Origin of the sequence: Trichococcus shcherbakoviae, from assembly GCF_963666195.1 — a bacterium.
Taxonomy (GTDB): Bacteria; Bacillota; Bacilli; order Lactobacillales; family Aerococcaceae; genus Trichococcus; species Trichococcus shcherbakoviae.
The window spans coordinates 1323710-1697500 of record NZ_OY762653.1 but is presented as its reverse complement, the minus strand read 5'-3'; the positions used below and the strand labels follow the sequence as shown (position 1 = coordinate 1697500).

339 protein-coding genes, 39 tRNA genes, 6 rRNA genes, 1 other RNA gene, 6 pseudogenes, 3 riboswitches and 5 other annotated features (2 of these 399 only partly in view) are annotated in these 373791 nt (G+C 46.3%); of the genes and pseudogenes, 247 read left to right on the top strand and 144 right to left on the bottom strand.

Features of this window, described 5'->3' with window-relative positions; all coding sequences use genetic code 11:
- The 34 genes from serS to purE form a co-directional block, all read right to left on the bottom strand.
- Positions 1–570, bottom strand: the start of a protein-coding gene (serS, locus tag ACKPBX_RS08110) for a serine--tRNA ligase (RefSeq protein ID WP_319995081.1). Its footprint begins 732 nt before the window's first position; only the first 570 of its 1302 coding nucleotides appear in the window; its start codon is at positions 568–570; its stop codon lies beyond the left edge, outside the window.
- Positions 571–622: 52 nt separating this feature from the next.
- Positions 623–855, bottom strand: a binding site (T-box leader).
- Positions 856–953: 98 nt separating this feature from the next.
- Complete coding sequence (locus ACKPBX_RS08105) at positions 954–2297, bottom strand: serine hydrolase (protein WP_319995080.1); 1344 nt, start codon at positions 2295–2297, stop codon at positions 954–956.
- A 116-nt stretch (positions 2298–2413) separates the two neighbouring features.
- The gene (locus ACKPBX_RS08100; RefSeq protein ID WP_319995079.1) at positions 2414–3553 is read right to left on the bottom strand and encodes a sensor histidine kinase; all 1140 of its coding nucleotides are present in this window, start codon (positions 3551–3553) and stop codon (positions 2414–2416) included.
- A gap of 56 nt (positions 3554–3609) precedes the next feature.
- Positions 3610–4302, bottom strand: coding sequence for a response regulator transcription factor (locus tag ACKPBX_RS08095; RefSeq protein WP_086628679.1), 693 nt, complete (start codon positions 4300–4302; stop codon positions 3610–3612).
- A 181-nt stretch (positions 4303–4483) separates the two neighbouring features.
- Positions 4484–5968 (bottom strand): IMP dehydrogenase, encoded by a 1485-nt coding sequence (gene guaB / locus ACKPBX_RS08090; protein WP_319995078.1) that lies wholly within the window; start codon positions 5966–5968, stop codon positions 4484–4486.
- A gap of 272 nt (positions 5969–6240) precedes the next feature.
- The gene (locus tag ACKPBX_RS08085; protein WP_086628682.1) at positions 6241–6927 is read right to left on the bottom strand and encodes a DUF1129 domain-containing protein; all 687 of its coding nucleotides are present in this window, start codon (positions 6925–6927) and stop codon (positions 6241–6243) included.
- Between the two features lie 363 nt (positions 6928–7290).
- Complete coding sequence (gene ychF, locus ACKPBX_RS08080) at positions 7291–8391, bottom strand: redox-regulated ATPase YchF (RefSeq protein WP_086628683.1); 1101 nt, start codon at positions 8389–8391, stop codon at positions 7291–7293.
- Positions 8392–8442: 51 nt separating this feature from the next.
- Entirely contained in the window at positions 8443–8610 is a 168-nt protein-coding gene (locus tag ACKPBX_RS08075; protein WP_233436743.1) for a DUF951 domain-containing protein, read from the bottom strand.
- A gap of 76 nt (positions 8611–8686) precedes the next feature.
- Positions 8687–9580 (bottom strand): ParB/RepB/Spo0J family partition protein, encoded by an 894-nt coding sequence (locus tag ACKPBX_RS08070; protein ID WP_086628684.1) that lies wholly within the window; start codon positions 9578–9580, stop codon positions 8687–8689.
- Positions 9570–10334 carry a ParA family protein gene (locus tag ACKPBX_RS08065; RefSeq protein ID WP_119092490.1) on the bottom strand — a complete coding sequence of 255 codons (765 nt, stop codon included), beginning with the start codon at positions 10332–10334 and terminating at the stop codon, positions 9570–9572. Before ACKPBX_RS08065 ends, ACKPBX_RS08070 begins: the two co-directional genes overlap by 11 nt.
- Positions 10335–10649: 315 nt before the next feature.
- Positions 10650–11366, bottom strand: coding sequence for a 16S rRNA (guanine(527)-N(7))-methyltransferase RsmG (gene rsmG, locus ACKPBX_RS08060; protein ID WP_319995077.1), 717 nt, complete (start codon positions 11364–11366; stop codon positions 10650–10652).
- Positions 11367–11512: 146 nt separating this feature from the next.
- Positions 11513–12175 carry an HAD family hydrolase gene (locus tag ACKPBX_RS08055; protein WP_119092488.1) on the bottom strand — a complete coding sequence of 221 codons (663 nt, stop codon included), beginning with the start codon at positions 12173–12175 and terminating at the stop codon, positions 11513–11515.
- Positions 12176–12732: 557 nt separating this feature from the next.
- Positions 12733–13536: a bifunctional hydroxymethylpyrimidine kinase/phosphomethylpyrimidine kinase gene (gene thiD / locus ACKPBX_RS08050; RefSeq protein ID WP_319995076.1), complete on the bottom strand. Its 804-nt coding sequence runs from the start codon at positions 13534–13536 to the stop codon at positions 12733–12735.
- 8 nt (positions 13537–13544) lie between these two features.
- Complete coding sequence (locus ACKPBX_RS08045) at positions 13545–14186, bottom strand: HAD family hydrolase (RefSeq protein WP_319995075.1); 642 nt, start codon at positions 14184–14186, stop codon at positions 13545–13547.
- The gene (gene thiE, locus ACKPBX_RS08040) at positions 14183–14824 is read right to left on the bottom strand and encodes a thiamine phosphate synthase (RefSeq protein WP_319995074.1); all 642 of its coding nucleotides are present in this window, start codon (positions 14822–14824) and stop codon (positions 14183–14185) included. Before thiE ends, ACKPBX_RS08045 begins: the two co-directional genes overlap by 4 nt.
- Positions 14811–15635, bottom strand: coding sequence for a hydroxyethylthiazole kinase (gene thiM / locus ACKPBX_RS08035; protein WP_319995073.1), 825 nt, complete (start codon positions 15633–15635; stop codon positions 14811–14813). Before thiM ends, thiE begins: the two co-directional genes overlap by 14 nt.
- A 79-nt stretch (positions 15636–15714) precedes the next feature.
- Positions 15715–15821, bottom strand: a riboswitch (TPP riboswitch).
- A 53-nt stretch (positions 15822–15874) separates the two neighbouring features.
- Positions 15875–17422 carry a prolyl oligopeptidase family serine peptidase gene (locus tag ACKPBX_RS08030; RefSeq protein ID WP_319995072.1) on the bottom strand — a complete coding sequence of 516 codons (1548 nt, stop codon included), beginning with the start codon at positions 17420–17422 and terminating at the stop codon, positions 15875–15877.
- A 167-nt stretch (positions 17423–17589) separates the two neighbouring features.
- Positions 17590–18438 (bottom strand): helix-turn-helix domain-containing protein, encoded by an 849-nt coding sequence (locus ACKPBX_RS08025; protein ID WP_319995071.1) that lies wholly within the window; start codon positions 18436–18438, stop codon positions 17590–17592.
- A gap of 315 nt (positions 18439–18753) precedes the next feature.
- Positions 18754–20649 carry a tRNA uridine-5-carboxymethylaminomethyl(34) synthesis enzyme MnmG gene (gene mnmG, locus ACKPBX_RS08020; protein ID WP_319995070.1) on the bottom strand — a complete coding sequence of 632 codons (1896 nt, stop codon included), beginning with the start codon at positions 20647–20649 and terminating at the stop codon, positions 18754–18756.
- A gap of 189 nt (positions 20650–20838) precedes the next feature.
- Entirely contained in the window at positions 20839–22230 is a 1392-nt protein-coding gene (gene mnmE / locus ACKPBX_RS08015; protein WP_319995069.1) for a tRNA uridine-5-carboxymethylaminomethyl(34) synthesis GTPase MnmE, read from the bottom strand.
- A 189-nt stretch (positions 22231–22419) separates the two neighbouring features.
- Positions 22420–22629 (bottom strand): hypothetical protein, encoded by a 210-nt coding sequence (locus ACKPBX_RS08010; protein ID WP_319995068.1) that lies wholly within the window; start codon positions 22627–22629, stop codon positions 22420–22422.
- A 106-nt stretch (positions 22630–22735) separates the two neighbouring features.
- Complete coding sequence (locus tag ACKPBX_RS08005; RefSeq protein ID WP_319995067.1) at positions 22736–23728, bottom strand: zinc-binding dehydrogenase; 993 nt, start codon at positions 23726–23728, stop codon at positions 22736–22738.
- A 96-nt stretch (positions 23729–23824) separates the two neighbouring features.
- Positions 23825–25099 (bottom strand): phosphoribosylamine--glycine ligase, encoded by a 1275-nt coding sequence (gene purD / locus ACKPBX_RS08000; protein WP_319995066.1) that lies wholly within the window; start codon positions 25097–25099, stop codon positions 23825–23827.
- A 184-nt stretch (positions 25100–25283) separates the two neighbouring features.
- Complete coding sequence (purH, locus tag ACKPBX_RS07995) at positions 25284–26825, bottom strand: bifunctional phosphoribosylaminoimidazolecarboxamide formyltransferase/IMP cyclohydrolase (RefSeq protein ID WP_086628697.1); 1542 nt, start codon at positions 26823–26825, stop codon at positions 25284–25286.
- Between the two features lie 88 nt (positions 26826–26913).
- On the bottom strand, positions 26914–27486 hold the full coding sequence (gene purN, locus ACKPBX_RS07990) for a phosphoribosylglycinamide formyltransferase (protein ID WP_119092477.1): 573 nt from the start codon (positions 27484–27486) through the stop codon (positions 26914–26916).
- The gene (gene purM, locus ACKPBX_RS07985; RefSeq protein ID WP_319995065.1) at positions 27483–28532 is read right to left on the bottom strand and encodes a phosphoribosylformylglycinamidine cyclo-ligase; all 1050 of its coding nucleotides are present in this window, start codon (positions 28530–28532) and stop codon (positions 27483–27485) included. Before purM ends, purN begins: the two co-directional genes overlap by 4 nt.
- Positions 28532–29992, bottom strand: a complete 1461-nt coding sequence (gene purF / locus ACKPBX_RS07980) for an amidophosphoribosyltransferase (protein ID WP_319995064.1) — start codon at positions 29990–29992, stop codon at positions 28532–28534. The genes purM and purF overlap by 1 nt, the downstream gene beginning before the upstream one ends.
- On the bottom strand, positions 29968–32196 hold the full coding sequence (purL, locus tag ACKPBX_RS07975; protein ID WP_319995063.1) for a phosphoribosylformylglycinamidine synthase subunit PurL: 2229 nt from the start codon (positions 32194–32196) through the stop codon (positions 29968–29970). Before purL ends, purF begins: the two co-directional genes overlap by 25 nt.
- Entirely contained in the window at positions 32196–32876 is a 681-nt protein-coding gene (purQ, locus tag ACKPBX_RS07970) for a phosphoribosylformylglycinamidine synthase subunit PurQ (RefSeq protein ID WP_086628702.1), read from the bottom strand. Before purQ ends, purL begins: the two co-directional genes overlap by 1 nt.
- Entirely contained in the window at positions 32876–33127 is a 252-nt protein-coding gene (gene purS, locus ACKPBX_RS07965) for a phosphoribosylformylglycinamidine synthase subunit PurS (RefSeq protein WP_068562113.1), read from the bottom strand. Before purS ends, purQ begins: the two co-directional genes overlap by 1 nt.
- Positions 33128–33197: 70 nt before the next feature.
- A complete protein-coding gene (gene purC, locus ACKPBX_RS07960; RefSeq protein WP_086628703.1) occupies positions 33198–33908 on the bottom strand; it encodes a phosphoribosylaminoimidazolesuccinocarboxamide synthase in 711 nt (236 codons plus the stop codon).
- A gap of 192 nt (positions 33909–34100) precedes the next feature.
- Positions 34101–35399: an adenylosuccinate lyase gene (gene purB / locus ACKPBX_RS07955; protein WP_086628704.1), complete on the bottom strand. Its 1299-nt coding sequence runs from the start codon at positions 35397–35399 to the stop codon at positions 34101–34103.
- A 1-nt stretch (position 35400) separates the two neighbouring features.
- Complete coding sequence (gene purK, locus ACKPBX_RS07950) at positions 35401–36543, bottom strand: 5-(carboxyamino)imidazole ribonucleotide synthase (RefSeq protein WP_119092473.1); 1143 nt, start codon at positions 36541–36543, stop codon at positions 35401–35403.
- The gene (purE, locus tag ACKPBX_RS07945; protein ID WP_119092472.1) at positions 36527–37015 is read right to left on the bottom strand and encodes a 5-(carboxyamino)imidazole ribonucleotide mutase; all 489 of its coding nucleotides are present in this window, start codon (positions 37013–37015) and stop codon (positions 36527–36529) included. Before purE ends, purK begins: the two co-directional genes overlap by 17 nt.
- A gap of 379 nt (positions 37016–37394) precedes the next feature.
- Here purE and treR point away from each other — a divergent pair, with 379 nt between their 5' ends.
- A complete protein-coding gene (gene treR, locus ACKPBX_RS07940; protein ID WP_086628706.1) occupies positions 37395–38111 on the top strand; it encodes a trehalose operon repressor in 717 nt (238 codons plus the stop codon).
- A gap of 360 nt (positions 38112–38471) precedes the next feature.
- On the opposite strand, the gene ACKPBX_RS07935 is transcribed toward treR, so the two are convergent.
- On the bottom strand, positions 38472–39602 hold the full coding sequence (locus ACKPBX_RS07935; RefSeq protein WP_140186996.1) for a GerMN domain-containing protein: 1131 nt from the start codon (positions 39600–39602) through the stop codon (positions 38472–38474).
- Positions 39603–39783: 181 nt separating this feature from the next.
- Here ACKPBX_RS07935 and ACKPBX_RS07930 point away from each other — a divergent pair, with 181 nt between their 5' ends.
- Positions 39784–41292 carry a DUF438 domain-containing protein gene (locus ACKPBX_RS07930; RefSeq protein ID WP_319995062.1) on the top strand — a complete coding sequence of 503 codons (1509 nt, stop codon included), beginning with the start codon at positions 39784–39786 and terminating at the stop codon, positions 41290–41292.
- Positions 41293–41388: 96 nt separating this feature from the next.
- On the opposite strand, the gene treC is transcribed toward ACKPBX_RS07930, so the two are convergent.
- The 7 genes from treC to rpmH form a co-directional block, all read right to left on the bottom strand.
- Positions 41389–43044 carry an alpha,alpha-phosphotrehalase gene (gene treC, locus ACKPBX_RS07925; RefSeq protein WP_140187000.1) on the bottom strand — a complete coding sequence of 552 codons (1656 nt, stop codon included), beginning with the start codon at positions 43042–43044 and terminating at the stop codon, positions 41389–41391.
- Positions 43045–43123: 79 nt separating this feature from the next.
- A complete protein-coding gene (treP, locus tag ACKPBX_RS07920; protein ID WP_140187002.1) occupies positions 43124–44569 on the bottom strand; it encodes a PTS system trehalose-specific EIIBC component in 1446 nt (481 codons plus the stop codon).
- 233 nt (positions 44570–44802) lie between these two features.
- The gene (locus ACKPBX_RS07915) at positions 44803–45810 is read right to left on the bottom strand and encodes an oxidoreductase (protein ID WP_319995061.1); all 1008 of its coding nucleotides are present in this window, start codon (positions 45808–45810) and stop codon (positions 44803–44805) included.
- A 156-nt stretch (positions 45811–45966) separates the two neighbouring features.
- Positions 45967–46791, bottom strand: coding sequence for an RNA-binding cell elongation regulator Jag/EloR (gene jag, locus ACKPBX_RS07910; RefSeq protein WP_086628712.1), 825 nt, complete (start codon positions 46789–46791; stop codon positions 45967–45969).
- A gap of 35 nt (positions 46792–46826) precedes the next feature.
- On the bottom strand, positions 46827–47657 hold the full coding sequence (gene yidC, locus ACKPBX_RS07905) for a membrane protein insertase YidC (RefSeq protein WP_086628713.1): 831 nt from the start codon (positions 47655–47657) through the stop codon (positions 46827–46829).
- A 31-nt stretch (positions 47658–47688) separates the two neighbouring features.
- Entirely contained in the window at positions 47689–48033 is a 345-nt protein-coding gene (rnpA, locus tag ACKPBX_RS07900; protein WP_086628714.1) for a ribonuclease P protein component, read from the bottom strand.
- A gap of 225 nt (positions 48034–48258) precedes the next feature.
- A complete protein-coding gene (gene rpmH, locus ACKPBX_RS07895) occupies positions 48259–48393 on the bottom strand; it encodes a 50S ribosomal protein L34 (protein ID WP_072763781.1) in 135 nt (44 codons plus the stop codon).
- Between the two features lie 570 nt (positions 48394–48963).
- On the opposite strand from rpmH, the gene dnaA reads away from it, so the two are divergent.
- From dnaA to ACKPBX_RS07790, 21 genes and pseudogenes are all read left to right on the top strand, one after another.
- Positions 48964–50295: a chromosomal replication initiator protein DnaA gene (gene dnaA / locus ACKPBX_RS07890; protein ID WP_068562126.1), complete on the top strand. Its 1332-nt coding sequence runs from the start codon at positions 48964–48966 to the stop codon at positions 50293–50295.
- A 177-nt stretch (positions 50296–50472) separates the two neighbouring features.
- Positions 50473–51624: a DNA polymerase III subunit beta gene (gene dnaN, locus ACKPBX_RS07885; RefSeq protein ID WP_086628715.1), complete on the top strand. Its 1152-nt coding sequence runs from the start codon at positions 50473–50475 to the stop codon at positions 51622–51624.
- A 363-nt stretch (positions 51625–51987) separates the two neighbouring features.
- Positions 51988–52254 carry a S4 domain-containing protein YaaA gene (gene yaaA / locus ACKPBX_RS07880; protein WP_068562139.1) on the top strand — a complete coding sequence of 89 codons (267 nt, stop codon included), beginning with the start codon at positions 51988–51990 and terminating at the stop codon, positions 52252–52254.
- Positions 52251–53372 (top strand): DNA replication/repair protein RecF, encoded by a 1122-nt coding sequence (recF, locus tag ACKPBX_RS07875; protein ID WP_086628716.1) that lies wholly within the window; start codon positions 52251–52253, stop codon positions 53370–53372. Before yaaA ends, recF begins: the two co-directional genes overlap by 4 nt.
- A 4-nt stretch (positions 53373–53376) precedes the next feature.
- Positions 53377–55314, top strand: coding sequence for a DNA topoisomerase (ATP-hydrolyzing) subunit B (gene gyrB / locus ACKPBX_RS07870; RefSeq protein ID WP_086628717.1), 1938 nt, complete (start codon positions 53377–53379; stop codon positions 55312–55314).
- Positions 55315–55368: 54 nt separating this feature from the next.
- The gene (gene gyrA / locus ACKPBX_RS07865; RefSeq protein ID WP_319996419.1) at positions 55369–57960 is read left to right on the top strand and encodes a DNA gyrase subunit A; all 2592 of its coding nucleotides are present in this window, start codon (positions 55369–55371) and stop codon (positions 57958–57960) included.
- 214 nt (positions 57961–58174) lie between these two features.
- Complete coding sequence (gene rpsF, locus ACKPBX_RS07860; RefSeq protein WP_086628719.1) at positions 58175–58468, top strand: 30S ribosomal protein S6; 294 nt, start codon at positions 58175–58177, stop codon at positions 58466–58468.
- 38 nt (positions 58469–58506) lie between these two features.
- Complete coding sequence (gene ssb / locus ACKPBX_RS07855; RefSeq protein ID WP_086628720.1) at positions 58507–59058, top strand: single-stranded DNA-binding protein; 552 nt, start codon at positions 58507–58509, stop codon at positions 59056–59058.
- 43 nt (positions 59059–59101) lie between these two features.
- Positions 59102–59344, top strand: a complete 243-nt coding sequence (gene rpsR / locus ACKPBX_RS07850; RefSeq protein ID WP_068562133.1) for a 30S ribosomal protein S18 — start codon at positions 59102–59104, stop codon at positions 59342–59344.
- Between the two features lie 2988 nt (positions 59345–62332).
- The gene (locus ACKPBX_RS07845; protein ID WP_086628722.1) at positions 62333–64351 is read left to right on the top strand and encodes a DHH family phosphoesterase; all 2019 of its coding nucleotides are present in this window, start codon (positions 62333–62335) and stop codon (positions 64349–64351) included.
- A 3-nt stretch (positions 64352–64354) separates the two neighbouring features.
- Positions 64355–64804: a 50S ribosomal protein L9 gene (rplI, locus tag ACKPBX_RS07840; protein ID WP_086628723.1), complete on the top strand. Its 450-nt coding sequence runs from the start codon at positions 64355–64357 to the stop codon at positions 64802–64804.
- A 280-nt stretch (positions 64805–65084) separates the two neighbouring features.
- Positions 65085–66452, top strand: coding sequence for a replicative DNA helicase (gene dnaB, locus ACKPBX_RS07835; RefSeq protein ID WP_086628724.1), 1368 nt, complete (start codon positions 65085–65087; stop codon positions 66450–66452).
- Between the two features lie 119 nt (positions 66453–66571).
- Complete coding sequence (locus ACKPBX_RS07830) at positions 66572–67867, top strand: adenylosuccinate synthase (RefSeq protein ID WP_086628725.1); 1296 nt, start codon at positions 66572–66574, stop codon at positions 67865–67867.
- Between the two features lie 134 nt (positions 67868–68001).
- Positions 68002–68074 (top strand) — tRNA-Lys (locus tag ACKPBX_RS07825).
- A 362-nt stretch (positions 68075–68436) separates the two neighbouring features.
- A complete protein-coding gene (locus tag ACKPBX_RS07820; protein ID WP_319995060.1) occupies positions 68437–71202 on the top strand; it encodes a sigma-54-dependent transcriptional regulator in 2766 nt (921 codons plus the stop codon).
- 141 nt (positions 71203–71343) lie between these two features.
- Positions 71344–71691: a PTS lactose/cellobiose transporter subunit IIA gene (locus tag ACKPBX_RS07815; RefSeq protein WP_233442779.1), complete on the top strand. Its 348-nt coding sequence runs from the start codon at positions 71344–71346 to the stop codon at positions 71689–71691.
- Positions 71688–71999, top strand: a complete 312-nt coding sequence (locus tag ACKPBX_RS07810; protein WP_319995059.1) for a PTS sugar transporter subunit IIB — start codon at positions 71688–71690, stop codon at positions 71997–71999. Before ACKPBX_RS07815 ends, ACKPBX_RS07810 begins: the two co-directional genes overlap by 4 nt.
- Before the next feature lie 13 nt (positions 72000–72012).
- Positions 72013–73317 carry a PTS sugar transporter subunit IIC gene (locus ACKPBX_RS07805; RefSeq protein WP_319995058.1) on the top strand — a complete coding sequence of 435 codons (1305 nt, stop codon included), beginning with the start codon at positions 72013–72015 and terminating at the stop codon, positions 73315–73317.
- Positions 73318–73319: 2 nt separating this feature from the next.
- A pseudogene (locus ACKPBX_RS07800) lies at positions 73320–73457 on the top strand (family 1 glycosylhydrolase); the annotation flags it as partial.
- 72 nt (positions 73458–73529) lie between these two features.
- Positions 73530–74855 (top strand): prolyl oligopeptidase family serine peptidase, encoded by a 1326-nt coding sequence (locus ACKPBX_RS07795; RefSeq protein ID WP_319995057.1) that lies wholly within the window; start codon positions 73530–73532, stop codon positions 74853–74855.
- Positions 74856–75149: 294 nt separating this feature from the next.
- Entirely contained in the window at positions 75150–75329 is a 180-nt protein-coding gene (locus ACKPBX_RS07790; RefSeq protein WP_319995056.1) for a hypothetical protein, read from the top strand.
- Positions 75330–75335: 6 nt separating this feature from the next.
- On the opposite strand, the gene ACKPBX_RS07785 is transcribed toward ACKPBX_RS07790, so the two are convergent.
- Entirely contained in the window at positions 75336–75644 is a 309-nt protein-coding gene (locus ACKPBX_RS07785; RefSeq protein WP_086628732.1) for a hypothetical protein, read from the bottom strand.
- A 158-nt stretch (positions 75645–75802) separates the two neighbouring features.
- Between ACKPBX_RS07785 and ACKPBX_RS07780 the strand changes: the two genes are divergently transcribed.
- Positions 75803–76480, top strand: coding sequence for a type 1 glutamine amidotransferase (locus tag ACKPBX_RS07780; protein WP_319995055.1), 678 nt, complete (start codon positions 75803–75805; stop codon positions 76478–76480).
- A 91-nt stretch (positions 76481–76571) separates the two neighbouring features.
- Here the strand turns inward: ACKPBX_RS07780 and ACKPBX_RS07775 are convergent, their stop codons facing one another.
- The 5 genes from ACKPBX_RS07775 to ribD are packed head-to-tail and all read right to left on the bottom strand — an operon-like array spanning position 76572 to position 80733.
- Positions 76572–77237, bottom strand: coding sequence for an HAD family hydrolase (locus tag ACKPBX_RS07775; protein WP_319995054.1), 666 nt, complete (start codon positions 77235–77237; stop codon positions 76572–76574).
- A 6-nt stretch (positions 77238–77243) separates the two neighbouring features.
- Positions 77244–77705, bottom strand: coding sequence for a 6,7-dimethyl-8-ribityllumazine synthase (gene ribH, locus ACKPBX_RS07770; RefSeq protein ID WP_086942839.1), 462 nt, complete (start codon positions 77703–77705; stop codon positions 77244–77246).
- A 27-nt stretch (positions 77706–77732) separates the two neighbouring features.
- Complete coding sequence (locus ACKPBX_RS07765) at positions 77733–78929, bottom strand: bifunctional 3,4-dihydroxy-2-butanone-4-phosphate synthase/GTP cyclohydrolase II (RefSeq protein ID WP_086628736.1); 1197 nt, start codon at positions 78927–78929, stop codon at positions 77733–77735.
- A 23-nt stretch (positions 78930–78952) separates the two neighbouring features.
- The gene (locus ACKPBX_RS07760; RefSeq protein ID WP_319995053.1) at positions 78953–79606 is read right to left on the bottom strand and encodes a riboflavin synthase; all 654 of its coding nucleotides are present in this window, start codon (positions 79604–79606) and stop codon (positions 78953–78955) included.
- A 23-nt stretch (positions 79607–79629) separates the two neighbouring features.
- Entirely contained in the window at positions 79630–80733 is a 1104-nt protein-coding gene (gene ribD, locus ACKPBX_RS07755) for a bifunctional diaminohydroxyphosphoribosylaminopyrimidine deaminase/5-amino-6-(5-phosphoribosylamino)uracil reductase RibD (protein WP_319995052.1), read from the bottom strand.
- Between the two features lie 201 nt (positions 80734–80934).
- Positions 80935–81050, bottom strand: a riboswitch (FMN riboswitch).
- A gap of 272 nt (positions 81051–81322) precedes the next feature.
- On the opposite strand from ribD, the gene argF reads away from it, so the two are divergent.
- The 6 genes from argF (at position 81323) to carB (ending at position 90356) form a co-directional block, all read left to right on the top strand.
- Complete coding sequence (gene argF / locus ACKPBX_RS07750) at positions 81323–82336, top strand: ornithine carbamoyltransferase (protein WP_086628739.1); 1014 nt, start codon at positions 81323–81325, stop codon at positions 82334–82336.
- Positions 82337–82396: 60 nt separating this feature from the next.
- Positions 82397–82623: a binding site (T-box leader), on the top strand.
- A gap of 112 nt (positions 82624–82735) precedes the next feature.
- A complete protein-coding gene (gene argC / locus ACKPBX_RS07745) occupies positions 82736–83776 on the top strand; it encodes an N-acetyl-gamma-glutamyl-phosphate reductase (RefSeq protein ID WP_119092455.1) in 1041 nt (346 codons plus the stop codon).
- Between the two features lie 31 nt (positions 83777–83807).
- Positions 83808–85034, top strand: a complete 1227-nt coding sequence (gene argJ, locus ACKPBX_RS07740; protein ID WP_319995051.1) for a bifunctional glutamate N-acetyltransferase/amino-acid acetyltransferase ArgJ — start codon at positions 83808–83810, stop codon at positions 85032–85034.
- A 5-nt stretch (positions 85035–85039) separates the two neighbouring features.
- On the top strand, positions 85040–85942 hold the full coding sequence (gene argB / locus ACKPBX_RS07735) for an acetylglutamate kinase (RefSeq protein WP_219582369.1): 903 nt from the start codon (positions 85040–85042) through the stop codon (positions 85940–85942).
- Positions 85942–87135 (top strand): acetylornithine transaminase, encoded by a 1194-nt coding sequence (locus tag ACKPBX_RS07730; protein ID WP_086628742.1) that lies wholly within the window; start codon positions 85942–85944, stop codon positions 87133–87135. Before argB ends, ACKPBX_RS07730 begins: the two co-directional genes overlap by 1 nt.
- 17 nt (positions 87136–87152) lie before the next feature.
- Complete coding sequence (gene carB, locus ACKPBX_RS07725; protein WP_319995050.1) at positions 87153–90356, top strand: carbamoyl-phosphate synthase large subunit; 3204 nt, start codon at positions 87153–87155, stop codon at positions 90354–90356.
- A gap of 75 nt (positions 90357–90431) precedes the next feature.
- Here the strand turns inward: carB and ACKPBX_RS07720 are convergent, their stop codons facing one another.
- Positions 90432–91310, bottom strand: coding sequence for a fumarylacetoacetate hydrolase family protein (locus ACKPBX_RS07720; protein ID WP_319995049.1), 879 nt, complete (start codon positions 91308–91310; stop codon positions 90432–90434).
- Positions 91311–91600: 290 nt separating this feature from the next.
- Between ACKPBX_RS07720 and ACKPBX_RS07715 the strand changes: the two genes are divergently transcribed.
- Positions 91601–91870: an ACT domain-containing protein gene (locus ACKPBX_RS07715; RefSeq protein WP_086628745.1), complete on the top strand. Its 270-nt coding sequence runs from the start codon at positions 91601–91603 to the stop codon at positions 91868–91870.
- Positions 91871–91882: 12 nt separating this feature from the next.
- Entirely contained in the window at positions 91883–93241 is a 1359-nt protein-coding gene (locus ACKPBX_RS07710) for a PFL family protein (protein ID WP_319995048.1), read from the top strand.
- A gap of 242 nt (positions 93242–93483) precedes the next feature.
- Here ACKPBX_RS07710 and ACKPBX_RS07705 read toward each other — a convergent pair whose 3' ends face one another.
- Positions 93484–94824, bottom strand: a complete 1341-nt coding sequence (locus ACKPBX_RS07705) for an APC family permease (RefSeq protein WP_140187053.1) — start codon at positions 94822–94824, stop codon at positions 93484–93486.
- A 141-nt stretch (positions 94825–94965) separates the two neighbouring features.
- Complete coding sequence (locus tag ACKPBX_RS07700) at positions 94966–95838, bottom strand: cation diffusion facilitator family transporter (RefSeq protein WP_086628748.1); 873 nt, start codon at positions 95836–95838, stop codon at positions 94966–94968.
- Positions 95839–96099: 261 nt separating this feature from the next.
- Between ACKPBX_RS07700 and ACKPBX_RS07695 the strand changes: the two genes are divergently transcribed.
- From ACKPBX_RS07695 to ACKPBX_RS07670, 6 genes are all read left to right on the top strand, one after another.
- Entirely contained in the window at positions 96100–97554 is a 1455-nt protein-coding gene (locus ACKPBX_RS07695) for an amidase (RefSeq protein ID WP_086628749.1), read from the top strand.
- 167 nt (positions 97555–97721) lie between these two features.
- Positions 97722–99680: a KUP/HAK/KT family potassium transporter gene (locus ACKPBX_RS07690; RefSeq protein ID WP_086628841.1), complete on the top strand. Its 1959-nt coding sequence runs from the start codon at positions 97722–97724 to the stop codon at positions 99678–99680.
- Between the two features lie 427 nt (positions 99681–100107).
- Complete coding sequence (locus ACKPBX_RS07685) at positions 100108–100497, top strand: MerR family transcriptional regulator (protein WP_119092443.1); 390 nt, start codon at positions 100108–100110, stop codon at positions 100495–100497.
- 40 nt (positions 100498–100537) lie between these two features.
- Positions 100538–101878, top strand: a complete 1341-nt coding sequence (gene glnA / locus ACKPBX_RS07680) for a type I glutamate--ammonia ligase (protein WP_370738841.1) — start codon at positions 100538–100540, stop codon at positions 101876–101878.
- 328 nt (positions 101879–102206) lie between these two features.
- A complete protein-coding gene (locus tag ACKPBX_RS07675) occupies positions 102207–103097 on the top strand; it encodes an ABC transporter ATP-binding protein (protein ID WP_086628752.1) in 891 nt (296 codons plus the stop codon).
- Entirely contained in the window at positions 103090–103911 is an 822-nt protein-coding gene (locus ACKPBX_RS07670) for a DUF2705 family protein (RefSeq protein WP_319995047.1), read from the top strand. Before ACKPBX_RS07675 ends, ACKPBX_RS07670 begins: the two co-directional genes overlap by 8 nt.
- A 221-nt stretch (positions 103912–104132) precedes the next feature.
- Here ACKPBX_RS07670 and ACKPBX_RS07665 read toward each other — a convergent pair whose 3' ends face one another.
- The 4 genes from ACKPBX_RS07665 to ACKPBX_RS07650 form a co-directional block, all read right to left on the bottom strand.
- The gene (locus ACKPBX_RS07665) at positions 104133–104306 is read right to left on the bottom strand and encodes a hypothetical protein (RefSeq protein ID WP_168173203.1); all 174 of its coding nucleotides are present in this window, start codon (positions 104304–104306) and stop codon (positions 104133–104135) included.
- Positions 104299–104778 carry a GNAT family N-acetyltransferase gene (locus ACKPBX_RS07660; protein WP_319995046.1) on the bottom strand — a complete coding sequence of 160 codons (480 nt, stop codon included), beginning with the start codon at positions 104776–104778 and terminating at the stop codon, positions 104299–104301. Before ACKPBX_RS07660 ends, ACKPBX_RS07665 begins: the two co-directional genes overlap by 8 nt.
- Positions 104779–104948: 170 nt before the next feature.
- The gene (locus tag ACKPBX_RS07655) at positions 104949–106628 is read right to left on the bottom strand and encodes an ammonium transporter (RefSeq protein WP_319995045.1); all 1680 of its coding nucleotides are present in this window, start codon (positions 106626–106628) and stop codon (positions 104949–104951) included.
- Positions 106629–107015: 387 nt separating this feature from the next.
- A complete protein-coding gene (locus ACKPBX_RS07650) occupies positions 107016–107375 on the bottom strand; it encodes a DUF3997 domain-containing protein (RefSeq protein WP_140187065.1) in 360 nt (119 codons plus the stop codon).
- Between the two features lie 577 nt (positions 107376–107952).
- On the opposite strand from ACKPBX_RS07650, the gene nrdD reads away from it, so the two are divergent.
- From nrdD to ACKPBX_RS07630, 4 genes are all read left to right on the top strand, one after another.
- A complete protein-coding gene (gene nrdD, locus ACKPBX_RS07645) occupies positions 107953–110175 on the top strand; it encodes an anaerobic ribonucleoside-triphosphate reductase (RefSeq protein ID WP_086628761.1) in 2223 nt (740 codons plus the stop codon).
- 23 nt (positions 110176–110198) lie between these two features.
- Positions 110199–110759, top strand: coding sequence for an anaerobic ribonucleoside-triphosphate reductase activating protein (gene nrdG, locus ACKPBX_RS07640; RefSeq protein ID WP_086628762.1), 561 nt, complete (start codon positions 110199–110201; stop codon positions 110757–110759).
- Between the two features lie 376 nt (positions 110760–111135).
- A complete protein-coding gene (locus ACKPBX_RS07635) occupies positions 111136–112068 on the top strand; it encodes a nuclease-related domain-containing protein (protein WP_319995044.1) in 933 nt (310 codons plus the stop codon).
- Positions 112069–112459: 391 nt separating this feature from the next.
- Positions 112460–113323, top strand: a complete 864-nt coding sequence (locus ACKPBX_RS07630; RefSeq protein ID WP_319996418.1) for an aldo/keto reductase — start codon at positions 112460–112462, stop codon at positions 113321–113323.
- 67 nt (positions 113324–113390) lie between these two features.
- Here the strand turns inward: ACKPBX_RS07630 and ACKPBX_RS07625 are convergent, their stop codons facing one another.
- The 5 genes from ACKPBX_RS07625 to ACKPBX_RS07605 all read right to left on the bottom strand — a co-directional run bounded on the left by ACKPBX_RS07625 (position 113391) and on the right by ACKPBX_RS07605 (position 117372).
- Positions 113391–114563 (bottom strand): hypothetical protein, encoded by a 1173-nt coding sequence (locus ACKPBX_RS07625; protein ID WP_319995043.1) that lies wholly within the window; start codon positions 114561–114563, stop codon positions 113391–113393.
- Between the two features lie 12 nt (positions 114564–114575).
- Positions 114576–115403 carry a hypothetical protein gene (locus ACKPBX_RS07620; RefSeq protein ID WP_086628767.1) on the bottom strand — a complete coding sequence of 276 codons (828 nt, stop codon included), beginning with the start codon at positions 115401–115403 and terminating at the stop codon, positions 114576–114578.
- The gene (locus ACKPBX_RS07615) at positions 115400–116089 is read right to left on the bottom strand and encodes an ABC transporter ATP-binding protein (protein ID WP_086628768.1); all 690 of its coding nucleotides are present in this window, start codon (positions 116087–116089) and stop codon (positions 115400–115402) included. Before ACKPBX_RS07615 ends, ACKPBX_RS07620 begins: the two co-directional genes overlap by 4 nt.
- Entirely contained in the window at positions 116082–116453 is a 372-nt protein-coding gene (locus ACKPBX_RS07610; RefSeq protein WP_233436728.1) for a GntR family transcriptional regulator, read from the bottom strand. Before ACKPBX_RS07610 ends, ACKPBX_RS07615 begins: the two co-directional genes overlap by 8 nt.
- A gap of 154 nt (positions 116454–116607) precedes the next feature.
- Entirely contained in the window at positions 116608–117372 is a 765-nt protein-coding gene (locus ACKPBX_RS07605) for a DUF6612 family protein (protein WP_086628769.1), read from the bottom strand.
- 486 nt (positions 117373–117858) lie between these two features.
- Here ACKPBX_RS07605 and ACKPBX_RS07600 point away from each other — a divergent pair, with 486 nt between their 5' ends.
- From ACKPBX_RS07600 to ACKPBX_RS07570, 7 genes are all read left to right on the top strand, one after another.
- Entirely contained in the window at positions 117859–119259 is a 1401-nt protein-coding gene (locus tag ACKPBX_RS07600) for an ISLre2 family transposase (RefSeq protein ID WP_319995042.1), read from the top strand.
- A 265-nt stretch (positions 119260–119524) separates the two neighbouring features.
- Positions 119525–120361 carry an AraC family transcriptional regulator gene (locus ACKPBX_RS07595; protein ID WP_160116930.1) on the top strand — a complete coding sequence of 279 codons (837 nt, stop codon included), beginning with the start codon at positions 119525–119527 and terminating at the stop codon, positions 120359–120361.
- Between the two features lie 457 nt (positions 120362–120818).
- Entirely contained in the window at positions 120819–122093 is a 1275-nt protein-coding gene (locus ACKPBX_RS07590; RefSeq protein WP_319995041.1) for an ABC transporter substrate-binding protein, read from the top strand.
- A 139-nt stretch (positions 122094–122232) separates the two neighbouring features.
- Positions 122233–123099, top strand: coding sequence for a carbohydrate ABC transporter permease (locus tag ACKPBX_RS07585; protein ID WP_319996417.1), 867 nt, complete (start codon positions 122233–122235; stop codon positions 123097–123099).
- 12 nt (positions 123100–123111) lie between these two features.
- On the top strand, positions 123112–123936 hold the full coding sequence (locus ACKPBX_RS07580; protein WP_319995040.1) for a carbohydrate ABC transporter permease: 825 nt from the start codon (positions 123112–123114) through the stop codon (positions 123934–123936).
- 50 nt (positions 123937–123986) lie between these two features.
- Positions 123987–125426: a sucrose phosphorylase gene (gtfA, locus tag ACKPBX_RS07575; RefSeq protein ID WP_319995039.1), complete on the top strand. Its 1440-nt coding sequence runs from the start codon at positions 123987–123989 to the stop codon at positions 125424–125426.
- A gap of 30 nt (positions 125427–125456) precedes the next feature.
- Positions 125457–127649 carry an alpha-galactosidase gene (locus tag ACKPBX_RS07570; protein WP_407702531.1) on the top strand — a complete coding sequence of 731 codons (2193 nt, stop codon included), beginning with the start codon at positions 125457–125459 and terminating at the stop codon, positions 127647–127649.
- 66 nt (positions 127650–127715) lie between these two features.
- Here ACKPBX_RS07570 and ACKPBX_RS07565 read toward each other — a convergent pair whose 3' ends face one another.
- A complete protein-coding gene (locus tag ACKPBX_RS07565) occupies positions 127716–128705 on the bottom strand; it encodes a VOC family protein (protein WP_319995037.1) in 990 nt (329 codons plus the stop codon).
- A gap of 268 nt (positions 128706–128973) precedes the next feature.
- On the opposite strand from ACKPBX_RS07565, the gene ACKPBX_RS07560 reads away from it, so the two are divergent.
- On the top strand, positions 128974–130473 hold the full coding sequence (locus tag ACKPBX_RS07560) for an alpha-amylase (RefSeq protein WP_319995036.1): 1500 nt from the start codon (positions 128974–128976) through the stop codon (positions 130471–130473).
- Positions 130474–130794: 321 nt separating this feature from the next.
- On the opposite strand, the gene ACKPBX_RS07555 is transcribed toward ACKPBX_RS07560, so the two are convergent.
- Positions 130795–131904, bottom strand: coding sequence for an ABC transporter ATP-binding protein (locus tag ACKPBX_RS07555; protein WP_319995035.1), 1110 nt, complete (start codon positions 131902–131904; stop codon positions 130795–130797).
- Between the two features lie 349 nt (positions 131905–132253).
- On the opposite strand from ACKPBX_RS07555, the gene ACKPBX_RS07550 reads away from it, so the two are divergent.
- The 11 genes from ACKPBX_RS07550 to ACKPBX_RS07500 all read left to right on the top strand — a co-directional run bounded on the left by ACKPBX_RS07550 (position 132254) and on the right by ACKPBX_RS07500 (position 141595).
- The gene (locus ACKPBX_RS07550; RefSeq protein ID WP_319995034.1) at positions 132254–132799 is read left to right on the top strand and encodes a dCTP deaminase/dUTPase family protein; all 546 of its coding nucleotides are present in this window, start codon (positions 132254–132256) and stop codon (positions 132797–132799) included.
- Between the two features lie 103 nt (positions 132800–132902).
- A complete protein-coding gene (gene radA, locus ACKPBX_RS07545) occupies positions 132903–134285 on the top strand; it encodes a DNA repair protein RadA (protein WP_086628780.1) in 1383 nt (460 codons plus the stop codon).
- 26 nt (positions 134286–134311) lie between these two features.
- Positions 134312–135406 carry a PIN/TRAM domain-containing protein gene (locus tag ACKPBX_RS07540; RefSeq protein ID WP_086628844.1) on the top strand — a complete coding sequence of 365 codons (1095 nt, stop codon included), beginning with the start codon at positions 134312–134314 and terminating at the stop codon, positions 135404–135406.
- Positions 135407–135454: 48 nt separating this feature from the next.
- A complete protein-coding gene (gene gltX, locus ACKPBX_RS07535) occupies positions 135455–136924 on the top strand; it encodes a glutamate--tRNA ligase (RefSeq protein WP_086628781.1) in 1470 nt (489 codons plus the stop codon).
- A 77-nt stretch (positions 136925–137001) separates the two neighbouring features.
- Complete coding sequence (gene epsC / locus ACKPBX_RS07530; RefSeq protein ID WP_086628782.1) at positions 137002–137520, top strand: serine O-acetyltransferase EpsC; 519 nt, start codon at positions 137002–137004, stop codon at positions 137518–137520.
- Positions 137521–137607: 87 nt separating this feature from the next.
- On the top strand, positions 137608–139020 hold the full coding sequence (gene cysS / locus ACKPBX_RS07525) for a cysteine--tRNA ligase (RefSeq protein WP_319995033.1): 1413 nt from the start codon (positions 137608–137610) through the stop codon (positions 139018–139020).
- Positions 139005–139430 carry a Mini-ribonuclease 3 gene (locus tag ACKPBX_RS07520; RefSeq protein WP_319995032.1) on the top strand — a complete coding sequence of 142 codons (426 nt, stop codon included), beginning with the start codon at positions 139005–139007 and terminating at the stop codon, positions 139428–139430. The genes cysS and ACKPBX_RS07520 overlap by 16 nt, the downstream gene beginning before the upstream one ends.
- A 115-nt stretch (positions 139431–139545) precedes the next feature.
- Positions 139546–140262, top strand: a complete 717-nt coding sequence (rlmB, locus tag ACKPBX_RS07515; protein WP_233436741.1) for a 23S rRNA (guanosine(2251)-2'-O)-methyltransferase RlmB — start codon at positions 139546–139548, stop codon at positions 140260–140262.
- A gap of 48 nt (positions 140263–140310) precedes the next feature.
- Positions 140311–140826, top strand: a complete 516-nt coding sequence (locus ACKPBX_RS07510; protein WP_319995031.1) for an NYN domain-containing protein — start codon at positions 140311–140313, stop codon at positions 140824–140826.
- Positions 140827–141069: 243 nt separating this feature from the next.
- Entirely contained in the window at positions 141070–141303 is a 234-nt protein-coding gene (locus ACKPBX_RS07505; protein WP_168173206.1) for a hypothetical protein, read from the top strand.
- Positions 141284–141595, top strand: coding sequence for a YbjQ family protein (locus tag ACKPBX_RS07500; RefSeq protein WP_119092419.1), 312 nt, complete (start codon positions 141284–141286; stop codon positions 141593–141595). The genes ACKPBX_RS07505 and ACKPBX_RS07500 overlap by 20 nt, the downstream gene beginning before the upstream one ends.
- 395 nt (positions 141596–141990) lie before the next feature.
- Here the strand turns inward: ACKPBX_RS07500 and ACKPBX_RS07495 are convergent, their stop codons facing one another.
- Positions 141991–143142 carry an MFS transporter gene (locus tag ACKPBX_RS07495; RefSeq protein ID WP_319995030.1) on the bottom strand — a complete coding sequence of 384 codons (1152 nt, stop codon included), beginning with the start codon at positions 143140–143142 and terminating at the stop codon, positions 141991–141993.
- Positions 143143–143487: 345 nt separating this feature from the next.
- Between ACKPBX_RS07495 and ACKPBX_RS07490 the strand changes: the two genes are divergently transcribed.
- On the top strand, positions 143488–144762 hold the full coding sequence (locus tag ACKPBX_RS07490; RefSeq protein WP_319995029.1) for an ATP-binding protein: 1275 nt from the start codon (positions 143488–143490) through the stop codon (positions 144760–144762).
- Between the two features lie 302 nt (positions 144763–145064).
- Here ACKPBX_RS07490 and ACKPBX_RS07485 read toward each other — a convergent pair whose 3' ends face one another.
- The 4 genes from ACKPBX_RS07485 to ACKPBX_RS07470 all read right to left on the bottom strand — a co-directional run bounded on the left by ACKPBX_RS07485 (position 145065) and on the right by ACKPBX_RS07470 (position 148322).
- Entirely contained in the window at positions 145065–145919 is an 855-nt protein-coding gene (locus ACKPBX_RS07485) for an aldo/keto reductase (RefSeq protein ID WP_319995028.1), read from the bottom strand.
- 93 nt (positions 145920–146012) lie between these two features.
- Positions 146013–146867: an aldo/keto reductase gene (locus ACKPBX_RS07480; RefSeq protein ID WP_319995027.1), complete on the bottom strand. Its 855-nt coding sequence runs from the start codon at positions 146865–146867 to the stop codon at positions 146013–146015.
- Between the two features lie 29 nt (positions 146868–146896).
- Entirely contained in the window at positions 146897–147886 is a 990-nt protein-coding gene (locus ACKPBX_RS07475; protein WP_319995026.1) for an alpha/beta hydrolase, read from the bottom strand.
- Between the two features lie 49 nt (positions 147887–147935).
- Positions 147936–148322, bottom strand: a complete 387-nt coding sequence (locus ACKPBX_RS07470) for a nuclear transport factor 2 family protein (protein WP_319995025.1) — start codon at positions 148320–148322, stop codon at positions 147936–147938.
- Positions 148323–148539: 217 nt separating this feature from the next.
- On the opposite strand from ACKPBX_RS07470, the gene ACKPBX_RS07465 reads away from it, so the two are divergent.
- From ACKPBX_RS07465 to rpoC, 25 genes are all read left to right on the top strand, one after another.
- Positions 148540–149247 carry a flavodoxin gene (locus tag ACKPBX_RS07465; protein WP_319995024.1) on the top strand — a complete coding sequence of 236 codons (708 nt, stop codon included), beginning with the start codon at positions 148540–148542 and terminating at the stop codon, positions 149245–149247.
- The gene (locus ACKPBX_RS07460; protein WP_319995023.1) at positions 149248–149703 is read left to right on the top strand and encodes a MerR family transcriptional regulator; all 456 of its coding nucleotides are present in this window, start codon (positions 149248–149250) and stop codon (positions 149701–149703) included.
- A 14-nt stretch (positions 149704–149717) separates the two neighbouring features.
- On the top strand, positions 149718–150356 hold the full coding sequence (locus tag ACKPBX_RS07455) for an NAD(P)H-binding protein (protein WP_319995022.1): 639 nt from the start codon (positions 149718–149720) through the stop codon (positions 150354–150356).
- 158 nt (positions 150357–150514) lie between these two features.
- Positions 150515–150835: a helix-turn-helix domain-containing protein gene (locus tag ACKPBX_RS07450; protein ID WP_160116928.1), complete on the top strand. Its 321-nt coding sequence runs from the start codon at positions 150515–150517 to the stop codon at positions 150833–150835.
- 213 nt (positions 150836–151048) lie between these two features.
- Positions 151049–151663, top strand: coding sequence for an HAD family hydrolase (locus ACKPBX_RS07445; protein WP_319995021.1), 615 nt, complete (start codon positions 151049–151051; stop codon positions 151661–151663).
- Positions 151664–151896: 233 nt separating this feature from the next.
- Complete coding sequence (locus tag ACKPBX_RS07440; RefSeq protein ID WP_319995020.1) at positions 151897–152502, top strand: sigma-70 family RNA polymerase sigma factor; 606 nt, start codon at positions 151897–151899, stop codon at positions 152500–152502.
- A 137-nt stretch (positions 152503–152639) separates the two neighbouring features.
- Positions 152640–153227, top strand: coding sequence for a Gx transporter family protein (locus ACKPBX_RS07435; protein ID WP_319995019.1), 588 nt, complete (start codon positions 152640–152642; stop codon positions 153225–153227).
- A 228-nt stretch (positions 153228–153455) separates the two neighbouring features.
- Complete coding sequence (locus ACKPBX_RS07430; protein WP_319995018.1) at positions 153456–155333, top strand: FAD-dependent oxidoreductase; 1878 nt, start codon at positions 153456–153458, stop codon at positions 155331–155333.
- Positions 155334–155404: 71 nt separating this feature from the next.
- Positions 155405–155827 carry a NusG domain II-containing protein gene (locus tag ACKPBX_RS07425; protein WP_319995017.1) on the top strand — a complete coding sequence of 141 codons (423 nt, stop codon included), beginning with the start codon at positions 155405–155407 and terminating at the stop codon, positions 155825–155827.
- A 35-nt stretch (positions 155828–155862) separates the two neighbouring features.
- Positions 155863–156843, top strand: coding sequence for a polyprenyl synthetase family protein (locus ACKPBX_RS07420; protein ID WP_319995016.1), 981 nt, complete (start codon positions 155863–155865; stop codon positions 156841–156843).
- A gap of 211 nt (positions 156844–157054) precedes the next feature.
- A complete protein-coding gene (locus tag ACKPBX_RS07415) occupies positions 157055–157603 on the top strand; it encodes an FMN-binding protein (protein ID WP_319995015.1) in 549 nt (182 codons plus the stop codon).
- Positions 157604–157729: 126 nt separating this feature from the next.
- Complete coding sequence (locus tag ACKPBX_RS07410; protein ID WP_407702593.1) at positions 157730–158785, top strand: FAD:protein FMN transferase; 1056 nt, start codon at positions 157730–157732, stop codon at positions 158783–158785.
- Between the two features lie 11 nt (positions 158786–158796).
- Positions 158797–159738, top strand: coding sequence for a 1,4-dihydroxy-2-naphthoate polyprenyltransferase (gene menA / locus ACKPBX_RS07405; protein WP_119092408.1), 942 nt, complete (start codon positions 158797–158799; stop codon positions 159736–159738).
- On the top strand, positions 159735–160217 hold the full coding sequence (locus tag ACKPBX_RS07400) for a GNAT family N-acetyltransferase (protein WP_319995013.1): 483 nt from the start codon (positions 159735–159737) through the stop codon (positions 160215–160217). The genes menA and ACKPBX_RS07400 overlap by 4 nt, the downstream gene beginning before the upstream one ends.
- Before the next feature lie 281 nt (positions 160218–160498).
- Complete coding sequence (locus ACKPBX_RS07395) at positions 160499–162673, top strand: PTS sugar transporter subunit IIABC (protein WP_319995012.1); 2175 nt, start codon at positions 160499–160501, stop codon at positions 162671–162673.
- Positions 162674–162865: 192 nt separating this feature from the next.
- Positions 162866–163018, top strand: a complete 153-nt coding sequence (gene rpmG / locus ACKPBX_RS07390; RefSeq protein ID WP_072763840.1) for a 50S ribosomal protein L33 — start codon at positions 162866–162868, stop codon at positions 163016–163018.
- A 35-nt stretch (positions 163019–163053) separates the two neighbouring features.
- Positions 163054–163224, top strand: a complete 171-nt coding sequence (gene secE / locus ACKPBX_RS07385; protein WP_319995011.1) for a preprotein translocase subunit SecE — start codon at positions 163054–163056, stop codon at positions 163222–163224.
- 140 nt (positions 163225–163364) lie between these two features.
- Entirely contained in the window at positions 163365–163913 is a 549-nt protein-coding gene (gene nusG / locus ACKPBX_RS07380; RefSeq protein ID WP_086628827.1) for a transcription termination/antitermination protein NusG, read from the top strand.
- 127 nt (positions 163914–164040) lie between these two features.
- Entirely contained in the window at positions 164041–164466 is a 426-nt protein-coding gene (rplK, locus tag ACKPBX_RS07375; RefSeq protein ID WP_068562458.1) for a 50S ribosomal protein L11, read from the top strand.
- A 104-nt stretch (positions 164467–164570) separates the two neighbouring features.
- Positions 164571–165260 carry a 50S ribosomal protein L1 gene (gene rplA, locus ACKPBX_RS07370; protein ID WP_086628828.1) on the top strand — a complete coding sequence of 230 codons (690 nt, stop codon included), beginning with the start codon at positions 164571–164573 and terminating at the stop codon, positions 165258–165260.
- A 39-nt stretch (positions 165261–165299) separates the two neighbouring features.
- Positions 165300–165426 (top strand) — a sequence feature (ribosomal protein L10 leader region).
- Between the two features lie 37 nt (positions 165427–165463).
- Entirely contained in the window at positions 165464–165964 is a 501-nt protein-coding gene (rplJ, locus tag ACKPBX_RS07365) for a 50S ribosomal protein L10 (RefSeq protein ID WP_086628829.1), read from the top strand.
- A gap of 82 nt (positions 165965–166046) precedes the next feature.
- Entirely contained in the window at positions 166047–166412 is a 366-nt protein-coding gene (rplL, locus tag ACKPBX_RS07360) for a 50S ribosomal protein L7/L12 (RefSeq protein ID WP_086628830.1), read from the top strand.
- A gap of 135 nt (positions 166413–166547) precedes the next feature.
- Positions 166548–167156 (top strand): class I SAM-dependent methyltransferase, encoded by a 609-nt coding sequence (locus ACKPBX_RS07355; RefSeq protein ID WP_319995010.1) that lies wholly within the window; start codon positions 166548–166550, stop codon positions 167154–167156.
- A 314-nt stretch (positions 167157–167470) separates the two neighbouring features.
- Positions 167471–170998 carry a DNA-directed RNA polymerase subunit beta gene (gene rpoB / locus ACKPBX_RS07350; RefSeq protein WP_168173211.1) on the top strand — a complete coding sequence of 1176 codons (3528 nt, stop codon included), beginning with the start codon at positions 167471–167473 and terminating at the stop codon, positions 170996–170998.
- Between the two features lie 119 nt (positions 170999–171117).
- On the top strand, positions 171118–174762 hold the full coding sequence (rpoC, locus tag ACKPBX_RS07345; protein WP_086628833.1) for a DNA-directed RNA polymerase subunit beta': 3645 nt from the start codon (positions 171118–171120) through the stop codon (positions 174760–174762).
- Positions 174763–175043: 281 nt separating this feature from the next.
- Here rpoC and ACKPBX_RS07340 read toward each other — a convergent pair whose 3' ends face one another.
- Positions 175044–175781: a prepilin peptidase gene (locus ACKPBX_RS07340; RefSeq protein WP_319995009.1), complete on the bottom strand. Its 738-nt coding sequence runs from the start codon at positions 175779–175781 to the stop codon at positions 175044–175046.
- 512 nt (positions 175782–176293) lie between these two features.
- Here ACKPBX_RS07340 and ACKPBX_RS07335 point away from each other — a divergent pair.
- The 13 genes from ACKPBX_RS07335 (at position 176294) to ACKPBX_RS07275 (ending at position 185678) form a co-directional block, all read left to right on the top strand.
- A 16S ribosomal RNA gene (locus ACKPBX_RS07335) occupies positions 176294–177852 on the top strand.
- 210 nt (positions 177853–178062) lie between these two features.
- Positions 178063–180976: ribosomal RNA gene (locus ACKPBX_RS07330) — 23S ribosomal RNA — on the top strand.
- A gap of 92 nt (positions 180977–181068) precedes the next feature.
- Positions 181069–181184 (top strand): 5S ribosomal RNA (rrf, locus tag ACKPBX_RS07325).
- Together the 16S, 23S and 5S rRNA genes with 7 tRNA genes alongside form the textbook arrangement of a ribosomal RNA operon.
- A gap of 11 nt (positions 181185–181195) precedes the next feature.
- Positions 181196–181268: transfer RNA gene (locus tag ACKPBX_RS07320), tRNA-Val, on the top strand.
- 5 nt (positions 181269–181273) lie between these two features.
- Positions 181274–181346 (top strand) — tRNA-Lys (locus ACKPBX_RS07315).
- Between the two features lie 46 nt (positions 181347–181392).
- Positions 181393–181465: transfer RNA gene (locus tag ACKPBX_RS07310), tRNA-Thr, on the top strand.
- Between the two features lie 9 nt (positions 181466–181474).
- Positions 181475–181546 (top strand) — tRNA-Gly (locus ACKPBX_RS07305).
- Positions 181547–181573: 27 nt separating this feature from the next.
- A tRNA-Leu gene (locus tag ACKPBX_RS07300) sits at positions 181574–181659 on the top strand.
- A gap of 5 nt (positions 181660–181664) precedes the next feature.
- Positions 181665–181738: transfer RNA gene (locus ACKPBX_RS07295), tRNA-Arg, on the top strand.
- 19 nt (positions 181739–181757) lie between these two features.
- A tRNA-Pro gene (locus ACKPBX_RS07290) sits at positions 181758–181831 on the top strand.
- A gap of 436 nt (positions 181832–182267) precedes the next feature.
- On the top strand, positions 182268–182729 hold the full coding sequence (locus ACKPBX_RS07285; protein WP_086630032.1) for a CtsR family transcriptional regulator: 462 nt from the start codon (positions 182268–182270) through the stop codon (positions 182727–182729).
- Positions 182730–182755: 26 nt separating this feature from the next.
- Complete coding sequence (locus ACKPBX_RS07280) at positions 182756–185242, top strand: ATP-dependent Clp protease ATP-binding subunit (RefSeq protein WP_319995008.1); 2487 nt, start codon at positions 182756–182758, stop codon at positions 185240–185242.
- A 100-nt stretch (positions 185243–185342) separates the two neighbouring features.
- A complete protein-coding gene (locus ACKPBX_RS07275; RefSeq protein WP_086630030.1) occupies positions 185343–185678 on the top strand; it encodes a hypothetical protein in 336 nt (111 codons plus the stop codon).
- 51 nt (positions 185679–185729) lie between these two features.
- Here ACKPBX_RS07275 and ACKPBX_RS07270 read toward each other — a convergent pair whose 3' ends face one another.
- Positions 185730–186629, bottom strand: a complete 900-nt coding sequence (locus ACKPBX_RS07270) for a helix-turn-helix domain-containing protein (protein WP_319995007.1) — start codon at positions 186627–186629, stop codon at positions 185730–185732.
- A gap of 205 nt (positions 186630–186834) precedes the next feature.
- Here ACKPBX_RS07270 and ACKPBX_RS07265 point away from each other — a divergent pair, with 205 nt between their 5' ends.
- The 4 genes from ACKPBX_RS07265 to ACKPBX_RS07250 all read left to right on the top strand — a co-directional run bounded on the left by ACKPBX_RS07265 (position 186835) and on the right by ACKPBX_RS07250 (position 189124).
- Entirely contained in the window at positions 186835–188043 is a 1209-nt protein-coding gene (locus ACKPBX_RS07265; RefSeq protein ID WP_086630028.1) for an MFS transporter, read from the top strand.
- 21 nt (positions 188044–188064) lie between these two features.
- Positions 188065–188580, top strand: coding sequence for a tRNA adenosine(34) deaminase TadA (gene tadA, locus ACKPBX_RS07260; RefSeq protein ID WP_086943007.1), 516 nt, complete (start codon positions 188065–188067; stop codon positions 188578–188580).
- Between the two features lie 41 nt (positions 188581–188621).
- Positions 188622–188708: signal recognition particle sRNA small type (gene ffs / locus ACKPBX_RS07255), an RNA gene on the top strand.
- Positions 188709–188827: 119 nt separating this feature from the next.
- On the top strand, positions 188828–189124 hold the full coding sequence (locus ACKPBX_RS07250) for a DUF1905 domain-containing protein (protein WP_319995006.1): 297 nt from the start codon (positions 188828–188830) through the stop codon (positions 189122–189124).
- A gap of 7 nt (positions 189125–189131) precedes the next feature.
- Here the strand turns inward: ACKPBX_RS07250 and ACKPBX_RS07245 are convergent, their stop codons facing one another.
- The 9 genes from ACKPBX_RS07245 to ACKPBX_RS07205 form a co-directional block, all read right to left on the bottom strand.
- Positions 189132–189293, bottom strand: coding sequence for a hypothetical protein (locus ACKPBX_RS07245; protein ID WP_319995005.1), 162 nt, complete (start codon positions 189291–189293; stop codon positions 189132–189134).
- Positions 189294–189424: 131 nt separating this feature from the next.
- Positions 189425–189796, bottom strand: coding sequence for a general stress protein (locus tag ACKPBX_RS07240; protein WP_086630025.1), 372 nt, complete (start codon positions 189794–189796; stop codon positions 189425–189427).
- Between the two features lie 64 nt (positions 189797–189860).
- Positions 189861–190205, bottom strand: a complete 345-nt coding sequence (locus tag ACKPBX_RS07235; protein WP_319995004.1) for a general stress protein — start codon at positions 190203–190205, stop codon at positions 189861–189863.
- Between the two features lie 122 nt (positions 190206–190327).
- Positions 190328–190750, bottom strand: a complete 423-nt coding sequence (locus ACKPBX_RS07230; protein ID WP_119093330.1) for a hypothetical protein — start codon at positions 190748–190750, stop codon at positions 190328–190330.
- On the bottom strand, positions 190719–192104 hold the full coding sequence (locus ACKPBX_RS07225; RefSeq protein WP_319995003.1) for a Y-family DNA polymerase: 1386 nt from the start codon (positions 192102–192104) through the stop codon (positions 190719–190721). Before ACKPBX_RS07225 ends, ACKPBX_RS07230 begins: the two co-directional genes overlap by 32 nt.
- 1440 nt (positions 192105–193544) lie before the next feature.
- Positions 193545–193757: a hypothetical protein gene (locus ACKPBX_RS07220; protein ID WP_086943017.1), complete on the bottom strand. Its 213-nt coding sequence runs from the start codon at positions 193755–193757 to the stop codon at positions 193545–193547.
- Between the two features lie 63 nt (positions 193758–193820).
- On the bottom strand, positions 193821–194069 hold the full coding sequence (locus ACKPBX_RS07215; protein WP_319995002.1) for a hypothetical protein: 249 nt from the start codon (positions 194067–194069) through the stop codon (positions 193821–193823).
- Between the two features lie 27 nt (positions 194070–194096).
- Positions 194097–194366: a helix-turn-helix domain-containing protein gene (locus tag ACKPBX_RS07210; RefSeq protein ID WP_319995001.1), complete on the bottom strand. Its 270-nt coding sequence runs from the start codon at positions 194364–194366 to the stop codon at positions 194097–194099.
- A 382-nt stretch (positions 194367–194748) separates the two neighbouring features.
- Positions 194749–195000 (bottom strand): hypothetical protein, encoded by a 252-nt coding sequence (locus tag ACKPBX_RS07205; protein WP_086943020.1) that lies wholly within the window; start codon positions 194998–195000, stop codon positions 194749–194751.
- Positions 195001–195230: 230 nt separating this feature from the next.
- On the opposite strand from ACKPBX_RS07205, the gene tnpA reads away from it, so the two are divergent.
- The 6 genes and pseudogenes from tnpA to ACKPBX_RS07175 all read left to right on the top strand — a co-directional run.
- Positions 195231–195641, top strand: coding sequence for an IS200/IS605 family transposase (gene tnpA, locus ACKPBX_RS07200; protein WP_319995000.1), 411 nt, complete (start codon positions 195231–195233; stop codon positions 195639–195641).
- 34 nt (positions 195642–195675) lie between these two features.
- Positions 195676–197190 (top strand): transposase, encoded by a 1515-nt coding sequence (locus ACKPBX_RS07195; RefSeq protein ID WP_319994999.1) that lies wholly within the window; start codon positions 195676–195678, stop codon positions 197188–197190.
- A gap of 338 nt (positions 197191–197528) precedes the next feature.
- Positions 197529–198044 carry a helix-turn-helix domain-containing protein gene (locus tag ACKPBX_RS07190; protein WP_086943021.1) on the top strand — a complete coding sequence of 172 codons (516 nt, stop codon included), beginning with the start codon at positions 197529–197531 and terminating at the stop codon, positions 198042–198044.
- Positions 198045–198506: 462 nt separating this feature from the next.
- On the top strand, positions 198507–199826 hold the full coding sequence (locus ACKPBX_RS07185; protein WP_319994998.1) for an IS1380 family transposase: 1320 nt from the start codon (positions 198507–198509) through the stop codon (positions 199824–199826).
- Between the two features lie 575 nt (positions 199827–200401).
- A pseudogene (locus ACKPBX_RS07180) lies at positions 200402–200758 on the top strand (IS1634 family transposase); the annotation flags it as partial.
- Positions 200759–200937: 179 nt separating this feature from the next.
- Positions 200938–202179 (top strand): annotated as a pseudogene (locus ACKPBX_RS07175) (IS1634 family transposase); the annotation flags it as partial.
- 1032 nt (positions 202180–203211) lie between these two features.
- Here ACKPBX_RS07175 and ACKPBX_RS07170 read toward each other — a convergent pair.
- Complete coding sequence (locus ACKPBX_RS07170; protein WP_319994995.1) at positions 203212–203715, bottom strand: hypothetical protein; 504 nt, start codon at positions 203713–203715, stop codon at positions 203212–203214.
- Positions 203716–203830: 115 nt separating this feature from the next.
- Positions 203831–204352, bottom strand: a complete 522-nt coding sequence (locus ACKPBX_RS07165; protein ID WP_319994994.1) for a helix-turn-helix domain-containing protein — start codon at positions 204350–204352, stop codon at positions 203831–203833.
- Positions 204353–204646: 294 nt separating this feature from the next.
- On the opposite strand from ACKPBX_RS07165, the gene ACKPBX_RS07160 reads away from it, so the two are divergent.
- The gene (locus tag ACKPBX_RS07160; RefSeq protein WP_319994993.1) at positions 204647–205114 is read left to right on the top strand and encodes a hypothetical protein; all 468 of its coding nucleotides are present in this window, start codon (positions 204647–204649) and stop codon (positions 205112–205114) included.
- Between the two features lie 99 nt (positions 205115–205213).
- Here the strand turns inward: ACKPBX_RS07160 and ACKPBX_RS07155 are convergent, their stop codons facing one another.
- Positions 205214–205495 (bottom strand): hypothetical protein, encoded by a 282-nt coding sequence (locus ACKPBX_RS07155; RefSeq protein WP_086943027.1) that lies wholly within the window; start codon positions 205493–205495, stop codon positions 205214–205216.
- Between the two features lie 338 nt (positions 205496–205833).
- Here ACKPBX_RS07155 and ACKPBX_RS07150 point away from each other — a divergent pair, with 338 nt between their 5' ends.
- The 3 genes from ACKPBX_RS07150 (at position 205834) to ACKPBX_RS07140 (ending at position 207757) form a co-directional block, all read left to right on the top strand.
- A complete protein-coding gene (locus tag ACKPBX_RS07150) occupies positions 205834–206163 on the top strand; it encodes an arsenic metallochaperone ArsD family protein (RefSeq protein ID WP_319994992.1) in 330 nt (109 codons plus the stop codon).
- A gap of 935 nt (positions 206164–207098) precedes the next feature.
- Positions 207099–207332 carry a hypothetical protein gene (locus ACKPBX_RS07145; protein ID WP_068562213.1) on the top strand — a complete coding sequence of 78 codons (234 nt, stop codon included), beginning with the start codon at positions 207099–207101 and terminating at the stop codon, positions 207330–207332.
- A 41-nt stretch (positions 207333–207373) separates the two neighbouring features.
- Positions 207374–207757, top strand: coding sequence for a DUF3139 domain-containing protein (locus ACKPBX_RS07140; protein ID WP_086943032.1), 384 nt, complete (start codon positions 207374–207376; stop codon positions 207755–207757).
- A gap of 787 nt (positions 207758–208544) precedes the next feature.
- On the opposite strand, the gene ACKPBX_RS07135 is transcribed toward ACKPBX_RS07140, so the two are convergent.
- The gene (locus ACKPBX_RS07135; RefSeq protein WP_319994991.1) at positions 208545–208985 is read right to left on the bottom strand and encodes a helix-turn-helix domain-containing protein; all 441 of its coding nucleotides are present in this window, start codon (positions 208983–208985) and stop codon (positions 208545–208547) included.
- Between the two features lie 202 nt (positions 208986–209187).
- Between ACKPBX_RS07135 and ACKPBX_RS07130 the strand changes: the two genes are divergently transcribed.
- From ACKPBX_RS07130 to ACKPBX_RS07105, 6 genes are all read left to right on the top strand, one after another.
- The gene (locus ACKPBX_RS07130; protein ID WP_319994990.1) at positions 209188–209529 is read left to right on the top strand and encodes a hypothetical protein; all 342 of its coding nucleotides are present in this window, start codon (positions 209188–209190) and stop codon (positions 209527–209529) included.
- 21 nt (positions 209530–209550) lie between these two features.
- Positions 209551–209754 carry a hypothetical protein gene (locus tag ACKPBX_RS07125; RefSeq protein ID WP_068562218.1) on the top strand — a complete coding sequence of 68 codons (204 nt, stop codon included), beginning with the start codon at positions 209551–209553 and terminating at the stop codon, positions 209752–209754.
- 30 nt (positions 209755–209784) lie between these two features.
- Positions 209785–210177 carry a DUF3021 family protein gene (locus ACKPBX_RS07120; RefSeq protein ID WP_319994989.1) on the top strand — a complete coding sequence of 131 codons (393 nt, stop codon included), beginning with the start codon at positions 209785–209787 and terminating at the stop codon, positions 210175–210177.
- A gap of 38 nt (positions 210178–210215) precedes the next feature.
- Positions 210216–210599, top strand: a complete 384-nt coding sequence (locus ACKPBX_RS07115) for a hypothetical protein (RefSeq protein WP_319994988.1) — start codon at positions 210216–210218, stop codon at positions 210597–210599.
- 95 nt (positions 210600–210694) lie between these two features.
- Positions 210695–211438 carry a type I methionyl aminopeptidase gene (gene map, locus ACKPBX_RS07110; protein ID WP_288924602.1) on the top strand — a complete coding sequence of 248 codons (744 nt, stop codon included), beginning with the start codon at positions 210695–210697 and terminating at the stop codon, positions 211436–211438.
- Positions 211439–211521: 83 nt separating this feature from the next.
- Positions 211522–212907 carry a M24 family metallopeptidase gene (locus ACKPBX_RS07105; RefSeq protein WP_407702592.1) on the top strand — a complete coding sequence of 462 codons (1386 nt, stop codon included), beginning with the start codon at positions 211522–211524 and terminating at the stop codon, positions 212905–212907.
- A gap of 224 nt (positions 212908–213131) precedes the next feature.
- On the opposite strand, the gene ACKPBX_RS07100 is transcribed toward ACKPBX_RS07105, so the two are convergent.
- Positions 213132–213998 carry a DMT family transporter gene (locus ACKPBX_RS07100; RefSeq protein WP_319994986.1) on the bottom strand — a complete coding sequence of 289 codons (867 nt, stop codon included), beginning with the start codon at positions 213996–213998 and terminating at the stop codon, positions 213132–213134.
- A gap of 257 nt (positions 213999–214255) precedes the next feature.
- On the opposite strand from ACKPBX_RS07100, the gene msrA reads away from it, so the two are divergent.
- On the top strand, positions 214256–214804 hold the full coding sequence (gene msrA, locus ACKPBX_RS07095; protein ID WP_086630001.1) for a peptide-methionine (S)-S-oxide reductase MsrA: 549 nt from the start codon (positions 214256–214258) through the stop codon (positions 214802–214804).
- Positions 214788–215609, top strand: coding sequence for a MetQ/NlpA family ABC transporter substrate-binding protein (locus ACKPBX_RS07090; protein WP_086630000.1), 822 nt, complete (start codon positions 214788–214790; stop codon positions 215607–215609). The genes msrA and ACKPBX_RS07090 overlap by 17 nt, the downstream gene beginning before the upstream one ends.
- A gap of 186 nt (positions 215610–215795) precedes the next feature.
- On the opposite strand, the gene ACKPBX_RS07085 is transcribed toward ACKPBX_RS07090, so the two are convergent.
- Positions 215796–216086: a type II toxin-antitoxin system RelB/DinJ family antitoxin gene (locus ACKPBX_RS07085; RefSeq protein WP_086629999.1), complete on the bottom strand. Its 291-nt coding sequence runs from the start codon at positions 216084–216086 to the stop codon at positions 215796–215798.
- A 330-nt stretch (positions 216087–216416) separates the two neighbouring features.
- Between ACKPBX_RS07085 and ACKPBX_RS07080 the strand changes: the two genes are divergently transcribed.
- The 5 genes from ACKPBX_RS07080 to ACKPBX_RS07060 all read left to right on the top strand — a co-directional run bounded on the left by ACKPBX_RS07080 (position 216417) and on the right by ACKPBX_RS07060 (position 223205).
- Positions 216417–217262 (top strand): FTR1 family iron permease, encoded by an 846-nt coding sequence (locus ACKPBX_RS07080; RefSeq protein ID WP_319994985.1) that lies wholly within the window; start codon positions 216417–216419, stop codon positions 217260–217262.
- Between the two features lie 198 nt (positions 217263–217460).
- Positions 217461–217916: a CopY/TcrY family copper transport repressor gene (locus tag ACKPBX_RS07075; protein WP_086943879.1), complete on the top strand. Its 456-nt coding sequence runs from the start codon at positions 217461–217463 to the stop codon at positions 217914–217916.
- Positions 217917–217931: 15 nt separating this feature from the next.
- The gene (locus ACKPBX_RS07070; protein WP_068624655.1) at positions 217932–220391 is read left to right on the top strand and encodes a heavy metal translocating P-type ATPase; all 2460 of its coding nucleotides are present in this window, start codon (positions 217932–217934) and stop codon (positions 220389–220391) included.
- A gap of 352 nt (positions 220392–220743) precedes the next feature.
- Positions 220744–220947: a heavy-metal-associated domain-containing protein gene (locus tag ACKPBX_RS07065; protein WP_068561777.1), complete on the top strand. Its 204-nt coding sequence runs from the start codon at positions 220744–220746 to the stop codon at positions 220945–220947.
- Between the two features lie 191 nt (positions 220948–221138).
- The gene (locus ACKPBX_RS07060) at positions 221139–223205 is read left to right on the top strand and encodes a heavy metal translocating P-type ATPase (protein WP_319996416.1); all 2067 of its coding nucleotides are present in this window, start codon (positions 221139–221141) and stop codon (positions 223203–223205) included.
- 174 nt (positions 223206–223379) lie between these two features.
- On the opposite strand, the gene ACKPBX_RS07055 is transcribed toward ACKPBX_RS07060, so the two are convergent.
- Positions 223380–224018, bottom strand: a complete 639-nt coding sequence (locus ACKPBX_RS07055; RefSeq protein WP_319994984.1) for a TIGR01906 family membrane protein — start codon at positions 224016–224018, stop codon at positions 223380–223382.
- A 13-nt stretch (positions 224019–224031) separates the two neighbouring features.
- Positions 224032–224241 (bottom strand): adhesion protein, encoded by a 210-nt coding sequence (locus ACKPBX_RS07050; RefSeq protein ID WP_068561776.1) that lies wholly within the window; start codon positions 224239–224241, stop codon positions 224032–224034.
- 260 nt (positions 224242–224501) lie between these two features.
- Between ACKPBX_RS07050 and ACKPBX_RS07045 the strand changes: the two genes are divergently transcribed.
- The 3 genes from ACKPBX_RS07045 to ACKPBX_RS07035 all read left to right on the top strand — a co-directional run bounded on the left by ACKPBX_RS07045 (position 224502) and on the right by ACKPBX_RS07035 (position 227413).
- The gene (locus ACKPBX_RS07045; protein ID WP_319994983.1) at positions 224502–225818 is read left to right on the top strand and encodes a M23 family metallopeptidase; all 1317 of its coding nucleotides are present in this window, start codon (positions 224502–224504) and stop codon (positions 225816–225818) included.
- A gap of 43 nt (positions 225819–225861) precedes the next feature.
- Positions 225862–226704: a prolipoprotein diacylglyceryl transferase gene (gene lgt, locus ACKPBX_RS07040; RefSeq protein WP_319994982.1), complete on the top strand. Its 843-nt coding sequence runs from the start codon at positions 225862–225864 to the stop codon at positions 226702–226704.
- 292 nt (positions 226705–226996) lie between these two features.
- On the top strand, positions 226997–227413 hold the full coding sequence (locus tag ACKPBX_RS07035; protein ID WP_370684631.1) for a NusG domain II-containing protein: 417 nt from the start codon (positions 226997–226999) through the stop codon (positions 227411–227413).
- A 71-nt stretch (positions 227414–227484) separates the two neighbouring features.
- On the opposite strand, the gene ACKPBX_RS07030 is transcribed toward ACKPBX_RS07035, so the two are convergent.
- Both ACKPBX_RS07030 and ACKPBX_RS07025 read right to left on the bottom strand, forming a co-directional pair.
- Positions 227485–228882, bottom strand: a complete 1398-nt coding sequence (locus ACKPBX_RS07030; protein ID WP_319994981.1) for a sensor histidine kinase — start codon at positions 228880–228882, stop codon at positions 227485–227487.
- A complete protein-coding gene (locus tag ACKPBX_RS07025) occupies positions 228879–229565 on the bottom strand; it encodes a response regulator transcription factor (RefSeq protein WP_319994980.1) in 687 nt (228 codons plus the stop codon). The genes ACKPBX_RS07030 and ACKPBX_RS07025 overlap by 4 nt, the downstream gene beginning before the upstream one ends.
- A gap of 333 nt (positions 229566–229898) precedes the next feature.
- Between ACKPBX_RS07025 and ACKPBX_RS07020 the strand changes: the two genes are divergently transcribed.
- A complete protein-coding gene (locus ACKPBX_RS07020; RefSeq protein ID WP_319994979.1) occupies positions 229899–230465 on the top strand; it encodes an adenylate kinase family protein in 567 nt (188 codons plus the stop codon).
- 161 nt (positions 230466–230626) lie between these two features.
- On the opposite strand, the gene ACKPBX_RS07015 is transcribed toward ACKPBX_RS07020, so the two are convergent.
- Positions 230627–230803, bottom strand: coding sequence for a hypothetical protein (locus tag ACKPBX_RS07015; protein WP_177187486.1), 177 nt, complete (start codon positions 230801–230803; stop codon positions 230627–230629).
- 176 nt (positions 230804–230979) lie between these two features.
- On the opposite strand from ACKPBX_RS07015, the gene ACKPBX_RS07010 reads away from it, so the two are divergent.
- From ACKPBX_RS07010 to ACKPBX_RS06990, 5 genes and pseudogenes are all read left to right on the top strand, one after another.
- Complete coding sequence (locus ACKPBX_RS07010; protein ID WP_407702528.1) at positions 230980–231207, top strand: topoisomerase C-terminal repeat-containing protein; 228 nt, start codon at positions 230980–230982, stop codon at positions 231205–231207.
- Positions 231208–231749: 542 nt separating this feature from the next.
- Complete coding sequence (locus tag ACKPBX_RS07005) at positions 231750–232124, top strand: ArsR/SmtB family transcription factor (protein WP_281246329.1); 375 nt, start codon at positions 231750–231752, stop codon at positions 232122–232124.
- Between the two features lie 14 nt (positions 232125–232138).
- Entirely contained in the window at positions 232139–232750 is a 612-nt protein-coding gene (locus ACKPBX_RS07000; protein WP_071873859.1) for a CadD family cadmium resistance transporter, read from the top strand.
- 40 nt (positions 232751–232790) lie between these two features.
- Positions 232791–232931: pseudogene (locus ACKPBX_RS06995) on the top strand (cation transporter); the annotation flags it as partial.
- A 114-nt stretch (positions 232932–233045) separates the two neighbouring features.
- Positions 233046–235250, top strand: a complete 2205-nt coding sequence (locus ACKPBX_RS06990; RefSeq protein ID WP_407702591.1) for a heavy metal translocating P-type ATPase — start codon at positions 233046–233048, stop codon at positions 235248–235250.
- A gap of 128 nt (positions 235251–235378) precedes the next feature.
- Here the strand turns inward: ACKPBX_RS06990 and ACKPBX_RS06985 are convergent, their stop codons facing one another.
- Together ACKPBX_RS06985 and ACKPBX_RS06980 are read right to left on the bottom strand one after the other, a co-directional pair.
- Positions 235379–235735, bottom strand: coding sequence for a hypothetical protein (locus ACKPBX_RS06985; protein ID WP_319996389.1), 357 nt, complete (start codon positions 235733–235735; stop codon positions 235379–235381).
- A gap of 701 nt (positions 235736–236436) precedes the next feature.
- Entirely contained in the window at positions 236437–237687 is a 1251-nt protein-coding gene (locus ACKPBX_RS06980; protein WP_200831711.1) for an IS110 family RNA-guided transposase, read from the bottom strand.
- 300 nt (positions 237688–237987) lie between these two features.
- Here ACKPBX_RS06980 and ACKPBX_RS06975 point away from each other — a divergent pair, with 300 nt between their 5' ends.
- Both ACKPBX_RS06975 and ACKPBX_RS06970 read left to right on the top strand, forming a co-directional pair.
- Positions 237988–238227 (top strand): SHOCT domain-containing protein, encoded by a 240-nt coding sequence (locus ACKPBX_RS06975; protein WP_068561768.1) that lies wholly within the window; start codon positions 237988–237990, stop codon positions 238225–238227.
- A 352-nt stretch (positions 238228–238579) separates the two neighbouring features.
- Entirely contained in the window at positions 238580–239788 is a 1209-nt protein-coding gene (locus ACKPBX_RS06970; protein WP_002333354.1) for a YncE family protein, read from the top strand.
- Between the two features lie 169 nt (positions 239789–239957).
- Here the strand turns inward: ACKPBX_RS06970 and ACKPBX_RS06965 are convergent, their stop codons facing one another.
- Together ACKPBX_RS06965 and ACKPBX_RS06960 are read right to left on the bottom strand one after the other, a co-directional pair.
- Complete coding sequence (locus tag ACKPBX_RS06965; RefSeq protein ID WP_319996388.1) at positions 239958–240389, bottom strand: sensor histidine kinase; 432 nt, start codon at positions 240387–240389, stop codon at positions 239958–239960.
- Between the two features lie 17 nt (positions 240390–240406).
- Positions 240407–240880 (bottom strand): hypothetical protein, encoded by a 474-nt coding sequence (locus tag ACKPBX_RS06960; protein ID WP_319996387.1) that lies wholly within the window; start codon positions 240878–240880, stop codon positions 240407–240409.
- A gap of 780 nt (positions 240881–241660) precedes the next feature.
- Between ACKPBX_RS06960 and ACKPBX_RS06955 the strand changes: the two genes are divergently transcribed.
- Positions 241661–242281: a recombinase family protein gene (locus ACKPBX_RS06955; protein ID WP_319996386.1), complete on the top strand. Its 621-nt coding sequence runs from the start codon at positions 241661–241663 to the stop codon at positions 242279–242281.
- 482 nt (positions 242282–242763) lie between these two features.
- On the opposite strand, the gene ACKPBX_RS06950 is transcribed toward ACKPBX_RS06955, so the two are convergent.
- The 6 genes from ACKPBX_RS06950 to ACKPBX_RS06925 form a co-directional block, all read right to left on the bottom strand.
- Positions 242764–242958, bottom strand: coding sequence for a type II toxin-antitoxin system RelB family anti-toxin (locus ACKPBX_RS06950; RefSeq protein ID WP_319996385.1), 195 nt, complete (start codon positions 242956–242958; stop codon positions 242764–242766).
- Positions 242958–243254: a hypothetical protein gene (locus ACKPBX_RS06945; protein ID WP_068562252.1), complete on the bottom strand. Its 297-nt coding sequence runs from the start codon at positions 243252–243254 to the stop codon at positions 242958–242960. Before ACKPBX_RS06945 ends, ACKPBX_RS06950 begins: the two co-directional genes overlap by 1 nt.
- Positions 243255–243450: 196 nt before the next feature.
- Positions 243451–243801 carry a DUF2178 domain-containing protein gene (locus ACKPBX_RS06940; RefSeq protein ID WP_319996384.1) on the bottom strand — a complete coding sequence of 117 codons (351 nt, stop codon included), beginning with the start codon at positions 243799–243801 and terminating at the stop codon, positions 243451–243453.
- Entirely contained in the window at positions 243791–244030 is a 240-nt protein-coding gene (locus ACKPBX_RS06935; protein WP_319996383.1) for a helix-turn-helix transcriptional regulator, read from the bottom strand. The genes ACKPBX_RS06940 and ACKPBX_RS06935 overlap by 11 nt, the downstream gene beginning before the upstream one ends.
- Positions 244031–244283: 253 nt before the next feature.
- Positions 244284–244700, bottom strand: a complete 417-nt coding sequence (locus ACKPBX_RS06930; protein ID WP_319996382.1) for a hypothetical protein — start codon at positions 244698–244700, stop codon at positions 244284–244286.
- A gap of 2 nt (positions 244701–244702) precedes the next feature.
- Positions 244703–244900, bottom strand: coding sequence for a helix-turn-helix transcriptional regulator (locus ACKPBX_RS06925; RefSeq protein WP_086630140.1), 198 nt, complete (start codon positions 244898–244900; stop codon positions 244703–244705).
- Positions 244901–245107: 207 nt separating this feature from the next.
- On the opposite strand from ACKPBX_RS06925, the gene ACKPBX_RS06920 reads away from it, so the two are divergent.
- Complete coding sequence (locus ACKPBX_RS06920) at positions 245108–245596, top strand: hypothetical protein (RefSeq protein WP_319996381.1); 489 nt, start codon at positions 245108–245110, stop codon at positions 245594–245596.
- Between the two features lie 51 nt (positions 245597–245647).
- Here the strand turns inward: ACKPBX_RS06920 and ACKPBX_RS06915 are convergent, their stop codons facing one another.
- Complete coding sequence (locus ACKPBX_RS06915; protein WP_319471867.1) at positions 245648–246319, bottom strand: IS630 family transposase; 672 nt, start codon at positions 246317–246319, stop codon at positions 245648–245650.
- Positions 246289–246798, bottom strand: a complete 510-nt coding sequence (locus tag ACKPBX_RS06910) for a helix-turn-helix domain-containing protein (protein ID WP_086988998.1) — start codon at positions 246796–246798, stop codon at positions 246289–246291. Before ACKPBX_RS06910 ends, ACKPBX_RS06915 begins: the two co-directional genes overlap by 31 nt.
- A gap of 349 nt (positions 246799–247147) precedes the next feature.
- Between ACKPBX_RS06910 and ACKPBX_RS06905 the strand changes: the two genes are divergently transcribed.
- The 3 genes from ACKPBX_RS06905 to ACKPBX_RS06895 all read left to right on the top strand — a co-directional run bounded on the left by ACKPBX_RS06905 (position 247148) and on the right by ACKPBX_RS06895 (position 249348).
- On the top strand, positions 247148–247726 hold the full coding sequence (locus tag ACKPBX_RS06905) for a recombinase family protein (RefSeq protein WP_319996380.1): 579 nt from the start codon (positions 247148–247150) through the stop codon (positions 247724–247726).
- A 466-nt stretch (positions 247727–248192) separates the two neighbouring features.
- Positions 248193–248903: a hypothetical protein gene (locus ACKPBX_RS06900; protein ID WP_319996379.1), complete on the top strand. Its 711-nt coding sequence runs from the start codon at positions 248193–248195 to the stop codon at positions 248901–248903.
- Positions 248904–248943: 40 nt separating this feature from the next.
- Positions 248944–249348, top strand: a complete 405-nt coding sequence (locus tag ACKPBX_RS06895) for a hypothetical protein (RefSeq protein ID WP_319996378.1) — start codon at positions 248944–248946, stop codon at positions 249346–249348.
- A gap of 728 nt (positions 249349–250076) precedes the next feature.
- Here ACKPBX_RS06895 and ACKPBX_RS06890 read toward each other — a convergent pair.
- A pseudogene (locus ACKPBX_RS06890) lies at positions 250077–250397 on the bottom strand (IS3 family transposase); the annotation flags it as partial.
- A 144-nt stretch (positions 250398–250541) separates the two neighbouring features.
- Between ACKPBX_RS06890 and ACKPBX_RS06885 the strand changes: the two are divergent.
- On the top strand, positions 250542–252140 hold the full coding sequence (locus tag ACKPBX_RS06885) for an IS1634 family transposase (protein ID WP_319995163.1): 1599 nt from the start codon (positions 250542–250544) through the stop codon (positions 252138–252140).
- Between the two features lie 24 nt (positions 252141–252164).
- Here ACKPBX_RS06885 and ACKPBX_RS06880 read toward each other — a convergent pair.
- A pseudogene (locus tag ACKPBX_RS06880) lies at positions 252165–252952 on the bottom strand (IS3 family transposase); the annotation flags it as partial.
- 148 nt (positions 252953–253100) lie between these two features.
- On the opposite strand from ACKPBX_RS06880, the gene ACKPBX_RS06875 reads away from it, so the two are divergent.
- Positions 253101–253346 (top strand): hypothetical protein, encoded by a 246-nt coding sequence (locus ACKPBX_RS06875; protein ID WP_319996377.1) that lies wholly within the window; start codon positions 253101–253103, stop codon positions 253344–253346.
- A 1108-nt stretch (positions 253347–254454) separates the two neighbouring features.
- Here the strand turns inward: ACKPBX_RS06875 and ACKPBX_RS06870 are convergent.
- The 6 genes from ACKPBX_RS06870 to istA form a co-directional block, all read right to left on the bottom strand.
- Positions 254455–254958: a hypothetical protein gene (locus tag ACKPBX_RS06870; protein WP_319996376.1), complete on the bottom strand. Its 504-nt coding sequence runs from the start codon at positions 254956–254958 to the stop codon at positions 254455–254457.
- 115 nt (positions 254959–255073) lie between these two features.
- Positions 255074–255595 (bottom strand): helix-turn-helix domain-containing protein, encoded by a 522-nt coding sequence (locus ACKPBX_RS06865; RefSeq protein WP_319996375.1) that lies wholly within the window; start codon positions 255593–255595, stop codon positions 255074–255076.
- 134 nt (positions 255596–255729) lie between these two features.
- Positions 255730–255921, bottom strand: a complete 192-nt coding sequence (locus ACKPBX_RS06860; RefSeq protein WP_319996374.1) for a hypothetical protein — start codon at positions 255919–255921, stop codon at positions 255730–255732.
- On the bottom strand, positions 255918–256673 hold the full coding sequence (gene istB / locus ACKPBX_RS06855) for an IS21-like element helper ATPase IstB (RefSeq protein ID WP_319996373.1): 756 nt from the start codon (positions 256671–256673) through the stop codon (positions 255918–255920). Before istB ends, ACKPBX_RS06860 begins: the two co-directional genes overlap by 4 nt.
- A gap of 78 nt (positions 256674–256751) precedes the next feature.
- Positions 256752–258176: an IS5 family transposase gene (locus tag ACKPBX_RS06850; protein ID WP_319995155.1), complete on the bottom strand. Its 1425-nt coding sequence runs from the start codon at positions 258174–258176 to the stop codon at positions 256752–256754.
- 137 nt (positions 258177–258313) lie between these two features.
- Entirely contained in the window at positions 258314–259816 is a 1503-nt protein-coding gene (gene istA, locus ACKPBX_RS06845) for an IS21 family transposase (RefSeq protein ID WP_319996372.1), read from the bottom strand.
- 449 nt (positions 259817–260265) lie between these two features.
- Between istA and ACKPBX_RS06840 the strand changes: the two genes are divergently transcribed.
- Both ACKPBX_RS06840 and ACKPBX_RS06835 read left to right on the top strand, forming a co-directional pair.
- Positions 260266–260808, top strand: a complete 543-nt coding sequence (locus ACKPBX_RS06840; RefSeq protein WP_319996371.1) for a hypothetical protein — start codon at positions 260266–260268, stop codon at positions 260806–260808.
- Between the two features lie 191 nt (positions 260809–260999).
- Entirely contained in the window at positions 261000–261560 is a 561-nt protein-coding gene (locus tag ACKPBX_RS06835; protein WP_319996370.1) for a hypothetical protein, read from the top strand.
- A gap of 310 nt (positions 261561–261870) precedes the next feature.
- Here ACKPBX_RS06835 and ACKPBX_RS06830 read toward each other — a convergent pair whose 3' ends face one another.
- Complete coding sequence (locus ACKPBX_RS06830; protein ID WP_319996369.1) at positions 261871–262152, bottom strand: hypothetical protein; 282 nt, start codon at positions 262150–262152, stop codon at positions 261871–261873.
- A gap of 332 nt (positions 262153–262484) precedes the next feature.
- Between ACKPBX_RS06830 and ACKPBX_RS06825 the strand changes: the two genes are divergently transcribed.
- The 3 genes from ACKPBX_RS06825 (at position 262485) to ACKPBX_RS06815 (ending at position 264006) form a co-directional block, all read left to right on the top strand.
- On the top strand, positions 262485–262994 hold the full coding sequence (locus ACKPBX_RS06825; protein WP_319996368.1) for a ClbS/DfsB family four-helix bundle protein: 510 nt from the start codon (positions 262485–262487) through the stop codon (positions 262992–262994).
- Between the two features lie 353 nt (positions 262995–263347).
- Positions 263348–263563 carry a helix-turn-helix domain-containing protein gene (locus tag ACKPBX_RS06820; protein ID WP_319996367.1) on the top strand — a complete coding sequence of 72 codons (216 nt, stop codon included), beginning with the start codon at positions 263348–263350 and terminating at the stop codon, positions 263561–263563.
- A gap of 245 nt (positions 263564–263808) precedes the next feature.
- The gene (locus tag ACKPBX_RS06815) at positions 263809–264006 is read left to right on the top strand and encodes a hypothetical protein (protein ID WP_319996366.1); all 198 of its coding nucleotides are present in this window, start codon (positions 263809–263811) and stop codon (positions 264004–264006) included.
- 319 nt (positions 264007–264325) lie between these two features.
- Here ACKPBX_RS06815 and ACKPBX_RS06810 read toward each other — a convergent pair whose 3' ends face one another.
- The 3 genes from ACKPBX_RS06810 to ACKPBX_RS06800 all read right to left on the bottom strand — a co-directional run bounded on the left by ACKPBX_RS06810 (position 264326) and on the right by ACKPBX_RS06800 (position 268615).
- Entirely contained in the window at positions 264326–265771 is a 1446-nt protein-coding gene (locus ACKPBX_RS06810) for a glycoside hydrolase family 1 protein (protein WP_319996365.1), read from the bottom strand.
- A gap of 120 nt (positions 265772–265891) precedes the next feature.
- Entirely contained in the window at positions 265892–266620 is a 729-nt protein-coding gene (locus ACKPBX_RS06805; protein ID WP_319996364.1) for a MurR/RpiR family transcriptional regulator, read from the bottom strand.
- Between the two features lie 504 nt (positions 266621–267124).
- The gene (locus tag ACKPBX_RS06800) at positions 267125–268615 is read right to left on the bottom strand and encodes a DDE-type integrase/transposase/recombinase (RefSeq protein ID WP_319996363.1); all 1491 of its coding nucleotides are present in this window, start codon (positions 268613–268615) and stop codon (positions 267125–267127) included.
- A gap of 134 nt (positions 268616–268749) precedes the next feature.
- Here ACKPBX_RS06800 and ACKPBX_RS06795 point away from each other — a divergent pair, with 134 nt between their 5' ends.
- Together ACKPBX_RS06795 and ACKPBX_RS06790 are read left to right on the top strand one after the other, a co-directional pair.
- Positions 268750–269664 (top strand): YobF C-terminal domain-containing protein, encoded by a 915-nt coding sequence (locus ACKPBX_RS06795; RefSeq protein ID WP_319996362.1) that lies wholly within the window; start codon positions 268750–268752, stop codon positions 269662–269664.
- A gap of 17 nt (positions 269665–269681) precedes the next feature.
- A complete protein-coding gene (locus tag ACKPBX_RS06790) occupies positions 269682–270122 on the top strand; it encodes a hypothetical protein (protein WP_034537918.1) in 441 nt (146 codons plus the stop codon).
- Positions 270123–270370: 248 nt separating this feature from the next.
- Here ACKPBX_RS06790 and ACKPBX_RS06785 read toward each other — a convergent pair whose 3' ends face one another.
- The 4 genes from ACKPBX_RS06785 to ACKPBX_RS06770 form a co-directional block, all read right to left on the bottom strand.
- Positions 270371–271141, bottom strand: coding sequence for a MurR/RpiR family transcriptional regulator (locus ACKPBX_RS06785; protein ID WP_319996361.1), 771 nt, complete (start codon positions 271139–271141; stop codon positions 270371–270373).
- Positions 271142–271220: 79 nt separating this feature from the next.
- A complete protein-coding gene (locus tag ACKPBX_RS06780) occupies positions 271221–272558 on the bottom strand; it encodes a 6-phospho-alpha-glucosidase (RefSeq protein ID WP_086990866.1) in 1338 nt (445 codons plus the stop codon).
- Positions 272559–272582: 24 nt separating this feature from the next.
- Positions 272583–274148: a PTS transporter subunit EIIC gene (locus ACKPBX_RS06775; protein WP_319996360.1), complete on the bottom strand. Its 1566-nt coding sequence runs from the start codon at positions 274146–274148 to the stop codon at positions 272583–272585.
- Positions 274149–274440: 292 nt separating this feature from the next.
- Positions 274441–275441 (bottom strand): IS630 family transposase gene (locus tag ACKPBX_RS06770; protein WP_319996414.1). Its coding sequence is split into 2 segments (ribosomal slippage): positions 274441–274980 and positions 274983–275441, totalling 999 coding nucleotides; the frame shifts between segments, so codons are not numbered across the junction.
- Positions 275442–276061: 620 nt separating this feature from the next.
- On the opposite strand from ACKPBX_RS06770, the gene ACKPBX_RS06765 reads away from it, so the two are divergent.
- Positions 276062–276916 (top strand): DUF368 domain-containing protein, encoded by an 855-nt coding sequence (locus ACKPBX_RS06765; protein ID WP_068562345.1) that lies wholly within the window; start codon positions 276062–276064, stop codon positions 276914–276916.
- A gap of 165 nt (positions 276917–277081) precedes the next feature.
- Here ACKPBX_RS06765 and ACKPBX_RS06760 read toward each other — a convergent pair whose 3' ends face one another.
- Positions 277082–277927: a VOC family protein gene (locus tag ACKPBX_RS06760; protein ID WP_319996359.1), complete on the bottom strand. Its 846-nt coding sequence runs from the start codon at positions 277925–277927 to the stop codon at positions 277082–277084.
- Positions 277928–278222: 295 nt separating this feature from the next.
- Between ACKPBX_RS06760 and dnaX the strand changes: the two genes are divergently transcribed.
- From dnaX to ACKPBX_RS06685, 15 genes are all read left to right on the top strand, one after another.
- The gene (gene dnaX / locus ACKPBX_RS06755; protein ID WP_319996358.1) at positions 278223–280166 is read left to right on the top strand and encodes a DNA polymerase III subunit gamma/tau; all 1944 of its coding nucleotides are present in this window, start codon (positions 278223–278225) and stop codon (positions 280164–280166) included.
- An 81-nt stretch (positions 280167–280247) separates the two neighbouring features.
- Positions 280248–280562, top strand: a complete 315-nt coding sequence (locus tag ACKPBX_RS06750) for a YbaB/EbfC family nucleoid-associated protein (protein ID WP_086630106.1) — start codon at positions 280248–280250, stop codon at positions 280560–280562.
- 118 nt (positions 280563–280680) lie between these two features.
- Positions 280681–281277, top strand: coding sequence for a recombination mediator RecR (gene recR / locus ACKPBX_RS06745; protein WP_086630105.1), 597 nt, complete (start codon positions 280681–280683; stop codon positions 281275–281277).
- A 35-nt stretch (positions 281278–281312) separates the two neighbouring features.
- Positions 281313–281624: a YaaL family protein gene (locus ACKPBX_RS06740; protein ID WP_319996357.1), complete on the top strand. Its 312-nt coding sequence runs from the start codon at positions 281313–281315 to the stop codon at positions 281622–281624.
- Between the two features lie 307 nt (positions 281625–281931).
- The gene (locus ACKPBX_RS06735; protein ID WP_119093566.1) at positions 281932–282372 is read left to right on the top strand and encodes a MarR family winged helix-turn-helix transcriptional regulator; all 441 of its coding nucleotides are present in this window, start codon (positions 281932–281934) and stop codon (positions 282370–282372) included.
- On the top strand, positions 282369–284189 hold the full coding sequence (locus ACKPBX_RS06730; RefSeq protein ID WP_319996356.1) for an ABC transporter ATP-binding protein: 1821 nt from the start codon (positions 282369–282371) through the stop codon (positions 284187–284189). The genes ACKPBX_RS06735 and ACKPBX_RS06730 overlap by 4 nt, the downstream gene beginning before the upstream one ends.
- A 393-nt stretch (positions 284190–284582) precedes the next feature.
- Positions 284583–285224, top strand: a complete 642-nt coding sequence (gene tmk / locus ACKPBX_RS06725; RefSeq protein ID WP_319996355.1) for a dTMP kinase — start codon at positions 284583–284585, stop codon at positions 285222–285224.
- Positions 285225–285288: 64 nt separating this feature from the next.
- Positions 285289–285618 carry a cyclic di-AMP receptor DarA gene (locus tag ACKPBX_RS06720; protein ID WP_319996354.1) on the top strand — a complete coding sequence of 110 codons (330 nt, stop codon included), beginning with the start codon at positions 285289–285291 and terminating at the stop codon, positions 285616–285618.
- 14 nt (positions 285619–285632) lie between these two features.
- Positions 285633–286622 carry a DNA polymerase III subunit delta' gene (gene holB / locus ACKPBX_RS06715; protein ID WP_200831771.1) on the top strand — a complete coding sequence of 330 codons (990 nt, stop codon included), beginning with the start codon at positions 285633–285635 and terminating at the stop codon, positions 286620–286622.
- A gap of 25 nt (positions 286623–286647) precedes the next feature.
- Entirely contained in the window at positions 286648–287439 is a 792-nt protein-coding gene (locus tag ACKPBX_RS06710; protein ID WP_319996353.1) for a PSP1 domain-containing protein, read from the top strand.
- A gap of 59 nt (positions 287440–287498) precedes the next feature.
- The gene (locus ACKPBX_RS06705; protein ID WP_068562380.1) at positions 287499–287849 is read left to right on the top strand and encodes a DNA replication initiation control protein YabA; all 351 of its coding nucleotides are present in this window, start codon (positions 287499–287501) and stop codon (positions 287847–287849) included.
- A gap of 168 nt (positions 287850–288017) precedes the next feature.
- A complete protein-coding gene (locus tag ACKPBX_RS06700; RefSeq protein ID WP_119093573.1) occupies positions 288018–288770 on the top strand; it encodes a tRNA1(Val) (adenine(37)-N6)-methyltransferase in 753 nt (250 codons plus the stop codon).
- Positions 288757–289047 (top strand): GIY-YIG nuclease family protein, encoded by a 291-nt coding sequence (locus tag ACKPBX_RS06695; protein ID WP_119093574.1) that lies wholly within the window; start codon positions 288757–288759, stop codon positions 289045–289047. The genes ACKPBX_RS06700 and ACKPBX_RS06695 overlap by 14 nt, the downstream gene beginning before the upstream one ends.
- A 48-nt stretch (positions 289048–289095) precedes the next feature.
- Positions 289096–289968, top strand: a complete 873-nt coding sequence (rsmI, locus tag ACKPBX_RS06690) for a 16S rRNA (cytidine(1402)-2'-O)-methyltransferase (protein ID WP_119093575.1) — start codon at positions 289096–289098, stop codon at positions 289966–289968.
- 16 nt (positions 289969–289984) lie between these two features.
- Positions 289985–291007: a YdcF family protein gene (locus ACKPBX_RS06685; protein ID WP_319996352.1), complete on the top strand. Its 1023-nt coding sequence runs from the start codon at positions 289985–289987 to the stop codon at positions 291005–291007.
- Between the two features lie 83 nt (positions 291008–291090).
- On the opposite strand, the gene ACKPBX_RS06680 is transcribed toward ACKPBX_RS06685, so the two are convergent.
- The 6 genes from ACKPBX_RS06680 to ACKPBX_RS06655 form a co-directional block, all read right to left on the bottom strand.
- Complete coding sequence (locus tag ACKPBX_RS06680; protein ID WP_319996351.1) at positions 291091–291981, bottom strand: HAD family hydrolase; 891 nt, start codon at positions 291979–291981, stop codon at positions 291091–291093.
- Between the two features lie 168 nt (positions 291982–292149).
- On the bottom strand, positions 292150–292545 hold the full coding sequence (gene mscL, locus ACKPBX_RS06675) for a large conductance mechanosensitive channel protein MscL (protein WP_319996350.1): 396 nt from the start codon (positions 292543–292545) through the stop codon (positions 292150–292152).
- 90 nt (positions 292546–292635) lie between these two features.
- Entirely contained in the window at positions 292636–293763 is a 1128-nt protein-coding gene (locus tag ACKPBX_RS06670) for an NAD(P)/FAD-dependent oxidoreductase (protein WP_319996349.1), read from the bottom strand.
- A gap of 100 nt (positions 293764–293863) precedes the next feature.
- Entirely contained in the window at positions 293864–295114 is a 1251-nt protein-coding gene (locus ACKPBX_RS06665) for a glutamate-5-semialdehyde dehydrogenase (RefSeq protein ID WP_319996348.1), read from the bottom strand.
- Between the two features lie 13 nt (positions 295115–295127).
- A complete protein-coding gene (gene proB, locus ACKPBX_RS06660) occupies positions 295128–295934 on the bottom strand; it encodes a glutamate 5-kinase (protein ID WP_407702590.1) in 807 nt (268 codons plus the stop codon).
- Positions 295935–296254: 320 nt separating this feature from the next.
- A complete protein-coding gene (locus ACKPBX_RS06655; protein WP_319996346.1) occupies positions 296255–297100 on the bottom strand; it encodes a Cof-type HAD-IIB family hydrolase in 846 nt (281 codons plus the stop codon).
- 547 nt (positions 297101–297647) lie between these two features.
- On the opposite strand from ACKPBX_RS06655, the gene ACKPBX_RS06650 reads away from it, so the two are divergent.
- From ACKPBX_RS06650 to ACKPBX_RS06485, 34 genes are all read left to right on the top strand, one after another.
- A 16S ribosomal RNA gene (locus ACKPBX_RS06650) occupies positions 297648–299206 on the top strand.
- 210 nt (positions 299207–299416) lie between these two features.
- Positions 299417–302330: ribosomal RNA gene (locus ACKPBX_RS06645) — 23S ribosomal RNA — on the top strand.
- 92 nt (positions 302331–302422) lie between these two features.
- Positions 302423–302538: ribosomal RNA gene (gene rrf / locus ACKPBX_RS06640) — 5S ribosomal RNA — on the top strand.
- A 22-nt stretch (positions 302539–302560) separates the two neighbouring features.
- Positions 302561–302634: transfer RNA gene (locus tag ACKPBX_RS06635), tRNA-Asn, on the top strand.
- A gap of 14 nt (positions 302635–302648) precedes the next feature.
- Positions 302649–302721, top strand: a tRNA-Lys gene (locus ACKPBX_RS06630).
- A 3-nt stretch (positions 302722–302724) separates the two neighbouring features.
- Positions 302725–302806 (top strand) — tRNA-Leu (locus ACKPBX_RS06625).
- An 11-nt stretch (positions 302807–302817) separates the two neighbouring features.
- Positions 302818–302893 (top strand) — tRNA-Thr (locus ACKPBX_RS06620).
- Positions 302894–302896: 3 nt separating this feature from the next.
- A tRNA-Gly gene (locus tag ACKPBX_RS06615) sits at positions 302897–302968 on the top strand.
- A 47-nt stretch (positions 302969–303015) separates the two neighbouring features.
- Positions 303016–303101: transfer RNA gene (locus ACKPBX_RS06610), tRNA-Leu, on the top strand.
- 5 nt (positions 303102–303106) lie between these two features.
- Positions 303107–303180 (top strand) — tRNA-Arg (locus ACKPBX_RS06605).
- A 19-nt stretch (positions 303181–303199) separates the two neighbouring features.
- A tRNA-Pro gene (locus ACKPBX_RS06600) sits at positions 303200–303273 on the top strand.
- Between the two features lie 15 nt (positions 303274–303288).
- Positions 303289–303361: transfer RNA gene (locus ACKPBX_RS06595), tRNA-Ala, on the top strand.
- A gap of 11 nt (positions 303362–303372) precedes the next feature.
- Positions 303373–303446: transfer RNA gene (locus tag ACKPBX_RS06590), tRNA-Met, on the top strand.
- Positions 303447–303460: 14 nt separating this feature from the next.
- A tRNA-Ile gene (locus tag ACKPBX_RS06585) sits at positions 303461–303534 on the top strand.
- A gap of 20 nt (positions 303535–303554) precedes the next feature.
- Positions 303555–303644, top strand: a tRNA-Ser gene (locus tag ACKPBX_RS06580).
- Positions 303645–303744: 100 nt separating this feature from the next.
- A tRNA-Met gene (locus ACKPBX_RS06575) sits at positions 303745–303817 on the top strand.
- A gap of 20 nt (positions 303818–303837) precedes the next feature.
- Positions 303838–303913: transfer RNA gene (locus ACKPBX_RS06570), tRNA-Asp, on the top strand.
- A 1-nt stretch (position 303914) separates the two neighbouring features.
- Positions 303915–303985 (top strand) — tRNA-Gly (locus ACKPBX_RS06565).
- A gap of 11 nt (positions 303986–303996) precedes the next feature.
- Positions 303997–304070 (top strand) — tRNA-Ile (locus ACKPBX_RS06560).
- Positions 304071–304106: 36 nt separating this feature from the next.
- Positions 304107–304194 (top strand) — tRNA-Ser (locus tag ACKPBX_RS06555).
- A gap of 27 nt (positions 304195–304221) precedes the next feature.
- Positions 304222–304293: transfer RNA gene (locus tag ACKPBX_RS06550), tRNA-Glu, on the top strand.
- 16 nt (positions 304294–304309) lie between these two features.
- A tRNA-Val gene (locus ACKPBX_RS06545) sits at positions 304310–304382 on the top strand.
- A 25-nt stretch (positions 304383–304407) separates the two neighbouring features.
- Positions 304408–304479: transfer RNA gene (locus ACKPBX_RS06540), tRNA-Glu, on the top strand.
- Between the two features lie 101 nt (positions 304480–304580).
- A tRNA-Glu gene (locus ACKPBX_RS06535) sits at positions 304581–304652 on the top strand.
- A 101-nt stretch (positions 304653–304753) separates the two neighbouring features.
- A tRNA-Glu gene (locus tag ACKPBX_RS06530) sits at positions 304754–304825 on the top strand.
- Between the two features lie 16 nt (positions 304826–304841).
- Positions 304842–304914: transfer RNA gene (locus ACKPBX_RS06525), tRNA-Val, on the top strand.
- A gap of 2 nt (positions 304915–304916) precedes the next feature.
- Positions 304917–304989 (top strand) — tRNA-Asp (locus ACKPBX_RS06520).
- Positions 304990–305159: 170 nt separating this feature from the next.
- Positions 305160–305232: transfer RNA gene (locus tag ACKPBX_RS06515), tRNA-Phe, on the top strand.
- Between the two features lie 13 nt (positions 305233–305245).
- A tRNA-Tyr gene (locus ACKPBX_RS06510) sits at positions 305246–305326 on the top strand.
- 23 nt (positions 305327–305349) lie between these two features.
- Positions 305350–305420, top strand: a tRNA-Trp gene (locus tag ACKPBX_RS06505).
- 18 nt (positions 305421–305438) lie between these two features.
- Positions 305439–305511, top strand: a tRNA-His gene (locus tag ACKPBX_RS06500).
- Positions 305512–305518: 7 nt separating this feature from the next.
- Positions 305519–305590 (top strand) — tRNA-Gln (locus ACKPBX_RS06495).
- A 22-nt stretch (positions 305591–305612) separates the two neighbouring features.
- Positions 305613–305683, top strand: a tRNA-Cys gene (locus ACKPBX_RS06490).
- A 39-nt stretch (positions 305684–305722) separates the two neighbouring features.
- A tRNA-Leu gene (locus ACKPBX_RS06485) sits at positions 305723–305806 on the top strand.
- A 51-nt stretch (positions 305807–305857) separates the two neighbouring features.
- Here ACKPBX_RS06485 and ACKPBX_RS06480 read toward each other — a convergent pair.
- Positions 305858–306991 (bottom strand): helix-turn-helix domain-containing protein, encoded by a 1134-nt coding sequence (locus ACKPBX_RS06480; RefSeq protein WP_319996345.1) that lies wholly within the window; start codon positions 306989–306991, stop codon positions 305858–305860.
- Between the two features lie 184 nt (positions 306992–307175).
- Between ACKPBX_RS06480 and ACKPBX_RS06475 the strand changes: the two genes are divergently transcribed.
- Positions 307176–308042: a glycoside hydrolase family 43 protein gene (locus ACKPBX_RS06475; protein ID WP_319996344.1), complete on the top strand. Its 867-nt coding sequence runs from the start codon at positions 307176–307178 to the stop codon at positions 308040–308042.
- A gap of 100 nt (positions 308043–308142) precedes the next feature.
- Here the strand turns inward: ACKPBX_RS06475 and ACKPBX_RS06470 are convergent, their stop codons facing one another.
- Positions 308143–309120: an aldo/keto reductase gene (locus ACKPBX_RS06470; RefSeq protein WP_319996343.1), complete on the bottom strand. Its 978-nt coding sequence runs from the start codon at positions 309118–309120 to the stop codon at positions 308143–308145.
- Positions 309121–309304: 184 nt separating this feature from the next.
- Here ACKPBX_RS06470 and ACKPBX_RS06465 point away from each other — a divergent pair, with 184 nt between their 5' ends.
- From ACKPBX_RS06465 to ACKPBX_RS06450, 4 genes are all read left to right on the top strand, one after another.
- Positions 309305–310063 (top strand): carboxymuconolactone decarboxylase family protein, encoded by a 759-nt coding sequence (locus ACKPBX_RS06465; RefSeq protein ID WP_319996342.1) that lies wholly within the window; start codon positions 309305–309307, stop codon positions 310061–310063.
- Positions 310064–310080: 17 nt separating this feature from the next.
- Positions 310081–310437, top strand: a complete 357-nt coding sequence (locus ACKPBX_RS06460) for a MerR family transcriptional regulator (RefSeq protein WP_319996341.1) — start codon at positions 310081–310083, stop codon at positions 310435–310437.
- Between the two features lie 311 nt (positions 310438–310748).
- The gene (locus ACKPBX_RS06455; protein ID WP_319996340.1) at positions 310749–311201 is read left to right on the top strand and encodes a MarR family winged helix-turn-helix transcriptional regulator; all 453 of its coding nucleotides are present in this window, start codon (positions 310749–310751) and stop codon (positions 311199–311201) included.
- A 25-nt stretch (positions 311202–311226) separates the two neighbouring features.
- Complete coding sequence (locus tag ACKPBX_RS06450) at positions 311227–311745, top strand: spermidine/spermine N(1)-acetyltransferase (protein WP_319996339.1); 519 nt, start codon at positions 311227–311229, stop codon at positions 311743–311745.
- 67 nt (positions 311746–311812) lie between these two features.
- On the opposite strand, the gene ACKPBX_RS06445 is transcribed toward ACKPBX_RS06450, so the two are convergent.
- The gene (locus tag ACKPBX_RS06445) at positions 311813–312706 is read right to left on the bottom strand and encodes a MurR/RpiR family transcriptional regulator (protein ID WP_319996338.1); all 894 of its coding nucleotides are present in this window, start codon (positions 312704–312706) and stop codon (positions 311813–311815) included.
- A 228-nt stretch (positions 312707–312934) separates the two neighbouring features.
- On the opposite strand from ACKPBX_RS06445, the gene ACKPBX_RS06440 reads away from it, so the two are divergent.
- The 3 genes from ACKPBX_RS06440 (at position 312935) to mgsA (ending at position 315673) form a co-directional block, all read left to right on the top strand.
- The gene (locus ACKPBX_RS06440; protein WP_086629002.1) at positions 312935–313174 is read left to right on the top strand and encodes an SWEET family sugar transporter; all 240 of its coding nucleotides are present in this window, start codon (positions 312935–312937) and stop codon (positions 313172–313174) included.
- Between the two features lie 14 nt (positions 313175–313188).
- Complete coding sequence (locus tag ACKPBX_RS06435; protein ID WP_319996337.1) at positions 313189–314625, top strand: 6-phospho-beta-glucosidase; 1437 nt, start codon at positions 313189–313191, stop codon at positions 314623–314625.
- A gap of 628 nt (positions 314626–315253) precedes the next feature.
- Positions 315254–315673: a methylglyoxal synthase gene (mgsA, locus tag ACKPBX_RS06430; RefSeq protein WP_086628999.1), complete on the top strand. Its 420-nt coding sequence runs from the start codon at positions 315254–315256 to the stop codon at positions 315671–315673.
- A gap of 75 nt (positions 315674–315748) precedes the next feature.
- Here the strand turns inward: mgsA and ACKPBX_RS06425 are convergent, their stop codons facing one another.
- The 6 genes from ACKPBX_RS06425 to ACKPBX_RS06400 all read right to left on the bottom strand — a co-directional run bounded on the left by ACKPBX_RS06425 (position 315749) and on the right by ACKPBX_RS06400 (position 321581).
- On the bottom strand, positions 315749–316936 hold the full coding sequence (locus ACKPBX_RS06425) for an amidohydrolase (RefSeq protein WP_319996336.1): 1188 nt from the start codon (positions 316934–316936) through the stop codon (positions 315749–315751).
- Between the two features lie 77 nt (positions 316937–317013).
- Positions 317014–317871, bottom strand: a complete 858-nt coding sequence (locus ACKPBX_RS06420; protein ID WP_319996335.1) for a MetQ/NlpA family ABC transporter substrate-binding protein — start codon at positions 317869–317871, stop codon at positions 317014–317016.
- Positions 317872–317996: 125 nt separating this feature from the next.
- Positions 317997–318860: a MetQ/NlpA family ABC transporter substrate-binding protein gene (locus tag ACKPBX_RS06415; protein WP_086628993.1), complete on the bottom strand. Its 864-nt coding sequence runs from the start codon at positions 318858–318860 to the stop codon at positions 317997–317999.
- A 78-nt stretch (positions 318861–318938) separates the two neighbouring features.
- Positions 318939–319793 carry a MetQ/NlpA family ABC transporter substrate-binding protein gene (locus ACKPBX_RS06410; RefSeq protein ID WP_086628991.1) on the bottom strand — a complete coding sequence of 285 codons (855 nt, stop codon included), beginning with the start codon at positions 319791–319793 and terminating at the stop codon, positions 318939–318941.
- Between the two features lie 34 nt (positions 319794–319827).
- Positions 319828–320508, bottom strand: coding sequence for a methionine ABC transporter permease (locus tag ACKPBX_RS06405; protein WP_086628990.1), 681 nt, complete (start codon positions 320506–320508; stop codon positions 319828–319830).
- A complete protein-coding gene (locus ACKPBX_RS06400; RefSeq protein WP_119093251.1) occupies positions 320505–321581 on the bottom strand; it encodes a methionine ABC transporter ATP-binding protein in 1077 nt (358 codons plus the stop codon). Before ACKPBX_RS06400 ends, ACKPBX_RS06405 begins: the two co-directional genes overlap by 4 nt.
- 55 nt (positions 321582–321636) lie before the next feature.
- Positions 321637–321887, bottom strand: a binding site (T-box leader).
- A 56-nt stretch (positions 321888–321943) separates the two neighbouring features.
- Positions 321944–322211 (bottom strand) — a binding site (T-box leader).
- A 263-nt stretch (positions 322212–322474) separates the two neighbouring features.
- Here ACKPBX_RS06400 and ACKPBX_RS06395 point away from each other — a divergent pair.
- Together ACKPBX_RS06395 and ACKPBX_RS06390 are read left to right on the top strand one after the other, a co-directional pair.
- Positions 322475–323632, top strand: a complete 1158-nt coding sequence (locus ACKPBX_RS06395; RefSeq protein ID WP_319996334.1) for an aminotransferase class I/II-fold pyridoxal phosphate-dependent enzyme — start codon at positions 322475–322477, stop codon at positions 323630–323632.
- A gap of 72 nt (positions 323633–323704) precedes the next feature.
- Complete coding sequence (locus ACKPBX_RS06390; RefSeq protein ID WP_068621684.1) at positions 323705–323893, top strand: 2-hydroxymuconate tautomerase; 189 nt, start codon at positions 323705–323707, stop codon at positions 323891–323893.
- Positions 323894–324072: 179 nt separating this feature from the next.
- Here ACKPBX_RS06390 and ACKPBX_RS06385 read toward each other — a convergent pair whose 3' ends face one another.
- The 5 genes from ACKPBX_RS06385 to ACKPBX_RS06365 all read right to left on the bottom strand — a co-directional run bounded on the left by ACKPBX_RS06385 (position 324073) and on the right by ACKPBX_RS06365 (position 328562).
- Entirely contained in the window at positions 324073–324387 is a 315-nt protein-coding gene (locus ACKPBX_RS06385) for a hypothetical protein (RefSeq protein WP_119093253.1), read from the bottom strand.
- Between the two features lie 152 nt (positions 324388–324539).
- A complete protein-coding gene (locus ACKPBX_RS06380) occupies positions 324540–325418 on the bottom strand; it encodes a helix-turn-helix domain-containing protein (RefSeq protein ID WP_319996333.1) in 879 nt (292 codons plus the stop codon).
- A 78-nt stretch (positions 325419–325496) separates the two neighbouring features.
- Entirely contained in the window at positions 325497–326309 is an 813-nt protein-coding gene (yidA, locus tag ACKPBX_RS06375) for a sugar-phosphatase (protein WP_086628985.1), read from the bottom strand.
- Positions 326306–327691 carry an HD domain-containing protein gene (locus ACKPBX_RS06370; RefSeq protein ID WP_233436809.1) on the bottom strand — a complete coding sequence of 462 codons (1386 nt, stop codon included), beginning with the start codon at positions 327689–327691 and terminating at the stop codon, positions 326306–326308. Before ACKPBX_RS06370 ends, yidA begins: the two co-directional genes overlap by 4 nt.
- A 28-nt stretch (positions 327692–327719) precedes the next feature.
- Positions 327720–328562 (bottom strand): lipoate--protein ligase family protein, encoded by an 843-nt coding sequence (locus tag ACKPBX_RS06365; protein WP_319996332.1) that lies wholly within the window; start codon positions 328560–328562, stop codon positions 327720–327722.
- A gap of 215 nt (positions 328563–328777) precedes the next feature.
- Between ACKPBX_RS06365 and ACKPBX_RS06360 the strand changes: the two genes are divergently transcribed.
- From ACKPBX_RS06360 to ACKPBX_RS06320, 9 genes are all read left to right on the top strand, one after another.
- Positions 328778–329203: a YwiB family protein gene (locus ACKPBX_RS06360; RefSeq protein WP_160117035.1), complete on the top strand. Its 426-nt coding sequence runs from the start codon at positions 328778–328780 to the stop codon at positions 329201–329203.
- 44 nt (positions 329204–329247) lie between these two features.
- Complete coding sequence (gene rpoE / locus ACKPBX_RS06355; protein WP_086628981.1) at positions 329248–329856, top strand: DNA-directed RNA polymerase subunit delta; 609 nt, start codon at positions 329248–329250, stop codon at positions 329854–329856.
- Between the two features lie 214 nt (positions 329857–330070).
- Positions 330071–331681: a CTP synthase gene (locus ACKPBX_RS06350; protein ID WP_086628980.1), complete on the top strand. Its 1611-nt coding sequence runs from the start codon at positions 330071–330073 to the stop codon at positions 331679–331681.
- Positions 331682–331824: 143 nt separating this feature from the next.
- On the top strand, positions 331825–332682 hold the full coding sequence (gene fba / locus ACKPBX_RS06345) for a class II fructose-1,6-bisphosphate aldolase (RefSeq protein WP_086628979.1): 858 nt from the start codon (positions 331825–331827) through the stop codon (positions 332680–332682).
- A 411-nt stretch (positions 332683–333093) separates the two neighbouring features.
- Entirely contained in the window at positions 333094–334365 is a 1272-nt protein-coding gene (locus ACKPBX_RS06340) for a UDP-N-acetylglucosamine 1-carboxyvinyltransferase (RefSeq protein ID WP_086628978.1), read from the top strand.
- Between the two features lie 135 nt (positions 334366–334500).
- Complete coding sequence (gene rho, locus ACKPBX_RS06335) at positions 334501–335760, top strand: transcription termination factor Rho (RefSeq protein WP_086628977.1); 1260 nt, start codon at positions 334501–334503, stop codon at positions 335758–335760.
- 94 nt (positions 335761–335854) lie between these two features.
- A complete protein-coding gene (gene traF / locus ACKPBX_RS06330; protein WP_086628976.1) occupies positions 335855–336220 on the top strand; it encodes a DUF6568 family protein in 366 nt (121 codons plus the stop codon).
- A gap of 189 nt (positions 336221–336409) precedes the next feature.
- On the top strand, positions 336410–336673 hold the full coding sequence (locus tag ACKPBX_RS06325) for a type B 50S ribosomal protein L31 (protein WP_086628975.1): 264 nt from the start codon (positions 336410–336412) through the stop codon (positions 336671–336673).
- A 317-nt stretch (positions 336674–336990) separates the two neighbouring features.
- Positions 336991–338121 (top strand): DUF1801 domain-containing protein, encoded by a 1131-nt coding sequence (locus ACKPBX_RS06320; protein WP_319996331.1) that lies wholly within the window; start codon positions 336991–336993, stop codon positions 338119–338121.
- Between the two features lie 312 nt (positions 338122–338433).
- Here the strand turns inward: ACKPBX_RS06320 and ACKPBX_RS06315 are convergent, their stop codons facing one another.
- Positions 338434–339213, bottom strand: a complete 780-nt coding sequence (locus tag ACKPBX_RS06315) for an SMI1/KNR4 family protein (RefSeq protein WP_319996330.1) — start codon at positions 339211–339213, stop codon at positions 338434–338436.
- Between the two features lie 182 nt (positions 339214–339395).
- Here ACKPBX_RS06315 and ACKPBX_RS06310 point away from each other — a divergent pair, with 182 nt between their 5' ends.
- The 10 genes from ACKPBX_RS06310 to ACKPBX_RS06265 all read left to right on the top strand — a co-directional run bounded on the left by ACKPBX_RS06310 (position 339396) and on the right by ACKPBX_RS06265 (position 349905).
- Entirely contained in the window at positions 339396–339953 is a 558-nt protein-coding gene (locus ACKPBX_RS06310; RefSeq protein WP_086628973.1) for a LemA family protein, read from the top strand.
- A 36-nt stretch (positions 339954–339989) separates the two neighbouring features.
- Positions 339990–340895 carry a zinc metalloprotease HtpX gene (gene htpX / locus ACKPBX_RS06305; RefSeq protein WP_086628972.1) on the top strand — a complete coding sequence of 302 codons (906 nt, stop codon included), beginning with the start codon at positions 339990–339992 and terminating at the stop codon, positions 340893–340895.
- A 227-nt stretch (positions 340896–341122) separates the two neighbouring features.
- Complete coding sequence (locus ACKPBX_RS06300; protein WP_086628971.1) at positions 341123–341872, top strand: hypothetical protein; 750 nt, start codon at positions 341123–341125, stop codon at positions 341870–341872.
- 175 nt (positions 341873–342047) lie between these two features.
- A complete protein-coding gene (locus ACKPBX_RS06295; RefSeq protein WP_319996329.1) occupies positions 342048–343133 on the top strand; it encodes a D-alanine--D-alanine ligase in 1086 nt (361 codons plus the stop codon).
- 130 nt (positions 343134–343263) lie between these two features.
- A complete protein-coding gene (locus ACKPBX_RS06290; RefSeq protein ID WP_319996328.1) occupies positions 343264–344640 on the top strand; it encodes a UDP-N-acetylmuramoyl-tripeptide--D-alanyl-D-alanine ligase in 1377 nt (458 codons plus the stop codon).
- Positions 344641–345044: 404 nt separating this feature from the next.
- Entirely contained in the window at positions 345045–346613 is a 1569-nt protein-coding gene (locus tag ACKPBX_RS06285; protein ID WP_086628968.1) for a degradosome RNA helicase CshA, read from the top strand.
- Between the two features lie 122 nt (positions 346614–346735).
- A complete protein-coding gene (gene acpS, locus ACKPBX_RS06280; protein ID WP_319996327.1) occupies positions 346736–347086 on the top strand; it encodes a holo-ACP synthase in 351 nt (116 codons plus the stop codon).
- 15 nt (positions 347087–347101) lie between these two features.
- Entirely contained in the window at positions 347102–348223 is a 1122-nt protein-coding gene (gene alr, locus ACKPBX_RS06275; RefSeq protein WP_319996326.1) for an alanine racemase, read from the top strand.
- Positions 348224–348574: 351 nt separating this feature from the next.
- Positions 348575–348620, top strand: a riboswitch (PreQ1 riboswitch).
- Positions 348621–348626: 6 nt separating this feature from the next.
- Entirely contained in the window at positions 348627–349115 is a 489-nt protein-coding gene (locus ACKPBX_RS06270) for a QueT transporter family protein (protein WP_233436779.1), read from the top strand.
- 142 nt (positions 349116–349257) lie between these two features.
- Positions 349258–349905: an MBL fold metallo-hydrolase gene (locus ACKPBX_RS06265; protein ID WP_086628965.1), complete on the top strand. Its 648-nt coding sequence runs from the start codon at positions 349258–349260 to the stop codon at positions 349903–349905.
- A gap of 213 nt (positions 349906–350118) precedes the next feature.
- Here the strand turns inward: ACKPBX_RS06265 and cbpA are convergent, their stop codons facing one another.
- A complete protein-coding gene (cbpA, locus tag ACKPBX_RS06260) occupies positions 350119–350760 on the bottom strand; it encodes a cyclic di-AMP binding protein CbpA (protein WP_086628963.1) in 642 nt (213 codons plus the stop codon).
- A gap of 385 nt (positions 350761–351145) precedes the next feature.
- On the opposite strand from cbpA, the gene ACKPBX_RS06255 reads away from it, so the two are divergent.
- From ACKPBX_RS06255 to ACKPBX_RS06205, 11 genes are all read left to right on the top strand, one after another.
- Positions 351146–352480 (top strand): hemolysin family protein, encoded by a 1335-nt coding sequence (locus ACKPBX_RS06255; RefSeq protein ID WP_319996325.1) that lies wholly within the window; start codon positions 351146–351148, stop codon positions 352478–352480.
- Positions 352481–352551: 71 nt separating this feature from the next.
- Positions 352552–353280 carry an O-methyltransferase gene (locus ACKPBX_RS06250; protein WP_319996324.1) on the top strand — a complete coding sequence of 243 codons (729 nt, stop codon included), beginning with the start codon at positions 352552–352554 and terminating at the stop codon, positions 353278–353280.
- Between the two features lie 478 nt (positions 353281–353758).
- The gene (locus tag ACKPBX_RS06245) at positions 353759–355135 is read left to right on the top strand and encodes a L,D-transpeptidase family protein (protein ID WP_319996323.1); all 1377 of its coding nucleotides are present in this window, start codon (positions 353759–353761) and stop codon (positions 355133–355135) included.
- Positions 355136–355346: 211 nt separating this feature from the next.
- Complete coding sequence (gene yycF, locus ACKPBX_RS06240) at positions 355347–356054, top strand: cell wall metabolism response regulator VicR (protein WP_272161075.1); 708 nt, start codon at positions 355347–355349, stop codon at positions 356052–356054.
- Positions 356055–356060: 6 nt separating this feature from the next.
- A complete protein-coding gene (gene walK, locus ACKPBX_RS06235; protein WP_319996322.1) occupies positions 356061–357908 on the top strand; it encodes a cell wall metabolism sensor histidine kinase WalK in 1848 nt (615 codons plus the stop codon).
- The gene (locus ACKPBX_RS06230; RefSeq protein WP_319996321.1) at positions 357905–359221 is read left to right on the top strand and encodes a YycH family regulatory protein; all 1317 of its coding nucleotides are present in this window, start codon (positions 357905–357907) and stop codon (positions 359219–359221) included. The genes walK and ACKPBX_RS06230 overlap by 4 nt, the downstream gene beginning before the upstream one ends.
- Positions 359211–360122, top strand: coding sequence for a two-component system regulatory protein YycI (locus ACKPBX_RS06225; protein WP_319996320.1), 912 nt, complete (start codon positions 359211–359213; stop codon positions 360120–360122). Before ACKPBX_RS06230 ends, ACKPBX_RS06225 begins: the two co-directional genes overlap by 11 nt.
- A gap of 144 nt (positions 360123–360266) precedes the next feature.
- Positions 360267–362132: a DUF2207 domain-containing protein gene (locus tag ACKPBX_RS06220; RefSeq protein ID WP_140185569.1), complete on the top strand. Its 1866-nt coding sequence runs from the start codon at positions 360267–360269 to the stop codon at positions 362130–362132.
- Between the two features lie 123 nt (positions 362133–362255).
- A complete protein-coding gene (locus ACKPBX_RS06215) occupies positions 362256–363785 on the top strand; it encodes a pyruvate kinase (RefSeq protein WP_319996319.1) in 1530 nt (509 codons plus the stop codon).
- A gap of 148 nt (positions 363786–363933) precedes the next feature.
- Positions 363934–364722, top strand: a complete 789-nt coding sequence (locus tag ACKPBX_RS06210; protein WP_306416430.1) for an MBL fold metallo-hydrolase — start codon at positions 363934–363936, stop codon at positions 364720–364722.
- A gap of 406 nt (positions 364723–365128) precedes the next feature.
- Entirely contained in the window at positions 365129–366406 is a 1278-nt protein-coding gene (locus ACKPBX_RS06205; RefSeq protein WP_407702589.1) for a S1C family serine protease, read from the top strand.
- A 598-nt stretch (positions 366407–367004) separates the two neighbouring features.
- Here the strand turns inward: ACKPBX_RS06205 and ACKPBX_RS06200 are convergent.
- On the bottom strand, positions 367005–367673 hold the full coding sequence (locus ACKPBX_RS06200) for a potassium channel family protein (RefSeq protein WP_086628951.1): 669 nt from the start codon (positions 367671–367673) through the stop codon (positions 367005–367007).
- A gap of 24 nt (positions 367674–367697) precedes the next feature.
- On the bottom strand, positions 367698–369077 hold the full coding sequence (locus ACKPBX_RS06195) for a TrkH family potassium uptake protein (protein ID WP_319996317.1): 1380 nt from the start codon (positions 369075–369077) through the stop codon (positions 367698–367700).
- Positions 369078–369400: 323 nt separating this feature from the next.
- Here ACKPBX_RS06195 and rlmH point away from each other — a divergent pair, with 323 nt between their 5' ends.
- Complete coding sequence (gene rlmH / locus ACKPBX_RS06190; protein WP_319468006.1) at positions 369401–369880, top strand: 23S rRNA (pseudouridine(1915)-N(3))-methyltransferase RlmH; 480 nt, start codon at positions 369401–369403, stop codon at positions 369878–369880.
- 215 nt (positions 369881–370095) lie between these two features.
- Here rlmH and ACKPBX_RS06185 read toward each other — a convergent pair whose 3' ends face one another.
- Both ACKPBX_RS06185 and ACKPBX_RS06180 read right to left on the bottom strand, forming a co-directional pair.
- Positions 370096–370719 carry an EcsC family protein gene (locus ACKPBX_RS06185; protein ID WP_319996316.1) on the bottom strand — a complete coding sequence of 208 codons (624 nt, stop codon included), beginning with the start codon at positions 370717–370719 and terminating at the stop codon, positions 370096–370098.
- Positions 370720–371218: 499 nt separating this feature from the next.
- The gene (locus ACKPBX_RS06180) at positions 371219–372643 is read right to left on the bottom strand and encodes an IS5 family transposase (protein ID WP_319996315.1); all 1425 of its coding nucleotides are present in this window, start codon (positions 372641–372643) and stop codon (positions 371219–371221) included.
- 164 nt (positions 372644–372807) lie between these two features.
- Between ACKPBX_RS06180 and ACKPBX_RS06175 the strand changes: the two genes are divergently transcribed.
- The 4 genes from ACKPBX_RS06175 to ACKPBX_RS06160 form a co-directional block, all read left to right on the top strand.
- Positions 372808–373056 (top strand): Mor transcription activator family protein, encoded by a 249-nt coding sequence (locus tag ACKPBX_RS06175; RefSeq protein ID WP_319996314.1) that lies wholly within the window; start codon positions 372808–372810, stop codon positions 373054–373056.
- 23 nt (positions 373057–373079) lie between these two features.
- Positions 373080–373433, top strand: coding sequence for a hypothetical protein (locus tag ACKPBX_RS06170; protein ID WP_319996313.1), 354 nt, complete (start codon positions 373080–373082; stop codon positions 373431–373433).
- A 16-nt stretch (positions 373434–373449) separates the two neighbouring features.
- Positions 373450–373617, top strand: coding sequence for a hypothetical protein (locus ACKPBX_RS06165; RefSeq protein ID WP_319996312.1), 168 nt, complete (start codon positions 373450–373452; stop codon positions 373615–373617).
- A gap of 89 nt (positions 373618–373706) precedes the next feature.
- A protein-coding gene (locus ACKPBX_RS06160) for a DUF960 domain-containing protein (RefSeq protein ID WP_319996311.1) crosses the window boundary here: on the top strand, positions 373707–373791 show its 5' end (the start). The gene runs 221 nt beyond the window's last position; 85 of the gene's 306 nt are visible here — the first part of the coding sequence; it begins with the start codon at positions 373707–373709; its stop codon lies beyond the right edge, outside the window.

Here is a 373791-nt window from a genome sequence, read left to right as displayed (position 1 = left end):
GCCTTGTTCTTCGGTATGCAGATCCAGCATATAGTTGTAGCAAGCGCGTTCCAGGCGTGCTCCCAAGCCTTTATAGAAGACAAAACGGCTTCCGGTCACTTTAGCGCCACGTTCAAAGTCCAGGATATCCAATGCCTCGGCGATGTCATAATGGGCTTTGGGTTCGAAATCGAACGCACGCGGTGTCCCCCATCTTCTTACTTCCACGTTGTCATCTTCATCCGCACCGACAGGAACGGATACATGCGGCAAGTTAGGCAATCTTGTTGCAATGAAAGTCGTCTTCTCTTCGATTTCATTCAGTTCTTCATCCAGCGCTTTGATTTTATCGCCGACTTCTTTCATTTCGGCAATCTTATCATCGGCATTCTCTTTGTTGCGTTTCAATTGCGCAATCTCTTGGGAAACGCCATTGCGGTATTGTTTCAGATTTTCCGTCTCAACGATTTTCTCCCGTCGTTGCGCATCCAATTCCTTGAATGTCGCCAAGTCCTCTGTTTTGACCCCACGTGCAGCCAATTTCTCTGCAGTATCTTCAAATCCATCCCTCAAAAATTTTACATCCAACATATCGTTTCCTCCTCATTATCTGTACAAAAATAGCCACTCCATCCCTAGAACAATCTGGGACGAAATGGCTTTAACGTTCGCGGTACCACCCAACTTCAGCCAATCCCAAATAGGTCTGGCTGCGCTTCATTGCGTTAACGGACGGATCCGGAACAATTTAGTCAATTCCTTGTTTTCATTGTTCGCTTCATGTGGGGATTCAACAGGTGAAGGGTCAGTTCTCACCGAACCACTGACTCTCTGGGGCGCTTCACATCATCTACTGGTCACATGCATGGCTTTCTCTATTCAATTAGGCTAAGCTTCGATACCCTCATTTTACTGAACAAACCCTATGCTGTCAACAAAGCTGCAGGTCCAGATTAGCCTGCAGCTATTCCGGATCAGTCAAAGAATCCTCCGACAAAATCGGATACCGTTTCCCAAGCTTTACCGAACAAGTCTGCGACAACGCGACCGCCGCGTACAAAAATATTGGCTTTCTCCACGCTGCTTGCCACTGCGACTTTGACATCCTCGGAAGTCGTTCCATCCAGATAGCCCAACTCGTCGCCTTCGACAGTCACAGCGACGGACCCGACTTCTGTTCCTTTTTCGATAGGCGCTTCAATCTCGCCGTCTTCATTCAGGCTTTTTTCAGCCGGTGTGAAAACAGTTGTGAGCGCCAGCTCTTCAGCGCCTTTTTCGGTAACAGTCACAAGGTCTTCATTGTAGACTAGCCCGACCTCAGTTTGCTTCCCTTTGGCTACGGCAATCGGCTCTTGCGTGGAAACGGCATCGCCTTTCGCCGCTACTGTCGTCTTCTCGAAGGTCGAGAAGGCATAGTCCATCAAACGATCGGTTTCCGTGAAACGTTTGGTGCTCTCGTCAGCGCCGATTACCACGGTGATGATCCGCATTTCATCTTGCATTGCGGTACCAGTAAAGGATGCGCCGGATTCCAGCGTTGTTCCGGTCTTCAGACCGTCGACACCTTCACGGTAATAAAACATACCAGGCAACATCACGTTATAGCTGTGCATCATGATTTCGTCGGACGTTCCCGCTTGGAAAGCCAACTCCGGAATGGAAGTCGTTTCCAAAACTTCAGGGTAATCATCGATCAGATGATCCGCAACCATCGCGACGCCACGCGCTGTCATTTTGTTGTATCCGTCGGCTGGTGCACCCGGATATAGATTTTCTTCCGCGACATCGCTGTTCGACAAGCCAGTTGCATTATAGAGTTCATAGCTTTCTACGCCCCACTCATCCAACTGGGCCTTCATCAGATCGACGAATTTCGCTTCCGAACCGGCCAAAGCTTCCGCCAAAGCGATCGTCGATCCGTTTGCGGAATAGATCAATGCGGATTGGTACAGCTCTTCCACAGAATAAGTGATGTCCTGACGCAAAGGTACATTCGAAAAATTGTAGTTCTGGCTGACTTCATAGACGTAATCACTGACGGTGATTTGCTTGTCCCAAGTCAATTTCCCTGCTTCGATGGCTTCCAGTATCAAGTAGATGCTCAGCATCTTTGTCATTGAGGCTATGCCCAGCGCTTCTTCCCCATTTTGGTTGACAAGCACTTTGTCAGTCTCGTCTTCTATCACGAAAGCGGCTTTCGCATCGACAGAAGGTTGTTCAGCAGCCAAAGCAACCGGTGCAGCAAACAAGCTGTTCGCCAATACAGAAGCAGCCGATAGTGTTCCCATAATCATTTTTCTGTTTTTTATAGTTATCATTGTTTGTAGTTATCTCCAATCAGTCATATCGTTCGGTTCACATACCCTTCTATGTTAGCGGAAATACTGTAAAAAGACAACCAAAAAAAGGGACGTACACAGAAAGCGTACGTCCCTTATTCCTTGAAAGCCGGAGTCTGTTTCAAAGGGAGATGCAGCACGAATTTGGTTTCCGCCTCATCCGATTCCGCATAGATATATCCGCCGTGCAGTGTAACGATGCTTTGAGCAATCGCCAACCCCAGCCCGGTCCCGCCTGTCTCCTTCGAACGGGAATTTTCCACCCGATAGAAGCGCCCGAACAATTCCTGCAGCGATTCTTCAGGGATGCGCTCTCCGTTATTTTTCACGGCAACAATCACCTCAGAGCCGATTTTTTCCGCTTCGATATGTACCCAAGTGCCGCCATGCGCATATTTCAGGGCATTGGAAATCAGATTGTTGAAGACACGGGCCATTTTATCGACATCCATTTCAATCATCAACGGATCCGTCTTCATGATAACCTCAGTCTCCATATGGCGTTTGCGTGACTCCAGTTCATAATCCGCGACGATCTGCTCCAAAAAGTTCCCGATGTTGATCGTCTTCAACAGCAGCGGAGTCGTCGGTTGACGCACTTTCGTGTATTCGAAAAGATCATCGACAAGCACCTTCATCTGCAGCGCCTTTGTATAAGCGATATGGATATAACGCAAAGCATCTTCTTCGCTCGTGAATTGCTTATCCTCTATCAATCCCAGGTAACCGATGATGGAAGTCAAGGGGGTCCGGATATCGTGACTGACGTTCGTGATTAATTCATCTTTCGATTGTTCGATTTTCCGTTCCTCTGCCATCGCTTGGACCGTACTTTCCACCAGCGTATTGATGCTGTCCACAACATCAACATAGCTACCGGCATTGTTCGCATCGATCCGATGATCGAAGTGCCCCGCTGCGATATAATGCAATTCGTCCAGAATATGCGTCAGCTGCATCTGCTTGTATCTCCTGGCCAAACGCCAGCCGGTGAAGATGGCCGCAAAAATCGCCGCGATCCATTGGAAAGCATCATCGTAAATGGTTAAAAATGCGTCAACCACCATCACGAATCGCCTTAAGGAAGGGATTTCACTCAAAATCGAGGGAGGGGTCGCTACCAGTCGGTTGAACATCAGCTCCATCCCGATGTAGAGCAGATAGACGATGCCCAGCGTCAAGGCCCCTTCAAAAATGAGTTCACTCAGTTCTTTTTTCTTCAACTTATTAAGCAAAGCTGCCCCCTCCCGACTCAGCTGTTTTTTTCAGGCTAGCCCTTATGCAGGCATGCCTATTCCCCAATCTTATAGCCTACACCCCATACTGTCTGGATGACTTTCTCGCCGCCTGTAGCCTCTTCAATTTTATCGCGAAGATGGCTCACATGCACCATAACAGTTTTGGCGGATACGATGCTTTCCTGTTGCCAAACGCGTTCAAAAATCTCATCGGCACTGAAGACGCGATTCGGATGACTTGCCAATAAATGCAGGATGCCGAATTCCAGCGCGGTCAACTGGATGCTCTTTCCGTTCAGCGTCTTTACTTCATGGGAATCTTTCTTGATGATCAGCGGACCTATTTCGATCGAGTCCACCTCTGCAGCATCTACCTGCATATTGGTCCGGCGCAAAAGCGATTTGATGCGGGCCATCACTTCCAGTGGGTTGAACGGCTTAGAAACATAGTCGTCCGCACCTGTCGTCAATCCTTGGATCTTATCCATATCCGTGGATTTTGCGCTCAGCATCAGAATCGGGATCGGATTGCTCTGTTCCCGCAGCTCCCTTACTACCGATATGCCGTCCTTCTTAGGCATCATCACATCCAAAATAATCAATTGGATATCCGCATTTTCCTCAAGCTTGCGGAAGGCATCCACGCCGTCATAGGCCTTTATCGGATCGTACCCTTCATTTTTGCAGTAGATGCTTAATAAATCCACGATTTCCCTGTCGTCATCGACAATCAAAACTTTATTCATATAGGACAACCCTTTCCCCAAAATATATATTTTCCCTCATCGTACCAAATTGTTCTAAATTTTTGCTTAAGGAAGCATAAAGAAATTCCGTTTTAATTATATCAGAAAGCTCCAGCAAACCGTGAACATAAGGAAAAAATGCCCGGGAACAGTGTCCCGGACATTTTGGTTTCTCGCATTTTTATCTTTGGATGGAGTAGTTTGGTGCTTCTTTTGTGATTTGGATGTCATGCGGATGGGATTCGATCAATCCGGCACCGGACATCTTGATGAATTGCGCATTATCACGAAGCTCTTGCAAATTAGCTGCACCGACATAACCCATACCGGAACGGACACCGCCAAGCAGTTGGAAGATGATGTCGCTGGCTGCCCCTTTATAGGCTACACGACCTTCGATACCTTCCGGCACCATTTTCTTCGCTTCGTTCACGCCGCCTTGGAAGTAACGGTCGCTTGAGCCTTTTTCCATTGCTGCCAGACTGCCCATACCACGGTAAGTCTTGAAACGACGGCCCTGGAAGATTTCGAATTCGCCCGGAGACTCATCCGTACCCGCCAACATGCTGCCCAACATGACTGCATGTCCACCGGCAGCCATCGCTTTGACGATGTCTCCTGAATACTTGATCCCGCCGTCTGCGATGATTGCTCTGCCGTATTCTCTCGCCACGCTTGCAGCATCATAGATGGCTGTTATCTGAGGAACACCGACACCGGCTACGACACGAGTCGTACAGATGGATCCCGGTCCGATTCCGACTTTGACTACGTCGACCCCGACATCAAACAGTGCGCGGGTTCCTTCTGCAGTCGCTACGTTTCCGGCAATCAGGGTTGCTTCAGGGAACTGGTCGCGGATTTCTTTAATTTTGCGGATAACGCCGGCGCTGTGGCCATGCGCTGTATCGATGACGATTGCATCTGCACCTGCATCCAATAAGGCTTGGGCGCGTTCGAATGTATCACTTGTCACACCCACTGCAGCCGCAACGATCAAACGGCCGTGTGCATCTTTTGCGGAGTTGGGAAACTCGATTACTTTTTCGATATCCTTGATCGTGATCAAGCCAGCCAGACGGCCGCTTTCATCGACTAAAGGCAGTTTTTCGATTTTGTATTTTTGCAGAATGGATTCAGCGTCCTTCAAAGAAGTCCCTACAGGAGCGGTAACCAAATGTTCTTTGGTCATGACATCGCCGATCGGAACTTGGTAATCTGCAATGAAGCGCAGATCGCGGTTCGTCAAAATCCCTACCAATTTGCGCTCTTCCATATCATTAACGATAGGCACGCCGCTGATGCGGTATTTGCTCATCAGATTCTCTGCTTCCGAAACCAAGTGATCAGGAGTCAGGAAGAATGGGTCGATGATAACGCCACTTTCGGAACGTTTTACTTTGTGCACTTCTTCAGCCTGCGCTTCGATGGTCATGTTCTTGTGGATGACGCCCAAGCCGCCTTGGCGAGCCATTGCGATTGCCATTGCTGCATCGGTTACAGTGTCCATACTTGCGCTCATTATAGGAATATTCAAGTGTAAATTTTTAGCTAAATCAATCGATAAATCCACATCGTTAGGTAATACATGGCTTTCAGCCGGGACTAATAATACATCATCAAAAGTAAAACCTTCTTTAGCGAATTTTGTTTCCCAATTTGACATTTTCGATGAACACTCCTTTTTATTTGTGCTGATTTTTTATCATCTAAAATACCACCACCAACAACCTACGTCAAGCGCAAAGCTCCCTTTATCATACAATTCTCATATACAAGCGTTTTTATCGAATGCTTTCGAAATGTAATCCCCGAAATATTCGGAATTAGCACTTGCGTTTGCATCCAGGGATTCATATACAGTTTTTTTCTGTCAATATACGAAAATAGCCGAGATACAAGTTTTATTTGCATCTCGGCCTCCAACCAATTGACGGCCTACAAAATGCCGCCCACGATATGATATTTTTTCTTCATGTATACTTTCGCAGCAAAACCTACACCCGCGATTCCAAGGTACACCCATGCAGGCAAAGCGATATTGATGCTGGCTGGAATAAGCATCATGGAAACAGTCATGATGAGCATCCAAAGCAGCATAGCGGCCGTCGTCGCAAAGATGTATTTCCCGAAGCCTTTTTCACCTTTTGGTGCATCCGGATTTGGTGTGTATTTGGAGATGATGAGCATGGCGATGCCGCCTACGATAAAGTTCAGGATCAAACTGATCAGACCCATTCCGATTACGTCTTCTCCACTGTTGGTCAGCAAGGATACGCCTGAAATCATCGCGAAAAGAGACCCCAGCAATAAGCCGCCATCCAAAGCGATCAACCAATCAGTCGAACGCACTTTCACTTCATTGTCTGTCGGATTGACCAGGATGTTTGATGCGCACTCAGACACTGTGCCGTATAATTGGCGGGCAGTTTTACCGGTTTTTTGGGCGTCCAACAATTCCCGCATCATTTTGTTGTAGATTTCCTCCCTGCGTCCATCTTCCAGGTTTGCAGCTCTCAAGGTTCTGTCCAGCCCCAGCATGTACTGTTCATTTCTTTTTGTCAAACTCTGCCATAAGGCTTTGTTTTCGACCTTCATTTGTGCAACGCTCTTCGTTTCTTCCAATGGTAAATCCTCCCTTGATTACATGCGGTATCCTTGTCAAACGTGTTGTGAATCCTTATAGTTGAACTCTGAAATGCATATAGATTGTGCTTCACTAGTTTTAGGTACCAGTAAAGCTAAAGACCTCAAACGTCGCACTGTGACGTTTGAGTGCCTAAGCTGACATTACGTCACGGCCAAACTGCGGCCGTTCTCGTAATGTCCTCTTAGTGCTCATCCCCTCCCGCATTTCATCGTATCCTTTAGTTGAGTTCTGATTCGCAGATACCGCTCCCGTTTCACACCCAGCGAAGTGAACAAAAGAGGTTCACTTCGCTGGGTGCTCCAACGTCCGGGTATCTAAACGCGAATCATCACATCCTGTTATACGTTGAATCTGAATTCCATTACGTCGCCGTCTTGGACTACGTAGTCTTTTCCTTCAAGTCTGACTTTGCCTGCTTCTTTGGCTGCTTGCATGCTGCCGTAAGCCAACAGGTCAGCGTAGGAAACTGTTTCGGCACGGATGAAGCCGCGTTCGAAGTCGGAATGGATGATACCGGCTGTCTGCGGTGCTTTCATCCCTAATCTGAATGTCCAGGCACGGACTTCTTTTTCGCCTGCTGTGAAGTAAGTTCCCAGCCCAAGCAGCGTGTAAGCTTTTTGGATCAGCTGATCAAGCCCGGATTGTTCGATGCCCAACTCCGATAGGAATTCAGCTTTTTCTTCATCATCCAATTCAGCCACTTCTTCTTCGATACGGGCACAGACGGTAACAACCTCTGCGCCTTCTGTCGCTGCAAAATCACGGACAATTTGCACCATTTCATTGTCTCCGCCGGCTATTACGTCCTCTTCAGAGATGTTTGCGACATAAAGAACTGGTTTTGTCGTCAATAGGAACAGGCTTTTCACAAGCGGTTCTTCTTCAGGTGTGAATTCGATTGTGCGCGCGGATTTACCTTCTTCCAAAGTCGTCTTGATTTTCTCCAGGATTTCCAGTTCGCGGACAGCATCCTTATCTTTCGTGCGGGCAATTTTGCTGATGCGTGTATAGCGTTTCTCGATGGATTCCAAATCCGCGAAGATCAGTTCCAAGTTGATGGTTTCGACATCATCCAATGGATCCACTTTTCCGCTGACGTGTGTGATGTTGTCGTCTTCGAAACAACGGACAACATGACAGATGGCATCCACTTGACGGATGTTGGCCAAGAATTTGTTCCCCAGACCTTCCCCTTTGCTGGCGCCTTTTACGATTCCGGCGATATCGGTGAATTCAAAAGTTGTTGGGACGGTTTTTTTTGGTTTCACTAATTCTGTTAGTTTATTCAAACGTTCATCGGGAACTTCGACCACTCCGACATTTGGGTCGATCGTCGCGAATGGATAGTTTGCCGCTTCCACTCCCGCTTTAGTGATGGCGTTGAACAAAGTGGATTTACCGACGTTCGGTAATCCTACGATTCCTGCTGTTAATGACATTTCTTCACACTCTTTCCACTTAATATTGCTAATATTTATTCCTTCAAAGACCTATTCGACAGTTTCTTCTGCCTTAGTCAGTACTTTTTTCATTTTTTTCTCGAATTCGCGGCGCGGCATCATGACCATCTGCCCGCATTTCAGGCATTTGATCCGGATGTCCATACCCATTCGGATGATTTCCCATGAGTTGTTTTTGCAGGGATGCGGTTTTTTCATTTCGACCACATCATGCAATCCATAATCTTGTTGTACCAAGGCCAAATGCACCTCTTTCTGATGTCTTCGTCTATTCTTAATCGTCCAGGGAAATTTGCAGGATATCCAAAATCCGGGTCAGGTCGGCTGGAGAAAGGTATTCGATCTCGATCTTGCCTTTTTCGCCCTTGCTGGATATCTGTACGGATGTCCCGAATTTGTCCATCAAACGTTCTTCACTCTCTTTGATGTATACCGGTTTCGTTTCTTTTTTCTTCTTGTTTTTCTTTTTGGCGACATCACCTGGATTGTTCAGTTGTTGGACCAGCAATTCCAGATGACGGACAGTGATGCCCTCTTCGGCAGCACGTTTCGCCAATTCGCTGATCAACGATTCATCGTTCAAGCCCAAAAGTGTACGGGCTTGCCCCATGGAGACCAATCCCTCTTGCAGCATCCGTTTGACGTCCTGCGGCAGGTTCAACAGGCGCAGATGATTGGCGATGTATGGACGGCTCTTGCCTAATCTTTGGGCTACATCCACTTGCGTGAGATTCAGCTTGTTCATCAAGGTTTGATAGCCTTCCGCCTCTTCCAGCGGGGTCAGGTCTTCACGCTGCAGATTTTCCAAAATGGCGACTTCTATCATTGCCGTTTCGTCAAATTCGCGGACGATTGCCGGGATTGTTGCTTTGCCGGCCAAACGGGAAGCGCGGACGCGGCGTTCGCCTGCAATGATTTCATAGCCTTTCACGCTGGATTGGCGCAGGATGACCGGTTGGATGACGCCGTTCAGCATAATCGAGTCAGCCAGTTCCCGCAAAGTCGAGTCATCAAAGGTTTTTCGTGGCTGATAAGGATTGGGACGTATTTCGTCTAAAGGGATCTCCTGTACCTTCTCTGTCTTTTCATCGATCTTCTCGATATCTTCAAAGTTGCTGAAGAGCGCGTCGATGCCGCGTCCTAGCCCTTTGCTGTTTTTATTCGCCATCTGCTAACACTTCCTTTGCCAACTCAAGATAAACTTCCGCTCCTTTTGAACGGATATCATAGTCAACGATCGATTGTCCATAGCTTGGCGCTTCGGATAAGCGGACATTTCGTGGAATGATTGTCTTGTATACTTTCTCTTTGAAATATTTTTTGACCTCATCAACGACTTCGAAGCCGAGGTTCGTACGGGCATCCAGCATCGTCAATAAGACCCCTTCCAATTTCAGGTCCTTATTGAAATGCTTCTGAACCAAGCGGAAGGTGTTCAACAGTTGGCTCAGCCCTTCCAAGGCATAGTACTCGCACTGGACCGGAATCAATACCGAATCGCTGGCGGTGAAGGCATTGATCGTCAAATGCCCCAGTGATGGCGGGCAATCGATGAAAATGAAGTCGTATTCCTCGCGCAACGACTGCACTGCGTCGTAAAGGCGCGCTTCACGATGCGGTTGATTCGTCAACTCGATTTCAGCCCCTGCCAATTGGATGGTTGCAGGCACGACCCATAGATTTTCCCGCGAGGATTCTCTGATGACATTCTCGATGGGCTCTTGGTTCACTAATACATCATATATATCTTTTTCAACATCTGCTTTTGAAATGCCGAGTCCGCTGGTGGCGTTCCCTTGGGCATCACTATCTATCAATAACACTTTTTTGCCTAAGTAGGCCAAAGAAGCTGCTAAATTGACGGTGGTCGTCGTTTTTCCGACGCCGCCTTTCTGATTTGCGACTGCAATAATCCGTGCCATCTGTTCTCCTCCACTTTCTGTCGTTCATTTGAAGCTGCTGTGCCGCCGTTCTACTTTTTTGCCTAAAAAAAGAGAAAAAACGATACCTGCGCCTTTTCTCCTACGCATTTCTTCAAAATGAATCATCATTTATCGCTCAGTATGTCTATTTATAAAAAAGGCTATAACTTTACCAGACTATTGTAACAAAAAAATTTGGAAAAATATAGGATAGATAAAACCGATGCCATAAAATCACTTTATGCTCGCATCTTAAACCCAAAAAGCCCGGCCTGCCTGCAAAGAAGCAGGCGGTCGGGCCGTTCCTTTTCCGATTTACAATGGATTTTTGTTCGGTGTCCCGGCTTTTCTCGGGTAGGTCTTCGGTGTTTCTTTCGTTTTCTTGATCTTCACGATGTGGCGTTCGCCTGCATCGTTCGGCAGTTCAAAAAAGATATCCTCCTCGAGTTTGCCGCCCAGAGTTGCGATGGCGCGCTCTGCATCGCGGAGCTCTTCTTCCGTACTGGCTGCTTTCATCGCGACAAAAGTACCGCCTTTTTTGGCCAAAGGCAGACACAGTTCGCTCAGGACGCTCAAGCGCGCGACCGCACGCGCCGTCACCACATCGAATTGGGCGCGGAATTTCTTGTTCTGTCCAAAAGTCTCCGCACGGTCATGGAAGCAGGAAACACCCGTCAAACCCAGTTCGGCAACCAGAGTCTCCAGGAAAGTGATCCGTTTGTTCAATGAGTCCACGATCGTCACCTGCAATTTAGGGAAAGCTATCTTGAGGGGGACGCTCGGGAAACCGGCACCAGCACCCACATCGCAAAGCGTGACTTCTTCTTCAGTGAAATCCATATGGAATCCCAATGAAATGGAGTCATAGAAATGCTTCAGATAGACTTCATCCGGCTCGGTGATGGCCGTCAGGTTGATTTTTTCGTTCCATTCGCGCAATAGGCGCAAATAGGTTGCGTATTGTTCGAGTTGCGTTTCATTCAAAAGGATCCCTTTTTCGGCAAGGGCCTCGGCAAATTGTTCTGGATTCATAGGTGTTTCCTTTCATCATTGGCTTCGTCTGTTTTTCTACCTCTCTACTTTATCCTGAAAGAGCGGTCTGTACAAGGGCTAAATCAACTTTAAAGCCGCCGTCCCGAATAAAGGACAGCGGCTTTTTCCAATCTATTAAACTCTATTTAAGCATCCAGCAGGTTTGTAAGAATGATTTCCAGCTCGACGAAGGAGTTGGCGATGCAATCGGGATTTTCTGCGCGCAAGGTTTGGGCGGAACTCCCTCCCCAAGTGATGCCGATGGTCTTAGTGCCAGCCATTTTACCCATCTGCATATCATAAATGGTATCACCGATCATCACGGTTTCTTCTTTCGCCATCGGTATTTTCTCCCAAGCGGTGAAGATGCCTTCAGGATTCGGTTTGTGCTGGTTCATGTTGTCCAATCCGATAACCACTTCCATCAGATCCAAAAGGTCCACTGCAGCAAGACTCCTCAGCAAAGCCTTGGTTGCTTTGTTGGAAATCACGCCGAGATGGTGTCCGTTCCCTTTCAGTTCCATTAAGGACTCCCGCGATAAATCGTATGGTTCCAACAGCATATTTTCATATTTTTCGTATTTGTCCCAAAAGACTTCCATCAGCTTATCCAGCTCGACCGGAGAGAGTGCATGTTTCTTCAGATAGCCGATAAACTTCACAAAATGGGGCTTTCCTCTATCCTCACGCAGTTGCTCAGGGGTTGGAACGGGATAGCCGAAATGTTCAAATGTATCCATTGTAGCCATTTCGCTAATTTTGCATGTTTCCGCCAAGGTACCGTCAAAATCGAATAATAGTAATCCCATCTTCCATCTTCCCTTCGATCGCAAATATGAACCGGATGCGGACAATAGAGGCGTACTCTACTTTTAGCGCAGGAGTTCAAAAATTCCGAATGTTCACTATAATCAAAATTATAGCAAACAAAAACGACAGAATAATGAGGTTTTATTTAGAATTTGGAAAGAATTCCCTAGTTTTCGTTTTGTTTCCCCTTCTATTTCCGAACGTTAGGATATAAAACCTTTGTTAATGTACTTGATTTTACCATCCAGTTCTTGCCCGTTGCGGTCTCCATCTTGGGACAGGGGCAATTGACGGAATATCAAAATTTAGATGTGCTTTTGGTGCAGAGCTAGAAGGGAAGTCGGAAGAATCGGACAACTTTCGCTGTAAGCGGGTTGCGTTTGTCCGATTCTTCGTTGTTATCGGACAACTTTCGTTGCAAACGGGCTGCGCTTGTCCGATTCTTCGCTGTTATCGGACAACTTTCGTTGCAAACGGGTTGCGTTTGTCCGATTCTTCGTTGTTATCGGACAACTTTCGACATGAGTGTGGCGGCAGCACCCAGAAAAGGCCGTCTTCATAGAAGACAGCCACCTTTCCAGTTGATGCGATAAGCGTGATTGAGTGGGCCGCTGCCCTTGCCCAGATCCAGTCCGTCACGGAGCGCGCCGGTGATGTAGGCTTTGGCTTGGCGGATGCTCTCTTCCATTCCGTGGCCTAAAGCCAGATTCGCTGCGATGGCTGAGGAAAGCGTGCAGCCGGTGCCATGCGTATTCGGGTTTTCGATCCGTTCCGACTCGAACCAACTGACTTTTCCGTCCATAAATAGCAGATCGTCGGCGCTGTCCTTGAGATGGCCGCCTTTCAGGAGCACACTGGTTCCTGCTGCTGAAGCGATACGGTCCGCTGCAGCCAGCATATCCGCCTTCGTCTCGATCTTGACACCGCTCAGCACCTCTCCTTCCGGCACATTGGGGGTGATCACATCAGCCAACGGCAACAACAGCGTCCGCAAAGCTTGGCTGGCATCGTCCTGCATCAGGCTGCTGCCGCTAGTGGCCACCATGACCGGATCCACGACGATATTCTCCGCTTTGTATTCGACCAGCTTCTCCGCGATGACTTTGATGATTGCGGCGTTCGACACCATGCCGATCTTCACCGCATCCGGCCGGATATCCTTGAAGACGCAATCCAGCTGCTGCGCCACAAATTCAGGCGTCACCTCCATGATTCCGGCAACCCCCGTCGTGTTCTGTGCCGTCAGCGCTGTGATCACGCTCATCCCATAGACTTTATGCGCCATCATCGTCTTCAGGTCCGCTTGGATCCCCGCTCCGCCGCTGCTGTCCGAACCGGCGATCGTCAATACTGTTTTCATATTTTTGCTCATCCTTTCCAATCCGAAAATGAATAGATGTACTGCTCCGTCAATGCTTCGATGCGCTCCCTATATTGTGCGGCACTCTCATCATAGACGCCGACCACCCGGAATCCGGCTGCTGTTGCCGTTTCGATGGCATGCAGGGCGTCCTCAAAGATGACGGTCTTCGTGAGGGGAGCCCCAAGCTGTTCGAACGCCCGCTGAAAAATGAGCGGATTGTCTTTGCCCGTCTTTACTTCACTGCTGGTCAGAATGGTACTGAAGTATTCCCTGATGCCCAAACGTTCCAAGGCGCTCTCGGCCAAATTTCTTTCGGTCGCGGTGGCGATGCACATTTTCACATTCTTATCCTGCAACGTCTGCAGATATTCCGCTACGCCGGCTTTAAGCGGGACTTCATAACGGTAAAGATCGGCAATCAGCGTTTCAATTTCCCCAATGATTGTCTCTTCATCTTCGTGCAATCCGTAGGCCGCTCGAAAATGTTGTGCGGTTTGCTGCAGGCTCATCGTCTTCAACGCATCCTGCAGACCCGAAGCCGGCTGCACCTTTTTCTGAAGCAAATAATTTTCTCCCAATCCTTGCCAAATCGGCATGGAATCCAGCAACGTCCCGTCCAGATCGAAGATGGCTGCTTCCAGTTTCATGGTTGCACCATCGCTTCGGCTAACGGGCGAAGCCTCTTCACTGCCGCGGTAATGTCAGGCTGCGCAAAGATGGCGGATACGACGGCAACCCCGTCGATGCCGCTGCCCTTCAGCTTGAGGATGTTCCCTTCAGCAATGCCTCCGATCCCCACAACGGGTATGCTCACCGCCTGGCAGATCTGCTGCAGCGTTTCGATCGACAGCGTGTCGACATCCAGCTTCGTCGCTGTCCCGTAGATGGCACCGACACCCAGATAATCGGCCCCGTTCCGTTCCGCCGTCAGCGCCTCTTCGACGGAATGGGCAGAAACGCCCAGTATTTTCCCCTCGCCGATCCGGCTGCGGACGTCTCCCGCCTGCATATCGCTCTGCCCCACATGAACGCCGTCCGCATCCAGCGTCAAGGCTACATCGACCGCATCATTGATGATGAAAGGAACGCGGTGGCGTTTGGCCACGGCCTGCAGTTCCTTGCCAAGGGATACAAAGGCATCGAAATCCAATTCCTTCTCGCGTAATTGCACGACGGTAACGCCCGCCTGGATGGCTTCTTCAAGTTGTTCCGCCAAGGACGCGTTCCCCAGCCATTGGCGATCGGTCACCGCATAAAGCAGCAAATCGTTCTTATCTAGTCTCAATTTTAGCGCCCCCTTCCAGTTTTTCTGCCGACATCTTGCTGATTTCATCGATGATGTAGCTGCGGTAGGATGACGTCCCTGCAGCATTGCGGATCATCCTTTCGTAAGCCAGCTCGCCGCTGACTCCCATCAGGCATACCGCTGCCGCCGTGGCATACAGCAACTGCTCCGGGTTGGCTCCGCAATAGGCAGCAATCACTGCCGACAGCATGCAGCCGGTTCCGGACACCTTCGCCATCTGCGGATGCCCGTTGCGGATGATGTAGGCTTTGTCCCGGTCCGCAACGATGTCGATCGCTCCGGTGATCGCGACGACCGCATCATTCCGGTCGGCCAATCGTTTGGCGAACGCGACCGTTGCCTCGAGCGTCTCCTCGGTCACGGCATCGCTGATGTCGGCATCGACGCCTTTCGTTGTGCCGCTGCCGGCATGGATCGTCTTCATTTCCGAAATGTTCCCTTTGATCACGGTGAAGGCAATGTCCTCCAGCAGTCTGAGTGTCGTTTCGGTCCTGAAAGAGGATGCCCCCGCGCCGACCGGATCCAAAACGACAGGATGGGAGAGCGCGTTAGCTTGGCGCCCTGCCAGCAGCATGGACTCCACGGCTCTGCTGTTCAGTGTTCCGATGTTCAGATTCAGGGCGGTGCAAATGCTTGTGATGTCCGCGACTTCCTCGGGGGCATCCGCCATGATCGGGGACCCTCCGGCAGCCAAGAGGACATTCGCGACATCATTGACGGTGACATAATTGGTGATGCAATGGACCAGCGGCGTCTGTCGCTGTACATTTTCGAATAGCGTTTTGAACATGGGGTACCTCCAAATAGTTTGTTTGATGCGACGACAAAAAAAGCGGGAAATGTCCGAATAGGCATTTCCCGCTGAATAGAATCATTCAATGTTATTTCCCTACGTTGGCATTATCCAAATCAGGTAATAGGTCGAAGTTGATTACTTCCTCTCAGCCTGCTGACACAAGCTCCCTTTTTTCGTATGCAGTTATGTCATCATCTTAGCATATGCGCCATCCTTATTCAAGGATGATTTTTTTATTTCGATTGATCGTTCAACCACTCAAAAATATTTGTATAAGTAGTTTCGCCGACTGTCGCTGCCGCCGCGCCGCCTCCGGTAGCGTTGCTTGCTTCGAAGCCGAACGTTTCAGCGTCAGTCGAAGCAATGATAGCAGCTTTATCCTGGACACCAGTTACCTGGTTATTGAACAAGTAGATCCAGGAGAAATGACCTAGGTAAGTAGTGCCTAGGCTGTCCGTTCCTTCAACCGTTTCAAAGTAGGAAACCCAAGTGTTTTCCGCTCCCGCCTGGATAAGTGCCTGGTAAGTCGGCAACAGATAGTTCATAGGCACGACAACCGGATCATCCGCAGATTGGACCAACCAAATCGGCAAGTCTTTGATCGCCTGGATTTTTTCTTCTGTAAACCAAACTTGATCTGTCTTCACAAAACTCGATGTTCCGGTAGCTTCATCATTCGTTTTCACGTAGGTGCCGTCGCTGTTCCGCTCATATTCATAATAAGCATACGCCTCGCAGACGGGATAAGCCGCTGCAAAATAGGCAGGGTATTGGATGACCATGTTCATGGTCATGTAGCCGCCGTTCGAGCAACCTCCCAGATAGATGCGGTCGGTATCGACATCCGGATGCGCAGCGACATAATCATTGATCGTATCCATCAAGATTTCCGTGTATCGGGAGATGCCGCTGCCGTTCCCGTTCGTTCCATCCCCTTCATCCATCCAATAGGTAGGCGCTTGGACAGCCAGAACATACGCACCGGCCACGTCATCGGTTTGGAAATAGGACTGGATCTCCTCTTTTGCCAATGCGGACACTTCATTTCCAAGGATGGCGATGTCGGGATCTGTTCCGCCTTCCCCTTGGCCGTGCAGCCAGATGACCAACGGATTCGCTTCCCCTTCGGCAAGTCCTTCCGGTTCATAGGCAGCTGTCGAAAGCGTCAATTCCTCTTCTTGATCCGTCATCGGATTCACGTAGGTGCCACTGAAAGTCCCTCTCGCCGTGAACAAATCGGTATCCGGGGAGATGCGGTTGTTTGCGGCATCCTCCGTGATGCTCAAAGAGTAGTCCTCATCCTCGATCGTGATCGAAGGCGCAGCGATTGCGACCTCATAAGCTGGGGACCATTCATTCATCGATGTCGTCGTATTGTAGGTGAACGGAGATCCGATCACGCTGAACGTCGCATCATTGAAGCCGGTCTCCATATCGATCGCGATGAAGTTTGAATTTTCCTGCGGATTCCCGTTCTCATCGGATGTGTAGACGTCCGTAACCGTGCGTTTCGCCCCGGCTGTCATGACCTGCCAGCCACTAGGATCGACACTGTCGACCGCATCCTCCAACTCGATGATGAGTTTCGGTACACCCGGTCCTCCTTCATAGCCTTTTACATAGATGCTGGTCTTCACGACGCCATCGTAAGCAGCGGCCGATTGCACACTTTCTTGTTGGGCTGAATCCTGTTGATCCGCCGATTCTCCGGAACCGCAACTGGCAAGCAAGCCTGCCGTTATCCCTAATGTAAAAATAGTGCTGAATGTCTTACGTCTCATTCCCTAATCCCTCCATATCCTTTTTTCGTCCAAACAGGCAATATCCCACCCTTCCGTAAAACGGTTTCATTATAATCACAGCTAAAACGGGTAGCGCCTTCCCTACTTGTTATTTTAGGGAATTTCCGGCAGAAAAAGGGGCGATTTGTGCCATCATTATGGGCAGTTCATACCTTTTTCTCCTCCCGGTAACGTTTCGGCGTCATGCCATGTTTATTTTTGAAGGCCGACGAAAAGGATTTTTGATTGGGAAATCCGCAGGCGTCCACGATATAGCGGATATTTTTGTCGGTGAACATCAGCAGTTTCACAGCTTTGTTAAGGCGTTGTTCGACAATATAGCTGTGGATTGTGCTGCCGGTTTCCTTTTTGAACAATCTGCACAGATGCGTATAGGAGAGATGGAAAGCCGCTGCCAGTTTATCGACCGCCAGATTTTTGTCCAGATTCTCGTCGATGTGTTCCGTTATGGCGGAAATCAGCGGCAACGAGGAGATGCCTCTGTTCTTATCCGTTTTTGGGACAGAAAAGTACGCATCCAGAAGGAAAAGGATCTGGTACAGCATCCCTTTCAGCAAAAGTCTGGCTTTGACGGCGCCGGCGCTTTCCATAACGACAAAGTACCGGTCCAGCAAGCTGCGCAACTCAGCTAGCTTCTCTCTTTGCAGCTCCGTATAGCCAGTCCGATTCGTCAAACGGAAGCTTTTGTTGTCGTAATTCGGTATCTCGGATTTGATGAAGGCATACGGGAAAATGAGCGACAAAGCCTTCGTCTTGTTGTGATCGTCCCAGATGGAATGGACTTCATTCGAATTGATGACAAGGATGTCGCCGGCATTCGTTTCGTGGACGGTCCCATCGATCGTGAATTCGCTGATCTTTCCCGACATCGTATAGCTGATTTCCAATGATTTGTGCCAATGGGCAAGTACGCCGGAATCCGTTCTTTCGTTGTGAAAAATATAGAACACGGGGAGTTCCGGATCAGATTCGATGATTTCATGATGGTAACGCATCTGCCGCCTCCTATCCTTCCTTGTTCCATTTACATTCCATTATACTATAATTCAATCTTCAAAAACGACGGAATGCGTGCGCAGCTCCGGTGAAGAATCCGTCCACCGGAGAACAGCGACCCAGAAATCAGGCTTAACTCCGATAGGCCCGCGCTCATCGGAGAACACAGGTGAAAATGCAGACCGAACTCCGGCGAAGCCTCCGATCGCCGGAGGAGAAAAGTGGGTCTCTCGACCATGGAGAGCGGTCGTGAAGAAAGTTAACGGATAACGACAAAAAACGAGGCTATCTCGAGAGGAGACAGCCCCGGCTTCCTATTCTGCTATTTTTGCAATCTTCCCTTGGGTCACGTAGACCATCAATACGGAGATGTCGGCTGGGTTGACGCCGCTGATCCGGCTTGCTTGGGCAATCGTTTCCGGTTGAATCTTCTTCAGGTTCTGTTTGGCTTCATTGGCGATTCCGTTGATTGCATCGTAATCGATGTTCGCAGGGATGCGTTTTTCTTCCATCTTCTTCAGCTTGTCCACTTTTTCGACTGCTTTCTTGATGTAGCCGGCATATTTGATCTGCACTTCTACTTGCTTGATGACCTCTTTCGGCAAAGCTTCTTCAAGCGGCGCAAAAGCGATCAGACCTTCATATTTCAGTTCCGGACGCTTCAAAATATCGGCAAACAGAATGCCGTCCTTCAGCGGAGCGGAATTTTGTTCCGCAAGGAAAGCCTGCAGCTCTTCAGTCGGTTTCAGGCGCGTACTTTCGAGGCGGGCGATTTCCTTTTCGACAGCCTGTTTTTTCTCAAGGAATGAGGCATAGCGTTCTTCCGTCACCAAACCGATTTCACGGCTCATTTCGGTCAAGCGGAAGTCGGCGTTATCATGGCGAAGCAACAGACGGTACTCAGCGCGCGAAGTCAGCAAGCGATAAGGCTCCATTGTTCCTTTTGTGACCAGATCATCGATCATGACGCCGATGTAGCCATCGCTGCGTTTCAGGATCATTGGTTCTTTCCCTTGTACAGCCAAAGCGGCATTGATGCCGGCAACGATGCCTTGTCCGGCAGCTTCTTCATAACCGGATGTGCCGTTCGTTTGGCCGGCAGTAAACAGATTCTTCACCAGTTTTGTCTCCAAGGAAAGACGCAACTGATGCGGTTTTACGACATCGTATTCGATGGCATAGCCTGTCCGCATCATTTGGGCATTTTCCATCCCAGGTACGGAACGGATCAGATCAAGCTGAACATCTTCCGGCAATGAAGTGGACAAGCCCTGCACATAGACTTCTTCGTTTTCGCGGCCTTCAGGCTCAAGGAAGAGCTGATGGCGCGGTTTGTCGCTGAAACGGACGATTTTATCTTCGATTGATGGGCAATAACGTGCCCCTACGCCTTCCACGATACCCGTGAACATAGGCGCGCGGTGGAGATTGTCGCGGATTATCTCGTGGCTTTCCGGACTCGTATAAGTCAGCCAGCAGGATAATTGATCTTTCAGATAGTCTTCATCTTTGGAAAGGAAGCTGAAATGATTCGGCTCGACGTCACCGGGCTGTTCCTCAGTTTTGGAATAATCGATGGTCGAAGCCATCACCCGCGGCGGCGTTCCGGTCTTGAAGCGCGCCAATTCAAATCCCAGATCAAGCAGATTTTCGGATAATTTGATGGACGGCTGCGAGTTGTTCGGTCCGGAAGAGTAAACCAAGTCCCCGATGATGATTTTTCCTCGGGAAGAAGTTCCGGCTGTGATGACGACGGCCCCAGCGCGGTAAACAGCGCCTGTATGCGTCACTACGCCCTTGACTTCACCGTCTTCTACGATCAATTCTTCAACGATGGCTTGCTTCAGCAGCAAGTTCTCTTGTTTTTCGATGGTGTGCTTCATATGATGGGCATAGTCATCCTTATCCGCTTGTGCGCGCAAAGCTTGAACGGCAGGTCCTTTCCCTGTGTTCAGCATGCGCATTTGGATATACGTTTTGTCGATGTTGCGTCCCATCTCGCCGCCCAATGCATCGATTTCTCTCACGACGACACCTTTCGCAGGTCCGCCGATGGATGGATTGCAGGGCATAAAGGCAACCATGTTCAAATCGATGGTAACCAGCATCGTGCTGCATCCCATACGCGCGGCAGCAAGCGCCGCTTCGGATCCGGCATGTCCGGCTCCTACAACAATCACATCAAAACTTCCAGCTTCAAATCTGTTCATTTTTCCATTCCTTCCATTTATGCTATCTATTTGTTCCTAACCTTCATTGGGCAATGTGTCGTATCATAGTAGTTGAACTCTGAAATGCAGAGGGTTCCGCCTAAGTTGACATTACGTCACGGCCAAAAAACGGCCGTTCTCGTAATGTCCCCTTAGTGCTCACCCTCTAAACGCAATTCATCGTATCCTTTATTTTCCTAAGCAGAACTGTGTGAAGAGTTGGGTGAGGAGTTCGTCTTGGACGCTGTCACCGGTGATTTCTCCGAGCAGGTCCCAGCAACGAGTAAAGTCGATCTGGACGAGGTCGATCGGCATGCCCGATTCGATGCCGCTCAGCACTTCATCCAGCGAATCCATCGCATCGTTCAAGAGCGCGATGTGGCGGACATTGGATACATAGGTCGCATCCTTCTCGCCGGTTTCCCCTGAGAAGAACATCTTCGTGATCTGTTTTTCCAGTTGATCCAATCCACTTTCACTCAGCATCGATGTTTCGATGACTCTTTCAGGATCGCTCCAAGGCTCCAGATCAGCTGTCGTCATGTTCGCTTCCAGATCCATTTTGTTCATCAGGATAATGCGGTTCATGTCCTTCGTATCTTCCAGAAGCTGCTTGTCCTCTTCCGTGAGCCCTTCGTTCTGGTTGATCAGCAACAGAATCAGATCGGCTTCAGCCAAAGCTTTCCGGCTGCGTTCGACGCCGATTTTTTCCACGACGTCATCCGTTTCACGGATGCCAGCTGTATCGATCAGCTTCAAGGGAACGCCTCTGACGTTTACGTATTCCTCGATCGTATCGCGGGTTGTGCCGGCGATGTCGGTCACGATGGCTTTCTCTTCGCGCAGCAGGCGGTTCAGCAAACTGGATTTCCCTACGTTCGGGCGTCCGATGATGGCTGTCTGTAACCCTTCGCGCAGGATCTTTCCTTGCTTGGCGGTATCCAACAAGTGCTGGATGTGTCCGCGCACTTCAATGGTACGTTCCTTCAACAGCTTCGTCGTCACTTCCTCGACGTCATCGTATTCCGGGTAGTCGATGTTCACTTCTACCTCAGCCAATGTGTTCAGGATGATCTGACGGATATCGCGGATCATACCGGACAATTTGCCGTCCAACTGATGCAGGGCCACATTCATGGCACGATCGGTTTTGGCACGGATCAAGTCCATAACCGCTTCGGCCTGAGACAAATCGATCCGGCCGTTCAGGAAGGCGCGCTTCGTAAATTCCCCGGGCTCCGCCATGCGGGCGCCGTTCTGGAGAATTGTCTGCAGAATCCGGTTGACGCTCACGACACCACCGTGGCAGTTGATTTCCACTACATCTTCGCGGGTGAACGTCTTCGGTCCATGCATGACGGACACCATGACCTCGTCGATCATGTCGCCTGTGCGCGGATCATAAAGGTGACCGTAATTGATGGTGTGTGTGGCGACATCGGCCAAGTGCTTCGTACCGAATCGGTATAAGGCATCGGCTATCTGGATTGCTTGATCTCCGCTCAAACGTACGATTCCGATGGCCCCTTCTCCAGGCGGCGTCGAAATGGCGGCGATGGTATCAAATTCATTTGTAATCATTCATTGTCGTCCTTTCTTGGTTGTTTCAGCGTACAAAAAAAGCGCCCACTCCTCCCCTTCGTTCAAGCGGGAGGAAAAGCACTTTGACTGCAGTTCACTTTGGATATTCTTTTCAGCTTACTTTAAATAGATTTCTAGCCGATTATACAAGCAATGCGGGCGCAATGCAAGCATTTAATCAACTGCTGTTTATTTCATCATGAGGTAGGCCGTACTCAACAAACCTCCGACCACCAACAGGATGATGATGTTACGGATGTATTTTTTCCTGTCTACCTGGACACGCAATTGGATATGCATCAAATCCATCAGACCCAATACAATGACCATCACCACACCCACAAATCCTACGATTAAAGTGATCATCGATGCGATGAACAACAACTCACTGATATTCACGGAAATCCTCCTCAAATAGTACGCTCGACTTCTAAAATAGTATAGCATAGCGTTTTGAGGAAGTTCTGCTTACCCGCCGGATTTATTTTGTCCATTTTATTACGGATCAGCCGATCTGCAAGGCGATTTTCCCCGTCTGTTCGGCATTTTCCAGCCGTTGGAATGCCTCCATGAACTCCTCTGCCGGATAAACGGCATCCACTACCGGATGGAGATCATGGTCCTCGACAAAACGGATCATCGCTTCATACTCTTCGAAGCTGCCCATCGTCGAACCTTTAAGCGTGTACTGTCCGTAAAAGAATTTCCGCAGATCGAAGGTGACCAGATCGCCAGTCGATGAGCCGAAAGTCACGATTGTGCCTCCTCTGCGGACCGCATCCAGCGACTTATCGAAAGTGGCTGCTCCGACTGACTCGATCACGACGTCCACTTTTCCGCCGCCCATCGCTTCCACCCAATCCTCATCATGCAGCAAGCCTTTTTCGGCTCCGTGCTGCAGCGCCATTCCCAATTTTTCTTGGGAACGGGAAGTGACGTACACTATCGCTCCAGCTGCCTTGGCGAATTGCAGCAGATAGTTGGCTACTCCGCCGCCGATGCCTGGGATCAGGACTTTCATGCCTTCCGATACTCCGCCTTTTGTGAATAGGGCGCGGTAAGCTGTCAAAGCGGACAGGGACAAAACGCCTGCTTCTTCCCAAGACAGATTGGCCGGTTTATGGACAGCATTCTCTTCGGAAACAACGATTTCCTCCGCCATCGCCCCCTGCTCCGAACTCCCGAGGATCGTGAAGGTTTCAGGAGCCGTATCGCTGTTCTTGCGCCAACCACTGCCGGGATAAAGCATCACTTCATCACCGATTTTGAAACGCGTCACCTCTGCTCCGACAGCCACAACGATACCGGCAGCATCCGATCCGATGACAACCGGATGCTTCTCATGGACTTGGCTCAAGGCAAAAAGATCGCGATGGTTCAGTCCCGCCGCTTTGACCTTTATTTTGATCTCGAAAGGTCCAGCCGGCTGTTCCGCACGGTCTTCCCATTTCAAACCTTCCAAACCAACTTTTCCGCTGTGAATCAATGTTTTCACCATATCACTCACTCCTCAAATGGATAGTTCTGTCAGATTCAGTATAACTTTTCGGGACGGAAATACAAAGAGGGAGACCGAAGCCTCCCCCTCACCTTGCTATTTTTCGGTAAAACGGATCGCTTTTGCTCCGATATCGGAACGATAGAACGTATGCGCGATCGGATTTGCACTCAGGTAACGGTAAGCTTTGTCTTGCGCAGCTTGGAGCGTTTCGCCTTGGCCAGCAACCAACAGGATGCGACCGCCGTTTGACAATAGCCCTTGTTCGCCAGCCTTCACGCCTGCTGCATAGACGATGCAGTCCGCATTTTCCGTATCCAGATCAGGCAACGGGATGTCTTTCATAGGCGCTTCCGGATAGCCCTCAGCGGCAACAACAACACCCAAAGTGTAACGATCGGTATACATTTCGATGACCGGATCTTTTCCGTTCAGGATGTCATCGATGACTTGCGCCAAATCGGATGCCATCTGGTTCATGATGACCTGCGTTTCTGGATCGCCGAAACGGGCATTGAATTCGATGACGCGCAACCCTTTGGCGGTGATCATCAAGCCGGCATAGACAACTCCCTTGAACGGGATGCCTTCAGCAACCATCGCCTCTACAGTCGGTTTTACGACCGTATCCAGCACTTCTTGAATCATAGCTTCGGATACTTGCGGTACTGGCGAGTAAGCGCCCATGCCGCCCGTATTAGGGCCTTTGTCGCCATCATAGGCGCGTTTGTGGTCTTGTGCGACGCCTGAATAGTAATACTTCGCACCATTCGCCAGCGCGAACAACGAGAATTCTTCCCCTTCAAGGTACTCTTCGATGACGACTTTCGGTTTGCCGGCTGCATATTTGCCTTGCAGGAGCATGTCGTTCAGCGCATCCAGAGCTTCCGTCATCGTCATCGCGACAACGACGCCTTTTCCGGCTGCCAGACCGTCCGCCTTGATGACGATCGGAACACCATTGGCTTCCACGTAAGCAACAGCTGCTTCATAGTCTTCGAATGTCTCATAGGCTGCAGTTGGGATGCCGTATTTTTTCATCAGATCTTTTGCGAATTGTTTCGAACATTCCAGGTCGGCCGCTTTTTTGCTAGGTCCGAAGACTTTCAGGCCAGCCGCTTCAAATACATCAGTTACCCCTTCAAATAAAGGTATTTCCGGTCCGACGAAAGTCCAAGCGATGTTGTTGTCTTTGACGAATTGAACCAATCCTTGATGGTCGTTTTCCGCAATGTCGACTAACGTGATGCCGTCCTGGGCCATCCCTGGGTTGCCTTTGGCGCAGTAAACAGTCTCCACCAACGGGCTTTGAGTTAATTTTTTAGCGATGGCATGCTCGCGTCCGCCACTGCCGATTACAAGAAGTTTCATCTGTTAGATCCTCCAACCTTTTATATGAAGCTTGATATTAGTGCCAGTACTCAAAATGCTAAAGACCTCAAACGTCGCACTGTGACGTTTGAGTGCCTAAGCTGTCAACTGCACACGGGCAAAAAGCGCCCGCTTTGCAGTTGACTTCTTAGTGCTCGATTTCTACCATGGGATTCATCTCATCTTAGTGTCTGAAGTGTCTTACGCTTGTTTTCAGCATCGTGATGCCGTATTTGTTTGCCATTTCAATCGAATCTTGGTCCTTGATGCTGCCGCCTGGTTGAACGATTGCTTTGATGCCGTGTTTGGCAGCATATTCCACGCTGTCGTTCATCGGGAAGAAAGCGTCACTCGCCAATACAGCGCCTTCGATGGCGTTGGCCGCTTCAGCTTGCTCGATTGCGATTTTGACGGATCCGACACGGTTCATCTGGCCTGCGCCGATGCCGACTGTCTGTTTGCTGTTTGCCAATACGATGGCATTGCTCTTCACGTGTTTAACGACTTTCCAGGCGAAATCCATTGCTTTCATTTCGTCTTCAGTCGGTTGACGTTCGGTCATGACTTCCCAATTAGCAGGTACGTCTTCTGTGTTGATGTCTTGCGTCTGTTCCAGCATGCCGCCCAACACGGAGACAAATTCTTTTCCGCCTGCTTTTGCGGCAGAGAAGTCCAAAGTCATGATGCGGACATTCTTTTTCTTCGTCAGGATAGCTAGAGCCTCTTCCGTATAGCTTGGCGCCAGAACGATTTCCAGGAACATGCTGTTCAGTTTTTCGGCAGTCGCCACATCCAAAGGACGGTTCGCAACCACAATGCCACCGAAGATGGAGACAGGATCAGCTGCATAACAACGATCGAAGGCTGCATCGATGTCGTCTGCGATGCCGACGCCGCATGGATTCATGTGCTTGACGGCAACTACAGCGGGCTCGTCGAATTCGCGGGCGATACGGATGGCCGCATCAGCGTCTTTGATGTTGTTGTAGGACAATTCTTTTCCGTGCAATTGGATTGCGCTTGCGATCGAGAACGGCACAGCCAATGGTTCTTGGTAGAAAGTCGCGGTTTGGTGGCCGTTTTCTCCGTAACGCAGGCTCTGTTTCAGATCATAAGTCACTGTCAATTTTTCAGGTTCGGTTTCGCCGACCACATTAGTCAAATATTGCGCGATCAAAGCATCATAGCTGGCTGTATGACGGAACACTTTTGCAGCCAAAGCTTGGCGCGTCTCGAAAGTCGTTTCGCCTGCAGCTTCCAATTCGGCAAGGACGTTTGCATAGTCGATCGGATCGGTCAAAACAGTCACGCTTGCGTAGTTCTTAGCCGCGCTGCGGAGCATGCTTGGGCCGCCGATGTCGATGTTTTCGATGGCATCAGCCAAAGTCACATCGTTTTTGCTGATCGTTTCTTTGAATGGGTAAAGGTTGACGACAACGAAATCGATCGGTGCAATATTGTGCTCTTTCATGGCTTGCATATGGTCCGCAAGATCACGTCTGCCCAAAAGTCCGCCATGGATCAGTGGATGCAACGTTTTTACGCGGCCGTCCATCATTTCAGGAAAGCCGGTTACATCCTCTACGGAAATAGTCGGTACGCCTGCCTCTTCCAAAGCCTTCTTCGTTCCGCCAGTTGAGATGATTTCGATTCCTTTTGCTGCTAATGCCTGCGCAAATGCTACAACGCCTGTTTTATCTGAAACACTGATCAATGCTCTTGTCACTGTGTGTCACTCCTTAAATTTATGATGGATTAATGCGGTTTTAACAAAAGGAAGGACTTCCGCAAGCGCGGAGTCCTCATCCATTTTGTTAGCCTTTATTCTTTTGAGCCAATTGCTGGATCACTTGCGGGAAAATCCGGTGCTCCACTTGATGGATACGGGTCTCCAAACTCTCCAGCGTGTCCTCCGGAAGGATCGCCACTTTTTCTTGCGCGATGATCGGGCCGGTATCGACCCCTTCATCGACGAAATGGACGGTGACGCCGGTTTCCGGAACACCAGCTTCGAAGGCGTCCTGGATGCCATGTCGACCCGGGAAATCCGGCAGCAAGGACGGGTGGATGTTGACGATGCGGTCGGCGTAGGCCGATAGCAAAGTCGGTCCAACGATCCGCATATAGCCGGCCAAGACAACCAAGTCGACCTTCTCCTCAGCCAAATGCTTCAAAATTTCATTTTCGTAGGCGACCCGATCCTCGAAGCCTTTCGGCGTAAAGGAGATCACCGGGATATTGTATTGTTTGGCGCGCTCGATCGCATAGGCTTTCGGCTTGTCGCAGAACAGGAAAGCGATCGTCGCATCCACTTCGCCTGACGCGATGGCTTCGGCGATGGCTTGAAAATTCGAGCCGTTTCCTGAAGCAAAGACAGCTATCCTCATGCTTGAGCCTCTTTCAGGATAACCTCTTTTTCTGATGTTTTTGCAGCCACAGATCCGATCACGTAGGCTTTTTCATCATTCTCGGTCAGAACGCCGAGCGCTTCCGTCAAGTTTTCGGGAGCGATTGCCAGCACCATGCCGATGCCCATGTTGAAGATTTCGTACATTTCAAGAGCCGGAATCTTGCCGATTTTTTCCATCACTTGGAAGATTGGCAAGACAGGCCAGCTGCCTAATTTGATTTCCGCTTGGACGTTCTCAGGAAGCATGCGCGGCACGTTTTCGACGAAGCCGCCGCCTGTGATGTGGGCAACGCCATGCAGCAGCTGTTTTTTGATCAACGGCAATAGAGCATTCACGTAGATTCTTGTAGGCGTCAATAAAACGTCGCCCAATTCTTGGTCTTCGATGCCTGCAACCTTGTCGGCCAATTTGTAGTCATTGTCCTTGAAGAAGATTTTGCGCACCAAGGAATAGCCGTTCGAATGGATGCCTGACGAAGGCAACCCGACCAACACATCCCCTTCTTTGATCAAGGCAGGTGTCAACAAAGCATCTTTTTCCGCAATCCCTACCGTAAATCCAGCCAAATCGAAATCTTCCGGATCGTACATATCGGGCATTTCAGCTGTTTCTCCACCGATTAGGGCAGCTCCGGCTTGGACGCAGCCTTCAGCTACGCCAGCAACGATCTGCTCCAATTTTTCCGGACGGTTTTTACCGACAGCTACATAATCCAAGAAATAAAGAGGTTCTGCACCTTGCGCTACGACATCGTTGACGCACATTGCGACACAATCGATCCCGATCGTATCGAATTTTCCGGCTTCGATGGCCAGCATCAGCTTCGTGCCGACACCGTCCGTACCCGATACAAGCACAGGTTTTTTGTAGTTCAATTCAGAAAGGTCAAAGTTTCCGCCGAATCCGCCGACTTCGCCAAAAACGCCTGGACGTTTCGTGCGGTCGATGTGTTTCTTGATGCGGCTTACTGTTTCATAACCGGCTGTGACATCCACACCCGCTTTTGCATATGCGTTTTCCATCAAACTTGTCCTCCCTTTAGATTCTCTTTTTGGATAGCTGTCATATTGTTCACGTAATCCGCTTCATAGTCATAGAGCCCAGTCGGGTAGTCCCCGTTGAAGCTGTCCATGCACAAGCCTGAATACGGCATATCAAATTTCAAACCGATTGAATCGATCAGACCCTCTTGGCTAAGGAAAGACAAGCTGTCTGCCCCGATGTATTCGCAGATTTCATCAACGGTCATTTTAGCAGCGATCAGTTCAGCTGACTTGCTGATGTCGATGCCGTAAAAACTTGGGTAGATCAAAGGCGGGGAAGAGATGCGGACATGCACTTCTTTGGCTCCCGCTTCTTTCAATAAAGTCACGATGCGTTTACTGGTCGTCCCGCGCACGATGGAATCATCCACCATGACGACGCTCTTGCCTTGGACGACCCCTTTTACGGCGGACAACTTCATTTTTACGCCCAATTCGCGCAGCTCCTGCGTCGGTTGGATGAACGTACGTCCGACATATTGGTTCTTGATCAGACCCATTTCGTAAGGCGTTCCGCTTTCTTCCGCGAATCCGCTCGCTGCGGACAAGGAAGAGTTTGGCACACCGATGACGATGTCGGCAGTCACTGCAGGTGCTTCGATGGCCAAACGCGTTCCCATCCGTTTGCGCGCAGTATGCACGTTCACGCCGGCAATATTGGAATCCGGACGCGCGAAGTAGATATACTCCATCGCAGCGATGGAAATGGTTGTATCGTCGGTATATTTTTCGATCGTCAATCCGTTGTCGTCAATGATCGCCAGTTCGCCGGCGTTGACGTTGCGGACAAAATCAGCGCCGATTGTATCGATGGCACACGTTTCGCTGGCCATCACATACGCGCCATTCGGCAATTGGCCGATGACAAGCGGACGGAACGAATTCGGATCGACGGCACCGAACATTTTTTCTTCAGTCAAAAGGATATAAGTGAACCCGCCTTTGACCTGATTCAAGCTCTCTTTGATCTTTTCGATCAAACTTTCTTTCTGGCTGCGTCTGATCAGATGCATCAGAACTTCCGTATCCGAAGTCGAATGGAAGATGGCGCCATTTTCCTCAAGATTGCGGCGCAATGATTTGGCATTCACCAAGTTGCCGTTGTGGCAAATGGCGATGTCCATATCATAGAAATGGTACAAAAACGGCTGCACATTTTCGATGCTGTTCTGTCCGGAAGTGGAGTAACGCACATGACCGATGGCACGGTTTCCGGTCAACCTCTGCAGATCATTTCCGTCTTTGAAGACTTCGCTGATCAGTCCCAGATTGCGGTGAACCAACAGTTTTCCTTCATCACATGAAACTATCCCTGCACCCTCTTGTCCGCGGTGCTGCAAGCTGTGCAAACCGAAGTAAGTCAACTGGCTGGCATTGTCGTCTCCCCAAATGCCGAATACGCCACATTCTTCGTTTAAGCTTTTTGTTTCAGCAAGCATGGAATAGCCTCCTCCCATTTCGTTTGTACTTCTTTCACGTCTAAAGTGATTGTTTCGTTCTCGGCAGCGATTTTTGCGACAGCGTCAGCAGTCACTGTTCCGATTTGTGCAGCAGCTGATCCGAAGATCGCTTCCACAGCGGCAACATTTTCAGGTTTCACGGTCAGGATGAAGCGTGATTGCGTTTCGCTGAACAACAACGTTTTATCCATGTCAACCGTTACGTCAAAACCTAGGCCAGTGTCAAAGACGCTCTCCATCAAGCCGACAGCCAAGCCGCCTTCTGATAGGTCATGCGCGCTTGCGATCAGACCAGCTTTGATTGCTTTCAGGACGTTCGCTTGGTTTTCTTTTTCGACAGCCAAGTCAAAGTCCATCAATTTCCCTTCGATTTTGCCCAATTCCATTTTTTGCAGTTCGGACCCGTTGAAGTCCGCTTTTGTAGCGCCGATCAGGACAATACGGTCGCCGGCAGTCTTGAAAGCTTGCGTTGTGATGTGCGCAAGATCCTCGATCAAGCCGACCATACCGATCATCGGTGTCGGATAAACGGCAACGCCGTCGGTTTCATTGTAAAGGGAAACGTTTCCTGAGATGACAGGCGTATCCAATTGGCGGCAAGCTTCAGAGATACCGTCTGCGGAAGTGCTTAATTCCCAGAAAATTTCTGGCTTATCAGGATTTCCGTAGTTCAAGCAGTCTGTGATCGCCAATGGTTTTCCGCCGCTGGCAACGATGTTGCGGGCAGCTTCAGCGACAGCGATCTGTCCGCCGATTTCTGGATTCAAATACAGGTAACGGCCGTTGCAGTCCGTTGTCATTGCGATCGCTTTTTTGGTGCCGCGGACGCGGACGACTGCAGCATCGCTTCCTGGGCCTACGACCGTGCTGGTGCGGACCATGGAATCATATGTATCATAGACGCTCTTCTTGGAAGCCAGCGTCGCTTGTTGCAATAAAGCCACTAATGTATCCTGCGCTGATGTGAAGACAGGTTTGTAGTCTTCCATAGCTGCGAATTCAGCGATGCGGGCAGGCACTGCAGTCGGTTTGTAGTAGACCGGTGCATCTTCAGCCAAAGCATCAACCGGAAGTTCAGCCACCACTTTGCCTGCATGGGATAGACGATACATGCCATCATCGGTAACTTCACCGATCACGACTGCATCCAATTCATATTTTTTGAACAGGTCGACGATGCGTTGCTCTTCGCCCTTCTTGATGCACAACAGCATACGCTCCTGCGACTCGGAAAGCATCATTTCGTAAGGTGTCATTTCTGTTTCGCGCTGCGGAACGTCATCAAGGTTCAACAGCAAGCCGCTGCCTGCTTTTGAAGCCATTTCCGAGCTGGAAGAGACCAAACCGGCAGCACCCATATCCTGGATACCGATCAAAGCGTCGGAGTAGTCATAAATGCATTCCAAACAAGCTTCCATCAATAATTTTTCCATGAATGGGTCGCCTACTTGGACAGCCGAACGTTGCGCTTCTTCCTCTTCCTTGAATTCTTCGGAAGCGAAAGTGGCGCCATGGATACCATCGCGGCCTGTTTTTGCACCCACGTACATGATCGAGTTGCCGACTCCGGCAGCTTGACCTTTTTGCATATCTTTTTGATCGATCAAGCCGACGCACATTGCGTTGACTAACGGATTGCCTCTGTAGCAAGGGTCGAAGACCGTTTCACCGCCGACAGTCGGGATGCCGATACAGTTGCCGTAACCGCTGATGCCGGCAACGACTTCTTCGAAGATGTGTTTCGTACGCTCATTGTCCAATTCGCCGAAACGCAAAGAGTCCAGGATCGCAATTGGGCGTGCGCCCATGCTGAAGATGTCACGGATGATTCCGCCGACACCGGTAGCTGCGCCTTCATAAGGCTCGATAGCTGATGGGTGGTTGTGGCTTTCCGCTTTGAAAACGACAGCTTGGCCGTCGCCGATATCCACGATACCAGCGCCTTCACCAGGTCCTTGCAATACTTGCGGGCCGGTAGTAGGGAATTTTCTCAGGACTGGTTTTGAATTTTTATAAGAACAGTGTTCGCTCCACATAACGGCAAACAGGCCAGCTTCAGTATAATTCGGCAAACGATGCAAAATTTTATCGCAGATTGTGCCGTACTCTTCGTCTGTCAGACCCCATTCACGATAAATTTTGGATTCTTTTACTTGTTCTGGCGTTGGTTCTAAAAATGCCATTATTTGTTCAGCTCCTTCTTATAATTTTCAACCATGGATTGGAACAGGCGCAGGCCGTCCGCTGATCCCAGTAAAGCTTCGACAGCACGCTCCGGGTGAGGCATCATGCCTAGGACGTTGCCTTTTTTGTTGATGATGCCGGCGATGTCTTCGATGCTGCCGTTCGGGTTGCCGTTGGCATAAGTGAATACGATTTGGTTGTTGGCTTTCAGGTCCGCCAAAGTCTCTGCATCGCAGAAGTAGTTTCCTTCACCATGTGCGATCGGAACAGAGATGATTTCTCCTTCTTTATAGAGGGAAGTGAATTGCGTATCGGCATTCACGACTTTCAGATCCTGCGGTTTGCAGACGAACTTCAAAGTATCATTGCGGCGCAAAGCACCAGGCAATAAGCCGGCTTCAGCCAAAATCTGGAATCCGTTGCAAGTGCCGAATACTGGCTTGCCTTCTTCAGCGAAACGGACAACTTCGCTCATGATGTTTGCAAAGCGGGCAATCGCACCTGTACGCAAGTAGTCGCCATAAGTGAATCCGCCGGGCAATAGGACAGCATCGAAACCTTCAAGGCTTGTTTCATAATGTTGCACATACTCTGCATCTTCTCCAAGAATATCTTTAATGGCTGCATACATATCTAAATCACAGTTAGATCCAGGAAAAACGATGACAGCGAATTTCATTAAGCTTCAACCTCCTGGATTTCATAACGGTAAGTTTCCATAACCACGTTTGCAAGCAACTTGTCGCAGATCTCTTCGATGACTTGTTCAACGTTCTCTTCATCTTTGGAGACTTGGATTTCAAAATATTTTCCGATGCGGATATCTTCGATTGTTGGGTAGCCCATACGGTGGACGGCACCCTTCACGGCTTCCCCTTGCGGATCCAATACTGAGTCTTTATACGTTACATACACGGTTACTTTATACATGTCCAAATTCCTCGCTTTTGTTTTTTTATTTTTTTGTTTTTTGTTTATTCGTTAGTTGCATTCGGATGGCTTACATTTTGTTCAGGCGGTCCAGCACTTCCACGTAGACAGGGATCAGATCTCCCAAGTCACGGCGGTAGATGTCTTTATCCAAGTGTTCGTTCGTTTCGATATCCCAAAGGCGGCATGTATCAGGTGAGATTTCATCAGCCAGGATGATTTCTCCCTCAGCAGTCTTGCCGAATTCGATTTTGAAATCGATCAGGCGGATGCCGATTGCTTTGAACATCTCGATCAAGGCTGCATTGATCTTCAACGCTTGCTTCTTGATTTCCGCAACTTCTTCTTCAGTTGCCGCTCCCAGAACTTGTACATGGGCATCATTGATGAAAGGATCGTTGAGCGCGTCGTCTTTGTAGTAGAACTCCAAAACAGGGAACGGCAAGTCGATGCCTTCCTCCATGCCGAAGCGTTTCGCGAAGCTTCCTGCGGATACATTACGGACAACCACTTCCAATGGGAACATATTGACTCTTTTTACTGATTGTTCGGTTTCTGATAGTTCTTGGATGTAATGGCTCGCGATACCCTTTTCAGCCAGATACTCGAAGATGCGGCCGGTGATCTGGTTGTTGAGTCTGCCTTTGCCCTCGATAGTGTCCTTCTTTACGCCGTTTAATGCGGTAGCCTGATTTAGGTATTCTGCCCAAAGGACATTCTCCTGATCTGTAGCGTACATCTTTTTAGCTTTCCCAGTATAAAGCAATTCTTTTCTTTCCATCGTTCCCGTCCCTTTCTAAATCCGAACATTAATTTGTATAACTACCTGATTCATTCGTTTATATTGTATCATCTGCCACCCGCTTGTCAATGGAATTTTCATGAAAATTGAAATAAATTCCGGTTTTTCTTCACTGTTTTCAAGGCATCCGGTGTACAGAAAAAGGCCGGAACCGTAGTCCCAGCCTTTCCATCAGTCGCCTAATCCGAGTCTTTCGAATACTTCGTCGACGTGACTCAAGTGATAGTTATAGTTGAAGGCATCAGCGATGTCTTCTTTCGTTAATTTTGCCATAATGGCTTCATCCGCTTCCACCAGTGGACGGAAATCGGTCTGATTATCCCATGAAAGGGCAGTCTTCGGCTGTACCAAGTCATAAGCTTCTTCACGGCTCATGCCTTTGTCGATCAATTTCAACAGAACGCGTTGGCTATAGATCAAGCCGAAAGTTGCATTCATGTTGCGGAGCATATTCTCAGGGAACACGGTCAAGTTCTTGATGATGTTCGCAAAACGGTTCAATTGGTAGTTCAACAATGTCGTTGCGTCCGGAAGGATGATCCGTTCCGCTGAAGAGTGGGAAATATCGCGTTCATGCCATAAGCCCACATTCTCGTAAGCAGTGACCATGTATCCGCGGATGACGCGGGCAAGGCCTACCATATTTTCGGAACCGATCGGATTGCGTTTGTGCGGCATAGCCGAAGAACCTTTTTGGCCCTTCGCGAAGAATTCTTCCACTTCACGGGTTTCCGATTTCTGCAATCCACGGATTTCTGTAGCGAAGCGCTCGATGCTTGTCGCAATCAAAGCGATCGTTGCCATATATTCGGCATGCAGATCACGCGGCAGAACCTGTGTCGAAATTTCTTGCGGTCTTGTGCCTAATTTTTCGCAGACGTACTCCTCGACGAATGGCGGGATGTTTGCGAAAGTACCAACAGCCCCGCTGATTTTTCCGGCTTCAACGCCTTTAGCCGCATGTTCAAAACGCTCGATGTTGCGTTTCATTTCCGAATACATAGTAGCCAGTTTCAGTCCGAATGTCGTAGGTTCCGCATGTACACCATGCGTACGGCCCATGCAGACAGTCTTTTTGTGTTCTTTCGCTTTTTCGCCGATGATTTCCAGCATGTTCTGCAGATCCTTGCGCAGGATATCATTGGCTTGTTTCAATTGGTAACCGTAGGCAGTATCGACCACATCGGTACTCGTAAGGCCATAGTGGACCCATTTTCTTTCTTCTCCCAAAGATTCGGAAACGGCGCGTGTGAACGCCACTACGTCATGTCTGGTCTCTTTTTCGATTTCAAGGATACGATCGATGTCAAATGTCGCATTCGCGCGGATTTTAGCAACGTCTTCCGCAGGAATTTCGCCTAGGGCAGCCCAAGCTTCATCAGCCAGGATTTCTACCTCCAACCAGCATTTGTAACGATTGTATTCGGACCAAACTTCAGCCATCTCAGGGCGTGTATAACGTGTAATCATTTTAAATTGTTCCTCCGTTCCAGATTTGGGTATTGTCTATTTCTGTTAAGGTTGCTTCTTGATCATCCGTCAAAATGGTGATATGTCCCATTTTTCTGTCTGTGCGTGATTCCGCTTTACCGTAGTAATGGAAAAACCAATCCGCTTTTTCTTCCCGCAGCGCGATTGTCCCTTCCATATGCTGTCCCAGGATATTGACCATGATGGCAGGCGACAATTGCCGCGCTGTCGGCATCGGCAATCCGGCGACTGCTTGGATATGGGCATCAAATTGGGAAACGTTCATTGCTTCGATTGTGTAATGGCCCGAATTATGCGGACGCGGCGCCAACTCATTGATGAAGATCGTGTCATCCGCTGCCAGGAACATTTCGATGCCAAGCGTACCCACCAATTGAAGCGCATCGGCAATCTGGTGGGCCGCTTTGTTTGCTTTTTCGGCTACCGCAGCTGTGACGCGGGCCGGCACGATCGATTCGTGCAGAATATTATTGATGTGGATATTTTCGGAAACCGGGAATACTGTAGCTTCGCCTTTTTGGTTGCGTACGATCATGACCGAAAGCTCTTTGGTGAAAGGAACCCAAGCCTCCAAAACGCAGATGCTGTCCGCCGCCAGCTTCATGGCTTCTTCTTTATCCGCTTCCGATTTCAGGACAACCTGCCCCTTACCATCATACCCGAAACGGGTCGTTTTTAAAACACTCGGATAGCCGATTTTGGCGATGGCCGCATCCAGTTGTTCCGCATTTTCAACTACTGCGAATTGCGCAATCGATACCCCGGCGGATTGAAGGAATTCCTTCTCCTTTATGCGGTCTTGCGTAATCGTCAAAATTCCGCTGCCTTGCGGAATGCTGGACAGTGTTTCCACTTCCTGCAGCGCTGCCGCATCGATGTTCTCAAATTCGAATGTCACGACATCGGATTTTTCGGCCAATTCACGCAAAGCCAACGCGTCAGCGTATGCCGCCTGGATGTGCCAATCCGCTACTTGGGCTGCCGGGCAATTTTCGCCCGGATCCAAAATCCCGACGGTGAATCCCATCCGCTTTGCGGACTGTGCCAGCATGCGCCCCAATTGTCCCCCGCCGATGATGCCGATTACGTCATTTGGTTTCAGTACTTTATACAAGGTCTTCACTGCTTTCCAATACTTTTTGTTTTAAATCTTCGCGTCTCTTTTCCAATTGATCGGCCAAATCTTGATTTTCGATCGAAAGGATTTGCACCGCAAGCAGACCGGCATTGATTGCCCCTGCTTTGCCGATGGCTACCGTCGCAACCGGAACACCGCCGGGCATCTGGACGATGGACAACAAAGAATCCATGCCGCTCAATGCGCGCGATTGGACTGGAACACCGATGACCGGAAGCGTCGTTTTCGCAGCGATCATACCCGGAAGGTGCGCTGCGCCGCCTGCGCCGGCAATGATGACTTTCGTTCCCGCAGCCCGTGCTTGTTCAGCAAAGGTGAACATCAGATCCGGTGTCCGGTGAGCCGAAACGACCTTCTTTTCATAAGCGATTCCGAATTCATCCAGTATCAAGCAAGCTTCTTTCATAGTTTCCCAGTCAGAAGTACTACCCATTACGACAGAAACAATCGTATTCATCCATTTTTCCCCCATTATCAATTTTTCATTTTTAATATAGCACATCATCTCTCATTATTCCAAACGTTTTTGGTAACAATTGGTGTTTTCGTTCGGAAATAATCTGTTTTGATTCAAATCCGGAGAACCGACGCCTGCATTTCGCATCAAAAAAACGCCTGCTTTTTTATTCAAAAATCAACTCTTTTTCACCATAAATGGCAATAATATGATAAAATTACGATGTGCAAACCCTTCCAAAATAAAAATATACTGATTTTCTTTTTATTTCTGTTCTTATCCTATAGAATAAAATGGAATAATATTATTAAACATGATTTTTTCAACTTACTTATTTAATTTCCAACAAACCCATCTGCTCACAGGAGGAACGATGATTATGAATAAATTCTTCGATATCTATATGGATTTGAGAAAAAAAATTGAGCATGCGGAATTCGAAACCGGATCTTTGTTGCCGAGCGAAAAGACGCTATCGGACCATTACAAGGTTTCACGGGAAACGATCAGAAAGGCTTTGGCGCTTTTGCTGGAAGGTGGCTACATTCAGAAGAAGCAGGGCAAAGGTTCCATCGTGCTGGACATCAGACGGTTCAATTTCCCTGTTTCCGGACTGACCAGCTTCAAAGAGCTGCAGGATTCCCAACAAATCCCGAATGAAACGATCGTCATCAAGAATAAGCTCGAGACCATTCCGGAATTCCTTGCCGAAGATCTGAAAGTCGATCCCGACCGAGAAGTGATTTCCCTTATCCGGCTGCGCAAGATTGCCGGGGAAGTCGTCATCATGGATAAAGACTACCTCTTCCATGACATCATCGAGCAAATCCCTTCCGAAGCTGCCGAAAATTCCATCTACGCGTACTTGGAGAATGAATTGGGCCTGAATATCGCTTATGCCAAAAAGGAATTCGTCGTAGAGGCAGCTACACGGGAAGATCACAAGCTGATGGATCTGAAGGATGACACACACGTCGTCGTCGTCAAGAGTGAAGTCTATCTGGAAGACACCCGTCTGTTCCAATATACCGAGTCGCGCCATCGTCTGGATCGTTTCCGTTTCGTCGAATTCGCCCGCAGAAAACACAGCCTATAAAAGAAATTTAGGAAATCTGGCCTCGCAACGTTCCCTACGGTCACCTTATACTGGGACTCTAAGGGGATGACCCCCTAAGAGTCCCATGCAAATGAGCATCGCAGAGCGCAATTGCTGAGAGACTTCCTGCGTCAGCAGGTTAGACGAACAGTATGTCTTGGCTCGTAGAGACAAGAGGTTCCTTTATCTAATTTCCGAGAGGCAGGCTTGGACCGCTAGCCATCATTTTAGATGCATGAAACATTTTGCAAACCTGTACAACACCTATGGTGATGCACTTTTCAATTAATAACATGCTACAAATAGTAAAAAAGATGAAGCCAAGCCGGCTTCATCTTTTTTTGCTTATGTAAGGGCTGGTCACTCGTTGACATTCGTATAATCAACGGTGAAATAGGCACCCTCGGCCATCAATATATGTCCTGATTCATATGGGTTTCCCGCCACAGTAAGGTAGACTTCCTGCACGCCGTAATATTCCCCGATTGTATTGACGACACCTTGCAAAATCAGTGATTCCGCCGATGTCCCGGCATTCATCTCAGAAACGAATTCCTGCGAGAAGTCCACATAGACACGCCCATCGTCACTCAAGGACAAGCTGTTGATGGAGACATTCGGTCCGATCAGACTTCCCCCTGGCGCATCCGGCACGTTCTTCAGCGCCTCCGCCAAAATGGTGCGGGTAACGTCATTGGTTGCATAGGATAAGGCAATACTTGTTGCATCCAATCCCATCAGTTCGCTGTCCGGATAAAAGACGCGCAACTGTTGCGTTTCCGGAACGTTCTCGTTGCGTGCTTCCAGACTGGAAGAGACAACCATGTCATCCCCAAGATCCGTCACCCGTTTCACCAAGCCCATGTCCTTTACGTAGTAATCCTTGGTAGTGGAAGCTTCATAAGTCGTCGTCACTTCAAGCGCTTCAAAATTGCCCATCGGTGTTTCGATCTGTGCAGTCAGATTCGTGATTTCGGAAGGGACTCCGCTCGCATTCATCCAACTGTTGCCGACTTCCAAAGGCTCCTTCAACAGAATATCCAACTGGTTTGCCGCATCACCGCTTGCTGTTTTTTCAAGCATGTTTTCCCTGAAGTAGGTTTCCGGACGCGTGAATACTTCTCTGAGTTCCCCGTCAGCCAGTTCCAATACCGTCACGATCTGAGTGCCGCCGTTGTTGGAAGTAATCTGCATCCGGTTGCCTTCGATGTATTGCGGATAGACCGTGAAGGAAGCGTACTCGTTCCCTTCACCCAAATATTTTGTGAATACGGATGCGCTGAATGGATAATAAGCCTCGATTGTCGTTGCATCTGCAGGTTCCGAAGAGGATGAGGAAGCCGATCCGCTGTCTGAAGAACTGGATACGGAAGAGGACACACTGCTGACAGCCGAAGAATCGGATGAGGCATCGGATCCTCCAAAGAGGCTGCAAGAAGCTAATAGGGGTACCAACAACGCTATCATCAGATTCGAAACTTTCTTTCTCATGTTTTTTCCCACCTTCTGCCTTAGTTGTCTTCATTATATCACAACCGCTTTCTAAGGCATTGCCCTAACTATCGCTGCAACGCACGAATGCTGTGGCACTAAGCAACTCCTTTCAAGTATAATTAAGCCAGCACGAAACTAAAAGAAACATTTCACAATTTAAAATAGAGGTGGAAAACTTATGAAAGAAATCAGTTTGAACGATACAGTCTACAACCTGGTGAAGCAATACCCTGAAATCAGGGAAATCATCATCAGTCTGGGCTTCGAACCATTGCGCAGCGACAAGATGCTGAATACCGCCGGCCGAATCATGACCATCGGGAAGGCTCTCAAACGCAACGACGTGCCGGAGGAGGCATTCGTCGAAACGCTCGCAAAAAACGGCTTCAGCGTGAAGGAATTGGCGCCGTCACCGGCAGCAGTTACTCCAAGCGAACCGGCAGAGCCCGCCGCTCCAACCGGCGGAATTGCCCGTATGGGTTCAGCGGAATTCCAGGAGCGCCAGGACATCCTGCAGAGCCTCATCCTGCGCTTGCATAAAGGAGAGGATTGGGATGCGGTGCAAGCCGACTTCAAGAAGCATTTCACGGGCGTCAGCGCCTATGAGATTTCCGTCATGGAGCAAGGCTTGATGGGCAAAGGGATAGATGCCGAAGACATCCAACGCCTCTGCAACGTGCATGCATCGCTCTTCGGCGGATCCATCGAAGCGGTCTACACCACTTCAGCGGAACAGCAGCATGCCGGGCATCCGATCCAAGTTATGAAACTCGAAAATTTGGCCATCGAAAACACGCTGGAAAAGGTCAGCAAATTACTGGCCGTCTACCTTGAAACGCAGGAACCGACCCTGAAGGCAGGCATCCAGAAACAATTGGCGCTGCTCGGCGAATTCGACAAGCATTATGCCCGCAAAGAATACGCCATTTTCCCGATTATGGAGAACAAAGGCATCACAGCCCCGCCAAAAGTCATGTGGGGTGTCGATGACGATATCCGCGCCATGTATAAGGACTTCAAAACCCTTCTGCAAAACGAGGACTTTGCCGCGATTCCCAAAGCATTCTCCGACCTGAAATACGAAATGACGGAGATGATTACGAAGGAAGAAGACATCCTCCTGCCGATGATCATCGACATCTTCAATGAGGACCACTGGCTGCAGATAGCCAAGGAGTCCGAAGAGATCGGCTACTGCATCGTCAAACCGGAAGCAAAATGGGTGCCGGATCGTTCCATTCCCGAGGATGTTTCACATGAAACACTGACGACTGAAGCGAATCCTTACATTAATTTCCAAACCGGGCACCTGACGCCGCATCAATTGGAAAAGATGCTGAACAACATCCCTTTGGAATTGACTTTTGTGGATGCCGACAACATCGTGCGCTACTACAATGACAACGGCGAAGAAAAATTCTTCAAGCGCACCAGCAGCGCAATCGGCCGCGACGTCATGAACTGTCATCCGCCGAAGAGCCTGCCGATCGTCACGAAACTGCTCGCCGACCTGAAATCGGGCGCGAAAGAAAGCGAATCGATGTGGTTCCGCGCGATGGGCAAATTCATCATGGTCACCTACCGCGCCGTCAGGGATGACGACGGCAGCTATATGGGAACCCTTGAATATGTCCAGGACATCCAACCGATCATCGATCTTGACGGCGAAAAGCGGACACTGTCCTAAACCGCCGTTCCGGAAATGTCTACCAAAAATAAACAAATGCACGCTGTCCCTTTTTGGGGCAACGTGCATTTGTTTCGTCATCACGTAACTTGCTGTTTATTTTATTATCCTGAAAGCGATGGTTTCGTACGGCTTCAGCGTGAAGGACGACGCAAGCTGTCTCTCCCCGTAGTTGCCGGCCAGGAAACTGCTGGCCTTATTTGCCCATTCTTCCGGTACGCTGATCGTGTACTCGCCGGCATAAAAATGGTTCAGGACAAGCACTTTTTCCTCCCCGTTCTCCCGGATATAGGCGAACACTTCGGGGTCATCCAACAGGATACCCTCGTAGGAACCGTCCACAATGACCGGATGCTCTTTACGGATACGGATCAACTCCTGGTAGTAACGGAAAATTTTGCCCTCAGCGAGTTCTTTTTCGACATTCACTTCCGGATAATTGGCCGCCACCTGCAGCCAAGGTTCTCCTGTCGTAAAGCCGGCGTGCGGGCTGCTGTCCCATTGCATCGGCGTCCGGCTGTTGTCGCGGGATTTTTGTTTGATGATGCGCATGGCCTCCGGATGCGTCAACCCGGCAAGTTTCAGATCGCGGTAGGCATTGTGCGACTCGATATCCCGATAAACGCTGATGTCGTCATAATCCGGATTCGTCATGCCGATTTCCTCGCCCTGGTAGATGTAAGGCGTGCCCCTCAGCAGATGGATCGTTTGCGCCAGCATAGAAGCTGTTTCGAAAGGATAACGGATCGGATCGCCGAATCGGCTGTTGGCGCGCGGCTGATCATGATTGTTCCAGAACAATGCGTTCCAGCCGTTCCCATCCGACATCCCTGCCTGCCACTCATTCAGAATCCGCTTCAGTTCAAGAAAATCGAACGGGTGATCCGTCCATTTTTCACCATCCTTGTAGTCGACCTTCAGATGGTGGAAGCTGAAGATCATCGACAATTCGTTCCTGTCCGGATTCGAATAAAGGATTCCGTTTTCGACAGTGGTCGAAGACATCTCACCGACCGTGATTATGTCCTCCAGCGTACCGAACGATGCCTGATTCAGCTCGTGGATATAGTCATGGACGATCGGACGATCCGTATAGAGGCTCTTCTCATTGCTTCCTTGGCTGTCCACCAACGCGACATCCTTGCCGATGAGGTTCAATACATCGAATCGGAAGCCTTTGATTCCCTTTTCCAGCCAGAAATTGACGACTTCCTGCAGTTCCTCGCGCACTTTCGGGTTGCGCCAGTTCAGATCCGCTTGCGTGACATCAAAGAGATGCAGATAGTACTTGCCGGTGTCTCCGAAAGGTGCCCACGCCTCCCCGCCGAATTTCGAACCCCAATTGGTCGGCAGGCTGCCGTCTTCTTTCGGATCGCGGATGATGTAATAATCCTGGTACGCTTCGTCACCGGCCAATGCTTTCTGGAACCACTCGTGCGTGGTCGAGGTATGGTTGAACACCATGTCGAACATGATTTCGATGCCATGCTGCTTCAGCTTCCGGATCAGTTCTTCAAAGTCTGCCATCGTGCCGAAAACAGGATCGATGGCATAATAATCAGTGATATCGTATCCATTGTCCATTTGCGGGGATACGAAAATCGGATTCATCCAGATCATATCGATGCCCAGTTCCGCCAAATATGGCACTTTGCTGATGATCCCTTGGAGATCACCGATGCCGTTTCCATCGGAATCCTTGAATGATTTTGGATAAAGCTGATAGATCACTTTTTTTTGAAAGTCTTTCATTGTAAAACCTCCTGTCTTCTCACTATGACTGAAGGCAAAAAGCTTCACTAACAGCTTTTTGCCTCCAGTAATTCACTTTTTATTTTTGCGTTTGGATAACCGGTGCGTCCTCGACTTCGCCTTTGGGAACGAAAAGTTGTTTCTTTTCGAACACAATCGTCAACAGGAACGGCACGACGATCGCGATGGCCATACATACGATGAACATCGCCATCGAATCGGTCTGGATGCTCAAGAAACCTGGAATCCCACCTACTCCGATACTGTTCGCCATGACGTTGAAGGTCGTAGCCACCAATCCGGCGATTCCGGATCCGATCATTGCTGCAACGAACGGATAGATGTATTTGATGTTGATCCCGAACATGGCTGGTTCGGTTACGCCCAAGTAGCAGGAGATGGCGGCCGGTATGGAAACCTGTTCCTCTTTTTCATTTCCCCTGTGCAGGAAGATGATTGCCAGTACGGCCGAGCCTTGTGCGATATTCGAAAGAGCGATCATCGGCCACAGGTTCGTGCCGCCGAAATCAGCGATCAGCTGCAGGTCGATGGCATTGGACATATGATGAAGCCCCGTGATGACAAGCGGCGAATAGAGCGTACCGAAGAACAGACCGAACAGCCATCTGAAGTCCCCTGTCAATCCGGCATAGACGACTTCGGAAACCCATTGTCCGATCGTCCAACCGATAGGCCCCAACACTGTATGCGCGATGATGACAGTAGGAACCAAGGCCAATAACGGAACCACAATCATCGAAATGTACTGCGGAACCCATTTACGCAGCCAGATCTCCAAGTAGGCCAACACAAACCCAGCCAACATGGCCGGAATGACTTGCGCTTGATAACCGATCTTGTTGATCGTGAAAGCACCGAAATCCCAGAATGGAATTTCTTGCGCGCCAGCGACACCATAGGCATTCAATAATTGCGGTGATACCAATGTGATCCCTAGAACAATACCCAGAATTTGCGTAGTGCCCATCTTTTTCGTGATGCTCCAAGTGATGCCGACTGGCAAGAAGTGGAAAATGGCTTCACCGATCAACCAAAGGAAATCATTGACGCCTGTCCAGAACTGAGAATTGGAAACGATTGTGCCATTGGCGAAATTGATCCCTTCAAGCACGTTGCGGAACCCGAGGATAAGACCCCCCACTACGATTGCCGGAATCAGCGGTGTAAAGATTTCCGCCAGAACAGCCATGGCACGCTGCACGACATTCTGATTCTGCTTGGCTGCTGCTTTTGCCTCATCTTTTGAGACACCCTCTTTGCCGGATACCTTCGCAAACTCGTTATAAAATTGTGGCACTTCATTACCGATGATGACCTGAAATTGTCCTGCTTGGGTGAAGGTTCCTTTTACTGCGGGTATGTCTTCGATCTTCTTGATGTTGGCGGCAGCCGGATCATTCAGAACGAAACGCATCCGAGTGGCACAGTGACTGACTGCAGAAATATTATCGGGTCCACCGATATATTCCAGCAAATCCTTTGCATCTTTGTTGAAATCTACCATTTTTTCTCCTCCTAAACTTGTATATACATGTTCCTGACATTTCTATTCTACCTCGAAATATTTTATAATGCAAACGTTTTCCACCCGCTGCGCTTTTACTTGTATAGACAAGTTGTCAATTTCCCGCATTTTATAAAGCGTTAATAAGCTGGACAACACAATCAAAAAAAAAAAACGGCTACAGGATCGGATGGCCCATTCCCTTGCCGTTTCTCTTGATTATGCCAAGCCGATCATATCCCTTGCTTCACTTTCACCAACGTACGCCCGTGCATCTTTCCGTCCATGATCTTCCTGAAAGCTGCCGGCAAATCTTCCAATGCGATTTCCTGTTCGGCCAGCAACTCCAGATTTTCCGGCTTCAGATTGCTTGCCATCCGCTCCCAAAGCTTGATTCGTTCAGCGTACGGATGGTTCACTGAATCGATTCCAACAAGTTTGACGCCCCTCAGGATGAACGGCAGTACGGTCGCCTCGAATGCGATTCCGCCGGCATTTCCGCTCAAAGCCAGACAGCCGCCGTAGTGCAGCTGCGCCAGCAAATCAGGCAGCATCGGACCGCCGACCGGATCGACGATCGCCGCCCAACGCTGCTGCGCCAATGGCCGCTTCTTCTCCAGCGCCACTTCTTCAGGATGAAGAACCGCTTCAGCACCCAGTCCCTTCAGGTAATCCATACAGTCCGCTTTTTTGCGGGACATAGCTTCGACCGTATACCCTAGACGCTTCAACATAGCGATCGCCATCCCGCCGACACCGCCGGAAGCCCCAGTCACCAAAACAGTACCCGTTTGAGGCTGGATGCCTTGTTTATCCAAAGCATCCACTGATTCCGCCGCTGTGTAACCGGCCGTTCCGATGATCATTGCTTCCCTTAAACTCAATCCTTCCGGCAACGGAACGACCCAGGCTGCTGGGACCCGGGCATATTGACTGAATCCGCCGAAATGATTCACCCCTAAACCGTAGCCAGTCAAGATTACCTCATCCCCTGCCCCGAAAGCTGGATCGAGCGATTCCACGACCACGCCGCTCAGATCGATCCCCAAAATCATGGGATAATTGCGGATGACCCCGCTTTTCGGATTGGTTCCGGCCAGTCCGTCCTTGTAGTTGACGCTCGAATAATGCACTTCGATCAGCACCTCCCCTTCAGGCAAGTCCTCTTTATTGAATGTTCTGACCGTCGTTTCCACTTTCGCATCTATATTTTCCGCCCATAAAGCCTTGAACTCTTCCATACTACCCCTCGTTTCCGTTTGTATTATCTTCAGTTTAGTCCATCTTCCCATAATTTGCGACCTCTGCTGAATGCTAGGCAGCAAGAAAAGCGGCAAGACAAAAAAAACTTCACCGGGAATCGAGCTGATCCCTGGTGAAGTTTTTTGGATGTACACTTATTCCGCTATCTCAACAACCAAATAACGATGCGGCTCTTTGCCCTCGGAATGGGTTTTGATGCGTTTATTCTGGCTCAAACGCGCATGGATCTGTTTTCTTTCAAAAGCAGGCAGCGGCTCAAGGAAAACGGGCTGTTTCGTTTTGATGACGCGTTCCGCAGTACGATCGGCGATGCTTTCCAATACGGCAGCTCTGCGCTCACGGTAGTCACCGACATTAACGATTACGGACAAGCGGCGACGCACATAGCGTTGCACCAGCGCTTGCGCCAATATCTGGAGAGCATTGACGATTTTTCCGAATTTGCCGATCAATAAGCCTGGCTTTTCGCTTTCCATTTGGAAAATCAGCATATTGTTCTTCTCTTCGACCGTTACGATCGCAGGCGCCCCATATGCTTCAGATACCGAAGTAAGATACTCGGTCACTGCGGCAATCGCTTCATCGCGACCGGATTCTTCATCATAATCTTCATATTCTTCGGCTTCTTCATCCTCATCGGAAGAAATCACTGTATCGATTTCAGGTTGATCAGCCAATATCTTTTCCGCAGTTTCCGGATAATCCTCTTCAAGATCTTCTACGATATCTTCGACTGTCTCTTCGATTTCAGCTAACTGGATATCGCCTGCTTCATCAAAGTCCCTGATTTCTTTGAGCGTGATTTCCACGACTGCCTCTTTTTGTCCGAATCCAAAAATCCCTTTTTTACCTTCAGAGATTACGACGATATCGGCTTCATGGCTGTCTACGCCCAACAAATCCAGACCTTTGCGAATCGCTTTATCAACGGTCGTATCTTTCGCAATTACTTTATCCATAATAGAATGTCATCCTTTCCTACTTCAAAGTATAACTAGTTTTTCTTTTTCTTTTTAGGATTTTGAGCTTTCTTCAATGCTTTTTCGCGCGCTTTTGTTTCTGCTTCCGCTTGTTCGCGCTCGCGGATGGCCTTGTATGGGTTGTTCAGCATCAGCGTCTGCCCGACTGAGAAGGCATTACTTGCTACCCAATACAATGACAAGGCGCTCGGGAAGTTGATACCCATCATCAAAATCATGATCGGCATCGTGTACGTCATCGATTTGGTCGCGGGATTCGCATCCGTCTGTGACATCATCGTCAACTTGCTTGTAGCATAAGTCAGGATGGCGGCCACTACCGGCAAAATGAAGAATGGATCGCGTTCTCCTAAGTTCATCCATAGGAAGCTGCCGCTCTTCAAAATTTCAGTCCGGCTGATTGCTTGGTACAACGCCATCAGGACAGGCATCTGAACCAAAACAGGCAGGCAGCCCATATAAGGATTCACATCGTTATCGGCATACAGTTTGGAAACTTCTTTCTGCAGATGTTCCTGCGTTTCCCGATCTTTAGAGGCATATTTCGCCTGCAGCGCTTTTATCTGCGGTTGAACAGCCGACATTTTTTTCGTGCTCTTCGTCTGGAAATGATTGAGCGGCAACAGGATAACCCGGATGATGATCGTAAAGGCAATGATTCCCAGACCATAATTACTGAAAAATAGATTGGACAACCACACGATCATGTTGGAAAAATTAAAGACAACATAACGGTCCCAAAAACCGGTGCTATCCGAGGTGATAGGCTCTGTCCCACATGCTGATAGAACCATCATAACAGCAAATAAGCTGAGTGTAAAAAGTAATCGCTTACGCTTTGACAAGAGAACTCCTCCTTAATAGGAATAATATAGTTTATTTTTTTTTCAAAAGGTTGGAAAGCTTAAGGACATGGGTCAGACTCTTTTTGACCTCCGCAGCCGACATTTCAGCAACCGGTTTACGCGCGATCACGATGAAGTCAATGTCCTGAACCAAATCTGCCTTCAATTCCGTGAGTGCCTGGCGGATTTTTCTTTTGACGGCATTCCGCACGACGGCATTGCCGATTTTTTTGCCCACGGACAAACCGACCCGAAAATGCGGTTGCCCCTTTTTATCAAGCACATAGATCACGAATTGGCGGTTCGCTTTGGACACACCATTATGAAATACTTTCTGAAATTCTTTTTCTTTCTTAACACGAAAAGATTTCCTCATGTTCTTCCCTCAAATCTGCAATCATAACATGCAAAAAAAATCTCCCCCAAATGGAGAAAAACAGAAAAATTTCTCTCTCCGTTATCATCACAAATATGAACCCACTCCCTAGGCATCTCTGCTGTCGGTTCTGTTGGACACATTTGTCATACTCTCCATTTAAGAAAGACATTTTTGCACTTTTCGAAATACTTAAAAAAAAAGACCACTGAAACGGTCAGTGATCTATGCAGAGATAACTTTTCTGCCTTTAGCGCGTCTTCTTGCTAATACTCTACGGCCGTTTTTTGTGCTCATACGTTTACGGAAACCATGAACGGATTGACGGTGACGTTTTTTAGGTTGGTATGTTCTTTTCATTGATCTTTACACCTCCTGATAAACTATCTTTCAAATAGGTTATATTTCACTGTTTAGACAGTCCATTAACATTATAAAGAGACAGAATGTGACCTGTCAAGTAAAATTGGTTCATTTTATTGAACTCACTGAGATATAATAGCACAAAACATTGAAAGATAAAATACCTTTCTTGAAAAAAAATTATTTCTCATCAAAATAAAATTATCCACAACCTTTTTTTTAATGCACAATGCCACGGGATAACTTCTGCAATCGCCCTGATTGCTCACACCTTCGACCCGGTTTATCCACATTCCTACAGCGTGTGTATTTCTACCGAAACCCCACCCGAAAAACCTGTGGAAAAGTGTATCAAACGTTGTAACAATGCATGTTTTAAAAACATTCCATTCCACAACCGACCGTGGACAACTGCTTCATCAACAAATCTTGTCCACACCCTTCCTGGACCTGTGGACAACTATTTATACACCGGTTAATTGTTTTATTCACAGCTGAAAAGAGTTGTGGAAAACTTTTTGATATAATGCTAAAATAAAAAGGACTCACTAAAAGGAGGTGTCCCATTTGGATGACATCTATTCATTATGGCGTTATCTGCAAGAAAAATTTCAAGAATCACTGTCCAAAGTCAGCTACGATACTTGGATAGACAGCGCAGTCCCGGTCCGACTGACTGATACGAATATCATCATCGAAGTTCCCTCTTCTTTACATAAAGATTATTGGCAAAATAATTTGATGAGCAGAATTGTTGAAGGCATCTACGAATTCAGCGGCAAAGAACTGACTCCCATTTTTATGATCAAGAACGAGGAAATGCCCGATATTGCAAAACCGACCATAAAACGCACCAACAACAATCGTCTCTTCAAGGATGCCCAACTGAACAGCAAGTATACCTTTGACACCTTTGTTATCGGAAAAGGAAACCAGATGGCTCACGCTGCCGCCCTCGTCGTGGCGGAGGAACCCGGCACAATCTACAACCCGCTCTTCTTCTATGGAGGCGTCGGCTTAGGCAAGACCCATTTGATGCACGCCATCGGCCATCAAATGCTGCAACTGCGGCCAACCGCACGGGTAAAATACGTCAGCAGCGAAACGTTCGCCAATGATTTCATCAATTCCATCCAGAATCGGACGCAGGAGCAATTCCGCAATGAATACCGCAGCGTCGACTTATTGATGGTCGATGATATCCAATTTTTTGCCGACAAAGAAGGAACGCAGGAAGAGTTCTTCCATACTTTCAATGCGCTTTACGATGAACGCAAACAAATCGTGCTGACGAGCGATCGCTTGCCGAACGAGATCCCGAAACTGCAGGAACGGCTCGTCTCGCGTTTTGCTTGGGGCTTATCGGTTGATATCACACCGCCCGATCTGGAGACACGCATCGCCATTCTGCGCAAAAAAGCCAACAGCGAACGCTTGGAGATCCCGGATGATACCCTCAGCTACATCGCTGGGCAGATAGATTCCAACATCAGGGAACTGGAAGGCGCGCTCGTACGGGTTCAAGCCTATTCAGCGATACAAGGGACCGACATCACCACCAGTCTGGCAGCGGACGCACTGAAGAGCATCATGCCTTCCGAAAAACCAAAAGCTTTATCCATCTATGCCATCCAGCAAGCGGTAGGAAAATATTATCATGTGACCGTAGAGGAATTGAAAGGCAAGAAGCGCACCAAGGGAATCGTGGTGCCAAGACAAATCGCCATGTACCTTTCCCGAGTGATGACGGACAATTCCTTGCCGAAAATCGGTTCCGAATTCGGCGGCAAGGATCACACGACTGTCATCCACGCGCACGACAAGATTGCCCTTTCCGTAAAAAAAGACCCTGTTCTGCAACGCGAAATCGAGACGATCCAAAACAGTCTGAAAAAATGATCCTCTCGCGCATTGTGGATAAGCCAATAAATAAGACGCCATTTACGAACACGTTATCCACAGGTGGAAAACGATTGGTTTTATCAGCTTATTTCACTTATCCACAGTATAAACAGGCCCTACTACTATTACTAATATTATTTAATTTATATGAATAACCATCGGAGGTCCCTTATTATGAAATTTTCCATTAATCGTCAGGTTTTGATCAAACACTTATCTGACGTACAAAGAGCTATTTCCAGCAGAACGACAATCCCTATTTTGACAGGTGTAAAAATCAGCGCTGATGAAAATGGAATCGTATTGAGCGGAAGCGACTCGGATATTTCCATCGAGACGCTTATCCCTGTGTCGGAAGAGAATAATCAGATCGAAATCCACACACAAGGCGGCATTGTCCTGCCTGCTCGTTTCTTCAGTGAAATCGTCAAAAAATTAGCTGATGAAAAAATCACGATTGAAGTCAAAGATCATTTCCAGACAAACATCACTTCCGCAAAAGCATCTTTCACCATCAACGGAATAGATGTAAACAACTATCCGAATTTCCCGGTCATCGATTCTAATGAAGTCATCACCTTGCCGACTGCTTTATTCAAACAAGTGATCCAGCACACGGTAATCGCAACGTCGACACAGGAAAGCCGTCCGATCTTGACTGGGGTGAACATGACCATCCAAGATGGGAAATTGACAGCTGTCGCTACGGACAGCCATCGTTTAAGTCAGCGCGTCATCTCGATCGCGGCTCCGGACTCACAGCTGGAAAAAACATACAATGTCATCATTCCCGGAAAAAGCTTGGTGGAACTCTCACGGATCGTTGAGAATCAAGCGACCATCGAAATGATGATCACGGAGAACCAAGTCCTTTTCAAAGCCGAAAATGTTTATTTCTACTCGCGCTTGCTGGAAGGCTACTACCCGGATACAAACCGCTTGATTCCAGCCAGCTCCAGCACGCAGATTGTCCTGAATGCCTATGATTTGCTGCAGGCTACCGACCGTGCCTCCCTGCTTTCGCATGAAGGAAAAAACAACGTCGTCAAACTGTCCATCGACGCAAACAAAGTCGAGTTATCAGGAAACTCTCCTGAGGTCGGCAATGTGGAAGAATCCTTGGCTTATGAGTCCGCCAGTGGCGATCCGCTAATCATTTCCTTCAATCCTGATTACATGAAGGATGCGCTGCGCACATTCGGCCAACAGGATGTCCAAGTCAATTTCACTTCTGCTGTACGCCCATTCACAGTCGTGCCGGCAGATCGTGAAGACGATAACGATAATTCGTTCATCCAATTGATCACGCCTGTAAGGACTTATTGATCCGATTGGTAAAATCCAAAAAGCAAGGAGACGATCCGATCGTTTTCTTGCTTTTTGCTTATCCAAAAATGAAAATGCTCGGACCAGCCGTTTTTCCCATAGGAAGAAAGTCTGCATGTGCTGCATTTGTTCGGCTAAAGATAAAATGACTGAAAAACGCGAATTTTAAATTTATAAGCCTATAGGCGCTTTCGTTTACATATAGCTAATTTGTATTGTTTTCGGAAAAAATTGAAATAAGGGCCTTTTTTTTCGCGAAAATTTGAAATTGATCAAAAAAAATAGTATAATAAACATATTAATGAGCGTTGTTGCGTGGATTTTATTTTCCACGCTTATTTTATTGGAAAATAGGTGAATTTCTTGAAAAATATTGTGAATATTGATGCTGAGTTCATTACTCTTGGTCAACTACTGAAACATGTTAATCTGATTTCCAGCGGCGGAATGGCCAAATGGTTCCTTTCAGAATATGTGGTTTACGTAGATAACGAAAAAGAAGACCGCAGAGGCCGCAAATTGTTTCCCGGTACGATGATCGACATCCCGGGTGAAGGCACTTTCTTCATCCAGTCAACAAAATCGGATAAAGAAGAGGCTGAGCAAGACAACAGTGAGTCCGAAGCATGATCCTGAAAGAAGTGACGCTGCAGAATTTTCGGAATTATCCGTCTCTTTCCGTGTCCTTTTCAGATGGCATCAATGTGTTTTTGGGTGAGAATGCGCAAGGCAAAACCAATCTCATGGAAGCAATCTATGCATTGGCTTTGGCAAGGAGTCCGCGCACGTCAAACGAAAAAGAGATGATTCGTTGGCAAGAAGATTCCGCCAAGATAACCGGCAAGATCCAAAAAAGGGTTTCTACCTTCCCTTTGGAAATCATCTTTTCAAAAAAAGGCAAGATTGCCAAAGTCAATCACCTGGAACAAAAAAAACTAAGCCAATACATCGGCCAACTGAACGTCGTGCTGTTCGCCCCGGAAGACCTGAATTTAGTGAAGGGCGCACCCGCCAACCGGAGAAAATTCTTGGATATGGAGCTGGGCCAGATGAACCCGGTCTATCTGCATGATCTTGTGCAATATCAGCGGATACTGAAGCAACGGAATCTTTATCTGAAGCAGTTGGTGACCGGCAAAGCCAAGGATGAAGTCTATTTGGATGTGCTGACTGAGCAATTGGCCATTTTGGGTGCCGATCTGTTGGTCTACCGTCTGCAGTTCATCAAAAAATTGGAAGCTTGGGCCCAACCGCTGCACAAAGAGATTTCTTTGGAGCGGGAAGAATTGACGATCGCCTACAAATCCAATATCGAGTTGTCTGACGAGATGGATAAAGACGCTCTTTTTTTGAAACTGATGGAAGCATTCCGTCAAGGGAAAAGCCGGGAAAGAGATCAGGCGGTCACCCTTTTCGGTCCGCACCGTGATGATCTGATTTTTCAGGTGAACGGGCGCAATGTCCAAAATTATGGCTCTCAAGGGCAGCAAAGAACGACTGTCCTCAGTCTCAAATTGGCGGAGATCGAATGCATGAATGAGGTCCTGGGGGAGTATCCGATCCTGTTGTTGGATGATGTCCTGTCAGAATTGGATGATGAACGCCAGACCCATCTGCTGAAAGCGATCGAGAAGAAGGTCCAGACCTTTTTGACGACAACCAGTTTGGATGGCATAAAAAAGAATAAGATAGACGAACCGACTATCTACCATATAAAAAACGGTGAAGTAGAAATGGAAGGTGTGTAACAGAATGGCAGAAAACGAAATGAACAAAGCGGAACGAGCAAAAGAATATGATGCCAGTCAGATCCAGGTCCTGGAAGGACTGGAAGCAGTCCGCAAACGTCCTGGGATGTACATCGGATCCACCAGTGGCGCAGGTCTGCACCATTTGGTCTGGGAAATCGTGGATAATTCCATCGATGAAGCGCTGGCCGGCTTTGCGACGAAAATTGAAATAATAATCGAAAAAGACAATAGCATAACCGTAACCGATAATGGCCGTGGTATTCCAGTCGATATCCAAGCGACGACTGGCCGCCCCGCTGTAGAAACGGTCTTCACCGTTCTTCATGCAGGCGGAAAATTCGGCGGTGGAGGCTACAAAGTTTCAGGCGGTCTCCATGGTGTTGGTGCGTCCGTCGTGAATGCCTTGTCTTCTGAATTGACCGTAAACGTCTATAAAGACAATAAAATTTATACCCAAACGTTCGTACGCGGGGACATCACATCCGATTTGACCATCACGGGAGATACCGATAAGCATGGTACGGAGGTCCGTTTCCTGCCCGATCCGGAAATTTTCAAGGAAACGACCGTCTTTGAGTTTGAAAAACTGGCTGTCCGTGTCAGGGAATTGGCTTTCTTGAACAAAGGATTGAACATTTCCATCACGGACAGACGTCCAGAAGAACCTGTGGAACAAGACTATTATTACGAAGGCGGAATCAAGAGTTACGTCGAGTTTCTGAACCGCAACAAAAAAGTACTTTTCGAAGAGCCGATTTACATCGAAGGCGAACAGGACGATATCCAAGTTGAAGTTGGCATACAATATACGGATGGCTATCATACAAACTTTCTGAGTTTCGCCAATAATATCCATACCTATGAAGGCGGAACCCACGAATCCGGTGCAAAGACCGCTTTGACCCGTGTCATCAATGACTATGCGAAACGCAATAAGATCATCAAGGAAAATGAAGAGAACCTGAGCGGGGAAGATGTACGTGAAGGCCTTACCCTAGTCCTCTCCATCAAACATCCTGATCCGCAGTTCGAAGGACAAACCAAGACAAAACTGGGTAATTCCGAAGCGCGTACCATCACCGACCGACTCTTTTCAACGTACTTCGATAAATTCCTGATGGAAAACCCGCAAGTCGCCCGTCAGATTGTCGAAAAAGGCATGTTGGCTGCCCGTGCGCGTTTAGCAGCCAAAAGAGCCCGCGAAGTGACCCGCAAAAAGAGCGGATTGGAAATCAGCAACCTGCCGGGTAAACTGGCCGATTGTTCAAGCAAAAATCCAGTGGAATCAGAACTGTTCATCGTCGAAGGGGATTCAGCCGGAGGTTCGGCAAAACAAGGCCGCTCCCGTTTCTTCCAGGCAATCCTGCCGATCCGCGGGAAGATTCTGAACGTAGAAAAAGCATCCATCGACAAAATCCTTGCCAACGAAGAGATCCGTTCGCTGTTTACGGCGATGGGTACCGGCTTCGGCGGAGACTTCGATGTTGCCAAAGCCCGTTATCATAAATTGGTCATCATGACCGATGCCGATGTCGATGGCGCGCATATCCGTACGTTGCTGCTGACCCTTTTCTATCGCTACATGCGTCCTTTAGTCGAAGCCGGATATGTGTATATCGCACAACCGCCTTTGTATCAAGTTAAGCAAGGCAAAAAAGAGAAGTATCTCGATTCCGATCAAGAGCTGGAAGAGTACTTGGCATCTATTCCTGAATCACCGAAACCAAGCATCCAACGCTATAAAGGACTTGGAGAAATGGATGCAGAACAATTATGGGATACGACCATGAACCCTGAGAACCGTCACTTCCTGCAAGTGACTGTCGATGATGCCGTCAAAGCCGACGAAACATTGAACATGCTTATGGGGGATCATGTAGAACCAAGAAGGAACTTCATCGAAGAAAATGCGGTCTACGTGAAGAACTTGGATATCTAAAAGGGGGTTGGAAATTAAATGTCTGATGAAATTGAAAAAATAAATGATCAAGCCATGGAACAAAGGGAATTAAGCCATGAAATGGAAACTTCATTCCTGGAATATGCCATGAGCGTTATCGTAGCCAGGGCTTTGCCTGACGTCCGTGACGGACTCAAGCCGGTCCATCGCCGGATTCTGTACGGCATGAGCGAATTGGGCGTTACGCCTGATAAAGCACACAAAAAATCCGCACGTATCGTCGGGGACGTAATGGGTAAGTACCATCCCCACGGTGACAGTGCCATCTATGAATCCATGGTGCGTATGTCCCAGGATTTCAGTTACCGTTATCCGTTGGTCGATGGACACGGAAACTTCGGCTCAATCGATGGAGACAGCGCCGCAGCGATGCGTTACACCGAAGCGCGGATGTCAAAAATCGCCTTGGAGATGTTGCGTGACCTCAACAAGGATACAGTCGATTATCACGATAACTATGACGGTTCCGAAAGTGAACCCGATGTATTGCCGGCCCGCTTCCCTAACCTGCTGGTGAATGGAGCTTCCGGTATCGCTGTTGGGATGGCGACAAATATCCCACCGCACAACCTGACGGAAGTCATTTCCGCCCTACATATCCTGATGAATGATCCGGATGCGACGACTGCCGAATTGATGGAGGCCGTTCCTGGCCCAGATTTCCCTACAGGCGGTATCGTCATGGGCAAATCAGGCATCAGAAAAGCCTATGAAACGGGCAAAGGCTCAATCATTGTCCGCGGACGTGTAGAGGTCGAAATCCTGAAAAACGGCAAAGAACGCATCATCATTTCGGAATTGCCTTACATGGTCAACAAAGCGAAATTGGTCGAACGGATTGCTGAACTGGCCCGCGATAAACGGATCGAAGGCATAACCGACTTGGCGGATGAATCCGACCGCGACGGCATGCGTGTTGTCATCGATGTCCGCAAGGATTTCAGTGCCGGCGTCATTCTGAATAATCTCTATAAATTGACGCCGCTCCAATCATCTTTCGGCTTCAATATGTTGGCGATCGTAAAAGGCATCCCTAAAGTGCTGGGACTCAAGCAGATTCTGGTCCATTACCTGGAACACCAAGAAGAAGTCATCCGCAGAAGAGCCGCATTCGATAAACGAAAAGCGGAAGCCCGTGCGCATATCTTGGCCGGTTTGCGGATCGCTTTGGATCACATCGATGAAATCGTAGCGATTCTGCGCGGTTCAACCAATGGCGATGCGGCCAAACAAATTTTCATCGACAAATACGGTCTTTCCGACAAACAAGCACAAGCCATTTTGGATATGCGTTTGGTGCGTCTGACCGGTTTGGAAAGAGAAAAAGTTGAAGCAGAGTATGATGCGCTGATGGCTTTGATTGCTGATCTGGCTGATATTTTAGCGAATGAGCAGCGTGTCTTCGACATCATCTATACGGAACTGCTTGAAATCCAAGAAAAATTCGGCGACAAACGCCGCACGGAACTTTTGGTCGGAGAAGTATTGTCGCTTGAGGATGAAGACTTGATCGAAGAGGAAGACATCGTCCTGACTTTGACCCACAACGGTTACATCAAACGTTTGCCGAACAGCGAATTCAGAGCCCAAAAACGCGGCGGACGCGGTGTCCAAGGCATGGGCATCCATGATGATGATTTCATCGAAACGCTGATTTCGGCATCGACGCACGATGTGTTGCTGTACTTCTCGAACCAAGGGAAAGTATACAAAACAAAAGGCTATGAAGTGCCTGAATACGGCCGCCAGGCAAAAGGTTTGCCGATCATCAACTTGCTGAACTTGGATGCCAACGAGAAAATCCAAGCCATCATCAATGTCAAAGGTGGCCCGCAAGACGGGGATTACTTGTTCTTCACGACACGGATGGGTACCGTCAAACGGACATCCGCCACTGAATTCCAAAATATCCGTCAAAGCGGTCTGCGCGCAATCAACCTGAAGGATGAGGATGAGCTGATCAAAGTATCCTTGACTGACGGCAACCAGAACATCATCATCGGAACGCACTTCGGCTATTCCGTAAGCTTTGATGAAAAGGACGTCCGCGATATGGGGAGGACCGCCACCGGTGTCCGAGGCGTGAAACTGAGAGAAAACGATTATGTTGTCGGCATGGATGTGCTGAAACACGAGTCGGAAGTTCTGATCATCACGGAAAATGGTTACGGCAAACGTACGGCAGCCGATGAGTATGCCATCAAAGGACGCGGCGGCAAAGGGGTCAAAACAGCCAACATCACTGAGAAAAACGGTAAATTGGTAGGGTTGACGACTGTCTCTGGCGATGAAGACATCATGATCATCACGGACAAAGGCGTCATGATCCGTTTCCACGCGGATGCCATTTCCCAAACTGGCCGTGCCACTCTGGGCGTGCGCTTGATCAAGCTTGATGGCGAAGCCATTGTATCGACAATGGCAAAAGTTGAGCGCGAAGAGGATGAAGAAGTTGTGGCACCTCTGAATGAGGAAGTGGGCTCAGAAGGCGAAAACAGCGCCTTAGAAGCAGCTGATGCTACCGAACAGGCAAATACACCAGATGCAGCGGAAACATCCGAAATGGCCGATAAATTGAGCGATTTCGCGGATGAACTGTTGGATGAAGAAGATTCGGAAGAATAAAACTTCGATACAAAAGCTAATACCGCTAAAACGGAGGAAACCGTCCCAGGACAGTTTCCTCCGTTTTTTTCGCCCTCTTTGAATGAGGCTGAAAAAAAGGCTTGCCATAAAAAATGAAATATGGTACAATCTTTAGATGTGAGTAATCCTGAAAAGGTACTCTCCTTGCTCTTACAAAAGTAAGGGCCAAAGTCCACAAGGAGGTGACAGTCAAATGAGCAATTACGAAATCAACTACATTATCCGTCCTAACATCGAAGAAGAAGCTAAAGCAGAATTGATCGCACGTTTCGATTCTATTTTAACTGATAATGGCGCTGAAGTTATTGAATCAAAAGACTGGGCGAAACGCCGTTTAGCTTATGAAATCAAAGATTTTCGTGAAGGTATCTACCATATCGTGAAAATTTCTGCTTCAGATGCTAAAGCAATCGACGAATTCGACCGTCTAGCAAAGATCAATAGCGATATCATTCGCCACATCGTTGTTAAAGTAGAAACTAAGTAAAGTGTTCCACGTGAAACATTTTGAAAGGAGTAAGATGAATGATTAATAATGTTGTCTTAGTCGGCAGACTTACAAAAGATGTTGATTTACGCTATACATCCAGCGGCACAGCAGTCGGAACCTTCGCTCTTGCAGTAAACAGACAGTTTACTAACCAAGCAGGAGAAAGAGAAGCTGACTTCATCAATTGTGTCATTTGGAGAAAATCTGCAGAGAATTTCGCGAATTTCACTCGTAAAGGCTCTTTAGTCGGTATCACTGGCCGAATCCAAACAAGGAATTATGATAATCAACAAGGACAGCGCGTATACGTGACTGAAGTCGTTGCAGATAATTTCACATTGTTGGAATCGAAAACAACTACCGAACAAAGACCGAGAGAGACTGGCGCAGCTTCTTCAAATCAAGCAGCTCCGAGTGCAAACTTCGGATCAAGCAAATCTTTTGAATCTAACCAAAACCAAGGACAGTATAATAATCAATACTCTTCTCCGAAACAAAACGGTTTTTCTGATTTTAACTCAACTGCTGATCCGTTTTCATCAAACGGAGAATCAATTGACATTTCAGATGATGATTTACCGTTCTAGTCTTTAGGACAGAACGGTTAGTTTAGGAAAAGGAGGAATTGACATGGCATTTCAACGTAACAGCAGAGGCGGACGCAAACGTAAGAAAGTTTGTTATTTCTGTGCTAACCACATTGATCATGTAGATTACAAAGAGACTGATTTATTGAAACGTTATATATCTGAAAAAGGTAAAATTTTACCTCGTCGTGTAACAGGTACATGCGCTAAACATCAAAGAACTTTGACTGTATCTATCAAACGTTCTCGTATCATGGCTCTTATGCCATTTACATTAGCAGAATAATATTAAGGGAGTCGCTTCCAGGAGCGCTCCTTTTTTTGTACCCAAAAACAGTTGCTGGATATGGACACGCATTGCATCTTAGCACCTACCCCCTCTTCCGGATACAAATTTTTTTTGAAGTGCCCTATCCGCTTCTATCGAACGAGCGTATGGTCAGATAAAGCAAACTGCTTGATGCATCGTTCTGAGAGGCTCCGCCCAAGCACTAAATCAGCCAAGTAGACACTATATTTATCTATCAGGGTGAGCCGGATCATTCCGATAACACTATCCCTCAATACATGGGACACTCCATTTAAACGCCCCACCCTCCGCTTCTTACTGACAGAAATACTCCAAAGTATTTTTCATAAGCGCTGGTTCCCTCTACCTGGGTATTCTCCATCGATAGATATAAGGATAGGCACTAGAATGCTCTGATCGGGCCATTATATCCCTGTGAGAACGAACCATCCTAAGTCATGGGTAAATACTTCTAATAAGAATGCAGATGCTGTCAGAGGCTCAAATTTCGCTGATTTCAATAAAAGAAAAACAAACGGCGATACAATGTTCCACGTGGAACATTGTATCGCCGTTTGTGATGCTGAATAACTTCTGGATTGCTCCAATATATTTTCCTTAGTGGGTATTGCTCTCAAAAATTGAAAGTGGGAATCCCCAAAAAGTATCACCTGCGGATCTAGGCCATCTCCTGATGCGTATGCTTCATTCATAAATAATATATTTCTGAAACAGGCAGAACTGGATTGTTTGGGATTGGCTACAGTTTTCAATCCAGCAAACAATAAGACATCCCCTTCTATCCCCCGTACTGTAGTAGTTACCCGATACGTAACAACACATATCAGCGACATACCTCCCCTGTTTTCTTAAGGGCTATAAAACAGATAGTGATGCCCCACGAAATCAGACTCATTCAATTGAATATATTGCAGATGAACTAAGGACTTGGCATCATGAGATACCCATCCGTCTGTGCGTGAAAAGTTGCCGATATTACATTTATAGCTATCGAAATTATTAATAGATGCATAGGATCAGGTCCCGGATTGAAAAAAATATACATGGCATCAAAAAATGAAAACAAATTGGCACTATTCAAATAGGGTCATCCTTACTGTTGAAGGTTTTCGTTTAAGCTGTATATTCCTAAGGTGCAGCTGAATTGAAATGATGGATATTCTGAAGTTATTCATCAATGACACATGGCCAAAGTCGCTGGCTTGTGCCGCCACCCATTGATTTACGGCGGATGACTTCACCCTTGCTGCAACGGACCTGCCGAAGCGATGATCGCTCGAATTAAGCGCCATTTTTTTTGCGGTTTCCATCAAGTGTCTGGGTGAGTTATGCTCACATAACGATTTTTTCCTGGAAATTTAGACTTAGGGCTTTACGGTTTTTTGGTGTTTGGTCGGTTGAATTGTCTCGCTTCACCAGCTACATCCCCGTAATGTTTGGGCTAATTGCGATGAATCAAAATTAAAGTTAGGTGCTGGAAGAGCAATAGGCTTTTTTTTGCATACTATATTGATGGGATGGATTTCATCGAGGTAGTTGACCTCACTGGCGTGTGATGTAGGTTGTACACAGGCTGATTATATTTGTATTTTCTATTATCCACAAAAGGATATGAAGATTATTTCAGGACTGACTGTACATTAAAAAACAAGATGTGGAAAACTATTCCCTGCTCTTTTATCCACAGAAGGATCTCATCAAGATCAACGGACTTCTGTTATGAATTTGCAAACGGGCAGGAATGACTAATTGCTGAATATATAGGGTGACTTTTTCAAAATCCGGTAATTTTCATTAAAATGATAGAAAATTCATCCAAAATAAAGGACATTATTTCATAAATACACTAATCAAACAAATGTTCAGACGAATATATAAGAATCAGCGTAATCACACCGACTTATGCACAGGATGTCCACAGGTATTCGACAGCGCCAAAGCTGTCATAAATAATAGCAAGTTAATAAGTTATCAACAAAGTTATTTTATAGCAGAAATCCTATTATAGCAAGGTTAGAACATACTATTCGATTTAGTTATACACAGGCAAACGTCGAATAATGTGCATAACTGCAAAGGGTGGGGATAGTTCGAGTTATCCACAAAAAAATGTGCTGCTAAAAAATGCGAAAACTGAAAAAAATAGACAGGATGAAAATCAATTTTCAAGCAAGAAAATTGATTCTGCAGATTTTATGAAAAAATAGAAGAACATCGTATAGCTAGATTATTCAAATAATTAGTGAAATAGTAATAGAAGTCATTAGAAAAATCATTTTTCGTAAAAAGGGTTGTTGGAATAATAGATTGAAAGAAAGCGAGGTTAAGCTGAAAAAATAGTAAGAGAAGGGATCAAATCGAAAAGACAGCATAATCGAACAAAAAAGTTCCACGTGGAACATAGATTAAGAAAAATGGAATATACACAGGAGTTTTAAAAATAGAAGGGGTAATCAATAAATGTTCCACGTGGAACTATTAAAGATGGTAGAGGCAATTGCAACTAAGTGAAAACTATAATAATAATTACATTTAGATCAGGAATGGTTACTATTTTGAGAGATTAATTTTCACGGTACCTAAATCCGTTTGCGGATAAGTACACATCTAAATGCAGGTATGCTTTGAAAAAATATCCAGAAAAAATGCAGCACTTTAGTTCAATTTGCCAGATGGTGTATGAAGACTGGATAGGCGGGAACGTTTGCACCACCCATTCTAGAGCACATATTTATTTTGAGGAAATTATACGTTTAAACGCCGAAAACATTACGATGACCGGGGTATGCTCAGAAAGTCCGCTATCCGGAATACGAACTTTATTCAGGGGAAATGTTTCACGTGAAACATTCAATTTGACGTTGAGATGTCAACTAATCCCGTCAGAAAGGGCATTATAGCTATTATTATCTGAATATGTTAAAATGTACGAGTGCAAAATGTAGGTTCAGTAAAGGAGCTATCATGAAAATAAAGGAAAAGTTAAAGAATCTTCCTCACTTCATAAAGGCTGACAAGATTAAGGTTCCTTTCCTGATTATCGTGTTCTTATTGCTGGTGATTGTTGTTTTGACTTTCATTGCAGACTGGAAAATCGGTATTGGAATTACGCTCTTATGCGTTGGAATTGTTGGGTTCATCAGTTATTCTTCGGAGTATTTGATTGATGAGACAAATCAATACATATCTGACTTATCTTATCGAATCAAAAAAGGTGAACAAGAGGCTTTAATTAAAATGCCTATTGGGATACTTCTATATAATAAGCAAGAAGAAATCCAATGGATGAACCCATATTTAATAAAGTATTTTGGCAAGAAAGATACACTGGGCAGAAAGCTGAAAGTGGTTGATGAAGAATTATATCAGCTTTTTAAAGAATCGCAGGATTATGTGATACGCCGTGTGAAATGGGGAGATCATTATTTTGATATGATCATTCAAGAGGATATTGGCGTCATTTATTTGATGGATATAACAGAATATGCCAAAATTGAAGAGAAGTACAAAGACGAAAAATTTGTTTTTGGGAATATCATTGTCGACAATTATGATGAGGCTGTTCAATCCATGAACGATCGTAAGCGATCGAATGTAAACAACTATCTGACGAATCAACTCACAAATTGGGCAAACATGAATAATGTCTTTCTGAAACGAGTAGATGATGACCGCTTTATAGCATTGACCAATATGCGTGCATTAAAGAAAATCGAAGAAAACAATTTTGATATCATAAATCAAATAAGGGAAAGAACCTACAAGCAAAATTTTCCGTTGACATTGAGCATGGGTTTCTCATATGAGAAAACTTTTGAGCAAACCAATTTTAAAGAAGTCGCTAAAATGGCGCAGTCGAATATTGATTTAGCCTTGGCAAGAGGTGGCGATCAGGTTGTTGTGCGGGCCGAAAATGAAGATGCCCGTTTCTATGGTGGTAAAACTAACCCAATGGAAAAACGGACCCGTATCCGTGCGAGAATGATCAGCCAAGCTTTGGAAGAGCTTATTATCCATGCCGATAAAGTTATCATCATGGGTCATAGTTATCCGGATATGGACGTTATCGGTTCCTGTTTAGGAATCCGCCGCATTTCTCAGATGAACAATCGGGAAGCCTGGATAGTATTGGATCCGCAACAATTTTCCAATGATGTGAACCGGATCATGCAGGAGATAGACAAAGATCCTTTGATTGCGAAGCGGATCATTTCGCCTGAACAAGCAATGGCATTGGTGACGCCACAGACGCTGATCGTGATGGTTGATGTCCATCGCCCATCCATGACACCGGCACCTGGGCTGTTGAATCTGTCCAAAAAAATAGTTGTTTTGGATCATCACAGACGCGGACAAGAATTTCCGAAAGATTCTGTTTTGGTTTATATGGAACCTTATGCGTCCTCCACATCGGAATTGATCGCTGAATTGTTCGAATATCAATCCAATGAGATGGATGCTATCAATAAGATAGAAGCAACTGCTATGTTGGCGGGGATTATCGTCGATACCCGCAACTTCAGTTTGAGAACCGGATCAAGGACTTTTGATGCTGCCAGTTATCTGCAATCTAATGGAGCCGATACCGTACTGATCCAGAAATCACTGAAAGAGGACTTGGATACTTATCTGTTGCGAAGCCATTTGTTGCAGACAATGGAATTTGTGAATGGTAACCTGGCGATCGTCCATGGGGAAGATGAAAAAATCTATGACACAGTCGTAGCTGCTCAAACAGCCGACACGATGTTGTCGATGGAAGCGGTAGATGCTTCATTTGTCGTCACAAAACGCCAAGACGGCAGAGTCGGAATCAGCGCCAGAAGTCTGGGTCAATACAATGTGCAGACAGTCATGGAAAAATTAGGTGGCGGCGGACATTTATCCAATGCAGCCACTCAGATTGAGAATACGACAGTCCATGAAGTCGTTGAGAAACTGAAAGCAGTCATAAATCCAGAAAAAATCAAGGAAGGGGAATAATAAATGAAAGTTGTTTTTTTAGAGGACGTTAAAGGTAAAGGTAAAAAAGGGGAAGTCAAAGATGTTGCGGATGGCTACGCTAATTTCCTGATCAAAAACCGCAAGGCTGAAGAAGCGAATGCCGCCACTATTTCCGCATTGAAAGGCCAAAAGAAGGCTGAAGAGAAGAAGCAGGCAGAGGAGTTAGCAGCAGCCCAAGAATTAAAAGCACTGCTGGAGAATGATGAATCAATCATCAAATTGTCCGCAAAAATTGGCGAAGATGGTCGATTGTTCGGTTCCATAACAACGAAACAGGTTGCTGAAGCGTTGCAAAAGCAACATAATGTTAAATTGGATAAACGAAAAATTGAATTAGAAAATCCTATCCGCGCATTGGGTTTCACAAAAATGCCCGTAAAAATTCATCCGGAAGTGACAGCGATGTTGACTGTACAAGTGACGGAAGGGTAATAATTTTCCAAACACAAACGAAAGACAGGGATACCAATCTCTGTCTTTTCGTTTGCTTATGAGGATCACTGAGGCAACTCCTATAATATAGAAGAAAATTAATCTGACGGCCTTTTTAAGGCGGACTGACCCAACAGAATTTTTTACAAATGGGAACAAGAGTTCGTTTTTCTGAATTGTAAATATGGCTGATTTAGGATACAATAAGGAAGCAAAAGACGAGGTAGCCAGGAATGATTGCCTCGTCCGAATGAAAAAACCTAAAGGGTGAAAATATAAAATGGAAGATACACTTCAAGATCGCATACCCCCTCATAGTATAGAAGCAGAGCAATCCGTTCTGGGTTCCATTTTTTTGGATCCCGAAACGGTTGTGAATGTTTTAGAATACCTTGAATCATCTGATTTTTACAGAAAAAATCATCAGATTATTTTTGATGCGATTTTGCAATTGAACAATCGGAATGAAGCGATAGACGTCGTCACTATCTCGAATGAGTTGGATACGAAGAATCAGCTTGAAAATGCTGGCGGCATGGAGTACTTAGCCGAATTGGCGGTCGCGGTACCCACTTCAGCCAACGTGGAATATTACGCCAAGATAGTGGAAGAGAAATCGATCTTGCGCAATCTGATCCGATCAGCTACAGAAATCGTCCGCAAAGGCTATGAAGAGGGTGATGAGCTTGCTGTCATGCTGGACAGCGCCGAACAGAACATCCTTCAGGTATCCGAACGGAGAAACCGATCCGGGTTCATCCGCATATCGGATGTCGTTTCGGCATCGCTGCAGAATATCGAATCATTGGCTCAACGAAGCGATGACGTCACTGGGGTGCCGACAGGCTATATCGCTTTGGACAAAATGACGGCGGGCCTCCAAAAAGAAGAGCTGATCATCCTGGCGGCGCGTCCGGCCGTAGGTAAGACCGCTTTTGCGCTGAACATCGCGCAGAATGTCGCAACCAAGGCGGATCAGGTAGTCGCTATCTTCAGCTTGGAGATGGGGGCGGAGTCATTGGTCAACCGGATGCTGTGTGCGGAAGGGAACATCGATGCCGGCCACCTGAGGACAGGACAGCTTTCTGAGGATGAGTGGTCCAACCTGATCATGGCGATGGGGACGCTGGGCCAGTCAAAAATCTTCATAGATGATACGCCGGGGATCCGGATTGCGGAAATCAGGGCAAAAAGCCGTCGTTTGCTGCAGGAACAGGGAAAACTGGGCCTCATCGTGATCGATTATCTGCAGCTGATCGAAGGGAATAACCGCGAAAGTCGCCAACAGGAAGTTTCCGACATTTCGCGTCAATTGAAAAAGTTGGCGAAGGAACTGAAAGTACCGGTAATCGCCCTTTCCCAATTGTCCCGTGGCGTGGAGCAAAGGCAAGACAAGCGTCCGGTATTGAGCGATATCCGTGAATCGGGATCGATCGAGCAGGATGCCGATATCGTTGCTTTCCTGTACCGCGATGATTATTACGAACGTGAAGGCGGCGAAGAATCGGAACGGGATGAGCAGGAGAACAATGTCGTAGAAGTCATCATCGAAAAAAACCGGAGTGGGGCGCGGGGAACCGTAAAGCTCCTGTTCAAAAAGGAATTCAATAAATTTTCTTCGATGAGCTATATGCCGGAAATTAGTTAATGATATTGGACAAATTGTTCAGAAATGAGCGCTTTTATTTGATTCTTTATTGAAAGACATAGGTAATATTGGTAAACTAGCATAGTGTTATGAATAAATAAGATGAGGTGGAGTAAATAATGACTTCAGTAGTAGTTGTTGGGACTCAATGGGGAGACGAAGGTAAAGGGAAGATTACAGATTTCCTTAGTGAGAATGCAGAAGTAATCGCTAGATATCAAGGCGGAGACAATGCTGGCCACACAATCCAGTTTGATGGCGTTACATACAAATTGCACTTAATTCCATCCGGCATTTTTTATCCAGAAAAAATCAGTGTGATCGGAAACGGCGTAGTAGTGAATCCGAAATCATTGATCAAAGAATTGGCATATTTGAAAGATCACGGCATCAACACGGATAACCTGCGTATTTCCGACCGTGCCCATGTCATTTTGCCTTATCATATTCAATTGGATCAGCTTCAGGAAGATTCAAAAGGCGAAAACAAAATCGGTACGACGATCAAAGGTATCGGGCCAGCTTACATGGATAAAGCAGCGCGTGTCGGTATCCGTGTAGCTGATTTGTTGGACAAAGAGATCTTTGAAGAGCGCCTGAAAATCAACTTGGAAGAAAAGAATCGTCAGTTCACAAAAATGTTCGATTCTGTAGAAATCAAATTCGAAGATATTTTTGAAGAGTATTACCAATATGGTCAAGAACTCAAAAAATATGTAACCGACACATCCGTTATCTTGAACGATGTATTGGATGCAGGTAAACGCGTCCTATTCGAAGGCGCTCAAGGGGTTATGTTGGATATCGACCAAGGTACTTATCCATTCGTTACTTCTTCCAACCCGGTTGCTGGTGGGGTAACCATCGGTAGCGGTGTGGGCCCTACCAAGATCGATAAAGTTGTCGGTGTCTGCAAGGCTTACACTTCCCGTGTCGGCGATGGCCCGTTCCCTACTGAGTTATTCGATGAAGTAGGAAGCCAAATCCGCGAAGTCGGCCGTGAATACGGAACAACGACAGGCAGACCGCGCCGTATCGGCTGGTTTGATGCAGTTGTTATGCGTCATTCAAAACGCGTTTCAGGCATCACTAACCTATGCTTGAACTCCATCGATGTTTTGAGTGGTTTGGAAACAGTCAAAATCTGTACAGCTTATAAAAATGGTGAAGGTGAATTGATCTACCATTATCCAGCAAGCTTGAAGGAATTGGCTCAATGTACGCCTGTCTATGAAGAGTTGCCAGGCTGGAGCGAAGACATCACTGGCTGCCGCACATTGGAAGAACTTCCTGAAAATGCACGCAACTATGTCCGTCGCGTTCAAGAAACGGTTGGCGTTCGCATCTCCACTTTCTCAGTGGGACCTGACCGCAACCAAACGAACGTTTTGGAAAATGTTTGGGCAAGCATCTAAGGCAGTAATGAATACAAAAAAGAGTCCGCATCCGGAGATACTATCCGGATGTGGACTCTTTTTTTCGTGAAGTTATTGCATTTTATTGGAAAAGAGAGTAAAATAACATTTGTTACGTGATCAGCACGTGATAGGGGTAATTAGCTCAGTTGGTAGAGCAGCTGACTCTTAATCAGCGGGTCGGGGGTTCAAACCCCTCATTACCCATAATTCTTTAAGCAGAAATTCTGGGAACAGTGAAGTAATTTTCTTCACTGTTTCCCAGGATTTTTTTGTTTTATAAATAATACAGGATGACAAAGATGGGCATGGTTACAATACATACCAGCGTGGTCATGATATTGATCGCGCCAGCATACTCAGCATAAAGCCTATTATATATCATCTTCTCGCTGCCTACTAGTTTACTTGGAATTCATGCAAAGCAATAACCGTATTCTTTGTTTTTAAATTTTTTAGCAGGCACTGCAAATAATAACTACAATCTAATATTTTTATATTCTTACATGATTAAAGTATATGGTACGATTGTTATTGGAATGTAAACGCTTACCAAGGGGTGATGATTTTTGCAGAGGATTGAAAAAGTGCTAGAGGCATTGGGCATGCTTTACGAGGAAAAGAAGCATGGCATAACGGCCGAGGAAATCGCCTATAGATTGAAAAGCGACAGAAGCAATATTTCGCGTGATCTGAATCAGCTGTATAAGGAAAAACGCTGCTACAAAGAAAAAACCAGACCGGTACGTTTTTTCCCGTGCGCACGCAAGGTGCCCCAACAGGCTGCGGCACCAAAGGAAACGCCTAAAATCGTGGACATGGATAAATTCCTGAAGAAGAATCCCAGCCTTTTCCATCAGATCGAGCAAGGGAAGGCTGCCATCCTGTATCCAGGGGACGGCATGCATATGCTGTTGCTGGGCGAAACTGGGGTGGGCAAGTCGTTGTTTGCCGATTTGCTGCACAAATACGGTATCCAATCGGGGAAACTGGCCGAATCTTCCCCCTTCATCCAGTTCAATTGCGCCGATTATGCCCATAATCCGCAACTATTGATGAGCCAGTTGTTTGGCCATACAAAAGGGGCTTATACGGGTGCGGAGACAAATAAGACAGGGCTGCTCGAGAAGGCGAACGGTGGCATCCTATTTTTGGATGAAATCCACCGGTTGCCGATCGAAGGGCAGGAGATGCTGTTCACCTACATCGACCGCGGTGTTTTCCGGCCGCTCGGCGAATCCGAAAAGGATCACCATGCCAATGTCCTGATCATCGGCGCTACGACGGAGAAGAAGGACACACTTCTGAAAACATTCATCCGCAGACTGCCGATCATCATCGATCTGCCGAGTTTGAGGGAAAGGTCGATCGAGGAACGCCATCAGCTGTTCGATGCCTTCGTCCAGCAGGAAGTCGACCAGTTGGGAGTGCCGATGTATTTCAGCAAGAATGCGCTGAAAGCTTTTCTGCATTACAAATGCGAATTGAACATCGGGCAATTCAAAGCGGATATCCGGATCGCTTTCGCGAAAAGCTATGCCCGTTTCTTGGCAGTCAAAGAAAATTATCTGAAAGTCAGCAGCAATGATCTGCCGGATTACATCCGGGCGGGTCTGCTCAGCAATGCGGACCACCGTCAGATGTGGTCGAAATACGAAGGGACGAACCGACAGGCGATCCAATATCTTCCTTCCGACAATACCGTTCCGGAAGTCAGCAGCGCGCCGAGCGAAAGCACCATTTATCGGGAAATGAATACACGCTACAGGGAATTGGAGCAGAAAAAAATCAGTGCGGATGAGATCCAAAAAGCGATGGAGCACGATCTGAAGACGTATTTCAAGTTGACTGGAGAAAAGGAACAACGCTTCTGCAACAAGGAAAATTTGATTGCGCTTGTGCCTGACAACATCATCAAGGAACTGGAAAAAATCCTCCGCCATGTCACGATCAAGACAGGCAAAGTGATGAGCGATAAGGTGTTCCAGATGATGGCGATCCATATCTACAACCTTGTGAAGCGAAGCCAACAGGATCATGTGCTGAAAAACGATATGCATGAAGCGATCATCGACAAATATCCGGAGATGTATGGTGTCGCGAAAGAATGTATGGCCATTTTGGAAGCGGACCTGGGTGTGCGCATTCCGGAAGAGGAAGCGAGTTACTTCATCATGTTCCTGACGCACGATGAGATGGATGCGATCGAAAGATTGGCGAAAGTGCAGGTAATCGTGATTGCGCACGGATCAGGGATTGCGTCGGCACTTTGCGACACGGCGAACCAACTGCTGAACCATGAGGGTGCCATCGGGATCAATGCGCGCTTGGATGAGGAGCCCCGACAGGTATTCGAAAGGCTGGTCCGCTACATCAAAAACCATCAGATTATGGACGATATCCTGCTGCTGGTGGATATGGGCAGCCTGACGACTTTTGCGGGGGAACTGGAAAAGCTGTTCCCCTTGAAGGCCGAGTCCATCCCATTGGTGAGCACCATGCATGTCCTCGAGGCCAGCAGAAAAGCGATGATCGGTTGCAGTCTGCGTGAAGTCTACGTCGAGACCCTGAAGGTGAACGACTATATGGCCATCTATCAGGACAGGAAGGCATTGGAACAGGTGCAGAAGCCCAAAGTGCGGCCGCAAGCCACGGATTCGTTCCATTTCAGACCGTTGGCGATCATTTCGATCTGCCTGACCGGCGAGGGAACCGCCGTAACGATCCGTGACATCATCCGCAAGGAGATTTCCTTCGACGAGAAGGAAATCACGATCGTACCGATCAACCTGGTCGGCAAGGAGAGCATTTATGTGCGCCTTCAGGAATTGACGAAGGAATACGAGATCATCTGTGTCATCAGCACCTTTGCGATCAAAACGGAGTATCCGACCTTTGAGCTGTATACGGTCATGAACCGGGCGGGACTGCAAAGGATTCAGGACTGCATCGATGAAATCTATACGTATCGTTCGATTAAGGAAACGATCCTGAAGTATTACGACATGCCCGAAATAGAGGAGCTGCTGTCCAGCATTTATCGCTTCAACGATGAAGTGAACGAAATGATGAGCCCTTCCCTGTTTGTGAGCGATAAGATCGGCCTTTCCTTCCATATCATCGGTATGCTGCGCAAAATCAAGCGCAAGGAACAGATTCCGCATTTTGAAAAAGGCATGGTTTCCTTTCCGCAGGACAAATATATCGTTCCGAAAATCAAGAATCTTTTCCTGGATTATTTCCGGGAGCATCTGGAGATGATCAACGAGGACATGCTGAACCATGTCGCCTATGCTTACTTGGCCCGAAGTGTGTCCTACACGGCGAACGGCTGACACACAATTGCATAATTTTAAAAAATCTGTGTCGTTTTGGCGACACAGATTTTTTTGTTGCGCGATACGGTGCGGTTCATGTGTGTTGGCACGCTATTTGCATATAGATAAATGAAAGGATAAAGGACAGGAGGGATTCATTTGGAAGACGAGGAGAACATCATCATGCAACTGATCATCCATGGGGGAGATGCCCGCGCGTACAGCATGAAAGCCATCCAAGCTGCCGAAAAGGGCGAGTTTATGGAAGCCGACAAACTGATGGGGGAGGCAAGGACTTCCTTGAACAAGGCGCATGATCTGCAAACTACGATCATCCAAGAAGAAATCAGAGGAAAACCGACCAACACTACGCTGCTGATGGTCCATGCACAGGATCATGTGATGAATGCCATGACCGTGAGGGATCTGGCGCAGCACCTGATCCAACTGAGGGAAGAAGTCCATTTGTTCCATACACAAAAAGTGAATCAGGAGGGGATTGCATGACACTATCGATTATGTTGGCCTGTGCGGGAGGTTTCTCGACCAGTATGCTGGTCGAACGGATGAAGGACGCAGCAAAAGAGAGAGGGATGGAGGTCAATATCGATGCCACGGCGGAAGGGAAAGTGGATAAGCTGATCCAGAATATCGACATCCTCCTGCTGGGTCCGCAAGTCGGTTACATGGAGGAGAGCTTTAAAAAGAAGTACAGTGGCCATCCGGTCGCGATCGCAACGATTCCTTCGATGGATTACGGCATGATGAACGGCAAAAAAGTATTGGCGGAGGCTTTAAATTTATTAAACAAATAGGGGGCTGAAAAGAATGGCTGATTTTTCGAATGTGCAAATGAGTTTACAACGTGGTGCGGGTGCGATCCAAAATAACAAATATATCAGTGCCATCACGAATGGTCTGATGTCAGCGATGCCGATCACGATCGTGGGTGCCTTGGGGAGTCTCGTGAACAGTTTCCCGGTTCAAGGGTATCAGGATTTTTTGGTCAACGCTGGATTGAAAGCGATTACGGTTATTCCTTCTGAAATCACGACCAACCTTTTGGCCATCTATGTTGTTTATTTGATCGCTGCGAAGTTTGCCGAGTCCTATGACATCGACGCGACGCCGGCAGGGATTCTTGCCTTGATGAGCTTTTTGATTGTGACACCTTTCAATTATTCCGAAGCGAACACATTGGCCTCGCTGCCCGCTACCTGGATGGGCGCACCGGGACTGTTTACTGCATTTCTTGTCGCGTTATTGTCCGCGAAAGTTTATACCATTTTTAAAATTAAAGGTTGGGTCATCAAGATGCCTGACGGCGTACCGCCTACTGTTTCCAAATCATTCTCCGGTCTGGTGCCGGGCTTGGTGTTGGCTGTCCTTGCAATGGTCATCCGCTACGTGATGACGTTGACTGCTTTTGGTGATATCCACTCGTTCATCTTTTCAGTAGTGGCTGCACCGTTGACCAAACTGGGCGGAAGCTTTACGGCTCTGTTGGTTGCGATGTTTGCGGCACAGATTTTGTGGTTGGTCGGTGTACACGGCGCAATGGTCGTCTACAGTGTATTCATGCCGATCTGGACACCGCTGGGGACTGAAAACTTGGCAGCCTATAACGCCGGTCTGGAAATCCCGAACATCGTTTCCGGAAGCATGTTCGGGATGGTTGTGTTCATGGGTTCAGGCGCTACCTTAGGCTTGGCTATGGCGATGCTGCGGGCAAAATCGGAGCAATACCGTGTGCTTGGCAAATTGAGCTTGATACCGAACATCTGCGGCATCAACGAACCGATCATCTTCGGGATGCCGATCATCATGAACTTCACTTTGGCTATCCCATTCATCCTGGTGCCTTTGATCATCGCAGTTACTTCCTATCTTGGCATGCTGACAGGCATCCTGCCTTACCTGCCGGGTATCGCGGTACCGTTGGGTGTTCCGGTCATCATCAACGGATTGATGGCGGGCGGCTGGAGATGGGCTGTCTATCAAGCACTTATGATCGGCGTGAGCTATTTCGTCTATCTGCCGTTCTTCAAAGTTATGGACAAAGCTGCTTATAAACAAGAGGTGGAAGCGCAGCAGCAAGCGGAAGCATCAGAATTGGACAGCGCATTAGTTTAATGTATGGCAAAATGTCCAAACGCTACGGCTTCATCTATGTCGATCATGATGAAGGAAAAGGCAACTTGAAACGCAGCAAAAAAGAGTCGTTCCACTGGTACAAGAAGTTCATCGCTTCAAACGAGGCCGATCTGGACTGAATGTCCGGAGCGGACGCAACATTTTCTGTAAGGATCCAACACAAAAACACAGATAGATCGGGAGGAAAAAATATGATGGGTAGAGTGAAAAAAATGGCTAAAGTAACGGCATTGAGCGCGGTGGTTTTAGGAGGGTTGTTCGCAACGGCGGATCAGGTTTCGGCAAAAGAATTGAAGACGCAGCCATCATCCTATGAAACGGTCATCGAAGTGAAGGATTGGGGCGCAACGGTGACGAAGATCATCGTGGACTTGGGCAGGCCGGTTCCGCAAGGCTCCGTGACGACTGATACATTCAGCGTCAATGTCTCAAGAAGCGACAGCCGCTTAGAACCTTCCTTGCTGGGTGCGGGCATCGTGAATGTCACCAATGCCTATATGGCCGACAAAGACGGCAATCCGGCCGTTCAGACTGGCCAGTATGTGGTGCTGGAAATGGAATACGGTCCGACTTTGGCCTTGAGCTCTGCTTTGAACTATCAGGTCGCTACCGGTCGCAATGATTGGACGACGAACGCCTACACCATCACGCAACAGACGGCTATCGAAACGCCGGCGGGCTCCGTATCCGGTCTGGTCGTCACGGAATTTGCCGGAACAACCAAGGAAATCATCGAAGATTTCGAAACCGGCGCATCGACCTTCGAAGACGTCACATTGACTTATGCTGACTACAGCCCGGCGCAGGACAACCAAGAAAATCCATTGATCATCTGGCTGCACGGAGGCGGGGAAGGCGGAACGGATGCGACAATCCCGTTGGCTGCAAACAAAGCGACTGCTTTGGCTACGGATGAGATCCAGTCCTACTTCGATGGAGCCTATGTCTTGGCTCCGCAGACACCGACCTATTGGATGGACGGCATCGGCGGAAGAGCGGATGGTTCTTCCAAATACGAAGATGCTTTGATGGCGCTGATTGAAGAGTACGTCGCCAACAATCCGGATGTCGACACCGACCGAATCTATATCGGCGGACCTTCCAACGGCGGCTACATGACGATGCTGATGGTGCGGGATTACCCTGGCTACTTCGCTGCCGCTTTCCCTGTCTGCGAAGGTTTGAATGATGTTTTGATCTCGGATGCGGACATCCAGAATCTGGCGCAGACGCCTATCTGGTTCACTGCCGCCGCAAACGACATGGTGCTGCCTCCAGCAATCAATACGATTCCTACCTACAACCGCTTGTTGGCTGCCGGTGCGGATGTGTACATGACCTTGTTTGATAATGTCGAGGACACTTCCGGTCTGTATACAAATGCGGACGGCACGCCTTATCAATACAATGGCCACTTCTCTTGGGTGTATGTCCACAACAATGAAGTGTCGACAGTGATCGACGGAACAGAGATCACATTGATGCAATGGCTGGCCGAACAGTCCTTGAACGACTGATCTATTTGATGCACCTTTTATAAAACAAACAGCCTCCGGAAGTCCGTAACATACGGATTTCTGGAGGCTGTTTTATGTCGTTTTGACGCTTTAAGAGAGTGGGTATCAGTGGGCGGACAGCGGTTTGTCGGACAATGACCAGCTTTCTACGACGCGTGCTCCTATCATTCGGGCAGCCGAATTCCCGGCGAACGGCTTCACACCGGGAACCCGACCCATTTCCGTTAGCCGAATTCCCGGTGAGCTCCCGCAATCTTTGTGCTATGATGGTAAAAAAGCAGGGGAGGAATCGTGATGGTTGAACTGGATCGGGTGGTCAAATTGCTCGTGGAGAAGATGCTGCGGTCGTCCAAAGAACCGGAGCCAAGCGGGAGTGGGACCGATGAGGAGAAAGCGGCCGGGCATAAACCCCCAGAGAGCATCTTGGAGGAGCCAACCAAAGACGCAACGGACAAAAAAATGCCTGAAGGGTGATTCCCTTCAGACATATTGGAGCAGTTCGTCGTAATAAAGTTTTGTGATCAATTCCCGGTCGGCCGTAGTTGGTTTGTCGATGTAGATGACGTATTCGGCATCCCAGGTATAGGCGGATGTGCCTTCCAAAAACGGATTTTCTACGGGCGTTTCGGTCTCCAATTCGGCGATGAGGACGGCGATGTAGTCTTCGCTTTCGGTTTCGTCATGGAAGTCGAAGTCGTCGCTTGTCTCGATGTAGAGTTTGTAGGCTTTGTTCGGGTGCTCGGCTTTGAATTTTTGGATGATCGCAATTTCTTTGTCCAGGTTTCTCATGGTGCTTGCTCCCTTCGGAAATGGCTTTGGATCAAGTGTTTTCTATAGGTCTATCATAACATTCTCGACCTGCATCTGCACTCAATAACGCAGAGTTGGGTGACGGTTGCGGGATGATGGATTATGATGGAAATAAACAATTTTAAGGAGGGATCAGCATGGGTATCGCAATTTTGCAGCACGTGGATTTTGAAGGGCCAGGTGAAATCGAGAATTGGTGCCGACAGACCGGAAATGAATATAAGGTATACCGCCTATTTCTGGGTGAAGCTTTGCCGAAATCGGAGGAAACGGATTTCCTGGTGATATTGGGCGGTCCCATGAGCGTCCTGGATGAACTGCCTTGGCTGGAGGAGGAGCGCCAGCTTATCCGCGCACTCATCAGCCAGGGCAAGCCAGTGTTTGGCGTTTGTCTCGGCGGACAGCAGATCGCCAAAGCTTTGGGGGCTGACATTTTTCAGGGGGCCTACCGGGAAGCAGGCTGGCTGCCGATCCGAACGATAAGCTCGACAACTATCGGCGATTTGCCTGAGGAAATGGTCGTGTTCCATTGGCACGGGGAACAATTCGGCTTGCCGGAAGGAGCGGAGCGCCTGTTCGCAAGCGATGTCTGTCCGAACCAGGGCTTTGTCTATAAAAGTAACGTGATCGGCCTGCAATTCCATTTCGAGTCCACAAAGGAGAGCATCGAGAGCATTCTCCAGAACGATGTGGCCTTCTTGGATGGCACCGCCTATACGCAGACGGCAGTAGAAATCCGGAATTATCCGATTCCAGCGAGCAACCGGGAGCTGCTTTATCGGTTGTTGGACCGGTTGAATCGGAATTTCCGGTGAAAGAGTGATTCGTCGGTTGTTCCACGTTTATGTATCTAATATCCGGAAGCGCAGAAAGAGGCTGGGACAAAATCCCAGCCTCTTTCTATTGTTACAGCAAGTCGTTCAATTCGCGGATATCGTCTATCTGTGCATCCGCCGAGTCCAGTTCTCCGGGAAAACCGAAGCCGTAGCGGCAGCCCACTGTGCTGACGGGATGATGTTCGGCGACCTCGATGTCCTGGAAACGGTCGCCCACGATCAGGTAGCCGCCAGGGAAAACCGATTGGATCGATTCGAAGATTTCATATTTGGGGATGAAGCTGAAATCTTCGGTGCAGTACATGCCGTCGAAGTATCGGTCCAACCCGAAGCTTTCCCGGTGCGCTTCCATGTAGGCCCGGCTGCAGTTGCTCAAGAAGACCAAGCGGTAGCCTTTCTTCTTCAATGCCTGCAAAGTTTCCAGAGCGCCCTCGTAAAGAACAGCCTGCCCGGTTTGGGCTTTTTCCAGCAGGATCTGCCCGATCATTTTTGAGGCCTTCGATCGGATTTCTTCTTCTAGGTCAGGCATGAAATTTTCCCACATGGCTTTGCTGCTGTAGCCCAGCCACTTCGTGATTTCAGCATCCGCCCAATCTCTTGATGCGGCGTGGCCGGCTTCAACGAGGTAAGCATAGGCTTGTTTGAAAGCGTGGATGTAATTCTTGGTGCTGTCATGGAGGGTGCCGTCGTAGTCAAGGATGATGGTGCGGACTCCTTTGAACATTAGTTTTTCCATAAACTTTTATAAATTCTTAAGCAGGTTGGCCATTTCGATGGCGGATACGGCACAATCGTAGCCTTTGTTGCCCGCTTTCGTGCCGGCGCGCTCAATGGCTTGTTCGATCGTGTCGGTCGTCAGGACGCCGAAGATGACTGGAACGCCCGTACTCATGGAGGCGGTTGCTACGCCTTTGGATACCTCGGAACAGACGTAATCGAAATGCGCTGTCGCACCTTTGATGACGGCGCCCAAAGTGATGACAGCATCGTATTTTCCGGAAGCCGCCATTTTTTGTGCTACCAATGGGATCTCGTATGCGCCCGGCACCCATGCCAAGTCGATGGCATCTTCAGCCACGCCATGGCGCTTCAAGCCGTCCAAGGCACCGCCCACCAATTTCGAGCCGATGAATTCGTTGAATCTTGCCACCACGATAGCGATTTTTAAATCCTGTGCAATTAATTGTCCTTCGATGATGTTCATTTTTTTTCCTCCTGTTTGGTTGTTTTTTTATAAATCCAAATAATGCCCCATCTTTTGTTTCTTTGTTTCCATGTAGCGCTGCGTTTCATCGAAGATCTCCAGCTGGATCGGAAGCCTTTCGGTGATCTTCACACCGTGCTTTTTCAATCCTTCTATCTTAAGCGGATTGTTCGTCAAAAGCCGGATTTCCTTGACGCCCAAGTCTTGCAGCATCTCGTCAGCCATGTAGTATTCGCGCAGATCGCTTGGGAATCCCAGAATCAGATTGGCTTCAACTGTGTCGTAGCCTTGGTCCTGCAGCGAATAAGCGTGGATTTTGTTGACGAGCCCGATGCCGCGTCCTTCCTGGCGCAAGTAGACCAAGACCCCTCGGCCTGCCTCGGCGATCTGCTTCATGGCCGCGTCCAATTGCTGGCCGCAGTCGCAGCGTTTCGATCCGAAGACATCGCCGGTCAAGCACTCGGAATGGACGCGCACCAGCACGGGTTCTTCCGTCGTGACATCGCCCATGACCAAAGCGACGTGGTGTTCGTCTGCGTCGATCTTGCTCACGTAAGTGTAGATGTCGAACTCACCGTATTTGGTGGGTAGTTTGGCTTTGCCTTCGCGCTTGTAGAGCTGTTCGTTCTCCTTGCGGTAGGCGATCAGGTCGGCGATCGTGCCGATCTTCAGGTCATGTTGTTTGGCGAAAGTGATCAGTTCGTCTGTGCGCATCATCGTGCCGTCATCGGCCATGATTTCGCAGCAGAGCCCTGCCGGCTTCAGCCCGGCCAAACGCGCCAAGTCGACGGTGGCTTCGGTGTGGCCGTTGCGAGCGAGCACGCCGTTGTCCACTGCTTTCAGCGGGAAAATGTGGCCGGGTCGGCGGAAATCTTCGGGCTGGGCATTATCCTCTACTGCCTTCATGACGGTCAAAGAGCGTTCGAAGGCCGAGATGCCGGTGGTCGTCTCAACGTGGTCGATGGCGACGGTGAAGGCTGTCCCATGATTATCGGTGTTGCGGTCCACCATCGGAGTCAGCACCAGTTTCTCGGTGAGTGTCCGATCCATCGGCATACAGATTAAGCCTTTCGCGTAGATGGCCATGAAATTGATGTTTTCCGGAGTCGCGAATTCGGCTGCGCAAATCAGATCGCCTTCATTTTCGCGATCCTCATCATCGACAAGCACGATGATTTTGCCTGCTTTGATGTCCGCGATTATTTCTTCAGATGTGTTGAACATGTATGTTTCCCTCCTTATTTCTTTCAGAAAAAGCCGTTCTCTTGCAAGAAAGCTTCAGATAGGTTGCTTTGTTTTGTTTGTGTTTTAGGGCTCAGGCCCAGCAGTTTTTCCACGTATTTTCCGATGATGTCGCACTCCAGATTGACCGTGTCGCCCAACTTCTTCTCGAGCAGGATCGTCTCCGCTCCGGTATGGGGAATGATGGATACCTGGAACGAGCCGCTGTCGACCGTCGCCACAGTCAGGCTGACGCCGTCGATGGTGATCGAGCCTTTTTCGATGATGTAGCGGAGCAGTTCGGGGCCGGCTGATATGGTGATCCAGACGGCATTATCGTCCTTGCGGTATTCCTTGATCGATCCGGTGCCGTCGATGTGGCCGCTGACGATGTGCCCGCCTAGGCGGGTATCAAGCTGCAATGCCCGTTCCAGATTGACGCGGCCGCCCATCTGCAGGGCGCCTAGATTGGAGCGCTGCAGTGTTTCCGGCATGACGTCCGCATCGAAGGCATCCTTATGCAGCTTCGTTACCGTCAGGCAGACGCCGTTGGTGGAAATGCTGTCGCCGATTTTTGTCCCGATCAGCACTTTTTTGCCGCCGACAGTGACGACGGAAGATTTTTGCCCATGGCGGATGCCTTTTAAGGTGCCGACTTCTTCGATGATTCCAGTAAACATGAATTTCCTCCCACTTTCCTCTATTATTCGTTCTTGGAAATGTAGCCTTCCAAGAGGATGTCTTCCCCGACGGTGCTGGCCTTCAACTCGATCACGCTAAAAGCTTGGCTCAGCTTCTCGATGCCATCTCCGCCGACAGGTGTTTTTGCCGTTTCCCCGCCGATCAATTTCGGAGCGACGTAGACTTGCACTTTGTCGACGATGCCCGCCTGCAGGGCAGAAAAGTTCAAAGTCGCGCCGCCTTCCAGGAGGATGCTGTCGATGCCGCGCTCCCCGAGGGCGCTCATCAGCGCCTTCAGGTCGGTCTGGCCGTCTTTGTCGGGTACGGTCAAAAGCTCGATGCCGGATTCTTCGATCCGGGCTGCCTTGCTGCGGTCTGCCCGTTCTGTCGTTGCGATAAGAGTCTTGGCCACATCCTGGTTTTGGAGCACTTTTGCTTCCAGCGGGATGCGCAAGGTGCTGTCGACGATGATCCGCACCGGATTTTTTCCTCCCGGAATGCGGGAGGTCAGCTGCGGATCGTCCATGATGACGGTCTGGACGCCGACCATGATGCCGGTGAGGGCGTTGCGCAGTTGATGCACGCGTTCCCTAGCGGCAGGTCCGGTGATCCATTGCGATTCTCCGGTCCGGGTCGCGATCTTTCCGTCCAGGGACATCGCTGCTTTCATGATGACGAAAGGCTCTTTTTTGACGATGTATTTCATGAATATTTCATTCAAACGGATGCTTTCTTCGGCCAGGACGCCTGTCACCACTTCAATGCCGGCAGCCTGCAGTTTCTTGACGCCGCGCCCGGAAACCAACGGATTGGGATCCAAAGCCGCGATGACGACCCGCCCGATTTTCTTTTCGATGATCTTGTCGGAGCAGGGCGGTGTTTTGCCGTAATGGGAGCAGGGTTCCAAGGTCACGTAGATGGTCGCGCCGGCCACATCTTCTGTTGCCGAGCGGAACGCGTTCACTTCAGCATGGCCTTCCCCGAATTTTTCGTGGTAGCCGGATCCGATGATGCGTCCGTCCTTGACGATGATGGCGCCGACCATCGGATTTGGCGCGACGGCCCCGCGGCCTTTCTCCGCCAGTTCCAGAGCCATTTGCATAAAGTGTGTATCCTTATCTTGCATCTTTGTGTGCCTCCCTTTTCCAAAATAAAGAGCCCTGAACAGTTTCTGCTTCAGGGCTCGACAAAGGAAGGCCAGCTAAATAAAGCCAAAAATCCCTGGGCATAGACTACACCCAGGGATTGACGTTCCGATTCATGAACGGATGGCGCGAAAACGTTTTTTGTATGACAAATAAACGTAGCGTGCCATTCGATAAATGGTTCTTGTCTTCTTTCATCCAGACTCTGACTGTCGGCTTCGGAATTTAACCGAATCTGCTTTAAAGGCTCGTGGGCTTTACCACCGGTAGGGATTTTCACCCGTCCCTGAAGACTATTCAATTAAGTTGTCTCTAGGATAATCCCAATCAGTACTATTGTCAAATTAAAATTTCGCAAACAAATGTTCACCAACAGACTGGTTCGGGCAGCGCCAAGGGCCAGTCTTTCGCTCGATGAATCGGGCCTTATTCTATACATATAATTAAAATAAAGTTTGTAATTGATTAGAATTGGGTATAAAATGAGTCCAATAATAGTCGCATCATGACTCGGAAATGATTGTTCATAAGAACGAGAGTGAGAATATAATTAAAAGGGGATGGCAGAATTTGGAACAAGTATTTCAAGGAAGAAGCTTATTGGCGGAAAAAGATTTCACTCGGGAAGAATTGGAGTATCTGATTGATTTTTCGGCACATCTGAAGGATCTGAAGAAACGAAATATCCCGCACCGTTATCTTGAAGGCAAGAACATCTGCCTATTATTCGAAAAAGCATCCACTCGCACCAGAGCCGCTTTTACAGTGGCTGCCATCGATCTTGGGGCGCATCCTGAATATCTCGGGAAAAATGATATCCAATTGGGCAAAAAGGAATCCGTTGAAGATACCGCTAAAGTGCTCGGCAGCATGTTCGACGGCATCGAATTCCGCGGCTTCAGCCAAAAAACCGTCGAAGATTTGGCGAAATATGCCGGTGTACCGGTGTGGAACGGCTTGACCGATGACTGGCATCCGACCCAAATGATCGCCGATTTCCTGACGGTCAAAGAGCATTTCGGCAAGTTGGCCGGACTTAAGTTGGTTTATGTCGGGGATGGACGCAATAATGTCGCCAACAGCTTGTTGGTTACCGGCGCTATCCTGGGTGTCAACGTCACGATCTGCGCGCCGGAATCGTTGTTCCCGACCGATGAATTGGTTGAGATGGCGCAGAAATTCGCTGAAAAGAGCGGCAGCAAAATCGAAATCACGGCCGATGTAGCCCAAGGCGTGAAAGCGGCAGATGTGCTTTACACCGATGTATGGGTATCGATGGGTGAAGAAGATAAATTTGCGGAGCGTATTGAATTGTTGACACCTTATCAGATCAATATGGAGATGATTGAGAAGACTGGCAATGATGATGTGATCATGTTGCACTGCCTGCCGGCTTTCCACGATACAAAAACGCAATATGGCCAGGAAATCGCGGAAACATTCGGCATGCGCGAGATGGAAGTGACCGACGCGGCCTTCCGCAGCAAGCATGGTCTTCAGTTTGAACAAGCCGAAAATCGCATGCATTCCATCAAGGCAATCATGGCTGCGACCTTAGGAAATTTATTTATTCCAAAAGTTTGATTGACAAAGTGAAAAACAGATGATAAATTTAATGCAAATGTCAAACAACATCTAAAACAAATAAAAACTTTGACAAGAAGAGTAGTCCATTTGCACAGTGAAGCGAACCTTGGAGGGTGAAAGCAAGGTCAACCGCGATGGATGAACAGGAACTTTGAGTTGATAAGCTGAATGTGAACCATAAAGTTTAATCCGGTTGCCCCGTTATCGCAAAAGTAGCAATACTTGAGTCCGGCGTGCGCGCATGCTGGAGAATAAGGGTGGCACCACGAACTTTCGTCCCTATACTGAATCTATTTGATTTGGTATAGGCACGGAAGTTTTTTTGTATATCTGCAAGACTTTGCAAAACGGGCTTGGCCTGCTTTTGCAACAAATTTAAAAAGGGGGATGGGAAGTATGATTCATGTCAGTATCATTGGAGCAACAGGTTACACGGGGGTAGAATTAGTCCGATTATTGGGATTGCGCGAGGATGTGGTTCTGGATCATCTGACCTCCCGCACGTACGCGGGTCAAAAGATCCAGCATCTTTTTCCGCACCTGTTGGGCAATGTCGATCACACGTGTGAAGAATTGGATCTGGAACAAGTGACGACGGACAGCGATATTATTTTTGTGGCTTTGCCGCATGGACACGCGTTGCCGATAGCCAAGAAAGCTAAAGAAAAAGGTAAAAAAGTCATCGATCTGGGAGCCGATTTCCGATTGAAGGATGCGGTGGTCTATGAAGAATGGTACAAAGTTGCGCACACCGAGCCGGAACTTTTGGAAGAAGCCGTCTACGGTCTGCCCGAATGGGACCGCGAGGCGATCAAGGATGCAACAGTCATCGCGAACCCGGGTTGCTTCGTGACAAGCATTCTATTGGGCTTGATGCCATTAATGAAAAAAGGTTGGGTCGTGCCGAACAGCATCGTCTGCGATTCCAAATCCGGCACATCCGGAGCGGGCCGCGCCGGCAACGTAGCGAACCTCTTCACTGAGGTGGAAAGCAGCTTTAAAGCCTACGGGGTAGCGCATCACCGCCACACACCGGAAATCGAGCAGCTGTTGACGCAGATGGCCGGCACGGACACGATGATCCAATTCACGCCGCATCTGGTGCCGATGAGCCGAGGCATACTCAGCACCATCTATGCGACGGTCACCGGGGGACATACGGCAGAAGAAATCCACGCTCTTTTTGAGGAAGCTTACGCCGACGAACCGTTTGTGCAGGTTCTGCCTGCGGGCATGTGGCCGATGACGAAATCGGTAAAAGGCACAAATAACTGCCAATTGGGTGTCACCTACGACGAACGCACAGGCCGGGTCATCATCGTATCTGTCATCGACAACTTGATGAAGGGTGCTGCCGGCCAAGCCGTGCAAAACATGAACCTGATGTTCGGACTTGCCGAAACGACAGGATTACAGATGATAGGGCTTTTCCCGTAATAACGGAAGACTGAAGGAGGAAATGGACGAAATGATAAAGAAATTACATAAAAGCGGTGTGACTGCCGCTGCAGGTGTGCAAGCCGCAGGGATTCACGCTGGGTTCAAGAAACGCAAAAAGGACATGGCGCTGCTGTATTTCCCGGATGGGGCAACAGTTGCGGGCGTCTTCACCAAAAATAAAGTCAAAGCGGCTCCGGTCCAGTACGATCAACAAGCCCTGCAGCAACATGACCGTTTCAAGGCGATCCTGATCAACAGCGGCAACGCGAATGCCTGTACAGGCAAACAAGGCAAAGCCGATGTGGAAGAGACCGTGAAGCTCCTTTCTGCAGAATTGAACATCCAACCGGAAGAAGTGTTGGTGTCTTCGACAGGCGTCATCGGGATGTTCATGAACATGGAGACAATGAAAAAAGGGATCAAGGAAATCGCACCGGAAGTTTCCGAATTCGGCGGTGCTGCAGCCAGCAAAGCAATCATGACGACTGATACGGTTCCGAAAGAAGTCAGCTTCACCTTTGAAGTCGCCGGCAAGACGGCTACCATCGGCGGAATGGTCAAGGGATCCGGGATGATCCATCCGAACCTTGGCACGATGCTGGGCTACATCACAACTGATGTCGCAATCGGTCAAACAGCCTTACACGCGATGTTACTGAAAGCCGCTGACGCGACCTTCAACCACGCTACCATCGATGGGGACACGAGCACGAACGATTCCGTCTTTGTCGCTGCAACCGGCAAACTGGATAATCCGCTGATTGTTTCGGCTGATGATGCAGGCTATGCCGAAGTTGAAGCGGGTGTCCTATCCATCTGCTCCCAATTGGCGCAGCTGTTGGTCAAGGACGGTGAAGGAGCGACAAAATTTGTCGAGGTGCTGGTTTCCGGCGCGAAGACAATGGCTGATGCCGTTTCGATCGGCAAATCGGTTGCTACATCAAGTTTAGTGAAGACGGCGATGTTCGGCGAGGATGCCAACTGGGGTCGTGTCATCACGGCTGCCGGTTATGCGGACACGGAATACTTCGATGCCGATGTGATTGATATCGCGTTCTCAAGCAAGAACGGCGAAATCAAGCTTTGCGAAGCAGGGATGGGCGTAGTCTTCGATGAAGAACTTGCGAAAAAAATATTGGAAGCAGATGAAATCAATATTTTGATCGACCTGCATCTGGGAACAGAAGCCGCCAGCACGTGGACATGCGACTTCTCTTACGACTACGTGAAAATAAATGCGGATTACAGGAGTTGAGCGGGATGAAGATGAATAAGAGCAATTGTGAAAAAGCCGAAATGCTTGTCGAAGTACTGCCTTACGTCAACCGTTTCCGCGATAAGATCATCGTCATCAAATACGGCGGCAATGCCATGATCAATGAAGAGCTGAAAAAAGCCGTCATGCAGGATTTATTATTGATGAAATCGGTGGGGATGCACCCTATCCTTGTCCATGGCGGCGGACCGGCCATCAACGATATGCTGAAAAAACTGAAGGTCGAGAGCCACTTCGAGCAGGGGCTGCGCGTGACGGACAAAGAGACGATGGAAATCGTCGAAATGGTGTTGGCGGGCAAAGTCAACAAGGATATCGTCGGCACCCTGAACCAGCTCGGCGGCAAAGGCATCGGCTTGTCAGGTAAAGACGGCAATCTGATCCAAGCGCGCAAAAAATATCTGGAAAAGAACGGCGAAAAAATCGACATCGGCTATGTGGGCGAAGTGGAAGCAGTCAACAAGGAAATGCTGGATTCGCTCATCTACAGCGGCTATATCCCGATCATTTCTTCCATCGGTATGGGCAAGGACGGGATGAGCTACAACATCAACGCCGATTATGTAGCCGGCGCTATAGCGAAGGCCGTTCAGGCAAATAAATTCATCCTGCTGACTGACGTGGAAGGGATTTTCCGCGATTACCATGATAAGGATTCCCTGATCTCTCGGATCACGCTTGATGAGATCGAAGCATTGGAAGCGGATGGCGTCATCTCAGGCGGAATGGTGCCGAAGGTTGACTGCTGCATCGACGCATTGCGAGGCGGTGTGGACGGAGCGCACATCATCGATGGCCGTTTGCGCCACTCGATTTTGTTGGAAGTGTTTTTCGACGAAGGGATCGGCACGATGATCGATCGTGAGAAGGAAGGGGTACTGGAATAATGAATGAAGAGATAAAAACAAAAGGGCAAGCCTACTTGATGAATACTTTCAACCGCGGAGCCATCTGTATGGTCGAAGGACAAGGCAGCTACCTGAAGGATGCGGACGGCAAGCAATATTTGGATTTCCTGGCAGGCATCGCCGTGAACGCGTTAGGACATAATCATCCGAAAGTGACGGCTGCGATAGCGGAACAGGCGGCCAAACTGGTCCACTGCTCGAACTTTTATTGGATTGAGCCGCAAGTGCAGTTGGCGGAAAAACTGATCACGAATTCCGTTTTGGATAAGGTCTTTTTCGGCAACAGCGGCGCGGAAGCCAATGAAGGGGCCATCAAATTGGCGCGCAAATACGGACGCGAAGTCCACGGTGAAGGCTGCTACGAAATCATCACAGCGGATAATTCCTTCCACGGCCGTACGATGGCGACGTTGACGGCGACCGGCCAAAAGCAATTCCATAAAGATTACGATCCGTTCCTGGAAGGTTTCCACTATGTTCCTTTCAATGACTTTGAGGCTTTGGCCGCCAAAGTTACGGAAAAGACATGCGCAATCCTTTTGGAGCCGATCCAGGGCGAAGGCGGCGTCTACGTGGGCGATCAAGCCTACCTGGAGCAAGTGCGTGCGCTCTGTGACGAAAAGGATATCCTGTTGATCTTTGATGAAGTCCAAACCGGGATGGGCCGCACCGGCAAGTGGTTCGCCTACGAAGGCTACGGTGTGGAACCGGATGTGATGACGTTGGCGAAGGCTTTGGGTAATGGCGTTCCGATCGGCGCGCTGTTGGCTAAGGATGCTGTCGCTTCCCATTTCAAACCGGGCGATCATGGTTCAACTTTCGGCGGCAATCCGCTTGTCTGTGCGGCAGCTTTCGCAACCATGCAAGCGATCGAAGACGAGAATATCCTGGCGAACGTCAATGAGATGGGCCGCTATTTCGAAGAGAAATTAGTGGCATTCAAGGAAAAATATGATTTTATCCTCGATGTGCGCGGCAAAGGCTTGCTGCTCGGGATGGAACTGGCGATGAAGGGAGCCGACATCGTCGCGAAGTGCATGGAAAAGGGCGTCATCATCAACTGCACGCATGATACGGTATTGCGTTTCCTTCCGCCGCTGAATGTGACCAGCGCGGAAATCGACAAGGCTGTTGCAGTGATGGATGAAGTTTTTCAAACAATTGAAGCTTAAAGAAAGGACGGTAAAGCATGCCTAAACGAACAGATATCAAGACGATCCTCGTGATCGGCTCGGGACCTATCATCATCGGCCAAGCCGCGGAATTTGACTATGCCGGTACGCAGGCATGCGTAGCTTTAAGAGAAGAAGGATACAAAGTCATCCTGGTCAACTCTAATCCCGCCACGATCATGACGGACGTTGAGATCGCTGATAAAGTCTACATGGAACCACTGACGTTGGAGTTCATCGCGAACATCATCCGCAAAGAGCGTCCGGATGCCTTGTTGCCGACGTTGGGCGGCCAGACCGGTTTGAATATGGCGGTGGAGTTGGACGAAGCCGGCATTCTGGACGAGTACAAGGTCGAGTTGCTTGGCACGAAACTGACTTCCATCCAACAAGCCGAAGACCGTGATCTGTTCCGTCAATTGATGGCGGAATTGAATCAGCCGGTTCCGGAGAGCGACATCATCCACACCGTCGACGAGGCACTTCGCTTCGCGGCGGAAGTCGGGTATCCGTTGATCGTCCGTCCTGCCTTCACAATGGGCGGCACCGGCGGCGGCATCTGCCATAATGAAGCTGACCTACATGAAATCGTGGCCAACGGTTTGCGCTACTCACCGGTGACACAATGTCTGTTGGAAAAATCGATCGCCGGCTTCAAGGAAATTGAATATGAAGTGATGCGCGACAGCAACGACAACGCCATCGTAGTCTGCAACATGGAAAACATCGATCCGGTCGGCGTCCACACAGGCGATTCAATCGTCGTGGCGCCTTCCCAAACCTTATCCGACAAAGAGTACCAAATGTTGCGCGATGTCTCCCTGCAGATCATCCGCGCCCTGAAAATCGAAGGCGGCTGCAATGTGCAGTTGGCATTGGATCCGTACTCGTTCGACTACTACATCATCGAAGTGAACCCGCGCGTCAGCCGTTCTTCGGCTTTGGCGAGTAAAGCGACCGGTTACCCGATCGCGAAAATGGCGGCGAAGATCGCTGTCGGCCTGACTTTGGATGAAATGAAGAACCCGGTCACGGGCACGTCTTACGCGGCTTTCGAGCCGGCTTTGGACTACATCGTATCCAAAATCCCGCGTTTCCCGTTCGATAAATTCGAAAAGGGCGACCGCACCCTCGGCACACAGATGAAAGCGACAGGCGAAGTTATGGCCATGGGCCGTACGTTCGAGGAATCGATGCTGAAAGCCGTCCGTTCTTTGGAATACGGCGTCAACCATCTGGCGTTGCCGAAAGACCAAGGCCAGACCGTGACGATGGAAGAAATCGAACAGAACATCCGAGTCGCTTGCGACGAACGTCTTTTCTGCCTGGGAGAAGCGTTGCGCCGCGGCGTGACACCGGAAACGATCCATGAATGGAGCGAAATCGACTACTTCTTCCTGTACAAATTCAAGCACATCATCGACTTGGAGAAGGAAGTGGCGGCAGCTGAACCGAAAGACTTGGAAATCCTGCGCGAAGCGAAGAAATACGGCTTCAGCGATGAAATCATCGCTGAATTGTGGGGCATGGCTTCGGAAGACATCTACGCGTTGCGTAAAGCCAACGGCATCGTCCCTGTCTTCAAGATGGTGGATACGTGTGCGGGCGAATTCGAATCCTTCACACCGTACTTCTACAGCACGTATGAGATGGAACAGGAATCTTTCCCGAGCGACCGCGAAAAAGTCATCGTCTTGGGCTCCGGTCCGATCCGTATCGGGCAAGGGGTCGAGTTCGACTACGCAACTGTGCATGCAGTCTGGGCAATCCAGGAAGCCGGCTATGAAGCGATCGTCGTCAACAACAACCCGGAAACCGTTTCGACGGACTTCTCGATCTCCGACAAGCTGTATTTCGAACCATTGACCGAAGAAGACGTGATGGCCATCATCGACCTGGAACAACCGTTGGGCGTCGTTGTGCAGTTCGGTGGCCAAACGGCCATCAACCTGGCCGACAAATTGGTGAAAAACGGCGTCAAGATCCTGGGCACGAGCCTGGAAGATCTGGACCGCGCTGAAGACCGCAAGCTGTTCGAACAGTTGTTGCGCGACTTGGATATCCCGCAAGCACCCGGCAAAACAGCCGTGACCGTTGAAGAAGCGGTCGCAGTTGCCGACGAAATCGGCTATCCGGTCTTGGTGCGTCCGTCCTACGTATTGGGCGGCCGGGCGATGCAGATCGTCTACAACCAAGCCGACCTTGAGAAATACATGCGTGAAGCGGTCGTGGCCAGTCCGGAACGTCCAGTCCTGGTCGATCATTACCTGATCGGACAAGAGCTGGAAGTCGATGCGATCTGCGACGGCGAAACCGTCCTGATCCCGGGCATCATGGAACACATCGAACGCGCCGGCGTCCACTCGGGCGACTCGATCGCTGTTTACCCGCCGCAAAACTTGTCACCTGAACTGATCCAAACGATCGAAGACTACACGATTCGCGTGGCGCAAGGCCTGAACACCATCGGTTTGGTGAACATCCAGTTCGTCATCAGCGAAGGCGTCGTCTACATCATCGAAGTGAATCCGCGCGCGAGCCGGACGATCCCGTTCCTGAGCAAGGTGACCGGCATCCCGATGGCGAACTTGGCGATGCAAGGCATCCTGGGCATCAAACTGAAAGATCAAGGCTACCGGACCGGGTTGGTTCCGTCCAAATCCGGGGTATACGTGAAGATGCCGGTCTTCAGTTTCAACAAACTGAAGAAAGTCGACACCGTTCTGGGGCCGGAAATGAAGTCCACAGGGGAGATCATCGGAAAAGATGTCATCCTTTCCAAAGCACTGTACAAAGCTTTCCGGGCCGCCAATATTGAGATCCCCGAGTACGGTACGGCGCTGCTGACGATTGCGGACAAGGACAAGCACGAAATCCTGCCTCTGGCGAAACGCTTGGTTGCGGTCGGCTACCGTTTGCTTGCAACAAAGGGTACTGGGGAAGCCTTGCTGGAGGCGCAAGTACCGGTTACGATCCTCCAAAACGGCGAGGCGAAAAGGGAAAATATCCTGAAACGCATGCATGACGGAGAGATCCAGTTCATCATCAATACGATGACCGAAGGCAAGACCGAGGAAACCGACGGCTATTTCATCCGCCGCGAAGCCGCGGACAACAATCTGCCGTGCCTGACCTCTCTGGATACAGCCGAGGCGCTACTGCAGGCGATGGAAATGATGCATTTCCAACTGCAGGCGGTCGGGACCGAACCGACGTTTTAAACAGATCCATTTCAGGAAAGAAAAGGCCGCCGCATGATCCTGTTCAGGATGATGCGGCGGCCTTTTGGCTGTTTTCTATCGGAAAGTATTCACCAATGTCCCGATGCCTTCGATGGTGGATTCGATGACATCGCCGGGTTTCAGCCAGACTTGTTCGTCTTCCGGGTAACCAAGGATGACCCCGTCCGGTGTTCCGGTGAAGATGATGTCGCCGGGTTCCAGCGCAAAGTGCTGGGAGATGTAGGAAACGATTGTCGCGATGTCGAAAATGAGATGCTTCGTGTTGCTGTTCTGGCGAACCTCGTTGTTCAGTTTAAGCGAAATGTCCAGATTTCTCGGATCGATCTCATCGGCGGTCACGTAGACCGGTCCGAGCGGCGCGAATTTATCCGGGGACTTTCCTAATAACCATTGCGGAGAGCCTTTTTGCCAGTCGCGTGCGGTCACGTCGTTGCCGATTGTATAGCCCGCTACGTGCTCAAGAGCTTCTTCCGGGGAGACGCAATAAGCTTTTTTGCCGATGACTGCCACCAGTTCGACTTCGTAATCTACCTTGCTGGTGTTCACCGGAATCGGAATGCCTTCTTTATGGGCAGCCAAAGCGCTCGTGAATTTGCTGAAGACAAGCGGTTTTTTCGGGGCTTCACTTTTCGTTTCCGCGACATGGGCGGCATAGTTCTTGCCGATGCAGAGGATTTTGCCTGGACGGGAGAGGACGGGCAGGAATGTGACCTCATCCATGGAAACATAGTAGGCTGGATCCGTCAGCGTTTCAGCTTGGGCCAGAATGGCGGCCAATTGGGCAGCCTGTTCCGGATCCTTCAGCACATCGTCTATATAGGAAGGGAAAGGCAGCGATAAAGCTACAGCCACTTTGGCGACGTTCAGGAAACCCTGCTCCGTCTTGATGCCGATGCGGCTTTGGCCGTCTTCTGAAAAATGAATCAATTGCATAGGAAAACCTCCTTGATATTTGATTGGAACTTGCTTATATCCAGTGTAGCAATTATTCCCAAAAAACGATAGATTTAATGCAGCATCTGCAACAATTTTCGTGTTTCGGGAAAGAACACAGAAAAATCCAATTAGAGAGCGGTTACTGTTTTGTGTTTCCCAAAAAAACAGTAGTCATTCCCTTTAGATGTGATAGAATAGGAAACATAAAAATTTTAATTGGATTTTCATATTGGCTTAAAATGGTATAATGGACTCGACAAAAAACTAAAGAAGCAGGGGCGAAAAAAATGAGAGCAATCATGACCGTAACAGGTAAAGACCATACCGGAATCGTAGCGAGCGTAGCGGTGGAATTGGCGCGTCTGGGCGTAAATATTTTGGATATCTCACAGACCATCATGGATGAATACTTCACCATGATTTTGATGGTCGAATTGAATGAATCAAAAAATTCAGTCAGAGAAGTAAAAGAAGCGATGAAAAAAGTTGAAGAAGAACAAGGCTTGGTCATCCGTTTACAGGCAGAAGACACATTCCATGCAATGCATCGGATCTAGGGGGACATTTGAATGTTAAGAACTGACAATATCTTGGACACCATCCGAATGTTCGAAGAGGACAATTTGGATATCCGTACCATCACCATGGGGATTTCTTTATTGGACTGCATCGACAGCGATGGCGAAAAAGCTCGTGAAAGAATATACAAAAAAATCACCACCAAAGCGAAGAACCTGGTCAGCATAGCGCAGGAAATCGAAGATACGTACGGCGTTCCGATCACGAACAAACGGATTTCGGTCACACCGATCGCCTTGATTGCTGGCGCAAGCGATGACACGGACTACGTGGCATACGCAAAAACATTGGATGCTGCGGCGAAGGAAGTCGGCGTCGACTTCATCGGCGGATTCTCTGCATTGGTCGAAAAAGGCTACAACAAAGGCGACAAAATCCTGATTGATTCGATTCCGGAAGCTCTAGCAGTGACGGATAAGGTCTGCAGCAGCGTGAACATCGGCTCCACTAAAGCGGGCATCAATATGGATGCTGTGAAATTGATGGGTGAAATCGTACTTGCCACAGCGGAAAAAACAGCCGACAGAAACGGATTCGGTTGTGCGAAATTAGTAGTATTCGCAAACTCAGTAGGTGACAATCCCTTTATGGCAGGCGCTTATCATGGGGTGGAAGAAGCAGATTGTGAAATCCACGTCGGCATTTCCGGCCCTGGTGTCGTCAAACGTGCTTTGGAAAAAGTAAAAGGCGAACCGATGGACATCGTTGCCGATACAATCAAGAAAGCAGCCTTCCAGATCACCCGCATGGGTCAATTGGTCGGGAACATCGCTTCCCAAAAATTGGGCGTGCCCTTCGGCATCGTCGACTTGGCTTTGGCTCCGACACCTGCAGTCGGCGACTCTGTCGGTGAAATCCTTGAAGAATTCGGTTTGGGTGTAGTCGGTACCCACGGAACAGTCGCTGCTCTAGCTGTATTGAATGATGCAGTCAAAAAGGGTGGCGTAATGGCATGCAGCCATGTCGGCGGACTTTCGGGTTCGTTCATTCCCGTATCGGAAGACCACCGCATGATTGATGCTGCGGCAGCAAACCAAATCAGTTTGGATATGTTGCTGGCGATGACTGCCATCTGCTCGGTTGGTTTGGATATGATCGCCATCCCTGGTGACACGCCTGCAACGACAATCGCGGCCATGATCGCTGATGAAGCCGCAATCGGTGTTCAAAACAACAAAACGACCGCTGTCCGCGTGATTCCGGCAATCGGCTGTGGTGTGGGTGATTTCGTTGAATTCGGCGGCCTGCTTGGACGCGCTCCGGTAATGCCGGTCCACAAAGAAAGCTCTGCTGACTTCATCAATCGTGGTGGACGCAGTCCGGCACCGATCCACTCATTCAAAAACTAAATGCACTCAAAAAGTGGAGCTGTCCCATCGCGGGGCAGCTCCACTTTCTTATTTTCCGGGCAGTTTGAGCGTTAGCTCCGGCGAGCAAGGCCTCGCAGGAGTATACCATGATGGTTATCTCCCTTCTCCGGGGAGCGACATCCTGACCGGAGCTGGGCGCTCGATTCCACCTTACGCTACCCTCCAAATGCTGAGGCAACGAAGAAGGGCTGCCCCCCGCAATTGGAGACAGCCCTTCACTATTATGCCGTAATTTTTTTCTCGTAATATTTATAGCCGATGAAGCAAACCGCGAAGCAGAACAGGATGAAAATCGGCACATAAGTCGGATTGGACACGATGCCGCCGATCAGAATGATGGCAGAGCCCATGATCGCGAATACCGGCGTGATCGAACCGAAGAAAGAACTGGTGATGACACCTTCTTTTTTCATGCTGATGACTTTCAGATAAAGGATGACATAAGTCATATAACTGAAGACAATCGCGATTTCGCTGACATCTCCGCCACCCAGAATCCCGGATTTTTGGCTCAAATAGTGTAACACCATCCACACAAGGGATACCGCAAAGGCAATTTGTGCGGCTGCCGGGGACAGTAGGCTCTTTGGATCGATCCGTTTTACCTTAGAGCTGTTTGGCAGCATGTTTTTTTCTGCCAGTGCTTGAGGCAAACGCAGCATACCCATTATTACGCCGTTCGTTACGCCCAAGATAGCGATCAATACAAAGGAAAGAATGATGCTGCCGCCGCGTTCGCCCAGCAAGGAAATACCGATGGTTGTGGTGGCTTCATCGCCCACCGCCAAGATGTATTCGGAGCCGGCGATGGAGACCAAGCCGCTGAAATAGGTCAAATAGATGGCCAACACAACCAAAGGTCCGATGGTCAAAGCCAATGGCATCGTCCGTTTGGGATTCTTTACTTCATGCGTGATGTTTGTTGCGATGGTCCAGCCATCGTAGGAGAAGGCCATCGGCGCCAATGCAGCCAACCAACCCCAGCCCACGTTCGTGATCGGAACAGCCAATTCGGGAGGAACGATCGGAGCCGGTTCTTTCCAAAAAACCCCAACAATAGCGATGGCAATCAGCGGGATCAGTTTCATTATGGTGGCGAGGTTCTGGAAATAGCCGCCCAATCTGAGCGAAAAATAATTCAACAAGAAGAAGAACGCCATGTAACCCGTCCCGATCAGTGTCTGTGTTTCCAATGTGTTCGGCAGACCCAAAAGCATGCAGGTGTAGATGCCGGATACCCAACTCACGACGACGGTGATCGTCGGAAGGTAGACGAACAATTGGAACCAGCCGAACGCGCTCGCTGCTTTATCAGAGATGAACTCCTCGAAATAAGCGACGACGCCGCCGGTTTTTTCCGTCCGGTTAGCCAATTGCGTCAGTGTGATGCTCCCGAAAATGATGCTGAACGCGCCGATACAGAAAACCAAAATCCCTAATGCTACGTTTCCTCCGGTCGCTCCCAAAATATCATCGGCTTTGAAAAAGATCCCTGATCCGACGCAGATGCCGACAATCATGGATACAGCGGTGAATAAGCCGTAATGTTTCTCTTCTTTCATAAGTCACTCCCAATAAATGTATTTTTTCCAAAAAAAAAGACGGACAGATCTTGATGACAGCTGCGTCCGCCAAAATAATCTGTATAAATCCGTCTGTTATTATACCATCAAAATGATGCCCGGCCTATAAAACTTGTAACATCAGTGTGTTAGAGGTTCTACATGGACATCTGTTTCGAAAACATTGAATGCCTTGCGCAAGCGCTCCTCGACTTCTTCCGTGATTTCATGGCTGCGCAGCACTGTCAGCTCCGCATCCAGCAGAATGGTCACATCAACATAGACATTTGCTCCATAGCTGCGCGCAGCTATGGTCGTCACTTGTTGGACGTCAGGAATGTCGAGGATGGCTTGTCGGTATTCGGTTAAATAATTCGTTTCGAAACCATCGGACAAGGAGAAAGCACTCTCGCGGAAGATATCGATTGCCGTTTTGATGATGACGACCCCTACGATGACAGCCATGACGCCGTCCAACCAATACAGACCGAAGATGGAGCCGAAAATGGCGATTGCCGCCGCAAAACTGGTCAGGGCATCGCTCAGGTTGTCTTTTGCGGAAGCGGCCAAACCGATGCTGTTGATGCGGTTTGCGAGTCGATTGTTGAATATGTAGACACCTATCATGATAAACCCTGCAATCAGGGCGGTAACACCGGATACGATATCAGGTGTGGTGAACTCTCCTCCGGTCAGTTTCGAAAAACTTGAGAAGAGCACCTGCAGGCCGACCAAAAGCATAATGAAGGAAGTGGAGAGGCTAGCTATCGTCTCGGCTTTCCAATGGCCATAAGGATGATCCTCATCAGCCGGTCGGCGGGCGATCCGTAAGCCAATCATGACAGCGACCGTGGAGATGACGTCCGTGAAATTGTTCAGCCCATCGGCACTCAGAGAGGCCGATCCGAAGGCATTCCCGATGAAAAGTTTTGCGAAAGAGAGAGTGACATAGGCAACCATGCTGAGTCGTGCGCCCTGTTCCGCCAATTGTAAGTCCTTATATCTTTCGTTCATCGTGTCCTGCTCCATTTCCTATGAATTCATCTGACCTGCCTGTTTTTGCGTACTTCCTAAAATTGGTACAATAGAAGGATTCTACTATATTTCAGTTTGGTTGTCATTAAAAACGATTTAATAATACTGTCATCAGCCTACGGAATGGTGACGGAATCATGAACGATGCGGCACTTGCCCGGGCAAACTGTTGCCTTTTTTTGGCGAGCAACCTACAATTGAAGGAAATATGAAATTGTGAGAACGAGAAGGAGGCTTATTATGGATCGCCAGAAAGATGCCCTGTATTATACTGGGCTTTTAAAAATGAAAAAAGCATCCCCTGAAGAATTGGTTGCGGATGCCTTCAAAAAGATAGATGAAGAGAATCCCGGCTGCAATGCCGTCGTGCATACGCGTAGAGAAAAAGCGCTGCATGAAGCCAGAACAAGGGACTTCAGAAACACGTTATTCGGCGGTGTGCCGATCCTGATCAAGGATTTGGGCCAGGACCTCGCCGGGGAGCCGGCGACATCAGGCTCGCGGTTGCTGAAGGATTACGTCGCTCCCCGCACCAGTCATTTTGTCGAAGCGGTTGAGAGGGCCGGTTTCATCGTCATCGGCCAGACGAGCACACCCGAATTCGGGTTCAAGAACATCACGGATGCCGTCATACATGGTCCTGCCAGAAACCCTTTCAATCGGAACCATTCTCCTGGAGGGTCCAGCGGCGGTGCGGCAGCGGCTGTCGCATCGGGGATGGTAGCCATCGCCACCGCCAGCGACGGCGGCGGCTCGATCCGGATTCCGGCATCCTTCACGGGCTTGGTGGGGTTGAAACCGACAAGGGGGCGGACACCAGTGGGTCCGGGATCTTATCGCGGCTGGCAAGGCGCATCAATCAGCTTCGCCTTGACGAAGACGGTAAGGGATACAGCGATGATGCTGGATGCTTTGCAGACTGTCCAAGCGGCAGCGCCGTTCCAGACACCACTATTTCCGGGGAGCCATTTCCAGGAACTTCAATCCGGAAAGCGGCGCAATTTCCGGATCGCCTATTCATTGGAATCGCCGGTGAAGTCCGTCGTCAGCGAGGAGGCGAAACGGGCTGTACTTCAAACTGTGGCAGCGCTGGAAGAGTTGGGATACGAGGTGGAAGAAAAAACGCCCGACATCGACGGCATCCTTTTGATGGAGGCCTACTATGCAATGAACGGAGCCGAAACGGACGCCATGCTGAGAGGTTTTGCCGCGAAACTCGGACGCCCGTTGACCGCCGACGACATGGAGTTGGTTTCATGGTCCCTCTACCAGTACGGCCGGACAATCTCCGGAGGCGACTACTCGTTGGCATTGAGCCTCTGGGACCAAGCGGCAGCCACGATGGATCGGTTCCATGAAAATTATGATCTGCTGCTGCAGCCGACTACAGCAGCGAGTGCTCCTCTGATCGATCACTCTTTCCAAAGCGAAGAACTGAAGGAGCGGATGCGCAGATCGGATCTGCTGTCGGCTGCGGACAGGAAAGAAATTGTCTGGACCATGTTTGAAGAGAGCTTGGGCGTGACCCCGTTTACGCAGCAAGCGAATTTGACGGGGCAGCCTGCCATCAGCCTGCCGGTGCACCGCACGGCTGCCGGGTTGCCTTTGGGGGTTCAGTTCACGGCCCCGAAAGGGAAAGAGGAGTGGCTATTGGACATCGCGTCGGTATTGGAGATGGCCGGGCTTTTCACCTGATTGGGGACACCGATAAGAACTGCAGACTGATCTTTCGGAAAGCGCTTGACGGCCCTTGAAAAAAAGCTATAATTAGGTAGTTTTTAAAATAAAAAAGATATCTAGGACATTGGAGGAAAAATAGATTGGAAACGCAGAAAGAAAGGCATCCGCAGATTCCCCTGAGCATGGCTGCGGTTGTTGTGGCGCTGGGTGTCGTTTATGGGGATATCGGTACCTCACCGCTCTATGTCATGAAAGCTATTGTAGAAGGGAACGGCGGGCTCGAATCATTGTCGGATTCATTTATCACAGGTGCGCTATCCTTGGTGATCTGGACGGTCACGCTGATTACGTCAATCAAATATGTGCTTATCGCGATGCAGGCTGATAACCATGGAGAAGGCGGTATTTTCTCGCTTTATACACTCGTCCATAAACGCGCAAAATGGCTGATTATTCCGGCTATGGTGGGCGGGGCGGCCTTGCTGGCTGATGGTATTTTGACCCCTGCAGTAACGGTCACGACGGCTGTCGAAGGCTTGCGCAGCATCCCGTTCTTCGAAGGCTTTCTAGGCGAGGGACAAGGAAAAATATTGGCGATAACGATGACGATCATCTCGGCTTTATTCATGATCCAACGCCTCGGAACGAAAACGATAGGGAAAGCATTTGGACCCATCATGGCTTTTTGGTTTGCCTTTATCGGCGGATTTGGGCTATGGCAAGTGCTCAGCAATCCGACTGTACTGCTTGCCTTCAATCCGATGCGCGGTATCGAACTGCTCCTGAGCGAGCAGAATCACGCCGGCTTTATGATTTTGGGCAGCATTTTCTTGGCTACGACCGGAGCGGAAGCCTTGTACTCGGATATGGGGCATGTCGGCAAGAAGAATATCTACGGTAGTTGGCCCTTTGTAAAGGCTTCCTTGCTGTTGAATTATCTCGGCCAAGGGGCTTGGTTGATGCAAGCCAAATCAAACGTTGCGCTCTACCATATTGAAGATTTCAATCCATTTTTTGAAATGCTGCCGGGCGGATTGCGTTTCTTTGCGGTTCTGTTGAGTACCCTCGCCGCAATCATCGCTTCGCAGGCACTCATTACCGGGTCCTACACGCTTGTTTCGGAGGCGATCAGCCTGAATCTGTTGCCGCATCTGAAAATCCAATACCCTTCCCAAACTAAGGGACAAATGTACATCCCTTTGGTGAACAACATTCTTTGGTTGTCATGTATGGGGGTTGTCTTTTACTTCAAGACATCGATCCGGATGGAAGCTGCCTACGGTCTGGCGATTACCATCACGATGCTGATGACGACGATGCTGCTGTTCGAATTTCTGCGCTTGAAGAATTTCAATATCATCGTTTCTCTGATCATGTTCGTGTTCTTCGGCACATTGGAGGCGACCTTCTTCATCTCCAGCGCAACCAAATTCTTCCATGGCGGCTATGTCGCGATCCTTATGGGCGCCATTCTTTTCGCCATCATGTTCGTCTGGCATAAAGGAAGTAAGATTGAATCATTGCAGCGATTGGAATACCCGATGACGGACTTCATCGGCCAATTCAAAAAACTGAAGGAAGATGATTCCTTGCCTGTATATGCGAATAACCTGGTCTTCCTGACGAGCAATCAAAATGCAGAATCTGTTGATCGGGACATTCTCTACTCCATATTGGATAAGCGGCCGAAGCGCGCCGACGTGTATTGGTTCATCAACGTAGCCGTCACCGACGAACCGTACACACAGGAATATAAGGTGGAGGACTATGGTACAGACTTCTGCTTCAAAGTGCAGTTGCGTTTGGGTTTCAAAATTGAGCAACGGATCAATGTATACTTGCGCCAAATCATCCAGGAGATGATGGAAGAGGGAAGGATCAAACCCCAAAAGCAGACATACACAATCTATCACGACAAAGAAATCGGCGACTTCTGCTTTGTGTTGGTCCGCAAGGCCATTTCGCCAGAAAGCGATCTTTCTGTTTTCAGCCGCTTCATCTTGAGTTTGAAATATAACATCAAGGCGTGGACAGGATCTCCCGCAAGATGGTTTGGGTTGGAAAATACAAACCTGGTCATTGAACAGGTTCCCCTGTTCCTGAAGGCAAGGGAGGCCAGCCGGCTTACCCGAGTGGAATAGGCATCATGGGGCACTGCTTTTTGATGGGAATAATAGATGTGGAGGCCGGGACTTATGTTCCGGCCTTTTTTAGTCATCGCTTCAGCCGGCCATTCACATTTTTTTTTAATATTTTTTTCATTAAGGGCTCTTTTTTTTGTTTCCATGCGAGGAAATTGGCCTATCAAGGGGAGATGAAATGCCTTTCAAATGTTATTCTGACAAGGGTTTATATACATGTAAGAAAATGTTACATGCGATGTTAAGGTAGCGTTGACTTGCATGAGAATTTGGAGTATTCTTGTTGTATTAAATCACTCAATTAGTTGTTAGGAAATACGATTAATTGCTGAAAAGAATTACCTTTTTCTCAACAGGCGTTAACTCCTGAAGAAAAAGGATACATCTGTGGTTCACTCAACTCAGAAGCTTCGATGGAGGGGTTGGTATGAAAGAAAAAGAGCTACGACGTTCGATGGCTGTTTTTACCATCGGAACAGTCATGCAGCTTACGGATCTGACAGCAAGACAGATTCGCTATTACGAAGAGCAAGACCTCGTTCATCCTAAGCGGACAGACACCAATCGCCGGATGTTTTCATTGAACGACGTCGATCGGTTGCTGGAAGTCAAAGACTATTTGGCTGAAGGGTTGAACATCACTGCAATCAAGCGGATGTACAGTACCGAAAGGCTGAAGAAGCAGCAAGAAGAGGAGCTTGAAAACAAGCACAAAAACTTGACAGACGAAGATGTCCGTCGCATCCTCTACAAAGAAATTCTTAACGCAAGTGGATTTAACCCTGGGGATTCAAATAAACCTTGGGGAAGATTATAAAAAAACAAAAAAATACACAAAGCATAGTCAAGGAGAGGGAATACAAATGCCAAAATTTACTAGAGAAGAAATCATCGCATCAGCAAAGAATGATAACGTCCGTTACCTACGCTTAATGTTCACTGACATCTTAGGAACAATCAAAAACGTGGAAGTTCCTATCAGCCAGTTAGAAAAAGTATTAGACAACAAAATGATGTTCGACGGTTCTTCCATCGAAGGTTTCGTGCGTATCGAAGAAAGCGATATGTACTTGTACCCAGATTTTAATACATGGTTAGTATTCCCATGGGGCACTGAACAAGGCAAAGTAGCTCGATTGATTTGTGATATCTACATGCCTGATGGCACACCATTTGCAGGAGATCCACGTAACAACTTGAAGCGTTCTCTTAAAGAAATGAAAGAATTAGGTTTCACTGAATTCAACTTAGGACCTGAACCTGAATTCTTCCTGTTCAAATTAGATGAAAAAGGTCAACCTACATTGAAATTGAACGATCAAGGTGGATACTTCGACTTGGCTCCTACTGACTTGGGCGAAAACTGCCGTCGTGATATCGTATTGGAATTGGAAGCTTTGGGCTTTGAAATTGAAGCAAGCCACCACGAAGTTGCTCCAGGACAACACGAAATCGATTGGAAATACGCAAATGCTGTTGAAGCTTGCGACAACATCCAAACTTTCAAATTGATCGTCAAAACAGTTGCCCGCAAACACGGTTTGCATGCAACATTCATGCCTAAACCAGTATTCGGCATCAATGGTTCCGGTATGCATTTCAATATGTCATTGTTCAACGAAAACGGCAATGCTTTCTACGATAAAGAAGATGAACGTCAATTAAGCGAAACAGCTTACCAATTCATCGCTGGTCTGATCAAACATGCGCGCGGATACACAGCTGTCTGCAACCCGATCGTTAACTCATACAAACGTTTGGTACCTGGCTACGAAGCGCCAGTATACATCGCATGGAGCGGAAAAAACCGTTCACCGCTGATCCGTATCCCAGAATCACGCGGCATGTCCACTCGTGTTGAATTGCGTAGCGTTGACCCAGCTGCTAACCCATACTTGGCTTTAGCTACTTTATTGGCTGCAGGTCTTGATGGCGTGAAGAACAAATTGGAAGCTCCAGCTCCAATCAACCGCAACATCTACCAAATGTCAGCTGAAGACCGTTACGAAAATGGAATTTTGGATTTGCCTACATCGTTGCATGAAGCTCTTGGAGAGTTCTCTAAAGACCAATTGTTGGTTGAAGCATTAGGCGACCATATCAGCAACAACTTCATCGAATCAAAAGAAATCGAAGTAATGTCTTACATCCAACAAGTAACAGAGTGGGAAAGAGAACAATACTTAAACATGTACTAAGAGAGTGCGATGAATCCCGTTTAGGAATCGAGTACTAAGAGGATAGCCACAACGCGACCCGGTTTTGGTCGCGATGTGGCTATCAGCTTAGACGGAGATTTCTGGGATTCAGAACACGTTTAGAGAGGGTGCGATGATTTGCGGAATCCCCTGCAAATCAGAACACGTTAAAAGAGCGTGATGATTCACGCACTTCCCCAAAAGGCCGAGACAAATTTGTCTCGGTCTTTTGTGTCGTTCAGGGAAGAAAAATCCTGCTGTTGCTGTAAACTTCAGCCGAGAAAACGTATAATGGGTATATGTAAAGTTCTTCAGAGGAGGGATCACCGTGGAAGCAATCGAAATGAAGGGTTTGACAAAAATTTACCGCAAGCGTGCAGCTTTGGACAATGTCCAACTCACAGTGGAGCAAGGTGAAAGGTTCGGATTCATCGGGCCGAACGGAGCTGGAAAGTCGACAACCATAAAGCTGTTGCTTGATTTCATCAAGCCGAGCAAGGGAAGTGCCAGAATTTTCGGATTGGATGCCCAGAAAGATTCCGAGAGCCTGAAACGCATCATCGGGTACGTCCCGAGCGATGTGCATTATTACAGCAATCTGACTGTGGAAGAGATTCTGATGATGACGGGGAAATTCCACCATATCCAGAACATAAAGGAAATGATGGCTTATTACGTAGAACGATTCGCGTTGGAGCCGAAAAAGAAAATGAAGGACCTGTCGTTGGGGAATCGGAAAAAAGTCGCAATCGTGAACAGCTTGATCTTCAACCCGGAACTTTTGATACTTGATGAACCTACTAATGGGCTGGATCCTTTGATGCAGCATCGTTTGTTTGAAGAGCTGAACTACCACAACAAGGAAGGCGCGACCATCTTCATTTCTACGCATAACCTGCCGGAAGTGGAAGCATTCTGCACGCGTACGGCCTTCATCCGTGAAGGGAAAATCATTTCCGTGGAAGATATGGCATCCGGATATCAACCAGGGAAAGTGGTGACGCTTACCGGTTCAGCCATCGTAACGGAGGATTTCGAATCCAAAGGGTACCGTGTCCTTTCCAGGACCGACCGGGTGGTTTCGTTGTTGTATAAGGACAACGTGAATCAGATTTTGGCGGATATGTCATCCTTGGATTTGGAGGATATAGAAATCCGCAATCAGAATTTGGAGGAAAAATTCATGACCCTATATGGTGGAGGTGAATCCCATGAATAGCATCCGATTGGAGTGGAAACAGGAACGCGGCGGGTTATTCGTATGGCTTTTCTTTATGGTCCTGATCATGGGGCTGATGATGGCCATGTTTCCCGTCATGGCAAATCAAGGGATGGAGGATATCTTGACGACCAAGCTCGATGCGATGCCTCCTGAGATGCTGGAGGCATTTTCGCTCACGAATGGCGCGAGCTTATTGCAGGCTGCCGGATTTTTTGCTTATATTTTTCAGTATCTCTTTTTGGCAGCCTGCATTTTTGCAACGATGAAAGGGGCCCAGGCGCTGATCAAGGAAGAGACAAACGGCACAATCGAGTATCTGTACGCACAGCCGATCAGCAGAAAAGCTATTGTCACGAGCAAATACATCGCTAACTTAGTGTTGCTTATGATTTTTTGGATCGTCCTGTACGGTGCGGCTTTGCTGTTCATCTATCTGTTCAAGGAGGATGGAGCCGATTTTGTGGAAATCATAAAAGATATCACGCTGATTTTCGGCGCGGAGTCGTTGGTATTGTTGTTCTTTTATTCAATCGGCTTCCTTTTCTCAACGTTCATCGCGAGCAGCCGTTCAACAAGCGGAGTCGCGTTGTTGCTGGTGTTCGGCACGTACATGATCGGCCTTGTCTCGAAGATGGTTGAGGACTATGAATTCCTGCGTGTTTTGTCGCCGATTGAATACGCACATCCAGCGGCCTTGCTGGAAGAGGGGATTTCCTGGGAGTACATGGTCATCTGTATCATCGGAAGCATGTTGGTATTGGGTCTAAGCTATCTGATCTACGGCAGAAAAGATCTGCGGATCCAGGTTTAGTGTTATAGGTTGGTTGGATGGTAATTAATGAATCAAATAAAAAAAGCCCGTAGTGGGCTTTTTTATTTTGGAATGCGGTAAATGCGGGATTCATCACACTCTAAACGTGTTCTGATTCGCAGGGGATTCCGCCTAATCTGTCTAGCCTCCATGGGCAAAAATCGACCCATTGCGGCTAGACCGCTTAGTGCTCAGCCCCTAACCGCGAATCATCACACTCTCTAACCAAATGTCATGAACATTACGGCGGCGACGATCAGGGCGTAGGATAATTTCTCCAGATTTTTCTTTGTAATCGGGTTCAGGCCTTTTTCGTAGCGTGTCTGATACATGATCCAGACATTGATTGCGATGCTGATGATACCCAGTATACTGGCGGTAAGATACTTATTCACGTTTTTCCTCCTGTCGGTTTATGCTTTCTGTTTGGCTATTCTGCGAATCGATGATCATATCGATGTGGGGGATATCATCCTCCAGGTAGATATCCGATACTGATTGGAATCCGAAAGAGGCGTAAAAATTCTGCAGATAGGCTTGTGCTTGCGCGTGGATCGGGAGTCCAGGGAAATGCATCTGTGCATACTCAAGTACGACTTGCATCAATTCTTGTCCGTAGCCATGGGTGCGTTCGCCTTGAGGGACAAGAACGCGTCCGATGCGCACATTATCCGCTTCCGGGATCAGCCGGGCATATGCCAACAGCCTATCTTCCGCCTGCTTCCAGAAGTGGATGCTGACGAGGTCGGTATCATCCACCTCTTGATAAGGGCAATTCTGCTCCACAACGAAAACAGCTACTCGCTCTTGATAGATCAGGTGCAATTCCCTCGCCGTCAGTGCTTCAAAAGGTTTGATGACCCACATGTATGTTTTCCTCCTCCTCGATTGGTGGAGAGCCACCATCATAGTCCTTATTATAGCAAAGCGCAGGCAAACAAAAAACCGGGAAACAGTTTGCTGCAAAGAAATAAAGCCAAGGAGCGCGTCTCGCAGTGAGACGGCTCCTTGGCTTCATTTAGTGTTCGTTATTCGGTTTAATAATATTTCAGGGCAGCTGGGCCTGAATCGCTGTTGCTGATGCGGAAGGCATCGGCAACAGGGGAAACGAAGACTTTACCGTCACCGACATGACCCGTGTATAAAGCGCGGCGGGCAGCACGGATGACTTCTTCGACAGGCACCTCGCTGATGATCGTTTCGATGCGGACTTTCGGTAAAAGATTGCCCTCAGCCTTCGCACCACGATAGAAGGTTTGTTGGCCTTTTTGGAGCCCGTAACCATGCACGGATGTGACCGTCATGCCGGTTACGCCGATAGCGTTCAATTCAGCTTTCAGACGCTCCAGTTTATCCGGATTAGCGATGATTTCAACTTTATTCATCGTATAGCCTGAATCAGCCAATTTGAAGGCTCCGACTTTAGTCAGGTCCACTTCTTGGACAGCAGGGATTCCAGCAGGTTTGTTGCTGTCTGTTACATAATCTTCGAATGCAGTCGTTGCAACAAAGTCATGGTAGCTTGAAGTCAAGCCATGCTCAGCGACGTCCATACCGACGATTTCTTCTTCAGCAGTAACGCGGAGACCCATTGTCTTTTGGATAACCTTGAAGACTATGTACATGGAACCGGCTGTGTAGGCTGCCACAGAAGCGACACCCAAAGCTTGGATCCCCAGCATGTTGAACCCGCCGCCGTACAATAATCCGCCATCCGTTGCGAAGACACCGACTAAGATTGTTCCCAATGCACCATTCACGCCGTGTACACTGAAAGCACCGACAGGATCATCGAACTTCAATTTTTGATCGACGAATTCAACAGCAAGGACAATGGCAAATCCGGCGATGAATCCGATGGCGATAGCGCCGAAGGGAGATACGACCGCACAGCCTGCAGTAATGGCTACAAGACCTGCCAATGAACCGTTCAGCGTCATTGAAACATCGGGCTTACCATATTTCTTCCAAGTGAATAAGAGAGTGACCAGAGTAGCTGTAACTGCGGATAAATTTGTATTCAAGAAGATAGTACCGATCAAGGCAAGGGTTTCGTCTCCTGTTGCCGCAACGGTTGAAGCCCCGTTGAATCCGAACCATGCGAACCATAGGATGAATACGCCTAGTGCACCGATTGTCAGGTTGTGTCCAGGAATGACTTGTGCTTTGCCATCTTTATATTTTCCGATACGCGGACCGACGATAGCAGCACCGACAAGTGCAGCGATGCCTCCGACCATATGCACGGCTGTGGATCCAGCGAAGTCGATGAAGCCCATTTGAGCTAACCAACCGCCGCCCCAGATCCAGTGACCTGAGATAGGATAGATCAACAAGGAGATGATGAAGGAGTACACGAGATAAGAGCTGAATTTTGTCCGTTCCGCAACAGCTCCGGATACGATAGTGGCTGCAGTTGCCGCGAATACGTTTTGAAACATGAAATGTACGGTTCCAGGAATGGTGGAATCAAGTCCCTCCATAAATAAGGCAGGTGTTCCGATGATGCCGGCGATATCGTCCCCGAACATGATGCTGTATCCGATGAGGAAGAATCCCAACGATCCGAGCACAAAGTCCATGAGGTTTTTCATGATGATGTTCGCCGCGTTCTTGGCACGAGTGAATCCCGTCTCGACCATTGCGAAACCGGCTTGCATAAAGAATACCAATACCGTTCCCAGCAAGGTCCATAATGTATCTACTGATGAAAACATAATAATTCCTCCTTTTGTTTTAGCATAGCCTTAGTTTATAGAAATAATTTTATTGAGGCTATATCCTGCTTACCAACCATGTTATATAATCTTACATATCTTTCAAACCAACGTTTGCAAGCGTTTAAATGTTAAAACGATGAGAGGTTTAATCTTAAATCTCATCTAATTGCAGTAATGTTGGATGGATTTGTGTTTTTTTGGTCAATATGATTAAAATAAACCTGACATGGGAGAGTAGGGAATATGGCGGATGTCAGAATCACTGACAAGAAAGAGGTCGCATTGGCAGGGAAATCCGACGAAAAGTGAAATTTCACAACAAAAAACCGTAAAGGGAACATGATCACATGCGCCCCTTACGGCTTTTTTATTTTTTGGTATCTTCTAAAAGTTGATGATCCAGTCCATTTCCGATAATTCGATCAATGGCAGCTCAATCGCTTCCTCTTTTAGTGCCTTCCCGAACCCTTCTTTGGAAAAAGGGCCTTTTACAGATTCAATTCTTCTATCGATAATAAAATATTCGAATGCTTCATTATGTTCTTTTTCAAGAATGATAAATTCATCGGTCCAATTCAATCGTGTAATGTAGCCCTGTATGTTTCCAGTCGGGTAGCGATAAGATGAAGGCAGATGGAAAAGGTTTTGCCAAGAAGCGCACTGTCTCAAAAATAGGTCTTCTCCGACCGGTATTCTAAATTTAGCAATTTTGGATATTTCAGGCAACATTCTATTTTTCCACACTAGCATTTCCCCCCTTTTTATCTCCTCATTCTTTTGACATCCTTACGGCACAAAAAACCGGATAATGGATCCGAAAAAAAGAATGAATCGCTTACATTTGTGACAAGTCATAGTATAACCGCTTTTATTTCCAAAGTACAGCAGATTCTATTGATTTTATGTACTTTATATGTTTTTTAACATTTTTTTTAATATTAGGGGCATTGTTCGGAAATCAAAACGGATCAGCTGGGTTTGTTTGGCTATTGTTTCTGTTCTGACTATGTAAGCGGGAGTCTGCTAAGGAAATAGCAAGCATTCCATTTTCAGGGCATTTTCTTATTGACCAACAGAACAAAATGTGTCTGATTGCTCTAGGTGTACTTTGCTATAAAACACTATATATTGTGGTGGAAATTTATGTGTGGATGATATATAGTATATACAGTGAATCGAAACAGAGACTACTTTAAGTGGAGGTATATGACTTGAGAAGCGCGTCCCGCAAGGAAAGCTTGCTCATTTTGTAACGACCTCTTACTTTTTATTAGCTTTTTTTGCATGTTCGGTTAATTTTTAACTAGGGAGTGGGAAAAATATGGCTTCATTACCAACGGATTTCTTAAATGAAAGCACGAATCTTCAAGTCGCTGACGCAGAAGTGAATATCCAAGTGTTGAAGGCGGATGGACGGGTAGTTCCTTTTCATGCCAAGAAAATATATAAAGCGATCAAGAAGGCGGAGCGTTTCTTGTCTGAACAGAACGAAGCGGCTGCAGATTACGATGTGGATGCTGTCGTGGCTTTGGTCGTAGACAAACTGATTGCATCAGAAACGGAAAGTGTTTCGACGGATGATATCCATGATCAAGTTGAAGCGACACTTGCTGAAATGGGGAATCTGCCGTTAGCGGAAGCCTACAATACCTATAAATTGACGAAAAAAGTCAAAAAGCTGCAACAACAGGACATCGAATTGCGCATCCAAAGTCTGATGAATGCCGATCAGAGCATCGTCAATGAGAATGCCAACAAGGATAGCCGCGTCTTCAATACGATCCGTGACTTGACGGCAGGAGTGGCTGCAAAAGCAATCGGACTGAGAATGCTGCCGAAACACGTTTCCAACGCCCATATGAAAGGCGATATCCATTATCATGACCTGGATTACCAACCGTATTCACCGATGACGAACTGTGTTCTGATCGATTTCCAGAATATGCTTCGTGAAGGTTTCAAAATCGGCAATGCAGAAGTAGACAGCCCGCGTTCAGTCAACACAGCGACTGCCCAAATGGCGCAGATTTTTGCGAACGTCGCTTCCAGCCAATACGGCGGCTGCAGTGCAGACCGTGTTGATGAAGTGTTGGCACCATACGCACGCCTGAACTATGAGAAACATCTGGAAACGGCTAAGGATTGGGTGGAAGGCGAAGCGAAACAAATCGCTTATGCCGAAGAAAAAACCCGCAAAGACATCTACGATGCTATGCAAAGCCTGGAGTACGAAATCAATACACTCTACACTTCAAACGGACAAACACCATTCACCACACTCGGATTCGGGTTGGGGACGGATTGGTTTGCACGCGAAATCCAAAAAGCAGTTCTGCAAGTGCGCATCAAAGGATTGGGCAAGGAAAGACGCACAGCGATCTTCCCGAAATTGATCTTCGCCTTGAAAAAAGGCACGAACTTGGAGACACAAGATCCAAACTATGACATCAAACAATTGGCCATCACTTGCGCCACGAAACGGATGTATCCGGATGTGCTGATGTACGATAAAATCGTTGAATTGACAGGCAGTTTCAAGACACCGATGGGTTGCCGTTCCTTCCTGCAGGGATGGAAAGACGAAAACGGAAACGAAGTCAATTCCGGTCGGATGAATCTTGGGGTCGTGACGTTGAACATCCCGAGAATCGCCTTGGAGTCGGAAGGGAATCCGGAAGCATTCTGGAACATCTTCGAGGAACGTTTGGCGATCTGTAAGGATGCTCTTGTCTACCGTGTCGAGCGCACCAAAGAAGCGACGCCTACGAACGCACCAATCCTGTATCAGCACGGAGCCTTCGGGAAACGTCTGGGCGAAACGGACAATGTCGACGAACTGTTCAAGGACAAACGCGCTACAGTCTCCCTAGGTTACATCGGGCTGTATGAAGCGGCTACCGTCTTTTACGGTGGAGATTGGGAAACGAATCCGGAAGCGAAAGCCTTCACTTTGGACATCGTCAAGAAGATGAAGGAAAAAACGGATGCTTGGGGCAACCAATACGGTTACCATTTCAGCGTCTACTCGACTCCGAGCGAAAGCTTGACCGATCGCTTCTGCAGCATGGACACAGAGAAATTCGGCATCATTTCCGACATCACGGATAAGGAATACTATACAAACAGCTTCCATTACGATGTCCGCAAGAATCCGAATCCTTTCGAGAAAATCGCCTTTGAAATGGAATATCCGCAATATTGCTCAGGCGGATTTATCCATTATTGCGAATACCCGAACCTGCAACAAAATCCGAAAGCGTTGGAAACAGTCTGGGATTTCGCCTACGACAAAGTCGGCTACCTGGGAACGAACACACCGATCGATCACTGCCTGGAGTGCGGTTTCGAAGGGGACTTCAATCCTACCGAGCGCGGGTTCCAATGCCCGGAATGCGGCAATACCGATCCGCAGACATGCGACGTCGTAAAACGCACATGCGGTTATCTCGGTAACCCACAGATCCGTCCGATGGTGAAAGGTCGCCACAAAGAGATTTCCGCCCGCGTCAAACATCTGCATGCGGATTGCAAGTCAGAACAGTAATCAGAACAGTTAGGTGATGTGAAGTGAAAAACCCGCAACCGCAAGAATGGTTGGCAGAGAAATACAGCAAGGACAAAGTGGCGGACTACAAGCCTTTCAACTTTGTCGATGGCGAAGGCGTGCGCTGCAGCATCTATCTGAGCGGCTGCCTGTTCGCCTGCGAAGGCTGCTACAACAAGATTGTCCAAAACTTCGACTATGGGATTGCCTACACCGACGAGCTTGAGGAACAGATCATGGCCGATCTGCGTCAGCCTTATGTGCAAGGCCTGACGCTTTTGGGCGGCGAACCTTTCCTCAACACGAAGGTCGCGCTGCGGCTTGCGCAGCGGATCCGGGCAGAGTTCGGCCGGACCAAGGACATCTGGGGCTGGACCGGTTACTACTGGGACGAACTGGCTGGAGAATCCGAGGATAAGCAGGAATTGCTACGCTTGATGGATGTGCTCGTCGACGGCCGCTTCGAACTGTCCAAACGGGATCTGACTCTGAAATTCCGCGGCAGCTCCAACCAAACAATCATTGATGTACAAAAATCGCTCGAAGTCGGAGAAAAGGTTCTCTGGGCCAATGGTTACGAATAAAACAGCGTGAAATAATCAAGAATTGGCTAGGACTTATTGCCAGCATTCAAAGACAGTTTTATTACTGAACTTTGGGGCTGGGCAAGTTCTAGCTTTTTTTGTTGTGACGGCAGAATGGCGCCTGGCTGGGGGTGGCCAAAACCCGGTGAGGCGACCCTCTCCGGGAATCAGCGCCTCGCGGCTGACCGAAAACCCGGTGAGGCGACCCTCGCCGGGAACCAGCGCCTCGCGGCCGATCGAAATCCCGGCGAGACAGCCCTCGCCGGGATTTTTTCTCCCAAAGAATTTTTAAGTCCAGGTATTTTGGCCTATTAATGAACAAAGATTGAAATAAATCTTCTCCTATAGCGCAATTGGCAACATATTACGTATGTTTATGGTAGTAAATAAATATAATGGAGTGAGCGCTATCGCATACAAGGAACGCATGAAACCCAAGCTTCTCCGCATCTATGAGGTTCTGTCCAATCGCATGATCCTGAGCAGTGATGACCACTATTACCACCTTCATCTAGATAAAGGTTTCGATGGGGAATACGGGTTAGATGGACTTACGGAACCATTATCTTCGCACTGCTTGGTACTGAATGATTTGCAGTTGGAATTCAGAAAATCTTCTTTTCAAGTCGATACGCTGTTGATTTGTACTGACAAAATACGACTGTACGAAGTTAAGAATTACGAGGGAGTTCATACATGGGCTGATGATAAATTACTTAAATCAACCGGTGTATATCTGGAAAATCCATGGGTGCAATTGCAGCGGACTAAAGTGAAATTGGAATTGCTGCTTCAGTCCCTGTCGTGTCAAATGAAGGTGGAGGCTTATGTTGTCTACATCAATCCCGAATTCACTTTGTTGGAGGCGAAAGGTGATGGGAATTATCTTTTGCCTAGTCAGGTTCCCCTTCATTTTCGAAGTTTGCAAATGAAAGAGACACTATCTTTTGAACAGCGACGGTTAGCTGAGCGATTGCTGCAGTTGCATAATCCGGATTATCCACCGCACATGAAACCAGTATATTGTTATGAAGACCTGCGTAAAGGGATCGGTTGTCCGGCATGCGGGACTGTTGCGGAAGCTTTCCATGGACACTTCATAAAGTGTCAGACATGTGGTGAAAGAATGAATGTCAAAAAAGCAATTAAAAGAAACATTGAGGATTTTCGTCTCTTGTTCCCTGATGAAAAATTGACTACCAATCGCATGCTGGACTGGTGCGGTTCAGGCGATAAGGACCGCATATATCGGATTCTCAGAGAAAGCTATCAGCCTAAAGGAAATGCGCATGGCCGCTATTATATCTGAAATTCTGGAGTCCTGATCCCAGCTGGTGCTGGCCGGGAACCAAGCACACCGCGGACGACTGAAAACCCGGTGAGGTGGCCTTCACCGGGAAATAGCGCCCTATGGCCGACCGAATACCCTGTGAAGCGGCCCTCGCCGGGAACCAGCACCCCGGAGCAGGTCGGAAACCCGGTGAGGCAGCTCTCGCCGGGAAATTAAGCTCACTGGGGTTATCCGGGATATCCGGTAGCCTTTTTTGGTGCGCTTCATTTCACGAATGGCCAGCAAAAATGCTATACTGTTTTTATTGAAACGTTTTCAAAAAAATCCGAAATGAAAGCTGGTATGACCATTGAAAAAAATAAACATTGGTAATTCAGGACTTTTTGCATCAGAAATCTCGCTTGGCATCATGCGCATGAACGCTTTGACGCATGAAGAAGCGACTGCGGTCATCCGCACGGCAGTGGACAACGGCATCGATTACTTCGATCATGCGGATATTTACGGCAGAGGGACTTCGGAGGAAATCTTCGGAAAAGCCTTCAAGGAACTTGGCATCGCGAGGGACAGCGTGATGCTACAGACGAAATGCGGCATCGTACCGGGTGTCATGTTCGATTTCTCGAAAGAACACATCATCGCATCGGTGGAAGGCAGCCTGAAACGTCTGCAGACCGATTACGTGGATGCCTTGTTGTTGCACCGGCCGGATACATTGATGGAGCCTGAGGAAGTTGCGGAAGCTTTTGAAGAACTGCAAAAATCAGGGAAAGTGCGCCATTTCGGCGTCAGCAACCAAAATCCGATGCAGGTCGAATTACTGAAGAAAGTCGTCACACAACCATTATTGATCAATCAATTGCAACTCAGCCTGACGCATGCGCCGATGATCGATGCAGGCTTCAACGTGAATATGATGAACAATCCATCGCTCGTGCATGATGGTTCCGTCCTGGAGTACAGCCGCATCACGGATATGACGATCCAACCATGGTCGCCATTCCAAGCCGGAAACGGAAAAAAAGGGCTGTTCTTCGATCATCCCGATTATGTGGAGCTGAATGAAAAAATCGAAGCGATTGCGGAAGACAAGGGCGTATCCCGTGAAGCAATCGCAATCGCTTGGTTGCTGCGTCATCCGGCCAAAATGCAGCCGATCGTCGGCAGCATGAATCCTGAGCGCATCGCGGCCATCTGCAAAGCTTCCGATGTGGCGCTGAGCCGCACCGAGTGGTATGACCTCTACAAAGCCGCAGGCAAAAAATTGCCTTAAACAAAGCCAATCTCTGTTAAAGCGAAAAAAGAACAAGACTCCAATTGGAATCTTGTTCTTTTTTTGTTTAGGGCTCGTAGACAATCCTTTCAAAGTAGAGGCTGTCTGTTTCCTTGTCGGTTCCGAACGTGCTTGCTATTTCTCCGCTGTAAAGCATTTCACCGGTCGCGATATCGAATGCGGCCAACTGCGCATTCCGGTCAGGCTCCAGATAAGTCTGTGTCAGTATCGCTTGGTTATCAGCAACAAGAATCTGCAAATCGGAATCGGGACTGCGTTCCCATTCAGAGGTGCCCTGAAGCGGGATGCTGTCCAACACTTCATCCTTCATAAGATCAAGGGATTGGAGCGTCCAATCGCCGTCCGCTTGATGCAGCTGATAGAAGATGCCATCCTCGATCGCATACGGCAGGGCATCATTGGAGAAATCAGCGACGTTGCGAAGGTCCGTCCATTGCTTCGTATCCCAGTCGTAGCGCTTGAACGCTGTTGAGAAAACCGGCGGCGCATATTCGGTCGCTTCCAAATCGGTTTCTTCGGTCCGGATCATCACGAAGATGCCTTCTTTATCGTCCTGCGTCAAAGTAGCCGTCGAAATGCTCTGGTAGCCGGAGATACCTTCAGGCATTTCGAAGACAAAGTGCTCTTCCAATGAGCCGCTAGTCGGGTCATAGATCACGATATCGCTGCCGAGATAATCAGAATAGTTCCCATATCGACTGTATTCGATGATTACTTTGCCGTCCAAAAAATAAGTACGGCTCACGGAATAATAAGTCTTTTGCGTTTTTTCCGGATAGTTAAGCAGCATTTCCGAAACGCTTCCGCTCGCTTTATCCAATATCTCCAACGAAAACCCGTCATTTTCTTCCACTGCATAATACAAATGGTCTTCCGTCTCTGCATAATTTCCTGAGAAGGAACTTTTGCCGCGCATAAAGGAACGGTAGTCGGCACGCCATGCCAGTACGGCGCTGTCTGCATTATCCTGGAAGAACACATCATTCCGCTTTGTTTCGGAATGACGTAAGCCTGAACGATCCAAACTGAATGTCGTCGACTCCCACTGATTGCTGATTGTTCCATAGTAGGTCAAGCCTTCCAATGCTGCTTCATCACCGGAAGTTGTCTCGAACACGACGCGTAATGGCTCTTCTTTTGCCAATAGCGGCTGGGTGTAAAACCCTCCGAGAACGATAAGCAGGAGGAGACTCAGCAATAAAATCGTTTGTTTTCTCATTTTGTCCTCCTTCTATACGCTGATGCGTTTTTCAAGCAACCGATAATTGGCCCATGTCCCGGACAGGAAAAGTATAAGGCTCCCGGAAATCGTCATCCAATACTTCTCTTCCGCATACAAGCGTGTCGTGATGCCGGTACGCAGGAAGAGAAGCATAGCGGCAATAAGGCCGATCGCGAGAGCAGTTGCCAAGAATACCCCTTTCCAACGTCCACTCAAGTGCATCAGAATGAACGTGTACGCCAAAGTGAGCGCTGTATAGCCGATAGTGTAAAAAAGCAGATAATTGGAAAAGAGACTTGGTAAAGCCAAGGCTAATGGAGAAGAGCTGGTTGATGCCATCTGCAAAGGAATGTCCCGATAGATGTCCGTAGGAATGAGTCCGGAAAAGACCAACTCTTCAAGATACAAAAGCCCGATCTGCCAAACTTGCAGTCCCGTGATCAGTAGCCAAATGGTCCCGAATTTCGATGCATACACGGCAAAGCGGCTGCCGGGCAGGCTGAGTAAGCGAAAAGAGAAGCGATTTTTTCCAGTCCAATCCTGATACCAGATGAAGACGGCATAGAAGAGCAGACCGAAGACGGCCGTCATGACCGAAAAGACAAAGAATGAATTGCTTGTAACAGCTGCGACCGTGAGGTTCCCATATTCCTGCAGATATTGTTCGGGCATTGCAGCGTAGCCCTGTTGCCGATAATTTTCATATCCATCTTTCCAGAAATTGTATTCGTGGAAGACTGCATAAGCCTGTAAAGCCGTCACAAAAGCCAACAGGAAGCCGTAGAACCGTTTTGCGCGATTCCATTCAAATGTCCATAGTTCCATAAATTTTTTCATGGTTGATACACCTCCCGCATCACGTCAATGATTGCCTTGCCTTCGTTTTGGCGGATGTCTTCTGCATAAAAATCTTTGACGACGCGGCCGCTGCGCAGCATAACGATCCGGTCCAACAACATTTCTACTTCATCCATATGATGAGTGGCGATGAGGACGCCCTTGTCCGTCACGAATTTGCTAGTGAAGACCTCCAGAATATCCTCCCGGGCAAAGACATCGATGCCGGAAAAAGGTTCATCCATCAAATAGTAATCCGCGTCCAGGGAAAGCCCCAGCAAGAAATTCACCTTTGCGCTGTTCCCTTTGGATAGATTTTTCAGCTGCAGATCCGATTCCAGACGGAAAAATGAAAGTAATTCATCCGCTTTGGCGGCATTCCAATTCGGGTAGTAGGTACTCATAAACTTCATCGACTCCGCAATCGTCATCCATCGGGGCATCGTCAGTGAGTCAGGGATATATGAGACTTTTTCGTATAGCTGTTTATGAATGTCTTGCCCGTCGATCGTAATCGAGCCGTTGTTGCGTGGAACTAAGCCCATAATGCAGTTCATGAGGGTCGTTTTGCCTGTACCGTTCATTCCGGTCAGACAAGTCACTTCATTTTTTTTGATGGTAAAGCTGACATCTTCCAAAATGGTTCGTTTGCCGTATTTTTTTTCCAGATTCCTGATTTCAATCATTCACATGCACCTCCTTCAAGCGCTTTTTGATCAAGTTCAGGACCGCCTCATCTTCCAGCCCGATTGACCGAACCGTTTCGATGAACGCTTGCAGGGCATCTTCCAGTGTCTCTTGCCTTAATGTCTGGATCTTCGATTGACTGTCCGTTATTTTGCTGAGAGAATTTCCATCTGTATAAATCAAACCAAGCCCCTCCATTTCCTTATAGGCACGTTGTACGGTATTCGGATTCACTTTTAATTGTGTAGCCAATTCCCGGCGCGACGGTATTTCTTGTCCGGGTTGGAAATCGCCGCTGACGATTTTCTGCTTGTGCATTTCGATGATCTGTTCATAGACCGGACTTCTTTTGTCAAAAATCACTTTTCCCACCTGCCTTTCCCGATCGAGTGTATTAAATGGTTAATACACAGGGGGTAAAAAATATATGTATAGGTGTATTATATGGATAATACACTAGTAAGTCAACCAACACCCTGAAGACAGGGTGTTGGTTGACTTACTGAGGTAATGGTCATCAAAAAGAAGAATCCGCCGTTTCAGCAGTCGTATCTGCGGCATCAAAATCAGGCACAGTCTTCAACTTTTGGGCTTTATCGTACAGGTCGAACTCGCCTGTCAATTCCGTCGTGACGGTTGTCTTCTGATCCGGATGAATGGCTGTGGAACGGTAATGGAACTCGGTCAGATAGAAGCTTTCGGCATCCAAATGGATAGCGATCTCGTAGTTTGTTTGTTCCGTTGGCAGGGTTTGGAACAGGTAGTTGAGCTCTTTGTTCAGAGCATCATCGCTGCCGGAAAAGCTCAGCAAATACTCGTCCCCTTTGAGTTCAAGGGTGCCGTATTCTTCGATGATTTGGCTCAGTTCGATAAACGTCTCCAGCGGGTAGACTTGCAGACTTGCAAGCGGGACATCGGGGGTGGCATAAGCGGTCCAGTCGGTATCATCGGTCCGGATATAACCCACTTCCGGGGTCACATAGAACTCGGATTTTGTTGCGGGATAGTCGCTGCTTTTGTCAATCCGCTTTCCGTAACCGGTCTTCTCTTCCGGGAACAGCGTCGCGTCGGCGGTTGTGTACTGCTCGTTTACAGTTGTTACGCCATTCAGATCCTCTTTGGTGGTAGTTGTCGTAAATGAAACGAACTGGTGGTAGCTTTCAAGGCCGGCGGACCGGTTGATCAGGTTCTGTATGACTTCTTCCCCCGGTAGTGCGGTTCCGCAGGCGGAAAGCAGAAAGAGCGGAAGGAGCAGCAGCGCAGAGAATATTGTTTTTTTCAAGGGTGGTGCCTCCAAATCTATAGCAAAGGTATGGGATATTATCTAGGTTGTTAGGAATCTGCCTGGTACGGGCAATCTTTTCTCATATTAATGCAAATTATAAAATAGTTTGAATTCAAAAGTGCATCACCGTTGGTGTTTCAAAGTTTTTGTAAAGTGTTCCCTGCATCCAATAATGATGGCTAGCAGTCCAAGCCTGCCTCTCGGAAATTAGATAAATCTGACCCATTGCGCTCTGCGATGCTCATTCAGGGCCAGATTTCCTAAATTTCTTTCGAGGCAGAGCGGGCTTGGACTGCTTTTCTCATTGTACAAGAGAATGTGTGATTGCGAAAGGGTTGAATTTAATGCAGGGAGGGAGTTACAGCTAAAAGCTAAGTGTATAATTTTTCTATGCAAAACTATTCTTTTGTTGAAATAGTCAAAAAGAAGACCTTACAATACAACTAAAGGTTGGTAGCCAATTTAGTGTAGAGGAAGGTCTTCATGGAAAAAATTATAGCAGAAATTCACCACATAATAAAGGATTCAAATCATGTGCTTGATGCAGAAACTACGCTTCAGGCTTATTTCTCAGATCTTGTAAGTCAACTCATGAAGGAGGCCTTAGAGGCCTTGGATAGCGAGTTGTACGTTCCGTTTAAAGCGGAAGGATGGCGTATCGCCAACAGGGATTCACGCACGATTACTTTCACATTCGGTACAGTCGAGTTTATGCGTAGACGTTTAAAGAAGAAAGGTGAAAAGAGCTTTTTCCCACTGGATAACATCTGTGGCTTCAATAAAAGCGAGCGCTACTCTACCCTTTTACAAAAGCAAGTGGCCGAACTTGTGACTGGCAGCGTCTACCGCGGTGTGGCCGAAGCCGTCACTAAACTGACTTCGTTCAGCATGAGCCATGGAACAGTGGGCAATATTGTGAAATCGGTAGGAGAAAAGCAAGCGCAGTGGGAGAAACAAAACTTAGAAGAATACGAAGTGGCCTTACCCGAAGAACAGAAAGAAGTACCTTTTCTCTTGGTAGAAGGCGATGGGATCGTCATTAAAGGCAAGGGGAAAAGAAAAGAAGAGATCCACCGAGTCCAAATAGCAGAAGGCGTCACAACAAGCGGGAAAAGAAAGAAACTGAAAAATCCGATATTTGTGTCATCGTTGAAATCAGCGAAAGATGCATGGGAGAAAGCAGCGATTTATTTAGGGAGTCATTACGATCTCAAAAATACGGTAGTCATTTCGAACACCGATGGTGGCTCAGGTTATCGGGCAGAGGACTGTGCCATGGCAATTGGTGTGTGTAAGGAACATATCCATCAGGTGGATCGCTATCACGTTCACAAAAAGATTAAGAGCCGTCTTTCTTGGTGTCCAGAGATGGAACTGCCGCTGAAAAAGGCCCTATGGTCCTATGATTGGGATTCGATTGCGATTGTGTTGGATACGATTGAAAGTAAAATCTCGCTAGAACAGGAGAAAGATCAAAAAGAGGAGTTACGACTTTTGGCAGCCTACCTAGAAAGAAACTGGGCGTATCTTCGTCCGTTAAGAGAAATCGAATCCTGCAAAGGAATCCGGGGAATTGGAAGCTGTGAAAGTAATCATCGACCTTACAGCTACCGAATGAAAGGTAATGGGAAATACTGGAGCCATGATGGCGCTCGGGCGATGGTCTCCATCATTGAAGGTAAGAAGATGGGAACCCTAGAAAAAGCGTTAACGGAGCCAGTACGTACCGTTCCGGAAAGTTTAGCGGTAAAACTGAAATTCGCAGTCAGAAATGCGTTAAAGAAACATTCTGGCAGAGAGAGGACACCCGCTAGACAGGCTGGTATACCAGCGATGAACGCGACCTGCAGCATGGGAATGATGAAGAAAATATTTGCGAGTTAATCAGAATTTTCTTCAAATCCTCCGGGAATACAGTGAATTACGCTTTTTGATTCACTGTATTCCCGGAGGGAAGGGCAAGCGACGCGCGCCAAAGCTTCAGGGACAATATTAAAACAATTTCAAATTGGCACTACAAGTAAGGTTTCTGAACTTTGCATAGAAAAGATTGACACATACGCTAAAAGAGCGGGTTTGCTATAGCAGGGAGACCATTCTATAATGGGAACAGTAGATACAAAAGGAAACAAGGACCGAGGTGATGAAAATGGATGAGGATTTTTTCAAGGAAGAAATCTATTATAAGGACCTTTATTACACAACCAAAGGAAAAGAGGAGTGCGCTCCCAACCACAGTTTCGGGCCGACCGTCCGGGAATATTTTTTGATCCATATCATTATGAAGGGAAAGGGCTACTTCGAGATCGGCAACAGCCGGTTCAATCTGAAGGAAGGCCAATTCTTCATCATCTATCCGAACGTAATGACCTATTATCAAGCGGATGAAGAGAATCCTTGGGAATATTACTGGATCGGCATGAAGGGCGAGCATCTGGAAGCATTACTGACGGCCATCGGTTTCCAGGTTTCGCATCCGGTAGGGAACGTGAAGAACTTCGGGCAAGTGAAGGCAATGCTGCAGGAAATCATGGCGGCTAATCCGTTCGATACGTTGTCCCGGCTGCGTCTGCAAGGGCAGCTGTACCTCTTTTTGAGCATGCTGGCACATGACCTGGATGGCACTGAAATCAAACAAATCGAGAAAATCAATAAAGGTGTCGAATACACGAAAAGGGCCATCGAAATCATCAAAGACAGGTATCAGGACAGCGAATTTCGGATCGGCGACATCAGCCAGGAATTGTCTCTGAATGACTCTTATTTGACCGCCGTTTTCCATAAAACGACAAACCGGACACCGCATGAGTATCTGATTGATTTCCGCATCCAGAAAAGCCGGGAGTACCTGGAAACGACGGACCTCAGCATCGCTGAAATCGCCGAAAAGGTCGGCTATCAGAATCCTTTGAGTTTCACGCGCATCTTCAAAAGCAAGATGCAACTGTCACCAAGGGCTTACGTCAAAAAAGTCAAAACCAAATAAGGCAATCAGGCAAGTAGGATAAAAAAAGTCCGGGCCGCTTGGAACGATGTTGCGTCGATTCCGGCAGGTCCGGTCTTATTTGTGCGTTCGGCATCCAACATTTTGACTGATATGTAAAACATTGCACTATATGGTATACGCTTTCAAGTGCCTATAATTTAAAACAAGTCAGCTACCAGAAACGAAAGGAGTGGGAAAGCCGGGAAGGATTGCTGTATAGCTCGGTGCCTGTATAGTATTTATCGATAGTTTTTAGTAATCAACAAAAATGTATGTTTTTGTACGGCTGAATATCTATCAGCCCTCTCCTGTATTTGGTATTATTATGACATCAAAACAAGTAAACGTTTGCAAAACGATTGATTTTGAATGGTTCAGGTGCAATTTCTCTATGGCTCAATAGTTTCTTGGTTTTCGAGTATACAATTTTATAGATAAAAGAAAAGGTGGAGAAGAGATGTTAAAGAATTGGAAGAAAGTATCATTGGCTACAGTATTGTTATCAGGACTTGTTTTAGGTGCATGCGGAAACGGTTCCGATGGAGAAGCCGGTTCCGGTGATGTGACCATCACTTACAGCATCTGGGACAAAATCCAACAACCGGGAATGGAAGCGATCGCAGAAGCATTCGAAGCGGATAACCCAGGCATAGACGTAAAGGTTGAAGTGACACCTTGGGATCAATACTGGACCAAATTGGAAGCGGGCGCAAAAGGAGACAGCATGCCGGATGTATTCTGGATGCATTCCAACGAAATCGCGAAATATGCTACAGGCGGCGTCCTGATGGATTTGTCGGAAACCTACGCAAACAGCGAAGTGACTTCATTAGATCATTTCCCGGAAGAATTGGTCGAATTGTATTCTGCTGACGAGGCAGTCTACGGCATCCCGAAAGATTACGATACGATTGGGTTATGGTACAACAAAACGTTGTTTGATGCGGCAGGCGTTGCCTATCCGGATGAAACCTGGACTTGGGACACAATGCTGGAAGCCGCTCAGAAGCTGAACGATCCTGACAACGGCGTATACGGTATCCTGGCTCCTTTGAACAGACAAGAAGGCTACCACAACTTCATCTTCCAAAATGGTGGCTACGTATTGTCCGATGACAAGACTGAATCCGGCTTCCGCTTGGATGAAACGATCGAAGCCGTGCAATGGTATGCGGATCTGAGCGTAAAACATGGCGTTTCGCCGACACAAAGCCAATTTGCTGAAAACACAAACTTATCCTTCTTCCAATCAGGACGCGGTGCAATGGGCTTCTTCGGCTCTTGGATGACAGGAGAGATGGCCAACAATGACTATACGGCTGCCAATGCCGATGTAGCGCCATTACCGCAAGGCAAACAAGCAGCAACAATATTCAATGGCTTGGCGAACTCCGTTGCAGCTTCAACTGAAAATGAAGAAGCAGCCCTGAAATTCGTTGAATTCCTGGGAACAGAAGAAGCGATGCGTCTGCAAGGCGAGAACGGCGCAGCTATCCCGGCTTATGAAGGAACTGAAGAGACATTCCTAAAAGCATACAGCCAATTCAATATGCAAGTCTATGTGGACCAAATGGAAAATGCTTACATCAAGCCTTACTCAGCAGAAACAGCTCGTTGGGAAGATGTCGAAAACAATGCTTTGATGCCGGTATTTGACGGTAAAGCTACTGTTAAAGAAGTCGCTGCAGACATCGTCACAGGTGTTGAAGAAGTCTTGGCGAACGAAAAATAACAAAAATAGAAGGCCGCTTACGGGAATGCTCCCATAAGTGGCTTTCAATATATAGAGGTGAACTATGATGAAATCGGATGTAGCAATCCCTAAAGAAAAAACGGTAGGTACGGTGACACCTGCGCAACGTAAAAGAAAAATGGCGTTATGGGGCTGGTTTTTCATCGCTCCGACCTTGATCGGGCTTTTGATCCTGAATGTCATCCCGTTGTTCCAATCGCTGTACATGAGTTTCCAGAGCGTGAGCACGTTCGGCACGTCGACCTTCGTCGGGCTGGACAATTATCTGAAAATGCTGCAAGATCCTGAATTTTGGCAATCGTTGAAGAATACTTTTTTCTACGCCGGGATCCAAGTACCTATCACCATCATCCTGTCGCTGTTCTTTGCGGTATTGATGAATACAAAGATAAAAGCGGTCGGATTGTACCGGACGATCTTCTTCTTGCCGATGATTGCAGCTCCTGCTGCCGTAGCCATGGTTTGGCGCTGGCTGTTCAACTCGGAATACGGCTTGCTGAATGCAGTGCTTGATAAACTCGGTTATTCCGGAAATATCTTATGGATCACCGATCCGGAAGTGGCGATCTGGTCGATCATCATCGTCGGCATCTGGACGAATGTCGGCTACAACATAATCTTGTTGTTGGCAGGGCTGAAGGAAATACCTAAAGAATATTATGAGGCGGCTGTCGTTGACGGTGCCGGACCGTTGAAACAATTTTTCTCGATCACGCTGCCATTGCTGTCGCCGCAACTGTTTTTCGTTTCGGTGACGAGTGTCATCGGTGCGCTGCAGGTGTTCGATATCATCTTCATGATGTTCGACCGCACGAACTTGGCGCTGAAGAGCACGCAATCATTAGTATACATGTTCTTCAATGAATCGTTCGTGCTCAACGATAAAGGTTACGGTTCGGCTATCGCCATCTCGTTGGTGCTGATCATCATGGCGATCACCGGCATCCAGCTGCTGGCACAGAAAAAATGGGTCACCTACGACTAGGAGTGAATAAACATGCAGACAAAAATGAATAAAACGACAGCACTGATCCACATCGTGCTGATCATCGGATCTTTGCTGATGGTCGTGCCGTTCTTATGGATGGTCTTGACCTCAGGTAAAACAATCAGCGAATCTACGCAGATACCACCGCAAATTTTCCCGGAAGTATTCCAGATCGAGAACTACAAAGCGGTATGGAATTCCTTGCCGTTCGTCAGTTTTTACATCAACACCGGTTTGATGATTGTCTTCAGGGTGTTGACTTCGACGCTCTTCAGCGCCATGGCGGCCTTTGCGGTTGCGAAACTGGATTTTCCCGGAAAAAATCTGTTTTTCGGTATCGTCCTGACACAGATGATGATCCCTGCGCAGATCTATCTGACGCCGCAATATTTATTGGTCCAGAATCTGGGTCTTTTGAACTCAATCCCAGCTTTGGTCATCCCAGGCATCGTCTCCGCTTTCGGAACGTTCCTGCTGCGTCAGTTCTTCATAAAATTACCTGATGAACTGATGGAAGCCGCCACGATCGATGGCGCGACTACTTGGCAAGTGTTCTACCGTATCTATATGCCATTGGCCCGTTCCGGATTGATTGCTCTGGGCATCTTCACATCGCTGTTCGCTTTCAAGGATCTGATGTGGCCTTTGGTCGTCAACATGTCTCAGGATAAAATGACGCTATCAGCCGGGTTGGCCAGCCTGCAAGGGCAATTCTCGACTAATTATCCGCAATTGATGGCCGGATCAGTCATCGCGATCATTCCGATGGTCATCCTGTACATCATATTCCAAAAACAATTCATCGAAGGCATCGCCACAACCGGCGGGAAGTAAACAGAAAAGCGGAACGCAATTTAACGATATTTGAGAATGAGGTAACTGTAATGAAGATAAAAAACGAAGCAATGCTGATCACCTATCCGGACAGTCTGGGAAATAACCTGAAGGACCTGGAACATGTACTGGATACCCATCTGAAAGGGGTCGTCGGCGGCGTGCATATCCTGCCGTTCTTCCCATCATCGGGAGACCGCGGCTTTTCGCCGATGGACTACACCAAAGTCGACGAACGGTTCGGCGGCTGGGGGGACATCAAGCGCATCAGCGAAAAATACTACATGATGTATGAATTCATGCTGAACCATATTTCCGCGCAATCGCCTTATTATTTGGATTTCCTTGAGAAAAAGGACGCGTCCCCTTACAAGGACTACTTTATCCGCTACAACGACTATTGGCCGGAGAACCGACCGACTGAAGCGGACATCGATCTGATCTACAAACGTAAACCCAAAGCGCCTTTCGTGGATGCTCACTTCAAAGACGGCACATCGGAAAAAGTCTGGTGCACGTTCTCGGAAGAGCAGATCGATCTGAACGTGAAGACCGAAGCGACGCGCCAGTTCATCAAGGATACGCTTAGTTTCTTGGCGGATAAAGGAGCTTCGATCATCCGCCTGGATGCATTCGCCTATGCCATCAAGGAATTGGATACGAACTGCTTCTTCGTAGAACCCGAAATTTGGGAGATGCTGGAATACGCAGTGGAAATCTTGAAGCCCTATGGTGTGACGGTCCTTCCCGAAATCCATGAGCATTATACGATCCAACAAAAAATTGCAGAAAAAGGCTACCCGGTCTATGATTTCGCTTTGCCGATGCTGGTGCTGCATGCCCTTTACAGCGGAAAAGCAGAGAAGCTGTTGCACTGGCTGGAGATCTGCCCGCGCAACCAGTTCACGACCTTGGATACGCATGACGGCATCGGTGTCGTCGACGTGAAGGATCTGCTTACCCAGGAAGAAGTGGATTTCGCTGTTGAAGCCCTTTATGAAAAGGGCGCCAACCTGAAGCGGATCTACAGCTCGGAAGCCTACAACAACCTGGACATCTATCAGATCAACTGCACCTACTATTCGGCTTTGGGCAACAATGATGCCGCCTATCTGTTGGCGCGGGCGATCCAGTGCTTCACGCCGGGCATTCCGCAGATCTATTACGTGGGCTTGCTGGCCGGCGAAAACGATCTGGAACTGCTGGAGAACAGCAAAGAAGGCCGCAACATCAACCGTCACTACTATAGCCTGGATGAAATCAATCAAGAAATCGAGCGTCCGGTCGTAAAAGATCTGTTCCGCTTGCTGGCTTTCCGCAACACGGCCAAAGCGTTCGATGGCGACTTGGAGATAACGATGCTCGACGAAGGTGCCTTCACTTTGACGTGGGTCACTGCCGAAGAATCGGCCAGTCTGACGGTCGACCTGCCTACGAACAAATTCTCGATCCTACACCGCACTGCGGCAGGAGATGAACAAATATTTTAGAAAAATGAAGAGAGCCAAGGAGTGATGACTGTGACGATAACATTTGATGAAACAAAAAAATATTTTCATTTACAGAACGAATCAGTGAGCTATGTGATCGCACTGGAAGAAGAAAAATATGTGTCCCATCAGTATTGGGGAAAGCGGCTCAACAGTTTTTCGCAAGTGGCTGACTATCCGCGCCAAGACAATGCCTTTGCGCCCAATCCGTTCGAGGTGCCCGGCCGTGTGTTTTCGCTTGCGACCTTGCCACAGGAATTTCCGGGGAATGGCAGTGGCGATTTCCGCGAATCAGCATTCGAGTGCCTGTATCCGGATCAAACGACTGTCAGCCTGCTGACTTATAAGAGCCATGAAATCGTAACCGGCAAACAGCCATTGCAAGGCTTGCCGCATACTTACGAAACAAAAGAAGAGCCGGCGGAAACCTTGCTGCTGACGATGGAAGATACCGTCACAAAAGTCGAAGTCGTTCTGAGCTACACCTTGTTCCGCGACTATCCGGTACTGACACGTTCAGCAAGTTTCCGCAACAATGGAGCTGAAGACATCCATCTGAACAAAGCGTTGAGCATGTCCATCGATTTTCCGGATGCTGATTTTGACATGATCCAGTTGCCGGGTGCTTGGGGAAGGGAACGCCAAATTGTGCGTACCCCACTTGTCCGCGGCATCCACACGCTTGACAGTAAGCGTGGCACTACCAGTCACGCCTATCAACCCTTTGTGGCGTTGGCCGAGAAAATGGCGACGGAAGACCAGGGAGCGGTCTACGGTTTCCATTTCGTCTACAGCGGCGAATTCCGAGCTAATGTCGAAGTCGATACTTACGCGCAGACACGCGTCCAGATGGGCATCAATCCAACCCACTTCCAATGGCATTTACCTGTTGGAGAGGCGTTCCAGACACCGGAAGTCGTATTGGTATACAGCGAAAACGGGTTGAATGGCCTATCGCAGACGCTGCATCCGTTCTACCAGAAACATCTGATTCGCGGGCAACATCAATTTGCGGAGCGACCGGTCCTGATCAACAACTGGGAAGGCACCTACTTCGATTTCACAGCTGACAAAATCGAAGCGATGGCCGATGAAGCATCCACTTTGGGGATCGAACTGTTCGTGCTGGACGATGGTTGGTTCGGCAAACGTGACGATGACTACTCTTCGTTGGGTGATTGGCATGTCCATACCGCGAAATTGCCGTCCGGCTTGAAGCAGCTCGCGGAGAACATCAAGGCGAAAGGGATGCTGTTCGGGCTTTGGTTCGAACCGGAAATGATTTCCGAGGACAGCGAACTTTTCCGCGCCTATCCGGATTGGTGCATCCATACGCCAGGCCGGGAAAAATCGCTCAGCCGCAGCCAATACGTGATCGACTTCAGCCGCAAGGAAGTCCGCGACAACATCCTGGCGCAGATGATGGCGATACTGGATGACGTCCCGGTCGACTACATCAAATGGGACTATAACCGCAACATGACCGAAATCGGTACGGCGGCTCCAGGCGCATTGCCGGGGGAAGTGCTGCACAAGTACATGCTGGGTCTTTATGAAGTGATGGAGGCACTGGTGACGAAATATCCGCAGATTCTCTTCGAAAGCTGCTCAGGCGGTGGCGGACGCTTCGACCCAGGTATCCTTTACTATATGCCGCAGACTTGGACCAGTGACAATACCGATGCGGTGGCGAGACTGGAAATCCAATACGGCACCAGCCTTGTCATGCCGATTTCGAGCATGGGTTCGCACGTCTCAGCTATCCCGAATCATCAGACGCACCGTAAGGCTTCGATGAAGATGCGCGGGGATGTGGCGATGGCCGGCAATCTTGGCTACGAACTCGACGTCACGACGCTTTCCGAAGCCGAGAAGCAGGAGATGAAGGAGCAGATCAGCTTCTACAAGGAACACCGCAAGCTCGTCCAATACGGTGTCTTCCATCGCATCCTCAGTCCTTTCGAAACGCAGAACGAAGCGGCTTGGATCTTCGTCAGTCCGGAACAGGATGAGGCGCTTTATTTCTACTACCGCGTCCTCGATCGGGCCAACCTGAAGAAGAAAAAAGTGCTTTTCAAAGGCTTGGACCCTGTTAAATTCTACACCGTCAGCGGGTATGAAGGGGCAATCGGCGGGGATGAGCTGATGAACCGAGGGCTCTACCTGAAGGATGCCCTGCAGGGGGATTATCAGAGTGTTTGTCTGGTGCTGAAGGAAGCATAATCTGTTTAAGACGCAAAAAAAGCAGGAGTTGTCTCGTTGATTCGAGGCGGCTCCTGCTTTTTGTTCTCAGTCCAAATATTCTTTTTCGAAAGTCTTCGTGCTGCGGACGGTGTCGAATTGGCGGACCAAGCCTTCGATTTCTTCGCGATTGTTGCGGAATTTCGGCGGCAAGGCCAAGCGTTCGCCCAATGTCTCGTAGGGCTCTTCATCATCGATGAATCCGGGGCCGTCCGTCGCAAATTCTAACAGGATGCCTTGGGCGATGTTGGCGTAGAGCGATTCGAAGTAGAAGCGGTCGACATAGCCGGAGATCGGGAAGCGGTAGGATCCCATATGCGCGATCCAGTCTTCCAGTTCTTTGCGGTCCTTCACGCGGAAGGCCATGTGGTGGACGCTGCCGAAACCTTGCTGGGCTTGGCCCATCGAAGCGTTGTGCTCCACGATCATGCGGCCGCCGTTTCCGCCTTCGCCCACTTCGAAGAGATGGGTTTCGCCTTCGGAAGCAACGTGGCGGAAGCCTAGGACAGTCTCCAACACTTGCCTGTAGAAATTGAAGTCAGCGATGCGGACGAAAATCGGTCCCAAGCCGCGGATGCCGTATTCATTGGGAACAGGGCCTTTTTGCCAAGGGATGCCGGGAGCCACGCCGGTATCAGCCTCATCGGAAACCAACTGATAGAGCTGCTCATCAAAGTCCTGGAAGTCGATCACCCGACGGCCGAACTGCTCGTAAATGCCGGAATGTTTGACATTGTATTTGTCGAAACGTTTTACCCAATAGTTTAGGGCTTCATCCGAAGGGACGCGCAGGCCGGTCTTGAAGATTTCGTTGGTCCCCCTGACGGCTTTCGGGATGCCCGGGAAATCGAAGAAAGTTATGTCGGTGCCGGCACTGCCGCGGTCATCGGCGAAGAAAAGGTGATAGGTCTGGATGTCGTCCTGGTTGACGGTTTTTTTGACCAAGCGCATGCCCAGGATGTTCGTGAAGAAGGCATAATTTTTTTCAGCACTGCTTGTGATGGCGGTGACGTGGTGGATTCCTCTTAATGTGTTCATGGATCAGTTCCTCATTTCATTGTGCATTCTGTTTCGTATATTCCTAATTCGAGATATATAATCAAAAAAAGAAATCAGCAATCAGCTAACTTAATGTCAGTATACCGGCGCCGGATTCAAGATGCAAGCATTTCGTCTCGGCAACAAGAAATGCGGTGCTCCTGAGCCTTCCCAAAAGGCAAATGGAAACGAAGCATGTATAATGAGGATAGCAAAAAGCATTTTGTAGACTACAACAAATCTAGAATAATCGGAAGGCAGTGATCGCATGGCAGGAAATGGATTGATGATGCAATATTTTGAATGGTATTTGGATGATGATGGTCAATTATGGAATCGCCTGAAGGAGGATGCCAAGCATCTGAAGGGATTGGGCATCACGGCTGTCTGGACTCCGCCGGCCTACAAAGCGACAGGGACGAATGACACAGGCTACGGCGTCTACGATCTCTATGATTTGGGTGAATTCGACCAAAAAGGGGCCGTACGCACAAAATACGGAACCAAGGAAGAGTACTTGGCTGCGATCGAAGCCTTGCATGCGGAAGGGATCGCCGTCTATGCCGACGTCGTCCTGAACCATAAGGCCGGCGCGGACGAGACGGAACGCTTCCTTGCTTATGAAGTGAATCCCGACAAGCGTCAGGAAAAGGAGTCCAAGTCATACGAAATCGAAGGTTGGACGAAATTCACTTTTCCGGGCCGTGGCGACAAATATTCTGATTTCAAATGGTCTTGGGAACATTTCACTGGGACGGACTTCAACAACGAGAATGGCAAAGAAGCTATCTACATGATCAAAGGCTTCGAAAAAGGCTGGGCGGAAAATGAAAGTGTAGACAGCGAGTACGGTAATTACGATTACTTGATGTATGCGGACATCGACTACGGCCACCCTGCAGTCGTTGAGGAAGTCAAAAAATGGGCCGATTGGTACATCAAAGAAACCGGCGTCGACGGCTTCCGCTTGGATGCCGTCAAACACATCAATGATCAGTTCGTGAAGGATTTCGTGGAGACGATCCGCGCGCAGCATGGCGATGATTTTTACGTGGTCGGTGAATATTGGAAGTACAAATACGGCGCGATCAAGGAATATTTGGAAGCGACCGACTTCACATTCGATCTTTTCGATGTGGCCCTGCATCAGAACTTCCATGTCGCATCCCAGCAGGGCAAGGATTACGATCTGCGCGAGATGTTCAAGCAGACGCTGGTCGCCAAAAATCCGACCCATGCGGTTACGTTTGTCGACAACCATGACTCACAACCCGACCAAGCTTTGCAGTCCTTTGTCGAGCCGTGGTTCAAACCCTTGGCTTACGGCGTGACACTCTTGCGCGAACAAGGCTTCCCTTGCTTGTTCTATGGAGATTACTACGGCATCAAAGGCCCGCATCCGGTCGATGGCCAGCAAACGTTCCTGGATAAACTGCTCTATCTGCGCGCCAACCATGCTTACGGCGAACAGCGCGACTACTTCGACCACGGCAACTGCGTAGGCTGGACCCGTCTCGGAAACGAAGAGCATCCGTACGGCTTGGCAACTGTCCTTTCCAACAGTGAAGAAGGCTTCAAGGACATGTACGTGGGCGAACAGTATGCTGGCGAGACTTTCGCTGACTACACGGGCAACCGTGAAGATAAAGTCGTAATCGGCGAGGACGGCAATGGGCATTTCCCTGTCAATGCCGGTTCGATTTCGGTCTGGGTGAAGGACGGCATCTCTCCAGCTGAAGCCTTCGATGAGACCGCGGTGGAAGGGTAGATTCTTTCAGAAATGGCCGCCAGTCGAACTGTGCCGTGGATGTGGGGATTTTCTCCGGTGAACGGAGGCTTTGCCGGAGTTCAGCCCACATTTTGAGCTGTTCTCCGGCAAGGACGGCTTCGCCGGAATTGCGCCCGATTGTTGCCGGCCTTCTCCGGTGAGGGGGTCTTCATCGAAGTTGAGGCCACATTCTGCCACGCTCCTCCGGCCAACCAAACCCCATAAGAAAAAGGCGAGCCGATGAAGGCTCGCCTTTTTCTATGGGGGGAGGGTAGGTTAGAACTGGTAAGTGTGTTTCAGGTGATGCTGACCGTCCTCTGGTTAAGGGATGGCGATCACGTCTTGGGATTGCTTGTCGAAGAAGTGGGACTTGCTCATGTTGAAGGCCAAATCAATGACTTCGCCTGGCGAATGGAAATCGCGAGCGTCCACACGGGAAATGAATTCTGTTCCGCCGACTTTACTGTAAAGCATGGTTTCAGCACCCAATAATTCGGATACGACCACTTCCGCTTTGACGGCCCAAGTCGGGTTGGTATCAAGAACGATCTGCTCACTTTGGATATCTTCCGGACGGATGCCGAAGATCAACTCTTTGCCGTTGTATCCGCGTTCTTCCAAGACTCTGCGTTTTCCGGCCGGTAAAGTCAATTTAAGACCTTCGCCGTTCGTGATGACCCCATCCTGCAAGGTTACGTTGAAGAAGTTCATGGCAGGCGATCCGATGAATCCGGCTACGAATACATTCACTGGCGTATCATAGACTTCTTTCGGGCTGCCGATCTGTTGCACAAAGCCGTCCTTCATGATGACGATGCGGTCCGCCATGGTCATCGCTTCAGTTTGGTCATGGGTTACGTAGATAGTTGTCGTGTTCAGGCGGCGGTGCAATTTTGCGATTTCAGCACGCATGGCCACACGCAATTTTGCGTCCAAGTTGGATAAAGGCTCATCCATCAGGAAGACTTTCGCATCACGCACGATTGCGCGGCCCAAAGCGACACGCTGTCTTTGACCACCGGATAAAGCTGCCGGTTTGCGGTCCAAATATTCCGTCAAGCCCAGGATGTCGGCTGCGTTATCAACGCGTTTTTTGATTTCATCTTTGCTGTACTTTCTCAATTTCAGACCGAAAGCCATGTTGTCGAATACAGTCATATGCGGATATAGTGCATAGTTCTGGAACACCATTGCGATATCGCGGTCTTTCGGCGCAACGTCGTTCATGACTGTATCGCCGATGACCAATTCGCCTTCCGAAATGTCTTCCAGCCCGGCGATCATACGAAGTGTCGTTGATTTTCCGCAACCGGAAGGACCGACAAAGACGATGAATTCGCGATCTTGGATATGCAAATTGAAGTCTGTGACTGAATAATTTTGGGAATTGTCATATTTTTTATGGATGCTGTTCAACTGGATCTCTACCATTTTATTTGTACCTGCCTTTTGATTTTTTTTTGGTTTTCTTTTATGTCCTTATCTTATTTGAAAGCGGATTCCATAACCACGGGAAACTGCCCAAAAAAGACGCCGGGTTTTTGTGCACTTTGCCGAAGGCGCTTTCTTGATGCGGAAAGCTTTTAGAAAAACCTCAGGAATTGGTCATGAAAAAGTCTCAATTCCTTGCTATAGTTTGCATAGCGCTCGCTCCGGCAGAGTCAGCAAAGAGCAAGTGCACAACTAAACCGTGAAAAACAGCCTTTGTTTTGGTAAAATGGTTCTTTGATGCAGGACAGATCGATAAAGCGATACTAGAGAGAAAAAGGGGTTTTGATCCATGAACAAAAGAGGGTTTGAAGTCATCAGCAGTTATGCCGATAAAAACATCCAATTACCCAAGCGTGCAACGAAACACGCAGCGGGATACGATTTTGAAGCAGCCGAAGAAATCGTCTTGCCGGCGATCTGGAAGACGGTCGTGCAAAGCGCGGGATCACATCTTACAGAAATCTTCAGCAGCGACAAAGATGAGGCGCTCGAAAAGAAAGAGCAACTTTTGCGTCCGCTATTGGTGCCTACCGGGATCAAAGCCTACATGCAGGAAGATGAGTACTTGCAATTGACGAACCGTTCCAGCAATCCGCTGAAAAATTTCATCGTGCTGCCGAACGGCGTGGGCATAGTCGATGCGGATTATTACAATAATGAAGGCAATGAAGGACATATCTACTTCCAGTTCCTTAATTTCGGCTTGCGCGACAAAGTCATCCGCAAGGGCGATCGCATCGGTCAGGGCATATTCCTGCAGTTCCTGAAAGCCGACCAGGATGAAGCAGAAGGATCGGAACGCACAGGCGGTTTCGGATCGTCAGGACAAGCGTAAAAAGAAAAGCCAAATCCTCGGGTATTTGCGTATTGTTATACGTAGAATAGGCTTTTTGTGATAAAATAAGATAAGTTGGTTTACACTTGAAGGAGAGATTCATTTGGCAAAAAAAAATGCAGTGAAATACGTTTGTCAGGCTTGCGGGTACGAGTCGCCGAAATGGCTGGGACGTTGCCCGAACTGCAACACTTGGAACCAAATGGAGGAAGAGCGGGAAGCGACGAAAGCAGTGAAGCAACAGCAGCGTTCCAATTTCAGCGGGAATGTACCTGAAGCAATCGCCATCCAGGACATCAAGACCGAAAATCTGCCGCGCGTCAAAACGCAGATGGAAGAAGTCAACCATGTACTGGGCGGAGGCATCGTGCCCGGTTCGCTGATTTTGATCGGGGGCGACCCCGGCATCGGCAAGTCCACTTTGCTGTTGCAGGTTTCGGCGCAGATCAACCAAGGCGGTCACCGCGTTCTTTACATCTCCGGAGAGGAAAGCGCGAGTCAGATCAAATTAAGGGCGGAGCGGCTAGGGGTCAAGGGTACCGACTTCTACATCTACCCGGAAACGGATGTCGACGCGATCCGCAGCACAATCGAGCGGATCAAGCCGGAATTCGTCATCGTGGACTCGATCCAGACGATGATCCATCCGGACATCACGAGCACGGCCGGCAGCGTAACGCAAGTGCGTGAATGCACCGCCGAATTCATGCGGATTGCGAAGAGCAACGACATCGCGATATTCATCGTCGGACACGTGACGAAGGAAGGCGCCATCGCCGGACCGCGGATGCTGGAGCATATGGTGGATACGGTGCTGTATTTTGAAGGCGATCGGCATCATGCTTTCCGGATCCTGCGCGCCGTCAAAAACCGTTTCGGATCGACCGATGAAATCGGTGTTTTCGAAATGATCGAGGGCGGCTTGCGCGAGGTGCGGAATCCTTCCGAACTGTTCCTGGAAGAGCGGCTCGCCGGAGCATCCGGATCGGCAGTCGTTGCCTCGCTTGAGGGCACGCGCCCGATTTTGGCCGAGATCCAATGTCTGATCACGCCGACTGTCTTCGGGAATGCCCGCCGGACTGCGAGCGGCTTGGACTATAATCGGGTTTCCCTGATCATGGCCGTGCTGGAAAAACGGGCGGGCTTGCTGCTTCAGAACCAGGATGCCTACTTCAAATCGACAGGCGGCGTGAAGCTGGATGAGCCGGCCATCGACTTGGCAGTGGCGGTCAGCATCGCCTCAAGCTATTGGGACACCGAGACTTCCGCGACAGAGTGTTTTATCGGCGAAATCGGCCTGACCGGAGAAATCCGCAGAGTCAGCCGGATCGAGCAACGCGTCAACGAAGCTGAAAAATTGGGCTTCACGAAGGTGTATCTGCCGAAGAACAATATGGCTGGCTGGAAGCACCCGAAAGGGATCCAGATCATTCCTGTCGCAACGCTTCAAGAGACGCTGCGCAAAGTATTTCCGAATAAAAATTGATGACAGAAGGAAAGAGAGGGAAGCCTTTGAAACGGAAAATCATTACGGCCGTCTTCCTGATGGTGGGCGGCAGCGCTGGTATCACAGCACTGCCTTACCTGTGGGAATTAGCGGGCATACGAAACAATCTTTTCAACAATGTTTTTGTTAATTTTGGGGTTGGAGCACTTATATTTTATTTATTGTCATTCTTATTGATGAAATTGATTTTGGACATCATACAAAAGATAGAAAATTATTTCAGCACCTTATCGGTCAGCTACATGCTGTTCGGTTCGATCGGAACGATCATCGGGCTTGTGTTGGCTTGGCTGATCGGCATCCCATTGACATCACTGAGGATTCCGGTCATCAACGATGTGCTGCCGGCTATTTTGTCCTTGATCTTGGCTTACTTCGGATTCCGTGTGGGGACTACCCGGATCGAAGAATTCCGTAAACTGTTCGCGCCGAAACCGAAAAAGCAGGAAGAAACACAGATGCTCGACCGCAAAGCGGATGATACTTTCCGCAAATACAAGATTTTGGATACGAGCGTCATCATCGACGGCCGCATCTACGACATCGCCAAAACCGGCTTCCTGGAAGGCGTCATCGTCATCCCGAACTTCGTTTTGCGAGAACTGCAGTATATCGCGGATTCCTCCGACAGCCTGAAGCGCGTCAGGGGCAGACGGGGATTGGACATCCTGAACAAACTCCAAAAAGAAGAGGACATCGTCGTGGAAAGCTACGACGGCGAATTCGAAGAGATTCCTGAAGTCGACAGCAAGCTGATCCGTTTGGCAAAACTGATCGACGGCATCGTCATCACGAACGACTATAACCTGAACAAAGTCTGCGAGTTCCAAAATGTTCCGGTATTGAACATCAATGCCTTGGCAAATGCCGTGAAGCCGGTCGTCATACCCGGTGAATACATGGTCGTCACCGTCATCAAAGTCGGAACGGAACGCAATCAAGGGGTGGCTTATCTGGATGACGGCACGATGATCGTCGTCGAAGAGGGACAGCATTACATGAACGAGACGATCGAAGTCGTCGTCACGAGCGCCTTGCAGACAGCTGCCGGCCGCATGATCTTTGCGAAGCCTGCGCATTCACAAAAAGGCATCAAATAGAAAATCCAGCACGACATAACCAGCTCCACAGAAAAGGGGATACTTCATATGACAAAGAAAATCCGCGTACGTTATGCACCAAGCCCAACCGGTAACCTGCATATCGGAAACGCCCGTACAGCATTGTTCAACTACCTGTTTGCCCGCCATAACGACGGCGAGTTCATCATCCGCACCGAAGACACGGACCAAAAACGCAACCTTGAACACGGCGAAGAAAGCCAACTGCAAAACTTGGCATGGTTAGGGATGGACTGGGATGAAGGTCCGGACAAACCAGGTAAATACGGCCCGTATCGTCAATCCGAAAGACAGCATATCTACGATCCGTTGGTCGATCAACTGCTTCTTTCCAACCGCGCCTACAAGTGCTACTGCAACGAGGAAGAGTTGGAAACGGAACGCGAACAGCAAAGAGCACGCGGCGAAATGCCTCATTACGGCGGCAAATGCGCAAACTTGACGCCTTCCCAACAAGCTGAAAAAGAAGCACAAGGCATCACGCCGGTCATCCGTTTCCGTGTGCCAATCGAAAACACCTACACATTCGATGATATCGTCAAAGGACCAATCACATTCGAAGCCAGTAGCGTCGGCGGGGACTACATCATCCGCAAACGCGACGGTTTCCCGACCTATAATTTTGCAGTTGCGGTAGATGATCATATGATGGCCATCACCCATGTCCTGCGCGGGGATGATCACATCGCCAATACACCAAAACAAATGATGATCTATGAAGCTTTCGATTGGAAGATACCTACTTTCGGGCATATGACGTTGATCATCAACAGCGAAACAGGCAAAAAACTGAGCAAACGCGATGAAACGATCCTTCAGTTCATCGAACAATACAAAGACTTGGGCTACCTGCCGGAAGCGATGTTCAACTTCATCACGTTGTTGGGCTGGTCACCGGTCGGAGAAGATGAGATCTTCTCGAAAGAAGATCTGATCAAGATGTTCGATCCGGAACGCCTGAGCAAATCTCCAGCCGCCTTCGACCAGAAGAAACTGGAATGGATCAACAACCAATACATGAAGAGCGCCGACCTGGATGCAATCGTAACTTTGGCCGCACCGCACTTGGTGGCTGCCGGCAAATTGCCGGAAAACCCGAGCGAAGCCGACAGCGAATATGCGAAGAAACTGATCGGTCTGTACCACGAGCAAATGAGCTATGCTGCTGAGATCGTTGACCTATCGGAAATGTTCTTCGCTGATGAAATCAACCTGGACGCAGAAGCGCAGGAAATCATGGCTGCCGAAACAGCGCCGACCGTGCTTGCCGCATTCAAGGAACAATTGGTTGCCATCGAGCCGTTCGAAGAAGCCGAAATTCTGGGAGCCATCAAGGCAGTCCAAAAAGAAACCAAGATCAAAGGCAAGAACCTTTATATGGCTATCCGTGTCGCCGTCAGCGGCCAAATGCACGGGCCTGAAATTGGTAAGACCATCGAAGTGCTGGGCAGAGAGAAGAGCTTGGCCCACCTGAACAGCGTATTGGAAAAGATGTAGGACCCACAAAAAAGTATAGTAAAAGTGAGCTTATTCTATATAATAGATGGATAATCCAAAAAGGAGCATGAAATGACTTGAATAGATTACGCGAAACAATTCAAACCATAAAAGATCATGATCCGGCTGCGAGGAGTACGTTGGAAGTCGTTCTGACGTACCCGGGGTTACATGCCATCCTTATATATGATATCGCTCATTTTTTTTATAAGCGAAAATGGTATACCTTCAGCCGGGTGATTTCGCATCTCGGGCGTTTCTTAACCGGAATCGAAATCCATCCCGGAGCGACGATCGGACATCGCTTGTTCATCGACCACGGCATGGGGATCGTCATCGGGGAAACAGCCGAAGTCGGCGATGATGTCATGATTTACCATGGCGTGACGCTGGGGGGCACCGGGAAAGACACCGGCAAACGCCATCCCACCATCGGGAACAACGTGCTGTTGTCCGCCCATGTGCAGGTGTTGGGGCCGATCAAAATCGGCGACAATGCCAAAATCGGGGCATCGGCTGTCGTCGTCAGCGAAATACCGCCTGATGTCACAGCGGTCGGCATACCCGCAAAAATCGTCCGTTACCATAAGCTGTAAGAAAACAAAAAATCCAGAAATCAACAGAATGAGTAGCAAACGAAAAAGGGCGTCAGCCCTTTTTTCGAAGCTGGAAAGGAGTGCGCAATGTTAAAAATCTACAATACCCTGACGCGCGAAAAAGAAGAGTTCCAACCGATCCAAAAGAATAAGGTGGGCATGTACGTCTGCGGTCCGACCGTCTACAACTACATCCATATCGGCAACGCGCGCAGCACAGTGGCTTTCGATACCGTCCGCCGCTATCTGGAATACCGCGGCTATGACGTGAATTTCGTTTCGAACTTCACCGACGTGGACGACAAGATCATCCGCGCGGCAAAAGAGCTGGGCATTTCCGCGAAGGAAGTCGCTGAAAAGTTCATCGCAGCCTTCTATGAAGACACAGCGGCGCTGCACGTCGAAAAAGCGACGCTGAATCCGCGCGTGATGGAAAACATCCCGGACATCATCGCCTTCATCGGCGAATTGATCGAAAAAGGCTATGCCTATGCGGCTGATGGCGACGTCTATTACCGCACCGGCAAGTTCAAGGACTACGGCAAATTGAGCGATCAATCGATCAAAGATCTGATCGTCGGCGCCAGCGAACGCTTGGATGCTGAAGAGAACATCAAGAAAGAGGATCAGCTCGATTTCGCGCTTTGGAAAGAAGCGAAGCCGGATGAAGTTTCCTGGGAATCGCCTTGGGGTCCGGGACGTCCGGGCTGGCATATCGAATGCTCCGTGATGGCGACCAAATACTTGGGCGACACCATCGATATCCACGGCGGCGGCCATGACCTGACTTTCCCGCACCACGAAAACGAAATCGCCCAGAGCGAAGCTAAAACCGGCAAAACTTTCGCGAACTACTGGATGCACAACGGCTTCGTCACGATCGGCGAAGACGCTGAAAAGATGAGCAAGTCGCTCGGGAACTTCGTGACGGTGCATGATATCCTGAAGGAAGTCGATCCGCAGGTGCTGCGTTTCTTCCTCGGAACAGCGCACTACCGCCGTCCTGTCAAGTACAGCGACAAAGCCATCGAAGAAGCCAAGATCAACCTGGATAAGGTCAAAATCGCCTATCAGAACGCCCATTACCGCCTGCAGGATGCCGTTGCGGCACTGCCGGACGATGCGGAAAAACTGGCTTTGTTCCAGAATCTGCAGGAACAGTTCGTTACCGAAATGGACGACGATTTCCAGGCGGACAACGCCATGACGATCGTTTACCAGTTCGCCAAGGAATTGAACATCTACGCAGAAGGCGAAGCCGTTTCTGAAGCGGTCATCACCAAAGCGTTGGCTTTGTACAAAGCGATGGCCGGCGTATTCGGCGTCGTGCTGGAGGAAGAGGCTTTGTTGGATGATGACATCCAAACACTGATCGATGAACGGACGCAAGCCCGAACAGACAAAAATTTCGCCCGCAGTGATGAAATCCGCGATTACCTGAAAGATCAGGGCATCATCCTGGATGACACTTCGCAGGGCACTAGATGGAGAAGAGCATAGTGACAGAACAAAATTGGAGCTTATTGAACGGTCTTGCCTTGGCGTATGTCGGCGATGCCGCTTATGAGACCTATATCAGAACGCATTTACTAGAAAAAGGACACACCAAACCCAACCAGCTCCACCGTCGGGCGACTTTCTTCGTTTCGGCCAAGGCCCAAGCGAAGCTGATGCACGCGTTGCTTGCCAAAGAGGGCTTCCTGAGCGAAGCAGAAGTGGACATGTACCGTCGCGGCCGCAACAGCAAGAGCCATACGATCGCCAAAAATGCGGACGTAACGACCTACCGCATCGCGACCGGATTCGAGTCGTTGATGGGCTATCTGCATCTTTCCGGACAAGAAGCACGGCTTGAAGAGTTGATCCGTTGGTGTATCCAAGAAGTCGAGGAAAACAATTATGAAAAATAAACCGAACCGCGCGTTCAAAGACACCCGCACTGCCCCGAAAAAGGGCAGACCGGAACCAAAACCAAAACGACGCGATGACGAAGAAAAAGAAACACCCGAAAACGAAGACTTCGTGATGGGACGCCACCCGGTACTGGAATTGCTGCGCTCCGATCGCGACGTCAACAAACTGTTCATCCAAGATGGATTGGGCGGAGAAAAATTGGGCGACATCATCAAGCTGGCGAAGGACCGCAAGATCCAGATCCAAGCGGTGCCGAAGTCCAAGCTGGACACGTTGTCCGACAATGCCGTCCATCAAGGCGTCATCGCCGCCACGGCCGCTTTCCAGTATGCCGTGCTCGATGATTTGTTCGAAGCGGCTGCCGCCAAGAACGAAGATCCTTTCTTCATAATCCTGGATGGTGTCGAAGATCCGCATAACCTGGGTTCCGTGCTGCGTACTGCGGATGCCTGCGGTGCCCACGGAGTCATCATTCCGAAACGCCGCGCTGTCGGCTTGACGGCGACAGTCGCCAAAGCATCGACAGGCGCCATCGAACATGTGCCGGTCGTGCGCGTCACGAATCTGCACCGCACAGTCGAAGAATTGAAGGAGCGCGGTGTCTGGATCTACGCCACCGACATGTCCGGGCAGGATTACCGCCAATGGGATACAACCTTGCCGTTGGCCATGATCATCGGCAACGAAGGCAAAGGCATCTCGCGCCTGTTGAAGGAATCCGCAGACGGCTTGTTGACCATCCCGATGGTCGGCCATGTCCAAAGCCTGAACGCCGGCGTTGCAGCCGGACTGATGATGTACGAAGTTTTCCGCAAACGCCACGTTTGATCCGATTCGTAGCGTCTGCGTACCAGAAAAAGCGAGGTGAAGATCCTGTTGAAGAAAGAAATCCTGATAGTGGACGGCTACAATATGATCGGCGCCTGGCCGGAACTGGTGAAGCTGAAGAACCAGGACCTCATCGAAGAGGCCAGGGATCAACTGCTGCAGGCGCTGTCCGATTATCAAAATTATGAAGGCAACGAAGTCTGGTGCGTTTTTGATGCCCAGTTCGTTCCCGGTATCACGAAAGAGTATTCTAAATACCGGGTGAAGGTCATCTTTACCGCACAAGGGGAGACCGCCGACACCTACATCGAAGGCGTCGTCAAAAAACTGCGCAACGTGCTGACCGAAGTCTATGTCGCCACCAGCGACTTGGCCGAACAGCAGCTCGTCTTTTCGAAAGGCGCCCAGCGCATCTCCGCCATGGAACTCTACAAGGACATCAAACGCTCCAAAAAAGCCTTGGAGACCGAAAGCCGCCGCTTCCGCGACCAACGCCAGCGCGGCACCTGGTCGGATGACCAACTGGAGATCCTGCGGGAAATCTACAAGGATATGGTGGAGTGAAGACACGCTCATAATGAACACAAATAAGAGGTCGTCTCGTTTAATTGCGAGGCGGCCTCTTATTTGTGGAATTGAGTTTACAATAGCGGCCCCGAAATCCGTCCTAAAATCCGGCCACAACGTGGGAAATTCTATTTGGCATAATTGTATGTCTGGGAAAATTGGATATGTTCGCTTTGGGTAAGGTATACTGTATAGAGGATTTAAATAATTTCTCTAAGATGCAGAAAGTGGGTAATGCTATTGAAAAAACAAACGAAAAAAATGATTGCCCCAATAGTGATTACAGTTTTGGTTATTTCCTATTTTATATTCTACATGTGGCTGGGACTGGCTAGTTCTGGTGACATCCCTTTGCTGATGAAAATACTGTTGATCGTTGTCCCCAGCGGATTGATTGTGCTGATGGTGTACTTGTTAATAGAAAGAGTGAATGAAATCAAGGAGGATGATGACGATGATCTTAGTAAATACTGATTATATAAGCGGAAAAGAATTTGAAATGTTGGGACTGGTTAAGGGGAGTACGATTCAGTCCAAAAACTTAGGGCGCGATATTTCACAAGGGCTTAAAACGCTGATTGGCGGAGAGCTTAAAGCCTATAATGAAATGATGAATGAGGCCAGGGCCATAGCAACAAAGCGGATGGTTGACGAAGCGACCACACTAGGAGCGGATGCAGTGGTAAACATTCGGTATGCTTCCTCTGCAATCATGCAGGGCGCAGCTGAAGTGATTGCATATGGAACCGCGGTTAAATTTAAATAAAATTACATAGGAACGTATATTTTTGGTAATCATGCCGAAGGAGTTATTAGCTTTCTCTACAGGTTACTTTCAGGAACGCAAATGACAGCTTTCATTTGCGTTCTTTTTGATGCGTTCGACAATAACCTGTCGAACGCCATCAAATTTACCGACCCCGGCTGCGGCCCCGTACAAGAGTAAATTTCTCGAATAGGTGGCCTGCATTCGGCAATTTTGGCTGACCACTCTCCAGATGCACACTCTAAAGTAATAATAGTGAGCACCACATCAGCTTCTGCTGCTCAAAGGAGCTGTAAGAATAGGCAAAAAGACAGGAACTTACCAGTTGAGGTTAGTTCCTGTCTTTTTTCGGAGGTCTTTTAATCCCGGAATCTTCAACGTACATCAAACCGATCTCAAGGATATTTTTTCATCGAAACCATTTGGATCAGCACGAGCGCCAGACTGGTCAGGAGGGCAATAAAGGCAATGCTTTGGATACCGCTGAGGTTGATGACGACGGCAGCCAAGCTGGCGCCGAACGCACCGCCCAATTGGATCAAGGAACCGTTGATGCTGAGCATAAAACTGGATTTGTTATCGGTCACTTGGGCGATGCCGGTGTTGAGCTGCAGGCCGGTGAACCAGGCACTCATCAGCCATATGATAATGAAGAGCACGCTTAACCATTTCGACGGTTGGAAAACAAGGATCAATAGCATCGCTGCCGTTTGGAGCACAGCCCCGAGCATCATTGACTTGGCGTATCCGATGGCATCCGATACATGGCCGCCGAGCAGGTTGCCCGTGAAACTGGCAAGGCCAAGCGCAACCAGTATCAGGCTCATCAGCGGCTCGATGGAAGGGAAAAGCAACAGCAAGTACGGTGTCGCATAGGTGTAGAAGGCGTTGTATCCCATGAACATCATCAACGTATAGGCAAGCAGCAGCAACGTTTTCCCGTCCTTAAAGAACTGTAGCTCGTTTTTCAGATCCAGTTTTGTGGCCTCGTGATCCGCTTTCGGCAAATATTTCATGAAATAAGCGAGGGACAACAGCATCATGGCATTCAATATCCAAAAAATGCTGCGCCAATCCAGGATGGAGGATAAGGCGCGCGTCAATGGGATGCCGATAACGAGCGCCAAGGAACTACCCATGATGTAGAAAGCCAAGGAACGCCCTTGTCTATCCTTGGGAGAGAGCGCTAAGACCGTCGAAATGGCCAATACACCATAGCTGTTGGCGGAAATCCCCATCAGCAACCGGACGATGAGCAGCTGCACAAAATTTTGGGCATAGATGAGCGCGAATGTCGTCAAGATCGTCGCAAACAGCATGAGTTTCAGCATCCGGCTGCGTTCGACCTTCCTGAACAGGATCAAAGTAATCGGCACCCCGAACGCGGCCCCATAGGAGTACATCGTGTTCAGCAACCCGGACTCGGCCACCGAGATGCCCAGCGAAACGGCCACCTTGTCCAAGATTCCGCTGAAGATAAAAGCCGTCATGGCAAGGACAAAGCTCATCAAACTGAAGACCAGCAACGTTAGATTTGGTTTTTTCATATCATTCTCCTTCGAAAAGTGGTTTTTGATTGCGGTTACATCTTTTAGCAAGCAAGTTCTTACTCAACCTACCGTCTTCGGAAAAATCCGAACATAAGCGCATTATACAGGTTAACCTTAACTCTAAGTCAAGCTTTTCCGTAGAAATCTCTGTCATTGTCATAGGCGGATAGAGAATGCTGGTACAAAAACGTAAAGTAGAGATCGACAAATTTGTAAAATTGAATCAGCAAAAACGTAAAATTGAAACGGAAAATTTGTAAAATTGGATTTGCAAAAACGTAAAATTAGTGATAACATTTTTGTAAAGTTAAGACCTACAAAAACGTAAAGTGAGTGATTCGTATGTATGAAAAACGCATCATTGACGAGTCCTTAAAAAGCTACTTCGAGGATTTGCCGGCCATCTTGATAGAAGGCGCAAAAGCTGTAGGAAAAACAGAAACTTGTTCGCATCTGGCGAAGACCGTCTTCAGCCTGGATAACGAGGCCACTCGGATGCTCCTGAAGGGTGATCCTGAAATCATTTTGAGAGAAGAGCATCCGATTGTATTGGATGAATGGCAACTGCTCCCCGAGATATGGACGTTCGTCAGACACCAAGTTGATAAGGGATTGCCTGCAGGCAGCGTACTCTTCACAGGCAGTAGCATCAAAGTCAATTCCCGGATCCATAGTGGGGCAGGGAGGATTGTCAGGATGAAAATGCGGCCCTACTCAATTGAGGAAAGAAAAATGTCCGACGAATATATCCGGATTTCTCATTTGTTTAACGGATCGAATACGGATAAGATCAACGGGAAGACGGATAAGAACATCACGCATTACTTGGATGAAATTTTTAAATCGGGATTTCCGGGTATCCGAAATAAAGCGGAACGCACGCGAAAATTACTGTTGGGCAGTTACACAACGAACATCGTGGAGCATGAGTTCAGCGAGAATGGTTTTACGGTCAAGAAACCGGAGAGTCTGCTCGCCTGGATGAAAGCCTATGCCGCGTCCATCGGTACGACAACCAATTTCCAAACCATCATCGATGCAGCTATGGCCAATAATAGCGAGGCGCCAAGCAGGCCTACAGCCAACAATTATCGTGAGGCCCTAAAAATTCTGTACATCATTGATGAAGTACAGCCGTTTTTAGCAATCGGAAAACTCTATCCCAATTTAGCGAAAGCGCCAAAGCATTTCATGCTTGACCCCGCAATTGCATTGAGTCTGCTTGGGGTGAGTCGCGAACAGCTCGAAACCTACAAAGTGCCCAAGCACGTCGGGAAATTCAATCAAACGTTGATAGGGCAACTATTGGAGTCCCTCGTGTATCAGAGCCTGATTGTTTATGCCGATGCGAATGATGCACAGTTGTATCACTTTCGGGACGCAAAAGGAACGCGAGAAATCGACTTCATTCTGCAAAAAGGGAATGCGCTGATCTTGTTCGAAGTAAAAGCCGATCCCGATGCGAAAGACCAGTATGTAGAGCACTTAAACTGGTTTGAGGATACAGTGAAGGATGAGTTCCAAGTAACCAAGGTGTTGCTGAATACAGGGCCTTATGCATACACGAGAGAATCGGATGGGGTACATGTGATTCCGATTGCGATGCTAGGCGTTTAATTGATGTGGGAAAAACACGCATTGCTTATAGTGAAACAGGAATCAAAAAAGCACGAGTCCGTGTCTATTTTGATTCCTATTTTTATAACTGTAACGTTCATATATCTTCGTGCTTATGCACCTAGTTCATCAGGCAGAAAAACCGTAAACGTACTCCCGCCATCCTTCTAGCTTTCGACCGCAATCTGACTTTTCGACAAGTTTTACCAAGGCGATTCCTCCTGCTCATCCGAAGGGTAGGCAATAAAAAAAGAGGCGAGATTTCTCGCCCCTTTTCACTAAGTTAATGACTTTAATTCAAATTAATATGATTTTCCGATATAACCAGCTAAGTTTTCAATTGTTTGCGCATCGTGGTGGTCAGCGTATACGGTGGTATCTGTGTTGATTGCAGCAATTTTTGCCATATCATCTGCGCTTAGTTCGAAATCAAAGATGTCGAAGTTTTGGCGCACACGTTCTGGATTTGCTGATTTGGAAAGTGAAACGACGCCACGTTGTAATTGCCATCTAAGCATGACTTGCGCAGTTGATTTGCCGTATTTGTCAGCGAGTTCTTTCAAAACTGGGTTGGTGAAGACGTCAAATTTGCCTTCAGCAAAAGCACCCCAACTTTCAATTTGAATACCTTTAGATGCCATGTAGTCTTGGTCAGCCTGCTTTTGGTGGAAGACATGCAACTCAACTTGGTTCACAGCTGGCGTTACCTTGTTGAAAATTGACAAGTTAGCTAATTGGTCATTCTTGAAATTAGACACACCGATAGCTTTGATTTTGCCTTCGCTATAAAGTTCTTCCAGCGCACGCCATGCGCCAAAAGTATCCCCGACAGGTTGATGAAGAAGGTAAAGGTCAACATAGTCCAAATCAAGTTTTGCAAGGGAATCAGCAAAAGCTTTTTTAGCGCCTTCATAACTCATGTCTGCAATCCAAAGTTTTGTTGTGATGAAGAGGTCCTCGCGGGGCACGCCTGATGCCTTGATGGCTTTGCCTACTGCTTCTTCGTTACCATAGGCTTGCGCTGTATCAATGAGGCGGTAACCTGTTTTGATAGCTTCTTCGACGACTTCCTGACAAATTGCTGGGTCTGGAATTTGGAAAACGCCAAAACCAACCATAGGCATCTTGATTCCATTATTAAGTGTTGTATATTCCATGTGAATACCTCTTTCTTTGTTTGATAATGATTAGTATAAAGTGTGGAGTTCAATCCATAGCAAGAGAAAAGTTTCATTTTTTTTAAAAACTTTCTATGCTTGCTTATCGTAGTTCATACGTGTCAGCAAAAAGATGCGTTGCATCCATTTGGGCAGATTGAAGAAGCGTTTACCGTTATCGAGTTGGGCGATTTGCGCCAATTCGGCTGCTGTCAGTTCAAAATCAAAAATATCCAGATTGCTGTCTATGTGAGCCGGATTTTTAGAACCTGGAATGACAATATTTCCTTTTTGGACATGCCAATGCAAGATGATTTGAACAACGGATTTATTGTATTTACTTGCCAATTCAGTAAAGATGGGTTCGGCAAGCAAGTCTTTGTCAGCTGACCCAAGTGGGTACCAAGCTTCAAGCGCAATATTGTCCTTAGCGAGTTTTGCTTTTAAATCTTTTTGTTGGAAATAAGGGTGGCATTCCACCTGCACAACAGCTGGTTTGATAGTCCCTTTGTTTATAACCTCGTCCAATTCATGTCCTGTAAAGTTAGAAAGACCAATAACCTTAATTTTCCCAGTGCTTACAGCCTCTTCCAGAGCTTTCCAAGCGCCTAGATAATCGCCTACCGGTTGATGCAACAGCATGAGGTCAAGGTAATCGACGCCTAAACGGTTCAGGGTTTCCTCAATTGCTTGCTTGGCTTTTGCATATTTATATTCTGTCGGCCAGATTTTGGAGGTCAAGAAAATCTCGCTTCGATTGATGCCTGATTTTTTGATTGCACGTCCAACAGCTTTTTCATTCATGTAGATATTTGCCGTATCAATCAATTGATACCCGTTTTTCAAAGCATGTTCCACGGAACGTTCTGCATCTGTTGGACTGATCCGATAAGTTCCTGTCCCGAGGTTAGGAATAATCTTATTATTATTTAAAGTTGTATATCGCATTGTTTCCTCCTTATTTAATAAGAGCGCTGCTATTTTTCAAAGAAAAGCGGGAGCATGTTGTAAATGTATTCTTGAACGGCTACCAGATCATGAACGCCACCGTCGTTGATGGCCATGGTCACGTTCTCAGAAGTAAAAATTGGGCGTGTGCGCATCTCCTTAACCTGCGTCGTAATCAGATCATTCGCAAAGTCTTCGGTACCGGTTGCTGCATAAATGTAATAATCATCGGATTCGAATGTGCTTTCCCTAACAGCATTTTCCAACACATCTACCGTTTGGGCGGAATTATCGCGGCCGCCATATACTTCCACTTCCCAGCTGTCGCCACTCATCGGACCAAAGTATTTGATGTAATCCAGGTTGTGGATGAACTGGGACCACGTTGTCACGGAACCGCCGGAAAAACCTGCGAAAGCACGGTGCGCACGTGAATTTCGGAAAGCTTCTTCTGATGTTCCCTGTGCGTAGGTATGATAGTTGCTTTCGATATAGGGAACGAGATTGTTTCTGAAATCTTGGTGAAAATGACGGATCTCATCTTCTGAGCGGCTAAAATCTTGTGATTGATTTTCAGCATCAAATGTTGGCGTAACAATAATCGTTGGCTCTATATCGCCATTTGCATTCATATTATCCAAAATAGTGATCAAGTTAGAGTAGTTGAAAAAATCACCCGCAGTCATGTGCCAACCATGCATGAGGTAGAGAATGTTATACCGTTTTTCAGGATCAGCCTCATCATAGCCTGCCGGCAGATAAACATAAGCAGTCTTAGTGATTTCGGAAGGGGTATCTTGTGTGTAATCCAGGCTATCATACTGAACCTCAACAACGCGACCGGTTTCATTGGGACTTTCGAAGTAAGCGCTCGGAACGTCGGTGGTCTGTATCCTATTGACTTGGCTACCGATGCTTTCGGTATTCTTTTGACTCTGGTTCCTCATCCAGAAATAAAGAGTGCCCAGCAGCAAAATTGCTACCAGGAAACCAACATGCATTTTCGTCAGTCCCTTCATTGATCATCGCCTCCGCTTAGAAATAGTATCCTTAGTCGATCCGATCTCTTTACATTTTGTAAGCTTCAAAATCACTTGCTATCCGGGTATAAGTTTCGGCAGCTAATTTCCAGCCATCTTTAGTCTTTGTGAAGACTTCAGAGAGGACAAAAGGATTCTGTACTTCATTTCCCCCGATTGCTGCTGTTAAGATCATTTTTTTGAAAATAATGGCGGTGCTGCCATAGTCCACAACGTATTCCTCTGCAATATCAACCGCTTTGAAGATAAAGATTTTGTCATTAAATACTTCAAGTTCCCCAGCCTTATCAAAGGTGATTCCCATATGAACAAAGCGCGCGTTGTCAGCAATAAATCCTGCAACTGCGGTCATATCATTTGCTAGCTTTGCATCCCAAATTTGTTTGGAAATGCGTTGAACATCGTGTGTTGTCATAATCATTCTCTCCTATCATTATTAAGTATAATCAGGATTCAAGAGTTGCATTCATTCTTGATTGTATTGATAAACTTATTGTAAACCGTGGAGTTAAGACCATAGCAAGCATTTTACTTATTTTTATATATTTCTTGCTATGGAGTGCACACCATACTGTACAGTGAAATGAATCCTGGATGTATGGATAGGACTGAAATAATGAAGAGGTGAGATGATGAAAAAATCCGCAAGATTATTAATCGGCATAGCATCAATCTTTGCTTTAGCGGCCTGCAGTACTGACAATGGATCAAATCAAGCAGAGAATGAAGCTGATTCCACAAGCGAATTCGGAACTGCCAGTGATTCAACAGAATCAATAAATGGCGGTTCGGAACGTACATTGGTTGCTTATTTTTCTTATCCAGTAGGGACAGATCTGGACGTGGTAAGTGGCGCCAGCGTTTTGCAAAATGATGGCGAATACCTTGGGCTAGTGGAGCAGGCGTCAATCTGGATTAGTGAAGAACTCGAAGCAGATTCCTTTTTGATCGAGCCGGCAGAAGCTTATCCCGATGATGTAAGACAAATTATCGATGAAGTCAGCTCTAATGATGCACCCGATCGCGAACTGACCCGTTTAGTAGAAAACTTTGACAATTATGACACGATATATTTAGGCTATCCCATTTGGATGGGAACACTTCCACCACTGGTCCAGAAGTTTTTGGAAAGTCATGATTTTACTGGCAAAACAGTTATTCCTTATACCGTTCATGGGGGGAGCGACCTGGCAAATACGGTAAGAACAATCCAAGAAGAAATTCCAGAGGCAACTGTTGTGAATGATGCTTTATCGGTTTCCCGAAATGACATTGAAAACAGCCAACAAGAAATTTTGGATTGGCTGGCAGAAATAACAGCAAAAGGTGGTGGGGTTTAAATGAACAGCAAACAAGTAGCGGAAATCTTTCATTTATCGATCGATACCCTCAGATATTACGAGCGAGTCGGGGCAATTCCACCGATAGAGAGGGATGAAAACGGTTATCGGAACTATCAGACTGGAGATATGAACTGGATATTTCTTGCCAGAAATTTACGGGCAGCCGGGCTTTCAATGGAAGCCCTCATTGAATTTTCCAAATTAGCCCAACTGGGTGCAGTACAGGATGTTTCGGCTGCGCAAAAAGCAATTCTCAATGACCAATTAGAAAAAATTAACGAAAAAATGGAGGAATTAAGCAAAGTCCGTCGTATTCTGGAATACAAAATCGATACGTACGATGACCATCTTGCGAAGGCTCTAAGCGGAGAACTAACTGGAGAGAATGCAGAAAAAATGTGGGAAATTGATTACTATCATTTAAAAAACGAACAGCAACCTGTAATTATATAAGGAGGAACAAAATAATGCGTATCATGATTTTAGGTGCTGCCGGCGAAATCGGCAGAATGGTGACGGCAAATTTATTGGAGCAAACTGATTTTGATTTAACTTTGTATGGGCGCAATGTGACATCCCGGCTAGCTTCCATCACCAATTCACGTGTGAAATTAGTAGACGGGGCTTTTGAAGACACAGCGACGATCAAAGCTAATTTAACCGATGTGGATGCAGTTTATCTCAACTTTGTTGCTGAGGATCATATTATTAAGCCGTTGCTTAAAATATTGGATGAAGTCGGAGTCAAGCGGTTCATTATCGCCAGCGTTCCTGACCTGTATGAAGAAGTTACTGGTAGATTTCAGAAATGGTATCGTGCCGGTATGGGTAAAATTTGGCAGTCGAAATTGCGTACAGCCGCTGACCTCGTTGAAGCCAGCGACCTGGACTATGTGATTTTGCGTATCACATGGCTGTACAACCAAGCGGGGAATACTTCTGTTCATGTTACGCGCAAAGGGGAACCATTTACCGAAGCACAAGTAACGCGACAAGCAGTAGCTCAATTTGTGACGGATTTGCTTACGGGCAAAGCTGATTATCATCGCGAGAGTTTGGGCTTGGGCGAACCGGGTACGGACTACGCAAAACCAAGCTTCTATTAATCTAAAATCAGAAGATGATTCTTTTGACAGATATAAATTTTTTTGGGGTTACACATTCAATCTCCTCTCCGTCTTTATTAGTAGAGACCAAGATAGCGATTCACCTTCATGGTGTCAGTGGTACGGTCGAAACAAACAAAAGGAAAGCAGGGAAAATGATGGACAAGACAACACAGGTGATTGATGTACTTTCGATGGGGTATGGAACTGTTCCGAGAAGTGTGATGAGTGACCGGAAGCTGACGGTCGAGGCGAAGGCGATCTATGCGTACTTTGCCGCATGCATCGGGGCCGGGGACACAAGCTTCCCCACGGTCGGCGAAATCAGCAAGGATCTGAATATGAGCGAGGAACGATTCCGGAAGCATCAGAAAAACTTGATTGAAAGAGGATATCTGACAATCCGAAAAGATACGGCGGCAAACGGCAGATACAGCACGAACGTGTATGTGATCCAGGAACGGGTTGCCAAAGGATAAAATAGAAAATCAAACATAAAAGGACTGCCCTAAACCAAAAATGGTTGAAGGCAGTCCTTTTTGTAAAACCAAAGAAACAACTATGGAGTCATCTGATAACTTTTCCAGTTCGACAACTTCTAATAAAGGGATCAAGATGAGTGGGGAATAGCCATCAATATAGAACCCTTCAAACGGGCTTTCCAAAAGCACTTTAGCCGATTCAAGGATGAAGTGAAGATAGAAGAACTGTATAAGCTGAGCAGGAAATACAGTGATGAGGCTTTTGAATCGACGGGTTATGAAATCACAAACCTGAGAAAGATGCACATTTACCGAATTTCAAAGGCATTCGAGGAGCTGGGCATCTGGATAACGGAAGAGGAGGCGCTGCGTTTCCAACTGGACTACGAAACCTTTCAGAACGAAATCAAACTGATCGAAGAATTTCCACAAATTTTTGAACTGCTGCTCCAAAGAGGCGCCAAGGTTGGCATCATCACAAACGGTGCCAACGACAACCAACTCAGGAAAATCAATCAATTGGGTCTTGAAAAATGGATCGCTCCTGAAAATATGCTGGTTTCGGAAGGAGCCGGTGTCTCCAAACCCAGTAAAGAAATCTTTGAAGCAATGGAAAGAAGAATGGGATTATCAAAAAACGACGTATATTACATTGGGGACAATTTCGATAATGATGTAATTGGGGCAACTGCGGCGGGTTGGAAAACGATTTGGGTGAATTTCCGGAACCACAAAACGATTGGCCAGGAAGTTTCGGCAACGTATGTGGTGGAATCGCCGCAGGAATTGTTGCGGTTGGTGGATGTACTTACGATAGCTCTGTAGGATATAAGGTGATTGGTATCACTACCACGTACTTGCTCAATCGAAGAGGGAGCATGCGGAAATTAATATGGATTTCAAAGGTTTAAAATATGGGAACGAAATTTAGTGAGTAAAAAAATCAAACAAATGTTTGACAGCGCTTTCTTTATCGGTATAATAGGTGTTAGGCAATATATTATGGATTTCCGGAGATACATAATACATTGCCAAAATGTAATTGGGGGGATTAAATAATGAATGAAGAAATGGAACTATCGGAACACAGCCCGGAACAATTGGTGGCACTGATCCAACAAGGGCACCCTATGTACTTTGAAGAACTTTTTTGTAGGTTTTTGCCTCTGGTGAAAAAGTTCAACAAAGCTTATTACTTACGTTCTTTGGAACAGGAGGATTTTTGGCAGGAGGCCCGTATGGTACTGCATAAGGCGGTTCAGTCTTATGTTCCCGAAAAAGGCCTGCAGTTTGCGAGTTTCTACAAATTGACACTGAAGCACCACATTTTCAGCTTAATCAGGAAAGAAAGTGCCGTGAAGCGGAAAATCGACAAAGGCGCTGTGTCATTGGATGCGATCTTGGAGAATCAGTACAGCAATCATACGGAATACTCCTTTGAAGGCGTAGTTTCGATGAACTTCTCTCCTGAAGAAATCGTTATGGTAAAGGAAAGTGCGTCGGGTTACTTTGATATTTTGTCTGATTTCGAGCAAGCTGTGTTCATTCGTTTCATAAACGGCTCCACTTTTCAAACAATTGCTGAAGAATTGAATTGCGAGGTGACTTCTATTAAGAATGCCTATGATAGATGTCATCGAAAAATGAAACGTTTGTTAGATTGATATCCGAATAATACCCCGCCGGAAATGATTTCCGGCGGGGTATTTTTTCTTTTGCCGAAAAACAGGTCCGTAGTTCATTTCTTTGGCTCAATTGTGCTACACTTTGAATACGAATACAAAAAAGCAAGGACATGGCTATGAATAAAAATAAACGTTTGATCTATATTTCATTATTGGCTGCGCAGGGTGTGGTCATCACGTTGCTGGAGCGGGCGATTCCGTTTCCGTTCGCGTTTGCGCCGGGTGCGAAGCTGGGGTTGGCGAACATCATTACATTATTGGCGATCTTTACGCTGCCATATAAGGATAGTCTGAAGGTCGTGTGGATGCGGTTGTTGATTTCGACATTGTTGGGTGGGACGTTATCTACCTTCCTGTACAGTTTTGCGGGGGCTTTTTTGAGTTATGGCGGGATGCTTTTGGTCCGGCTCTTGGGGCCGAAGCGGGTCAGCATGATCGGCATCAGTGCGGCGGGGGGAATTCTGCATAATGTCGGCCAGTTGGCGATGGCGAGCCTGATTGCACAATCGTTCAGTGTCATGCTCTACTTGCCGATCCTTTCCATCACGGGCATCTTCTCCGGGATCGCGGTCGGGGTGGCGGCGAATTACTTGTTGGAGCATGTTTCGACGATCCGTCAATTCCAACTGGAGGAGGCATCCCAAAGTAAATTGACGAAAGCGTGGTATGAGGCTTCACTGGTCTACCGGGAAGAGAAACACTAGCGTTTTATTGCGGGAACCTCTCCAATGCGAAAGGTTTTAAGTCGACGCGTGAGGAAGAAAACAAAGTGAAAAAGATGAAAAAATGCTCATGTAGGAACTTTTTCATACTACTTTCAGGTTTTGCATGGACAATTATTCACAAATACACTATACTTATAAAAGTGGTTATTTTAAATAAGTGATTAGGCGCAGGGATGCGCTGAACATAGATAAAAAGGAGACTGCCAAATGAGTAAAAAGAATATTGTGGTTGTGGGAGCAGGTTTCGCCGGTGTGGCCGCCGCGAAGAAATTATCCCGACATTTCAAGAAAAATCCGGATGTCTTGATCACCTTGATCGACAAACATTCCTACCAAACGTACATGACCGAGCTGCATGAGGTGGCAGCGGGACGTGTGCAGCCCGATGCGATCCAATACGATCTGCAACGTCTGTTCAGCCGTAGCAGAAACGTGGATATCATTACGGATGAAGTGACCCATGTGGACCGTGAGAAGAAAGTCGTGACGACCAGCAGCCATAGCTTCAACTATGACTACCTGATTCTGGCGATGGGTGGCGAGCCGAATACGTTCAACGTCCCAGGTGTCGATGAGCATGCCTTCACGATGTGGTCTTGGGAAGATGCGAACAAAATTCGCCGTCATATCCAGGATACAGTCGAAGCAGCCTCTAATGAACATGATGATGCGAAACGCAAAGCAATGCTGACGGCAGTAGTCAGTGGGGCTGGTTTTACCGGCGTGGAATTGGTCGGCGACTTGATGGAATGGAAAGACCATCTGGCAAAAGCCAACAAGTTGGATCCAGCTGAATTCAGCCTCTACTTGGTTGAAGCTGCACCGCAGATTTTAGGTGTCGTTACCGAAAAGGAACAACAAAAAGCCGAAAAGTACATGCTGAAAAAAGGCATTCAGATCATCAAAGGCAATGGGGTCGCGAACGTCAAGAAGGATAGCGTCGAGTTGTCTGACGGAACGGTGATTCCGACACACACGCTGATCTGGACGGCAGGCGTAAAAGCCAACACGGACGCAGCTGCTTATGGCATCGAGCAAGCAAGAGCGGGCCGTTTGGTAGCCAATAAATACATGGAAGCGAAAGATTCCGATGGCGTTTACTTGGCAGGGGACTTGGTTTACTACGAAGAGCCTGACAAAAACAACGCACCGGTACCGCAAATCGTGCAATCCGCCGAACAAACGGGACACACAGCGGCGGCCAACATCATCGCCTCTATCGAAGGCACAGAGAAGCACGAACACAAAGGCACCTATCAAGGGTTCATGATTTCGATCGGATCCCGTTACGGCGTTGCCTACTTGATGGACAAAATCCATTTGAGCGGCTTCATAGCGATGCTCGTGAAGCACATGGTGAACTTGTTCTACTTCATGACGATTGGTTCAGGGTATTATTTCGTGCAATACATTTATCATGAATTCTTCCATATCAAAGAAAAACGCAACATCTTCCGTGGTCACTTGTCCCGCTTGGGCAATGTGCTTTGGGCACTGCCGCTGCGCGTCTTCTACGGCAGCATGTGGACATGGGAAGCGGTCAAGAAGATTTACGGTTCGTACGGCACAGCTTCTTGGTTCGGCGATGAGATCGTCCTGCCTTTCGCTTGGCTGAAGGAAGCGACGACCGGTGCATCCGAAGCGGTAACCGATACGGCTGCGGCTGTCAGCTCCCCGGTATTCGGTTTGAGCTATGCCTACGGGGAAGAGCCGATGATGATCTTCAAAGAAGCGCCTGAGTGGTTCAACAGCATCATGCAGGTCATGATCCCGAATCCGGAAATGGCCTTGTTCTTCCAGAAATTCATGACAATCGTCGAGTTGCTGATCGGTTTGGCAATCATCGCGGGCTTGTTCACTTTCTTGGCGAATGCCGCAACGATCGCATTGGTGATCGCGTTCTCCTTATCCGGTATGTTCTACTGGGTGAACATGTGGTTCATTCCGGTGGCCATCGCTTTGATGAACGGATCGGGCAGAGCCTTCGGGTTGGACTACTATGTGATTCCGTGGATCCAGAAGAAACTTGACAACTGGTGGTATGGTAAGACAAAATCAATCTATAGACCGGGAATCGGTCAATAATAACGATCTAACAGGGTTAAGGTAGGGAGACTTGCCTTAGCCCTTTTCTTTTCAGAAGAGAGGGACGGGAAATGAGAAAATACCTGAAAATGATCCGCAGAGGCGATCTGCTCATCATCCTTTTTTTGATGGCGGCTTCCTTCCTGCCGTTGGGGGTCTTCTCCTATCATCAAGCCAACGCTGAGAGCGCGGATAACATCGCCGTCATCAGTGTGGACGGCAAGACAGTGAAGGAATTTGTCCTGAAGGATGACGGCAAGACGGAGACGTATGTCTATCAGGACGACCATGGTCATGAGAACGTGATCGTGCGGGAAGGATCCAAAATCCGGATTACTTCCGCCGATTGCGACGACCAATTGTGTGTGCGCATGGGTGCCAAGGACGGTATCGGGGAGACGATCATGTGTCTGCCGAACCGCGTGCTAGTGGAAATACGCGGTGCCCAAGGGACTACCGCTGACGATGAAGAGGCCCTCGACATCATCTCCTGAAAAATACTTAAGGGCAGAACAAAAGGAGTTTCAGTATGAAAATTCATTCGATGTGGGACCAGTATCCGCTGTTGCAGGCGGAATTGGTCGCCACCAATGAGCTGTTGGAAAAAAACATAACGCTCAAAAACCGGGCGGTCAGGGAAGCGATCCTTGCCAGGCTGCTTTCGGGCGGGAAGATGCTGCGGCCGGCCTATTGCCTGTTGTTTTCCTACTATTCCCCGCAACGGGATGCGGAGCGGGCGCAGGCGATTGCGGCTGCGGTGGAGTTATTGCATACGGCGACGTTGATGCACGATGACGTCATCGATGAAGCCGGCACCCGCCGCGGCAAGGAGACGATGAACCGGGCATTCGGCAATCAGATCGCCGTCTATTCGGGGGATTACCTCTTCACGGTCTGTTTCCGCTTGTTGTCCGATTATGCCGGCGACGCGGCTGTGCTGAAGATCGACACGAACGGGATGGAAAGCATCCTGATCGGCGAGCTGAATCAGATGGATATGCGCTACAATCCGGACATGCGTATGCGCGATTATTTGCGCCAGATCCAAGGCAAGACGGCCCAGCTCTTCGCGTTGAGCTGTTATGCCGGGGCCTATGGATCGGTTGAGGACGAGAAGTTGGCGCAACTGGCCTATCGGATCGGCCACGATATCGGCATGGCCTTCCAGGTCATGGATGATGTCTTGGATTACACCCAGGACGAAAAGACCTTGGGCAAACCGGCTCTAAGTGACTTCCGCAACGGCATCTACACAGCACCTGTGCTGTATGCGATGCAGGCCGACCGCAAAGCCTTCGCTGCCTACATCGTCAAAGGAGCGGATGTGACCGCTGCGGAGCTCGCGGAGATCCATGTTTTGGTGGAACGCTATGGCGGCAATCGCGCTGCACAGGCGTTGGCCAAGAAATACACGACGAAAGCGTTGAAGCTGATCAAAAAGTTGCCGGATCATCCCGTAAAGGAAACGCTAACGAAATTAACTGAGCAATTGCTTTATCGCAATATGTAGCAAAACTGTTGCGACACGTTATGTGGATTGATAGCATTACATTTTGAAATAAAACATTAGAAAATAATGGTTTTTTAGTGAAATATAAGGATTTTATTTGGCTAAAGATGTAACAAATGGTATGATAAGTAAGTGGAAAGATATAGGGGTCTTGTGATTGGAATCACATATCTAACCGCTATCATAATAATAGAACAGGGTGGGATAGATTATGGAATTAAAGAAAACGTTATCTACGGCAACTCTTTTGCTGGCATCAACTTTCGTATTAGCAGCTTGCGGCGGAGCCGACACAGAAACTGAAACGGAATCATCAGCAGCAGCTTCATCCGAAGTTGTAGTTGAATCTTCATCAGAAACTACTTCAGAAGCGGCAGCTGAATTGAAGGACGGCACTTACACATTGGTTGAAAAGAACTTCGACACTCGTGGCTGGAAAACTGAATTCTCGATCACTGTCGTGGACGGCAAAATCACGGAATCTACATACGAGAACGTGAACGAAGCCGGCGCGAAGAAATCCGAAGATGCAGACTACCAAGCTAGAATGGTAGAAAAAGCTGGCGTGGGTCCTGCTGATTACTTCCCTGCATTGAACAACCAGTTAGTTGAAAAACAAGATCCGGAAGCAGTAGAAGTCGTTACTGGTGCAACAGGTTCTAGTGATACTTTCAAAAAGTACGCTCCAATGTTGGTTGAAGCAGCTGAAGCTGGCGACACAACTACAATCGAAATCGACAACGTAGTCGAAGAAGAATAAGCTGGATTTCCGCCTTTTCAGGTGGAATCGGCAAGAAAAAAGATTATCATAGACAGGTAGGGACAGCGTTCTTGTTCCTGCCTGTCTTTTTAAATGTAGATACGGGGTGAGCGGATGAAAAAATATATGAATAAGGCCAGCCTGGCGGGCGCATTGTCACTGGTGCTCCTTTTTGGGGGGTGTGGCAATGGGGGTGTGCAGGAAGCAACGGAGCTACGGAAAGAACCATATGAGAAAACGGAATTTTTGATGGGGACTTATGTGACGGTGCGCGTCTATGACGAAGGCAAAGAGGCTGTTCTGGAAGAGGCGTTCGACCGCGTCGCCGAACTGGCCGACAAAATCACTGTGAATGAGCCTGGGTCGGAAGTTGATGCGGTGAATGCCGCGGCAGGGACGGAAGCTGTGCAGCTGTCTGATGATGTCTATCCGTTGGTGCGGAGCGCGTGGGGTTACAGCGAGGCATCCGACGGTGACTTTGACCTGTCGATCGGGCCGATCACCGAACTCTGGCATATCGGTTTCGATGATGCCAGAAAGCCGGAGCAGAGCGAAATCGATGCGGCGCTGACTTTGGTCGACTATGAGCGCGTCGTACTGGATGATGCAGCGCAGACCGTTCAGTTGGCGGATGCGGGGATGCGCTTGGACCTGGGCGCCATCGCCAAGGGCTACATCACCGACGAAGTGAAGGAACTCCTGGTGGAGGAAGGTGTGACGACCGCCATCATCGACCTCGGTGGCAACGTCTATGTGCTCGGGGGTTCGCCGTTGCGCGAAGGGGAGTCCTGGAACGTAGGCATCCAGGACCCATTGGCGGCGCGCGGGGAGACCATCGGCAAGACGAAACAAAAAGACCGTTCGATCGTGACTTCCGGCATCTATGAACGCTACATCGAAGTGGATGGCGTCAGCTATCACCATCTGATGGATCCGGAAACGGGCTATCCATTCGATAACGACATCGCCGGCGTTTCGATCCTGTCCGATAAGTCGATCGATGGGGATGCCTTATCGACGCTCGTCTTCGGTCTCGGGATGGAAGCGGGTTTGGCCTACGTCAACGAGCGGGACGATATCGAAGCCGTTTTTGTGACAAAGGACAAGAAAGTCTATGTTTCGGACGGTTTGACGGATAATTTTGAACTGACCAACGACGATTACGTTTGGGAAAATGAATAGGGGTGAATGATATGAATGTACCTGTATTTTTGGAATTTGTGGAAATCAAGACCAAGTTGGCAAGCCTGTTTCCGTTTGTGTTGGGGACCTTGTTTACGCTCTACCATTTCGGCAGCATCAATGCGCTTAACACGATTTTGTTCTTCATCGCCATGGTCGTTTTTGACATGGCGACGACGGCCATCAACAACACGATGGACTTTGTGAAGGCGAAGAATCTGGTTTACCGCGACGAGGAAAACATCCTCGGGAAAGCGGGGATTTCCGTCAAACAGGCCGCTAAGATCATCGTTTCGATGATCGCGTTCGCAGCGCTGCTCGGTTTGATCCTGACGGCGCGCACCAATCTGTTGCTGTTGGTGATCGGGGCGCTCTGCTTTGCGATCGGAATCCTCTATACGTTCGGACCGTTCCCGATTTCGCGGATGCCTTTGGGAGAGGTGGCTTCGGGACTGACGATGGGCTTCGGCATCTTTTTCATCGCCGTGTTCGTGAACGTCCCGGCCGGAACGTTGGCCGAGTTGCTGTTGCAATGGCCGAACTTTACGCTAGCGGGGAACATAGCGACGCTGCTGATCATCCTGCTTCAGTCAGCGCCGCTTGTGTTCAGCATCGCCAACATCATGCTGGCGAACAATATCTGCGACTATGAAACCGACATTTCCAATCACCGCTACACGTTGACTTTCTACATCGGTAAGCCGGTTGCTGTGCGCCTGTATGCCTGGTTGTACTACGGGGCATTCGCCGCCACAACAATTTCGGTGCTGTTCGGCATCTATCCGGTCTGGATGCTGTTCATCTGGGCGATCTTCCCGGTCATCCAGCGCAACATCAACCGCTTCAGAGCCAAACAGGACAAAGCGACGACCTTCAACTTGGCGATCAAAAATCTGATCCTATATCACGGTTTGGAGATCATCCTGCTGGTTGTGTCGCTTATCCTGAAATGATCACGATCAGACACGGAGCCCCTGCGGATGAGTTATTTCTGAAGGAAATGACTTATCAGGCGATCTATTCGCCCAAAGGCGGGGGCTTTTTGCCGCGGAAGGTGTTGGAAGAAGCGGCAATCCGGCGCTACTATGCGGACTTCGGCAGAGAAGGCGATGAGGCATTCGTGGCATTGTCCGATGGCGAAGCGGTCGGGGCGGTATGGATCCGTTTTGCGACGACTGCCCAAAAAGGCTACGGCTTCGTCCGCTCAGACGTGCCGGAACTCACAATCGCGGTGCTGCCGACTTTCCGGGGGCGCGGCATCGGGAAGTCGCTGCTGGAGCGGATGTTGACGCAGCTGCGGGCAACGGATTTGAAGGCTGTCTCCTTGAGTGTGTCCCGCTCCAATCCGGCGCGCAAGCTCTATGAGTGTCACGGGTTCCACGTATTGAAAAAACAGAAAAACTCTTGCACGATGTTGCTCGAATTAACATGACTATACAATGAAACGTTTTCATGATGATGTTCTCGAAAAGCTTTTAAAATTGTGTCTGAAATGTTACTTCTTACTTTTAATGAAAAGACAGTTGCGTTATAATGGCTAAGGATTCGGAGTGTCTTATCTTTCGGAATCTTCATTTATTGAGCAAGAAAGCGCTATATTCATCCCCTGCATTTTCCTTCCGCTTAAATAAAGAGGACGAGGTCAGTTGCAATTGGAACGGGTCCGCCTGTTCCGCAAAGGAACTTTCCTTGTCCGTATTTGGAGGATTAAAAATGAAGGACAAACTTTTTGGTGTTTTGCAGCGTGTTGGACGTTCGTTCATGTTGCCGATCGCCATTTTACCAGTAGCCGGACTCTTTTTGGGTATCGGTGGGTCATTTACTAATGCTACGACACTAGAAACATATGGTTTAACAGAACTGATGGGTCAAGGGACATTCATTTATGATGTATTGAATGTAATGAACCAGGCCGGATCGGTTGTCTTTGGGAACTTGCCGTTGATCTTCGCTGTAGGCTGTGCCATCGGTATGGCGAAAGCTGAAAAAGCGACTGCATCTTTGGCTGCTGTCATCGCTTTCCTGATCATGCATTCATCCATCGGCGCTATGATCGTAGCCCGTGGCGGCGCAGATCAGTTCATCGAAGGATCAATCTCAAACGTATTGGGTATCGAGTCATTGCAAATGGGTGTTTTTGGAGGTATGATCGTCGGTTTGGGTGTTGCTGCACTTCATAATCGCTTTTATAAAATTCAATTACCAGCTGCTCTTTCATTCTTTGAAGGCACTCGTTTTGTTCCGATCATCTCATCGATCGTCTACTTGTTCGTAGGTATCCTGATGGTTTACATCTGGCCGCCAGTGCAAGAAGGCATCAATGCGATCGGTGCTTTGGTACAAGGTTCCGGTTACGCTGGAACATGGCTCTATGGTTTCATGGAGCGTGCGTTGATTCCTTTCGGCCTGCACCACGTGTTCTACTTGCCTTTCTGGCAAACAGCAGTGGGCGGAACGATGGAAGTCGGCGGAAAAATGGTCGAAGGTGCACAAAACATCTTCTTCGCGCAATTAGCTGATCCTGACACAACTATCTTCAGTGTTGCCGCTACACGTTTCATGTCAGGTAAATTCCCGTTGATGATCTTCGGCTTACCTGGTGCTGCTTTAGCGATGTACCGCACAGCTAAACCAGAAAAAAGAAAAGAAGCCGGCGGACTATTGTTGTCTGCTGCCTTGACTTCCATGCTTACAGGTATCACTGAGCCGTTGGAATTCACATTCTTGTTTGTTGCTACACCGTTATATATCATTCACTCTGTTTTGGCCGGTGCTGCTTACATGCTGATGCATATGTTCAGCGTAGGTGTCGGCATGACTTTCTCAGGCGGATTCATCGATATGTTCTTGTACGGTATCCTGCAAGGGAATGCCAAAACGAACTGGATCTGGATCGTCATCATCGGTCTTGTTTACTTCGTAGTCTACTACTTCCTGTTCTCATTCTTGATCAAGAAGTTCAACTACAAGACTCCAGGTCGTGAAGATGATTCGACTGAAGTGAAATTGTATACACGTGCTGACATGAATGCGAAAGCGCAAGAAGGCGCTACAGACATTGCCTCAATCGTGAAAAACGAAACGGATGAAATGTCTGCTTCCATCATTTATGGCCTGGGTGGCGCAGCGAACATCGTGGACGTCGACAGCTGTGCGACACGTCTGCGTACAACTGTAGCAAACGGAGATTTGGTTGATGCAGAATTATTGAAGGGCACGGGAGCATCCGGCGTCATCCATAAAGGAAACGGCGTTCAAGTTGTTTACGGACCGAAAGTTTCTAACATCAAATCAAACCTGGAAGAATTCATCGACAGCGGCAGTGCCGCAAAACTTCCTTCCAAAGAAGAGTACTATGGTCTGAAGGCTGTTGAAAAAACAGAAGAAAAAGCAACCGTAACACCAGCAGCACCTGCTGCTGAAGCAAAAGCGACAGTTGCCACTACTTTGCGTTCGCCTATCGCTGGTATCGCTATTCCATTGACGCAAGTGGATGACGCTGCCTTCGCTAGTGAAGCGTTGGGTAAAGGGATCGCAATCGAACCTGCAGTCGGTGAAGTTGTTTCGCCGATCAACGGTAAAGTCGTCATGGTTTTCGACACGAAGCATGCTATCGGTCTTGAATCTGACGAAGGTGTTGAAATTTTGATCCATATCGGATTGGATACAGTCAATCTGAAAGGTGAAGGTTTCACTACTTATGTTAAGGCTGGGGATTTTGTTGAAATCGGAGACAAATTGGTTGATTTCGATATCGACTTCATCAAAGCTTCCGGTTACAAGACAACTACTCCTATCGTAATCACAAACACTTTCAATTACAAAAACATTGAAGTTGTTGCAGAAGGTACTGTAGATCTTGGCGATGCAATCGTTACAGTTCAATAAGAAGTAAGATTCAACGCGGATAAGGTAATGCAGAAATGAATAGCGCAACAAAAAGGTTTCCGGTCTCAGATCCGGAGGCCTTTTTGTATTTCTGGGCGCATCCGCAAAAATAAAAAGGTTGACTATTTAGGGCAGGCGCTCTAATATTAGCTTGTATTGTGTACACAAATAGAGAGAAAATAGGTGAGCGACATGGCTATCAGAAAAGCCGCATTAGCCTGTACCGTATGTGGATCAAGGAACTACACCATCACACCTACTGAAAAAGGTCGTACAGAACGTTTGGAAGTCAAGAAATTTTGCCGGTACTGCGGAAAGCATACCTTGCACAAAGAAACGAAATAAAGACGAAACTGGCAACATATAGTAGGAGGATAAGCATGAAATTTCTGAAGAGCGTAACGGATGAAATGAAGCAAGTGACTTGGCCGACTGGTAAGGAATTAGCAAAATATACAAATACGGTAGTCGTTACAACCATTCTATTCGGAATATTTTTTGCCGCAGTAGATTTTGGGATCACAGAGGCAATGGATTTAATCTTAAATTAAAAGAAGATTTGTAGCCATACGGTCTTCGTGATGCTATAATGTTAACGCCGTACAGAAGGAACCTTTCAAAGACAGGAAGGTTTTTTTGTTTACAAAGAAACGAAGTCAAATAAAAATCCACCAAGAAAGAAGATGCAGAAATGGAAACGATCGAAAACGAAAAACAATGGTATGTGTTGCACACTTATTCAGGTTATGAGAACAAAGTGAAGCTGAACATCGAATCGCGTGCGCAAAGCATGAACATGGAAGACCATATCTTCCGCGTTGTCATCCCGGAAGAAGAGCAAGTAGAAGTGAAGGACGGCAAAGAGAAGGCTACTACGCAAAAAACCTTCCCTGGTTATGTATTGGTTGAAATGATCATGTCTGATGAAGCATGGTTCGTTGTCCGTAATACACCGGGCGTTACCGGTTTCGTCGGATCACATGGAGCAGGAAGCAAGCCATCCGCTTTATTGAATGAAGAAATCGAAGTCATTCTGAAGCGCATGGGCATGAGCACACGCATGCATGACGTGAAATTCGAAAAAGGCGAGCCTGTCACCATCACCGATGGCGCATTCAATGGCTTGTCAGGGTTCGTTGAAGAAGTGGACAGCGAAAAAGGCAAGTTGAAAGTCATGATCGAAATGTTCGGCCGCGAAACGATTGCCGAGCTCGATTACGACCAAGTAGATAAAGGTTAAAAAAACTATTGCATTTATTTGGGTGTACTGATATAATATATCGGTACGTTCAGGCGTATGGATTGAGTGGGAGGGGAAATCTTAACCCCATTAAACCACATCACGAACAATCAAGGAGGTATGTCTCGTGGCTAAAAAAGTTGTTAAATTAGTTAAGTTACAAATTCCTGCAGGTAAAGCATCTCCTGCTCCACCAGTAGGTCCAGCTTTGGGTCAAGCACAAGTAAACATCATGGGATTCTGTAAAGAATTCAATGCACGTACAGCTGACCAAGCAGGTATGATCATTCCCGTTGTTATTTCTGTATATGAAGATCGTTCATTCACCTTCATTACTAAAACTCCTCCAGCTCCAGTATTACTGAAAAAAGCTGCAGGTATCGAATCAGGTTCAGGCGAACCGAACAAGAAAAAAGTTGGTACCGTAACACGTGACCAAGTTAAAGAAATCGCTGAAACAAAAATGGTAGACTTGAATGCAGCAGACGTAGAAGCTGCTATGCGTATGGTCGAAGGTACTGCCCGTTCAATGGGTATTACAGTTCAAGACTAATTCAAAATGCAGCTTCTCATGTGGCCTTCCGAACGCTCGCAAGGCGTTCTTGGCCACACGTGGGAGGTTAATCCGTTAAAACCACAATCTAGGAGGAAAATTCAATGGCTAAAAAAAGTAAAAAATTCCAAGATGCTGCCAAAAAAGTCGATTCTACTAAATCATATTCAGTAGAAGAAGCAGTAGCATTAGCGAAAGAAGTCGATTTTGCAAAATTCGACGCAACTGTTGAGGTCGCTTACCGTTTAGGGATCGACACTCGTAAAAATGACCAACAAATCCGTGGAGCAGTTGTGCTTCCAAACGGAACTGGTAAAACACAACGCGTTTTAGTGTTCGCTAAAGGCGAAAAAGCTAAAGAAGCTGAAGCTGCTGGTGCAGACTACGTAGGCGACGCTGACATGGTTCAAAAAATCCAAGGCGGATGGTTTGACTTTGACGTTGTTGTTGCAACTCCTGACATGATGGGTGAAGTTGGACGTTTGGGTCGTGTATTGGGACCTAAAGGCTTGATGCCAAACCCTAAAACAGGTACTGTAACAATGGACGTAACGAAAGCTATTGACGAAATCAAAGCTGGTAAAGTTACATACCGTGCTGACAAAGCTGGTAACATCCACGTTCCTATCGGTAAAGTATCATTCGACGATGCTAAATTGTTGGAAAACTTCCGTACGATCCACGATGTAATCGTGAAAGCTAAACCAGCAACTGCTAAAGGCCAATACGTTAAAAACGTAAGTGTAACAACTACATTTGGACCTGGCGTTAAAGTGGACGCAAGCTCTTTATAAAAAAACCTTGACCTGAACGACTATCTTTGGTATAGTCGTTGAGGTTAATATATGCTACCGAAGACAGCAGGGGGTGCGAGCCTTAATATACCTGCCGAGGAAGAATCCAATGAGATATTTATGGATCCTCTATGTCTAGGTGACATAGAGTTTTTTGTTTTTACAAGAAATTCTATCATAAAATCCAGGGGGTGAAATATAAGATGAGTGAAGCTGCTATTGCAAAAAAACAATTGTTGGTTGAAGAACTAACAACAAAAATCCAAGAATCCGCATCTGTAGTCGTTGTTGATTATTTAGGTCTTACTGTTGAACAGGTGACTGAATTAAGAAAACAATTGCGTGAAGCTGGCGTAGAAATGAAAGTTATCAAAAACTCTCTAATGGTACGTGCTGCTGTCGCTGCAGGTTTGGAAGGAATGGAAAGCATTTTCAAAGGACCTACTGCTGTTGCATTCAGTTCTGAAGATGTTGTTGCTCCAGCCAAAATCATGGCTGAATTCGCAAAAACTGCTGATAAACTAGAAATCAAAGGTGGTATCGTTGAAGGTAACGTTTCTTCTAAAGAAGAAATCGAAGCTTTGGCAAAACTACCAAACCGCGAAGGTATGCTTTCTATGTTACTTTCAGTACTACAAGCTCCAGTCCGCAACTTTGCGTTGGCTATTAAAGCTGTATCCGAGAAAGACGGCGAAGCTGCATAATCTGCAGTTCTGTTGAAGAATCAAACACAAGCTTCCATTCGGAGGCACAAAAAAACTTAAACCAAAAACGGAGGAACACAAAATGTCATTAAACATCGAAGCAATCATTGCTGACATCAAAGTAGCAACAGTTTTAGAATTAAACGACTTAGTAAAAGCTATCGAAGAAGAATTCGGCGTAACAGCTGCAGCTCCAGTAGCAGCAGCAGGTGCAGTAGCAGCAGCAGAAGAAGAGCAAACTGAATTCAACGTTGAATTAACTTCAGCTGGAGATTCAAAAATCAAAGTAATCAAAGTTGTACGTGAAGCTACAGGCCTAGGCTTGAAAGAAGCTAAAGCTTTAGTTGACGCTGCTCCTGGACTTATCAAGGAAGCTGTATCTAAAGAAGATGCTGAAGCATTGAAAGCTCAATTAGAAGAAGTTGGCGCTTCTGTAACAGTTAAATAATCTTTTTTCAAAAGATTGTTTCTACAGAAACACAATTCTTGATTGTGTAAATAGACTAGCCAGGATAAGCAATTATCCTGGCTTTTCTTATATTTTCCGTGCAGTATCGGACTTCCGTCAGAAGGAGTTGGAAATATGTCAAATCATTACTACACAAAGAACCCTGAAACCGAAAGCAAGGAAACTTCCTGGACGTTTCCATTGAGGGGTCGTGAATTCCGTTTCATCTCGGACAGCGGTGTCTTCTCCAAAAGAACGGTCGACTTTGGTTCGCGCTTATTGATCGAAAGCTTCCGCTTGAATGAGGAAGTGGCCGGGGATATCCTGGATGTCGGCTGCGGTTACGGTCCGATGGGGCTTGCGCTCGCGCATGCTTATCCTACCAGACTGGTGGAGATGGTGGACGTAAACGAGCGGGCTATGTCTTTGGCACGCAGAAATGCGGAAGCCAACAACATCCGCAATGTGAAAGTCTACGAATCGAATACCTACGATCAAGTACCCGAAGGAAGGCAATTCGCTGCAATCGTCAGCAATCCGCCAATCCGCGCCGGGAAACAGGTCGTCCATCGCATCCTGTCGGAAGCACACACGCATCTCTTGCCGGGTGGCACGCTGACTGTGGTCATCCAGAAGAAGCAAGGCGCGCCGAGTGCCGAGCAGAAAATGCTGGATGTCTTCGGTAACGTCGAAATCATCGCACGCGACAAAGGCTATTGGATCATCCAATCGGTCAAGGCTTGACACGCGTCCCGGATCGCTCCGGATGCGGGCGGAAGGCTGTTGACAAATGGAAGCCATGTGTGTAGAATAGTAAGGTAATATAGACGCATAAGATAATTCAGAAAACGCGACTGAAATATTGTCCAGACGCGCTTTTCGAGGCAGAAAACAAAAGAAAGAGTAATTTTCTCAGAAATTGCAACCTTCTTTTGGTTTTTTTTTGCCAAAAAAACGTTGCGGAATGTATATGTAACAAAAACGTAACACTTGTTGCGAAACTGCAACATAAGAGTGTGTTGTCGCTAAATGTCTAAATTTAAGTAGGGGTGAAGAAGTTGTTAGGGCATAATGAAAAATTCGGGAAACAACGTACCCGCAGAAGTTATTCGCGTATCAGTGAAGTGTTAGAGCTTCCTAACCTGATTGAGATTCAAACGGATTCTTATGAATGGTTCCTGGAAACCGGAATCAAAGAGATGTTCAAGGACATCACGCCGATTGAAGATCACACAGGGAACTTAGCATTGGAATTTGTCGACTATGAATTCCATGATCCAAAATACACTGTTTCAGAAGCACGTGCACATGATGCCAACTACTCGGCACCGATTTATGTAAAACTGCGTTTGATCAACAAAGAAACAGGCGAAATCAAAGACCAGGAAGTTTTCTTTGGTGACTTCCCATTAATGACAGACATGGGTACCTTCATCATCAACGGAGCGGAACGTGTTATCGTCTCCCAATTGGTTCGTTCTCCAGGCGTTTATTTCCATAAAAAGATGGATAAAAACGGAAAAGAAAGCTTCGGAAACACATTGATTCCTAACCGTGGCGCATGGTTGGAATATGAGACGGATGCGAAAGACATCTCTTACGTCCGTATCGACCGCACCAGAAAAATCCCGTTGACCGTTTTGGTCCGCGCATTGGGCTTCGGTTCGGATGATCAGATCCTTGAGATCTTCGGCGACCACGAAAGCTTACGTTTGACTATGGAAAAAGACGTGCATAAAAACGCATCGGACTCCAGAACAGAAGAAGCGTTGAAAGACGTCTACGAGAGACTTCGTCCGGGCGAACCGAAAACTGCAGACAGCTCGCGTAACTTGCTGAATGCCCGTTTCTTCGACCCAAGAAGATATGACATGGCTCCAGTTGGACGCTACAAAGTAAACAAAAAATTGAATGTCAAAACACGCTTGTACAACCAGATATTGGCTGAAACATTGGTCGATCCTGAAACAGGTGAAATCATCGCAGAAAAAGGGACCGAATTGGACCGCGGCATGATGGAACGCTTAACGCCTTATTTGGACAACGGCTTGAATCAAGTGACGTTGTATCCTTCTGATGATGGCGTTGTGACTGATCCGGTCGTTATGCAAGTAGTGAAAGTCTACTCTAAGAAAGACCCTGAAAAAGTCATCAACATCATCGGGAATTCTGAAATTGCTGACGATATTAAACATCTGACGACTGCCGACATCTTTGCTTCCATGAACTATTTCTTCAACCTTACTGAAGGATTGGGAACAACGGATGACATCGACCACTTGGGTAACAGACGTATCCGTTCAGTCGGAGAGTTGTTGCAGAACCAATTCCGTATCGGTTTGTCACGGATGGAGCGTGTCGTGCGCGAAAGAATGTCCATTCAGGATGTTTCTACCGTAACGCCGCAACAATTGATCAACATCCGCCCGGTAGTGGCTGCAATCAAAGAATTCTTTGGTTCATCCCAATTGTCACAGTTCATGGACCAAACGAATCCGTTGGGCGAATTGACGCACAAACGCCGTCTTTCTGCCTTAGGACCCGGCGGTTTGACGAGAGACCGTGCCGGATATGAAGTCCGAGACGTTCACTATTCCCACTATGGCCGTATGTGTCCGATCGAAACGCCTGAGGGCCCGAATATCGGACTGATCAACAGCTTGTCCAGTTATGCAAAAATCAACAAATATGGCTTCATCGAAACGCCTTACCGTCGTGTCGACTGGAACACGCATAAAGTTACCAATATCATCGACTACTTGACCGCTGACGAAGAAGATAACTTCACCGTTGCGCAAGCCAACTCGGTCCTATTGGAAGACGGAAGCTTCGCCAACAATATCGTCATGGCCCGTTATATCCATGACAACTTGGAAGTTCCGATCGAACGCGTCGATTACATGGACGTTTCTCCAAAACAAGTAGTTGCTGTCGCGACAGCCTGCATTCCGTTCTTGGAAAACGATGACTCCAACCGTGCTTTGATGGGTGCCAACATGCAACGTCAAGCTGTTCCATTGATCAACCCGCAAGCACCGTTTGTCGGTACCGGGATGGAGTACAAAGCCGCTCATGACTCAGGTGCAGCTCTGTTGTGCCAGAATGATGGTGTGGTTGAATACGTGGATGCCAAAGAAATCCGTGTCCGTCGCGACAATGGCGCTTTGGATAAATACGAAATCATCAAGTTCCAACGTTCCAACTCAGGAACTTGCTATAACCAACGTCCGATCGTAGCTTTGGGAGACCGTGTCGATGTCGGCGAGACATTAGCGGATGGCCCATCTATGGAAAAAGGCGAAATGGCCCTTGGACAGAACGTTTTGGTTGCCTTCATGACTTGGGAAGGTTACAACTATGAAGATGCTGTTATAATGAACGAACGTCTTGTCCGTGATGATGTGTACACTTCTATCCATATCGAAGAATACGAATCAGAAGCACGTGATACGAAACTTGGACCTGAAGAAATCACCCGCGAATTGCCTAACGTCGGCGAAGATGCTTTGAAAGATCTTGACGAGCGCGGCATCATCCGCGTCGGTGCGGAAGTTAAAGACGGGGATATCCTGGTCGGTAAAGTCACTCCTAAAGGGATGACGGAACTGTCTGCGGAAGAGCGTCTATTGCATGCCATCTTCGGTGAAAAAGCCCGCGAAGTGCGCGATACATCGCTACGTGTTCCTCACGGCGGCGGCGGTATCGTCCACGATGTTAAGATCTTTACACGTGAAGCAGGGGATGAACTGTCACCTGGCGTGAATCTGTTGGTGCGTGTCTACATCGTTCAAAAACGTAAGATCAACGAAGGGGATAAAATGGCCGGACGTCATGGTAACAAAGGGGTTGTATCCCGTATCATGCCTGAAGAAGATATGCCATACATGCCAGACGGCACTCCTGTTGACATCATGTTGAACCCTCTAGGGGTACCATCGCGTATGAACATCGGACAAGTATTGGAACTTCACTTAGGTATGGCTGCCCGTTCATTAGGCATCTATGTCGCATCTCCGGTATTCGATGGTGCGGATGAAGATGACGTTTGGGGTACTGTGGCTGAAGCCGGTATGGCGAACGATGCCAAAACAATCCTATATGATGGCCGTACAGGTCAACCATTCGATAACCGTGTATCAGTCGGCGTCATGTACTATCTGAAACTTTCCCACATGGTTGATGATAAATTGCATGCTCGTTCAACTGGACCATACTCTCTAGTTACACAACAGCCGTTGGGTGGTAAAGCTCAGTTCGGTGGACAACGTTTCGGAGAGATGGAAGTTTGGGCACTGGAAGCTTATGGTGCTGCCTATACATTGCAAGAAATCTTGACATACAAATCAGATGATGTTGTCGGTCGTGTGAAAACATACGAAGCGATCGTCAAAGGCGAAACAATTCCTCGTCCAGGTGTACCTGAATCATTCCGCGTATTGGTGAAAGAATTGCAAGCACTCGGATTGGATATGAAAGTGCTTGATGAAGCAGAAGAAGAAATCGAATTGCGCGACATGGATGAAGAAGACGATGTTGTGAATATGGAAAGATTAAATAAACAATCTGAAGCAATGAAGAGAGACTAATTCGTGTTCCCGGGCGCTGCTGAGGCGTTCGGGTGCATGTTTGATCAAAGCGCATTGCCTCGCGAGAAACGCAGATAGAGCATTTTGGGCAGCTCAAAGAATAAAGGGAGGTTGGCCCCTTGATAGACGTTAATAAATTTGAAAGTATGCAAATCTCTTTGGCTTCTCCTGATAAGATCCGTAGCTGGTCTTACGGGGAAGTTAAAAAACCAGAAACAATCAACTACAGAACACTGAAACCTGAAAAAGAAGGTTTGTTCTGCGAGAGAATTTTTGGACCGCAAAAGGACTGGAAATGTTCATGTGGTAAATACAATGGTATCCGTTACAAAGGGATCGTTTGCGATCGCTGTGGCGTTGAAGTAACCCGCGCTAAGGTCCGTCGTGAAAGAATGGGCCATATCGAATTGGCTGCTCCTGTAACCCATGTATGGTACTTCAAAGGGATTCCTAGCCGTATGGGACTTGTATTGGATATGAGCCCGCGCGCGTTGGAAGAAATCATTTACTTCGCTTCATACGTTGTCATCGAACCAGGTGACACTGTGTTGGAATCGAAACAGTTGCTGACGGAAAGAGAATACCGTGACAAACGGGCGCAATTCGGAAACAGTTTCCATGCGGCCATGGGTGCGGAAGCCATCAAGCAATTGCTTGATCGCGTCGATGTCGATACTGAATGTGAACAATTAAAAGAAGACTTGAAATCCGCGACTGGACAAAAACGTACGCGTGCAATCCGTCGTTTGGACATCTTGGATGCTTTCCGTTCTTCAGGAAACAAACCTAGCTGGATGATCATGGATGTAATCCCGGTTATCCCTCCAGATTTGCGTCCGATGGTTCAATTGGAAGGCGGCCGTTTCGCAACAAGTGACTTGAACGACCTTTACCGTCGTGTCATCAACCGTAACAACCGTCTGAAACGCTTGTTGGACTTGAACGCACCGAACATCATCGTTCAGAATGAAAAACGTATGCTGCAGGAAGCTGTCGATGCTTTGATCGATAACGGTCGTCGTGGCCGTCCTGTAACAGGACCAGGTAACCGTCCGTTGAAATCACTTTCGCACATGTTGAAAGGGAAACAAGGACGTTTCCGTCAAAACTTGCTGGGTAAACGTGTTGACTACTCCGGACGTTCCGTAATCGTAGTTGGACCTTTCCTGAAAATGTATCAATGCGGATTACCGAAAGAAATGGCGATCGAGTTGTTCAAACCGTTCTTGATGAAAGAATTGGTTGCCCGTGATATCGCAAGCAACATCAAAAATGCAAAACGCAAAATCGACCGCATGGACGATGATGTATGGGATGTATTGGAAGATGTCATCAGAGAACATCCAGTATTGCTGAACCGCGCACCGACGCTTCACCGTTTGGGTATCCAAGCGTTTGAACCGGTACTTGTCGAAGGTAAAGCAATCCGTCTTCACCCGTTGGTATGTGAAGCCTACAATGCCGATTTCGATGGTGACCAAATGGCCGTCCACGTACCGCTGGGCGAAGAAGCGCAAGCAGAAGCGCGTCTATTGATGCTGGCTGCACAGAACATCTTGAATCCAAAAGATGGTAAACCAGTCGTAACACCATCCCAGGATATGGTCTTGGGTAACTATTACCTGACTCTGGAAGAAATAAATAAAGTCGGCGAAGGAATGATCTTCTCCAATGCTGAAGAAGCTGGTCTGGCTTATGAAGGTGGCTTTGTCCATCTGCATACAAGAGTAGCAATCAGCACGAATTCGTTGCCTAAGAAACCATGGACAGAATGGCAAAGAGGCCGTCTGTTGGTCACGACAGTCGGTAAGATCTTCTTCAACGAAATCATGCCTGATGAATTCCCGTACCTGAATGAACCTACCCAATTCAACTTGGATGTTGCGACTCCGGATAAATATTTTGCCGAACCAGGTGAAGATATTCCTGCGTTCATCAAAAAACAAGAAATTGTTGGACCGTTCAAGAAGAAATACCTTGGAAACATCATTGCTGCCGTATTCAAGAAGTTCCAAGTAACGGAAACTTCGAAGATGCTGGACAAAATGAAGGACTTGGGTTATAAAATCTCGACTCGTGCAGGTATCACTGTAGGGATCGCCGATATTTTGGTATTGGAATCCAAAGCAGAGATCCTGGATAGAGCCCACAAAAAAGTCGATAACATCACGAAGCAATTCCGTCGTGGTCTGATCACTGATGATGAAAGATACACCAGCATCATCACAACCTGGAATATGGCGAAGGATGAAATCCAAGTCGAACTGATGAAGACATTGGGACAAGAAAACCCGATCTTCATGATGAGTGATTCCGGAGCCCGTGGTAACATCTCCAACTTTACGCAACTTGCCGGTATGCGTGGTCTGATGGCTGCTCCAAACGGTAAGATCATGGAATTGCCGATCACTTCGAACTTCCGTGAAGGACTAAGCGTTTTGGAAATGTTTATCTCTACCCATGGAGCTCGTAAAGGGATGACCGATACAGCCTTGAAGACAGCCGATTCAGGTTACCTGACTCGTCGTCTGGTTGACGTGGCGCAAGATGTCATCATCCGTGAAGACGATTGCGGAACCGATCGTGGTCTGATAGTCCGTTCCATCCGAGAAGGCAATGAAGTCATTGAGGACTTGGAAGAACGTCTGATTGGCCGTTATGCTCAAAAAACAGTTATCCATCCAGAGAACGGCAACGTTCTTGCTGTGCATAACCAATTGATCACAGAAGATATGGCGAAAGAAATCATTGATGCCGGTATCGAAGAAGTGACGATCCGTTCCGTGTTCACGTGCCACACGAGACACGGCGTCTGCAAACGTTGCTACGGCCGCAACTTGGCTACTGGTTCAAATGTTGAGGTTGGTGAAGCAGTCGGTACGATTGCTGCCCAATCCATCGGTGAGCCTGGTACTCAATTGACCATGCGTACATTCCATACGGGTGGGGTTGCCGGAGACGATATCACACAAGGTTTGCCGCGTATCCAAGAAATTTTTGAAGCGCGTAATCCGAAAGGACAAGCGATCATCACAGAAGTTACAGGGGAAGTTGTCTCCATCGATGAAAGTGCATCCGATCGTTCCAAAGAAGTAACAGTCAAAGGTATCACGGATACAAGAACGTATACCATCCCTTACACTGCACGTACGAAAGTGGCTGAAGGCGACATCGTTCACCGTGGTGATCCATTGACTGAAGGATCCATCGAGCCTAAGAGCTTGCTGCGCGTCCGCGACGTACTGTCTGTTGAGACTTACTTGCTGCGCGAAGTTCAGAAAGTATACCGTATGCAAGGGGTAGAAATCGGCGACAAGCATATCGAGGTTATGGTCCGTCAAATGTTGCGTAAAGTCCGCGTTATGGATCCGGGTTCAACAGATATCCTGCCAGGTACACTGATGGATATCTCAGATTTCGAAGACCGTAACCGTGCTGTCATCAACGCTGGGGAAGTTCCAGCAACAGCCCGTCCAGTTCTGTTGGGGATCACAAAAGCGTCCTTGGAAACAAACAGCTTCTTGTCTGCTGCTTCCTTCCAAGAAACGACTCGTGTCTTGACGGATGCTGCGATCCGCGGCAAGAAAGATTCCTTGTTGGGTCTTAAAGAGAATGTTATCATCGGTAAGATCATCCCTGCTGGTACAGGTATGGCCCGCTACCGTAAGATGGAGCCGAAAGCCGTCGAAGCCGAAAGTGAGAGCGTCTATAGCATCACTGACACAGCCGAAACTGGTTCAAACCTATCTGACTACAAAGCCTAAAAAGATGGACGCCCCGGAAAAGCAAATTGCTTTTCTAGGGCGTTTTTTTGTTTGGTGATGTACGTGTCGGGACTCGAGTTCGATTTTAGGGGCGGAATTCCCCGCCGAAATGGGTTTGGCGGAGAGTATCATGTTGTCCGCGGATGTTTTTCCCCGCCAAAATGGTTTCGGCGGGTTTTCTGACTGTGATTTGAACTGATTTTCCCTGCCAAAATGGTTTTGACGGGTTATTTCTGAGCGTAAATGCATTCCCCCTATAGAATCAAAGGGCTATCCGGGTGTTAACGAACCAATAGCAGTTGCGCAAAGTGCACCACGACAGCAGAAGCGGCGAGGAATGGCCCGAAAGGTAATCTGCGCTGCAGGGAGCTGCCTTTCGCCATGTGGGTGTGCAGAAAATAGGAGCCTGCGGAGAAACTGGCCAACAGGATGATGAACAGGGTGGGCTCCAACCCGAAAGCGAGGCTCAAGATCGAAAGCAGTTTGACATCGCCGCCCCCGATTCCGTCCGGAAGAGCGAGGCTTGTGAAAAACAACAAGGAAAAAATCACAAAGAGACTGATGAAGGCTGCCGGCCAATCCACAACCGGAAGCACGGCTTGGCGAAACAAGACACCGAACAGCAATAAGAGCTGGAAGCGATCGGGAATCAACAGATAGAGATAGTCGGCAATCGCTATGACCAGCAACAGTGAGAACACAAAGGCGAGAGCGACCAACTGCAGCACGTCTGTTGCGTAGAAATAATAGAGCAGACAGGCCACGAAACCGGAAATGATTTCCGAAGCGAAGTACAGCGCATCTATTTTTACAGCGCAGTACGCACACTTCCCGCGGTGGGACACGTAAGAAAAAATCGGAAAAAGATCTTTGGTCTGCAGCGTATGCTGACAATGGACGCAGTGGGAACGTGTGGTTGTGAAGTTTTCTTTGATGGGGATACGCGTTCCCAGGACGGTGAAGAAAGATCCGAAAATGGCTCCGAAATAAAAGATGGATATGTAAGCAACGATGGTCAAAACAATTCCTCCTTGACGAATAAACTGACTATAATATCCGCAACTAGTTTGTTGAATCTTTTTGTGTGCGGGTTTGGAAAACATTTGGAAGACCTTTTTGATAAATGTGCTATTTATTGTTGACAGGGCGTCCGTCGGATGGTAGACTGTTTAAGTTGTCAAATTAATCTTTTGTCCCGATGAAAAATAGTTGTTGACAGATGGTTATGGATTTGATAATATATAAGAGTTGCTACTGCAGTTCGAAAACGTTTAAAAATATCTTCAAAAAATATTTAAAAAGACGTTGACAACGAGCTGGTCAAGTGGTATTATAAATAAGCAATCACGTAACACGTGATACGCGATTGACCTTTGAAAACTGAATAAAGAATGAACGAACCAAATGTGCAAGGAGCTTAGACTTCGGTCGAAGCAAACGAAGACGATACGTAGTATCGCAAACATAAAGTCAGCAAGAAATTAAGAGCTATCAGCTTTTACATGTAGGATTTCTGTACAAGAGTCCACATTTACATGAGAGTTTGATCCTGGCTCAGGACGAACGCTGGCGGCGTGCCTAATACATGCAAGTCGAACGGTCTTTTCTATGGAAGCTTGCTTCCACTGAGAAGATAGTGGCGGACGGGTGAGTAACACGTGGGTAACCTGCCCATAAGAGGGGGATAACATCCGGAAACGGGTGCTAATACCGCATAGTTTTCTTGATCGCATGATTGAGAAAGGAAAGACGGCCTTTGTGCTGTCGCTTATGGATGGACCCGCGGCGTATTAGTTAGTTGGTGAGGTAATGGCTCACCAAGACGATGATACGTAGCCGACCTGAGAGGGTGATCGGCCACATTGGGACTGAGACACGGCCCAAACTCCTACGGGAGGCAGCAGTAGGGAATCTTCCGCAATGGACGAAAGTCTGACGGAGCAACGCCGCGTGAGTGAAGAAGGTTTTCGGATCGTAAAACTCTGTTGTCAGAGAAGAACAAGTTGGAGAGTAACTGCTCCAGCCTTGACGGTATCTGACCAGAAAGCCACGGCTAACTACGTGCCAGCAGCCGCGGTAATACGTAGGTGGCAAGCGTTGTCCGGATTTATTGGGCGTAAAGCGAGCGCAGGCGGTTCCTTAAGTCTGATGTGAAAGCCCACGGCTCAACCGTGGAAGGTCATTGGAAACTGGGGAACTTGAGTGCAGAAGAGGAGAGTGGAATTCCATGTGTAGCGGTGAAATGCGTAGATATATGGAGGAACACCAGTGGCGAAGGCGACTCTCTGGTCTGTAACTGACGCTGAGGCTCGAAAGCGTGGGGAGCAAACAGGATTAGATACCCTGGTAGTCCACGCCGTAAACGATGAGTGCTAAGTGTTGGAGGGTTTCCACCCTTCAGTGCTGCAGCTAACGCATTAAGCACTCCGCCTGGGGAGTACGGCCGCAAGGCTGAAACTCAAAGGAATTGACGGGGACCCGCACAAGCGGTGGAGCATGTGGTTTAATTCGAAGCAACGCGAAGAACCTTACCAGGTCTTGACATCCTTTGACAATCCTAGAGATAGGACTTTCCCTTCGGGGACAAAGTGACAGGTGGTGCATGGTTGTCGTCAGCTCGTGTCGTGAGATGTTGGGTTAAGTCCCGCAACGAGCGCAACCCCTATTGTTAGTTGCCAGCATTCAGTTGGGCACTCTAATGAGACTGCCGGTGACAAACCGGAGGAAGGTGGGGATGACGTCAAATCATCATGCCCCTTATGACCTGGGCTACACACGTGCTACAATGGATGGTACAACGAGCAGCAAGACCGCGAGGTCAAGCGAATCTCTTAAAGCCATTCTCAGTTCGGATTGCAGGCTGCAACTCGCCTGCATGAAGCCGGAATCGCTAGTAATCGCGGATCAGCACGCCGCGGTGAATACGTTCCCGGGTCTTGTACACACCGCCCGTCACACCACGAGAGTTTGTAACACCCGAAGTCGGTGAGGTAACCTTTTTGGAGCCAGCCGCCTAAGGTGGGACAGATGATTGGGGTGAAGTCGTAACAAGGTAGCCGTATCGGAAGGTGCGGCTGGATCACCTCCTTTCTAAGGAATATAATGGAATCCTTGCTTGGTTCAATCATTCTTTGTTCAGTTTTGAGAGATCAATCTCTCAAGCAAGAAAATTTGTTCTTTGAAAACTGAATACTACAAAAATAAAGTAAGAAACCTAAACATTTTACCGCGTTTTAAGTTAACTTAAATGAGTTTTTAACGAAATAAGTTAGCAAGCCAGCAATGGCGAGCTTAACCATAGGTTAAGTGAATAAGGGCGCACGGTGGATGCCTAGGCACTAGGAGCCGATGAAGGACGGGACTAACACCGATATGCTCCGGGGAGCTGTAAGTAAGCTTTGATCCGGAGATTTCCGAATGGGGCAACCCAATATCTTTGATAGGATATTACGTTACACTGAATACATAGGTGTATCGAGGAACACGCAGGGAACTGAAACATCTCATTACCTGCAGGAAGAGAAAGAAAATTCGATTCCCTTAGTAGCGGCGAGCGAAACGGGAAAAGCCCAAACCAAAGAGCTTGCTCTTTGGGGTTGTAGGACTGGGACATGAGACTGCAATGGATAGCAGAAGCCAACTGGAAAGTTGCGCAACATAGGGTAATAGCCCCGTATGCGAAATCCAAATCAGCTCTACCAGTATCCTGAGTACGGCGGAACACGAGAAATTCCGTCGGAATCCGGGAGGACCATCTCCCAAGGCTAAATACTCCCTAGTGACCGATAGTGAACCAGTACCGTGAGGGAAAGGTGAAAAGCACCCCGGAAGGGGAGTGAAACAGTACCTGAAACCGTGTGCCTACAAGTAGTCAAAGCCCGTTAATGGGTGATGGCGTACCTTTTGTAGAATGGACCGGCGAGTTACGATTTCATGCGAGGTTAAGTTGAAAAGACGGAGCCGCAGCGAAAGCGAGTCTGAATAGGGCGAATAAGTATGAGGTCGTAGACCCGAAACCAAGTGACCTACCCATGTCCAGGTTGAAGGTGCGGTAATACGCACTGGAGGACCGAACCCACGCACGTTGAAAAGTGCGGGGATGAGGTGTGGGTAGCGGAGAAATTCCAATCGAACTTGGAGATAGCTGGTTCTCTCCGAAATAGCTTTAGGGCTAGCCTCGGATATGCGAATCATGGAGGTAGAGCACTGTTTGGACTAGGGGCCCTTCTCGGGTTACCGAATTCAGATAAACTCCGAATGCCATTGATTTAGATCCGGGAGTCAGACTGCGAGTGATAAGATCCGTAGTCAAAAGGGAAACAGCCCAGACCACCAGCTAAGGTCCCAAAGTATCTGTTAAGTGGAAAAGGATGTGGGGTTGCACAGACAACTAGGATGTTGGCTCAGAAGCAGCCATCATTTAAAGAGTGCGTAATAGCTCACTAGTCGAGTGACCCTGCGCCGAAAATTTACCGGGGCTAAACAGATCACCGAAGCTGTGGATGGAACCTTCGGGTTCCGTGGTAGGAGAGCGTTCTAAGGGCATCGAAGCCAGATCGTGAGGACTGGTGGAGCGCTTAGAAGTGAGAATGCCGGTATGAGTAGCGCAAGACGGGTGAGAATCCCGTCCACCGAATAACTAAGGTTTCCTGGGGAAGGCTCGTCCTCCCAGGGTTAGTCGGGACCTAAGCTGAGGCCGATAGGCGTAGGCGATGGACAACAGGTTGATATTCCTGTACCAGTTGCTTTTGTTTGAGCGATGGAGGGACGCAGGAGGCTAAGGAATGCACACGATCGGAAATGTGTGTCCAAGCAACAAGTCTGAGAACGAGTGAAATGCTTTTTCTCTCAAGGACAAGTTGTGATGGGGAGCGAAATTTAGTAGCGAAGTTCCTGATGTCACACTGCCAAGAAAAGCTTCTAGTGAGAAAGTAACTGCCCGTACCGCAAACCGACACAGGTAGTTGAGGAGAGAATCCTAAGGTGTGCGAGAGAACTCTCGTTAAGGAACTCGGCAAAATGACCCCGTAACTTCGGGAGAAGGGGTGCTGACCGCAAGGTCAGCCGCAGTGAATAGGCCCAAGCGACTGTTTATCAAAAACACAGGTCTCTGCAAAATCGAAAGATGACGTATAGGGGCTGACGCCTGCCCGGTGCTGGAAGGTTAAGAGGAGAGGTTAGCGCAAGCGAAGCTTTGAATTGAAGCCCCAGTAAACGGCGGCCGTAACTATAACGGTCCTAAGGTAGCGAAATTCCTTGTCGGGTAAGTTCCGACCCGCACGAAAGGCGTAACGATTTGGGCACTGTCTCAACGAGAGACTCGGTGAAATTATAGTACCAGTGAAGATGCTGGTTACCCGCGACAGGACGGAAAGACCCCATGGAGCTTTACTGCAGTTTGATATTGCGTGTTTGTATCACATGTACAGGATAGGTAGGAGCCAATGATACCGGGACGCCAGTCTCGGAGGAGGCAACGGTGGGATACTACCCTTGTGATATGACCACTCTAACCCGCTGCTCTTAGCGAGCAGGGAGACAGTGTCAGACGGGCAGTTTGACTGGGGCGGTCGCCTCCAAAAATGTAACGGAGGCGCCCAAAGGTTCCCTCAGAATGGTTGGAAATCATTCGTAGAGTGTAAAGGCAGAAGGGAGCTTGACTGCGAGACCTACAAGTCGAGCAGGGACGAAAGTCGGGCTTAGTGATCCGGTGGTTCCGCATGGAAGGGCCATCGCTCAACGGATAAAAGCTACCCTGGGGATAACAGGCTTATCTCCCCCAAGAGTTCACATCGACGGGGAGGTTTGGCACCTCGATGTCGGCTCATCGCATCCTGGGGCTGTAGTCGGTCCCAAGGGTTGGGCTGTTCGCCCATTAAAGCGGTACGCGAGCTGGGTTCAGAACGTCGTGAGACAGTTCGGTCCCTATCCGTCGCGGGCGTTGGAAATTTGAGAGGAGCTGTCCTTAGTACGAGAGGACCGGGATGGACACACCGCTGGTGTACCAGTTGTTCTGCCAAGAGCATCGCTGGGTAGCTATGTGTGGACGGGATAAACGCTGAAAGCATCTAAGCGTGAAGCCCCCCTCAAGATGAGATTTCCCATCACTTTAAGTGAGTAAGACCCCTGAGAGATGATCAGGTAGATAGGTTGGGAGTGGAAGTACAGCGATGTATGGAGCGGACCAATACTAATCGGTCGAGGACTTAACCAATTTTTAAAAAGAAGAAAACTCAAGCGGTGTTTTCGGGTTCCCTTTAATTTTGTAGATTCAGTTTTGAGAGAACAACGTTCTCTTGAAAAATGTGCGGTGACGATGGCAAGAAGGTCACACCTGTTCCCATCTCGAACACAGAAGTTAAGCTTCTTAGCGCCGATTGTAGTGAAGGGTTTCCCTTTGTGAGAGTAGGACGTTGCCGCGCATTTATATTATGGAGGTTTAGCTCAGCTGGGAGAGCGTCTGCCTTACAAGCAGAATGTCGGCGGTTCGATCCCGTCAACCTCCATTCATGAGTTATTAGCTCAGTTGGTAGAGCATCTGACTTTTAATCAGAGGGTCGCAGGTTCGAGCCCTGCATAACTCATTCATCATTCTTGCGATAATGATGGAACAATTGAATATACCGAGACGCCGGCTTAGCTCAGTTGGTAGAGCATCTGATTTGTAATCAGAGGGTCGAGGGTTCAAATCCTTTAGCCGGCATCCAAAAATGCGGAAGTAGTTCAGTGGTAGAACATCACCTTGCCAAGGTGGGGGTCGCGGGTTCGAACCCCGTCTTCCGCTTTTTTTTATTTTAATGGCTATCTTTTAGCCGGGGTGGCGGAACTGGCAGACGCACAGGACTTAAAATCCTGCGGTGAGTGATCACCGTATCGGTTCGATTCCGATTCTCGGCACTTACGCACCCATAGCTCAATTGGATAGAGTACTTGACTACGAATCAAGCGGTTACAGGTTCGACTCCTGTTGGGTGCATTTTTCACATAATTATGACCGGGAAGTAGCTCAGCTTGGTAGAGCACTTGGTTTGGGACCAAGGGGTCGCAGGTTCGAATCCTGTCTTCCCGATAAATAAAAATAGACGCAGAAATCATTCCGATGGTTTCTGCGTCTATTTTTTTGTGTTAACGTTGGCCAGCTTCACGGGTTAGCCCTTCGGAAATTAGATAAATCGTACCTATTGCGCTCTACGATGCTCAGTCGGCACGATTTCCTAAATTTCTTTCAGGGCGGAACCAACCCGTTCAGCTTTTCTCATTGATATATTGCCGTTTTTTCCCTTTAAGTATATAATGAGGAACATTCCAAATAATTCTGTTGGAAATGTTTGGGGAATACGCTGTTGTAGAGGGAGTAGCAGGCAGTCTGGATGGGTTTCAGCTTTCTTGACTAGTTTGCCACAAACGTCCTCGGATAGCCCTTTCTGTTTGACAGTTATGTAGGAATAGCATAATATAAACATATAATAGTCAAAATTAGTCAGGGGAAGGGAGGCGTCCATTCCATGCATGGTCAGAACATGTCAGATATCATCGAAGCGTATATCAAAAAGATTCTGAATGCAGAAGAGCAGATTGAAATCAGACGGAACGAAATGGCAGATCGTTTTCATTGTGTACCTTCACAGATCAACTATGTCATCAATACCCGTTTTACGGAACAGCAAGGCTACTCGGTCGAAAGTAAACGCGGCGGAGGCGGCTATATACGCATCATGAAGGTGAAAATCCTGGATCAAGCGGAATTGTTGGATAAGCTGATCGCTATAGTAGGCGAAAGCATCAACCAGAAAGATGCGTTTGCGGTAACCCAAAATCTATACAGTCGCGGTATCATCACGAAACGCGAAGGAAACCTGATGTTGTCGGTATTGGATAAGTCACTTGCCCCATACACAGGCGAACACGAAGAAAGATTACGAGCCTTGCTGTTGAGGAATTTTTTGAACAGCTTGCGCTTTGAATAGATGAGCCCGTAGAGGAGGCGTTAAAAATGAATGAATTATTTACAGATAAAGCCAGCCAAGTATTGTTGTTGGCAACAGAAGAAGCGCACAAATTTAAGCATCAATCCATCGGAACGGAGCATATGCTTCTCGGACTAGTCCGGGAGCAAGAAGGCATTGCCGGAAAAGTGTTGCGTGGCTACGACATTGATGAGGAAGGAGTCCGCGAAGAGATTGTTCATCTGACCGGTTTCGGTCAAATGAATACGGAGGACTTCAACGCGCCGTTGCCATTTTCTCCTCGGGCTAAAAAAGTCATTATGTATGCGACAAATGAAGCGCACAAATTGGGGGTTCCTTTGGTAGGAACTGAACACCTTTTATTGGGCTTGTTGAAAGAAGAAATTCTGGCAGTCAAAATCATCAAAAACCTGCAGATCGATCCGAATTTGCTGCGTAAGTCTCTCTATGAGAAACTGGGCATCAAACAACCGACCAAACCGGATATGCGTTCAGCCAAAAAGACGGATAAAGTGGAAGAAGGAACGCCGACTTTGGATTCCTTGGCCCGCAATCTGACAGAATTGGCACGGGAAAACCGGATGGATCCGATTGTAGGACGCGACAAGGAAGTCCGCCGCATCATGCAGATCGTTTCCCGCAGAACGAAGAACAATCCAGTATTGGTAGGGGAACCGGGTGTCGGCAAGACCGCCATCGTGGAAGGTTTGGCACAGAAAATCGTGGCCGGAGATGTTCCGGATACATTGGCGAACAAACGTATCATGATGTTGGATATGGGTTCACTGGTTGCAGGTACGAAATACCGCGGTGAATTCGAGGAAAGAATGAAGAAGATCATCGACGAAATCTACAATGACGGCAATGTCATTCTGTTCATCGATGAGTTGCACACCTTGATTGGTGCAGGCGGAGCGGAAGGGGCAATCGATGCCTCCAATATCCTGAAACCGGCATTGGCAAGGGGCGAACTGCAGACAATCGGTGCCACCACCCTTGATGAGTACCAAAAATATATCGAAAAAGATGCGGCGTTGGAAAGACGTTTCGCACCTATCCATATCGATGAGCCCACACCTGAAGAATCGGTTGAGATCATGCGTGGCTTGCGTTCCCGTTACGAGGAGCACCATGGCGTGGAAATCACTGATGAGGCGCTGAAAGCAGCTGTCCAGTTATCCGTGCGCTACATCACTTCCAGAAGATTGCCGGATAAAGCGATCGATCTGATTGATGAATCCGCTGCGAAAGTCCGTTTGGATGTCACACACGGGGATACGCCAATCGGGAAAATCGAGTTGGAAATCGCGAAGTTGTCGAAAGACAAAGAGGAAGCTATCCTGAATCAAGACTTCGACAAAGCTGCCCGCATCCGCAAACGCGAAATGACGAAGAAGCAGAAATTCCAAAAAATGGTGGAACAACAAGCCCAAACAATCACGCACTACGATCTGAAAGTGACCGAAAACGACGTAGCCGAAGTGGTGGCTTTGTGGACCGGGATTCCGGTCAACCAGATGGAGCAGAAGGAAAGCGACCGTTTGATGAGGCTGGAAAAAGTGCTGCACGAACGCGTCATCGGCCAATCTGAGGCGGTAAGTGCAGTGGCCCGCGCAATCAGACGTGCACGTTCCGGATTGAAAGACCCAAATCGCCCAATCGGCTCGTTCCTATTCTTGGGTCCTACCGGTGTCGGCAAGACTGAGCTGGTGAAAACACTGGCTGAAGCGATGTTCGGGACAGAGGATGCCTTGGTTCGTTTGGACATGTCCGAATACATGGAAAAATACAGCACAAGTCGTCTGATCGGCTCCCCTCCCGGCTATGTCGGTTATGATGAAGGCGGCCAGTTGACGGAAAAAATCAGACAGAAACCCTACTCGGTCATTCTTCTCGACGAGATTGAAAAAGCCCATCCGGATGTCTTTAATATCCTCCTGCAAGTGCTCGATGACGGTCATTTGACAGATTCCAAAGGACGGAAGGTTGATTTCCGCAACACGATCTTGATCATGACTTCCAACTTGGGTGCAACGGCTTTGCGTGATGAAAAATCGGTCGGATTCGCGGCGAAAGATCTCAAGCATGATTATAAAGCGATGGAGAAACGCATCCGCGAAGAGCTGAAGAACAGCTTCCGTCCGGAGTTCCTGAACCGTATCGACGAAACAATCGTCTTCCACTCCTTGGAGAAAGACGAGTTGCATGAAATCGTCAAATTGATGGCGAACGGCATCGTGAAACGCTTGAAAGATCTCGATATCCATGTGCGCATCACGCCTGCAGCCATCGATGTCATCGCAAAAGCCGGTTTCGATCCGGAATACGGCGCACGTCCGATCAGACGCGCGATTCAAAAAGAGATCGAAGACAAGTTGAGTGAAGAAATGCTGAGCGGCTTGATCAAATTCGGCGATACCGTTACGATTGGTGCCCAAAAAGGCAGCATCCGGATCTCAGTGAAGCCCGCCAAGGCAGAAAATAAAGACAAAAAAGTGCCGGTAAATTCTTAAGAGCAGCAGGTCTTCAGTTGGGAGACAGTGTTATTGTTCGGTTATCGCTTCCGTTTGTGCTAAAATATAGTTACGGAAGTTAGAGGAGGGAACTAATAAAATGAAGAATTCTAAAAAGGCATTGTTGATCGGTTTGGGTGCTACAGCAGCGATTGCGGCAATTGCGGCGGCCTTGGCATACGAGGAAGAAGCAGTGGACAAGATCGGCTCCTATTTGAACCGTCAACGCATGAAGAACTTCGTGAAGGACCATCTGAAAGGCAGCCAAAAATTTTTGCGGGCAATCGAGGATTTGACGGATGATGAGATCGACGGCTTCTTGCGTGTGGTGGACAGAGCAGGCGATTGGAAAGAATCAGCAATGGACCTATTCTCTGATTTAAAGGACAAAGCTGGCGATGTAAAAGACAACGTAGGCGACAAGTTTCATAGATAAGAATTGAATAAGACTGCAGGAATAGGGTATAGCCCCATTTCTGCAGTCTTTTTAGTTGGTATGAGGAGCTGTTACTGCAGCGATGGCGAGGTAAGCCAAGGCCAGGTCGTCCATGCTCTTCAAGGCCAAGCCGGTCGCATTAAAAAAGCGATCGATCCGGTACTGAAGGGTGTTGCGGTGCAGATAAAGGTCGGCTGCCGCTTTCGACAGGTTTCCTTGGTTCTGCCACATGGCTGTGATCAGTTCGTGTGTGCCGTCGATGGAACCGATCGTGGCCTGCAAGGCTTGCAGCACCGGATTTTGGGTTCCTGCTTCCGAAATGAAATAAGGAAGCGCGATGGCGGCAAGCGTTATGATCTTGCTGCCTTTGGCGAGCGTTCGGCTGGCCGCGAATATTTTCCTTTCCTCCTCGAAAAGGAGCGGCAGGCGGGCGTCGACAGGCCAGCGTTGGCCCAGATACAACTCGGTCCGCAAGCTGAAGTCGTCATCCAGAATATCAAGCACCGCCGCCAATTCCTCATCGATGCAGTAGGGTTCCGGGCTGTCGAGAATGAAGACACCGCTTTTGCCGTTCAAAAAGAAGCATTCGCGGACAAGCGGCAATGTCTGGCTGAAGGCATCGATCCACAGTGTCTGATCGAAAGACCCGGCGTCCTCTTCCCGGTACGAGAGTCTGAATTGGAGCAGTTGGGTCTGCGCCAGTCCGATCGGAATTTCGGTCGTCTGGCCTAACAGAAACTGGGCCCAAGGATTCTTCGGGATGTCGGATGTCGTCGGGGCCTCATTGAGCAGCAACTGCTTCAAAAGAGCTTTTTCGCGTCCGCTCAGCGTGTGTTCAGGTATATGCAGCCATTTGTTCTGGAAAGGCAGCGTGAAGTAAGCGGGCCCGAGACTGGCCGCGGTCGTTATCTTGGCTTCAGGGAATAATTGTTGGAGTTCGTTCTGATTCAAACTGTCACCTCATTTATGGGCTGGTTGTTTTGGCTTTGAAAGGCTTTTCATTCATTTTATCATTATTATCATTAATTTGCTAAAAAAATATGAAAATATGCTATGATTAAGCAAGGATTGATTTTCAACATAGACATAATGCCTGATTATCTTTTTTACGCTAAAATAGTAATGGCTTCATATAGACAGGGAGGAAATATAAAGGATGTTCAGTTTGCTTTTGGCAATCATTTATTTTGCGTTTATCAGTTTGGGTCTGCCGGATGCGTTGTTGGGTTCTGCTTGGCCGACGATGTACCGTGAATTCAGCGTGCCGGTTTCTTATGCAGGAGGCATTGCGATGATTATCGCGGCAGGAACCATAGTTTCAAGTTTACAAAGTGATCGCCTTACCCGCAGGTTCGGGACAGGGAAAGTGACCGCAATCAGTGTGGCCTTGACGGCAACTGCTTTATTCGGTTTTTCAATGAGTCATTCCTTTTGGATGCTTTGTTTGTGGGCCATCCCGTACGGACTCGGTGCAGGTGGAGTGGACGCGTCATTGAACAATTACGTCGCTTTGCATTATTCCAGCAGGCATATGAGCTGGCTGCACTGCATGTGGGGAGTCGGAGCCTCGCTGGGGCCGTACGTGTTGACATACGCTTTGAACGGTGGAAATCGTTGGAATATGGGCTACAATTATATCGCGTTTATTCAAGTCGCTTTGACAGCCATGCTCTTATTCAGCTTGCCGCACTGGGAAAAGAAGCGTGCTCCTCTTTCGCAAGGAGAAAACAGGGAGCAGGGATTGAATGGGAAGGCTCTTTCTTTGCAGCAGATCATCAGAATTCCTGGAGCGAAGGAGATCATGATCACATTCTTCTGCTACTGTGCGTTAGAGCAGACGGCAGCACTTTGGGCAAGTAGCTACCTTGTCCTGCACAGAGGCTTGTCCGCAGAAACGGCTGCTGGTTTTGCGAGTCTGTTCTTTATCGGGATTACTGTCGGGCGGGCCATCAGTGGTTTTCTGACCATGCGGTTCAATGATGCCTCCATGATCCGTTTGGGGCAAGTTTTGATAGTGGCAGGTGTATTGGCCTTGATGCTGCCATTCGGTGAAATGACTGCGCTTCTGGGGCTTATGTTGGTTGGTCTGGGTTGTGCGCCTATTTATCCGTGCATCATCCATTCCACACCTGATTTATTCGGTGCGGATCGATCTCAAGCGATCATTGGTGTGCAGATGGCAGCGGCTTATGTGGGGATTTTGGTGATGCCGCCCGTATTCGGTTTGATTGCTGACCATATCACTGTTTCGCTATTCCCCATTTATCTCGGCGTTATCTTATTTGTTATGATCATGATGCACGAGGCCTTACTTAAGAAAAAACAAGCAAGCGAAGTTTTGCTTAACGTGATTGAAGAACCATAATAAGGGACGAGGTTGTGGAAGATGGATGAGTTGAAGGAAGAGTATATGCGGGAAGCCATCAAGGAGGCGGAAAAAGCTGCGGCCATAGGGGAAGTGCCGATCGGAGCGGTGATCGTCTGGAAGGGTGAAATCATCGGGCGCGGGCACAATGAACGCGAAGTGACGAATGATGCGACGACGCATGCGGAAATGACTGCGATCCGGCAGGCCAATGCGTTCAAACAAAATTGGCGGCTTGAGGAAGCGGAGCTCTATGTGACGCTGGAGCCATGCCCGATGTGCTGTGGTGCCATCCTGTTGTCACGAATCAAGAAAGTCTATTACGGCGCATCCGACCTGAAAGGCGGGACGGCGGGCACTTTGATGAACCTGCTTCAGGATGAACGCTTCAACCATCAGAGCGAGGTGGAACGCGGTGTACTGGAGGAAGAATGCCGGACGCTGCTGCAGGATTTTTTCCGGGCGCTGCGCAAAGAACGCAAGGAAAACAGCCGCAAGCATCTCCGCGAACATATGCAGGAAGAAAATAAAGGCTAGCTTTTTCTTTTTGGCTATGGTATGATAAGAAATGCCGAAAGGCCTTATGGCAATGGCGATCTTATGAATTGAGTCAGATCCGGAAGGAAGCAGCTATAAGTAGGTATCGCCATGTGCTGTAAGTTATTATAACTTATACAAAGAAGCAGGAAAAACCGTCCAACGGTTCTCCTGCTTCTTTTTTGAATCGAATCATTTCGAAATTTCATTCAATATTCACCGCTGATAATGGAAGGGGAAAAAGACTTTGGAAGAGAAAATAGTGGATAACAAAGAAGTTGAACTCAAATATGTATCCGGCAAAGGTGCTTGGACCTATCATATTGAAGTTCCGGACACAAAACAAATCAATGGACCGTGGGGAAGCATCAAAGTCAAGGGAACCATCGACGGCTATGACTTTGGGGTGATGAACCTGATGCCGCTGCGGGATAAAAATGCAATCATGTCCGTCAATGCCAAAATCCGTAATTCAATCGGCAAGGGTGGCGGGGATGCGGTAGTGGTGACAATGTGGCTGTTGGATGCTGAGGAGCATATGTAGTAGGCTATCAGTTCCTGTTGCGGTAATTTTTGATCAGGCTTCGTATTGCTGGAAAGGCTATTGCGGCAATGACTATGGAAATCACGATATCGTGCGTCAACAAGGTAATGCCCAGCATGATTAAAGAAGCTGCGAAAAGGGTATAGACATTCACTTTTTCTGCATCCATTTGTTTCCTCCTGCATCCAGATTTTGAATAGGAAATAGATTTTATTGTTTAGTTCAATTTTATCATAGCATGCAAAAAGGTCCAGGATACTTAAAACACGTATCCTGGGCCTTTTCGTTATCCCGTAGTTTTTAATTCTCGCTTACGATGATCAAAATATTCCCTTCCTCCAATTCGGAGAAGTAGCCCTGCATTTTGCGCTCCTGCTCTTCTTCCTGTTCCGGTGACAACTGCGGATAAGGATGCTGAGGGGAGGGCTCGTAAAGGGCCTCCTCATCGAAGGACGGGTAGAGCGGGGCGAGATCCTTCCAGCCGGAATTCTCATCGTGTCCTGTTTCGCTGATGACTTCAATACCTGTTTTTTTAGCCAACCGCTCTTTTTTATCCGGTGAGTTGGTCACCAACAGGAGATCGGTTTCATTGTGTCCTTTCTCGAGCAAGCCTTTGACGGCTGTTTCCACAGCTTCGACGGTTGCGTACGAACCTGCCACAAATTTTGACATATCACATCAGTCCTTTCATTTTTCATGGTTTACAGAGCTGCTTGATGAGTCGAGCAGAAAACTGTTATTCGTCTGCTTCCTTCGTAATGATGACGATGCTGCCGCTTTCAATGGCAGCGATGCGGTCCGCAATAAAATCCATGCCTTTGGGGAAAGTCCCGGTCTTTTTTTGGAAATATTCGTATTGCTTTAGGTTGAACAGATTGTTGACCTTTTCCAGCAACGAATGGCTGGAGAAAATCGCACTGTCCGCACCGCGAAGGTCCCAATTCTCCAAGATGGCTTCTTGGCTTGCATTGTTCGTCACCAAGGTGATCTGCTCTTTCGTATAGCCTTTTTTATGCAGTTCCTCTACAGCCCTTTTACACTCTTCAATGGAATGGACGCTGGTCTGGATGGTATAAGTCATGATAATGTCCTCCTTCTCAAGAGAAAAGAAAGCGTTCTCTTTTGATTTGAGTATAAGCCTTTGCATCAAAAAAGACAACAATCGCACTGTCAATGCTGTTCGCGTGCCGCTTCCCTTTTGGATCAGTATTGATTTTGTTTGAACACCGCCACTTTTGACCATTTATCCTGGTATAGAATATGCACATTGCGGATGCGGTCGAGCGGAACCCATGCTTCGCCGATCAGGATTTCATCCTCTCCGCAATAGCCTTTAAAAAAGCCTTCAATGGACTCTGTTTGGCGCCCGAAGCGATCCTTTTGGTTCAGTTGGATCGATACCCGGCGATTTTTTTTCAAGGCTACCGCCAAGGTTTCATCGATTTCGGTAGGGCTCAGTTGAGGGAGGATCGGGATGTCCTTCATGGCCTCCGCTTTTCCTGCAGAGATGGACTTTACAAGTTCATCCATCGCGTAGGCCGTTACCCACTTGATCATGCCGCGGTCATGGTAGTCGTTGTAGTCCTCAAAAACCTTATCCGTCCTTTTTCTTGGTTCTTTCAGCATTTTCCTCACCTTCCTCCAATCCGGACATGCCGCCCGCGTGTCCGCCCACCAACGAGCTGCGCGCGATCGCACGGCCGCCTTCCAATAGGCTGACTGCCCGCACCAGTGAGCGGAATCCGTATTTTTTGCGGATCGAATCGACGATCAGATCCTTCTTTTGCTCGTTTACTTGTTCATCAGGCTCCTGAAACAGGTCCAGCTGCAGAAAATCCGTGTAGATCAGATTTCCGGCACCTACGCCGACGTTCCGGATCGACTGGTCTTTGTAATGCTGGTCAAAAATCATCAGGATATGGGCCACTAGTTCACTCGAGGCGTTGGTGGGCGGGATTTTCAGCTGCTGATGGAATCCGGTCCTGCCCAGCTGATCGATGTAGTTGATGCTGTAGCCGATGCTCAGACTCACAAGCTGGGTCTTGGCTCCGGATTTTCGCAGGCGCGTCGCCACCTGGTCGGCCATTTCAATCAGGACGATCTCGATTTCGGAGCGCACCACATAATCCTTGTTGAGCACCTGTGAATTGCCGATGGATTTTGAGCTGACTTTGACTTTTTCCCCCAGAAAGCTGCGGTCGATCCCCCAACTGTGAGCATACAGCTGCGCGCCGATGACGCCGAGCTTGCTCTTCAAATAATAGTAATTGGTGTGCGCCAAGTCATGGATCGAGGAGATGCCCAACTGGTTGAGCCGCAGCTGGGTCCGTTTGCCGATGCCCCAAAAATCGGTCATGTCCGGGATCTTCCAGACGGTATCGGGGATATCCGGATAACGCCATTCAGCGATCATATCCGGCTGATGCTTGGCCGCGTTATCGAGCGCCAACTTAGCCAGCAGCGGGTTATCGCCGATGCCGATTGTTGTGTAGATGCCGGTCGTCTGCAATACGTCAGCCTGGATGAGTTTGGCCATTTCGTAAGCCGAGTTTTTCCCGAAAAGTTTCTGGGCACCGGTGATATCGACAAAACTCTCGTCGATCGAATAGACGTGATGGTTGGCTTCGTCCGCGTACTTCTTGTAGATAGTGTTGATTTCGGTATTTTTCTGCATGTACAACCGCATCTGCGGCGCCGCAATCACCAGTCCCGGCGGATAGGGGAAGGGCAAGTCCCTGGCCCGGCTGATGTTCGAGATCCCGTAAGCCTTCTTGGCGGCCGGGGAGGAAGCCAAGATCAATCCGCTGCCGCGCTCTTTCGGGTCGGCTGAGGGATAGCTCATGACAACCAACTTTGTTTCGAGCGGATGCAGCCCGCGCCGCACGCATTCCACGCTCGCATAGAAGGATTTGCAGTCGATGCAAAGGATATCGCGACTGGGTTCCTTCGCATAATCAAAAATCAATTCCGTTTCATACATAAAAATCGTCTCCAATCTCTATGTCCCTATTATACGAACGTGTGTTTGGTTTTGTAAAGCGAACAGTGAAAAATATTTTTGGGAAATGATAAAAGAAATATGAAAAAACAGGGAAGCTCCCCAAAAAGGAAGTTTCCCTGTTATATATGTTAAAAATGCTGAACCATGATCTGCACAATCCAACTCATGCATATAAGTGCAAAAACGCTTATACCACAAAACATACTGATCCGGTTATTTTGTTTGATTGCCCCCCATGTCATAGCCGCGCTACTTAATATCAGAAGTAGATGGACTTTATTTGAGAAAGGCAATGGTTGGCGAGGTATTACCACGAAATATAGAAGGAAGAGAAGGAATGCTGCCGTATACATAAACAAGTAGATTTTTTTCATGGCCTCTCCTTTATCTACTGAATCAGAGCGTTTGAGCATAAAGCATAAACAAATTCAACACATACGAAACATAAGCAAGACTGAACAGTGACATAAAAATACTATCAATTATCTTTGCTGAAAGTGTCTTACTGGAGTCTACCCTGTGATCGTCAAGATTACTATTTAAAACGAGAGCGGGGATGAGGAGGTACAGGATACTATCAAAGTTAAATTCTTTGGGCAGGAAGGAAAAATCATCCGAAAAAAAACTGAGGATGATAGAACTAAGAAAAAGAATGATAAAGAAAACCTTTAATGAGAAATTTGTATTTTTCATTTGTACCCTCCGTCAGTCTTGTAAGTGTTATGGGGAAATCATCTAAAATATTCCGATGATTAAATAAAGAGCAAGAAGCAAAATTACCGCATAATCGAGTATTTTTTGTAAATAATTTCCTGAGTTGTTTTTGAATGTCCGTATCAAAAAGAATAAAATTATTGTAGCAACCCAAATGTATCCACCTCTGGATGTATAAGAAGGATATGATTGGGATGAAAGAAAATATTGCACGAAGCCTAACGTCATGAAGAGAATAAACATCAGCTTTGAGAAATTTACGAATTTAATTTGCATGAATGGATCACCTTTCTATCTAAAATCAGACTTCGTATTTTTGCAAACCATCGTCTCTGAGCGCTAGAAATATTCTTTATTTTGATATTGAGAATGCCTGTCATAGTTATCCTCACTTTACTTTTCTTTTTTAGACGAGGTTGCTATAGAAACGACTTTAAGGAAAACAATCAGCAGGAAACCACCCAGGAAAAAGGCTGTATAAAACTTAGTTTCGCCATACTCAAAAATGAGTTGGGAAGAAAATAATGCAGCTACAATGCAGTAAATGAATATGACAAGAAGGTACTTATTCTTTTTGAGATAGTCTATGGCACCATGACTCCGTTGTTTTCGGGGGAATTGCATAATCTGATTTCCTCTCAAAAAAAATTTAAATAAGGCGTTACATTTCAAAAATACCAAGTGGCAATTGAGTTGATTACTGATTTATTCATCGCTATCGAATGAATGCAGCAATGTCACAAGGCCTTCGCTTATTCCCCAAACTGCGATTAAAGAAAAAATGCACTTCATGATGTAAATGGACAGATAGAAACCCTCAGAATAGTTCTCTTCGCCCATTGTATGAATCATTAGGATCGGCAACAAACCAATCACAATACTTTTTACTGTGGTAATGATAAAAATTGCAATTCTCACGGGATGTCCTCCTATTACCAAATAAGGAACAAGCGAAATTTTTTATTGTTTCCGCTTTCCTTACTAATCTATTTTATGTTTTTCATCTTCTGCAACGTAGTCAGATTTTTCTTTTGGTTTAAGATTATTTCGTTCACGTCTAACTCTTAACAACGCAAGCAACGTTAAAAATGATGCAGTATAGAATCCAGAACCAATGAAATCCCCATTAATAATATATTCTGCAGCAATTCCTATCAGACTTGCTATAGACAAACTTATTAGGACATTGAGATACGGATGGTTCTGACAAAATTGCTTATAAGAATTCATGATGTTTAAACCTCTATCTCTCTATTTTTAAGAAGTTATTAGCACAACGTCTATAAAATTAATCTTCACTAGAAATTTCTTCCTCTTTATCACTTCCTTCTCTCCTTTCAACAAAGTATCGAGGGACATATCATAAAATTTGCTGAGTAAAATGATGGTGCTGAGGTCAGGGATATTTTTCCCGTTTTCCCAATTGGAAACAGCTTGTCTGCTGACGAATAAATGATCGGCTATTTGTTGTTGGGTGAATTTACCATCAATCCGCAGCTGCTTCAATTTTTCATTCAAATTATTCATATCACAATGTGCTCCTCGTATTCAGTGTAGTAGAAAAAAAGAAATAGTATAGCAAGCGGTCCTTGCATCCATGGAAAAACAAGATATTTGTTACAATAGTATCACAAAAAATATATAAATAATAATATGTTTATATGATGAGCTTGCTTCTGGTCCATGAGTCCATTTTTCCGGACTAAACCGTCAGCTATGCAAAAAAGAGCAAAAGTCTGTCATTTTATCATAGACTTTTCGCTCTTTTTCGCCGTTTGAGTCATAGGGCTCTCAACAGAATTTTTCCTTTAATAATAGCTAATCAGAATACTGATAAGTCTTAGTCTATCTATTCCTTCAAATGCCTGTACAGTATTTTCATCCAGAAAATCAGAAGGGAGCTCAAAAGTCAGGAAGTAAAAAATAGAATAGTAGAGTGAATCAGTGCCAGTCCTAGTATGATGGCTGCGGCAAAAGAAAGGAGAGTCCATCCCCGATTTTTACCTTTCTTACTTTCTTCAATACCGATTGTGATTACTAGCAAACCCGCACAGAACATACTGAGATTCTGGTAGGCAAAATTCTTAGTGAGTAAACTATAAGCGCCTAAAAGGAAAACTGTAATGGAGAGGATAGCTTTTATAATCTTTATATTCTTCATAGGACCTCTTACTTTCTTTTTCTAGTTATTATACGAAAAATGTACTTTCCGTATAATAACGTGATTTATAGATATTTTTTATCTATGTCTTTACTTTAGGCTAAATGGGAGGAATTTAAAAGCACCCAGCGGCTTACCGAAAGATCGTCGTAAAGCCCCTTGCTTTAGCTATGGGGATATAAGACGTGCACTCAGTTGTGTTATGTGGGAATTCGCTGTATAATCAATGTATGGGAAATAAAAAATATAAATCAAATCATAACATCACTTATTCTTGTACCTACCATGTTGTCTGGTGTCCAAAATATCGGCGAAAGGTCCTTGTCGGACCAGTAGCGGCACGCTTAAAGGAGCTCATTGTAGAAACGTGCACCGGTCTATCCGTCGAAATTCAGGAAATGGAGATCATGCCAGACCACGTTCACCTCCTATTGGATATAGATCCACAATTCGGGGTTCACAAAGCAGTCAAACGCATCAAGGGAGTTTCTTCCCGCGTGCTGAGACAGGAGTTTAAGGAACTGACGACGAAGCTACCCACTCTTTGGTCGAATAGCTATTTCGTTTCCACAGTGGGTGGGGCACCGCTTGAAATGATCAAGCAATACATCCAAAGCCAAAAGACCTCACAACGCCAGTAAATGCAAAGCAATCATCAAGAAAGGAGGAACACGTATGGCTAAAAGCAAAACAGCTTCATTCGTCGTAGAGCTGGGACTTGTTACACATCAAAATGAACAAGTAGTGCTGGATAAGCGTTTCAAAATTGCTGAAAAATTGTATAACAAGGTCTTGTACCATGCGCAGACGCAGCTAACAGAGTTGTATAAGAACCATCGATACCAAGATGTGCTGGCAGAACGCCGCTTGTCCATCAAAGCAAACGACAAGAATCGTGTGACGGCATGCAACAAGGAATTGCAAACGATCCAAAAGACCTTCGGTATGACGGAATACGCTTTGCATGCTTACATCGGGCGGATGCGCGAGGCGTACAAGAAGCATATCGACAGCTTCACCGCACAAAAAATCGCTTCTGCGGTCTGGACAAGTGTGTCCTCCCTTCTGTATGGCAAAGGCAAAAAGGTACGTTTCAAAAAGTTCGGCCAGCTGGAATCATTGGAGGGCAAGTCGAACGCTACAGGCATGCGCTTCAAAGGCGACCGTTTGGAGTGGAACGGGCTGATTCTGCCCGTCACTATGCGTGCCAACGATTTATTCGTTCAGGAATCCCTTTCCTTGCACCGGGTGAAATACTGCCGCATCGTACGCAAGGCGTTCAAGGGCGGCGATCAATACTTCCTGCAACTAGTGTTGGAAGGCATTCCACCAGTGAAACGCAACAATAATACGGGGATGCCCCGCCGACAACCCGCTCCGAATGCGGAAGTGGGCATCGACATCGGCACCTCTACGGTGGCGGTGGCAGGTGATGACGGCGTCATCTTGAAGGAATTATTTCCAGAAGGAGCGTCCTATGACCACGCGATTCATCTGTTGCAACGAAAACTGGACCGGAGTCGCCGCGCAACCAACCCCGCCAACTTTACTGTCGACGGTACCGTCAAGCAGGGTGTCAAGTTGACTTGGGTACGGAGCAAGAACTACATGAAAATAAGGTTTCGCTTGAAGGACCTCTACCGTCGTCGGGCGGTGGCATTAAAAGAAGCTCACAACAAAACCGCCAATGCCATCCTGGCACTGGGTAATCAGGTTTATGTGGAAGCTATGGATTTCCGTGCATTGATGAAGCGGGCTAAAGAAACGACCGTCAACAAGAACGGGCGGTTCAACCGCAAGAAACGCTATGGCAAGTCCATCGGCTATCATGCGCCGGCCATGTTGATCGCCATCGTGAAGCAAAAAGCACCCCAAGAAGGGGGTGCGCTTTACGAGGTGGATACCTTTAAATTTCGTGCCAGCCAGTATAACCACGTAAACGATACGTATATCAAAAAGACACGTGATGAACGTACGACCTTTGTTGCCGGGCAGCTTGTCCAACGGGATCTGTACAGTGCGTTCCTCCTGAAAAACAGCCAACCGACACGCAACGAGACTGACCGCACAAAATGTAGCGCGACGTTTGATACCTTCATGGCGCACCACGACACCTGCATCCAGACGCTCTGCCAATCAACCGGACGCCAGTCCTGCAATTTCGGACTGCGAGATTTTCAATTAGCTTAACAAATGGATAGAGCAACCAAAAGGTTCAGCTGTGAGCCTTCAACGCGAATGGTGCCATCGGGCGCCTTGTTGAGAAAGTCTAAGGGCTTTTGGGAATAGAACGGAAATAGAAAAACGACATCTCCACTTTTTTGGAAATATCGCCAGTACAGTCCGTGACGTCCCAACAGCCCTTGGAACCCCCTGGATTTATCCATGGGGAGCAGTCAGATCTTCGCACTTTTTAGGTGCATGCGCCAATAGTAACTGCTGGCTGCTAATTTGTGCCTAATCGATTTCTGGTAAAAAGGGGCAATATACCTTATCATGAAGGAAATGGGTTTAAAGGAGCGTATGGAATGTTACTAGGAGAAAAATTGAAGGAAACGCGGCAGAACAAGGGGCTTTCCCAAAGTACAGTAGCTGAACATCTGAATATTAGCCGCCAGTCCATATCCAAATGGGAAAATAATAGCAGCTACCCTGATTTGGATAATCTGGTCCGCTTAAGTGAGTATTATGAAATCTCGATAGATGACCTCTTGAAGGAAAATCAAGGATTAAAAACAAAGATAGCCGAGAATAATTTTAAAATTAAGGATTCCCAACAGAAGCTCGACCATATCCGGTCTGGTTACGAACGGGACGAAGGATTGGCTTTATTAATTATTTCTCTCATTGGCTGTTTAGTCACACCTTTAGGAATCCTGATTGCGCCGATTGTGCTAAAAAGAAACAAAGCAACAAACACTTTCCATAGAGGAGTGATCATGGCTTCTGTAGTTTGCTTTTTAGTTAGTCTTTGGGGAGGTTATGCTCTGCTCAGCACCATTTTTCATTGGGGAGCACCTCCCACAGTAGAATATATGGGTTAGCTAATATGTAACGCTTAAGAAACCACTCCTGATTGTGGCTCGCAAATAATGATTGTAATTCAATATGCCCATTTTCCAACCTAAGTAATAAGTAGCTTGCTTCCCATAAGCCAGTTTTATTTCCCGAAATTCTATAACTTCCGTTGATCATACAGCAGCAATAACCCGAGTACAAGAAATGTAATTTTTTTCATATCCTGACACTCCTGTTCTTAATAGGCACCATCGATTTTTTTTTTGCAAATACAGTTATTGCAAAGAATAAAGTAGAGTAGTTATTGAAGTAAATCGGAAAACTAGACAATTTCACCTGAATTATTCATAGATTTTCACAAAACGTCTGGAAACGTTAGTCTTCCAACATATTTTGTCTTTCCAGTTCACACCCAAAAGGTGTGAAAAAAGAACCCCTATCTGTTATGGTTAATGTACCACCAACAACCATAGAAAGGGGTTCTCTCAATGGCAACTTTACATGAAAACACTCTAAAATTCAATGCAAAAATGACGGTTACAAATACTGGAGGTAATCTGACCACGGATGCTGGTCTCGTTTTGGTTAAAGAATTCCTTCATTCAATCGGATTCGAACAGTTGATGGAGAATGAGCTCCAATTTCAAGACTCCCGTCTTTCACCTACACATTCGAATGAATCCATCCTTGAACAACTGATTTTCCAATTAATTGCAGGCTATGATACCGATGCATCTGCCAACATCTTACGCCATGATCCTTTCTTCCAACAGATGCTTGAAAAAAGTACATTGGCTGCACAACCTTCGCTTTCGCGTTTTTGGGATCGCATTAGTGAGAGTCCCGATGCACTTTTGCAGCTACAAGCGCTCAATCAAGCAATGCTGGATAAGGTACGCATACAACGTAATGCAACAGAAATGGTATTGGATTTGGATTCCACCTATTGTGACACCTACGGCGATCAAGAAGAAGCGGCTTTCAATGCACATTATCAAACGATTGGTTATCATCCGCTTGTCGCATTCGATGGTCTGACCAAGGACTTTCTGAAGGCGGAACTGCGTTCCGGAAACACATACTGCTCAAACGGAGCAGCCGATTTTTTGAATCCGCTTCTTGAGCATTATAATCAGACTGTTCCGGTCAGCACCATTCTTGTTCGCGCAGATAGTGGCTTTGCCGCACCGGAACTGTATGACCTCTGTGAAGAAAAAGAGCATCAGTACGTCATTCGGCTCAAACGAAATCTCTGCTTATTCAAGATAGCGGAAGAGTTTGTTCAAGTTGGGGATGAGACCGAATGGAGTCAGCGGGAAGAACATTTCTACTCGACTCGCTATCAAGCCGGCACTTGGAAGCATGACCGTAGGGTTTGTATTCGTTCCGTCAGGGCAGCTAATGAACTGATTTTTCACCATGAATTCATTATCACCAATCTATCCAATGCCGTCTCGGCTGAACAAATCTATCAAACGTATTGGAAGAGAGGTACGATGGAGAATTTCATCAAGGAAGCCAAGAATGGCTTCTTCTTCGACAAGACAGACAGTTCTCATTTCTTGGAGAATGCCGTCCGCATGATGGTCAGCGTCCTTTCCTATAACATCAACAATTTCATACGCACACTAACTTTCCCGGAAAAGGCCAGAGGCCTACAGATACAAAGTATTCGTCTTCGGTTTTTCAAGATCGCTGGGAAACTGATCCACAGCGGAAGACGCATGATGCTAAAACTCAGCACCCATCATGTCTACCAAGATGAATTTTTTCATATCCTACGGCAAATTCAATCCTTGTCTTGGTGAGGAGACCCCGTAAATTTAAAAAAATCGTTCGAACAAAGGGATTAGTATGCCCAAAAACACAATAACAATCGCATTCTGTGCTTCTTTTCGTCTCTAAGAGACGTTTTGAAAGGGAAAAAATAACAGCTCTGCCAAAAATCCAATATTGCAGATGAAATAGAGTTGTTCATATCAAGATTTGGGGTGGTATGAATAATTCAGGTTTCACTTTATTTTTTTAACAATCTTAACAAGTAAATAGATCAAGTATAGTAGTGCTGCTAAGTTCAAAAAGCTCCAAAATGCCACCATGAAATCATCTCCTCTCATGCTGTTCTGGGTAAAGGGTTAAATCAAGCCGCAGCCAATCGTCGCTGTGATGAAACCAATGAATGCTTATCAAAAGTGATGCTATCTTCATTCCCTATTGATTTCCTATGTACTCCACGCTGGAGGGTCCGCCCCAGTGGAATAGATTGCCTAAGTGCGCATACAAACCGAATAAGTTGACCAAGAGACTGATCACTCCCGCAACAAACACCAGTTTATAGAACCTTCATTCCCGTGTGAATTATAGCGAGGAAAAGCGTGATTTTATGAGTTTAGTATATGTAACTAACAAGAAGAACGGCACTACCTATGTTTACGAATCAACAAACTATTGGGATAAAGAAAAGAAACAGTCGCGCAGCAAGCGTGTCTGCATCGGAAAACTGGACGAAGCTGGGAGCCTGGTTCCCTCTAATCGGTTGGCTATGCAACCGGCATTAGCACCTGCAAAGCAAGGGCCGATACCATCAACCGTCATGAAACGAAGCTTCTACGGTGCGACCTATCTGTTTGACAAAATCGGTGAACTGCTTGCTATTACAGCCGATCTAAAAGTTTGCTTTCCTGAAAGCTATAAGCAGATACTCTCGATTGCCTACTTCTTCATTTTGGAAGATCGCAATACAACCTGTATTCCCGGATAGTCGTAACTAGGTCGGATAAAACCTTGATATAAAAGCATTTCTCCCTAGTTATGCGTTTAACACATAACTAGGTGAATCGAACCTCAAAATACTGTCCAAACCTTGATTTGACGGGTTTTGCATTTGTTCCTAGTTAGGTGTCTCCGGGAATCCAGGATACAATGCTTCGTTTTCCAAAGTGTGATCGCACCCATTCCCATCCTTACGGCAGCTGTATTCCGTCGCAAAGAAGCAGCGATCTGTTTGCATCGGTTACGGAAGAAACTAAAAATTGTTTTTTCAGCCTGCAGGCTAAGCGACGGACGGAGAATGAATATTGGTCTTATGATACTACTAGTGTTTCCTCCTATTCAGAAGCCCTTAAGCAAGTCAAATATGGTATCAATAAGGACCACGATCCGCTTGCACAAATCAATCTTGCTTTGTTGTTTGGTGAAGAATCTGGATTGCCGTTTTACTACCGCAAGTTAGCAGGCAACATAAGCGACGTCAAAACAGTGAAGCACTTGCTTGCCGATCTAAGCAATCTTGGTTTTAGCAAGGTCAAACTCGTAATGGACCGAGGGTTTTACAGCAAGGAAAATATCGATGCCTTGTACCAAAATCATTTGAAATTTTTGATGGCCACAAAAGTATCCCTTAAATACGTGCAGGAAGAACTGAACAAGGTTCGAGATAACATCCGCACACGCGCTAATTACAATGCCAGCTACCAACTTTACAGCCATACTGCGACCATAGACTGGGAGTATTCACAGAAACGGCCGTACAAAGGCGATATGATTGAAGGGAAACGGCGGATGTACCTGCATCTTTATTTTAGCGATGAAAAAGCACTGGAGCACGAGAACCGTTTCAATGCGCTTCTTGATCGGCTCGAAGGAGAACTAGTTTCCGGGAACCGCAAAGCGGAACACGAAAAGCAGTACGCTAAATACTTCGAAATCACTTCAACACCAAAATGCGGGACAAAGGTAACCCCCAAACAAAAAGCCATTACCCAAGCGGAAAAAGACTACGGATTTTTTGCCCTCATAAGCAATGAAATCAAGGATTCCATCGCCGTTTTAGATTTGTACCGTAACAAAGATATCGTTGAGAAAGCATTTGGAAATCTTAAAGAGCGGTTGAATTTACGGCGCACAGCCGTTTCATCAGAAAGTTCGCTTGAAGGAAAATTATTCGTGCAGTTTATTGCATTGATCTATTTATCGTACATCAAAAAGCAGATGTCCGAAAAAGGGCTGTATAAAAATTATACGATGCAGGAATTACTGGACGAATTGGATGTCATTGAGGCATTTGAAAATCCAGTCAGTGCAGTGCGAGTGGGTGAGATTACGAAGAAGCAGTCGCAATTATATAACACCTTAGGTGTTGTGCCCCCGACCACGTTATAATTTTTTGGGAATCTAGGTAAAATCTTTTTCAAAAAAGAAACCTCCCATATTAAATTATTTACCTGAAAAATTGGCTTGTAAAATGACAAGACAAAATTTGTACTCCGTCAACTATACAAAAAGGTGAAAGGTCTGTGATAAAAAAGACTTTTCACTCTTTTTTCGCTTTTCAATACTCCACCGATCCTTCCTACAGCAGAATGTCCTTTAGGATGTATCACAACTCCAGCTGCGACATATCCTACAAAATCTCCCGCTACGAACACAGATTTACTAGTACCAACGGATCTATTTTTCATTATATCTGGTTCTTCTTTATTCGTATTGGTAGCGTAAATCACATTTTTTTTGCGTTGCTTTTGCTAAGCAACCGCTGTTTGCATCACCATACTTTAGCATTGCACATTTATAATTTAGCTTTTTCTTCAAAAAACAAGCATAGTGTTCAAAATAATAATTTTGTAGATTCATTTATTTAAGTTTTCAATTTTTTCTTCCAAGTCATTTATTTTTTTTCTAATTTTTTGATATCATTCCTTACAACTGATAATGCACCTAGATAAATAGCCGCGAATGGTAGAAAGGCTAAAAGAAAATTTTTTACCGCGTCCATTGTTATCACCTTCTAACTTTTTATTATTTCTTCCACAATTTATATAGGCTGGGATAAGTAAAAATACTAAGTTCTAGATTTTACAAATTCTATAAAGGAGTACAAGAAGTGTATTAAAAAATGCGTAGCTTACAATTTTTGTTATAGAAAAGCGAAACCCATGAGTATCCCAAAAAGAACACCTAAGACAAGTATGAATAATTTTACTTGCTTTTCAATTTTAATTGATCGTGCAATCAATATGAATGTTAAAGTGAAAAATGTATAGGATACGTAAACACCAGTTGGTGTATTAAGAAAAATTCGATCTATTTCAAGCATAAACCGGCTTAGGAAAAAGTAAAACGTTGTAAAAACCAGTAGAGCTAAGTTCTTTCCTTTTATATATTTTAAAAAGTTGGTCATCAGTCTGCCTCCTCTTATTGCATGTACGTACCTGAGATTCCATAGTTTCTAATGGAAACGACATATCCGTTTTGAGTGTTTGAGCTGACTAAATCAGCAACGAGTGCTACTGCAGCATAAGCAAGTCCCCATCCAATGCCAGGAGCCATTACCCCGATAAGGGTTGCTGCAGCACCAATTGCCCAATAGTAATTTCTTATGAAAGAAGCACTTAAATAAATATCCCAAGAACCACTCCCTCTAGAGACAATTTTGGTCACGCCCTCTCTAAATAAAGAGATTCCGCCTTGTGACCCATCTTCAGGAATTTCAACACCTTGAAATTCTAGTAGTTTTAAAAGTTGGCTGTCAGTAATTATAACTTCATCATCAGTGAAATAAACGCCTAACTCTATTGCGTACTCTAGCAAAGCATCGTTATTAATTTCTGCAGCGTTCATCTCGATCGGACTAGATTCAGCAGCAGAAGCAACAAAAGCTGGAGAAACACTACTAAATAATAATACGCCACACAACACAGGAACGATATTTTTTTAAAATTTCATAACGATACCTCTTTTCTAATTTTTTATATCTCAGTTAACTGTTCGTGAACCCCTATTTTATAATAGGAAGTAACGCAATCTCCATTCCCTATTGATTTCCTATGTACTCCACGCTGGAGGGTCCGCCCCAGTGGAATAGATTGCCTAAGTGCGCATACAAACCGAATAAGTTGACCAAGAGACTGATCACTCCCGCAACAAACACCAGTTTATAGAAGGTGTTTGTTGCTTTGTTTCTTTTCAGGATAATTGGAGTGATAAACAAACCTAAGGGAGCAATCAAACAACTGAGAAGATTAAGCATCAGCAGGACTAATCCTTCATCCCGCTCACCATTCGCATGGATATAGGCCAACTTCTTTTGGGAGTCTTTAATCTTCTCGTTGTTTTCTTCTATTTTTTTTTTTAATCCCTGATTCTCTTTCAAAAGGTCATCAACAGTGACTTCGTAATATTCACTCAATCGCACGAGATTGTCCAGGTCCGGATAACTGCTGTTGTTTTCCCATTTGGAAATGGACTGACGGCTGATATTCAGATGTTCAGCAACTGTACTTTGTGATACGCCTTTCTTTTGGCGGGTTTCTCTCAATCGTTCTCCTAATAACATTATTTTGCACCCCTTTAGAATACTTTCCTCCATGATAGCGTAGACAGCGTTCTTTTTCTAGAAACGAATGCGTGCATATCCGCACTTATTGGTTGCGGATGGCGCAGAACCTGATAAAGTGCGGCCATGTAAACCACTGGTTGCTAGTCTATTCATTAGTTTTGGCGTAAGTTGAATGTATTCGCATCAAAACTTGAAAGGAGGCGAGGAGGCGAAATGATTTCTTATATTCTGTGTGCTGTTTTTGTTTTTACGTTTTTCCTGCCAGTTTTATTTTTTAAAAGAAAATCCAAAATGGCCCGAACAGATAGACGGCTCAAAGTAGCAACGCTCGGAAAAACGAACAACATTCAAAGTGCGTTCTTCTACTATGAATCCATCAGATCACAAGAGTTGATAAACGATTCGCTGTTTCAGAGCACCTTAAAAGATACCGCTGCGTTATTCATCTATCCCTCTCAGTTCCGCATTGTGGCTCAAAAGGAGTACCGGGAACCTTTGAAAAAAATCGCCCGAAAAATACCGGTAGTCGTGATTGGAGCGGAGCGGCTTCATTCCGACCCATTCGGTCAAGAAATCCTGCCGGGCTCGGAACTGCATGAGACCATCCAAGCTTTTTTCTGCTTTTCTAATGGCGACGATTGTTTCTTTAGAACAACTGAGTCCACTTATCAGGACCAAAAAGAACTCTATCAAGCGATTCGCCTTATGCATACGATGGATTGCTATGCTGATTGGGAAAAAAGTTTCTATGAATACTGAATGTTTCGGTCGGCTATGTAGTCGAGCAGGAAAAGAAGCAGTAAATTACTTTAGCGTATTTTTTTCTGCTCATAGATTGCTGATATATTATTCAGTTATTTACGCTTTACTAAAAGTATACGTTCGGCCTTCAAAAGAGATGTAATTTAAATTTTCCTTTGCAATAGAACGGTCACCTATCTTAAATGGTTCATTTGACGCATCTTCTAATCGTTGTTCGATTGAATACATAGCTTCTATTATGTCCGATTTTGGAAGGTGAAATTCAATTGTTGATTGGTCATAATACTTTACTTCAACTGGCCACAGATAATCTTCGGTAAGGTCGTTATACTCGGGGAAGTCGTAGAACGGTTGCATTAATTGTTTTTTATAATCCATATTGTTATGTCAGCTCCTATTTTTTATTTGGTATGTGAATAGCTTAGCATAATACCTAATATCTAGCTTAAAAAGCACTCTGTATTTCCAGGACGCCTAACTACGATTTAATAAAAATCAACAAATTACTTATATTTTGAAGGCTGATATATTATGAAATTCTCGCGAAAAAAATGGATTAGCGGTATCATAGATATGTTGAAGAGAATCGGTAGTGCTTCTATAGTCATTTATTGCATTATAATTGATTTATTTTCTTCTCGACGCTTGGATAACATCATCTGAAAATAAACAACGGATACTATTCGTGTTGGCAGAGTTGCATTGGGGGATTCATTATGGATATTGAATATTATGTGTTTGACAAAATGAACGCACAGTCTGAAAAAGTGGAAGTAGCTATTGAAATAATGCGTTCGCTAAGCATGTACAAAGACTTATTTAAAGATTCCAATAATTATTTCCTGTATTCTTTAAAACATTCGCAAAAAGAATTTAAAGAAAATCAAGATGTTTGGAATTTAATAGAGACGCATGGAATGGATATCTTGCCTATTGTTTGTATAGACAAGAAAATATACAAAACAAAAGATGTTTTAAGTGTGGAGGAAATGGGAGCGCTGACGAATAGTGCCATTTCTTATCAAATAGAGGATACAAGTTCTTGAACATCTTAATTCCGTACAAGAACATTTATGAATAAACGTCGTCTTTAGTTCTTGTAAAGGAATACTTTCTACTGAATTACTCACAAGTGAAAAGTGTTGTTGCAACAATGCTGGTCTTAATTGTTTGGGATTGTAAAACACTCAACTTGATAATAAGGTCTTTAAAATTTATTGTAAGGGAGAGTGCTTCTTTGAAAGAAGCTTTGAGATCATTTATAAAAATTAGTTTGACTTTCATATTTTGGTTTGTAATCAATGAAGTAGTTTCGTTTTTGTTTGGTAACAGGCTACCACCTATCCCTAATGTAGAGAATCCTAGCGTTATTTTTCTGTATCCTTTGATTTTTATAGTTGAATTTATTTTGTCTTGTCTGCTTACCTATTCTGTGTTTAAAGTTGCTAAAAAACAAAGTTGATAATGAACCGACTTAGAGAATATCCAAGAGTAAAAATGGTAAGAGTCTTGTGGATACAGGGCAAATTTATTTTAACAGGGAGGTTCTATGAAAAAGTTGGATCGGTTTGTATTGATTAATGATTTCATCAGCTATATCGGGCTGATTCTTATAAGTTTGGTATGCAACACTTTTTTGAACTTTGATAACGGGAAAGAGAACGCTATTCTGTTTTTGATTTTGATTGTATCAGGAGTAATAATTTCCTACTTAGTGGCGTATGCAGTCAAACGTAAAATTCCGGAGTATAAATCAAAAAATAATAAATCAGTACTCTTCTATATGATTCTCATGTTGATAGTCAGATGGATTCCTGGAATTTGGCCGACTTCCTTAGTTGAAGTAATCCTTTTTTTGACCTTTCTATTTCTTTTGGTTGTTGTCCGGAACGTTTATATCGAGAAGAAGGCAGAGCAGCAATAAAATATTTTATGGAGTCCTGTGCGCTGGAAGGGTACAGGACTCACAGAGGAGAACTGTATGCAAAACACAAAAATTTTGAAGATCACTTTTGGCGCAGTGGTGCTTATCCTGAGTGTGTATAGCCTGTGGACAAAAGATTTTACTTACCAGAACATCGCTTTATTCTTTTTGGGACTGCTCATGAGCGTACTCGGCGTTGAGGAATCGAAAAGGGACAAGGACCGGCGCTGGAATCTCTATGTTTTTACAGCGGTCGTCCTATTCGCAACGCTATTGCTCCAATATGTATGATGTTTTTTGGTTGATGCGAATGGATGCTGAATGAATACTGAATGCATCAGAGCAGCAACACCTATGCAAAGGAGCGGATTGACATCAAAAAGCTAAAAACTGGATGGATTGCACTCGGATTCCTGATTTTATTGATAACGGGATTCTATGTTTATGAATTTCCTTTGAAAAGCTATATCGCGCAACAAAATCTCTATGAGTTGCTGGAGGGAAAAGAAGGGATTGCGGAAGAAGATATTCAGATACAGAAAATTCGGAAAGATTACAAGAGTGCCCGAAGCGGCTATGTAATTTCCTTTACTGTTAAGGAGAGCCCCTTAGATTATTGTTATGACTATTCTTTTAAAGTTGATGATTGGATAATGGGATACGTTTCTGAAGGGACGATTTATTCGACTGATAAAATTATTTTCAGAGAGGAGTAAGGGCCATGATTGAAGTTTTCGATGCTGTGTGGACGTTAGTGAGCGCACTAGCTATTACCGCAATTCTAGGTTGGATCATCCGTTATTTCTTAAAAAAGAAATAGAGTATCATAAGCGGGTTCTTTCATCCAATAGGAACATACTGTTTGTCCCGAAAGAAGGTCAGAGCATGACTGCTCTGGCAGGAGAGATTCATGTAAAGGGATCTATGTAAAGTTATTGAGAGGTAATGTAAAGCATAAATTGCTTACCAAAACAGTATAATACAGCAAGTGCAACGTGGGAAATTCACTTGGGCTGTTAAAATCATTCGGGCGGGCTATGACAAGCTACCACTGTCAGTGAAGAAGTTCATTGCTGCATACATGGGGTTAGAAACGTTATTAAGTTTTATAGAGAACGCTACTGGAACCATTCAAGATGCAGTATATCAAGCATGCAGAGATGTGGGGATGAGCCACAGTGTGGCTAATATTGTAACTGCAGCTATTATGACTTTGGTATTCTAATTATCCGGTAAAAAGATTTACCATAAAAACTTCTACAAATTCAGATACGCCTCCGAATTTGTAGAAGTTTTTATTTTCCGTGTCGATTTTTTTTGTGGGAGGTAAGTAAAGGTTTAAGAATTAAAATGAATCCATATACCGTAAACCCAATCCATTCTACAAAAAATAAAATCAGGAAAATGGCGTTTCCGGTCTTAGCAAAAAGATAATAGAATAGTAAAATATTCAGAGCAATAACCGCGTAGACCCATCCGCTATCAATTCTATTTTTCATCGAGTTATTCATTCCCTCCTTTTTTGCTATTTCTCTTAACTATAAAGTAGCTTATCGGGATTACCGGACCCAAAGGTAGCAGCAAAATTCCCAAGCAGATGAGAGTTAAACAAAAAAGGAATTCGTCTTTCTTTTCATAGTCAAAAGCCCCCTTCTGGATATCTGAAATTGAGGTATCTATTTCCATAAGATGCTCATCATATTGCTGAACTCGATTTTGATTTCTCTCGATTTTTTGTCGCAGTTCCTCATTATCCTTGAGCAAGTCATCAATCGAAATACGATAAAGTTCAGATAAAGCAATTAAATTGTCTAAAGAGGGATAAGCCCGATCATTTTCCCAGCTTGATATGGATTGTCGGCTAACATGCAATTGCTCGGCAAGTTGCAATTGCGAAATACCGCGTTCTTGCCGCTGGATTTTTAAAATACTCCCTGTACTCATTGTAATCCCCTCTCGTTTCTTTTTATTGGTTCTTTGCCTATGTCCATAGTAATAAAGAAACCACTTAAATTGCTAGCAACTTCTGCTTTACATTGGAGAAATATTTTCCTTCTATATAAAAAATAAAATATTTGTTACAATAGTATCATAAAAAATGTTAATAAAAAAACGTATTTATACATAGCGAGAAAGAAGGTATATCATGATTACTAATAAATCCAATCTTTTCGCTTACGTATTCGCGTGCACTTCGCTAATTGGAGCAGTCCAATACCCAAACGTCCCTTTGTTCTGGTGGTTCGTGATCGGGCTTGGCAGTGCTTTATTGTTTGTCTACAGCAGAAAAGCGACTGAGAAAAAATTGGTTTCTCTGATTATAGATGTTTTCAACTTGGTCGTGCTGGCCATACTCGTTAATATCCTGCCTTCTCATATAGGCTTGCTCCTGAATGCAATAGTTCTGCTGGTCCTGTTTTTGCTGCTTTTTGCCAAAAGTAAGATTGAGAGCAGCATAGAAACACGGAATACTCAAAATCAAGGATGATACAAGAGGAGATGAACTATTATGTCAGCCACTAATCAACCCGCAGGCTTTTTGATTTATGGTATTTTTTTGCTGGTCATAGTCGGTCTGCTCTTTTTTCTTTATAAAAAAGTCAAAGCAACACAAAATGTGCAGCAAGCACGGCTGGTTTTGGTAGCTTTGATCGGAGCCATCATCATAACGACACTATTCTGGATCCCGATATTTTTCATAGTAGTGAATTGATTCAAGGGGTACTTGCGAAAGGGGATAAAAATGAAGCTTTTCTTAAAAGGATTGATCAGAGGAACTCTTCCCTTTGCTGTTATGCTGTCAATGTATGCATGGAATAATTTTCAGGGAAGAGCAGCCGATGCAAAGGTTTTTCTTTTTTATGGATTCATGGCCTTGTTCTTGGGACTGGCAAGCATCATATATGAGTTAAAACAGTGGAGCTTCCGCAAGCAGATTATGGTTCATTATTTGACGATGCTGGTTACGGTTTTTCCATTGCTGTTGCTGAGTGGGTATCATAAGACCAACTCTTTTGGAGCTATTTTTCATGTATTTCTACTGTTCAACAAGGTTGGTGTTATTCTTTTTGTAACCACTGCCCTTATTGCCAGAGTACGCAATAGCCTTATGAATTTGAAGCAAACGGATCTCTAAAACGGAAGCTTTGTATTTAAAAGAAAGCGGGTGCAGGAATGAGTACGCGAGACAATCAGAAAAAGTACGACGACAAAAGTAATGTGGACAGTTCCATCTATTCCAGAGTCAATATCGGTCAGGGTGCAAACAACAAGTTTGATGGCCCGAATCTCACGCACTCGGGAGGGAGCATGAACAATCCCGATGAGCACGTGCATCATAGGAGCAGCTCCTTGACTACGGGCCTCTACTACGTGGTCGGCAGTGTTATTTCCGCCGGGATAATATTCGCAGGTATGCAGATTTTTCACGATTATTTCTATGGCGAGGGACTCAATAAGTTAGTCCCTTCGCTACTGCTATTACTCGGCTCGTTGGCGATAGGATTTTTCTGCGCAAAATGGATTGTTAAAAAATTTGTGCCATTCAAAAAGAGATAGCTTTATTTGGTGTCGCTGAAGAAATATTTCTTCCGTTTGTGATAGAATCTAACTGGAAAGATAATCAAAAATGCTTTAAGAAGTGAGGATACAAAATGATTGCACAGACGGAAGAGGATTTTAACGGATTAAAAGAAATTGGCGGCATTTGCGGAGCGATCCGCGATGAAATGGTCCAAGCCACGAAACCTGGAATCACCACTAAAGAGCTTGATGATATCGCGAAGGAGCTTTTTGAAAAAGCAGGAGCGCAATCGGCACCAAAAGGGGAATACGATTTCCCTGGATATACGTGCATCAGCGTGAATGAAGAAGTGGCGCACGGGATTCCGAGCGATCGGATCATTGAAGAAGGGGACCTTGTGAATATCGATGTTTCAGGTTCCAAAAACGGCTATTTTGCGGATACCGGCATTTCCTTTGTAGTCGGTGAGGGGCATGTCATGCTGCAGAAAATCTGCGAAGTCGCCAAGGAAGCATTCGACGCGGGACTTGCGAAGGTAAAACCGGGCGCAAAAACAAGCAACTTAGGAAAAGCGGTGCATAACGTGGCGAAACGCCATGGCTTGACGGTCATCAAAAATCTGACCGGACACGGTGTCGGACGCGCAATCCACGAAGCACCGGATCATATCTTCAATTACTACTCGCGCTGGGATGACGAAATTCTGAAAGAGGGCATGGTCATCGCCTTCGAGCCTTTCATTTCCACATTCGAAGAGGAAGTTTTCCAAGTTGAAGATGACGACTGGACCTTCTTTACAGAAGAAAGCATGGTCGCCCAATACGAACATACGATCATTGTGACGAAGGAAGGCCCGATCGTTATCACGTTGTAAGGCAATCAAAACATAAGAGTGCGGAAGTTGATTTTAAAGTGACGTAAAAGCTATTATCAAAGACGAAAGAGGAGAATAGTATGCTGAACAAAAAAATTACATTAGAGAGTATACCCGAGCCGCAAGTGTTCGAGCATGTTGCCCCTACTTTTTTAAATGCTGAAACGATTGCTGAACGGAAACAAAAACTGTTGCAGAGAATGAGTGAGGAGAACTTTGAGGCTTTGGTCATTTACGCGGATAAAGAGCATGCAAGCAATTTTGAGTATTTAACCGGCTTTATTCCCCGTTTTGAAGAAGGTCTGCTAGTTGTCGAAAGGCCAGAGAAATTTACCTTGATTCTTGGCAACGAGAATTTAAAGCTATGTGCGCATGCACGTGTTTCGGCCGATTTGATCCATTACCCACAGTTCTCATTGCCTAACCAGCCGATGGAGAATGAAAAAACACTTGAATCCATATTCCTTGATTTGGGTATCGCCAAAAAGAAACGGGTCGGTGTTATCGGCTGGAAAATGTTTACGACGAAGCAAAGCGATCCGTCCACACTGTTTGATGTACCGTATTTTATTGTAGATGCCCTCAAAAATACAATCCCAACAGAGTGTGAGTTAGTTAATGGTGCGTATGTGATGATTGGGGATAACGGAGTCCGGACCACGAATAACGCCAACGAAATCGCGCATTACGAATATGGCGCTAACCTGTCTTCGCGCTGTATGTTACGTGCCATGAATGCTATTGAACCGGGCTGCAAAGAAACAGAAATCGGAAATTTGTTGAACGCCGATGGGCAGTACAATTCAGTCGTCACGATTGCGGCAGCAGGGCAGCGCTTTGAACTTGCCAATATATATCCCACTCACAAAGAAATTCAGTTGGGCGATCCTATGTCCCTGACCACCGGATTCAAAGGTGGTTTATCCAGTCGAACCGGGTTTGTGGTTGAGCAAGCAGAGCAACTTCCGGATACGCAAAGAGATTATTTGGAAGCCGTAGCAAAACCGTATTTTGCAGCTGTAGTCAGTTGGCTGGAAAACATAAAAGTTGGAATGGCCGGAAATGAATTGTACCAGCTTATTGAGGATGTATCCCCTAAAAGCAAATATCATTGGCATTTGAATCCAGGGCATCTGACAGCGGATGAAGAATGGATGTCCTCCCCAATCTATGCAGATTCTTCTGAGAAACTGAAAAGCGGCATGATTCTGCAGATCGATATCATCCCATCGGTACCTGGGTATACCGGAGTGAGTGCCGAAGAGTGCGTAGCTATAGCTGATGAAAACCTCCAGCATGAAATACAAAAATCTTATCCGGAATTATGGGAACGTATTTCTGTCAGAAGGGACTATTTAACAAATGTATTGAATATCAACCTAAGTGTGGATGTGTTGCCATTATCCAACACAGTCGCGTATTTACGCCCATTCTATTTAGCGAAGGAAAAAGCTTTTAAGATAGAATAACTAACTTCAAACACTAGCATTCTTTTTCCAAGGGATGTCAGCAGAAGCTAAGTTTGGATTCAAAAGTGAAGATAGCAAAAGCGCCTCTCGATACGAAAGTCCGTATCGGAAGGCGCTTTTCATATGCTTTAACAAAAATCCATTCAACGAATCAGTCGCCGAAATGATAGCGAATCTTTGCGAACATATCCTCTAAGATAACGTTGTTGTTGACGATGTGCCTATCACGTATTGGCTTTTTTGAACAGCAACAAGCCGGCAAAGATCATCAGGCCGCCCAACCATGTCGACAATGCAGGGATCTCTCCCATTATGAGGAAGCCCATCAAAGCGGCCAGCAATGGCGTAACAAACATGTAATTCGTTACCTCGCTTGTTTTTTGTGCGAGCATCAGCGCTTTTGCCCACAACATATACGCAAGTGCACTGGGGAATACACCCAGAAAAATCATCACTAGCAACTGCTGAAGTGGGGCATTGCCGAATTGGACCGCCGCATCCGGTAAGTACCACAGCAGAAACAGGGTTCCAGCCAAAACGCTGTAAGCTGTTGATTGTAAGGCAGAGTATTTTTTCAACAAGGAACGTTGCAGCAGATTATAGCCACTGATGCAGACGGCTGCGCCAAACATCCAGAAAATACCTGCGTTCACCGAAAGGATACCATTCCATAATGTCAAAATCAGTATTCCGATGAATTCAATGATGATTGCGACCCATCCCAGCGAGCAGATTCGTTCCTTGAATATCATCCAAGCAAACAGGGCCGTCAAGATAGGCGCGGAGGCGATGACAACACTGCCTGTTGCGGCCGTCAGCGATTTTGAAGCCTGGTTGAAGGTGATCATATAGAGCGAAAACCCTAAAGCACCGGCCAGCAGGAATTTAGGGATATCTTTTTTCTCCGGCAATCCAATTTTTTGGAAAACCCCGATTACAATGAATAATAGCGAAGCGATCACATAACGGAGAACGCCTATCGCTTCTGCCGTGTAGTAAGTCAGCGCGATTTTTGTGAAAACAAATGCCGATGCCCATAGCAGCACTGTAACAAAGGCATAGATTTGTGTCTGATTTTTTGTCTTTTGCATGTTTCCCTCGCTATCCTGAATCATCAATACGCTTCCGATGAAAGCGCATCGATTTTCATAACACTCATTTCTGGTATGTTTATAGGATAATTTAATTACAGGAAAAGTCAATGATTTTCAAAAATGGGTAATCCAGGGTGTTCGGATAAAGCGATCATTATTGATCGTTTTTGTTTCACTATCTAAAAGTAACTTCCTGTTATATAATGAAAAAACGTCATGAGTTGGCGAAGCGTCATTTGGGGGAGAATAAGAATATGTCTAAAGAAATTGCAACACTTGCCGGAGGTTGTTTCTGGTGTATGCTTGAACCGTTTGATGAACAATCTGGAATCGAGTCCGTCGTTTCCGGCTATACTGGCGGTTTCAAAGAAAATCCGACGTATGAGGAAGTGAAGGCAGGAGGAACCGGGCACACAGAGGCGATCCAGATCACTTTTGATAATAGTATGATTTCCTATGGGGAGTTGCTGGATATTTATTGGCAACAAACGGATCCGACAGATGCCATGGGACAGTTCATGGACCGCGGCTCGTCGTACCGTCCGGAAATCTTTTATCACTCGGAAACACAGAAAGAAATTGCGGAACGCTCAAAAGAGGAGCTGAAAGATAAGCTGGCAATCGCTACAACGATCGTCACGCAAATTTCACCTGCAAGCATCTTTTATCCTGCGGAAGAGTACCATCAGGATTTTTATAAAAAAGAGGGAAACCATGAGCGGATGATCCCTTTGGAAGAAGACAGGCAAAATCGCTTAAACGAAGTATGGGGAGAGGCGGACAAACATGAAAAAAATATTTAAAAGTTTAGTAACGGTTGGGGCAGCGGCATTGTTTCTCGCTGCGTGCGGCCAGGAAGCGGCTCAAGAAGATATCCGGACTGTGAAAATTGGCGTTGTCGGTGAACGGAATGAGGTGTGGGAACATGTTCAAGAACAACTTGAAGAAAACAACGAACCCGTAAGAATCGAGCTGGTAAAATTCACGGAATATGTGAAACCGATCCAAGCTTTGGAAGAGGGCGAAATTGATCTGCACGCGGCTTTGACTGAAATTTACATGGAACAAGTGAATGAAGATGCGGGATACAGCAACACGACAATCGCCTATACAACACTGAATCCGATGGGTCTTTTTTCCGAAAAACACACATCTGTAGATGAAATACCGGATGGTGGGGAAATCGCGATACCGGATGATGTTTCGAACGAATCCAGAGCGTTGCTGTTGTTGCAGGCTGCCGGACTGATTGAATTGGATGCAGAGAAGGGCTTATTACCTACTGTAAATGACATCACTTCAAATCCGAAAAACCTAAAATTTACTGTCCTGGCTGCCAATCAAACTGCTCGCGCTATGACCGACGTTGACGCCTCCGTAGTCAATAATGACATGGCTGCCGATGCAGGCTTAGTGCCTACTGAGGATGCTATTTTCCTTGAACCTGTGGCTGAATCATCCAAGCCATATTATAATGTGATTGCTTCCCGAGAAGATGAAACTGAAGATCCTGATTTCCAAATCATCGTCGATTATTATCAAACTCCTGAAGTCGAAAAAATCATAGATGAAGTTACCAACAAATCGTCCATACCCGTTTGGGAATAAACACAACATATCTCCAGAGCTAGCTGATCACGGCAAAAGCAAGGGTGTAAACCAGGGCTGACATTTTACCTTGATTCAACAGAGAATTAGAAAATTACACTACAAAGGCATGCAAGATGCAACATAAAGAAGATGATCTCGATAAGCAATCGGGGTCATCTTCTTTAATTTTTTCTGATGTAAAAGTTAAGCATGCATTTCCTCATCTGCTTCTCGTTTCATTCTTGAGAAGTAGCTGTTCAAATCTTCCTTATTCTCCAGATCTGATCTCTTTATCATTTCAGCAGTTTCTTCGAATGCTTCTTTTGTTTCTTCACTTGGTTGATAATCGAAGGCTTCAATTTCAAAGGGAAATTTACCTGTTTTGACAAATCTCGTAAGAAATATTTTTACAGCAACTGAAGTATTCATCCCAACTTCATCAAACATTTTGTCAGCGTCTTTTTTGAGTTCATCGTCAATTCTGATTGTAGCCATGGAAATTCGCCTCCTTTATTATGCAACCATTATAATACATATGTAAACAAATATATACATATGTTTACAATAGAGCCGTCGATACCAGAACATCCTCGCTTGAGTGAGGATTAGTGGATCTCGTGCTGAAACGTGTTCCGAGTAAAGTGGAGTCTTCCACCTAACCCCTGGATTCCTGACAACGCCTCGGATAGAACGATATCTTTTAAAATTAGAATTTTCTCATTGACAAGTTAAACCGATGCCCCCATAATGATGTGAATGAGAATCGTTCTCAATTACATCATGAAATAATACGGTCTGGACTAATACATTTAAAGGAGAATCACTATGGATACATTTCTGCCCGCGTTTATCATGGGTTGCAGGGAAGGCTTGGAAGCATTCCTTATCGTCAGCATCATTCTTCAGTATTTGAGGAAAAGCAAAAATGAGTCTTTGCGGAAATATGTTTACTATGGGACAATTGGTGGCATTGTTGCATCGCTTGGAATCGGGGGCATTCTTTACATCCTGTCCAAAGCGATCGACAAAATGGATCAAGTGGCAAAATTATGGGAGAGCGGAGCAAGTTTCGTTGCGTTGGCATTGGTGACTACGTTCATCTACTGGATGATTAAGCACGGCCGAAACATGGTCTCAACTGTGGAAAGCAGTGTCAGCCAAAATCTATCTGCCTTCGGGATTGCCAGCGTTGCTTTCATAATGGTCGCGCGTGAGGGCGTAGAGGTTGCGATCTTCACTTTTGCCGGACAGTACGCCATCGCTGCGCTGTTTACAGGTATCGCATCGGCTTTGGTTTTGGCAGTCCTGATCAATCATTCGCTGGTGAAAGTCAATTTAAGGATTCTGTTCAACATCACCTTGGCCTATCTCATCCTGCAAGCCGGCTTTTTGCTTGGTTACGGTATCCATGAAGGCTTATCCGCTCTTGGCTCCATGAACCTATTATCTAGCGAGAGCCCGCTATTTATTAAAGCCTTTGACCTATCGGAGACTATTTTTTACCATAAAGAAGGACTGCTTGGCTTGCCTCTGTATGTCCTGTTCGGATGGTATTCCAAACCGGAAATCCTTCAATTTATTATGCAATACCTCTACACGGGTTCGCTTTTCTACATTTGGCATAGGGAAATAAAAAAAGAAACGAGTAAATTAAATTCGCTCACGCAATAACATAAATCTCAGCGCAACTATCTATAGATAGGCAGCAAATTTAAAATAGGACAAGACTGAAATCGCACAATAATTTCAGTCTTGTCCTATTTTTTATGATTTTAAGAAAAAAATTTGACAAATAATGTTTACAAGTGTAAATTATAAGTATAGAAACGTTTACACTTGTAAACGAATAACAGGGAAGAAGGGGTAAAAATGAAGACAGGAACGTTAACTCCCCATATAACTGATGCCGAATGGGAAGTCATGCGTGTTGTTTGGGCAAACCATCATGTCACGAGTAAGGAAGTTATTTCGATCCTGGAAGATAAGATGAATTGGAAGGCAACCACCATAAAAACTCTGTTGGGTCGTTTGGTTGAAAAGGGCGCGTTATCCACTGAGCAAGAGGGGAAAAAGTTTATCTACACGGCACGTGTTGCAGAGGAAGATACTGTCCGAAACTATACAGGCGACATTTTCAACCGTATTTGCAACAAAGATATAGGACATGTGATTGGGGAAATAATAAAGGACAACATATTGAGCTTTAATGATATCCGCTACTTGGAAGAGATTTTGGAAAAGAAAAAAACTTCCGCTGTGGAAGAGGTTAGCTGCCGATGTCTACCTAGGCAATGTCAGTGCAACCTACACCAACATGGAAAATAGGGAGGAAAAGCAAAGATGGAGAATAAAGTATTCAGTATAGACGGCATGACCTGTGCATCCTGTGCACAAACTGTAGAGAAAGCTGCTCAGAAATTACCAGGAGTAAAGACTGCGAACGTTAATCTCGCAACCGAAAAAATGAATATCCAGTTTGACAGTTCAGCATTGACGGAAGCGGACATTCAAAAAGCAGTGGCAGATGCAGGATACACAGCCATTTCAAATACGGTTAAGAAAACATTCAATATTGAGGGTATGACATGTGCTTCATGCGCCCAGACTATTGAAAAGGCAACTCAGAAACTACGAGGAGTAAATCTTTCCTCCGTAAATCTGGCCACGGAGAAACTGGTAGTGGAGTATGATCCGGGTATGGTGAACCTTACCGATATCATAAAGGCGGTTATGGATTCAGGTTATGAGGCCCATGAAGAAGTAGCAACTGCTGATACGGTAGACCAGGATAAAGAAAAGAAACAGAAAGAAATCAAGAGTCTCTGGAACAGGTTTCTAATATCCGCGCTATTTACAGCCCCGTTACTCTATATCGCAATGGGGCATTTGGTAAATGCGCCCCTTCCTGATTTCATTAACCCGATGATGAACCCGGAAGCTTTTGCTATCGTTCAACTCGTTTTGACACTCCCTGTGGTTGCGGTAAACAGTAAAATATATCGCAATGGGTTCAAGGCATTGTCTAAAGGGCACCCTAATATGGATTCGCTGATTTCTCTAGGAACTAGTGCAGCTTTCCTTTACGGGGTATTTGCAACAGTGATGATTTTCCGTGGAGAAGTAGCCTATGCCAATGAACTGTACTATGAAACGGCAGCTGTTATTTTAGCTTTAATTGTCCTAGGGAAATATCTCGAGACCTTAACAAAAGGAAAAACTTCTGAAGCCATTAAAAAACTTATGGGATTGGCACCTAAAACCGCACTGGTGGTACGAAACGGAAAAGAGTCAGAGATTTCCATTGATGAAGTGGTGGTTGGCGACATTATCGTTGTGAGGCCAGGTGGGAAAATGCCGGTAGATGGCGTGGTTATCGAAGGATTGACGTCGGTAGATGAATCCATGCTCACAGGTGAAAGTATCCCCGTGGAAAAATCTGTGGGAGATGCTATTATTGGTGCGAGTATCAACAAAAATGGGACGATTCGGTACAAGGCGACAAAAGTGGGAAAAGACACTGCGCTGTCCCAAATTATCAAGCTAGTGGAAGATGCCCAAGGATCCAAAGCCCCTATTGCTAAGATGGCTGATATCATTTCCGGGTATTTTGTTCCGATTGTCATTGCGATTGCAATTCTTTCCGCGATAGCGTGGTACTTTGCTGGTCAAACAGGTGTATTCGCCTTGACTATAGCCATTTCGGTACTGGTGATTGCGTGCCCATGCGCGCTTGGTCTGGCTACTCCCACAGCGATTATGATCGGGACAGGAAAAGGTGCAGAGCATGGCGTGCTATTCAAGAGCGGAACAGCGTTGGAGACGACCCATAAGCTGAACACCATTGTGTTCGACAAAACGGGTACGATAACAGAAGGGAAGCCAAAAGTAACGGATATTATCACCGCTGAAGGGATTTCCGAAACGGAATTACTGACTCTTTCTGCTTCCGCCGAAAAAGGCTCGGAGCACCCACTTGGTGAGGCAATCGTGAATAGCGCAGAAGAGAAGGGCCTAGCATTCTTGAAAACAGAAACGTTTAATGCTATTCCAGGACATGGGATTGAAGTGACAATCAATGGCCAACACCTCTTGCTCGGAAACAAGAAGCTGATGGACGAAAGGCATATTGGTCTGGGAAATTTGGCATCTGCCTCCGATGCATTAGCAAGCCAAGGTAAGACGCCTATGTACATTGCAAAGGATGGTAAAATCGCTGGAATCATTGCGGTAGCGGATACTGTAAAAGAGAGCAGCTTACGTGCCATCAAGAAGCTGCATAAGATGGGAATCGAAGTAGCCATGATCACCGGAGACAACAAACGGACCGCTGAGGCCATCGCCAAGCAAGTGGGCATCGATCGGGTGTTGAGCGAAGTCTTACCAGAAGATAAAGCTAATGAAGTGAAGAAGTTGCAGGATGAAGGCAAAAAGGTAGGGATGGTTGGCGACGGAATCAATGACGCTCCAGCTCTTGCCCAGGCAGATGTAGGGATTGCAATCGGTTCGGGTACGGATGTAGCCATAGAATCAGCAGATGTCGTCTTAATGCGGAGTGATCTCATGGACGTACCTACTGCTGTTGAATTGAGTAAATCCACCATCCGAAATATTAAAGAAAACCTGTTTTGGGCATTCGCGTACAACATACTTGGTATCCCCTTTGCGATGGGTGTTGTTTATGCATTTGGCGGTCCTCTGCTCAGCCCGGTCATTGCAGCAGCAGCAATGAGTTTCAGTTCCATTTCTGTTTTGTTGAATGCATTACGTTTAAAAGGATTTCAACCTTCTGTTATGAAATAAAAACTGGGGATGGTAGAATGAGGATGGAGTTAACTATAAGTTTATCTTGTTTCAAATGCTTAAACATAATAGCGGAAAAGACAAAAAAATTCCCTGCAGTGGAGAGCGTGTCTATTGATGAAAGCAAGAAAATTGCACTCGTTCAAGGTAATAAAACGAAGCAAGATGAGTTTCTGGGAGCATTATCCGATATTCCCTATCTTTTAAGGGAGATCAATGAAGCGGAGAATTGCGACTGTTGCACACAACCCCATTTTAGTTTTCATTAATAGTTGACTGACGGTTGAAACATTTCTTTCAAAAAAGGATAAAGAGAAATTTAATAATAAAAAAAAGAAATGAGGAAAAATTTATGAAACAAGAAGTATTCGTAGAAGGCATGAAATGTGAAGGTTGCGCCAAGGGAGTAAAAGAAAAATTCGAATCCATAAAGGGAGTAGAATCAGTGTCTGTTGATTTGAAAGGCAAAAAAGCTACTATAAATACACGATCTGTTATTGATAAAGCAACATTTGTCGCAGTTTTAGAGGACACAAAGTATTCAGTAGTGGAGTAAGGTAGTTTAAAAATTTTGTAAGTTAGGTAATTTTTTGTATTCAGATTCTATTCGGGGAGCCTCAGTTTTTATCCTTCATGAAGAAACAGGGAGAACAGCTGAGGCTCATTCTTTAATCGAGGTAAGAGGAGGATAAGTTTATGAACAACAAGCAACAGAACGGTTCGAATAAACCAACGGACCACAGCAAGATGGATCACAGCAAGATGGACCATAGTCAGATGGATCACAGCAAGATGGATCACAGCAAGATGGATCACAGCAAGATGGATCATAGTGCGATGGATCACAGTGAAATGGATCATGGCGCAATGGGAGGGCATGCCCACCACCATCACGGTAGCTTTAAGGAGATTTTCTTGAAGTCACTCCCATTAGGAATTGCAATCTTACTCATTACTCCTTTGATGGATATTCAGTTGCCTTTCCAAATTATCTTTCCTTATGCAGACGTTGTAGCAGCTGTATTGGCAACAATTCTATACATTTATGGCGGAAAACCATTCTACATGGGTGCGAAAGATGAGTTTAATTCAAAAGCTCCAGGCATGATGTCCTTGATTACTTTGGGAATAACGGTTTCTTATGCCTATAGTGTTTACGCAGTGGCCGCTCGATATGTGACCGGAGAACATGTTATGGACTTCTTCTTTGAGTTTGCAACGTTACTTTTAATCATGTTATTAGGACACTGGATTGAAATGAAGGCATTGGGTGAAGCAGGGGATGCGCAAAAAGCTCTAGCAGAATTATTGCCAAAAGCCGCTCATGTTGTTTTAGAAGATGATTCGATTGAAACTCGTCCTGTGTCTGAACTTCAGGTTGGAGATGTTATCCGTGTTCAAGCAGGAGAAAATGTTCCAGCTGATGGTATCATTATTCGCGGAGAATCCCGTGTAAACGAGGCCCTCTTAACAGGTGAATCTAAGCCAATCGAAAAGAATGTTAAAGATCAAGTCATTGGTGGATCAACAAACGGTAGTGGTGTCCTATATGTAGAAGTAACAGAAACAGGGGATAAGTCCTTTATCTCACAAGTACAATCATTAATTAGCCAAGCACAAAGCCAACCTTCTCGAGCAGAGAATGTGGCTCACAAAGTAGCTGGCTTGTTGTTCTACATTGCGGTTGTAGTAGCTTTAATCGCCCTACTAATCTGGACGATCATTGCGGATCTGCCTACAGCCGTTATCTTTACTGTGACTACGTTAGTTATTGCCTGCCCACATGCTTTGGGTCTTGCTATTCCCTTGGTAGTATCACGTAGTACTAGTTTGGGTGCAAGCCGAGGATTACTGGTTAAAAATAGAGAAGCTTTGGAATTAACTACTAAAGCGGATGTTATGGTATTGGATAAAACAGGTACTTTAACAACTGGTGAATTTAAAGTGTTGGACGTCACTGTTTTGAGTGATAAATATTCTGAAGAAGAAATTACAGGCTTGTTGGCGGGTATAGAGGCGGGCTCCAGTCACCCGATTGCCCAATCGATTGTGAACCACGCTGAAGCGAAAGGCATTAAGTCAGTTTCCTTTGACTCCATTGAAATCGTTTCGGGAGCAGGAATAGAAGGGGAGGCGAACGGCCACCACTATCAATTAATCAGCCAAAAGGCATACGGAAAAGCATTGCGTATGGATATTCCGAAAGGCGCTACTTTAAGTATCCTTGTAGAAAATAATGAAGCAATCGGCGCTGTCGCATTGGGAGATGAACTGAAAGAAACCAGCAGAAACTTGATCGAGGTGCTGAAAAAATACGGAATTGAACCACTCATGGCTACTGGTGATAACGAGGAAGCTGCACAAGGAGTTGCAGAAGTTCTAGGTATTCAATACCAAGCCAATCAATCTCCGGAAGATAAGTACAAGCTGGTCGAGTCCATGAAAAACCAAAACAAGACGGTTATCATGGTGGGAGACGGGGTCAATGACGCACCTTCCCTTGCCTTGGCAGACGTAGGTATTGCAATCGGAGCTGGAACGCAAGTAGCTTTGGATTCTGCGGATATTATCCTTACTCAGTCTGATCCAGGGGATATTGAATCCTTTATCGAGTTAGCAAACAAGACGACACGTAAAATGAAACAAAACTTGGTATGGGGAGCAGGCTACAATTTTATCGCGATTCCAATTGCTGCTGGCCTCCTTGCTCCTATCGGCATTACCTTGGGTCCGGCCTTCGGCGCCGTCCTCATGTCCTTATCGACCGTTATTGTTGCGATCAATGCCATGCTTTTGAAATTAGACCCTAAATAAAACGAAGCAGGAACGAAAAAAGCACTGGCTGGTTTGACCCCCTTCCAGAATCGGGTCAGACCAGCCAGTATGCTGTATAAGGAAAATCATAGATCGATAAATTTTCGATAAAAACAGGGCTCCCATGCTTTCGATGGAGAGCCCTGCTTTTCTTATGAACCATAACCTTTTTAATCAACGGCTTGGGGCAGAGATTCGATATTTAGTAGTGAAGTACCCAATTACAAGCAGGACTTCGATTAATCCGAAGGCCAGGAGGAAGCTATGCATAAAGAACTCCGCCGGCAGTGCTAAGATGATGGGATCAGTTGCGGGATTAAATAGCCAAGCATCATTGTTAAAGAATACCTGATGGAATAGCACAAACAGCACATCAAAGTTGATCAATAGAGCCAAAACAACGCCCAGCGGAAGCAAGATTCCCCACTGGAAGTATCGAAGAAGCCGCCAGTATTGAGCCTCTCTGTTTAGATACTGCATAAACCAGAAGGAGCCTATCCCTGAAGTAATCAGAATCAGGTAGTCCAGCATAAACAACTTCTTCACTTCAGTGAAGTGGAATAACCCGCTAACTGAGCTAGGGAAATCCGGCATATCCAGTTTCGCTATCCATGGGGTATTCAGGTAATCTAGCAGAATACGATAGTTCATTAAGATTTGCTCTTTCGGCATGTCTACATATTCCGATATATTCAAGTAACCAATGTCAAACGAGTAGAGGAAGGTAAAGTTGATGGTTGCTGCCACCGAAAGGGATAAGATGAAAAAGGTAATGAAAATAAACCCTGAAATTTGAATGATTTTCTGCTTCAATGTGGAATTGCCCTCACAATTCATTTTGATTTATTTTTGATTTTACTACGTTCAATTCCTCTTTTAACCGTTTGTTTTCAATTTCCAACTTTTTCTTGTCTTCCGATTCGGGATCCGCGTGACCATGTCCTTTATGATTATGTCCGCCATGCATACCTGGCATAACAAACATCATGAGTATGTGCCCTGCCACCATCAAAACAATAAATAAGATTGATTCCATGTTCAACTCTCCTTTTATTTTTTCGCCAATGCTACAACTAACACGTTAGTAAAGAAATGGACGATAGATTAAAAAATTACGAAGAACCCAATTCCATCAGTGAAGCGAATAAGATTCAGAATAACTTTCTAAGACAAGAATAGAGTAAAACTATGTGGGTTTTATGGAGATTAACAACTCCATAAAACCTACATAATTCCTTGGTACAGTAAAATAAGCAAAAGAAAGGGGCAAATTTTGCCGACATTTAAGGAGGATACATGAATAGAAAGCAGATGTTCAGGATTTTAGGAATTCCCACGCTTTTAAGTTTACTGGTGGTACCTTTGGATGTGAAAGCTGATACGCTGGAAGAGCTCAATCAACAAAAAACGGAATTGGAAAGCAGAATCCAAGAATTGGATGAGAATTCTTCAGGGCAACAAGAGCTATTGGACACATTGGAGGCAAAGAAAGAGCAACTTGGGGTTGGAACAATCACCCTGCAAAAGGAAATCGACAAGCTCACCCTACAATTAGTTGAACAGCAGGGGAAATTGCAAAGTTCTGAGGAAAAAATAAAGGAATTAAGTAAAGCAGCCGAAATGCTGGAAGAACGGATTGAATTAAGAGGGGAAAAGCTTAAAGTGCAAGCCAGAGCCGTCCAAACAGATACAAATCCACGTACTCTCCTGGAAGCAGTTATCAACTCGGAGAACCTTGCAGAAATGATAGGGAACATAGGCTTAGTAACTTACATTATGAACATCAACAAGGAAATACTCGTCCAGCAGAAAAATGACAAAATGGATCTGGTGGAGAAAAAGCAGGCAGCTGAGGACGAGCAGGAAAACCTCGAAATACTGAGTGCGGAAATCCAAGTAGCCAAAACCAATTTGGTGACACAGAAAGCAGGGCTGGAGAATCAAATCGAGCAGCTAGCCCAAGAGTATGATCTTACGGTGGAACAAAAAGAAGCGATTGCTCAGGAGCAACAGAATCTTGCCGGAACGGTGAGCACCCTCTCCGATCAACTGAAGGAGGAGCAACGCCGGATCGCTGATGAAGAAGTAGTACGACAACAGGCTGCACAAGAGGTCGCGGTTGCAATGGCGGGTGAGATTGTTCCTGAAAGCTTCTTCGAAGAAAGCAAGGTAGTGGAGTATGCCTCTGCGGGGGAAACCCTGCCTGAAGCGAAGAGCGTTACCGCGTCTGGTTTCATTCGCCCGAGTAATGGGATTGTAACAGATCCTTTTGGATACAGAATCCATCCTCTTACAGGGGAGTGGAAATTGCATGCGGGCATGGATTTTGCCGGATCGGGACCGATTGTGGCAGCCCAGGGGGGAACCGTTCTAGTGGCCGGATACCATAATTCATGGGGCTACTACGTGAAAATCGACCATGGAAACGGACTCCAAACTTTATACGCTCACATGGAAGCGGGCAGCCTTCGGGTTGCTCCCGGACAAAAAGTATCCCAAGGACAACAATTGGGGATAATGGGAACAACGGGGGATTCAACAGGTGTCCACCTGCATTTCGAGGTTTATGAGAATGGGGTTCAGGTTGACCCAGAACCTTACTTGGGATTGTAAAAGCACTATAAAATAAACGTTTTTTTCTTATAAGGAGGAAAGTATGGAAACAATAGTAGGAACAATTGATCGCGTAGCTTTCTCATTTGGCCCATTCACCGTCTACTGGTATGGGATTATCATTGGGGCTGCTATGCTATTGGCAATCTCCTTGGCGTCCAAGGAGGGCACGAAAAGAGGCTTAGGAGAAGATACCGTTACAGATATGACAATGTGGGCGATTCCCATTGGGCTGATTGGAGCCAGAATCTACTACATTCTCTTCGAATGGCAGTACTATCTGCAAAATCCGGGCGAAATCGTCCAAATCTGGAATGGTGGAATTGCCATTTATGGGGGGTTGATTGCAGGGGGATTCACTGTCTATTGGTACACCAAGAAAAAGAGGATTCCCGTTGCCTTGATGTTGGATGTGCTGGCTCCCTATGTCCTTTTGGCCCAATCCATCGGTCGATGGGGCAACTTCACTAACCAGGAAGCACATGGTGGAGAAGTGACTCGAACATTTCTGGAGAACTTGTACCTTCCGAAGTTTGTCATTGATCAGATGCAAATTAACGGTGTGTACTACCAGCCCACCTTCCTCTACGAGTCATTATGGAGTCTCCTCGGATTTGGCGTAATCATTGCCTTGCGAAACCGCAAGGGTTTGTTGCGGCAAGGCGAAGTGGCCCTCAGCTATATCATCTGGTATTCAGCGGGCAGATTCTTCATAGAGGGCCTGCGCACGGATAGTTTGTGGATTGGTGATTTCTTGCGGGTGTCACAGGGATTGTCCTTGCTCTTGTTTGTGGGTGCGATTGGTATTTGGATTTACCGGAGAAGGGATTATCCGCCCAAAACCTACTATCTAGAAGGATGGAACCTCAAAGGAGAAAGAGATTGAAGTAAAGACGGATAACAGGAAAGAGTGTGAGTGGCATGTCGAGTTATTGGAATCTACTGAATCATGACGGATTGGGACCTTTGAGATTGATTGGGTTGCTTTGGATTGTAGTGCTGTTTATGGTGGCGTACCTCCTTATCAAGATTCTTTCCGATCGAACAGATAGTCGAATTGCGAATGAGACCTCTTTGGAACAGATTCAAAAAGAATTTGCCAGAGATAATATTACGGAAGCAGAGTACTTGAAGAGAAAAAAACAGTTAGAGTAAACGAGAGAAAAAGGGGGAGAATCATGATTAAAAAGTATCGTAGAATGGTGAAACCTTTTGATATCATTATTGTCTCTTTTCTGTTTGTTCTATCTTTTTTACCGACAATGATCTTCGCCGTTGAAACTGCGCACATAGAAAAGAGCAAGCTGTATGCAGTTATCTCGTTCAACGGCGAGGAAGTGGACCGCTTCCTCCTGACCGGAAATGAGAAACAGCGGCTTATCACCTACTATCCTGCTCCCGGGAAGTATAATATTATCGAAATTGATGGGGAGCGGATTCGTGACAAATCGGATAACAGCCCCCAGCAAATCGCCGTGAGGACAGGGTGGATCCAATCACTTGGACAAACTAGTCTAAACTTACCCCACCGCATGCTAATTGAGATTGTATCCGATAATCCGACAGAGGCGGAGATTGATGTCCTTGCACGATAAGAGAATAGACCACTGAAAAAAGTACTCCAACCCTATTTAATTAGTTGGAGTACTTTTTTATAAACCCTATTTTATTTTGCCTTGGGAAGATTGATTGTAAATGTTGTGCCTTTCCCATAAATACTATCTACGGAAATAGTCCCTTGATGCGCATTCACAATGCCCTTTACAATGGAAAGGCCTATTCCTTGCCCCCCTAGTTTACTGTTTCGGGAGGGCTCCGCCATATAGAACCGTTCAAATATTTGGCCCACCTCTTCCGGAGGGATACCTTGTCCGTTGTCGATTATCCGAAAGGAAGTGGTGCCTTTACTTTGCGAAACGTAAAGGTCGATTCTTCCTCCCGAAGGGGTAAACTTAATGGCATTTGCCAACAGATTAGTTAAGACCTGATGGATTTTGTCCCGATCCGCAGAAATAAATACGCGATCACCACTAACGGAGCAGTTGAGTTTATTTTCAACCAGCATGGGTTGGAAATTATCCACGATTTGTTGGGCTAATTCCGTAAGATCAAAGGTGGTTTTCTGTAGCTGAGACTCCTGACTTTCGAGTTCGTTGATCCGATCGATTTCTCCAATCAGACGCGTAATTCGGCTTACCTCTTCGTAACAACGATAGAGCCGCTCTTCAGATATTTCCCAAACACCATCTATCATGGCTTCAATATTCCCTTTCAAGGTCGTCAAAGGCGTTCTGATTTCATGAGCAATATCGGAGGACAAACGGTTTCGGATCTTCTGTTGGTGTTGAAGTTGCAAGGAAAGATCATTCACTGATACCAGCAGGTCATCAATCTCCCGGATTCCTGTTTCTTCCAGAGAAAGACTGCTGTAACGCCCTTTGGCAATTTCCTTGGTGAAATCATTGATTGTGACGATAGGAGAACTAAGCTTTTTGGCCACCAGTAGCGCAAAGAAGAGGGGAATGAGGAGCGAGATAAGAGCTACCAGAACCACGGTACTCTTCATACCGGAAATGAAGAGAGCATCATGTTGTGTATAAGCGTGGGGGCTCACTGATTGGACTTCCAGCGTTCCAATTTCTTCGGCACCATCATAGAGGGTAACGCGGGTTTGTAGGTAGTCGCTCTCTATATCCCATACCGTTTTCTCCATATGCAGGAGATGGTCTTGCATCTGGGTATTCGCCTCTTCTTCCTCAGAAGGGGACGGCTGCCATAAAAGTTGCCCATCCTCGTCGTATATCTTCACAATCACTGCCTGTTGGAGAGCATTTCGCCCAACACGCTCAATTGCTTGCGAATTTTCTTCCCAGGTACCGTTTTGTTGATAGAGATTCTCTAAATCAGTGCTGTATTCTTCCAACTCTGACTCCTGTCTCTCCCTGACATAGTCAGAAAAGTGGCTCTCTAGTAAGTTCAGGGTTATCCAGCTGAAGGCTCCTACCAGAATAAAAGAAAGCGAAACGAAGGAAAGGAGAAGTTGCCACTTTATTGTTCGCTTCATTTTTGACCACCAAATCGGTATCCCTCTCCATAGATTGTCAGGATATAGTAGGGGGTTCGCGTATCATCATCTTCTATCTTTTGTCGCAGGTTCTTAATATGGACATCAATGACTCGATCTGTTCCGTCAAAATCTAATCCTTTTACGACCTGCAAGAGCTGTTGCCTAGGGAAAATCTGCTGAGGATGTGACGCCAGAAGAGTCAGCAACTTGTACTCAGTTGGCGTTAGTCCCACTTCTACGCCCTTTTTGAATACTTGCTTGTTATCGGGATAGATTTCCAATAAACCACCTTCGAAGGACCATTTCACCTCTTGGGGTTCCGGATGTGAGCGTCGCAGTACAGTCTGTACTCGGGCCACCAGTTCTTTGGGGCTGAAGGGTTTCGTCATATAATGGTCCGCGCCGATTTGCAGTCCGCTCAGGATATCCTGTTCCGTTGTTCTCGCCGTCAGCATAATCACGGGCACGCTGGAGGATTTTCTTATTCTTCGGCAGACCTCAAGACCGGAGATATCCGGCAGCATGAGGTCCAGGACGATGAGATCCGGCCGGATGGTTTCGGCTTTCCGCAAGGCTTCTTCTCCGTCCATGGCTCTGAATACTTGGTAGTTTTTAGCAACCAAGTACGCCTCTACAATCTCCAAAATGTTTTCCTCGTCATCTACAATCAAAATTTTCATATGTTTTCCCTCCATCATTCACACGATTGATTCTGTACTACTAAAAATTGTCCCACCGCACCATCTTTCCTGAGCAATGCACGATGGTAGTTTTCCAATATTGCTGAATTGAGTTTACCTTTTCATTGTGTGGGTTTTATGGAGTAGAAGATGTCCTATTGTTTTTAAAGAAGCAGTAGGAAAAGTTCTGTCGGCCTATTAATGCCTTTAGAACTACTGCAAATATTTGTTTTTTTGTTTCTCCATACGCCCTACACAATCATGCGCTATCTTAGTAGTGAATGGTTGTGTACGATCCGATAGAGGCATAATGCAGATAAGGAGTGTTAGAAAATGAATATCATTATAATGGGAATGCCCGGCGCTGGAATGGGAACCCAAGCGAGGGAAATCGCAGTTACCTATCAGATTCCGTATATCTCTACAGGTGAAATCTTCCGATCTTTCGCTGAGATGGGTAGTCCGATCGGTCTAGAAGTCAAAACGTTCATGGATATGGGAAAACTAGTCCCCGATAGATTGGTCAATAAACTCCTCTGGGATCGCATGGGAGAGGATGACATGAAAGAGGGTTTCATTTTGGATGGATATCCGCGAACGCGTCAGCAAGCGGAAGCGTTAGAAGCATATCTGGAAAGCAAAAGACTGTCGCTGGATGTTGTCCTCTATCTGGCTGTTGGGAAAGAGGTCTTACGGAAAAGGTTAGAAAAGAGGGTCAATTTGCCTTGGTCAGAGGATAAATCAGAAGTCATAGAAAGACGGCTACAACTGAGTGAGCTCGAAATGGAAGCACTGACGGGTTTCTATCAGGAAGCGGGAATCGTTTCTATGGTCAATGGCGAACAAAAGCCCGACATTGTATTCGAAAAGATACAAGAAGTTCTTCAGTTTCATTCTTAATGAGGATTCGTTCTAATCCAGAAGATAATCTTTCTATTAGGCTCTCCAAGATTACGAGCTATTGGGCGAATGCCTTGATGAAAAGGTAGAAATCAAGAAAAAAAAGCATGGAGACTTTTTGTCTGCATGCTTTTCCTTAAGGTTTATTTTTTTTACCACTGTTAAACATATTCGATGATGCCGCGTTTAAGAAGCTCTTTCCTCAAAGCCTCATTTTCTACCCGTAATCTTTTTACATCTGCGCTTAAAACAGAATTATGTTTACGAACTGCACTTAGGATTACCATCGTCAAAACAGGAACCAGTAGTACTAAAATGATAAATAGAGTTGTTTGCATAGTCTATGTCCTTCTTTCTGGATTGTTTTTTTTAGATTTCATAGTCATAGCATACTAGGTGATTATGTAGACTGTATGAAGAAGCAAAACTCCATTAAATCTACACATTGCTCCGGTATATTAGGGTTAACAAATCCTCAAAGTATGGATAAGTAGTAAGAATTGGTGTTTAGTAAGTGAGGGTACTATTCTATGGTTGCACGGGTTACCGTGAGGGGTGTACCTTTACACTGCCTAAAAAATGGAGTGGGAAGACCCTCACGAAGAAGAATATAAAGGATTTGTTGCTCAAACAAGAAACCAGCCTCATAAAAGGATTTAAGAGCAAAAAAGGCACCCCTTTCAACGCCAAATTGAAGTTGGTTAATAATAAACTAGCCTTTGATTTTCCCAATCCGAAATAAACCCTCCTGGTATTCGCTTCAATGGAACGCTATTCAAGCTATAAAACCAGTTTTTAAGTGTAAAATTGGATGTTTCGTATCTCATCATAGTGAACTTTTTGATTCTTTATATAAATACCGAGCAAATCGGAATTCTTAATGAAGCCGATGATATCTTCCTGATAGGAGCCGTTGCAATCAATGGCTTCTATTTGTATGGCAACTTCTCTATGTGTTTGAATGGCTTCATGCAGAATATAGTAGATTTCAGTTGTCCGCATGCGGTTTTTTTGATGAAGTCCACGGTGTGGCAATTGACTGAATTGTTTTTCTTTCTGTGGTTGTAAGGAATACTAGGCGATAAATATCAAAAACTTTTTCCAGAAAATTAATAACTACTATGATTTCAAACTTTGAACTTTAGAGGATTTACAATAGAAGGGGCGTAATTTTTAGCAGAAAATCTGAATTAATGCGTAAATGCGACTCCAATAATATAGAAAAACAAGAGAGAATGTGCTACACTTCATTCAAACGAACATTTGAATGAAAGGGGTGTAAAGATGAAAAATATAGATTTGGACGTTTGTAAAACGACGATTATTCATGCAGAAAAAGTTGACCAGGTTCAAACGGAACTGAAAGATAAAGATTTTGCGGATTTATTAGTACTGAGCAAGTGTCTAGGGGATTCTTCAAGGATAAAGATTTTATATGCACTCGCTACTTATAAAGAGATGTGCGTATGCGATTTAGCCGCAATCATTAATGCCAGTATGGCGTCAACTTCTCACCACTTGCGCTTCTTGAAGAAAAACGGTGTCACAGTATCGTATCAAGAAGGGAAGATGGTTTACTATTCGCTGGCCAACGAAGAAATAGTGACTTTTATTTGCTCGGTCTTAAGAGTGGGAGAAGACTTGCAACTTATATCTTAGATGGGAGCGCACCTATGTTACAAACAATTATATCTGCCCTTGCGGTTTATGTTTCTACCAGTATTGATTATCTCCTGATCCTCATGATTATCTTCTCTCAAAGCAGCACGAAGGGGAAGATGAAGGGAATCGTTGGGGGACAATACCTGGGAACGGGAATGCTCGTTGCGTTCAGTTTATTTGCAGCCTATGTTTTAAACCTCATTCCTGAAGACTGGATTATTGGTTTGTTGGGATTGATTCCACTGTACTTAGGAATTCGGATTGCTTTCAAGGGAGAGCAGGATGAAGATGAAGAGGAAGTGCTTGAAAAAATGGAAGCAGGAGGGGGAAACCGATTATTTTGGACGGTAGCCCTGATTACCGTGGCTTCCGGTGGTGACAATCTAGGTATTTATATCCCTTACTTTACATCACTAGCTGGAATTGAAATTGGTGTAGCGTTAATTGTTTTCGCCATCTCTGTGGCGATCCTTTGCTATATCAGTTACAGATTATCAAAAATTACCTTGATATCAGAAACAATCGAGAAGTATCAGCGGGTGATAGTCTCGCTGGTTTTTATTGGATTAGGAATTTATATTATGATAGAAAATGGCACCATTCAAACCCTGTTGGGATTATAGAGAAAGCCATTCAAACTAATATTCAATAAGGAGAGACGCAATGGACGAGAACAAGAAACAACACGAATGGATCCTCGATGGGATCGATTGCGCTAATTGTGCTAATAAAGTAGAAAGAGGCGTTGCGAAGGTGGCAGGTGTGGCCAACAGCAACGTGAACTACATGACCCAAACCTTGAGCTTCGAGGTGACTGGGGAAAGGGAAGACCAAATCCTCTCCCAAGTGAAACAGAAAGTGAATAAGCTGGAGCCCGACGTGATCCTGAAAAACAAGGCCGACGGCCGCCTACTCAAGCTGGATACTGAAGCCAGCAAGGATACCCAGCCAAAAGAGGACGAAAAACACTACGAATGGATCCTCGACGGGATCGACTGCGCCAACTGTGCGAGCAAGGTCGAAAGAGGCGTGGCTCAGGTAGCAGGTGTGGCCAACAGCAATGTGAACTTCATGACGCAGACCTTGAGCTTTGAGGTGACGAATGAGAAGAAAGACCAAATCCTCTCCCAAGTGAAACAGAAAGTGAACACGTTGGAGCCAGATGTGGTCCTGAAGAACAAGGCCGACGGTACATTGATTGCAATGAGCACGAAGACAGCCGAGTCGGAATCAGCAGCTGCTGAAGCGGTAGAGCAGGATAATAGGGAAGACGGGGGGAAAAATGAACTGAGGACAGCCATCATCCGCTTGGTGCTTGGTTTTTCCTTCATGCTGGCCGGGATCTTCCTGCCACTGGAAGGATGGATGTCTTTTGCCATGTTCGTAATTGCCTACCTGATCGCCGGCTATGATGTCGTCTGGCGTGCGGTACGGAACATGGTCCGCGGACAAGTCTTTGACGAGAACTTCCTGATGACAATTGCGACGCTGGCTGCCTTCTATGTACAGGAATATCCGGAGGCCGTCGCGGTCATGCTCTTCTACCAGGTGGGAGAACTATTCCAGGATGTCGCCCTTTCCAAGTCCCGCCGCTCGATTGCGGACCTGATGGATATCCGTCCCGATTACGCGAACCTGGATACGGGAAACGGGATTGTGAAGGTCGCACCAGAAACCATCAGGGCGGGTGATTTCATTCTGGTCCGACCGGGTGAGAAAGTGCCGTTGGACGGGAAAATCGTGGAGGGAACCTCCGCTATGGATACGTCCGCTTTGACCGGGGAATCGGTTCCGCGGAGCGTGGCCCCAGGCGACTCCGTCCTGAGTGGCTTTATCAATCGCAACGGTGTGCTGAAAGTAGTGGTGGAGAAGCCCTTTGCGGAATCCACCGTTAAGAAGATTTTGGACTTGGTCGAGAACGCCAGCGGCCGGAAGGCGCCGACCGAGCAGTTTATCACCAAATTTGCGCGCTATTATACGCCCGTCGTCGTGGTCGCCGCACTCCTGTTGGCGGTTGTGCCACCCTTGGTACTCCCGGGAGCGACGTTCGATGAATGGATCTACCGGGCAGCGATCTTCTTGGTTATTTCCTGCCCCTGTGCCCTGGTCGTCTCCATTCCCGTCGGTTTTTTCGGCGGAATTGGCGCTTCTTCAAGAAAAGGGATCCTCGTGAAGGGCAGCAACTACCTGGAAGGCCTGAATGACCTGAAGTACGTGGTGATGGATAAGACCGGTACCTTGACCAAGGGGAAGTTCGAAATCACCGCGATTGAACCCCAACAGGGAATCCGTTCGGAAGAGCTGCTCGAAATAGCTGCCCATGCCGAGGCTTATTCCAGCCACCCGATTGCCGATTCCATCAAGGAAAGATATGGCCAAACAATCCAGGAAGACCGGATCACCGCCTATAACGAAATCTCCGGACACGGAATCCAAGCCACCATTGACGGCAAGGAAGTGTTGGCCGGGAATGCCCGCCTGATGGAGAAGTTCGCGGTGAACTTCGAGGAAGTGAACGAAATCGGAACCATCGTGTATCTGGCTGTGGAAGGTGAGTACGCCGGCTCCCTCCTGATTGCAGACGCCATCAAGGAAGACGCCGCAGCCGCTATCGCCACCATGAAGGAGCAGGGAGTCGAGCATATCATCATGCTCACTGGTGACGCCCAGTCTGTAGGTGATGCAGTGGCCAAGAAACTGGGAATCTCAGAGGTCTACAGCGAACTGTTGCCGCAAGACAAGGTGGAAAAATTCGAAGAAATCCTCGCGCGAAAAGGGAAGAAGGAGAAAGTCGCCTTCGTCGGGGATGGAATCAACGATACCCCGGTCCTGGCCCGCTCTGATATCGGCTTCGCCATGGGTGGCCTGGGGTCCGACGCAGCCATTGAGGCCGCTGACGTGGTGATCATGGACGACAAACCCTCCAAGATTGGGACTGCCATGCAGGTGGCCAAGGATACCCGTCGCATTGTTTGGCAAAACATCTTCTTCGCCCTTGGGGTGAAAGGCTTGTTCCTCATTCTGGGTGCCTTTGGGGTGGCTTCGATGTGGGAAGCGGTCTTTGCGGATGTAGGTGTTACCGTGATAGCTGTGTTGAATGCCATGAGAATACTAAATAAATAAAAATATGAAAAAGGAATTTCTTTTTAATTAAAAGAAATTCCTTTTTGCTTAAGAAAAATGTTTCAGAAGCACAAATCGGGAAATTTAAAGTGTATCTAAAGAATAAAATAACCATTCATGAATTTTTATCATTGATTCCATTTAACATGATCCACCAGTTCGACATTTCTAATCTCATCATAGTGCACTTTTTCATTCCCTACATAAACTCCCAGTGAGTCGGATCCTTTTAAGTGCCCGATGATATCATCATAATAGTTCCCATCGCTATCAATCGCTTCAATCTGGATTGCAACAGGTTTGTTTTTCACAATTGCCAACTGAAGAACTTCGCTGATTTCTTGCTCGGACATTTGGAACTTCTGGGGATTAATATGAGCCAATCCTTTTTGAATTTTTTCCTGTTCGGCTGTGTGTTCAGATAAGAAAAAGCCCGCCCATTTTTTCATGCCACGATCATGGTACTGGTTATTTAAGTATGTCATGATAATCTCACCTTTCTTCTGAACTTCACTCATCTGTCTTTCTTGTATCCTTATTTTAGAACGTAAGTTCCCCTTTGTAAAGCTGGTATGCCTTAAAGATGCCAGGATTATAGTGATAAAAGAACTTTTTATAAATCTAGGTCTCAAGGAAAAGATGAAAAAACAGGTCCAGGTAATAAAGATTGAAATTATAAGGCATGGAAGGCTCTTGATAAGAGCCCCCTATATTAAAGTCATTTTTTCGTTTTGTGTCGCCAAGCGCCCTGGACGATCCGAAAGGGCCGGATCAGGGCTTTATCATTTCGGGCTGTTCTGGCGGCAATTTCCATGCGGGAGCCCTTCCCTCCGGTCCCACATGGATCTATCCGAGAACAGAAAAGAAAATCAAGAACCGCAAAAACTTTTTTTCTCCCTGCGTTTCATCTTATTCCACTCCAGTCCAAATAAACTTTTTGACTAAAGAGCCCCTACCTGCTGAAGCAGCAAGGGGCTCTTTTTTCTTGATTCCCTTTTGCTCCTCATGATCACTGGCTAGCCAACAAAACGGAAAAAATTCAGCTTTTAGCTCACGCCTATGCGACTCAAAACAAAAAAGGAGTGTAAAAGTTTGAAAATAATAATTAACAAGATAGAGCTTATATCGTATAAAAAGGTATTCCAAATAAACCTATAAACACTTACGAAAAATAAGCGATAGGTTTTCATATAACGGATGTAATTTTATAGCCCTGTCTCTTAATTAATTTAAGAGCTTGTTCTGTGGTTATTTCTCGTGAAGTAGGGATATCGATCATATCGGAAAACAGTTGAGCCTGATAAACTTCCTGGTTTTTCAACATATGATAGATAGCCGTTAAGAGTTTACGGGCTATAGCGATGATTGCTTTTTTATGGCCCCTTCTTTTTTTGATATTGAGATATTTATTTCTAATTTCAGGATATTTTGTACTTTTGACAACGGCATTGGCTATTTGAACCAGTAATGGTTTGAGATAGCAGCCCGCTTTGGAAATCCTTACGGATTTTTTCTTCCCTGCACTTTCATTATTTGTGGGTGCTAATCCTGCCCAAGAACAGAGATGTTTAGAGGAATGAAATTCAGACATATCAACACCAATTTCCGAAATTAATGCGACTGCGGATAGTTCATTTTTAAATCCAGGAGAAGTTTGAATGAGTTGGATTTCATTTTGGTAAGGCTGGGCGAGTTCGAGGATAGTTTCTTCTAAGTGTTTTTTGCATAGTGTTAATGCATCAAAGTGTTCTTTAATGATCTTCAGCTTTATCTTTTGTTCCGGTGTAATAAAACCGTCCACTGCTAATTCAAGTTCGGGTAATTTCTTTATTAGGCGACCGTGAATCAAGCTCTCTAATTCTTCTGCCGTAAGCATGGACTGCTCAGGATCTTCTAGGATGCGTTCGATAATTTTCAACGCACTTTTTCCGAATGTGTCGGAAACAACACTAGCGATCTGAATATTGGATACGGTTAGAGAATTTTGAAATCTGTTCTTTTCACTGGACGCAAAATTGGTTAATTTGAACCGGTAGCGCATTAAATCACGCAATTCACGAATCGCTAGTGGTGGCATGAAACTACCTGCAACCAAATCGTGTTTGAATAACTCAGCTATCCATTGGGCATCCTTTGTATCTGTCTTTTTTCCGCGAATTGCTTTCACATATTTCGGATGAGCAAGGGTAATATTAACCGAAGGTTCCAGAATATTGTATACAGGGATCCAGTATTTCCCCGTAGATTCCATACAGACATCAAAACAAGAGAATAACTCTAGCCACTGTAACAGCTCTCTCAATCCTTGTGTGAATGTCGAGAAGCGATGGCGTTTGTAAGTTGTGATTCCCTTGTTGTCTGTGATGGCAATACAGGCTACCACGAACGTTTTGTGGACATCTATTCCACAACAAATAGGATAAACAATTTTCAACATCAGTTTTTCCTCCTTTCTTTAAGGATAGTAGAGTGTTGCAGTGACTATTATTCCTAAATATATGGATCGCTTTTGCAAAGATAAGTTTACGTGCTCACTGTCACACTTATTTGTACTTGAAGGAATAATGACACATATAAAAATGCAGTCCTACAGAATGTCAAATAGGGCTACTCACTCCTCCGTGATTTGTAGTGTACAACTACTCTACAGGGGAAGAATACAATAATATACGCCGAAGGCGCAACGATTTTCATTTCGTTTTGTGCCTTGAGCGAAGCGAAAGGAATGCTTATAAAAATGATGAATTATTATGGTTATGACATGATGGGCGGTTGGGGAATTTTCATGATGATTATCCTGGTAATCTTAATCGTTATTATCGTATACGCGGTGATGAAGCTAGTCCAAGGAGGCAATAATGCTGGCACAACTTCAAATGGCCGGGATGAGGCACTTGAAATCCTTGATCAGCGTTATGCAAAAGGAGAATTATCAGACGAAGAATACCAACAAAAGAAGAAAATATTGAAAAGTTAGTTGGGTAAGTCTGAAGTTTCATGCTCGAACTGAGTTTTCTCAAAAATATATTCCGGAAATGAACTATTCATATCAAAAAGCCAAGATCATATACAAATCTTGGCTTTTTGATATGGTTTTTTTCTACATAAAATCAACACATTCATATATTATTATAAAACAGAAACATAAAATAAATCAAAGAAAGGGGATAAATTATGCACCACCATGAAAGTAAAGAAGAGAAATCAGGAACGCAGTACCACAATCTTTTCAGAAACCTACGGAAAAATTATGAATAATTCAGGCAATTATAGAGCAATAAAAATAGTACGAAAAGTAAAAAGTACGTAGTAAAAAAGGGGATATTAAAATGAAAAAAAGAATCACTTTAGCACTATTGTCGTCAGTGGGTCTCTTGCTTGCAGCTTGTGGTCAAGAAGAGTCAACAAGTAGTCAAAATTCTTCTCAACAAGCAATTGTATCAACGTCACAAGAAACTAGTGAGTCTCAATCTAGTTCTAAAGAAGAAAATAAGGAACAAACAGAAGCCTATTACACTTCCGATACTGGAAGTGTTACAAAAGTAGATGCTCAAACGCACGAAGTTGTGGATACGATTGCCATCGATGGATCCGCACATAATGTACAAATTTCACCTGATGAAAAAGTCATTGGTGTAACAATTGTTCCCAGCGAGGGGCATGCTGAAGACAGTTCAGGTAGTAATGAAAGTATGGAGATGGAACACGACGAAGATAGTGATACCAGTATGAGCAATGAAAGTATGGAGATGGGACAGGACGAAGATAGTGATACTAGTATGAGTAATGAAAGTGACGATGAAAAAGGTATTGCAGCTTTTTATGATGCTGAAACAGGTGAAAAACTTGCAGAAGTTGAAGTAGGGAGTCACCCTGCTCATATCGTTTTCACTAACGATGGCAACTATGCAGCAGTTTCCAATAATGGAGAGAACACTGTTTCAGTCATTGATGTATCTACTTATGAAGTGGTTGAAACAATCCCAACAGGCGAAGGTCCACACGGTTTTAGAATCGCTGAAGACGGAAAAACGGCTTACGTTGCCAATATGGGTGAAGACACTGTAAGCGTCCTTGATTTAGAAAGTATGGAAGAAGTTAATAGAATAACTGTTGGCAGTACTCCAGCTACAACTGGTATTACCTCAGATGGACAAACGCTCTTAGTAACATTAAATGGAGAAAATGCGTTAGCAATCGTTGATCTGACAACCAATAAAGTTGAGAAAGTAGCAGTTGGAAATGGTCCTATCCAGTTGTTTGTTCAACATGATGATCAATATGTATTTGTGGCAAATGAAGGTACCGAAGAGAATCCTTCCAATACCGTTTCAAAGGTTGATTTAAATAGTAATGAAGTGGTCGAAACAATCGAAGTGGGTAGCGGTGCACATGGAGTTGTCATTAGTGAAGACGATAAATACACCTTTGTCACGAATGCATTCGATGATACGGTCAGTGTTATTGAGAATGAGACTAGTGAAGTTATTGTCACGGTTGAGGTTGGTGAAACACCAAATGGGATTACTCTGAAATGATTATTAGTGTTAAGTTAAACTAAAAAATCAACTTAATGATTTCTGAAAAGGGATAAATATTCTAACGTTTAAAAATCTTAATTAGTCCTAAATTAAATGGAAAACTTTATCATGAAGCTGAAAAAGCGGTTCACTTTACATAAAAGTGAACCGCTTTTTTTGATGATTACTATCTTTTGACAGGAAGAATAACGGTAAATGTAGAACCTTTTCCATAATCACTTTTGACCGTTATGGTTCCGTTATGAGCCTTTATGATACTTTTTACGATAGATAAGCCAATTCCTTGCCCGCCTAGAAAACTATTTCTTGAAAGATCAGACATATAAAACCTCTCAAAAATACGATTAATTTCTTTTGGGTGAATTCCTTCTCCCGTATCTGCGATAGTCAATAAAGCTTGATTTTTTTCGTTGCGAATTTTTAGAGTTATTGTTCCTTCTGGGGGTGTAAATTTAACAGCATTGGATAAAAGATTTGTAATAACTTGACTTATTTTGTCCCTATCAGCGGTAATGAATAGAGAATCCCCATTTAATGCATAATAAATATTTTTCTTAGCAAAAAGAGCTTCAAAATTATAAGCTATCCAGCGACGCATAATATAAATGATACGTCTTAAGACTTTTTATCAATAGTTTTGGCTATACTTGATTTTTGTAATCCTTTATCTAATAATATTTTTATATTAAATCCTGATGCTCCATAACTTAATTGATACCAATAATAGTTTATATACTCAATTATTCCAAATAAAACTAATCCAATAGCAATTAATAAGTCTTTATAATTACTTTTAATAATAGGTATTGTTAAGATTATCGCTAATGCTATAACCATATTTAACTTCCTTAAATTACTGAGAAGTTTTACAGCTTTAGGATTAGGTTGTTCTTTTTTAACTATTAATCTGTATTTATAAAACCAATATATACTTCCCTGTATTAAAATAAATACGAGATATAAAAATGCTATTAAATTAGCAATTCCTATTGTTATTAAACTTGATGATATATAAATATATATAAATACACATGTTGCTGCAAATTCTCCTATAGATAAATTTAATAGTCTTTTCTTTAACTTATTCACTTTATCACCTTCAGTCTATGAATTTCAATTACACACTTTAATACTAATGTTCATCAATTTATAGTTTTGAGTTTTACTCAATTCTTAATGTGACAAACTCAGTTTCTGCTTTATAAATACATGAAATTGCTTAAAAACGTGCATCAAGAAGCTTAGTAAAACAGTGGTATACCAGGTGGTATTCCGGCTTCAGGTAAAAGGTATATAAAAACTGTAAAAAGAATTAATAAAAGCGAGAATAACAGTAAAACGTAAGCAACTACTTGTTTTCCCTTTCCAATAATGGACAAAATTGATAAAATAAATCCTCCAACGGATAGAAAAACAGATAATGAAAATGCAAACCATATGTTATATGTCCCTATTTTATCTAAGCCAGTTGATAAGAATAAGATAATATAAATTGATATAAACATGATACTTAGTGTTGAAAATAACTTTGTCTGTTTTTTAAGCAACTATAATCTCTCCATTTCACTTTTCTTGTTTAGTTATAATATTTATTATTACTAAGAATAACGCAATACATGAAATTCTATAAAATCATGTATCGAAAGCCCTATACCCATGGGGTTCTTTTTTTATACCCGTCAAAAATACATGATTATATACCATAATAGAATAAAATCATGTATCGAAAAGAGGAGCCTACGTTTTTTATTTAATTATGTCGGATTTGGGTGTACTCAAATCCGACAAGTGCAAAACATTGATTTTACTGGGCCTTTGATGTAGATTATAAGTGTCTAATAAATCAGTTCAGAAAGAGGGGTAGAATAGATGAAAATTGGATATGCGCGTGTGTCTACCACAGACCAGAATCTGGACCGACAGATCGAGGCCCTCAAAAAAGCAGGGGCAGAGAAAATCTTTGAAGAAAAAATGTCCGGAAATAGTATGACAGATCGAGAGGAACTACAGAAAGCCTTGAGTTTCCTGCGAGAAAAAGATGTCTTGATGGTGGAGTCATTGGATCGACTGGGTCGAAACTATGATGATATCGTTCAGATGGTGCAGCAACTTGACCGGAAGGAAATTGGTTTAATCGTATTAAATTTACCCATTCTGAACCATGATTTAGGAGATTCCAATCTACAGAAGCTGATTCGGAACATGATCGTGCAGTTACTTTCCTGGACCACTCAAAATGAACGGGAAGAAATTAAGCGTAAGCAACGCCAAGGGATAGAGATCGCTAAGAAGAAGGGCCACTACAAGGGCCGTCCGGTGAAGTATGCGGCTGATGCCAAAAACCCCCGTGACCGTATGACATACAACGTGATTGTGAATAAGCTGAAAAAGGGAGAGCCCATAAAGAAGATTGCGGAAGAAACCGACGTAACCAGGGATACCGTTTATCGGATTAAAAGAGAGTTAGCGTTTTTGCAAGACTTATTCTAGAATAAACTTGAACACTATGTAAAAAAATAAAGGAGATTATTATGAACTACTATCTAGCTATACACGAGAGTGCCTTTCCTGTTTCAGTTTTTAACAAATGCCGATGCATTTAAAGAGGTTGAGGATAAAGATCCCGGATAAATAGAAGACTTGAAAGTATTTTCTAGCTTCTTGTCTGCAAAACGATTTATAGAAGGGAAAATGATAAAAATGAAATATTTGAAAGTTATTTTTTTATTTATTATTATTTCTTATATTATAGTTAATATATTCTGGAAAGATGCATATAAAGTTGAAACCTTTTTTAGAATTGCAGCTGCTATAAATTTAATTTTTATAATAAAAGAGAGGCTGGGACAAAACTCAATTGAATAGTTAAAATAGACGCAAACTTACCTAAGTTGGTAAGTTTGCGTCTGTTTTTAATTTAGATAATGATAAATTATTCTTATGATGTATAAATTTCTTCTGTTTTCAATTTTTTACTCATCCGAAATAAACAATTTATCTACCGTGGTGTTTAAGTTTTTAGCTAAATCAAAAGCTAATTGCAGAGAGGGATCATATTTCTCATTCTCAATCGCATTGATGGTTTGACGTGTAACATTGCAGCGGTCAGCCAGGTCTTGTTGCGATATTTTCATGGCTTTACGGAGTTCTTTGATATTATTTTTCATCAGGCTAAAGACGCTGTTCCCAGTAGAATAGCCAACAGAATGATTACAAAAACCAGAGTCAGTATCAGTGTTTTTTTGAATGAGTCATCTCCATTCGCTTTAGATAAATAATACCGTTCAAGTAAAATAACAAGGGAAACCGAAAACTGAGCAATCACCAGAAGGATATTCGTTTTCATATCATTCCTAAAAGCCTCAATTCCCCCTATAATAAATAAGGCCGTGACAGTAACAAACAATGTAATCTTAGCAGATTTATTTGCCATCCGCTGCTCCATTTCATCTTTTTTCCGCATACGATAAGCTCCCTTGTATCAAATGTTTTTTACATTTTAAGTGTACATAAAACAAGTGGTGATGTAAAAAACTTTTTACATTTTGAACGGTATGGCGTTTGAGATGCTGTATTCATAAAAAAGAACGCCAATACGACGTTCCCCATTCCTTTTTACATGAGAGATTACTATTCTTAAACGTCAGTTTAAAATGAAATCAACTGAAATCTTTATTATGTTGAATGTAAAAATAGATGTCTCCAGCCAGAACGGCTAATGCATATTTATAAACAAAGAATTGCATGACTAAATACTCTTTAGGGAAAATAATGTCGCATACCAAAATCGTTATCAAAACGACATAGGCCCAATGTTTATGATATTGATTGGTTCGCTCGTCTGGTTCACCGATTGTTTTTATAAGTCTTATATATGCAATCGCTGCAACTAACAGTAACACCATTGGAATTCCCACAAAAATATTCCAATTAGTTGAACTAGCTTCCGCCCATTCTTTCAAAGGATAAAAGAATGCACCAGGGATATCAGAGATTGATTTAATTTCCATTGTTATCAGTTCCTTTCTCGTAAGTAAAAATGTCTGATACAGATACGTCAAAAAAATCTGCAATTCGAAATGCTAATAATAGCGTCGGGACATAATTGCCTTTTTCCATGACAAAAACGGTTTGTTTAGAGACCCCCACTTTATCAGCTAATTCCTGCTGAGACATTCTGGCAAGTACCCGATATTCATAAACTGTGTTGCCGATCGAATCCCCAAAATCTTTTTTCAATGCTATCACCTCTGATAGAATCATAATGTATAGATTGATAAAAGTAAAGTAAACTTTGATAAATGATATAAGTAATTATATTAAACTTGTACATAAGCTTAATTTACACAGTGATGTGTCCTTAAAAATGAGATAGTTAAATAATAGGGAAGGGCACAATGCCGTATGCAGGAACTGAAAAAGGAATGCAGGACGTCACACTACGACGCTCTCCATTCCTTATAATAAATCGATTACGTTACAAAACAGTAGGTTAAATTTTTTTCTGCTGCTTTGATAAATTCCATAAAAACACACTCAATGATATAAAACCAAAACTGAATAATATTAATACGAACAAGGGTTCATCTAACACAACAAAAACCAGCATAAACACTATGAGTAGATAGCTGCTCGTTTCGAAAGTCTTTGCTTTTGAAACCTGCAAGATCAATTGGTTCCTTTCATCTTTACTCTCAATCTGTTCAAGATCATATTGTTTTGGATCCTTCTTGAAAAATAGTATTCTCTTCGTTTGCCATATTGAATGAATAAATGCGGATAATCCCGCAGAGAGAAATGCAAAAGATAAATGTTCCGGTATTGCGAAGTAATAATGAAAGCCTCCTAGTATCAATAACACGGCGCTGATAATATATGAAACAAATGCCAACCTTTTTTCTTTAACCATAATTATTCCTCCTCATAAATAAAAATATCTTCAATGGGTGCATTAAAAAATTTTGACAATCTGAAAGCTAAATCGAGTGAAGGATTATAACGACCTTTTTCAAGGGATATAATCGTCTGTCTTGATACAAGCACCTTTTCCGCCAATTGCTCTTGGGACAGTCCTTTATTTTTTCTGAGTTCCTCCAATTTATTTTTCATTTAACTCTCCCTTTTTGTAAAGCTTACTTTACGTTTAGTATACTAAAAAACAACGAAAAGTAAAGTTTGCTTTACACGGATTTGTCAATTCAATCCCACCGTATTATTTTTAATATGGAGACGGTAGCGATATACTAAGATAGTCTTAGAAAACGTTTAAATTTGTTGGTGTCATTCACTATGTCACTATTAGGAGGGTGTTTATTTATGCTTAATAAAGAGAGTCTTGAAAAAAGTGCCAATTTAAGAAGAGGAGAAAACGGTGAGTTTTGGGAAGAATTTGACAAAACACTGCAAAAGCAACGTGTTGAAGTCACATTCAAAATGGGTGGACATTTTTATCCAGAGACAATGAATTCGGTAGGTTCTCCGTATTTATGTGAATTTTCAAACAAAGAAATCAACTTTTTCGAATTTAAACCGCAATCACTAAACTGGAAGAACAGCTTACGTTTCAAATTAACTCATCTAGTTGAGGAAATCGAGCTGATAGAAGTGAATACTCAAAAGAAACTTGATCTAGTAATGGGAATTTTACCGTCTGATAGTGTGACATTAGAAGTAAAAATCAATTTTAAAAACGGGCAAATATACCATCTATATTCGAAAAGTATTTCTGTAGCCGAAAAAATATTTGAGTGGTGCAATAATAATGACCTAAAGGTAAAGGATGAAGAGGGGATCGAGCTAGTGTAGTGTAGCGTTGATATTTAAAGAAAAGATCGACATCGACATACTCAACTAGTATCAAATATTTGATTTTTCAATTTTTGGATACAACGAAGCCATCTTTTCTCGCGCTTGATTATTTGTAAAATGCCAACGGATTTTTGATGATCGGGTATTCCGTTCCCGCTCCCATGCAGCCAACTCCGAACGGAGTTTTTCAAAATCATCAATTCTGCGATGTAAACATTGCCTGGTCATAACGTTTAATTCTATTTCGGCAATATTCAACCAACTACCATGTAATGGCGTGAAATGAATCTCTAAGCGGCGGGCTATCCTTCGTGCCTCTTCGGGCGGGAATGCTCTGTAGAGTGAAGCGAGTGTATGTGTATTGAGATTATCCAGAACTAAAGTGATTTTTTCAACATTGGGATAACCAATATCTACAAGGTATTGAATCTCCTCGGCCCAATCTACTGACGTTCGTTGCTTACGTACGTTCACGTGTCGGACTCCACCCAGTGGTTCAGTGAAGATAAAAATGCTACAAGTGCCTTCTCGCACATATTCAGAATCAATTTTTTGGTCACTGCCTTTTCGCATAGGAAGAGGTTCTCTTGATTCACCCAAAAGTTGATAGGGTTTTTCGTCCATACAAACGACTGGGTGTTGAGGATCGTAAGGTAACTCATACACGTCGAGGACATCTTCCATGCACGCTACGAATGCTGCGTTTTCTTTTGACGGGATGCACCAATATTGTTTTTTGTGAGGTCGTAATTCGTTTTTTTTAAGGTTCTTCCGATGGCATCTTTGCCAACGGGAATTTCAAGTTCAACTTTTGCTTTCTCTTCCAGAAGGCGAAGGGTCCATCTGGAACGACCTTCTGGAGCTGGGCCGCAGGCCATTTCAATGAGTTTTGCTTCCGCGCGTCCATCGATTTTCCTACGGGCATTATCAGAATTGACACTTCTACCGACTGTTAGAACATTTTCAACACCGCCGTCAATATAGTACTTGATTACATTGTGCACAGTCGCGATACAAACACCGATAGATTTGGCACATTGTTGATGGGTAAGTGTTTTCCCATGTGCTTCATCGAGGTCTAATAAAATCTGGCATCTGCATTTTAGGGTTCGAGTAGTCGTTTTCTTACGCAAAACACTTTTTAATCTGCGTACTTCATCATCTGTCAATGAGATAACGTACTTCTTGTTTCTTCCCATTTTAATCCACCGCCGTTTATTTTTATTATACTCCACAACGATGGCGACTCTAACAGATTCAAACTCAATATCTTACTTATTTATCAACGCTACACTACACTAGTATTTAGAGAGTCCAATAATCCCATAGATGAAATTAAAAATAACCGTATCAATAGAAGATATTAAATTCAATGCAAATAATAAAACTGATTACGCGACTCATAATCAGTTTTTTTATTTTGTCTAGGTACATAAGTTAGATAGCCATAGTCAAAACTCAAGAGTATTGACTATGCTTCCTTGCTCTAGTAAAATCAAGGGATACAAAGGTGTCATAACTTATGTTCAAAAGTGAGGGCGAAAAAAGATGAAATATGGCTATGCACGGGTGAGTACCCGCCAACAAGATCTGGAAGGACAGCTGCGTCAACTCGAGGAGGAACGTTGCGACCGGGTTTACTTCGAAAAAATTACCGGAACAAAAAGTGATCGTCCAGAATTTCAAAAACTACTTCAGGAAATTGAAACAGGGGATACGTTGGTTGTGACGAAGCTGGACCGCTTCGCTCGCAGCACGCAAGATGCATTGAACACGATCAAGCTCTTATTCGAGAAGGGCGTGCGGATCAATGTGCTGAATCTAGGAATTATCGAAAATACGTCCACTGGAAGATTGATCTTCACGATTTTCAGCGCTTTTGCAGATTTTGAGAGGGATCTGATTGTGGAGCGTACGCAAGAGGGAAAAGAACTGGCCAAACAGAAACCCGATTTCCGGGAAGGGCGACCAAAAAAATTCAATCAGCAACAAATCAATTTGGCTATGAACCTATTGGAGGACCATTCCTACAAAGAAGTAGAAAAAATGACTGGAATCAGTAAGAGCACTTTGATGCGTAATAAGAGAAAAATTATAAATACATCAGGTAATAAGCTGAGTGATTAGATAATTTGCTATACTAAAAATTACCCAATTCAAAGAGGAGTGATTTAAATGGAATGGTACGATAATCGAATTTTATCTGCAATAAATGGGACTAATCCAATAAGGAACTACAAAATGATTTTACACAGGATGTAGGACGTGATCAAATGAATTGTGGACCCAAGAGACGCGTACGACCGAATTTGGTTGAATAGCGGCTTTTTATCTAACCACTTCGAATTTTGTAATCTGTTGGGATCTGAATTGGAATAAAAAAATATTTATTTCGGTAAAATTTAAAGCAATGGATTATTTTTGTATGGTATGAATTATTAAGTTATTCAATTTCATGATATTATTATAAGCATATTTTTGATCAAGTAGTGATGTTTTATGTAATAATATAAGGGTATTCGAATACAAAACGTCGTTTTCTGTTTCTTTATATTTTCCAACAAAAAATAAATATAAGAAGAGGATAATCACCATGAAAAAGACACTTACAATTATAGCAACCCTATTTTTGATGAGCATAACCTTTGTTGTTTTCGAATCTAACACAGCATCAGCATCAGAAAAAAATACAGTCCAAACCTTTGAATCAGAAGACTTAATCCAGTTAAAATCTGATAAGGATGAAGAAGTAACTGTTCCTGCAAATGTAACTATTTTATCTGAAGAAACTGATCAAGGAGTTACAGAGTATACGCAGATAATTGATTTTAACACTCAAGATGCTCAACCAAAAAATGAGAAGGACATTAATAAATTGGCCTTCCTTGATAACTATCTATTTAAGAGCGTTCAAGCTTCAACTGGAGGATCTAAGTATGTATACGGATGGGATTCTACCGGAGGTGTGAAGGGAAATATAACAGTAGTATATTCTGTTGATAGCTATGGCAAGTACAAGATTACCTCAGTTTCCGGGGGCTACGCAGTCTATGACTCTATTACACAAGTACTTTCACAGAGCGTCATCCTAGCTTGTACTGGCGGCGGAATAACTCAAAGAACGACCGCTTATCCAACAAATTCTAACTGGACAATTTATCCTGGATTTACAAATTATGTAAATCCTAACTTATATTCCATGGGCGGTGCTAATAATACTTTGTCACTAAAAAGAAACTCCTCTCAATGGACGATGACAGTTCAAAATATCCTTTTCCAAAGTGGCGGGATGGTTCTTAAGTAATTTCTTTGCAAATAAATTAGAGGTAAGGGGCTGATAGAAAATGAATTTTATTAAAAATAATTTAGTTTCCGTAATTTATTTATTTTTATTAACGACTCTGTTTATGCCTTGGATTTTAGTTCCAGATCCGGCAACATTAGCCGTTCAGCCTGTAACGGGTCTGCGTTTCTTATCCGATAATATTCTAATGCTAATCTTTCTGTCCTTAATTATTTTTACCTATGCTTTTTCACTAAAGGTTAAAAGTATAAGAATCCTAATTTTATTAGAGCTGGAACTAATTTTTCTGATAGCGCTTTTGTTATCACCTACCGTTAGTCAAGGTTTAGTATTTTTTTCAGGAGTGAAATATGGCTATTTTTTAATCCTAATCCTTCTGATTGGTCTTGCTTTTTATTATTATCTACTCATTACAAAGTATATTCAGAATAAAGAAAATAGTTAGGAAGTCCTTTTAGACTAAATTAAAAAACTTATACATACAGACGTTGGGTGCAGAATAGCAAACTGATATGCCTATGTGTTACAGCCTTAGATTATCGTAGAGTAGAGAACTGATTTCAAACAACGACTCCTTTGAGGGTCGTTGTTTTTACTTTCAGCACTCCTCATAAAACCGTACGGGAACTTTTCCCCTCATACGGATTTATGACATTCTTTGTTATATGCATTGTGTTTATTCAAGTAAGCCCAATTCAAAAGAAGCATGTAAATGATTTCTAATTTTTTTTGAGTGTACCATAACTTTATCCAGGGTGATTAATTGGACATAGAATTTGTTGCGGGTTTATGGACACGCATTTCAGCTCTTTTAAAGAAAAAAAATACAACAAATACAGTGTCCAGAAATGAACCATTTTCTGGACACTGTACAAGCAGGGATCAGTGTTAGATAGTATCGTTGAGAATTAAAGCACACTTTTCTTGAAGGCCGATTAATAAACTCATTCTAGTTGCATTAGGTACATTGGACTGTCAACACTTTTTCGGACAAAAATAATAAGGTGTCAAAAATGATTTGAAGGTATACACGGCTGCCATTGACACGGAGCCTCTGGCGGTAGGATAAACTGGCCTGTCTCCAAATTTTCAAGAATCGAAATATGGGCCAGCCCCAAAGCCTATCCTGCCGCCCCTCCATGTCAATGGTACGCAAGCCAGCCTCGTCTTGTTTTATTCGCAGTTTACTTCCGCCAATTGGCGGCGGTACTCCACAGGAGCCATGTAGTCCAATGTGCTGTGCAGACGGATATGATTGTACCAATGCACATAGTCAAACCACTTAATCTGAAGTTCTGCTATTGTTTCGAATGTTTCTTGGTATACGAATTCTGTCTTGATTGATTTGAAGGTCGCTTCGGCAACAGCGTTGTCGTAAGGGCAACCTTTGGCGCTGAGGGAGCGGACGATGTTGAAAGTATCTAATAGTTTGGAAATCAGTTGATTATCGAACTCGCTGCCCCTGTCCGTATGAAAGAGCTGAATGGACGACAAAGGCGCCTTGACTGTATCCTTCATTCCCGTGTAAATTATAACGAGGAATGCAAAAAACATTGATATAAAAGGAATTTTCTGGCTATTCCTATTGAATTTCCGCACTTTCCACGTTATAATTATAACGTGGAAAGGCGTGATTTTATGAGTTTAGTATATGTAACCAACAAAAAGAACGGCACTACCTATGTTTACGAATCAACCAACTATTGGGATAAAGAAAAGAAACAGTCGCGCAGCAAGCGTGTCTGCATAGGAAAACTGGACGAAGCTGGGAACCTGGTTCCCTCTAAGCGATTGGCTATGCCGCCGGCATTAGCACCTGCAAAGCAAGGGCCGGTACCATCCACCGTCATGAAACGAAGCTTCTACGGAGCGACCTATCTGTTTGACAAAATCGGAGAACTGCTTGGTGTTACAGCCGATCTAAAAGCTTGCTTTCCTGAAAGCTATAAGCAGATACTCTCGATTGCCTACTTCTTGATTTTGGAAGATCGCAATACGATGCTTCGTTTTCCAAAGTGGGATCGCACTCATTCCCATCCTTACGGCAGCTGTATTCCCTCGCAAAGAAGCAGCGATCTGTTTGCCTCGGTTACGGAAGAAGCTAAAAATCGTTTTTTCAGCCTGCAGGCTAAGCGACGGACGGAGAATGAATATTGGGCTTATGATACTACCAGTGTTTCCTCCTATTCAGAGTCTCTTAAGCAAGTCAAATACGGTATCAACAAGGACCACGATCCGCTTGCGCAGATCAATCTTGCTTTGTTGTTTGGTGAAGAATCTGGCTTACCGTTTTACTACCGCAAGTTAGCAGGCAATATAAGCGATGTCAAAACAGTGAAGCACTTGCTTGCCGATCTAGGCAATCTTGGTTTTAGCAAGGTCAAACTCGTAATGGACCGAGGGTTTTACAGCAAGGAAAATATCGATGCCTTGTACCAAAATCATTTGAAATTTTTGATGGCCACAAAAGTATCCCTGAAATACGTGCAGGAAGAACTGAACAAGGTTCGAGATAACATCCGCACACGCGCTAATTACAATGCCAGCTACCAACTTTACAGCCATACTGCAACGATAGACTGGGAGTATTCACAGAAACGCCCGTACAAAGGCGATGTGATTGAAGGGAAACGGCGGATGTACCTGCATCTTTATTTTAGCGGTGAAAAAGCACTGGAGCACGAGAACCGTTTCAATGCGCTTCTTGATCGGCTCGAAGCAGAACTAGTTTCCGGGAACCGCAAAGCAGAACACGAAAAGCAGTACGCTAAATACTTCGAAATCACTTCAACACCAAAACGCGGGACAAAGGTAACCCCAAAACAAAAAGCCATTACCCAAGCAGAAAAAGACTACGGATTCTTTGCCCTCATCAGCAATGAAATCAAGGATCCCATCGCCGCTTTAGATTTGTACCGTAACAAAGACATCGTTGAGAAAGCCTTTGGAAATCTTAAAGAGCGGTTGAATTTACGGCGCACAGCCGTTTCATCAGAAAGTTCGCTTGAAGGAAAATTATTCGTGCAGTTTATTGCATTGATCTATTTATCGTACATCAAAAAGCAGATGTCCGAAAAAGGGCTGTATAAAAATTATACGATGCAGGAATTACTGGACGAATTGGATGTCATTGAGGCATTTGAAAATCCAGGCAGTGCAGTGCGAGTGGGTGAGATTACGAAGAAGCAGTCGCAATTATATAACACCTTAGGTGTTGTGCCCCCGACCACGTTATAATTTTTTGGGAATCTAGGCTGTATGGAAAGCTTGCAGGACTAATTCTGCCGTTTTGTGCTCACCACACGAATAACCGATGATTTCTCGGTTGTACAGATCAAGCAGGACGCACAAATAGTTCCACTTCTTCCCAACTCTAACGTAAGTCAGGTCACTAACGATTGCGCCATGTTGATTGGCTGTTTTGAATTCACGGTTCAGCGTATTCCCCAGGTCCGATTCATTGCTCTTCGGTTGATGGACCCTATAGTGGGCTACCGTGTAACAGGATTGTAGGCCCAACTTCTTCATAATGCGGCTGATTTTCCTGCGAGAAACGACTTTACCTTTTTTGGACAGCTCTTTCTTGATCCGCCGCGTGCCATAGGTACGCCGATTGGCTCGGAAGATTTCCTGGATTTCTTCTGTTAGCGATTCATCATCGGATGGGCTACTCTTGGATTCGTAGTAATAAGTACTTCTGGCGATATCTAGGCTTTCGCACATCGCTGATACTGGGTATCTATCGGCATTTGCCTGAATGACTTTTATTTTTGTCCGAGTATCAGCGCCGCTTGCTTTAAAATATCATTTTCCATCTTTAGGCGCTCATTTTCTTTGCGTAGGCGAATCATTTCTTCCTGTTCGGGAGTACGGTTGTCTTTTTCCTTAAATGAGCCAGACGATTGGGATTGGCGTACCCATTTGTCGAAAGCTGATGCGGTCAACTCATACTCGGCCAATATGTCTTTTCGCGGCTTGCCGTTTTGGTAGAGGAGTACCATCTGGTTTTTGAAGTCATCGGTATAGGTTCTTCTTGGACGTGGTGTCATGGGGATTATATTCTCCTTTTGATTATATTAAGTTCTATTGTATAGACCTCAATGAATTTGTCCAGTTAAGTGTAACCTATCCACATATTGTATAAGAAATATTGTAGAATAAGATGTATTGATTTTAATAAAAGGATATGAGCGGTTTATGTCGAAAAAAGAGCTTATTAAGAAACAATTATCCGGCAGTACAGAAAGTGGCGAAAATATTACTGTTACGATCGAAGGAAATTCATCAATGCCTTTTTGGAATCATGATCTAAAATTTGTGGCGGCGATAGCTCTATTAGGTACTGTTAATGAAAAAGATTTTGTGGAAGATGATAAATGGGAAGATTATGATGAGTATGTCGCAAGAGTAATGGAAGCCTTACATATCCCTGATTTTAGATAAAGTTGTTGTCTGTTTGCAAACACTTTGACAAATCTATGTTTCTCACCAATAGAAGTCTTGGATCTTTAAAAACTGGACACCCCTACTGAATAGACACTAAAAAGTGCCCATTCAGTAGGGGCAATGTCATTAACTTAAGGGTATTGACAAAAGAGACAGTGGAAACGTGAGAATTTCTCTCCCATTTCCACTGTCTCTTTTTTTTCTAACAATCGAAAGCACGACGAAGCGAGGCAACTCCATGAAAAAAGTTGCCCTAACACCTTCATTCCCGAATTACTATAACGTGGTTCAACAGGTAAACATCTATTTATCAAGCTTTAAATGATCCCCGTTACAATTTTACAGGGAATCCAAGTTAATATGTGTAACGATAAGATCGTCTGGATTTGTTCACGGGGCTCTTCCTTTTGATCGCCCTGTTTGGTCGGACGGAGACAAGGCGTTTGGTCAGCAGTGTACTCCTTTGTTCGAAACTTTCTCTCCGTTGTCTGCGTGATTCACTCATAGACGATCGAATCAAGTAGGTTTTCACGATTCCGATAGCAATGCTGATCTTTGGCTTCATTTCATATTTATACCGCTCTTGGGGAATTTCTCTGATTTCGCTCACTTCGATCAGATGAAGTATCGTCAGGCTATATAACCAGACATTACAATAAATGCCCTTAAGGATCAGCAGTTCTCGGATGCCAGAGCGTTTCTTTCAATACGTGAGGGTGTTGTGCCCCCAGACCACGTTATAATTTTTTGGGAATCTAGGTTATATATCTTTGAATTATAAAGGAGTACAAGAAGTGTATTAAAAAATGCGTAGCTTACAATTTTTGTTATAGAAAAGCGAAACCCATGAGTATCCCAAAAAGAACACCTAAGACAAGTATGAATAATTTTATTTGCTTTTCAATTTTAATTGATCGTGCAATCAATATGAATGTTAAAGTGAAAAATGTATAGGATACGTAAACACTAGTTGGTGTATTAAGAAAAATTCGATCTATTTCAAGCATAAACCGGCTTAGGAAAAAGTAAAACGTTGTAAAAACCAATAAAGCTAAGTTCTTTCCTTTTATATATTTTAAAAAGTTGGTCATCAGTCTGCCTCCTCTTATTGCATGTACGCACCTGAGATTCCATAGTTTCTAATGGAAACGACATATCCGTTTTGAGTTTTTGAGCTGACTAAATCAGCAACGAGTGCTACTGAAGCATAAGCAAGTCCCCATCCAATGCCAGGAGCCATTACCCCGATAAGGGTTGCTGCAGCACCAATTGCCCAATAGTAATTTCTTATGAAAGAAGCACTTAAATAAATATCCCAAGAACCACTCCCTCTAGAGACAATTTTGGTCACGCCCTCTCTAAATAAAGAGATTCCGCCTTGTGACCCATCTTCAGGAATTTCAACACCTTGAAATTCTAGTAGTTTTAAAAGTTGGCTGTCAGTAATTATAACTTCATCATCAGTGAAATAAACGCCTAACTCTATTGCGTACTCTAGCAAAGCATCTTTATTAATTTCTGCAGCGTTCATCTCGATCGGACTAGATTCAGCAGCAGAAGCAACAAAAGCTGGAGAAACACTACTAAATAATAATACGCCACACAACACAGGAACGATATTTTTTTAAAATTTCATAACGATACCTCTTTTCTAATTTTTTATATCTCAGTTAACTGTTCGTGAACCCCTATTTTATAATAGGAAGTAACGCAATCTCCATTCCCTATTGATTTCCTATGTACTCCACGCTGGAGGGTCCGCCCCAGTGGAATAGATTGCCTAAGTGCGCATACAAACCGAATACGTTGACCAAGAGACTGATCACTCCCGCAACAAACACCAGTTTATAAAAGGTGTTTGTTGCTTTATTTCTTTTCAGGATAATTGGAGTGATAAACAAACCTAATGGCGCAATCAAACAACTGAGAAGATTAAGCATCAGCAGGACCAATCCTTCATCCCTCTCACCATTCGCCTGGATATAGGCCAATTTCTTTTGAGAGTCTTTAATTTTTTCGTTGTTTTCTTCTATTTTTTTTTTTAATCCTTTATTCTCTTTCAAAAGATCATCAATAGATATCTCGTAATATTCACTCAATCGTACGAGATTATCCAGGTCAGGGTAACTACTGTTGTTTTCCCACTTAGAAATAGATTGGCGGCTGATATTTAGATGTTCAGCAACTGTACTTTGAGATACCCCTTTACTTTGTCGTGTTTCTTTCAATCTTTCGCCTAGTAACATCCCATCTCTCCCTTTCTGAGTATTGCGAACAGATTGAGCCACCTGTGCGGATGATAGAGCCAGCGAGTGCGATAAATAGAGCCACCCAATGCAATAGAGAAAGCCACTGATATTATTTTACCAGTGGCTGCTTTCTACTTTTCTAACTGACTATCTATAATGTCAATCGCTAGTTTAACCATTTCATCTGCGGAGGGCTCATCTTCATCATCATCTATTAGATAGAAAGGAAGTAATGTCCCCACAATTTCTAACCTGACATCTTCCGGCAAGTACTGATGGAAAAAGTAGCGGGCAATCCTATCTTCTACTTCAGAAGAAATCATCTGTCTGCCCCCAATCCATGTCTTTCGCGCATAGACACGACGCCATCAATTAATATTTTATAAGAATCATGGACAATACGATCGAGAATAGCGTCCGCGACGAGCGCTTCACCGAGCTTTTCATACCATCCTTCAGGTGCCGTTTGTGAGCAGAATATCGTTGAAGTGGTTTTTAAACGGGACTCAATAATCTCGAACAGGGTTAGTGTATGTTCTTCAGGGAGGGCCGCCAATAGCCACTCATCAATGATGAGTAATTCCACTTTCTTGTACTTCTTAATCAGCTTGCGAAAGCTACCGTCTGCTTCGTTTTTAGCGGCAATAAATTCATCTAAGAGCTCTGGAAGACGGACGTATTTTACGTTGTAATGTTGACGGCATGCTTGAATGCCAAAGGCATTGGACAGCCATGTTTTTCCATTGCCAGAAGCACCCATTAAAATGATGTTCAAGTGTTTCTGTATATAGTTGCCCATGGCTAATTCAAGAATGAGATTTTTATCCAGATGACGGTCTGGGTGGTATTCTATATCTTCAATAGCCGCTGATGGTTCGTTGAATTGCGCTTGATTAATCAGTCGTTGTAGTTTGTTTGACTGGCGACGAGAGTATTCATGGTCTACAAGTAAGTTAAAGCGATCCTCGAATGACATATCCTGATAGTCTTGATTATTCATTTGTTCTCGGTATGAGTCAGCCATTGCACTCATTTTCATTTCTGTTAGTTTGCGTACAGTTTCTTCATTTGTCATTTATTTTTCCCTCCAAAATATCCTGCGCCTCGCACAAATCCATAATTAATGCCTGCTGAATAAATAGCTATTTTTAGCTTACGGGTTCACAAGGGGTTCAATTCTGAGTAAGCTCATCCATTGGATGATAGTCAAAAAAATGCGCAATGAAACCTTGGACAGGTTCATTGTAAGAATGGATAAAGCAATCACACACAGACTGGTCTCTTCAAGGCGTGTTCGAATAAGCCTGAGCCCGAACTTTCTTTTCGCCAGGCTGAAGCCTCTTTCGACCTCTACTCGATCGCAGTTGTCGGTGTATTCTTGTTTTTTGTCAACCTTTTGATCCTTCTTGGGCCTGCCGAGCGACGGGCCGGATAATCGGATTCCGAGTTCTTTGCAGTAGCTCAAGTTTGTGCGATTTCGGTATATTTTATCCGCCAAAACTCGTTCAGGATACACTCCCATCCGTTCTTTGTAGCGTTCCACTGCAACTATGAGGCATTCGCTCTCGTTGTAGGCATCGAAGGAAATTTTTTCGAGTCGGGCGTACCCATTGGTTATGCTCATGTCCAGTTTGGCTCCAAACTCCACCGGGTTCTTGGCTTTTCCGCGGACAATCGGGCGGATAAACGGCTGGCTGATACTGACGATGCGATCCTGCACTTTGTGCGTCCTGCTTGTGTGCATGTAGAGCTGCTGTTCATACAATTTCCGCAAAGTCCCCAACAGGTTGACTTGCTTCGTTCCTAGCGTATAACCTTGCTCCAGAAATGCGTCGATGTACCCTAAATCTCGCCGGATGTAGTTCAGTTGCTTGCCGATGGCTTTGCGAATTTGTTTGCTGCTTTTCTTTTTCTTGCGCGCGATGTTGAGATAATCCCTTCGGGCCATTTTCCGATAGGTGCGGGGTTTGGGAAGGTGGTTTGCTTCGCAGATTACGTCGATGATGCCTTCCAACTTTTCCCGACATTCGTTCAACAGTTCCGTGTCTTGCGGGAACTTGATTTCTGAAGGCGCGCAAGTGGCATCTAGAATGAGCGTCCCTTCATTCTCAGATCCTGATGCATCATTGTCATCATTATTGTCATTATCGTCAGTTTGGGAATCATCTGCTCCATCCTCTATAGGTTTGAGGATCAATTCATTGATTTCAATCAGAATTTCGGACGAGAGACGTTTGCGGAAGTGCACCATCGAAGAAGCATCGAATGGCTTTTCATCCTTATAGGAAGGTAGTCCGACAAAGTACTGCAGATAGGGATTTTCGCGAATCTGATTGACGACTTCGGTATCTGCATACTGAAATTCGCTTTGAATAATCAAGGCACCTAGTGCCATCCTTACCGGTTTGGCGATGTTTCCTCTGTCACTGTTGAACAGAGCAGCATACTTATCTTCAATGACTGACCAGGGAATCGAATCCGCTTTTTTGACCCAACGGTTTTCTGGGTTCATCGTAAGGCCCAATGGCTGATCGAAGTCATAAATGGTTAATTGCCGATTCGTCTGCTTTTTGTACATTTTCATCGCCTCTTCGTATCATTTTTGAAAAAAGTGCACGGGTTTTTGGTGTTTTGCCCTGGATTCCATGCATCTATTATACCAAAAAACATCTAAAAACGCTGTTATGATAAGGTTTGTTAATTATTCAGTAGACATTAATTATTATCTGTTTGATGTTCAGTCAACGTTCCATTGTCTTTTTCTTTTTCTCTTTTTTTATTTCTCTGAAGAATGGTTTTAAACACACTAACCGTAGGGTTAGAAGAAGCAAGGAGTAGGTTTTGGGCAGCGAGATCCAGCTCTTCCTTAGAATATTTCTTCCCTATGCTGCGCAAACTCATCAATTGATTTAAGGCCCTTTTTTCGGAACTATTTTTAAGTAGAGCCTCCGCAAATACTCCCATGTTTGTTCCGATCGATTTCGCCCACTCTAGATTCTTTTCAGGTGTGTGTTCCAAGTACAGACGATGATTATCCGGCATATGTTCTGAAAAAGTTGAGAATTGACCGGTTTCCCCTGATAGTCGTTTATGGGATGCAATCCGCACTTCTTTGAAGTATACTTCAATTAAATCCTTAGAGAGACGGACATCAACATCGCTTTGGATATATTCGTAAGGAACGGAATAGTACATGCGTTCAACTTGAATGTGATAATTTGGTTGAACCTTTGCAATTCTCCATTCGGATAACTTGAATCGTGTTTGGCGGAGTGGGTGAAGGTAGGAGCTCTCCTCTTCGTCAAACACTTTTCTTCTTGAACCTGGCCTTTTCTGAAAAGGTTCCTCGTTGATCTCATTTAGTTTTTTCCAAATTTGTTGATTCAAGTCTTGTAAGTCAAAACATTGAAAGTGACGCAGAGCAGCTATAATTTGCCGAGAAATAAAACCAACGGTTCCTTCTACACTAGCTTTGTCCTTGGGACTTCGAACTCTTCCAGGCACGATAACCGTTTGATAATAGTCAGCCAGCTCTCGATATGCTTCATTGAGAATAGGTTCTCCTCGTAAAGCTTTCGTGACTCCCGTTTTCAAATTATCAGGAACTAATGATTCCGAAACCCCGCCAAAGTATTCGAATGCGTGAATGTGTCCAGTTAGCCAACTGGCAGACTTCATGTCTAAAAACCCTTCTACATAACTGTATTGACTGTAAGGGAGCGTTGCTACGAAAATATATACAGTTAACTTCCCTCCACTTTCACGGTCATTAATGAACAACGTCGATCCGGCCCAATCTACCTCTAACACTTCTCCAGGCTTTCTTCGAATAGGCATAGTCGCTTTATGTTTCTTCGCATACTTTCCATAGTTCTCTGCAAAAGTTCGATAAGCATAGGGGATCTTTTTACCATCACGGGTTTGTTGAGAATACTCCGTATGGAGTAGCTTCAATGTGATGTTTTTCTTCTGTAATTCTTTATGAACCTTTTCCCAATCTGGTGGGGAATATCCTTTCTCAATTGCTTGCTTCTCTGGGAAGAGAAGCTCTTCAAGCCATTGGTTAGTCATGGTGTCCGTCAATCGCTCTAATCCAAGATTTTTAGCACGTTTGACGACATCTGAAACTGTATTTCGGGAGCTTCCCACGCTTGTACTGATTGTGCGTTGGGAGATAGCGTTGAAATGCAGTTCCAGAATCTTACGATATTGAATCATAAAAAAACCTCCTGTTATAATGCGTCATGCCCGTAGGCATGCAACTTCATTATACAGAAGGTTTGTTCTATAGATAAAAATAGTTGGACGGCTCTCTTGTTCGCAATAGCTGGCTCTGTTCCTCGCATTCAATGGCTCATTTCTCCGCACAGGTGGCTCTATACATTTGCAATATTCACTTTCTCTAACTTTTCTTCATAATAGCGTAAATAATCCTCTTTTTCTAGAAACGATTGATTGCATGTCCGCAATTATCAGTTGCTAATGGTAGGAGATCCTATTAAGTGCGGCCATGTAAACCACTGGTTGCTTTTATATTTACCGGATTTACTTTAAGTTAGATGTATAGATAGAAATATATACCGATCAAATTTATTCAAGAAGGAGATGCTATTAAATTCTCAGTGTATTCGTTTTTGAAATTTGAAAGGATGTAAGGAGGAGGAATTATGTCACGTGTTCTGTTTATCATTTTTGTTCTTACTTTCTTCTTGCCGGATTTATTTTTTCGAAGAAAATCCAAAATGACTAGAACAAGTGGCCGACTCAAAGTAGCAACACTCGAAAGGAGGGGGAACATTCAAAGCGATTTCTTTCATTATAAGTCCATAAGATTACACGATTTAACAAATGATTCCTTGCGTCAAATAGTCTTAAAAAATGCCTCTGCGTCATTCATCTATCCTGCTCAGTTCTCCAAAGTGACTCAAAAAGAGTACCGAGAGTCTATACAAAAGATTGCCCGAGAAATACCAATAGTAGTGATTGGAGCGAAGATAATTAATTCCGATCCCTTCTGTGAAGAAATCCTGCAGGGATCGGAACTGCAGGAAACCATTCAAGCTTTTTTCTACTTTCCTAATGGCGACGATTGTTTCTTCAGGACAGACCAGTCCACCTATCAAGATCAAAAAGAATTATATCAAGCAATCCGCCTCATGCATAAGACAGCTTGCTATGCTGATTGGGAAAAAAAGTTCTATGAATACTGAATGTACTTGTCGACTGTGTCGTGGAGGAGTCACGGAACTATGAAGTTGCTTTAGCATATTTATTTTTCTGCTTAGTAAATTTTACATATATTTATTTTGAAAGACTAAATAATAATCGAATTAAGGAGGATAATCTCATCTGTATTAAGTACAACTAAATTGAAGATTAAAATTGTGAGGGGTTAATATTTATGAAGAAAAAAATATTGATAGTTATTGGTGTGTTGAGTTTATTTTTATTTTTATTTCCAGAAAGCAAAGTTAGTGCTTCAGTAAATAATAAAACTCAAAATTTAGGGGAAAAAACTATTGAATTTTCAGAACTTTCAGAAGAGCAACAAACATACTTTTTATACGAGGGTTTTGACGAAAATAATCAATATTTTCAACAAACTATTATCCAACAACCTGCGACGGAAGGAACTTTACAACAAAGAGTACAAGCAAATGTTCTTTTTATAACTGGAAGTACAAAAAAAATAACTTCTACAAGTGCTTACACATCATACGTTATAAATTCTTCCAATGCACCAATACTTAGAACAGATACACGAGTTACTTTAAGCGGTTATAAGTCGTTCAGCTCAAGTGTAATTCCGTATAATTCTCCATATGTTTCTTCTGGTGGAATTTATTCTTCTTACACAGGGGCAGAAAAATATTTTTCTGTAAGTTTAGCTTCTCAGATTACAACAACTATGGGCCCTGGAGCAGCAGATTGTAGAGCAGGAGGAGTAACTTTAGGTAATTAACTGTCAACACCGCTTCAAGAATATTGGATTTCACCGGCTTTAGCCGAAAAACAACTGGGTACTGTCTTTTTTCACCGGTCGATAAATGAGGGTCGTCCGGTGTTTTTTCTTGGAACGCTGCTCGCGTTCCAGTTTGTAGTCTTTCAGGCGATAGATGAAATAAGTATATTCAAAAAAAGTATAATTTCCTACATTTTATTTCCGGCATTAAAAATTAACTTTATAAAATCAATAAAAAAGCTTCTTCTTTAATACCGTAAAAATTAAAGAAGAAGCTTTTTTATTGATATCTGAAATATTATTTAGTTATTTACTCTTTACTAAAAGTATAAGATCGACCTTCAAAAGAGATATAATTTAAATTCTCTTTTTCAATAAAACGGTCACCTACCTTAAAGGGTTCAGTTGACTCATCTTCTAGTCGTTGTTCTATTGAATACATAGCTTCTATTATGTCCGATTTTGGAAGGTGAAATTCAATTATTGATTGGTCATAATACTTTACTTCAACTGGCCATAGATAATCTTTGGTAAGGTCATTATACTCTGGAAAATCGTGGAACGGTTTCATTAATTTTTTTTTGTAATCCATATTATTATGTCAGCTCCTATTTTATTATTTGGTACATAAGTATCTTAGCATAACACCTAATATGTAGCTTCAAAAATTCACCTTTGGTTCAAAATCATTTTAAACCATTTACAGCCTGCAATCCAGGAAGTCCGTAACCAGGCCGGTGGAAACCTTGATTTGATCCCAGTTAGGTGTTTCCGGGAATCCCGGTTACTGGGATTGGCTAGCTGCCTATTTTTGTCTGTCATTATAGATGTAAGGTACGACTAAATCTACAATGACAGCAATAGCTCAATGCCATATAGCAAGCCCAGAGAAAAGTCTGAAATCCTACAGAAGGAGAATTTAAAATGAAACCATACAAGAATAAGCAGGAGTTGCTTGAAGCAATTCAAGATAAGTACCAAAAGTATATCGCTGAATTTGACGGTATTCCAGAAGAACTAAAAAATAAACGCAGTGATGAAGTAGATAGGACACCTTCTGAAAACGTGTCTTATCAACTAGGTTGGATCAATTTATTACTGCAGTGGGATACGGACGAGAAAGGTGGAAAAGATGTACAAACGCCTGAGAATGGCTATAGATGGAATAATCTGGGAAGATTATATCAATCTTTCTACGAAGACTACACTCAGTACCCATTAGAAAAACAAATAGATCTTTTAAATGCTGCAGTTACCGACTTAACCGGCTGGGTTCAGTCCTTAACAGATGATGAACTTTTTGAACCGAGACAGAGAAATTGGGCAACCACACAAGCAGAATGGCCTCTTTGGAAATGGATTCACATCAACACTGTCGCACCATTTACGACCTTCAGAACAAAAATTCGCAAATGGGAAAAAATCAATTTATAAAATAAGAAATAGAAAAAATCCAACGGAAGACACCGGGAAAAGTCATCTAAGTCTATCCACTGGGGGACTATAATAAACTGGCCAATCTGATTGTCAGTAAAGAAGAATTAGACGATTTCATGAAAGAAATGGATTTGGAAGGTGCAAGTCTTTCCGATGTTTTCGCAAACTTTTATCTTTACTATCTAACGTCGGGTAAAGTAAGAAATGCTTCCATCGATTCAAGCACAAAGCTGTTTTTTGGACTCTCTATGCTTCTATTCAGAAAAAATGCTTCCGAAATAACACATTTTAAGGCGATTTCAGATTTGTCTTTCCGGTAAGCCATCAATAAGAAATGAAAGGGTGATTTCATGATTGATTATCATTACCAAACTTTCCTGGTTTTAGCGGATTGCTTGGATTATGCAAATACTGCTCAAGAACTCTGTTTGTCCAAACCAGCCATCACGCAACATATCCAATATCTCGAAACTGATCTTGAAGTTAAATTATTCCAAAATCAGGGCGGGAATTTAGCGCTGAAAAAAAGGTCAACTACTGAAAAATCGTTTGATTGTCATCAATGATCACATTGATGATTTATTACGCTGATACTGTTATTTTTGATCGGAAATCGTATATTGGTTATTACTGTTATTAACTACTACAAGAAAAATATAGATATATCTAGTGATTGAGAGTTCAACATATCAACACAATAAATAATTTCTACTGAAACCTTATTACAAACTTAACAATAATTATATAAAATCATATACAATTAAAGGGTATACTTCTTTCAACAATAAAATAAAAGGAAGTAGGAGATATAATGGGTTTTTGGTATTTTCTAATACTCTTTGCAGGTATCACTCTTGTTGTAGTAGGTATATTAAATAAAGATGTTTCATGTTCAGTTAAAATTGTAAGTTTGTCGCTTGTTATCGGGGTTTTATTTATTGTAGTTTCGTTAATTATGCTACTGCCAGGTAGCTCTGAAATAGTTTCTCAGCTATTGCAACCAAATTAATGGACAACGGAAATTATACAGAGCTACTTACGTCCGTATCTGGAATCCTATGAAGATAGGATTCTTTTTAATTTCAACTTAAACTTAAAAAGGGGTGAAACGTTTGATAAAAGGAAAAAAGTGAACATAGAGAATGTAACGGGTTTATGGATACTGCTTTTTCTTTTACGACACTCGCAAAACAAATCAATCTGGCCATGAACCTATTGAAGGACCATTCCTCAGGGCACTACTCACTTAAATTTGAATAACATAGGTGCTATCATATCTATAAGCAAAGAGGGTGCCTCATTTTGAGACACCCCCTTGTAAGTTCTATCTATAGTTCTTCTCCATTTGTAGTAATTACCTGCTTATACCAATCAAATGATTTTTTCTTGCTTCTCGCTAAAGTACCATTGCCATAATCGTCTTGATCAACGTAGATGAAACCATAACGTTTAGACATTTCAGAGGTACTTGCACTAATTAAATCGATACAACCCCAGCTTGTGTACCCAATAAGATCTACTCCCTCTTTGATTGCTTCTTTCATTTGCTCGATATGTGCACGCATATAATCAATACGATAATCGTCGTTGATTGAGCCGTCTTCCTCTACTTTATCATAGGCTCCCAGTCCATTTTCTACGATAAACAACGGTACTTGGTAGCGATCGTACATTTTCTTTAGGGTAATACGCAATCCTTTAGGATCGATTTGCCATCCCCAATCAGACGACTCTAAATAAGGGTTTTTCACACCACTAAAGAAGTTCCCTTTTTCCTTCTTCTTATCAGGTGCTCCGCTAGCCACCATTGACATATAGTAACTAAAGGATAAGTAATCCACTGTATGCTGCATTAATATTTCTTCATCGCCAGGAAGCATGTTAATCTTAATATCATTTTCTTCAAAATAACTTAACATGAAGCTTGGATAATACCCACGAACCTGAACGTCAGTGAAGAATAGATTCATTTGATCCTCTTTCAGTGCTTCTAATACATCATCCGGACTGCAAGTTTCAGGATATACTTCCATACGAGCTAGCATACAACCAATCATGGCATCAGGGATCATTTCATGACAGGCCTTGACCGCTCTGGCACTTGCTACAAACTGATGATGTAATGCTTGATAAACCGTTTGTTCCTTGTGTTCTACTTCATCTATAAGAACACCACTACCAATATATGGAGACATCGTTGAAATATTAATTTCATTGAACGTTAACCAGTATTTCACTTTTCCTTTATAACGATTAAATACCGTTTCTGCATAATGAACAAAGAATTCAACCACGCGTCGATCTGCCCAGCCATTATATTTTTGAACTAAAGTAAGTGGAATTTCATAGTGTGATAACGTCACAAGGGGCTCAATTCCATACTTTAATAATTCATCGAATACTTTGTCATAGAAAGCTAGCCCTTCTTCATTTGGCTCTGTCTCATCACCATTTGGAAAAATACGAGGCCAAGAGATGGACATACGGAATGTTTTGAAGCCCATTTCTGCAAATAGTGCAATATCTTCTTTATAATGGTGGTAGAAGTCGATACCGCGACGTTTCGGGAAGTTATCTCCACCATTTCCGGCTAAAAGATCCTCAAGTTCCTTTTTGCTTCTAATATCCATTTCTATTTCATTTGTACGCTCTTCTTTTGGTACAAATTGAACCATATCAAAAATGGAAAGGCCTTTGCCCCCCTCGTTGTAAGCTCCTTCTAATTGGTTTGCAGCCGTAGCTCCACCCCATAAAAAACCTTTTGGGAATGCCATATTATATTCCTTCTTTCGACTTTTTTCTGTTTCTGATTTTATTATAATTTAGTGATACAAAAAAAACTGGTCAAAAAGAGACCAGTTTAAGGCTAAGTAAGAAGAATGTTGTTATTGGAATCAATGAAACAATACATCAAACAATCTTAATAACGTTTGACTACTGACAGCACTATTTTCAATTTTTCCGCACTGTAAAAATTCATCAAACAATTCCAGATGCTGATGTGGCTCCGAGAAGGTAATGAGTAATTTCTTTCCCTTTGTCTTTTTAAGTTTTTCAAATAAGAGGAATTCCTCTGAGAGTAAGTATCCCTGGATAGAAATAGTGATGATCATATCTTCCTCTGTCAATATATCCAGAGTATCCATTTGTTTAAAAATATTTGTATTGCATTCACAAAATTTCCCTGCCAGAAGTATTTTTTTTTGCAACTCCAAAGCTTGGATTTGATTCTTTTCAAAACCTAGTATGACAACTCTGCGGGATTTGCTGATCTGTTTTACGATCCGCTCGATCTGTTCTTTTGGGATATTTTCAATTATCTCCACGTTTTCTTTTAATTGCGCTATAAAGCTATCGCCACTTAGGGCAGTATCGTTTTTTTCAAGAGATGCCCCATACTTCATTACAGAATTTCTTAAGCTTGAAAAATTTCTGAAACCAATTCTTTTGCAGAAACGATTAATTGTAGAAGGCGCTACATTACATACCTCTGCGACTGTTTCTAATGAAAACCCCTCGATTTTATGAGAATTTTCGAGCAATGTTTTCGCTATATGGTAGTTAATATCTTTATCAAGAGAATTGTTTATGTAAGCTAAAAGATTATAGATCAATGTTTCCACATTTCCCACCTCTTCAATTGATTTCAATCACTTCATTATTTTAACATTTATACAGACTTAGTACAGAGGGGAGGGATGATAAGAGATACAGCTGCAGAAAGAAAGGCAAATAAAAGGTGAAGAAATGAAGAAAACGCTTGCCTTGAAGTGGACTTTAACAAGTAAACTAATAATGAACAACAGGACAATGGTATTCAGCTTCATTCTTTTGTTCCATAAAAATAGGGTAGTGCCAAAAATTCTATGGAAACTGCCATGAACAATGAGGTGATGTGCAAAACTTAGCCCTGCTATTCAAAGTTGGGTGAAACAAACGCTCTTGACAACCGAGCCAATGGTTTCTTCCTGTGCCGTCAAGGGCGACGGTACACAAAAGGAGCAGCACAAAGTAGCCCTTGGCTTAAAAAATTTTAAACCATTGGCTTTTCGGATTGTAAAGAGTACGCTCCGCCGTTTGTTTAGTTTATTGGTTCTCTCTTTTTTAGAGGGCTCCGGTGCCAAAAGTTAAGGGGTTTGGTCCATCAGCCAATCTTGGGATAAAGAGATTAATTTTGTCCATTTACCTGGCATGTTGGGCATCTTATCCAGCTCGGGAATCAGCACTGGTACCTTCTTTTCCAAGGCAGCGTGCGGCCTTAAAAAGTTGAAGTAGACACAGAATAAGGTCACGAAAGAGACTGATCCCTGTTGGGATCCGAAGCCGGTGGTCGCTCTGTAATTGCCTTTGAACGTCCGATTCAACCGTTCGATGATTTGCTTTAAAGGGCGATATTCCTTTGACACTGGATCATTATTTGTAAGTCCGATTACTTGCTTCACATCAAAGGGGATGCCGTGCTGGGCATAATAGTGTTGAGCCAGAAGATAGATCGGATTGCCGTCGACGATAAAAGTCAAGTCTTCCGGTATCTGGGGCATCTTTTTGAATACTTCGCGCAAGGCGTAAATAGCAGATTCTGTATCGCGGTTTGGCGAAACATAATTCGACAGAATAATTTTATTGACCGCATCAAAGAAGAAAAATAAATAGTTCCAACGACCACTCACCCGGATGTAGGTTTCATCTCCGCAGAATTGATCGGATAATTCGTAAGGGTAGTTCTCCAAAAAGGGCTTCAGAATAACAGATGTGCTGGACGCGTAATTGAGTATGGTTTGGCCTGTAATTTTAACATTATGTACGTCGTACATAAGTACCGCTGTTTTTCTGGCGGAAAGGCCATAATTCACATGATAAGTGAGTATCAATCCCAACGTGTAAGGGGAACAATGAATATTGGCCAGATTAACTTTCGGCTGAATGATCGAGTCCTTCGAAATGGGTTCAAAAACAATATTGAATTGGCGGAATAGATAATGCATCTTAAATTGGTGCGGTTGCTTTTCGAATAAGTCTTTTTCTTCGGCTGTTAGTCCCTGTAGTCTTCTCAAGTAATAAGGACAATCCGCTCTTTTACATTTATATACATCAAATCCGTTGCGGGCCTTCACTTTTTCTAACGGATGCGTACAATGCGGGCACTTTAAAATGGCTGCTTTGGAGAAATGATTTTTAGGACTGAATAAAGCATCGCAAACTTTACAGTTGCATTGGCCTTTGGCGCCATTGTTGGCATAGAGGTAGTCTGAGGGAGCGCTGCAACATGGGCAGGTCGTGTTGAGGTCTAGGTTGATTTTAACGCCATTGCGGCGTTGAATGGGCTGGAGAACCTTCCCAGTTTTTTCGAAATGAGTTTGGAGAAGCAGATGATAGTCCAACTTTTCAACTTTTTCGATCAAAGGCAGTTCATCGACTTTGAGCTTCTGGTAATTTAAATTATCCGGAGCAGTTAACTGAGGCATACGGGAATTTTGCGTCAACAGGATTACTAGCTTCATTAACGCAAGAATAATCATTCGTTGACGCTTGATAATATCAACTAAATAGGTTAATAATAGAGGTAGCAACTTGTCATCTTCCTTTCTTTTGGGGAAATAGTGCGGTGTAGTTACCATCACTATTAACCAAAAATTGGGGGGTGGCAAGTTGTTTTTGTCGTTAACCCCGTTAAATCAACGAAAAAATACAAAATTGAACGTCTGGCAGAGCTAAACTTTGACAGTACGGAATCTAATCAGGAGGTGTTAAAATGAATTCATTTATTGGAGATGTACCTTTATGCTACACTAACTCAGTCGCTATGGTGCTAAAGTCTTATGGGTATCATTTTCAACCTGAGTATATAGAAGCCCTAATGGTAATGTGTAATGGGGCAAGCTTTGTTGATAAGAATACAAAACACCCATTAGTTTTTTTTGACAACGGACTACCCGATTTATCTATTAGTAACTCTTTAACTATGCTTGGATTCAATTATGAAGAATTTTACTTAACTGATATTGACGAAAATTCCATCGAACTTAGTAAGAAAAAATTAGAACAGTTTTTGAGAAGGGGGTCAGTTATTGTTGGTCCCTTAGATATGGGACACTTAAACTACAATCCAAATTCTATCAATCAAAGCGGAGTTGATCATTTTGTTTCAGTAACAAATCTAGAAAATGATTATATCTATTTACATGACCCTGCTGGTTATCCTTATATGAAAATGAGATTTGAAGAGTTTGTAAAAGCTTGGAGAGCCGAAGATGTTGATTATAAAAGAGGATCATTTTCAATGTGGGGAAATTTATACCGAACTAAAACACCCACTGCTAAAGAAATTTTTCATTGCGTATCAATTGTTATGAAAACTCGTTATGAACAGGGAGATACAAAAGTAATAGAGTATTACGCGAATGCGATTAAAACAAATGGTTTAAATCAACAGCAACAAAAAATTCATCACTATTTTAGTTTTCGATTAGCTTCTGCTAGAAATTTATATATGAGTGAGTTCCTTAAAGAATTTGACTTACCTAGAGCCGAAATTAAGGAGAAATTGGCTATTTCGTTTGGACAAGCACACTTGGACAGCATGAAAAAAGAATACACCAACTTGGCAAATACACTTATGGACATTGCTAAACTAGATGAACTATTTAGAACATTATGTATTCAATAAAAAGGAGACTGATAATTATGGATAAAACCATTAATACAGAATTGGGGATTATACAAGAGGTTACTGTCGAAAAAATGAACTTTCTTTATATAGAAATACCGAATGATATAGACAATCAAAAAAAAGCTTGGCCCACATTTGAAGCCCGCTTTCCTTCTTTAACAGGCAGGAAAATGTATGGACTAGATTATGGAGAGAGCAAATTATACAGGGTATGTACACTCGTTCTGGAAAGTGATCATGGAGAATTATTTGGATTTGATCAATTCGAATTTGAGGGAGGAACTTATATACGATTACGCCTCAAATTTGATCCACCAGAACTATATGAAAAAATCGGTCCAGCTTATCAGTTATTAATTGGTCATTACGAAGAGGATATCAATTGGTCATTTCCATTTATAGAACACTATAAAGCAAAAAACATACTAGATATCATGATTCCAATTACAAAATGATAATATCGATTTTATTATACTTACTACACAATCAAAGATAGTGAATCGCCATATGACAGAATTAAGTAATAGTAAATTTCAAGTTTAAGTGTCAATGAGTAGTCAATCCAATTTCTTAATACTATATTTTATATTTGAAATAAGTCAAATTTAGAACAACTACGCAATCAAAATTTAGGTGAAGCCGTTATTTCAACCCGAATAAAAAAACGACGAATACATCGTCGTTTCATAAGATAAATAATTGTTTAAGAGGATTCTTTGCGTTTATAATCCATATATCCAAAAGCAAAAGCTTCAATTAAAACAAAAAACGAAGAGGCTGTCTGTAGCCACCAATCTTTAGGTAAGGGACTGCGACTAGTTGTAGCATACAAGTTAAAATCTGATTTTCCAGATAACCAATTATTCTGTAAACTGGTAATTGAGATAATTTTGCTTTTAACAAGTTCTAATTGATGAATGATAGATTCTAACCGATTATTTTCTCCAGATAATGATAAAACAAAAACGATATCTTTTTCAGTTAGTCTCTCAAGGATTCTTCTGAACTCGTTGGAGCTACCATTTCCAGGAATGATTTGCAGAGGTTTACCAATCAAAAGAAATAATCGTTGTAATTCTGCTGCCTGATTTTTTTGTGTAATCCCTGTTGTAATGACGTAGATATTATCTACAGAATCAATAATTTGATAAATTGGGAGCCAGTTGCGGTCTTTCAAGATGTTTAATAAACGTTCTATGTCTTTAATTACTTGATTAGTAAAAGTTATTTGCTCATCAAAACGTTCTTCATGATCTTGCCATTTAATGAAATTTCTAAGTTCGGTGAATCCAGTAAACCCTAATTTCTGTGAAAAGCGTATAACTGAAGACTTTGAGGATAAACTATTTTTAGCAAATTCAAGTGTACTCATAGTGGGAATTATATCGATATTTTCCATGATATAATTACACATTAATAACTCTGTTTCGTTTAAATCAGCATAATGTTCGTTTACTAAATCTGTAAAGCGCATAATAGTACTCATCCTATCTCAAATAAAATTCTTATAGTATCTTATCCATTTTTATAACATACTTTCAGATAGAAGACTATTAACTTAATGTTGGCCACCACTCTTGATTTGCTTCAATTAGCTCATCTAAAATTTGTTTTGCGACTTTAGCTGAAGGAACTGTTTTTGATAGAGTCAATGCTTGCCATAATTTTTGATAAGATTTTTGTTCATAAGCATCTACTACTAATTTTTCAACTGCTACTTGTTGTTCAATCATTCCTTTTTGGAAATGAGGAATTTTACCCATACATAGTGGTTCATAACCACGTTTACTTACAATACAAGGCACTTCAACCATCGCATCATCATCTAAATTAGCAATTGCTCCGTCATTTTTTACAATTAATAGCATACGTTCGTAGGTATTGTAAGCTAATGCTGCTGCTAAATGTACAATAAACTCTGCATGTTCGCCAGCTTCAATAGTAGTATCTTTTGCTGATTGATTGTCTGCGACCCTCTTGCATTCAGCAAATACATTTTTTTCACGATTATCCATTACTTCATTTGCCCGAGTATAATCAGGATTGGCATGAGAAACTACATAATCGGAGTATAAGTAGTATTTTAAGTACGTATTAGGTACAGTTTCAGGATCAATTGCATAAACATCTTTTGCTTTTTGGAAAGTGTCCATCCAGCTGGCTTCTTCAAGTAAAGGATTACCTTCCTCAGCAGCAGAAGCATACCCATATTTTTGTACATGCTCTTTTAATCTTGGCATTAAATCATTGCCCTCTTTGTCATACATTTCAGTCCACCAGCCGAAATGATTTAATCCATAATATCGGTCAACAATTTCAAGTTCACTATCGAGCCCAAGAATATCAGCGATTGATTTCTTAATAGCTACAGGCATATCACAAATATTAATGATTTTTGCATTTGGTCGCATACGACGTGTTGCTTCAGCAACGATTGAAGCTGGATTTGAATAGTTTAACATCCAAGCATTTGGGGAATATTTTTCCATATAGTCAATCAGCTCAATGACTCCCGGAATAGAACGCATTCCATAGGCCATTCCACCAGGTCCACAAGTTTCTTGTCCTACAACACCATATTTTAAAGGAATTTTTTCATCTTTTTCTCGCATACTTAATCCACCTACTCGGATATGAGCCATGACAAAATCAATATCTGTAAATGCTTCTTCGGGATCGGTTGTTGCAATAAATTCAATTTCTGGGGCTCTTTCTTTTACAATCACTTCGCAAGCTTTGGCAACAATCTCCTGACGTTTCTGATCATTATCGTAAAACTTCAATGTGCGTAAAGGGAATTTATCTTGATTTTCAATTAACATCATAACAATTCCCGCAGTATAAGTACTTCCGCCTCCTGCGATAACGACTGATTGTTTTTTTCTTTCCATATTTAATCCACTCCTTGATTCATATTATTCTGTAATTCCTAAGACATCGCATACTTCTTCTTTGAAAGTTTGTACACCCATACCAATAATAACTTGAATATTTTTTCCATTTTCAACGATCCCTTTTTGTTGAGAAACTTTTTCTAATATCCCTTTTTCAACTTTGTTTTCGTCTTTTACAGTAACTCTTAATCTTGTAAAACAATTTGTTACATGTTCAATGTTATTTGGACCACCTAATCCATCAATGACTAAAGCAACGTCATTAGAATTTAACAATTCTGATTGACTATTTTCTTCTACTTCTGAGGTAGTTATAACATTACCTTCAGCGGCTAATTCTAAATTCTCTCTGCCAGGAGTTTTAATATCTAATTTTCTAATCAAGAAAACAAAGATTACGAACCAAATGACACTCATAATAATTCCTACGATAATCACAATATAAAACTTGGTTACACTTGGACTAAATGCTGAATTTGATACAATGGTGTCTATCAATCCAAAGAGCATATATGTCCTTGCGCCTAATGCCCATAAAAGTGTTTCTGAGATAGCAGTTAATACGCTATGAACGAACCATAGTAGAGGCGAAATAAATAGGAAGGAGAAATCTAAAGGTTCGGTGATACCTGCTACAGATGCAACAAACATTGAAGGTAAAACCATCCCTTTTACTTCATCTTTTCTTTCTTTTTTCGCACTGTAGATGATTGCTAAAGCAACTGCAATCGAACCAAATATTTTTACAAAACCGAATGTTGCAAATCTTAAAGAGGGATCTAAGGTAGTAATTGTGCTAGCATTAGCCATTTGCGCATAAAAAATGTTTGCTGCACCACTATATACTTGCCCATTGATTTCTGCTGTACCGCCAAGTGCGGTAAAACAAAACGGCATCCATAATAGGTGATGAAGACCAGTAGGGATTAAGAAGCGATTTCCGAATGAGTACACGAATACGCCAATTAACCCTGTTGTTAAAATAAAGCCAGATAGTGATGAAATCAATCCATTGACAATTGGCCAAATATAAGACATTGTTACTGCTAAAATTAAAATGACAGGAATAAGTAACATGAACGTAAAGCGAGATTCACCATAAATACTTAAGAAATCAGCAAATTTTTTATCTGAAAATTTATTGTGGAAGTAACCAACTATAGAACCAATAATCATTCCTAAAAATACATTCATATCAACAACTTGAAAACCTAAAACCATTCCTTGCCCTGTCCCAAACAATCCCATTTCTCCTGGATTAGCGATTTGATTCGTTAGAATTAACCATGCATTATTCGCTGCTAGAAAAAAAAGAAATGAAATCAAAGCGATGAGGGAGGCTTCAGCCTTTTTCTTGTTAGCTAAAGAAGAAGCGATACCTATACAAAAAATTAATGCTAAATTATTCAACATGCTATCCATCATGGTTTTTATCAATGTGCCAAATGTTTGTAGAAAACTAGGCATAAATTGAAGCTGTAAAATAACTGAAAAAGCTAAGAATAAACCCATAACAGCCATGAATTTTACAGGAACGATAACAGATCGAGAAAATTTTTGCATTGCTTGACTAACATTCTCTTTCATCAAAACAACCTCCTAATTTACATTTTTTAGATACGTATCTAAAAAGTAATTTATCACATTAGTAAATCGCTTACAACGTATCGGATAGAGTATGGACTTAAGTCCATACTCTGAAACCAAATTGATGTAACGAACTTGAATTACTAGCAAGAGTTTGGTTTCAAATGGTGGACTTAAGATTGTCTTTGTGAGCTGTCGTATGGCGAAATAGATCCATTTAAGATAGGATATCTGGTGGGGAAATTCAATTTGTAAAACCATTTTTTTTTATATATAGGTTGAATTAAATACTTTACATCCGCACGCACAGTCGGTCAATCACCTCAAGGGGACGCTCGTTTACATCGGCTAAGAAACCGCGGACCGACTGTTTGATTTTCTGGACGTGGTCAAAAAAAACATTGTTGATGACCGATTCCTTGAGCCACTTCCAAACGCCTTCCATTAGGTTCAACTGAGGGCTGTAGGGAGGGAGGAAGATGAGTGCCAGGCGCCTAGCGTTTTCTTCAAGAAAAGACTGGATCAGCTTGGCGTGGTGGATACGGGCATTATCCAATACCATCACGATTTTTCCGGTGGGGTATTCCCGCAACGTCCGCTCCAGAAAACGGAGGAAGGCCGCTGCGTCGTATGCCCCTTCTTCTGTACAAATGATCCGACCGGTTTCATAATCCAAGGTGCCTATCAATTTTACCCCTTTGTGTTGTCCATAAGTGGGGATTTTTCGCTGGTGGCCGCGGAGAAACCAGGTGCAGCCAATGGCTTGGTAATCCCGGATCATGGTTTCGTCCTCGAATAGGAGGTGGTCAATATCGCTATTCAGCAATTTTTTTTTAGGCTCGGGAAGGTTTCTTCCAAAAATACCTGTTGTTTCTTGGAATCCGCTTTTTTGAGGGTATACGTCGGACGGGTCCAGCTTAGTCCTAGCCGGTGAAGGAGGTCCGCCACGCCTTTTTGCGTATATCCATAACCCCATTCCCGGAGAATCAGGTCACACACAATCGCCAATGTCCAATTGGCACGGGATTTGAAACCTACTTCCTCCGGAGTGTGGTAGGCGACGATTTGGACCAGTTCCGCTTCCTGTTCATCTGTCAGCCGTGAAGGTCGTCCGCTTTGTTTTTTGGAGACTAAACCTTGGATTCCATTATGGCAGTAATTTTTCACATAGTGGCTGACAGTATGCTCGTCGCGGCCGATGGTGTGCCCGGCTTCTTTCCGGGTGTGGCCTTCAAGAACCAACTTGACTGCCAGTAAACGCTCGTACAACCGGCGGTTGTCTGTCGTATTCATCGCTTTTTCCAATTCACGGATTTGGCGTTCTGTTTCCCTGTTCCCCACTCCTCAAGTGTTTTCTTTAGTATACGCCTATAGGAGGAAAAACGAATACAATTTAACTCAATTTATATATCTATGCAAAGTTCATAAACCTTACTTGTAAGCTTAATTGCAATATTGTGTAGGAATGTCTTGCAAAACACAACACCTACGAAAGTAGCAATTTATCCATTCGCTCCCTATTGGTATTCCATCGTCCGGCAAAAACCATTCGCAAGGAAGGGAACGGGCTGGTTCTGCCATTGGTTTTCCTTTAATACCCAACCATCTTTACCTTATCCCATCCACAATAAAAGTAACCCTCCAGATGGTGCTTTTGTTGTGGATGAAAAGCTTGTATAATGAAATAGCTATCCAGATTCCAGCAAAAGTTCCCAAATCTTTAAGAAAAGTCTATTATTTTTAAAATAATTGGACTTATGTTGATTCTCCATGTACGCTTATAGGATGAAAAGATCAGCAGAAGTGGGAACGAGAGATGGTGCAGCGTGCCTCTGGAATTTTTAAAGAGATGCACGTGTTTGATGAAATAGGATAATTATAGAAACTTTTAAAAACAAAGGGGAATTTGGTTCATGAAAACGCATAAAGAACAAAGTAGGATTCAAGTGATTGACTGGTTGCTTAGGATGATGAAAGGGATGATGATCGGGTCGGGGGCTATCCTTCCGGGAGTCAGCGGTGGCGCACTTGCGGCTGTTTTTGGCTTATACGAACCATTGATTGTCTTTCTCTCGGATATCACGAATGATTTTGTCAAACGGGTTATGTACTTCTTGCCGGTTGGGGTAGGGGGAATCTTAGGCGTCTTCGTACTGGCCTATCCCTTGGACTACGGGCTGCAGTATTATCCCGTCCATGTATTGTGGGCTTTCATAGGAGCCATTATCGGAACGCTTCCTTCGCTTTACCGGGAAGCGGGCAAGCATGGACGCACGCGTGGGCATATCATACTAGCGTTAACGGTTGCCATTGTCATGTTTTTCATTCTGTTCTGGTCCAATGAGAATCTCAATCTGCATGTGGGTCAAAATTTCTTCACCTGGTTACTAGCGGGTGCCATTTTTGCTTCTGGTTTCATTGTCCCTGGCTTGAGCCCCTCAAACTTTTTAATTTATCTGAATTTGTACCAGCCTCTGACAGAAGGCATTCGCCTGCTTGATTTTTCGATCTTGATTCCCGTGGCCATCGGAGCTGTTCTCTGCATTTTTCTTTTTGCCAAAGCGGTACGGTACTTACTGAACATTGCGTATGCGACAGTCTTCCATTTTGTGTTCGGCGTGGTGATTGCCTCCACCACCATCATTGCTCCCTCATTGGAACTATACAGCGGCTTCACCTTCCTTAATTATGCTGTCGTTCTCTTGCTCTTCTTTGCCGGCTTAGCACTTGGCTTGTGGATGGGGAAATTGGAAGACACTTATAAGTAATCCTTTGAGAGATTACCGGCTCTTCATATGAAAGCTATCTTGCTGAATAAATCCGAACGGAGCTGGGACAAAAGTCTTCGTATCTGAAATCGAAAAAAATTAAGACGCAAATCCTGTAGGGCAGGGTTTGCGTCTTAGTTTTTTTAGATGATAAATAAATGACTATTATTGATGAATGACCGCATGGATCTCGATGCCGCTGTTGTCTTTGAAGATAAGGGTATTGTCTTTTTCTTCAAACGAAACCTCAGCCTGGACCAATCTGCCTTTCAACGCTTCATAGGCAACGTTGTCGGCGACTACCCAAGTGAAATACGCCAAGCCTGGTTGATTTTCTTCAGCAGCAGGGAGATGTTTTCCAGCCCACATGTTCGAACCGATGTGGTGATGGTAGTTCCCGGCGGCGAAGAATTTTGCTTGCCCGAAGAAGTCGGACTTCAATGAAATACCGAGTACGTTTTCGTAAAATTGTTGTGTTTCGACCAGATCGTGAACGGTCAAATGGACGTGTCCCATTATGGAGCCGGAAGGGATGCCATCATAAATTTTGACCATCGCGCCGATTACGCCATCAGCATCCATCGCTTCGGTAACGCCCTCGATTTTGCCGTCCGGACGGATATCCCAATCCGACATCTCTTTGTCGCGGTAGATTTCGATGCCATTGCCTTCCGGATCGTTGAAGTAAATGGCTTCGCTGTAGCCGTGGTCACTCGCTCCATCAATGCCGTATTTCTTCGTCAGCAAATGATACAGGATGGATCCCAAGTCCGCGCGGGTCGGCAAAAGGATCGCCAAGTGGAAAAGTCCAGTCGTTCTTTTGCGGTTGGATGGCGCGTCAAGTTGGATCAATTCCACCAAAGGCGTGTTGTCCGCGGCAACCCCCAACACAACCGAATTTTCCTTTTCTTCCATTAAATCCAAGCCAAGCGCTTCCTGGTAGAATTGCGTCATTTTCTTCAGATCATTGACTTTCAAGGCAACCTTGCCCAAATCCCAAAATGCTGTCATATTCTTTTTCCCCTTTGTTGTCTATTGTCGTTTTTTTATTTGAAGCCCGTTCTTGCCGGAATAGTATCACAAATTTAATTAATACGAATTCGAACTATTTGGTAAATTCACTATAATGCCTAACTTACTTTTTGTCAATTGTTTTTATCTACTTGTTTTAAAGGGGCTGAATTCCCCCAGAATCAAGCGTAATACAAGCTTATATTAAGCAGGAAAGCCACAGAGCGATGCCTTTCTATTTTACTGTTTTTCCCTTATAATAGATGGACGAAGCAAAAGTGAAAGAGGGAAAAGGATGAGCTATCAAGCACTATATCGGGTTTGGCGCCCGCAGCGGTTCGGAGACATCGCAGGTCAGGAAGCGGTCACGCAGACGCTGAAGAATGCCTTAATACAGGGGAAAACGAGCCATGCTTACCTTTTTACCGGGCCGCGCGGAACGGGTAAGACGAGTGCAGCCAAGATTTTTGCGAAAGCCATCAACTGTCATCATCGCGTCGATGGGGAGCCGTGTAACGAATGTGAAACATGCAAGGCCATCACCGAAGGACGCTTGAACGACGTCATCGAAATCGATGCCGCCAGCAACAACGGCGTGGAGGAGATCCGGGACATCCGCGACAAAGCGCGTTATGCGCCGACCCAAGCCGACTACAAAGTCTACATCATCGATGAGGTCCATATGCTCTCGACCGGGGCCTTCAATGCGCTCCTGAAAACGCTGGAGGAGCCGCCGGAAAATGTCATCTTCATTTTGGCGACGACGGAACCGCATAAGATTCCGTTGACGATCATTTCCAGGACGCAGCGCTTCGACTTCAAGCGGATTTCCTATCAGGACATCATCAACCGGATGGCCTATATCCTGCAGGAGGAGAAGATCGGCTATGATGATCAGGCGCTGCATGTCATCGCGCGCTCCGCGAACGGCGGGATGCGGGATGCGCTCAGTTTGCTCGATCAGATCATTTCCTATGGTTCGGATGCGGTCACTTTCGAAAATGCGGTGAAAGTTTCAGGCAGTCTGACGGAGGAAATGATGATTTCCTTTTCCAGCGCGTTGCTACATGAAGAGACGGAATCGGCGCTGCAATTGCTGCAGGAAATTCTGAGTGCCGGCAAAGAGGCTGGTCGTTTCCTTGAGGAGATGATCCTGTTTGCGCGGGATGTGCTGGTTTATCAACAGACAAAAGGCAAGGCCTTTGCGGACAATACGCAACAATACAGCGAAGCTTTTCAGACTTTCTCGCAGGAGGCGCCGGCAACGTTCCTCTACGAGATGATCGAAGCCTTCAACGAGACCCAAGGGGAAATGCGCTTCTCAACGCAACCGGATATCTATCTGGAAGTGTTGGCGGTGAAGCTGTCCCAATCCAAGGCGCATGCACAGGCGGCAGCTCCGAGCGCACAAGTGGCACCGAACGGAGAAATCCAGAAGCTGGCGCACGAATTGGAGCTCGTCAAAAAGGAACTTGCGAAGCTGCAGGAACTGATCGCTTCCGGGAATCTTACCGTTTCCCAGGAGGGGGCCAAAGCGGCACCAGTCAAAAAAGAAACGGCTCGTTCGTCGAACACGTCAGTCGGATTCAAACCCAACATGGGGCGGACTTACCAGATTTTGGGTGAGGCTACGAAACAGGATCTTGCCCGCGTCCGGGATTTCTGGACGGACATCCTGGATGTGCTCTCGGTCACCCAACGTGCCGTGCTCAAGCAGGCCAATCCGGTGGCGGCGAGTCCGACCAGTTTCATCCTGTCGTTCCAGTATGATATCCTTTGCCAAAAGGCGACGGAGGATGCTGAACTGCAGGCGGCTGTGGATGCGGCAACGCAGCGGATGCTGCAGCGCCCTGGTGAATTAGTGTGCTTGACGGAAGAGCAGTGGACATCGGTGCGACGCAACTACATTCAGAACCGGAACGACAGCCCGTCTGCTGAATCCGTGGGTGAACCAAAACAAGCCGCGCCAAAACAGGCGGGGGCACCATCGGCTGCTTCTAAACAGCAGGCTTCGGCAACAGTCGGTAAGGATAAGCCTGTCGATCTGGATCTGCCGCCTGAACCTCCGATGCCGGAAATGGAAGACGGTTACCGCGGTGACTATCATCCCGGGAATTTCGCCGATGATTTTTCGGTCGAGACCGATCCAATCGTGATAGAGGAACAAAAGGAACAGGAAGTCGTCGATCAGGCGCTGAGCCTTTTCGGGGATGAAGTCGTAACTGTCGTCGAGGACTGACAGCGTTCGAAATAAACACAAGCTATGAACACAAACTAAAATACACAAACTAAAATACACAAACAGAGAGGGAGTCATACAATGCGAGGCGGAATGGGAAATATGCAAGGCATGATGAAACAAATGCAAAAAATGCAGAAAGAAATGGAGCAGACACAAGCAGAACTCAATATAACGGAGTTTGTCGGTGCGGCTTCAAATGATTTGGTCAAAATCACGATGACCGGCAACAAGAAGGTGACCGACGTTGTCATCGCACCTGAAGCGGTCGATCCGGAAGATGTGGAAATGCTGCAGGATCTGATCCTGATGGCGACTAATGACGCATTAAGCAAGATCGATGAAGCAACGAAAGCGAAATTGGGCAAGTTTGCCAGCGCGATTCCGGGCTTCTAATCCAGACTACAGGCAATAAGCGAAATGAATGAGGGGAGCGAGGGTGAGACAAGTCGGGCAGTGTTGACTTTAGTCCCAGCCTCCTTTCTTTTGAGAGAAGAAAAGGGGATTTATCGAAATGCAATACCCAGAACCGATAGCTAAATTAATCGAAAGTTTCATGAAATTGCCGGGCATCGGGCAAAAAACGGCAGCCCGGTTGGCCTTTTTCTGTCTGGATATGGATGAGGAGGCTGTGTTGGCGTTTGCGGACGCGCTGATCCGTTCAAAAAGGGATTTACACCAGTGCGCCATCTGCGGTAATATTACCGAATCAGATCCATGCAACATCTGTGCGGACAATACCCGGGACAAGTCCATTATCCTGGTGGTCGAAAATCCCCGCGACATCATGTCGATGGAGAAAATCCGGGAATACCACGGTTTGTACCATGTGTTGAATGGCGTCCTTTCACCGATGGAAGGGACCGGCCCGGAAGATCTGAACATTGCCAGTCTGATCAAACGCCTGCAGGATGAGACAGTCAAGGAAATCATCATCGCAACGAATGCGACAGCCGAAGGGGAAGCGACAGCAATGTATCTTTCGCGTCTGATCAAGCCGGCAGGTATCAAAGTGACGCGTCTGGCTTACGGGCTGGCGGTTGGCAGCGATATCGAATACGCGGATGAGATGACCCTCTTCCGTGCCATCGATGGGCGCCGGGAACTGTAACAAGGGTAGGAACAACGGGGGGAACGGAAAACAAAATGGCATTCCATTTGAACAGCGCAAGCAAGAAGCAGGGACACTTAAAGCAGAAATACGACGAAAAACTGGTAGACTTGATCAGCGATGTCCATCAACATTACACTACTTTGGCTCAACTGCAGCAGAATGCCTATGATTTGCCGGAAGATTTGCGTATCTTTGAGAAGATAGCGGAAGCGAAATATCTGTTCCTGCTGCGGGAAGCCAAAGAAAGACAGATCCAAGCGGATATTTCCGCACCGAAAAAAGCCAAGCAATTCCGTTGGCGCAAGCGCACGAACCGCGCGGAAGATATTTTCTATTCGGAATGACAAAGAACCAGACCGGCGGCGGTCTGGTTTTTTTGCGCTCTTTAAACATTAGTGAGTCAGGAGAAAACATGAATAAACCGAAAGAATTCATGTTTATGGGCCGAAATGTGATCGAAAACATGAATAATTCGACAGAATTCATGTTTAGAGACCAAAATGTTGTCGAGAACATGGATAATCGACAGATATCCATGTTTTCCGCTTGTCGGAACACCTAGCGCAAGCATTTTTGTTGCAAAATAATTAGGTACCTAATATAATAAAGGGGAATAGATAGGTACCTAACTATCTGGAGGAGGAAATTATTATGGAAGAACAAAATAAAGATGTCATCGGCAGCGCGATGAAGCTGATGCGTACGTTGCGGCGCAAGGAGAATCCCGCCAAGCACGAATCGCGCGGAGCGGGAAGGCTTTTGCGGGTATTGCAGGAAAACGACGGGATGAGTTCGCGGGAATTGGCTGACCGGATGGGAATCCGGCCGGCTTCCTTAACGGAGATGCTGAACCGGCTCGAGGCTGATGGGATCTTGACGCGTCAGTCAGACCCGGCTGATCAGCGCAGAAACAGGATTTTTATCCAGGAAAAGGGGTCTGTTTTATTGAAAAAAATGAAGGCAGTGCGCCAAACGGAAAGGGAGCACATCAATAAAAGCTTGACGTTGGATGAGCAGGAACAATTTGTCGCGCTCTGCGAAAAACTGACAAAATCCTTGGAGGACTTCAGAAACCAAGCGGGTGAGCAATGATGGGCGGCAACGGGTTCAAAGGGGGCCGCGGCGGTTTCCTGACGGAGGAGGAAAAACAGAACAGCCCAAAAATCACGGCGCAGTTGCTGAAGCGGATGTTCAGTTATCTCATACCTTATTGGAAGCAGCTCATCGTTTCCGTGCTGGCGATCATCACCTCATCGGTATTCGGTGTGTTTCCGACAATACTGACTGGACGTATCATCGATGAAGGCCTGTTGCAGCAGGACCTGACTGTGCTGATCCGTCTGATCGGCCTCTCGTTCGGGGTGTTGATCATCGCCAATCTGATCAGCGTCGTGGAGAGCTATGTCAATGTCTGGATGGCGGAAAACATCACCTATGATATGCGCAATAAGATGTACAGCCATCTGCAGCGGATGTCGCACCGGTTCTTCACGACCAGCAAGCAGGGCGACATCATCACCCGCATGACCAGCGATATCGGCGGCGTGCAGAGTGTTCTGACGGGTACTTGGACGAGTATCCTGCAGAATTTTGCGACGTTGACGGTTGCGCTCGTCACGATGTACACGAAAAGCCCTTTGCTGGCGACGATCGGTATCGTGGTAGTGCCGTTGTTCATCCTGCCGACGAAGCGCGTGGGCAAAAGGCGTTGGGAAATAACGCTTGAGTCACGGAAGCACAATGACGACATCAACCAGATCCTGAACGAGACGCTCAGTGTCAGCGGGCAATTGCTTTCGAAATTGTTCGTCACGGAAAACTACGAGTTCGACCGCTATCAGGAAGCCAACAAACAGATGATTCGCTTGAACATCAAGGAAAGTATGGCGGGCAAATGGTTCCGGGTCGTGATCAACGTCTTCACGAACATCGGTCCGATGTTGATCTATCTGGTCGGCGGAATTCTCATTATTGAATACGGCAACACGGATCTGACAATCGGGGATATTACCGTCATGGTGGCGCTCCTGGGCAGGATGTACGGACCAGTCAATTCCTTGCTGAATATCCAGGTTGATATGATCCGCTCGATGGCACTTTTTGATCGCATATTCGAGTATTTCGATCTGCCTGTGGAAATCGACAATGATCCGCAGGCGCTCCGGCCTGAGTCGTTTGCTGGCGAGTTGGCTTTTGAAGAGGTTTCCTTCCACTATGATCCGGACCAGCCGATATTGAACAACGTCAGTTTCGAGCTGAAGCCGGGATCATCCGTCGCCATCGTCGGGCCTTCGGGAGCGGGCAAGTCCACCATCATCAACCTGATTCCGCGCCTCTATGATGTGACAGGCGGAAGAATCCGATTGGACGGCGTCGATATTCGCAAACTCGATCTGGCCTTTCTACGCCAGCACATCGGCGTGGTGACGCAGGACACGTATTTGTTCAACGGTACGATAAGAGAAAATCTGCTCTACGCCAAGTCCGATGCTACGCAGGCCGAAATCGAGCAAGCGTGCAGTGAAGCCAATATTCACGCGTTCATCAGTGGGCTGCCGAAAGGTTACGACACCGTAGTGGGTAACCGCGGCATGAAGCTTTCCGGCGGTGAAAAGCAGCGGCTTTCGATCGCTCGGATCATCCTTCGGAAACCGGGGCTAATCATTTTCGATGAAGCGACTTCTTCCTTGGACTCCATCTCGGAGCATGCCATCCAGGAAGCGATAGCGCCGATCCTGGCCAAAAGCACGAGCCTGATCATTGCGCATCGTCTTTCGACGATCCTGTCGGCTGATGAAATCTTGGTGCTGGAGAAAGGCAAAATCGTTGAACGAGGAGACCACGAGACGCTCGTCAAAAAGGGCGGCATCTACACGACGCTGTACAATACGCAAATGAAGCAAACATAGGATTATCAAGAGGGGCGCCCATGTGGAATGGGGTTGTCCCTTTTTTTGTGGGGATTGGCGGATGTTCGCCGAAAACATGAATAAATCGAAAGAATTCATCTTTTGAGGTCGAAATGTGGTCGAAAACATGAATAAATCTCGGGTATTCATGTTTAGAGGCCGGAATGTAGTCGGAAACATGAATAAGCAACGGGTATTCATCTTTTCAGCTTGTCGGCACACGTAATCCAGGCGCACCCGGAGCCGGAAACAGTTTCATGGCTCTATTTTCAGAAAAAGGCAATCAAGACAATTAATTGTTGCAAAATTGACAAAGCTATATCGGATTCATCTGTATAAAAAAACTTTCATTTAGCGTATAATAGAAGTATTAGAATCGTAGGAGTGTGCAAAGTGAGAGGGATTTTCATCACAATCGAAGGGCCAGATGGCTCAGGCAAGACAACCGCGTTGCAGCAAGTAGTGCCGCGTCTGCAACAAGAGATGAACCGTAAAGTGGTAGCGACGAGAGAACCGGGTGGAAGCCCAATCGCGGAAAAGATCCGCTCGTTGATACTGGATCCTTTGCATACGGACATGGATTCTAGGACAGAGGCTTTATTGTATGCGGCAAGCCGCCGCCAACATCTGATCGAAAAGGTGTTGCCCGTTTTGGAAAGTGGAGACGTCATTTTTTGTGATCGTTTTGTAGATAGTTCAATCGCTTATCAAGGCTACGCAAGAGGCATCGGTGAAGAGGGTATCCGTGAAATCAACCAATTCGCAACAGGAGGTCTCGAGCCGGATGTGACGTTGTATATCGATGTCCCGGCGGAAGTGGGCATTCAAAGGATCCATGCGAATCTGGACGAACGGGAATACAACCGTTTGGATCAGGAAAAGCTCGATTTCCATGAAAAAGTCCGAGCCGGCTATCAGCAATTGGCGAAGGCTAATCCGGAACGGATAGTGGTCGTCGATGGCACGATGAGCCGTGAAGCTGTAGCGGAAGCGTGCTATCACATCATCAAAAACAGATTTCCAAGCTATTTTTAGAGCAAGATCATTTGCCAAGCATCACTGATCGGCCTTTTTAACATATAGAAAGAGGGGATTCGTTATGAAATTAATTATGGCTATAATTCAAGATAAAGACAGTGCTATCCTATCCGATGAGTTGGTGGAAGCGAACGTCCGCGCTACGAAATTGCCCTCTACAGGCGGTTTTCTGCGCGCCGGCAATACCACCTTCATGATCGGTGTGGAAGACGAACGGGTCGATGAAGTATTGAGTATCATCAAAACCAATTGTGAAGCGCGCGAGCAGTTCGTAGCGACTCCAGTAAGCATGGATGTGCCGTTGGACAACGCAATCGCCTATCCGATGGAAGTGCATGTAGGCGGAGCGACCGTGTTTGTCTTGCCGGTAGATAGTTTTCACAGATTCTGATGACGAAGGAAAGGATGGATGGTGTGACACAGCTTTTGATGAGGCAACAGCCGGAACTGCTCGAAAGGTTCCAACGGACGATTCGTGAAAAACGACTGGTCCACGCTTATTTGTTTGAAGGAGCGCAGGGAACCGGTAAGGAAGAATTGGCGCGTTGGATAACTCAGATGCTCTTTTGCGAGGAGCTGCAGGATGATCAGCCTTGTGGGCACTGCAATCATTGCCTGCGGATTGCGGCGGGCGAATTTCCCGATATGGCGGAAATCAGGCCGGATGGCAACACCATCAAAGTCAACCAAGTACGCGAACTGAAGGCCGAGCTTTCCAAAAGCGGGATGGAGGGCAGCCGCAAGGTCTATCTGATTTATGACGCCGAAAAAATGACGGTCAGCGCTTCGAACAGTCTGCTGACGTTTTTGGAGGAGCCGCAGAAAGATACTTACCTGATTCTGATGACCACGGCCAAGGAAAATATCCTGCCGACCATCCGCTCACGTTGCCAAATCGTCCATTTCCAGGTCATCAACAAGCAGATTTTAGGGGAAACCTTGGAGGCACAGGGGATAAAGCATGAAAATGCGGCTTTGTTGGCGGCCATCACCAATAACCAAGAAGCAGCTTTGTTGCTGAACCAAGAGGAAAGCTTCCACGAATCCAAGAAGCGGACGTGGGCTTGGTTCCAACTGATGACCGATAAAAATCCCCAAGCATTTGTGTTTGTGCAGACCGACTTGATGGACGGGCTGAAGGACAAAAATGATGGGCACTTCTTTTTGGACTTGCTATTATTCTATTACCGTGATTTACTGTATACCAAGTACAGCAATAAGCAAGCTATCGTCAACAAAAATCACGGAAAAGAGTACGAGCGTATTGCAGAAAAACTGCATCCTCAGGAAATCACCCGGCATATGGAAAATATCCTCAATGGAAAGAAACATCTGGAAGCAAATGTTCAACTCCAAGGGGTACTGGAAGAAATCGCGCTCGGGAATAGCCTATAGATAAAGCTTCTGGAGGAGAAAGAAAATGAAAAACGTAATTGGTGTTCGTTTTATGCCTGTCGGGCCCATCTCTTATTATGAAGCAGGCCAGACAAAGTACAGAATGGACGAAAAATTGATCATAAATAATGGGAATGCTGTCGATATTGGCCAAGTCGTCATTGTCGATAAAAAAAGCAATGAAGAAGGCGGCATCCTTTCGCATAAAAACATCATCCGCATCGCGACCGAAAAGGATCTCGAGCAGGATGAAAAAAATCGCGCGGAGGCGAAAGAAGCCTTTGCCGTATGCAAGACGAAAATGAAGCAACTGAAATTGGAGATGAAGCTGATCAAAGCGGAATACACTTTCGATCGCAGCCGTTTGACTTTCCATTTCAGTTCGGAAGGCCGGATCGACTTCCGGGAATTGGTCCGTGAGTTGGCAGCTGTTTTCCGCACGAGGATCGAATTGCATCAGATCGGCGTCCGCGATGAGGCCAAGATTCTTGGAGGAATCGGCCCTTGCGGAAGGACGCTCTGCTGCTCGACTTTCTTGGGTGACTTTGTGCCGGTTTCGATCAAGATGGCGAAGGATCAAGGTTTGTCCTTGAATCCTACCAAAATATCCGGTTTGTGCGGGCGTTTGATGTGCTGCCTGAATTATGAGAACGATACGTATGTCTCCCTCAGAAAGGCGATGCCTGATTATGGGCAGGAAGTGATGACGCCCGAGGGCAAGGGGAAAGTTGTGGAATTGAATGTGCTCAGTCAAGTCGTCAAAGTGCGTCTGTTCGAGCACAACAAGACGGTTGAATTTGCCAGTTCAGAATTATAGGATTTAAGGATCTGCACGATAAGATTGAAAAATAAGTATGGAAAATGCGAGTGGATAAAATGGATAAACGTGCCTTGTATGACCAATTCCATCGGGTGGAAAGCCGTATTTCATCGATGGGAGCAGATGTTAAAGAGATTCAAGAGAAGATGGATGACCTGATAGAAGAGAACGCAAATCTTCAAATCGAGAACCAGCATCTGCGTGATCGGATCGATTTCCTTACGAAGGAAAAAGAAGATGCGCAGAAGCAAGAGCCAGAAATGTCGAAGTCCCGTCTGAATTTACAGAAGCTGTACGAGGATGGTTTTCATGTCTGCAATGTTTATTATGGTTCCCGCCGTCTTAATGATGAGCCCTGTGTTTTCTGTATCGATGTCATCTACGGCGAAAGAGATCGGAAAAACTGAAAGTATGCCGCAACTGCGGATACTGTCAACAATTGATGGATGTATGACTGGCAGAGGCGGGGACAGAAGTCCTGGCCTCTGTTTTGAGGATAAATGTAATGGCTATGCGGGCTGAAGCTTATTTCAGTTGCTGCATGTTTGATGATATATAAACAAAGGGGAATAGGAATGGAAAATGTATTGAAGGAAGGCGAACGGTTGGATGTGCTGAAGAGGGAAAACATCCAGATCATCCAAAGTTCAGCCGTGTTCTCTTTTTCGCTGGATGCGGTGCTGTTGGCGGATTTCGCTGAATTGCCGCGCGTGAAGCCGGCAAAGATAGTCGATCTTTGTGCCGGGAACGGGGCAGTCTCGTTCCTGTTGACAGGAAAGACCAAGAATCCGATCGTCGGGGTGGAACTGCAGGACCAGTTGGTGGATATGGCCCGCAGGACAGTCCAGCTGAATCAGTTGGAGGAGAAGGTTTCCTTTCTGCACGCGGATGTGAATGAGGTGACCCGCTTCATCAAACCGGATTCCGTCGATGTCATCACCTGCAACCCGCCCTACTTCAAGCTGACCGAATCCAGTTTCACGAATGAATTGGATGCTTTTGCGATTGCGCGGCATGAAATTCATTTGACGCTGGACCAATTGATGAAACAGACGAGCCATCTGCTGAAGATGAAAGGCAAGGCCTATTTCGTCCATCGGCCGGATCGTTTGATGGAGATCCTGGAAACGATGCGGAATAACCGGATCGCGCCCAAAAAGCTGCAGTTCATCTACCCGAAACAGAATAAGGAAGCGAACATGATCCTGATCGAAGGCATCAAGGATGGCAAAGAGGACGGTTTCCGTGTGCTGCCGCCGCTCGTTGTGTACAATGAAGAAGGGGAATACAGCCAGAAGGTAAAGGATGTCCTCTATGGCGAGCAGTGAGCACTACTTTTATGTGCTGCATTGCGGAGATGACTCGTTCTATGCCGGCTACACGACGGACACGCTTCGGCGCGAACAGGAGCACAATAAAGGCATCGGCAGCAAATATACCAAGGCGCGCCGCCCTGTCCGAATGATTTACAATGAAGTATTCGGCTCCAGAGCGGAAGCTACCAAAGCAGAGGCGGCATTCAAGAAGCTGAGCCGCAAGCAGAAAGAAAAATTTTTGAAAGTGCGCGGGATCAGCGTATTCAGCTCTGAACCGGACGGGATTTAGCAGGTCGTCAGAGCCACCAAAATGAATCGAAATCAGAGGAGAACAAAGATGCAACTGCAAAAAAGTTATGAACAGCACGAGAGCGGAACGCTATATTTAGTGCCGACACCGATCGGCAATCTGGAGGATATGACCTTCCGTGCCATAAAGATACTGCGCGAAGTGGATCTGATTGCGGCTGAGGACACGCGCAATACGCGGAAACTGTTGACGCATTTCGAAGTGGATACGCCCCAGATCAGCTTCCACGAGCACAATACCCAGGAGCGGATTCCGCAATTGGTGGATAAACTCCTCGCGGGCCAATCCATCGCCCAAGTAAGTGATGCGGGGATGCCTTCGATCAGCGATCCGGGCCATGATTTGGTGCGCGCTTGCATCAACGCAAACGTGCCGGTTGTGCCGTTGCCTGGAGCCAATGCCGGTGTGACCGCATTGATCGCTTCCGGATTGGCACCGCAGCCGTTTTACTTTTTCGGCTTCTTGGAGCGCAAGAAGAAGGATCAAGTGGCGCAGTTGGAGTCGTTAAAGAACAGGGAAGAAACGATGATTTTCTATGAGTCGCCTTACCGGCTGAAGGAGTTGCTGAAAAATATCGCAACAGTGATGGGTGAAGGGCGCCAAGTCGTCATCTGCCGCGAATTGACGAAACGCTTTGAGGAGTTCATCAGGGGTTCGGCGGAAGAATTGGCTGCTTGGGCCGAAGAAACGGAGATCAGAGGGGAAATCTGCCTGATGATAGCCGGCAATGATAACCCGGAAATGCCTGTTGAACAGACATTCGATGATCTCAGCGTCGCCGAATTGGTGGAAAAGCTGATGACGGAACAGGGGCTTTCTTCCAAAGATGCGATCAAAGAGACCGCAAAAATCAGGGATCTGAAGAAACAGGAAGTGTATCAAGCTTTCCACGGCTTCTAGATAGGAGGGATGACCGTTGCTGTTCTATTTATTGAGTATATTCTCGTTAGGCGGGGTCATGACACTCCGGAGGATGGGGAAAACCCGACAATTTCAAAGCTACTTGCTGGTTGCAGCGCTGCTTTTCCTATTCGTGGGGATGCTGCAGGGCAACGACTCGCCCCAAGTGGCGTGGATCCGTTATGCGGTGATGCTTTTCCGTGTTTTGTTTGGCTTGATTTCACCGTTCGCTTTCCTGTTTTTTGGACTGGCGCTTGTCTTCAATGGGGTGCTGTTGCTTAAAAAAGAGGGCTGGGCCAAACGGTTCGGCCTGCTGGTCGCGGTGGGCGCCTTCATTTTATTGATGGACCTGTTGTTCCTGCTGAATTATTTTGTGTTCCATCATTACCTTATCTGGCGCTTCATGCGCTTGATGGGCTACTTCATCATCTATTTCGGTGTTGTGCTGATTTTGTTTTTCATCGCGACAGCCTTTTACGGCCTCATTCCGGTCGCCCCCGATAAAGATTTCGTCATTGTCCTGGGAGCGGGTTTGCTGCCGAATGGCGGCATCAGTCCGCTGCTGCAGAGGCGGTTGGACAGAGCAATCCGATTTTTCAGGCATCAGACCGAGCGCACGCAAAAGCGGCCCTGCCGTCTGATTGTGAGTGGAGGGCAAGGCATAGACGAACCTTTTTCCGAAGCCTATGCCATGAAACGGTATCTGATCGAGAAAGGCGTGCCGGAAGAACTGATCCTTGAGGAAGACAAGTCCGTCAACACGTACCAGAATTTTCTTTACTCCAAGGGCATCATGGACGCGTACAAAGAAAACTACAAATGCCTCTTCATCACGAACAACTTCCATGCGGTCCGCAGCAGTCTCTACGCCCACCGTGTGGGATTGGAAACGGACGGCTTGGGTGCCTGGACACCGCTTTATTTTTTGCCTTATGCTTTTCTGCGCGAATTCATCGCACTCATCTTTCTGCAGATCAAAGGGCATACTGTACTGTTGGCGCTTGTGCTGCTGTGTGGATTGTGGAAGATCTATTTTTAAGATTATAAACACTGAGTCTGGTGCAAAAAAAGCCGTATACTTGCGAAATATCGCATGGTATACGGCTTTTTATGTTCTCTCGTTTAAAGCAAACCTTCTGATATCAATTGATTCAAGCCATGATAGACACCTTCGTCATCATTGGAAGGCGTTGCATAGTTTGCCACGCTCTTGGCTTTGGGCAACGCGTTAGCCATTGCGAAGGAGTAGGGTCTTTCGGAAAGCATGGAGATATCATTTTCACTGTCTCCAAAAACAGCCACTTCCTCGTTGGAAATGCCAAGTTTTTCCAATAAGGTATCCAAGGCTTTGCCTTTGTTGATGCCTTTTTTTGTGATTTCAAGTTTTCTTTCATCAGAAAAGACCAGTTCGTACTCATCATGCAGACCTAAATGAGGCAAAGACTGCGTCACGGCCTCCATGAAATGCGTATCTTGGCTGATGGAAATTTTGTTGCAAGAAGCTGGCGCTTCGTTCAGATCAAGGATCAGTTTTTGTTCAGGATAGCCGTCGCGCATATCGCACAGCCAACTGTACATGCCGCTGGCCCATGGATAATCGTCGGGCAGTCTCATTTCGCCGCGGATTTTCTTCTTTAAGGCATACAGTGAACCCGGCAAATAGGTGTACAGGCCGGCATCCTGGGAGAACTGGATCTCAACGTTGAATGCACGGAATACGGATGTGACTTTTTGAATGTCTTCTGAATCCATTATGCCCAATCTTTCCCTGGTTTGAGAGTTGAAATCATAAATGGAGCTGCCGTTTACATCAATCAAATAACCTTGATAGGAATCCATCTTCAGTTTCAGGGCATCCGGCATCAAACGCAAGTAACTTCTTCCGCTGGCCAATACCAGCGTGATGCCTTTTTGCTGCAGTGATAGGAGGAGTTCCTGGGTTTTGGGGCTGATGGCGTGGTCAGCCGTCAACAAGGTACCGTCCATGTCACAAACGATCGCTTTGATGGGCATTATCTATCCACTTCCTTTTATGGATAGGATAGCATAATGCTCCTCATAAAAATATAGTGATTGTGAACTTTGGGAGAAATCAGACTATTTACTTTGAACATATCTTTGCATGTCTGTTTTGGGACAAAAAAACGTTGGATGCTCGATCATCCAACGCTCACTCCGCTCTTATTCGGCTTTTTTGTTCTGATCAACCATCAAATCACGGATTTCTTTCAGATAAAGTTCAACAACCGGTACTTCTGCTTCAACTTCCACTGGTTCTTCCTCAGGCATTTTGCGTTTGAGTTTGTTGATTACCTTGATCATCAGGAAGAGGACAAGTGCAATCAGCAAGAAGTTCATTAAGGCTTGCAGGAAATTACCGTACGTGAAGTCTGCTTGTCCGATTTTGAAGGAGAGTCCCGTCAAATCTGCGTTGCCTGTTAGGGCTACGATGATCGGTGTGATGATATCTTTTACTAATGAATTGACGATTGCTGTAAATGCACCCCCGATGACAACCCCGACTGCAAGATCAAGCACGTTCCCACGCATGATGAATGTTTTAAATTCTTTCCACATATTTTCCACCTCCGTTTAAGATAATTATATTCCGAGTGCATTGAGATAGCAAAAAATACAAGCTTCAGAGGATAATATTTCTATTTTTTTCTAGCGACCGACCAGTTTGACGTAGGCGGCGATCGGATAATCCTGGGTTGGTAAGCTGCTTTCTTTGCCTTGCGCCAATTCGGCCAACAAATAGCCAATCAGCGGGCCGGAAGTCAGTCCGGATGAGCCGAGCCCGCTTGCCGCGAAGCAGTTGTCCAGACCCGGTACGCTGCCGAAGAAGGGGCTGAAGTCTGAAGTATACGCCCTCGTGCCGACACGGATTTCTGTGGTTGCCGCATCTTTCAGATGAGGGAGCCAAGTGTAGGCTTGTTCCAGCATCGGATCCGTGACGGAAGCATCAGGCTGCAGGTCATAGCCTTTGTCGTTCTCATGGCTTGCGCCGATGACTGTTTTCCCATGGCCGAACGGAAGCAGGTCGATTTCGCCTTGGGGCATGATGACCGGGTAGTTTTGGGGATCGTTGTCTTCGGTTTGGAGGACGACCAGTTGCCCCTTCTGGCCCCGGACATCGACCGTATACCCAAGCGGCTGGAGGATTTGGGGCAACCAGGCGCCGGCTGCCAGGATGATCGCATCGAAACTGTGCGGTCCGTCCGGTGTCAGGATGGACAAGGTGCCGTCGTTATCCTTGGTGAGGGAGGCGGATTCTTTGTGAATAGTGCCTCCGTATTGGGTTGTTGCCTGCAGCAAGGTCTTCGTCAATTCCCGACCGTCCACGCGGGCACCACCGCCTACGTAAAGGGCTTGTTCGACGTTGGTGAGGACTGGGAAGGACTTTTGGAGTTCGGCTCCCTTCAGGATGGCAATGCTGCCGATCAGAGGCGCCTGCTCGCACCGTTCCCGTGCACGGTCGTGGACCTCCTGGATGTATTTGTCGGATTGTCCCAGGATCAGGGCGCCGCAGCGTGCGTAGGCATCCGTCTTCAAGCCGTCGGAAGCCAAGTCGGCCAGCAGCTTGTCATAAAAAGCCGCGCCTTCTGAGACGAGGCGGTACCATTTTTTGTTGCGGCGTCTGGACAGCCAAGGGCAAATGATCCCTGCCGCCGCGGCTGTTGCTTGGCCTGTGCCGCTGTCGAACACGCTGACGCTGTGGCCGGCTTTTGCCAAGTAGTAACTGGCGGTGGCGCCTACGATGCCTCCACCGATTACTGCAATCTTCTTTTGCATGGTTGGAACCCTTCTTTCTCCGGTAGCCGGTTTTTGCATTCTGGACAGAAAAAGCCGGGAACGGTGTCCCGGCTCTAAATATTTTTGATGAGGATCCCTTTTAGGCTCTGATTTGGCCTTCGCCGTAGATGATGTATTTGTAGGAAGTCAATTCCTTCAATCCCATCGGTCCACGGGCATGGAGTTTTTGCGTACTGATGCCGATTTCTCCACCGAAGCCGAAACAACCGCCGTCCGTGAAACGAGAAGAGGCGTTGATGTAGACTGCCGCTGCATCGATATCGTTCAGGAAGTTCTGTGCCGTTTGGTAATGATCGGTGACGATCACTTCGGAATGGCCTGTGCTGTATTTTTGGATATGCGCGATGGCATCGTCATAGGAGGAAACCACTTTGACTGCCAAAATGAAATCTGAGAATTCGGCAGCGAAATCTTCTTCTGTTGCTGGAACAGCTTCAGACAGGATGCTGCAAGTCTTCGCATCGCCGCGCAATTCCACTTTATAAGGCGCCAAAGCTTCCGCGAAAACAGGCAGGAAAGCATTCGCGATTGCTTCGTGGACAACAAGCGTCTCGATGGAATTGCAGACGGAAGGGCGGGAACATTTCGCATTCACCAGAATGCGCGTAGCCATTTCTAATTCGGCATCTTTATCGATGTACAAGTGGCAATTTCCGACGCCTGTTTCGATGACTGGCACTGTCGCGTTTTTCAGTACGTTCTGGATCAGGCCGGCTCCACCACGAGGGATCAGGCAATCCAGATAGCCATTCATTTTCATGAATTCGCTGGCCAATTCGCGGGACGGATCAGGGATCAGTTGCAGCGTTTCCTTGGCGAAGCCGGCGTCCGCGAGGCCGGACTGCAATGCGGTCATGATGGCTTTGTTGGATTCCAAGGCCTCTTTTCCACCGCGCAGGATGACAGCATTCCCGGATTTAAAGCAAAGGGCACTCGCATCCGCCGTGACGTTTGGGCGCGATTCGTAAATGATTCCGATAACGCCAAGCGGAACACGTTGCTTGCCTATCGTCAAACCATCGGCTGATTTCGTCATTTCTTCGACATAGCCGACCGGATCAGGCAGTTGTGCGATTTCCTTAAAACTGTCCGCCATCCCTTTGATCCGTTGCGGGTTCAAAGTCAAACGTTCGATCATCGGCGTCGGCAAACCATTGGCCGCGGCAGCTGCGATGTCCTTCGCGTTTGCAGTCAGGATAGCATCTTGATGCGTGTAAAGGGCGGCTTCCATGGCCAAAAGTCCCTCGTTCTTTTGTTTGGTTGAGGCTTTCCTCAGGCTGTTGGCTGCGGCTTTTGCGGCAATGCCCATTTCTTGCAATAAACTGTTCATCGAATATCCTCCTCTACTTGTCTTCTCTCACAAAATAGGTTCCTATTTCTTTTCCAGCCAGTATATCGAATAGTACGGTCGGGTCGGTGGCTTGCGTCAATACCATCTGCTGCTTATTCTTCAGTATTTGTTCGGCAGCCTTCAATTTGGTTGCCATGCCGCCGGTCCCGAATTTCGAACCGTTCCCGCCAGCCAAAGCCATTTCCTTGGCCGTGACGGCATGAATGGTGTGGAAGAGGACGGCATCCGGATGCGCCATCGGATTTTTATCATAAAAACCTGGGACATCGGAAAGCATGATCAGCAGGTCAGCGGAGATGATCTCCGCAACGGTTGCAGAAAGGCGATCGTTATCCCCGAATTTGGTCAAGTGATCCAGTTCTTCAACGGAGACAGCGTCATTCTCATTCACGATCGGGATGATGCCCATTTTCAACAACTGTTCGAAGGCGTTTACGGCATTCCTGCGGCTTTCCGGGAACTGCACGATATCCAAGGTCATGAGTATTTGCCCCACGATTTGGTTATAGTGCGAGAAAAAGCGGGTGTAGAGGTTCATCAGCTCGGATTGCCCCACAGAAGCGACGGCTTGTTGTTCCGGGATGGTTTTCGGACGATGCGGCAGGTTCAGGCGGTTGAGCCCGACTCCGATTGCGCCGGATGACACCAAGACAATTTCTTTGCCTTGATTGCGCAAAACAGTCAAGACATAAGCAAGCCTGTCGAAAGTTTGGTAGTTGACGGATCCATCGGCCAGCATCAAAGAACTTGTGCCGATTTTGATGACGATCCTTTTGCGGTCCAATATTTTGTTGCGAATAGGTTCCATGTGCACATCCCCGTTTACGATTTGATTTTTTTCATCTATAGAAAGAATAGTTTTTTTATGTGTTGCAGAGCTCGTATCCAGCGAGGTATTACTTCATATAGTATCATGGAATGGCGAAAAAATTAAGATATAGCAAAAAAAAGCTGCCTGAAGTTATCAGGCAGCCCTAAAGGAGTTGCTCTTTACTTTGGAGGAGTAAAGAAATTGAAAAAAAGATTGTTTGTGATTGGCCTACACTTATATTAAAACTCAAGTATGAAGAAACTATGAAGATAGTTTAATAAAATATATAAGATTATTTGGTTCGGTTATCAGATGAGCCCGAAAGTACGGAATGCCTGATGAAGGCCATCTTCATCCACCGAACTCGTGACATGATCCGCGACAGCCTTCAATTCTTCCTTGGCATTCCCCATAGCGATGCCCACCGCACAATAGTCGAACATCTCCAAATCATTCAAGCCGTCTCCAATCGCGATCGTCCGCTCTTTGGGTAAGTTCAGGTGTGTCAATAACGCGTCGATTGCAGTCGCTTTGTGTACGCCTGGTACCATCAGTTCGCCGCTGTCATCCCCAAATTGAGGCACGGTGCACTGTATCGTATCAAAAGCATTTTCGAATTCCGCCTTGATCTGTGCGAATGAAAGTTTGTCGCTCTGAAGGAAACAAGCCTTATTGACATCGGATTTATACAAATCCTCTTCCCCGTAGATCAATCCCTCAATGAAGGGGTGAGGCTGTTCTTCTTTGCGTCTGCGGGCATCTGGATCGTTAGCGATATCGCCGTAAATGCAGCGTTCCACATGCGGCAGAAAATTCTTGCTGGCGAACAGCCCGCCGTTTGATTCCAAGTAAAAGTCAACGCTATGCTGATTGAAGAAATCCACCATCCGCCTGACTTCGCTGGCTGGGACCGTTTTGTGGTACAACATTCCATCATTCAGCTCAACAAAGCCGCCGCCAGCGCCGATGATGCCGTCAAAGCCGATTTCCATAATGAAATCATAGATTTCCGGTTTTGACCGGCCGGTGCATAAATAAATCTCGTGTCCATTCAAGCGGGCTTGTCTGCATGCATCCGCAGCGGATGCGGGAACCCAGCCATCATCGGTCACCAAAGTACCATCAATATCCAAAAAAATAATTTTTTTATCCAATCACTACACTCACTTTCTGCCCTTAAATGTGGCTATCCAATATTAAAGTCTACTATATAATGGAATGAGAATTAATGCCAGCAGAAGAGACTGCTCAGAGCCTTAATTTTTGAATAATTAGTAATCAGTCAGAAATAAGCTGAAAAAATCGTTGACAGCATTCGGCTGCGATGATAGTATATAGAAGTTGTCCGCCAGAATCGGCTTTGAAATGATTTGAAAAAATTGTTGACATGCGATTTAAAGCGTGATATTATATAAAAGTTGCTGATCCACGCATCTGCAAGCTGATATTGCTTCTGAAAAACTTTCAGAAAAGGCTTGACGGAGAGTCGGAGCCGTGATATTATGAATAAGCAATCACGTAACACGTGATACAAGATTGACCTTTGAAAACTGAATAAAGAATGAACGAACCAAATGTGCAAGGAGCTTAGACTTCGGTCGAAGCAAACGAAGACGATACGTAGTATCGCAAACATAAAGTCAGCAAGAAATTAAGAGCTATCAGCTTTTACATGTAGGATTTCTGTACAAGAGTCCACATTTACATGAGAGTTTGATCCTGGCTCAGGACGAACGCTGGCGGCGTGCCTAATACATGCAAGTCGAACGGTCTTTTCTATGGAAGCTTGCTTCCGCTGAGAAGATAGTGGCGGACGGGTGAGTAACACGTGGGTAACCTGCCCATAAGAGGGGGATAACATCCGGAAACGGGTGCTAATACCGCATAGTTTTCTTGATCGCATGATCGGGAAAGGAAAGACGGCCTTTGTGCTGTCGCTTATGGATGGACCCGCGGCGTATTAGTTAGTTGGTGAGGTAATGGCTCACCAAGACGATGATACGTAGCCGACCTGAGAGGGTGATCGGCCACATTGGGACTGAGACACGGCCCAAACTCCTACGGGAGGCAGCAGTAGGGAATCTTCCGCAATGGACGAAAGTCTGACGGAGCAACGCCGCGTGAGTGAAGAAGGTTTTCGGATCGTAAAACTCTGTTGTCAGAGAAGAACAAGTCGGAGAGTAACTGCTCCGGCCTTGACGGTATCTGACCAGAAAGCCACGGCTAACTACGTGCCAGCAGCCGCGGTAATACGTAGGTGGCAAGCGTTGTCCGGATTTATTGGGCGTAAAGCGAGCGCAGGCGGTTCCTTAAGTCTGATGTGAAAGCCCACGGCTCAACCGTGGAAGGTCATTGGAAACTGGGGAACTTGAGTGCAGAAGAGGAGAGTGGAATTCCATGTGTAGCGGTGAAATGCGTAGATATATGGAGGAACACCAGTGGCGAAGGCGACTCTCTGGTCTGTAACTGACGCTGAGGCTCGAAAGCGTGGGGAGCAAACAGGATTAGATACCCTGGTAGTCCACGCCGTAAACGATGAGTGCTAAGTGTTGGAGGGTTTCCACCCTTCAGTGCTGCAGCTAACGCATTAAGCACTCCGCCTGGGGAGTACGGCCGCAAGGCTGAAACTCAAAGGAATTGACGGGGACCCGCACAAGCGGTGGAGCATGTGGTTTAATTCGAAGCAACGCGAAGAACCTTACCAGGTCTTGACATCCTTTGACAATCCTAGAGATAGGACTTTCCCTTCGGGGACAAAGTGACAGGTGGTGCATGGTTGTCGTCAGCTCGTGTCGTGAGATGTTGGGTTAAGTCCCGCAACGAGCGCAACCCCTATTGTTAGTTGCCAGCATTCAGTTGGGCACTCTAATGAGACTGCCGGTGACAAACCGGAGGAAGGTGGGGATGACGTCAAATCATCATGCCCCTTATGACCTGGGCTACACACGTGCTACAATGGATGGTACAACGAGCAGCAAGACCGCGAGGTCAAGCGAATCTCTTAAAGCCATTCTCAGTTCGGATTGCAGGCTGCAACTCGCCTGCATGAAGCCGGAATCGCTAGTAATCGCGGATCAGCACGCCGCGGTGAATACGTTCCCGGGTCTTGTACACACCGCCCGTCACACCACGAGAGTTTGTAACACCCGAAGTCGGTGAGGTAACCTTTTTGGAGCCAGCCGCCTAAGGTGGGACAGATGATTGGGGTGAAGTCGTAACAAGGTAGCCGTATCGGAAGGTGCGGCTGGATCACCTCCTTTCTAAGGAATATAATGGAATCCTTGCTTGGTTCAATCATTCTTTGTTCAGTTTTGAGAGATCAATCTCTCAAGCAAGAAAATTTGTTCTTTGAAAACTGAATACTACAAAAATAAAGTAAGAAACCTAAACATTTTACCGCGTTTTAAGTTAACTTAAATGAGTTTTTAACGAAATAAGTTAGCAAGCCAGCAATGGCGAGCTTAACCATAGGTTAAGTGAATAAGGGCGCACGGTGGATGCCTAGGCACTAGGAGCCGATGAAGGACGGGACTAACACCGATATGCTCCGGGGAGCTGTAAGTAAGCTTTGATCCGGAGATTTCCGAATGGGGCAACCCAATATCTTTGATAGGATATTACGTTACACTGAATACATAGGTGTATCGAGGAACACGCAGGGAACTGAAACATCTCATTACCTGCAGGAAGAGAAAGAAAATTCGATTCCCTTAGTAGCGGCGAGCGAAACGGGAAAAGCCCAAACCAAAGAGCTTGCTCTTTGGGGTTGTAGGACTGGGACATGAGACTGCAATGGATAGCAGAAGCCAACTGGAAAGTTGCGCAACATAGGGTAATAGCCCCGTATGCGAAATCCAAATCAGCTCTACCAGTATCCTGAGTACGGCGGAACACGAGAAATTCCGTCGGAATCCGGGAGGACCATCTCCCAAGGCTAAATACTCCCTAGTGACCGATAGTGAACCAGTACCGTGAGGGAAAGGTGAAAAGCACCCCGGAAGGGGAGTGAAACAGTACCTGAAACCGTGTGCCTACAAGTAGTCAAAGCCCGTTAATGGGTGATGGCGTACCTTTTGTAGAATGGACCGGCGAGTTACGATTTCATGCAAGGTTAAGTTGAAAAAACGGAGCCGCAGCGAAAGCGAGTCTGAATAGGGCGAATAAGTATGAGGTCGTAGACCCGAAACCAAGTGACCTACCCATGTCCAGGTTGAAGGTGCGGTAATACGCACTGGAGGACCGAACCCACGCACGTTGAAAAGTGCGGGGATGAGGTGTGGGTAGCGGAGAAATTCCAATCGAACTTGGAGATAGCTGGTTCTCTCCGAAATAGCTTTAGGGCTAGCCTCGGATATGCGAATCATGGAGGTAGAGCACTGTTTGGACTAGGGGCCCTTCTCGGGTTACCGAATTCAGATAAACTCCGAATGCCATTGATTTAGATCCGGGAGTCAGACTGCGAGTGATAAGATCCGTAGTCAAAAGGGAAACAGCCCAGACCACCAGCTAAGGTCCCAAAGTATCTGTTAAGTGGAAAAGGATGTGGGGTTGCACAGACAACTAGGATGTTGGCTCAGAAGCAGCCATCATTTAAAGAGTGCGTAATAGCTCACTAGTCGAGTGACCCTGCGCCGAAAATTTACCGGGGCTAAACAGATCACCGAAGCTGTGGATGGAACCTTCGGGTTCCGTGGTAGGAGAGCGTTCTAAGGGCATCGAAGCCAGATCGTGAGGACTGGTGGAGCGCTTAGAAGTGAGAATGCCGGTATGAGTAGCGCAAGACGGGTGAGAATCCCGTCCACCGAATAACTAAGGTTTCCTGGGGAAGGCTCGTCCTCCCAGGGTTAGTCGGGACCTAAGCTGAGGCCGATAGGCGTAGGCGATGGACAACAGGTTGATATTCCTGTACCAGTTGCTTTTGTTTGAGCGATGGAGGGACGCAGGAGGCTAAGGAATGCACACGATCGGAAATGTGTGTCCAAGCAACAAGTCTGAGAACGAGTGAAATGCTTTTTCTCTCAAGGACAAGTTGTGATGGGGAGCGAAATTTAGTAGCGAAGTTCCTGATGTCACACTGCCAAGAAAAGCTTCTAGTGAGAAAGTAACTGCCCGTACCGCAAACCGACACAGGTAGTTGAGGAGAGAATCCTAAGGTGTGCGAGAGAACTCTCGTTAAGGAACTCGGCAAAATGACCCCGTAACTTCGGGAGAAGGGGTGCTGACCGCAAGGTCAGCCGCAGTGAATAGGCCCAAGCGACTGTTTATCAAAAACACAGGTCTCTGCAAAATCGAAAGATGACGTATAGGGGCTGACGCCTGCCCGGTGCTGGAAGGTTAAGAGGAGAGGTTAGCGCAAGCGAAGCTTTGAATTGAAGCCCCAGTAAACGGCGGCCGTAACTATAACGGTCCTAAGGTAGCGAAATTCCTTGTCGGGTAAGTTCCGACCCGCACGAAAGGCGTAACGATTTGGGCACTGTCTCAACGAGAGACTCGGTGAAATTATAGTACCAGTGAAGATGCTGGTTACCCGCGACAGGACGGAAAGACCCCATGGAGCTTTACTGCAGTTTGATATTGCGTGTTTGTATCACATGTACAGGATAGGTAGGAGCCAATGATACCGGGACGCCAGTCTCGGAGGAGGCAACGGTGGGATACTACCCTTGTGATATGACCACTCTAACCCGCTGCTCTTAGCGAGCAGGGAGACAGTGTCAGACGGGCAGTTTGACTGGGGCGGTCGCCTCCAAAAATGTAACGGAGGCGCCCAAAGGTTCCCTCAGAATGGTTGGAAATCATTCGTAGAGTGTAAAGGCAGAAGGGAGCTTGACTGCGAGACCTACAAGTCGAGCAGGGACGAAAGTCGGGCTTAGTGATCCGGTGGTTCCGCATGGAAGGGCCATCGCTCAACGGATAAAAGCTACCCTGGGGATAACAGGCTTATCTCCCCCAAGAGTTCACATCGACGGGGAGGTTTGGCACCTCGATGTCGGCTCATCGCATCCTGGGGCTGTAGTCGGTCCCAAGGGTTGGGCTGTTCGCCCATTAAAGCGGTACGCGAGCTGGGTTCAGAACGTCGTGAGACAGTTCGGTCCCTATCCGTCGCGGGCGTTGGAAATTTGAGAGGAGCTGTCCTTAGTACGAGAGGACCGGGATGGACACACCGCTGGTGTACCAGTTGTTCTGCCAAGAGCATCGCTGGGTAGCTATGTGTGGACGGGATAAACGCTGAAAGCATCTAAGCGTGAAGCCCCCCTCAAGATGAGATTTCCCATCACTTTAAGTGAGTAAGACCCCTGAGAGATGATCAGGTAGATAGGTTGGGAGTGGAAGTACAGCGATGTATGGAGCGGACCAATACTAATCGGTCGAGGACTTAACCAATTTTTAAAAAGAAGAAAACTCAAGCGGTGTTTTCGGGTTCCCTTTAATTTTGTAGATTCAGTTTTGAGAGAACAACGTTCTCTTGAAAAATGTGCGGTGACGATGGCAAGAAGGTCACACCTGTTCCCATCTCGAACACAGAAGTTAAGCTTCTTAGCGCCGATTGTAGTGAAGGGTTTCCCTTTGTGAGAGTAGGACGTTGCCGCGCTTTTTTTTGTATACAGAATTATTCCGCAATAGCTCAGTTGGTAGTAGCGCATGACTGTTAATCATGATGTCGTAGGTTCGAGTCCTACTTGCGGAGTTTTTTCTTAAGATGAGTTATTAGCTCAGTTGGTAGAGCATCTGACTTTTAATCAGAGGGTCGCAGGTTCGAGCCCTGCATAACTCATTTGCGGGTGTGGCGGAATTGGCAGACGCACTAGATTTAGGATCTAGCGCCGCAAGGCGTGGGGGTTCAAGTCCCTTCACCCGCATAATTTAATACGCCGGCTTAGCTCAGTTGGTAGAGCATCTGATTTGTAATCAGAGGGTCGAGGGTTCGAATCCTTTAGCCGGCACCATTCGCGGAAGTAGTTCAGTGGTAGAACATCACCTTGCCAAGGTGGGGGTCGCGGGTTCGAACCCCGTCTTCCGCTTTCATAAGGACTATGCCAGACCTTATGATTGCAACAAACAGTAACATGCCGGGGTGGCGGAACTGGCAGACGCACAGGACTTAAAATCCTGCGGTGAGTGATCACCGTATCGGTTCGATTCCGATTCTCGGCATTTAGGCACCCATAGCTCAATTGGATAGAGTACTTGACTACGAATCAAGCGGTTACAGGTTCGACTCCTGTTGGGTGCATTTTTTAATATTTTTCAAACGGGAAGTAGCTCAGCTTGGTAGAGCACTTGGTTTGGGACCAAGGGGTCGCAGGTTCGAATCCTGTCTTCCCGATTTAAAAATCTTCACGGGGCCTTAGCTCAGCTGGGAGAGCGCCTGCCTTGCACGCAGGAGGTCAGCGGTTCGATCCCGCTAGGCTCCATTTTTCATTTTGGCGGTGTAGCTCAGATGGCTAGAGCATCCGGTTCATACCCGGAAGGTCATGGGTTCGACCCCCTTCGCCGCTATTATACCTTGCTTCGGACCTTTAGCTCAGTTGGTTAGAGCAGACGGCTCATAACCGTCCGGTCGCAGGTTCGAGTCCTGCAAGGTCCATGAAAAACTTATCAGCTTATGGAGGATTACCCAAGTCCGGCTGAAGGGAACGGTCTTGAAAACCGTCAGGCGTGTAAAAGCGCGCAAGGGTTCGAATCCCTTATCCTCCTTTAGTGGCCTCAGGCCATTGTATTGTCATGGCTGTTGGCGCTTTAGCGACATTACAGACATGAAACACTTGAGCGTAAGCTCACAGTGTTTCCTTATTATCGCGGGGTGGAGCAGTTGGCAGCTCGCCGGGCTCATAACCCGGAGGTCACAGGTTCAAGTCCTGTCCCCGCAATTGTTTTCTTTTTAACGCATGGTTCCGTGGTGTAGGGGTCAACATGCCTGCCTGTCACGCAGGAGATCGCGGGTTCAAATCCCGTCGGAGCCGCCATGCGGGTGTAGTTTAGTGGTAAAACCCCAGCCTTCCAAGCTGATGTCGGGAGTTCGATTCTCCTCACCCGCTTTTTTTAAGAAGGGCCTATAGCTCAGCTGGTTAGAGCGCACGCCTGATAAGCGTGAGGTCGATGGTTCGAGTCCATTTAGGCCCATTGATAAAGCATACAGATAGTGGAGTTCTCTTTTAAGGGGAAGTACTCAAGTGGCTGAAGAGGCGCCCCTGCTAAGGGTGTAGGTCGTTAACGCGGCGCGAGGGTTCAAATCCCTCCTTCTCCGTAGCTTTATCGCAAAGAATAAAAGCATGGTCCGTTGGTCAAGCGGTTAAGACACCGCCCTTTCACGGCGGTAACACGGGTTCGATTCCCGTACGGATCATTATTTCCAGTATTATGGAGGTTTAGCTCAGCTGGGAGAGCGTCTGCCTTACAAGCAGAATGTCGGCGGTTCGATCCCGTCAACCTCCATTGCATTATTTATTTTCAATCTTATGGTCCGTTGGTCAAGCGGTTAAGACACCGCCCTTTCACGGCGGTAACACGGGTTCGATTCCCGTACGGATCATCATCCTAACTGTTGCGGCGCTAGCTGTTTAACTGACAGGATACCAATGGACGTCAGTTCCAATCAATCAATCTCCATCTTAACAATATTTTCAACCTTACGGTCCGTTGGTCAAGCGGTTAAGACACCGCCCTTTCACGGCGGTAACACGGGTTCGATTCCCGTACGGATCATCATCCTAACTGTTGCGGCGCTAGCTGCTTAGCGGACAGGATATGAATGGAGCTCAGCTCCATCCAATCAATCTTCATCTTAATAATATTTTCAACCTTATGGTCCGTTGGTCAAGCGGTTAAGACACCGCCCTTTCACGGCGGTAACACGGGTTCGATTCCCGTACGGATCATTGTTTCCAGCATTATGGAGGTTTAGCTCAGCTGGGAGAGCGTCTGCCTTACAAGCAGAATGTCGGCGGTTCGATCCCGTCAACCTCCATTGGTTCCGTGGTGTAGGGGTCAACATGCCTGCCTGTCACGCAGGAGATCGCGGGTTCAAATCCCGTCGGAGCCGTTTTACTTTCTGAAAAGTGTGCTATACTTCTTACAAGATGTCTAGCTTCACGGGTTAGCCCTTCGGAATTTAGATAAATCGTACCTATTGTGATCTACGATGCTCATACGGAACGATTTCCTAAAATTCTTTCAGGCTGAATGAACCCGTTCCGCTTTTCTTAATATTTTGGTCTGATAGCTCAGTTGGTAGAGCACTTGATTGAAGCTCAAGGTGTCGGCGGTTCGAATCCGTCTCGGACCATTTTTTATATGATGGAGGGATAGCGAAGTGGCTAAACGCGGCGGACTGTAAATCCGCTCTTTCGGGTTCGGCAGTTCGAATCTGCCTCCCTCCATTTTTTAAAAGCTTACTCTGAATAGGGGTATAGTTTAAAGGTAGAACAACGGTCTCCAAAACCGTCGGTGTGGGTTCAAGTCCTACTACCCCTGTATCAACATTATATTATGGCGATTGTGGCGAAGTGGTTAACGCACCGGTTTGTGGATCCGGCATTCGTGGGTTCAATTCCCATCAGTCGCCCTCTTATTGGGCTATCGCCAAGCGGTAAGGCAACAGACTTTGACTCTGTCATTCGTTGGTTCGAATCCAGCTAGCCCAGTTTTTTTAAATAGTAACACCTCGGCGGTATAGCCAAGTGGTAAGGCACAGGTCTGCAAAACCTCTATCACCGGTTCAAATCCGGTTACCGCCTTTCCATGAGTAAGATGGAAAATTGCATTCTTCATATCATGCCGGCGTGGCGGAATTGGCAGACGCGCTGGACTCAAAATCCAGTGCCCGCAAGGGCGTGCCGGTTCGACCCCGGCCGCCGGTATATTTGATACATCAACGTTTTCGGACGTTTGATGTATCTTTTTTTTGTACTTTAATGAGAGTAATCATCATTTTCAAAATTTGATTGTATTTTTTTTCGGTATTGTATGGGTGAAAGATTAAATTCATCTTTGAAACAGCGAGAGAAATGGTCAGTAGAGTTGTATCCGACGGATTCGCTAATTTCTGATATTTTTTTCTCAGAATACTTCAGTAATAGCACTGCATTATCCACTTTATACTTGTTTACAATTTCATTATAGGAAGATCCCGTCAATCTTTTTATCTGTTTGCCTAAGTATGCCGCATCATAGTTGAATTTTTCAGCTAGAAATTGCAACGATACCGATTGGTAGTTATTTTTAATGTATGCCAATATGGGGGTGATTTGCGATGAAATCGTGTTTGTTGGTTTGAAGTACAAATAGGTATTGCTAAAATTTCGTAACACTTCATTCAAAAATATATTGATGTAGCTGCAGCAAACGGCATTTGCATTCGGTTCATTGGAGTGGGATTCAATAAAAATATTCTTGATGATCTCGCAAAATTTCTCACTAGGAGGAACTATAAACAGCAAGTAATTTTTATTGGAAGTGTATAAACTATTGTGAAAGAATTGAGACAGTAGGCTATCATAACGTAAGATATCAAAAAATGAAGTGTGGAATGTACTTTTTTTGATTACTATACAGATTATGATACTTTGATCATCTGCTTCTATAGTGTGGTTTGTTTCGGGAGCAATGATACACAGTTCGCCTTCACTCATTGTTCTGGTTTCTCCGACACATTCAAATTTCATACTACCTTTTAAAACATAGTTTATTTCGAAATAATTATGACTATGAGTGTGAGCTGCTTCATTATAAAAATGAAGCAATATTTTTGCATCCCTGTCAGAGAAAATGAAGTAGTCCTCAGATACATTTGTTGTCAATCTTTTTGGATCACGGATGATCGGCGAGATATCAATAGTGTTTTCTGAAAAAATATGCACTAACTGCTCGCTATCGGATACGTCCCAACTAGAAAAATCTGGTGTAAACGGAATTGTAGATGTTTTATTTGCCATATATATAGATTGAATTGCTTTAACAACTTCCGTATTCTTTTCAAACTCTAAAAAATACTCAGTCAAATAATCTTGAACAAAACAATAAGGTGTGTAAATACTTTTCTTCACCGCAGATCACTCATTTCTTAACTTCTGTAACGAATAATGACTAATTTTGTCGGATTATCCTCTAAAATAAACATTATCACATGAGTTGAATGCGATTACAATATAAGTATATCGATTGATTGTATATGGAGCATCAAAGATGAATTTTATCGGATACTTAAATCTGTATGAAGGAAGGCCACACATGAAAACTGAAGAGATTATCATCAGAGACCCTTATGTTTTGTTGCATGAAGACAAATATTATCTTTACGAAACACGGAGTAAAAGTTGTTGGGGTGAAATGGATGGATTTGATTGCTACGTCAGTGCTGATTTAGACAATTGGGAAGGGCCCTTTGAAATATTCCGTAAAGAAGAGAATTTCTGGGCAGATCAAAGTTATTGGGCACCCGAATGCTATCACAAAGAGGGGAGTTTCTATCTGGTAGCTACATTAGGAGCAGAAAACAGAAAGAAATCAGTGAATCTATTAAAAGCTGATTCGCCATTAGGTCCCTTTCATTATTGTTCCCAATTGACCTCCTCAGATCGAGAATGTATTGATGGAACGATTTATGAAGAGCATGGATATGGGTATTTGGTTTATTCGAATACGTTGCAGGATACAATAACTGGCGATATGTGCGCCATCCAACTCTCCGATGATTGGGAATCCACTATTGGAGATCCTTTTAAACTATTCGCTGCTAACGATGCAAAGTGGGCACTTCCAGTTCCATTCGCTAAGTCTGAATTTGGTATTGATGGCGAAGCATATTTTTCCGATGGCCCAAGTTTATTCAAAGCAAAAAATAGCAATTTAGTAATGTTGTGGTCCAGTTGGGCGGGGAAAGGTTATTCAGTAGGTGTGGCCTATTCTGAATCTGGAAAAATTCAAGGGCCCTGGAAACATGAAAGCAAGCTCCTCATTGAAAATGGCGGTCATGGTATGATTTTTCAAAAGATGGACGGCACTTGGAATTTCTCGCTTCATTATCCCAATGATAGATATAATGAACACCCATTATTTATCAGCATTTCCGACGGGGAACTTCCTTTAGAAGTGTAAAATAAAATGTACTTGAATTTCAATCAGACAATCAGCATAAAGCAATAACGCCCAGAAAGCTGATCTCTCTGGGCGTTGTTTTTTGTATTGATAAAATTCCCTATCTGTACCCTGAGATATTCCTCGGAACATAAGCTTCTTCCAAGTACTTGATCTCTGCTGCGCTCAATGCAATTTCGAATGCACCCAAGGCATCATCCAGATATTTCACTTTCGTCGCGCCGATCAGTGGGGAGGTGACGTAGTCTTTGCTCAGCATCCAAGCTGTCGCGACTTGTCCGCGGGTGATGCCGCGCTCGTCCGCTAATTTATGGACCCTCGAGATGACTTCATTGTTGGAAGCCACAACGTAAGCAGGCAGATCAGCTTGTACGGATTGGCTGGTGCGGGCTGTGACGGCACCGATATCCCTCGTCAATCTTCCTCCCGCCAACGGGCTCCAAGGCGTCATCGCCACTTTTTGGTCCTGCAGTAAAGGGATCATTTCGCGTTCTTCTTCCCGGTAGAGAAGATTGTACAGGTTCTGCATGGAAACAAATTTCGTCCAGCCGTTCTTCTCGGCGATGAATTGGGCTTTGGCAAATTGCCAAGCATGCATGGAAGAGGCTCCGATATAACGCACTTTCCCCATTTTCACCAAATCGTGCAGTGCTTCCATCGTCTCTTCGATAGGTGTGCCGTAATCCCAGCGGTGGATGATGTACAGGTCCAGATAATTGGTCTGCAATCTTTTCAAAGAGTGATCGATTTCGGCGAAGATGCTTTTGCGTGACAAGCCTTTCGCATTCGGTCCGTCGAACATCGGGAAATATAATTTGGAAGCCAAGACGATTTCATCGCGGTTGGCGAAATCCTTCAAAGCCTTGCCTACGATCTCTTCGCTGGATCCAGCTGAGTACAAGTTTGCAGTATCGAAGAAATTGATTCCGGAGTCCAAAGCTTTTTTGATGACTTCGCGGCTTTCCGCTTCACCTATCGACCATTTTTCCCGACCGCGTTCCGTTTCCCCGAAGCCCATGCAACCCAGACAGAGTTTTGAGACTTCCATACCGGTATTCCCTAATTTTAAATATTCCATGATAGCGCCTCCAAATGTTTTATTTTTATAATAACCCTAGTGTAAGTGTTGGAGTAAACTCCAAGACAAGTGTTTTATGCCGAATAAAAAAATATTATTCAATAGCTGCTGTAACGGTTGACTTGGAGTCCACTTCAGGATTTAAACTGGGGGTAACAAAAATATGAAATAGGAGGAATGGAAGATGAAAATGAGCGAAACTGCCAAAAAGAACCATGATGAACTGTTTCCCGGGCACGTGTCGATATTGGCTGAAAAGGATCCGGAATTTATTGAAGTTTTTGATAATTTCGCGTTTGATGAAGTGCTGCAATGCACCAGTTTGGATGTGAAGGAAAGGCAGAAAGTGCTGTTGGCTGCTTTGATCGCCATGCAATGCGTGAACGAGTTCAAAGCGATGGCGAAGGGTTCTTTGAATGTAGCCGTCACGCCGATAGAGCTGAAGGAGATCGTCTATCAGGCCGTCCCTTATGCCGGCTTGGGGAAAGTGTTCGATTTCCTGCATGCGGCAAATGAAGTGTTGGAGGAAAGAGGGATTACGCTGCCGTTGGAGGGCCAATCCACAACGACTGTCGAAAACCGTTTTGAGAAGGGATTGGAAATTGTCCGCGAAGCTGCGGGGAACACTGTGGATAAAATGTTGGACACGATGCCGCAGAACCAGAAGCATTTTGCCACTTTTTTGGCGGATAACTGTTTCGGCGATTTCTTTACGCGCAGCGGGTTATCGATCCAGGAACGGGAACTGCTGATCTTTACCATGCTGGCTTCGATGGGCGGAGCTGAGCCGCAAATGAAGGGACATATCCGCAACAACCTCCGCATCGGCAATGATAAGCAAAAGTTATTGGATACAATCACAGTATTGTTGCCGTTCATCGGGTATCCGCGGACATTGACGGCGCTGAATTGCCTGAATGAAGTCGCTCCGGAAGAAAGCTGAAAGCGTAGGGGATAAAGATGAAAATCGCTCAAGTCAGCAAAGAGAAGAATATTTCACTTGATGGTTTGCGTTATTATGAACGGATCGGGCTGATCCCGCCCGTGAAACGGGTCAAAGGCGGCATCCGGGAGTATTCGGATGAGGATCTGAAGTGGCTGGATTTCATGATGGAGGTGCGATCTGCGGGGGTGTCGATCGAACCGTTGATCGATTATGTGCGTCTGTGTGGCGAAGGCTTCCATACCGTTCAGGCCAGGCGGGATCTGTGGGTCGACGAGTGCGACCTGTTGGAAGAGAAAATTTTCGGACTGCAGGAGACCTTGGCGCAAATGAAAGGCAAAGTAGACCATTACGACGGGATGCTGAAAGGCTAGGGTTGGGACATTTGTTCCAGCTCTTTTTTGTGTGCCAGTTTCATCCGAGGCACCTTGTTATTCGCTGGGACAGCGAGCGTTGTCGGATAAACTGGAAGAATCCGACAAACGGAGAGCAAATATGGTCATAATTGTCGGATGACTTGGAATATCCGACAAATTGAGAGCGAACGTGCCGCTCATTGTCGGATAACTTGGAAATATCCGACATTCGGAGCACCACATCTCTATTTCTTTAGGGTTTTTGTTGCAAATGCAACAAAAACCCGTTATGATTAATTTAAATTTCCTGAAGAAGGCAGGTGGGTTGTATGGCGGAAATTCTCCGTGAAATCGGCATGATCGCCAGGGCTTTGGATTCGATCGCGAATATTGAGTTCAAGGAGTTCGACCTGACGAGGGGGCAGTACTTGTACCTCATCCGGATCTGCGAAAATCCGGGCATCATCCAGGAAAAACTGGCGGAAATGATCAAAGTCGACCGCACGACGGCTTCGCGCGCCATCAAAAAACTGGAAGCGAATGGCTTCATAGAAAAGAGAATCGACTCCGCAAACAGAAAGATCAAACGCATTTTCCCGACTGAAAAAGGGAACGAAATCTCCCCGAACATCAGCAGAGAAAATGAGCACTCGGAACGGGTGGCGCTGCAGGGTTTATCGGAAGATGAATCAGCGCTTCTCCTCGGTCTGCTCCAAAAGGTCAGGAAAAACGTCGAAGGCGATTGGGAATACGTGAAAAAAGGCAACAAAAGAAACTACTGAAGCAATAATAAGGAGTGCATCATATATGGCAATCACACTGAAAAAATGCAGAAGCGAAGATTTGGCGGATCTTCAAGCAATCGGCATCGAAACGTTCACGGACACTTTCGCGGCCCACAACACGCCGGAAGACCTGCAGGCTTACCTGGATAAGGCCTACGATCCGGAAAAGCTGAAGGAGGAACTTTCGGCTGAAGGTTCGACCTTCTACTTTCTGTATGACGGGGTGGAACTTGCGGGCTACATGAAGATCAATGTCGAGGCAGCCTTGACGGAAAAACTGGATGCTGATTCGTTGGAAGTGGAGCGGATCTACATCCGGCCTGCCTTCAAGCGCAGAGGGCTCGGGAAATATCTGATCGACAAAGCGATCGAAATAGCCCGCGTTCAAGGCAAGGAGCTGATCTGGCTGGGGGTCTGGGAACACAATCTGAATGCCATCGCGTTTTATGAAAAGATGGGATTCGTCCATACCGGCTCGCATTCGTTCTTTATGGGCGACGATGAACAGACCGACTTCATCATGACTAAGAAACTGGGCTGACCAGCATACAAAAAAACCATCGTCGGGTTGGGAGCGATGGTTTTTTGCGGACACAACTGATATTTTATCATCTCGAAACGTGATCCTCTTCCTTGATGATATCAACCGTTGAGGATCGGCCGGCTTCAATCATCTTGGAAGTGCTGATCCGCAGTTGCAGGTTGGCATCGTAATCGAGTGCAAAGATGCAGGAATAGAGTACGTCCAGCAGGTACACGATGGCGCTGTCGGTGGAGAAGGTGGCGATTTTTGAATAGAGCTTCTCCCTTGTGCAAATTTTGAGCACGCAATCCGCAAGCCGGGCGGTCGTATTGTCCCCGATATTGGTGATGGCGATGATGGGGATATTGTTCGCTTTTAAATATTGGATTGTTTCGTTCAATATCGAAGTTTCTCCGGAATAGGAGACGATGATTGCGCAAGAGGAAGGATCCGCCAGGTGCGCCTTGAAGATCGTTTCGCCCTGCAACAAGCAGATTTCCACTCGTTTTTTGATCCGGGACATGTTGTGTTGGAATTCCTGCGTGATCAACAGGTTGTTGCTGACTGCAAAAAGACTGGTATAGGAAGACTTCCTGATGATCTGGATGGCCTTCTGCAGGTCGTCATGGGTGATCAGCGACAAGGTATCGTCGATGGATTCCTTTTCCAAGGCAGCAATTTTACTTGCAATCGACATGATGGTATCATTACGGTGAAAAGGCAGATTGGCGTTTATTTCACTGAAATGTTTCTGCAAATATTCCTCTTCTTTCAGGAAGGCTTCCTTTAAATCGCTCCAGCCGCTGAAGTTCATCTTATGGGCAATCCTTACCAATGTGGAAGGGGAAGTGTAAGTCGCCTCGGCAATCTCTTTTGTGGTCATTTCCTCGATGGCCGCTTTTTTCTCAAGTATATAGGTCACTATCTTTTGTTCGCTGTTCGAGAAATCAAAATTCTCCAGCCGTTCTCTGATGAGCATCCGCATCCCCCTCGCGTGTTTCTTCTGAACCTCACTATTATCCTATCATATTTGTGAATGTTATTTGATAATCCGGATCAAAAAAATGGGAAATTTGTAAACGGTGTTACGGAGTGTCCAGAAGTTATTGTTTCTGTTCCGCTATCCATTATAATCGAGTAGTAAAAGAATGTAGCCGCTTCGCTGGTCATTCGAGCCGTACATCCATATCGGTAGGGGGAGAAAAAAATGATAGGGTTCATCGCAGCTGTTTTAACAACATTGTCATTCGTGCCGCAAGCGTGGCAGATCATCAAAACCAAAGACACCTCAGGCATCTCGTTGGGCATGTACGCCATGTTTGTGGCTGGGGTTTTTCTATGGTTAATCCACGGATGGAACATCCAGGATTATGCTATCATTTCGGCGAACGGCATCACCTTGGTACTGGCTTCAATTATTTTGTTTTATAAAATCAAATATAAATAAGAGGAGAGATCATTATGGCACTGGATAAAGATTTTTTGTGGGGCGGCGCATTGGCTGCCCATCAGTTTGAAGGAGGGGTCCTGAATACCTCGAAAGGCTTGAGCGTGGCGGACGTCATGACAGCCGGAGCGCACGGCGTTCCCCGCGTCATCACGGACGGTGTGGTCGAAGGCAATTATTACCCGAACCACGTCGGCATCGACTTCTATGGGCGCTATAAAGAAGATATTGCCTTGTTCGCGGAAATGGGATTCAAGTGTTTCCGTACCTCCATCGCTTGGTCGCGCATCTTCCCGAACGGCGATGAAGCGGAGCCGAACGAAGAAGGCCTGCAGTTCTATGATGATGTTTTCGATGAATTGTTGAAATACGGAATCGAACCGGTCATCACGCTTTCCCACTTCGAGATGCCTTATCATTTGGCCAAAGAATACGGCGGCTTCATGAACCGCAAGACCGTGGATTTCTTCGTCAAATTTTCGGAAGTCTGCTTCAAGCGCTACAAGGGCAAAGTGAAATATTGGATGACCTTCAATGAAATCAACAACCAAATGAACTATAAAAATGATATCTTCGGCTGGACCAACTCCGGTGCGCACTTCGGCGACTACCCGAATCCGGAAGAAGCGATGTACCAATGTGGGCACTATGAATTGCTTGCCAGCGCATTGGCTGTAAAAATCGGTAAAGAGATCAACCCGGATTTCCAAATCGGAAATATGATCGCGATGGTTCCGATCTATCCTTATTCGTCTCGACCTGCTGATATGGTCTTGTCCAACCAAATGATGCATGACCGCTGGTTCTTCTGCGACGTGCAATGCCGCGGCCACTATCCTGCTTACGCCTTGAAGATGTTCGAACGCAAAGGCTTCAACCTGGACATCACCGAAGCAGACAAAAATGCTTTGGCTGAAGGCACTGTCGACTATATCGGCTTCTCTTACTATATGAGTAACTGCGTCGATTCGACCGTAAATAAAGATGTATCGAAATCTTTGGACGGTTCCAGCGCACATTCCGTGAAGAACCCGTTCATCGAGGAGTCCGACTGGGGCTGGGCGATCGATCCTGAAGGTTTGCGATACACATTGAATCTGTTCTACGAACGCTATGAAAAACCATTATTCATCGTCGAAAACGGCTTCGGCGCCATCGACATCAAGGAAGAGGACGGCAGCTGCCACGATCCATACCGCATCGACTACCTGAAGACGCATATCGAAGAAATGAAAAAAGCTGTCGAAGAGGACGGCGTCGATCTGATGGGCTACACACCATGGGGCTGCATCGACTGCGTATCCTTCACGACCGGCGAAATGAAGAAACGCTACGGCTTCATCTATGTCGATAGGGACAATGAAGGCAACGGAACACTGGAAAGAAGCAAAAAGGATTCCTTCGATTGGTACAAGAAGGTTATTGCCTCCAACGGGGAAGAATTAGCTTAAATTGCATACATGAAAAAGCTCAGCGGGATCGCGATATCCTGCTGAGCTTTTTGTATTCGGTAATGTGGTCCTTGTCCGATTCTTTGGTAATATCGGACAACCAGTGACGCCGCCGCATGTTGCTTGTCCGATTCTTTGGTAATATCAGACAACCACTGTCTCCGATGCGTGTTACTTGTCCGATTCATCGGTAATATTGGACAACCACGGTCTCCGATGCGTGCTGCTTGTCCGATTCATCGGTAATATCGGACAACCACGGTCTCCGATGCGTATTACTTGTCCGATTCATCGGTAATATTGGACAACCACACCCACCGATGTGTGCTGCGTGTTCAAGCAGTCTATTTTTATCCGGGCAATAGCGACCCGCTTGCTCAAAAAAACCACCGCTCATAAGAGCGGTGGCATAAAGGAGTTGTTCTTTACTTTGGAGGAGTAAAGAAGAGTAAAAGATTGTTGTGATTGGCCTATCTGTATAATAGTCCTCAATTGTGAAGACAATATGAAGAAATCCGTATATATTTTGGTTATTTCGGTACAGAAAAGAAAAATATTGCGACCGGTTCGACCATAAAACCCGCGAAATGATATACTGTTCTTATAAAAATTGCAGGGAGGAAATCAGATGAAAGTAGCATTAATTGCGCATGACCGTAAAAAAGATTTGATGATTCAATTATGTACCGCCTATAAAGCAATCCTTGAAGAACATGAATTGTTCGCGACCGGTACGACCGGCACCCGCATCATGGAAGCGACAGGATTGAGCGTACACCGTTTCAAGTCGGGCCCACTCGGAGGGGACCAACAGATCGGCGCCATGATTTCGGAAAATAAAATGGATATGGTGATCTTCCTGCGTGATCCTTTGGCCGCTATGCCCCATGAACCGGATGTAACCGCTTTGATCCGTTTGAGCGATGTCTATGAAATCCCGTTGGCTACCAATATCGGCACAGCCGAAGTGCTGCTCCGCGGATTGGATGCTGGCTTCGTCGATTGGCGCGAATTCTACAATGCGGAAGGCAGCATTGATTTCGGGTAAGCTGGTAACAGGCTGTTTACAAAAAAACGTGTCGCTCAGTTGGATCATTCCAGCTGAGCGACGCGTTTTTTTGCATTAAAATGGTTCTTTCAAGTAGGACAATGCATAGGAAATATGCAACTCCGTGGCGATGGCCAACCCTTTTTCATCGATGTCGAATTTCTCGTGATGATGTCCGTAGGCTGTCTCTTCGCTGCTCTGCGTGCCGATGAAACAGTAGACTCCGGGTGCAACCGCCAAGTAATCCGCAAAGTCGTCTGCGCCCATGCTTTTCGGGCTATCGGTGATTACGTTCTCCAATCCGACGATTTCCGAAGCGACCTTGATGGCATGGTTGGCTGCCTGGATGTCATTGATCAGCGGGGCCGCGGCATCGTAGTTGGAGAATTCGATGGTGGTGCGGTGCGCATCCGAAACATTACGGGCGATCCTTTCCACAGCCTCCAACACCTGGGCACGGACTTCATGGCTGAAGGTACGCACGGTCCCTTCGATTTCGGCCTCGTTGGCGATGATGTTGTAGTTCGTTCCCGCGCGCAGCACGCCGATGCCGACGACGACTTCATCTGTCGGTTTCACTTCACGGGAAACGATGGTCTGGAGCTCCGTTACGATGGCGGCTGCGCTGACCAAAGCATCGCGCCCCAGATCCGGACGCGAGACATGCCCGCTCTTGCCGGAAACTTTGATTTTGAAGATGTCGCAGGACGCATTGGAAGGACCTGGTGTAGCGACGATTTTGCCCAACTGTGTACCGGACTGGAGATGGATACCGAAGACATGGTCGATGCCGTCGATATAGCCGCCGCGCACGAATTGGCGCGCTCCGGCGCCGATTTCTTCCGCGGGCTGGAAGGCGAATTGGATTGTCCCGGCAAATTCATCCTGATGTTCCTTCAGGATTTTCAGCGCGCCCAACAGGGAAGCGGTATGGCCGTCGTGCCCGCAGGCGTGGTTGAAACCGGGGTTGACGGAAGCGTAGGATTTGCCGGTCTCATCCGGTAAAGGCAGTGCATCGATATCGGCGCGCAGCAGAATGGTCTTGCCTGCTCCTTTTCCGCCAATCAAGGTGACCAAGATGCCGGTCTCGCCGACGTTTATGTAAGGCACGCCGATTTCTTCGACTTCCTCCTTTATGCGTTGGATCGTTTCGAATTCCTTCAGGCCCGGCTCCGGATGACGATGGAAATGGCGGCGCAGGGCGACGATGTAGTCGTAGATATCGCTAACTTCTTCGTGGATCTGTTTTTGGTTGATTGTCATAGGGGTTCCTCCTTGGATCTGTATAGGAAAGGGGCTGTGGGCAAATGGCCCAAGCCCCTCGAAATAGTTCAGCTTTTCTATTCAGCTTCGTCCCAAACCGGGAACTGCGAGCCTTTTGAAGATTCTTCGATGACTTTGGCCGTTCCTTCGGATTGGTAGTAGGCTACGATCGTTTGGAAGACCTCGTTGTCGACATCTTCGGAAAGCGCCGCAATGACATTGTAATAAGGTTTTGAGTCTGCGGTTACCGGCTCAAGGAAGACGGCATCTTCGCTCGGGATGAATCCGGCATCCACGGCCATGCCGCTGTTGATGACAGAAGCGGTCACGTCCTGCAAAGCGCGGGCAGTCTGATTGGATTCAAGTGTCTGGAACTGCAGGTTCAATCTGTTTTCGATGACATCTTCAGTTGTCGGAACCAAACCGGCCGCAGTGTCAAGCTTGATCAGTCCGGCTGTCTGCAGCAGGATCAAAGCGCGTCCTTCGTTGGAGACGTCGTTCGGTATGGCAATCGTGTCGCCGTCCTTCAGTTCGTTGATGCTTGTGATTTTTTCAGAATAAAGTCCTAAGGGAGCCATTACCGTATAGCCGATGGTCGTCAATTCCGTTCCATGATCTCTGTTGTAGTTGTCCATGAAGATTTCTGTCTGGAATGAACTCAGATCGATCTCCCCTTCGGCTAAGGCATTGTTAGGGGTTGTGTAGTCGGTGAATTTGACCAGTTCGACTTCGATGTTCTCTTTTTCTTTCAGCTCTTCGATGACGTAATCCCAAGGCTCATTGACTTCGCCGACGACGCCCAGCGTTACTTTGACGGGTTCATTCGCGTCCGCAGTGGAAGAATCGCTGGAGGGATCGGAGGCTGCGTTGCCGCAAGCGGCAAGGAAAAGGCTGGCTGAAAGGGTCAAGGTTGCTAGAAATGTCTTATTTTTCATTAGTAAAGGGCTCCTTAGTATATAAAGATAGCATCAAGAGCGGCGCGAAAAGAAACGCACCGGCTTGATGCTACTCGTATATTTAGTATGTTTTCAGGCTATTGAAGATGAAGAAAGGGTTTCGCTTAGTCCCAAGCAGGGATATCTGTGTTAGCAGTTGTTTCTGCGATCAAAGCTTTTGTTTCTTCGGTTTGGTATGCCGCTACAACTTTTTTGTAGACTTCATTGTCAACATCTTCTGCACGCGCAGCTACAACGTTTTTGTAGATGTCCAAGACTTCCTGGATGTTGTCTGTATCCAAGTAAAGGGCATCTTCAGTCGGTACAAGTCCAGCATCGACGGCAAAGTTGGTGTTGATGACTGCAGCGCCTGCATCTTCAAGCGAACGCGGCAATTGAGCTGCATCCAATTCTTCGATGTTCAGGTTCTTAGGATTTTCGACGATGTCACCTACGGTTGGTGTTGTGCCGGTTGCGTTGTCCAAAGTGATCAAGTCTATGGCTTGCAACAGCAACAAAGCGCGTCCGCCGTTGGTTACGTCATTCGGGATAGCGATCGTGTCGCCGTCTTGAATTTCGCTGTACTCTGTATAATTGTTAGAATAGATCCCCAATGGAGAAACAAAAGTGAATCCAATCGGTGTCAAGTCTGCGTCGTTGTTTGCGTTGTAGTTCTCCAGGAAGGCCACGTGCTGGAAGGCGTTCAAGTCGAGCTCGCCGTTATCCAACGCGATGTTCGGTTGGTTGTAGTCAGTGAATTTGACGATTTCAAGTTCGATGTTCTCGTCTGCAAGACGCTCTGCGACGGCTTCCCAGATTTCGACTGCGGATTCGCTGACCAGACCGATTTTGACTGTAGTCGGTTCTGCTGCCACTGTGCTGCTGGACTCTGCAGCGGATGAATCAGCGGTTGTTCCGCCGTTTCCGCATGCTGCCAGGAATAATGAAGCTGTAAGGACAAGGCTACCAAATAATTTACTCTTTTTCATATGTATTTCCTCCGATTTGTTTTTTATATTTTTACATCACGTCTGCAAACGTGATTTTTGTAAACAAGTTAAGGGGTCTTACTGTTCCCAAGCGGGTACGTCGTTGCCTTCTGTGACATCGTCCAAGATCGCTGCTGTTTCGGATGTTTGGTATTCCGCAACAACTTGTTTGTAGGTTTCGTTGTCTACATCTGCTGCACGTGCCGCTACGATGTTTTTGTAGACGTCAGCAACGCTTGCAATGTTGTCAGTATCAAGGAAGAGGGCGTCTTCTTTAGGATTCAGGTCTGCATCAGTAGCGTAGTTCGTGTTGATGATTGCTGCGTCCACATCAGGAAGGGAGCGTGCAACTTGTGCAGCATCCAATTCTTCAAAGCTGATGTTCTTCGGGTTTTCTGTGATGTCGCTGACTGTCGGTGTTGTTCCTTTTGCTTCGTCGACTTTGATCAGGCCGATTGCTTGCAACAACAGGAGTGCGCGTCCGCCGTTTGTCACATCGTTAGGGATGGCGATTTTAGCTCCATCGGCGATGTCCGCATAGTCGGTAACTTTTTCGGAATACAAACCAAGTGGAGAAACATAAGTGAAGCCGATAGGAGTCAGATCAGACTTGTTATTGGCGTTGAAATCTTCAAGATAAGCAACGTGCTGGAATGCGTTCAGGTCGATGTCGCCATTCTCCAACGCGACGTTAGGTTGTACATAGTCGGTGAATTGGACGATTTCCAATTCGATCCCTTTTGCGTCCAAACGGCTGGCTACATCTTCCCAGACTTCAACTTCGACTTCGCTGACTACGCCGATTTTCACTGTCTCGTTATCTGAAGAAGCAGTGTCCGCTGCTGAGTCCGTGTTCGAGTCGCTGCTTCCGCAAGCTGCTAAAAATAAGGTAAGTGCTGCAACACCTGAGAATAATACGTTTTTCTTTTTCATGATTTGTTTCCTCCGATTTTGTTTTTTTATTTTTTTAATGGCTGACTTTCTTTACCAAGGCATTTCCGATGGCTTGGCTGATGAATACGATGATAAGGATGATGATGGTTGCGACCAAGGTCACGTCGTTCTGGAATCGGTTATAGCCGCGGGTGATGGCCAGGTTACCCAATCCGCCGCCGCCGATGGCTCCAGCCATTGCCGTCAAACCGATCAGGTTGATGATCGTTACGGATGACACGCGGATGATGCCGGCCAAGCCTTCTTTCAGGTAGACGCGGAAGATGATTTCCCAAGGGCTGGCACCCATTGATTGGGCCGCCTCGATGACGCCGGGATCGACTTCAACCAAGGCATTTTGGATCTGACGGGCATAGAAGGGAACGGTCGCTACAACTAGCGGCACGATCGATGCGGTCGTTCCGATCGAAGTGCCGACCACGAAGCGGGTGAACGGTACGATCAGTGCCATCAGGATGATGAAAGGCAGCGACCGGAAGATGTTGACCAGCTTATCGAGAACGTTGTACAGGTGTTTGTTCTCCAGGATGCCGCCATCTTCTGTGACCAGTAAGATGACCCCCAGGATGACGCCAAGCCCACCGGCGATCAGTCCGGCAATGAGTGTCATGTATAAGGTTTCCCATGTGCTCAGGAGCACTTCATCCCAAATCTCAGAGACGTTAGGGAGAAAGGTTGTCATGAATGTGTTCATTCTGCGTCGCCTCCTTTATTTTTCTTTTCGGCGATGATTTCTTCGGTGATGATTTCCACCGTTACGCCGTTATCCTGCAGATAGCGGACGGCTTTCGCGATCGCTTCGGGTGTCCCGCTCAGGACGAGCAGCAGGGTGCCGACTGGCGTGTCCTGCAGTATCTCGACGTTGCCGAAGAGGATGTTGCCTTGGACATTGAACGTGTTGGCCAGTTTGGCGATGAGTGGTTCGCCTGTGGAACCGCCGACGAAGGAAAGCTTTGTCAGCACATCATGCTCGTTCAGGTTCAGGATGGTAGGGTGGGTGATGACTGTCTCGATGCCGTGTTCGACATGCGTTGCTGTATCGATGAAGTCCTTCGTCAATTGGTTCTGCGGCTTCGTGAAGATGTCCAGAATCGAGCCGTACTCGATCACGCCACCGTCTTCCATCACAGCCACTTTGTTGCAGATTTCCTTCACGACCTGCATCTCATGGGTTATGATGACGATCGTCAGGTTCAATCTTTTGTTCAGCTCTTTCAACAGAGCCAGTATCGAAGAAGTCGTCTTCGGATCCAACGCGCTGGTCGCTTCGTCGCAAAGCAGCACTTCCGGGTCATTAGCCAAGGCGCGGGCGATGGCCACACGTTGCTTTTGCCCACCGGACAATTGGGAAGGGTAAGCATTGGCTTTTTCGGACAACCCTACTAATGAAAGAAGGTCGGTTACCTTGTCGTGGATTTCCTGTTTACTTAAGGAAGAATTCTTCAAGGGAAATGCGACGTTGTCGTGAATGGTGCGGGAGCGCATCAGATTGAAATGCTGGAAAATCATCCCGATTTTTTTGCGCGACTCACGCAAGTCCTTGTCGTTCAATGCCATCATGTCTTTTCCGCTCACGATGACTTTTCCTTCGGTCGGACGCTGCAGCAGATTGATGGTCCTTACTAATGTACTTTTGCCGGCGCCGCTGTATCCAACGATGCCGTAGACGTCGCCTTTATCGACTTCCAACGAAACATGCTGTACGGCATGGATGGCTTTGTTTTTGTCAGTTTTAAAAGTCACTGAGATATCCTGTAGACTGATCATGTATCTTTCCTCCTCTAATAAAAAAAGCATCCATCCTACATCAAAAAATTATGACGTTAAGGACGAATGCGGACGCTTCGTGTTACCACCTTTGTTCGAATCCCCCTCACGGCAGGATTCCTCCATGAGTGAAGGCTTGCTTCACTCGTGCACGATAAAGGGTGCTCCCATGAAGGATTTACCGCTTGTGCAGCTCATCCTTCCCGCTCCGAGGCCATCTTCAAAACCGTTCCGTATACCTGTTCTCATCCATCCAGGCTCGCTGTGATACGTTTCGATTTTTACTTTCCTCTTCCTTGCGTTTACAGTTTATCATAAAATCAAAAAACTCTCGCCTTATCTGCTGCATCATCTATGCGCAAGATAAGGACGAGAGGTCAAAGTTCGATCTCGTGTTACCACCTTAGTTCACGAAAGCATCGCTGCATCCGCCTTAGCCAGTGCGCCTGCATATTGCTGCAAGTCATACTGAGACACTGTAACGGGCGTTCCCGTCCTGTCTTAAGAAGTTACTCTTCGGACAAGCCACTCTGAGACCATCTTCAACCAACACTTCCTTGCTTGCTTTCACCTGACCAAGCTCTCTAATGAAGGAGTGGAATGATTTACTCTTCTCTTCGCTGTGTTTTTGATGTGATTAATATACCCAATCCCGCTTTCTTTGTCAACAGTTAAGATTAAAAAGAAACGTAAAATTTTCGAGCTTTCTCATTTTTCGCAATGGAAAACGCTCTCTTTAATTGGGAGATGCCATGGTACGCTTGACTTATGGACTGAATAGTCGTATTCTGATTAATATTAAAATTATGTGAGAAAAAGGATATGATCTATAAAAAAGCATGTGCCGATAGGGTTTCCGGCAGTGATGCAAACTTGGATGGAGGATGTAATACATGGCTTTGACAACGAATGAACTATTTTCCCGCATCAAACCTTCGCAGATCCGCGAATTTGATGAACTTTTCCGCAGTGTGGAAGACTGCATTCCGATGACGATCGGGGAACCGGATTTTGATATGCCCGAAAACGTCAAGCAGGCCGCCATCAAGGCGATCGAGAACAATGCCTCCCATTATGCGCACACTTCCGGCGAAATCGGCGTCCGGAAAGCAGTCAGCGAATTCCTGGAAAAGCAATATGATCTGCACTACGATCCTGAAACGGAGATCGTGATGACTGTGGGTGCTACTGAAGGGCTCTTCGCCGCGGCTTTCGGCTTGTTGAATCCGGGCGATCAGGTCATCATCCCGTCGCCGTTCTTTCCATTATACAGTTATGCAGTGGAACTGAACCGCGGCGAGTGCATCCTCGTCGATACTTCCGACACCGACTTTTTGATGACACCGGAGCTGCTGCACAAGACGATGGCCGAAAACAAAAATGTCAAAGCGATCTTTTTGAACTATCCGAGCAATCCGACGGGAGCTACCTATACAAAAGAAGAACTGACGGCTTTGGCCGACGCAATCAAGCAGTACGATATCTTTGTTTTGAGCGATGAAATCTACAGCGAAATCACCTACGGGGAAAAGCATACTTCGATCGCGACCATGCTGCGCGACCGCACGATCCTGTTCCAAGGTGCTTCGAAAGCCTTTGCGATGACAGGCTGGCGCGTCGGTGTGCTCGCAGCGGATGCGAAATGGATGAAGACCTTGTTCTTGGCCCATCAGCAATTGGTGACGACTGGCGTAACGGTTTCCAACCGGGCTGCCGAGGAGGCGTTCCGCAACAGCGCGCCGGATGTCGAAAAGATGCGTTCCGAATATGAGAAAAGAAGAAACATCCTCGTTCCCGCTTTGCAGGAAGCCGGCTTTGAGGTTCCCGCGCTGAAAGGTGCCTTCTATGCTTTTGCGAAGATTCCGGCGAAGTTCGGTACGGACGATAAGGCTTTCTGCCGCGAAATCGGCATGAACGCCAAAGTAGGCATGCTGCCTGGCTCGATCTTCGGACCAGGCGGAGAAGGCTATGTCCGCATGAGCTATGCGTTGAGCACGGAGATGGTCGCCGAGGCGGCTGAACGCCTGAAGACTTACATCGCCTCCAAATAGAGGTGCAATCTACAGGGAGTCTTGTTAAAATGAAACTGAGTCGAAACCATAAAGCGAAAAGAGGGAATTGAAATGCCATATGTTCACATCGAATTGCTGGAAGGCAGAACCGACGAGCAGAAACAAGCGTTGATGCGCGATGTCGTGGATGCTGTCGTAAAAAACGCCAATGTATCGAAGGAAAGCGTGCACGTAATCCTGAATGAGATTTCGAAACAACATTTGACCAAAAATGGAGAATTCATAGGCGAAAAAGCTTAAGGATTCCATCAAATAAGCCAAGGCGGGAATGAAAACCCCAACCTTGGCTTATTTTTTTCGTAACCGATTTGCTACAGAAACCATATATCGCCGATGATCAGACGGATCCAATTCATGGGTGATGCCCCCTTTCACAGTACAGGCAAGCTTGCGACCGGAAACAATGAATACAAAAGCAGCTATTTTTCGTAAAAGGTACTTTTGACATAGAGAAGCAGGAAGATTGCCAAGAGGACAACGACATTCAGAGCCAGCCCCAAACTTGGCGGAAGGATCTGAATAAGCAAGGCCAGCACGATCAGATTCAAGACATCGATGCCAAGGAAAGTCCAATGCTGCGAGGATTCCATGCAGTTGCTGGAAATAAACAAGAGACCGCTGCATATGCCGATTGTGAGCCACCAATTTGTAGGCACTTCCGGATACCGGGCTATTCCGATCAGGCAAGCGGAACCCAATATATAAGCACATAAGTTGCATTTTTTTGGATTCATGGACTTCCCCCCTTCCTTGAAAAATTGGTCATTTCGGGAATTGTCAGGACAGTTTTCCCATGGTTGCTTTCATTTTAATACAGATGGTTCGTCCTTCCACGAAATATTCCTATAAGCATAATTAGGTATCTCATGTATGCAAAAAGACGACCTCAACTAGAGGCCGCCTCTTCCAGAAGGTTGTATTCATTTTCGAGATTGGCTTTGAAGGCCTGGTCGTCCGCTGCTTCGATCAAGCGGAAGGCCTGGTCGATCAGCAGCTGGCCTTCGAGATTGCCTGTCTTCGCTAAGGCGAAGCCTTTCCTGAGGTAGCAGACACATAGATGCCGGTAGGAGCCTGCTTCCTTTGCAGCTGGGATCAGTTCATTGATGCGGGTGATCGTCTCTGTGTAACGCCCGTTCTTCAACAGCAACAAGCACAGGTTGTAGCGTAAGGAGACGGCGATTTTGCTTGCGGAGGGATGACCGGCGTATTTTTGTATCTGCGCCAATGCGGTCCCGGAAATCAGGATGGCTTCGTCGATAGGGAACAGAAACAGCATCGCATTGATCATCCTTAATTCGACCAGATACCAGCCATCAAGCTTCTCGAGCCTTTCCCATACAGGCCGTACTTCTTTACGGGCGCCCACAACGTCTCCGGTTTTTGCCATAATGATCAGCGCATCCGTCAGATGGATGATGTCAGCGATGATATAATCGGCATGTGCTTTCAGATAGTTCCGGGCTTTTTCGCGAAGCTCCTCCAACAATGCGACATCGTTGAAAGAGAGATTCATGAAAGCCGTCAGCAGCTGTTCCTTTTCGGAATGATTGTAATCATTCATGATGTACTGGAGTTCTTCATCGGACATGTCCAGCCTGCTCAAAAGATGCCGATAGTTTCCCAGCGTCGGCTCGATCAGATCCCTTTCCATCTTGGAATAGGTCGACTGGTGGATCTTATTTTCCGCCATGTACTGTTGGGAATAATGTTTGTTTTTCCTTATCCTTAAGAGGGTTTTTCCGAACCCCGCAGAATGATTATCCATATCATGCACCTGCTTCACGCTTGATTAAAATAATGGGGCTGTCTCAATGAGACAGCCCCATGCATACCTTTTTCCGGTTTATTTATTCAAGTAAGTTCTGATTGCGTGGGCTACGCCGCTTTCAGCGTTTGATTTGGTGATGAAATCCGCGGCTTCCTTCACTTTGTCGACGGCATTGCCCATCGCTACGCCGACGCCTGCGTATTCGATCATGCTCAGGTCGTTCTCGTTGTCGCCGATGGCCATGATGTTTTCCGCGTCGATATTCAATAATGCAGCCAATTCGGCCAAAGCGCTGGCTTTACCAGCGTCTTTGTTCAGCACTTCCAGGAAATGCGGTTCGCTGCGGACAATCACATAGTCTTCATGGAACTGCGCTGGAATCGCTGGAATCAAGATATCCAACAACTCTGGCTGGTCGATGAACATGATTTTCGTGAACAGTTTATCTTCCGGCAATTCAGCCAACGAGCGATAGCGGATCGGCATCGTCGTAATGAAAGACTCGCGTGTCGTGAAGATGCTGATGTCTTTGTTTGCGGTATAGATGGCTTCATTGTCGATCCCGTGCGTATGCACGTTGAACTTATCGGCCAATTCGTTGATTCTGACGAAGTCGCTGTAATCCAACGTGTGCGAAACAAGCACTTCATTTGTTGCGGTAGACAGAACCAAAGAGCCGTTGTAGGTGATGACGTAATCTTCATCCTGATCCAAATCCAATTCTTTGATGTAGCGTTTGACGCCAGGGAACGGTCTGCCGGTGCAGAGCACGATTTTGACGCCTTGTTCACGCGCTTCCGTGATGGCTGCCTTGACTTCCGGGGTGATTTTGAATTCCTTGTCCACCAAGGTGCCGTCGATGTCGATGGCGATTAATTTGATGCTCATAGTGTGCCTCCTGTTTGTTGGGTTGGTAAAATTTCGTCATTCTCGAAAAAAGCTGAAAATTCCTGCGAAAGGGACTCGAACAGATTGATGCCCGCTTCCTCGTCGCCATGGGTAATTTCACGCGGGAAGTAGAAACGCTCATCCCCGCGGACCTTGCCCGTCAAAGCTGAAACAATCGAACTTGCTTGCGAAAGCTCCAGGAAACTGCCATTTTTCTGGACAAGCTCAATCTGGGTCCGGGTCGTGGCCTGATGCGGCCGGTAAAGATCATACGGCAGGTCATAACTGTTGTTTACTGCGGTGTAGTAATTTCTGTTGAAGCCCATGCGCTCAACGAGTGCACTCATGCGTTCCAGTGTAGCATCATCGCGTCCTTTTGTGTAGCGGACCGATTTGAAAGGGTGGCGGTTGACGAAGCGATGGGCCAGATCGTTCAGAATCGGATCCTTTTCATCAAGCCAATGGTTGAAGTAGGTAGTCAGGACCCCGTCATCCAAACGCAAGTAATCTTTCAGCGTCCATGTCTGCTTGAAGAACGGCGTCAGGAATGTGGCGGTATGGCGGAATTCGGCTTGTTCATCCAAATAGACATCCTTCGCGCGCTTCAGCAGATGGCTGAGAACGACCTCCATGCCGCGGGAAACCGGATGGAAATAGATCTGCATATACATCTGATAGCGGCTGACGATATAATCCTCCACCGCATGCATGCCGGAAATGTCAAAGGCGATACCGTTCTCGTAAGGCCGGATGACTCGCAGGATCCTCGTCAGGTCAAAATTGCCGTAAGTGACGCCGGAATAATAGGCGTCGCGCAGCAGGTAATCCATCCGGTCCGCATCGATCTGGCTGGAAATCAGCTGCACCACTTGCGGATTATCGTAGGTTTTGGCGATGACGGCGGCCACTTGATTCGGAAAATCAGGACCGATCTGCTGCAGGATCCGATTGATTTCGGTATCAGGGGAGGTAATGATCTCGATTGTGATGGCTTCATGGTCCGTATCGAATATTTTTTCGAAGGTATGCGAGAACGGTCCATGGCCGATGTCATGCAGTAAAGCGGCGCAAAGCGTCACGAGCCGCTCCCTATCATCCCAAAGGCCGTCCCCAGGCTCTTTGCTGGGGTAATTCCGGACAAATTTATCGCAGATGCGGCGGGCGATTTCGTAGACTCCCAAAGAATGATTGAAGCGGGAGTGTTCAGCGCCATGGAAAGTATAGGAAGAGGTCCCTAATTGCTTGATCCGGCGCAAACGCTGGAATTCAGGTGTATTGATCAGGTCCATGATGATCCGGTATTGGATATGGATGTAGTCATGGACAGGGTCACGAAATACTTTTTCTTTCGGCAATAATTCCGCGGTATAGTGTGTACTCAAATCGCATCGCCTCTTTCTGTCATTCCCTTTAGGACTGCTGTTCCTTATTGACTTGTTCATTGCGTTTTTTCATTTTCGCATAAGCCGTTTCATACTCTGATATCAGACGCTCCGTGTATTCCCCTGGCAGGAGTGTGTTGCCGTTGCGGTTGAAGACGGACAAGATCCGTTCTTTCACATCGGCTACCGTCAACGGTTTGTCCAGCAATTCCGCCAAGTTTTCCATGGATCCGGGATCGACGGTCGGGAAATGCCAGCGGGTCTCTTCGCCTTGCAGGCTCTCATCGTAGAAGCGGCGGATCATTTCCCCGCGCTCCTGCTGATTGCCGTTTACGCTCATGTAGATCATGATGGCCACGCCGTTTTTGAAACGGCGCTGCGCGATGCCGGCGAATTTTTTGCCGTTGATGCTCAGGTCGAAGTCGCCCGGACAATAGGAGTCGCTGATTTCGAAAGCTTCGATCACCTGTTCGGAATCTGAAAAAGCCTGCTCAACCAGCTCCTTCATGAGGACATAACCGTCATGGATGGTGAGTTTGGCATTTTCGGTTTCGGGAAGCACCAGAGAGAAATTCAGGATCCCCTCATCGGCTACGACGGCCAGTCCGCCGGCATTGCGGACGACGATATCGGTCGGAACGCTCCGTAAATACCGCAAGCCGTCCTCCAGATGGGGCAGGCGCGTGTCCATCATACCCAGGATGACCAGCTTTTCCATCGGCCAAAAATGCAAGGCAGCCGGAGCTTCAGCGTTCCCTACCAAGCGGATCAAAGCATCGCCCATCGCGAAGTGTGCGAGAGGGTCGGCGCCGAATGCTGTATTTGAAGTATCGTAGATATGATAAATGTTGTTTTTTAAATAGTTTGTCATATTCGCTTCCTTATCTTTGGGGTTGTTTCTGCTCCCATTATAGCAAAGTTCAGGCAAGATTTGAGTGTGAATTGCAGCGAAAGGCAGGATTTCTTCGCATTTTGGAAAATCAGCCCGTAAATGATTGACCAGCGCTTATTTGTACCGCTATACTGTACTTGAAAAACACGTGCGGCCGCAAGGATTCAGCACGAGGGTCAATGAGGTGGAAAAGCTTGTCTTTAAAAGAAGGAATGCCCATCGAGTTCCAATTGGAAACGCTGGTGAAGCAAGAAGGGGAGCAGGAAAGCTTCCTATATGAAGGAATGGGTCAAATCGTGGAAATGGGCAACTGGCTCTATCTGCGCTATATCGAAGCCGACACAGCTGTACCGGTCACTTTCAAATTGTCCCGTGAAGGGAAAATGACGATTATCCGCAGAATGGAACAGACGAGCCGCATGACCTTCGATGCAGAAGGAAAAGGCATGGCTATGCTTCCGACGCCGGCCGGACTGATGGAAATCGAAACGATCACCCATGAGATGTTGCTGGAATTCAAGGAAAAGCCGTTTGCCGGAAAAGTTACCTTGCATTACGAACTCCAAATGAACGAACAAAAATTGGGAGATTATCGAATTGAATTGCAATTTACCACCTGAGTATTGTATGATTAAGAGTAAACTTTTGAAAGGACGTGACACCATTGAAATTGAAGCAATTAGATGGTACAAGCAAAAACGAATTGTCAATGATAGAAGTTGCACACGCAATTTTCGAAGAAAACGGTGACGTACTGGACTTTAACCAATTATTGGTTCAGATACAGGACTATCTTGAAATGTCGGAAGAAGAATTGGAAAGTAAGATGACACGTTTCTACACTGACTTGAACATTGATGGCAGCTTTATTTCTTTAGGAGAAAATCGTTGGGGATTGCGTTCATGGTATCCAATTGATTCAATCGATGAAGAGATTCTTTCCAGTATCGATGAGGATGAAGTGAAAGTCCGCCGCAAGAAACGCAAGAAGCTGAATGCATTCGCTACATCAGAAGATGATGATGATGTGATCGATTATAATGATGACGATCCGGAAGATATCGACGTTGCTGATGAAGACGAAGAAATCGATGTGGATGAGGATGAAGTCGATGATGTCGACGCTGTGGATATCACGGATGACGATGATGACATCACGAGTGGCATCGAAGAAGACTTGACCTTGATCATCGAAGAGGAAGATCTTGAAGATGAAGAAGAGTTCGAAGATGAAGAAGAGTTCGTTGCGGAAGAAAAGGGCGAAGAAGAGTAATCATTCCCCCGGTATCCAATTCTTTCTTGACACCTTATGTAATTGGAGGTATCATCTTCATTGGGCTCCCAAAAAGTATTTCTTTTTGGAAAGTATACGTTGAATTTCTACGGCTCCCTGTTCTTAAGAACAGGGAGCTTTATTTTGTTTATTGCAGCGTTGGAGAATCCTTCGGACATAATTTTGCACATTTAAAAACAGGGGGAAGAAAAAAATGACTAAGTATATTTTTGTAACAGGCGGGGTAGTATCTTCAATCGGTAAAGGTATCGTTGCGGCGTCTTTGGGACGTTTGCTTAAAAACCGTGGATTGAAGATCACGATCCAAAAATTCGACCCTTACATCAATGTGGATCCAGGAACGATGAGTCCTTACCAACACGGGGAAGTGTTCGTCACTGATGACGGCACCGAAACCGATTTGGACTTAGGCCACTATGAACGTTTCATAGACATCAATCTGAATCAATATTCAAATGTGACTACCGGGAAGGTTTATTCCGAAGTCATCCGTAAAGAACGCAAAGGGGACTATCTAGGGGCTACTGTCCAAGTTATCCCGCATATCACGAATGAAATCAAAGAAAAAATTATGCGTGCCGGTGAAACGACTGATTCGGATATTGTCATCACCGAAGTGGGCGGAACCGTTGGGGATATCGAATCCTTGCCATTCCTGGAAGCCTTGCGTCAAATGCGTATGGAAGTCGGCGCTGAAAATGTGCTGTACATCCACACGACCTTGATCCCTTATTTGCGCGCTGCCGGCGAATTGAAGACAAAGCCGACACAACACAGCGTTAAAGAATTGCGCAGCCTGGGTATCCAACCGAACATCTTGGTTGTGCGTACAGAAATGCCGTTGCCACAACATATCAAAAACAAATTGGCATCCTTCTGTGATGTGAAACCTGAAGCGGTCATCGAATCCCGTGATGTGGAGACGTTGTACGAAATTCCTTTGATGCTTCAGGAGCAAAATATGGATCAGATCGTCTGCGATTATCTTGGTCTATCCGATCTGCCTCCAGCCGATATGACGGATTGGAAAGCCTTGGTCGAAAAAGTCCAAAGTCTTGAAAAGACTACCAAAATCGCTTTAGTCGGAAAATATGTGGAACTGCAGGATGCTTACTTGTCTGTGGCTGAAGCATTGAAGCATGCCGGTTATGCGCACAATACGGAAATCGACATCCAATGGATCAATGCGGAAGAAGTTACTACTGCGAACGCGCAAGAGCACTTGGCTACTGCGGATGGAATCCTTGTTCCAGGTGGATTCGGAGACCGAGGCATCGAAGGCAAAATCGCTGCCATCCAATACGCACGCGAAAACAATGTGCCGTTCTTCGGTATCTGTCTGGGTATGCAATTGGCCTGTGTCGAGTTTGCCCGTAACGTTGTCGGTTTGGAAGACGCGGATTCAGCTGAAACCAATCCGAATTGCAAAAACAACATCATCGATCTGATGCCTGACCAAGAAAATATCGATGAGATGGGCGGCACATTGCGTTTAGGCCTGTATCCTTGCGAGTTGAAGGAAGGTACGTTGGCTAAGAAACTTTATAACAATGCTGATATGGTTCAAGAACGTCATCGCCATCGTTATGAATTCAATAACGCTTATCGTGAAATCCTGGCTGAAAAAGGCATGGTCTTCTCAGGCGTATCCCCGGATCAACGCTTGGTGGAAATTGTGGAATTGAAAAACCATCCGTTCTATATTGCTGCCCAGTTCCATCCTGAGTTCATCTCACGCCCGAACAGACCGCAGCCGATCTTTGACGGCTTTATCGCTGCTTCTTTGGAAAACGCAGGCAAATAAGCGGGACATTCCTCTCCCGATTTGACTGATATTGTATTTTAATGAGCAGGTTTGACTGAAAAGGTAGTAAATATTTTCAGTTTCTGCTAAAATAGGTGTGTTGTAAGAAATATAGACCAATGGATTCCAAGGAGGCAACAAGAATGAGTCGTTTAGTAAGTATGACAGATATGTTAAACAAAGCGTTAGAAGGAAAGTATGCCGTAGGACAATTCAATATCAACAACCTTGAATGGACGCAAGCTGTATTGCAAGCTGCACAAGAAGAAAAATCTCCAGTTATTTTGGGTGTTTCTGAAGGCGCAGCAAAATACATGGGCGGACATTTAGTTGTTGCAGCTATGACTAATGCTTTACTAGAAACTATGGACATCACTGTTCCTGTAGCATTGCATCTTGACCACGGTACAAGCTTTGAAAGCTGCAAATCCGCTATCGATGCTGGTTACTCGTCTGTAATGATCGACAAATCACATTACCCTATCGATGAAAACATTGCTCAAACTAAATTAGTAGTTGAATATGCTAAATCTAAAGGCGCTTCTGTTGAAGCTGAAGTTGGAACTGTCGGCGGAACTGAAGACGGAATCACTGGCGGAATTCAATACGCTAACCCAGCTGAATGCTTACGCATGACAACTGAGGCAGGTATCGATGCATTGGCTGCTGCTTTAGGTTCTGTACACGGACCTTACTCTGGCGAACCTGTACTTGGTTTCGACGAAATGAAAGAAATTTCTGAATTGACTCACAAACCATTAGTATTACACGGTGGTTCAGGAATTCCAGAACACCAAGTCAAAAAAGCTATCGAGTTCGGACATTCAAAAATCAACGTGAACACTGAATGCCAACAAGTCTTTACAGCTGCTGTAAGAGAAAAATTAGCTACAGACGCTAACGTTTACGATCCTCGTAAAGTTATCGGACCTGGTAAAGAAGCAATCGTTGCTGTCGTTAAAGAAAGAATGCAAGTTTTCGGTTCAAGCAACAAAGCTTAATTTAATCAAACGATCTTTGAGGAGGTCTGGGGCCTATGTTCCAGATCTCCTTTTTTGTACTTATTTTTCCCCTACGCATGTATACACTGGCGCGTCGTTTTCCATATATTCCTGAGTTTGTGTTACCATAAGACCATAAGATAAGGACCGTTGTCATCTTATTGCGCTGTTTGGCCGTATCAAATTGAGAAATATAGCGGAAAGCAGACGTTTGCATAAAAAAACTAGTAATGGACCCTGTATTTTTGTTAGAATTGTAGGTGATCAACCGACAATCAAATGAAACTAAAAAATAATGTTATTTAGGTATCGTAGCACCGTTTTTCTTGTGGCAAGAAAAACGTGCGAACGATTCCATTTATTTCCGGGCGATTTGTCGTTCGGCAACTACACATGAAGTGAGGCTTTTTTATGAAAAAATTAGTTATAGAGGGGAATAAACCGTTGAACGGTGAAATCACCATCAGCGGAGCGAAAAACAGTACGGTTGCGCTGATTCCGGCTGCCATTTTGGCGGACTCCCCAGTCATCTTGGAAGGCATCCCTAACATTCAGGATGTGCACTCCCTTATTGATATCCTTGAGGACTTCAACGTAGAAGTGTCTTTTGATGAGGATGAGGGCATCGTCACGATCGATCCAACCAACATGATTTCCATTCCGATGCCTACCGGAAAAATCAAAAGCTTACGTGCGTCGTATTATTTCATGGGAGCCATCCTTTCGAAATTTGGTGAAGGCGTCATCGGGCTGCCTGGTGGCTGTTTCTTAGGCCCAAGACCGATCGATCAGCACATCAAAGGTTTCGAGGCGTTGGGTGCGACAGTGCGCAATGAAATGGGTGCCATCTACCTGACTACACCAGAAGAAGGGCTGAAAGGCGACCGCATTTATCTTGACGTGGTTTCGATCGGAGCGACCATCAACATCATCTTGGCGGCGGTCAAAGCTAAAGGACGGACAATCATTGAAAATGTGGCTAAAGAGCCGGAAATCATTGATGTCTGTATCTTGTTGAATAACATGGGAGCGAAAATCCGCGGAGCCGGTACGGATATCATCCGAATCGAAGGCGTGGAAAGCTTGCATGGCTGCAGACACACCGTGATACCTGATCGCATCGAAGCAGGGACATACTTGGCCGCTGCCGCTGCAATGGGCGAGCGTGTGTTGGTGAAAAATGTGATCGTCGAGCATATCGAAAGCCTTATCGCAAAAATGGAAGAAATGGGCGTAGATATGGAAATCGGCGAGGACAGCATCCTGGTCAAAAAATCCGAAAACCTGAAGATGGTTCATATCAAGACGTTGCCTTATCCTGGTTTTGCGACGGACCTTCAGCAACCACTGACTCCGCTCTTGTTGAAAGCGAGTGGTGACGGCACTATCATCGATACAATCTATCCGAAGCGCGTCAACCATATCCCGGAACTCCGCAGGATGGGTGCGAAGGCCAAGGTGGAAAGTGACATGATCTTCATGCAAGGCCCCAACAAATTGACCGGTGCGGAAGTTACTGCCAGCGATCTGCGTGCTGGAGCCTGTCTTGTCATCGCCGGATTGATGGCGGAAGGCACAACCACAATTTCCGGTATCGAGAATATCCTGCGCGGGTATGATCATATCGTCGAAAAACTGACTGCTTTGGGTGCGGACATCAAAATGATCGAAGACGAAGAATAAACTTCTTCGCGCAACACGATAATAAGGAACACCTTCAAAGCAGCAACCGACTTTGGAGGTGTTTTGAATATTTTGTATATTGCCTTTGCCAGAAACAAGCATCATCAGAATGATAAGAGAGGAAGGTGGAGCTGTTTGGAAGATATGCTTACCTTGCATGAGTTGGAAAGTAAGACGCTGAAAGAAATATACACCTATGCCAGAGAATTGAAGATTCCCTATTACAGCCAAATGAACAAAAAAGAGCTGTCCTTGGCGGTCATCCGTGCCCAAGAGGAAAAACAAGGGTTCTTCATGACAGAGGGCATTTTAGATATCGTTGCTCAGGAAGGCTTCGGTTTTTTAAGGCCGATCAACTATTCGCCGAGCCAAGAAGACATTTATATATCGACATCGCAAATCAGACGCTTCGATCTGCGCAATGGAGACAAAGTAGCCGGAAAAGCCCGACCTCCGAAAGCATCCGAACGTTATTACGGCCTGATGCAAGTCAGCACAGTGAACGGAAAACGGCCTGATCAAGCCAAAGAACGCTCGCATTTCCCTGGGTTGACGCCCATATATCCGAACCATCAGATGAAATTGGAAAATACCCGGACAAACGTAACCGCTCGGATGGTCGATTTGTTCTCGCCCATCGGCTTCGGTCAACGTGGGATGATCGTTGCGCCTCCGAAAGCAGGGAAAACGACCCTGCTGAAAGAAATCGCGAACGGCATCACCACTAATCATCCCGATGTCGAACTGATCATGCTGCTCATCGATGAGCGTCCGGAAGAAGTGACGGATATCGAACGCAGTGTGAAGGGGGATGTCGTCTCCTCGACTTTCGACCAACAACCGGCAAACCATGTCCGGGTGGCGGAACTCGTCCTGGAAAGAGCCATGCGCCTTGTCGAAGACAAGCGTGATGTGGTCATCCTGATGGACAGCCTGACGCGTTTGGCCCGTGCCTATAACTTGGTCATACCGCCAAGCGGCCGTACTTTAAGCGGCGGTATCGATCCGGCAGCCTTTTATCGTCCGAAACGTTTCTTTGGTGCAGCCCGGAATATCGAGGACGGCGGCAGTCTGACGATCATCGCAACTGCGCTTGTCGACACCGGCAGCCGGATGGATGAAGTCATCTACGAAGAATTCAAGGGAACAGGGAACATGGAGCTTGTGCTTTCCCGTGAATTGGCGGAACGACGCATCTTCCCGGCCATCGACATCAAAAAATCGGGCACCCGCAGAGAAGACCTCCTGCTGGATGCAAAAACGATGGAGAATATCTACAAAGTCCGCCGCGGCATGCGCGGAGATGCTTTGGAATACACTGAGAGCTTCCTGAAACAAATGAACACGACCGAAAATAATGAAGCTTTGCTGACCCGGATTGCGTTGATGAAATAGAAGCGTGCCATACGGCAAGTGAGCAAATCATGAGCATTTTTTAAAGCTTCCCGGTATAGTGGGACTATCAAATCGCAAAACTGGAGGTTTTAAAATGTTTTTCAATAAAGGGAATTACGAAGAAGACACAAAAGAATTTATAGAGATCACGGCTGAAGAGTTTGAAGAAAAACTGGCTGCCGGCGAAAAAACGGTCGTTTATCTTGGGAAAGCCGTTTGCCCGTATTGCCGGAAATTTGTCCCTAAATTAGACAAAGTCCGCAAAGAAAAGAACCTGACGATCCATTATCTGGACAGCCTGAACACACCGACAGACCCTGCGATCCAAAGTCTGCGCGACAGAATGGGCGTCCGTACAGTGCCTGCGCTTGTGACGATCGATGGCCCAGGTCAATTCACGAATCTGAATGCCGACAGCAGCCTTTCCGAAGAAGAGATTGCAGCCATTCTGGATAAATAATTGAAAGGTGCTTCTTTCTCGGCACGGGCTGCAGGAGAAAAACGCATTATTTAAATTTACCATTGCATTCTTGCGGTTTGCGTGGTATCCTTTTAACGTTAAAAAGGATTACCCTGCGGTATACCTTTTATTACAAAAAGACAACTCTGGCTTAGTAAATAATCCAGGGCAAAAAGGAGCGAAAGAGACATGAAACAAGAAATCCATCCAAATTACCAAACAGTTGTGTTCATGGATACAACTACAGGATTCAAATTTTTATCAGGTTCAACTAAAGGTTCAAGCGAAAAAGTTGAATGGGAAGATGGCAACACTTACCCAATGATCCGTGTAGAAATTTCTTCTGATTCACACCCATTCTATACTGGACGTCAAAAATTCACGCAAGCCGATGGCCGTGTGGACCGCTTCAACAAAAAATATGGTTTCAAAAACAACGAAGAACAAGCATAATCTTCGTGAGAGCTTTCCCGGTTTCGGGAGGGCTCTTTTTTTGTTTGCATTTTATTTTGGGTTTCCCTTGGTGGTTGCGTCCTCCGGTGAGAGCCCGCTCCCCGGAGGACGCCGGTAATTTGATGGGCCCAGCTCCGATGAGCACCGCCTCGTCGTAGTTGAAGTCTATAGATGTGGCCGAACTCCGGCGAAGCCTTTGTTCCCCGGAGAAACGGTATCTTTCCCGTGTATCGGCTGTTATCCAGGCTTGGATTTTGCGGGTGGTCGTTGGGTTTGCTATGATAGCTTTAACAAGGAACGAGAGGGGAAGCGGAGAGATGGCATACGAACCTAAGACCAAACCCACGGAAGTATCCGTACAGGATTTCATCGAGGAAATCCAGCAGCGGCAAAAGAAAGAGGATGCATATGCGCTGCTGAAGTTGTTTGCGGAAGTGACCGGAGAGAAAGCCAAAATGTGGGGGCCGAGCATCATCGGATTCGGGAAATATCATTATCGGTACGCGAGCGGCCATGAAGGCGATGCCCCGCTGGCTGCCTTTTCGCCGCGCAAGACGGCGTTGACGTTTTATTTTATGCTACCGGAGGAAAAACGGGAAGAATTGCTTGTGAAGCTCGGAAAACACAAAATCGGAAAGGGCTGCGTGTACGTCAATAAACTTTCCGATATCGATACGGCTGTGCTGGAGGAGATGATCCGGGAAGACATCGCTCATGCGCACAAACTTTACGGTGAACAAGCTGCTGACAAACCGCTCCCGTCTTCGACTTCCCTCACGAAGCGGCTGGGATTCGAAAAATTCCAAAAGTGCGCCGTTCTGGGGGAAGAGCGCGCTGTGACTGATGATTTTGCTGATCTGGAAGCCTACGATACGGATCTGGATTCCGGGAAATACGATCTGATTTTTTCCTACGTCCTGACGCTGGAGGAACTGAATGAACGCGTATGGGATACGATCAAAGCGGAGCGCCTGAATCCGGAAGGATACCTTTATATCGCTTATCCGAAAATTGGGAACAAGACCTATGACACTTCGGTGCACCGCGATGCCATCTTTCCGAGCCTGGGCGTGGACGACGGCAGCGGTTATGTCGGCGACAGCACCCTGAAATTTGCGAGGATGGTCAAGCTGGATGATACGTTCACGCTCGTCGGGATGAAAAATGATGTCAAAGGAAAAGGCAAGCCAACCAAAGCAAGCAGCGGCAATGTGGCCGACTATGAGCAATTCATTCCGGATTTGCAGGGATATCTGGAAGTGGAGCATCGTGATGCCGCGAAGCTGTATGCGGAACTGACGCCGGGCTATCAGCGGGATTGGGCCCGCTACATCTACAGTGCCAAACAACCTGCTACGCAAGAGAAACGCAGAACGGAGATGCTCGATATCCTCGGCAAAGGACACAAGACGAAGAACCTTTATCAACGGTGGCTGAAGGAACAATAGTAATAACAAAAGCAGGAGAGTGCCGCATTGCGGCAACCCCCTGCTTTTAGCTTTTGTTATAAGGTCCCTGTCTTCTCCGGTGAAAGATCGCTTCACCGAAAGTACATCACTTCTCCGGTGAACGGAGGCTTCGCCGGAGTTCCGACTTCTTTTTCGGGTCCACCTCCGACGAGCCCTTCCCCGTCGGAAGTGACGGCATTTTCGCGGCACCAGCTTCGGCGAGCGATTCCTCATCGGAGCTGGTGCCGATTCTGTGAGCCCTTCTCCGGCGAGCGGGACGAGTGGGTACTGTCCGCGCGCACCCGCACGCATTCACTCATCCGCGAGTTCTTTTTCCAGCGTTCTCGCCAGCGCTTGGATTGTGGGGTCAGCATCGGCAAGAAAGTTCGCCAGCACAACGTGGACCGTATCCGGCAATTCGTTCCTGAAGTAGAGGATCTGCGTTTCCAGCGCTTCGCAAGCGACTGTCCGGCAGGCCGCATCGGGATGGTCGGAAAAATGCGCTATCCATTGGAGATACCATTGTTTGTCCGGGTCATCCTCAAAATGCAGAAACAGCTCAGGCAATTCCGCGGCATCGGCCAATAAAAAGGCGTGCGCACCTTCCGTGTGCGTGAGCCGGATTTCCTCTGGAACAGTCAGCGGTCCCGGTGTCAGGTTGTTCAGAAATTGACCAAAATCGGCAGCGACAGTCTGCCAATTGTCCGTTTCGATGTCGATGTGCCGGATGCTCGGCTCGCCGGACGGGGACAGTTTTGAATAATCGAAGGCAAATAGCTGGTTGCCGTTGCTGCTGAAAAGCACAAAATAGTCCGGCAGACCCGCTGAACGGGCAATTTCTTGTTGGGCATACAGGCTATTCTTGGGATCGTCGTGAAGTCCCAGGATGGCATGGACAGCTGCATAATCGATTCCATCCGATGTCGGCTCTTTGGTCTGGATGCGGGAACTTAACAGGTAGCCGCCGTTCTGTTCCGCCAACAGGTCAAGATAGGCCCGAGGCAGTTCGGCTGCGGTGATGTCTTTGTACAGCGGATCGGCTTTGAATAGGATGGGCAGATTTTTGAAAGTGTGTTGCGGGATGAAATACATAATTACACCTCATCTGATTTTCTTTCCTTCATAATATCACATAAGCCAACACTTTTCGGCGAAGAGGCAGTTAGTCTATTTTTTTACAAAATGAATAGACTCTTCTATAATGAAAGGTGTAGACGGAAATTTGTCTAGGTTAGCCGTTAGGTCGGTGAGAGAGAAAAGGAGCTGTGAGCAAAATGGAGTGGATAATAGGAATCATTGTAGTGGCAGCGATCATCGGGGCAGTATGGATCTCGTTGTATAACAGTCTTGTGAAAAATAAATTGTGGGTAACGGAAGCTTGGAGCCAGATCGATGTCCAGTTGAAACGCAGGAACGATCTGATACCGAACATCGTTGAGACAGTCAAAGGCTATGCAAAACATGAGCAGGAAACTTTGACAAAAGTCATCAATTTGCGGAACATGATTTCGGATATGGGAACCGAAGATCCGGCCAAGAAGATGGAACTGTCCAATCAACTTTCGAGCCAATTGCGGACTGTTTTTGCTTTGGCGGAAGCGTATCCCGATCTGAAGGCGAACCAAAATTTCTTGGCATTACAGGAAGAATTGTCCGCAACTGAAAATAAGATCGCTTATGCCCGCCAATTGTACAATTCAAGTGTTACGCAATACAACATCAAATTAGGGACATTCCCGAGCAATGTTGTGGCAAACGTCCATGGTTTCCGTCCGGAAGTCGTTTTGGCTACCCCGGAAGAAGAAAAAAATGTACCGAAAGTATCGTTCTGAGAAAATATGATTTAGACGGAAAGTTGGTGAGTACCTTTGCTCCATCAACAAATTGAGCAGAATAAACGGCGCACCGTGCTGATCGTATTCTTATTCTTTCTCCTGTTTGCGGCATTGGGGGCGGCCATCGGCTATCTGAATTGGGACAACGCTTTGTCCGGTGTTGCGCTTGCTTTGATCATCGGATTGGCCTACGTCGTCATCATGGTTGCACAATCCACACAAGTGGTCATGAGCCTGAACAATGCCAAGGAAATAACGGATAAGGCGCAATACCCGATGCTCTGGAATATCGTCGAGGAAATGACTATCGTGACACGGTTGCCTTTTCCGAGAATCTTCATCATCGAGGATGAAAGCCCGAATGCGTTTGCGGCCGGAAATTCGCCGGAAAAAGCATCTGTCGCCGTGACGACGGGATTGTTGAAGAAACTGAACCGGGAAGAGCTGACTGGGGTCTTGGCGCACGAATTCGCGCATATCCGCAACTATGACATCCGCTTATCCACTGTCGCTTTGGCGATAGCGGGGCTGATCGCGTTTTTGGCCCAGTTCAGCACCCGGATGATGTTTTGGGGTGGCGGTCGCCGACGCAGAAGCGATAACAGCGGAGGGGCGGGCATCATATTGCTGATCCTTTCCTTGCTGATCCTGGTTCTTTCGCCCTTTGTGGCCACCATCATCCGCTTGGCACTCTCCCGCAACCGGGAGTATCTGGCTGATGCGAGTGCGATTGAGTTCACACGCAATCCGGAAGGACTGAAATCCGCTTTAATCAAAATAGCGACAAGCGACCCGATGGAGGCAGCGAATGCAGCCAGTGCCTCGCTCTATATTGTGAATCCTTTCAAACGGATGAAGGAGGGCGAAGCAGAAAATGATGGCTTGTTTTCGACCCACCCTTCAACGGCAAACCGAATCAAACGATTAGAAGCTATGTAAATAGCTTCTTTTTTCGGACATTTTATGCAAATTGTACAAATAAAGTTCGGTTTCTGATGTGAAAACCCTTTCAATTTGTTGCTATGAAAAAAAATAGGGGAAAAAGGCAAATTATCTTTGTAAAAGATACGGATTTGTAATAATATTAACATGGTACTGATACCTTAATCGGATTTGCACGTAGTAGAATGATAATAAGGGATATTTCGGAAAGGGGGGGAACATTCATGAGCGAAGATATGTTATATGTTCATTATGAAACAGTCAGCAATTATGTTTTGAGCAAAGGGATAGCGGTGAAGGATTACACAAAGTTAGCCCGGAAGCTTCCGGAAAACTTATTGTTGGTGGATGGAAGAAAAAGTATTGGAACATATGATAATCATACCGGTTTTCAGGTGATCAAAGGCCAAGAAAACGTAAAAGCGTTCTTCCAAAAAGGGACGGACAATCAAACCGCTATGGGAAAATGGATTGATTTTGTGAATGTGGATATGTTGCATCTCCTCACCCCAATCGAAATATCCGAGATCCTGTATATCGCCCATGCGCATACGCACCTGCACTCACCGTTCTATTATAAATTACAAAACAACTACATCTACCTCACGTTGCCGAATGGCTTCATAAAAATGTACTATCGCTACCTGGAACAATTCCATGAGCTGTTCGCCGAAGCCATCACCGTCAAGTTGAAGGAAAAAGTGAATGAGAAGAAGCGCTTTTATCAGAAAGACAAAGAAATTGCGCCATTCCCGATCGAACGCGTGAAGGAATTCATTCCGATCTTCAAAGAAGGGGCCGTAATCTCCTTCAGGCAGATGAGCATCGAAGAAAATACATACTGCATCCCCTTGTTCATCGCGGAAGACCGTTACGCCAGCATCGGCGGCCGTTTCAACGAAAAGGATTCGGTGGGCACCATCTGTTATGACATGGAACGCAATGAGTGGAAAATTGACATAGACTTTGATTGAAAGCCTAAGCCGGAACTTAGGCTTTTTCTGTATCCATTGAGCCGGAATAAGCCATCTTGGCCCCAGCAAGAGGGCGGCCAAGCCACTTTTCACAAAAATCGTTTTAGGTAAAAAATAAATATGGTACAATGTTTCTTGATTAAGGTAGTTATCAAAAAATTCGGAGGATTTCTCGATGAAAATTTATTTGATTTACGGCGGAAAGAGCGCTGAGCACGATATCTCGATCCTGACAGCACATTCAATCATAAAGGCGATTTATTTCAACTATTATGAAGTTGTGCCCGTCTACATCACCAAGGCAGGCGCATGGATTCAAGGGCAATCCCTTTCTGAACCGGTGGCATTCTCTGAGAACCTTTATTTAGAGCCGGGTTCCGAGAAGCGTTTTGCTGATTCGCAAGATGGCAAATCCTACGGCGAACTTATTTCCCCTGCAGACATCCAGTCTGAGGATGCTGTCATTTTCCCCGTATTGCATGGCCCCAACGGAGAAGATGGAACGGTGCAAGGGCTTTTTGAAGTCCTTAATATGCCGTATGTCGGCTGTGGTGTCCTTGCCAGCGCCAGCGGAATGGACAAAATCGTCAGCAAGCATCTTTTCCAACAAGCAGGGTTGCCGCAAGTGCCTTACGTGGCCGTTACCCGTAACGACTGGAAAAATGACCGCGAGAAGATCTTTATCCAATGCGAAGGCAGCCTGATTTATCCGATGTACATCAAGCCAGCCAATATGGGCTCAAGCGTCGGCATTTCTAAAGCTACGAATCTTGAAGAGTTGACTGCAGCGATCGAAACGGCTTTCCGCTATGACCGTCGCGTGGTCGTTGAACAAGGCATCGAAGCCCGTGAAATCGAAATCGCGGTATTGGGTAATGACGATGTTCATACCTCCGTACCCGGTGAAATCGTTAAAACCAAAGATTTCTATGACTACGAAGAGAAGTACGGCAATGAAGAAGTGCTGCTGCAGATTCCGGCTGAATTACCGGAAGAAATCACTGCCAAATTGCAGAATTATGCAACGATCGCTTTCCGAGCGCTTGACGGCAGCGGGTTGAGCCGTTGTGATTTCTTTGTGACCAAAAACAATGAAATCTACATCAATGAAGTCAATACTTTGCCTGGCTTCACTTCCCGCAGCATGTATCCGTTGCTTTGGGAACAAACTGGGTTGAAGTACAGTGATCTGGTGGAAGAATTGATCCAATTGGCTTTAAAACGCCATGAAGAAAAACTATCTTATCAATTTGTAGAATGATGAATGAAAGGCCGTGATTTCCCTGATCGCCAGCAGCACCAAAAGCATGGAATGCTTGCTGCGAACCCAGGGAAGGACGGCCTTTTTTAGATCGGGCTTCTGAGAAATAATTGGAAATGAGGAACCAAATATGAAACCATTACGCATCATCGATGTTGTGAAAGCTGTCGGAGCGATCGACTATACGTCCGCTAATCGCTTCGCTGAAATAACTGCTGTTGTCTTCGACTCCCGCAAAGCAACGCCCGACAGTTTGTTTGTGCCTTTGCAGGGGGAAACGGATGGTCATGATTATGTCCAATCGGCAATCAAGAACGGCGCGGCAGCAACTTTATGGAGCCGTGAAGCAGGGGAAGCGCCTGAAGATATTGCCGTCATTCTCGTTGATGACACGCTGGAGGCTTTGCAAAAACTGGCGGAAGCCTACCTGAATATGATCCAACCAAAAGTGGTCGCGATCACGGGCAGCAACGGGAAAACGACCACCAAAGACATGACGGCGGCCGTCCTGTCCTCGAGGTTCCGTGTCCACAAAACGGAGGGCAATTACAATAATGAAATCGGCATGCCGATGACCATCCTGGATATGCCGGAAGACACTGAAGTGTTGGTGCTTGAAATGGGCATGAGCAACTTCGGTGAAATCAGCTTGTTGAGCCGATTGGCCAAACCGGATGTGGCTATCATCACGTTGATAGGGGACAGCCATCTGGAGTTCCTCGGGAGCCGCCGCGGCATCGCCAAAGCCAAGTTGGAAATTTTGGAGGGGCTGAAGCCGGAAGGGACGCTCATTTATCCTGGTGATGAGCCGTTGATCGCCGAAGAGCTGCCTCAGGGAAGCAACTTCCGTCAGCTGACTTTCGGCACGGACGAAACGGATACGGTCTATGCCTTTGCCATCGTTCCCGGTAAAACCAGAACAACTTTCCATGTGAATCTGGATCCGAATGTCGATCTGGAGATCCCTGTATTGGGTGTTTACAATGTCCGGAATGCCTTGGCCGCATTAGCAGCTGCACAGGTGTTGGGCATGACGGTCGCCGAAGTGAAGGAAGCCTTGGCGACCTTTCAGCTGACCGCCAACCGCACGCAGTGGTTGGATGGCGTAAATGGCTCGCAACTGTTGAACGATGCCTACAATGCCAGCCCGACTTCGATGACGGCCGTATTGCGTTCATTCGCACATCTGCCGCGTGAGGGCAAGAAAATTGCGGTGCTCGGGGATATCCGGGAATTGGGTGAACGTTCTGCTGAAATGCACGCTGCCTTGGCGGCTGAAATTTCCCCTGCAGACTTCGATCAGGTCTATCTTTACGGAACGGAAATGGCCGCTCTTTATGAAAACTTAAAGTCTGCCTTTCCGGAAGGAATACTTTATCATTATGTTGGGGAGAAGGCGCCATTGATCGATAAGCTGAAGGCAGAGCTTCAGCAAGCCGATCAAGTGCTGATCAAATCCAGTTTCGGCACCGATTTATTGGCGGTTGTGGCAGCTTTGCGTGTATAATAGGAAATGTAAAGGATTTGGATGGGTCGTGTCGTCGCATAAGCAAGGTTATCCCCTTTTCAGCCAATTTGGAGCGTAAGAGTCGATTGTCGGTAAATTGTAGAACTACTTGTCATTTTCATTAGAAATATCCTTACAACAAGGTTTTTTTGTAAGAAATTTCATTATTTTAAGAGGAAATGATTTGTAATACTCTGCGGAACGTGTTATTATTGCTGATGGTAAGAATAGAGAAATAAGAGGGTTTTTTCTGCGAAGTGCAGAATGTTTGATTTATCAAGCTTTCTATTCAAGGGATTAAGTAAAAAAGGTTTATCTTTTATTTATAAGATTATGAACCGTATTTAAATACGGGTAAAAGAAAAGACTCTCTAAATTTTAGTTTCTCAAAATTAGGAGGAAACATGAAATTTTCAGAATTAGGTTTAGATGCAGTATTATTACAGTCGATTGAGACAATGGGCTTCGAGGAAGCAACACCCATCCAAACGGAAACTATTCCTTTGGCGCTCAAAGGACTAGACGTTATCGGCCAAGCACAAACAGGTACTGGTAAAACAGCTGCTTTTGGATTGCCGATGTTGCAAAAAATCAACACAGAAAACAAAGCTATCCAAGGGATTGTTATCGCGCCAACACGTGAATTAGCGATTCAAACACAAGAAGAGCTTTATCGCTTAGGCAAAGACAAACGTGTATCCGTACAAGTTGTTTATGGTGGAGCAGATATCAGCCGTCAAATTCGCGCTTTAAAAAACAAACCGCAAATTATTGTTGGAACACCTGGTCGTCTTTTGGACCACATCAAACGCAAAACAATTCGTTTGGATCATATTGAAACGCTAGTTTTGGATGAAGCAGATGAAATGTTGAACATGGGCTTCTTGGAAGACATCGAAAGCATCCTTAGTGAAACACCGTCTGAGCGTCAAACATTGTTGTTCTCAGCAACGATGCCTGACCAGATCAAAAAAATCGGTGTTAAATTCATGCATGCTCCAGAACACGTAAAAATTAAGGCATCTCACGCTTCAGCTAACTTAATTGATCAATATTTCGTCAAATGTAAAGATTTCGAAAAATTCGATACAATGACTCGTTTGTTCGATGTTCAAAATCCGGAATTGGCTATCGTTTTCGGCCGTACAAAACGTCGTGTTGATGAATTGTCTAAAGGTTTGGAACTACGCGGTTACCGTGCAGAAGGAATCCATGGCGATTTGACACAACAAAAACGTATGAGTGTTTTGAATGCTTTCAAGACTGGCGAATTGGATTTCTTAGTAGCGACTGACGTTGCTGCTCGTGGATTGGATGTTACAGGTGTTACACACGTGTACAACTACGATATCCCTCAAGATCCAGAAAGCTATGTTCACCGTATCGGCCGTACTGGTCGTGCCGGTAAAGAAGGTATGTCAGTGACTTTCGTTACACCAAACGAAATGGATTACTTGCGTACAATCGAAAACTTAACCAAAAAACCGATCACTCCATTACAACCACCAAGTGACGAAGAAGCTTTCCGTGGCCAAGTGAAAACAGCTATGGATGAAGTGGAAACATTGGTTAAAGAAACAGAAACAGACAAATATCAACGTGCTGCTGTTCGTTTGCTTGAAGAGCACACAGCTGAAGATTTGGTAGCAGCATTCTTGAAGAGTCTTTCTAAAGATGCTACTGATGTTCCTGTTAAGATCACACCAGAACGCCCATTGCCTTCAAGAAAAGGTAAAGGCGGCGGTGGTTACAAAGGTAAGAGCACAGGCGGCGGCTACAAAGGTAACCGCGGTTCATCAGAAAGACGCGGAAGCGGCGAACGCAGCGGAGAACGCAGTGGCAACAAAAATCGCTCAAGCGACAGCAAACCACGCTCCGGCGGCAAACGCTATGATGACAAACGTGGCGGCGGCAGTGCCGGCGCACCTAAAAAAAGCAGCCATAGCTTCACTATCCGCAGCAACAACGACTAATTCGTGATCAAAACCTCTTCCCCTGGCGTAGGCCAATTGGAGAAGAGGTTTTTCTTATGGTGAAAATTTATGTTGTTTTTGGTAAAATGAGAACAATGCATGCAGAATAGGCGGTGATTGGAATGATTTATGGAATAGGATTGGACGTAACCGAGCTGGACCGCATCACGAAAGCCTACAATCGGCGTTCGGATTTTGCGGAACGGGTTCTGACCGAAGCGGAACTGAAGTTGTTCCTGGCTCTGAGCGGATCACGCCAAATGGAATTTTTGGCCGGTCGCTATGCCGCTAAGGAAGCTTTCTCGAAGGCTTATGGCACAGGCATCGGCAAGCTGTCTTTCCAAGATATCGAAATTTTGCCCGGAGAGAACCGGAAGCCTGAAATAACCAAATCTCCGTTTGATGGGACAGGATTCGTTTCCATCACCCATTCGGGGAACATCATTGCCGCGCAAGTGGTATTAGAAAAGTAAAGGGGTCTTTTACAAATGGTAGTAGGAAAGCACCGTCCCACAATAGAAACTGTCGATTTGGAAGCTATTTCGTGGAACATCCAACAAATCAGGAAGGGTCTGTCGCCTGGAAAGAAATTTTTCGCGGTCGTAAAGGCGGATGCCTATGGACTGGGAGCCGTCCCGGTTGCGAAAAAGGCGAAGGAAGCTGGTGTGGACGGTTTTTGTGTCGCGCTGTTGGATGAGGCAATGGAGCTGCGGGAGAATGGTCTGTCCGATGATTTCATCATGGTTGTTGGCCCAACGGAGGCAGAAGACGCTGCGCTTATAGCGGATAACGGAATCAGCGTGGCCGTCACGGCAGCGGAATGGCTGGAAGCGGCTTTGCCATATCTGCAGGAACGGAAAACGGAGCTGCCGGTCCGTGTGCATTTGGCGATCGACACCGGTATGGGCCGCATTGGTCTGCGTACGGTCGAGGAGGTCCAGGCCTTCGAAGCGCGTATTGCCGAATTGGATGGCTTTGTTTTCGAAGGTATCTTTACCCACTTCGCAACGGCCGACGGTGAAGATCCGACATTGGTGGAGCACCAGCTGACTTTGTTTGAAGAGATTTTGCAGGCGATGGCGCAACGACCGCCGATTGTGCATCTGGCGAATTCCGCGATTTCGCTTTGGCATGAAGCGTTTCGGACGGATGCGGTCCGCGTCGGAATCGCAATGTACGGCTACAACCCTTCCGACACCGTGTTGGAGCTTCCTTATGAACTGAAGCCATCCGTACAGTTGGATACCCAGATCAGCTACGTCAAACAGATGCATGAAGGCGACACAATCGCATACGGCGCCCGCTACCGTGCTTTTGAGGGAGAATGGATCGCTACGCTTCCGATCGGCTATGCCGACGGGTGGAGACGGGATCTTCGCCATCAGACAGTCATTGTGGATGGCCAGCGTTGTCCGATCCGGGGAGTCATCTGCATGGATCAATGCATGATCAGCCTGCCGAAAGAATATCCGGTCGGAACAAAAGTGACGCTCTTGGGGGAAAACGGCGGACTCGTCAACAATCCCTCCGAAATGGCGGTAACGATCGATACGATTGGCTATGAACTCTTGACGGGAATCAACGCCCGCGTTCCGCGCGTCTACAAATAGAAAAATGGGAAATCTGTGGGGTGCCTGACAAGGGAAGGCATTCCACAGATTTTTTGCTGCGCGAAAGACGGAGCGAAGTCACCTGAGAGCGTCACCTCCTGCCAGAAGCAGGTTCGCCGGAGGTGAGTTGCCCGAATGGGATCCTAACTCCGGCCAGCATCCCTTCGCCGGAGGAGCGCTGCCGAACGGAATCCCACCTCCGTCCAGAAGCGCTTCACCGGAGAAGAACAGTCATACGGGGAATCCGCATCTCTGCCGCTCTTTCCTTTAGGTAATGAAAATCAGATGAAAATGCGCCATTAGTCGTTTTCAAAAGAGAACATGTATGGTAAACTGTTTGAGCTCTCGAAGGAGTGCGTGGTTCGTCTACCATCCCACGAAAAAAAACTAGGAGGTTATTAGGTTGAGTACAAGAAAAATGGTTATCAATACAATTATCGCAGCGCTTTATGTTGCGTTGACAGGGATTTTTGCTTTTATGTCGTTCGGTGCCGTCCAATTCCGCGTTTCAGAAATGCTGAATCATTTGGTGGGCTACCACAAAGATTATAAATACGGTGTTTTGGCGGGTGTTTTTATCGCCAATCTGATCTTTTCAACATTAGGGGCTTGGGACTTGGTGTTCGGATTTGGTCAGACGTTGATCTCTTTCCTTATTCTGGAAAAATTATTCAAACCCAACGATTCTGAAATGAAACGAATGATGATGACCGCGTTCGTCTTCACGATGACGATGGTCCTTGTAGCGATCGAACTCTACATCGTTCTTGATTTGCCTTTCTGGTTCAGCTTTGTGACAGCGGCATTCGGTGAAGCCGTCGTACTGGTTGTCTCAGCACCGCTCATGAAATACATGAACAAAATCATCGGTTTTGCCGAGAAAATGGCCTGATCCATTAAAATTTCATATGAAAAAACTGGAGAACGGGGGCTTTTGCTGGATGAACAGCACAGACTCTTGTTTTTTTGCTAGGATATTTCTCATCGTTCTCTTATAATAGAGAGGTAATCGAAAAAGAGGGAGGAAATAATATATGGAAATGTACGCAATTACAGTCGGTCCTATCCAGGAAAACTGTTATTTTTTGATCGGCGACCATGAGAATGACACAATCATCTTTGATCCAGGTGAGCAAGCGGAGGACATCATCGCAGCCATCGAAGAGAATGAGTTGCATCCGATAGCGATCGTGTTGACCCATGCGCACTATGATCACATAGGGGCCCTCGAAACAATCCGGGAAAAATACGACGTTCCCGTCTATCAAAATCCTATCGAACGGGAATGGCTGTTGGATCCGGAACTGAACGGATCAGCACGCAATCCGAACGTTCCGGATGTCCGACTGGCGAAGGAAGCGGATGTCTTCTTCGAGGAGATGGGGCCTTACGAAATCGGCGAATTCCGTTTTGAGATGCAACACATTCCCGGACATTCGCCAGGAAGCACCGTCTTCATTTTCCGCGAGAACGGGTTCGCAATCGTTGGGGACGTCATCTTTAAAGGCAGCGTCGGACGCAGCGATTTGCCGGGCGGCAGCCATGAAACTTTGATCGAAGGAATCCAGAAATATATCGTACCTCTTCCAGGGGAAACGGTCCTGTTCCCGGGACACGGCGATCCTACGACAGTGAGGGAAGAAATCTATTCAAACCCCTATTTGAATGGCGCTACTCGCTGATCCGAGTACACGCGAAAAAAGTCGGACAAGCACAAGGCTTTGTCCGACTTTTTTTTATTAATCATTAGATCGAGCGGGCGTCTGGAGCCGGAGCGGAATTCCCGATGAAGGCCGCCTCGCCGGGAAAATGCCACCCGTCCGGAGTGGAATTCCCGATGAAGGTTTCCACACCGGGAAACGCCGCTCCGGACACCTGATGTGACGGGTTGGATTTCAAAAATCGACTTGCAGATTTTCGATTTCCGTCACGCGGAAATCCTTACGCTCCAGCGCTTTTACGATGGAGTCCAGCACCTGTTTGGGCGTGCCAGCTGGTAAAGTGACCAATACCCTGCGCAACGCGTCTTCCCGGTTTATGTCCAAGGAAATGCAGCTGGCGATGGAGGAGTAGCGGTTGATGATTTTGGTGATATGGTATAGATCGCCTTTCTGGCCGGGCGCGATGACCGTCAGCACATAGCTGCCGACATCAATGCTCCATGATTGGGCCAACATGTTCAACAAGGCGTTATGGGTCAGAATGCCGTAGAAGGTCATGTCCTTATTCAAAACGGAAATGTAGGGCAATTCTTTGATGGTAAAAAATACCTTAAAGAATGAGCTGTCTATCGAAATGAATTTTGTGGCATTCTTCAGCAGATGCGTGACGGGCAGGTTCATGTCCCCGCCGTTCGCTTTGTGCCGATAGATATGCATTTTGTAGATATTTCCACGAAAAATGGTTTCTGTTTCGTCCAAGATCGGAACGCAACGGTAGCCGGAATCTTCAAGGATATCCAGTGCATCCCGAAGTGTGGCTGACTCTTTGACGATGGTCAACTCCCTTTTGGGGATGGCAAGTGAGCGGATAAGCATATTATTAAAATCCTCCTAAAAACGCGGTTGTCTAATGTGATAATAACATTAAAATAAAAAAAAGCAACGGTTATAAACGCATAGTTGGAAATTCTTAAACATTTGATAAATCAAGCAGTAAAGCCCTTCCAAGATCATGGTAGCCTCCGCTAAACATTAGATTGGAATGAGAACACTTGTCGGTACCGGAAGGCTGAAGGAAGAAGAGCCGGAAAGCTCCAGCAGGCACCGTATGAAAAATCTCTTGATTTTTCGAACGGAGTTCACTATATTTAGTAGTATATAATTGAACAGAATCTATATATTTTTATGCAACTGCACAAAGCCTTGTTTCAGGGCATGACCCAGTTGCGTGATTCACCATAAAAAAGGAGAAAAAAATCATATGAACCCAGACCCCGAAGGCCAGTCGTTACTATCAAAAATAGCATTGATCCTAACCCTGACTTTACTGAATGCTTATTTCGCCTCAGCCGAATTGGCATTTGTTTCCATCAACCGTTCCAAAATCGAGAAGCTGGCCAAAGACGGCGACAAGAAATCACAGAAAGTTTTGCGTCTCTTAGAGAATCCGGATGATTTCTTGGCCACTATCCAAGTTGCCATCACGTTTGCCGGATTCTTCAGCAGTGCATCGGCTTCATCCAATTTCGTCGGCTATATCGAACCGTTGTTGGGAAGCATCACCGGCGGCAAGACGATAGCGATGATCATCATCACCGTTGTCCTTTCCTACATCACGCTCGTGTTCGGCGAACTGTACCCTAAACAGATCGCCTTGCAGATGCCTGAAACGATTGCGCGCCACACTGCTGGCCCAATCGTTGTCGTCAAGACCCTCTTCAAGCCGTTTGTTTGGCTTTTGTCATTTTCGACCGGTATCCTGAAGAAGCTGACGCCGATCGAATTCACGAATGAGGAAGAGAAGCTCACCCGTGATGAAATGAAGGCCATCCTGGCACAGAGCCGAGGCGAAGGGGTCATCGACCCATCCGAGTTCACGATGATGCAGGGGGTGCTTTCGTTGGACACGAAGCTTGCCCGCGAATTGATGGTGCCGCGTACCGACACCTTGATGATGGATCTGGATGATGATCTGGAATACAACATTGCACTGGTCCTGAACAGCCAATATTCCCGGATTCCGGTCTATGAGGAAGATAAGGATAATATCATCGGCGTTCTGCATATGAAAAATGTTTTGAAGGCGTCAAAGGAAGTCGGTTTCGAGCGGATCGCTTTCCGTGAGTTGGTCAATACGCCTTTGTTTGTCCCTTCCACTATTTATATCGATGATCTCTTGGTCGAGTTCCGCAAGACCCACACGCATATGGCCATCATCAAGGATGAATACGGCGGCGTGGAGGGGATCATCACCCTTGAGGACCTTCTGGAGGAAATCGTTGGGGACATTGAAGATGAATATGATGAAATTTACCGCCTGTCGAAAAAAATCGATGACAATCACTATGTCGTGAATGGACGCATGCCGTTGGACAAGTTCAATCAATTGTTCAAAACAGCGCTCGCTTCCGAAGAAGTGGATACGATCGCCGGCTATATGATCGAGGAACTCGGCTATTTTCCGAAAGATGATGAGCATGCGACGATTCAGACTGGAGAGTACCTGCTGACGACTACTCAGGTCGAAAGCGGCCGGATCCGTGGCATCCGTGTCACGAGAGAGCCCGTCCAAACAGTGGTTGTTGAAGATGAATAAGCGCAAGGCTGGGATCCCTTCCCAGCCTTGTTGCCATTGATAAAAGAGTATCTGATAAGGAGAAAAAAAGTATGGCATTGAACGAAATGATGGACAGACCCGTCGTAAAGAAAGAACTGGTCGCTTTTATGCGCGACAGACTGAAGCGTTTCCCTGGAGAATTGGGGGAACTGGAAAAGACCGCGAATGAAAGAGGCGTGCCGATCATCCCGCATGAAACAGCTGTTTTCCTGAATATGCTGCTGGGCCAGATCAAACCGAAACAAATATTGGAAATAGGAGCGGCGATCGGCTTCTCAGGCAGCCTGATGGCGCAGCATGTCGGACCGCAAGGCCACGTCACGACCATCGATCGTTTTGAAGTCATGATCAACCACGCCAAAGCGAATTTTGAAAAACTCGGCATCGCGGACAAAGTGACGCTGCTGGAAGGCGATGCGGCGGAAGTCCTGCCTACTTTGGAAGGACCGTATGATTTCATCTTTATGGACAGCGCGAAATCAAAATATTATGAATTTTTGCCCCACTGCATCCGGCTTCTGAAGAAAGACGGCATGCTAGTCATCGATGATGTTTTCCAAGGCGGAACCATCCTGGATGATGAAGCCGATGTTCCCAAAAGGGTCCGCAAAATTCACCGCCGTCTGAACAAACTGATGGATACCGTATTGGACCACCCGGCATTGGAAACCTCCCTCGTGCCTCTTGGTGATGGCCTCTTGCTGATCGTCAAAAAAGAAGACTTTGATTTCGGCTACATCCTCGATGAAATCAAAGCAGAGACCCAAAATCGCGCATAAGAACCACAGGGGCCGTCTCGAAAATGGGATGGCCCTTCTTTGTGGTTTGACGGTATGATTATCCGTTCCGCGGGTCGCGATTGTGGCGAGATTCACCGCCAAAACTGCTTTCGCGGGGAATCTCGTGTTGTCCGCTGATGTTATTCCCCGCCAAGGCTGTTTTGGCGGGTTTTCTGCCGGTAATTTGAACTGAGTTTGCCCGCCAACGTGGTTTTGGCGGGTTATTTTTGAGCACATATTTAATTTCCGGATGCAACCTTTTTGCTAGCCACAACTTATGAAAATGCGGGCGTGTCTGTTTGCATTTCTTCCGCATTGGTATTATGATAAGTGTCTAAGAAGCGGGCTATTATAAAAAAATTAAGATAAAATAGGTTGCTTTTCGAGGGAAACATGGTAAAGTAATAAAAAGTAAGTTGCGAATTTTTGTAACACAAATGCAATCTTTTTGTAACAAAACGAGAAGGTGGTCTGGACAGTGAAAAAGAAACCCATCATCATTGGCGCTACAGCGGTCGTATTGATCGCAGCCGGATACTTTGGTGCAGGTAGCTATTATGAGAATAAATTCTTACCGAATACGATGCTGGATGGCATTGACATATCGAATGATACCGTAGCCCAAGCAAAAGAAGAAACAACCGCAGCAATTGCCCAAGCGCAGATCCAAATCGTCGAAAATGGAGAGACTATCCATGCGTTCACACCTGCTGACCTAGGTGTTTCCATCGACAACACCGAGAAATTGGAAACGATGAAAGCAGAACAAAGTGGTTGGAATTGGCCGATTCTACTGTTCCAAGAAAAACAGGAAGAAACCGACCTTAGCGGCGTATCCGTTGACGAAACGGCTTTAGGGAATATTTTGGCGGCGATGCCGTTGGAGAACGACAGTCGCACGGCCCCTGTGAACGCTACAGTCGTCAAAGGGACAAACGGTTACGAAATTTCGCCTGAAACGGCAGGGAATAGGGTCGATCTGGAATTGTTGAAGGCAACGATGCTGAAAGCAGTCCTTGCCGGAGAAACCGAAATCGATCTGGCACAAGCCTATCAACAGCCAACATTAACGGCGGATGATCCAATTCTGGCGGAAACGTTGCAAAAATTGGATGATTTGACTGATACGGTTATCCAATACACCATTTCCGGACAGACAGAGACTGTGCCGCAAACAGCCATCGTCGAATGGTTGGGCATTGACGAGAACGGCGAAGTGTCCGTCAATCGCGAAGGCGTTGCAGCCTATCTGCAAGGACTGAGCGACAAGTACAGCACCTTCTCCCGTACGCGCGATTTCTTGGCAACGGACGGCGAAACGGTGCAAGTCCCATCCGGCACGTATGGATGGACACTGGCTGTCGCAGCCGAAACGGAAAATCTGATCGACTATGTTTTGGCAGGTGAAGACGTGACGGTAACGCCGAATTACAACGGCACCGGCTATCATGCGGATGGCGCGGACATCGGCACCAGCTATGTCGAAGTGGACCTTTCAAGCCAACACATGTGGTATTACCAAGATGGCGCTGTTGTGCTCGAGACGGATATCGTTTCCGGTCATCCGCTGTCGCCGACTCCGACAGGGGTCTTCTACATATGGAACAAAGAAGAGGATGCCGTTCTGAAAGGCTACAATCCGAGAACCGAAAAGGATTACGAATCGCCTGTCGAATACTGGATGCCAGTCGATTGGACTGGGGTCGGTATCCACGATTCACCTTGGCAGCCTGCTTACGGCGGTGAATATTGGCTGACTGCCGGCTCGAATGGTTGTGTCAATACGCCGCCAGGGGTAATGGCTGAATTGTTCGGGATGATCGGTATCGGGGTTCCGGTCGTCATCCACAGCTGATGAATCAATGAACGAATGCCATAACGTCAAATAGGGGGAGGAGCCATCAGTCAGGAATACGATTGATGACTCGTCCTTTTTTGTACAGTTGTGCGGGTGCTGACCATGCGGCAAATCAGGAACGCTTTGCACATAACCGGTTGCAATTGTATAATAAAGAGTAGACGTTCCGAAAGGGACAGTGAGTTGCAAGAAACAAGGAGGTTTGAAGATGAAAAAGGTATTAGTGGTAGACGATGAAAAGCCAATCTCAGATATAATCAAGTTTAATCTGACCAAAGAAGGTTATGAGGTCTTCACTGCATTTGATGGTGAAGAAGCCTTGGCGCAGTTTGCGGAAGTAGGCCCGGATATCATCCTGCTGGATCTGATGCTGCCAAAGATGGACGGCTTGGAAGTCTGCCGGGAAATCCGCAAGACGAGCGATGTGCCGATCATCATGCTGACGGCAAAAGACTCCGAAATCGACAAAGTGCTTGGGCTTGAATTGGGTGCGGATGACTATGTCACGAAGCCATTTTCGAACCGGGAATTGGTAGCGCGCGTAAAAGCCAACTTGAGGAGACAAGCCTCGCCAGTCGCGGCACCGCCTGAAGAGGACGATACAAATGAAATCAAAATTGGAGCACTGATCATCCATGAAGATGCCTACATCGTGTCGAAGCGCGGGGTGGAGATCGAGTTGACCCACCGCGAATTCGAATTATTGCATTATTTGGCGAAACATATCGGCCAAGTAATGACGCGGGAGCATCTGCTGCAGACTGTATGGGGATATGATTATTTCGGAGATGTCCGCACTGTCGATGTGACGGTCCGCAGACTGCGCGAAAAAATCGAAGATACACCGAGCCATCCGACTTGGTTGATCACGCGAAGAGGAGTAGGCTACTTCTTGAAGAATCCGGATCAGGAGTAAGCATATATGAACAAAAAGATACGTTTGGTTCACTCCATTCATTTCAAGATACCGATGCTGTTCATTCTCCTCTTGTTGGTATCCCTGCAACTGATCGGAGCTTATTTTATCCGTGAACTGGAAACGAAAATGATCAGCAACTTCGATAGCCAGATGACCCTGAATGCGGGCTTTCTGGAGAAAACGCTGCAGCCGATCCTGATGGCCGATGATACGGAAAAATTGGAGGAGTCGGTACAGACCATCCTCAGCGATTTTACGGGCGCCAATATCCTGGAAACGCAGGTTTTGGATGAGCAGGGTTATATTCTCGGAATCAATGACCAAACGCTGCAGTCTTTGATCGGAACGAAGTCGACCGATCGGGATGTCCAACAAGTCATTCTTCTGGATGCACCCTCGTCCTATCAATATGTGAAGGAAGACACGAACAGTCGCGTGCTGAAGAACATCAGTCCGATCTATTCGACGGACAATACCGGTACCCTTATCGGGGTGTTGGTGATGGAATCGAATATCGAATCGGTCTATTCGCAGATGAGCCAGACGGTGAGCATTTTTCTGAATGCTTCGGTTGTGGCGATCATCATTACAATTGTGCTGGCTGTGATCATCTCCCGCGGCATCACGCGTCCCATTTCCGAGATGCGCCGGCAGACAGCCAACATTGCCGATGGGGATTATTCCGGCAAAGTGACCGTCTATGGGGCGGATGAATTGGGCGAATTGGCTGAGACCATCAATGATCTGTCCTATAAAGTCAAGGACGCCCAGGAAACGACGGAATCGGAGCGCCAAAGGTTGGACAGTGTCCTGCGGCACATGACGGATGGCGTATTGGCCACCGATCGCCGCGGCAAAATCATCATCATCAACAGTAGGGCGATGGATCTGCTCTCGATTTCACAAGACAAAGCGATCGGGCAATCAATCATGAAGATTCTGAAGCTGGGCGAAAAATTCACTTTCCGCCAGTTGTTGGAGACGCAGGATGAATTGATCCTGAACATCCCGACAGAAGATCAGGATACGATCCTGCGCGGAGAATTTTCCGTCATCCAGCGGGAATCCGGCTTCATCAGCGGATTGGTCTGCGTGCTTTCCGACATCACGGAGCAGGAAAAAGTCGAACAGGAACGCCGCAGCTTCGTTTCCAATGTGTCCCATGAATTGCGGACACCGTTGACGAGCGTCAAAAGTTATACGGAGTCGCTGATCGACGGCGCTTGGGAAGATAAGGACATCGCCCCGGAATTCCTGAAGGTCATCTCCACCGAGACCGATCGGATGATCCGGATGATTACCGATCTGCTGAACTTGTCGCGGATGGACCAAGGCAAACAGGAATTGAACCTGGAGTTCGTCAGTATCAATGAGCTGGTCTCACACATCATCGACCGCTTCGAAGTGGTGTTGAAATCGGAACAGTACCGCAACAAAAAATATAAGGTCGAGCGGGACTTTACGCAGCGGACGCTGTGGGTCGAAATCGATCAGGATAAATTTATCCAAGTGATCGACAACATCATGAACAATGCCATCAAATATTCTCCGGACGGCGGGAAAATCACCTGCAGACTGATGGAAACGCATAACAGTGTCGTCATCAGCATCACGGATGAAGGCTTGGGCATTCCGCGCAAGGACATCGGCCATGTCTTTGACCGGTTCTATCGGGTCGACAAGGCGCGTGCCCGCTCGATGGGCGGCACCGGGCTGGGATTGGCGATTTCCAAAGAGGTCGTCCAATTGCACGGCGGTAAAATCTGGGTGACCAGTGTGGAAAATAAAGGGTCCACTTTCTTTATTTCCTTGCCTTACATTCCGATGGACGAGGAGGATGAGTGGGGATGAGACAAAAAGAATCACCGATGCTGAGCGCATTATTATACACGTTGGTCGCAATCAGCCTGTTCCTGACTGTCAGGATCCTTTCCACTCCGAGTGCGATCGGTTTAGGCCAGAATTCGACGACATCGGTGTCAGCTAACTTGACCAACACGAAAAAAATAGAGGATGTCTTTGCGCCGGTCAGGATGATCGTCCATACGGATAAGCGCACCTACTTGACGCAAATGCCGGAAATCATGAAAAAGGTGAATGACCTGTTGGGCGAGAGTTTGCTTGATGGAATCGAAGCTGTCTCGACCTACACGCAAGAGGAGTTTGACGCGCTAATCCTTTCCCCTACGCAGGTGGAGATCCGCTTTGCCGAGGAGGTTCCGCTGGAGTTGCTTTCGCGTTATTTCACGAATCTCGAGGAGGACTACTACGATGCTCGGATCGACCGGATCATCTTCAATTCGAAGGAGGAAGATCCGATCTATCTGCTGAATGATGAGACAAAGCAAGTGTTCACCGCAGCGCGGCCGGATAATCTGCTGCAGCCGTTGGTGGACCTTTACGAAGGACAAAAGGATGGGTATATGGAAGTGGAATCGTATGAATCCGAATCAGCCATCTCCTACCTTCCGAAAGAGGCAATCACGATTCAAAAATTGGTCTATCTGGTGGAAAAGCCATCGAACAGCTATTTCATCGATCTGCTTTTCAATGACACAACCGACCTGAAGGATAACGGAAACGATGAATTCGTGAGTTACAGTGATAACATTTCCGAATTGAGCATCGAGAAGGCAACCGGGCAGTTGAGCTATTACCGGAACATCCTTGATCCCGAAGAGCTGCCTGATTACCGCCTGATACGCGACAGTTTCCATGAAATCAAAATGTTGGACAATTGGACGAATCCTTTTTACTTCTATGGGTTTGATGAGGAAACGGACAATGTGTACTACCGCAGATACGTGAACGGCTACCCGATTTTCGGGGAAGTCGATTACGGCCTGACGCGGATCCATATGTCCGGATCCTCTTTGACGGAACTGCAATTCCTGACGCAAGTCATCCAGACACCGTTGACGGATCGCGGAGAGGATGTCACCTTGTTGAGCGGGAAAGATCTTTTGGCCGCGCTGGATTCCGGTGGCTACAGCAGCCAGGAGATTCAGATGATCGCCTTGGGGTATGATTGGACCTTCAGTGAAGAATCCAACCGGCTCGTCAATCTGACGCCGAAATGGTTCATTCAGATCGACGGAGTCTGGAATTCGTTGGACCGATGGATCGGCGCAACGGAAACGGAGGCGGCTGACAGTGGACTTTAGACGTATCAAAATCATTTTTATCCTCACCTTCGCAGCCTTGAACATCTATCTGCTCAGTGTGCTGTTGGAAAAAAACGCGACAACCTTGAGCTTCGGCAGCGAGAGCACCACGCTGAACATCGAAGAGGCGATGAGAGCTGATGACATCGCGTTTCCGACTCTGGCGACCAATCAGGAAAAGATCCCTTTGCTGAAGACGGATAAAGGCGCCTCGCTGGAAGCCGATCAGTCAAAGCTCGTGAATCAGACGACTGTCTTTGAAGATGGGGTTTTGTCCAGCATCCTGTCCAATCCGATCCCGCTTGAGATCGATGCGGAAGATTTGACGATTGTCGACAGAACGCCGATTACGGATTTCATCTTGCAAGGCAATGTACTTTACGGAGCTGAATACAGTTTCCTTACGTATTTGCCGCTCAAGAGACAACTTGTGTATGCACAAGTTGCAAACAATATCCCCATTGGCGACGATACGGGCAGCATCACGTTCAACTTGGATCCCGATTATGAGGTCATTTCCTATGAACAGACTTTTGCGGGTGCGGCTGAAGTACAAGGCAGCAGCAGGGCCGTGATTTCGCAGAAGCGGGCTGTCGAAGCGCTGTACCTCAACAACCAGATCCCCGCGAATTCCACAGTGCGGACGGTGCAGTTGACGTATTACCGCACGTTGAGTCTGTCGGATATGGATATCTATAGCCCAATGTGGTACATCGAGATCAAAATCGAAAACGCGCCTGTGGAAATCAGACGGGTGGACGCCTTGACCGGCAGCATCATCACAACGTCCAGTGTGTCGCTTCCGTCAGTCGAAGCGCAAATCCAGGCCAAGACAGCCACCAGCAGTGCTTTGCTGCTGGTGGAAGAGGAGTCTTCGGAAACAGACAACGCAGTGGATTGAAGCGGAAATTGGGTTTCAGATAAAGTTAAAAAAGGAAGGACCTCCGAAATGAGGTTCTTCCTTTTTTAACTTGGTTAAGTTTGTTAAAATGGGGGTATCAGAAGCGAGAAGCTTGATGGAGGGTATTGGAAGGGGAAGGTAACAATGAAACGGATAGGCTCGATTGTGCTGTTCATGTTCTTTTTTTTGATCGGATTTGGACAGAAGGAAGTCCAGGCCCGTTCCTATGAAATTACGAATTATGATGTGTTGGTCGAAATACAGCGGGATGGTAGCGCTTTTTTCACCGAGAGCATCACTTACGATTTTGAAGGGGAATTCAACGGGGTGCTGTACGATTTGGATATTTCAGAGGTAACGGATCCGACAGACGTCAAAGTTTCGATGCAAGGCTATCTGTCGGAAAATCCCTTCCCTTTTGCTTTGAGCGATACGGAGGAATCGGGGACGTTCAAACTGGAAAACACCGGCGATTTCCTGAACTTCACCGTCTACAACAAAATGACCGATGAGATCCAGACGGTCATCTATCAATACCGCATCCCCGAAATCGTCACGAATTACAACGATATCGCTGAGTTCAACCGCAAAGTCATCGGTTCTGCCTGGGAGGATCCGTTGAACGATGTGGACGTCACCGTTCTCTTGCCGGAAGCAACGGGGGAAGAGGAATTGCGCGCTTGGGGCCATGGTGGCGATGAAAACAGCACAGTGACGCTGCAAGACAATCAAAAAGTCCTGCTGTATGTCCCGCAGAATCCGGCCAATCAGTTCGTGGAGGCCCATGTGATCTTCCCGACCAGCATCACCGCAGACAATTCGAATGTGGTGAACGAGGATAAATTTGATGAAATATTGGCGCAGGAAGCCGCATTGGCTGAAGAGGAGCAACGCAATGCATGGCTTTTCGGAATTCTAAGCGCGGTCTTAGCTGTAATCGCTCCGGTTCTGCCGATTCTGGTGTTCTTGTGGGTAAGGAAAGCAAGGCGAAAAGAGATTCCGCAGGAAATCCATCTGCCGGATCATATCTACGAATTGCCTGAGGACATGACTCCTGCCGTCATGAATGGTGCTGTCTTCACCGGAAATGTGCAGGCTGCCGACATTTCGGCGACTATCCTGGATCTGGTGCGGAAAGGCTATCTGACGATTCTGCCGGTACAGATTCCCCAAAAAGGGATTTTCGGGCGGGAAAAAGCGCCGGAAGACTCCTTCCGCCTGACGCAGATCAAGGACACAAAAAATGCCCCGCTCCTGAGCCATGAAAAGCTGCTTTTGGATTGGTTCATCAGCGATGTCGGGGATGGGGAAAGCGTCACGCTCGATGATATCGAGAACATCGCCGACAATTCGGCTGAAGCCAAACGCTTCAATGAGAATCGGGTCAAATGGCAAGAGCGCGTAATGGATGTAGCCTCGCCGAAACGCCAGAACTATCGTTCGAAGGACAACAAAAAAGCTGTAGCCTTCGCCGCCCTGGCTTTGGTCGCAAACATTTTCCTTTTGTTCGCTGTCGTGTTCTTCGGTATCATGAGCGGAAACTTTACCGCTTGGGCGATTGTCCTCGCAGTTTTGGGTGCGGCTTTCAGTTTCATCCAGCTTATGGCAGTGGCTGTCAAGCCGATCATGACTGCCGAAGGGGAACGGACGAAACAGGAATGGGCAGGCTTCCGCAATATGCTGAAGGACGTGGGTGATTTCCCGATGCGCGAAGTCGGATCCATCGCTTTATGGGATCATTTCCTGGTCTATGCCGTTTCGCTGGGAGTGGCCGACAAGGTAATGAAGCAGATGCAGGTCGAGTTCCCGGTGAATGAGATCCAGGCTTCAGCTTTCGGCAGCTATTACTATATGAACAACGCCATCTTCCTGTCGTCGCTGAACAACAGCATCAACACAGGCGTGACCAAATCGATGCCGACTTCCTCGAACAGCAGCGGCTTCGGCGGCGGTTTCGGTGGGGGTTCATCCGGCGGTTCGGGTGGCGGTTCCGGCGGCGGGGCGTTCTGACGAGCGCCGTCCATACTTTCGAAAACACCCTATTCTGAAGCAGAGCAGGGTGTTTTTGTTTCAGATACCAAGCTATTTTCCAGAAGACAATCCTTCGTTTTATAAATGATGAAAGGTCAGGGTGTGAATAAAGTGAAAGAGAAAGAACGGAATGAATTGCAGGCGTTATATGAGGAGATGCGGGCGCTCCGTCAGGCTGTCCATGAGGAAGGCAATGCCCTTTATGCGGAATGGAAGCCGGGCATTTCCCGGGCTTCCTTCCAGCTCAGCGGCAAAAACCTGGCCTACTATCTGGCGTTGCGGCGCAGGGATATCCGACCGTTGCAGGGACGTCTGTCCAAATGGGGCTTATCCTCACTGGGACGAACGGAATCGAAAGTGCTGCAACAACTGGATGCGATTGTCCGCAACTTGGCGCTGATGTCAGGCGAAATCAAGCAATTGGAAGACTATCCTAAGACAAGCGAGAAATTCCCGGGCCGGAAAAAACTGGCTACCGAGGCGAACGCCTTGATGGGTGATGCTCCGAACCACCGGGCGACCCGGATCATGGTCACCCTCCCGGAACAGGCCGCAGAGGATAAAGACTTCCTTGTCCGCCTGCTGGAGCGCGGCATGGATATCGCCCGCATCAACTGCGCCCATGACGACAGTGTTGTCTGGCTGAAGATGGTCGAAAACCTGAAGGAAGCCCAAAAAACTGCCGGAAAAAGTTGCCGCATCTATTTTGACATCGCCGGGCCGAAGATCCGGGTGGATGCCGTCAGCAGCGAAAAGGTTAAACCGCGCCTCAAGGTCGGGGACTTTTTCTTCTTGACGGCGGATGCTTCCTTTAATGATCTGAAACAATATCCGATCATTGTGTTCAGCGAAAGCCTGAACCTCTTTGATGAGCTAAAGATCGACAGTCCGGTCATTTTGGATGATGGCGTCCTGGAAGGGCGTGTTGTAGAGCAAAAACCGCAAGGCGTCGTCGTGCAGGTAGGGAAAGTGGCCAAGGCTAAAGGGATCAGAGTGAAGCCGCAGAAAGGGCTCAATTTCCCGGAATCGACTTTTAAGATGCCGATCCTGACCGAAAAGGATCTGGAAGACCTGTTGGTTGCAGTGAAGGAAGCCGATATCCTGGGTTTCTCTTTTGTCCGCGGAAGCAAGGACATCTTGGCCATCCAAAAAACTTTGGCGGAGCAGGTCGGAGGTGAAGCGGCTGCAGCCATCCCGCTTGTGATCAAAATCGAAACGGTGGAAGCCGTGAATCATCTGCCGGAACTGATTGTTGCAGCTGCCAGCAAAAATCCTCTGGCGATCATGATTGCCCGCGGGGACTTGGCTGCCGAGGCCGGTTTCCTTAGGCTTTCGGAACTGCAGGAGGAAATACTTTGGATCTGCGAGGCTGCTCACATTCCTGTCATCTGGAGCACGCAGGTACTCGAGAACATGGTGAAGAACGGCGTGCCGACGCGGGCGGAGATGTCGGATGCGACGATGGCCGGACAAGCGGAGTGCGTCATGTTGAATAAGGGCGATTTCGTGGAAGATGGGATCACCTTGTTGGATGCGATCCTGGTGCAGAGCCAACAGAACCGATCGAAGAAGACAGCCCAGCTGCGTGCGCTCAAAATCGCCAAGAAGGCTTGGCGCAAAACAAAAAAATAAGCGGATTTCGGCTTGGCCTCCCCATGCAGTGCCGAAGATTAACTTTTCCTAACATGGAGAAAAATTACTGGCATTTCCCAAAAAATAAGTTACACTTATGGGTGTATTGGAGGGGCTAATTTTGATCGAAACAATAGAAAAAGAGGGTATGCATGTCAGCTATCTGGCGAGCGGCAGTTCCGGCAACTGCACCTATATCGAGACACCCAAACGGAAAATATTGGTGGACTGCGGACTGAGCGGCAAGAAAATCGCCGGATTGATGGCGAAAATCGACCGCAACCTTGCGGATGTGGACACGATCCTCGTCACGCATGAACACCGCGATCACGTGCACGGATTGGGCGTCCTGGCGCGCAAGTACCACATGGATCTGTATGCGAACGAAGCGACCTGGAAGGCGATGGACCACATCATCGGCAACGTCAAGACCGAGCAGAAGCACATCTTCGAGATGGGCCAGGTGCTGACCTTGGGCGATGTCGACATCCAAAGCTTCGGCGTTTCCCATGATGCTGCCGAGCCGCAGTTCTACTCCTTCCATCATGAAGGCAAGCAAATGGTCATGTTGACCGATACCGGCTATGTCAGCGATCGCTTACGTGGCCTTTTGCGGGATGCGGATGCGTACCTTATCGAAAGCAACCACGATCTGGAATTGCTGCGCATGGGCGGGTATCCATGGTCACTCAAGCAGCGTATTTTGGGGGATGAAGGCCATCTTTCCAATGAAGATGGGGCTGCCGCCATCGCCGAAATGCTGGGCGACCGGACGAAGCGCATCTATCTCGGGCATTTGAGCAAGGACAACAACATCAAGACCTTGGCACACCATACGGCCGAAAGCATCTTGATGCAAAAAGGCATGGGCGTCAATGAAGATTTTTTTGTATATGATACCGATCCGGACGAGCCGACCGAACTTTTCAGAGTTTAGTCGACAGGCGGGATTGCAAGCACAGGAGGGGTGGATCGAGTGATTCCGCTCCTTTTTGCATACGCGGATATGATACAATAAGCTCACCGAGAATCCATTTTCCGAAATATTCTCTTACTATCTTCATAATATATTCAAAATAAGGAACTATACTGATCTTGTAGAACGACAAGGAGGAATCATCATGGACAGGGACGAAGAAAATAAAAAAAATCCGATCGATCAAGAAGTATACAATGAAACGGAAACTGAAATTGAATCGACTGTCACCGACGCTTCATCTGCTGATCACATGCAAGAAGACTTATCCGAAGCAACAGAAATAGAAGCCGAATACACTGAGGTCGAAGAAACGGCCAGCGAAGAAGAGTCGGTTGTGGAACCAACCGCAAGCACAAGGCCGACGATGAACAAAGAGGAACGCGCGCGCGTATACAACAGCGTAAGTGAAACCGAAGAAATCTCGAGGCGCCCGAAAGACCGCAAAAATTCGCCGATCAGGAACGGCATCGTCGGCGGATTGATAGGCGGCGGTATGGTCGCCCTGATCGGAGCGGGTTTGCTCTTCGGTTCAGGCATCCTCGGCAACGGATCCGGGACAGGCGATACCGGAAACCCCACCGTAAACGAAACCGTGACGGATGTCGCCGTCAATGTGACGACCGATACGACTGCCGCTGTGGAGAAGGTGCAGGATGCGGTTGTTTCCATCATCAATATGCAGGCAGGCAACACGAACATGTTCGGCTTCGACTTGCCGCAGAACTCTTCCGATACCACAAACGGAACTTTGGAGACATCGAGTGAGGGCAGCGGTGTCATCTATAAGATCGAAGATGACCTTGCCTATATCGTGACGAACAACCATGTCATCGACGGGGCGGATGAGCTGGAGATCCTGATGAAGGACGGCACCAAAGAAGTGGCGACTGTCGTCGGCAGTGATGTATGGACCGATTTGGCCGTCTTGACGATCCCTGCAACAAGTGTCACCGCCGTGGCTTCCTTCGGTGATTCGGACGCCGTGAATGTCGGTGAACCTGCCATCGCAATCGGCTCTCCGCTTGGAACCGAGTTTGCGACTTCGGTCACGCAAGGCATCATTTCAGCCAAAAACCGTTCCGTATCCACAGATGTGGATGGGGACAGCATCGTCGACTGGGATGTGACGGCGCTGCAGACGGATGCTGCTATCAACCCGGGTAATTCCGGCGGCGCCCTGATCAATATCGCCGGTCAGGTCATCGGCATCAACTCGATGAAGATATCCGATTCGAATGTTGAGGGGATGGGCTTCGCGATCCCGAGTAATGACGTCCTGACCATCATTAATGAACTGGAACAAAACGGCGAAATCATCCGACCAATCCTGGGCGTATCCATGCTGGATCTCTCCCAGATCTCCGCGTCCCAACAAAGTTCGGTACTGACTCTGCCTGAGGATGTGACGGCAGGCGTCGTCATCGCCGAGGTCCAGTCTTTATCCGCAGCCGAATTGGGCGGATTGGAACAATACGACGTCATCACGGAAATGAACGGCGAAGCGGTAACGAGCATCGTCGACTTGCGCAAAATCCTGTATGCACTGGAAGTGGGAACCGATGTGGAAATCTCCTACTACCGTGCCGGCACGCTGCAGTCAACGACCGTGACCCTGACTGAAGGACAGACTTCAGCCGAATAAGCTGAAAAGATAAATGAATGTAATGTTGAACACCCCGCATGGCTGCTCTTGAGAGCAGCTGCGCGGGGTGTTTTGGATTTGTGATCTGTAGTTGTTGGTGACAGGAGGCTAGGAAGGGGATTGGATCCGGAAAGAGCAGAAATCCACATGAGTGTGGATAATTTCTGTGGAAAAAAAGTTTTTGTGTGCAAAACGCGTAAATGATGATGGGAGCGGTGCTTTCTGAAAATGGGAGTTATCCACAGAAAACGGATAAACCTGTGCATAAAAATGTGCCTACATGTGAAAAGTAGTGATTAATCGTTGGTGAATAAGGAATTTTTAACGATTCGCTTGCTCAACAGGGCATGTGCATAACTGTGCTGGTAGGAGGATAATTCGTTTTAAGGATAATCAAGATGATGTGTCCAAAAATATTGCTACCACTAGATAACGGGGGAACGTGTGTACATGTGCATAACTTTTGTGGATAAGGTGTGAGTTGGGTGTGTGAAGTGGGTATAACCAAAGCCGAAATCCAAAACCTATGTACCAAAAAGCTGATTCCGATCATAAAACCAAAAAAAACAGCATCCCGAAAACGGGATGCTGTGATAAATCAAGTCAGTTGGTTCAAATAGTCATAACGTTCAAAAACATCAGATTCAGTGATGCCCACAAGCACGATATCTTTGTCCACAATATAATCGCCCGAGAAGGATACGTTCAGGTGCTCACCGCGGTGTTTGCGGAGGCCGATGATGTTGATGTCGTACTTGTTGCGCAGGTCCAAATCACCCAATGTTCTGCCCACCCATTTGGCTGGAGGATAGAATTCGATGATGGAAGTCTGGTCATCCAAGTTCACCACATCTTCAATGTTTGTACGGAGGATGTTTTTGGCGACGCGCATCCCGGTTTCTTTTTCAGGCAGGATGACAGTGTCGGCACCGATAGCCTCCAAAACCTCACGATAATTTTTGTTTTTGGCTTTTGCGATGATATGCTTGATGCCAAGTTTTTTGCAGTTCATGACGGCCAGCACGCTTGCTTCCAATACGGTACCGGTAGCGATCACGACCACATCGCAGTCGGCAAGTCCGATCGATTCCAACAAGGCGAGATCGGTTACGTCCCCGATGATGCCTTTTGTGATGAAGGGTTCCAGACGGTTCACGTTCTCAGGATCCTTGTCGACAGCGATAACATCCGAATCGAATTCACTCAATGTTTTTGCGATCGTCGATCCGAAAATACCAAGCCCCAAAATTCCAACCAATTTACTCATATGTAGATACGCTCCTCTTTGCTATTATCCGATTAGGATAGTTCCTTTAGAAAATTCAACATCATGGACTTTCTGCGTGCGTCTGACTAGGCTGTCCAACATTGTGATCGGTCCGATACGCCCTGCGAACATCAGTACCATAATCACGGATTGGCTCAATTCCCCTAGAGTAGGGGTAAGATTGGCGCTGACGCCCACCGTCGCAAGCGCAGAGACTGCTTCAAAAAGAATGTAAATGAAATCCACTTCAGGATTCAGGATACTCAATACGCTTGTACCGAGAATCAAAGTTGCCAGCAGCGCCATAAAGATGACGAAAGCCTGACGGACTTGCTGGCGACTGATTGTATGGTTCGCGATATTCACATTGCTCTGTCCGCGCAACTCGTTGTAGAGTGTCAGGAAGATGATTGCGAATGTCGTAGTTTTCAGACCGCCCGCGGTACCCCCTGGAGAACCACCGACAAACATGGTCAACACAAACCAGAAGAGTGTAAAAGGATAAACGGTCGTATAGTCGATTGTCGCGAAACCGGCTGTACGCATGGTGACGGTCTGGAAATAACCGGCCATAAGTTTTTGCGGGAAGGTGAATGTTCCGATTGAGTTCGGGTTATTGTATTCAACCGCAACAAAGAAGACAAGACCAACAAGGATGAGCACAAGCGATACGCTGACAGCAAGGCGGCTATGCAACGACAGGCCACGGAAAAAGACTTTCAAGCTAGGTCTGCATTTTTTGGCAAAATAGCATTTTACGCTTTTCGATACGTCGAACCAGACCGAAAAGCCGATACCGCCCAAAATGATAAGCGAAGTGATGACATAGTTCACCAATGGGTCATGGACATAATCCACGAGGCTGACATTTCCCATTGGATCGAATCCGGCATTACAAAATGCTGAAATCGCCAAGAACAGGGAAGTAAAAAGACCAAGCGGCCAACCCATTTCCGGCACAAAGCGGATCGAAAGCAAAACGAAACCGGTCAATTCGATGACAGCGGTATATTTCAGGATATCCGAAAGGTATTCCCTGAATCCACGCGCATCACCACGGTTGATCCCTTCCTGTACGGCCAAACGGTTCCGAAGACCAATCCTGCCTTTCAGGCGCGTAATGACGGAAGCAATCAGGGTCATCAATCCCAAGCCACCGATCTGCATCAAGGCCATCCCGACGACCTGTCCGAAGATAGTGTACGAGTCGTGTACAGATTCGGTGAACAGGCCGGTCACACAAACCATCGATATAGCAGTGAATAGGTTGTCGAAATAGGTTGCATTCGAAGTGGGTAGCTGACTGATCGGCAGCGTAAGTAAAATCGATCCGGTAAAGATGACAAAGGCAAAGCTCGTTGCGATCTTTTGCGAAACAGACCAACTCGAAAATTTCTTTAACACAATGGTTCCAATTCTCCTCTCAAATAGCATGCGGATAGGATTTGTTACTTCATTATAAGACTATCGCATGATTAAGCAACTCAAAAGCATAAATGTATCTTAAATCATTTACGGAAAAAAGCAACTGGTTTTCATGCCTTTTTCAGACAAAAATTGCACTTTCCTTCATATTATAATAAGACTGTACAACCAGTTTGGTTAATAATAAGATAAACAGAAAATCATAGATATATTTCTGTCAAAAAGCCGTTAAAAAAAGACGGTTGCGAAATCGCACTTGTTCCCATAGGATAGTAGTTGAGAAGAAAAAGGAGCGAAAAGCAATGAACATAAAAATCATTACGGTGGGAAAACTGAAGGAGAAATATCTGAAGGAGGGCATCGCCGAATACACAAAGCGGCTCGGCAGCTACTGCAAGCTGCAGATCATCGAAGTCGGGGACGAAAAAGCGCCCGAAAACCTGAGCGATAAAGAGATGGAAATGATCAAGGACAAAGAGGGCGAAAAAATCCTCGCCAAAATCCCGGAACAGAGCTACGTCTTCGCGATGGCGATCCAGGGCAAACAGTACGATTCGGTGGAATTCGCCAACGAAATCGACAAACTCGGCACCTCCGGCAAAAGCGACATCGTCTTCATCATCGGCGGCTCGCTCGGCCTCAGCCAAGCCGTCCTGTCCCGCGCCAACCAACACATCTCCTTCGGCAAACTGACCTACCCGCACCAACTCATGCGCCTCGTGCTCGTCGAACAGATCTACAGAGCGTTCCGGATTATCCATGGGCATGCTTATCATAAATGAGGTCATTTTTTTGATGGGAATGGCGTTGTAACGGCATTCCTTAGTGAGCTACAGAAATGACTTGAAAAGAGAGTAGAACCGAAAAAGCGGCAATCCTGTAGTGTGACAGGATTGCCGCTTTGTTTTTGCCTTCCGGATCTACTAATGCTGCAAAAACCTAGGTAAGTTTGAATGTGGATACAGAAAAAACTGGATTAAATAAGTGGTGAATCCAATTAAACGAATAATTTTTGAGCTTGGTTTCCAATGATTTTGGTGCCAACACCATCTACAGATCCCCCAATAACACCGCCAACGACAGGAACCAGTTTACCTAAATTAATGACTCCTTTTTCACCAAATTTAGTAACAAGCCTAAATGCAACTTTTTGGTTGATTTTAGTGAGAGTCGCTCCGGGTACTTTTTTGATTAGTTGAACTGTCAGTTTGGTTCCAACTGTGATTCCAGACTGTTTCAGTATATCTGATGCAGCTTGCCCTGTAAGACAGATGAATACAAAAGTTTGGACTTGATCATCTTTCAAATCGTAGCCTCTCATATACGCTATGGCAGCAATCATCCGCATTTGAACGTAGAGTACAGATGCAATATTTACTGGAACTGCGACAGGTAGTGTGACGATACCTCCTAAACCCGTAACAAAGCCACTTGTGGAACTTTTTGCCGTTTGCCATTTGATAAGACTGTGAATTGCTTCGTCAGTAGAACTGAACCTTTTCATATAACTTTTTGCGAGACTCTCAGAACTCAAATCACCTGGAATACCATTTAGTGCCTTCTCATAAGCCCAGCCTAATGCTTGTGTCATCTTCTCTGTCGTCAGCTCATTCTTTGACATAGAATCCCGCCTTTTTCAGAATTACAAAATAAGTACCTATAATAATTTTAATTATAACATAAACTCTTTAGGCTTTGATGAAGTGCTCTACACAAGGATGTATTTCCCATGAATCACTGATAAATAAGTAGTCCAAGATTCCGTACATGAATCTTGGACTTTCTTTGTGCCTGAAAATGAAAACCCGATATAAGTGCATAGCATTTGACCACTCAGAACCGCATCTGCATAGAGTAACAACTTAGTTTTGAAATATATATTATCATCTTGAACGTTTGCTTGAATAAAAAATAGGAAAGGTGAGTGATTCGATTGTAGCATGGACAAATGAGGGCTGATCTTCATGATTTGGAATATGAATAGTCACTTCAAAGGCTTATTTTTTGAAAAATACAGTAATAACGACAAGCAGTATGCAATGAAAGGTTCATTACTAATGGTTTTTAAAGTTTGTTACAATATTTACATAATGCCTGCTGAATAAATCCCTATTTTTAGCTTACGGCTTCATTAGAGGTTCAATTCTAGGGGAGCTCATCCATTGGATGAAAGTCAAAAAAATGCGCAATGAAACCTTGGACAGGTTCATTGTAAGGATGGATAAAGCAATCACACAGAGACTGGTCTCTTCAAGGCGTGTTCGAATAAGCCTGAGCCCGAACTTTCTTTTCGCCAGGCTGAAGCCTCTCTCGACCTCTACTCGATCGCAGTTGTCGCTGTATTCTTGTTTTTTGTCAATCTTCTGATCCTTCTTGGGCCTGCCGAGCGACGGGCCGGATAATCGGATTCCGAGTTCTTTGCAGTAGCTTAAGTTTGTGCGATTTCGGTATATTTTATCCGCCAAAACTCGTTCAGGATACACTCCCATCCGTTCTTTGTAGCGTTCCACCGCAACTATGAGGCATTCGCTCTCGTTGTAGGCATCGAAAGAAATTTTCTCGATTCGGGCGTACCCATTGGTTATGCTCATGTCCAGTTTGGCTCCGAACTCCACCGGGTTCTTGGCTTTTCCGCGGACAATCGGGCGGATAAATGGCTGGCTGATACTGACGATGCGATCCTGCACTTTGTGCGTCCTACTTGTGTGCATGTAGAGCTGCTGTTCATACAATTTCCGCAAAGTTCCCAACAGGTCGACTTGCTTCGCTCTTAGCGTATAACCTTGCTCCATAAATGCGTCGATGTATCCTAAATCCCGCCGGATGTAGTTCAGTTGCTTGCCGATGGCTTTGCGAATTTGTTTGCCGCTTTTCTTTTTCTTGCGTGCGATGTTGAGATAATCCCTTCGGGCTATTTTCCGATAGGTACGCGGTTTGGAAAGGTGGTTTGCTTCGCAGATTTCGTCGATGATGCCTTCCAACTTTTCCCGACATTCGTTCAACAGTTCCGTGTCTTGCGGGAACTTGATTTCTGAAGGCGCGCAAGTGGCATCTAGAATGAGCGTCCCTTCATTCTTAGATCCCGATGCATCATTGTCATCACTATTGTCATTATCGTCAGCTTGGGAATCATCTGCTCCATCCTCTATAGGTTTGAGGATCAATTCATTGATTTCAATCAGAATTTCGGAGGAGAGACGTTTGCGGAAGTGCACCATCGAAGAAGCATCGAACGGCTTTTCATCCTTATAGGAAGGTAGTCCGACAAAGTACTGCAGATAGGGATTTTCGCGAATCTGATTGACGACTTCGGTATCTGCATACTGAAATTCACTTTGAATAATCAAGGCACCTAGTGCCATCCTTACCGGTTTGGCGATGTTGCCTCTGTCACTGCTGAACAGAGCAGCGTACTTATCTTCAATGACTGACCAGGGAATCGAATCTGCTTTTTTGACCCAACGGTTTTCTGGGTTCATCGTAAGGCCCAATGGCTGATCGAAGTCATAAATGGTTAATTGCCGATTCGTCTGCTTTTTGTACATTTTCATCGCCTCTTTGTATCATTTTTGAAAAAAGTGCACGGGTTTTTGGTATTTCCCTCTGGAATCCATGCATCTATTATACCAAAAAACAGCTAAAAACGCTGTTGCGATAAGGTTTGTTAATTATTCAGTAGACATTACATATATTACTGATAGGAGCCGCTATGGATATTGATTATAATGTACTGCATCCATTCTACAAAACGCTGTATGATCTAGTTGGTGAGGAAAATATGCTCAAGATTTACGATGAATATCGAGGCATGCAAATTTCAGTGCCGATGAAGCTGTACGATCGAAATCTTGCAGCAGAAAAAATCCGGCAAGAGTATGATGGCACTAATTTGACTGAGCTGACAAAGCGCTATGGCTATTCACAACGATGGGGTTCAAATTTAATAAAAGATAAATAATTTCTTTTGAGGGAGTGATGTGTTTGGCGACATTTTTTGGTTTTTGCGTGTTAGGGTTTGTTCTGTATCTATTCCATAAAAAAGTAGGTGAGGAACAGGATAATTCAGGCGATGGATACATAATCGCTGCGATTAGAATACTCATCAGCTTTCTAATCGAGGCTATAAAATCCCTCGTTAGCTCTGGAATAGAAAAAGGCAGAGAAAATGAAGAAAAAATACAACAGAAATATGAAACAAGCTCAAGAAAAAGTGATGAAGAAATCATTCGTGAACTTAAGCGGAAAAAGCAGGAAGATTCCTTCACTATAGCTGACAAAGGCCTGATTCAAGTAGCGAAAGAACGCGGCATCATTAAGGACAAAGAAATCAACTAGGAAAGAAGGAATGGGAATGGGTCCAAATAAAAAAGTTGAATATATGTGTAGTTATTGCGGAACAAAGCAAATTAAGCCTGCTACGGCAGGGCGTCCCCTACCTGGAAGTTGTCGCGCGAAAGCGAAAAGTAAAGATGGCAAGATGAAGCCGCATTCATGGGTGAAAAATAGAGTGATTGGATAATTACAACTAAACGAAAGATAGAAAAGACTAAGCGACTGTGCTTGGTCTTTTTCTTTTTGCCTAAAACGATGATGAGAGAAGGATAAAACATGTTCAAATCAAAGAATAACCGCTACGCCACTAGAGGTATCAATGAAGCAGTGCCTCAAGAAACGCAATTCTTTTTGTGGTCCC

Excerpts from the sequence above, each read along its gene's own strand:
- ACKPBX_RS07785 (WP_086628732.1), bottom strand. The coding sequence starts at position 75,644 with ATGAGAAACCTGGACAAAGAAATTGCGATCATCCAAAAATTCAAAGCC.
- ACKPBX_RS07065 (WP_068561777.1), top strand. The coding sequence starts at position 220,744 with ATGAAACAAGAAGTATTCGTAGAAGGCATGAAATGTGAAGGTTGCGCC.
- ribD (WP_319995052.1), bottom strand. The coding sequence starts at position 80,733 with ATGCAAGATAAGGATACACACTTTATGCAAATGGCTCTGGAACTGGCG.
- ACKPBX_RS07455 (WP_319995022.1), top strand. The coding sequence starts at position 149,718 with ATGCGTATCATGATTTTAGGTGCTGCCGGCGAAATCGGCAGAATGGTG.
- treP (WP_140187002.1), bottom strand. The coding sequence starts at position 44,569 with ATGGTAGATTTCAACAAAGATGCAAAGGATTTGCTGGAATATATCGGT.
- map (WP_288924602.1), top strand. The coding sequence starts at position 210,695 with ATGATTGCACAGACGGAAGAGGATTTTAACGGATTAAAAGAAATTGGC.
- treR (WP_086628706.1), top strand. The coding sequence starts at position 37,395 with ATGAATAAATTCTTCGATATCTATATGGATTTGAGAAAAAAAATTGAG.
- ACKPBX_RS06980 (WP_200831711.1), bottom strand. The coding sequence starts at position 237,687 with ATGTTGAAAATTGTTTATCCTATTTGTTGTGGAATAGATGTCCACAAA.
- ACKPBX_RS07245 (WP_319995005.1), bottom strand. The coding sequence starts at position 189,293 with ATGGATGCAGAAAAAGTGAATGTCTATACCCTTTTCGCAGCTTCTTTA.
- ACKPBX_RS06365 (WP_319996332.1), bottom strand. The coding sequence starts at position 328,562 with ATGACAAACTATTTAAAAAACAACATTTATCATATCTACGATACTTCA.
- ACKPBX_RS08070 (WP_086628684.1), bottom strand. The coding sequence starts at position 9,580 with ATGGCGAATAAAAACAGCAAAGGGCTAGGACGCGGCATCGACGCGCTC.
- ACKPBX_RS08095 (WP_086628679.1), bottom strand. The coding sequence starts at position 4,302 with ATGAATAAAGTTTTGATTGTCGATGACGACAGGGAAATCGTGGATTTA.
- ACKPBX_RS06850 (WP_319995155.1), bottom strand. The coding sequence starts at position 258,176 with ATGTACAAAAAGCAGACGAATCGGCAATTAACCATTTATGACTTCGAT.
- ACKPBX_RS07830 (WP_086628725.1), top strand. The coding sequence starts at position 66,572 with ATGACTTCAGTAGTAGTTGTTGGGACTCAATGGGGAGACGAAGGTAAA.
- purB (WP_086628704.1), bottom strand. The coding sequence starts at position 35,399 with ATGATTACACGTTATACACGCCCTGAGATGGCTGAAGTTTGGTCCGAA.
- ACKPBX_RS07930 (WP_319995062.1), top strand. The coding sequence starts at position 39,784 with ATGAAAGAAATCAGTTTGAACGATACAGTCTACAACCTGGTGAAGCAA.
- ACKPBX_RS07460 (WP_319995023.1), top strand. The coding sequence starts at position 149,248 with ATGAACAGCAAACAAGTAGCGGAAATCTTTCATTTATCGATCGATACC.
- rsmG (WP_319995077.1), bottom strand. The coding sequence starts at position 11,366 with ATGAATCCAGAACAATTTGCCGAGGCCCTTGCCGAAAAAGGGATCCTT.
- ACKPBX_RS06200 (WP_086628951.1), bottom strand. The coding sequence starts at position 367,673 with ATGAGTAAATTGGTTGGAATTTTGGGGCTTGGTATTTTCGGATCGACG.
- ACKPBX_RS07810 (WP_319995059.1), top strand. The coding sequence starts at position 71,688 with ATGACACTATCGATTATGTTGGCCTGTGCGGGAGGTTTCTCGACCAGT.
- argC (WP_119092455.1), top strand. The coding sequence starts at position 82,736 with ATGATTCATGTCAGTATCATTGGAGCAACAGGTTACACGGGGGTAGAA.
- ACKPBX_RS07400 (WP_319995013.1), top strand. The coding sequence starts at position 159,735 with ATGATCACGATCAGACACGGAGCCCCTGCGGATGAGTTATTTCTGAAG.
- ACKPBX_RS07285 (WP_086630032.1), top strand. The coding sequence starts at position 182,268 with ATGCATGGTCAGAACATGTCAGATATCATCGAAGCGTATATCAAAAAG.
- ACKPBX_RS07050 (WP_068561776.1), bottom strand. The coding sequence starts at position 224,241 with ATGGAATCAATCTTATTTATTGTTTTGATGGTGGCAGGGCACATACTC.
- ACKPBX_RS06950 (WP_319996385.1), bottom strand. The coding sequence starts at position 242,958 with ATGAAAAATAATATCAAAGAACTCCGTAAAGCCATGAAAATATCGCAA.
- ACKPBX_RS06380 (WP_319996333.1), bottom strand. The coding sequence starts at position 325,418 with ATGGATAATCATTCTGCGGGGTTCGGAAAAACCCTCTTAAGGATAAGG.
- argB (WP_219582369.1), top strand. The coding sequence starts at position 85,040 with ATGAAGATGAATAAGAGCAATTGTGAAAAAGCCGAAATGCTTGTCGAA.
- cbpA (WP_086628963.1), bottom strand. The coding sequence starts at position 350,760 with ATGCTTATCCGCTCACTTGCCATCCCCAAAAGGGAGTTGACCATCGTC.
- carB (WP_319995050.1), top strand. The coding sequence starts at position 87,153 with ATGCCTAAACGAACAGATATCAAGACGATCCTCGTGATCGGCTCGGGA.
- ACKPBX_RS07225 (WP_319995003.1), bottom strand. The coding sequence starts at position 192,104 with ATGTATGAAACGGAATTGATTTTTGATTATGCGAAGGAACCCAGTCGC.
- ACKPBX_RS06435 (WP_319996337.1), top strand. The coding sequence starts at position 313,189 with ATGGCACTGGATAAAGATTTTTTGTGGGGCGGCGCATTGGCTGCCCAT.
- ACKPBX_RS08025 (WP_319995071.1), bottom strand. The coding sequence starts at position 18,438 with ATGCGTTACCATCATGAAATCATCGAATCTGATCCGGAACTCCCCGTG.
- ACKPBX_RS06780 (WP_086990866.1), bottom strand. The coding sequence starts at position 272,558 with ATGGAAAGAAAAAAACAATCAGTCGTTATCGCAGGAGGCGGAAGTACT.
- jag (WP_086628712.1), bottom strand. The coding sequence starts at position 46,791 with ATGGATAAAGTAATTGCGAAAGATACGACCGTTGATAAAGCGATTCGC.
- ACKPBX_RS07845 (WP_086628722.1), top strand. The coding sequence starts at position 62,333 with ATGAAAATAAAGGAAAAGTTAAAGAATCTTCCTCACTTCATAAAGGCT.
- gltX (WP_086628781.1), top strand. The coding sequence starts at position 135,455 with ATGACAAAGAAAATCCGCGTACGTTATGCACCAAGCCCAACCGGTAAC.
- ACKPBX_RS07620 (WP_086628767.1), bottom strand. The coding sequence starts at position 115,403 with ATGAAAAAATTTATGGAACTATGGACATTTGAATGGAATCGCGCAAAA.
- ACKPBX_RS07185 (WP_319994998.1), top strand. The coding sequence starts at position 198,507 with ATGGCAACTTTACATGAAAACACTCTAAAATTCAATGCAAAAATGACG.
- ACKPBX_RS07495 (WP_319995030.1), bottom strand. The coding sequence starts at position 143,142 with ATGAAAAAACCAAATCTAACGTTGCTGGTCTTCAGTTTGATGAGCTTT.
- ACKPBX_RS07695 (WP_086628749.1), top strand. The coding sequence starts at position 96,100 with ATGGATCGCCAGAAAGATGCCCTGTATTATACTGGGCTTTTAAAAATG.
- ACKPBX_RS07415 (WP_319995015.1), top strand. The coding sequence starts at position 157,055 with ATGGAATTAAAGAAAACGTTATCTACGGCAACTCTTTTGCTGGCATCA.
- secE (WP_319995011.1), top strand. The coding sequence starts at position 163,054 with ATGAAATTTCTGAAGAGCGTAACGGATGAAATGAAGCAAGTGACTTGG.
- ACKPBX_RS06350 (WP_086628980.1), top strand. The coding sequence starts at position 330,071 with ATGACTAAGTATATTTTTGTAACAGGCGGGGTAGTATCTTCAATCGGT.
- ACKPBX_RS07190 (WP_086943021.1), top strand. The coding sequence starts at position 197,529 with ATGTTACTAGGAGAAAAATTGAAGGAAACGCGGCAGAACAAGGGGCTT.
- gyrA (WP_319996419.1), top strand. The coding sequence starts at position 55,369 with ATGGAACAAAGGGAATTAAGCCATGAAATGGAAACTTCATTCCTGGAA.
- ACKPBX_RS07685 (WP_119092443.1), top strand. The coding sequence starts at position 100,108 with ATGAAAGAAAAAGAGCTACGACGTTCGATGGCTGTTTTTACCATCGGA.
- recF (WP_086628716.1), top strand. The coding sequence starts at position 52,251 with ATGATCCTGAAAGAAGTGACGCTGCAGAATTTTCGGAATTATCCGTCT.
- ACKPBX_RS07705 (WP_140187053.1), bottom strand. The coding sequence starts at position 94,824 with ATGAAAGAAGAGAAACATTACGGCTTATTCACCGCTGTATCCATGATT.
- ACKPBX_RS06175 (WP_319996314.1), top strand. The coding sequence starts at position 372,808 with ATGGATATTGATTATAATGTACTGCATCCATTCTACAAAACGCTGTAT.
- ACKPBX_RS07520 (WP_319995032.1), top strand. The coding sequence starts at position 139,005 with ATGGAGAAGAGCATAGTGACAGAACAAAATTGGAGCTTATTGAACGGT.
- ACKPBX_RS07165 (WP_319994994.1), bottom strand. The coding sequence starts at position 204,352 with ATGTTATTAGGAGAACGATTGAGAGAAACCCGCCAAAAGAAAGGCGTA.
- ACKPBX_RS06680 (WP_319996351.1), bottom strand. The coding sequence starts at position 291,981 with ATGCCCATCAAAGCGATCGTTTGTGACATGGACGGTACCTTGTTGACG.
- ACKPBX_RS06930 (WP_319996382.1), bottom strand. The coding sequence starts at position 244,700 with ATGGTTAAAGAAAAAAGGTTGGCATTTGTTTCATATATTATCAGCGCC.
- ACKPBX_RS06750 (WP_086630106.1), top strand. The coding sequence starts at position 280,248 with ATGCGAGGCGGAATGGGAAATATGCAAGGCATGATGAAACAAATGCAA.
- rsmI (WP_119093575.1), top strand. The coding sequence starts at position 289,096 with ATGCAACTGCAAAAAAGTTATGAACAGCACGAGAGCGGAACGCTATAT.
- ACKPBX_RS07035 (WP_370684631.1), top strand. The coding sequence starts at position 226,997 with ATGATTAAAAAGTATCGTAGAATGGTGAAACCTTTTGATATCATTATT.
- ACKPBX_RS07775 (WP_319995054.1), bottom strand. The coding sequence starts at position 77,237 with ATGGAAAAACTAATGTTCAAAGGAGTCCGCACCATCATCCTTGACTAC.
- ACKPBX_RS07915 (WP_319995061.1), bottom strand. The coding sequence starts at position 45,810 with ATGGAAGAGTTCAAGGCTTTATGGGCGGAAAATATAGATGCGAAAGTG.
- ACKPBX_RS06250 (WP_319996324.1), top strand. The coding sequence starts at position 352,552 with ATGGCATTGAACGAAATGATGGACAGACCCGTCGTAAAGAAAGAACTG.
- ACKPBX_RS06180 (WP_319996315.1), bottom strand. The coding sequence starts at position 372,643 with ATGTACAAAAAGCAGACGAATCGGCAATTAACCATTTATGACTTCGAT.
- ACKPBX_RS07500 (WP_119092419.1), top strand. The coding sequence starts at position 141,284 with ATGATCTTAGTAAATACTGATTATATAAGCGGAAAAGAATTTGAAATG.
- ACKPBX_RS06420 (WP_319996335.1), bottom strand. The coding sequence starts at position 317,871 with ATGAAAAATAAGACATTTCTAGCAACCTTGACCCTTTCAGCCAGCCTT.
- ACKPBX_RS07490 (WP_319995029.1), top strand. The coding sequence starts at position 143,488 with ATGTATGAAAAACGCATCATTGACGAGTCCTTAAAAAGCTACTTCGAG.
- ACKPBX_RS07140 (WP_086943032.1), top strand. The coding sequence starts at position 207,374 with ATGCATCAGAGCAGCAACACCTATGCAAAGGAGCGGATTGACATCAAA.
- rplL (WP_086628830.1), top strand. The coding sequence starts at position 166,047 with ATGTCATTAAACATCGAAGCAATCATTGCTGACATCAAAGTAGCAACA.
- ACKPBX_RS06710 (WP_319996353.1), top strand. The coding sequence starts at position 286,648 with ATGAAAAACGTAATTGGTGTTCGTTTTATGCCTGTCGGGCCCATCTCT.
- purS (WP_068562113.1), bottom strand. The coding sequence starts at position 33,127 with ATGTATAAAGTAACCGTGTATGTAACGTATAAAGACTCAGTATTGGAT.
- ACKPBX_RS06810 (WP_319996365.1), bottom strand. The coding sequence starts at position 265,771 with ATGGCATTCCCAAAAGGTTTTTTATGGGGTGGAGCTACGGCTGCAAAC.
- ACKPBX_RS07935 (WP_140186996.1), bottom strand. The coding sequence starts at position 39,602 with ATGAGAAAGAAAGTTTCGAATCTGATGATAGCGTTGTTGGTACCCCTA.
- ACKPBX_RS07660 (WP_319995046.1), bottom strand. The coding sequence starts at position 104,778 with ATGTGGGTCATCAAACCTTTTGAAGCACTGACGGCGAGGGAATTGCAC.
- purF (WP_319995064.1), bottom strand. The coding sequence starts at position 29,992 with ATGCTTGCTGAAACAAAAAGCTTAAACGAAGAATGTGGCGTATTCGGC.
- ACKPBX_RS07280 (WP_319995008.1), top strand. The coding sequence starts at position 182,756 with ATGAATGAATTATTTACAGATAAAGCCAGCCAAGTATTGTTGTTGGCA.
- purQ (WP_086628702.1), bottom strand. The coding sequence starts at position 32,876 with ATGAAATTCGCTGTCATCGTTTTTCCTGGATCTAACTGTGATTTAGAT.
- ACKPBX_RS06465 (WP_319996342.1), top strand. The coding sequence starts at position 309,305 with ATGAAAATGAGCGAAACTGCCAAAAAGAACCATGATGAACTGTTTCCC.
- ACKPBX_RS07120 (WP_319994989.1), top strand. The coding sequence starts at position 209,785 with ATGAAGCTTTTCTTAAAAGGATTGATCAGAGGAACTCTTCCCTTTGCT.
- ACKPBX_RS07480 (WP_319995027.1), bottom strand. The coding sequence starts at position 146,867 with ATGCGATATACAACTTTAAATAATAATAAGATTATTCCTAACCTCGGG.
- ACKPBX_RS06820 (WP_319996367.1), top strand. The coding sequence starts at position 263,348 with ATGATTGATTATCATTACCAAACTTTCCTGGTTTTAGCGGATTGCTTG.
- treC (WP_140187000.1), bottom strand. The coding sequence starts at position 43,044 with ATGAAAGACTTTCAAAAAAAAGTGATCTATCAGCTTTATCCAAAATCA.
- ACKPBX_RS06450 (WP_319996339.1), top strand. The coding sequence starts at position 311,227 with ATGGCAATCACACTGAAAAAATGCAGAAGCGAAGATTTGGCGGATCTT.
- dnaN (WP_086628715.1), top strand. The coding sequence starts at position 50,473 with ATGAAATTTTCCATTAATCGTCAGGTTTTGATCAAACACTTATCTGAC.
- ACKPBX_RS06840 (WP_319996371.1), top strand. The coding sequence starts at position 260,266 with ATGTCACGTGTTCTGTTTATCATTTTTGTTCTTACTTTCTTCTTGCCG.
- rpmH (WP_072763781.1), bottom strand. The coding sequence starts at position 48,393 with ATGAAAAGAACATACCAACCTAAAAAACGTCACCGTCAATCCGTTCAT.
- ACKPBX_RS07475 (WP_319995026.1), bottom strand. The coding sequence starts at position 147,886 with ATGAAGGGACTGACGAAAATGCATGTTGGTTTCCTGGTAGCAATTTTG.
- ACKPBX_RS07060 (WP_319996416.1), top strand. The coding sequence starts at position 221,139 with ATGGATCACAGCAAGATGGACCATAGTCAGATGGATCACAGCAAGATG.
- ACKPBX_RS07555 (WP_319995035.1), bottom strand. The coding sequence starts at position 131,904 with ATGGTAGAGATCCAGTTGAACAGCATCCATAAAAAATATGACAATTCC.
- rnpA (WP_086628714.1), bottom strand. The coding sequence starts at position 48,033 with ATGAGGAAATCTTTTCGTGTTAAGAAAGAAAAAGAATTTCAGAAAGTA.
- ACKPBX_RS06415 (WP_086628993.1), bottom strand. The coding sequence starts at position 318,860 with ATGAAAAAGAGTAAATTATTTGGTAGCCTTGTCCTTACAGCTTCATTA.
- ACKPBX_RS08075 (WP_233436743.1), bottom strand. The coding sequence starts at position 8,610 with ATGAAAAAACCGCATCCCTGCAAAAACAACTCATGGGAAATCATCCGA.
- tadA (WP_086943007.1), top strand. The coding sequence starts at position 188,065 with ATGGATGAGTTGAAGGAAGAGTATATGCGGGAAGCCATCAAGGAGGCG.
- ACKPBX_RS07125 (WP_068562218.1), top strand. The coding sequence starts at position 209,551 with ATGTCAGCCACTAATCAACCCGCAGGCTTTTTGATTTATGGTATTTTT.
- ACKPBX_RS06410 (WP_086628991.1), bottom strand. The coding sequence starts at position 319,793 with ATGAAAAAGAAAAACGTATTATTCTCAGGTGTTGCAGCACTTACCTTA.
- ACKPBX_RS06825 (WP_319996368.1), top strand. The coding sequence starts at position 262,485 with ATGAAACCATACAAGAATAAGCAGGAGTTGCTTGAAGCAATTCAAGAT.
- ACKPBX_RS06390 (WP_068621684.1), top strand. The coding sequence starts at position 323,705 with ATGCCATATGTTCACATCGAATTGCTGGAAGGCAGAACCGACGAGCAG.
- ACKPBX_RS07425 (WP_319995017.1), top strand. The coding sequence starts at position 155,405 with ATGAGAAAATACCTGAAAATGATCCGCAGAGGCGATCTGCTCATCATC.
- ACKPBX_RS06900 (WP_319996379.1), top strand. The coding sequence starts at position 248,193 with ATGAAAAAGACACTTACAATTATAGCAACCCTATTTTTGATGAGCATA.
- ACKPBX_RS06405 (WP_086628990.1), bottom strand. The coding sequence starts at position 320,508 with ATGAACACATTCATGACAACCTTTCTCCCTAACGTCTCTGAGATTTGG.
- gyrB (WP_086628717.1), top strand. The coding sequence starts at position 53,377 with ATGGCAGAAAACGAAATGAACAAAGCGGAACGAGCAAAAGAATATGAT.
- ACKPBX_RS06185 (WP_319996316.1), bottom strand. The coding sequence starts at position 370,719 with ATGTCAAAGAATGAGCTGACGACAGAGAAGATGACACAAGCATTAGGC.
- nrdD (WP_086628761.1), top strand. The coding sequence starts at position 107,953 with ATGGCTTCATTACCAACGGATTTCTTAAATGAAAGCACGAATCTTCAA.
- ACKPBX_RS07600 (WP_319995042.1), top strand. The coding sequence starts at position 117,859 with ATGGAAAAAATTATAGCAGAAATTCACCACATAATAAAGGATTCAAAT.
- ACKPBX_RS07550 (WP_319995034.1), top strand. The coding sequence starts at position 132,254 with ATGAACAAAAGAGGGTTTGAAGTCATCAGCAGTTATGCCGATAAAAAC.
- ACKPBX_RS07145 (WP_068562213.1), top strand. The coding sequence starts at position 207,099 with ATGCAAAACACAAAAATTTTGAAGATCACTTTTGGCGCAGTGGTGCTT.
- ACKPBX_RS06815 (WP_319996366.1), top strand. The coding sequence starts at position 263,809 with ATGGGTTTTTGGTATTTTCTAATACTCTTTGCAGGTATCACTCTTGTT.
- ACKPBX_RS06760 (WP_319996359.1), bottom strand. The coding sequence starts at position 277,927 with ATGACAGCATTTTGGGATTTGGGCAAGGTTGCCTTGAAAGTCAATGAT.
- ACKPBX_RS06975 (WP_068561768.1), top strand. The coding sequence starts at position 237,988 with ATGATGAATTATTATGGTTATGACATGATGGGCGGTTGGGGAATTTTC.
- ACKPBX_RS08055 (WP_119092488.1), bottom strand. The coding sequence starts at position 12,175 with ATGGGATTACTATTATTCGATTTTGACGGTACCTTGGCGGAAACATGC.
- ACKPBX_RS07440 (WP_319995020.1), top strand. The coding sequence starts at position 151,897 with ATGAATGAAGAAATGGAACTATCGGAACACAGCCCGGAACAATTGGTG.
- ACKPBX_RS07135 (WP_319994991.1), bottom strand. The coding sequence starts at position 208,985 with ATGAGTACAGGGAGTATTTTAAAAATCCAGCGGCAAGAACGCGGTATT.
- ACKPBX_RS07030 (WP_319994981.1), bottom strand. The coding sequence starts at position 228,882 with ATGAAGCGAACAATAAAGTGGCAACTTCTCCTTTCCTTCGTTTCGCTT.
- ACKPBX_RS07215 (WP_319995002.1), bottom strand. The coding sequence starts at position 194,069 with ATGAATTCTTATAAGCAATTTTGTCAGAACCATCCGTATCTCAATGTC.
- ACKPBX_RS06865 (WP_319996375.1), bottom strand. The coding sequence starts at position 255,595 with ATGTTACTAGGCGAAAGATTGAAAGAAACACGACAAAGTAAAGGGGTA.
- ACKPBX_RS06875 (WP_319996377.1), top strand. The coding sequence starts at position 253,101 with ATGTCGAAAAAAGAGCTTATTAAGAAACAATTATCCGGCAGTACAGAA.
- ACKPBX_RS06775 (WP_319996360.1), bottom strand. The coding sequence starts at position 274,148 with ATGAAAGAGAATGTTAGTCAAGCAATGCAAAAATTTTCTCGATCTGTT.
- nusG (WP_086628827.1), top strand. The coding sequence starts at position 163,365 with ATGGAAACGATCGAAAACGAAAAACAATGGTATGTGTTGCACACTTAT.
- ACKPBX_RS07585 (WP_319996417.1), top strand. The coding sequence starts at position 122,233 with ATGGCGTTATGGGGCTGGTTTTTCATCGCTCCGACCTTGATCGGGCTT.
- ACKPBX_RS06470 (WP_319996343.1), bottom strand. The coding sequence starts at position 309,120 with ATGGAATATTTAAAATTAGGGAATACCGGTATGGAAGTCTCAAAACTC.
- ACKPBX_RS06920 (WP_319996381.1), top strand. The coding sequence starts at position 245,108 with ATGCTTAATAAAGAGAGTCTTGAAAAAAGTGCCAATTTAAGAAGAGGA.
- ACKPBX_RS06385 (WP_119093253.1), bottom strand. The coding sequence starts at position 324,387 with ATGAATCCAAAAAAATGCAACTTATGTGCTTATATATTGGGTTCCGCT.
- lgt (WP_319994982.1), top strand. The coding sequence starts at position 225,862 with ATGGAAACAATAGTAGGAACAATTGATCGCGTAGCTTTCTCATTTGGC.
- purD (WP_319995066.1), bottom strand. The coding sequence starts at position 25,099 with ATGAAACTTCTTGTAATCGGCAGTGGCGGACGCGAGCATGCCATCGCT.
- dnaX (WP_319996358.1), top strand. The coding sequence starts at position 278,223 with ATGAGCTATCAAGCACTATATCGGGTTTGGCGCCCGCAGCGGTTCGGA.
- rpmG (WP_072763840.1), top strand. The coding sequence starts at position 162,866 with ATGGCTATCAGAAAAGCCGCATTAGCCTGTACCGTATGTGGATCAAGG.
- ACKPBX_RS07805 (WP_319995058.1), top strand. The coding sequence starts at position 72,013 with ATGGCTGATTTTTCGAATGTGCAAATGAGTTTACAACGTGGTGCGGGT.
- purN (WP_119092477.1), bottom strand. The coding sequence starts at position 27,486 with ATGAGGATAGCTGTCTTTGCTTCAGGAAACGGCTCGAATTTTCAAGCC.
- ACKPBX_RS07275 (WP_086630030.1), top strand. The coding sequence starts at position 185,343 with ATGAAGAATTCTAAAAAGGCATTGTTGATCGGTTTGGGTGCTACAGCA.
- rpsR (WP_068562133.1), top strand. The coding sequence starts at position 59,102 with ATGGCATTTCAACGTAACAGCAGAGGCGGACGCAAACGTAAGAAAGTT.
- ACKPBX_RS07150 (WP_319994992.1), top strand. The coding sequence starts at position 205,834 with ATGGATATTGAATATTATGTGTTTGACAAAATGAACGCACAGTCTGAA.
- fba (WP_086628979.1), top strand. The coding sequence starts at position 331,825 with ATGAGTCGTTTAGTAAGTATGACAGATATGTTAAACAAAGCGTTAGAA.
- ACKPBX_RS07000 (WP_071873859.1), top strand. The coding sequence starts at position 232,139 with ATGTTACAAACAATTATATCTGCCCTTGCGGTTTATGTTTCTACCAGT.
- ACKPBX_RS07565 (WP_319995037.1), bottom strand. The coding sequence starts at position 128,705 with ATGAACACATTAAGAGGAATCCACCACGTCACCGCCATCACAAGCAGT.
- ACKPBX_RS06860 (WP_319996374.1), bottom strand. The coding sequence starts at position 255,921 with ATGATTTCTTCTGAAGTAGAAGATAGGATTGCCCGCTACTTTTTCCAT.
- ACKPBX_RS06210 (WP_306416430.1), top strand. The coding sequence starts at position 363,934 with ATGCATGTCAGCTATCTGGCGAGCGGCAGTTCCGGCAACTGCACCTAT.
- ACKPBX_RS08030 (WP_319995072.1), bottom strand. The coding sequence starts at position 17,422 with ATGAGACGTAAGACATTCAGCACTATTTTTACATTAGGGATAACGGCA.
- ACKPBX_RS07780 (WP_319995055.1), top strand. The coding sequence starts at position 75,803 with ATGGGTATCGCAATTTTGCAGCACGTGGATTTTGAAGGGCCAGGTGAA.
- yidA (WP_086628985.1), bottom strand. The coding sequence starts at position 326,309 with ATGAGCATCAAATTAATCGCCATCGACATCGACGGCACCTTGGTGGAC.
- ACKPBX_RS07430 (WP_319995018.1), top strand. The coding sequence starts at position 153,456 with ATGAGTAAAAAGAATATTGTGGTTGTGGGAGCAGGTTTCGCCGGTGTG.
- tnpA (WP_319995000.1), top strand. The coding sequence starts at position 195,231 with ATGGGAAATAAAAAATATAAATCAAATCATAACATCACTTATTCTTGT.
- ACKPBX_RS06965 (WP_319996388.1), bottom strand. The coding sequence starts at position 240,389 with ATGCGTCGCTGGATAGCTTATAATTTTGAAGCTCTTTTTGCTAAGAAA.
- ACKPBX_RS06835 (WP_319996370.1), top strand. The coding sequence starts at position 261,000 with ATGAAGAAAAAAATATTGATAGTTATTGGTGTGTTGAGTTTATTTTTA.
- ACKPBX_RS07355 (WP_319995010.1), top strand. The coding sequence starts at position 166,548 with ATGTCAAATCATTACTACACAAAGAACCCTGAAACCGAAAGCAAGGAA.
- recR (WP_086630105.1), top strand. The coding sequence starts at position 280,681 with ATGCAATACCCAGAACCGATAGCTAAATTAATCGAAAGTTTCATGAAA.
- ACKPBX_RS06730 (WP_319996356.1), top strand. The coding sequence starts at position 282,369 with ATGATGGGCGGCAACGGGTTCAAAGGGGGCCGCGGCGGTTTCCTGACG.
- rplJ (WP_086628829.1), top strand. The coding sequence starts at position 165,464 with ATGAGTGAAGCTGCTATTGCAAAAAAACAATTGTTGGTTGAAGAACTA.
- ACKPBX_RS06830 (WP_319996369.1), bottom strand. The coding sequence starts at position 262,152 with ATGGATTACAAAAAAAAATTAATGAAACCGTTCCACGATTTTCCAGAG.
- istB (WP_319996373.1), bottom strand. The coding sequence starts at position 256,673 with ATGACAAATGAAGAAACTGTACGCAAACTAACAGAAATGAAAATGAGT.
- ACKPBX_RS07470 (WP_319995025.1), bottom strand. The coding sequence starts at position 148,322 with ATGACAACACACGATGTTCAACGCATTTCCAAACAAATTTGGGATGCA.
- ACKPBX_RS06455 (WP_319996340.1), top strand. The coding sequence starts at position 310,749 with ATGGCGGAAATTCTCCGTGAAATCGGCATGATCGCCAGGGCTTTGGAT.
- ACKPBX_RS06985 (WP_319996389.1), bottom strand. The coding sequence starts at position 235,735 with ATGACATACTTAAATAACCAGTACCATGATCGTGGCATGAAAAAATGG.
- ACKPBX_RS06400 (WP_119093251.1), bottom strand. The coding sequence starts at position 321,581 with ATGATCAGTCTACAGGATATCTCAGTGACTTTTAAAACTGACAAAAAC.
- ACKPBX_RS07690 (WP_086628841.1), top strand. The coding sequence starts at position 97,722 with ATGGCTGCGGTTGTTGTGGCGCTGGGTGTCGTTTATGGGGATATCGGT.
- ACKPBX_RS07235 (WP_319995004.1), bottom strand. The coding sequence starts at position 190,205 with ATGACTTATACCATCCAGACCAGCGTCCATTCCATTGAAGAGTGTAAA.
- ACKPBX_RS06970 (WP_002333354.1), top strand. The coding sequence starts at position 238,580 with ATGAAAAAAAGAATCACTTTAGCACTATTGTCGTCAGTGGGTCTCTTG.
- ACKPBX_RS07720 (WP_319995049.1), bottom strand. The coding sequence starts at position 91,310 with ATGCAATTGATTCATTTTTCAGAAGACGGCCAAAGCCGCATCGGCATC.
- ACKPBX_RS06395 (WP_319996334.1), top strand. The coding sequence starts at position 322,475 with ATGGCTTTGACAACGAATGAACTATTTTCCCGCATCAAACCTTCGCAG.
- ACKPBX_RS07485 (WP_319995028.1), bottom strand. The coding sequence starts at position 145,919 with ATGGAATATACAACACTTAATAATGGAATCAAGATGCCTATGGTTGGT.
- ACKPBX_RS07730 (WP_086628742.1), top strand. The coding sequence starts at position 85,942 with ATGAATGAAGAGATAAAAACAAAAGGGCAAGCCTACTTGATGAATACT.
- ACKPBX_RS07450 (WP_160116928.1), top strand. The coding sequence starts at position 150,515 with ATGGACAAGACAACACAGGTGATTGATGTACTTTCGATGGGGTATGGA.
- ACKPBX_RS07085 (WP_086629999.1), bottom strand. The coding sequence starts at position 216,086 with ATGGCTACAATCAGAATTGACGATGAACTCAAAAAAGACGCTGACAAA.
- ACKPBX_RS07435 (WP_319995019.1), top strand. The coding sequence starts at position 152,640 with ATGAATAAAAATAAACGTTTGATCTATATTTCATTATTGGCTGCGCAG.
- ssb (WP_086628720.1), top strand. The coding sequence starts at position 58,507 with ATGATTAATAATGTTGTCTTAGTCGGCAGACTTACAAAAGATGTTGAT.
- ACKPBX_RS06230 (WP_319996321.1), top strand. The coding sequence starts at position 357,905 with ATGAGACAAAAAGAATCACCGATGCTGAGCGCATTATTATACACGTTG.
- ACKPBX_RS06895 (WP_319996378.1), top strand. The coding sequence starts at position 248,944 with ATGAATTTTATTAAAAATAATTTAGTTTCCGTAATTTATTTATTTTTA.
- ACKPBX_RS06265 (WP_086628965.1), top strand. The coding sequence starts at position 349,258 with ATGGAAATGTACGCAATTACAGTCGGTCCTATCCAGGAAAACTGTTAT.
- ACKPBX_RS07090 (WP_086630000.1), top strand. The coding sequence starts at position 214,788 with ATGAAAAAAATATTTAAAAGTTTAGTAACGGTTGGGGCAGCGGCATTG.
- ACKPBX_RS06790 (WP_034537918.1), top strand. The coding sequence starts at position 269,682 with ATGGATAAAACCATTAATACAGAATTGGGGATTATACAAGAGGTTACT.
- mscL (WP_319996350.1), bottom strand. The coding sequence starts at position 292,545 with ATGTGGAAAGAATTTAAAACATTCATCATGCGTGGGAACGTGCTTGAT.
- ACKPBX_RS06695 (WP_119093574.1), top strand. The coding sequence starts at position 288,757 with ATGGCGAGCAGTGAGCACTACTTTTATGTGCTGCATTGCGGAGATGAC.
- ACKPBX_RS07760 (WP_319995053.1), bottom strand. The coding sequence starts at position 79,606 with ATGTTTACTGGAATCATCGAAGAAGTCGGCACCTTAAAAGGCATCCGC.
- thiD (WP_319995076.1), bottom strand. The coding sequence starts at position 13,536 with ATGAAAACAGTATTGACGATCGCCGGTTCGGACAGCAGCGGCGGAGCG.
- purE (WP_119092472.1), bottom strand. The coding sequence starts at position 37,015 with ATGAATACGATTGTTTCTGTCGTAATGGGTAGTACTTCTGACTGGGAA.
- menA (WP_119092408.1), top strand. The coding sequence starts at position 158,797 with ATGAATGTACCTGTATTTTTGGAATTTGTGGAAATCAAGACCAAGTTG.
- ACKPBX_RS06445 (WP_319996338.1), bottom strand. The coding sequence starts at position 312,706 with ATGCTCATCAGAGAACGGCTGGAGAATTTTGATTTCTCGAACAGCGAA.
- rplA (WP_086628828.1), top strand. The coding sequence starts at position 164,571 with ATGGCTAAAAAAAGTAAAAAATTCCAAGATGCTGCCAAAAAAGTCGAT.
- ACKPBX_RS08045 (WP_319995075.1), bottom strand. The coding sequence starts at position 14,186 with ATGAAACTGGAAGCAGCCATCTTCGATCTGGACGGGACGTTGCTGGAT.
- ACKPBX_RS07560 (WP_319995036.1), top strand. The coding sequence starts at position 128,974 with ATGGCAGGAAATGGATTGATGATGCAATATTTTGAATGGTATTTGGAT.
- ACKPBX_RS06940 (WP_319996384.1), bottom strand. The coding sequence starts at position 243,801 with ATGGAAATTAAATCAATCTCTGATATCCCTGGTGCATTCTTTTATCCT.
- ACKPBX_RS07075 (WP_086943879.1), top strand. The coding sequence starts at position 217,461 with ATGAAGACAGGAACGTTAACTCCCCATATAACTGATGCCGAATGGGAA.
- thiM (WP_319995073.1), bottom strand. The coding sequence starts at position 15,635 with ATGTTCAAAACGCTATTCGAAAATGTACAGCGACAGACGCCGCTGGTC.
- ACKPBX_RS06325 (WP_086628975.1), top strand. The coding sequence starts at position 336,410 with ATGAAACAAGAAATCCATCCAAATTACCAAACAGTTGTGTTCATGGAT.
- ACKPBX_RS06955 (WP_319996386.1), top strand. The coding sequence starts at position 241,661 with ATGAAAATTGGATATGCGCGTGTGTCTACCACAGACCAGAATCTGGAC.
- argJ (WP_319995051.1), top strand. The coding sequence starts at position 83,808 with ATGATAAAGAAATTACATAAAAGCGGTGTGACTGCCGCTGCAGGTGTG.
- msrA (WP_086630001.1), top strand. The coding sequence starts at position 214,256 with ATGTCTAAAGAAATTGCAACACTTGCCGGAGGTTGTTTCTGGTGTATG.
- ACKPBX_RS07025 (WP_319994980.1), bottom strand. The coding sequence starts at position 229,565 with ATGAAAATTTTGATTGTAGATGACGAGGAAAACATTTTGGAGATTGTA.
- ACKPBX_RS06220 (WP_140185569.1), top strand. The coding sequence starts at position 360,267 with ATGAAACGGATAGGCTCGATTGTGCTGTTCATGTTCTTTTTTTTGATC.
- dnaB (WP_086628724.1), top strand. The coding sequence starts at position 65,085 with ATGGAAGATACACTTCAAGATCGCATACCCCCTCATAGTATAGAAGCA.
- ACKPBX_RS06285 (WP_086628968.1), top strand. The coding sequence starts at position 345,045 with ATGAAATTTTCAGAATTAGGTTTAGATGCAGTATTATTACAGTCGATT.
- cysS (WP_319995033.1), top strand. The coding sequence starts at position 137,608 with ATGTTAAAAATCTACAATACCCTGACGCGCGAAAAAGAAGAGTTCCAA.
- ACKPBX_RS07160 (WP_319994993.1), top strand. The coding sequence starts at position 204,647 with ATGGCCCGAACAGATAGACGGCTCAAAGTAGCAACGCTCGGAAAAACG.
- istA (WP_319996372.1), bottom strand. The coding sequence starts at position 259,816 with ATGATTCAATATCGTAAGATTCTGGAACTGCATTTCAACGCTATCTCC.
- ACKPBX_RS06735 (WP_119093566.1), top strand. The coding sequence starts at position 281,932 with ATGGAAGAACAAAATAAAGATGTCATCGGCAGCGCGATGAAGCTGATG.
- ACKPBX_RS07655 (WP_319995045.1), bottom strand. The coding sequence starts at position 106,628 with ATGTTTTCATCAGTAGATACATTATGGACCTTGCTGGGAACGGTATTG.
- ACKPBX_RS07670 (WP_319995047.1), top strand. The coding sequence starts at position 103,090 with ATGAATAGCATCCGATTGGAGTGGAAACAGGAACGCGGCGGGTTATTC.
- mgsA (WP_086628999.1), top strand. The coding sequence starts at position 315,254 with ATGAAAGTAGCATTAATTGCGCATGACCGTAAAAAAGATTTGATGATT.
- ACKPBX_RS07205 (WP_086943020.1), bottom strand. The coding sequence starts at position 195,000 with ATGAAGAATATAAAGATTATAAAAGCTATCCTCTCCATTACAGTTTTC.
- ACKPBX_RS07710 (WP_319995048.1), top strand. The coding sequence starts at position 91,883 with ATGTTAAGAACTGACAATATCTTGGACACCATCCGAATGTTCGAAGAG.
- ACKPBX_RS07795 (WP_319995057.1), top strand. The coding sequence starts at position 73,530 with ATGATGGGTAGAGTGAAAAAAATGGCTAAAGTAACGGCATTGAGCGCG.
- ACKPBX_RS06340 (WP_086628978.1), top strand. The coding sequence starts at position 333,094 with ATGAAAAAATTAGTTATAGAGGGGAATAAACCGTTGAACGGTGAAATC.
- ACKPBX_RS06320 (WP_319996331.1), top strand. The coding sequence starts at position 336,991 with ATGGCATACGAACCTAAGACCAAACCCACGGAAGTATCCGTACAGGAT.
- ACKPBX_RS07615 (WP_086628768.1), bottom strand. The coding sequence starts at position 116,089 with ATGATTGAAATCAGGAATCTGGAAAAAAAATACGGCAAACGAACCATT.
- ACKPBX_RS07420 (WP_319995016.1), top strand. The coding sequence starts at position 155,863 with ATGAAAATTCATTCGATGTGGGACCAGTATCCGCTGTTGCAGGCGGAA.
- ACKPBX_RS06475 (WP_319996344.1), top strand. The coding sequence starts at position 307,176 with ATGAAAACTGAAGAGATTATCATCAGAGACCCTTATGTTTTGTTGCAT.
- ACKPBX_RS07045 (WP_319994983.1), top strand. The coding sequence starts at position 224,502 with ATGAATAGAAAGCAGATGTTCAGGATTTTAGGAATTCCCACGCTTTTA.
- ACKPBX_RS07210 (WP_319995001.1), bottom strand. The coding sequence starts at position 194,366 with ATGAATAATTTGAATGAAAAATTGAAGCAGCTGCGGATTGATGGTAAA.
- ACKPBX_RS07635 (WP_319995044.1), top strand. The coding sequence starts at position 111,136 with ATGGTAGTAAATAAATATAATGGAGTGAGCGCTATCGCATACAAGGAA.
- ACKPBX_RS06310 (WP_086628973.1), top strand. The coding sequence starts at position 339,396 with ATGGAGTGGATAATAGGAATCATTGTAGTGGCAGCGATCATCGGGGCA.
- ACKPBX_RS06885 (WP_319995163.1), top strand. The coding sequence starts at position 250,542 with ATGAGTTTAGTATATGTAACCAACAAAAAGAACGGCACTACCTATGTT.
- ACKPBX_RS06425 (WP_319996336.1), bottom strand. The coding sequence starts at position 316,936 with ATGACAATCAACCAAAAACAGATCCACGAAGAAGTTAGCGATATCTAC.
- ribH (WP_086942839.1), bottom strand. The coding sequence starts at position 77,705 with ATGAACATCATCGAAGGACAATTAATTGCACAGGATTTAAAAATCGCT.
- ACKPBX_RS06255 (WP_319996325.1), top strand. The coding sequence starts at position 351,146 with ATGAACCCAGACCCCGAAGGCCAGTCGTTACTATCAAAAATAGCATTG.
- ACKPBX_RS06295 (WP_319996329.1), top strand. The coding sequence starts at position 342,048 with ATGAAAATTTATTTGATTTACGGCGGAAAGAGCGCTGAGCACGATATC.
- ACKPBX_RS07100 (WP_319994986.1), bottom strand. The coding sequence starts at position 213,998 with ATGCAAAAGACAAAAAATCAGACACAAATCTATGCCTTTGTTACAGTG.
- ACKPBX_RS06910 (WP_086988998.1), bottom strand. The coding sequence starts at position 246,798 with ATGGGAAGAAACAAGAAGTACGTTATCTCATTGACAGATGATGAAGTA.
- ACKPBX_RS07625 (WP_319995043.1), bottom strand. The coding sequence starts at position 114,563 with ATGAGAAAACAAACGATTTTATTGCTGAGTCTCCTCCTGCTTATCGTT.
- ACKPBX_RS06785 (WP_319996361.1), bottom strand. The coding sequence starts at position 271,141 with ATGCGCTTTACAGATTTAGTAAACGAACATTATGCTGATTTAAACGAA.
- holB (WP_200831771.1), top strand. The coding sequence starts at position 285,633 with ATGGATGGTGTGACACAGCTTTTGATGAGGCAACAGCCGGAACTGCTC.
- ACKPBX_RS08005 (WP_319995067.1), bottom strand. The coding sequence starts at position 23,728 with ATGGTGAAAACATTGATTCACAGCGGAAAAGTTGGTTTGGAAGGTTTG.
- ACKPBX_RS07130 (WP_319994990.1), top strand. The coding sequence starts at position 209,188 with ATGATTACTAATAAATCCAATCTTTTCGCTTACGTATTCGCGTGCACT.
- ACKPBX_RS06705 (WP_068562380.1), top strand. The coding sequence starts at position 287,499 with ATGGATAAACGTGCCTTGTATGACCAATTCCATCGGGTGGAAAGCCGT.
- ACKPBX_RS07700 (WP_086628748.1), bottom strand. The coding sequence starts at position 95,838 with ATGAACGAAAGATATAAGGACTTACAATTGGCGGAACAGGGCGCACGA.
- purM (WP_319995065.1), bottom strand. The coding sequence starts at position 28,532 with ATGGAAAACGCATATGCAAAAGCGGGTGTGGATGTCACAGCCGGTTAT.
- rlmH (WP_319468006.1), top strand. The coding sequence starts at position 369,401 with ATGAACATAAAAATCATTACGGTGGGAAAACTGAAGGAGAAATATCTG.
- ACKPBX_RS07265 (WP_086630028.1), top strand. The coding sequence starts at position 186,835 with ATGTTCAGTTTGCTTTTGGCAATCATTTATTTTGCGTTTATCAGTTTG.
- ACKPBX_RS06740 (WP_319996357.1), top strand. The coding sequence starts at position 281,313 with ATGGCATTCCATTTGAACAGCGCAAGCAAGAAGCAGGGACACTTAAAG.
- ACKPBX_RS07765 (WP_086628736.1), bottom strand. The coding sequence starts at position 78,929 with ATGTTCAACACATCTGAAGAAATAATCGCGGACATCAAAGCAGGCAAA.
- traF (WP_086628976.1), top strand. The coding sequence starts at position 335,855 with ATGTTTTTCAATAAAGGGAATTACGAAGAAGACACAAAAGAATTTATA.
- ACKPBX_RS07155 (WP_086943027.1), bottom strand. The coding sequence starts at position 205,495 with ATGGATTATAAAAAACAATTAATGCAACCGTTCTACGACTTCCCCGAG.
- ACKPBX_RS06290 (WP_319996328.1), top strand. The coding sequence starts at position 343,264 with ATGAAACCATTACGCATCATCGATGTTGTGAAAGCTGTCGGAGCGATC.
- ACKPBX_RS06800 (WP_319996363.1), bottom strand. The coding sequence starts at position 268,615 with ATGGTAACTACACCGCACTATTTCCCCAAAAGAAAGGAAGATGACAAG.
- ACKPBX_RS07395 (WP_319995012.1), top strand. The coding sequence starts at position 160,499 with ATGAAGGACAAACTTTTTGGTGTTTTGCAGCGTGTTGGACGTTCGTTC.
- ACKPBX_RS06300 (WP_086628971.1), top strand. The coding sequence starts at position 341,123 with ATGAGCGAAGATATGTTATATGTTCATTATGAAACAGTCAGCAATTAT.
- ACKPBX_RS07590 (WP_319995041.1), top strand. The coding sequence starts at position 120,819 with ATGTTAAAGAATTGGAAGAAAGTATCATTGGCTACAGTATTGTTATCA.
- mnmG (WP_319995070.1), bottom strand. The coding sequence starts at position 20,649 with ATGAACAGATTTGAAGCTGGAAGTTTTGATGTGATTGTTGTAGGAGCC.
- ACKPBX_RS07230 (WP_119093330.1), bottom strand. The coding sequence starts at position 190,750 with ATGCTGAAAGAACCAAGAAAAAGGACGGATAAGGTTTTTGAGGACTAC.
- ACKPBX_RS06440 (WP_086629002.1), top strand. The coding sequence starts at position 312,935 with ATGATAGGGTTCATCGCAGCTGTTTTAACAACATTGTCATTCGTGCCG.
- ACKPBX_RS06925 (WP_086630140.1), bottom strand. The coding sequence starts at position 244,900 with ATGAAAAATAAATTGGAGGAACTCAGAAAAAATAAAGGACTGTCCCAA.
- purC (WP_086628703.1), bottom strand. The coding sequence starts at position 33,908 with ATGGAAAGAAAAGAATTGCTTTATACTGGGAAAGCTAAAAAGATGTAC.
- ACKPBX_RS07715 (WP_086628745.1), top strand. The coding sequence starts at position 91,601 with ATGAGAGCAATCATGACCGTAACAGGTAAAGACCATACCGGAATCGTA.
- ACKPBX_RS07410 (WP_407702593.1), top strand. The coding sequence starts at position 157,730 with ATGAATAAGGCCAGCCTGGCGGGCGCATTGTCACTGGTGCTCCTTTTT.
- mnmE (WP_319995069.1), bottom strand. The coding sequence starts at position 22,230 with ATGATTACAAATGAATTTGATACCATCGCCGCCATTTCGACGCCGCCT.
- ACKPBX_RS07070 (WP_068624655.1), top strand. The coding sequence starts at position 217,932 with ATGGAGAATAAAGTATTCAGTATAGACGGCATGACCTGTGCATCCTGT.
- ACKPBX_RS06720 (WP_319996354.1), top strand. The coding sequence starts at position 285,289 with ATGAAATTAATTATGGCTATAATTCAAGATAAAGACAGTGCTATCCTA.
- yycF (WP_272161075.1), top strand. The coding sequence starts at position 355,347 with ATGAAAAAGGTATTAGTGGTAGACGATGAAAAGCCAATCTCAGATATA.
- ACKPBX_RS07015 (WP_177187486.1), bottom strand. The coding sequence starts at position 230,803 with ATGCAAACAACTCTATTTATCATTTTAGTACTACTGGTTCCTGTTTTG.
- ACKPBX_RS07580 (WP_319995040.1), top strand. The coding sequence starts at position 123,112 with ATGCAGACAAAAATGAATAAAACGACAGCACTGATCCACATCGTGCTG.
- rplI (WP_086628723.1), top strand. The coding sequence starts at position 64,355 with ATGAAAGTTGTTTTTTTAGAGGACGTTAAAGGTAAAGGTAAAAAAGGG.
- ACKPBX_RS07465 (WP_319995024.1), top strand. The coding sequence starts at position 148,540 with ATGAAAAAATCCGCAAGATTATTAATCGGCATAGCATCAATCTTTGCT.
- alr (WP_319996326.1), top strand. The coding sequence starts at position 347,102 with ATGGTAGTAGGAAAGCACCGTCCCACAATAGAAACTGTCGATTTGGAA.
- gtfA (WP_319995039.1), top strand. The coding sequence starts at position 123,987 with ATGAAGATAAAAAACGAAGCAATGCTGATCACCTATCCGGACAGTCTG.
- ACKPBX_RS06795 (WP_319996362.1), top strand. The coding sequence starts at position 268,750 with ATGAATTCATTTATTGGAGATGTACCTTTATGCTACACTAACTCAGTC.
- ACKPBX_RS07020 (WP_319994979.1), top strand. The coding sequence starts at position 229,899 with ATGAATATCATTATAATGGGAATGCCCGGCGCTGGAATGGGAACCCAA.
- ACKPBX_RS06765 (WP_068562345.1), top strand. The coding sequence starts at position 276,062 with ATGAAAACGCATAAAGAACAAAGTAGGATTCAAGTGATTGACTGGTTG.
- ACKPBX_RS06460 (WP_319996341.1), top strand. The coding sequence starts at position 310,081 with ATGAAAATCGCTCAAGTCAGCAAAGAGAAGAATATTTCACTTGATGGT.
- rpsF (WP_086628719.1), top strand. The coding sequence starts at position 58,175 with ATGAGCAATTACGAAATCAACTACATTATCCGTCCTAACATCGAAGAA.
- ACKPBX_RS07080 (WP_319994985.1), top strand. The coding sequence starts at position 216,417 with ATGGATACATTTCTGCCCGCGTTTATCATGGGTTGCAGGGAAGGCTTG.
- ACKPBX_RS06665 (WP_319996348.1), bottom strand. The coding sequence starts at position 295,114 with ATGAACAGTTTATTGCAAGAAATGGGCATTGCCGCAAAAGCCGCAGCC.
- ACKPBX_RS07195 (WP_319994999.1), top strand. The coding sequence starts at position 195,676 with ATGGCTAAAAGCAAAACAGCTTCATTCGTCGTAGAGCTGGGACTTGTT.
- ACKPBX_RS07790 (WP_319995056.1), top strand. The coding sequence starts at position 75,150 with ATGGTTGAACTGGATCGGGTGGTCAAATTGCTCGTGGAGAAGATGCTG.
- ACKPBX_RS06670 (WP_319996349.1), bottom strand. The coding sequence starts at position 293,763 with ATGCAAAAGAAGATTGCAGTAATCGGTGGAGGCATCGTAGGCGCCACC.
- ACKPBX_RS08105 (WP_319995080.1), bottom strand. The coding sequence starts at position 2,297 with ATGATAACTATAAAAAACAGAAAAATGATTATGGGAACACTATCGGCT.
- purL (WP_319995063.1), bottom strand. The coding sequence starts at position 32,196 with ATGGCATTTTTAGAACCAACGCCAGAACAAGTAAAAGAATCCAAAATT.
- acpS (WP_319996327.1), top strand. The coding sequence starts at position 346,736 with ATGATTTATGGAATAGGATTGGACGTAACCGAGCTGGACCGCATCACG.
- rlmB (WP_233436741.1), top strand. The coding sequence starts at position 139,546 with ATGGGACGCCACCCGGTACTGGAATTGCTGCGCTCCGATCGCGACGTC.
- ACKPBX_RS07630 (WP_319996418.1), top strand. The coding sequence starts at position 112,460 with ATGCGCATGAACGCTTTGACGCATGAAGAAGCGACTGCGGTCATCCGC.
- ACKPBX_RS07115 (WP_319994988.1), top strand. The coding sequence starts at position 210,216 with ATGAGTACGCGAGACAATCAGAAAAAGTACGACGACAAAAGTAATGTG.
- ACKPBX_RS06700 (WP_119093573.1), top strand. The coding sequence starts at position 288,018 with ATGGAAAATGTATTGAAGGAAGGCGAACGGTTGGATGTGCTGAAGAGG.
- ACKPBX_RS06905 (WP_319996380.1), top strand. The coding sequence starts at position 247,148 with ATGAAATATGGCTATGCACGGGTGAGTACCCGCCAACAAGATCTGGAA.
- ACKPBX_RS06315 (WP_319996330.1), bottom strand. The coding sequence starts at position 339,213 with ATGTATTTCATCCCGCAACACACTTTCAAAAATCTGCCCATCCTATTC.
- walK (WP_319996322.1), top strand. The coding sequence starts at position 356,061 with ATGAACAAAAAGATACGTTTGGTTCACTCCATTCATTTCAAGATACCG.
- guaB (WP_319995078.1), bottom strand. The coding sequence starts at position 5,968 with ATGTCAAATTGGGAAACAAAATTCGCTAAAGAAGGTTTTACTTTTGAT.
- ACKPBX_RS07240 (WP_086630025.1), bottom strand. The coding sequence starts at position 189,796 with ATGTCAAAATTTGTGGCAGGTTCGTACGCAACCGTCGAAGCTGTGGAA.
- ACKPBX_RS06165 (WP_319996312.1), top strand. The coding sequence starts at position 373,450 with ATGGGTCCAAATAAAAAAGTTGAATATATGTGTAGTTATTGCGGAACA.
- ACKPBX_RS07005 (WP_281246329.1), top strand. The coding sequence starts at position 231,750 with ATGAAAAATATAGATTTGGACGTTTGTAAAACGACGATTATTCATGCA.
- ACKPBX_RS06205 (WP_407702589.1), top strand. The coding sequence starts at position 365,129 with ATGAACAAAGAGGAACGCGCGCGCGTATACAACAGCGTAAGTGAAACC.
- ychF (WP_086628683.1), bottom strand. The coding sequence starts at position 8,391 with ATGTCATTAACAGCAGGAATCGTAGGATTACCGAACGTCGGTAAATCC.
- ACKPBX_RS06945 (WP_068562252.1), bottom strand. The coding sequence starts at position 243,254 with ATGCGGAAAAAAGATGAAATGGAGCAGCGGATGGCAAATAAATCTGCT.
- ACKPBX_RS07595 (WP_160116930.1), top strand. The coding sequence starts at position 119,525 with ATGGATGAGGATTTTTTCAAGGAAGAAATCTATTATAAGGACCTTTAT.
- ACKPBX_RS08065 (WP_119092490.1), bottom strand. The coding sequence starts at position 10,334 with ATGGCACGGATTATTGCAGTCGCAAATCAGAAAGGCGGCGTCGGAAAA.